At 60.5% G+C, this 455,373-nt stretch carries 411 protein-coding genes, 2 tRNA genes, 2 rRNA genes and 17 pseudogenes (1 of these 432 running past the window's edge); 259 read left to right on the forward strand and 173 right to left on the reverse strand.

Translation table 11 applies throughout. The features are described from left to right. The first annotated feature begins 318 nt into the window (after window positions 1-318). From ACSQ2Z_RS05465 to ACSQ2Z_RS05485, 5 genes are all read left to right on the forward strand, one after another. A 23S ribosomal RNA gene (locus ACSQ2Z_RS05465) occupies window positions 319-3,115 on the forward strand. Window positions 3,116-3,411: 296 nt separating this feature from the next. Then, window positions 3,412-3,526, forward strand: a 5S ribosomal RNA gene (rrf, locus tag ACSQ2Z_RS05470). A gap of 296 nt (window positions 3,527-3,822) precedes the next feature. Further along, window positions 3,823-3,899, forward strand: a tRNA-Met gene (locus ACSQ2Z_RS05475). 201 nt (window positions 3,900-4,100) lie between these two features. Then, window positions 4,101-4,298, forward strand: a complete 198-nt coding sequence (locus ACSQ2Z_RS05480) for a hypothetical protein (protein WP_436080262.1) — start codon at window positions 4,101-4,103, stop codon at window positions 4,296-4,298. Window positions 4,299-4,323: 25 nt separating this feature from the next. Next, a protein-coding gene (locus tag ACSQ2Z_RS05485) for an IS3 family transposase (RefSeq protein ID WP_436080263.1) occupies window positions 4,324-5,513 on the forward strand; the annotation gives its coding sequence in 2 pieces (ribosomal slippage) (window positions 4,324-4,576 and window positions 4,576-5,513; 1,191 coding nt in all). Window positions 5,514-6,121: 608 nt separating this feature from the next. On the opposite strand, the pseudogene ACSQ2Z_RS05490 reads toward ACSQ2Z_RS05485, so the two are convergent. After that, window positions 6,122-6,472: pseudogene (locus tag ACSQ2Z_RS05490) on the reverse strand (recombinase family protein); the annotation flags it as partial. Between the two features lie 74 nt (window positions 6,473-6,546). On the opposite strand from ACSQ2Z_RS05490, the gene ACSQ2Z_RS05495 reads away from it, so the two are divergent. Further along, a complete protein-coding gene (locus ACSQ2Z_RS05495; RefSeq protein ID WP_436080264.1) occupies window positions 6,547-6,993 on the forward strand; it encodes a CopD family protein in 447 nt (148 codons plus the stop codon). Window positions 6,994-7,196: 203 nt separating this feature from the next. Here the strand turns inward: ACSQ2Z_RS05495 and ACSQ2Z_RS05500 are convergent, their stop codons facing one another. From ACSQ2Z_RS05500 to ACSQ2Z_RS05520, 5 genes are all read right to left on the reverse strand, one after another. Next, the gene (locus ACSQ2Z_RS05500; RefSeq protein ID WP_436080265.1) at window positions 7,197-8,645 is read right to left on the reverse strand and encodes an aldehyde dehydrogenase family protein; all 1,449 of its coding nucleotides are present in this window, start codon (window positions 8,643-8,645) and stop codon (window positions 7,197-7,199) included. Then, window positions 8,623-9,003, reverse strand: coding sequence for an ATP-binding cassette domain-containing protein (locus ACSQ2Z_RS05505; RefSeq protein WP_436080266.1), 381 nt, complete (start codon window positions 9,001-9,003; stop codon window positions 8,623-8,625). The genes ACSQ2Z_RS05500 and ACSQ2Z_RS05505 overlap by 23 nt, the downstream gene beginning before the upstream one ends. 401 nt (window positions 9,004-9,404) lie before the next feature. Next, window positions 9,405-10,094, reverse strand: a complete 690-nt coding sequence (locus ACSQ2Z_RS05510) for a GntR family transcriptional regulator (RefSeq protein ID WP_436082990.1) — start codon at window positions 10,092-10,094, stop codon at window positions 9,405-9,407. Window positions 10,095-10,224: 130 nt separating this feature from the next. Beyond that, window positions 10,225-11,589, reverse strand: a complete 1,365-nt coding sequence (locus ACSQ2Z_RS05515; protein WP_436080267.1) for an aspartate aminotransferase family protein — start codon at window positions 11,587-11,589, stop codon at window positions 10,225-10,227. 1 nt (window position 11,590) lies between these two features. Further along, a complete protein-coding gene (locus tag ACSQ2Z_RS05520) occupies window positions 11,591-12,667 on the reverse strand; it encodes a phosphotransferase (protein WP_436080268.1) in 1,077 nt (358 codons plus the stop codon). Window positions 12,668-13,049: 382 nt separating this feature from the next. Here ACSQ2Z_RS05520 and ACSQ2Z_RS05525 point away from each other — a divergent pair, with 382 nt between their 5' ends. After that, the gene (locus ACSQ2Z_RS05525) at window positions 13,050-13,718 is read left to right on the forward strand and encodes a haloacid dehalogenase type II (protein ID WP_436080269.1); all 669 of its coding nucleotides are present in this window, start codon (window positions 13,050-13,052) and stop codon (window positions 13,716-13,718) included. 427 nt (window positions 13,719-14,145) lie between these two features. Beyond that, the gene (locus tag ACSQ2Z_RS05530) at window positions 14,146-14,979 is read left to right on the forward strand and encodes an IS5-like element ISRm4-1 family transposase (RefSeq protein WP_436080270.1); all 834 of its coding nucleotides are present in this window, start codon (window positions 14,146-14,148) and stop codon (window positions 14,977-14,979) included. 358 nt (window positions 14,980-15,337) lie between these two features. Here ACSQ2Z_RS05530 and ACSQ2Z_RS05535 read toward each other — a convergent pair whose 3' ends face one another. Continuing rightward, window positions 15,338-16,645, reverse strand: coding sequence for an NAD(P)/FAD-dependent oxidoreductase (locus ACSQ2Z_RS05535; RefSeq protein ID WP_436082991.1), 1,308 nt, complete (start codon window positions 16,643-16,645; stop codon window positions 15,338-15,340). Between ACSQ2Z_RS05535 and ACSQ2Z_RS05540 the strand changes: the two genes are divergently transcribed. The 5 genes and pseudogenes from ACSQ2Z_RS05540 (at window position 16,530) to ACSQ2Z_RS05560 (ending at window position 20,814) form a co-directional block, all read left to right on the forward strand. Continuing rightward, window positions 16,530-16,883 carry a hypothetical protein gene (locus ACSQ2Z_RS05540; RefSeq protein WP_436083144.1) on the forward strand — a complete coding sequence of 118 codons (354 nt, stop codon included), beginning with the start codon at window positions 16,530-16,532 and terminating at the stop codon, window positions 16,881-16,883. The two genes, ACSQ2Z_RS05535 and ACSQ2Z_RS05540, sit on opposite strands and share 116 nt — an antisense overlap. A gap of 464 nt (window positions 16,884-17,347) precedes the next feature. After that, window positions 17,348-18,016 carry a haloacid dehalogenase type II gene (locus ACSQ2Z_RS05545; protein ID WP_436080271.1) on the forward strand — a complete coding sequence of 223 codons (669 nt, stop codon included), beginning with the start codon at window positions 17,348-17,350 and terminating at the stop codon, window positions 18,014-18,016. A 7-nt stretch (window positions 18,017-18,023) separates the two neighbouring features. Then, a pseudogene (locus ACSQ2Z_RS05550) lies at window positions 18,024-18,167 on the forward strand (FAD-dependent oxidoreductase); the annotation flags it as partial. Window positions 18,168-18,265: 98 nt separating this feature from the next. Further along, entirely contained in the window at window positions 18,266-19,393 is a 1,128-nt protein-coding gene (locus ACSQ2Z_RS05555; protein WP_436080272.1) for a phosphotransferase enzyme family protein, read from the forward strand. A 92-nt stretch (window positions 19,394-19,485) separates the two neighbouring features. Continuing rightward, the gene (locus ACSQ2Z_RS05560; RefSeq protein WP_436080273.1) at window positions 19,486-20,814 is read left to right on the forward strand and encodes an aspartate aminotransferase family protein; all 1,329 of its coding nucleotides are present in this window, start codon (window positions 19,486-19,488) and stop codon (window positions 20,812-20,814) included. 82 nt (window positions 20,815-20,896) lie between these two features. Here ACSQ2Z_RS05560 and ACSQ2Z_RS05565 read toward each other — a convergent pair whose 3' ends face one another. Beyond that, entirely contained in the window at window positions 20,897-21,133 is a 237-nt protein-coding gene (locus ACSQ2Z_RS05565; protein ID WP_436080274.1) for a hypothetical protein, read from the reverse strand. A 284-nt stretch (window positions 21,134-21,417) separates the two neighbouring features. Here ACSQ2Z_RS05565 and ACSQ2Z_RS05570 point away from each other — a divergent pair. Together ACSQ2Z_RS05570 and ACSQ2Z_RS05575 are read left to right on the forward strand one after the other, a co-directional pair. Then, a pseudogene (locus ACSQ2Z_RS05570) lies at window positions 21,418-21,694 on the forward strand (hypothetical protein); the annotation flags it as partial. Between the two features lies 1 nt (window position 21,695). Next, a pseudogene (locus tag ACSQ2Z_RS05575) lies at window positions 21,696-21,884 on the forward strand (FAD-dependent oxidoreductase); the annotation flags it as partial. Between the two features lie 74 nt (window positions 21,885-21,958). Here the strand turns inward: ACSQ2Z_RS05575 and ACSQ2Z_RS05580 are convergent. The 3 genes and pseudogenes from ACSQ2Z_RS05580 to ACSQ2Z_RS05590 form a co-directional block, all read right to left on the reverse strand. Next, window positions 21,959-22,214: pseudogene (locus tag ACSQ2Z_RS05580) on the reverse strand (aldehyde dehydrogenase family protein); the annotation flags it as partial. Window positions 22,215-22,433: 219 nt separating this feature from the next. Then, window positions 22,434-23,102, reverse strand: coding sequence for a haloacid dehalogenase type II (locus tag ACSQ2Z_RS05585; protein WP_436080275.1), 669 nt, complete (start codon window positions 23,100-23,102; stop codon window positions 22,434-22,436). 427 nt (window positions 23,103-23,529) lie between these two features. Next, window positions 23,530-24,411 carry a LysR substrate-binding domain-containing protein gene (locus ACSQ2Z_RS05590; RefSeq protein WP_436080276.1) on the reverse strand — a complete coding sequence of 294 codons (882 nt, stop codon included), beginning with the start codon at window positions 24,409-24,411 and terminating at the stop codon, window positions 23,530-23,532. Window positions 24,412-24,486: 75 nt separating this feature from the next. On the opposite strand from ACSQ2Z_RS05590, the gene ACSQ2Z_RS05595 reads away from it, so the two are divergent. The 3 genes from ACSQ2Z_RS05595 to ACSQ2Z_RS05605 are packed head-to-tail and all read left to right on the forward strand — an operon-like array spanning window position 24,487 to window position 27,363. After that, window positions 24,487-25,656, forward strand: a complete 1,170-nt coding sequence (locus ACSQ2Z_RS05595) for a four-carbon acid sugar kinase family protein (protein WP_436080277.1) — start codon at window positions 24,487-24,489, stop codon at window positions 25,654-25,656. Further along, window positions 25,643-26,656, forward strand: a complete 1,014-nt coding sequence (gene pdxA, locus ACSQ2Z_RS05600) for a 4-hydroxythreonine-4-phosphate dehydrogenase PdxA (protein WP_436080278.1) — start codon at window positions 25,643-25,645, stop codon at window positions 26,654-26,656. Before ACSQ2Z_RS05595 ends, pdxA begins: the two co-directional genes overlap by 14 nt. Further along, window positions 26,653-27,363 (forward strand): 4-hydroxythreonine-4-phosphate dehydrogenase, encoded by a 711-nt coding sequence (locus tag ACSQ2Z_RS05605; protein WP_436080279.1) that lies wholly within the window; start codon window positions 26,653-26,655, stop codon window positions 27,361-27,363. Before pdxA ends, ACSQ2Z_RS05605 begins: the two co-directional genes overlap by 4 nt. A gap of 198 nt (window positions 27,364-27,561) precedes the next feature. Here the strand turns inward: ACSQ2Z_RS05605 and ACSQ2Z_RS05610 are convergent, their stop codons facing one another. Further along, the gene (locus ACSQ2Z_RS05610; protein ID WP_436080280.1) at window positions 27,562-28,038 is read right to left on the reverse strand and encodes an Lrp/AsnC family transcriptional regulator; all 477 of its coding nucleotides are present in this window, start codon (window positions 28,036-28,038) and stop codon (window positions 27,562-27,564) included. Window positions 28,039-28,172: 134 nt separating this feature from the next. On the opposite strand from ACSQ2Z_RS05610, the gene ACSQ2Z_RS05615 reads away from it, so the two are divergent. From ACSQ2Z_RS05615 to ACSQ2Z_RS05685, 15 genes and pseudogenes are all read left to right on the forward strand, one after another. Beyond that, window positions 28,173-29,660: an NAD-dependent succinate-semialdehyde dehydrogenase gene (locus ACSQ2Z_RS05615; protein WP_436080281.1), complete on the forward strand. Its 1,488-nt coding sequence runs from the start codon at window positions 28,173-28,175 to the stop codon at window positions 29,658-29,660. Window positions 29,661-29,670: 10 nt separating this feature from the next. After that, a complete protein-coding gene (locus ACSQ2Z_RS05620; protein ID WP_436080282.1) occupies window positions 29,671-31,071 on the forward strand; it encodes an aspartate aminotransferase family protein in 1,401 nt (466 codons plus the stop codon). 32 nt (window positions 31,072-31,103) lie between these two features. Beyond that, window positions 31,104-31,916 (forward strand): amino acid ABC transporter ATP-binding protein, encoded by an 813-nt coding sequence (locus ACSQ2Z_RS05625; RefSeq protein WP_436080283.1) that lies wholly within the window; start codon window positions 31,104-31,106, stop codon window positions 31,914-31,916. 5 nt (window positions 31,917-31,921) lie between these two features. Further along, window positions 31,922-32,740 (forward strand): transporter substrate-binding domain-containing protein, encoded by an 819-nt coding sequence (locus ACSQ2Z_RS05630; RefSeq protein ID WP_436080284.1) that lies wholly within the window; start codon window positions 31,922-31,924, stop codon window positions 32,738-32,740. A 60-nt stretch (window positions 32,741-32,800) separates the two neighbouring features. After that, entirely contained in the window at window positions 32,801-33,514 is a 714-nt protein-coding gene (locus ACSQ2Z_RS05635) for an ABC transporter permease subunit (RefSeq protein ID WP_436080285.1), read from the forward strand. 1 nt (window position 33,515) lies between these two features. Beyond that, window positions 33,516-34,196, forward strand: a complete 681-nt coding sequence (locus ACSQ2Z_RS05640) for an ABC transporter permease (protein WP_436080286.1) — start codon at window positions 33,516-33,518, stop codon at window positions 34,194-34,196. Window positions 34,197-34,218: 22 nt separating this feature from the next. After that, window positions 34,219-34,572 (forward strand): cupin domain-containing protein, encoded by a 354-nt coding sequence (locus ACSQ2Z_RS05645; protein ID WP_436080287.1) that lies wholly within the window; start codon window positions 34,219-34,221, stop codon window positions 34,570-34,572. 43 nt (window positions 34,573-34,615) lie between these two features. Continuing rightward, window positions 34,616-35,935 (forward strand): NAD(P)/FAD-dependent oxidoreductase, encoded by a 1,320-nt coding sequence (locus tag ACSQ2Z_RS05650; RefSeq protein ID WP_436082992.1) that lies wholly within the window; start codon window positions 34,616-34,618, stop codon window positions 35,933-35,935. Between the two features lie 156 nt (window positions 35,936-36,091). Continuing rightward, window positions 36,092-37,075, forward strand: coding sequence for a hydroxyectoine utilization dehydratase EutB (gene eutB / locus ACSQ2Z_RS05655; protein WP_436080288.1), 984 nt, complete (start codon window positions 36,092-36,094; stop codon window positions 37,073-37,075). After that, a pseudogene (gene eutC, locus ACSQ2Z_RS05660) lies at window positions 37,075-38,067 on the forward strand (ectoine utilization protein EutC); the annotation flags it as partial. The gene eutB and the pseudogene eutC, both read left to right, overlap by 1 nt. A gap of 85 nt (window positions 38,068-38,152) precedes the next feature. After that, window positions 38,153-38,425: an integrase catalytic domain-containing protein gene (locus ACSQ2Z_RS05665; protein ID WP_436080289.1), complete on the forward strand. Its 273-nt coding sequence runs from the start codon at window positions 38,153-38,155 to the stop codon at window positions 38,423-38,425. A gap of 62 nt (window positions 38,426-38,487) precedes the next feature. Next, on the forward strand, window positions 38,488-38,682 hold the full coding sequence (locus ACSQ2Z_RS05670; protein ID WP_436080290.1) for a hypothetical protein: 195 nt from the start codon (window positions 38,488-38,490) through the stop codon (window positions 38,680-38,682). Next, window positions 38,679-40,175: an NAD-dependent succinate-semialdehyde dehydrogenase gene (locus tag ACSQ2Z_RS05675; protein ID WP_436080291.1), complete on the forward strand. Its 1,497-nt coding sequence runs from the start codon at window positions 38,679-38,681 to the stop codon at window positions 40,173-40,175. The genes ACSQ2Z_RS05670 and ACSQ2Z_RS05675 overlap by 4 nt, the downstream gene beginning before the upstream one ends. Before the next feature lie 133 nt (window positions 40,176-40,308). Further along, window positions 40,309-40,662, forward strand: a complete 354-nt coding sequence (locus ACSQ2Z_RS05680; protein ID WP_436080292.1) for a cupin domain-containing protein — start codon at window positions 40,309-40,311, stop codon at window positions 40,660-40,662. Window positions 40,663-41,093: 431 nt separating this feature from the next. After that, entirely contained in the window at window positions 41,094-41,708 is a 615-nt protein-coding gene (locus ACSQ2Z_RS05685; protein ID WP_436080293.1) for a GNAT family N-acetyltransferase, read from the forward strand. 245 nt (window positions 41,709-41,953) lie between these two features. On the opposite strand, the pseudogene ACSQ2Z_RS05690 reads toward ACSQ2Z_RS05685, so the two are convergent. From ACSQ2Z_RS05690 to ACSQ2Z_RS05715, 6 genes and pseudogenes are all read right to left on the reverse strand, one after another. Then, window positions 41,954-42,135 (reverse strand): annotated as a pseudogene (locus ACSQ2Z_RS05690) (Tn3 family transposase); the annotation flags it as partial. A gap of 14 nt (window positions 42,136-42,149) precedes the next feature. Continuing rightward, window positions 42,150-42,293 carry a hypothetical protein gene (locus ACSQ2Z_RS05695; protein ID WP_436080294.1) on the reverse strand — a complete coding sequence of 48 codons (144 nt, stop codon included), beginning with the start codon at window positions 42,291-42,293 and terminating at the stop codon, window positions 42,150-42,152. Between the two features lie 27 nt (window positions 42,294-42,320). After that, window positions 42,321-43,199 carry an ABC transporter permease gene (locus ACSQ2Z_RS05700; RefSeq protein ID WP_436080295.1) on the reverse strand — a complete coding sequence of 293 codons (879 nt, stop codon included), beginning with the start codon at window positions 43,197-43,199 and terminating at the stop codon, window positions 42,321-42,323. A 34-nt stretch (window positions 43,200-43,233) separates the two neighbouring features. Beyond that, window positions 43,234-44,184: an ABC transporter permease gene (locus ACSQ2Z_RS05705; RefSeq protein ID WP_436080296.1), complete on the reverse strand. Its 951-nt coding sequence runs from the start codon at window positions 44,182-44,184 to the stop codon at window positions 43,234-43,236. A 67-nt stretch (window positions 44,185-44,251) separates the two neighbouring features. Beyond that, window positions 44,252-45,922 carry a peptide ABC transporter substrate-binding protein gene (locus ACSQ2Z_RS05710; RefSeq protein WP_436080297.1) on the reverse strand — a complete coding sequence of 557 codons (1,671 nt, stop codon included), beginning with the start codon at window positions 45,920-45,922 and terminating at the stop codon, window positions 44,252-44,254. 36 nt (window positions 45,923-45,958) lie between these two features. After that, window positions 45,959-47,623 (reverse strand): ABC transporter ATP-binding protein, encoded by a 1,665-nt coding sequence (locus tag ACSQ2Z_RS05715; RefSeq protein ID WP_436080298.1) that lies wholly within the window; start codon window positions 47,621-47,623, stop codon window positions 45,959-45,961. Window positions 47,624-47,857: 234 nt separating this feature from the next. Between ACSQ2Z_RS05715 and ACSQ2Z_RS05720 the strand changes: the two genes are divergently transcribed. Further along, window positions 47,858-48,526 carry a FadR/GntR family transcriptional regulator gene (locus ACSQ2Z_RS05720; RefSeq protein ID WP_436080299.1) on the forward strand — a complete coding sequence of 223 codons (669 nt, stop codon included), beginning with the start codon at window positions 47,858-47,860 and terminating at the stop codon, window positions 48,524-48,526. Here the strand turns inward: ACSQ2Z_RS05720 and ACSQ2Z_RS05725 are convergent. Next, window positions 48,521-48,643 (reverse strand): annotated as a pseudogene (locus ACSQ2Z_RS05725) (IS630 family transposase); the annotation flags it as partial. The gene ACSQ2Z_RS05720 and the pseudogene ACSQ2Z_RS05725 sit on opposite strands and share 6 nt — an antisense overlap. 153 nt (window positions 48,644-48,796) lie before the next feature. Between ACSQ2Z_RS05725 and ACSQ2Z_RS05730 the strand changes: the two are divergent. The 5 genes and pseudogenes from ACSQ2Z_RS05730 (at window position 48,797) to ACSQ2Z_RS05750 (ending at window position 52,390) form a co-directional block, all read left to right on the forward strand. After that, window positions 48,797-49,858, forward strand: a complete 1,062-nt coding sequence (locus tag ACSQ2Z_RS05730) for a homoserine dehydrogenase (protein WP_436082993.1) — start codon at window positions 48,797-48,799, stop codon at window positions 49,856-49,858. Further along, on the forward strand, window positions 49,855-51,273 hold the full coding sequence (locus ACSQ2Z_RS05735; protein ID WP_436080300.1) for an aldehyde dehydrogenase family protein: 1,419 nt from the start codon (window positions 49,855-49,857) through the stop codon (window positions 51,271-51,273). The genes ACSQ2Z_RS05730 and ACSQ2Z_RS05735 overlap by 4 nt, the downstream gene beginning before the upstream one ends. 151 nt (window positions 51,274-51,424) lie before the next feature. Then, window positions 51,425-51,628 (forward strand): hypothetical protein, encoded by a 204-nt coding sequence (locus ACSQ2Z_RS05740; RefSeq protein ID WP_436080301.1) that lies wholly within the window; start codon window positions 51,425-51,427, stop codon window positions 51,626-51,628. 148 nt (window positions 51,629-51,776) lie between these two features. Beyond that, window positions 51,777-51,884: pseudogene (locus tag ACSQ2Z_RS05745) on the forward strand (homoserine kinase); the annotation flags it as partial. 62 nt (window positions 51,885-51,946) lie between these two features. Beyond that, window positions 51,947-52,390: an Lrp/AsnC family transcriptional regulator gene (locus ACSQ2Z_RS05750; protein WP_436080302.1), complete on the forward strand. Its 444-nt coding sequence runs from the start codon at window positions 51,947-51,949 to the stop codon at window positions 52,388-52,390. A 365-nt stretch (window positions 52,391-52,755) separates the two neighbouring features. On the opposite strand, the gene ACSQ2Z_RS05755 is transcribed toward ACSQ2Z_RS05750, so the two are convergent. The 7 genes from ACSQ2Z_RS05755 to ACSQ2Z_RS05785 form a co-directional block, all read right to left on the reverse strand. Then, window positions 52,756-53,799: a tartrate dehydrogenase gene (locus ACSQ2Z_RS05755; RefSeq protein ID WP_436080303.1), complete on the reverse strand. Its 1,044-nt coding sequence runs from the start codon at window positions 53,797-53,799 to the stop codon at window positions 52,756-52,758. A gap of 9 nt (window positions 53,800-53,808) precedes the next feature. Further along, the gene (locus tag ACSQ2Z_RS05760) at window positions 53,809-55,272 is read right to left on the reverse strand and encodes an aldehyde dehydrogenase family protein (RefSeq protein WP_436080304.1); all 1,464 of its coding nucleotides are present in this window, start codon (window positions 55,270-55,272) and stop codon (window positions 53,809-53,811) included. 234 nt (window positions 55,273-55,506) lie between these two features. Further along, window positions 55,507-55,860 carry a cupin domain-containing protein gene (locus ACSQ2Z_RS05765; RefSeq protein ID WP_436080305.1) on the reverse strand — a complete coding sequence of 118 codons (354 nt, stop codon included), beginning with the start codon at window positions 55,858-55,860 and terminating at the stop codon, window positions 55,507-55,509. 28 nt (window positions 55,861-55,888) lie between these two features. After that, window positions 55,889-56,812 (reverse strand): 2-hydroxyacid dehydrogenase, encoded by a 924-nt coding sequence (locus ACSQ2Z_RS05770; protein ID WP_436080306.1) that lies wholly within the window; start codon window positions 56,810-56,812, stop codon window positions 55,889-55,891. 58 nt (window positions 56,813-56,870) lie between these two features. Next, complete coding sequence (argE, locus tag ACSQ2Z_RS05775) at window positions 56,871-57,995, reverse strand: acetylornithine deacetylase (protein ID WP_436080307.1); 1,125 nt, start codon at window positions 57,993-57,995, stop codon at window positions 56,871-56,873. A 538-nt stretch (window positions 57,996-58,533) separates the two neighbouring features. After that, entirely contained in the window at window positions 58,534-59,409 is an 876-nt protein-coding gene (locus tag ACSQ2Z_RS05780) for a GNAT family N-acetyltransferase (protein ID WP_436080308.1), read from the reverse strand. A gap of 832 nt (window positions 59,410-60,241) precedes the next feature. After that, window positions 60,242-61,213 (reverse strand): ornithine cyclodeaminase family protein, encoded by a 972-nt coding sequence (locus ACSQ2Z_RS05785; RefSeq protein WP_436080309.1) that lies wholly within the window; start codon window positions 61,211-61,213, stop codon window positions 60,242-60,244. Window positions 61,214-62,118: 905 nt separating this feature from the next. Between ACSQ2Z_RS05785 and ACSQ2Z_RS05790 the strand changes: the two genes are divergently transcribed. The 8 genes from ACSQ2Z_RS05790 to ACSQ2Z_RS05825 all read left to right on the forward strand — a co-directional run bounded on the left by ACSQ2Z_RS05790 (window position 62,119) and on the right by ACSQ2Z_RS05825 (window position 73,359). Beyond that, entirely contained in the window at window positions 62,119-63,783 is a 1,665-nt protein-coding gene (locus ACSQ2Z_RS05790; RefSeq protein WP_436080298.1) for an ABC transporter ATP-binding protein, read from the forward strand. Between the two features lie 36 nt (window positions 63,784-63,819). Beyond that, window positions 63,820-65,490, forward strand: coding sequence for a peptide ABC transporter substrate-binding protein (locus ACSQ2Z_RS05795; protein WP_436080297.1), 1,671 nt, complete (start codon window positions 63,820-63,822; stop codon window positions 65,488-65,490). A 67-nt stretch (window positions 65,491-65,557) separates the two neighbouring features. Continuing rightward, a complete protein-coding gene (locus ACSQ2Z_RS05800) occupies window positions 65,558-66,508 on the forward strand; it encodes an ABC transporter permease (RefSeq protein ID WP_436080296.1) in 951 nt (316 codons plus the stop codon). Between the two features lie 34 nt (window positions 66,509-66,542). Beyond that, a complete protein-coding gene (locus ACSQ2Z_RS05805; RefSeq protein WP_436080295.1) occupies window positions 66,543-67,421 on the forward strand; it encodes an ABC transporter permease in 879 nt (292 codons plus the stop codon). Window positions 67,422-67,497: 76 nt separating this feature from the next. Next, entirely contained in the window at window positions 67,498-68,808 is a 1,311-nt protein-coding gene (locus tag ACSQ2Z_RS05810) for an NAD(P)/FAD-dependent oxidoreductase (protein WP_436080310.1), read from the forward strand. A gap of 309 nt (window positions 68,809-69,117) precedes the next feature. Further along, a complete protein-coding gene (locus tag ACSQ2Z_RS05815) occupies window positions 69,118-70,575 on the forward strand; it encodes an NAD-dependent succinate-semialdehyde dehydrogenase (RefSeq protein ID WP_436080311.1) in 1,458 nt (485 codons plus the stop codon). 560 nt (window positions 70,576-71,135) lie between these two features. Continuing rightward, entirely contained in the window at window positions 71,136-71,969 is an 834-nt protein-coding gene (locus tag ACSQ2Z_RS05820) for a GNAT family N-acetyltransferase (RefSeq protein ID WP_436080312.1), read from the forward strand. Window positions 71,970-71,982: 13 nt separating this feature from the next. Next, a complete protein-coding gene (locus tag ACSQ2Z_RS05825) occupies window positions 71,983-73,359 on the forward strand; it encodes an aspartate aminotransferase family protein (protein WP_436080313.1) in 1,377 nt (458 codons plus the stop codon). A 263-nt stretch (window positions 73,360-73,622) separates the two neighbouring features. Here ACSQ2Z_RS05825 and ACSQ2Z_RS05830 read toward each other — a convergent pair whose 3' ends face one another. Further along, window positions 73,623-74,099: an Lrp/AsnC family transcriptional regulator gene (locus tag ACSQ2Z_RS05830; protein ID WP_436082994.1), complete on the reverse strand. Its 477-nt coding sequence runs from the start codon at window positions 74,097-74,099 to the stop codon at window positions 73,623-73,625. Window positions 74,100-74,789: 690 nt separating this feature from the next. Between ACSQ2Z_RS05830 and ACSQ2Z_RS05835 the strand changes: the two genes are divergently transcribed. From ACSQ2Z_RS05835 to acs, 6 genes are all read left to right on the forward strand, one after another. After that, a complete protein-coding gene (locus ACSQ2Z_RS05835; RefSeq protein WP_436080314.1) occupies window positions 74,790-75,608 on the forward strand; it encodes a GNAT family N-acetyltransferase in 819 nt (272 codons plus the stop codon). Window positions 75,609-75,619: 11 nt separating this feature from the next. Further along, window positions 75,620-76,798, forward strand: coding sequence for an alanine racemase (locus ACSQ2Z_RS05840; RefSeq protein WP_436080315.1), 1,179 nt, complete (start codon window positions 75,620-75,622; stop codon window positions 76,796-76,798). Window positions 76,799-76,858: 60 nt separating this feature from the next. Next, complete coding sequence (locus tag ACSQ2Z_RS05845; RefSeq protein ID WP_436080316.1) at window positions 76,859-78,133, forward strand: NAD(P)/FAD-dependent oxidoreductase; 1,275 nt, start codon at window positions 76,859-76,861, stop codon at window positions 78,131-78,133. Next, window positions 78,130-79,584, forward strand: coding sequence for an aldehyde dehydrogenase family protein (locus ACSQ2Z_RS05850; protein WP_436080317.1), 1,455 nt, complete (start codon window positions 78,130-78,132; stop codon window positions 79,582-79,584). The genes ACSQ2Z_RS05845 and ACSQ2Z_RS05850 overlap by 4 nt, the downstream gene beginning before the upstream one ends. 231 nt (window positions 79,585-79,815) lie before the next feature. Then, window positions 79,816-80,046: a hypothetical protein gene (locus ACSQ2Z_RS05855; RefSeq protein WP_436080318.1), complete on the forward strand. Its 231-nt coding sequence runs from the start codon at window positions 79,816-79,818 to the stop codon at window positions 80,044-80,046. Window positions 80,047-80,107: 61 nt separating this feature from the next. Further along, window positions 80,108-82,054, forward strand: coding sequence for an acetate--CoA ligase (acs, locus tag ACSQ2Z_RS05860; protein ID WP_436080319.1), 1,947 nt, complete (start codon window positions 80,108-80,110; stop codon window positions 82,052-82,054). A 51-nt stretch (window positions 82,055-82,105) separates the two neighbouring features. Here the strand turns inward: acs and ACSQ2Z_RS05865 are convergent, their stop codons facing one another. From ACSQ2Z_RS05865 to bglB, 11 genes are all read right to left on the reverse strand, one after another. Then, complete coding sequence (locus tag ACSQ2Z_RS05865) at window positions 82,106-82,519, reverse strand: hypothetical protein (protein WP_436080320.1); 414 nt, start codon at window positions 82,517-82,519, stop codon at window positions 82,106-82,108. 339 nt (window positions 82,520-82,858) lie between these two features. Then, window positions 82,859-83,539, reverse strand: coding sequence for an aspartate/glutamate racemase family protein (locus ACSQ2Z_RS05870; protein ID WP_436080321.1), 681 nt, complete (start codon window positions 83,537-83,539; stop codon window positions 82,859-82,861). Window positions 83,540-83,910: 371 nt separating this feature from the next. Then, the gene (locus ACSQ2Z_RS05875) at window positions 83,911-85,236 is read right to left on the reverse strand and encodes an NAD(P)/FAD-dependent oxidoreductase (RefSeq protein ID WP_436082995.1); all 1,326 of its coding nucleotides are present in this window, start codon (window positions 85,234-85,236) and stop codon (window positions 83,911-83,913) included. A gap of 326 nt (window positions 85,237-85,562) precedes the next feature. After that, window positions 85,563-86,315 carry a 2-dehydro-3-deoxy-D-gluconate 5-dehydrogenase KduD gene (gene kduD / locus ACSQ2Z_RS05880; RefSeq protein ID WP_436082996.1) on the reverse strand — a complete coding sequence of 251 codons (753 nt, stop codon included), beginning with the start codon at window positions 86,313-86,315 and terminating at the stop codon, window positions 85,563-85,565. Beyond that, window positions 86,305-87,390, reverse strand: coding sequence for an ABC transporter ATP-binding protein (locus ACSQ2Z_RS05885; protein WP_436080322.1), 1,086 nt, complete (start codon window positions 87,388-87,390; stop codon window positions 86,305-86,307). Before ACSQ2Z_RS05885 ends, kduD begins: the two co-directional genes overlap by 11 nt. An 11-nt stretch (window positions 87,391-87,401) precedes the next feature. Beyond that, the gene (locus ACSQ2Z_RS05890; RefSeq protein ID WP_436080323.1) at window positions 87,402-88,454 is read right to left on the reverse strand and encodes a carbohydrate ABC transporter permease; all 1,053 of its coding nucleotides are present in this window, start codon (window positions 88,452-88,454) and stop codon (window positions 87,402-87,404) included. Further along, window positions 88,451-89,479 carry a carbohydrate ABC transporter permease gene (locus ACSQ2Z_RS05895; protein WP_436080324.1) on the reverse strand — a complete coding sequence of 343 codons (1,029 nt, stop codon included), beginning with the start codon at window positions 89,477-89,479 and terminating at the stop codon, window positions 88,451-88,453. The genes ACSQ2Z_RS05890 and ACSQ2Z_RS05895 overlap by 4 nt, the downstream gene beginning before the upstream one ends. A gap of 169 nt (window positions 89,480-89,648) precedes the next feature. After that, window positions 89,649-90,917 (reverse strand): ABC transporter substrate-binding protein, encoded by a 1,269-nt coding sequence (locus ACSQ2Z_RS05900; RefSeq protein ID WP_436080325.1) that lies wholly within the window; start codon window positions 90,915-90,917, stop codon window positions 89,649-89,651. Between the two features lie 78 nt (window positions 90,918-90,995). Next, complete coding sequence (locus ACSQ2Z_RS05905; RefSeq protein WP_436080326.1) at window positions 90,996-93,479, reverse strand: hypothetical protein; 2,484 nt, start codon at window positions 93,477-93,479, stop codon at window positions 90,996-90,998. Then, window positions 93,476-94,312, reverse strand: coding sequence for a 5-dehydro-4-deoxy-D-glucuronate isomerase (gene kduI, locus ACSQ2Z_RS05910; protein WP_436080327.1), 837 nt, complete (start codon window positions 94,310-94,312; stop codon window positions 93,476-93,478). Before kduI ends, ACSQ2Z_RS05905 begins: the two co-directional genes overlap by 4 nt. Continuing rightward, window positions 94,309-95,409, reverse strand: coding sequence for a beta-galactosidase BglB (gene bglB, locus ACSQ2Z_RS05915; RefSeq protein WP_436080328.1), 1,101 nt, complete (start codon window positions 95,407-95,409; stop codon window positions 94,309-94,311). Before bglB ends, kduI begins: the two co-directional genes overlap by 4 nt. 117 nt (window positions 95,410-95,526) lie before the next feature. Here bglB and ACSQ2Z_RS05920 point away from each other — a divergent pair, with 117 nt between their 5' ends. Further along, window positions 95,527-96,585, forward strand: coding sequence for a LacI family DNA-binding transcriptional regulator (locus ACSQ2Z_RS05920; protein WP_436080329.1), 1,059 nt, complete (start codon window positions 95,527-95,529; stop codon window positions 96,583-96,585). Window positions 96,586-96,601: 16 nt separating this feature from the next. Here ACSQ2Z_RS05920 and ACSQ2Z_RS05925 read toward each other — a convergent pair whose 3' ends face one another. The 7 genes from ACSQ2Z_RS05925 to ACSQ2Z_RS05955 form a co-directional block, all read right to left on the reverse strand. Continuing rightward, window positions 96,602-96,955, reverse strand: a complete 354-nt coding sequence (locus ACSQ2Z_RS05925) for a cytochrome C oxidase subunit IV family protein (RefSeq protein WP_436080330.1) — start codon at window positions 96,953-96,955, stop codon at window positions 96,602-96,604. 9 nt (window positions 96,956-96,964) lie between these two features. Next, window positions 96,965-97,687, reverse strand: a complete 723-nt coding sequence (locus ACSQ2Z_RS05930; protein ID WP_436080331.1) for a heme-copper oxidase subunit III family protein — start codon at window positions 97,685-97,687, stop codon at window positions 96,965-96,967. Window positions 97,688-97,699: 12 nt separating this feature from the next. Beyond that, window positions 97,700-98,404, reverse strand: a complete 705-nt coding sequence (locus ACSQ2Z_RS05935; protein WP_436080332.1) for a cytochrome c oxidase subunit 3 — start codon at window positions 98,402-98,404, stop codon at window positions 97,700-97,702. After that, entirely contained in the window at window positions 98,401-100,179 is a 1,779-nt protein-coding gene (gene ctaD, locus ACSQ2Z_RS05940; protein ID WP_436080333.1) for a cytochrome c oxidase subunit I, read from the reverse strand. Before ctaD ends, ACSQ2Z_RS05935 begins: the two co-directional genes overlap by 4 nt. After that, entirely contained in the window at window positions 100,179-101,054 is an 876-nt protein-coding gene (locus tag ACSQ2Z_RS05945; RefSeq protein WP_436080334.1) for a cytochrome c oxidase subunit II, read from the reverse strand. Before ACSQ2Z_RS05945 ends, ctaD begins: the two co-directional genes overlap by 1 nt. 143 nt (window positions 101,055-101,197) lie before the next feature. Then, window positions 101,198-101,581, reverse strand: coding sequence for a c-type cytochrome (locus ACSQ2Z_RS05950; RefSeq protein ID WP_436080335.1), 384 nt, complete (start codon window positions 101,579-101,581; stop codon window positions 101,198-101,200). Window positions 101,582-101,781: 200 nt separating this feature from the next. Next, on the reverse strand, window positions 101,782-102,516 hold the full coding sequence (locus tag ACSQ2Z_RS05955) for a GntR family transcriptional regulator (RefSeq protein ID WP_436080336.1): 735 nt from the start codon (window positions 102,514-102,516) through the stop codon (window positions 101,782-101,784). 98 nt (window positions 102,517-102,614) lie between these two features. On the opposite strand from ACSQ2Z_RS05955, the gene ACSQ2Z_RS05960 reads away from it, so the two are divergent. The 13 genes from ACSQ2Z_RS05960 to ACSQ2Z_RS06020 all read left to right on the forward strand — a co-directional run bounded on the left by ACSQ2Z_RS05960 (window position 102,615) and on the right by ACSQ2Z_RS06020 (window position 114,184). Next, window positions 102,615-103,217, forward strand: a complete 603-nt coding sequence (locus ACSQ2Z_RS05960; protein WP_436080337.1) for an amino acid synthesis family protein — start codon at window positions 102,615-102,617, stop codon at window positions 103,215-103,217. 7 nt (window positions 103,218-103,224) lie between these two features. Beyond that, window positions 103,225-104,022, forward strand: a complete 798-nt coding sequence (locus ACSQ2Z_RS05965) for an alpha/beta fold hydrolase (RefSeq protein ID WP_436080338.1) — start codon at window positions 103,225-103,227, stop codon at window positions 104,020-104,022. Continuing rightward, window positions 104,019-104,945 (forward strand): flavin reductase, encoded by a 927-nt coding sequence (locus tag ACSQ2Z_RS05970; protein WP_436080339.1) that lies wholly within the window; start codon window positions 104,019-104,021, stop codon window positions 104,943-104,945. The genes ACSQ2Z_RS05965 and ACSQ2Z_RS05970 overlap by 4 nt, the downstream gene beginning before the upstream one ends. Before the next feature lie 5 nt (window positions 104,946-104,950). Then, complete coding sequence (locus tag ACSQ2Z_RS05975; protein ID WP_436080340.1) at window positions 104,951-105,988, forward strand: LLM class flavin-dependent oxidoreductase; 1,038 nt, start codon at window positions 104,951-104,953, stop codon at window positions 105,986-105,988. Window positions 105,989-105,992: 4 nt separating this feature from the next. Next, window positions 105,993-107,459 carry an aldehyde dehydrogenase gene (locus ACSQ2Z_RS05980; protein ID WP_436080341.1) on the forward strand — a complete coding sequence of 489 codons (1,467 nt, stop codon included), beginning with the start codon at window positions 105,993-105,995 and terminating at the stop codon, window positions 107,457-107,459. A 5-nt stretch (window positions 107,460-107,464) separates the two neighbouring features. After that, entirely contained in the window at window positions 107,465-107,794 is a 330-nt protein-coding gene (locus tag ACSQ2Z_RS05985) for an NIPSNAP family protein (protein ID WP_436080342.1), read from the forward strand. A 120-nt stretch (window positions 107,795-107,914) separates the two neighbouring features. Then, entirely contained in the window at window positions 107,915-108,925 is a 1,011-nt protein-coding gene (locus ACSQ2Z_RS05990; RefSeq protein ID WP_436080343.1) for an ABC transporter substrate-binding protein, read from the forward strand. A 67-nt stretch (window positions 108,926-108,992) separates the two neighbouring features. Next, on the forward strand, window positions 108,993-109,868 hold the full coding sequence (locus ACSQ2Z_RS05995; RefSeq protein WP_436080344.1) for an ABC transporter permease: 876 nt from the start codon (window positions 108,993-108,995) through the stop codon (window positions 109,866-109,868). 1 nt (window position 109,869) lies between these two features. Next, complete coding sequence (locus ACSQ2Z_RS06000; RefSeq protein WP_436080345.1) at window positions 109,870-110,670, forward strand: ABC transporter permease; 801 nt, start codon at window positions 109,870-109,872, stop codon at window positions 110,668-110,670. After that, the gene (locus tag ACSQ2Z_RS06005) at window positions 110,667-111,749 is read left to right on the forward strand and encodes an ABC transporter ATP-binding protein (RefSeq protein WP_436080346.1); all 1,083 of its coding nucleotides are present in this window, start codon (window positions 110,667-110,669) and stop codon (window positions 111,747-111,749) included. Before ACSQ2Z_RS06000 ends, ACSQ2Z_RS06005 begins: the two co-directional genes overlap by 4 nt. A gap of 168 nt (window positions 111,750-111,917) precedes the next feature. After that, window positions 111,918-113,537 (forward strand): GMC family oxidoreductase, encoded by a 1,620-nt coding sequence (locus tag ACSQ2Z_RS06010; RefSeq protein WP_436080347.1) that lies wholly within the window; start codon window positions 111,918-111,920, stop codon window positions 113,535-113,537. Further along, window positions 113,534-113,674 (forward strand): hypothetical protein, encoded by a 141-nt coding sequence (locus ACSQ2Z_RS06015; RefSeq protein ID WP_436080348.1) that lies wholly within the window; start codon window positions 113,534-113,536, stop codon window positions 113,672-113,674. The genes ACSQ2Z_RS06010 and ACSQ2Z_RS06015 overlap by 4 nt, the downstream gene beginning before the upstream one ends. Before the next feature lie 30 nt (window positions 113,675-113,704). Then, complete coding sequence (locus ACSQ2Z_RS06020; protein WP_436082997.1) at window positions 113,705-114,184, forward strand: DUF1772 domain-containing protein; 480 nt, start codon at window positions 113,705-113,707, stop codon at window positions 114,182-114,184. 19 nt (window positions 114,185-114,203) lie between these two features. On the opposite strand, the gene ACSQ2Z_RS06025 is transcribed toward ACSQ2Z_RS06020, so the two are convergent. Together ACSQ2Z_RS06025 and ACSQ2Z_RS06030 are read right to left on the reverse strand one after the other, a co-directional pair. After that, window positions 114,204-115,112: an aldo/keto reductase gene (locus tag ACSQ2Z_RS06025; RefSeq protein WP_436080349.1), complete on the reverse strand. Its 909-nt coding sequence runs from the start codon at window positions 115,110-115,112 to the stop codon at window positions 114,204-114,206. A 13-nt stretch (window positions 115,113-115,125) separates the two neighbouring features. Then, window positions 115,126-116,370 carry an ROK family transcriptional regulator gene (locus tag ACSQ2Z_RS06030; protein WP_436080350.1) on the reverse strand — a complete coding sequence of 415 codons (1,245 nt, stop codon included), beginning with the start codon at window positions 116,368-116,370 and terminating at the stop codon, window positions 115,126-115,128. Window positions 116,371-116,598: 228 nt separating this feature from the next. Here ACSQ2Z_RS06030 and ACSQ2Z_RS06035 point away from each other — a divergent pair, with 228 nt between their 5' ends. The 8 genes from ACSQ2Z_RS06035 (at window position 116,599) to ACSQ2Z_RS06070 (ending at window position 124,606) form a co-directional block, all read left to right on the forward strand. Further along, a complete protein-coding gene (locus ACSQ2Z_RS06035) occupies window positions 116,599-117,837 on the forward strand; it encodes an extracellular solute-binding protein (RefSeq protein ID WP_436080351.1) in 1,239 nt (412 codons plus the stop codon). Between the two features lie 103 nt (window positions 117,838-117,940). Continuing rightward, a complete protein-coding gene (locus ACSQ2Z_RS06040; protein WP_436080352.1) occupies window positions 117,941-118,825 on the forward strand; it encodes a carbohydrate ABC transporter permease in 885 nt (294 codons plus the stop codon). Next, window positions 118,825-119,670: a carbohydrate ABC transporter permease gene (locus ACSQ2Z_RS06045; protein WP_436080353.1), complete on the forward strand. Its 846-nt coding sequence runs from the start codon at window positions 118,825-118,827 to the stop codon at window positions 119,668-119,670. Before ACSQ2Z_RS06040 ends, ACSQ2Z_RS06045 begins: the two co-directional genes overlap by 1 nt. Continuing rightward, entirely contained in the window at window positions 119,667-120,689 is a 1,023-nt protein-coding gene (locus ACSQ2Z_RS06050; RefSeq protein ID WP_436080354.1) for an SIS domain-containing protein, read from the forward strand. The genes ACSQ2Z_RS06045 and ACSQ2Z_RS06050 overlap by 4 nt, the downstream gene beginning before the upstream one ends. Window position 120,690: 1 nt before the next feature. Next, complete coding sequence (locus tag ACSQ2Z_RS06055) at window positions 120,691-121,626, forward strand: PfkB family carbohydrate kinase (RefSeq protein ID WP_436080355.1); 936 nt, start codon at window positions 120,691-120,693, stop codon at window positions 121,624-121,626. Further along, a complete protein-coding gene (locus tag ACSQ2Z_RS06060; RefSeq protein ID WP_436080356.1) occupies window positions 121,623-122,705 on the forward strand; it encodes an ABC transporter ATP-binding protein in 1,083 nt (360 codons plus the stop codon). Before ACSQ2Z_RS06055 ends, ACSQ2Z_RS06060 begins: the two co-directional genes overlap by 4 nt. A gap of 64 nt (window positions 122,706-122,769) precedes the next feature. Beyond that, complete coding sequence (locus ACSQ2Z_RS06065) at window positions 122,770-123,861, forward strand: glycosyltransferase family 4 protein (RefSeq protein WP_436080357.1); 1,092 nt, start codon at window positions 122,770-122,772, stop codon at window positions 123,859-123,861. Between the two features lies 1 nt (window position 123,862). Then, entirely contained in the window at window positions 123,863-124,606 is a 744-nt protein-coding gene (locus ACSQ2Z_RS06070; protein WP_436080358.1) for a polysaccharide deacetylase family protein, read from the forward strand. Window positions 124,607-124,638: 32 nt separating this feature from the next. On the opposite strand, the gene ACSQ2Z_RS06075 is transcribed toward ACSQ2Z_RS06070, so the two are convergent. Then, entirely contained in the window at window positions 124,639-125,469 is an 831-nt protein-coding gene (locus ACSQ2Z_RS06075; RefSeq protein WP_436080359.1) for an MBL fold metallo-hydrolase, read from the reverse strand. A 229-nt stretch (window positions 125,470-125,698) separates the two neighbouring features. Between ACSQ2Z_RS06075 and ACSQ2Z_RS06080 the strand changes: the two genes are divergently transcribed. After that, window positions 125,699-127,507, forward strand: coding sequence for a metallophosphoesterase family protein (locus tag ACSQ2Z_RS06080; RefSeq protein WP_436080360.1), 1,809 nt, complete (start codon window positions 125,699-125,701; stop codon window positions 127,505-127,507). A gap of 42 nt (window positions 127,508-127,549) precedes the next feature. On the opposite strand, the gene ACSQ2Z_RS06085 is transcribed toward ACSQ2Z_RS06080, so the two are convergent. From ACSQ2Z_RS06085 to ACSQ2Z_RS06095, 3 genes are all read right to left on the reverse strand, one after another. Beyond that, window positions 127,550-128,011: a cyclic nucleotide-binding domain-containing protein gene (locus ACSQ2Z_RS06085; RefSeq protein ID WP_436082998.1), complete on the reverse strand. Its 462-nt coding sequence runs from the start codon at window positions 128,009-128,011 to the stop codon at window positions 127,550-127,552. 122 nt (window positions 128,012-128,133) lie between these two features. Beyond that, a complete protein-coding gene (locus ACSQ2Z_RS06090) occupies window positions 128,134-130,851 on the reverse strand; it encodes an ABC transporter transmembrane domain-containing protein (protein ID WP_436080361.1) in 2,718 nt (905 codons plus the stop codon). Between the two features lie 8 nt (window positions 130,852-130,859). Further along, window positions 130,860-131,459, reverse strand: a complete 600-nt coding sequence (locus ACSQ2Z_RS06095) for a hypothetical protein (protein ID WP_436080362.1) — start codon at window positions 131,457-131,459, stop codon at window positions 130,860-130,862. Window positions 131,460-131,497: 38 nt separating this feature from the next. On the opposite strand from ACSQ2Z_RS06095, the gene ACSQ2Z_RS06100 reads away from it, so the two are divergent. Further along, the gene (locus ACSQ2Z_RS06100) at window positions 131,498-132,175 is read left to right on the forward strand and encodes a class I SAM-dependent methyltransferase (RefSeq protein WP_436080363.1); all 678 of its coding nucleotides are present in this window, start codon (window positions 131,498-131,500) and stop codon (window positions 132,173-132,175) included. 7 nt (window positions 132,176-132,182) lie between these two features. Here the strand turns inward: ACSQ2Z_RS06100 and ACSQ2Z_RS06105 are convergent, their stop codons facing one another. From ACSQ2Z_RS06105 to ACSQ2Z_RS06140, 8 genes are all read right to left on the reverse strand, one after another. Continuing rightward, window positions 132,183-133,343, reverse strand: coding sequence for a glycosyltransferase family protein (locus ACSQ2Z_RS06105; protein WP_436080364.1), 1,161 nt, complete (start codon window positions 133,341-133,343; stop codon window positions 132,183-132,185). Beyond that, window positions 133,325-134,572 carry a glycosyltransferase gene (locus tag ACSQ2Z_RS06110; protein WP_436080365.1) on the reverse strand — a complete coding sequence of 416 codons (1,248 nt, stop codon included), beginning with the start codon at window positions 134,570-134,572 and terminating at the stop codon, window positions 133,325-133,327. The genes ACSQ2Z_RS06105 and ACSQ2Z_RS06110 overlap by 19 nt, the downstream gene beginning before the upstream one ends. 7 nt (window positions 134,573-134,579) lie before the next feature. Then, window positions 134,580-135,788, reverse strand: a complete 1,209-nt coding sequence (locus ACSQ2Z_RS06115; protein ID WP_436080366.1) for a glycosyltransferase family protein — start codon at window positions 135,786-135,788, stop codon at window positions 134,580-134,582. A 60-nt stretch (window positions 135,789-135,848) separates the two neighbouring features. Beyond that, window positions 135,849-137,024, reverse strand: a complete 1,176-nt coding sequence (locus tag ACSQ2Z_RS06120) for an ABC transporter permease (protein WP_436080367.1) — start codon at window positions 137,022-137,024, stop codon at window positions 135,849-135,851. Next, entirely contained in the window at window positions 137,021-138,019 is a 999-nt protein-coding gene (locus ACSQ2Z_RS06125; protein WP_436080368.1) for an ABC transporter permease, read from the reverse strand. The genes ACSQ2Z_RS06120 and ACSQ2Z_RS06125 overlap by 4 nt, the downstream gene beginning before the upstream one ends. Before the next feature lie 2 nt (window positions 138,020-138,021). Continuing rightward, entirely contained in the window at window positions 138,022-139,923 is a 1,902-nt protein-coding gene (locus tag ACSQ2Z_RS06130; protein WP_436080369.1) for an ABC transporter substrate-binding protein, read from the reverse strand. After that, window positions 139,920-141,821 carry an ABC transporter ATP-binding protein gene (locus ACSQ2Z_RS06135; RefSeq protein WP_436080370.1) on the reverse strand — a complete coding sequence of 634 codons (1,902 nt, stop codon included), beginning with the start codon at window positions 141,819-141,821 and terminating at the stop codon, window positions 139,920-139,922. The genes ACSQ2Z_RS06130 and ACSQ2Z_RS06135 overlap by 4 nt, the downstream gene beginning before the upstream one ends. Before the next feature lie 253 nt (window positions 141,822-142,074). After that, window positions 142,075-143,427, reverse strand: coding sequence for an adenylate/guanylate cyclase domain-containing protein (locus ACSQ2Z_RS06140; RefSeq protein ID WP_436080371.1), 1,353 nt, complete (start codon window positions 143,425-143,427; stop codon window positions 142,075-142,077). Window positions 143,428-143,695: 268 nt separating this feature from the next. Here ACSQ2Z_RS06140 and ACSQ2Z_RS06145 point away from each other — a divergent pair, with 268 nt between their 5' ends. After that, window positions 143,696-145,036 carry a nucleotide sugar dehydrogenase gene (locus ACSQ2Z_RS06145; protein ID WP_436080372.1) on the forward strand — a complete coding sequence of 447 codons (1,341 nt, stop codon included), beginning with the start codon at window positions 143,696-143,698 and terminating at the stop codon, window positions 145,034-145,036. Here ACSQ2Z_RS06145 and ACSQ2Z_RS06150 read toward each other — a convergent pair. Beyond that, window positions 145,026-146,204: a DUF3095 domain-containing protein gene (locus ACSQ2Z_RS06150; RefSeq protein ID WP_436080373.1), complete on the reverse strand. Its 1,179-nt coding sequence runs from the start codon at window positions 146,202-146,204 to the stop codon at window positions 145,026-145,028. The genes ACSQ2Z_RS06145 and ACSQ2Z_RS06150 overlap by 11 nt on opposite strands. A gap of 214 nt (window positions 146,205-146,418) precedes the next feature. Here ACSQ2Z_RS06150 and ACSQ2Z_RS06155 point away from each other — a divergent pair, with 214 nt between their 5' ends. Further along, window positions 146,419-146,901, forward strand: coding sequence for a class I SAM-dependent methyltransferase (locus tag ACSQ2Z_RS06155; RefSeq protein WP_436080374.1), 483 nt, complete (start codon window positions 146,419-146,421; stop codon window positions 146,899-146,901). A gap of 14 nt (window positions 146,902-146,915) precedes the next feature. Here ACSQ2Z_RS06155 and ACSQ2Z_RS06160 read toward each other — a convergent pair whose 3' ends face one another. After that, window positions 146,916-147,779 (reverse strand): FkbM family methyltransferase, encoded by an 864-nt coding sequence (locus ACSQ2Z_RS06160; RefSeq protein WP_436082999.1) that lies wholly within the window; start codon window positions 147,777-147,779, stop codon window positions 146,916-146,918. Window positions 147,780-147,888: 109 nt separating this feature from the next. Then, on the reverse strand, window positions 147,889-149,052 hold the full coding sequence (locus ACSQ2Z_RS06165; RefSeq protein ID WP_436080375.1) for a dihydrodipicolinate synthase family protein: 1,164 nt from the start codon (window positions 149,050-149,052) through the stop codon (window positions 147,889-147,891). 331 nt (window positions 149,053-149,383) lie between these two features. Between ACSQ2Z_RS06165 and ACSQ2Z_RS06170 the strand changes: the two genes are divergently transcribed. From ACSQ2Z_RS06170 to ACSQ2Z_RS06190, 5 genes are read left to right on the forward strand one after another with little or no spacing between them, the layout of a single operon-like run. Then, window positions 149,384-150,433 (forward strand): LacI family DNA-binding transcriptional regulator, encoded by a 1,050-nt coding sequence (locus tag ACSQ2Z_RS06170; RefSeq protein WP_436080376.1) that lies wholly within the window; start codon window positions 149,384-149,386, stop codon window positions 150,431-150,433. Then, on the forward strand, window positions 150,430-151,431 hold the full coding sequence (locus ACSQ2Z_RS06175; RefSeq protein ID WP_436080377.1) for a Gfo/Idh/MocA family protein: 1,002 nt from the start codon (window positions 150,430-150,432) through the stop codon (window positions 151,429-151,431). Before ACSQ2Z_RS06170 ends, ACSQ2Z_RS06175 begins: the two co-directional genes overlap by 4 nt. Window positions 151,432-151,441: 10 nt before the next feature. Beyond that, window positions 151,442-153,055: an acyl CoA:acetate/3-ketoacid CoA transferase gene (locus ACSQ2Z_RS06180; RefSeq protein ID WP_436080378.1), complete on the forward strand. Its 1,614-nt coding sequence runs from the start codon at window positions 151,442-151,444 to the stop codon at window positions 153,053-153,055. Beyond that, window positions 153,048-153,827: an enoyl-CoA hydratase/isomerase family protein gene (locus ACSQ2Z_RS06185; RefSeq protein ID WP_436080379.1), complete on the forward strand. Its 780-nt coding sequence runs from the start codon at window positions 153,048-153,050 to the stop codon at window positions 153,825-153,827. Before ACSQ2Z_RS06180 ends, ACSQ2Z_RS06185 begins: the two co-directional genes overlap by 8 nt. Next, window positions 153,827-155,335, forward strand: coding sequence for an aldehyde dehydrogenase family protein (locus tag ACSQ2Z_RS06190; protein WP_436080380.1), 1,509 nt, complete (start codon window positions 153,827-153,829; stop codon window positions 155,333-155,335). The genes ACSQ2Z_RS06185 and ACSQ2Z_RS06190 overlap by 1 nt, the downstream gene beginning before the upstream one ends. A gap of 402 nt (window positions 155,336-155,737) precedes the next feature. On the opposite strand, the gene ACSQ2Z_RS06195 is transcribed toward ACSQ2Z_RS06190, so the two are convergent. Continuing rightward, complete coding sequence (locus tag ACSQ2Z_RS06195; protein WP_436080381.1) at window positions 155,738-156,781, reverse strand: LacI family transcriptional regulator; 1,044 nt, start codon at window positions 156,779-156,781, stop codon at window positions 155,738-155,740. A gap of 370 nt (window positions 156,782-157,151) precedes the next feature. Between ACSQ2Z_RS06195 and ACSQ2Z_RS06200 the strand changes: the two genes are divergently transcribed. The 14 genes from ACSQ2Z_RS06200 (at window position 157,152) to ACSQ2Z_RS06265 (ending at window position 171,883) form a co-directional block, all read left to right on the forward strand. Beyond that, a complete protein-coding gene (locus tag ACSQ2Z_RS06200; protein ID WP_436083000.1) occupies window positions 157,152-158,369 on the forward strand; it encodes an ABC transporter substrate-binding protein in 1,218 nt (405 codons plus the stop codon). A 239-nt stretch (window positions 158,370-158,608) separates the two neighbouring features. Beyond that, entirely contained in the window at window positions 158,609-159,490 is an 882-nt protein-coding gene (locus ACSQ2Z_RS06205; RefSeq protein WP_436080382.1) for a carbohydrate ABC transporter permease, read from the forward strand. Further along, window positions 159,487-160,368 carry a carbohydrate ABC transporter permease gene (locus tag ACSQ2Z_RS06210; RefSeq protein WP_436080383.1) on the forward strand — a complete coding sequence of 294 codons (882 nt, stop codon included), beginning with the start codon at window positions 159,487-159,489 and terminating at the stop codon, window positions 160,366-160,368. The genes ACSQ2Z_RS06205 and ACSQ2Z_RS06210 overlap by 4 nt, the downstream gene beginning before the upstream one ends. 4 nt (window positions 160,369-160,372) lie before the next feature. Beyond that, window positions 160,373-161,485, forward strand: a complete 1,113-nt coding sequence (locus tag ACSQ2Z_RS06215; protein WP_436080384.1) for an ABC transporter ATP-binding protein — start codon at window positions 160,373-160,375, stop codon at window positions 161,483-161,485. An 8-nt stretch (window positions 161,486-161,493) separates the two neighbouring features. Then, the gene (locus ACSQ2Z_RS06220; protein WP_436080385.1) at window positions 161,494-163,002 is read left to right on the forward strand and encodes a GMC oxidoreductase; all 1,509 of its coding nucleotides are present in this window, start codon (window positions 161,494-161,496) and stop codon (window positions 163,000-163,002) included. Continuing rightward, the gene (locus ACSQ2Z_RS06225; RefSeq protein WP_436080386.1) at window positions 162,999-163,766 is read left to right on the forward strand and encodes a 3-ketoacyl-ACP reductase; all 768 of its coding nucleotides are present in this window, start codon (window positions 162,999-163,001) and stop codon (window positions 163,764-163,766) included. Before ACSQ2Z_RS06220 ends, ACSQ2Z_RS06225 begins: the two co-directional genes overlap by 4 nt. A gap of 223 nt (window positions 163,767-163,989) precedes the next feature. Beyond that, window positions 163,990-165,645, forward strand: coding sequence for a GMC family oxidoreductase (locus tag ACSQ2Z_RS06230; RefSeq protein ID WP_436080387.1), 1,656 nt, complete (start codon window positions 163,990-163,992; stop codon window positions 165,643-165,645). A 9-nt stretch (window positions 165,646-165,654) separates the two neighbouring features. Next, window positions 165,655-165,969 (forward strand): Dabb family protein, encoded by a 315-nt coding sequence (locus tag ACSQ2Z_RS06235; protein WP_436080388.1) that lies wholly within the window; start codon window positions 165,655-165,657, stop codon window positions 165,967-165,969. Between the two features lie 6 nt (window positions 165,970-165,975). Beyond that, window positions 165,976-167,244 (forward strand): glycerate kinase type-2 family protein, encoded by a 1,269-nt coding sequence (locus tag ACSQ2Z_RS06240; RefSeq protein WP_436080389.1) that lies wholly within the window; start codon window positions 165,976-165,978, stop codon window positions 167,242-167,244. A 334-nt stretch (window positions 167,245-167,578) separates the two neighbouring features. After that, window positions 167,579-168,496, forward strand: coding sequence for a transglutaminase-like domain-containing protein (locus tag ACSQ2Z_RS06245; protein ID WP_436080390.1), 918 nt, complete (start codon window positions 167,579-167,581; stop codon window positions 168,494-168,496). A 197-nt stretch (window positions 168,497-168,693) separates the two neighbouring features. Then, complete coding sequence (locus ACSQ2Z_RS06250; protein ID WP_436080391.1) at window positions 168,694-168,819, forward strand: hypothetical protein; 126 nt, start codon at window positions 168,694-168,696, stop codon at window positions 168,817-168,819. 321 nt (window positions 168,820-169,140) lie between these two features. Then, complete coding sequence (locus tag ACSQ2Z_RS06255) at window positions 169,141-169,266, forward strand: hypothetical protein (protein WP_436083001.1); 126 nt, start codon at window positions 169,141-169,143, stop codon at window positions 169,264-169,266. A gap of 119 nt (window positions 169,267-169,385) precedes the next feature. Further along, entirely contained in the window at window positions 169,386-170,819 is a 1,434-nt protein-coding gene (locus tag ACSQ2Z_RS06260; RefSeq protein WP_436080392.1) for an aldehyde dehydrogenase family protein, read from the forward strand. A gap of 164 nt (window positions 170,820-170,983) precedes the next feature. After that, the gene (locus ACSQ2Z_RS06265; RefSeq protein ID WP_436080393.1) at window positions 170,984-171,883 is read left to right on the forward strand and encodes a DMT family transporter; all 900 of its coding nucleotides are present in this window, start codon (window positions 170,984-170,986) and stop codon (window positions 171,881-171,883) included. Here the strand turns inward: ACSQ2Z_RS06265 and ACSQ2Z_RS06270 are convergent, their stop codons facing one another. Together ACSQ2Z_RS06270 and ACSQ2Z_RS06275 are read right to left on the reverse strand one after the other, a co-directional pair. Further along, window positions 171,884-173,062, reverse strand: a complete 1,179-nt coding sequence (locus ACSQ2Z_RS06270; protein ID WP_436080394.1) for an aminotransferase — start codon at window positions 173,060-173,062, stop codon at window positions 171,884-171,886. It abuts the gene before it with no gap. Between the two features lie 19 nt (window positions 173,063-173,081). Beyond that, window positions 173,082-174,128 (reverse strand): LysR substrate-binding domain-containing protein, encoded by a 1,047-nt coding sequence (locus tag ACSQ2Z_RS06275; RefSeq protein ID WP_436080395.1) that lies wholly within the window; start codon window positions 174,126-174,128, stop codon window positions 173,082-173,084. A 252-nt stretch (window positions 174,129-174,380) separates the two neighbouring features. Between ACSQ2Z_RS06275 and speB the strand changes: the two genes are divergently transcribed. The 11 genes from speB to ACSQ2Z_RS06330 all read left to right on the forward strand — a co-directional run bounded on the left by speB (window position 174,381) and on the right by ACSQ2Z_RS06330 (window position 184,613). After that, window positions 174,381-175,442 carry an agmatinase gene (speB, locus tag ACSQ2Z_RS06280; protein WP_436080396.1) on the forward strand — a complete coding sequence of 354 codons (1,062 nt, stop codon included), beginning with the start codon at window positions 174,381-174,383 and terminating at the stop codon, window positions 175,440-175,442. 199 nt (window positions 175,443-175,641) lie between these two features. Next, a complete protein-coding gene (locus tag ACSQ2Z_RS06285) occupies window positions 175,642-176,448 on the forward strand; it encodes a transporter substrate-binding domain-containing protein (protein ID WP_436080397.1) in 807 nt (268 codons plus the stop codon). Between the two features lie 5 nt (window positions 176,449-176,453). After that, window positions 176,454-177,122, forward strand: a complete 669-nt coding sequence (locus ACSQ2Z_RS06290) for an amino acid ABC transporter permease (RefSeq protein ID WP_436080398.1) — start codon at window positions 176,454-176,456, stop codon at window positions 177,120-177,122. Continuing rightward, the gene (locus ACSQ2Z_RS06295; protein WP_436080399.1) at window positions 177,119-177,766 is read left to right on the forward strand and encodes an amino acid ABC transporter permease; all 648 of its coding nucleotides are present in this window, start codon (window positions 177,119-177,121) and stop codon (window positions 177,764-177,766) included. The genes ACSQ2Z_RS06290 and ACSQ2Z_RS06295 overlap by 4 nt, the downstream gene beginning before the upstream one ends. Window positions 177,767-177,860: 94 nt before the next feature. Continuing rightward, entirely contained in the window at window positions 177,861-178,949 is a 1,089-nt protein-coding gene (locus ACSQ2Z_RS06300) for an ABC transporter substrate-binding protein (RefSeq protein WP_436080400.1), read from the forward strand. Window positions 178,950-179,177: 228 nt separating this feature from the next. Then, window positions 179,178-180,215, forward strand: a complete 1,038-nt coding sequence (locus ACSQ2Z_RS06305) for an ABC transporter ATP-binding protein (protein WP_436080401.1) — start codon at window positions 179,178-179,180, stop codon at window positions 180,213-180,215. Next, entirely contained in the window at window positions 180,212-181,066 is an 855-nt protein-coding gene (locus tag ACSQ2Z_RS06310) for an ABC transporter permease (RefSeq protein WP_436080402.1), read from the forward strand. The genes ACSQ2Z_RS06305 and ACSQ2Z_RS06310 overlap by 4 nt, the downstream gene beginning before the upstream one ends. Beyond that, complete coding sequence (locus ACSQ2Z_RS06315) at window positions 181,063-181,863, forward strand: ABC transporter permease (protein ID WP_436080403.1); 801 nt, start codon at window positions 181,063-181,065, stop codon at window positions 181,861-181,863. The genes ACSQ2Z_RS06310 and ACSQ2Z_RS06315 overlap by 4 nt, the downstream gene beginning before the upstream one ends. Beyond that, entirely contained in the window at window positions 181,860-182,642 is a 783-nt protein-coding gene (locus tag ACSQ2Z_RS06320; protein WP_436080404.1) for a carbon-nitrogen hydrolase family protein, read from the forward strand. The genes ACSQ2Z_RS06315 and ACSQ2Z_RS06320 overlap by 4 nt, the downstream gene beginning before the upstream one ends. A 134-nt stretch (window positions 182,643-182,776) precedes the next feature. After that, a complete protein-coding gene (locus ACSQ2Z_RS06325) occupies window positions 182,777-183,730 on the forward strand; it encodes a ring-cleaving dioxygenase (protein WP_436080405.1) in 954 nt (317 codons plus the stop codon). 325 nt (window positions 183,731-184,055) lie between these two features. Beyond that, window positions 184,056-184,613 (forward strand): NADPH-dependent FMN reductase, encoded by a 558-nt coding sequence (locus ACSQ2Z_RS06330; protein ID WP_436080406.1) that lies wholly within the window; start codon window positions 184,056-184,058, stop codon window positions 184,611-184,613. A gap of 17 nt (window positions 184,614-184,630) precedes the next feature. On the opposite strand, the gene ACSQ2Z_RS06335 is transcribed toward ACSQ2Z_RS06330, so the two are convergent. Both ACSQ2Z_RS06335 and ACSQ2Z_RS06340 read right to left on the reverse strand, forming a co-directional pair. After that, a complete protein-coding gene (locus ACSQ2Z_RS06335) occupies window positions 184,631-186,187 on the reverse strand; it encodes a VOC family protein (protein WP_436080407.1) in 1,557 nt (518 codons plus the stop codon). A 116-nt stretch (window positions 186,188-186,303) separates the two neighbouring features. Further along, window positions 186,304-187,167 (reverse strand): SDR family NAD(P)-dependent oxidoreductase, encoded by an 864-nt coding sequence (locus ACSQ2Z_RS06340; RefSeq protein WP_436080408.1) that lies wholly within the window; start codon window positions 187,165-187,167, stop codon window positions 186,304-186,306. Between the two features lie 182 nt (window positions 187,168-187,349). On the opposite strand from ACSQ2Z_RS06340, the gene ACSQ2Z_RS06345 reads away from it, so the two are divergent. Then, window positions 187,350-187,562, forward strand: a complete 213-nt coding sequence (locus ACSQ2Z_RS06345) for a hypothetical protein (RefSeq protein WP_436083145.1) — start codon at window positions 187,350-187,352, stop codon at window positions 187,560-187,562. 162 nt (window positions 187,563-187,724) lie between these two features. Here the strand turns inward: ACSQ2Z_RS06345 and ACSQ2Z_RS06350 are convergent, their stop codons facing one another. Further along, on the reverse strand, window positions 187,725-188,756 hold the full coding sequence (locus ACSQ2Z_RS06350; RefSeq protein ID WP_436080409.1) for a DUF2793 domain-containing protein: 1,032 nt from the start codon (window positions 188,754-188,756) through the stop codon (window positions 187,725-187,727). A 156-nt stretch (window positions 188,757-188,912) separates the two neighbouring features. Continuing rightward, window positions 188,913-189,689: a 3'(2'),5'-bisphosphate nucleotidase CysQ gene (cysQ, locus tag ACSQ2Z_RS06355; protein ID WP_436080410.1), complete on the reverse strand. Its 777-nt coding sequence runs from the start codon at window positions 189,687-189,689 to the stop codon at window positions 188,913-188,915. Window positions 189,690-189,987: 298 nt separating this feature from the next. Here cysQ and ACSQ2Z_RS06360 point away from each other — a divergent pair, with 298 nt between their 5' ends. The 12 genes and pseudogenes from ACSQ2Z_RS06360 (at window position 189,988) to ACSQ2Z_RS06415 (ending at window position 202,118) form a co-directional block, all read left to right on the forward strand. Beyond that, a complete protein-coding gene (locus ACSQ2Z_RS06360; RefSeq protein ID WP_436080411.1) occupies window positions 189,988-191,238 on the forward strand; it encodes a sarcosine oxidase subunit beta family protein in 1,251 nt (416 codons plus the stop codon). Between the two features lie 8 nt (window positions 191,239-191,246). Further along, window positions 191,247-191,525, forward strand: coding sequence for a sarcosine oxidase subunit delta (locus ACSQ2Z_RS06365; protein WP_436080412.1), 279 nt, complete (start codon window positions 191,247-191,249; stop codon window positions 191,523-191,525). Continuing rightward, complete coding sequence (locus ACSQ2Z_RS06370) at window positions 191,522-194,479, forward strand: sarcosine oxidase subunit alpha family protein (RefSeq protein WP_436080413.1); 2,958 nt, start codon at window positions 191,522-191,524, stop codon at window positions 194,477-194,479. The genes ACSQ2Z_RS06365 and ACSQ2Z_RS06370 overlap by 4 nt, the downstream gene beginning before the upstream one ends. A gap of 10 nt (window positions 194,480-194,489) precedes the next feature. After that, complete coding sequence (locus ACSQ2Z_RS06375) at window positions 194,490-195,044, forward strand: sarcosine oxidase subunit gamma (protein ID WP_436080414.1); 555 nt, start codon at window positions 194,490-194,492, stop codon at window positions 195,042-195,044. Window positions 195,045-195,244: 200 nt separating this feature from the next. Then, window positions 195,245-195,904 (forward strand): annotated as a pseudogene (locus tag ACSQ2Z_RS06380) (NAD(P)/FAD-dependent oxidoreductase); the annotation flags it as partial. Then, entirely contained in the window at window positions 195,881-196,234 is a 354-nt protein-coding gene (locus ACSQ2Z_RS06385) for a glycine cleavage T C-terminal barrel domain-containing protein (RefSeq protein WP_436083002.1), read from the forward strand. The pseudogene ACSQ2Z_RS06380 and the gene ACSQ2Z_RS06385, both read left to right, overlap by 24 nt. Before the next feature lie 287 nt (window positions 196,235-196,521). Beyond that, window positions 196,522-197,424 carry a branched-chain amino acid ABC transporter permease gene (locus ACSQ2Z_RS06390; protein ID WP_436080415.1) on the forward strand — a complete coding sequence of 301 codons (903 nt, stop codon included), beginning with the start codon at window positions 196,522-196,524 and terminating at the stop codon, window positions 197,422-197,424. 4 nt (window positions 197,425-197,428) lie between these two features. After that, window positions 197,429-198,820 (forward strand): high-affinity branched-chain amino acid ABC transporter permease LivM, encoded by a 1,392-nt coding sequence (gene livM, locus ACSQ2Z_RS06395; protein WP_436080416.1) that lies wholly within the window; start codon window positions 197,429-197,431, stop codon window positions 198,818-198,820. Beyond that, a complete protein-coding gene (locus tag ACSQ2Z_RS06400) occupies window positions 198,820-199,698 on the forward strand; it encodes an ABC transporter ATP-binding protein (protein WP_436080417.1) in 879 nt (292 codons plus the stop codon). The genes livM and ACSQ2Z_RS06400 overlap by 1 nt, the downstream gene beginning before the upstream one ends. Then, a complete protein-coding gene (locus tag ACSQ2Z_RS06405; RefSeq protein WP_436080418.1) occupies window positions 199,698-200,420 on the forward strand; it encodes an ABC transporter ATP-binding protein in 723 nt (240 codons plus the stop codon). Before ACSQ2Z_RS06400 ends, ACSQ2Z_RS06405 begins: the two co-directional genes overlap by 1 nt. 112 nt (window positions 200,421-200,532) lie before the next feature. Further along, the gene (locus tag ACSQ2Z_RS06410) at window positions 200,533-200,877 is read left to right on the forward strand and encodes a DUF6867 family protein (protein ID WP_436080419.1); all 345 of its coding nucleotides are present in this window, start codon (window positions 200,533-200,535) and stop codon (window positions 200,875-200,877) included. Between the two features lie 122 nt (window positions 200,878-200,999). Further along, window positions 201,000-202,118 (forward strand): branched-chain amino acid ABC transporter substrate-binding protein, encoded by a 1,119-nt coding sequence (locus ACSQ2Z_RS06415; RefSeq protein WP_436080420.1) that lies wholly within the window; start codon window positions 201,000-201,002, stop codon window positions 202,116-202,118. Between the two features lie 100 nt (window positions 202,119-202,218). Here ACSQ2Z_RS06415 and ACSQ2Z_RS06420 read toward each other — a convergent pair whose 3' ends face one another. Next, the gene (locus ACSQ2Z_RS06420; RefSeq protein ID WP_436080421.1) at window positions 202,219-202,668 is read right to left on the reverse strand and encodes a MarR family winged helix-turn-helix transcriptional regulator; all 450 of its coding nucleotides are present in this window, start codon (window positions 202,666-202,668) and stop codon (window positions 202,219-202,221) included. A gap of 167 nt (window positions 202,669-202,835) precedes the next feature. Here ACSQ2Z_RS06420 and ACSQ2Z_RS06425 point away from each other — a divergent pair, with 167 nt between their 5' ends. Both ACSQ2Z_RS06425 and ACSQ2Z_RS06430 read left to right on the forward strand, forming a co-directional pair. After that, window positions 202,836-203,834 carry an alpha/beta fold hydrolase gene (locus ACSQ2Z_RS06425; protein ID WP_436080422.1) on the forward strand — a complete coding sequence of 333 codons (999 nt, stop codon included), beginning with the start codon at window positions 202,836-202,838 and terminating at the stop codon, window positions 203,832-203,834. Window positions 203,835-203,955: 121 nt separating this feature from the next. Beyond that, entirely contained in the window at window positions 203,956-204,930 is a 975-nt protein-coding gene (locus ACSQ2Z_RS06430) for a 2-hydroxyacid dehydrogenase (RefSeq protein WP_436080423.1), read from the forward strand. A 25-nt stretch (window positions 204,931-204,955) separates the two neighbouring features. Here ACSQ2Z_RS06430 and ACSQ2Z_RS06435 read toward each other — a convergent pair whose 3' ends face one another. Continuing rightward, window positions 204,956-205,225 carry a hypothetical protein gene (locus ACSQ2Z_RS06435; RefSeq protein WP_436080424.1) on the reverse strand — a complete coding sequence of 90 codons (270 nt, stop codon included), beginning with the start codon at window positions 205,223-205,225 and terminating at the stop codon, window positions 204,956-204,958. A 64-nt stretch (window positions 205,226-205,289) separates the two neighbouring features. On the opposite strand from ACSQ2Z_RS06435, the gene ACSQ2Z_RS06440 reads away from it, so the two are divergent. Continuing rightward, on the forward strand, window positions 205,290-205,616 hold the full coding sequence (locus ACSQ2Z_RS06440; protein WP_436083003.1) for a hypothetical protein: 327 nt from the start codon (window positions 205,290-205,292) through the stop codon (window positions 205,614-205,616). A 106-nt stretch (window positions 205,617-205,722) separates the two neighbouring features. On the opposite strand, the gene ACSQ2Z_RS06445 is transcribed toward ACSQ2Z_RS06440, so the two are convergent. Both ACSQ2Z_RS06445 and ACSQ2Z_RS06450 read right to left on the reverse strand, forming a co-directional pair. After that, on the reverse strand, window positions 205,723-206,643 hold the full coding sequence (locus ACSQ2Z_RS06445) for a response regulator (RefSeq protein ID WP_436080425.1): 921 nt from the start codon (window positions 206,641-206,643) through the stop codon (window positions 205,723-205,725). Then, a complete protein-coding gene (locus ACSQ2Z_RS06450) occupies window positions 206,636-210,025 on the reverse strand; it encodes a hybrid sensor histidine kinase/response regulator (protein ID WP_436080426.1) in 3,390 nt (1,129 codons plus the stop codon). The genes ACSQ2Z_RS06445 and ACSQ2Z_RS06450 overlap by 8 nt, the downstream gene beginning before the upstream one ends. Window positions 210,026-210,235: 210 nt before the next feature. Here ACSQ2Z_RS06450 and urtA point away from each other — a divergent pair, with 210 nt between their 5' ends. From urtA to ureG, 18 genes are all read left to right on the forward strand, one after another. Next, complete coding sequence (gene urtA / locus ACSQ2Z_RS06455; RefSeq protein ID WP_436080427.1) at window positions 210,236-211,525, forward strand: urea ABC transporter substrate-binding protein; 1,290 nt, start codon at window positions 210,236-210,238, stop codon at window positions 211,523-211,525. Window positions 211,526-211,831: 306 nt separating this feature from the next. Further along, window positions 211,832-213,439: an urea ABC transporter permease subunit UrtB gene (gene urtB / locus ACSQ2Z_RS06460; protein ID WP_436080428.1), complete on the forward strand. Its 1,608-nt coding sequence runs from the start codon at window positions 211,832-211,834 to the stop codon at window positions 213,437-213,439. Then, the gene (urtC, locus tag ACSQ2Z_RS06465) at window positions 213,436-214,629 is read left to right on the forward strand and encodes an urea ABC transporter permease subunit UrtC (RefSeq protein WP_436080429.1); all 1,194 of its coding nucleotides are present in this window, start codon (window positions 213,436-213,438) and stop codon (window positions 214,627-214,629) included. The genes urtB and urtC overlap by 4 nt, the downstream gene beginning before the upstream one ends. A 5-nt stretch (window positions 214,630-214,634) precedes the next feature. Continuing rightward, on the forward strand, window positions 214,635-215,387 hold the full coding sequence (gene urtD / locus ACSQ2Z_RS06470; RefSeq protein WP_436080430.1) for an urea ABC transporter ATP-binding protein UrtD: 753 nt from the start codon (window positions 214,635-214,637) through the stop codon (window positions 215,385-215,387). Window positions 215,388-215,534: 147 nt separating this feature from the next. Further along, window positions 215,535-216,230 (forward strand): urea ABC transporter ATP-binding subunit UrtE, encoded by a 696-nt coding sequence (gene urtE, locus ACSQ2Z_RS06475; protein ID WP_436080431.1) that lies wholly within the window; start codon window positions 215,535-215,537, stop codon window positions 216,228-216,230. 11 nt (window positions 216,231-216,241) lie between these two features. Next, window positions 216,242-217,072: an urease accessory protein UreD gene (locus tag ACSQ2Z_RS06480; RefSeq protein WP_436080432.1), complete on the forward strand. Its 831-nt coding sequence runs from the start codon at window positions 216,242-216,244 to the stop codon at window positions 217,070-217,072. A gap of 26 nt (window positions 217,073-217,098) precedes the next feature. Further along, a complete protein-coding gene (locus ACSQ2Z_RS06485) occupies window positions 217,099-217,401 on the forward strand; it encodes an urease subunit gamma (RefSeq protein WP_436080433.1) in 303 nt (100 codons plus the stop codon). An 11-nt stretch (window positions 217,402-217,412) separates the two neighbouring features. Continuing rightward, on the forward strand, window positions 217,413-217,667 hold the full coding sequence (locus tag ACSQ2Z_RS06490; RefSeq protein WP_436080434.1) for a DUF1272 domain-containing protein: 255 nt from the start codon (window positions 217,413-217,415) through the stop codon (window positions 217,665-217,667). Between the two features lie 16 nt (window positions 217,668-217,683). Then, on the forward strand, window positions 217,684-217,989 hold the full coding sequence (locus ACSQ2Z_RS06495; protein WP_349435349.1) for an urease subunit beta: 306 nt from the start codon (window positions 217,684-217,686) through the stop codon (window positions 217,987-217,989). Next, a complete protein-coding gene (locus ACSQ2Z_RS06500) occupies window positions 217,986-218,417 on the forward strand; it encodes a lysozyme inhibitor LprI family protein (RefSeq protein WP_436080435.1) in 432 nt (143 codons plus the stop codon). The genes ACSQ2Z_RS06495 and ACSQ2Z_RS06500 overlap by 4 nt, the downstream gene beginning before the upstream one ends. Before the next feature lie 10 nt (window positions 218,418-218,427). Beyond that, complete coding sequence (locus tag ACSQ2Z_RS06505) at window positions 218,428-219,078, forward strand: Urease operon accessory protein (protein ID WP_436080436.1); 651 nt, start codon at window positions 218,428-218,430, stop codon at window positions 219,076-219,078. Between the two features lie 5 nt (window positions 219,079-219,083). Further along, complete coding sequence (gene ureC / locus ACSQ2Z_RS06510) at window positions 219,084-220,793, forward strand: urease subunit alpha (RefSeq protein ID WP_436080437.1); 1,710 nt, start codon at window positions 219,084-219,086, stop codon at window positions 220,791-220,793. Between the two features lie 20 nt (window positions 220,794-220,813). Beyond that, on the forward strand, window positions 220,814-221,494 hold the full coding sequence (locus ACSQ2Z_RS06515; RefSeq protein ID WP_436080438.1) for a TIGR02117 family protein: 681 nt from the start codon (window positions 220,814-220,816) through the stop codon (window positions 221,492-221,494). A 187-nt stretch (window positions 221,495-221,681) separates the two neighbouring features. Continuing rightward, the gene (locus tag ACSQ2Z_RS06520; protein ID WP_436083004.1) at window positions 221,682-222,221 is read left to right on the forward strand and encodes a peroxiredoxin; all 540 of its coding nucleotides are present in this window, start codon (window positions 221,682-221,684) and stop codon (window positions 222,219-222,221) included. A 65-nt stretch (window positions 222,222-222,286) separates the two neighbouring features. Further along, a complete protein-coding gene (locus ACSQ2Z_RS06525) occupies window positions 222,287-222,619 on the forward strand; it encodes a putative quinol monooxygenase (protein ID WP_436080439.1) in 333 nt (110 codons plus the stop codon). After that, window positions 222,620-223,123, forward strand: coding sequence for an urease accessory protein UreE (gene ureE / locus ACSQ2Z_RS06530; protein WP_436080440.1), 504 nt, complete (start codon window positions 222,620-222,622; stop codon window positions 223,121-223,123). Then, complete coding sequence (locus tag ACSQ2Z_RS06535; protein WP_436083005.1) at window positions 223,116-223,787, forward strand: urease accessory protein UreF; 672 nt, start codon at window positions 223,116-223,118, stop codon at window positions 223,785-223,787. The genes ureE and ACSQ2Z_RS06535 overlap by 8 nt, the downstream gene beginning before the upstream one ends. 36 nt (window positions 223,788-223,823) lie before the next feature. Continuing rightward, on the forward strand, window positions 223,824-224,435 hold the full coding sequence (gene ureG, locus ACSQ2Z_RS06540) for an urease accessory protein UreG (RefSeq protein ID WP_436080441.1): 612 nt from the start codon (window positions 223,824-223,826) through the stop codon (window positions 224,433-224,435). A 68-nt stretch (window positions 224,436-224,503) separates the two neighbouring features. Here ureG and ACSQ2Z_RS06545 read toward each other — a convergent pair whose 3' ends face one another. From ACSQ2Z_RS06545 to ACSQ2Z_RS06575, 7 genes are all read right to left on the reverse strand, one after another. Continuing rightward, window positions 224,504-227,797 carry an efflux RND transporter permease subunit gene (locus tag ACSQ2Z_RS06545; protein WP_436080442.1) on the reverse strand — a complete coding sequence of 1,098 codons (3,294 nt, stop codon included), beginning with the start codon at window positions 227,795-227,797 and terminating at the stop codon, window positions 224,504-224,506. A gap of 13 nt (window positions 227,798-227,810) precedes the next feature. Further along, window positions 227,811-229,001, reverse strand: a complete 1,191-nt coding sequence (locus ACSQ2Z_RS06550) for an efflux RND transporter periplasmic adaptor subunit (RefSeq protein WP_436080443.1) — start codon at window positions 228,999-229,001, stop codon at window positions 227,811-227,813. A 363-nt stretch (window positions 229,002-229,364) separates the two neighbouring features. After that, a complete protein-coding gene (locus ACSQ2Z_RS06555) occupies window positions 229,365-230,357 on the reverse strand; it encodes an ABC transporter substrate-binding protein (RefSeq protein ID WP_436080444.1) in 993 nt (330 codons plus the stop codon). 53 nt (window positions 230,358-230,410) lie between these two features. Continuing rightward, entirely contained in the window at window positions 230,411-231,280 is an 870-nt protein-coding gene (locus ACSQ2Z_RS06560) for an ABC transporter permease (protein ID WP_436080445.1), read from the reverse strand. Then, complete coding sequence (locus ACSQ2Z_RS06565) at window positions 231,277-232,161, reverse strand: ABC transporter permease (RefSeq protein ID WP_436080446.1); 885 nt, start codon at window positions 232,159-232,161, stop codon at window positions 231,277-231,279. Before ACSQ2Z_RS06565 ends, ACSQ2Z_RS06560 begins: the two co-directional genes overlap by 4 nt. Before the next feature lie 2 nt (window positions 232,162-232,163). Further along, window positions 232,164-232,499: a hypothetical protein gene (locus tag ACSQ2Z_RS06570; RefSeq protein WP_436080447.1), complete on the reverse strand. Its 336-nt coding sequence runs from the start codon at window positions 232,497-232,499 to the stop codon at window positions 232,164-232,166. A gap of 189 nt (window positions 232,500-232,688) precedes the next feature. Next, window positions 232,689-233,480 (reverse strand): ABC transporter ATP-binding protein, encoded by a 792-nt coding sequence (locus tag ACSQ2Z_RS06575; RefSeq protein ID WP_436080448.1) that lies wholly within the window; start codon window positions 233,478-233,480, stop codon window positions 232,689-232,691. A 142-nt stretch (window positions 233,481-233,622) separates the two neighbouring features. Here ACSQ2Z_RS06575 and ACSQ2Z_RS06580 point away from each other — a divergent pair, with 142 nt between their 5' ends. After that, window positions 233,623-234,033, forward strand: coding sequence for a cupin domain-containing protein (locus ACSQ2Z_RS06580; protein ID WP_436080449.1), 411 nt, complete (start codon window positions 233,623-233,625; stop codon window positions 234,031-234,033). A gap of 86 nt (window positions 234,034-234,119) precedes the next feature. On the opposite strand, the gene ACSQ2Z_RS06585 is transcribed toward ACSQ2Z_RS06580, so the two are convergent. The 4 genes from ACSQ2Z_RS06585 to ACSQ2Z_RS06600 form a co-directional block, all read right to left on the reverse strand. Continuing rightward, the gene (locus ACSQ2Z_RS06585) at window positions 234,120-234,497 is read right to left on the reverse strand and encodes a hypothetical protein (protein ID WP_436080450.1); all 378 of its coding nucleotides are present in this window, start codon (window positions 234,495-234,497) and stop codon (window positions 234,120-234,122) included. A gap of 2 nt (window positions 234,498-234,499) precedes the next feature. Next, window positions 234,500-235,954 carry a dihydropyrimidinase gene (gene hydA, locus ACSQ2Z_RS06590; protein ID WP_436080451.1) on the reverse strand — a complete coding sequence of 485 codons (1,455 nt, stop codon included), beginning with the start codon at window positions 235,952-235,954 and terminating at the stop codon, window positions 234,500-234,502. Continuing rightward, window positions 235,951-236,241, reverse strand: coding sequence for a DUF559 domain-containing protein (locus ACSQ2Z_RS06595; RefSeq protein ID WP_436080452.1), 291 nt, complete (start codon window positions 236,239-236,241; stop codon window positions 235,951-235,953). The genes hydA and ACSQ2Z_RS06595 overlap by 4 nt, the downstream gene beginning before the upstream one ends. A gap of 231 nt (window positions 236,242-236,472) precedes the next feature. Next, on the reverse strand, window positions 236,473-237,726 hold the full coding sequence (locus ACSQ2Z_RS06600; protein WP_436080453.1) for a Zn-dependent hydrolase: 1,254 nt from the start codon (window positions 237,724-237,726) through the stop codon (window positions 236,473-236,475). A 289-nt stretch (window positions 237,727-238,015) separates the two neighbouring features. Between ACSQ2Z_RS06600 and ACSQ2Z_RS06605 the strand changes: the two genes are divergently transcribed. Then, the gene (locus ACSQ2Z_RS06605; protein ID WP_436080454.1) at window positions 238,016-238,666 is read left to right on the forward strand and encodes a TetR family transcriptional regulator C-terminal domain-containing protein; all 651 of its coding nucleotides are present in this window, start codon (window positions 238,016-238,018) and stop codon (window positions 238,664-238,666) included. 30 nt (window positions 238,667-238,696) lie between these two features. Here ACSQ2Z_RS06605 and ACSQ2Z_RS06610 read toward each other — a convergent pair whose 3' ends face one another. The 3 genes from ACSQ2Z_RS06610 to ACSQ2Z_RS06620 form a co-directional block, all read right to left on the reverse strand. Beyond that, the gene (locus ACSQ2Z_RS06610) at window positions 238,697-240,367 is read right to left on the reverse strand and encodes an adenylate/guanylate cyclase domain-containing protein (protein WP_436080455.1); all 1,671 of its coding nucleotides are present in this window, start codon (window positions 240,365-240,367) and stop codon (window positions 238,697-238,699) included. Between the two features lie 543 nt (window positions 240,368-240,910). Then, on the reverse strand, window positions 240,911-242,224 hold the full coding sequence (gene preA / locus ACSQ2Z_RS06615; protein ID WP_436080456.1) for an NAD-dependent dihydropyrimidine dehydrogenase subunit PreA: 1,314 nt from the start codon (window positions 242,222-242,224) through the stop codon (window positions 240,911-240,913). A 15-nt stretch (window positions 242,225-242,239) separates the two neighbouring features. Further along, window positions 242,240-243,601, reverse strand: coding sequence for an NAD(P)-dependent oxidoreductase (locus ACSQ2Z_RS06620; protein ID WP_436080457.1), 1,362 nt, complete (start codon window positions 243,599-243,601; stop codon window positions 242,240-242,242). Between the two features lie 205 nt (window positions 243,602-243,806). Between ACSQ2Z_RS06620 and ACSQ2Z_RS06625 the strand changes: the two genes are divergently transcribed. The 9 genes from ACSQ2Z_RS06625 (at window position 243,807) to ACSQ2Z_RS06665 (ending at window position 253,820) form a co-directional block, all read left to right on the forward strand. Beyond that, window positions 243,807-244,760: a sugar-binding transcriptional regulator gene (locus tag ACSQ2Z_RS06625; RefSeq protein WP_436080458.1), complete on the forward strand. Its 954-nt coding sequence runs from the start codon at window positions 243,807-243,809 to the stop codon at window positions 244,758-244,760. A gap of 155 nt (window positions 244,761-244,915) precedes the next feature. Beyond that, window positions 244,916-246,226: an ABC transporter substrate-binding protein gene (locus ACSQ2Z_RS06630; RefSeq protein ID WP_436080459.1), complete on the forward strand. Its 1,311-nt coding sequence runs from the start codon at window positions 244,916-244,918 to the stop codon at window positions 246,224-246,226. Between the two features lie 192 nt (window positions 246,227-246,418). Next, window positions 246,419-247,291 carry a carbohydrate ABC transporter permease gene (locus ACSQ2Z_RS06635; protein ID WP_436080460.1) on the forward strand — a complete coding sequence of 291 codons (873 nt, stop codon included), beginning with the start codon at window positions 246,419-246,421 and terminating at the stop codon, window positions 247,289-247,291. 13 nt (window positions 247,292-247,304) lie between these two features. Next, complete coding sequence (locus ACSQ2Z_RS06640) at window positions 247,305-248,129, forward strand: carbohydrate ABC transporter permease (RefSeq protein ID WP_436080461.1); 825 nt, start codon at window positions 247,305-247,307, stop codon at window positions 248,127-248,129. A gap of 50 nt (window positions 248,130-248,179) precedes the next feature. After that, window positions 248,180-249,181 carry an ABC transporter ATP-binding protein gene (locus ACSQ2Z_RS06645; protein ID WP_436080462.1) on the forward strand — a complete coding sequence of 334 codons (1,002 nt, stop codon included), beginning with the start codon at window positions 248,180-248,182 and terminating at the stop codon, window positions 249,179-249,181. Continuing rightward, the gene (locus tag ACSQ2Z_RS06650; protein WP_436080463.1) at window positions 249,178-249,951 is read left to right on the forward strand and encodes an L-iditol 2-dehydrogenase; all 774 of its coding nucleotides are present in this window, start codon (window positions 249,178-249,180) and stop codon (window positions 249,949-249,951) included. The genes ACSQ2Z_RS06645 and ACSQ2Z_RS06650 overlap by 4 nt, the downstream gene beginning before the upstream one ends. A 27-nt stretch (window positions 249,952-249,978) precedes the next feature. Further along, entirely contained in the window at window positions 249,979-251,463 is a 1,485-nt protein-coding gene (locus ACSQ2Z_RS06655; RefSeq protein ID WP_436080464.1) for a mannitol dehydrogenase family protein, read from the forward strand. Between the two features lie 81 nt (window positions 251,464-251,544). Beyond that, window positions 251,545-252,240: an HAD family hydrolase gene (locus tag ACSQ2Z_RS06660; protein WP_436080465.1), complete on the forward strand. Its 696-nt coding sequence runs from the start codon at window positions 251,545-251,547 to the stop codon at window positions 252,238-252,240. After that, complete coding sequence (locus ACSQ2Z_RS06665) at window positions 252,240-253,820, forward strand: FGGY-family carbohydrate kinase (protein ID WP_436080466.1); 1,581 nt, start codon at window positions 252,240-252,242, stop codon at window positions 253,818-253,820. The genes ACSQ2Z_RS06660 and ACSQ2Z_RS06665 overlap by 1 nt, the downstream gene beginning before the upstream one ends. Window positions 253,821-254,076: 256 nt before the next feature. On the opposite strand, the gene ACSQ2Z_RS06670 is transcribed toward ACSQ2Z_RS06665, so the two are convergent. Beyond that, window positions 254,077-255,039: a sensor histidine kinase gene (locus tag ACSQ2Z_RS06670; RefSeq protein WP_436083006.1), complete on the reverse strand. Its 963-nt coding sequence runs from the start codon at window positions 255,037-255,039 to the stop codon at window positions 254,077-254,079. A 255-nt stretch (window positions 255,040-255,294) separates the two neighbouring features. Then, window positions 255,295-256,089 (reverse strand): response regulator, encoded by a 795-nt coding sequence (locus ACSQ2Z_RS06675; RefSeq protein WP_436080467.1) that lies wholly within the window; start codon window positions 256,087-256,089, stop codon window positions 255,295-255,297. 141 nt (window positions 256,090-256,230) lie between these two features. Here ACSQ2Z_RS06675 and ACSQ2Z_RS06680 point away from each other — a divergent pair, with 141 nt between their 5' ends. The 3 genes from ACSQ2Z_RS06680 (at window position 256,231) to ACSQ2Z_RS06690 (ending at window position 258,686) form a co-directional block, all read left to right on the forward strand. Next, entirely contained in the window at window positions 256,231-256,425 is a 195-nt protein-coding gene (locus ACSQ2Z_RS06680; RefSeq protein WP_436080468.1) for a NepR family anti-sigma factor, read from the forward strand. Between the two features lie 8 nt (window positions 256,426-256,433). Then, a complete protein-coding gene (locus ACSQ2Z_RS06685; protein WP_113006978.1) occupies window positions 256,434-256,988 on the forward strand; it encodes an RNA polymerase sigma factor in 555 nt (184 codons plus the stop codon). 192 nt (window positions 256,989-257,180) lie between these two features. Beyond that, window positions 257,181-258,686: a sensor histidine kinase gene (locus tag ACSQ2Z_RS06690; RefSeq protein ID WP_436080469.1), complete on the forward strand. Its 1,506-nt coding sequence runs from the start codon at window positions 257,181-257,183 to the stop codon at window positions 258,684-258,686. 17 nt (window positions 258,687-258,703) lie between these two features. Here ACSQ2Z_RS06690 and ACSQ2Z_RS06695 read toward each other — a convergent pair whose 3' ends face one another. The 7 genes and pseudogenes from ACSQ2Z_RS06695 to hemP form a co-directional block, all read right to left on the reverse strand. Beyond that, window positions 258,704-259,138, reverse strand: a complete 435-nt coding sequence (locus ACSQ2Z_RS06695) for a hypothetical protein (protein WP_436080470.1) — start codon at window positions 259,136-259,138, stop codon at window positions 258,704-258,706. Window positions 259,139-259,247: 109 nt separating this feature from the next. Continuing rightward, the gene (locus tag ACSQ2Z_RS06700) at window positions 259,248-259,601 is read right to left on the reverse strand and encodes a hypothetical protein (protein WP_436080471.1); all 354 of its coding nucleotides are present in this window, start codon (window positions 259,599-259,601) and stop codon (window positions 259,248-259,250) included. A 143-nt stretch (window positions 259,602-259,744) separates the two neighbouring features. Continuing rightward, a complete protein-coding gene (locus ACSQ2Z_RS06705) occupies window positions 259,745-260,533 on the reverse strand; it encodes a heme ABC transporter ATP-binding protein (protein WP_436080472.1) in 789 nt (262 codons plus the stop codon). Between the two features lie 9 nt (window positions 260,534-260,542). Continuing rightward, on the reverse strand, window positions 260,543-261,667 hold the full coding sequence (locus ACSQ2Z_RS06710) for a FecCD family ABC transporter permease (RefSeq protein WP_436080473.1): 1,125 nt from the start codon (window positions 261,665-261,667) through the stop codon (window positions 260,543-260,545). Further along, window positions 261,654-262,595 (reverse strand): heme/hemin ABC transporter substrate-binding protein, encoded by a 942-nt coding sequence (locus ACSQ2Z_RS06715; protein ID WP_436080474.1) that lies wholly within the window; start codon window positions 262,593-262,595, stop codon window positions 261,654-261,656. Before ACSQ2Z_RS06715 ends, ACSQ2Z_RS06710 begins: the two co-directional genes overlap by 14 nt. A gap of 11 nt (window positions 262,596-262,606) precedes the next feature. After that, a pseudogene (locus ACSQ2Z_RS06720) lies at window positions 262,607-263,665 on the reverse strand (hemin-degrading factor). Window positions 263,666-263,674: 9 nt separating this feature from the next. Continuing rightward, window positions 263,675-263,848, reverse strand: coding sequence for a hemin uptake protein HemP (hemP, locus tag ACSQ2Z_RS06725; RefSeq protein ID WP_436080475.1), 174 nt, complete (start codon window positions 263,846-263,848; stop codon window positions 263,675-263,677). A 211-nt stretch (window positions 263,849-264,059) separates the two neighbouring features. Here hemP and ACSQ2Z_RS06730 point away from each other — a divergent pair, with 211 nt between their 5' ends. From ACSQ2Z_RS06730 to ACSQ2Z_RS06750, 5 genes are all read left to right on the forward strand, one after another. Further along, a complete protein-coding gene (locus ACSQ2Z_RS06730; RefSeq protein ID WP_436083007.1) occupies window positions 264,060-264,494 on the forward strand; it encodes a hypothetical protein in 435 nt (144 codons plus the stop codon). A gap of 25 nt (window positions 264,495-264,519) precedes the next feature. Further along, on the forward strand, window positions 264,520-265,437 hold the full coding sequence (locus ACSQ2Z_RS06735) for a TonB family protein (RefSeq protein ID WP_436080476.1): 918 nt from the start codon (window positions 264,520-264,522) through the stop codon (window positions 265,435-265,437). Between the two features lie 154 nt (window positions 265,438-265,591). Further along, window positions 265,592-266,011: a DUF2325 domain-containing protein gene (locus ACSQ2Z_RS06740; protein WP_436080477.1), complete on the forward strand. Its 420-nt coding sequence runs from the start codon at window positions 265,592-265,594 to the stop codon at window positions 266,009-266,011. A gap of 54 nt (window positions 266,012-266,065) precedes the next feature. Then, window positions 266,066-266,335 carry a hypothetical protein gene (locus ACSQ2Z_RS06745; RefSeq protein WP_436080478.1) on the forward strand — a complete coding sequence of 90 codons (270 nt, stop codon included), beginning with the start codon at window positions 266,066-266,068 and terminating at the stop codon, window positions 266,333-266,335. Window positions 266,336-266,346: 11 nt separating this feature from the next. Continuing rightward, window positions 266,347-266,661 (forward strand): antibiotic biosynthesis monooxygenase family protein, encoded by a 315-nt coding sequence (locus ACSQ2Z_RS06750; protein ID WP_436080479.1) that lies wholly within the window; start codon window positions 266,347-266,349, stop codon window positions 266,659-266,661. 29 nt (window positions 266,662-266,690) lie between these two features. Here ACSQ2Z_RS06750 and ACSQ2Z_RS06755 read toward each other — a convergent pair whose 3' ends face one another. Next, window positions 266,691-267,059, reverse strand: coding sequence for a DUF423 domain-containing protein (locus ACSQ2Z_RS06755; RefSeq protein WP_436080480.1), 369 nt, complete (start codon window positions 267,057-267,059; stop codon window positions 266,691-266,693). A 3-nt stretch (window positions 267,060-267,062) separates the two neighbouring features. Next, window positions 267,063-267,458: a group II truncated hemoglobin gene (locus ACSQ2Z_RS06760; RefSeq protein WP_436080481.1), complete on the reverse strand. Its 396-nt coding sequence runs from the start codon at window positions 267,456-267,458 to the stop codon at window positions 267,063-267,065. Window positions 267,459-267,611: 153 nt separating this feature from the next. Here ACSQ2Z_RS06760 and ACSQ2Z_RS06765 point away from each other — a divergent pair, with 153 nt between their 5' ends. Next, the gene (locus tag ACSQ2Z_RS06765) at window positions 267,612-268,172 is read left to right on the forward strand and encodes a TetR/AcrR family transcriptional regulator (protein ID WP_436080482.1); all 561 of its coding nucleotides are present in this window, start codon (window positions 267,612-267,614) and stop codon (window positions 268,170-268,172) included. A 19-nt stretch (window positions 268,173-268,191) separates the two neighbouring features. Continuing rightward, the gene (locus ACSQ2Z_RS06770; protein ID WP_436080483.1) at window positions 268,192-268,533 is read left to right on the forward strand and encodes a DMT family transporter; all 342 of its coding nucleotides are present in this window, start codon (window positions 268,192-268,194) and stop codon (window positions 268,531-268,533) included. Window positions 268,534-268,653: 120 nt separating this feature from the next. Here the strand turns inward: ACSQ2Z_RS06770 and ACSQ2Z_RS06775 are convergent, their stop codons facing one another. Then, window positions 268,654-269,091 carry a CBS domain-containing protein gene (locus ACSQ2Z_RS06775; RefSeq protein ID WP_436083008.1) on the reverse strand — a complete coding sequence of 146 codons (438 nt, stop codon included), beginning with the start codon at window positions 269,089-269,091 and terminating at the stop codon, window positions 268,654-268,656. A 333-nt stretch (window positions 269,092-269,424) separates the two neighbouring features. On the opposite strand from ACSQ2Z_RS06775, the gene ACSQ2Z_RS06780 reads away from it, so the two are divergent. Both ACSQ2Z_RS06780 and ACSQ2Z_RS06785 read left to right on the forward strand, forming a co-directional pair. Further along, a complete protein-coding gene (locus ACSQ2Z_RS06780) occupies window positions 269,425-270,210 on the forward strand; it encodes a ThuA domain-containing protein (RefSeq protein ID WP_436080484.1) in 786 nt (261 codons plus the stop codon). Window positions 270,211-270,218: 8 nt separating this feature from the next. Beyond that, window positions 270,219-271,262: a Gfo/Idh/MocA family protein gene (locus ACSQ2Z_RS06785; RefSeq protein ID WP_436083009.1), complete on the forward strand. Its 1,044-nt coding sequence runs from the start codon at window positions 270,219-270,221 to the stop codon at window positions 271,260-271,262. A 2-nt stretch (window positions 271,263-271,264) separates the two neighbouring features. On the opposite strand, the gene ACSQ2Z_RS06790 is transcribed toward ACSQ2Z_RS06785, so the two are convergent. After that, the gene (locus ACSQ2Z_RS06790) at window positions 271,265-272,284 is read right to left on the reverse strand and encodes a substrate-binding domain-containing protein (protein ID WP_436080485.1); all 1,020 of its coding nucleotides are present in this window, start codon (window positions 272,282-272,284) and stop codon (window positions 271,265-271,267) included. Window positions 272,285-272,484: 200 nt separating this feature from the next. Further along, a pseudogene (locus tag ACSQ2Z_RS06795) lies at window positions 272,485-272,607 on the reverse strand (hypothetical protein); the annotation flags it as partial. Window positions 272,608-272,770: 163 nt separating this feature from the next. On the opposite strand from ACSQ2Z_RS06795, the gene ACSQ2Z_RS06800 reads away from it, so the two are divergent. From ACSQ2Z_RS06800 to ACSQ2Z_RS06835, 8 genes are all read left to right on the forward strand, one after another. Next, on the forward strand, window positions 272,771-273,826 hold the full coding sequence (locus tag ACSQ2Z_RS06800; protein ID WP_436080486.1) for a dipeptidase: 1,056 nt from the start codon (window positions 272,771-272,773) through the stop codon (window positions 273,824-273,826). A gap of 46 nt (window positions 273,827-273,872) precedes the next feature. Beyond that, window positions 273,873-275,516, forward strand: a complete 1,644-nt coding sequence (locus ACSQ2Z_RS06805; protein ID WP_436080487.1) for an ABC transporter substrate-binding protein — start codon at window positions 273,873-273,875, stop codon at window positions 275,514-275,516. 14 nt (window positions 275,517-275,530) lie between these two features. Further along, a complete protein-coding gene (locus ACSQ2Z_RS06810) occupies window positions 275,531-276,598 on the forward strand; it encodes an ABC transporter permease (RefSeq protein ID WP_436080488.1) in 1,068 nt (355 codons plus the stop codon). After that, window positions 276,595-277,527, forward strand: coding sequence for an ABC transporter permease (locus ACSQ2Z_RS06815; protein WP_436080489.1), 933 nt, complete (start codon window positions 276,595-276,597; stop codon window positions 277,525-277,527). Before ACSQ2Z_RS06810 ends, ACSQ2Z_RS06815 begins: the two co-directional genes overlap by 4 nt. Beyond that, on the forward strand, window positions 277,524-278,357 hold the full coding sequence (locus ACSQ2Z_RS06820; protein WP_436080490.1) for an ABC transporter ATP-binding protein: 834 nt from the start codon (window positions 277,524-277,526) through the stop codon (window positions 278,355-278,357). Before ACSQ2Z_RS06815 ends, ACSQ2Z_RS06820 begins: the two co-directional genes overlap by 4 nt. Then, a complete protein-coding gene (locus ACSQ2Z_RS06825; RefSeq protein WP_436080491.1) occupies window positions 278,354-279,115 on the forward strand; it encodes an ABC transporter ATP-binding protein in 762 nt (253 codons plus the stop codon). The genes ACSQ2Z_RS06820 and ACSQ2Z_RS06825 overlap by 4 nt, the downstream gene beginning before the upstream one ends. A gap of 110 nt (window positions 279,116-279,225) precedes the next feature. Beyond that, a complete protein-coding gene (locus ACSQ2Z_RS06830) occupies window positions 279,226-280,674 on the forward strand; it encodes an FAD-binding oxidoreductase (protein ID WP_436080492.1) in 1,449 nt (482 codons plus the stop codon). Between the two features lie 183 nt (window positions 280,675-280,857). After that, on the forward strand, window positions 280,858-281,328 hold the full coding sequence (locus tag ACSQ2Z_RS06835) for an aminoacyl-tRNA deacylase (RefSeq protein WP_436080493.1): 471 nt from the start codon (window positions 280,858-280,860) through the stop codon (window positions 281,326-281,328). 1,051 nt (window positions 281,329-282,379) lie between these two features. Here the strand turns inward: ACSQ2Z_RS06835 and ACSQ2Z_RS06840 are convergent. Beyond that, window positions 282,380-282,772 carry a GFA family protein gene (locus ACSQ2Z_RS06840; protein WP_436080494.1) on the reverse strand — a complete coding sequence of 131 codons (393 nt, stop codon included), beginning with the start codon at window positions 282,770-282,772 and terminating at the stop codon, window positions 282,380-282,382. A 390-nt stretch (window positions 282,773-283,162) separates the two neighbouring features. Here ACSQ2Z_RS06840 and ACSQ2Z_RS06845 point away from each other — a divergent pair, with 390 nt between their 5' ends. After that, window positions 283,163-284,488, forward strand: coding sequence for a hemolysin family protein (locus tag ACSQ2Z_RS06845; protein ID WP_436080495.1), 1,326 nt, complete (start codon window positions 283,163-283,165; stop codon window positions 284,486-284,488). Window positions 284,489-284,547: 59 nt separating this feature from the next. Here ACSQ2Z_RS06845 and ACSQ2Z_RS06850 read toward each other — a convergent pair. The 5 genes and pseudogenes from ACSQ2Z_RS06850 to ACSQ2Z_RS06870 form a co-directional block, all read right to left on the reverse strand. Continuing rightward, window positions 284,548-284,692, reverse strand: a pseudogene (locus ACSQ2Z_RS06850) (chromate transporter); the annotation flags it as partial. A gap of 55 nt (window positions 284,693-284,747) precedes the next feature. Further along, the gene (locus ACSQ2Z_RS06855) at window positions 284,748-285,569 is read right to left on the reverse strand and encodes a chromate resistance protein ChrB domain-containing protein (RefSeq protein WP_436080496.1); all 822 of its coding nucleotides are present in this window, start codon (window positions 285,567-285,569) and stop codon (window positions 284,748-284,750) included. Window positions 285,570-285,728: 159 nt separating this feature from the next. After that, a pseudogene (locus tag ACSQ2Z_RS06860) lies at window positions 285,729-286,088 on the reverse strand (MFS transporter); the annotation flags it as partial. Between the two features lie 9 nt (window positions 286,089-286,097). After that, window positions 286,098-287,309: a nickel/cobalt efflux transporter gene (locus ACSQ2Z_RS06865; RefSeq protein WP_436080497.1), complete on the reverse strand. Its 1,212-nt coding sequence runs from the start codon at window positions 287,307-287,309 to the stop codon at window positions 286,098-286,100. A gap of 8 nt (window positions 287,310-287,317) precedes the next feature. Then, the gene (locus tag ACSQ2Z_RS06870) at window positions 287,318-287,599 is read right to left on the reverse strand and encodes a metal-sensing transcriptional repressor (RefSeq protein ID WP_436080498.1); all 282 of its coding nucleotides are present in this window, start codon (window positions 287,597-287,599) and stop codon (window positions 287,318-287,320) included. Between the two features lie 106 nt (window positions 287,600-287,705). Here ACSQ2Z_RS06870 and ACSQ2Z_RS06875 point away from each other — a divergent pair, with 106 nt between their 5' ends. The 9 genes from ACSQ2Z_RS06875 to ACSQ2Z_RS06915 all read left to right on the forward strand — a co-directional run bounded on the left by ACSQ2Z_RS06875 (window position 287,706) and on the right by ACSQ2Z_RS06915 (window position 299,509). Beyond that, window positions 287,706-288,827, forward strand: coding sequence for an AAA family ATPase (locus tag ACSQ2Z_RS06875; protein WP_436080499.1), 1,122 nt, complete (start codon window positions 287,706-287,708; stop codon window positions 288,825-288,827). A gap of 380 nt (window positions 288,828-289,207) precedes the next feature. Continuing rightward, window positions 289,208-289,855, forward strand: coding sequence for an NADPH-dependent F420 reductase (locus tag ACSQ2Z_RS06880; RefSeq protein ID WP_436080500.1), 648 nt, complete (start codon window positions 289,208-289,210; stop codon window positions 289,853-289,855). A 98-nt stretch (window positions 289,856-289,953) separates the two neighbouring features. Further along, a complete protein-coding gene (locus ACSQ2Z_RS06885) occupies window positions 289,954-292,845 on the forward strand; it encodes an ATP-binding protein (RefSeq protein ID WP_436080501.1) in 2,892 nt (963 codons plus the stop codon). Window positions 292,846-293,070: 225 nt separating this feature from the next. Next, window positions 293,071-293,727 carry a hydrolase gene (locus ACSQ2Z_RS06890; protein ID WP_436080502.1) on the forward strand — a complete coding sequence of 219 codons (657 nt, stop codon included), beginning with the start codon at window positions 293,071-293,073 and terminating at the stop codon, window positions 293,725-293,727. Between the two features lie 82 nt (window positions 293,728-293,809). Next, window positions 293,810-294,100 carry a XapX domain-containing protein gene (locus ACSQ2Z_RS06895; protein WP_436080503.1) on the forward strand — a complete coding sequence of 97 codons (291 nt, stop codon included), beginning with the start codon at window positions 293,810-293,812 and terminating at the stop codon, window positions 294,098-294,100. Then, window positions 294,100-296,085: an amidohydrolase gene (locus ACSQ2Z_RS06900; protein ID WP_436080504.1), complete on the forward strand. Its 1,986-nt coding sequence runs from the start codon at window positions 294,100-294,102 to the stop codon at window positions 296,083-296,085. The genes ACSQ2Z_RS06895 and ACSQ2Z_RS06900 overlap by 1 nt, the downstream gene beginning before the upstream one ends. A gap of 293 nt (window positions 296,086-296,378) precedes the next feature. Beyond that, entirely contained in the window at window positions 296,379-296,840 is a 462-nt protein-coding gene (locus ACSQ2Z_RS06905; protein ID WP_436080505.1) for a DoxX family protein, read from the forward strand. Further along, entirely contained in the window at window positions 296,837-298,450 is a 1,614-nt protein-coding gene (locus tag ACSQ2Z_RS06910; protein WP_436080506.1) for an MFS transporter, read from the forward strand. Before ACSQ2Z_RS06905 ends, ACSQ2Z_RS06910 begins: the two co-directional genes overlap by 4 nt. A 228-nt stretch (window positions 298,451-298,678) precedes the next feature. Then, the gene (locus ACSQ2Z_RS06915; protein ID WP_436080507.1) at window positions 298,679-299,509 is read left to right on the forward strand and encodes an alpha/beta fold hydrolase; all 831 of its coding nucleotides are present in this window, start codon (window positions 298,679-298,681) and stop codon (window positions 299,507-299,509) included. 125 nt (window positions 299,510-299,634) lie between these two features. Here ACSQ2Z_RS06915 and ACSQ2Z_RS06920 read toward each other — a convergent pair. From ACSQ2Z_RS06920 to ACSQ2Z_RS06930, 3 genes and pseudogenes are all read right to left on the reverse strand, one after another. Continuing rightward, a pseudogene (locus ACSQ2Z_RS06920) lies at window positions 299,635-299,781 on the reverse strand (SOS response-associated peptidase); the annotation flags it as partial. Between the two features lie 180 nt (window positions 299,782-299,961). Further along, window positions 299,962-300,261 carry a hypothetical protein gene (locus ACSQ2Z_RS06925; protein WP_436080508.1) on the reverse strand — a complete coding sequence of 100 codons (300 nt, stop codon included), beginning with the start codon at window positions 300,259-300,261 and terminating at the stop codon, window positions 299,962-299,964. 7 nt (window positions 300,262-300,268) lie between these two features. Continuing rightward, window positions 300,269-300,511, reverse strand: coding sequence for a hypothetical protein (locus tag ACSQ2Z_RS06930; protein WP_436080509.1), 243 nt, complete (start codon window positions 300,509-300,511; stop codon window positions 300,269-300,271). 340 nt (window positions 300,512-300,851) lie between these two features. Between ACSQ2Z_RS06930 and ACSQ2Z_RS06935 the strand changes: the two genes are divergently transcribed. After that, a complete protein-coding gene (locus tag ACSQ2Z_RS06935; RefSeq protein ID WP_436083010.1) occupies window positions 300,852-301,688 on the forward strand; it encodes an alpha/beta fold hydrolase in 837 nt (278 codons plus the stop codon). Window positions 301,689-301,766: 78 nt separating this feature from the next. Next, complete coding sequence (locus ACSQ2Z_RS06940; protein ID WP_436083011.1) at window positions 301,767-302,444, forward strand: gamma-glutamylcyclotransferase; 678 nt, start codon at window positions 301,767-301,769, stop codon at window positions 302,442-302,444. A gap of 21 nt (window positions 302,445-302,465) precedes the next feature. On the opposite strand, the gene ACSQ2Z_RS06945 is transcribed toward ACSQ2Z_RS06940, so the two are convergent. Further along, window positions 302,466-303,365 (reverse strand): LysR family transcriptional regulator, encoded by a 900-nt coding sequence (locus ACSQ2Z_RS06945; protein WP_436080510.1) that lies wholly within the window; start codon window positions 303,363-303,365, stop codon window positions 302,466-302,468. A 117-nt stretch (window positions 303,366-303,482) separates the two neighbouring features. On the opposite strand from ACSQ2Z_RS06945, the gene ACSQ2Z_RS06950 reads away from it, so the two are divergent. Then, window positions 303,483-304,415: a VOC family protein gene (locus ACSQ2Z_RS06950; RefSeq protein WP_436080511.1), complete on the forward strand. Its 933-nt coding sequence runs from the start codon at window positions 303,483-303,485 to the stop codon at window positions 304,413-304,415. Between the two features lie 64 nt (window positions 304,416-304,479). On the opposite strand, the gene ACSQ2Z_RS06955 is transcribed toward ACSQ2Z_RS06950, so the two are convergent. Then, window positions 304,480-304,659 (reverse strand): hypothetical protein, encoded by a 180-nt coding sequence (locus ACSQ2Z_RS06955; protein WP_436080512.1) that lies wholly within the window; start codon window positions 304,657-304,659, stop codon window positions 304,480-304,482. 603 nt (window positions 304,660-305,262) lie between these two features. Here ACSQ2Z_RS06955 and ACSQ2Z_RS06960 point away from each other — a divergent pair. From ACSQ2Z_RS06960 to ACSQ2Z_RS06975, 4 genes and pseudogenes are all read left to right on the forward strand, one after another. Beyond that, entirely contained in the window at window positions 305,263-305,952 is a 690-nt protein-coding gene (locus ACSQ2Z_RS06960; RefSeq protein ID WP_436080513.1) for a hydrolase, read from the forward strand. Between the two features lie 63 nt (window positions 305,953-306,015). After that, entirely contained in the window at window positions 306,016-306,303 is a 288-nt protein-coding gene (locus ACSQ2Z_RS06965; RefSeq protein ID WP_436080514.1) for a XapX domain-containing protein, read from the forward strand. Then, a pseudogene (locus tag ACSQ2Z_RS06970) lies at window positions 306,303-306,575 on the forward strand (amidohydrolase); the annotation flags it as partial. The gene ACSQ2Z_RS06965 and the pseudogene ACSQ2Z_RS06970, both read left to right, overlap by 1 nt. Window positions 306,576-306,903: 328 nt before the next feature. Continuing rightward, a protein-coding gene (locus ACSQ2Z_RS06975) for an IS3 family transposase (protein ID WP_436080263.1) occupies window positions 306,904-308,093 on the forward strand; the annotation gives its coding sequence in 2 pieces (ribosomal slippage) (window positions 306,904-307,156 and window positions 307,156-308,093; 1,191 coding nt in all). Window positions 308,094-308,223: 130 nt separating this feature from the next. Here ACSQ2Z_RS06975 and ACSQ2Z_RS06980 read toward each other — a convergent pair. The 3 genes from ACSQ2Z_RS06980 to ACSQ2Z_RS06990 are packed head-to-tail and all read right to left on the reverse strand — an operon-like array spanning window position 308,224 to window position 309,498. Beyond that, window positions 308,224-308,934 (reverse strand): SOS response-associated peptidase, encoded by a 711-nt coding sequence (locus tag ACSQ2Z_RS06980; protein WP_436080515.1) that lies wholly within the window; start codon window positions 308,932-308,934, stop codon window positions 308,224-308,226. Continuing rightward, on the reverse strand, window positions 308,913-309,281 hold the full coding sequence (locus ACSQ2Z_RS06985; protein WP_436080516.1) for a hypothetical protein: 369 nt from the start codon (window positions 309,279-309,281) through the stop codon (window positions 308,913-308,915). Before ACSQ2Z_RS06985 ends, ACSQ2Z_RS06980 begins: the two co-directional genes overlap by 22 nt. Next, entirely contained in the window at window positions 309,274-309,498 is a 225-nt protein-coding gene (locus tag ACSQ2Z_RS06990) for a hypothetical protein (RefSeq protein ID WP_436080517.1), read from the reverse strand. The genes ACSQ2Z_RS06985 and ACSQ2Z_RS06990 overlap by 8 nt, the downstream gene beginning before the upstream one ends. A gap of 251 nt (window positions 309,499-309,749) precedes the next feature. On the opposite strand from ACSQ2Z_RS06990, the gene ACSQ2Z_RS06995 reads away from it, so the two are divergent. From ACSQ2Z_RS06995 to ACSQ2Z_RS07010, 4 genes are all read left to right on the forward strand, one after another. Next, window positions 309,750-310,505 (forward strand): ImuA family protein, encoded by a 756-nt coding sequence (locus ACSQ2Z_RS06995; RefSeq protein ID WP_436080518.1) that lies wholly within the window; start codon window positions 309,750-309,752, stop codon window positions 310,503-310,505. Continuing rightward, on the forward strand, window positions 310,426-311,937 hold the full coding sequence (locus ACSQ2Z_RS07000) for a Y-family DNA polymerase (protein WP_436080519.1): 1,512 nt from the start codon (window positions 310,426-310,428) through the stop codon (window positions 311,935-311,937). The genes ACSQ2Z_RS06995 and ACSQ2Z_RS07000 overlap by 80 nt, the downstream gene beginning before the upstream one ends. After that, entirely contained in the window at window positions 311,934-315,233 is a 3,300-nt protein-coding gene (locus ACSQ2Z_RS07005) for an error-prone DNA polymerase (RefSeq protein WP_436080520.1), read from the forward strand. The genes ACSQ2Z_RS07000 and ACSQ2Z_RS07005 overlap by 4 nt, the downstream gene beginning before the upstream one ends. Window positions 315,234-315,393: 160 nt before the next feature. Beyond that, complete coding sequence (locus ACSQ2Z_RS07010; RefSeq protein ID WP_436080521.1) at window positions 315,394-316,236, forward strand: PhzF family phenazine biosynthesis protein; 843 nt, start codon at window positions 315,394-315,396, stop codon at window positions 316,234-316,236. A 128-nt stretch (window positions 316,237-316,364) separates the two neighbouring features. On the opposite strand, the gene ACSQ2Z_RS07015 is transcribed toward ACSQ2Z_RS07010, so the two are convergent. The 5 genes from ACSQ2Z_RS07015 to ACSQ2Z_RS07035 all read right to left on the reverse strand — a co-directional run bounded on the left by ACSQ2Z_RS07015 (window position 316,365) and on the right by ACSQ2Z_RS07035 (window position 321,229). Beyond that, complete coding sequence (locus tag ACSQ2Z_RS07015; protein WP_436083012.1) at window positions 316,365-316,841, reverse strand: tyrosine-type recombinase/integrase; 477 nt, start codon at window positions 316,839-316,841, stop codon at window positions 316,365-316,367. A gap of 9 nt (window positions 316,842-316,850) precedes the next feature. Beyond that, a complete protein-coding gene (locus ACSQ2Z_RS07020; RefSeq protein WP_436080522.1) occupies window positions 316,851-317,081 on the reverse strand; it encodes a hypothetical protein in 231 nt (76 codons plus the stop codon). Further along, window positions 317,078-318,910 (reverse strand): DNA cytosine methyltransferase, encoded by a 1,833-nt coding sequence (locus ACSQ2Z_RS07025; RefSeq protein WP_436080523.1) that lies wholly within the window; start codon window positions 318,908-318,910, stop codon window positions 317,078-317,080. Before ACSQ2Z_RS07025 ends, ACSQ2Z_RS07020 begins: the two co-directional genes overlap by 4 nt. Window positions 318,911-319,151: 241 nt before the next feature. Beyond that, entirely contained in the window at window positions 319,152-320,252 is a 1,101-nt protein-coding gene (locus ACSQ2Z_RS07030) for a GSU2403 family nucleotidyltransferase fold protein (protein ID WP_436080524.1), read from the reverse strand. A 230-nt stretch (window positions 320,253-320,482) separates the two neighbouring features. Next, entirely contained in the window at window positions 320,483-321,229 is a 747-nt protein-coding gene (locus tag ACSQ2Z_RS07035; protein WP_436080525.1) for a hypothetical protein, read from the reverse strand. A gap of 186 nt (window positions 321,230-321,415) precedes the next feature. Between ACSQ2Z_RS07035 and ACSQ2Z_RS07040 the strand changes: the two genes are divergently transcribed. The 9 genes from ACSQ2Z_RS07040 (at window position 321,416) to ACSQ2Z_RS07080 (ending at window position 330,305) form a co-directional block, all read left to right on the forward strand. Then, window positions 321,416-323,086, forward strand: a complete 1,671-nt coding sequence (locus ACSQ2Z_RS07040; RefSeq protein WP_436080526.1) for an AAA family ATPase — start codon at window positions 321,416-321,418, stop codon at window positions 323,084-323,086. Between the two features lie 973 nt (window positions 323,087-324,059). Continuing rightward, window positions 324,060-324,659, forward strand: coding sequence for an 8-oxoguanine DNA glycosylase (locus ACSQ2Z_RS07045; RefSeq protein WP_436080527.1), 600 nt, complete (start codon window positions 324,060-324,062; stop codon window positions 324,657-324,659). A 55-nt stretch (window positions 324,660-324,714) separates the two neighbouring features. Beyond that, window positions 324,715-325,113, forward strand: coding sequence for a hypothetical protein (locus ACSQ2Z_RS07050; RefSeq protein ID WP_436080528.1), 399 nt, complete (start codon window positions 324,715-324,717; stop codon window positions 325,111-325,113). Beyond that, window positions 325,110-326,291 (forward strand): PfkB family carbohydrate kinase, encoded by a 1,182-nt coding sequence (locus ACSQ2Z_RS07055; protein ID WP_436080529.1) that lies wholly within the window; start codon window positions 325,110-325,112, stop codon window positions 326,289-326,291. The genes ACSQ2Z_RS07050 and ACSQ2Z_RS07055 overlap by 4 nt, the downstream gene beginning before the upstream one ends. After that, window positions 326,288-326,890, forward strand: a complete 603-nt coding sequence (locus ACSQ2Z_RS07060) for a 7-cyano-7-deazaguanine synthase (RefSeq protein ID WP_436080530.1) — start codon at window positions 326,288-326,290, stop codon at window positions 326,888-326,890. Before ACSQ2Z_RS07055 ends, ACSQ2Z_RS07060 begins: the two co-directional genes overlap by 4 nt. A 340-nt stretch (window positions 326,891-327,230) precedes the next feature. Next, window positions 327,231-328,391: a hypothetical protein gene (locus tag ACSQ2Z_RS07065; RefSeq protein WP_436080531.1), complete on the forward strand. Its 1,161-nt coding sequence runs from the start codon at window positions 327,231-327,233 to the stop codon at window positions 328,389-328,391. Further along, window positions 328,388-329,167, forward strand: coding sequence for an FRG domain-containing protein (locus ACSQ2Z_RS07070; protein WP_436080532.1), 780 nt, complete (start codon window positions 328,388-328,390; stop codon window positions 329,165-329,167). Before ACSQ2Z_RS07065 ends, ACSQ2Z_RS07070 begins: the two co-directional genes overlap by 4 nt. 4 nt (window positions 329,168-329,171) lie before the next feature. After that, window positions 329,172-329,531 carry a hypothetical protein gene (locus ACSQ2Z_RS07075; protein WP_436080533.1) on the forward strand — a complete coding sequence of 120 codons (360 nt, stop codon included), beginning with the start codon at window positions 329,172-329,174 and terminating at the stop codon, window positions 329,529-329,531. 117 nt (window positions 329,532-329,648) lie between these two features. Next, window positions 329,649-330,305 carry a hypothetical protein gene (locus ACSQ2Z_RS07080; RefSeq protein ID WP_436080534.1) on the forward strand — a complete coding sequence of 219 codons (657 nt, stop codon included), beginning with the start codon at window positions 329,649-329,651 and terminating at the stop codon, window positions 330,303-330,305. A gap of 42 nt (window positions 330,306-330,347) precedes the next feature. On the opposite strand, the gene ACSQ2Z_RS07085 is transcribed toward ACSQ2Z_RS07080, so the two are convergent. From ACSQ2Z_RS07085 to ACSQ2Z_RS07095, 3 genes are all read right to left on the reverse strand, one after another. Continuing rightward, window positions 330,348-332,804 carry an AAA family ATPase gene (locus ACSQ2Z_RS07085; protein ID WP_436080535.1) on the reverse strand — a complete coding sequence of 819 codons (2,457 nt, stop codon included), beginning with the start codon at window positions 332,802-332,804 and terminating at the stop codon, window positions 330,348-330,350. Beyond that, on the reverse strand, window positions 332,801-333,010 hold the full coding sequence (locus ACSQ2Z_RS07090) for a hypothetical protein (RefSeq protein WP_436080536.1): 210 nt from the start codon (window positions 333,008-333,010) through the stop codon (window positions 332,801-332,803). The genes ACSQ2Z_RS07085 and ACSQ2Z_RS07090 overlap by 4 nt, the downstream gene beginning before the upstream one ends. A 543-nt stretch (window positions 333,011-333,553) precedes the next feature. Continuing rightward, complete coding sequence (locus ACSQ2Z_RS07095; RefSeq protein ID WP_436080537.1) at window positions 333,554-335,863, reverse strand: tetratricopeptide repeat protein; 2,310 nt, start codon at window positions 335,861-335,863, stop codon at window positions 333,554-333,556. Between the two features lie 473 nt (window positions 335,864-336,336). Here ACSQ2Z_RS07095 and ACSQ2Z_RS07100 point away from each other — a divergent pair, with 473 nt between their 5' ends. Then, complete coding sequence (locus ACSQ2Z_RS07100; RefSeq protein ID WP_436080538.1) at window positions 336,337-339,660, forward strand: ATP-binding protein; 3,324 nt, start codon at window positions 336,337-336,339, stop codon at window positions 339,658-339,660. 587 nt (window positions 339,661-340,247) lie between these two features. Continuing rightward, window positions 340,248-340,823, forward strand: a complete 576-nt coding sequence (locus tag ACSQ2Z_RS07105) for a hypothetical protein (protein WP_436080539.1) — start codon at window positions 340,248-340,250, stop codon at window positions 340,821-340,823. A gap of 220 nt (window positions 340,824-341,043) precedes the next feature. On the opposite strand, the gene ACSQ2Z_RS07110 is transcribed toward ACSQ2Z_RS07105, so the two are convergent. Together ACSQ2Z_RS07110 and ACSQ2Z_RS07115 are read right to left on the reverse strand one after the other, a co-directional pair. Next, entirely contained in the window at window positions 341,044-341,508 is a 465-nt protein-coding gene (locus ACSQ2Z_RS07110) for a recombinase family protein (protein ID WP_436080540.1), read from the reverse strand. A 409-nt stretch (window positions 341,509-341,917) separates the two neighbouring features. Next, window positions 341,918-343,447, reverse strand: coding sequence for an MFS transporter (locus tag ACSQ2Z_RS07115; RefSeq protein WP_436080541.1), 1,530 nt, complete (start codon window positions 343,445-343,447; stop codon window positions 341,918-341,920). 147 nt (window positions 343,448-343,594) lie between these two features. On the opposite strand from ACSQ2Z_RS07115, the gene ACSQ2Z_RS07120 reads away from it, so the two are divergent. Next, window positions 343,595-344,509: a LysR substrate-binding domain-containing protein gene (locus ACSQ2Z_RS07120; protein WP_436080542.1), complete on the forward strand. Its 915-nt coding sequence runs from the start codon at window positions 343,595-343,597 to the stop codon at window positions 344,507-344,509. Between the two features lie 525 nt (window positions 344,510-345,034). Here ACSQ2Z_RS07120 and ACSQ2Z_RS07125 read toward each other — a convergent pair. The 4 genes from ACSQ2Z_RS07125 to xylF form a co-directional block, all read right to left on the reverse strand. Then, a tRNA-Arg gene (locus tag ACSQ2Z_RS07125) sits at window positions 345,035-345,111 on the reverse strand. Between the two features lie 196 nt (window positions 345,112-345,307). Next, a complete protein-coding gene (locus ACSQ2Z_RS07130) occupies window positions 345,308-346,093 on the reverse strand; it encodes an ATP-binding cassette domain-containing protein (RefSeq protein WP_436080543.1) in 786 nt (261 codons plus the stop codon). 14 nt (window positions 346,094-346,107) lie between these two features. Further along, complete coding sequence (locus ACSQ2Z_RS07135; protein WP_436080544.1) at window positions 346,108-347,433, reverse strand: sugar ABC transporter permease; 1,326 nt, start codon at window positions 347,431-347,433, stop codon at window positions 346,108-346,110. A gap of 118 nt (window positions 347,434-347,551) precedes the next feature. Next, window positions 347,552-348,592, reverse strand: a complete 1,041-nt coding sequence (gene xylF, locus ACSQ2Z_RS07140) for a D-xylose ABC transporter substrate-binding protein (protein WP_436080545.1) — start codon at window positions 348,590-348,592, stop codon at window positions 347,552-347,554. 229 nt (window positions 348,593-348,821) lie between these two features. Between xylF and ACSQ2Z_RS07145 the strand changes: the two genes are divergently transcribed. Beyond that, complete coding sequence (locus ACSQ2Z_RS07145) at window positions 348,822-350,057, forward strand: ROK family transcriptional regulator (RefSeq protein ID WP_436080546.1); 1,236 nt, start codon at window positions 348,822-348,824, stop codon at window positions 350,055-350,057. 90 nt (window positions 350,058-350,147) lie between these two features. Here ACSQ2Z_RS07145 and iolG read toward each other — a convergent pair whose 3' ends face one another. Then, window positions 350,148-351,143: an inositol 2-dehydrogenase gene (iolG, locus tag ACSQ2Z_RS07150; RefSeq protein ID WP_436080547.1), complete on the reverse strand. Its 996-nt coding sequence runs from the start codon at window positions 351,141-351,143 to the stop codon at window positions 350,148-350,150. A gap of 378 nt (window positions 351,144-351,521) precedes the next feature. Here iolG and ACSQ2Z_RS07155 point away from each other — a divergent pair, with 378 nt between their 5' ends. Further along, complete coding sequence (locus tag ACSQ2Z_RS07155) at window positions 351,522-351,749, forward strand: hypothetical protein (protein WP_436080548.1); 228 nt, start codon at window positions 351,522-351,524, stop codon at window positions 351,747-351,749. Window positions 351,750-351,751: 2 nt separating this feature from the next. Here the strand turns inward: ACSQ2Z_RS07155 and ACSQ2Z_RS07160 are convergent, their stop codons facing one another. Both ACSQ2Z_RS07160 and ACSQ2Z_RS07165 read right to left on the reverse strand, forming a co-directional pair. Next, a complete protein-coding gene (locus ACSQ2Z_RS07160) occupies window positions 351,752-352,219 on the reverse strand; it encodes a hypothetical protein (protein WP_436080549.1) in 468 nt (155 codons plus the stop codon). A gap of 54 nt (window positions 352,220-352,273) precedes the next feature. Further along, a complete protein-coding gene (locus ACSQ2Z_RS07165) occupies window positions 352,274-353,251 on the reverse strand; it encodes a LysR family transcriptional regulator (protein ID WP_436080550.1) in 978 nt (325 codons plus the stop codon). Between the two features lie 293 nt (window positions 353,252-353,544). On the opposite strand from ACSQ2Z_RS07165, the gene chvE reads away from it, so the two are divergent. From chvE to ACSQ2Z_RS07205, 8 genes are all read left to right on the forward strand, one after another. Then, the gene (chvE, locus tag ACSQ2Z_RS07170; RefSeq protein WP_436080551.1) at window positions 353,545-354,612 is read left to right on the forward strand and encodes a multiple monosaccharide ABC transporter substrate-binding protein; all 1,068 of its coding nucleotides are present in this window, start codon (window positions 353,545-353,547) and stop codon (window positions 354,610-354,612) included. Window positions 354,613-354,732: 120 nt separating this feature from the next. Further along, on the forward strand, window positions 354,733-356,268 hold the full coding sequence (mmsA, locus tag ACSQ2Z_RS07175; protein ID WP_436080552.1) for a multiple monosaccharide ABC transporter ATP-binding protein: 1,536 nt from the start codon (window positions 354,733-354,735) through the stop codon (window positions 356,266-356,268). Continuing rightward, window positions 356,268-357,476, forward strand: coding sequence for a multiple monosaccharide ABC transporter permease (gene mmsB / locus ACSQ2Z_RS07180; protein WP_436080553.1), 1,209 nt, complete (start codon window positions 356,268-356,270; stop codon window positions 357,474-357,476). Before mmsA ends, mmsB begins: the two co-directional genes overlap by 1 nt. 230 nt (window positions 357,477-357,706) lie before the next feature. Beyond that, window positions 357,707-358,699: an AraD1 family protein gene (araD1, locus tag ACSQ2Z_RS07185; protein WP_436080554.1), complete on the forward strand. Its 993-nt coding sequence runs from the start codon at window positions 357,707-357,709 to the stop codon at window positions 358,697-358,699. A gap of 69 nt (window positions 358,700-358,768) precedes the next feature. Next, complete coding sequence (locus ACSQ2Z_RS07190; RefSeq protein WP_436080555.1) at window positions 358,769-360,202, forward strand: aldehyde dehydrogenase family protein; 1,434 nt, start codon at window positions 358,769-358,771, stop codon at window positions 360,200-360,202. A 57-nt stretch (window positions 360,203-360,259) separates the two neighbouring features. After that, window positions 360,260-362,005, forward strand: coding sequence for an L-arabinonate dehydratase (gene araD, locus ACSQ2Z_RS07195; RefSeq protein ID WP_436080556.1), 1,746 nt, complete (start codon window positions 360,260-360,262; stop codon window positions 362,003-362,005). Window positions 362,006-362,128: 123 nt separating this feature from the next. Next, entirely contained in the window at window positions 362,129-362,374 is a 246-nt protein-coding gene (locus ACSQ2Z_RS07200; protein WP_436080557.1) for a type II toxin-antitoxin system Phd/YefM family antitoxin, read from the forward strand. Next, window positions 362,371-362,784 carry a type II toxin-antitoxin system VapC family toxin gene (locus tag ACSQ2Z_RS07205; RefSeq protein WP_436080558.1) on the forward strand — a complete coding sequence of 138 codons (414 nt, stop codon included), beginning with the start codon at window positions 362,371-362,373 and terminating at the stop codon, window positions 362,782-362,784. The genes ACSQ2Z_RS07200 and ACSQ2Z_RS07205 overlap by 4 nt, the downstream gene beginning before the upstream one ends. Window positions 362,785-362,876: 92 nt before the next feature. Here the strand turns inward: ACSQ2Z_RS07205 and ACSQ2Z_RS07210 are convergent, their stop codons facing one another. From ACSQ2Z_RS07210 to ACSQ2Z_RS07220, 3 genes are read right to left on the reverse strand one after another with little or no spacing between them, the layout of a single operon-like run. After that, window positions 362,877-363,698 carry a transglutaminase family protein gene (locus ACSQ2Z_RS07210; protein ID WP_436080559.1) on the reverse strand — a complete coding sequence of 274 codons (822 nt, stop codon included), beginning with the start codon at window positions 363,696-363,698 and terminating at the stop codon, window positions 362,877-362,879. A gap of 22 nt (window positions 363,699-363,720) precedes the next feature. Further along, window positions 363,721-364,659 (reverse strand): alpha-E domain-containing protein, encoded by a 939-nt coding sequence (locus ACSQ2Z_RS07215; protein WP_436080560.1) that lies wholly within the window; start codon window positions 364,657-364,659, stop codon window positions 363,721-363,723. A 5-nt stretch (window positions 364,660-364,664) separates the two neighbouring features. Continuing rightward, complete coding sequence (locus ACSQ2Z_RS07220; protein ID WP_436083013.1) at window positions 364,665-366,059, reverse strand: circularly permuted type 2 ATP-grasp protein; 1,395 nt, start codon at window positions 366,057-366,059, stop codon at window positions 364,665-364,667. 369 nt (window positions 366,060-366,428) lie between these two features. Between ACSQ2Z_RS07220 and ACSQ2Z_RS07225 the strand changes: the two genes are divergently transcribed. Further along, window positions 366,429-367,364 (forward strand): DMT family transporter, encoded by a 936-nt coding sequence (locus ACSQ2Z_RS07225; protein WP_436080561.1) that lies wholly within the window; start codon window positions 366,429-366,431, stop codon window positions 367,362-367,364. 7 nt (window positions 367,365-367,371) lie between these two features. Here ACSQ2Z_RS07225 and ACSQ2Z_RS07230 read toward each other — a convergent pair whose 3' ends face one another. Next, window positions 367,372-368,934, reverse strand: coding sequence for a DEAD/DEAH box helicase (locus ACSQ2Z_RS07230; RefSeq protein WP_436080562.1), 1,563 nt, complete (start codon window positions 368,932-368,934; stop codon window positions 367,372-367,374). Window positions 368,935-369,297: 363 nt separating this feature from the next. Between ACSQ2Z_RS07230 and ACSQ2Z_RS07235 the strand changes: the two genes are divergently transcribed. After that, on the forward strand, window positions 369,298-369,951 hold the full coding sequence (locus tag ACSQ2Z_RS07235) for a host attachment protein (RefSeq protein WP_436080563.1): 654 nt from the start codon (window positions 369,298-369,300) through the stop codon (window positions 369,949-369,951). A 9-nt stretch (window positions 369,952-369,960) separates the two neighbouring features. Here ACSQ2Z_RS07235 and ACSQ2Z_RS07240 read toward each other — a convergent pair whose 3' ends face one another. Beyond that, complete coding sequence (locus ACSQ2Z_RS07240) at window positions 369,961-371,547, reverse strand: trimethylamine methyltransferase family protein (RefSeq protein ID WP_436080564.1); 1,587 nt, start codon at window positions 371,545-371,547, stop codon at window positions 369,961-369,963. A 115-nt stretch (window positions 371,548-371,662) separates the two neighbouring features. After that, the gene (gene mnmD, locus ACSQ2Z_RS07245; protein ID WP_436080565.1) at window positions 371,663-372,394 is read right to left on the reverse strand and encodes a tRNA (5-methylaminomethyl-2-thiouridine)(34)-methyltransferase MnmD; all 732 of its coding nucleotides are present in this window, start codon (window positions 372,392-372,394) and stop codon (window positions 371,663-371,665) included. Between the two features lie 38 nt (window positions 372,395-372,432). Between mnmD and ACSQ2Z_RS07250 the strand changes: the two genes are divergently transcribed. Continuing rightward, entirely contained in the window at window positions 372,433-373,587 is a 1,155-nt protein-coding gene (locus ACSQ2Z_RS07250; protein WP_436080566.1) for an NAD(P)/FAD-dependent oxidoreductase, read from the forward strand. Window positions 373,588-373,615: 28 nt separating this feature from the next. Here the strand turns inward: ACSQ2Z_RS07250 and ACSQ2Z_RS07255 are convergent, their stop codons facing one another. After that, window positions 373,616-374,005 (reverse strand): PRC-barrel domain-containing protein, encoded by a 390-nt coding sequence (locus ACSQ2Z_RS07255; protein ID WP_436080567.1) that lies wholly within the window; start codon window positions 374,003-374,005, stop codon window positions 373,616-373,618. Between the two features lie 200 nt (window positions 374,006-374,205). Between ACSQ2Z_RS07255 and ACSQ2Z_RS07260 the strand changes: the two genes are divergently transcribed. The 5 genes from ACSQ2Z_RS07260 (at window position 374,206) to uraH (ending at window position 377,480) form a co-directional block, all read left to right on the forward strand. Next, entirely contained in the window at window positions 374,206-375,006 is an 801-nt protein-coding gene (locus ACSQ2Z_RS07260; protein ID WP_436080568.1) for a DUF1045 domain-containing protein, read from the forward strand. 122 nt (window positions 375,007-375,128) lie between these two features. Next, window positions 375,129-376,058, forward strand: coding sequence for an allantoinase PuuE (gene puuE / locus ACSQ2Z_RS07265; protein WP_436080569.1), 930 nt, complete (start codon window positions 375,129-375,131; stop codon window positions 376,056-376,058). Continuing rightward, window positions 376,058-376,561, forward strand: coding sequence for a 2-oxo-4-hydroxy-4-carboxy-5-ureidoimidazoline decarboxylase (gene uraD / locus ACSQ2Z_RS07270; protein ID WP_436080570.1), 504 nt, complete (start codon window positions 376,058-376,060; stop codon window positions 376,559-376,561). The genes puuE and uraD overlap by 1 nt, the downstream gene beginning before the upstream one ends. 42 nt (window positions 376,562-376,603) lie before the next feature. Beyond that, complete coding sequence (locus ACSQ2Z_RS07275; RefSeq protein WP_436080571.1) at window positions 376,604-377,101, forward strand: ureidoglycolate lyase; 498 nt, start codon at window positions 376,604-376,606, stop codon at window positions 377,099-377,101. A gap of 16 nt (window positions 377,102-377,117) precedes the next feature. Continuing rightward, the gene (gene uraH / locus ACSQ2Z_RS07280; RefSeq protein WP_436080572.1) at window positions 377,118-377,480 is read left to right on the forward strand and encodes a hydroxyisourate hydrolase; all 363 of its coding nucleotides are present in this window, start codon (window positions 377,118-377,120) and stop codon (window positions 377,478-377,480) included. 2 nt (window positions 377,481-377,482) lie between these two features. Here the strand turns inward: uraH and ACSQ2Z_RS07285 are convergent, their stop codons facing one another. Continuing rightward, window positions 377,483-378,619 (reverse strand): alpha-hydroxy acid oxidase, encoded by a 1,137-nt coding sequence (locus ACSQ2Z_RS07285; protein ID WP_436080573.1) that lies wholly within the window; start codon window positions 378,617-378,619, stop codon window positions 377,483-377,485. 113 nt (window positions 378,620-378,732) lie between these two features. Then, the gene (locus ACSQ2Z_RS07290) at window positions 378,733-379,698 is read right to left on the reverse strand and encodes a helix-turn-helix domain-containing protein (RefSeq protein ID WP_436080574.1); all 966 of its coding nucleotides are present in this window, start codon (window positions 379,696-379,698) and stop codon (window positions 378,733-378,735) included. A gap of 158 nt (window positions 379,699-379,856) precedes the next feature. Here ACSQ2Z_RS07290 and ACSQ2Z_RS07295 point away from each other — a divergent pair, with 158 nt between their 5' ends. From ACSQ2Z_RS07295 to ACSQ2Z_RS07320, 6 genes are all read left to right on the forward strand, one after another. Continuing rightward, on the forward strand, window positions 379,857-381,089 hold the full coding sequence (locus ACSQ2Z_RS07295) for an ABC transporter substrate-binding protein (RefSeq protein WP_436080575.1): 1,233 nt from the start codon (window positions 379,857-379,859) through the stop codon (window positions 381,087-381,089). 182 nt (window positions 381,090-381,271) lie between these two features. Further along, the gene (locus ACSQ2Z_RS07300; RefSeq protein WP_436080576.1) at window positions 381,272-382,180 is read left to right on the forward strand and encodes a carbohydrate ABC transporter permease; all 909 of its coding nucleotides are present in this window, start codon (window positions 381,272-381,274) and stop codon (window positions 382,178-382,180) included. Further along, window positions 382,180-383,031 (forward strand): carbohydrate ABC transporter permease, encoded by an 852-nt coding sequence (locus ACSQ2Z_RS07305; RefSeq protein ID WP_436080577.1) that lies wholly within the window; start codon window positions 382,180-382,182, stop codon window positions 383,029-383,031. The genes ACSQ2Z_RS07300 and ACSQ2Z_RS07305 overlap by 1 nt, the downstream gene beginning before the upstream one ends. A 45-nt stretch (window positions 383,032-383,076) precedes the next feature. Then, window positions 383,077-384,174 (forward strand): ABC transporter ATP-binding protein, encoded by a 1,098-nt coding sequence (locus ACSQ2Z_RS07310; protein WP_436080578.1) that lies wholly within the window; start codon window positions 383,077-383,079, stop codon window positions 384,172-384,174. Beyond that, window positions 384,174-386,105 (forward strand): beta-galactosidase, encoded by a 1,932-nt coding sequence (locus tag ACSQ2Z_RS07315; RefSeq protein WP_436080579.1) that lies wholly within the window; start codon window positions 384,174-384,176, stop codon window positions 386,103-386,105. The genes ACSQ2Z_RS07310 and ACSQ2Z_RS07315 overlap by 1 nt, the downstream gene beginning before the upstream one ends. Before the next feature lie 68 nt (window positions 386,106-386,173). Then, a complete protein-coding gene (locus ACSQ2Z_RS07320) occupies window positions 386,174-386,401 on the forward strand; it encodes a DUF6500 family protein (protein WP_436080580.1) in 228 nt (75 codons plus the stop codon). Window positions 386,402-386,677: 276 nt separating this feature from the next. Here ACSQ2Z_RS07320 and guaD read toward each other — a convergent pair whose 3' ends face one another. The 6 genes from guaD to xdhA form a co-directional block, all read right to left on the reverse strand. After that, complete coding sequence (gene guaD / locus ACSQ2Z_RS07325) at window positions 386,678-387,985, reverse strand: guanine deaminase (protein ID WP_436080581.1); 1,308 nt, start codon at window positions 387,983-387,985, stop codon at window positions 386,678-386,680. Beyond that, window positions 387,982-389,220 carry a urate hydroxylase PuuD gene (gene puuD, locus ACSQ2Z_RS07330; RefSeq protein WP_436080582.1) on the reverse strand — a complete coding sequence of 413 codons (1,239 nt, stop codon included), beginning with the start codon at window positions 389,218-389,220 and terminating at the stop codon, window positions 387,982-387,984. Before puuD ends, guaD begins: the two co-directional genes overlap by 4 nt. An 81-nt stretch (window positions 389,221-389,301) precedes the next feature. After that, the gene (locus tag ACSQ2Z_RS07335; protein ID WP_436080583.1) at window positions 389,302-390,210 is read right to left on the reverse strand and encodes a LysR substrate-binding domain-containing protein; all 909 of its coding nucleotides are present in this window, start codon (window positions 390,208-390,210) and stop codon (window positions 389,302-389,304) included. A 388-nt stretch (window positions 390,211-390,598) separates the two neighbouring features. Next, on the reverse strand, window positions 390,599-391,414 hold the full coding sequence (gene xdhC / locus ACSQ2Z_RS07340; RefSeq protein WP_436080584.1) for a xanthine dehydrogenase accessory protein XdhC: 816 nt from the start codon (window positions 391,412-391,414) through the stop codon (window positions 390,599-390,601). Between the two features lie 12 nt (window positions 391,415-391,426). Beyond that, entirely contained in the window at window positions 391,427-393,769 is a 2,343-nt protein-coding gene (xdhB, locus tag ACSQ2Z_RS07345; RefSeq protein WP_436080585.1) for a xanthine dehydrogenase molybdopterin binding subunit, read from the reverse strand. 289 nt (window positions 393,770-394,058) lie between these two features. Further along, window positions 394,059-395,531, reverse strand: a complete 1,473-nt coding sequence (xdhA, locus tag ACSQ2Z_RS07350) for a xanthine dehydrogenase small subunit (RefSeq protein ID WP_436080586.1) — start codon at window positions 395,529-395,531, stop codon at window positions 394,059-394,061. Between the two features lie 225 nt (window positions 395,532-395,756). Between xdhA and glpK the strand changes: the two genes are divergently transcribed. From glpK to sbmA, 5 genes are all read left to right on the forward strand, one after another. Then, entirely contained in the window at window positions 395,757-397,256 is a 1,500-nt protein-coding gene (glpK, locus tag ACSQ2Z_RS07355; RefSeq protein WP_436080587.1) for a glycerol kinase GlpK, read from the forward strand. Window positions 397,257-397,421: 165 nt separating this feature from the next. Next, window positions 397,422-398,459, forward strand: a complete 1,038-nt coding sequence (locus ACSQ2Z_RS07360) for an LLM class flavin-dependent oxidoreductase (protein WP_436080588.1) — start codon at window positions 397,422-397,424, stop codon at window positions 398,457-398,459. Window positions 398,460-398,554: 95 nt separating this feature from the next. After that, window positions 398,555-399,304, forward strand: coding sequence for a type I methionyl aminopeptidase (map, locus tag ACSQ2Z_RS07365; protein ID WP_436080589.1), 750 nt, complete (start codon window positions 398,555-398,557; stop codon window positions 399,302-399,304). 87 nt (window positions 399,305-399,391) lie between these two features. Continuing rightward, the gene (locus tag ACSQ2Z_RS07370; protein WP_436080590.1) at window positions 399,392-400,591 is read left to right on the forward strand and encodes an MFS transporter; all 1,200 of its coding nucleotides are present in this window, start codon (window positions 399,392-399,394) and stop codon (window positions 400,589-400,591) included. Between the two features lie 123 nt (window positions 400,592-400,714). Beyond that, window positions 400,715-401,977 carry a peptide antibiotic transporter SbmA gene (sbmA, locus tag ACSQ2Z_RS07375; RefSeq protein ID WP_436083014.1) on the forward strand — a complete coding sequence of 421 codons (1,263 nt, stop codon included), beginning with the start codon at window positions 400,715-400,717 and terminating at the stop codon, window positions 401,975-401,977. A gap of 9 nt (window positions 401,978-401,986) precedes the next feature. Here sbmA and ACSQ2Z_RS07380 read toward each other — a convergent pair whose 3' ends face one another. Next, on the reverse strand, window positions 401,987-402,928 hold the full coding sequence (locus tag ACSQ2Z_RS07380) for a polysaccharide deacetylase (RefSeq protein WP_436083015.1): 942 nt from the start codon (window positions 402,926-402,928) through the stop codon (window positions 401,987-401,989). Window positions 402,929-403,133: 205 nt separating this feature from the next. On the opposite strand from ACSQ2Z_RS07380, the gene ACSQ2Z_RS07385 reads away from it, so the two are divergent. The 3 genes from ACSQ2Z_RS07385 (at window position 403,134) to der (ending at window position 406,342) form a co-directional block, all read left to right on the forward strand. Then, on the forward strand, window positions 403,134-403,721 hold the full coding sequence (locus ACSQ2Z_RS07385) for an NnrU family protein (RefSeq protein WP_436080591.1): 588 nt from the start codon (window positions 403,134-403,136) through the stop codon (window positions 403,719-403,721). 361 nt (window positions 403,722-404,082) lie between these two features. Further along, window positions 404,083-404,754, forward strand: coding sequence for a tetratricopeptide repeat protein (locus ACSQ2Z_RS07390; RefSeq protein ID WP_436080592.1), 672 nt, complete (start codon window positions 404,083-404,085; stop codon window positions 404,752-404,754). A 163-nt stretch (window positions 404,755-404,917) separates the two neighbouring features. Further along, entirely contained in the window at window positions 404,918-406,342 is a 1,425-nt protein-coding gene (gene der / locus ACSQ2Z_RS07395) for a ribosome biogenesis GTPase Der (RefSeq protein WP_436080593.1), read from the forward strand. Window positions 406,343-406,357: 15 nt separating this feature from the next. Here der and ACSQ2Z_RS07400 read toward each other — a convergent pair whose 3' ends face one another. The 3 genes from ACSQ2Z_RS07400 to ACSQ2Z_RS07410 all read right to left on the reverse strand — a co-directional run bounded on the left by ACSQ2Z_RS07400 (window position 406,358) and on the right by ACSQ2Z_RS07410 (window position 407,983). Next, window positions 406,358-406,747, reverse strand: coding sequence for a type II toxin-antitoxin system VapC family toxin (locus ACSQ2Z_RS07400; RefSeq protein WP_436080594.1), 390 nt, complete (start codon window positions 406,745-406,747; stop codon window positions 406,358-406,360). After that, window positions 406,744-406,995, reverse strand: a complete 252-nt coding sequence (locus ACSQ2Z_RS07405) for a type II toxin-antitoxin system Phd/YefM family antitoxin (protein ID WP_436080595.1) — start codon at window positions 406,993-406,995, stop codon at window positions 406,744-406,746. Before ACSQ2Z_RS07405 ends, ACSQ2Z_RS07400 begins: the two co-directional genes overlap by 4 nt. A 67-nt stretch (window positions 406,996-407,062) precedes the next feature. Further along, on the reverse strand, window positions 407,063-407,983 hold the full coding sequence (locus tag ACSQ2Z_RS07410) for a sugar kinase (protein WP_436080596.1): 921 nt from the start codon (window positions 407,981-407,983) through the stop codon (window positions 407,063-407,065). 502 nt (window positions 407,984-408,485) lie between these two features. Between ACSQ2Z_RS07410 and bglA the strand changes: the two genes are divergently transcribed. After that, window positions 408,486-410,135 carry a beta-galactosidase BglA gene (bglA, locus tag ACSQ2Z_RS07415; RefSeq protein ID WP_436080597.1) on the forward strand — a complete coding sequence of 550 codons (1,650 nt, stop codon included), beginning with the start codon at window positions 408,486-408,488 and terminating at the stop codon, window positions 410,133-410,135. On the opposite strand, the pseudogene ACSQ2Z_RS07420 reads toward bglA, so the two are convergent. From ACSQ2Z_RS07420 to ACSQ2Z_RS07440, 5 genes and pseudogenes are all read right to left on the reverse strand, one after another. Further along, window positions 410,127-410,201: pseudogene (locus tag ACSQ2Z_RS07420) on the reverse strand (hypothetical protein); the annotation flags it as partial. The gene bglA and the pseudogene ACSQ2Z_RS07420 sit on opposite strands and share 9 nt — an antisense overlap. A gap of 175 nt (window positions 410,202-410,376) precedes the next feature. Continuing rightward, entirely contained in the window at window positions 410,377-410,577 is a 201-nt protein-coding gene (locus tag ACSQ2Z_RS07425) for a hypothetical protein (RefSeq protein ID WP_436080598.1), read from the reverse strand. Window positions 410,578-410,641: 64 nt separating this feature from the next. Beyond that, window positions 410,642-412,339, reverse strand: a complete 1,698-nt coding sequence (gene ade, locus ACSQ2Z_RS07430) for an adenine deaminase (protein ID WP_436080599.1) — start codon at window positions 412,337-412,339, stop codon at window positions 410,642-410,644. Window positions 412,340-412,529: 190 nt separating this feature from the next. Then, complete coding sequence (locus tag ACSQ2Z_RS07435; RefSeq protein WP_436080600.1) at window positions 412,530-413,636, reverse strand: branched-chain amino acid ABC transporter substrate-binding protein; 1,107 nt, start codon at window positions 413,634-413,636, stop codon at window positions 412,530-412,532. Window positions 413,637-413,921: 285 nt separating this feature from the next. Further along, entirely contained in the window at window positions 413,922-415,250 is a 1,329-nt protein-coding gene (locus ACSQ2Z_RS07440; RefSeq protein ID WP_436080601.1) for an aspartate aminotransferase family protein, read from the reverse strand. Between the two features lie 258 nt (window positions 415,251-415,508). Between ACSQ2Z_RS07440 and ACSQ2Z_RS07445 the strand changes: the two genes are divergently transcribed. Continuing rightward, on the forward strand, window positions 415,509-417,776 hold the full coding sequence (locus tag ACSQ2Z_RS07445; RefSeq protein WP_436080602.1) for a glycoside hydrolase family 9 protein: 2,268 nt from the start codon (window positions 415,509-415,511) through the stop codon (window positions 417,774-417,776). Continuing rightward, the gene (locus ACSQ2Z_RS07450) at window positions 417,773-418,927 is read left to right on the forward strand and encodes a Gfo/Idh/MocA family protein (RefSeq protein ID WP_436080603.1); all 1,155 of its coding nucleotides are present in this window, start codon (window positions 417,773-417,775) and stop codon (window positions 418,925-418,927) included. Before ACSQ2Z_RS07445 ends, ACSQ2Z_RS07450 begins: the two co-directional genes overlap by 4 nt. Here the strand turns inward: ACSQ2Z_RS07450 and ACSQ2Z_RS07455 are convergent. From ACSQ2Z_RS07455 to ACSQ2Z_RS07480, 6 genes are all read right to left on the reverse strand, one after another. Beyond that, window positions 418,912-419,985 carry a Gfo/Idh/MocA family protein gene (locus tag ACSQ2Z_RS07455; protein WP_436080604.1) on the reverse strand — a complete coding sequence of 358 codons (1,074 nt, stop codon included), beginning with the start codon at window positions 419,983-419,985 and terminating at the stop codon, window positions 418,912-418,914. The genes ACSQ2Z_RS07450 and ACSQ2Z_RS07455 overlap by 16 nt on opposite strands. A 364-nt stretch (window positions 419,986-420,349) precedes the next feature. Further along, window positions 420,350-420,691, reverse strand: coding sequence for an ArsR/SmtB family transcription factor (locus ACSQ2Z_RS07460; RefSeq protein WP_436080605.1), 342 nt, complete (start codon window positions 420,689-420,691; stop codon window positions 420,350-420,352). 120 nt (window positions 420,692-420,811) lie between these two features. Beyond that, entirely contained in the window at window positions 420,812-421,555 is a 744-nt protein-coding gene (locus tag ACSQ2Z_RS07465; RefSeq protein WP_436080606.1) for a HugZ family protein, read from the reverse strand. Window positions 421,556-421,639: 84 nt separating this feature from the next. Further along, a complete protein-coding gene (choV, locus tag ACSQ2Z_RS07470) occupies window positions 421,640-422,689 on the reverse strand; it encodes a choline ABC transporter ATP-binding protein (protein ID WP_436080607.1) in 1,050 nt (349 codons plus the stop codon). Continuing rightward, a complete protein-coding gene (gene choW / locus ACSQ2Z_RS07475; RefSeq protein ID WP_436080608.1) occupies window positions 422,686-423,531 on the reverse strand; it encodes a choline ABC transporter permease subunit in 846 nt (281 codons plus the stop codon). The genes choV and choW overlap by 4 nt, the downstream gene beginning before the upstream one ends. A gap of 81 nt (window positions 423,532-423,612) precedes the next feature. Next, on the reverse strand, window positions 423,613-424,539 hold the full coding sequence (locus tag ACSQ2Z_RS07480) for a choline ABC transporter substrate-binding protein (protein ID WP_436083016.1): 927 nt from the start codon (window positions 424,537-424,539) through the stop codon (window positions 423,613-423,615). Window positions 424,540-424,807: 268 nt separating this feature from the next. On the opposite strand from ACSQ2Z_RS07480, the gene ACSQ2Z_RS07485 reads away from it, so the two are divergent. The 10 genes from ACSQ2Z_RS07485 to ACSQ2Z_RS07530 all read left to right on the forward strand — a co-directional run bounded on the left by ACSQ2Z_RS07485 (window position 424,808) and on the right by ACSQ2Z_RS07530 (window position 435,216). Beyond that, a complete protein-coding gene (locus ACSQ2Z_RS07485) occupies window positions 424,808-425,389 on the forward strand; it encodes a thymidine kinase (RefSeq protein ID WP_436080609.1) in 582 nt (193 codons plus the stop codon). A 105-nt stretch (window positions 425,390-425,494) separates the two neighbouring features. Continuing rightward, on the forward strand, window positions 425,495-425,842 hold the full coding sequence (locus ACSQ2Z_RS07490) for a c-type cytochrome (RefSeq protein WP_436080610.1): 348 nt from the start codon (window positions 425,495-425,497) through the stop codon (window positions 425,840-425,842). Between the two features lie 157 nt (window positions 425,843-425,999). After that, complete coding sequence (locus ACSQ2Z_RS07495) at window positions 426,000-427,088, forward strand: hypothetical protein (RefSeq protein ID WP_436080611.1); 1,089 nt, start codon at window positions 426,000-426,002, stop codon at window positions 427,086-427,088. Window positions 427,089-427,275: 187 nt separating this feature from the next. Further along, complete coding sequence (locus ACSQ2Z_RS07500) at window positions 427,276-428,424, forward strand: hypothetical protein (RefSeq protein ID WP_436080612.1); 1,149 nt, start codon at window positions 427,276-427,278, stop codon at window positions 428,422-428,424. Window positions 428,425-428,427: 3 nt separating this feature from the next. Next, window positions 428,428-430,338, forward strand: a complete 1,911-nt coding sequence (locus ACSQ2Z_RS07505) for an AAA family ATPase (protein ID WP_436080613.1) — start codon at window positions 428,428-428,430, stop codon at window positions 430,336-430,338. 93 nt (window positions 430,339-430,431) lie between these two features. Further along, window positions 430,432-430,665: a type II toxin-antitoxin system RelB family antitoxin gene (gene relB / locus ACSQ2Z_RS07510; RefSeq protein WP_436080614.1), complete on the forward strand. Its 234-nt coding sequence runs from the start codon at window positions 430,432-430,434 to the stop codon at window positions 430,663-430,665. A 25-nt stretch (window positions 430,666-430,690) separates the two neighbouring features. Further along, window positions 430,691-430,918 carry a type II toxin-antitoxin system RelE family toxin gene (locus ACSQ2Z_RS07515; RefSeq protein ID WP_436080615.1) on the forward strand — a complete coding sequence of 76 codons (228 nt, stop codon included), beginning with the start codon at window positions 430,691-430,693 and terminating at the stop codon, window positions 430,916-430,918. 21 nt (window positions 430,919-430,939) lie between these two features. Then, window positions 430,940-432,238, forward strand: coding sequence for a DUF6638 family protein (locus ACSQ2Z_RS07520; RefSeq protein WP_436080616.1), 1,299 nt, complete (start codon window positions 430,940-430,942; stop codon window positions 432,236-432,238). Continuing rightward, window positions 432,231-433,358, forward strand: coding sequence for a DUF2333 family protein (locus ACSQ2Z_RS07525; RefSeq protein WP_436080617.1), 1,128 nt, complete (start codon window positions 432,231-432,233; stop codon window positions 433,356-433,358). The genes ACSQ2Z_RS07520 and ACSQ2Z_RS07525 overlap by 8 nt, the downstream gene beginning before the upstream one ends. Before the next feature lie 178 nt (window positions 433,359-433,536). Beyond that, window positions 433,537-435,216 carry a formate--tetrahydrofolate ligase gene (locus tag ACSQ2Z_RS07530; protein ID WP_436080618.1) on the forward strand — a complete coding sequence of 560 codons (1,680 nt, stop codon included), beginning with the start codon at window positions 433,537-433,539 and terminating at the stop codon, window positions 435,214-435,216. Window positions 435,217-435,337: 121 nt separating this feature from the next. Here the strand turns inward: ACSQ2Z_RS07530 and ACSQ2Z_RS07535 are convergent, their stop codons facing one another. Both ACSQ2Z_RS07535 and ACSQ2Z_RS07540 read right to left on the reverse strand, forming a co-directional pair. Then, entirely contained in the window at window positions 435,338-435,847 is a 510-nt protein-coding gene (locus ACSQ2Z_RS07535) for a DUF1993 domain-containing protein (protein WP_436080619.1), read from the reverse strand. A gap of 140 nt (window positions 435,848-435,987) precedes the next feature. Then, complete coding sequence (locus ACSQ2Z_RS07540) at window positions 435,988-436,794, reverse strand: extensin-like domain-containing protein (RefSeq protein ID WP_436080620.1); 807 nt, start codon at window positions 436,792-436,794, stop codon at window positions 435,988-435,990. Window positions 436,795-437,090: 296 nt separating this feature from the next. Here ACSQ2Z_RS07540 and ACSQ2Z_RS07545 point away from each other — a divergent pair, with 296 nt between their 5' ends. The 4 genes from ACSQ2Z_RS07545 (at window position 437,091) to queF (ending at window position 443,385) form a co-directional block, all read left to right on the forward strand. Beyond that, window positions 437,091-439,310 (forward strand): TonB-dependent hemoglobin/transferrin/lactoferrin family receptor, encoded by a 2,220-nt coding sequence (locus ACSQ2Z_RS07545; RefSeq protein ID WP_436080621.1) that lies wholly within the window; start codon window positions 437,091-437,093, stop codon window positions 439,308-439,310. A 326-nt stretch (window positions 439,311-439,636) separates the two neighbouring features. Then, window positions 439,637-441,826 carry an anthranilate synthase gene (locus tag ACSQ2Z_RS07550; RefSeq protein ID WP_436080622.1) on the forward strand — a complete coding sequence of 730 codons (2,190 nt, stop codon included), beginning with the start codon at window positions 439,637-439,639 and terminating at the stop codon, window positions 441,824-441,826. Window positions 441,827-442,004: 178 nt separating this feature from the next. Next, the gene (locus tag ACSQ2Z_RS07555) at window positions 442,005-442,916 is read left to right on the forward strand and encodes a cation diffusion facilitator family transporter (RefSeq protein WP_436080623.1); all 912 of its coding nucleotides are present in this window, start codon (window positions 442,005-442,007) and stop codon (window positions 442,914-442,916) included. A gap of 4 nt (window positions 442,917-442,920) precedes the next feature. After that, entirely contained in the window at window positions 442,921-443,385 is a 465-nt protein-coding gene (gene queF / locus ACSQ2Z_RS07560; protein WP_436080624.1) for a preQ(1) synthase, read from the forward strand. Between the two features lie 51 nt (window positions 443,386-443,436). On the opposite strand, the gene ACSQ2Z_RS07565 is transcribed toward queF, so the two are convergent. Further along, window positions 443,437-444,015, reverse strand: coding sequence for a HupE/UreJ family protein (locus tag ACSQ2Z_RS07565; RefSeq protein WP_436080625.1), 579 nt, complete (start codon window positions 444,013-444,015; stop codon window positions 443,437-443,439). 250 nt (window positions 444,016-444,265) lie between these two features. On the opposite strand from ACSQ2Z_RS07565, the gene ACSQ2Z_RS07570 reads away from it, so the two are divergent. Then, window positions 444,266-444,847 carry an ATP-dependent Clp protease proteolytic subunit gene (locus ACSQ2Z_RS07570; protein WP_436080626.1) on the forward strand — a complete coding sequence of 194 codons (582 nt, stop codon included), beginning with the start codon at window positions 444,266-444,268 and terminating at the stop codon, window positions 444,845-444,847. A gap of 62 nt (window positions 444,848-444,909) precedes the next feature. Here the strand turns inward: ACSQ2Z_RS07570 and ACSQ2Z_RS07575 are convergent, their stop codons facing one another. Then, window positions 444,910-445,299 carry a type II toxin-antitoxin system VapC family toxin gene (locus tag ACSQ2Z_RS07575; protein WP_436080627.1) on the reverse strand — a complete coding sequence of 130 codons (390 nt, stop codon included), beginning with the start codon at window positions 445,297-445,299 and terminating at the stop codon, window positions 444,910-444,912. A 2-nt stretch (window positions 445,300-445,301) separates the two neighbouring features. After that, entirely contained in the window at window positions 445,302-445,577 is a 276-nt protein-coding gene (locus tag ACSQ2Z_RS07580) for a type II toxin-antitoxin system Phd/YefM family antitoxin (RefSeq protein ID WP_436080628.1), read from the reverse strand. Between the two features lie 372 nt (window positions 445,578-445,949). Between ACSQ2Z_RS07580 and leuA the strand changes: the two genes are divergently transcribed. Beyond that, window positions 445,950-447,659: a 2-isopropylmalate synthase gene (leuA, locus tag ACSQ2Z_RS07585; protein ID WP_436080629.1), complete on the forward strand. Its 1,710-nt coding sequence runs from the start codon at window positions 445,950-445,952 to the stop codon at window positions 447,657-447,659. A gap of 99 nt (window positions 447,660-447,758) precedes the next feature. Here leuA and ACSQ2Z_RS07590 read toward each other — a convergent pair whose 3' ends face one another. The 6 genes from ACSQ2Z_RS07590 to ACSQ2Z_RS07615 form a co-directional block, all read right to left on the reverse strand. Then, window positions 447,759-448,439: a peroxiredoxin-like family protein gene (locus tag ACSQ2Z_RS07590; RefSeq protein ID WP_436080630.1), complete on the reverse strand. Its 681-nt coding sequence runs from the start codon at window positions 448,437-448,439 to the stop codon at window positions 447,759-447,761. Window positions 448,440-448,454: 15 nt separating this feature from the next. Beyond that, complete coding sequence (locus tag ACSQ2Z_RS07595) at window positions 448,455-451,733, reverse strand: adenylate/guanylate cyclase domain-containing protein (protein ID WP_436080631.1); 3,279 nt, start codon at window positions 451,731-451,733, stop codon at window positions 448,455-448,457. A gap of 159 nt (window positions 451,734-451,892) precedes the next feature. Continuing rightward, a complete protein-coding gene (locus ACSQ2Z_RS07600; protein ID WP_436080632.1) occupies window positions 451,893-452,726 on the reverse strand; it encodes an anti-sigma factor family protein in 834 nt (277 codons plus the stop codon). A gap of 3 nt (window positions 452,727-452,729) precedes the next feature. Continuing rightward, window positions 452,730-453,248, reverse strand: coding sequence for an RNA polymerase sigma factor (locus tag ACSQ2Z_RS07605; protein ID WP_436080633.1), 519 nt, complete (start codon window positions 453,246-453,248; stop codon window positions 452,730-452,732). A 193-nt stretch (window positions 453,249-453,441) separates the two neighbouring features. Next, complete coding sequence (locus ACSQ2Z_RS07610) at window positions 453,442-453,996, reverse strand: tetratricopeptide repeat protein (protein ID WP_436080634.1); 555 nt, start codon at window positions 453,994-453,996, stop codon at window positions 453,442-453,444. 157 nt (window positions 453,997-454,153) lie between these two features. Next, complete coding sequence (locus ACSQ2Z_RS07615; RefSeq protein ID WP_436080635.1) at window positions 454,154-455,056, reverse strand: metallophosphoesterase family protein; 903 nt, start codon at window positions 455,054-455,056, stop codon at window positions 454,154-454,156. 89 nt (window positions 455,057-455,145) lie between these two features. On the opposite strand from ACSQ2Z_RS07615, the gene ACSQ2Z_RS07620 reads away from it, so the two are divergent. Continuing rightward, a protein-coding gene (locus tag ACSQ2Z_RS07620; protein WP_436080636.1) for an NUDIX domain-containing protein crosses the window boundary here: on the forward strand, window positions 455,146-455,373 show its 5' portion. It continues 261 nt past the right edge of the window; 228 of the gene's 489 nt are visible here — the first part of the coding sequence; it begins with the start codon at window positions 455,146-455,148; its stop codon lies off the right edge, out of view.

Below are 455,373 nucleotides of genomic sequence, written 5' to 3' on the forward strand. Positions count from 1 at the left end.
GGAAGCTTGTTACTCAAGGCATGTTTGTTGTTGGTGATTTGAACCATCGGACCTTCGAGGCTTTCGGGCCTTGGGGATTTTGGTGTTTCCGCTCACTTCTGACGACATGTCGATGGATGTTGCCTGACCGCGCATCCCCGGACAGATCTCGAGAAGCTGGTCTTAATGATCCGGCCCCGAAGTGCACCGGCGTGCCTTCAGATGGGGAACGGATCGAACACGTCGATGGCATCTGGATTGGCTGTGGTTGTAAAAGGTAACCGCAGCGCCCCATCCCTTCGGGATGGTGGCTTAAGGATGAGCATTGGCAATGAGAACGATCAAGTGAAATAAGGGCAATTGGTGGATGCCTTGGCATGCACAGGCGATGAAGGACGTGATACGCTGCGATAAGCCGTGGGGAGCTGCGAATGAGCTTTGATCCATGGATTTCCGAATGGGGAAACCCACCTTAAATGCTTAGAAAATCCAAACTGTCAGCGATGACGGCTTGGGTTTCTAAGCATTGTGATAAGGTATCTTACCTTCGAATACATAGGGGTAAGAAGCGAACGCAGGGAACTGAAACATCTAAGTACCTGCAGGAAAGGACATCAACCGAGACTCCGCAAGTAGTGGCGAGCGAACGCGGACCAGGCCAGTGGCCTTGGGGAATAAAGTGGAACGGAATGGAAAGTCCGGCCGTAGCGGGTGATAGCCCCGTACATGTAGAACACCCAAGGTCCTTGAGTAAGGCGGGACACGTGAAATCCTGTTTGAAATTGGGGGGACCACCCTCCAAGCCTAAGTACTCGTGCATGACCGATAGCGAACAAGTACCGTGAGGGAAAGGTGAAAAGCACCCCGACAAGGGGAGTGAAATAGAACCTGAAACCGGTTGCCTACAAACAGTCGGAGCCATAATTGGTGACGGCGTACCTTTTGTATAATGGGTCAACGACTTAGTGTGACGAGCAAGCTTAAGCCGATAGGTGAAGGCGCAGCGAAAGCGAGTCTGAACAGGGCGTTCAGTTCGTCGCATTAGACCCGAAACCGAGTGATCTAGCCATGAGCAGGTTGAAGGTTGGGTAACACCAACTGGAGGACCGAACCCGCATCTGTTGCAATAGATTGGGATGACTTGTGGCTAGGGGTGAAAGGCCAATCAAACTCGGAAATAGCTGGTTCTCCGCGAAAACTATTTAGGTAGTGCGTCGACCGAATACCCTCGGGGGTAGAGCACTGGATGGGCTATGGGGACTCACCGTCTTACTGATCCTAACCAAACTCCGAATACCGAGGAGTACTAGTCGGCAGACACACGGCGGGTGCTAACGTCCGTCGTGAAGAGGGCAACAACCCTGACCTCCAGCTAAGGTCCCCAAGTCATGGCTAAGTGGGAAAGGATGTGAGGATCCCAAAACAACCAGGATGTTGGCTTAGAAGCAGCCATCATTTAAAGAAAGCGTAACAGCTCACTGGTCTAAATAAGGGTCTTTGCGCCGAAAATGTAACGGGGCTAAAGCCATGCACCGAAGCTGAGGATACGTAGTGATACGTGTGGTAGCGGAGCGTTCCGTAAGCCTGTGAAGGGAGACCCGTGAGGGCTCCTGGAGGTATCGGAAGTGCGAATGTTGACATGAGTAACGATAAAGGGAGTGAGAGACTCCCTCGCCGAAAGACCAAGGGTTCCTGCTTAAAGTTAATCTGAGCAGGGTTAGCCGGCCCCTAAGATGAGGCAGAAATGCGTAGTCGATGGGAACCACGTTAATATTCGTGGGCCTGGTGGTAGTGACGGATTGCACAAGTTGTTCTGGTTTATTGGATTATCAGGGCAGCGGAGCGGTTCCAGGAAATAGCTCCACCGTATAGACCGTACCCGAAACCGACACAGGTGGTCAGGTAGAGTATACCAAGGCGCTTGAGAGAACTATGCTGAAGGAACTCGGCAAATTGCACGCGTAACTTCGGAAGAAGCGTGACCCCACCGCACGCAAGTGTGTTGGGGTGGCACAGACCAGGGGGTAGCGACTGTTTATCAAAAACACAGGGCTCTGCGAAGTTGCAAAACGACGTATAGGGTCTGACGCCTGCCCGGTGCTGGAAGGTTAAGAGGAGAGGTGCAAGCTTTGAATCGAAGCCCCAGTAAACGGCGGCCGTAACTATAACGGTCCTAAGGTAGCGAAATTCCTTGTCGGGTAAGTTCCGACCTGCACGAATGGCGTAACGACTTCCCCGCTGTCTCCAGCATAGACTCAGTGAAATTGAATTCCCCGTGAAGATGCGGGGTTCCTGCGGTCAGACGGAAAGACCCCGTGCACCTTTACTATAGCTTTACACTGGCATTCGTGTCGGCATGTGTAGGATAGGTGGTAGGCTTTGAAGCGGGGACGCCAGTTCTCGTGGAGCCATCCTTGAAATACCACCCTTATCGTCATGGATGTCTAACCGCGGTCCGTTATCCGGATCCGGGACAGTGTATGGTGGGTAGTTTGACTGGGGCGGTCGCCTCCGAAAGAGTAACGGAGGCGCGCGATGGTGGGCTCAGACCGGTCGGAAATCGGTCGTCGAGTGCAATGGCATAAGCCCGCCTGACTGCGAGACTGACAAGTCGAGCAGAGACGAAAGTCGGTCATAGTGATCCGGTGGTCCCGTGTGGAAGGGCCATCGCTCAACGGATAAAAGGTACGCCGGGGATAACAGGCTGATGACCCCCAAGAGTCCATATCGACGGGGTTGTTTGGCACCTCGATGTCGGCTCATCGCATCCTGGGGCTGGAGCAGGTCCCAAGGGTTTGGCTGTTCGCCAATTAAAGCGGTACGTGAGCTGGGTTCAGAACGTCGTGAGACAGTTCGGTCCCTATCTGCCGTGGGTGTAGGAATATTGACAGGATCTGTCCCTAGTACGAGAGGACCGGGATGGACATATCTCTGGTGGACCTGTTGTGGCGCCAGCCGCATAGCAGGGTAGCTATATATGGAATGGATAACCGCTGAAGGCATCTAAGCGGGAAACCAACCTGAAAACGAGTATTCCCTTGAGAACCGTGGAAGACTACCACGTTGATAGGCCGGGTGTGGAAGCGCAGCAATGTGTGAAGCTTACCGGTACTAATCGTTCGATTGGCTTGATTGTTCTCATTGCTAGTGCTCATCGAAGCGCCTAAGGCGCTTCAATGATCCCAAGCAGTTTTGTTTTGTCCTGACGCTGTCGGCCCTGTAGGCCTGCGCTCCGGACGGGCCGGGCAACGTTGCCCGACGGCCCTTGGCCTTGCGGAGCTTTCGCTCCGGATGTGCCCAAAACAGTTCTGAAAAGACGTGTTCAAAAGATAAAAGAGGGTAACGCGATAAACCGCGAGCGGTTTACGCTGGCCTCGCCAGCTTCTCATTTGGTTTTGCGCTGTCGCCAGCGCAATTCTTGCCCTTAGTTGACCTGGTGGTTATTGCGGGGTGGCTGCACCCGTTCCCATGCCGAACACGGCCGTGAAACGCCCCAGCGCCGATGGTACTCCGTCTCAAGACGCGGGAGAGTAGGTCGCTGCCAGGTCTACTAAAGGCAAGAAAAAATACCAGATCATCCGCCGCAAGCGTCAAGGCTTCGCGGCAGGATCGACAAAACCTATCTTCTCGACACTGCTTCCGGCTCAGCCGAAACACGGGCCGCCCTCAAGCGGCCTTTTTGCTTCGCTAAAATACACGCCGGAAAAAAACACGGAAAGGCTGCCCTAACGCTCAAAGGGCAGCCCAAATTCGACATTTTGCCAACGCAAAATGCCAGGATGCGACAAATCCCTCCGGGATTTGCACAGATGCGACAAATCCCTCCGGGATTTGCACAGATAACGCGGGGTGGAGCAGCCCGGTAGCTCGTCAGGCTCATAACCTGAAGGCCGCAGGTTCAAATCCTGCCCCCGCAACCACTGAGACTTGATATTTTGCCATTCAAGTCGCTTAACAGAAAGCTCCTCCGCGTAAGCGTCGAGGAGCTTTTGTTTTTGGGCCTCCGTCTCCAGTTCGCCGGTACGAAGCTTCTCCAGATAGTCGTGGCGCTTCAGCGCCTCTAACTGCTTCTCCATGATCGTCGCCGCTTCCATGGCGGCGAGGATTGAGGCGATCCGGCCATGGACTTCGAGGGATGCCTGTTGGTGCCCAGGTGTCTTGCCGATGACGACCTTCTGGATGAACTGGCGCACGATGTTGATGAAGGGCTGCTTCGTCTCGGAATCGGCGTGCTCGCGCATATAGTAGAAGGCGGAGTTGATAATCAGCTCGACGGCCTGCGTGACCTGCCACTGAGAATTTCCTCCAGAATGGATTAGAGTCCGGCCAATTAAGGACGGACGAATGAAGAAGCAGAGATTTACGGAAGCGCAGATTATCGGGGTGCTGAAGGAGCAGGAGGCTGGCGCGAAGGCGGCCGACCTCTGCCGCAAGCACGGGATTTCAGAAGCAACGTTTTATAACTGGAAGGCCAAATACGGCGGCATGGAAGTCTCCGAGGCGAAGCGGCTGAAGGCGCTTGAGGATGAGAATACCAGGCTAAAGAAGCTGCTCGCCGAACAGATGCTGGATGCAGCCGCACTTCGCGAGCTTCTTGCAAAAAAATGGTAGGGCCTGCCGCCAAGCGTGACGCCGTCACGCATCTGAAGGCCGTCATGGGTCTTTCGGAGCGTCGGGCCTGCCAGATCATATCCGCCGACCGCAAGACGATCCGTTATCGGTCCAGTCGACCGCCGGAGATCGCGCTGCGAGCAAAGCTGCGCGACCTCGCCAACGAGCGGCGGCGTTTCGGTTACCGTCGGCTGTTCATCCTGCTTCGGCGGGATGGAGAGCTGTCCGGTGTCAATCGCATATACCGTCTTTATCGCGAGGAAGGGCTTTCCGTTCGCAAGCGAAAAGCCCGGCGGCGTGCTGTCGGCACGCGTGCACCGATCCTGGTCGAGGCGAAAGTCAATGCCCGCTGGTCGCTGGATTTCGTCCACGACCAGTTCGCCTGCGGCAGACGCTTCCGGGTGCTCAATGTCGTTGATGACGTGACGCGCGAATGCCTGGCAGCGATCCCGGACACGTCTATCTCCGGTCGACGTGTCGCCCGAGAACTGACGACGCTGATCGAACGACGCGGCAAGCCCGGAATGATCGTCTCCGACAACGGCACCGAACTAACGTCGAATGCCATTCTCGCTTGGTCGAGGGATCACAAGGTCGAGTGGCACTACATCGCGCCGGGCAAGCCAATGCAGAACGGCTATGTCGAGAGTTTCAACGGTCGGATGCGCGACGAGTTGCTCAACGAAAGCCTGTTCTTCGGTCTCGATCATGCCCGCAGCGCCATCGCTGAATGGGCTGAGGATTATAACCATTTCCGGCCGCACTCATCGCTCGGATACCAAACCCCGGCTGACTATGCCGGGTCCATCGCCGCAACCGGCTCCAACGCTGCGCAAGATGAAAGCTTCGCGTTTCCGCCGGTTGCTCCCACCGCGCCATTTGGCGTATTCAAAGCCGCCGAGGCTCTAATCGCAGTCGGATGAAAGTTCAGTGGCAGGTCATGCGGACTGACCTGCGCTTTCAGCTTCCTAATCTTCTCCCCGAAATCCTCCTCGGCCGGTGCTTGGCTCAGCCGTGCCTCGAGCCCGGTCCGACGCTCCTCGAGTTGGTCGAGCATATCGTCGAGCGCAGCCAGACGAGGCCGGCCTTCGGCCGCGCGATCGCTGATCTGCTGGATGATCTGGCGCTGTTCCTGCTCGGCAGCCTTCAACTCCTTGGCAATCTGCTGGCGCTCGTCGGGTTCGTTCCGGATCGAGGCTGCGAGGTTTTGGCGAGCCTGTCCGGCGACGTCGTCGAATACGCCCATGCCGAAGAAGGCGGCGGGGAGGCAGGAGAGGACGCGGTCCTTGAGGTTCTTGCGCAGGATGGTCTTCTGGTTGGTGCAGCAGGCACCGCCAAGACCGTCGACCGGCAGCTTGCTCTTGTGGTTCGAGCAGCCGTAGCGTTCCTTGGCCATGATGGCGTAGGAGCCGCCGCATTCGGCGCATTCCAGCATGCCGCTCAGCAGGTAGCTCGGCCGGTGTGTCCTGTTCAGCGGATTGATGGTCGTCCGGGAGAAGTTCTCGAGTGTCGTCAGTTGCCGTTCCTTCACGCGCGCCCAGAGCTCGTCGGAGACAATGCGCATGGACGGGACTTCCGTCACGACCCATTCGCTTTTGTCGTTGAGGCGGGCGGTTCGGCGTTCGGTCTCGGGATTCTTGCGATAGTTCTGCTTGTTCCAGATCATCCGGCCGACATAGAGCTCGTTGTGGAGGATACCGGTCTGACGTTTGCCGTCGCCGCGGATCGTATCGTCGCGCCAGTATTTGTGCTCCGGGGCGGGAACGCGGCGGGCATTGAGGCTCTGGGCGATCGCGGCCGGACTGACTCCGTTGGCATATTGCTCGAAGATCCAGCGCACGATCTCGGCCTCGGCCGGTTCGATCTCGCGCGGGCCCCTGATCCGGTCGCGTCAAGGCCGCGAACGGCCTGCTGACCTGCGAGGGTTGGCAGGGCCGCGCGGCGACGTGGGGCTTTATGGGCTCTCTCACTCAAGCGCTCCACGTTGCAAGTGCCGGAGCCTGGATCGGCGGGCTCCTGCCCCTCGGTCGCTTGATCGCGGCCGCGCAGCGCTATCCATCCGAAGTGGCGGGCGCGGAGATCGTGCTGTGGCGCTTCTCCCGCTTTGGTATTGCGGTCGTTGCGCTTATTGCTGTGACCGGCGCCATGAACACCTGGCGGATGCTTGGCGGATTTCCCGATCCGAGCGACATGTACGGGCGGGTTCTCCTGCTGAAGATCAGCCTGTTTGCGGCGATGATCGGTCTGGCGGTCTACAATCGATACACCCTCGGCCGTCGCATGAAGTCCTTTCCGGCCAACGGCCTGCGAACGCTGTCTCGAAACGTAGCGCTGGAGCAAATCATCGGCCTTGGCGTACTTCTGGATGTGAGTTTACTCGGGCTTATGGATCCGTTTGCGTGACGCACGAGACCGTGCGCGAGGCAAAGTCCCCTGCAACATATGTCGCCAAGCGACCCTGGTCTACGAAAAGGGGCGCAGAACGCGTAAGCGTTTTTCCAGTCGGTACCCTCGGACGATCGATGACGCGGAGGATCGCGCAGGCCGAGGACGACGCGATCCGAATCGACGAATGACGGCACCGGTTGGGAGCGTCCCCCGGCCTATCAACCGCTGATCAGCTTCACCTCAAGGAAGTCCTCGAGGCCCCATTCGCCGCCCTCGCGGCCGTTGCCGGATTGTTTGTATCCACCGAATGGCGTGCCCGGCGCGCGCGCCGCACCATTAACCTGGATCATCCCGGCGCGAATGCGTCGCGATACGCGCTTGGCCCGCTCCGGATCCCCCGTCTGGATGTAGCCGGAGAGGCCGTAGGGCGTATCATTCGCGATCCGGATGGCATCTTCCTCGGTGTCGAAAGGGATCATGGTTAGCACTGGCCCGAAGATCTCTTCCCGGGCAACAGTCATCTCATTGTTGACGCCGGCGAAAATCGTCGGGCGTACATAGTAGCCTCGACTGACCCCTTCGGGACGACCGGGGCCGCCATGAATCAGTTGCGCACCTTCGTCGATACCTTTTTGGATCAGGGCTTGGATTCTGTTAAATTGCAGCTCGGAAACCACCGGGCCGATATGGTCCCCATCCTTGCGGGGATCGGCAACCTTGATCGTTTCGGCGGAAGCTTTGGCCAAGGTAACGGCTTGATCATACACCGAGCGCTCCACCAGCATGCGGCTGGGCGAGTTGCAGGACTGTCCGCTGTTTTCGAAGCACTGTGCAACGCCGCGCTGGATCGCGGCCGGCAGGTCGCTATCGGCAAAAACGAGATTCGGTGATTTGCCGCCCAGTTCCAGCGATACACGTTTGACCGTCGCGGCCGCCGCGCGGGAGACGGCAATGCCAGCACGCGTCGAGCCGGTAAAGGACATCATGTCCACATCCGGGTGGTTCGAAAGGGCTTCGCCGACAACGGTGCCCTCACCGTTGACCAGGTTGAACACCCCCGCAGGCACACCCGCCTCATGGACGAATTCGGCGAAAAGCATTGCCGACATGGGGGCTATTTCCGATGGCTTCAGGACCACCGTGCAGCCGACCGCAATCGCCGGAATCACCTTGAGCGAAATCTGGTTCATGGGCCAGTTCCATGGAGTGATCAGGCCGCATACGCCGATCGGCTCATGCACAATTTTCTGCTCGGGATTGTTCTTGTCCGGCACGCTTTCGAAGTGATGGGCCTTGAAGGCGCTGATGAAAGCCTTGATGTGTGAAAGGCCGACACTTGCCTGAGCCTCGCGGGCAAGTTTGATGGGCGCCCCCATTTCGGTGGAGATGGCTTCCGCCATTTCCTCCATGCGCCCGGAGTAGATCTCGGCGATTTTGTCGAGATAGATGAGGCGCTCTTCCCGGCTTGTCTGGCTCCAGCTTTCAAAGGCGGCGCGCGCGGCCGCCACTGCCAGGTCGATATCCCCCGGCGTGCCCGCCGAAACGATGGCATAGGCCTCTTCCGTCGCCGGATTGATGACGTCTATGGTGCGACTTTGAAGCGGCGCCCTCCATTGCCCGTTGATGTAGAAGTCCTTCTTTTGACTAGGTTTCGCTGCGTGAAGCATGATATTTCCCTTGATGCAAAAGCCCCGCTATGGGGTGGTGAAGTTTCTGGGTTAAATCGACAAGGCGGCAAGGCGCGGCGTTGCCAGGATCGATCAGCAAGACCTTGTCTTCACCTTCCTCTGCACGCCCAACCATAGTATCGAGCACTTCCCTGACCATCGCCGGATCGAGCGCCGACGTGTGTTTGTCGAACAACATGATACTCGGGTTCATGCAGAGTGAACGCGCGATAGCCACTCTCTGTTGTTGCCCACCCGAGAGCTGAGCAGGGTATTTGTTCGCCTGTTCGGGAATCTTCACTCGGGCAAGGAAGCGCATCGCGCGCTCCTCCGCCTGTCCTTGGGCATTCTCAATCATATCGATAGTGCATGCTGGCCGCGGCGAAATCACCCGGATTTGCGTGGTCTTTGAACTTTCTGATCAAGTTGAGGGAGCGTTTCCGCAGATTGTGCTGCATCGGCCGGGCTACGCTTGATGGCCGTTCTGGAGAGTCTCGGAAGTTCACTTTCCAAGACGGCCGAGGCCGCGCGTCCCTGGGGCTCTATTGACGCGATTGTGGCGACGAGGCCGAAAACGCTGCATTTGGGGTTTGTGGGCTTGCCTGCCAGAGCCTTTGGCAACAGCACGGCCGCATGGGCACGAAAACCTGCTGCAAGAAAGTGTGCTTAGCCGTTTCGGTACGGGAGAGCCAATGCGCGACGGAAGATGCGGTGAGCCGGCAAATGCGTCGATCTATCGAACAATCCTTCGGCATGACGTCAGAGAGTGTCCTGCAGCAGCTTCGTCTGCAAGTCGGTCCAGTGCTCTTCGAATGCAGCTCTTGCTTTCTCGTAGTGGCGACTGCGCAAACTATTGATGAGCTGCTCGTGTTCCTCCGCCATCTCCCCTGGCTCGCTATAAAAATCCTGCCGCTGCACAAGAAGTAGCTCGATCTCGCTTTCAAGGGTTGCATACATCCTTCTTAGACGAACGCTTCCGCTTGCATCTATGATAGATCGATGGAAGTCGCGATCAGCGGCAACAAGTGTGGATTTGTCGGAGGAAAGTTTCGAAGTACGCATCACCTTGACGGCATCGAGCGCTTGTTGGGGAATCAAACCTGTGAGTACGATCATGCGTACCGCCTCCCCCTCAATTGCTCCGCGCATCCGAGTGATGTCGACGATGTCGTCAGGACCAAATTCGGGAAGAACAAACCCACGATTTGGTATCTGTCTCAGTAGTCCTTCGTTGACCAACGCTTGTGCAGCAGTGCGAAAAGTATGTCTTGATGTGGAATGCTCCTCACACATCTTCGCATCGCGCAGAAACTCTCCAGGACGGAATTCGCCGGAAAGTATGCGTTTCCTCACAGCTGACGTAAGCGCTTCTACAGCGGTCAGGGTGTGGGACCCGGGAAAAGCGTCTGTCTCATGTTGCTCGACTGTTATGTCTCTTCGTGACGACATGGGGACCCTGAGTATCTGCCTGACTATCTTTTGTTCAACACTGCCGTCATATACATGACACGCGTAGCGTGGAAGCATGTCGACTGGCCGCCGAGCCTGCGTTTCGATCGGCGGCACAGCGAGACTAATATTAGACGGCGGCGAGGGCTTGGTCGATGCCTTCGAGCAGCCGTCCGGCGTGCTCGCTTGTAAAAACCAGCGGTGGCCTGATCTTGAGTATGTGTGCATCCGCACCTGTGGCCGAAATGAGAATTCTTCGGTCTCTGAGCCCGTTTACAACTGCGAGGGCGCGATCCATGTCAGGTATCTTGAGATCTCGATCCTTGACGAGTTCAACACCGAAATAAAGACCCGTGCCTCGAACGTCACCGACGAACTCGTATTTCTTTTGAAGGTCTTTCAGCCCCTCTAGAATTTGGCTTCCTACCTTGGAAGCATTCTGCATCAGACGTTCTTCGATGATCGTGTCCAGCACCGCCTTTGCTGCAGCAATGGCTACGCTATTTCCGCCAAAAGTGTTGAAATAGCGCATGCTGGCCCCGAATTCCGCGACAAGTTCGGGGCGCAGTACGACGCCAGCAACAGGATAGCCGTTGCCCATAGGTTTGCCCATAGTGACAATATCGGGTTGGACGGAATGTCGGGCATGCCCCCAGAGATGCGTCCCTGTCCGCCCAAATCCAGATTGGACCTCGTCGGCTATGAAGAGTCCACCCGCCTTGCGAACGACTTCGGCGACTGGAGCGAGAACGTCTACAGGGTCAACATACAGTCCATCCGAAGAGAAAGCCGAATCTGCGATAAAAGCAGCGAAGCCACCCCCGTGGCGTTCGATATCGGCGATCTGGCGTGCAACATCTTCTGCCATCCTCTTGCCGATTTCTGCGACAGGCAAACGGTATGAGTCAGGCGCGGCAACTGTTCGGAGATACGGATCAAGCGTGGATTTCTTTCCAAGCGACGGGGAGATCGCCGCGACCGCTCCGCTATTGCCATGGTACGCTTCGGCGGTGACAATGATGCCTGTTTTTCCCGTGAAGAAGCGAGCGACGCGCAGTGCGAGATCATTTGCCTCGGATCCGGTGCAGGTAAACATGGCGCAACCAGTTCTTCCGAGCTCTCCGCCGAATGTGCCGATTAACATTTCCGCATAATCGAGAAGTTGATTCTGCATATAGCGGGTGTGGGTGCACAGCGTTTCAAGCTGCTCCTGGATCGCGTGGACAACGCGCGGATGCGAATGCCCCAAGGAAGCAACGTTGTTATAGGCATCGAGATATTCGTTGCCGTGTTTGTCATAGAGAAATACGCCTTTAGCCCGGGAGATCTCGACCGGGGACCTGTAAAAAAGCCGGTACGCCGGGCCCAAAAGGCGCTGGCGACGTGCGATATGGTCGAGATCATCGGCGGTCAGGTGGGACGTGTCGTTCGGATTGAAGCCGTTCGCCATATCACCACGGAAGCCTGTCGGGACAGTTTTGTTCTGCTGACGCATGTTAAATCCTACCTGTGAGCAGACCAGAGATCTGATTGGTTGACTGAGAATTGAACCAACGGAGATGAGCCCACCCCGCTTCGGTATGGCGAAGTATGTAGCGGCTGTTCTCGGGAAAGAGCTGGGCGCGCCAACAGGTCAACAGCGCACGTACGGCGAGGCGGCCCATGGCAAGAAAAGGGATGAGGAGCAGCTCTTCATGCTCCAAATCGGCATGGCGAAAGTAGCCGCGCAACACGTCCTTCGGCTCGACGAACAAATCCTGTCGATCGGTATTGTCAAGTTGCTTTGGCATTTGGTTCATGAGAGCCGTAGATACATCTACAGCGATGGCGGTCCGAACAGCATCACCGAAGTCTATGATCCCGTTTACAAACTGTGGATTGCTGTGATCGACGACGAGGTTCGACGTGTTAAAATCGTTGTGCAGTACCTGTCGCCGGCAACGATCGAGTCGAGGTTTGATTTCAGCAAACCTGTCGAGTGCCGTCTTGACCCAAGCCCGTCGTTCATCGTTCGGAACATAATCCAACATGTCGGATAGATTCAGAAGATGCGTCACATCCCAGGCCAGCTCGCGACCATCAGCTGGGTGCGAAAAGTCTGCCATTGCATTTCGAAGCTTGGCAAGTAGTTCTCCGACACAAACGCGTTGGGCGGCCGTCGAATTCGTCTTGTCCAAGGGAGTACCACGGATAAACGAAATGAGCCTCACCACACGACGCTCAGCCCCACTCGTCGTCACGACCGGCAAAAACTGACCTTGCAGGTCCCCAAAGATGCGAGGTATCGGCAGCGCTGGCGCTCGCAGTTCAACGTGGCGCATCAGCGCGACTTGAAAATCCAGTTCGTCGAGACTTTCAGAGGGATGAGCGATCTTTAGCACGAACTGCCCGTCCTCCGCGCAATCCAGGAAGAATGTGTCGTCCTTCTCGGTTTCAAACCGCTTGGCTGAGCCCCTCTTTCCATAAAGTTGCTCAGCAATTGTCTCCGCTTCGGCCCTGCTGATGGGTTGTCGAGCTTCGGAAAGTTCCGAAGCCGGGGGGTGGGGTGACCGACGAATGTCATTATGCAGCATAGCGAACCTAGTTTGTTTCATCGTCCTTGGATGCGACGGAGGTGAGGGATGGCTTGGCCCTTTGGGGATAAGCATTTTTGTACAACGATTCATTTTCTTTGTCGAGCAATTTCTTCCTATAGTGTTGATGGAGAATGTGTTCCCCTCCTGCTTCAATCAGTCGGAAAACCGCAAGAATCCCGAATAATGGCCGCATTTTGCGGATTCTAAGCTTTCCACTCTGGCCTGATCCAGCTCCGCTTCGGGGCTGTCGCGGAAAGCAGATCCGCTCCACTTTCATAATTGTTGTACAATCATGTTGCAATAGCAATTTGATTGTGCTTCCTTAAGAGCGCCAGACCACCGACATTTGTCGCCGTCCACTCTGAACAAGGATACCCCCATGACTCTCCCGCGTCCGAAATACATCACCTTCGACTGCTACGGCACGCTGACCAACTACCAGATGGCAGAAGCCGCCCGTGACCTGTACAGCGATCAGCTCGATGAGCCGCGCATGGCTGAGTTCATCAAGAACTTTGCCGCCTACCGTCTCGACGAAGTCCTGGGTAATTGGAAACCGTTGGCCGAAGTGGTTCACAATTCAATTGAACGCACCTGCAAGCGCAACGGCATCAATTTCAAAGAAGAAGATGCCCGCACAGTCTACGAGCGCGTGCCTACCTGGGGTCCGCATGCCGACGTGCCCGCCGGCCTTGCCAAGGTCGCGAAAGAGATTCCGCTGGTGATTCTGTCGAATGCGATGAACTCGCAGATCATGTCGAACGTCGAAAAGCTCGGCGCTCCGTTCCATGCCGTCTACACGGCCGAACAGGCACAGGCCTACAAGCCGCGGCTGCAGGCCTTCGAATACATGTTCGACATGCTCGGCTGCGGCCCCGAAGACATCGTGCACTGCTCGTCTTCCTTCCGCTACGACCACATGTCGGCCAATGATATCGGCATCAAGAACAAGGTCTGGGTGAACCGCGGCCACGAACCCGCCAACCCGTACTATGGTTACGTCGAGATCGCCGACATTTCCGGCTTGCCGGGTGTATTTGGCCTCTAGCAAAACGAGCAAAGTGCGGGCGGAAAACCGCCGGCACTTTCTTAGGCGGTCGCCTGTGATCGACGGTCGCAAGACAATTGGCTGCCGTGGCATCACGAAGTCCGAGTGCCGCACATCCGGCGCGCGCCGGGTTTGATTTGCGGCGACTTGGGTTGCCATCAAGCCCAGATGTGCCCAGCGCGGGCATCATCCGACGCGAAATGAATCTTGACGTGCACGCGGAATCGCTTTCGGAGCACTTTCGGCCTCCTCCACCGATGATGGAATGATCCTGGAAAATGGTCTGGATCTGCGTCCGCAGCGGGCGGAAGTCGTTCAACCGTAGATGCGAGCCTGCTTCTCGGCTAAGAGGCTGCCTCAAAAAGATTTGAGTGATTTCAGTCAGTTGTGATTCCGTCGGATTTGCAAAGATTCGATGGAGATCACGATGGCCTGGACTGAAACCACCCGGCGCAATTATGTCCGGCGGACGAGCGGATATGCAAGCGATGTCACGGATCGGGAATGGGATTTTGTTGCGCCGTTCATGCCTGCGCCACGGCGTCTGGGCCGTCCGCGCAAGACTGATTTGCGCGATGTTTTAAACGCCCTTCTCTATATCGCTTCGACAGGCTGCCAGTGGCGGATGCTGCCGAAGGACTTTCCGCCCTGTTCGACGGTGCAGCGGTATTTCTATGAATGGCGGGCAATGGGTCTTTGGCCACGGATCAACCATCACCTCGTCATGGAGGCGCGGGAACTGGAGGGGAAAGAAGCCTCGCCGACAGCAGGCGTGATCGACAGCCAAAGCGTTAAAACGACTGAAAGCGGTGGTATCCGTGGCTTTGATGCTGGGAAGAAGATCAAGGGCCGCAAGCGCCACATCATTGTAGACACGCTCGGGCTGATGGTCGGCCTCATGGTGCACAGCGCCGATATCCAGGATCGCGACGGCGCTCCCGATCTCCTGAAATCCGTCAAAAACCGGTGGCCGTGGTTGCTTCATGTCTTCGCTGATGGCGGCTATGCGGGCGACAAGCTCAAAAAGCGGCTACAGAAAATCGGGAAATGGACACTCGAAATCATCAAACGTTCCGACAAGGCCAAGGGTTTTGAAATCCTGCCGCGCCGCTGGGTCGTCGAGCGGACCTTCGCCTGGCTGGGGCGATGCCGCAGGCTGGCCAAGGACTTCGAAAAATCCGTCGCTTCAGCAGAAGCGTGGATAACCATCGCCCACATCCGCATGCTCACAAGACGCCTTGCAAGATATGGATATCGTTGAAGCCTTTTCGAGTCCGACTCTAAGCTGAACATCCAGTGCAGTTGCTATCTGTAGAATATCTGGAGTTAAAATCCGATGCTCGGTTACTTCGAGCGATAATCCGCGCATGTTCAGCTTGCGCACTGCGGCTTTCGAATACAATCGCAGTATCTTCCTCACCATTGGATGCCGGGTACTTGCTACGACGCTTCATAGACTTTGAAAGGTGTTGTAGACATACTCTGCTCAAGAGGACCATAACTCTAATGACGGGTCACGATGAGTGTTATTCTGTGGCCCGATGCGCTCGCCCGACTTGTTGGAACGACCCAGAGTGCCGCGCCATAGGGAGATAAGACCCGGGTTCCAATGGCCGGGATCACCGCTGATCCCATTTGTCCAGCATTCCATAATACCAAACCGCCAACGGAAGAAACCAGGGCTTGCCGTTGAAATATGGGCGCGTCTCAAAGCTGAGTTCGCTGTAAACCGTCTTGCCCTGGTCATTGCCGAGCATTTCGTTGGCGATTTTACCGCCGAGCCAGCTGGAGCGCGCGACGCCTGTGCCGTTGTAGCCGCCGGCGAAAAACATCCCGTCGATGGTGTCAACGTGCGGGAAATGGTCGAAGGTGAAGCCCAATTGGCCGTGCCAGTAGTGGCTGATCTTGTGTGCGTTCAATTCCGGAAAGATCTTGACCAGCAGGCTGCGAAGATAGTTTGCGTTCGCGGTGTTGCTTTTCACCGTGCCGCTCATGTCGAGAACACGTCCACCCAGGATGATGCGTGTTCCATCAGGCGAAGGGCGATAGTAAGTCACCACGCGCTGGCTGCCGGCAAGCATCTGCTGCTTCGGCATCAGCTTTCTCATAAGCTCCGGCGGCAGCTGTTCCGTTGCGACCAAGCCGCTGCCAACGGGAATAATGCGACGCCTTAGATAGGGCAGCAGCGCGCCGCTGTATCCATTGGTCGCTATCAGGACTTGGCGTGCCATGACATCCCGACCCTGAACCTTGAATGCAAACGCGCCAGCCTTTTGCTGAAGATCGGTTACACGGGCATTGTTGAAGACGCGCACGCCCAGGCGCTGGGCGGCTTCGGCCAGGCCTTTGACATATTTTGCTGGATGAAGCCCTGCATAACCAGGCATGGCGATCCCGCCGTGATAAAGATTGGAACCAACTTCCTTATGCTGTTCGGACCGCGGAACCATATAGGCGTCGCACGGGAGCACTTTGCGAATGCGCTCTATGTTGTTGCCCAGGCTGTCGTAGATGCGCGGGGTCATTGCCCCCTTGAAATATCCAACCACCTTCAGGTCGCAGTCGATCTGTTCCTTTGCGACAACATCTTTGACGTATTGCAGCGATTGAAAGCTCTCCTCCACGACGCGTCGGGCCATGTCTGCGCCATAGGAGGTCATCGCGGTATCGAAGAACGCCCAGCCGGGCCCTAGAAATCCGCCGTTGCGCGACGAAGCACCCCAGCCCGGTGCGTCAGCGTCATAGACGCTGACTTGCTTGCCGGCCCTTGCAAGAACAAGAGCCGCGTTGAGGCCCGTGAAGCCACCGCCGATGATTGCGACCTCCGTGGAGGAGGGGATATCGTCGGCATTGGCTCCGTTCGGACGGGCCTCATCCCACCAAAAAGGGCTGGCGACGGCATCATCAGTGAAGAAGGGCGCTTTCAAACTAGACATTGTCGTCACTCACATTGGTAGATATGGCGCAGAAAGTCCTGCATCAGAAATTTGCCGACAACGAGACCTCATCGGTCGACCGCCGCCAAGCAGCTTCAGAAGACGGCGGATCGCGAAACACTTGGTGTTGGATATTGCTGTGACGCAGAACAAAATGACGTTGCTCGCCCGTTGCGGCGCATTAACTGCTGAATGGGATCAAAAAGGATTTCGACACTTCAACATGTAACTGGTTCTTGTGTGCGAAAAGATGAAAGTAAACAGCCCGAGCCTCTAGGCTGGAGCAGCGAGGCGCTCGAAACTAAGCCGCCTGTCGGGCAAGGTGGGTTTCAAATTCCGCTGGCGATCGATAGCCAAGGGCTGAGTGCAGCCGCTTGGCATTGTAGACCTCTTCGATAAACTTGGGCAATCGCTCGGCCACGTCCGCAAAAAGTTTCGTAGAAAGCGGGATAAACGTCCTCCACTTTCAGGGCCTTCATGAAGCTCTCGGCCTGAGCATTGTGATCAGGGCTGCCGACGGCGCTCATGGACCCACGCAGACCGGCGATAGTCCAAGCAAGACGCACAATCTGCCAAAGCGGCTTCGGATACGAAAGAATCTGCTTTGACAATTCGTATTTCGGTAAAACTCGTGGTCGAGCGTCGGCCTATGATGATCGCAGATAAAACCGCGCATCAGTTCAGGACCAGATCATGGCTCATTTCCGTCCGAAATTCATCACCTTCGACTGCTACGGCACGCTGACCAACTTCCAGATGGCAGAAGCCGCGCGCGACCTTTATGGCGAACAGCTCGACGAGCCACATATGGTTGAGTTCATCAAGAACTTCGCCGCCTACCGTCTCGACGAGATCCTCGGCGATTGGAAACCTTACAATGAGGTGGTTCACAATTCGCTCGAACGGGCCTGCAAGCGCAATGGCATAAAATTCCACGAGGAAGCGGCGCGAATGGTTTATGAGCGCGTGCCGACCTGGGGGCCGCATGCCGACGTACCGGCCGGTCTTGCCAAGGTCGCCAAGGAAATCCCGCTGGTCATCCTTTCCAACGCGATGAATTCGCAGATCATGTCGAATGTCGAAAAGCTCGGCGCACCGTTTCATGCCGTCTATACTGCGGAGCAGGCGCAGTCCTACAAGCCACGCTTCAAAGGCTTCGAATACATGTTCGATATGCTGGGCTGCGGGCCGGAGGACATTCTCCACTGCTCGTCCTCCTTCCGCTACGACCTGATGTCGGCGCACGACCTCGGCATCAGGAACAAGGTCTGGGTCAATCGCGGTCACGAGCCGGCGAACCCCTATTACGGTTATGTCGAAATCAGGGATATCTCGGGCCTGCCCGGCGTCGTCGGGCTTTGAGAGAAACATGATCATGAAATCCTACTGGCACGACACGGCGCTCGTCTTCGGCGATGCCGCGCAACGCCCGGTCGAAGGCCATTATGACGTCGCTGTCATCGGCGGCGGTTTAACCGGCCTTGCTGCAGCGCGCCACCCGGCCAAGGCCGGCTGGAACTTCTAAACAGCGGGGATTGTCCGTCAATCGACCGCTTCTCATGTTCCAATGCATGAAAAGCATCGATCCCCGACAGGCGAGGAACGTCAAAATTGGGTGTTTGTAATGATGTGGTCACTGAGGGCCACGTGGGTCATCGGAAGGGCTCCCAGGCTCTCGATACCGATACGCCTGTCTCGGCAGCTTCAAGCGAAGCCTATTTTCGAGCTGCCACGGCGATCTTGGCCATGCGGCCGGGCTCCTCTGAACCGGACCTGTCGGCGGCCTTGCTGAAGCGCCACTACGGATTGACGGGACCGATCGCTACATTGTCCTCCGAGATCGAGCGCACCGTTGAAGTCAACTTGTCGGATGGCCGTCGATTGATCTTAAAGATGTCGACCAGACCGGAGGCCGTCGGCAGCTTTCGTTTCCAAGCCGCCGCTATGGCTGGATTGCAAGGGGCCGCGGGCTTCGTTGCACCCGAAGTGCTCCGCACGAGCAACGGCTCATTGATGTTTGAGCAAGAGGGAGTATGCGGGTACTTGCAGACTCGTCTCGAAGGCATTCCGCTGCACCAAGCGACGCCAACTCCCGACCTGCTTTTCCGAACCGGCAGTGCTCTCGCACGGCTCGACTTAGCTCTTGATCTGGTCAGTGTGCCCGCAGCCCACCGCCCCGTTCTTTGGCACGTCGGGTGCTGGTCGCGGTTGATGGAGCTAGAGCAATACCTGCCATCCGGCACTGTTGCAGATAGCGTACGTGTCGCGATGGACAACTATGTCGAGTTTGTTGAGCCGCAAATCTCGAATGTGGCGTGGCAGATAACGCATAATGATCCCAGCCCATTCAATATGATGGTAACTGGCCAGGAAATGGGTTTCATCGATTTTGGCGATGGCTGTTGGAGCCCTAGAATTCAAGACCTCGCGATTGCTGCAAGTCACGTGGTAAAGGACCCGACTATCGCTTTGGGCGGGGCAGAATATCTTATTGCTGGTTATGCCTCGGTCATTCCACTTTCCGCGCTTGAAGCAAGACTGCTTGTCGGACTAATGCGGGCGCGACAAAGCGCACTGATCTTGATCAACTACTGGCGATCCCACCTTTTCCCTGCCGACGCCCAGTACATCAAAAAGAATGTCGCGCGCGCCGAGCACGGCCTTTCTATTCTTGCACCCCTTGGTGTCGATGAGGGCGAGGCGGCAGTCCTCGCGGCAATGTCGTCGTTCCACCCGTAATACAATATCGGTTCGATCGGACCCTGACACGGTGCCCGAAAAAAGAAGAACCGCGAATTGATCAAGGTACTCTCTCAAGCAGGTTGAAGCACATGTCCACAGACCTCATGCCAAATCGCTACACACCCGGTGAAGCTGATCTTCCGACGCGCGAGTCCGAGCTTATTGCCCGCCGAAACAATGTTCTTGGAGCTTCCTATCGGCTCCAGTATCGGCGACCGGTTCATTTCCTTCGCGGCGAAGGCATGTGGCTCTACGATCCTGACGGCCGGGCCTACCTTGATTTCTACAACAACGTACCGTCTCTCGGCCACTGCCATCCAGAAGTAAACGCTGCCATGGCTGAGCAGGCCGGCCGGATAAGTGCCAACACGCGCTATCTCGAACCAAAACTTGTCGACTATGCCGAGCGACTGATCGAAACCTTCCCTTACGAGCTGGACCGGGTGGTTTTTACTTGCACGGGAAGTGAATCCAACGACTTGGCCCTGCGTATCGCGCGATTGGCAAGCGGCAACGAAGGTGTGATCGTCTCGTCCTACGCCTATCACGGCACCAGCGCGGCCACAGCAACGGTGTCGCCCAACCTGGGTGACGCGGTCAAGCTCAGTCCGTTCGTGCGCATGGTGTCTCTACACGGCCCCGCAGGCGTGCCGGAATCGCAAGCTGCGGATTTCTTCGAAACGCAGGTTCGCGCTGCCATTGTCGATCTAAACCGCCGGGGCATTGGCGTTGCCGCCCTCCTCATCGACAGCATTTTCTCCAGCGACGGCGTATGGGTCGATCCTCCTGGCTTCATCGCCGGTGGTGTTGCGGCAGTGCGAGAAGCAGGCGGTCTTGTAATCGCCGACGAAGTTCAACCCGGCTTTGGCCGGACCGGCGCTCATATGTGGGGCTTTGAGCGGCACGGGATCGTTCCGGACGTGGTCACCCTTGGCAAGCCCATGGGCAATGGATTTCCAATTGGCGCTGTCGTTGGACGGAAATCACCGATGGACCAATTTGGTGCTACAGCTCGATATTCAAACACATTCGCCGGCAACACAGTGGGGATAGCAACGGCGGACGCCGTGCTGACAATTCTCCAGCGCGATCAGATCCCTCAAAACGCGCTTGCCATGAGCGAGCGGCTCCGAGCCGGGCTGGAGAAACTTGCCATGCTGCCCTACGGCATAGGCGGCATTCGAAACGCAGGTCTGTTCTTTGGCATCGATCTGGGGCTGGAGGGCGCACCGGCTGCAAGCCGGCGGGCCATGGCTTTGAATGTGGTGAATGCGATGCGAGACGACGGTGTCCTTGTTAGCACGACGGGCGCCAATGAAGACTCGCTTAAAGTGCGCCCTCCGCTCGTTTGCCAAGCCGAGCATGTGGACCAATTTCTTGCAGCCTTGGAGCGCGCCCTCATCAAAATCGCAGGCTAGCTTCCGGGCTGTGTTGCAAAAACATGCTTGTTGCGCCATCTGGCTCCGGCTGTATTGGCAGCAGGTTTTTTAACGAGCGATATCAAGTGGCGGCATTTTCGCGGAGAATAATCTGGGCCGTCCGTTGGTACTGCAAATGCGGCATCAGCCAGCGTGCCGTGGTGGACAGGCTTGTCGGTTCCGCTTTTGTCGATGCCGGCCGTGGCGCACGCCGAACGGCAGGGCAGACGTCGATGAGCTTGGTCTCGTCCCGACCCGGAAACAGCCAAACCTCGGGTCTCGCCAGCCGGCAATAGACCCGCAGGATCGCGAGCGTCACGTCATCGTTCGTCCGCCGGCGCAGGGCTTGTCTCTGTCATCCCTCATTCTTCTGTTCCGAAAGTTGGGCAAACAACCCAACCCTTCAAAACAGCACCAATCATGCAAATCCTGCGCTCCAATTGCCGCAAGTGACTTCATTCAATCCCCACAGTCCACATCTCGATGGTAAACCGCAGCAAGACGCACAATCTGCCAAAGCGGCTTCGGATACGAAAGAATCTGCTTTGACAATTCGGATTTCGGTAAAACTCATGGTCGAGCGTCGGCCTATGATGATCGCAGATGAAGCCCCGCATCAGTTCAGGATCAGATCATGGCCATTTCCGCGCGAAATTCATCACCTTCGACTGCTACGGCACGCTGACCAACTTCCAGATGCAGAAGCCGCGCGACCTTTACGGCGAACAGCTCGCAGAGCCACATATGGTTGAGTTCATCAAGAACTTCGCCGCCTACCGTCTCGACGAGATCCTCGGCGATTGGAAACCTTATCGTGAGGTGATCACAATTCGCTCGAAAGGCATGCAAGCCCAACGGCATAAAATTCCACGAGGAAGCGGGGCTATTCCGGCCATGGGGCACAGTTGTCGACACATCTCGGCATGATCATCGCCGATGCCATTCTCGGCAAAGCTGATCGCCATCCTCTCAAGGGACTCGACTGGCCGGCCGTTCCCGGCCATGTCGGCAAGCCGTCGTTCCTGCCGCTCGTCGGGTTGTACTACAAAACCCTCGACCGATTTCAGTAACTGACGCCGCGACCAACGAGAAGGGCCGCCGGGATGATCTCTCGGCGCGCTTTTTCGTTATTCTTTCCAGTCGGTCAGGCAAGCCTGCCGATGTGGAAGCTCTTGATTTCCAGATATTCCTCGATGCCGCACTGGGCGCCTTCGCGGCCGAGGCCGGATTGCTTGATGCCGCCAAACGGGGCGAACTTCTGTTGAAATGGCTGCGATATTCAGTCCAGCCATGCCGAACTCGAGCGACTCTGCGGCACGCCAGGAGTGCTTCAGGCTCTCGGTGCAGAAATAGGCCGCGAGGCCGAAAGGCGTCGCGTTGGCGATCGTGATTGCCTCCTGGCATCCTGGACCTTTGGGCTGTCCGCGAAAGACTGTGCCGGCCTTCGCCGAAGGATCCACTCGCTTTAAGTTGTTGCGGAAGGTCGGGCAGGGGCAATCCCCTATCGGATGGGGATCATTGCGCGTGTACCACTACCTCGCCACAGCTACCTCTCGCCTGGTCTTTCTTCCGGCCCCGGTAAAAAGGGGGGGCTCTGCAAGACGAATCATCCTCGCGTTTTAGAGTCCGAAAACGCCAGGTAGCTCGGAAACATCGCGTATTTCCGTATACTCGTAGAATGGGTTTGCTGGCTCGTGGCCGCGATTAACCCAGACCTTGCTCTTGATCCCCAGATCATAGGCAGACATCAGGTCGTGGCGGAAAGACGAGGAAACGTGCGTTATGTCCTCTGGGCCGCATCCCAGCATGTCGAACATATATTCGAACGCTTTGAAGTGCGGCTTATAGGCGCCCGCCTGTTCAGCGGTGTAGACGGCATGAAATGGCGCGCCGAGCTTTGCCACGTTTGACGGGATTTGGGCTATCATGGAGTTCGTAAGGATAACCAGCGGAATTTCCTTGGCCAGTTTAGCCAATCCCTCGGGTACGTCCTGATGCGGTCCCCAGGTCGGGATGCGGTTGTAGATCGTTTCAGCGTCTTCGGCACGGAATGTGACGTTGTTGCGGCGGCAGGTGCGCTCCAGTGCGTTGTGAACGACATCTGCGTAAGGCTTCCAGTCCTGCATCACCTCATCGAGGCGATAGCCTTGGAAGTTTCTGACGAACTCGTCCATGCGCAGCCCATCCAGAAGATGACCGAACAAATCCCTAGCGGCTTCCGCCATTTGGAAATTGATGAGCGTGCCGTGGCAATCAAAAGTCACGTATTTCGGCCGGAAGCGGTCCATATCCTTGGCTCCTGTCGTTTGTCTTATGAACCGAGAATAGCTGCATGGCTGTGGCAGAATGTGCCAAAGTGCATGGTCATTCGGCAGAAGGCCTCACCCATTCACCGCAAAACCAGCACGACCTTTCGCACTGCTGTCTCATGCGAGCCTTTCGAGCTGTATCAGCCCGAGGAAGCGAGAGGATGGGTGGCACCGCCTCCATAGTCGTTTGCCGGTCCCCCGCCGCTCTGCTGGCTTTGCTCTAAGCTGATCGCCACGGCTCGCCATGCCGAATAGCGGCGGCACTGTTCTTTGTTCGTTGTTGCTTTGGCGTGGGCAGCTCCCGCCTACCGGGAACGACGAGCTCCGCCCAAACTTGGACACACAAGCGCAATTGCTATTGGGAGTCCTGCGAAGCGATTCCCGTACGCAAGTATTCCTACACTTTCTACATCTTCTTGAACGATCTCTCGGACTCCGCGGTCAGCCAATCGCGCAATGCGGAGAGGCCGGGAGAAACAATGATCGACTTCGGATGGATCAGGCCGTAGTCGGTCCCGTCGCGATCGAAGCCGAGTGGTGCTTCCAATCGCCCATTCGCGACGTCATCCGCTGCAATCGCCTGTGGTGCAAGAGCAACGCCAAGACCACCCAGGGCCGCTTCAGCCATCAGGAAATGATGATCCAGCAATCGGGTTGTTCGAGGACGCGGCGCATCCATGTGCTCGTCGAACCACGCTTCCCAGGCATTCGGTCGCGTCCGTGATCCGAGCGCCACATAGTCGCCACTCTCGAACCGCTTGCGCAGGGATGGTAGCATCACCGGGCCAACACGCTCGGGCATCAGCCTGATGATGGTCCATTCCGGGTCCACCGGAAAATCGAGACGACGGATCGCAAGCGTCACCCGGTCGCGCGCGAAGTCGAGCCCACCGCCGCCGGTCGATAGATGCACCTCGACATCCGGGTATCGATCCTGAAACCCAGACAGGCGCGGAATCAGCCAGCGCATCGCCAGCGAGCGCTCGCAGGACAGGATAATCGGAATGGGCGTCGAGCTGGATCTGATTTCTGCCAAGGTATCAGTGATTAAGCTGAACGCCTTGCCGGTCGCCTCCGCCAGCTTCTCGCCATCGGAGGTCAGACGCACTCCGCGTCCGTCCGCTTCGAGCAAGCGCAGACCAAGATCGGCGGAGAGTTTGGAGACGCGACGGCTGACTGCACCATGCGTCAGAGCAAGTTCGGCAGCCGCAGCACGCACAGACCCTAGACGCGCCACTGTTTCGAAGGCACGCAGATCGTCGAGAAAAGGTACGTCAGATCGTTTCATTGGTGATTTCATATCACCACCAATCGTCAGATCATATGGATAATCGGTTCTGACCGTTCTGCTATTCTCACCAACATGAAGCAGAACACATCTCTCCTCGTCGGGATAATCGCCGACGACCTGACCAGTGCTACCGACGGCGCGGCTGCCTTTCTCGGGAAAGGCCATGCGCCTCTGATCAAGCGAAATGCCGACAGCCCGGAAATTGGGGCCGTCGTTTCGATCGACACCAACAGCCGCGCCTCTGCCATCTGGCAGGCGACAAAGGCTACGGCCGACGCGGTGTCGGCTCTCTCGAGTGCCCGCCTTCTGTTCAAGACGATCGATTCGACCCTGCGCGGCCATATCCGCCTGGAAGTCGCCGCCGCCTTTCGCGCAAGCGGCCGGAGCAGGCTTGTCATCGCTCCAGCCTTTCCCGAAGCGGGGCGGCTCACCGTCGGCGGTATCCAGACGGTGAACGGCATTCCCGTGAGTCAAAGCGTCTACGGCTGTGATGCAGTCCATCCCGCAGGCACATCGCACATTGCCAATCTGATTGACCCGTCCCTGGGAAGACCGATCCTTCTCGCCCAAGACAGTTCCGGCGATGCGGCGACGAGCGCATCCATTCTGATCCTCGACGCCGACAGCCAAGACGTATTGAACCGGCAAGTCGCCAGCATCCCCGATCCTGAAACTGTCCTGTGGGTGGGCTCTCCTGGTCTCGCCATCGCGCTGGCATCGCTGGTCCCTGTCGTGCCGGATGAACGCGCGGTAACGGGCAAAGCCGCCGGGCGCATGGTGATTGTCGCAGGAAGCGCCAATCCGGTAACGCGCGCCCAATGCGAGATCTTGCGGGAACAAGGCGTTCCAGTCGTCGCCGACCTGGCCGACGCTCCCGGCGATGCCCGTGTGATTTGCCTTCAGGCACCGCTGCAACGGCAGGCGAATGCCAGCGCGTTGATGGCGAACCTCGCCGGACAAGCAGCCGCAGCGGTCGTCCGGCATGACTGTGACGCGGTGATCGCCACCGGCGGCGAGACGATGGCGGCGATCCTCGACCGCCTCGGCGTCAGCCGTTTCTTTCTCACCCGCGAGCTGGAGCCCGGCTTTCCGGTCGGTCGCGCCCGACGGGCGGACGGAACGTCGCTCACCATCGCCATGAAGGCGGGAGGGTTCGGCTCACCCTCGGCACTCCTTGATGCCGTCCGCGACCTGCTGGCCAAACCGCTTTCACGAAAGGCTCTGATCCATGACCGCCCATGACGCTCCTCTCGCCGTGACTATGGGTGATCCCTCCGGCATCGGCCCCGAGATCATCGCAAAAATGTATCTCCGTCGCCCGGACAAACGGCACTGGATCGTCGTCGGTGATCCGCTGGTGATGAACCACGCCCTTTCCGCGCTGGATGCCGATGTGCGGGTCCGGCCGATCGCTTCCCTTGATGAGACCGTGCCCGATGACGGAACGCTCAACGTGCTTTGCTCCTCGCAGCTTCGCGTCCTGCCACCGGTCAGCCAGGTTTCGGCCATCGGTGGACGCGCGGCGTTTGACGCGATCGTTGTCGCGATCCGATTGGCGCGGGACGGTCGCGTAAGCGGCATCGTTACGGCGCCGATCCATAAGGAAGCGCTCGCCGCCGCCGGTCTGCACTATCCCGGCCACACCGAAATTTTGGCCGATCATGGCGGCGCTCCCAAGGTCGCCATGATGCTGGCGAACGAGGACATTCGCACGGTCCTCGTCACCATCCATTGTTCGCTGTCCGAGGCGATCCGCAAAGGCGATTTCGCGGCGCAGATGGACGCGATCCGGCTGGCCCATGCCGGTGCGCAGGCGCTCGGCATCGCCCATCCGCGTGTCGCTGTCGCGGGCCTCAATCCGCATGCCGGCGAAGGCGGTCTCTTCGGAGACGAGGAAATCCGCATCATCCGGCCGGCGATCGAGGCGGCCCGTGACGAAGGTATCGACGCATCCGGCCCATGGCCCGGCGACACCGTGTTCATGCAGGCCCGCAAGGGCCGCTTCGACATCGTGGTCGCGCAGTATCACGACCAGGGCCTCATCCCGGTCAAATACATGGGCCTCGACCATGGCGTGAACGTCACCCTGGGCCTGCCGTTCGTGCGCACCAGTCCCGATCACGGCACCGCCTTCGATATCGCGGGGTCCGGCGTTGCAGACCCTTCCAGCCTTGAGACCGCCTTCGACTACGCCCTTCGGCTGAAGGCTTCCCTCCCGAACCTGAAAGCCAAAACCTCATGACACCATTCGACTTCATCTTCATGCTGACACGCAACGACCGCACCGTGGCCGACGCCGCCGTCCACGCCGAAACGGCGCTCCGGGCCGGAATCCGCCACATCGGCTTCAAGGACGTCGGCCTGCCGTTCGACGCGCTCGCCGGCCTCGCCCGCCAGATCCGCGAGGGCGGAGCCAGCACCTATCTCGAAGTCGTATCGCTCGACCGCGACAGCGAGATCCGCTCGGTCAAGGCGGCGATCGACCTCGGCGTCGACTATCTTCTCGGTGGCACCCATGCCGAAGACGTGCTGCCGCTTTTGGAAGGGACGCCGATCCGCTACTATCCGTTTCCGGGCCGCATCGTCGGGCACCCGAGTATTCTCGAAGGATCGCAGGCCGAGATCGTCAAAAGCGCCGTCACGCTTGCCAGCCACCCCGGTGTCGCCGGTCTCGACCTTCTCGCCTATCGTTCGGCAGGTAATGTGCCATCTCTCATCGACGCTGTGTGTCGAGCCGTGCCGAAGCCCATTATCGTCGCGGGATCGGTGGACCGGCCGGATCAGGTCGAGACTATTCGCAGGAATGGCGCAGCGGGATTTACCGTCGGTACCTCTGCGCTGGACGGCCGGTTCCCGGCAGAAGGTCCCGCACTCGAATTCCAACTGCGGGCGATCTCGGCGTGCCTCGAAGGACATCAAGAGAGCATGCCGCTGTCGCGCAATTCCTGATTTTTTGGCGGAAGCGAGTTGAACTAAAATCGCTCACCTCCGGCGCGTAGCGAGCGGCCTCTACAGCGCCGCGCGTCAAATATGACGCGCAAAGGACGCTGTAGCACTTTAAAGTGCTGCATAATTTTATCCTTAAATCGATTCCGATTTAAGGAACTATGCAGTAGCGTTGTCGGCCGGAGGCTCCGCGCAGGGGATTCACGAAAAGTCATCCAAATCGATGGGCACCGAGAACCCGGTTTTGACCCGATCCATTACGACCATTGTCTTGAAGCCCTTGATGTCAGGATTCTCATAGAAGAATTTCCGGGTAAAACCTTCGTAGTCCTCCATGCTCTGCGCGGTCACGATGAGCACGAAGTCTGAATCTCCTGTGACGTAGTATCCGTTCATCACCTCCGGCGTATGGCGGATCGACTGTTTGAAGCGGTCAACAATGTCAGCCCTTTCGCGCTCAAGCGACACAAGCACGAGCATCGCGATGGGTCGGCCGACTGCTTTCGGTTTCACGATCGACACGTCTGCCTCGATTACCCCCTTTTCGCGCAGTCGCTTCAGGCGACGCTGGACCGCTGTGGCCGAGAGACCGACCATGGCACCCAGCTCTTCACTGCTGTGGCGATTGTGGCTCTGCATGATGCTGAGCAGGCGGGCATCAAGGCGATCAAGGTTCATCGAAAAATCCGCATAATTTCTTCGTGTATCGCCGCAAGAAAGCAGGATTTACGCGCTTTGGCAACTCTTCATAGCGAAATAATGCGCCCTAATGACCTTAAGCTCCATCCACCAGAAGGCGGGGCACGAAGAACATGCTTGATGCAGCGATAACGGCGCGACGCGCCCTAGGACATCTTAATGATCCGGAACTGCTGCGGTCTCAGCCGTATATCGATGGCCAGTGGCAAAAATCCAGCAGTGCGACCGGAGTCGCAGACCCGGCAACCGGTGACGAAATTGCCCGTGTCGGCGATTGCGATGTGCGGATGCTTGATCAAGCGATCGCCGCGGCCGAGAACGCCTTCAAGACCTGGCGCGTTCTTCTTGCCCGTGAGCGCGGTAAGATTATCTTGTCCTGGGCGGACCTCATCCGTCGACATGCGCGTGATCTGGCCACAATCCTGACCGCGGAACAGGGCAAGCCCCTTGCCGAGTCCGAGGCTGAAATCCTTTACGGCGTTGGCTTTATCGAATGGTTCGCAGCCGAAGGCGAGCGGGCATATGGCGAGACGATCCCCAGCCACAAGCCTGCCAGCCGCCTGTTCGTTTCCATGCAGCCGGTTGGTGTCAGCGCCGCCGTCACGCCATGGAACTTCCCAAGCGCCATGATCGCAAGAAAGGCAGCTGCGGCACTTGCTGCCGGATGCCCGGTCATCGTGAAACCGGCCGTCGAAACGCCCTTGTCGGCACTGGCGCTGGCCGAGCTCGCTCACCGCGCCGGTTTCCCGCGCGGTGTCTTCCAGGTTGTGACCGGCGAACCCGAGCTTCTGACGGATGGGCTGCTCGCCGACGAACGCGTGCGGGCTTTTTCCTTCACCGGATCGACCGATGTAGGCCGCCTTCTTCTTACAAAAGCGGCCGCCACAGTCAAAAAGGTCTCCATGGAACTCGGCGGTCATGCCCCCTTTATCGTCTTCGACGATGCCGATCTCGATGAGGCGGTGGAAGGCTGCGTTGGCGCGAAATTCACGACATCAGGACAGGACTGTCTCGCCGCAAACCGCATCTATGTCCAGGATGGCATTTACGAGGCTTTTGTGAATAGGCTTCAGCGCCGCGTCGAAGCGCTGAGGGTGGGGCAGGGGTTTGAGGCGGGTATCGACATTGGACCGATGACGAAGACGTCGGTCGTCGAGAAATGCCGTGTCCATATCGAGGACGCTGTCAGAAAAGGCGCGCGGTTGCTCGTGGGCGAAATCCCCGATCCCGCACTCGGAAATTTTGTCGCCCCGACCCTGCTGGCTGATGTCACCCACGAGATGCTCATCGCGTTGGAAGAGACCTTCGGTCCGGTAGCGCCCGTTCTTCGTTTCACGAGCGAGGAAGAGGTTCGTGCCGGCGCGAATGCAAGCGAGATGGGCCTGGCGGCCTACGTTTATACGCGCGATCTGAACCGCGCGATGCGCCTTTCGGACATGCTCGAATATGGAATGGTGGGTGTCAACACCGCATCCTTTACCGGTGCGCCTATTCCTTTTGGCGGCTGGAAACAGTCAGGACTGGGACGGGAGGGCTCACGCCACGGCCTGCAGGAATTCATGGAACTCAAATATGTGTGCTTCGGCGGACTGGCGGAGTAAGGAAATGACGATGACGAACATTGCTGAAATCGCAGAAATGGACCGCAGAACGGTTCTCCATCCCTTCACCTATCTGAAGGATTACGCATCGGGCGACACCGATCCTACCATCATCGAGACGGGTAAGGGCGTTCGTATAAAGGACGCGACCGGCAGGGAGTACATCGACGGGTTTGCCGGTCTCTATTGCGTGAACATCGGTTACGGTCGCACTGAAGTCGCCGAGGCGATCGCACGACAAGCTTACAAGCTTGCCTACTACCATTCTTACGCCGCTCACACCACTGAAGAGCTGGCACGTCTTTCCGATCGGCTCGTCAGAATGGCGCCGGGAAACATGTCGAAAGTCTTCTATGGCCTGTCAGGCTCCGACGCGAACGAGACCCAGGCGAAAATCGTCTGGTACTACAACAATCTTCGCGGAATGCCGCAGAAGAAGAAGATCATCGCACGTGAGCGCGGATACCACGGGTGTTCCGTTGTCGCCGGCTCCATGACGGGTTTGAGCTTTTACCACGATCATATGGACCTGCCGGTTTCCGGCATCCTCCGCACTGGCGTTCCGCATTTCTACCGGGGTGCACCGCCCGGAGAAACCGAAGAAGCGTTTTCTCAGCGCCGCGCCGACGAACTGGAGGCACTCATTATTGCCGAAGGTCCGGAAACGGTTGGCGCGTTCATTGCCGAGCCGGTGCTTGGAACCGGCGGCATTACCCCGCCGCCCGCCGGATACTGGCCAAAGATTCAGGCCGTGCTCCAGAAATATGATGTGCTGCTGATCGCCGATGAAGTTGTCTGCGGGTTCGGTCGCACCGGTGCCATGTTCGGCTCGGATCTCTACGGGATGGAACCGGATCTGGTGACTGTCGCCAAGGGTCTGACATCTGCCTATGTGCCCCTGTCCGCCTCGATTGTGTCGCAAAAAGTCTACGACGTCATGGAGGAAGCAACGCCGCGTGTGGGTTCCTTCTCCCATGGTTACACCTATTCCGGCCATCCGATCGGCGCTGCGGCCGCAAACGCGGTTCTCGATATCGTCGAGCGGGAGGATCTGGCGGGCCAGTCCGCGAAGAAAGGCGCCTACCTCTTGAAACGGTTGAAGGCGGAGTTCGAGCAGAACCCGATCGTCGGCGAAGTTCGCGGCGTAGGAATGCTTGCTGCGCTCGAGTTCGTGTCCGACCGCGGAACCAAGGCTTCGTTTGATCCGGGTCTCAAAGTCGGAGGGCGTATTTCCCAGGCGGCCCGTAATCGCAACCTGATTGCCCGGGCGATGCCACACGGGGACATCCTGGGCTTCGCTCCGCCGCTGGTCATGACGGAAGCCGAAATCGACGAAGTGGTCGCGATCGCGAAAGCTGCGGTCGACGAGGTGATGAAGGAGTTGGACGCTCAAGGTGCTGTGGCGGGATAAAGGATGACCAATTGCCTGGAGAGTTGTCACGCATGAACGAGGTTCTGAAGGTCCATGAGCTGAACAAGGCGTTCGGATCCACGAATGTATTGAATGGTATCAGCTTCTGCATGAGCGAAGGGGAGGTGATCTCTCTGATCGGATCGTCAGGATGTGGAAAGAGCACCGCCCTTCGCTGCATCAACTTCCTGGAGACGCCGACGTCCGGGCAGATCGAGTTCATGGGGCAGGCGATCTCTGTCAGTTGCAACAAGCGTGGCGACAGCGAGATCGTCAACGCTTCCTACATCCGAGCGTTTCGCCAGCGGATCGGCATGGTGTTCCAGAACTTCAACCTCTGGCCTCACCGTACCGCCCTCGGCAACGTGACGGAGGCCCTGGTCTATGTGCTGAAACTCAGCAGAAAGGAGGCCGAAGAGGTTGCGCTGTCCGCCTTGTCGAAGGTTGGCATGGCGAGCTTCCGCGACCGCTATCCGCATCAACTGTCAGGCGGACAACAGCAACGGGTTGCGTTCGCACGTGTGCTGGCAATGCGACCAAAATTGATGTTGTGCGATGAACCAACATCCGCACTCGACCCGGAACTCGTCGGGGAAGTGCTGAAGGTTATCCGCACACTGGCGGAAGAGGGGGCCACGATCCTCCTCGTCACGCATGAAATGCGGTTCGCACGCGATGTGTCGAACCGGATGATATTCCTGCAAGAGGGCCGCCTTGAGCAGGACGACACGCCGGAAGAACTACTTCGAAATCCTGCCACGGAAGGGGTGAAGCGGTTTTTATCGAGCGTCATGCCGGCCAGCGCCTCGAGGCGTCTGGCCACAACAACAACGATAAAAGGGTAACAGACATGATCATCAGCAAAATCATCAAGTCAGCATTGGCAACCAGCCTGCTCGTCTCCGCTCTGGCCACGGCCGCTTCGGCCAAGGACGGGGTCCTGCGCATCGGCACGGAGGGCGATGCGCCGAAGTTCAGCATGGCCGATCCGAGCGGTAACGTGACCGGCTTTGACGCCGACATCGCCAACGGCATCTGCGCCGAACTCAAGTTGAAGTGCGAGTTCGTGGTGCAGACGTTCAGCTCGTTGGTGCCATCCATGGACAGCGACCGGTTCGACGTCATCATTTCCGGCCTTGGGATTACCGCCGAGCGCCAGAAGAAGATCGATTACTCCATTCCCTATGCGACCACGCCGCTTTACTTCGTCGTTGCGAAGGATTCTCCGCTCGCCGGACTGAAGAGCCTGCCCGAAATCGAAAAAGCCATCGAAGGCAAAAGTGTCGGCGTCGTCACCGGCACGACCTACGCCAAGTTCATCGAGAAGCGGATGCCTGGCGTCGAACTGAAGACATACGACGCGACCACCCAGCAGACCGCCGACCTCGCAAGCGGTCGTATCGATGTTGCTTTCGGCGACTCGCCGACCTGGATGGACTTTCTTGCAACACCTGACGGCGCCAACTTCACGAAGATCGACGTGAAGATCATGGCCGTGGATGACCCGGACGTTCTTGGGCACGGCATGGGCGTTGGCATGCGCAAGGGCAACACCGAGCTCAAAGCGAAAGTGGACGCCGCGCTTTGCAAGATGGTCAATGATGGCAAGGTGAAAGAAGCCTCGATGCACTGGTTCCAGGACGACTATACCATTCCCTGCAAGAAGTGATCCTTTTGAAGATGCGACCTGCCTTGGCTCGGTCCAAGGCAGGTCATTGGGATGGTGTCCATGCTAGCTGATTTCTGGATATTGATGGTGGAGCGAGACTGGGCGCTTGCTCTGCTGCGCGGAAGCGCTGTCACGATCGCGATCGGCCTGCTCGGCATGTCGTTGGGTTTTGTGGTTGCTACCCCGTTGGCTGTTCTGCGCTGGCAAAAAGTCGTCGTGGTTTCGCAACTGGTCGACGCCTACAGTATCGTCGTTCGCGGTGTTCCGGGGCTGCTGGTGATCTACCTGCTGTTTTTCGGGTCTGTCGATATGGTCAAAACCGTCGCGACCACGTTTGGCTACCAGGACTCGGTTGACAATGCCTACCCATACATTGTCGGCGTTATCGCCATAGCTGCAATCTCGTGCGCTTATTCCATCGAGGTCATCCGCGGCGCGCTTCAGGCGGTGCCATATGGTCTGCTTGAAGCTGCGAAGTCGCTCGCCTTGCCAACTCGGATCGCCTTCTCCCGCATCACCTTTCCGCTGGCATTACGGCTGGCGCTTGGAGGGATCAACAACGTGTGGCAGATGACGATCAAAGACACATCGCTGATCTCGGTGGTCGGACTGCAGGAACTGATGAGAACGGCTGCGATCGGAGCCGGGATTAACCGCTCTCCTCTCCTGTTTTATTGCATCGCCGCGGCTTTGTTCTTCTGCATGACGGCGGTCAGCCAAACCCTGTTTTCCAAGGCAGAACGGGCGCTGAACCGCGGCTTCGGAGGGCGATGATATGGATCTCGATATCATCACCTACGCCGTTCCCTTCCTGCTTGTCGGCGCCAAGACGACATTGCTGATCGCCCTGTTCGGAATTGTCTTCGGATTCCCGTTCGGTATCGTCGTCGGCCTTGGGCGCGGCTCGAAGAATAGGGTTCTGCGCAACATCTGCGACACCTACTGCACAATATTCCGCGGGACGCCGATGCTGGTGCAGATATTCGTCATTTATTACGGGCTGGCACAGGTAGGCTTCATCCGTCACAACCCGGTGCTATGGTGGATGATTGGCGATAGCCTGCACGCGGCGATCCTTGCCGTCGTGCTGAACACCGGCGCCTACACCGCTGAAATTTTCCGCACGGCTTTCCTCTCCCTGCCCAAGGGTCTTATCGAGGCGGCCGAAGCCTGCGGGATGTCTCCCTGGCATGTCTTCACGCGGGTGAAGTTTCCGCTGGCACTGCGCCAGGCGCTACCCGCCTACAGCAGCGAGGCCGCCATTATCGTCAAGGAATCGAGCCTCGCATCGACGATCACCGTGCTGGAAATCACCGGATACGCCAAGAGGTTGATGAGCGAGACCTTCGCGATCATGGACATCTTCATCATCAGCGCCGCCCTCTATCTCGCCATGAACGTCGTTGCTCTAACGGCATTGAAACTCCTCGAACGGCGCCTGTCGCTTGTCCGATAACCCACCCCAGAAAGGCTAGAACATGACCAACCTCACTTTTGTCGATCAGAACAACCTGCCGGAGCCGCGCAAGGGTCAGCCCGCGCCCGACCGGCTTATCGAGGGAAACCCGCAGTTCCTGTCCTGGGACATCGCCCAGACCGCGGACGGCGTTGTTCGTTCCGGTGTATGGGAAGCGACGCCCGGCGCCTATCGCTCGATCAAGGGCGACACTTTCGAGGTTTGTGTCATTCTTTCCGGCGTTTCGGAACTGACGGAGGACGGCTGCGAACCGCGCCGGATCGTCGCAGGTGACAGCTTCGTCATGCATCCCGGCTTCGTGGGTACCTGGAAGGTCATTGAGACCACGCGCAAGCTCTGGGTCTGCCGCGACTAATCATCACCAGCCCGGTGCATCCTATCCATTACGGTATCCGCTCATGACCCAAACTCTTCAGCATTCGGTTAAATCAACGCCCTATTGGTGGGACGACTGCACGTTCCCGTCGCTGCCGGTTCGGGACGTCGACAAGACCTGTGACGTGGCCATCGTCGGGGGTGGATATACCGGCTTGTCCGCGGCGATCGAACTGGCGCGGGCAGGCAAGCATGTTCAGCTCTTTGATCGTCAAGCTTTGGGTCAGGCAGCATCCAGCCGTAACGGTGGGATGGCGAGCGGTAGCATCCGACCGGGGCGCAAGGAGCTCATCAAGCGCTTCGGAGAGGACAGGGCAAACGGCATCCTCATGGAGGGGAAGGCTGCGCGGGAGGATCTCGGGCGTTTCCTGAAGGAGGAGGGTATCGAATGCGACTTCTTCCTGTCGGGTCTGTTCGACGGAGCCATGACGGCCGATGAGGCCAATGAGCTTCGTCGTCACGCCGACTTCCTTCGCAGCACCCTGGATATCGAGGCCTTTCCCGTCGAGCGGGCCGACGTTAGAAAGTACATCGGGACGGATCTCTATGTTGGAGGTCTGGTACGCAGGGACATTGGCGGTCTGCACCCCGCAAAGCTGCTTGCCGGTATGATCCGCATCGCACACGCGGCCAATGCCATCATTCACGAGAACACCGCGGTCTTGAGTTCAGCCAACGACGCCGCCGGTGTGCGCATCCAAACCCAACGCGGAGAGGTGTTTGCCAAAAAACTCCTCGTCTGCACCGATGGATACACCGATGGTTTTGATCCATGGCTGCGCCGCCGCCTGGTCCCGGTCCGCAGCAGGATCATAGCGACAGAGGCATTGGGCAAGGAGACTCTCGATCGCGTGATGCCCGCCCGCATGATGTACGGCGACATGCGAAAGCTGAGCTATTATTATCGCCCTTCACCGGATGGCACTCGGATCTTGTTCGGTGGACGAGACGGGACGACTGAGGGTGATCCCATCGCCCCGACCGTGCATTTACAAGCCGAACTGGCGAGGCTCTTTCCGGAACTCGCCGGTGTCGGCCTTACCCATAGCTGGTTCGGATACGTCGCGATGAACCGCGATATGATTCCGCGCATGTTTTCGTCTGGCAACACAGTCTATGCGACCGGCTTTTGTGGCTCCGGTATCGTATGGGGGCGCTGGCTGGGCAAGAAGGCGGCGTTCAAGATCCTCGGCGACGAGGAGCAATCGCGGTCCGCCTTCGACTTCGATCCAGCTCCCAAGGTCGTGCCGTTCTATTCCGGCAAGCCGTGGTTCATCCCGATCGTCTATTCGATGTACGAGCGGCACGACAGAAGGACCCTTCGCCGTCGCCAGAACAGCTGAAGCAAGCAATGGCGTTTCTCTTTCTGTGCGACGCCGTTCGAGGCGCCGTCTTCGCTGGAGCATTCTCGAGGCATCTGCCCGAGGTTTCCTTTTCAATGGCGGCGGACGAAGACGCACTCCATCGGTCGTAACGGTTTCTAGGGCAGGTGAAATAATATGATTAGCCAGGACTTGATCGAGCAGGCACGTGAGCGCATCGCCAGTCACGTCCTCCATACTCCTCTGACGACATCGACGTCACTCTCCGAACGCATCGGAGCGCAGGTCAGTTTGAAGCTTGAACATCACCAATTGACCGGTAGCTTCAAGCTCCGGGGTGCAACAAACGCAGTTCTTCAACTCAGCCAATTGGAGCGCGATCGCGGCGTCATCGCAGCCTCAACCGGCAATCACGGAAGAGCGCTTTCCTATGCCGCTCGGGCAGTTGGCTCTCGCGCGACCATCTGCATGTCGCGTCTGGTGCCGGAAAACAAGGTATCCGAAATCCGACGGCTGGGCGCAACAGTGCGCATCGTGGGTTCGTCGCAGGACGACGCACAAGAGGAAGTCGAACGGCTCGTTGCAGAGGATGGGCTCAGCATGATCCCGCCTTTTGATCATCCCCACGTCATCGCCGGCCAGGGAACGGTCGGGCTCGAAATCGCCGAGGCGATGCCCGAGGTCGCGGCAGTTCTCGTTCCTCTTTCTGGAGGTGGATTGGCCGCAGGCGTCGCGGCAGCCATAAAGGCCATGCGACCCGCGGCGAAGGTCATCGGTGTCACCATGGACCGCGGGGCAGCCATGAAGGCTAGTATCGACGCTGGTCACCCGGTGCAGGTGACGGAGTATCGCAGTCTGGCCGACTCGCTGGGAGGTGGCATCGGGTTGGATAACGCTTGGACTTTCCCGATGTGCAAAGCCCTTCTCGACGATGTTGTCCTCGTCAATGAACGCGAGATAGCAGCCGGTATCCGGCACGCCTATGAGTATGAGCGTGAGATAGTCGAGGGCGCTGGCGCCGTTGGTATCGCGGCGCTGCTTTCCGGCAAGCTGGCTCATATCAAAGGTCCGGTAGCAGTTATCTTGTCGGGCCAAAATATCGACATGACGCTGCATCGAAACGTCATCAACGGACTTGATATAGCGACTGAGGTGGATTGATGCCTATTATGAAAATACTCACTGAGCCTGAGCTCAGACAGATCATCTCGCTCGACCTCGATGTCGTTAAATGCGTGGAAGCCGCTTTTCGCGCCCTGGCCGTCGAAGATGCGGTGAAGATGCCGCCCATTCTGCGTCTGGATGTGCCTGAGAGCAGAGGCGAGGTCGATGTGAAAACCGCGTATATTCCCGGCTTGAGCGGTTTCGCGATCAAAATTAGCCCCGGTTTCTTTGACAATCCGAAGATCGGCCTTCCGAGCACCAACGGCATGATGATTTTGCTCTCAAGTAAAACCGGACTAGTTCAGGCACTTCTTCTGGATAATGGTTACCTGACCGACGTTAGGACGGCGGCCGCTGGTGCTGTCGCGGCAAAACATCTGTCGCGAGAAGATGCTTCGATCGCAACCATTTTTGGCGCCGGAGTCCAGGCGAGGCTGCAACTCCAGGCACTCACTCTGGTGAGACCAATCCGAGAAGTCCGTATATGGGCGCGTGATCAGCTCAAGGCGGAGGCGCTCGTCGAACAGTTGAAGCGCGAATACAGCTTGCCGGTCATTGCCTTCGCCGATCCAAGGGAAGCAGTATCGGGTTCCCATATCATTGTGACAACGACACCCGCAGACCGGCCGATTCTTGATGTCTCTTGGCTTCAACCTGGGCAGCACGTCACAGCCATGGGCTCCGACGCCGAACATAAAAACGAGATCGATCCGGCCGCGATTGCGCGCGCGGACGTATATGTGGCGGACAGCCTAAAACAGACACGGAGGCTGGGTGAACTTCATCATGCCATCGAGGCTGGGCTGTTTGCGGATGACACGGATTTTCCGGAACTGGGCCAAATTATCGCCGGCGGGAAGGTCGGACGTACTCGCGATGCAGACATCACAATAGCCGATCTTACCGGTACAGGTGTTCAGGATACAGCAATTGCAACGTTGGCCTTTCAGCGCGCTGAAGAACTCAATGCCGGCAAGATGTTTGAGAGCAAGGCGGTCGTGTCTTTGTGCAGCGCGCATGTTCGGAGACCCACCGTCTGCCGGGTCAAAGGTCACATAACGTCCGCAGGCGCCCGTGCAGGCCGCACCAGAGGTAGCCCGCTGGTCGCTGGATTTGGTCCATGACCAGTTTGCCTGTGGCAGGCGCTTCCGCATCCTCAACGTCGTCGACGACATGACGCACGAATGCCTTGGATGCGATCCCGGAGACGTCTATCTCCGGTCGACGTGTCGCCTGAGACTGACGACGCTGATCGAACGACGCGGCAAGCCCGGAATGATTGTTTCCGACAACGGGACCGACCTAACGTCGAATGCCATCCTTGCCTGGTCCGGGTCGCAAGGTTGAGTGGTACTATATCGCGCCAGGAAAGCGGTGCAGAACGGCTATGTCGAGAGCTTCAACGGCGCATGCGCGACGAGCTGCTCAACGAAGGCCTGTTCTTCGGCCTTGACCGTGCCCGTACCGCCATCGCCGAATGGGCGGCCCGCACTCGCAAAATTATTAATGCAACCAAATTGATCTGTATTGACACCAATTGCGAGACCAATTCTTATATTGATCACGTGTCAACCCTGATTGGTAGCGAACGGTGCTCAACATGAAATCAACTTCCGCACAACAAACAAACCCTGTAGCCTCTTCGGACGCGACTGCTGCAGTCCGCGATGCTCCTGCGCAACTGTTCATCGGCGGCGAATGGGTCTCTGCAAAAGAAGGCCGGACCTTCGAAGTGGTCGATCCCGCGACCGCGGGTGTAATCGCCACCGTTTGCGATGGCGATATCGCAGATGGAATATCTGCGGTCGACGCGGCGGAAAGGGCATTTGCGGCTTGGAAGGCGACATCTCCGCGGCGTCGATCCGACATTTTGATGAAATGCTTTCACCTTGTGCTCGAACAAGCCGAGTGGTTGGCACAACTGATCACCGTGGAAAACGGCAAGGCACTTCCGGACGCTCGGTCGGAGGTCGTCTACGCGGCCGAGTTTTTCCGCTGGTACGCGGAGGAAGCTGTACGGGCACCCGGAGAATTCGGATCGGCACCTTCAGGCGCCAATCAGATCATCGTGAACCATGAGCCAATTGGTATCGCAGTGTTGGTAACGCCTTGGAACTTCCCGGCAGCAATGGCGACCCGCAAAATGGCTCCCGCATTGGCCGCGGGCTGTACGTGCATCCTGAAGCCCGCAGCGGAGACCCCTCTGACGGCGCTGGCGATCGGCGAAATTATGCGGCAGGCAGGCGTTCCGGCTGGAGTGGTCAACATCGTGACAACGAGGAAAGCCGGCCCTGTCGTCAGCGCCATGCTGCATGACAAGCGGGTACGGAAGCTGTCATTTACCGGCTCCACTCGCGTCGGCAGGGCACTGCTGCGCGAGGCTGCCGATCAAGTTATCAGTTGTTCAATGGAACTGGGCGGCAATGCCCCCTTTGTCGTATTCGACGATGCCGACCTGGAGACGGCTGTCGCTGGAGCAATGGTTGCCAAGATGCGCAATGGCGGCGAGGCATGTACTGCTGCGAACCGCTTCTATGTCCAGAAGGGGATCCTAGGCAACTTCACGCGGCGGTTCGCGGAAGAGATGGCTGCACTCAAGGTCGGACCTGGGCTTGCTCCGAACACGCAGCTTGGGCCACTTATCACCGAGGCCGCGGTCGCAAAGGTGGAACGCCTGGTGGACGACGCCGTTGCCAAGGGAGCCCGCCTGATTACGGGTGGTAGCAGGTTGAACGGCGACGGATTCTACTACCCGCCTACCGTACTGGCCGACGTTTCTCCCAACGCCGAGATACTTGGCGAAGAAATTTTCGGGCCGGTTGCGCCAGTCGTTGCATTCGAAACTGAGGACGAGGTCGTCCACATGGCCAACGACACCGAATACGGACTGGTGTCGTATGTGTTTAGCGGCGACCTCAAGCGCGCGCTTGCGGTCGCCGGACGGCTGGAAAGTGGCATGGTTGGAATCAACCGCGGCGTCGTCTCCGACGCTGCCGCACCGTTCGGAGGCATGAAGCAGAGCGGTCTGGGCCGCGAGGGAAGCCACCACGGCATGCTCGAATATCTCGAAACCAAATACATCGCGGCAAGCTGGTAGGCGCCGGCAATTCTGACCGCTTCGTCCTCCTACCGTTATTGGCAGCCTTGTAAACGAGGCCAAAGCCAACTTGAATCATCTTGTCTAACGACGAGGCGGATTTGCTTTTACTCTGGAAAAAATGGAGAGCTAAATGTCACTACTTAAAACCATCGAGCCGAATCCTTCGTTCGAACCGAAGCACACGACTGCCGCGCCGGATCGCCTCATCGCTGGCGCCCCCGCTTTCAAAACCTGGGCGCAGGACAGCGCCAAAGAGGGTAGGGTCAATTCCGGTGTCTTCGAGGCCACTCCCGGCGAAACGCACTCTATCAAGGGTGAAACCTTTGAGTTCTGCCATATCCTGCAGGGAGTGATAGAGTTGACCGAGAAGGATAAGGCGCCGGTCATTTATCGCGCGGGCGACAGCTTCGTGATGAAACCCGGCTATGTCGGGGTCTGGAAAACGATCGAGACGGTACGGAAAATCTTCGTCACCGTCACTTAATCATTACACCGAACGAGACCGTTCCGACGCACATTGCCTCCTATTTTTTAAGGCGGGAACGGAGGGATCTGGCAGGAAGTCTGCCGGTCGGCAATGCCCGAAAATGGCTGGGCGGATTATTCGCTCAAGCGTCTCCTAAACCGAGCTCGTGCTTCCTGCAGTATGCCCATCAACAAAGAGCGTGCGCATCGCTGTGTCGCAGTACAGCCTGAGATCCCTTAGCTTCACCGCGGGACCGGGAAAACCTGCCGCTGTTGTTTCCCAGGTGAGCGTGGATACGAACGAAACAGATCAACCATGCAGACGGAAACGATCGCCCTCACGCCTTTCGAGGCTCACCATCTAGATGGTGCCGGCGCTGTCACGCGCAGCGGGCTGGGCGCGAGGGACGCGTTGCCCTTGTGGGTGACCGTGTGGTGGGCACGGCCCTCATGACTCCCTTCGGCGACATCTGTTCAGCCGTCAATATGATTATTGTCGACGAAAGCCAGCGCGGCCGTGGACTGGGAAGACAATTGACCACCGCCGTGATGGAACTCGCCGGGGATCGGGAATGCCGTTTGACGGCGACAAGTGACGGTTTACCTCTTTACGAAAAGCTGGGGTTCGTTGCAACGCATCAAATTGTCCGCCACCAGGGTGTTGTTGGTCGGGTCAATGCCCCTGAAAATGTTGGGTGGATCGGACTGGACGCCCTTCCGGCAATCAAAGCGCTCGATCGTGCGGCTTTCGGCGCCGAGCGCGATGCGCTTCACAGTGCGCTGGTGAAGGAGGGTACGTTTGCCGTCATCCGGAACGGTGACAATATCGTCGCCTTTGCGGCTGCGCGGCTGTTCGGGAAGGGCGAAGTCGTCGGGCCGGTCGTTGCAGCGAACTTCGAACAGGCGAGGGATTTGCTTGCCTTCATCCTCTCCGGCAAGGACGGTCGTTTCGTGCGTACATCCCGCAACAGAGCGGCCTGTCATCGTTGCTCGAAGACTGGGGGCTGCCTCAGGAGGGTGGAGTCGTTGCGATGGCTCGCGGTGCAAAAGGCCAGTCTCAAATAGCGGCAGTTCGAATTTTCTGCCTTGCGAGCCAGGCTATTGGCTGACTTTTTGGCTCAAAGTGCGATGCATTTCACGCTGAACGCCAAACCAGTGCATCTTATTGCCCCTGGGCGAGACACAAAATAGGACGTCCGTCCTTGGTCTCAGAGTAGGGACGACGCGGGAGGGGCGATATAATCGGTGAGACGTGAGGCAGGAGCCCGAACTCGATCTGCTCACCCTTGGCCATTTGCTCTGCGACGATACGACCGGTCCCGGATCTCGCCCCGCCTGTTGAAGTTGACCGCGCTCTTGAGGGCATGATGGGCCTCACCCTTGTTCAACCGACCTGCGCTCGACGCTGCAACCAGTCGAGCATGAAGATCGAACGCTCCAGACGCCCGACCTCTCTGAGCGCCAGAGAGGCACGACGGTTCTGACGGCTATACTGGCAGCGTTCGACTAGGCGGCGTAGGCCGGCCACGCGGTGAGGTGGGTGTGTTCGAGAGTGCCAGCATCGATGGCGGGCTTGCGCAGAAACTCCAGCCGGTCGAGGCGGCCATTCACCTCGTTGGAGTTGGAGCCGGCTCGAACTGACGCAACCACACAAAACGCCTGATCCGGCCATCTTCCTCAGGCGTGATCGCCGCGAACATCGAACGCGTCGCGCAGGCCGTCGCCAATGAAGTTGAAGCTGGTGACCGCGATGGTGATGGCGGCACCAGGAATGATCGCCAGCCAGGGCGCGCTGCCGAGATACTGCTGCGCGCCGTTCAGCATGTTGCCCCAACTGGGCAGCGGTGGCTGAATTCCATAGCCGAGGAAGCTGATATAGGCCTCCATGAGGATCGCCCGGGCAACGGTCAGGGTGGCCGCGACGATGATCGGACCGATGGCGTTGGGCAGGATCTCGCGGAACATGATATGTGTCCCGCTTAGCCCCAGCATGCGCCCGGCCTGGACGAACTCGCGCTCGCGAAGCGAGCGGACCTCGGCCTCGACAATCCGGGCAACCTCCATCCAGCTGGAGACGGCGATGACAACGGTAATCATGATCGGGCTGGGTTTCAGTGCTGCGGCAAGCGCCAGCACCAGGAAGATCGACGGGAAGGACAGAAAGCCATCGACCGTGCGCATCAGCGTCATGCCGAGCCAGCCGCCGCGGTACCCGGCGACCACGCCCACCAGCGTTCCGATCAGCGTCGACAAGAGCATGGCGGAAAAGCCGACCAGCAGCGAAATCCGTCCCGCCATGAAGAGCCGTGCCGCCACGTCGCGCCCCAGCGGATCGGTGCCCAGATAGTGACTGCCGCTCAAGGGGGGAGCAAAACGGGCGCGCAGATCGATATAGAGTGAATCATAGGGCAGCAGGTGAGGACCCAAGACACACGCCAGCGTCAATGCGGCGATCATGACCATCCCGAGCAGAGCCAGATGGTGGCTCATGAATCGGCGTGCGGTTCGGCTGTTCCACCAATGGTCCAGGCTCGAATTTGCGGCGATGGCGGTCATAATGATGACTCCTGTTGAGCGTCTCAGGACGCGCTTAACTCAAACGGATACGGGGATCGATGACGGCGACGGCGATGTCGGCGATGAGATTGCCCAGGATCACAAGGATGGCCGAGAACATCAGCAGCCCCATCACCACCGGATAGTCGCTGTAGCCGAGGCTATCGAGGAACAGCCGGCCCATTCCGGGCCAGGTGAACACCGTCTCGGTCACCAGGGCGCCCGTCAGGACGCTGGGAAGCTGCACTCCCGCCAGCGTGATCATTGGCAAAAGGGCGTTGCCGACGACATGCTTCATCAATATCCGCCGCTCGCTCAGGCCCTTGGCACGCGCCGTCTTGACGAATTCCTGGCTGATGACGTCAAGCGTCGCGGATCGCATGTAGCGGCTCCAGATGGCGACATGGACCAGCGCCAGCACGATGCTCGGCAGGATCAGGTGATGGATGTAATTCAGCGCCGAGCCATCCCCGATCGTGTACATGTTGCCGGCCGGCAGCCAGCCCAACTGGAGCGAAAAGACGTAGATGCCGACAAGCCCGAACCAGAAGGTCGGGATCGACAGCGCCACCATGGCGCCGACCGTCCCCAGATAGTCGAACACCGAATACCGGTGCGTGGCGCCACGGATGCCGATCCACGTTCCGACGGCGATCGCGATGACCGTGGAAGACCCCATCAACAACAGCGTCGCAAAAAGGTGCCGGCCGATCACGTCCAGAACCGGCGCGCCGTCGCGGAAGGAGTGACCCCAGTCACCCTGCACAAGGCGCCAGGCCCAGTCCAGATATTGCATCCACAGCGGACGGTTGAGCCCCAGTTGCTCTTTGAGACGGTCGAGATCATCCTGGGTCATGCTGGGATCAAGCCCAAATTGCGCCAACGGGCCACCCGGGATCAGGTTCAGGACGACGAACCCGATGACCGAAACGATCAGGAGCAGGACGAGGCTCTGGGAGAGCCGGTTAAGTAGGAAGCCACGCATTCAGCTCTCCTCATGACAGCGTCAATGGATGGGCCGCCGCCGCAACGCGCGACGGCGGCGGCGTAGGTCAGCTCTTCCAATGCCATCCGGCGGCATGCCAGGATGCGACGCGGGCGTTGGAATTGGCCTCGAAACCCTCGAGCCCTTCCTTGCGGCCGAACACGTTGGTGTAGGCAAACAGCGGCAGGAAGGGCAGGTCCTGACGGACGATTTCCTGCACCCGAAGATAGATGGCGCGCCGTGCTTGCGGGTCGAAGGTGCGGGCACCTTTTTCGAGCAGCGCGTCGACCTCGGGGTTGGAGTATTGGCCGGTGTTCGAGCCCTTTCCGCCCTTTGCAACAATTGCGCTGGTGTGCAGGCGGTTGGTGACGTCGGGGTCGGCCGCGATGACATAGGTTACACCGGAAATTGCCGAATCGAACTGCGACTTGAGCCAGAAATCGCCCCACATGACCGCCCCTGGCAGGTTCGATATGGTCATCTCGACGCCGATTTCGGCGAACGTCTGCTGCAGGAACTGCTGCACCTGCTCACGCAGGTTGTTGCCTGAAGTCGTCGAGTTGGCGAACGACAACCGAACGCCGTCCTTGGTGCGGATTCCATCCGGACCCGGTACCCAGCCGGCTTCGTCGAGGATCTGGCGCGCCCGGTCGAGGCTGTACTCCTGCGCCGGCAGGTCCGGATTGTAGTAATAGGAATTCTGCGGCATGAACGTCTCGGTGAGGGCGTGGATCCCGTAATAAATTCCTTCGAGGATCGCTTTCCTGTCCATTGCGGCGTAGAGCGCCTGGCGCACCGCCGGATCCTTGAATTGCGGCTTCTCAAGATTGAGATAGATCGACTCGACCGAGGCCCCCGGCTCCAGGGTCACCACATGACCCGACAATTTGCTGGCTTCCTCGTAATGGTCGGCGGTTATGTATGCCTGGTCGACAAGGTCGATGTCGCCGCTTACAAACTGGGTGTAGAGCACCGTCATGTCAGGAATGTATTTGAGGACGAGCCGCTCGATATATGGACCTTCGCCGAAATATTCCGCATTCGCGACGAGTTCGATATGGTCGCCGGCAATGCGCTGCGCCCATTTGAATGCGCCGGTGCCGACAGGCGCCTGATTGAAGGCGGCGGCGTTGGGGTCGGCCTCTTTTTCGAGGATGTGCCTGGGAACCATGAAGGTTTCGGCGAGAAACGACAGGTATGGAGCAAAAACGCTCTCCATCCGCCAGGTGATCTCGGTCGGCGAGACCACCGTGATATCGCGCACCAAGGAATGGCCGCTCGTGCGCCACGCGCGGAATTTCGGATTGGTGATGAGTTCGAGAGTGAACTTCACATCCTCGGCCGTGAAGGGTTCGCCGTCGTGCCAGCGGACGTCGTCACGCAGACGAACACGCCACTGCAGGCCGTCCTGCGAAATGCCGCCGTTCTTCTGTGTGGGCACCTCGGCTGCGAGATTGGGCTGAAGAACGCCCTTGGGGTCCATTCGAAAGAGCGCATCGAACACCGAGAAATGCAGTGCATCGTCGACCTCGGTATGCGCCATCAGCGGGTTGAAGACGGTCGGTTCCTGCGAAAGCCCGACGACGACGCGGCCGGTCGGAGTTGTTGGAAGGTCTTGCGCAAAGGCAGGTTTGCCGAACAGGTTGGGTGCGGCAAAGCAGGCGACGCCGCCCGCTGCCATCAGGCGCAGCGCGTCGCGTCGCGAGTAGGTCGATCCGGTCGTGAAATCCTTGGTCATAATGTCTTCTCCCTCGTGGCGATAAGCGCCGTAGCCTCAACAGTTCGCAGCAATCGGCCGGGTGCTCCTCGGCCGCTCTCCAGGAATTGCCGCCACCAACTCACGCGTGTAGGCTGATTGCGGATCCAGGAAGATTTGAGATGGCGGACCGTGTTCGACAATCCGCCCTTTCTGCATCACTGCGATTTCGTCGCAGATCTGGCTGGCGACGCGCAGATCATGGGTGATGAAGATCATCGATACGCCGGTCTCTCGTTGGATTTTGTCGAGCAGCTCGAGAATCTGAGCCTGGATGGACACATCGAGAGCAGAAACTGCCTCGTCAGCCACCAGCAGTTTTGGTTTGAACATCAAAGCCCGGGCGATGCCGATGCGTTGGCGTTGCCCACCGGAGAACTCGTGCGGATAGCGGCCGAAGGCGCCGGCATCGAGGCCGACATGGGACAGCAACGCTCGTGCCTCCTCACGTGCCTGGGAATAGGACATCCCGTGCGCGACGGGTCCCACGGTCAGGATTTGCCCGATGGTCGAACGCGGGTTCAGCGATGCGAAAGGGTCCTGGAAGATCATCTGGATTCGAGGCCGCAGCGGACGGAACTCGGATTCCGAAAGCTTGGCGATGTCGTGGCCCTCAAACAGGATTCGACCGCCGTCGCTGTCCTGGAGCTTGATCAAAAGTCTTCCCAGCGATGATTTGCCGGAACCGCTCTCGCCGACAACGCCGAGCGTGCGCCCATGCGCCAGGTCGAACGAAACATCGTTCACCGCAGGCACGACACGCTGGCTGCCGAACAGCGCGCTGCCGCTGCGATATGTCTTGGCCAGTCCCTCGACCTTCAGGATCGTCGCCTTGCTGACGGTCTCCTCAGGGAGACGATCCTCGCCGGTCAGGCGCGGGACGGCCGCGATCAGGCGCTTTGTATAGGGATGGGTGGGTGATTTCAGGACCTGCTCGGCGCTGCCTTGCTCGACGATGCGCCCCTTCTCCATGACCACGACACTGTCCGCGATCTCTGCGACGACGCCGAAGTCATGGGTGATGAACATCACGCTCATGCCCTTGCGACGTTGAATGTCCCGGATCAGCTCGAGAATCTGCGCCTGCGTCGTGACGTCGAGTGCTGTCGTCGGCTCGTCGGCGATCAGGACACTCGGTTCGAGCGCCAGCGCCATGGCGATCATCACGCGCTGGCGCTGGCCGCCGGAAAGCCGGAACGGGTATTGGAAGTACATGAGTTCCGGATCGGGCAGACCCACCTCAGTCAGCAACGCGACGGCCCGGCTGCGCCGCGATGCCTTCGTGCCAACCCCATGGGCGGCCATGGCTTCGGTAATCTGTTCGCCCACCGTCATCAGGGGGTTGAGCGCCGACAGCGGATCCTGGAAAATCATCGATACGACCCGGCCGCGCATATCCCGCAGCTTTTGCGGCGATGCGCCGATGATCGCCGTGCCGTCAAGATGAATGGAACCCGACGAGACCGGGATTGCCTTCGGCAAGAGCCCCATGATCGTATTGGCCGTTACCGACTTGCCTGAACCAGACTCGCCGATAATGCAGAGGATCTGACCCCGCTTGAGATCAAACGAGATGTTCTCGACGGCATGAGCCCGTTCCATGCCTTGCGGCAGGTCAACTGTCAGGCCGCGCACCGAAAGTGCCGCGTCGTCTACCAGTATGGGCTTCGTGTTAACGGCCATCAAGGCTCCTCCTCTTCAACGGCGCCGGTAAATCTGCTGTGGATTACGACTGCTCAATTGCGCGTCGCCATCCGACAATTGTCCAGAAAGCAGGTGCGCAGCATCATTCCCTTCACGTCCATCACCGTTCGCTACCAATCGGGGTTTAACACGCGATCAATATAGGATTGGTCTTGCCATTGGTGTCAATATAGATCAATTTGGTTGCGTCAATAATTTTGCGAGGGTTGGTTCATGAGCGTCGTATTGAAGGATTTCATCGAGGCGGAAGGTCTGGAGCCCGGGGATCGATTACCGCCTGAGCGCGACCTGGCGCTCAAACTCGGGCTGCCCCGCACCGCACTTCGACGGATGCTGGCTTCTCTGGAGAAGGAGGGCCGGCTTATCAGGCATGTGGGCAGGGGGACATTTATTGCTGGCAGCGGCGTCAGCTCGACAGCGCTGCGTCGCCCGCCAGGCAGTACGGGAGACGCGTTGCGCACCTATCCGGCCGAAGTTTTCGAGGCCCGGCTTATCATGGAACCCAAGATCGCCGCCTTGGCGGCGTTACGGGCGAGCAGGCAGGAAATCGACGAAATGCAGAAATCGATCGATCGGGGCAGCGCGGCGGAAACCCTGGTGGAATTCGAGAAATGGGACGCTGTCTTTCACCGCATCATCGTCGAAGCCGCCCGCAATGGTCTTCTCGCCTCGCTCTATGAGGGTATTCACGTAGTACGGGCGGGAAATCTCTGGGGGAAAATGAAGGAGCAGTCATTAACCCCTGTGCGCATGAAGGCCTATATCGCGAAGCATCAGGCCATTCTTGACGCCATCAAAGATCGGGACAGCAGGGAAGCCGAACTAAACATGTACGACCACATTGTCGAAGCCAGAACAAACATACTTGGCCCAAATACCTGAGCAGCCGGCCATCTTTGTGGATGCCGCAGTCTCGTCGATGAAGGTCAGCCTCGCGGGATCGAAATCGAATTGGCCATCGAACCAGACCATGCGGCGACGGACGACGTCAGGGCGCTCACCGAGGCCTATCTCCAATTGTCCCGAAAGACGAAATGCCAATTCGATACAGCGAATGAGCAGAATGCTCAGCTCTTTGGTTCATTTGCATCGTTCCCGCTGAGTGGTCCGCATCGGAGAATGGCAAACAGAAATCTGACCGGAGGACCCCTCATGACAGTCTACAGAATCGCACTTATCGGGTTTGGCGGCGTCAACCGCGCTTTGGCCGAACTCATTGCCGCGAAAAACCAGCTCTGGGAGCGCGACCTTGGCTTTCGCTTGAACATTGTTGCAGTCAGCGACCTATATTTCGGTTCGGTGATCTCCCCGAATGGCCTTGATGCCAAAACGCTCGTTGAAGCAAATTTCGCCAAAGGCGGCTTCGGGCAGCTCTCGGGCGGCAGCTCCGAAGCAGACAATGAAACCATCATCAAGAACGCGCCTGCCGACATCATCGTCGAGGCAACCTTCACCAATCCCAAGGACGGTGAACCCGCTGTCTCCCATTGCCGCTGGGCGCTGCAGACCGGCAAACATGTTGTCACCACCAACAAGGGTCCCGTGGCCTTTGCTGCTCAGGAGCTCAAGGCCCTGGCGAAAGCGAACGGTGTTGGTTTCGAGTATGAAGGCTCTGTCATGAGCGGCACGCCGGTCATCCGCATGGCTGAAAAAACTCTCGCCGCTGCTGAAGTGAACGGTTTCGAAGGCATCCTCAACGGTACCTCCAATTTCGTTCTGGGCCGCATGGAAGGCGGCCTGGATTTCGCCTCGGCGGTTAAAGAAGCGCAGCAACTAGGATACGCCGAAGCTGATCCGACTGCCGACGTCGAAGGTTTCGATGTCCGCCTCAAGGTTGTGATCCTGGCAAACGAGCTGCTGGGGGCGAACCTTAAGCCTGAGGATGTAACCTGCAAGGGTATTTCAAATCTTTCACCCGCCGACATCGAAGCTGCCGCGAAGGCGCATAGCCGCTGGAAGCTGATCGGCTCTGCGGTTCGCAGCGACGACGGCAGGGTGGCCTGCAGTGTGTCGCCGAAGCAGCTCTCGCTTGATCATCCTCTGGCTGGCGTCAACGGAGCGACCAACGCGGTGTCGCTAAACACCGAGCTGCTCGGTTCAGTCACGATAACCGGTCCGGGCGCAGGTCGCATTGAAACAGCTTACGCATTGCTCTCGGACATTGTTGCCATTCACAATGCTCATTCTTCGGTCACCGCGAAGGAGGCTGCATGATGCACAATCTTGCTTTGAGCGAAACGGCTGCAGCTGACGAGATTGTCGTCACCAATCCTTTCGACGGATCCATCGTCGGACGGGTCACAGAGACAACTGCCGCACGCCTGCAGTTGCTCCTGGAGCGGGCAAGGCGGGGAGCGCAGGATGCAAAATCTCTATCCCGTCACAAGCGCTCGGCAATTCTTGAGAAAGCGGCGGCCACAGTCGAAGCGCGTTGCGAGGAGTTCGCACTTCTTATCGTCAAGGAGGCCGGCAAGACGATCACTCAGGCCCGGAAAGAGGCGACCCGTTGCGTCAATACGCTGAAGCTTTCCGCCGATGAGGCCAGGCGCAACGCCGGCGAAGTGATCCCGTTCGACTCTTACGCCGGATCAGAGGCTCGCCAGGGCTGGTACACGCGAGAGCCTCTGGGCATTATCACCGCCATTACCCCCTACAACGACCCGCTGAACCTTGTGGCTCACAAGCTTGGCCCGGCAATCTCCGGCGGCAATGCTGTTTTGTTGAAGCCATCGGAGCTCACGCCTCTTTCCGCAATCAAGCTGGTAGATGTACTTGTCGAAAGTGGTCTGCCCGACGAGGTGATCACCGTTGCGATTGGCGGCTCGGACCTTGCGAAGGCTCTCGTTTCGGCAAGAGATGTTCGGATGATCTCCTTCACTGGCGGTTTTGCCACAGGCGAGGCGATCGCAAGAAATGCGGGCATCAAAAAGCTTGCCATGGATCTTGGCGGCAATGCTCCTGTCATCGTCATGGAGAATAGTGACTTTGATGCCGCTGTCGACGGCTGCGTATCCGGAGCCTATTGGGCAGCCGGTCAAAACTGCATCGGAACGCAGAGGATTATGATCCAGCGCTCCATCTATGAGCAGTTCAGGGCCAAGTTCGTCGCAGACACAAAGAAGCTAAAGACCGGTAATCCGCTCGACGCTGACACCGATGTCGGTCCCATGATTTCGGGAAAAGCGGTCGGCAGAGCCGCCGCGATGGTCGACAGTGCGCTCGGTGCTGGCGCGACGTTGCTTTGCGGCCACAAGCCGGCTGGCAATCTCTACCCGCCGACGGTCTTGGAGAATGTTCCGGCGAGCTGCGACGTGTGGAACGAAGAAGTGTTTGCTCCGATCGTGATCCTCCAGCCGTTTGATGAGCTGGCTGAAGCGATCGCGATGGCAAATAGCTCCGAATACAGTCTTCACGCCGGCATTTTCACAAATGACCTTGAAGGAGCTCTGGATGCGGCCAGCAAGATCGATGCTGGCGGAGTCATGATCAACGACTCGTCCGATTATCGCTTCGATGCGATGCCGTTTGGTGGCTTCAAATACGGCAGCATGGGACGTGAGGGCGTGCGTTTTGCCTATGAGGACATGACGCAGCCGAAGGTCGTGTGCATCAACCGGCTGAAGCGATAACCGCCATCCCTTCTTCTCAGCAGCCCATCAGCGCATTCGGGAGTTGACAGATGTTCAAAGGGTCCATCACCGCGTGCGCGGGCCAACTGCAATTGAATGCTGGAGCCTGTCATCGGCCTCAACATCATCCACGCGGATGTTGACGAGAGGGATGGAAATTCTTAAGCAGCGTTGCATCGACGGTATCGCGGTCGATCTGGATCGTTGCAAGGCGCGTCGGATACAGCCGGCTTATCTGTCCAAGAAGGCTTTGGCAGGAAAAGGGAGTTGTGCGAAGTTGTCGAAGATAAAAATCGACCAACTTTTTGCCGGCAGCGCGGGGTTTGCAGACTTCTCGCCGAGTTCTTCAACTTAACAAGGACATGAAGAATGGCTGTTTTTACTGAGTTGTCTGATGAAGATCGGCCACAAACGACGCGAACTCCGCCAAGTGTGCAAGTCTTGGCCGCGTGATGGCACAAATCCACACCATCTTGGAACGGAGCCCAAAGCGGGCAATTGCGGGGTTAAACTTCAGGCTGCGCCAAGACGACGTCCTCATCTCGGAAGTCGCTGACGTGTTGGTTGGCTGGGCGAGCCAGACCACCGGCGCTCTCGACCCGGAGCGGGCGTGGCTTGCCTATAAGTCAGTTGACCCATATGTCGTAACCTATGATCCCGGCTCCACGCGATCATGAAATATCTCCTTGACCGAACCGATGAGCAGATACTCAGCGAATTAAAGGCCAACGCACGCATTTCGCACGCTGAGCTTTCTGCCAAGGTCAACTTGTCGCGCAATGCAGTGCGGGTCCGTGTTGAGCGGCTTGAACGCGAAGGGTTCATCAAGGGATACACCATCGTTTCTGGCGAAGGTGGCAGCAAACAGCATGTCACGACGGCGCTGATGTTCGTTTACCGCCATGATCGAATGAGGGGTGGCGACGTCATTCAGGCGCTGCGCAAAATCCCGGAAGTCATTGCGTGCGACGTACTGACCGGTGACTTTGATCTCGTTGTGCGAGTGGAATCGCCCGAGGCCGACCGCATCCGCCAGATATGGCAGCAGATAGCCGAATTACCGGGCGTGCGCGACACGCTGACTGCTTTCGCCCTCTCCTCTGTCATCCGCAGGTGAGGAAAGCGGACGTCGCGATCTCCTCGAACCGAATCCCGCAGGATCAGAAACGACCTCCCGCCAAGGTAGACGCAAAAGGCACCAACGATACCGCCTCCAATCACGACCGCGTCAGCATTGTCATGCAGAGCCTGGTTTGGTTCTATTTTCTGAAGCGGGGGCATGGAAAATCTCCAGTTCTGACGGTCAATCTACTCCTCGGCCCGAGAAGACGTGGCTGGAATTTGGCGGTGGAATCCGCTTGTCGCGCTTTAGAAGGTACCGGGGCGTGCAGCGATGTCCTCGATCGATTTCGCGGGTTGTGCGCGTGTCAGCAGCTCCTGAACTGCGATATTTCAACTCGTTCATTGTGTCCTCTTCTCTTGTCAGCCAAGCGCCGAAAGCACGGCTGTGGTGATTGCTTCTGTTTTGTCCTTGCCGGGGATGGCGCCGATGCCGCGCGCAGTCGTCGCCTCGATCGCGGCCATGACGTTGTCAGCGGCGGTTTTCTCTCCCAGATGCTCCAGCATCATCGCAGCCGACCAGATGGCGGCGATCGGGTTGGCAATGCCGAGATGGGCGATGTCTGGCGCCGAGCCATGGACGGGTTCGAACATCGACGGTGCCGAGCGGTCCGGATTAATATTGGCGGAGGCGGCAAAACCAAGCCCGCCCTGAATGGCGGCGCCAAGGTCTGTGAGGATATCGCCGAACAGATTGGAGGCGACGACAACGTCGAGGCTTTCCGGCGCCATGACCATGCGCGCGGCCATGGCGTCGATATGATAGCTCGTCACCGCGACATCGGGATACTCAGGCGCAAGCGCCTGCGTGATCTCGTCCCAGAACACCATCGAATATTTCTGCGCATTGGACTTGGTGACGGAAGCGAGCTTTCCGCGCCGCGCGCGCGCCTGCTCGAAGCCGAAGCGCAGGATGCGCTCCACGCCCTTGCGGGTGAAGATCGAGGTCTCGATCGCCACTTCATTGTCAGCACCCTGATGAACGCGGCCGCCGGCGCCGGAATATTCACCCTCGGTGTTTTCGCGGATGCAGAGAATGTCGAAACCATTGGCTTTCAGCGGTCCCTGAACGCCAGGCAGCAGCCGGTGCGGGCGGATATTGGCATATTGCACGAAGGCCTTGCGGATGGGCAGGAGCAGCCCGTGCAGCGACACCGAATCCGGCACTTTTGCCGGCCAGCCAACTGCGCCGAGCAGGATGGCGTCGAAGGTCTTCAGCGTGTTGATGCCATCGGCCGGCATCATCGTGCCATGTTGGAGATAATAGTCGCAGGACCAGGCATAGCTGGTTCCGGCCAAAGAAAAGCCGCCTATATCGGCTGCTTTTTCCAGCACCGTCCAGGCCGCATCGGTGACATCGCGGCCGATGCCGTCTCCAGGCAGAAGGGCAATCTTGTAGGTCTTCATGGTCAATCCCTAGAGGCTGATGAGCACACTCTTGCTCTTGCGGTTGGCGAGATAGGCTTCACGTCCGAGGTCCTTGCCGATGCCGGATTGCTTGTAGCCGCCGGTCGGCAGGATGTGATCGCGCGAGCGGCCATAGCGATTGACCCATACCGTGCCGGCCTGCAGGCGCCGTATCAGGCGGATGGCCCGGGAGAGGTCGCGGGTGAACAGGCCGGCTGCGAGCCCGTAGGTCGGGTGGTCGGCCAAAGACAACGCTTCGTCCTCGTCCTCGAACGTCTGGATGGTCAGCACCGGTCCGAAAATTTCTTCAAGCACGGCGGGCGACGTTGCCGTCACGCCGGAGATCAGCGTTGGCGCGTAGAAGTAGCCTTCACGGTCGAGGCGCTTGCCACCCGCCAGGCATTCGGCGCCGCCTTCGACGGTGGCGCGGACGATGCTGTCCATGCGGCCGATCTGCCGTTCGGAGATGATTGGCGAATAATCCGTGGCCTCGTCCCAGGTCGGACCGGGACGGATTGCCGCAAGCCTGGCGACAAGAGCCTCTGTCAGCGCATCCGCCACCTTTGCCTCGACGATGAGGCGCGATCCGGCCACGCAGGCCTGCCCGGCGTTGGCAAGAATGCCGGTTGCGATTGCCCGGGCCGTCATATCGAGATCGGCATCGGCAAAGACCAGTTGAGGGCTCTTGCCTCCAAGCTCCAGTGTCATCGGCTTGATGCCGGTCCGGGCGATATTTGCCATGATGGCCGAGCCTGCGCCGGTCGAGCCGGTGAAGCTCACCTTGGCAATGCCGGGATGGCCGGTGATTGCCGTCCCCGTTGTTGGACCGTCTCCCAGAACAATATTGATGAGACCCGCAGGCAGACCGGCCCGCACCGCGAGTTCGGCAAGATAGAGCGTTGAAAATGGCGTCATCTCGGAGGGTTTCAGCACGACCGCATTGCCGGCGGCGAGTGCGGGGCCGAGCTTCCAGCCGGCCATCGACAACGGGAAATTCCAGGGCGTGATCGCGCCGACGACGCCATAGGCCTCGGTCATGATCATGCCGAGACTGTTGCCGTCGGTCGGGACGAGGTCGCTGCCTTCCTTGTCGGCAAACTCGGCGAAAAAGCGGATCTGTTCCGCGGTCGCTGCAATGTCACCGGCGATCAGGTGTCCCACGGGACGCGTGGAGCCAACGGCCTCCAACCTGGCAAGCGGAACGACCTCCTGTTCAATCAGATCGGCCCATCTTTGCATGAGTCGGGTGCGCTCGCGGGGGCGCAAGGTTGCCCAGCCGCTTTCCTTCAGGCTCCGATGGGCCGTCTCCACCGCCTGATCGACGATACCCGCATCGGCAATCGGGCAATCCCAATAGACCCTCGCGTCAGACGGGCGCTCGATCGGCAATCGGCCCGGCGCGTCGACCAGCCGGCCGCCGATGAAGTGCCCCTTCGGCAGTGAAAGCGAATCCGGGTCGAAGCTGAGGGTCATGACAGGTCCTTGCGATAGGTTTGCACAAGATTAGCTTCGGATCCCCCGCATCATGCGTTGACTGGCGTCTGCAGACGGACGAAAACGCCGTTTTACCAAGTCCCGCCAGCTGAATCTTCGGGGGCAGCAGCACGACAGTTGCCTTATCGGGGAGTAACGAAGACGCGGCGGCGCGACGCATGAGCACGCGCGGCCGCCGGAGGTTACAAAGCGAGCGCGGCCCTCAGGATCGTGTCACATGATGGTGACGTAGATCTTGCGGACTGTCTCGATGGTCTTCCACACGCCGACAAAGCCGGGCTTCATCACGAAGCTGTCGCCTGCCTTGTAGAGCGTCGGCACCCCGTCGTCGGGCGTGATCTCGACGATGCCGGACAGGATGTGGCAGAACTCAAACGTCTCCCCCTTGATCGAACGCGTCTCCCCTGGCGTCGCTTCCCAGATGCCAGTGTGGATCATCTCACCGCGGGTTACGTCCTGCGGCCAGGTTTTGAAGGATGGGTCGCCGCTGATGAGGCGTTCCGGCAAGGGCTTCGATTCCCGCGGCGTGGCGGCAGGATTGGTGTCGATGGTTTTCAGCAGAGTCATGGATAACCTTTCTTGGTTGACTGTCAGATCAGTAGCCGCGGGTCCGATTGACCAGGCCGATCGGACAGAGACCTGTGCGGTGGCGCTTGATGTTGTCGATGACGGCGCTTGCCGCCGTTTCCGCCTGGGTGACGCTCGCGACATGGGGGGTGAGGATGATCTTCGGGTGCGACCAGAAGACATGGCCGGGCGGCAACGGCTCCGGGTCCGTTACGTCGATCACCGCACTCGCCAGATGGCCACTGTCAAGTGCTTCGACCAGAGCGGCATGATCGAGCTGTGGGCCGCGTCCGGTGTGGATGAGACTGGCACCAGTCGGCAGCATGGCGAACAGGTCCGAATTCAGGAAACCGCGCGTTTCTTTCGTCAATGGCAGCAGACAGACCAGAATATCGATGTCCCTTAGAAAATCTTGCAACCCGTCTTGTCCGCTATAGGTGGCCACACCTTCGATCTCGCGACGGCTGCGGCTCCAGCCGGACAAGGCAAATCCAAAAGGCTTCAGGCGATCGAGTACTGCACTGCCCAGTGCGCCCAGGCCGAGAACGCCGACCGTCCGGTCGGCTGCCTGCGCCTGCGGAATGCCTTGCCATTTCTGGTTTCTCTGTTGGAGGAGATAGGCCGGAAGATTGCGGTGCAGCGCCAGCACCGCAAGCATCACATATTCCTGCATCATGCGGATGATCCCATCCTCGACCATGCGCACCAGCTTCACGCTCTCCGGCAGGCGGTCGATCTGAAATTGATCGACGCCGGCGCCGATTGAAAAGAGGATCTCCAGATTGGAGTAACGGTCGAGGTCGTCGGGCACCGTCCAGGTTATCACGTAACGGACGTCGTTAGGTTCGACGGTTGCCGGGTCCATGGAAAAGGGAAGGTCCGGAAGCGCACGGGCAAAAGCTTCCCGGAAAATAAGACCGCGTTCGGCGTCGGAGTTGAAGAGCAACGTCATCTGTATTCTCTCGTTAGATTCGCTGTTGCATCCGCACCTGTCACCGTATGCGCCTTCTTCATCTGGAAAGCCGCACGCCGAGCGTTTCGATCATGGACTGGCAGGCGATCAACTCATCCACGAGAATGAACTCGTCCGGCCGGTGCGCGCGGGAGATATCGCCCGGGCCACAGATAATCGCGTCGATCCCAGCCTCCTGATAGAGACCGGCTTCCGTTCCGTAGCTAACCGCCGCAAGCGGCTCCTGCCCCGTCAATTCCCTGAGCAGTTGCGCGAGTGGTGCATCAGTCGCAAGCGACAAGGCTGGATAGGCGCTCATCAGATCCCAGTTTACCTGTAGCCCCCGGCTTCGCAGGCTCTCGGCCTTTTCTTTGATCGGGGCGAGCAGTGCAGCGGGGCAAACGCCGGCAATGGCGCGCGCTTCAAGTTCGGCGACGCACACATCCGGGATGATGTTGACGGCCTGTCCGCCCTTGACCGTACCGACCTGGAGGGAGGAGTAGGGGGGGTCGAAAGCCGCATCGAAAGGACCAAGTGCAAGACGTCCGGCTCCGGCGGCTGCGTCTATCAACACCTCCGCCATGGCGTGGATGGCATTCAAGCCTTGATCGGGTCGCGAGGAATGGCCCGACCGGCCGCGGATTTCAACGCGCGCTGCAGCCTTGCCCTTATGGGCGCAGATCGCGCGCATGTTGCTCGGTTCGCCGATAATCGCGCCTTCGGGCTTGGCGCAGAGTTCGGGAAGACGCTTGATCAAATGCGGCACGCCCCGGCAGCCCGCTTCCTCGTCGTAGGAAAAGGCAAAATGGATCGGTTGCGAAAGTTGCCTTGATGCGAGTACCGGCAAGGCGGCGAGTGCTGCTGCAAGAAAGCCCTTCATATCCGAGGTGCCGCGACCGTAGAGATGATCAGCCTGCGCGCGCAACTCGAAGGGATCCGATGACCATTCCGGTTCTTTGGCCGGCACCACGTCCATGTGGCCCGAAAGGATATAGCCGGGGACGCTCTTCGGACCAATCGTTGCGAAAAGGTTCGAGCGATCGCCTTCCGGCCCCGGAAGAATGGTCACCTCTTGATTGAACCGCGCGACATAAGCGCGAATCCATTCGACGATTGCGCCGTTCGCCTGGCCAACGACGGAGGGAAAAGCCACCAGCTGTTCGAGAATTTCAACGGCTTGCATTATCTGAACCTGGACGTGAGGGCTTCTCTGGGCATTGATAAGCATCCTGCGGGGACATGCAGATTGCTTTGGATCAAAGCTTAGTGGCTTACGGCCGGATTGCGTGCCGAAAGCGGGCCCATTTTCAGTATATTGTTCCGAAGGGCAGGCTATCTCGAGCAATTCCTATCGGCCGTTTCACTTCCATGCGCGATGAGACTCACGGCGCGCGACGCGGTCTTCCCGCTCTGCCGAGCAAACAACGAGTTTGAGGGTCTGTGAGGGACATTCAGATCTGACGATCGCTTCCATACAGATGGCCATCGCCGATATGTCCGCGGCTGCGCGAAACCGACCGGATCGATGCCCGCATCGCCCTGCTTGCGCGGCCGGTCGATGGCGATTGTCGACGGGGCGCTTTGATTAAGCTCACGGTTCGACATTGGTCCGATGCTGGCCCGGCTTGACAACGCGTCGCGATCGTTAAGGTTCGCCATTGGGCTTAGGTTTTCAATTTCACACCTTTCGTTACCAAAAGCCAATGCCGAAGCGGCGTGCGTCAGCCCAACGCGTGGCCGGCTAGGCCAAAAACCGCCGGTTCGCCTTCATTGCGGTTCAGGAAGCGGCGTCCTTTGGACATGGTCGTGACGGTCTCGGAAACTGTCAGCCGGCTCTGCTGAAGAAACTCGGCGAATACGCCTTTCTCGCGCGTATCAACGCGCACGAACTGGCCTGCCAGATCCTTAAGATGCACGGCTACGAGATGGATCGCATCCTGATCATTGCTTGCCACGATCGGTCCGACCACATGGCCGCGCCCGAACTCGCGACACATGGAATAGCCGGCGATTTCGCCGCTGCGCCGGAGCGTGCAAATGGATGCGCCTTCTGAAAGCAACGCGAGAAGCCTCGCGCGATTGATCCCGAAGGCCTGGGTATCGAGAGCTTCGATCTCATGGAGCATGTCACTCGACAGCTCGCTCAGTTGCCCGTTTAGGTCCGGCAGCGGAGGAAGCTTAGGTGTGACGTCTCCCTGGTATTGATAGACAATCGCTTCCGTCGTGAATCCGAGCGAAATATAAAGGTTGTAAGCGGCTTTTGTCGAATTCAGGCTCAGATTGCGGCCGCCGCACTGCTCAAACACTTGTTCCATGAGCCAGCGCCCATTTCCTTGTGCTTGCGTGCGGGGTGAGGTGATCACGAGGCCGATGGTGGCGAAATCGTCCCCATGGGGGAACCACATTGCGCTACCAAAGACACGCCCTATCCCATCGACCGCAACGATGCCCCGGCCGGCGCGGCGTAGGAAATCCCAGTCTTTGGGCCGGTGTGGCCAACCGACGCCCATCGACAGGGCGTGAAGCAGGCTCACATCGACACTGTTGATATCCTGGGCGATCAATTCGAATGACTTGAGGCGCACTGATTTTTGCATTTTCGGCTATCCGCTCCGTTCGCCGGATCGCGCAACTCGACCACGGGGCCAGCAGTTTCTTTGATCCTCGCGCAGATTGCAATCTAGTCACAGTATCGCACGCCAAGATCAGCAGATTTGGCTTGTTCGTGGTATTCCTTCGAAATCTTCAGCTGAACCCGTTCCCTATTCAGCAGAGAAAACTTTTACCTCGGCGTGGTCTAGGTGGCATCTGGCCAACCCCAAACGCAACTTGATCGCTCATGAGCGTCAAGGATATCCTGGCAAGGCTGATTGCATTACCCTCCATTTGGATACGCGGGTACTGTTTGCGATCCAGCTCGTCGATGACGTCCAAGAAAAAGTGGCTGCCGTCGGACCTGTTCGACGGCAGCCAAAACTACCCGGGTAGGGGGAGGGGAACGTCATGCAGTATGGACGGCTGCGATGCGCTTGGCTTCGTGGTCTCCATCCAACGATTGATATAATAACACCGGCGCCACGGATGGGCTGCGGCATTTGCGTGCTCGCCAGCATGTTGTTTGGTTTGCCCGCCACTCTACAGCTGTTTTAGCTGAAGCGGGACTATCAAGTCATTCGCAGGTGAGGATTTTGGATGTAAGGGAATCGGCTTCGGGCTCATGGTGAAACATTGCTGGCACTCTCGGGGCATGGTCGCATCGCGAAGCAACGCGGCGCGCAGCATGTCCTGCAACATATAGATCATGAGTTCTTCGCTGGGCCGATACCCTTGGCTGACTCAGCGCTCAGCCTGCAGAAACTCCGATTTTGGATGAGGTGTTCGTAGAGCTGGCGCTGCCATCGACGTGCTGCGATGAGTTGATGACGGGATCTACCAAGGCCACGACAGGGTCGTGCCTTGACCCTTTGCGGTGGCCAGGTGCCAAAGCATTTCAGCGACGACCAAGTCCTGAAGGGCTAATCCGGTCATGTCGAAGACCGTAATATCTTCGAGATCACGTATCAGTCGTACCTTGCCCGTCAACACATCCCCGATCTCGATCGAGGGGCATTCGGCTTCCCATTGACCTTCGCCAATCGAACGCGATTGCTCGCGATCGTCTGCAAAGAGCCGCGATTGGCGAAGAATACCCTCGGGGAGCTCGCGCTTGCCTTTCGTGTCGGCGCCCACGCAATTGAAGTGTGTGCCTGCGCGGACCGCGCCGGGCGAAAACAAGGGTCCACCACCCGGCGTTGCAGTCACGACAATGTCGCTTTCGCTGACGGCCGCATCAGCGTCTTGAGCGTGGATGAGGGTGCATAACTGCCCGTATTCCTTTTCGAACCCATCGTCGGGTTGTCCGGTTGCCGTCAGATACGAGACACGCTGGATCATCGGCATGTAGCGCAAGGCAAAGCTGAGCTGTATCCGCGCTTGAGTGCCAGTGCCGAAAATGCAAACGGATGTGCTCTCCGGCCGCGCAAGTAGTGTCAGGCCGAGAGCGCCTGCTGCACCTGTACGGACGGTCGTTATGGTGTTCCCGTCGATCAAGCAAAGGGGCCTGCCTGTGTGCGGATCGATCAAGAGGATGATGGCCTGATGCGGTTCCTTTCCGGCCTTTCGGTTGCTCGGCCAAAAACCGGCTGCCTTGAATCCGAGCAAATCCGCGTTCGGTACATCCCCCGATTTGATGCCAAAAACGCCGCCTGTATGAAGCTGCTCTCGCACAACAGGAAAGACGCGACCTTCGCGCTGGCTATGCAGCGTGAAGGCCCGCTTCATCGCGTCGAAGACCTTGGCCGGCTCCATGAGCTGCTTGACGTCATCGGCGTCAAGCAGAAGAAACTTAGCATCACTGGGCATGGGAACACTCCTGCGCAGGATCTGCGCGATGATTTGATGTGAAATCTGCGTAGATAGTAAACCGCGGCTCCCACAGCCGTGCTGCGGATTTGGCGAGCGAACAGAATATCCTGTGGTTTACCGCCCTCAAGAAAGGCGATTGTTGTGAAACAGAGCCATTCGCACCGCCCCTCTGGGCCCGGGCGTAGACACCCTTCCGATCGCAGACGAGCTTAAGCTGCGCGCAGCAATGAAATTTGCGTCCTAGATGCACAATCGAACGCGTCTTGGGGATTTCGCGGCCGTGGTCATTGGCGCGGCTTCACCGGCCTCAACGCCACGAGCAAGCTGGCAAGTCCGGCGTGAAAGGTCGCTCTGCTCAAGGCCGAAGACGTTGAATATGTGCGTCGGTCCGCAACCGCAGCTTGGATGTTGAAGGAAACTATTGCGACGGAGGCCTCGTTTGACATGAACGGCGTGAGCCATGGCATTGGGACGACGACCCACTTAATGGACTACCACCCGGCCTGTTGTTGCGATGCACACCGGCAACCCCTGGGTTCCTGCCCATCAGCCTCGCGGATCCGGGAATGAGAATATGCTAATTTCGACCTTCCTTTCGGTAGTTCCTGCTGCGACAACGCACGTTTCAGCGATTCCATGGGAACATATGCGGCCATACTGCTTGGCATTGGGAGCATCGAAACGTCGAGATAAACGCGTTCGAGGGGTCCGAATGGCCGACAATCGCAGGTGCCGTGCCCCGAAATTGTGGATGCAGGGTTTCGATCCCATTCACATTCACTTGCGGAGCAATGAGGCCCGGCGGAGAATAAGCAGAGACTTACATAGATTAACTGCGGAGCGAGGAGCGAAGTCGTAATCCACAGCAGATTTACCGGCGCCGTTGAAGAGGAGGAGCCTTGATGGCCGTTAACACGAAGCCCATACTGGTAGACGACGCGGCACTTTCGGTGCGCGGCCTGACAGTTGACCTGCCGCAAGGCATGGAACGGGCTCATGCCGTCGAGAACATCTCGTTTGATCTCAAGCGGGGTCAGATCCTCTGCATTATCGGCGAGTCTGGTTCAGGCAAGTCGGTAACGGCCAATACGATCATGGGGCTCTTGCCGAAGGCAATCCCGGTCTCGTCGGGTTCCATTCATCTTGACGGCACGGCGATCATCGGCGCATCGCCGCAAAAGCTGCGGGATATGCGCGGCCGGGTCGTATCGATGATTTTCCAGGATCCGCTGTCGGCGCTCAACCCCCTGATGACGGTGGGCGAACAGATTACCGAAGCCATGGCCGCCCATGGGGTTGGCACGAAGGCATCGCGGCGCAGCCGGGCCGTCGCGTTGCTGACTGAGGTGGGTCTGCCCGATCCGGAACTCATGTACTTCCAATACCCGTTCCGGCTTTCCGGCGGCCAGCGCCAGCGCGTGATGATCGCCATGGCGCTGGCGCTCGAACCGAGTGTCCTGATCGCCGACGAGCCGACGACAGCACTCGACGTCACGACGCAGGCGCAGATTCTCGAGCTGATCCGGGACATTCAACGTCGCAAGGGCATGAGCGTGATGTTCATCACCCATGACTTCGGCGTCGTCGCAGAGATCGCGGACAGTGTCGTGGTCATGGAGAAGGGGCGCATCGTCGAGCAAGGCAGCGCCGAGCAGGTCCTGAAATCACCCACCCATCCCTATACAAAGCGCCTGATCGCGGCCGTCCCGCGCCTGACCGGCGAGGATCGTCTCCCTGAGGAGACCGTCAGCAAGGCGACGATCCTGAAGGTCGAGGGACTGGCCAAGACATATCGCAGCGGCAGCGCGCTGTTCGGCAGCCAGCGTGTCGTGCCTGCGGTGAACGATGTTTCGTTCGACCTGGCGCATGGGCGCACGCTCGGCGTTGTCGGCGAGAGCGGTTCCGGCAAATCATCGCTGGGAAGACTTTTGATCAAGCTCCAGGACAGCGACGGCGGTCGAATCCTGTTTGAGGGCCACGACATCGCCAAGCTTTCGGAATCCGAGTTCCGTCCGCTGCGGCCTCGAATCCAGATGATCTTCCAGGACCCTTTCGCATCGCTGAACCCGCGTTCGACCATCGGGCAAATCCTGACCGTGGGACCCGTCGCGCACGGGATGTCCTATTCCCAGGCACGTGAGGAGGCACGAGCGTTGCTGTCCCATGTCGGCCTCGATGCCGGCGCCTTCGGCCGCTATCCGCACGAGTTCTCCGGTGGGCAACGCCAACGCATCGGCATCGCCCGGGCTTTGATGTTCAAACCAAAACTGCTGGTGGCTGACGAGGCAGTTTCTGCTCTCGATGTGTCCATCCAGGCTCAGATTCTCGAGCTGCTCGACAAAATCCAACGAGAGACCGGCGTATCGATGATCTTCATCACCCATGATCTGCGCGTCGCCAGCCAGATCTGCGACGAAATCGCAGTGATGCAGAAAGGGCGGATTGTCGAACACGGTCCGCCATCTCAAATCTTCCTGGATCCGCAATCAGCCTACACGCGTGAGTTGGTGGCGGCAATTCCTGGAGAGCGGCCGAGGAGCACCCGGCCGATTGCTGCGAACTGTTGAGGCTACGGCGCTTATCGCCACGAGGGAGAAGACATTATGACCAAGGATTTCACGACCGGATCGACCTACTCGCGACGCGACGCGCTGCGCCTGATGGCAGCGGGCGGCGTCGCCTGCTTTGCCGCACCCAACCTGTTCGGCAAACCTGCCTTTGCGCAAGACCTTCCAACAACTCCGACCGGCCGCGTCGTCGTCGGGCTTTCGCAGGAACCGACCGTCTTCAACCCGCTGATGGCGCATACCGAGGTCGACGATGCACTGCATTTCTCGGTGTTCGATGCGCTCTTTCGAATGGACCCCAAGGGCGTTCTTCAGCCCAATCTCGCAGCCGAGGTGCCCACACAGAAGAACGGCGGCATTTCGCAGGACGGCCTGCAGTGGCGTGTTCGTCTGCGTGACGACGTCCGCTGGCACGACGGCGAACCCTTCACGGCCGAGGATGTGAAGTTCACTCTCGAACTCATCACCAATCCGAAATTCCGCGCGTGGCGCACGAGCGGCCATTCCTTGGTGCGCGATATCACGGTGGTCTCGCCGACCGAGATCACCTGGCGGATGGAGAGCGTTTTTGCTCCATACCTGTCGTTTCTCGCCGAAACCTTCATGGTTCCCAGGCACATCCTCGAAAAAGAGGCCGACCCCAACGCCGCCGCCTTCAATCAGGCGCCTGTCGGCACCGGCGCATTCAAATGGGCGCAGCGCATTGCCGGCGACCATATCGAACTCGTCGCGAATGCGGAATATTTCGGCGAAGGTCCATATATCGAGCGGCTCGTCCTCAAATACATTCCTGACATGACGGTGCTCTACACCCAGTTTGTAAGCGGCGACATCGACCTTGTCGACCAGGCATACATAACCGCCGACCATTACGAGGAAGCCAGCAAATTGTCGGGTCATGTGGTGACCCTGGAGCCGGGGGCCTCGGTCGAGTCGATCTATCTCAATCTTGAGAAGCCGCAATTCAAGGATCCGGCGGTGCGCCAGGCGCTCTACGCCGCAATGGACAGGAAAGCGATCCTCGAAGGAATTTATTACGGGATCCACGCCCTCACCGAGACGTTCATGCCGCAGAATTCCTATTACTACAATCCGGACCTGCCGGCGCAGGAGTACAGCCTCGACCGGGCGCGCCAGATCCTCGACGAAGCCGGCTGGGTACCGGGTCCGGATGGAATCCGCACCAAGGACGGCGTTCGGTTGTCGTTCGCCAACTCGACGACTTCAGGCAACAACCTGCGTGAGCAGGTGCAGCAGTTCCTGCAGCAGACGTTCGCCGAAATCGGCGTCGAGATGACCATATCGAACCTGCCAGGGGCGGTCATGTGGGGCGATTTCTGGCTCAAGTCGCAGTTCGATTCGGCAATTTCCGGTGTAACCTATGTCATCGCGGCCGACCCCGACGTCACCAACCGCCTGCACACCAGCGCAATTGTTGCAAAGGGCGGAAAGGGCTCGAACACCGGCCAATACTCCAACCCCGAGGTCGACGCGCTGCTCGAAAAAGGTGCCCGCACCTTCGACCCGCAAGCACGGCGCGCCATCTATCTTCGGGTGCAGGAAATCGTCCGTCAGGACCTGCCCTTCCTGCCGCTGTTTGCCTACACCAACGTGTTCGGCCGCAAGGAAGGGCTCGAGGGTTTCGAGGCCAATTCCAACGCCCGCGTCGCATCCTGGCATGCCGCCGGATGGCATTGGAAGAGCTGACCTACGCCGCCGCCGTCGCGCGTTGCGGCGGCGGCCCATCCATTGACGCTGTCATGAGGAGAGCTGAATGCGTGGCTTCCTACTTAACCGGCTCTCCCAGAGCCTCGTCCTGCTCCTGATCGTTTCGGTCATCGGGTTCGTCGTCCTGAACCTGATCCCGGGTGGCCCGTTGGCGCAATTTGGGCTTGATCCCAGCATGACCCAGGATGATCTCGACCGTCTCAAAGAGCAACTGGGGCTCAACCGTCCGCTGTGGATGCAATATCTGGACTGGGCCTGGCGCCTTGTGCAGGGTGACTGGGGTCACTCCTTCCGCGACGGCGCGCCGGTTCTGGACGTGATCGGCCGGCACCTTTTTGCGACGCTGTTGTTGATGGGGTCTTCCACGGTCATCGCGATCGCCGTCGGAACGTGGATCGGCATCCGTGGCGCCACGCACCGGTATTCGGTGTTCGACTATCTGGGGACGGTCGGCGCCATGGTGGCGCTGTCGATCCCGACCTTCTGGTTCGGGCTTGTCGGCATCTACGTCTTTTCGCTCCAGTTGGGCTGGCTGCCGGCCGGCAACATGTACACGATCGGGGATGGCTCGGCGCTGAATTACATCCATCACCTGATCCTGCCGAGCATCGTGCTGGCGCTGGTCCATGTCGCCATCTGGAGCCGCTACATGCGATCCGCGACGCTTGACGTCATCAGCCAGGAATTCGTCAAGACGGCGCGTGCCAAGGGCCTGAGCGAGCGGCGGATATTGATGAAGCATGTCGTCGGCAACGCCCTTTTGCCAATGATCACGCTGGCGGGAGTGCAGCTTCCCAGCGTCCTGACGGGCGCCCTGGTGACCGAGACGGTGTTCACCTGGCCCGGAATGGGCCGGCTGTTCCTCGATAGCCTCGGCTACAGCGACTATCCGGTGGTGATGGGGCTGCTGATGTTCTCGGCCATCCTTGTGATCCTGGGCAATCTCATCGCCGACATCGCCGTCGCCGTCATCGATCCCCGTATCCGTTTGAGTTAAGCGCGTCCTGAGACGCTCAACAGGAGTCATCATTATGACCGCCATCGCCGCAAATTCGAGCCTGGACCATTGGTGGAACAGCCGAACCGCACGCCGATTCATGAGCCACCATCTGGCTCTGCTCGGGATGGTCATGATCGCCGCATTGACGCTGGCGTGTGTCTTGGGTCCTCACCTGCTGCCCTATGATTCACTCTATATCGATCTGCGCGCCCGTTTTGCTCCCCCCTTGAGCGGCAGTCACTATCTGGGCACCGATCCGCTGGGGCGCGACGTGGCGGCACGGCTCTTCATGGCGGGACGGATTTCGCTGCTGGTCGGCTTTTCCGCCATGCTCTTGTCGACGCTGATCGGAACGCTGGTGGGCGTGGTCGCCGGGTACCGCGGCGGCTGGCTCGGCATGACGCTGATGCGCACGGTCGATGGCTTTCTGTCCTTCCCGTCGATCTTCCTGGTGCTGGCGCTTGCCGCAGCACTGAAACCCAGCCCGATCATGATTACCGTTGTCATCGCCGTCTCCAGCTGGATGGAGGTTGCCCGGATTGTCGAGGCCGAGGTCCGCTCGCTTCGCGAGCGCGAGTTCGTCCAGGCCGGGCGCATGCTGGGGCTAAGCGGGACACATATCATGTTCCGCGAGATCCTGCCCAACGCCATCGGTCCGATCATCGTCGCGGCCACCCTGACCGTTGCCCGGGCGATCCTCATGGAGGCCTATATCAGCTTCCTCGGCTATGGAATTCAGCCACCGCTGCCCAGTTGGGGCAACATGCTGAACGGCGCGCAGCAGTATCTCGGCAGCGCGCCCTGGCTGGCGATCATTCCTGGTGCCGCCATCACCATCGCGGTCACCAGCTTCAACTTCATTGGCGACGGCCTGCGCGACGCGTTCGATGTTCGCGGCGATCACGCCTGACGGCGACGACCCAAGCCTTCTTTCGTTTTTGTCGACATCCTGATGGCCTTGGCCGGAAATTGCAGAGAACCGATACATGGAACAGAGCCGAATCGCCGACAAGAACACGCCCTACTGGTGGGAAGCGGCACCCGTCAAACCACTGCCGCGACAGCCGCTTGCCAAGAAACTCGACGTGGCCATCATCGGCGCCGGCTATGCCGGCCTCTCGGCCGGGCTGGTGCTGGCGCGCGACGGGCGGTCGGTCGCGGCCTTCGATGCAATGAACCCCGGCGAGGGCGCCTCGTCGCGCAATGGCGGCATTACCAGCGGAAGCATCCGGCCGGACTACGCCACGATCACCCGGCGCTTCGGCGAAGACAAAGCCATCGCCATCGAGGCCGAGGGCAAGATCGCCCGCGAGTTCCTCTATGACTTCATCAGGACCGAAGGGCTGGACTGCGACTTCAATCTGGTCGGCCAGTTCAAGGGTGTCATCGGCTTCGACCAGTACGAAAAGACCGCCCGCAGCGCCGAGACCCTGGCCAAACGACTGGGTATCGAAACTTACGCCGTGCCGTATACCGAGCAACGCAACTACATCGGCACCGATTTCTATCGCGGCGGCATGGTGCGGATGGATATTGGCGGGCTGCATCCGGCCAAGTTCCACGCCGAACTCCTAAGGGTGGCACTGGCTTCGGGACTGACGGTCCATTCCGGGACGCGTGTGACTTCTATAGAGAAAGACGGCGCCGAGTTCCGCGTCGCGACGTCGGCCGGCACGGTCCAGGCGCGCCAGGTCCTGGTCTGCACCGACGGCTATACCGACGCTGCGGTGCCTTACCTGCGCCGCCGGCTGGTGCCGGTTCGCAGCCGCATTATCGTAACCGAGGAACTCGCCCCGGACGTCATGGCGCGGCTGATGCCGAAGCAGATGATGATGACCGAGGGCCGCCAGCTCGGTTACTATTACCGGCCGACGCCGGACGGCAAACGCATCCTGCTGGGCGGCCGCGACAGCTCTCGCGCCGGCGATCCGGATGGGCCGAAGCTCGTTCTGCGCAACGGTCTCGTGAACCTCTTCCCCGAACTGGAAAACGTCCGTCTGTCGCACACCTGGTTCGGCAATGTCGCGATGCACCGCGACATGCTGCCCCGCATCTTCGAAAAGGACGGCGTCGTCTATGCCACGGGATTCTGCGGTTCCGGGGTCGTCTGGGCACCCTGGGTGGGCATGCACGCGGCGCACAGGCTGCTCGGCCATCGGCAAGAGGCGCGCACCGCGTTCGACTTCCGACCGCCGGCCTTCATTCCGTTTTACAACGGCAACCCATGGTTCATGCCGGCCATCATTCAAGGCTATCGCATCCAGGACCAAATCGCCTTGTACCGTGCCAGCCGCTGAGAAGACATCCGGCATCCGCCCTTCGGCGGGAGCCGGCTCCTCTCCTCCGCAGAAACTCGTCGCACCGACCAAAGATGTGACTGCCGCGTGGCGCAAAACGTTATTTTCCACCGCGACCGCACCGCTAGTCGATACATGCTGCTTCTCTTCCTTCGCTAGTCTTAGCTGAGGAACACGTCGAGGGGTCATCCGTCGATCCGGCGCGCCGTCGGTGATCCTGTGTTGATGGCGCTGCCGTCGGCGCGGGACGGAACTTCATTCACCGCGGCAGTTTTTGCAGCCAACGACCGATCGTCAGAGAGGAACACTATGCTTCAGTTGAACGACAAAGATCTATTCCGGCAGGCCGGCCTGATCGGCGGTGCGTGGTTTGGTGCTGCCACGGGCAAGACGATTGACGTCGTCGATCCCGCGAGCCAGACCACTCTGGGCACCGTTCCGGACATGGGTACCACCGAAACACGCGCAGCCATTCAGGCAGCCAGCGCCGCTTTTGCACCCTGGAAGAAAAAGACCCATGCCGAGCGCGCCGCCCTGCTCGAGCGCTGGCATACATTGATGATCGAAAATCTCGAGGATCTTGCGCTGCTCCTCACGCTTGAGCAGGGCAAGCCACTCGACGAAGCCCGCGCCGAGATCCGTTATGGCGCATCCTTTGTCAAATGGTTTGCCGAGGAAGCCCGCCGCATCGGCGGCCACACCATTCCCTCGCCGACGGCGGATCGCCGCATCGTCGTGCTCAAGGATGCGGTCGGCGTCTGCGCCATCGTCACCCCGTGGAACTTTCCGAACGCGATGATCACCCGCAAGGTGGCCCCCGCATTGGCGGCCGGTTGTACGGTGGTGATCAAGCCCTCTGAGTTCACGCCCTATTCGGCGCTCGCCCTCGGTGTCCTTGCCGAGCGCGCTGGCATTCCGGCTGGCGTCATCAACATCGTCACCGGCATGCCGACGGAGATTGGCAACGAGATTATGGCGAACGAAACGGTGCGCAAGATTTCCTTCACCGGCTCCACGCGCGTCGGTTCGCTGCTGATGCGCGGCGCTGCGGACAGTATTAAGCGATTGTCGCTCGAACTCGGCGGCAATGCACCCTTCATCGTCTTCGACGACGCCGATCTCGACCTTGCCGTCGAGGGGGCCATTGCGTCCAAATTCCGAAATGGCGGGCAGACCTGCGTCTGCGCCAACCGGATTCTCGTTCAGGGCAGCGTCTACGCCGCCTTTGCCGAAAAGCTCAGCGCGCGCGTCAACGCGATGAAGGTCGGCCCGGGAATCGAGCCCGGCAACGCCATAGGTCCGATGATCAACGCTGCGGCGATCGAGAAGATCAACCTTCATGTCGAAGACGCGCTGGCAAAGGGCGCGAAGGTGGTAGCACGGGGCAGTTCGCTGCCGGAAGGCAAACAGTACATCGCACCGATCGTCCTTACCGGGGCGACGGCCGACATGCTGCTCGCCAGCGAGGAAACGTTCGGCCCGGTTGCTCCGCTCTTCCGCTTCGAAACGGAAGAAGAAGCAATCGATATCGCTAACGGCACGCCCTTCGGCCTCGCCGCCTATTTCTACACCGAGAACCTCAAGCGCTCCTGGCGCGTCGGGGAGGCGCTCGAATTCGGCATGATCGGCCTCAACACAGGGGCAATTTCCACCGAAGTGGCGCCTTTCGGCGGCGTCAAGCAGTCGGGGCTCGGGCGCGAGGGCGCGCAGGTCGGCATCGAGGAATATCTCGAAATGAAGAGCTTCCACATCGGCGGCCTGAGTTAGGCCGGCTCTCTCGCCGGATAGTTTTTGTCCGATGCCTGCGCCCAATTACAAATCCGGCGGCGCATACTCCTGCACCGCCGGATTTGTCCCTGCGAAGAGGCTGCACGGGCGACTGACTTCCGCCCGGTCTTGCAGATGGTTGTGCACGGCAGGCTGAGCTGACGTTGAGCGACAGGCAAATCCCTCATTGAGGAATGCCCGCAAACACTTTCGCTGCCTGATGGCCGCTCCCCGCTGGTGCGCGGAAGATTTGGACGTGTCACGTTCCGTCGCGACGGTCATCAACGCGTGGAATAAGGAGGCTGCGCAAACACCCATATCGGCTGGCCGGTGATGCCCCACAGCCTGCGTGAGTGATCCCGATGCACTTAGACGGATAGAGGCTTCGGTAGTCGGCCGGCGAACTCCTCTCGAGGCCTGCCCTGGTGGCTCCCCATGCCAGCAGAAGATGCGGTGGCCGATGAGGCGAAAGCGATAAGATACCGCTCAGCACGCCGTCTTCAGATAATCTGCCAACCGGCATTCCTGCAAACTTTGTCTCAGGAACTTAAGGAAATGCCATGCAGACACATCAGATCGATATTGCCGCTTTCGTCCCCGAACATCTGGACGCCGCCGTCACCCTCTCGCGGCAGGTCGGTTGGCCTCATCGCCCCGAGGACTGGCAGATGGCGCTTGCCTTGAGCGAAGGCGCGGTCGCGATCGAGGACGGCAAGGTCGTGGGCACCGTGCTCGTGACGCGCTACAAGGAAGAAAGCGCTACGATCAACATGGTCATTGTCGACGGGTCCATGCGCGGCCTCGGAATTGGCCGGCGGCTCATGGATGCCGCTCTCGGCCTTTCCGATGGGCGCCCACTGCGGCTCGTAGCGACAGAAGAGGGCTTGCCGCTCTATGAAAAGCTCGGATTTCGCGAGACCGGGCAGGTGCTGCAGCACCAGGGCATTGCCGCGAAGATAGCCGCTCCGGCGATCACGTCTGCGACGACGTCGGCCGATCTTTCCGCCATTGCGGAACTTGACCGGCAGGCCTTCGGTGCCGATCGCAGTGATCTGATCGCCTATCTGGCCAATGTGGGCACATTCGCTGTCATCCGGCGCGACAACCGCATCGCCGGTTTTTCGGTCCTTCGCTCCTTCGGCCGTGGTGAGGTCATCGGCCCTGTCGCCGCCGAAAACCTGGAGGACGCCAAAGCGCTCGTCGCTCACTTCATCGCCCTGCGACCCGGCCGGTTCCTCCGGGTGGATATCACCGGCGTCGCCGACCTGTCGGACTGGCTCGCCGAGCGGGGTCTCGGCCACGTCGGCGGCGGCATTGCCATGATGAAGCCACCGATCGCCCATGCCGATTCCGTCCCCACCATCTTTGCCCTCGCCAACCAGGCGCTCGGCTGATCCGGAGAGTATCATGTACAGCAATTCCCTTATCGAACTCGACCGCGCCCATCTCGTACATCCGGTCGCCTCCTATCGCAATCACGAGAAGCTCGGCGTGCGCGTGCTCGCCTCCGCCAAAGGCGCGGCGGTCACAGACGCCTCGGGCAAGCAGCTGATCGACGGTTTCGCAGGCCTGTGGTGCGTCAATGCCGGCTACGGCCAGGAATCGATCGTCGAGGCGGCAACCCGCCAGATGCGCGAACTTCCCTATGCGACGACCTATTTCGGTCTCGGTTCGGAGCCGGCGATCCGGTTCGCCGCGGCATTGGCCGAGCGCGCTCCGGGCGATCTCAACCATGTTTACTTCACACTCGGCGGATCGGATGCGGTCGACAGCACAGTCCGGTTCATCCGCTATTACTGGATCGCCCGTGGTGAGCCGAAGCGCGACCAGTTCATCTCGGTCGAGCAAGGCTACCACGGCTCGTCGACCGTCGGGGCAGGCTTGACGGCGTTGCCATTGTTCCATGCAGGTTTCGGCATTCCCTTCGACTGGCAGCATAAAATTCCCTCGCACTACGCCTATCGCAATCCCGTCGGCGATGATCCGCAGGCGATCATCAACGCCTCGCTCGCGGCACTGCGGCGCAAGGTCGAGGAAATTGGCCCCGAGCGCGTCGCCGCCTTTTATGCTGAACCGATCCAGGGTTCGGGCGGCGTGCTGGTGCCGCCGAACGGATGGATGAAGGCGATGCGCGAACTCTGCCGCGAACTGGGCATCCTCTTCGTTGCCGACGAAGTCATCACCGCTTTCGGCCGCACCGGTCCGCTCTTCGCGTGCGAGGAGGACGACATCGTGCCAGACTTCATCACCACGGCAAAGGGTCTGACCTCCGGCTATGTTCCGATGGGTGCAGTGTTCATGGCCGACCACGTCTATCAGACCATCGCGGATGGGGCCGGTGCTGCAGCCGTCGGCCACGGCTATACCTATTCGGCCCATCCCGTATCCGCGGCTGTCGGCCTCGAAGTGCTGAAGCTCTACGAAAACGGTCTGCTTGCGAACGGCCGGAAGGCGGGCGCTCGGCTGATGGAAGGGCTTGAGAGCCTAAAGAACCATCCGCTCGTCGGTGATGTCCGCGGCCGCGGAATGCTCGCCGCCGTGGAGCTCGTGGTAAACAAGGAGAAGAAGACCCCGCTGCCGGCGGCCGCCGATCCGGCACGCCGCGTCTTCGACCGGGCCTGGGAAAACGGCCTGGTCCTGCGCGCCTTCGCCAACGGCGTACTTGGCTACGCGCCGCCACTCTGCTGCACCGACGCCGATATCGACGCTATCGTTGAGCGCACCCGCAAGACGCTGGACGATACCCTGGCGGACCCGGATGTGCGCGCGGCCATCAAGGACTGATCACGGCAGGCGACAGAGGCACCAAGCCGTCAAATTTGACATTCTGACCGCGCCATCACTTCTGCCCGGAGGTTACGGTGCGGTACAGATTTGCAACGCGATTGGCCGATTGGCTGTTTCGCAATGAGCAAGCGTCACACTTCGTGGATTGCGGCCTTGCCTCGAAAAATCTGTGCTTTAGGCGATGTGGCGCGGTTTGAACTCTGCAGCCACAATTCGGGCCAATCAGCGAAGAGTTTTCGGCGCAAGAGCGAATACCGAACTCAAAGGGGAAACAGGCTCGTCAATGGCATGTGCGACTTGACGATGGGCGACTTCAGGACGACGAAGCTGAAATACCTATCGATGCCGATCTCCATGTCGGTAAGGCGCTCCATGATTGCCTGATATTCACTGATGCCGGCTGTGACGAATTTTAGGAGATAGTCGTAGCCGCCAGACACCAGGTGGCATTCCATCACCTGGTCGATCTTTTCGATCGAGGTCAGGAAGCGGGCGAAGTCGATCTGCCGGTGGTTTTTCAGGGTGATTTCCGTGAAGACTGTCAATGTCTGCCCGAGCTTGTTCACGTTGATCTGTGCGGCGTAGCCGTCGATATAGCCCTCGGACTGCAGTTTCTTCACGCGCATCAGACATGGGCTCGGCGAAAGATTGACCAGCTCGGCCAGTTCCACGTTGGTAACGCGGCCATTCTTCTGCAGTTCATGCAATATCTTTATATCGATACGGTCGAGTTTCAACAGCCTGCTCCGTTTATCGACGACGATCATGGCGCAGCATATCGTGCCGTTATGTTCCCACAGTCAGAGTAACATGTTGCAGTAACGTGTCGATGGCGTTTCGCGTGTCTGCGGCGCACGAACTTACTGCGGCGGCCGGTGCGACGGCATCATATGCTGCAGCGGGAACCAAAGGACGACGAGCCCTGCCGCGACCGCGGTCCATTTGTTCCGCCAAAGCTCAGACTGGCACAATCCTACTCCGAAACTGGACCGTCGCGGACTAGCCAACCATCGCCAATAGCGTTGCAGCCGGGGTCTCGCTATCGTTTCCCAGTAGCCGCTACCCTTGCCGAAAGCGGTCGGCTTGCTTTTTTGCTGCTAGTCGTTCGGCCGTTCAGGGCTTCATCGCTGCAAATGTCCCGGTCCATGGCGTTCGTCAGGCCATTATGGACGGCGTGGCCGTCGCGCCGGTCACAAAACGCGCCATAGCGGCGAAAAGTGGCAGATCCGAAATTCTTGTTCGACCAACACCATCCGTCATGCCGAGGGACGGCTCAAAACGAATGATTCCGCCGAATTGAAGGGGCAGAACAGCAGGGAAATCTGCTTGCCAGGCGCAACTATAAATTCGACCTTTAACCAAGAGACAGTATTTCACCTATGGCCGCAGACCATGAGAGCGACACAGTCAGCGCCCGGATCGAGCTGATGAAATTCGAAACCCGGCATTTGCACGGCGCGCTGAGGCTATCGCAGGAGATGGGCTGGCCTTATCGCCGAGAGGATTGGGAATTTGCCGCGACGGTCGGCAAGGGGCTGGTCATCGAGCGGGCAGGCGAAGTGATCGGCACGGCCATGTGGTGGAACTACGGACAGGCCTATGCCACCGCGGGGATGATCATCGTCACCGCCTCCGCACAGGGCAGTGGCTACGGCTCGCGGCTCTTCAATGGGTTGCTTGAAGCGACAGACGGTCGCAACGTGCTGCTCAACTCAACCGAGGAGGGGCTTGCGCTCTACAAGCGACGCGGCTTTACCACCTGGGGCACCGTGCTTCAGCACCAGGGCCCGCTGACCGTTGCGGTGACTCTGAATGCCTGCGATGACATCCGTCCGGCGACCATTTCGGACCTTACTGCGATCCAAGCCTTTGACCAACGGGCCACGGGCATGGCCCGGCAGTCGATGGTGGCCCAGCTCGCCGATGTGGGCAACGTGGTGGTCATCGAACGCGCGGGACAGGTGGCAGGCTACGCCATCGCCAGGAAGTTCGGCCGCGGCTACGTGGTCGGCCCTTGTGCAGCCGAGAGCGCACAAGACGCGCGACTCCTGATCCTGGCCCAGCTTTCGAAGCTTCATGAGCAATTCGTTCGAATCGATGTCTATGCGGAAAATGAATTGGGCGATTGGCTGGAGGACCTCGGCCTCAAGCAGGTCAGTTATGCGACCGCCATGGTCAAGGGGCAGCGACCCCAATCCGACGGGCCAGCCCATATGTATGCCTTGGCAAACCAGTCGTTCGGTTAGGAAATCAGGATATGGACAAGATGGCGGCAAACCTGCAAGGGCCAGAGATGGCTAAAACGATCGACGCCCTGGTCACCCCAACGCTGCTTGTGGACCGTGGACGGCTTGAGCGCAATGTACAGCGCCTGGCCGAGCACGCCAAGACGCTTGGCGTGGTGCTGCGCCCGCACATGAAAACGGCCAAGAGCATCGACGTCGCCCGACAGGTGTTCCCCCGCGAGCCCGGCCCGATCACCGTCTCGACCATCGCCGAGGCCGAATATTTCGCGAGCCATGGCTTTCGGGACATGACCTATGCGGTCGGGATGTCGCCGGCTTCTGCCATCCGCGCAATGGAGCTTTGTCGCCGCACGGGCGTCGATTTGAAGCTGCTGCTTGATACGGTGGAGCAGGCTGATGCTTTGGCCGACGTGCGCGAGGCCACCGGCGCGACGCCGTCCATCTTCATCGAACTGGACTGCGATGACCATCGCGGTGGCTTGAAGCCGGACGATCCCATGCTGCTTGAGGTGGCCAACAGGGTCGTCGCAGCGGGCGCCAACCTCGTCGGCGTCCTAGCCCACGCGGGCGAGTCCTATGGCTTGAGCACGCCCGATGCACTGGTCAAGGCAGCTGAGAACGAGCGTTCGGCCACCGTGCACGCCGCCGAAGTTCTGCGGGCGCATGGCCATGCCTGTCCGATCGTCAGCGTTGGCTCGACGCCGACGGCGCACTTCGCCGAAGGTCTCGAAGGCGTAACGGAGTTGCGCGCCGGGGTCTACATGTTCTTCGACCTGGTTCAACATGGGGTAGGGGTCTGTGGCATCGACGATATCGCGATTTCCGTGTTGGCCACCGTGATCGGCGCCAAGCCGGAAAAAGGATGGGTGCTGGTCGACGCCGGTTGGATGGCGCTTTCGCGCGACCGTGGAACTTCAAACCAGCACGTCGACCAGGGTTACGGCGTGGTCTGCGACGAAAAGGGGCGGGTGCTCAAAGATGTCGTCGTTTCCCAAGCCAGTCAGGAACACGGCATCCTTGCGATCCGCGCCGGTTCCGACGAGACAATGCCCGAGCTCCCAGTCGGTACGCGGATCCGGATTCTGCCCAACCATGCCTGCGCGATGGCCGCCCAGCATGACTTCTACAACGTGATCAACGGTGAGAGCCCCGACATTGAAGCGCGGTGGCAGCGAATCCGCGGCTGGTAGGGGTTCCAATCTCTACGCTTTGCATGGCGCCCATGCAAATTAACGCGCTGGTGTTGCAAAATGAAGCTTACCTCTTACTGGCTGGATACATCTCAGCCGTTCAATGATGGATCATCCAAACCTCTTGAAGGCCAGTACGACGTGGCCGTGGTGGGAGGCGGTCTGACCGGATCTTCCGCAGCACTGGCGCTTGCCAAGAAGGGCGCCCGGGTCGCCCTGCTCGAGGCCGAAACAATTGGCAACGCCGCATCCGGACGCAACGGAGGCATGTGCAACAACGGTTTTGCCCAGAACTACGCGATCATGGCCAGAAAGTACGGCACGGACGCCGCAAACACGCTTTACAAGGCTTTCGACGCCGGCGTCGATATGGTTGAGCGGATCATTGGGGAGGAGCAGATCGACTGCAGCTTCTCCCGAGTAGGCAAGCTCAAGCTTGCCGCCAAACCCGAGCACTACGACATGCTGGCGCGCAGCCAGGAACTTTTGGCGGCCAATGTCGATCCCGACGCGAGGATGATCGCCCGAACTGACCTGCACAGCGAGGTCGGAACCGACCGTTACCACGGCGGTCTGCTCTTTCCCAAGAGCGCCAACATGCATGTCGGCCGGTTCGTCCGGGGCTTGGCGACCGCAGCTGCGAAACGGGGCGCGGAGGTCTATGAACGCGCGCCCGTCCTGGCCATGTACAAGGTTCCCGCCGGGCATGAGGTAAGCACCCCCAGAGGCAAGATCGTTGCGCGGCAAGTCCTGCTGGCCAGCGGCATTTCCCAGGTTGGACCACTCGGATGGATCCGTCGCCGCATCGTGCCGGTCGGGGCCTTCCTGATTGTGACGGAACCGCTATCGCCCTCGGAGCTTGAGCGCCTGATGCCGGCCCGTCGCAATGTCGTCGACACGCGCAACCTTGTTGTCTACTGGCGGCTGACACCGGACAACCGCATGTTGTTCGGCGGGCGGGCACGCTTTGCGGCGTCCAATCCACAATCCGACGAAAAAAGCGGCCGGATCCTGAAATCGGCGATGGTCGACGTTTTTCCGGAACTGGCCGGCGGCCGGATCGACTACTGCTGGGGCGGCATGGTCGACATGACCCGCGACCGCCTGCCCCGCGCCGGAGAGCGCGACGGGATCTTCTACTCCATGGGCTATAGCGGCCACGGCACTCATATGTCGACGCTGATGGGCAGCATCATGACCGACGTCATGGACGGGCGTCCCGAGCTCAACCCCTGGAAGGATTTCGACTGGCCAGCGATCCCTGGATATTTCGGGCGTCCCTGGTTCCTGCCGATCCTCGGTGCCTATTACCGCATGAAGGACCTAGTACAATGATCGCGCCCCTCGAACACCTGTCCCGAAACGGCCACCTGGAGAAGTTCTTCATCGACGGCAAATGGCTTGAGCCGAGGGGCACCGCCAAGGGCGTTGTGGTGAATCCGGCCACGGAAGAGGTTGTGACCCAGATTCGGCTCGGAAACAGCGAGGACGTGGACGCGGCCGTTTCAGCGGCCCGTCGCGCGTTCACCACCTGGAGTCGTACCAAGCCGGAATACCGCGCGGGTCTGCTTGATCGCCTGCACACGATGCTTGAAGCGCGCAGCGAACTGCTTGCACAATGCATCACCCTCGAGATAGGTGCGGCGATCGGATATGCGCGCACCGCGCAGGTGCCCCTAGCGATGGCCCATGTGGAGGTCGCTCGCGATGTCCTGGAAGCCTTCCCCTTCGTCAAGCAGCGCGGCAGCACAGCCGTCACCCACGAACCGATCGGCGTCTGCGCAATGATCACTCCGTGGAACTGGCCACTTTACCAGATCACGGCCAAAGTTGCGCCGGCGCTCGCAGCAGGCTGCACGGTCGTGCTGAAGCCAAGCGAGCTTTCTCCTCTAAACGCCCTTCTGTTCGCTGAGGCGATCGAGGAGGCTGGGTTCCCGGCCGGGGTTTTCAACCTCGTCAATGGCGACGGCCCATGCGTCGGCGCTGCTCTGGCCTCCCATCAAGATGTCGACATGATCTCCATTACCGGCTCTACCCGAGCGGGCATCGCGGTGGCAGAGGCAGCCGCCCCGACTGTCAAGCGCGTCGCGCAGGAACTCGGCGGCAAGTCGCCGAACGTGATCCTACCGGACGCCGACCTCGATCGCGCCGTTTCTTTGGGCATAGCCGCTGCGTTTCGCAATCTCGGCCAGTCATGCAGCGCGCCGACGCGAATGATTGTCCCGCGCGCGCTGCTTTCCGAGATCGAGTCACTTGCCAAAAGGGCCGCAGATGAAATCGTCGTGGGCGATCCTCTCTCGGAGACCAGCACCCACGGCGTGATCGCCAACCGAGCCCAGTTCGACCGGATCCAAACCATGATCAGGGTCGGCATTTCAGAAGGCGCAAAGCTCATTGCCGGCGGAGAGGGCCGTCCGGGCAGTCTGAATGTCGGGCTCTACGTTAAACCGACGATTTTTTCCGAGGTGCGTACCGGCATGCGCATAGCCCAGGAGGAGATCTTCGGGCCGGTTCTTTGCCTCATCCCCTACGACACCGTGGAGGAGGCCGTCACCATCGCCAACGATACTGTTTACGGCCTGGGAGCGCATGTGCAGGGCAAAGATATGAACATCGTCAAGGATGTCGCGTCACAGATCCGCTCCGGACAAGTGCACCTCAACTACCCGGCCTGGGATCCACACGCTCCGTTTGGCGGCTTCAAGCAATCTGGAAACGGACGCGAATACGGCATCGAAGGCATGTTGGAGTATCTTGAGGTCAAGTCCATCCTCGGCTTTTTCTAAGCGGCATCTTCGCCGTTGCTGAACGCGCAGCCAGAACCGCGGCGGTTATTGTGCCTGTATCGTCCCTGCCGGACACGGTGCTGGTTCCAGCCGCTGTCATGCGTTTCGAGCGTCGGCATCACGCAGCACGCGGCGGCGGTTTCCCCGAGCCGCCGATCAATCACCTGAGGACACGTCGTCTGAATTCCGAATTGCCATCGGAGTGCCGCCGTAGAGAATCTGCGGCCCGTCATGCTGGATCCGAATAATGCTCTGCTGTGCCGGGCGAGTTCAGAAGAATCTATCGGTCAAACGGTCGTAAGCTTCAGTATCAGCAACGATCAACTTGGAGAAATTGCCATGGAACTCATCATCAGCATGCCGATCCTCCTCGCTTTTGCCACTCTTCTTCTGACGCGAACGCCCGGATCCGACATGGTGTTTTCGGCCAGCCGGGCCGATCAAGGAAAGACAATCATCTAGGCCCTGCGAATCGCTCGTTCGCGCGCCGGGTGGAATGGCCATTACTTGGAATGAGGGAAGCATGAACGAGAAAATCTACGTCGCGTCGCGCGATAACAAGAACCGCACGCTTGTCGACAACGAGACCTATCTCAGATGGTATGCGGAGAGCATCGCAGACCCGGCTAAGTTCTGGGGTGAACATGGCAAGCGCATCGACTGGTTCAAGCCGTATACCAAGGTCAAGAACACCTCCTTCGAGGGCAAGGTTTCGATCAAGTGGTTCGAGGACGGCCTCACCAACGTCTCCTACAACTGTATCGACCGGCACCTGGAAAGGCGCGGCGACCAGGTGGCGATCATCTGGGAGGGCGACAACCCCTATGACGACAAGAAGATCACCTATCGCGAGCTTTACGACCATGTCTGCCGCCTTGCCAATGTGCTGAAGGCAAACGGCGTCAACAAGGGCGACCGCGTCACCATCTATATGCCGATGATCCCGGAAGCCGCCTACGCGATGCTCGCCTGCGCCCGCATCGGTGCCATTCATTCGATCGTCTTTGGCGGTTTCTCGCCCGACGCGCTGGCCGGCCGCATCGTCGACTGCCAGTCGACCTTCGTCATCACCGCCGACGAAGGCTTGCGCGGCGGCCGGCCGATCCCGCTCAAAGCCAACACCGACCAGGCGATCGACATCGCCAGGCAGAACGGCGTCGAGGTCAAATCCGTGCTGGTCGTTCGCCGCACCGGCGGCAAGATCAGCTGGTTTGCCGAACGTGACATCTGGTACCATCAAGCCGTCGCCGCGGTGAAAGCCGATTGTCCGCCGGCGAAGATGAAGGCCGAGGATCCGCTGTTCATCCTCTACACCTCCGGCTCGACCGGCAAGCCGAAGGGCGTGCTGCACACGACGGGCGGTTATCTCGTCTATGCCTCGATGACGCATCAATACGTCTTCGATTACCATGACGGCGATATCTACTGGTGCACCGCCGATGTCGGCTGGGTCACCGGCCATTCCTACATCGTCTACGGACCGCTCGCCAATGGCGCGACGACATTGATGTTCGAGGGCGTGCCGACCTATCCGGATGCCGGCCGGCTGTGGGACGTGGTCGACAAGCACAAGGTCAACATCTTCTATACGGCGCCGACCGCCATCCGCGCGCTGATGGGTCAGGGCGACGCCTTCGTCACCCGCTCGTCGCGCAAATCACTGCGCACGCTCGGTTCGGTCGGCGAGCCGATCAACCCTGAAGCCTGGGAATGGTACTATCACACCGTCGGCGAGGGCCGTTGCCCCGTGGTCGATACCTGGTGGCAGACGGAAACCGGCGGTATCCTGATCACCCCGCTTCCGGGCGCGACAGCCTTGAAGCCGGGATCGGCCACGCGTCCGTTCTTCGGCGTCCAGCCGCAGCTCGTCGATAATGAGGGCAAGGTGATCGAGGGCGCGGCTGACGGCAATCTCTGCATCATCGACAGCTGGCCCGGCCAGATGCGCACCGTCTATGGCGACCACGAACGCTTCATCCAGACCTATTTTTCCACCTACAAGGGCAAGTATTTCACCGGCGACGGCTGCCGCCGTGACGAGGATGGCTATTACTGGATCACCGGCCGCGTCGATGATGTCCTCAACGTCTCCGGCCACCGCATGGGTACGGCCGAGGTCGAATCAGCATTGGTCAGCCATGATGCGGTTTCGGAAGCCGCCGTCGTCGGCTACCCGCACGATATCAAGGGCCAGGGCATCTATAGCTACGTGACGTTGATGGTCGGCCAGCAGGGTTCGGAAGAGCTGCGCAAGGAGCTGATCTCCCATGTCCGCAAGGAAATCGGCGCGATCGCCTCGCCGGACAAGATCCAGTTCGCTCCCGGCCTGCCGAAAACGCGCTCCGGCAAGATCATGCGCCGGATTTTGCGCAAGATCGCCGAAGACGATTTCGGCTCTCTCGGCGACACCTCGACGCTGGCCGATCCGCACGTGGTCGATGATCTCATCGCCAACCGGCAGAATAGCTGACTGGAAGCGCTCTTTGGCTCACAACTCGTGGCGGCGCAACACACCGTAGCGTCAGCCCTCGGTGTTGAGCGCGAAATCGCTGCGGCGGATACTGCAGGTTATCGTGGGAATTATTGCCGACATCTTTTGCATTCTCAGCACCGTCGTTGTGGCCATCGAAAGCGGGCGGCGCTGCTGCAATACACGAGGGGTGACGTAAATTTTGGGAGCCGTCGCCGGGGCGCTGCCAGACCCGTCTGATGGCAGGCCAAGAGGCGGCCGGCTATCAAGGGAATTTGGCTTGGCAATCGCCGGGGCATCCTGCGTAGTTTGCGACGCCACCGCATTTCCTGCCGTTTCCGGAACGTGGTCGGGAATTTTGAAGCATTGGCTTGGTAGCACATCGAAATACGAGGCAAAACCACTATGACGTGCGGACGATGGGCCGCAGATCCATGAAAAAGGGCATTTCTCGCAGAGGTTCATTCGTCCCTTGAGACATCCAGCACGCGAAAAGCAAGGCCGAGCGGATTTACCGCAATGCGAATGCCCACCTCAAGAGAAAGAAGATTTCCGTTTATCTGCTCAATCTGCCCGGCTATTTCGTGCGCCAGGATGAGGGGATCAACAGCGATTAGATCGCCACTTCATGCGTGCCGAAAATAGTGAATGTCCGATCCGTAAATTCCTCCCGCCTGGAACTTGATACGTATCATTCCCTCTGCGAGAGGCGGCAGCTCGGTTTCGACAGGCGGACATCGCGTGGGCCGAACAATATTGCGGCAAGACTCGTAGTAGGCATTTGTATCCTCTCCCGCTGTTGTCCTATCGCTGCTCTAAACGCCGTTTCACGTTTTCAACCCCAAGTACGGGGCTTGTCAGAACTGGAAGACTGTGGGCCGTGCGCCGCACTGCACGAGCCATCGAGGCCTGCGCCAAAACGACCACATCGATCTTCTGCGACAGCTCTTCGAGAGCTTGGCGGATTTGCGCGTCATGGGCTTCGACGTCCCTGCCGGCGAGGAGTTGAAACGCTCCCTGAACAAGCACATGCTCAATCGCTACATCCTTGCCCGCCTCGGATGCCTGGCGCTTCAGCAGATCCACTGTCGGCATCAGCGTTGTGGATAAGGTCGCCAGGACGCCTATGCGGTTTCCATGCTCGACGGCGGCTTTGGCCATGCCTTCATCAATACGGAACAGCGGCACAGGGCAAAGCGGCGCAATGGCATCGACTGCCGGTCCGAGAGTCGAGCACGTGACGACAATCGCATCTGCCCCGGCGTCGACTGCCGACCATACGTAGGTAGCGAGCCTTCGTTTCGTCAGATCGGATAGCGACCCGCGCTCAATGGTATCCCTCAAGAGGCTCTCGTCGAGGATCGCGAACGGCTTCCAGTCGGGCAAATGTTCTTTGGCGAGGCCCTCGAACTCGGAAACAAGGCCGGAAACCGTATGGATGAAAGCCAGCTTTCTGGCGGAAGCGCTCGTAGTTTGGATTGACATATGATTTTCCATCTAGTTGCCGGGAGCTGAGTTGGCGGAACTGGATGTTTGGACCAGTTCATCAACCTGGTCCCGCGTGCGAATCCTCTTCTGGCGGCCTTCCAGCAGAGGTTTACCAGTTTCTTCCAGTTCCTCGGCTCCGAAGACGGCGCTCTCCAGGTCTTGGGCTGTAATACCGAGCCATGATTTGCCAGAAGGACCGCGGCATAGTTGCTACGAAGACCGCGGATCATCTTCCCCATCTTCTGATCGCCCGGCCGCACCTATCCGCGACCGTCAGGTCCTGCAGTGCGAGCTCCCTGTGATGCTGCGGCCAGACCCGCAATCGCTCAGCGCTCTTTTCTTTGCTGTCGCTACGCGGCTAAATTGCATCAGAAGTCGCCAACTTTAATTTTCGATCTGTCCGTGAAGCGCGACAGGCGGAATGGAGTCGGATTGATGCTTGCCGCGTCGCCCGCGACCAGATCCGCCGCCAGATGGCCAATGCCAGGGCCGGCGCCGAAGCCGTGTCCGGAACAGCCTGCGGCGACGAATACTCCGCCAATGCTGTCCACCGGGGAAATCACGGGTACGGCGTCCGGTGTGGAGTCGATATACCCGCCCCAGGAGGACACGACGCCGGCATCGGCAACGGTGGGGAACATGGCTTTTACCCGCGTCATGATGGTTGCCAACATTCGCTTGTCCGGAGCGGGATCGAGGACGCGGATGCGCTCAAAGGGGGTTGGCCTGTCGAGATGCCAGCGACGGAGGGAGTCCGGGCCCTCGAAGAACGAGCGACCTATGCCGATCTCGACGGCCTTCAGCCGTTTGATGAACATCGGCAGAAACGGGCGGACATAGCGGATCCCCTGCGGCGTGATCTCAAGGGTCGCCCTGCCGCTGACCGCGATCGTGTAGCTGCCATCGAGCCGGCGCGTCATGGCAAAGTCGGAAGTATAAACTGCCTCGCCAAAATCCGGTGCAGGACCGGTCCGCAAGGCGGTCTGACGGACGCTGGCCTGCGGCAGCGAAACCGCATGCATGCGCAGGAAAGCAGATGCCCAGGCACCGGCGGCACATAGGACCGCGCTGGTGCGGATAAGGCCTTTCTCGGTGACGACGCCGGTCACTTGACCATTGGTGGTATCCAGGCCGCGTGCCGCGCAGTTCTGATGAATGGTCGCGCCATGCATGCGCGCACCCTCGGCGATGCGAGGAGCGGCGAGCCAGGGTTCGGCCTTGCCGTCGTCAGCTGCATGGACACCGCCCAGCCATTTGCGGCCGCCAGCCGCAGGAACGGCGGCAGCGGCCTCGTCGGCCGTAAGCATCCGCGTATTGACGTCGAACCGTCGGGCAACCTCGCGCCACTTGTCCCATTCGGCGAGCTGCGTTTGATCGGCGGTCGCATAGATAAGCCCGCAACGGCGAAAGCCAAGGTCATGCCCGATCTCTTTGGTGAGCTCTTCCCACAGCCGTAGCGCCAGATTGGCAAGCGGCAACTCACGTGCGTCGCGGTTCTGCCGACGGCACCAGCCCCAGTTCCGGCTCGACTGTTCGCAGCCGACATACCCCTTTTCGATAAGCGCCACCGACAGGCCGCGCCGTGCCAGGAAATAGGCCGCGCTGGCGCCGACAATCCCACCGCCGATTACCACGACGTCTGCTGACTTGGGTAGAGTTTCATCGCTGCTGATGTGGTGGATCAAAGGGGACATGGGGGCCTCGGAGTCAATGATCGTGGCAGTATCGCGAAACGGTGCCGTAGAATGCACTGACTGCAGCGGCATTTCGGTATTTTGCACCGAATATCGCCGGCATTCGGCAAGTAACGCGGAAAAGGCGTTTTTATCGTCGTCAAGAGCTGAGGCGCTGCCGTGATCGACGATTTATAATCAATGTCGTAATTTCTTGAGAGGTTCCATAAATCGCCTTATCCCTCGCAACCTCCAAGGGACTTTTACAAGTCTCCGCAACCAAACCAATCTGCGGTGACCAGATCCAGTGGGAAGCCGTTCGACGGAATGACCATCGGTGCTCCCGTTTATCGGACCAGCCAGCCGCCATCGACGGGCAGGATGGTTCCAGTCACATAGCTGGAGGCCGGCGCCGCGAAAAACAGGATCGATGTGGCGAGATCGTCCGGCGTGCCCCATCGACCCATCGGGATGCGGGCGGAAATCTGGGCATTGCGGTCGGGGTCGTTGCGCAATGCCTCGGTATTGTCGGTTGCCATGTAGCCGGGGGCGATGGCGTTGACGGTGATGCCGTGCGGCGCCAGTTCGTTGGCCATCGCCTTTGTCAGCCCGGCAATGCCGTGCTTGGACGCGGAATAGGCGGGCACGCGGATGCCGCCCTGGAAGGTCAGCATGGAGGCGATGTTGACGATGCGTCCCTTCCGTTTCGTTTCGACCATGTGGCGGGCGACCGCCTGCGACAGGAGAAAGGCCGCCTTCAGATTGACGTCGATGACATCGTCCCAATCCGATTCGGCGTAATCGAGCAGGTCGGCGCGGCGGATGATGCCCGCATTGTTGATAAGAATGTCGATGCCGCCGAAGGCCGCCACGGCCTCGGCGACCACCGCTTTCGCCTCGAACCTTTTCGAGAGGTCGACCTCCAGCGCCTGAAAGCGGCGGCCGGCCTGCCGGACGCGTTCGGCTGTTTCCGGCATGGGCGAAGAGCCGAGCGCGACGATGTCGGCTCCGGCAGCGGCGAGCGCCAATGCCATGCCCCGGCCGAGGCCTGTTCGTGCGCCGGTGACCAGCGCGACTTTTCCGGAAAGATCAAACAGCATGGTCAAGGCGCAAGCCCTTCTCGTTGAACAGATGAAGCGGTGCTGCCGAGAGTGACAGGCGCAGTTCGGTCCCCGGCGTCAGGCTGTGCTGGCCGGGCGCCACCACCAGAATCTTCTGGCCCGCGACGTCGGCGTGGATCACGGTTTCGGAGCCGAGCGCTTCGACGAGCTTGATCCTGGCCGCCATGCCGGATCCGTCGCTGCCGACTGCAATGTGCTGGGGGCGGACGCCGATAGTGATGCGCGAGCCGCCGGTGACGTTAGCGCCATTGACCGGAAGCTCGATCCGGTGACCGCCGGTCAAGGCTGCAACGGCTTTCCCGGACTGCACGGATTCGACGGTTCCCTCGAGGAAGTTCATGTGCGGCGAGCCTATGAAGCCGGCGACGAAGCGGTTTGCAGGCGAATTGTAGAGTTCGAGCGGCGTGCCGATCTGCTCGATACGGCCGGCGCGCAGCACGACGATCCGGTCTGCGAGGGTCATCGCCTCGACCTGGTCATGCGTGACATAGATCATCGTGGCGGAAAGCCGCGCATGGAGGGCAGCGAGCTCGGCGCGGGTGGAGCCGCGCAGCTCGGCGTCGAGGTTGGACAGCGGCTCGTCGAGCAGGAAGGCGACGGGCCGGCGCACGATGGCGCGGCCAATGGCGACACGCTGGCGCTGGCCACCCGAGAGCTGCCCCGGCCGCCGGTCGAGATAGGCGTCGATCTCCAGCATGCGCGCGGCTTCGGCGATGCGCTGGGTGATCTCGGCCTTCGGCATCTTGGTGTTTTCCAGGCCGAAGGCGAGGTTCTGGCGCACGCTCATGTGCGGATAGAGCGCATAGGACTGGAACACCATGGCAAGGCCACGATCGGCCGCCGGGGTATCGTTGACCACCTTGCCGTCGATCGCAAGTTCCCCGCCCGTCGGCTTTTCCAGCCCGGCGATAATGCGCAGCAATGTCGACTTGCCGCAGCCGGACGGGCCGACGAAGACGACGAGTTCGCCATTGGCAATCTCCAGGTTGATGCCGTGAATGACGTCCACCGCCCCGAAGGATTTCGTCACATTGGTAAGCTTGATATGACCCATGACGGCCTCCTCTATTTCAATCCGGAGCCGGCGATGCCGGTGGTGATGAAGCGCTGCAGGAAGATGAAGACGAGGACGACGGGGATCATCGTCACGACCGTCATCGCAAGAATGAAATGCCACTGCACATTCAGCTCGCCGGAATAGATGCTGAGGCCCACCTGCAGCGTATAGAGTTCCTTGCGCGACAGCACGATCAGCGGCCAGAGGAAGTCGTTCCAGCGCCAGACGACGGAGAAGATCGCCAAAACGGCAAGCGCCGGTGCCGTCAACGGCAGGACGATGCGCCAGTAGATCTGCCATTCCGATGCCTTGTCCATGCGGGCGGCGTCGAGCAGTTCGTCGGGGATGGACAGCATGTACTGGCGCAGGATGAACACGCCGGTCGGCGTTGCGACCGTCGGCAGGATCACGCCCCAGAGATTGTTGAACAGGCCGAGCGCCGAGACGATCGAATAGAGCGGCACCATGATGACCGACAAGGGCACCATCAGCGTGGCAAGGATCAAGAGCATGGCGAATGTCCGTCCGCGGAATTCATACTTGCTGAGTGCAAAGGCGGCCATGGAGTTGACGACAAGAGTGATGAGCGTCGCTGTCACCGTCACGAAGACGGAGTTCCAGAGATAACGAACGAAATCGAAATGGGTGAAGGGTTCGGTATAGTTCTGTGTCGCGAAGGACATCTCGCGGACCGGCGTGCGCTCCGCGATGTTGACCTTGATGATCTCGCCGGGCTTTTGCGGGTCGACCATCTGGCTGACGATGCCGATGCGCCGGACTTCGGCGAGCGTCGCCTTTGTGCCGTCGGGCAGGGTCGCCTCGTAGAGATCGAGCGGCTTGTCATAACCATCGACTGTCACCTTCTGCGTGACGTAGGGCAGGATGGTGGGCGGAAACTCTGCGAGTGCAGCCGGTGTCTTGAAGGACGATCCGACGAGCCAGACGGCGGGGCCGAACATGACGAACAGGCCGCCAATAAGCCAAAGCCAGGTCACGACGTCCGTCCAGTGCCAACCCTTGCCGCCCTTGCGGCGAAAGACGAATTCCGCGACCCGGCTCATTTGCGGGCTCCCTTCTTTTCACTGGACCGGCTGAGGCTGAGCTGCAGCAAAGTGAGCACGACGAGCACCACGCCCATGAGGATCGAGGCGGCTGCGGCAAGCCCGGGGTTGCGCAACTGCGCGGCAAAGCCGGTCTCGTAGATGTACTGGGTGAGATAGAGCGTGCTGGTGCCCGGTCCGCCACCGGTCAGGACGTAGATCTCATCGAAGATCTGCACCGCCTTGATCAGGACGAGGACGACGACGACGAGCAGGTTGGGTGCAAGCAGCGGCATGGTGATGCGCCAAAAAGCGCGCGCCGGCCGCGTTCCGTCCATTTCGGCGGCTTCATAGAGGTCTTTCGGGATAGCCTGAAGACCAGCCAGAAGGATCAGCGTGTAGAAGCCCATATGCGCCCAGATCGACACGCCGACGGTGGCGGCAAAAGCCCAGTTGCGGTCGTTCAGCCATGTGTAGGGTTCGAAGCCGAAGCCATAGAGGCTGAAGTTCAAGAGGCCCTGGCGCTGCAGGATCCACTTCCAGATGAGGCCGACAACTACCGGTGACAGCAGCACCGGGAAGAAGAACACGGCACGCCAGAAGCTGCGCGCCATCAGGTCGCGGTTGAGGATCAGGGCCGTGATCAGCGACACGATGATCATCAGCGTGACCTGCAGAATGACGAACCAGCCGGTATTGCCGACGGCGGTCCAGAAGGTGTCCTCGGTGCAGCTGTTCGCATTGAGGTAGTTGGCGCAGTCGAACAGCCGGGCATATTGATCGCCGCCGACGAAGCTGCGGTCCGCCAGGAAAAGGGCGGTGCCGCCGGTCATCGAATAGGCGAAGTTGATGAAGAACGGCAAAAGCACGAAGATGCCGAATATCAGCATGTTCGGCATGAGGAAAAAGGCAGCCATGCCGCCGATTCCGAAGACCCGTTGGAGCCATCGTAGCGGTGCGTCGACAATACCCATCGCAAACCGTACCGGAACCATGATTGTGTCGCCAGGGCCGGGGCTGGCTCGTTGTGGAAGTTCTGCCTGCATAGTCTGGCCTCCTGCCCACGCTGATAGCGGTTCGCCATGCCGGCGAAGCCGGTAATCAGGTCCATATTTCCATTGCGGTGTTGGCAAACAGTCTTATGCCGGCGGCGTCGCATGGCTCCCGCATCTCCGCAGCTGCGGAGCCGCCGGCACGAATTTCCTGCTTGCCGGGCTAAAGACCGGAGTCTTTTACCTTCGCGGCGATATCCGCATCGATGCGAGTGATCGCTTCGTCAAGCGGCATCTCACCGGCCGCGGCCTGGCTGACGCGCGTGACAAGAGCCCCGTAGAACGTGTCGGACCAGTGCCAGCCGGGCAGCTTGCGAGCGAGGTCGGACAGCGAACCCGCCGCCGCGACAAACTCGGCCAAAGCCGCCTTTGCCTGGGCGTCGTCGGTCTTGAAGTCGAGACCCTTTGCCAGCACGCCCTTGTGCGCGGGCAGAAACAGGGTGCGCTCCGAGAACTCTTTTACGATGTCCTCGCGGGCGAGATAGTCCATGACCTTGGCGACGTCCTTGGGGTTTTTCGTGTATTTGATCGCAACGAGCCCAGCACCACCGGTCATGCCCGTGCAGTTTTCTGATCCGCAGGGACTGCCGGTCGCCACCCAGTCGAAATTCGAACCGATCTTGGCGGAGAAGTTCGGAACCTGCCACGAGCCGGAGTAGTAATAAACAAGCTGGCCGTTGATGAAGTCATCGGCGGCGGCGCGATATGTCGATCCGGCGGCCGATACCCAGACATCCTTGCTCATCGTTCCATCTTCAATCCAGCCCACGAACTTGCCGAGGAAGGCCTTGGTGCCTTCATCCAGCGGCGCCGGCTTGCCGTCGGGACCAATGTAGTTGGCGCCGTAGGCTAAGTTGGGGCCGCTCAAGCGGTGGCCGGACCGGTCAAGGGCCATCGGGAAGGGAACCTGCTGGCTCTCGGCGACCTGCTTTGCAGCTTTCGCCCAATCATCCCAGGTCGCATCCTTTCCGGGGATTGCAACGCCGGCCTGTTCGAACAAGGTCTTGTTGGCAAAGCCGCCGGCAATGGTGATCTGTGTCATGAAGCCGGAAATCTGGTTCGAGCCGTCAGGACGCATCCAGTCTGCCTGGGCGCCGAAATTTTCATCCCAATAGGCGGCATCGGCCACCAGCGGGCGAAGATCGAGCCAGTGCTGGCTCATCGCCTTGAGGTTGGTTACGCGGGCAATGTCCGGGCCGTCCCCGGCTTCGAGCTGCACGGGGAGCTGCTCGCGCACGACGCTGTAGGACACGTTGTCGAGCACGACGTTGATGTCCGGATTTTCCTTCATGAACCGGTCGAGGAGGTCCTTGAGGACTTCTCCTTCCACACCATCGGAATACCACATGATGCGGACATCGCCGGCAATCGCGACCGTCGACGTCAAGAGCCCGACGGCCAAGGCCGCCAGTATTGTTCTGGTCTTTCGCATAGTCTTCCTCCTCTTGTGCGCGAGCCCTCCAGCTCGCAGGTCAACGTCACGCCGGCTTCTCCCGCCGGCGCTTCGCTCTTAATTGGCGGCCAGCATGACGACCTCGCCGGCAACCGTGAATTCGTTTGGCAAGATAGTACGGCCTTCCGCCTCCGCCGAGCCATCCGCGCGGAATGTCACGGTGCCGTATTGCGGATCGTCGATGACGAACGAGCCGTCTTCCTTCTCCTCGACTGCAAGCGCGCCAAACCGGGCTTCCACCGCTGCAAGGCTGGAGGCCTCGCAGACCCGCACGATCCAGCGTGTCTTGCGGCCATATTGGCGCAGTTCCGCATTGGCCGACGGGCCGTCCTTGACTGCAACGAAATCGGCGCTGCCGCGCAGCAGCATCGCTCCTTGGCCGCTACGTGCCAAAGCCAGGTTTCCATCGACGCTGCTTTCGTCGAACTCGGCGACGGGGAACCAGGCATGGGTGAAGTCCGGCTGTTCGTCAAAAGTGGAAAAATCGAGCACGGCCAGCCCGCGATACTGGTGGGCGCGAGGGAGGGTGCCGCAGCCGCCCCAGAAGGAGGGCCGGCCGTACCCGAACTGAATCGTCTCGCCGGGATGATTGATCCAGACGGCTGCTTCTGGGCGTTCGCCGATCCGCAGATGCAGTATCGTCTCCTGGTAGCCCCATTCATTCCAGCGGTAGTGGGCGGCAGAACCCATGGCGAAGTCGCGGCTCTTGTAGTGATAGAGCGCGGCAAGGCGGTTTTCGCCCTGCGCGAAACGCCACTCCTGATGCGCCTCTGCCTGATGGTTTGCGATCATCGCGAAATCGCCCGGGATATCGAGACCGTGGTCGCGCAGGCAGACGGCAAGCTGCGGCAACGCATGGACGCGGCGGCCGTACCAGCCTTTGCCCCACAGCAGCCGTGCGACGCCGGAGAGTTCGAGTGAGCGGCCGGCGCAGAGCGTGTGTTCATAGGAGCGCCCCTGCGCCGCTGTCATCATGCCGTGGTGAGCCGAGCGGGCGATCACTTCGCAAAGCCGGACGATACCCTTTTTGGCGCGATCGGCGATGTCGGCATCGGGGGACAGGGCGGCGAGCGCCGTCAGGCCCTTGAGGTCGATCGGGAAATAGGGCGCGGAGTTGAACTCCGCCATTTCCCAGGCCTCGAAATGATCAAGCCAGGCGCGCACGCGGGCTGCACCCACGGCACGCTGTTCGACGCCCGTGCGGCCTGAGCGGGTGAAGGTCCTGTCAGCCAGGAGATCTCCGGCGAGATAGGCTGAGGTGTGAAACAGGAGTGCGTGGTTTTCGGAGAAATACCACTGTACGTCGTTGCCGGGTTCGTCCATCCAGTAGCGGAAATTGAGGATCGCCTGGTCGATGCGGTTGCGGGTCTTCTCGCCGATGTCGTTGCCCCAGACGGTTCGCGACCAGATGAGCGGAACCAGCGAGAAATCGGCGCAGTCGTGGCAATCCTCGATCGACGGCAGGATTTCCTCGATCATGGCATCCGTATCGGCGCCGCAGCGACCGCTTGCGAGCCGTGCAAAGGCGCGCACCGTGTCACGTTCGGAAAAGGCCGAGATTTCGTCCAGCGTTTCCTCTATCCGTTCGCCAAGTGCGAGAGGCGCGCTTCCCTGCCGGCCGGCATGACAGATCTCGACGCCAAGCGACCGCGAGGCGACAAAGCCGTCGGCCTTCAGCGTGATGCGGAAATGGCGGAAATCGGCGGGTGCATCTTCCGAAGGGCCAATGATTAAGCGCGCATCGCCCGCCTTGAGAACGAAGTCGTAGTCGACGCGCTCGGTCGACATGAAATCGCCCTCGACCGCCACGTTCACGTCGACATCGACCGGCAAGGGCCCGGCGAACAGAAGTTTGATATCGCCTTCAAAATAGGCCGTCCTGTCGAAGTGCATTCCCTCGAGCGCCGCCTCGATCGCCCCGGCGACCTTGCCTTCGATCGGCACGGGTACGGCCACGCTTGCGGCCGGTCCGTCGAGATAATCGAGCTGGAAGAAGTAACGGGCGTCGCGCTCGGCCAGATCATCGACAAAGATGGTGATCTCGTTCAACCCAGCCGTCAGCGGCAGGTCGAATTCGGCCTTTGCCTCCAGATTGCGGCTATAGGGCGCCATCCAGCCGATCTCGGTACCGTTCAGCCAGAGGACTGCGCCGCCGCAGGTGCCGAGGCGCAGCTTTGCCGTCCCGGCCTTTTCGGCGGCTACGAAGGTGCGGGCCCAGGTGGCAAGTCGCGTCGGGCGGAACCAGAAGCCGGACAGATCAAGCCGCGGCGAGCCGAAGGGAAGCCACCAGCGGGTGGCCTCGAAGGCGCCGCGCACATCCGGCCGCTTGCCGCGATAGCGCTCAGCGAAGACCGTGCGGCAGGGATATTCGTGCGGGATGAAGTTCTTGTGCTTGGTGAGGAAGAAGAACGGGTCCATCTCGCCCTTCATCGGGGCGTCGGGAACGTCGAAGCGCTCTTCGGCAATCACGCCGAGTTGCCAGTAACGGATGGCTTCGCCTGGATTCAGCTCACGGTTCATAAGAGATGTCATATTCGTCATTTCAGCTCTGCCAGGGCCACCGGGGCCACATCGTTGTATTCCTGGTTTTCGCCGGTCATGCCCCAGACGAAGGCATAGGGACCCGTTCCGGCGCCCATATGGATCGACCAGGCGGGAGAGAGCACGGCGTCGCCATTGGCGACGATCAGATGGCGCGTCTCTTCGGGGCGACCCATCAGATGGACGATGCGGTCCTCCGCCGCCATGTCGAAATAGCAATAGGCCTCCATGCGGCGCTCGTGCAGGTGCGGCGGCATGGTGTTCCAGACGCTGCCCTCGGCAAGATCGGTGATGCCCATCAGAAGCAGGCAGGAGGGCGCGACTTCCGGATGGATGTACATGGCAAGGCGGCGCTTGTTTGAACGGCGGCCGTCGCCCAGTTCGAGCGCTTTGGATTCCGCCTTTTTGATCAGCCGGTGAGCGTTGTCCGCACCGGCCGGCACCGAGTTCATGTAGAACCGGGCAGGGGCTTTTCCAGAGAGGCTCGCCATCGTGATTTCGCGCGCGCCGCGGCCGACATAGAGCACATCGCGGTTCTCCAGCGTGAAGGATTGCCCATCAACGGCCACAGTGCCTGTGCCGCCAAGATTGGCAATTCCCATTTCGCGCGCCGACAGGAGATACGGCGTGCCGATCTCGGCACCGGAACCGAAAGTCACGCTCCTGGAGACCGGCATCGCGCCGCCGAGAAGCAGGCGGTCGACATGCGTATAGGTGAAATTGACGGCGTCCGGCATGAACAGGTCGGTCATCAGGAAAGCGTTGCGGAGTTTTTCCGTGTCGTAGCCTTTGATGTCTTCCGGCCCTGCGCCGTACAAAATCTTCATCGTCATGCCGCTTGTCCTTCTATCCCGACGTGCTCAAGGCCTTCGGAAAGGCACAGGATTGCCAAAGCCTGCCCGTAGCCCGTCGGTTGAATGGGAATGTCCTTGTAGAACTGGAGGTCATGGCCCATGCGCGTGCCATAGGAGACGTTGAGCACGGTGCCGGTCTCGTCGATATTATCCATCACCACTTTAAGCGCCTTCAGACCCGCCATGCGCCAGTCCGGGGTCCCGAGCCCGAGGCGGTAACCCTTGAGAAGGCCATAACCGATGCCGGCGGTGGCGGAAATTTCCTCATAGGAGGTGGGATCGTCGAGCAATGTGCGCCAGGCGCCAGACGGCGCCTGAAGCGCAAGCAGGGCATCGACCTGCGCCACGAGAACGCCCTGGAGGAAGTCCTTCACCGGCTTGGCGATGTCGGCGAGATCGAAAAGGTCGAGCAGGCCCGCGGTGATCCAGGCATTGCCGCGTGCCCAGCGGGCCCGCGCGAAATTGTGCCGGCCGTCGAAGGTCCAGCCATGAAACCACAGGCCGGTATGGGTGTCGGCGAGGTAGCGGGCATGCACAAGGAATTGGCGGGAGGCCTCGTCGACCAGTTCGCGCCGGCCGCTCGCCTGGCCATAGGACGCCAGGAACAGGGCGACCATGTAGAGTGTGTCGTCCCAGAGTTCGTTATGGTTGACCTTGTCGGAGACGTGATGCTCGAAGCCGCCTTCCGGCGTGCGGCCCAGGTCCAACATCACGCGGTTGGCCCAGTCATCGAGGACCGGCTGCCAGCGGGGATCGCGGGTGCTGGCCCAGAGAACCGAAAGGCCGAGCATAGGCGCGGTGGTGTTGACGTTGAGCTGCGGCAAACCCGCCTCGATGCGCGCCTGGTACCATCCTTCGATGAGCTGACGCAGGTCGTCGCGGCCAGTGAAAAGCCAGAGCTTGATCAGGCCATAGAGACCGACACCCTGCGGCCACTCCCAGCTGTCGAAGCTGATGTAGTCGCCGGCGGTTCCATCGAGATTCGGCTCGTGGAAGCGACCATCATGCCTCAGGCCGGTCGTTCCGGCGACAAGGCGATCGAGACCATCGCGAATATCGCGGCCATTCAGAGCCATGGCATTCCTCCCAATCCGTCCGCTCTTCGGCGGCTCCCGTGCTGGTAATAAAGACATGATATTTTTTCTTGCGCAATCTGAAAATTTTTCTCATAATTGCGACGAGGAGGGGATGAGATGATTGTGAAACCATTGCCGGGCAAGCGCGGAAAGAAGAGCAAGCGTGTGCGTCTAGAGGATATCGCGAAGGCTTGCGGGGTTTCTCTGAGCACCGCCTCACGCGCGATCGCGGGCGAGAAGGGCGTTCGGCCGGATATCCGCCAACGGGTGCTCGAGGCTGCAAAGGTCGCCAACTATATCATCCCGACCGCGGTTGCCGGGCAGAAGGTCATTCTGGCCGCATCGAGCGCTGCCATGATCGACTATGTGCGCAACCAGTTCACGCTCTATGTCCTTGAGGGCTTGACGGAGCGCGCGCAGGCGCTCGGGCTTGAAATTGTCACACGCCCGATCGCCGACAGGAACGAAGAACTGGCGGTGCTGAAGGAGGCTTTGGAGGATCCTCAGGTTGCCGGCCTGCTTTTTCTCACCGTCGACGACGAAGGCATGCTGGCCGCCACGCGCGGTTTCGACAAGCCGGTCGTGCTTCTGAACGGCGACGATCCGTTCATGCGGCTTTCCAGTGTCACGCCCTGCAATCGGTCGAGCGCGCGGCTGGCCGCGGATCATCTGATCGATCTTGGCCACCAGCGCATCCTGTTCCTGATGCGTCCCGGCCGGCGCACCATTGAACGGCGCTATGAAGGTTGGAAAGATGCCCTGCTGCATCACGGGCTACCTTGCGGTGATGATTTTGTGGTTCCCGTCGAAGATTGGCTTCCGGAACTTGCGGCCCAGGCGGTCGCGTCGCGGATCGCCGCACGCGGCCTTGATTTTACCGCCGTTCTGGCTGCCGGCGACAGTCTTGCCGTCGGCGCCATGATGGGTGTGCAGCAGTCAGGGTTTTCCGTGCCCGGCGATGTCTCGGTGATGGGCATGGACGATCTTCCGCAGGCCTCCTTCCTCAACCCGCCGCTGACGACCATGCATATTCCGATGCGCGAGATCGGTTCCGTGGCGCTTGATCTCTTGCGCGACAATCTTTCCGGTCTTCCGATGCCGCCACGCCGCGTCGAACTCGCCTGCCATCTGGTCGAACGTTCATCGACGGCGCCGGCCCGGAATAGATCTGCTTAGCAAGAGTTGGGTCGCTTTACTGGACTGTGCCGTAGAACGCCATGCGCGTGAAAATCGTGTAATTGGATTCCGACACCATCATGGCGACGAAGACGAGCACGAGGAGCGGCGGCAGCAGGATGGCATAGACAAGCGCCAGTCGCTCCCAGGCCATATGCATGAACACAGCGACGATCAGCCCAGCCTTGAGGATCATGAAAAGCAGGATCAGGGACCACCGTAGATACCCCTGCAGGCCGACATAATCGACGAGATAGGAGCCGGCGCTGAGAATGAACAGAAAGCCCCAGACGACGAGATAGAGCCCGATCGGATGCTGCTGATGCTGCTCCTTCACCTGCACTTGTGCATGCGTTGCAATTTGCTCCATCAGATCACCTCACCACAGATAGAAAAATGCGAAGATGAAAACCCAGACCAGATCGACGAAGTGCCAGTAGAGGCCCATGATTTCGACGATCTCGTAATTGCCTTTGCGGCTGGTGAAGAAGCCGCGCCTTTCCGTATCGAAATCGCCCCGCCAGACCTTGCGCGCGATAATGAGGAGAAAGATGACTCCGATCGAGACATGGGTGCCGTGAAACCCCGTGATCATGAAGAACGACGAGCCGAATTGGGCGGCACCCCATGGGTTTTCCCAAGGGCGGACGCCCTCCGAAATCAGCTTCGACCATTCGAATGCCTGCATGCCGACGAAGGACGCGCCAAGAACCGCAGTCAGCAGCATCAGGATCGCCGTCGTGCGGCGATCCCGGCGGTAGCCGAAATTGACGGCCATCGCCATCGTGCCGCTGCTGGAGATAAGGATGAAGGTCATGATGGCAATCAGGATCAGCGGGATTTCCTGTCCGCCGAGCGTGAGTGCGAAGACCTCGCTGGGGTTCGGCCAGGGGACGGGTGTCGACATGCGGGCGGTCATGTAGGCGAGCAGGAAGCAGCCGAAGATGAAGGTGTCGCTGAGCAGGAAGATCCACATCATGGCCTTGCCCCAGGACACGTTCTTGAAGGCTCGCTGATCCGACGACAGATCGGCCGCGATGCCGCGTAAGCCCAAAGGGCGCTCGAGCGTCTCGCCGGTATGCACTTGCGTGGATTGCGCCATCGTCACCACTCCCTATGTGAGCAATTGCCGGCAAAGATCGGCGAAATCATTTGCCCAGCCAGCGAAGAGTGCAAACAGGACCAGCCAGACGGCGAGCATGAAGTGCCAATAGACGGCACAGAGATCGACGCTCAGGCGCAGGCTGCGTGAGGTGGGGGCACTCCAGGCCTTTGTCATCGTCCGGCCAAGGGCCACAAGGCCGCCGAAAATGTGGAGACCATGCATTCCGGTGATCACGTAGAAGAAGCTGTTCGCCGGATTGTCGGCGAGTAGGTAGCCCGCCTGCGTCAGTTCCCGCCAGGCGAAGATTTGTCCGGTGAGAAAAAGGACCGCAGTCGCAAGTGCGGCAAGGAGGGCGGTTTTCACGGTGTCGCTGCGGCCGTGTTGCGCTTCGGTTTTGGCCCATTGCATCGCCGCGCTGCTGACAATCAGGGCGGCGGTGTTCAGCCACAGCAAGCGGGGAATGGGCGTCGACCACCAGTCGGGCGTTCCGACCCGCATCAGATAGGCGCTGATGAAGAGGCTGAAGAGGGCGCCGACGACGGCGAGAAACACATAGAGACCGATTTTTGCAGGCGGGATCGGCGATCGTTCACCGCCTCCCGGCTGTCCAAGGTGCCCCACTTCGAGCCACGGCCTGGACGTCAGTCGCTGCTGGGCCATCCACCAGATGATGATGGCGGCGATAGCGGCGAGGAAGAGCAGCATGACGCTCACGACACCACCTCTCGCGTCAGCCCGCCGAGCCCCGGCTGGTTCTGCGGAATGAAGTCTTCGGCAGCGCCCGGTACGCTGTAGTCATAGGGCCAACGATAGACCACGGGCAGTTCCTTGCCCCAGTTGCCGTGGGCGGGCGGAGTTTGCGGCGTCTGCCATTCGAGCGTTGTCGCCCGCCAAGGGTTGCCGCCGGCCTCTCGGCCCTTCCTCAGGCTCCAGGCGAGATTGAACAGGAAGAGGATCTGGGCGGCGCCGACGGTGAGCGCCATGACGGAGATGAACGCATTCAGCGTGTGGGCCGATTCGGGAATAAAGGCCGTTTCGCCAAGTTCATGATAGCGGCGCGGGATGCCCAACAGGCCGAGATAGTGCATCGGGAAGAAAATCAAGTAGGCTCCGAGGAAGGTGACCCAGAAGTGGATCTGGCCCATCGCCTCGTTCAGCATCCGTCCGGTAACCTTCGGATACCAGTGATAGATCGCCCCGAAAATCACCATGATCGGCGCGACGCCCATGACCATGTGGAAATGCGCGACGACGAACATCGTGTCGGACAGGGGCACGTCGACGACGACGTTGCCGAGGAACAGCCCGGTCAGCCCGCCATTGACGAAGGTGACGATGAAGGCAAGCGCAAACAGCATGGGCAGCGAGAGGTGAATGTCGCCGCGCCAGAGGGTCAGCACCCAGTTATAGACCTTGATCGCGGTCGGAACCGCAATGATCAGCGTCGTCGTGGCGAAGAAGAAACCGAATTTCGGGTTCATGCCGCTGACATACATGTGATGCGCCCAGACGATGAAGGAGAGCGCGCCGATGATGACGATCGCCCAGACCATCATGCGGTAACCGAAGATGTTCTTCCTCGCGTGGGTGCTGATCAGATCGGACACGATGCCGAAGGCGGGAAGGGCAACGATATAAACTTCGGGGTGGCCGAAGAACCAGAAGAGATGCTGGAACAGGATCGGGCTGCCGCCGCCCTGTTTCAGTTGAGTGCCCATCTCGACGATCGCCGGCATGAAGAAACTGGTTCCGAGAAGCCTGTCGAACAGCATCATCACGGCGGCGACGAAGAGGGCGGGAAAGGCGAGCAGCGCCATGATCGTTGCGGTGAAGATACCCCAGATCGTCAGCGGCAGGCGCATCAGCGTCATGCCGCGGGCGCGTGCCTGCAGCACGGTGACGACATAGTTCAGCCCGCCCATGGTAAAGCCGATGATGAATAGAATGAGCGACGACAGCATCAGGACGATGCCCCAGTCCTGTCCACCCGGCGTGCCTGAAAGGATGGCCTGCGGCGGATAGAGCGTCCAGCCGGCGCCCGTCGGCCCGCCGGGAGCGAAAAAGCCGGCGGCCAGGACGAGGACGGCGAGCAGATAGAGCCAGTAGCTCAGCATGTTTGCATAGGGAAACACCATATCGCGGGCGCCGACCATCAGGGGAATGAGATAGTTGCCGAAGCCGCCGAGAAACAACGCAGTCAGGAGATAGATCACCATGATCATGCCGTGCATGGTGATGAACTGGTAATAGTGATCGGCGTCAATGAAATCGAAGGTGCCGGGAAAGCCGAGCTGCAGGCGTATCAGCCAGGAGAGCACCAGCGCGACCATGCCGATGGCGATCGCGGTCATCGAATACTGGATGGCGATGATCTTGGCATCCTGGCTGAAGACGTATTTGGTCCACCAGCTCTTCGGATGATAAAGCTCGACATCCTCCACTTCCGCCGGTGGGATGACTTCGCTTGCGTCGGACCTGATATCGACCATCATCTCCCTCCCGCTTCATCTTTTTGCACGCCTGCTATTTTCGAGGAGGACGTGCTGGATGCAATCGCCGTTTCTTCCTGACTTGCTGCGAGAAGCTGGCTGAAGGTCTGCTGCTCCTGCAGCCATGTCTGGTAGTCGGCCTCGTTGTCGACCACGACGGTGCCGCGCATCTGCGGATGGCCGGTGCCGCAGAGTTCGGCGCAGAGGACTTCGAACGTCCCGGTTCTGGTCGGCGTGAACCAGAAATAGGTCTCCATGCCCGGTATCATGTCCATCTTCGCCCTGAATTCGGGGACGTAGAAATCGTGCAGCACATCGACCGAGCGCAACAGCATCTTGACGGGCTTGCCGACCAGCAGGTGCAATTCGCCGCCTTCGATGATGAGATCGTCGAGACCGTTCGCGTCATTGGGGTTCACGCCGAGCGAATTGCCGTCGCCGATGGCGCGGGTCTCGGAGGTGCCAAGCTTGCCATTGGCGCCGGGCAGACGGAAACTCCAGAGCCACTGCTGGCCGACGACCTCGACCTCGGTCGTTCCGGCTGGAACGGTGACGAACTGATGCCACACGAAAAGCCCAGGCGCCAGCATGGCGGCAACGCCGATACTTGTCACCGAAGCGAGCCAGACTTCCAGTTTTTTGTTTTCCGGTTCATAGGCGGCGCGGTTTCCCGGGCGATGGCGGAAGCGAAAGACGCAATAGGCGACAAACAGCACCACCGCGACGAAGACGAAGCCGGTGATCCAGAATGTGATGATGATGGTATTGTCGATGTAGGACCAGTTGGACGCAATTGGCGTCCACCACCATGGGCTGAGCAGATGAAACACCACGGATCCAACTGCCACGATAACGAGAATAAGCACTACAGCCATTTCCTGTCCCCTCCCTGCCTCGGACGGCTGCGGGCATGAACGCGTAACCTGTAGAAAAATTGCCGGATCAGTATCGCACGAACAACAAATTCAGGCAATTAGCAGCTTGCATAAGCCTAAAGAGTGCGCGCAGACTTTTCGTATCAGGGGAATTGTTTGAGATAGGCGATCAGGTTGGTGATTTCGTCGTCCTTCTTCAGGCCGACGAAGGCCATTTTCGTGCCCTTCACTTTCGCCTTTGGATTGTGCAGGTAATCGCGCAGCGTTGTCTCGTCCCAGACCAGCCCGCCTTCTCCTGCCGCCTTCATCGCCGAAGAATAGCTGAAATCCGGATGCGTTCCGGCCTTTCTGCCGAACAGGCCCTTCAGCGAGGGACCGACCTTGGTCTTGTCGCTATCGACGATGTGACAGGTCGCGCATTTCTTGAAGACAGCCGCGCCCGCCTCCGCATCGCCTTCCTGGGCAAGCGCACCGAGCGGACAGAGAAGAGTGGCCAACAAGCCTATCGTCAGAACGTCGCCTCGCATTGCAATCCTCCTCCAGGTTGCCTGAAACACCGGCCTGCGCCTGCCATTTTTGCCGTCGCAGCCGGACCGAACCGCTCGTCACCGTTGCGGGCGAAAGACGGTTGCGATCAGGAAAAGGTATGCTTCAGTCTTGATAAGTCAATTGGTACCCAGTGAGAGGCCACCAAGCGTCGTCCGTCTGGCGGGCGCGGGTGCTGGTTTCAGACCGGTGCGGGTCTGGTCTGATCCACGGGCGTCAGCAGGCTGTGCGCAATTCGGGCTGCCTCCTCGATATGGGCACGGCATGCGGCTGCGGCCGCATCCGGATCGTTGCGCTCGATGGCGTTGAAGATTTCGCGCATTCTCGCCGGGCCCGATACGGTGCGGTTGGTGGTGGAAAGGGTCATGACCCGCAGCCGCGAAATGCGGCTGTTCAGCCGCTTGACGATATCCCAGGCGATCTCGTGGCCGCCCGACAGGAAGATCGTTTCGTAAAATTCGGTTGTCGCGGCAAGGATCGTCAAGGCATCGTTCTTGCGCGAATTGCGATCGAGGTCCTGCAGCACCGTCTTCAGCTTGTCCTTCGTCGCCGTATCGGCGTTGCGGGCGCAATCGGCGACCGCCGTCGTCTCGAGCGCGATCCGGACATCATAGATCTGCCGCGCCTGATGCCAATCGATGAGGGCGACGATCGGTCCTTGCTTGGGCGCGGTTTCGACCAGACCTTCCGTCTCCAGATGGCGCAGCACTTCGCGGATGACGGAGCGAGAGACGCCGAGCTGGTCGCAGAGCGTACGCTCGACGAGCCGCTGTCCGGGGCTGAAAAGGCCGGCAATGATGGCGTTGCGCAGCCGTTCGAGCGCCATTTCCCTCAGGGTTACCGGCGGGGTGTCGATCCGGAGTGATTCCAGATTCCGGGCGATTTCGGCAGTCGAGGCGAAGAGTTTCTGGTTCATGGTTCACTCATAGACGCAGAAATGATTCAGAACAAGACTTGACACTTGATATTATGGTATACCATCATACGGAATATCGAGATGGAAGGAAAACGGCCTTGGCTATCGAAATCCGCAAGACACTTCTTCAGGTGGAAACCACGCTGGTCGAGGGCGGCAAGGCCGCCCAGACGCCGCTAAAGCTTTACGCGGCGATGGCCGTGGTGAAGAATCCCTGGGCCGGACGGGGGTTCGTCGAAGATCTCAAGCCGGAAATCCACGCGGCGGCGCCGGTGCTCGGCGAGCTCCTTACGCGCATGATCATCGAGGCCGTCGGGTCGGGCGAAAAGGTCGAGGCCTATGGCAAGGCGGCGATCGTTGGGCTTGATGGCGAGATCGAGCATGCTTCCGCGCTGATCCATACGCTGCGTTTCGGCAACCACTATCGCACCGCGGTCGGTGCAAAATCCTATCTTGCCTTCTGCAACACGCGTGGCCCGGCCAATGCCCCTGTCATGATCCCGCTGATGGACAAGAACGACGAGGGGCGCCGCTCGCACTACCTCACCATCCAGACGTCGATCGCCGACGCGCCGGCGGCCAATGAGATCGTTGTCGCGCTTGGCGCCTCGGTCGGCGGCCGTCCGCATCATCGCATCGGCGATCGCTACCAGGACCTCAAGGATCTTGGCAGCGACGTGAACAACCCGGCAGCGGTCTGAGGCTGACATGGAAGCGGTCCGGCGGTTGCACACCAAGAACGGCACGGCCTATGCGGAGCAGGGCGCCGGCGAACCGCTGGTGCTTATCCATGGCGTCGGCATGCGGCTGGAAGCCTGGGCGCCGCAGATGGCGGCGCTCGGCAAGAGCCATCGTGTGATCGCAGTCGACATGCCGGGGCATGGCGAGAGCCGACCCTTGTCCGATGCGGCAAATCTTGAAGCCTTCGTTGCCTGGCTTGGCCTTTTCCTCGACGATCTGGGGCTTGAGCGCGTCAATGTCGCCGGACACTCCATGGGTGCCCTGATTGCCGGCGGTGCGGCCGCGACGTTCGGTGCGCGAATTACCCGCGTGGCGCTGTTGAACGGCGTCTATCGTCGCGATGCGGCTGCAAGTGCCGCGGTCGTAGACCGGGCGCGGGAAATCCGGGCCGGGCAGATCGATGTCGATGGTCCGCTGCTGCGCTGGTTCGGCGCGGACAGCAAGGAGAGCGATGCCTACCGCTTGACCCATCGGTGGCTGTCTTCGGTCGATCGCGGGGGGTATGCTACCGCCTATGCCGCCTTTGCCGCCGGTGACAGCACCTATGCCGATTGCTGGCCGGATGTCGGATGTCCGGCACTGTTTCTGACTGGAACCGACGATCCCAATTCTACCCCGGCCATGGCGCAGTCCATGGCGGATGCGGCGCCTGCCGGTTACGCGGTGCTGATCGACGGCCACCGGCATATGGTCAATCTGACGGCGCCCGACGAGGTCAACACGATCCTCGCGGACTGGCTGGCGAAACCGGAGGAGATGAGATGAGCCAAGCGGGTTTCGATGCGCGTGCCCTGCGCGATGCGTTCGGCGCTTTTCCAACCGGCGTGACGGTGGTGACGGCCCATGATCCGTCCGGACAGCCGATCGGCTTCACAGCCAATTCCTTCACCTCGGTGTCGCTCGATCCGCCGTTGCTGTTGGTCTGCCTGGCAAAGACCTCGCGAAATTTTGCGGCCATGACCGGGTCCGCCGGCTTCGCGGTCAATGTCCTGTCCGAAACCCAGAAAGATGTTTCCAACACCTTCGCCCGTCCGGTCGAGGACCGCTTTGCCGCCGTTGAATGGAAGAAGGGACCAGAGGGTTCGCCGATCTTTTCGGATGTCGCGGCCTGGTTCGACTGCGCCACCGAACAGGTTCTGGATGCGGGCGACCATGTCATCATGACTGGCCGGGTCCAGGCGTTCGCCAATAGCGGTCTGAATGGTTTGGGCTATGCCCGGGGCAGCTATTTCACGCCGGCCTTGGCGGGCAAGGCCGTTTCGGCGGCGGCCGAAGGCGAGGCCCAATTGAGCGCGGTGATCGAGCGCGACGGCTCCGTCCTTCTGCTTGGAACCGACGTTCTCAGCCTTCCGACCTGCGCCATGGAAGGCGGCGAGCCGACGCAGATGCTGCGGGATTACCTTGAGACGCTCACTGGACTGAGCGTGTCCATCGGCTTCCTCTATTCCGTCTATGAAAGCCGCGCCGACAACCGGCAACATATCGTCTACCGCGCAACCGCGCTAGCCGGGGAGCCGGCCACCGGACGCTTCCTGCCACCCGCCGAGGCACTGAAGCAAACATTCGACACCACCGCCACGGCCGATATCCTCCGGCGGTTCGATCTGGAAAACTCCATCGGTAATTTCGGTGTTTATTTTGGCAATGAGACGGCCGGCAAAGTCCACCCGGTTTCAAGGAAGGCCTGAGCGCGATGAAATTTTCCCTCTTCGTCCATATGGAGCGGCTCGATGCAGACCAGGATCACAAGAGCCTGTACGAGGAATTCGTGGCGCTCTGCGAGATCGCCGACAAGGGCGGTATGCACGCCATATGGACCGGCGAACATCACGGCATGGACTTTACCATCGCGCCCAATCCGTTCGTCACCATCGCCGATCTTGCCCGCCGCACCAGCAAGGTCCGGCTCGGCACCGGCACGGTGATTGCGCCGTTCTGGCATCCGATCAAGCTTGCCGGTGAAGCGGCGATGACGGACCTCATCTGCGATGGCCGGCTGGATATCGGCATAGCGCGCGGTGCCTATTCCTTCGAATATGAGCGGTTGCTGCCGGGCCTCGACGCCTGGGGAGCCGGGCAGCGCATGCGCGAACTTATTCCCGCGGTGAAGAAGTTGTGGGAAGGCGACTACGCCCATGACGGCGAGTTCTACAAGTTCCCGTCGACGACATCGGCGCCGAAGCCGATCCAGCAGCACCCGCCGATCTGGGTGGCGGCGCGCGATCCGAACTCCCATGAATTCGCCATCGCCAATGGCTGCAATGTCCAGGTGACGCCGCTCTGGCAGGGCGACGACGAGGTCGAGACGCTGATGGGGCGCTTCAACGAGGCCTGCGCCAAGAACGCTGCCGTCGAGCGGCCGAAGATCATGCTTCTGCGCCACACCTATGTCGGTTCCGATGAGGCCGATATCGCGCAGGCCGCCCACGAGATGAGCGTCTACTACAACTACTTCTTCGCCTGGTTCAAGAACGAGAAGCCGATCCATCAGGGCCTGATCGAGCGGATTCCGGCGGAAGATATCGCCGCCAATGCCATGTTGTCGGCCGACGTCATGCGGGCAAACAACGTGGTCGGCAATGCCGGCGACGTCATCAGGCGGCTCAAGGCTTATGAGGCCATGGGCTATGACGAATATTCCTTCTGGATCGATACCGGCATGAGCTTCGAGCGCAAGAAGGCCTCGCTCGACCGCTTCATCGCCGATGTCATGCCGGCATTCGGGGAGTAGGGCGATGCAGCAGTTCCAATGTTACATCGACGGACGTTTCGGCAATGGCGAGGCGCGTTTTCAAAGTGTCGATCCCGCGACCGGCGCTGCGTGGGCGGAGATGCCCGAGAGCCGTAAGGCCGACGTCGATCGCGCGGTCGAAGCGGCCCACCAGGCGCTGCACGGCGGCGGCCGCTGGGCGCGGATGACGGCGACGCAGCGCGGCAAGCTGCTCTACCGGCTCGCCGATCTCATCGCGGCGAGCGTGCCGAGACTGGCTGAGCTGGAGACCCGCGATACTGGCAAGATCATCCGCGAGACGTCCTCGCAGATCGCCTATGTCGCCGACTATTATCGCTATTATGCGGGGCTCGCCGACAAGATCGAGGGCGCCTTCCTGCCGATCGACAAGCCGGATATGGACGTCTGGCTGCGCCGCGAGCCCGTCGGTGTCGTCGCCGCCATCGTGCCCTGGAACAGCCAGCTCTTCCTCGCCGCCGTCAAGATCGGCCCGGCCCTTGCCGCCGGCTGCACGATCGTCGTCAAGGCATCGGAAGATGGCCCGGCGCCGCTGCTCGAATTTGCCCGGCTCGTCGACGAGGCCGGTTTCCCGCCCGGTGTCGTCAATGTCATCACCGGCTTTGGGGCCACCTGCGGCGCAGCGCTCACCGCGCATCCGAAGGTCGCCCATATCGCCTTTACCGGCGGTGCCGAGACCGCCCGCCATATCGTGCGCAGTTCGGCGGAGAATCTCGCCTCGACCTCGCTCGAACTCGGTGGCAAGTCGCCGCTCATCGTCTTTGCCGATGCCGATCTCGAAAGTGCGGCGAATGCGCAGGTCGCCGGCATCTTTGCCGCCACCGGCCAGAGCTGCGTCGCCGCCTCCCGGCTGATCGTCGAGCGCAGCGTAAAGGACCGTTTCCTCGAAATCCTCGCTGCCAAGGCCGAGGCGATCCGCATCGGTTCACCGCTCTCCATGGACACCGAAGTAGGGCCGCTGGCAACGGAACGGCAGCGCCGGCATATCGAGACGCTCGTTGCGGCCTCGCTTGATGCGGGTGCCAAGGTCGTAACCGGCGGCTCCGCGCCGGCTGGGGAGGGCTATTTCTATCGCCCGACCATCCTCGATTGCGACGGCACGAGCGCGCCGTCGCTGGACAAGGAATTCTTCGGCCCGGTCCTCTCCGTCATTTCCTTCGAGACGGAGGCCGAAGCGATCGAGCTTGCCAACAGCACGCCCTATGGGCTCGCGTCAGGCATCTTCACGCAGAACCTGACGCGGGCGCACCGACTGATGAAAGCGATCCGCGCCGGTATCGTCTGGGTCAACACCTACCGCGCAGTGTCGCCGATTGCGCCCTTCGGCGGCTCGGGCCTTTCCGGCGACGGGCGCGAAGGCGGCCTTGCGGCGGCACTCAGCTACACCCGCACAAAGACCGTATGGCTCCGGACGTCCGACGATCCGATCCCCGATCCCTTCGTGATGCGGTGACGGCGATGTTCTACGAAATCCGCACTTACCGGCTGAAGAACGGTGCCATCCCGGCCTATCTCAAGGTCGTGGAAGAGGAAGGCATCGCGATCCAGAAAAAGCATCTCGGCGACCTCATCGGCTATTTCTTCTCGGAAATCGGCCCGATCAACGAGATCGTCCACATCTGGGGCTTTTCCAGTCTCGATGATCGCGAGGCACGCCGCGGCCGCCTGACGGCCGATCCGGACTGGCAGGGTTTCCTGCCGAAGATCCGCGACCTGATCGAGGTCGCCGAAAACAAGATCATGAAACCGGCAGCCTTTTCACCAACGGGAGGATCGCGACCGGCGTGATCACAGACGGCCTACATCCCGGAGGAGGGGAAAAACTCCGGCGTCAAAGGGTCCACAAACAGCGACGCAGATCGCTGCAAACCATCAGAACACAGTCCAACAATAACGGAGCAAGGGAACATGACAAAGACATTCATCATCGCGGCCATGGCCGCCACACTCGGCCTTTCCACCACGGCGGCGGCCGCCGATCTGGTGTTCACCAGTTGGGGCGGAACCACCCAGGATGCACAGAAGGCCGCCTGGGCCGATCCGTTCACAACGGCAACCGGCATCAACGTGGTGCAGGACGGACCGACCGATTATGGTAAGCTCAAAGCTATGGTCGAGGCCGGAAGCGTCACGTGGGACGTGGTCGACGTCGAGGGCGACTATGCCGTCCAGGCTGGCAAGGCCGGCCTGCTCGAAAAGCTGGATTTCTCGGTCATCGACAAGTCGAAGCTCGATCCGCGGTTCTTGACCGACTATTCCGTCGGCAGCTTTTATTATTCCTTTGTCATCGGCTGCAACAAGGATGCCGTCTCGGTCTGCCCGAAGACCTGGGCGGACCTGTTCGACACCGCCAAGTTCCCCGGAAAGCGGACGTTCTACAAGTGGTCGGCACCCGGCGTGATCGAAGCTGCCTTGCTGGCGGACGGCGTTGCGCCTGAGAAGCTCTATCCGCTCGACCTGGATCGCGCCTTCAAGAAGCTCGATACCATCAAGGCCGACATCATCTGGTGGACCGGCGGCGCGCAATCGCAGCAGCTTCTAGCTTCCGCCGAAGCGCCTTTCGGGTCGTTCTGGAATGGGCGCCTGACGGCGCTTGCCGAAACCGGCGTCACCGTCGAAACGTCCTGGGAGCAGAATATCACCGCGGCAGACGCGCTGGTCGTGCCGAAGGGCACGAAGAACAAGGAAGCGGCGATGAAGTTCATTGCGGCTGCAACCAGCGCCGATGCCCAGGCGAACATGGCGATCAACACCGGCTACGCCCCGATCAACCTCGATTCCAGCGCCATCATGGATGAAAAGATTCGCATGACGCTTCCGGACATGCAGTCGGCGAGCCAGATCAATGCCGACATGGAATACTGGGCGGCAAACCGCGATGCGATCGGCGAACGCTGGTACGCATGGCAGGCCAAGTAAGGCGTCATCGGCGGAGCGCGACCGGTTCGCGCTCCGCCTCCGCAGGTTCTGACAAAGGGTTTTCGGCATGGCCTTGCTGACCGAGCGAGACAACACAACGGCGATGGGCAAGGTCCGCCCTGTCCGGTCGAGGAATTTCGCCCTGACCGTTCCGGCATTGCTGCTTCTCGTGGTGTTCTTCATTCTGCCGGTGGTGGCACTGCTGCTGCGCAGCGTGATGGAGCCTAAGCTCGGCCTCGACAACTACCGGGCCCTGCTTGGATCGACGACCTATCTGAAGATATTCCTCAACACCTTCAGCGTGTCCGCACTGGTGACCGTGGTGACACTCGCGATCGGCTTTCCTGTCGCCTGGGCACTCGCCATCATGCCGACGCGCTGGGCCTCGATTGTCTTTGCCGTTTTGCTTCTGTCGATGTGGACCAATCTCCTCACGCGTACCTATGCCTGGATGGTGCTGTTGCAACGCACCGGCGTCATCAACAAGACGCTGATGGGATTAGGCCTGGTCAGCGAACCGTTGCCGCTGGTGAACAACCTTGTCGGCGTCACCATCGGCATGACCTATATCATGCTGCCCTTCATCATCCTGCCGCTCTATGGCGTTATCCGCAAGATCGATCCGGCCATCCTGCAGGCGGCGGCGCTATGCGGCGCAACCCGCTGGCAGGCGCTGACCCGCGTTCTCATCCCGCTCGCCGCCCCCGGCATGGTCGCCGGCGCGCTCATGGTCTTCGTCATGTCGCTCGGTTACTTCGTTACCCCGGCGCTTTTGGGCGGCACGGCAAACATGATGCTGGCCGAACTGATTGCACAGTTTGTTCAATCGCTGGTCAATTGGGGCATGGGCGGCGCGGCGGCACTGGTGCTTCTCGTCGTCACCCTGGCACTCTACGCCGTACAGCTTCGCCTTTTCGGGACCGCCCGCATGGAAGGACGCTGAGATGCTGTTGAATTTCGATCGCCTTGGCGGATGGAAATGGGCACTCATCACCATCACCGGCCTGACGGCGGCCTTTCTGATCCTGCCGATCGTCTTCATCGCGGCGTTGTCCTTCGGCTCGTCGCAATGGCTGATCTTTCCTCCGCCTAGCTGGACGCTGAAATGGTATGAGGCCTTTTTCGCCGATCCGCGCTGGCTGGAGGCTGCCGGGACGAGCTTCTACATTGCCGCCATCGTCACGGTTCTGTCGGTCCTCATTGGTCTCGTCGCCTCGTTCGGTCTGGTGCGGGGCCGCTTCATCGGCAAGGAGGGTCTGCGGGCACTGTTCCTGACGCCGATGATCCTTCCGGTCGTGGTGCTTGCCGTCGCGCTCTATGCCTTTTTCCTGCGCATAGGGCTCAACGGCACGGTGACCGGCTTCGTCATTGCCCATCTGGTCGTGGCATTGCCGTTTTCGATCCTCTCCATCACCAATGCGCTGGAAGGTTTCGACAAGTCGATCGAGGACGCGGCGGTGCTCTGTGGCGCGAGCCCGCTGGAGGCGAAGCTGCGGATTACCCTGCCGTCGATCAGCCATGGGCTATTTTCGGCAGCCGTCTTCTCGTTTCTGACGTCATGGGATGAAGTCGTGCTGGCGATCTTCATGGCGAGCCCGACCCTGCAGACGCTGCCTGTCAAGATCTGGGCGACGCTGCGGCAGGACCTGACGCCCGTGATCGCCGCCGCCTCAACCCTTCTGATCGTCATCACCATTGCCCTGATGCTTCTGGTAGCGCTGCTGCGCAAAGGACTGAAATCATGACCGCACCCTTCCTGCAAATCCGCAGCTTGAGAAAAGACTACGGCATCGTCACCGCCATCCGGGAGGTCAGCCTCACGGTCGAGCGCGGCGAGTTCATGACGTTTCTCGGCCCGTCCGGATCGGGCAAGAGTACGACGCTCTACATCCTCGCCGGCTTCGAGAACCCGACGGCGGGCGACATTCTGCTGAACGGCCAGAGCCTGATCGCGACGCCCTCGCACAAGCGCAATATCGGCATGGTGTTCCAGCGCTACACACTGTTTCCGCATCTGTCGGTTGGCGAGAACATCGCGTTTCCTCTGAAGGTCCGGCGTCTTCCCAAGGCCGAGATCGATGCCAAGGTGGCGAAGATGCTGAAGCTCGTCCGGCTCGAAGGGTTCGAGGACCGCAAGCCGGCACAGATGTCGGGCGGCCAACAGCAGCGCGTGGCGCTGGCGCGGGCGCTCGCCTACGATCCGCCGGTGCTTTTGATGGACGAGCCGCTGTCGGCGCTCGACAAGAAGCTGCGTGAGGAAATCCAGCACGAGATCCGCCGCATCCATCAGGAAACCGAGGTGACCATCCTCTATGTGACTCACGACCAGGAGGAGGCGCTGCGGTTGTCGGATCGTATTGCCGTGTTCTCCAAGGGCGTGATCGACCAGATCGGTACCGGCCCGCAGCTCTATGCCAATCCTGCCACCCGCTTCGTTGCGGAGTTCATCGGTGACAGCGATTTCGTCACCTGCCGCGTGCTGTCTGCCCGGGACGGACGGGCGGAACTCGCGGTGGGCACAGACATGACGATCAGCGGCGTTCCCATGCATGGCAGCGCTGCGGCCGGCAGCAAGGCCGCCTTGATGCTGCGCCCCGAACGCCTCTCCCTCAAGCGTGGACAAGCCGGCGGCAACGGGCTGTCGGCTACCGTCACGGACATCACCTTCCTCGGCAGCAACATCCATGTCGCCGCAATGGTTCCGTCCGGCGAGGCGCTGTCGGTGCGCTTGCCCTTCGGACACGAGGCGACCGCCGGCCTGGCACGGGGAGACACGGTATCGCTTGGTTTCGACCCGGCGAGCGCGCACGTCTTCTGCGCCTAGACGGCGCGGCCGCCGCGATGGTGCGGAGGGAGCGTTCTATCGTCCGAACGTCTCGCTTGAGGGGCGTTATGCGCTGCGATACGGTCTTGCTCGGGAAATCGCCGACACCGTGAAGCCCTGTGGTCTCTCAGGGACGGCGGTTACGGCTGCGGCACCGGGAGTGGCGGCGTGAGCAGGCATGGGACCGCGATCGATGCGGGCAGTTATGATTTCATTGTCGTCGGCGCGGGCTCGGCGGGATGTGTGCTGGCGAACCGGCTATCGGCCGATCCGAAGACCCGCGTCCTCCTGCTCGAAGCTGGCGGCAGCGACCGGTATCACTGGGTGCATGTACCGATCGGCTATCTCCACTGCATGGGCAATCCGCGCACCGACTGGATGATGAGGACGGCAGCGGAAAAAGGGCTGAACGGCCGCTCCCTGCCATACCCGCGGGGAAAGGTGCTGGGCGGCTGCTCCTCGATCAACGGCATGATCTACATGCGCGGGCAGGCGGCGGACTATGACGGCTGGCGGCAGGCAGGCAATACCGGCTGGGGTTGGGACGATGTCCTGCCCTATTTCCTGAAATCGGAGGACAATTATCGCGGTAAATCCCCGATGCATGGGGCCGGCGGCGAATGGCGGGTGGAGAAGCAACGGCTCTCCTGGCCGATCCTCGATGCTTTTCGCGACGCGGCCGAGGAACTGGGCATTCCGAAGACGGACGATTTCAACGCTGGCGACAACGAGGGCTCGGGCTATTTCGAAGTCAACCAGCGCGGTGGTCTGCGCTGGAATACCACGAAGGCCTTTCTTCGTCCGGCGATGAAGCGACCCAACCTGCGGGTATTGACCGGAGCGGAGACGGAACGTCTCGAGCTTGACGGCAGACAAGCCACCGGTGTCCGCTTCCGGCGGAACGGGCAGACCCATGTCGCCCGCGCCGACCGGGAGGTGATCCTTTCGGCGGGCGCGATCAATTCGCCGAAGATACTGGAGCTTTCGGGGGTCGGCCGGCCGCAGGTGCTATCCGCCGCCGGCATCGATGTTGGCCATGAACTGCCGGGCGTCGGTGAAAACCTGCAGGATCATCTGCAGATCCGCTCCGTCTTCCGCATCGAAGGCGCAAAGACATTGAATCAGCTCTACCATAACCTCTTCACCCGCGCCGGGATGGGGCTCGAATATGCGCTATGGCGGTCCGGGCCGCTGTCGATGGCACCCAGCCAGCTCGGCATCTTCGCCAGGAGCGATCCTGCCGTGGCGACCGCCGATCTCGAATATCACGTGCAGCCGCTCAGCACCGATCGCCTCGGCGAGCCGCTGCATCGCTATCCGGCGGTCACCGTTTCCGTCTGTAACCTGCGGCCGGAAAGCCGGGGGACGGTGCATATCACTGACGCGGACCTGTCGGCGGCGCCGGAAATCCGGCCCAACTATCTCTCGACGGCGGGAGACAGGATCGTCGCGACGAAAGCGATCCGTCATGCCCGCCGGTTGATGGCGACGAAGGCGATCGGGAAATACCGTCCGCAGGAGATGCTGCCGGGGACCGAGTTCCAGAGCGACGAGGACCTGATCCGTCGCGCAGGCGATATCGCGACGACGATCTTTCATCCGGTCGGCACCTGCAAGATGGGCAGCGACACGATGGCCGTCGTCGATCCGCAACTGCGGGTTCACGGGATTGCCAATCTCCGGGTGGTCGACGCGTCGATCATGCCGACGATCGTTTCGGGCAATACCAATTCGCCGGTCATCATGATCGCGGAAAAAGCGGCGGAGATGATTGCCGAAAAAGGATGAAAAACCGGCATGGCGAGGCTTTTGGATCAGGATTTCCGGGTGACACTATCTGGCTTGTGACCTATCTCTTCACCACCGCTCTTTACGGCGGCAACGAAAGCCTGACCTATGCCCAGGCGCTTCGACTATGCGCGTGAAAACAGCTGCAACCTGGGAGACCTGACATGATGGCCGGCATTTTTTCCTTTTTGATCTTCTCGGCAGCAATTGGCGCAGGCCTCAATGCCGGTCTGTTCTTCATCTTCTCCGTCTGCATCATGGGCGCGCTCGGGCGCCTGCCTGCCGAGCAGGGCATTGCCGCCATGCAGTCGATCAATGTGGTGATCCTCAATCCGTGGTTCATGCTGGCCTTCTTCGGAACGGCGCTTCTGTCGCTCGTGCTCGTCGCTGGTGGGTTCATGACCGGCAGCCCCGCGAAGCTCTACATGGTCGCAGGTGGTCTTCTTTTCCTCGCCGGCACGATCTTGGTGACGATTGTCTTCAATGTGCCGATGAACAATGCTCTCGAGGCGTTGCAGCCGCAAAGCGAGGAAGCCGCCCGGCTCTGGTCATCGACCTTCGTCGATTGGGTCCGGTGGAACCATGTGCGGACGCTGTCGTCCGTCGGTGCGCTCGGTTGCTTCGTCATGGCTTTCCGGGCTGCCTGATGGGCTCTCCGGAAACCAGCTAAGGCACCGGTCGCCCGGTTGCCGTTTCCAACACGTGGAACCAATCCTGAAGTTCAAGCTCGATTTCACCGGCGCGGGCCAGCGCCTGCACCCGTCTGGGGTCGGTCGAACCAATGATCGGCAGTGGTTTGGAGGGCAGACGCAGCAGCCACGCAAGTGCGATGGCACCCGGACCACACGCATTGTAGCGGGCCGCGAGATCGGTCAGCAGCTCGACAAGTCTCGGATTGCCCTTCTCCGGGTCAAACAACCGGCCACCGCCAAACGGAGACCAGGCCATCGGGAGTACACCGAGGCGCTGGCAGTCGTCGAGCGTCCCGTCATGAAGCGGTGCCATATGGGTGACGGACAACTCGATCTGGTTCGCCACGAGCGGAATGTTGAGCTTCGATTGCAGCAGCGCGAATTGCGAGGGCGTGTAGTTAGAGACGCCGACAGCGCGGGTCTTGCCCTCCGCAACCAAGGTTTCCAGCACGCCGGCAACCTCTCCCGCATCAGCCAGGGGATCTGGTCGATGCAAAAGCAGCAGATCGATGTGATCGACCTTCAGATTGCGCAATGAGTTTTCGAGCGACTGGCGAATATGCTGGGGAGTGCTGTTATAGTGTTTGATGCGATGATCAGGCCGCGCCGGGCCGACCAGCGCGATGCCGCATTTCGTCACCAGTTCGATCCTGTTGCGCAAATCGGGGCGGCTCTCCAGCATCTCGCCGAAGAGCGCCTCGACCCGGTAGCCGCCATAGATATCCGCGTGATCGATCGTCGTGATCCCGGCGTCGAGACATGTGTCGACCATTCGGGCGATGTGAGCGATCTCGCGCCGCTCCGGATCGTTGGTGACGCGGTACGCTCCCCAGACCAATCTCGAAAATACAGGGCCGTCGCTGTGAAGCTGGATACGGGACATCATGGTTGCACCTCTAGCCCGCTGCTTTGGCGTGGGTCTTCAGGATCGCCGAAAAGCGCGGGTCGAAGGCGCGGCTGATCGGTTCGGCGGCGGCGCCGAGCGCCACCGACCAGGGGTCGGTCATGCCAAGCTGCAGGCGGGGCAGCGTGCGGCCGGGGCGGTCTGCGATCGATGGCAGCAGAGGATGGATGGCGTCGAAAATCCGGCGGGTCAGGGCCTCCGGCGCGCCGGAGCACAGGATGACGGTCTGCGGATCGAAGATCGTTTCGATGAGTTGCACGCCCCAGCGCAGTTCTTCGGCAGCGGCGTCGATCCATGAGGCGATCGCCGGATCGTTCTTGCGGACCAATAGGGTCAACCGTTCGTGAAGGTCCGGATCGGCCGGATCGGCATTCAGATGCTGGTAGAGCGAGGCAAGCGATGCGCGATGTTCGAGTGACGATTGTTCCGGACGCCGAACGGTTGGCGGCAGAAGTGCCATGCCGATTTCACCGGCATTGCCGTTGCCGCCGGTGTAAAGCTCGCCATTAAGGATAAGCCCGGCGCCGATGCCGTAGCCGACATAGAGGCAGACGGCATGATCGATGCCGTGGGCGGCGCCGACCATGCGCTCGGCGGTGGCGCAGGCGGCGGCGTCGTTCTGCAGTGCGACTTCCAGCCCGGTTCCGGCAGCGAGCGTTTCAAGCAGCGGAAAATTCTGCCAGGCGGCCATCATCCATTGATCGTCTATCATCCATTGATCACCATTGTCGGGCGCAAGACCGAATGGCCCGGGCATGGCGACGCAGAGGCCGACAAGCCGCTGTTCGGAATGTTCCGCGATGCCGGCGAGCTCTGTCCTCACTTGCTGGATGAGATCGAGAATGACCCTCGCGCCATTTGCCGGACCGCCGGGCGGCAGGTTGGCCTCAGCGCGCACCAGCACGGTGCCGATGAGATTCACGGCGATCACCCGGGTAATGTGGCGGTCGATCTGCAGGCCGATTGCAAACGCGCCTTCCGGCACGAGCCGATAGGGCGTCGAGGGCTGGCCGCGACCATTGCGCACTGCCGCCAGCGATACAACCAGGCCTTCCTTCTCCATATCGTCAATGATGTTGGAAACCGCCTGCTTGGTGAGCCCCGATGCTCGCGCAAGATCGGCGCGGGACAATTTCCCGTTCAGCCGCAGAGCGTCGACCATGACGCGGCGATTATGGGCGCTCGTCCCTTCCTGGTTGGTGCCGCTCTTGCCTCGTATCACCCGCATCGCATTCACTCGCAAATTCCTCTTGACACTATTAGAATATTGAACAAGAAATAAGTCAAATCAATTGACTTAATGAAGAGCCAAAGAGCTCAAGGGAACGGAACGGCAAACGGGATCATCCCTAATGACCGTGCGACACTTCGACAATGCCGAATGCCGCTGAAACGGCGGTTGACGGAACGAGGCTCGCAATGCGCGCCAGTAAAACCGGTTGTTGTCCATCACTGGAGGGAAGACATGTTTAAGTCCAAGCGAAATGCGCTTCTTGGCGCCACTCTGATCGGCGCCTTCTTTGCGACCAACGCCTATGCCGAAACCACGCTCAATGCGTTGTTCATGGCGCAGGCGGCCTATAGCGAGGCGGATGTCCGGTCCATGACGGAGGCGTTCAGCAAGGCCAATCCGGACGTCAAGGTCAATCTCGAATTCGTGCCCTACGAGGGCCTGCACGACAAGACCGTGCTGGCGCAGGGCTCGGGCGGCGGTTACGACATCGTCTTGTTCGACGTGATCTGGCCGGCCGAATACGCGACCAACAAGGTCCTCGTCGACGTGTCCTCGCGTATCACCGACGACATGAAAAAGGGCGTGCTGCCCGGCGCCTGGACGACGGTCCAGTATGAAGGCGCTTATTATGGCATGCCGTGGATCCTCGATACGAAATACCTGTTCTACAACAAGGAAATCCTCGAGAAGGCCGGCATCAAGGCGCCGCCGAAAACCTGGGACGAGCTTGCCGAACAGGCAAAGATCATCAAGGACAAGGGTCTGCTCGCGACGCCGATCACCTGGAGCTGGTCGCAGGCGGAAGCTGCGATCTGCGACTACACGACACTGGTCAGCGCCTATGGCGGCAAGTTCCTCGATGGCGGCAAGCCGGCGTTTCAGACGGATGGCGGCCTCGATGCGCTGAAATACATGGTGTCCAGCTACACCTCCGGCCTCTCCAATCCGAATTCCAAGGAGTTTCTCGAGGAAGACGTCCGCAAGGTGTTCGAAAACGGTGAAGCCGCTTTTGCGCTGAACTGGACCTACATGTACAACCTTGCCAATACAGGCAAGGACAGCAAGGTTGCAGGCAAGGTCGGCGTGGTTCCCGCGCCGGGCGTCGCGGGCAAGAGCGAGGTTTCGGCGGTCAACGGCTCGATGGGGCTCGGCATCACCGCAACCAGCAAGCATCCGGACGATGCGTGGAAATACATCGCCTTCATGACCTCCCAGGAGGTGCAGAACCAGTACGCCAAGCTCAGCCTGCCGATCTGGGCATCGTCCTATGAGGACCCGGCCGTGACCAAGGGGCAGGAAGAGCTGATCGCGGCCGCGAAGCTCGGGCTTGCCGCCATGTATCCGCGGCCGACGACGCCAAAGTATCAGGAGCTTTCCACCGCCCTGCAGCAGGCAATCCAGGAAGCGCTGCTTGGCCAGACCAGTCCGGAGGACGCGCTGAAGGCCGCCGCCGAAAGCAGCGGTCTTTAACGGCGCCGGGAGTTCGCCCCTTCGCTCGCATTCACCATCCCGGGTGGCACCTTCCCTGCCGCCCGGCCCCTTGCGCCACATGATTTCAGGAAAAGCAGCAGCAATGTCCGGGACCTCGATGACTACACGTGCATGGCTTCTGATGCTGCCGCTGCTCGCCGTCATGGTTGCCGTCATCGGCTGGCCGCTTGCCGATACCGTCGGGCTCTCCTTCAGCGATGCCAAGCTGGTCGGGACTGCCGGGAATTTTGTCGGCATCGACAATTACGTGAAGACGATTTCGAGCGCCAATTTCCAGCGCACCCTGGTCATCACGACGGAATTCGCGATCATTTCAGTCTTTGCCGAGATGGTTCTCGGTGTGCTTGCAGCCCTTCTCCTCAATCAGCAATTTTATGGCCGCACCATCCTGCGCGGGCTGATGATCCTGCCCTGGGCGCTGCCCACCGTTGTCAACGCGACGCTGTGGCGGCTGATCTACAATCCGGAATACGGCGCGCTGAACGCGGTGCTGACGCAGATCGGTTTGCTCGATGCCTACCGCTCCTGGCTCGGCGAACCCGGCACGGCGCTCGCCTCGCTGATCGTTGCCGATTGCTGGAAGAACTTTCCGCTGGTAGCCTTGATCGCGCTCGCTGCGCTGCAGGCCGTGCCGCGCGATATCACGGCCGCCTCGCTGGTCGATGGCGCCGGTCCGTTTTCCCGCTTGCGCTTCGTCATCCTGCCATATCTCGCCGGACCGCTGATGGTGGCGCTGGTGCTGCGCACCATCGAAGCGTTCAAGGTGTTCGACATCATCTGGGTGATGACTCGCGGCGGCCCGGCCAACAGCACGCGGACCCTGTCGATCCTGGTCTATCAGGAGGCGTTCTCCTTCCAGCGGGCCGGATCGGGCGCCTCGCTTGCTCTGATCGTTACCTTGCTGGTGGCGGTGCTGGCTGCGGCCTATGCCGCGCTCGTGCGCAAGACTGCGGGGAGCGACGCCTGATGGAGCGCAAAAGTGCCCTGTTCTCCCTCTTCATCCATGCCTGCGCACTGCTGCTTGCCGCCGTTATCCTCGCGCCGCTCGTCTGGCTGTTCGTCATGAGCATTTCGCCGGCCGCCGATCTCACAGCAAAGCCGCTGCGCTGGTGGCCGCAGGCCATGGATTTCTCGCGGTACGGCGCATTGCTCTCCAGCATCGAAAACAGCGCCGGTGCCGCCTTCGTCGCCTCCCTCATCAACAGCATTGTCGTCGCCGGCATGGCAACGATCGCGGCGCTGGCGCTTGCCATTCCGGCCGCCTGGGCCGTATCACGAACGCCTGCCGTCGGCTGGTCGCTCTATATGGTGATCGCCACCTATATGCTGCCTCCCGTGGCGCTGGCGGTGCCGCTCTATTTCGGGCTGTCGCATCTTAGCCTGCTCAACAATGTCTTCGGGCTGGCGCTGGTATACCTCACCATCCTTGCGCCCTTCACCACCTGGCTGATGAAGTCCGGTTTCGATGCGATCCCAAGGGAGATAGAGGCGGCGGCGATGATCGATGGCGCCGGGCTGTTTGCGACGCTGCGCATCATCACGCTGCCGCTGGCCGCGCCGGTGATGGCCACCTCGGCGCTGTTTGCCTTCCTGCTTGCCTGGGACGAATTCTTCTACGCATTGCTGTTCACCTCCGACCTGCGCGCCAAGACGCTTACCGTCGCCATCGCCGATCTCGCCGGTGGCCGTGTTTCCGATTATGGGCTGATCGCAACCGCGGGCGTGCTTGCCGCCCTGCCGCCCGTGGCGATCGGCCTTGTCATGCAACGAGCCCTGATCTCCGGGCTCACCAGCGGCGGCGTCAAGGGATGACCATGACTTCGAACGATAAACGCCCGCTGGGTCTCCAAGCCATCGATCGCGAAATAGCACGGCAGAATGCCGATGCCGTTGTCTCCTTCGAGGGCAATGCCGAACAGGCAAAAACCGTCGTCGCCTCGCTCAGGAGGACGGGCCGTTTGCTGCTGCTCGGCATGGGTGGCTCGCACGCCGTCAACCGCGCCGTCGAGCCGCTTTATCGCGGCTTGGGCATCGAGACGATTGCCGTCACCCTGTCCGAACAGCTCGGCATGCCACTGCCGATCGTGGGACGCACCGTGCTTGTCACGTCGCAATCCGGAGAAAGCGCTGAGGTGCTGCGCTGGTTCGCTGAGACCGGCGGCACCCGGGATACATTCGGACTGACGCTGGAAGGTACATCCTTTCTTGCGCGGTCGGCTCCGTCTTTGGTCGGCGCTGGCGGCACCGAGCTGGCCTTTGCCGCGACGCGCAGCCTGACGGTTAGTTTTGCCCTGCATCTTGCGATCCTTGCGGTTCTCGGCACCGATCCCGCGCCGGCGCTGGCGGCGATCAAAGCGCCGGCCGAAGTCGATATCGAACCAGCACTTTCCGCTTTCGGCGGCGTTGGTGCCGTTGTGACCTCCGGCCGGCGGCTGCAGGGGCTTGCGGAGGCATTGGCGCTGGGGCTGACCGAACTCTCCCGCCGACCGTGTTTCTCGCTGGAAGGAGGACAGCTTCGACATGGGCCGATGGAGATGCTTGGTCCCGAGATCGGCGTTGTCCTGTTTCGAGGGCAGGATGCCACCGCCGATCTCGTCACCGCCACGGCGGTTTCCGCAGTCGAAACCGGGGCGCCGGTGGTCATTTTCGATTCCTCAGGCATGGTGCCGGTCGAGGGCGCGACAATGCTGGGCTTCGAGCCGGCGGACGGCCTTGCCGCTATCCTCGCGATGCTGCCGGTTGCGCAGCGCTTCATGATCGCCTTTGCCGAGAGCCGCGTGGAAAATGCCGGTACGCCGGTGCGCTCGACCAAGATCACCCGGAGTGAATGAAATGCGTCCGCTTGCCGTCATCGGAAATGTCAATGTCGACCTTATCCTGGGACCGGCCGAGCCTTGGCCAAAAGCCGGCACCGAGATCATCGTCGATCATGACGAGTTACGCGTCGGCGGTGCTGCGGGCAACTCGGCGCTTGCCTGGCGGGCGCTCGGTATCGATTTCGACATTGCTGCCAATACCGGCACCGACGAGTTCGGCCGTTGGCTGCGCGAATCCTTCGGCAGCCGGGCTGAAAAATGGCCGATCCGGCCGGAGGGGACGACGCTCTCGGTCGGCATCACCCATCCGGACGGCGAGCGCACCTTCTTCACCACGCGCGGCCATCTGCCACGCTTCTCGCTCGCGGACGTGTTTGCCGCTCTCGATGGTTCCCGCCTTTCGGGCGGCTATGCGCTGCTCTGCGGGTCCTTCCTCACCGACGATCTGACATGTGACTATCCCGCCTTGTTCAGCTGGGCCGACAGTCATGGTATTACGCTTGCCCTCGACACCGGCTGGCCGCTCGACGGCTGGACGGAGGCGAACCGGCAGGCCACCCGCAACTGGCTTTCCCGTTGCGGCTGCGCTCTCCTGAACGAGGCGGAAGCGACCACGCTTTCCGGCCGCTCCGACCCGATCGAGGCCGCGCGCGAGATCAAGCGCCATATGCCGGAGGGGGCGATCGTCGTCGTTAAGCGAGGTCCCGATGGCGCGATTGCCGTCGATGCCAACGGCGCGTTCGTTTCCGCCGCGGCCCCCAGCGTCCAGGTCGTCGACACGATCGGTGCTGGCGATGTATTCAATGCGGCTTTCCTCGCCGCACTGGCGGATGACCTGCCGCTCTCCGATTGCCTGGCGACCGGCACGCGCGTCGCCTCACGCGCCATTTCCACGCTTCCCCGCAGCTATGGCGGTTCACTGTCTGCCGTGACGGGAGGGGCCGCATCGTGAGCGCGCTCGATATCGAGAACATCCGCAAGACGTATGGCGCGATCGAAACGCTGAAGGGCATCGACATCTCGCTCGACAGCGGCGAGTTCCTGGTGCTGCTTGGATCGTCGGGCTGCGGCAAGTCGACCCTGCTCAATATCATCGCCGGCCTTGCCGAGGCATCGGGCGGCGATATCAGGATCGGCGGACGCTCCGTCCTCGGGGTGCATCCCAAGAATCGCGACATCGCAATGGTCTTCCAGTCCTATGCGCTCTATCCGAACCTTTCCGTCCGCCGCAACATCGGCTTCGGCCTGGAGATGCGCGGCGTGCCAGCGGCCGAGCGGGAAAAGGCGGTGATGGAAACCGCGAAACTGCTGCAGATCGAGAATCTGCTGGATCGCAAACCCGGCCAGCTTTCGGGTGGCCAGCGCCAGCGCGTCGCGATCGGCCGGGCGCTCGTCCGCAAGCCGCAGGTCTTTCTTTTCGACGAACCGCTGTCCAATCTCGACGCGAAGCTGCGCATGGAGATGCGCACGGAGCTGAAGCGATTGCACCAGATGCTCGGCACGACGATCGTCTACGTCACGCATGACCAGATCGAGGCGATGACGCTGGCAACCCGGATTGCGGTGATGCGCAACGGCCGGATCGAGCAGCTGGGTACGCCGGAGGAGGTCTACGACCATCCCGCCACGCTCTATGTCGCCGGTTTCGTCGGCTCGCCGCCGATGAACGTGCTCGACGGCGTGGTGACGGGCGAGAGCGTTCGGTTGGATGGGTCGGACCGCGTCATCGCGCTGCCTGCCCGTTTCAACAATGCCATCTCTTCAGGCAGGCGCGTCAAGATCGGCATCCGCCCGGAAGCGCTGCGGCTGGTTGAGGATGGCGACCGGCAACCTGCACTGGACGTAGCGGTCGAGGTTGTCGAACTGACGGGCCCGGAACTGGTGGTCACCGGCCGCGTCAGCGGGCAGCGGATCACCGCCTGCCTGCCGCCCCGCACAAGGCTTGCGGTGGGCATGACGCAGGCGTTCGCCTTCGACAACGATGCGCTGCATCTCTTCGATGCCGAAACGGAACTGGCGTTACGGCGGTAGCTTCCGGCGAATTCGTCGCTGCCGCCGTTCCCATCGCCGGCGCGATGTTCTAAACCGCATTCTGATGAAGATCGCTTTCTATTGTCCGCTGAAATCTCCCAACCATCCCGTTCCCTCCGGCGACCGGCTGATGGCGCGCCTTCTGATGACGGCGCTGGAGCGGGCGGGCCATCAGGTGGAGATAGCTTCGGAACTGCGGGCCTTCATGCCCGAGGCGTCGAGCGCGGCTGTCTGGGCTTTGACAGCCGCAGCGGAAGCGGAGAGGGGGCGGCTTTCGGCGCGCTGGCGCGAAGCCGGCCGGCCGGACGCGTGGTTCTGTTACCACCCTTACTATAAGGCACCCGATCTGATCGGTCCGGCGCTCGCCCGCGATTTCGGCTTGGATTATGTGACGGCGGAAGCGTCCTATTCTGCCCGGCGCAACACCGGCCTGTGGACGCAGATGCAAGCGCATGTACTGGAGGCGGTGAAGCTCGCCTCCGTAAACATCTGCCTGACGAGGCGCGACCTCGCCGGGCTTGCGGCGGCTCCGGGTGCGCGGCTCGCCCTGTTGCCGCCCTTCATCGATTCGGACCTGCTGCTTGAGAAGCAACCCGCGCCTCGGCCCGGGCAACTGATCACCGTGGCGATGATGCGATCCGGCGACAAGATGCAGAGCTATGTCATGCTCGCGGATGCGCTCTCGCGGTTGGCTCATCTGCCCTGGCAACTGTCCGTCATCGGTTATGGCCCGCGTGCCGACGAGGTGAGGGCGCTTTTTGCCGGCTTCGATGAAGGGCGCATCGTCTGGCACGGACAGAAAACGGCTGACGAGATCGCCGGTCTCTTGTCGAAAAGCGCGCTCTATGTCTGGCCCGGCTGCGGCGAGGCCTATGGTCTTGCCTATCTCGAAGCGCAGGCGGCGGGCCTGCCGGTCGTGGCGCAGGAGATCGCCGGCGTGCCGGAAGTGGTGGCACACGGCCGCACCGGCCTGCTGACGCCGGCCGGTGATATCGATGCCTATGCGAAAGCGATCGAACGGCTGTTGACGCGGAACGAGGAACGGCTGGCCCTTGCTGGCGCCGCACGGATTTTTGCCGGCGAGGAGCGCTCGCTCGATCGGGCCGCCGTGCGGTTGGGCACTATCCTTGATCAGCATCTCAAGCGGGCGGAATGAAATGGACGATTTTGACAGGTTCATCACCGAGGAACTGGATCGGTGGCAGCGGGCCGGCAAGGTTGCGCGCTTCTGGCTGCGGGACGACGATGCGGTCGAGCCGAGCGCACCGCTCGAGCGGCTGCTGGAGATCACCGGCGCATTTTCCGTACCGCTGACGCTTGCCGTCATCCCGGCTCATACCGGTGAGGCGCTGGCTCGGAGGCTGGAACGCGAGCCGTGGTGCGCCGTCGCGGTGCATGGCTGGTCGCACGTGAACCATGCAGGCCCGCAGGAGAAGAAGCAGGAGCTCGGCCGTCATCGCCCGGCTTCTGAAGTTCTCGGAGAATTACAGCAAGGCCTCCGCCATCTGGCGAGGCTGCACCCGAACCGTCTCGTCCCCCTTCTCGTGCCGCCGTGGAACCGGATCGATGCGGCGCTCGTGCCGCAGCTTGCCGGCCTCGGCTTTGAAGCACTGTCGGTCTACGGCCCGGAAAAACCGTCCGCCCTGCCAGTGGTGAATACGCATGTGGACGTGATGGATTGGCACGGCACGCGGGGCGGGCGCGACCGCTTGGCGCTTGCTGCGGAGATCGTCGCGCGTCTCGGGCAGATGTTCGATCAGGGCGGGTCACTGGGGCTTTTGACCCATCATCTGGTTCATGACGAGGCCGTCTGGGATTTCATGACCGCGCTTTTTGATGTCACAGCGCGCCACCCGGCCTGCCGCTGGAGCCGGGTCACGGACATTCTGCAAGATCAGTAACCGGGAGCCGACGGACGGTCGCGGCGCGTTGTTCAGAGGTCGATCGCCTGGCCGTCACGCGCCATGAAGGCGCCCTTGAATTCCTGCACGGCGAGCCGCTGGATGGCGTCAAGCTCGCGGTCGGTGCGCAAAGGTGAGTGGTGGATGAAGGCCACCCGTTTGGCGCGGGCGGCCTTGGCGAGGCGGATGGCTTGCTGCCACGAGGAATGGCCGTAGCCGACATGGCGCGGCATCTCCTCGTCGGTATACATGCAGTCGTAGAGGAACAAATCTGCGCCATCGATGAGATCGAGCACGGCCGGATCGAGCGTTCCCGGCCGGTGCTCCGTATCCGTGACGAGTGCCACCGCACGGCCTCCCCATTCCACCCGGTAGCCGATTGCGCCGCCGGGGTGGTTGAGGCTGCCGGTCTTGATCGCCACATCCTCATAGGGAACCAGCACCTCGCCGGAGCGGAAATCGTGGCAATTGATGGCGGCGCGGCAGATGTCCGGTTCGACGGGAAACCAGGGCGGCCGCATGAATTCGCCGATCATCTGGCGCGTCGACATGCGCCCGGCCAGATGTCCCGACCACAGCGTCACCGAGGCATGCGGATCGAACAGTGCCGGCAGATAGGGCAGGCCGATGATGTGATCATAGTGACAGTGGGTGAAAAACAGGTTGAAATCGGAGACGCCGGCGGCCTTGAGCGCCTGGCCCGCGGGCATCAGTCCGGAGCCGGCATCGAACAACAATCTATGCGGCCCGCATTGCATCTCGATGCAGATGGTGTTGCCGCCATAGTGCTCAAATTCGGCCCCCGAGACCGGGAGACTGCCGCGCACTCCCCATAACCGCACCCGAAACACGTTTTCGTTCACTCTCTTGCCTCAGTCACGGCCCGCTGTATTGGCTGTCCGTCTGCAACTGTCCCACCTAATTCTTGACGTCGTCTTTTTATGGCACACTTGATTAAGTAAGCCTAATTTCAATCATGTTAGCCAAACTGCCAAGGTTAAGCGAGACACCAATTCGCTTTTTCTTTCCATATGTGGCAGAGACGAAAGCAAACGAATCCGTTTTGAAAGCGCCGACGGAAACACCGACAGTATGCCGCACTCTCAGCATCCGCGCATCGCCGTCATTGCCGACGCGCATTTTCACGATCCTTATGCCGATTATGGTTTTGCCGGAATCGTGCAGGGAGGCGGCCGTGTGACCTTCAGGCTGTTGGCCGATACCGCCCGGTCGACACGTGTCTTCAACGAGAGCTACTTTGCGCTTCACCACGCGCTCGACGGGCTCGCAGAAAGCGGCATCCGTCATGTGGTGCTGCTTGGCGATTATTCCGACGATGGGCAGGTGGAAACCGTCAAGGCTGTCAAAAAGGTACTCGACGGTTATGCGGCACGATATGGCATGCGCTTCTACGCGACCGTCGGCAATCACGACATCTTCGGCGCGGCCGGCCGCCACCGCGCCAAGCGGTTCATGAACGAGGACGGCAGCTACAGCGTTGTCAGCAGCGATCCGCAGGTGCGCGACCGGGGCGCCCGGTCGATCGTCGGCAGCGATCGCATGTATTGCCAGGGTTATCCAGACGGGCTCGATGCCGTGGGGGACTTCGGGTTTTTTCCGCGACCCGGCGACCTTCATTGGGAGACGCCGTTCGGTAAGGATGGCGATCCGTCGGCGCGGCTTTACGACGTACATTCGCCGGATGGGAAAACCACCCGCTCGCTGATGGACGCTTCCTATCTCGTTGAACCGTTCCCCGGCGTCTGGCTGTTGATGATCGATGCCAATGTCTTCGTTCCCGTCGATGGCGTCGTGCCGGGCGAGGCGGGAGACCTTGCCGACAGCACGAGCGCCGGGTGGAACGCCATGCTGACGCACAAGCGGTTTGTCTTTGACTGGATGAAAGACGTTTCGGCGCGGGCGCGCCGGTCGGGCAAAAGCCTTCTGGCTTTCTCCCACTATCCCGTGCTCGATCCTCTCGACGGAACAACGGACGAAGAAGTTTCCTTGCTTGGCCGGACGGGCATGTCTGAGCGCATTCCGGTTGCGGCCGTTGCCGAAGCCCTGATCGAGGCGGGCATCGACATACACTTCAGCGGGCATCTGCATGTCAACGACACGGCGCAGTATCGTCACGGCAGTCGGTTCCTGGTCAATGTGGCGATGCCGTCGCTCGTTGCCTTTCCGGGCGCCTACAAGGTCATCACCATCGGCGAACGCCATCTCGATATAGAGACAGTCGGGATCGAGGACATGCCATTGAACCCCGAGCTGCGGCAGACCTACGACCGGGAGATCGTGCCGTCGGGGCTCGATGCGGGCGGCATGCTCGACGCCAGCGACTATGGCGGCTTCCTGTTCGAGCATCTCGGCCATCTGGTCGGGCGGCGTTTCCTCAAGCGCGAATGGCCAAAGGATATGGCAGCGCTGGTCCGCAGCGTCGACCTTGCCGATCTGGCGGCGCTGGCTCTGATGGACAAACCGGTGGCGTTGGATGACGCCGTCGGCGCAACTGCGGCTGCCCGCAACGACAGGGTACTGCAAGGCCGCCTCGTGGCCCGCTTGAAAAGCGCCGGCGCAAGACCTGAATTGCTGCGCGACATTTCCGCGATGGATTTCCTGGCCGACTGGTATCGGCTGCGCATGGGGAGCGACCTTGCGCTCGACTGGATCACTGAGGAGCGAATGGCGCTTTATCGGGCGGTGGGACGTCTCTACGCCGTCGTCGATCTGGCCGACGCGAATGCGGCGCAGGCGCGCTTTGCCCTGATCTTCCGGATGTTCGAGAAATCCCTGTCCGGTCTGCCGTCCGGCAATTTCCGTATCGACCGGATGACGGGGGCCATCAGTGCGGGGGACGCGATGGCGAATGCTTGGCTGGAGAGGCTCGGGGGCAGCTGAGTTTCGGCGCCCTGAATGCGACTTGCCAACAATCGCCGAGGCTTACTCGGCCTTGCGGGCGCGGCTTCTAGCCTCGGACAATTCGCTGGTCGTATGGCTCAAACGGTCGGCCAGCACGCGCATGATCTCGATAGTGATTTCGGGGAAATCGGTCAGGAGCTTGAGGAAGTGTTCCTTGCGGATGCGGAGGGCTTCCACCGCTGTTGTCGTCTGCACCGTGGCCGTTCGCGAGACATCGCAAAGGATGGCGATCTCGCCGACGATGGAATTGGTTTCGACTTCGGCGATCTTGATTGGCCCTGTCGAGGAGTCCACCAGGATGTCGGCCTTGCCCGCCAGCACGACATAGGCCGCGTCGCCAGTGTCGCCCTGATGGAAGATGGCCTCGCCCGGATTGTAGCTGACACGGTCCGACGTGAAGGCGAGAAGCTTCAGTTTTCCCGGCTCGACATTCGAAAACAGCGGCACCCGCCGCAGCATTTGAACTTCATCCTTCAGAAGCATTTCCGTGCCCATTCCCCATTTTCCTCCTTCCGAGATCAGGCGCCGGTGATGTTCACCGTGCTACCGTTTGGAAGGATGTCCCTGCCTGCACCGCACTGCACGCATGGACTTTGCCTTTGGCATTATGATGACACAAGTTCCTTAAAGATACCGTTATTCTCAACAAGTGCCGCATGCGTCCCGTCCTCCACCAGCATGCCCCTGTCGAAGACCAGGACACGATCGAAAAGGCTCGACAGCGCGGTATTCGAAAGTACCCAGACGACCGCTGGATCGCGTCCGTCGCGGCGCACCAGCTTCAGCACGTCGCGGACGATTTCATCCTGAAGACGGTGGTCGAGACCGGGTAACGGACGGTTAAATATATAATAATCCGAACGGCGCACCAGTGCACGCGCCAGATTAAGCTTCTGCCGCTGCACGGCGGTCAAGCGCTTGCCGCCGGCGCCGAGATTGAAGTCCAGGCCGATATCAATCACGTTCTCCAGGAGGCCGAGCGAGTTCAACAGCGAGCTGACGATCGAACGAATGCGCTTCGAACCGTCGGAATGCTTGTGACTGATGCGGCCGAACAGGATGTTGTCCATCAGGCTTGCGGAGGCCAGGTAGCGTTCCGGGTCATAGCGCTCGATGTCGCCGCGCATGCTCTCAGGCAGGCCGTCATGGAACTGGCGGCGGACATCGACGATCTTCGCCATCAGCTCGGGGGTCAGGAGACCGAAACGATGCCGCGGCTCGATGTAGCGGAAGCTCAGGCGAATGATGGCGCTTTTTTCATCCTCGGAGGCCGCATCGAAGCCCTTGCCCGTGAGTTTCTGCAGCAGCAGCTGATACTCCGGAATGTCGTCCGCCGTCATGAAGGTGAGCTGTTGGAAGAACGGGTGATCCGGCGGCAGGTCGGCAAAAAGTTCCACCGCGTTTTCGGCGATGCTGTAACCCATGTCGAACATGATACGGTCGAGGCCGGTGCGGCCGACCACGGAGCGGAAATAGGCGTTTTTTCCGATCGCCTTGCCGATGAATGCCTGACCGGTTGCCGTGCCGAACAGAAGGTTTTCGCCGACGGTTGCCTCGGTGTTGTAGGCTCCCGGCTCGAAGGAAACAACGAGGCTGCTGAGGCCCGCTTCCTCAAGCTCCTCGCGAAGGGCATGACGCATCTCGACGATGCCTTCGGCAAGGCCAGGATGATCGTTGGGAGACACGGTGCTGCGCAGCGCGAGGTCGAGAATGTCCTTGGATAGCTGGACGGTATCCAGCACCGACAGGACCGGCGTAAACAGATCTTCCCGGTCCGTTGCATCGGCGGACTGATAGTCGATCCAGTCGCCGTTGACGTCGTAGTCCGGGTTTCCGGCCATCCGCGCTTCGTTGATCTCCCATTTGCGATGGGCGGCACCGCTGCCCTCATAGCTGGCGTCCTTCAGCGGCGCGTGCTTCAGCCCATAGAGCAGGTTGTCGCGCAGGCTCCCGTAGAAGAAATAGGCATCCGCCGAAACATAGGAGATGCCGCGTCCGGTGATCGATTCCGGCAGCTCCAGAAGGTCGTCGCCGCCGGCGGTAACCTTGCCGCTCTCGGGCCAGGTCAGCCGGCCAAAGGCTTCGGCCAGCATGTCGCCGCCGCCGGCAGCGCCGCCGACGATCGCCACCGTCTCGCCGGGATGGATCTGCACGGAAACGCGCTCCAGAAGCTTGGCCCCGCTATCGTCAGCAAGCGACAGGTTGACCGCCGCCAGAGGATGTTTCATCGAACCGGCATTGTCGATGGCGACTGCCTGAACGGACGGATCGATCGTCCGCTCGACGCTGAACTGCTCGATGACCTGAACGTATTTCACCTGGACGTCCTGACGGGTCTGATCCCAGTCGATGAGGTCCTTCAGCGGACCGGGCAGGTCCTTGTAGGCGCTGATCACCGCGACCAACTGGCCGATGTCGAGGCGACCCTGCAGCGCCAGATAACCGCCGATGCAGTAGAACAGGAACGGTGTCAGCTGGGCGAGGAAATTGTTGATGAACTTGACCAGGAATTTCCACTGGTAGAGGTCGTAGCGGATCTTGAAGATGCGGCCGAGGCGCGAGGCGATATCGGCGCGCTCGTAGTTCGATGTATCATAGGCGTGGATCGTGCCGATGCCGTCGACGATTTCGCTGACACGGCCGGCAAGTTCGCGCGCCGTGATCTGGCGTTCGCGGCCAAGCACCAGCAGGCGCCGGCGCATGCGCGGAATGATCAACGCCTGGACGCCGACCATGACGGCCGCGATCAACCCGAGCCAGACATTTTGCATGAAGATGAAGAACAGCGCCGTCAGCGCCTGCCCACCGAGCAGCGCCGGCTGAACGAATGCGTCGCCGGTGAAGCCGCCAAGCGGCTCGACCTCGTCCTTCACCATGCTGGAGACTTCCGCCCCCTTCATGCGCTTGAACTGGCTGGGCGGGAAACGCAGGATGCGGTCGACGAGTTCGAAGCGGATGCGCCGCAGCAGCCGTTCGCCGAGACGCCCCTTGTAGGTGTTGATGTAGAATTTGAAGAGGCCGTTGATGATCACCAAACCCAGGAACACGAGGCTGAGTGCGAACAGCGTCTGCATGCGCGTCAGCTCGATGCCGCCAAACAGCGTGACCGGCCCGAGCCAGGGCAGGTCGAAGCTCAGGTTCATGAAGGTTTGCGTGGCGCCCGGTTGATCGAAACCCTGGCCCTGGATGGGGCCGTTGACGATCTGCTTGGGTAGGTCGAACGACAGGAAATAAGGCACCATCGAGACTGCCACGACCAGCAGAATCCAGAGCTGCTGACCGCGCGTATGGGTCCAGATATATCGGGAGAGACGTTTTTCCATGGGCGGGTTCAACTGACCGAATTGCGGGTGTCGAGGACATAGAAGCGCCGGGCTGCATAGGGTGTGCCAGCGACCTCGGGATCGTGGAGGTGAAGATCGAACTGCCCGCGGACTTTGACCGATGGCCGGCTGACGATATGCGGCACCTGTGACGCAGCACGTTCGAGCTCCGGCGCATATTCGATGACGACGGTCCTGGCATTATCGATCAGCGAGAGCAGTAGCGCTCCAAGCGCGTCCTTGTGGCCGAAAGGCTTCAGCGAATAGCCGAGCATGACCAGGCCGTAGCTGCCGGGCTGATAGTGATAGTCGATCTGCTGGAACTTGGCCTGGATATGCCGCACATGGCACTGCCGACCGTTCAGTTCATGCGCCTCATAAGCCTCGGTCTTCGGATCGACGGCGGTCACCGACAGCGGATGATGGGTGAGGTAGGGCGTCACGGGCCGGATATGGCCACCGATCTCCAGGACGTGCGGGCAGTCGCGCATGAAATGCGCGGCAAAGACCTGTCGCATGGTCGCGCCTATTCCTGCCAGATGCGGTATGTCCTTTCCTGCCTCCAGGCCTTCAGAAACGGAGACGGCATCCTTCAGGTTGACTTGCATTCCTTGCACTCCAGAAAAGTCCAGACTACAACACGCGCATGATGAAAACCACCCGAACAAACGAAGCAAACACAACAGATTGGCACGAAAGTGCCTTCGATATCATCCGCGGTCTGGCCGCCTATACGGGAAGCTCTCTGGTCGAAGGTCTTGCGAAAGTCGTCGCCGAATATCCGGACGCGGACCTTGGTACGGCCTTCAACCACAAGCAGGTTGGAAGCAAGATATGGGCACGCGACAGGTTGTTTGAAAGCCTTGGCGGAAAATTTAAGCACATCGTCGTTCTCGGCGGCTGGTACGGCGTGCTGTCGGGAATGTTTTTCGACGACAACCGCTTCGAAATCGGGCTGATCGAGAGCGTCGATATCGATCCGCAGGTCGCAGAGGTGGCCGAGACGCTGAACGCTAAGGCCGGAGAGCATTTTCGCGCCATCACCCGCGATATGTACGCGCTCGATTACAGGGCCTCCGGGGCTGATCTGGTGATCAACACCAGTTGCGAGCACATCGCCGATCTTCCGGCATGGCTGTCTCTGCTGCCGCGCGGCACGCAGGTCCTGTTGCAGTCGAACGATTATTTCAGCGAGCCGACGCACATCAACTGTGTGCCGACGCTTGAAGCCTTCCAGCAACAAACGGCGCTCAGCCGCGTTGCCTTTGCCGGCTCGCTGGCGATGAAGAAATACACCCGCTTCATGGTTATCGGCACCGTCTGATTGCAGATCAGAGGAGGCCGCGTAGAATTTCCGCGGTGCGGTGCGCGCCATCGAGATCGAGCGCGTGCGGCCGACGGCTGGAAGCTGTGAGCGCCGATTCGATCGCCTGCGTAATGCTTGCCGGCGACAGCGCGTCCTCGGTGAGGACATGGGCGAGCCCCAGCTTTTCGAGGCGTTCCGCCCTGACCGTCTGTTCGGTTTCGCCGCCGGCGGTGAAGGGGATGAGCAAGGGATGGCATCCGGCACGCAGAATGTCGCAGACCGTATTATAGCCCGCTTGTGACACAGACAGTTTGGCGCCCCTGAGAAGGCTCGCGAAGTCCGGGCGGAACCGATAGACGCTGACATGATCCGGCGCATCCGCCGAGATCGCATCGAAATCGGATTGCATGAGATTGGGACCAGTGATCAGGGCCCACGACAAGGGCTTGTCGATCGACTTTGCTGCTTCGAGGCCAGCGCGGATCAGGGCATTGCCGACCGCGCCGCCGCCGGCCGATACGATGACGTCGAACCGCTCCGCCGGTTCTGCGGGGGGCGGTGCCGCGACGAGGCCGGTATAGACGACCTTGCCGGCGATCTCGGCTGAAAGTGGAAACGTATCTTCCAGCCGGGCGAAGGCCGGATCTCCGTGAACGAGGACCCGGTCGAAATATTTTTTCAATACAGCGACTGTTTCCTCGTCGCGGCCGAGCTTGGAACGCTCCTGCAGGATATCGCGCAGCGACGTCACGACCATGGGTCTGTCGTCCATCGCGGCGATTTCGTCGAGGAGCGGCAGAAGCTCGAAGCGGACCTGGCGGCGGCCGAAGGGAAAGGCTTCGATCATGACGATGTCCGGCCGGTTGTTCCGGAATGCCGTCAGCAACAGATCGCGGCGGTTGTCCTTGAACGCGTCATCGACCGGGTTGCCGTCGATATCGGCAAGCCCGGAAAAGCCGGCGTTACTGGCGGTGATCGGTGGCAAGGCGATGTGGTGCACCTGTGGTCCGGGGAAACCCGGGACTGGCGTTCCGCCCGTTGCCACGGTCACCTCGAAACCATCCGCGGCAAGCGCCCCGGCAATGCGGCTGGCGCGCGCAAGATGCCCGATGCCGAGCAGGTGCTGGACATAGAAAAACACGCGCGGCGGCGACGTCCGGCCACTGGTCATTGCGCTGCCTGCCATTCGGTCTCGAAGAGGGTTTTCAGCTGGCCGATGCTGGTGTGATGGTCGAATTCCCGGCGCACGGTTCGTTCCGCCGCTTCGCCCAGCCGTTGACGCAGGGCTGGATCGCGAATGGCCTTTTCCAGCGCGTGAGCGAAGGCTTGCGGGGCCTCCGGTGGCACCACCAGGCCGTTTTCGCCATCGACGAGCAATTCCGGTACGCCGGAAATGTTCGTCGATACGCAGACCAGCGCCTGGCTCGCTGCTTCGACCAGCACATTCGGCAATCCATCACGGTCACCGTCTGCCGTGATGCGGCAGGCGAGGGCGAAAATGTCGGCTTTGCGGTAGTGCTGAAGCACGTCCGTTTGCGACAGTGATCCGTGCCACACGACTTTACCCGCAATGCCGAGTTTGGCCGCCAGCGCCTGAAGCCCCTTCAACTGTTCGCCACCGCCGATATGTTCGAATTGCCAGTTGAGCTCGCGGGGCAGCAGGCTGAGCGCCCGCAGCAAAATGTCGAAGCCCTTTTTCTCGACGGCACGGCCGACACTGATGATCGAAACGGGCGCGTCCGGCCGCGAGCCGTCAGAGGGTGGCCGGATGCCGTCAAACGCGCCGAAGCGGCTGAGGTCCAGGCCGTGATAGCTCAGATGCACGTGCGGCTTGCCGCCGGCAAGATGTCGCAGATGCTCAAATCCCGTCTGCGTGCAGGTCACCGTCCAGCGCGTGCTCGCGAGCTTGCCGGCAAGTTCCCATTCGGGCGAGGTCCAGATGTCCTTGGCATGGGCCGAGCAGGTCCAGGCGATCCCCTTGATCGTGCTGGTGTAACGGGCAACGGAGGCCGGCGTGTGGATAAAATGGGCGTGCAGCCATTCGCCGCCCTTTGGCCACTCGGCGGCAAGGACCGTCGCCTGGCCGAAGCGACGCAGCCGGTTGCGTGTCCGGTCGCGCCAGAGATCGGACAGGAACGCCGGAAGGCTGCGCCAGAAACCGGGTTTCGCAAGGCAGTGTGCGAAGGCGCGGGCGACCCGCAAAGGCTCGTCGTGCAGATATTCAGGAAGATAGTGGACCGGCGCGCGGATTTCGTCGTGCACGGGGTGGCGCTTCTCGTCCGTCGGGCGGCGTAACGCCACCAGCGCCAGTTCAAAGCCGGCCCGTTCCAATCCAAGCAGTTCCTGGGCGATGAAGGTTTCCGAAAGGCGCGGATATCCCTTAAGCACCACGACGATCTTGCGACGTTGCGTCAAAGTGAAGTCATCCCTTCAGGGCGGTCAGATGCTCGTGTTCACGACGACCGAGCCATTCTCCAACGATCTGCGATATATTGGCAAGACCTTCAAGCGTCATGCCAGAAGCGCTTTTCGACGGCGGGTGTCGGTCCGGCAGGGTCTTGAGAGCCGCGGCAAAGCGCATCGGGTCTCTGGCTTCCTCCGGCCGCAGCATGTCGATCAACCCCAGTTCGGCGGCGCGGCTGGCGCGGATCAATTGCTCTTCGCGCGGCATCACGCGTGGCACGATGAGCGCCGGCTTGTCGAAGGAAAGGATCTCGCAATAGGTATTGTAGCCGCCCATGGCAACGACGGCCTTGGCGCCGGCGATCAGTTCTTCCATCCGGTTGTCGAATTCGATCACCTCGAGATAGGGGATCTTCGCGCATTTGATGATCAGCTTGTGCCGCTGTTTCGCCGGCATATAGGGGCCGAGCACGATCAACGACTTGTGCGTCAGCGTCGGATCTTCCTGATAGGCGTCGATCACGTCGTGGATCAGATCGGAGCCGTCTCCGCCGCCGCCAGTGGTCACCAGGATGTACTCGCCTTTCGGCTTGTGCTCGGATTCAACGTCCTGCGAGACGCTTCTCTGCAGGAAGCCGACGAAATCCATCTTCGCCCGAACATGCGGGGGAACGTCGAGCCCAACGAGCGGATCATAGAAATCCGGCGGGCCATAGACCCAAATGTTGTCGTAGAACTGGCCGATCTTGCGCATCACGTCGTTGGCTTTCCACTCCGCATCGAGCAGATGCGGTGCGTCCATGACCTCGCGCAAGCCGAGAACCAGAGTCGTTCCCTGTTTTTTCAGATAGGCGAGGGTCTCTTCGACTTCGCCCTGCAGGCCCAGCGGCTCCTTGTCGACGATGAAGATATCCGGCTGGAAGGTCTCGGCTGTGTGGCGGATGATCGACTTGCGCATCTTCAGCGTCTCGTGCAGGTCGATATGCCGGTCCATCGAGGTGTATTCGCCGTTGCGCAGCTTGATGATGCTCGGGATCTTCACGAAATCGACGCGGGCGCGATAATCGAAGGCACCGGCGATGGTGGCGCCGGAGATGATCAGGATGTTGACGCCGCGATAATCCTCGACCAGTGAATGCGCGATGGTGCGACACCGCCGCAGATGACCGAGGCCGAACGTGTCGTGGCTGTACATCAGGATCCGGGCGTCTTCGATCCGGCGGGTCATGAGCGGAGCCTCTTGTCTCCCCTCGCATTGCCCATCTTCCTCAGCATATCAGGTTCCACTTCACTTATAGGGGTCGGCAGCATCGCGAAGACCGTCGCCCAGGAAATTGAACGCGAGAATCACGAGGATGACCGGAATGGTTGGAAACAACAGCCAGGGATAAAAAGCAATGACGCTGACGCTGCGGGCTTCCGTCAGCAGAATGCCCCAGCTCGTGATCGGCGGGCGAAGGCCCAGGCCCAGGAAGCTGAGTGCGGTTTCGCCAAGGATCATGCCGGGGATCGACAGCGTCGCCGTTGCGATCAGGTGCGACATGAAACCGGGGACGAGGTGACGGCCGATGATGCGGCTCGAACCTGCGCCCATGAGCTGCGCTGCCAGAACATAATCTTCTTCACGCAGCGCCAGCAGCTTCGAGCGCACGGCACGCGCGAGGCCCGTCCAGTCGAGCAGGCCGAGAATGGCCGTGATGCCGAGATAGATGAGGATCGGGCTCCAGGTCACCGGCATTATCGCAGCAAGCGCCATCCAGAGCGGAATGCTCGGGATGGACTGCAGCACCTCGATGATGCGCTGGACCACCAGGTCGAAAATGCCGCCGTGATAACCGGCGAGACCGCCAATGACGATGCCGAGCACGAAGCTCATGGTGATGCCGAGCAGGCCGATGGTCAGCGATATGCGGGCCCCGTAAAGAATGCGCGACAGCACGTCGCGACCGAGGCGGTCGCTTCCGAGCAGGAACATCTGCCCATCCTTGGCCGGGCAGATCAGATGCTTGTCGGCTTCGAAAAGGCCCCAGAACCGGTAGCTGTCGCCGCTGCAGAGGAATCGGATCGGCTCGACCCTGTTCACATCGTCCGTGTAGATGCGGCGCAGCGTGTCCATGTCGAGCGTCATAGTGCGACCATAGACGAACGGTCCGACGAAATTGCCGTCATGGAAGAGATGAACCCCCTGCGGCGGCGAATGGATGAAATCGACGTTGCGCGTGTGCAGGTTATAGGGCGCCAGGAATTCGACGATGGTAATGATCGCGTAGAGGAAACCGAGGAAATAGAGCGAGTACAGCGCCAGGCGATGTTTCTTGAATTTCCACCACATCAGCCGGGTTTGCGACGCCTGATAGACGCGCGATTGCTCCTCGCTCATCACATCGACGGAATGCGGGTCGAAGGGCGCGGTCGATACGTAGTGCGCCAGCGGCGCGCCGGATTCGGGGAGGGATATCGTCACTTGGTGCTACCGCCTTGCAGTCTGATGCGCGGATCGAGCAGGGCAAGCGCAATGTCCGATATAAGCACACCGATCACCGTAAGGAACGCCAGGAACATCAGGAACGAACCGGCAAGATACATATCCTGACTTTGCAACGCTTTTATCAGCATGGGCCCCGTTGTTTCGAGAGACAGAACGATGGCGGTGATTTCGGCGCCGGAAATGATCGCCGGCAGGATCGAACCGATATCCGAGATGAAGAAGTTGAGTGCCATGCGCAGCGGGTATTTGACCAGCGCACGGAACGGATGCAAGCCCTTGGCGTGTGCCGTCACGACATATTGTTTTTGCAGCTCGTCGAGCAGATTGGCGCGCAGCCTTCGGATCATGCCGGCGGTGCCGGCCGTGCCGACGATCAGCACCGGGATCCAGAGATGCTCCAGGATCGACTTCGTCTTGTCCCAGCTCATCGGTTCGGCAAGGTATTTCTGGTCCATCAGGTGACCGATGGAGGTGCCGAACCAGATATTGGCGAAATACATCAGGATCAGCGCGAACATGAAGTTCGGAATGGCGATGCCGATCAGGCCGAGGAAGGTCAGCCCGTAATCGCCCCAGCTATATTGATGGGTGGCGGAATAGATGCCGATCGGGAAGGCGACCAGCCAGGTGAACAGGATGGTGACGAAGGAGACCAGCACGGTCAGCCACAGGCGGTCGCCGACAACTTCGTTGACGGGAAGCTGATATTCGAAGGAATAGCCGTAGTCGCCTTGCAGCATACCGGCAACCCAATGGAAATAGCGCAGCACCGGCGGGCGGTCGAAACCGTATTGGGCGCGCAACTCCTCGATCTCCGCCATGTCCACCGCTTCGCCCTGGGCACGCAGTTCGGAGATGTAGCTTTCGAAATAGTCGCCCGGCGGCAGTTCGATGATCGTGAAGACCAGCGCGGAGATGATCAGCAGCGTCGGGATCATCGCCAGAATGCGCCAGAATATGTAACGCAACATGATCAGCTAACCTCGCTGCTGTACCAGAAGGTATCCGGCATATAGACCCCGAGATAACAGGTCGGATCGAAGCCGTAGAGGCCTTTTTCGGGAATATTGCGCAGATAAGAGGAATGGAGCACCGGCTGAAGCGTGGCGTTGACGATGCCGATCGAAAATACGTTCTGCGTGTAGATATCGAGCATTTCGTGCCAGATGCGCGTTCTTTCGGCGGTGTCGACGGTCTTGCGCCATTCCTTCAAAAGCTCGACCAGCGCAGCCGCTTCCGGCAGTTCCGGCGCATGGCCGCTCTGCTCGAGGGAAAGATAGTACATGCCCCAGACCGGCCATTGCAATTGGTCGTCGGCGCTCGGTGCAAGGCGCCCCGGGTTCATGTCCGCCGTCGGCACCCCGTTTTCGAGGCCGTTCCACATGGACATCACGATGTCGCCGCCCATCGCGCGGCTGCGGAAAACGTCGCGCTGCGATGTCTTGATGAAAAGCGAGAAGCCGATTTTCATCCAGTGATCCTTGATCAGCTCCAGAACATCGGTTTCGAGCGTGCTTTCGCCGGCGGTCTCAATGACGATCTGTGCCTCGCGCCCGTCCGGCAGAAGACGAATGCCGGCGCTGTTTTTCCGTACAAGGCCGACGTCGTCCAGCAGGGCATTGGCCTGGTCCGGATCGTGGCTGGCCCAGGCCGAGGCATATTCGGGCTTGAACAGCGGGCTTTCCGGAAGGATCGTGTCGGCACTTTCCTTGCCGAGCCCATAGAAGCTGACCATGTTGATCTCGTGCCGGTCAATCGCGAGCGAAAGCGCCCGGCGCACTCGCACGTCCCAGAACAGATCGCGCCACACCTTGTCGCTGCAGTTGAGGTTGGGCAACAGGGCGATACGGGAGCCCTCCGTTCTCTTCCACAGGTTTACTTTCACCGGGTAGCGTTTTTCCGAGTCCTTGAAAAACGCATAGTCGGAGAAGTCGACACCCGTCGACTGAAGGTCGCTCTCGCCAGCTCCAGTTTTGGCCGGGATGATTTCGGACGAGCTGATGCTGAGCAGGAAGCGATCGACATAGGGCAGTTGCAGTCCGTTTTCGTCCACCCGGTGAAAGAAGGGATTGCGCTCGAAAACGAATTGCTCGGCCGGCGGCGCAGTTCTGTTGACCCACGGATCGAGGGTCGGCAGATCGGGGTTTTCAGGCCGATATTGCCGCGACATCTTGATGTGCAGATCGGCCCATTTCTTGACGCGATACTGTTTCATCAGGGCCGAGAGACGGAATTCGTCCTGATATTTCTTGTGAAAATGTCGCATGTAGGCAGACGGCAGGAGCAGGATGATCGGGGACGCGGCTGCAAGGCCCGGCAGGAAGTCCGGGTTCGGCGCGCTCCAGCTGTAGCGGACGGTCAATTCGTCCAGAACCTCGAACACGGGTGGTTTTCCGTCGGCGAGAAGCTCGCGCTGAACGCCGCCCTTGCGCAGACTCTTGTCGAGAATCACATCTTCCCACGTATAGCGGAAATCCTCGGATGTCAGATAGCTGCCGTTCGACCAGCGGTGGCCGTCCCGTATCTTGAACGTGAAAATGCGGCCTTCCTGGACATCGAAGCTTTCCAGGATATCCGGTTGGAATTGCAGGTTCTCGTCGTAGCCGATCAGACGGGAATAACCGTTGATCGTCATCAGCCGGATATCCTTCTGGCTGCCGATCAGCATGCGAACGGTTCCGCCGTATTTGCCGGGCTCGCGGCCCATGGCGGCAAGATTGACGCGGCGCGGATTTTTGGGAATCCTCTCGCTGAGAACCGGCAGCGTCTGCGCCCGCAGGTAGGGTCGCAGATATGCAGGCTCGGGCGTGGCGTGGCTGGTGCCGGGAACCAGCACGGAGGCAAGCATGCCGAGTGTCGTTCTGCGGGTAATCACGGTCGCAACTCCCTCACGTCGGCGTTTCGCCGCGCAAGGACCAGATGGCCGTCGCCAAGATCCGCCGTCGCTAGAACGCCCTCATCTCCCTCGTCGGAGAACTGTTTGCCCCAGCTGCGCGTATCGGAGGCACCGCTCGGGTCGAGCATGGAAAAGTCGAGCGGCCGGTCAAGATCGGGAAAGGGTACGGCGGCAAGCAGGGACTTCGTATAGGGATGGACCGGCGCGCGCATCAGAATCTCGCGCGGAGCGATCTCGACGATCCGCCCGCCGCACATGACGGCGATGCGGTCGGCCATGTAGTCGACGACCGCGAGGTTGTGCGAGATGAAGAGATAGGTGAGGCCCAATTCTTTCTGCAGGTCCTTCAAAAGGTTGAGAATCTGCGCCTGAACGGAAACGTCGAGCGCCGAGACGGGCTCGTCGCAGATCAACAGGTCCGGTCCGAGAGCCAGTGCCCTCGCGATACCGATGCGTTGCCTTTGGCCGCCGGAGAAGCTGTGCGGATAACGGTTGAGATGACGCTCGTTGAGGCCGATCGCCTTGAGCAAGGCCTTGACTGTCTCGACGCGCGACTTGCCGCTGCCGCGTCCATGGATCTCGAGCGGTTCGCTCAGGATATTCTGCACCGTCATGCGTGGCGACAGCGAGGAGACCGGGTCCTGGAACACCATCTGCACCTTGGTGCGCAGTGCCTGCAGGCCACCGCCCTCGGCATTCAGAACGTCGATCGGGCCGTCGCTGCTGTTGAGCATGACCGCGCCTCTATCCGGTGTCACGGCCCGCATCAGGATCTTGCTGACCGTCGTCTTGCCGCAGCCGCTTTCGCCGACGAGCCCGAGGCATTCGCCACGCATGATGTCGAAGCTGACACCGTCCACCGCCTTGGTCACCGTTGCGGTATCCTTAATCAGCCAGCTCGATTTGCGGGTGCTGAAGGTCTTGCTGATGTCGCGCACCGAGAGCAGAACGTCGGGCTTGACGGGTTGGACATGGGCGACGAGCTTCTGCTTTCCGAGCAGGTTGCTGGTATTGACCGGCACCTCGCGCAGGGCTTTCAGGCGTTCTCCCGGCTTCATGTCGAAATGCGGTACGGCGGCCATCAGGCCCTTGAGGTAGGGGTGTGCAGGCTTGCGGAAGATGGTTTCGACCGGTCCTGCTTCCATGACCTCGCCATGATAGATCACCACCACCTCATCGGCGACGTTGGCGACGACGCCGAGATCATGGGTGATCAGCAGCATCGCCATGTTCAGCTTGGTCTGCAAGTCGCGCAGCAATTGCAGGATCTGCGCCTGGATGGTCACATCGAGCGCCGTCGTCGGCTCGTCGGCGATCAGAAGCGAGGGATTGCAGATCAGCGCCATGGCGATCATCGCACGCTGGCGCATGCCGCCCGACAGCTCGAAGGGATACATGTCGAAGGCGCGCGATGGCTTGGCAAATCCGACCAGTCCGAGCATTTCCTCGGTGCGCTCGCGCCGATCCCGGCCTGACTTGTCCGTGTGGATTTTCAGGGATTCGCTGATCTGGTTGCCGATCGTATGCAGCGGAGACAGCGAGGTCATCGGTTCCTGGAAGATCTTGCCGATACGATTGCCGCGCAGGTTGCGGATGTCTCGCCCGTCGCGGGGCATCTGCAGAAGATCGCTTGGTCTTTCCCCCGCCGCCGGGTCGCAAAAGAGGATGCGGCCGCTGCAGGACGCCGTCTTCGGCAGGATGCCCATCACAGCCTGGCTGATGACGGACTTGCCCGAGCCGGACTCGCCGACCAGAGCCGTCACCTTGCCAGGCAGCACGCGCAGGCTCGCCTTGCGTACGGCGTCGATCTGCCCGCCGAGCATCGCGAACGAGATACTCAAATCCTCGATCCGCAACAGGTCCGCGCCTGAATTCATGCCAGCAGGTGTCCTTGTTTCACGGCGGCTCGCGATTACGCAAGGCTCGCCTCCGGGTAGAGGCCCGGCTTCATCATAGCGAGACTATCGCACGGAATTTGGCGTGTCCATGACCTTCGGCTGGTAAAGTGTGCACGGATATAGCGGTGGCAGTCAAACGCTTGCGAACGAAAAAACAGCAATCATTCGAATGGGATCGTGCTGTGCTGCAGCGCGCGAAGGCGATTGGCGCGCGGGCCGATAGCCTTCGTCCCTACTGCAGCAGCTTGTTCCAGAGGAGTTCGCGCGGCTGGGCTTTCTTCTTGTTGTTGCGGTAGAGCAGCATGACCTGCTCCGCCTCTGAGCGCGTCTCCAACGATCGGCCCTGCATGGCCTCGCCATTGTCCTGCTTCATGATCTCGTCTCCGGGCAGAAGCACCGCGACCTTCTGGCCGACGCCGCGCAACTTCTCGTGGCCAAGCGTGACCCAGTCGCCGCCGCAATAGGTGGCAAAGGACTGGCTGGCGATGATGGGCTTGGAATATTTCTTCGTCAGCCCCTGCAGCCGCTCGACCTCGTTGACCGCCGCCCCGAAGGCAGAAAAGGTCAGGCGGTCGTTGAGACCGACATTACCGAACATGACGTTGCCGACATGCAGTCCGATGCCGTATTTGACGTCGGCAAGACCTTGCTGACGCCGGTCGGCGTTGAGTTCCGTCATACGCGCCGTTGCCTGGCGAACTGCTGCCATCGCGGCCAAGGCTGCGACTCGGGATGGCTCGCGGTGACGGCCGCAGGGATAGACCGCGAGAAAGCCGTCGCCGAGGAAACTCAGGATTTCGCCGCCATTGCGGCTGAACGGCGTGGCGATTGCATCGAAGAACTGGTTGAGCGTATCGATGTAGACCTGCCGGCCTTCCTTCTCCGCAAGCACGGTTGATTGACGCATGTCCGCCATGACGAGTGCGGCGCGGATGGTCTCGACATCGCCGCGGCGGGTCTGGCCCGACAGCACACGCTTGCCGGCATTTTCACCGAGATAGGTGGTGAGCATGTTGTCGGCGAGTTTGCCGAGAACGGCCATCTTGGCTGCCACGGCCAGGCTGTTCTGGATGCGCAATAGCGCCTCTATGACATTGTCGCTAAAGCCGCCATGCGCATCGGTGGACCACGAGCCGATCATGCCCTGGCCGGAAGTCTCGCCGAAAGATTGCACGAACGCGATGTAATCGGTGACGCCCATTTCCTTCAAATCGTCGAAGATCGGGAATTCGGACGGGCTCGTCGGATCGATCTGCCGGCGCATGTGGTCGAGATTGTTGCTGAGCAGATAATAATAGGGGCTGAGAAGGAAACGATCGGGTTTGTCGCCGTTGGAGTCAGCGCGGTAGCCCTCGACGGTGACGCCCTGGCCACGCAGCCAGGTGAACCCCAGCGCGTCGTAGAGAGGGTGCAGCATCGAGAAGCTCAGGTGAACCCGATTGAGCGGCAAGCCGGCTGCTGCCAGCCTTTCGCAGAAGCCCGTCACCACCGTTTCGAGATTTTCACCGTTGAGGGCAGACTGCTGCAGCCAGTTCGATACGCGCTCCAGCAGGTGAATGGAAACATTCGTCTCGTGGATGTCCATAGCGTGTCTTGCCGCTTTCTTAAAAGAAATCCGGCAGTTCGCCGACCCGGTACATGCAAACTGCTTCTCGGTGGCCCGGCGCTTGCCCTCGCTCAATATAGGAGGCGATAGCGGCGAAACCAGATTGCGCGCCAACAATTTGGCAGATCGTCGCCTGTCCGGCCGCGGCGCGATTGAGGCCCGTGCTTGACACCCGGGGATTTTATCCTCAACTGACCAGCATCAGCAAAGCCGCCTTCGCGTGCCACGATCAGCCGGGAACATGTATTTGACCGTCCTTACCTCAAGCGAAGCCCTTCTTTCGAAGATCGCGAACCGTAGCGCCCAGGTCGCCGTGATCGGCCTCGGCTATGTCGGCCTGCCGCTCGCGATCACCGTCGCGCGCAGCGGATTTGTCGTCACGGGATTCGATATCGACCCGCAGAAGATCGTCGCCATCGATGCCGGGCGCTCCTATATTGAGGCGGTGCCGGATGCGGTTCTCTCGACGGAGACGGCGCAAGACCGCTTCCGGGCGACGACGGATTTCGGCCGGCTTGCCGGCTGCGACATCATCATCATCTGCGTTCCGACACCGTTGACGAAATATCGCGATCCCGATCTTTCCTTTGTCACGACGACCTGCGACCGCATCGCCGAGACGCTGAAGCCCGGACAGTTGATCGTGCTGGAATCGACCACCTATCCCGGCACCACGGACGAGGTCGTGCGGCCGATCCTTGAGAAGACCGGACTGAAATCGGCCAAGGATTTCTTCCTCGGTTTCTCGCCGGAGCGCGAAGACCCCGGCAATCGTGATTTCCATACGTCAAGCATCCCAAAGGTCGTCGCAGGCGATGGCGCCGAAGCGGCGAAACTGATGGAGGCCTTCTACGGTGCGGCCGTTCAGACGGTCGTGCCGGTGTCGTCCACCGCGACAGCCGAGGCGGTGAAGCTGACAGAGAATATTTTCCGCGCCGTCAACATCGCGCTCGTCAATGAATTGAAGGTCGTCTACGACGCGATGGGCATCGACATCTGGGAGGTGATCGATGCGGCCAAGACCAAGCCGTTCGGCTATATGCCGTTCTATCCAGGGCCGGGGCTCGGCGGTCACTGCATCCCGATCGATCCCTTCTACCTGACCTGGAAGTCGCGCGAATACGAGCTGCCGACCCGTTTCATCGAGCTTGCCGGCGAGATCAATTCGGCCATGCCGCGTCATGTCGTCGGACGCCTTGCCGAAGCGCTCGATATCCATCTCGGCAAGGCGCTCAGCCGTTCCCGTGTCCTGGTGATCGGCCTTGCCTACAAGAAGAACGTGCCGGACATCCGCGAAAGCCCCTCGCTGAAACTGATCGAACTGATCGAGGAACGCGGCGGCAGTGCCGCCTATCACGATCCGCATGTGGCGGAAATTCCGCGGACGCGCGAATACATGGTTCTGAAGGGGCGGCAATCGGTGCCGCTCGCCGAGCAATCGGTGAAGGCCTTCGATGCGGTGTTGATCGCCACCGATCACGATGCGGTGGACTATGTCGCGCTTGCCCGCTGGGCGCCGCTGATCGTCGACACCCGCAACGCCTTCGCAAGACGGGGCATTGAAGGCCAGACGATCCTCAAGGCATAGCGGCGACTGCAGGCGTGGCGACCGCCTGCTGCTTCAGGCGGCTGGCGGCGACCGCATAGCCGCCGGCTGCGCCGTCGATGAAATGCATATGATCGGGGCCGAGCGGCGTCGGCACGATGCAGGTCATCAGCGCCGAATCCTGCCGGTGCAGACCGTAGCGGCAAACGCCGGCCCTGGCCGCTTCCTCCAGCCGCCCCTCGATCAGGCGCAGCCGCTCCGGGTCAACGTCGATCGTCATTTTCAGTCCATCGTCGAACTTGCGAAAGTCCGAATTGCCGGCGACCTCCCGCCTGTATCTGCGCGGGTCGAAACTGCCGAGCGTCAGGCCGAGGCGGTGGAGCCAAATGAGAAGCAGATATTGCCCTAGAATGAATAGCCGGTGCTGAAGGCGTTTGCCCTTCGGCGCGGTTTTCGTCTCCGCCGACAACCCTGCTGCGGACAAACCCATCTGCGGGCCTTCCGCGGCAACCGGATGTCCGCCCCGTTCCTCGCCGCCGGCGAGTGCGACAACATCGGAAATCAGAGCTTGAAACGCGTCATTGTTGCCGGAGCCGGTCGGCACCGCGATGATCGAGACGATGTCGCCATGGCGGGATTGGATGGGGTTCCAGCGGCAGGAGAGGCCGGTCAGGTCTGGCCGCGCGCCTTCCGGCGCCGGTGCGACGGCAAACAGGCCTTCCTTCATGCGGGCCTCCGCCCAGCTCGAGCCGCCGCCGGCAAACATCGCGTAGGAGATATTCGGGTTGACCTGAAAGCGTGCGACGCGGACCTCGAGGCCGGCGGTAATAACATCGGTGACGGGAACGAGGGCTGCGCGGAGCGTCAGCTGCAGTTCTTCTGTGACCCATTTCTGCACCGCGGAGAGGGCGGCGCGGGCCTTTTCAATTCCCGAAGGCGGTACGGCGACAAGCGCGCCATCACCGCCGAAGACGAAGGGAAGATCGTGTTTGCCGAGTGCATTCAGGATCGCCGAGATGACGCTGGCCCCTGCCATGTTGACGGCCTTGTAGCGTCCGGCCTCGATCGCGCCGGTCGAATCGACGATGTCGGCGGTCGCCAGCGCCCAGTCGGTAGGCAGCGACCGGTAATTGCCGGCGTCGGCAACACCTTCGAAGTCGACGAAGACCGGAAGCGCACTGAAGAATGTTTCACTGGAAAGCTGGTTCATACTGGCAGGCTATCATATTCGTGCGGGGCAGGCGACGGCGGTTTGACCATTGCCGATGTCAAAATGTGGATGCGAGCGGCCTTATGGCATAGGTCGCGTGGTTGAAATCGCGCCTTATTTCATGGCGCGGCGGTCGACCGGTCGCGCGACCTCGTGTTAAGCGGGGAGACCCGCATGATTTGGCCAGCATGATTTGCAATGGATGGACCGTTACATGAGCCGCCTCGACAGTTTTATTTCACGCATGCAGTCGCAGCGCGCTGTTCTCAACCATATCAAGGACAAGGGGATGGTTGCGCCCGATGGGGTGATTTTGGAAATCGGGCTCGGCAACGGAAGAACTTATGACCACATCCGCGAACTGTTTCCAAACAACCGCATCATCGCTTTCGATCGCGCCGTCGGCTCTCATCCGGGTTCGACGCCGCCGGAGGCCGATCTCGTCCTTGGCGACATCCGGGAGACGATCAGGCAGTTTGCCGGAAAGGATGTTGCCTTTGCGCATGCCGATATCGGCACGGCCTATCCGGAGAGGGATGCCCAGACGCTGACCTGGTTGCCGCAGTCGGTTGCCGCCGTGCTCGTATCCGGCGGCATCGCCGCAAGCGGCCTGCCGCTCGACCATTCCGCGCTTGAGCCGCTGCCGCTTCCACCCGGCGCCGAGCCGGGGCGAACCTATTTCTACCGGAAACGCTGATCGGGCCGTTGCCGTCAGGGCAGGAGCAGGACGTCGAACTGATCGATGTCGGTCGGCATCGCCGTGATCTTCATCTCCACCTGCCGGTCCTCGAAGAAGACGATGCAGTTGTCGTAGAATTGCGCGAGATGATCGATGAAGGCTTTTGACCCGTCAGGCCCGTAGAAGACCGGCGAAAACTCCATATAGAACGGCACGCGGCGCTCGAGCAGCGGCCGCATCGAGCGGGCCGCGACCGGCTCGTATCCCTCGATATCCATCCACACCAGCCCGATCTCCTCCGGTGCGATGGCTGCCTCCGCGAGGATGGCGGTGACGGGCTTGACCGGAACGATGATCGCGATGTCCTGGTCGCTCTGGCGCAGGGCGCTGCTTTTGCCGTGGTTGTCGCGATGCAGGAAGAAATCGACCGCGCCTTCGCTGTCGCCAGCGGCGCTGTTGATCGCGGTGATGTGTTCACCAAAGCCGTTCTGGTCGATGTTGGTCTGCAGCAGTTTGAAATTGCGTGGATCGGGCTCCACCGTCACGATGTGGCGGAAGGCCTGGCTCAGGGCAAAATAGAGGGTTTGCGTGCCGATATTGCCGCCTAGTTCGAGGAGGACTGCGTCTCGCGTCAGCAAGTTGCGCTGGCGCAGGATCCCTAGCAGGCTATCGACATTCCCGCGCTCGAAATGGCCCTTGCGATAGATTTTCCGGCCGATGTAGTCATGCGGGGAGAAGGTCATCAGGTGATCGCCGCAATCGGCCGTCATCGACAACACCTTCGGGCTGACGGCGTTGACGAGCATCTCGCGGCCGGTGCGGGTGCTCAGGATGTGTCTTGCGACGCGGTTGCGCCATTTGCGCAGCCGGCGCTTCCAGGATTTTATCGCAAGCATGCCTTCAGCCGTCTCCGCATTTTCCTGCCCCTTCTTCAACACGAGATCGGGCGCGAAATGAAGGCGTTTCTGCGAAAAAGAAGGGAACAATCGTGGATTCCGGGAGACCTCAGAATCCCTGGGTGACGAGAAACGACTTCATCCTCTCCATAGCCAGTTCCGGCTTGTCGAGCACGTTGGCCTTGTCGGCAAGCCGGAAGATGTCGGCATAGTGCAGCACGCCGCGGGCCGATTGCATGCCACCCGGCATGGTGAAGTGCTTCTGGTGACCGTTCAGCCAGGCGAGGAAGACGACGCCGGCCTTGTAATATTGCGTCGGTGCCTCGAAGATCTTGCGCGAGAGCGGCACGGTCGGCTCGATCACGCTGCGGAACGTGGCAACGTCGCCTGTTGCCAGCGAAGCCAACGCCTTCGACGCCGAGGGTGCGACGGCATCGAAAATGCCGAGCAGGGCATGGCTGTATTTCCTGCCGTCGCCCTCGATCAATTCGGCATAGTTGAAATCGTCGCCGGTGAAGCAGAGCACGCCGTCCGGCAGCCGGTTGCGCAACGCGACTTCGCAGGCATTGTCGAGCAGTGAAATCTTGATGCCTTCGACCTTGGCCCTGTTCTCTTCGATGATCGACAGGACCGTCTCCAGCGCGTCCTCGAATTTTTCCGAGCCCCAATAGCCTTTCAACTGCGGATCGAACATGTCGCCGAGCCAGTGGAGCACGACCTTGTCCTTCGTCTGGCGGAGAATGTGGCCGTAGACCTTGCGATAGTCATCCGGCGAAGTGGCGATATGGGCCAGCGCCCGGCTTGCCATCATGATCGATCGGCCGCCCTCGCGCTCCACGAAACCGACCTGCGTTTCATAGGCGCGGATGACGTCGTTGAGCGAGCGCGTGTCGGCGGGGGCGAGATGATCGGTGCCGGCGCCGCAGGCGAGATCGGCGCCCGGCACTGCGCGGGCTTCGGCCAGCGAACGGCGGATCAATTCCTGGGCGCCGGCCCAATCAAGGCCCATGCCGCGCTGTGAGGTATCCATTGCCTCGGCGATCTTGAAGCCCAGCGCCCAGAGATGATGCCGGAATGTCATCGTCGCATCCCAGTCGATGGCAGGGCGGCCCCAGGGCTCGCGATCGGCCAGCGGATCGGAGACGACGTGGGCTGCGGCATAGGCAATGCGGTTGAAGGCTGGGACGGCTGCGGGCCCCGCGATCGGCGTTCCCGAAAGGCGGTAGGGCTCGAGCGTGCCATCGGCGCGCGGCAGCGACAGGGTAGCGGACATGCAGGCTCCTCCTCGGATGTTACAGGTCGAATAATTTAGATCGTTCCAAATTTCAAGTGGAGATTTAAAGCGAATATTGCGCCGCCGCACGCCCGGCCACTGGCAAAAGACGTCTCATTCCAAGGTTGTGGCGAGTGATATTTCTTGCCAGAATGCATTATTATTATTGAAAATCAATTGAATGAGGGATGTGTGATCGGCCCGGGACTTTCACTGAAGACGGGCGGTCGACCTGCCCGCACATTTTTCAAGAAATCCGCTTGACAAGTTTGGAACGTTCCAATTATCTAATGGCAGATTTGAGGCAAAAAGACCTCGCCGGGAGGAAAATGTGGGCAAGGAACGGGTCACGGTCATCGATATTGCGCGCGCCGCCGGCGTGTCGAAGTCGACTGTGTCGCTCGTCCTGCAGGCAAGTCCGCTCGTCAATGAGGCGACCCGCGCCAAGGTCAATGCGGCCATTCGCGAACTGGGTTATGTCTACAATCGCGGCGCCGCCAATTTGCGCCAGTCCAGTGCCAAATCGAAAATCATCGGCATCGTCGTCAACGATCTGACCAACAGCTTCTTCGCCGAGCTTGCCGTTGGCGTCGACATGGTCGTGCAATCGGCCGGCTATGTGCAGTTCCTTGCCAATACGGGCGAAAGCCTCGATCGGCAGCGCGAGGTCATATCGTCGATGCGCGAACACGGTATATCCGGCCTGATCCTGTCGCCGGCGCGCGGCACGGAAGCCGCCGACCTGAAATCTCTGGTAGCGAGCGGTATTCCGGTCGTGAACGTCGTCCGTCAAGTTGCCGGTGCCAAGGTGTCGTCACTGGTTTCGGACAATCATGCCGGCACGCGCGAAGCCGTGCGGCATCTTGCAGGTCTCGGGCATCACCGCATCGCCTTCCTTGGGGGTTTTCCCGATACGGCGGTCTTCCATGAGCGGCTGCAAGGCTATCGCGATGCGCTCTCGGACATGGATCTCGCGGTGCATGATGAACTGGTCATCAGTTCCGCGCCGTCGCGGGCAGGTGGTGTGGCGGCGATCGAGCGGGCGCTGATGCTGCGCGAGCGGCCGACCGCGGCGGTCTGCTTCAACGATGCGGTCGCCTTCGGGGTCTGCGACGGCTTGCGTGCCCATCGTCTCGACCCGGGTGAGGATTTTGCCGTCATCGGCTTCGACGACGTGATCGAGGCGCAGACGGCGGTGCCGGCGCTGACGACGGTTTCCGTCGATCCACAAGGGATGGGGCGGCGGGCCGCGCAACTGCTCTTGAAACAGATCAATGCCGGACGGGCGGAGGCTGAGGCGATCGTCAGTTCGGTGCGGCTCGTCGTGCGCCAGAGCTGCGGCGCTGCGACCGACAGACGAGAAAGGTTGTCCTTGCTATGACGCATTGGGGTTTGATCGGGGCAAGCACCATTGCCCATGAATGGGTGATTGACGCGATCCGCACCGTCGGCGGTGAGGTCGTGTCGGTGATGAGCACGAGCGCCGATCGGGGTGCTGCCTATGCGCGCGATCATGACATTGCCAAGTCAGTGACCGGCGTTGACGAACTCGTCAATGATCCTGATGTGCAGGCCGTCTATATTTCCACCACCAACGAACTGCATCGCGACCAGGTGTTAGCGGCTGCCCGGGCGGGAAAACATATTCTCTGCGAAAAGCCGCTGGCGCTCTCGCTCGACGATGCGCATGCGATGGTGAAGGCTGCTCGTGACGCCGGCGTCGTGATGGCAACCAATCATCATCTGCGGGGGGGCGCGACCCATCGCGCCATGCGCGACGCGATCGCCGCCGGGACGATCGGCATACCTCTGGCGGCCCGTGTCTTTCACGCGGTCTACCTGCCGCCGCATCTGCAGGGCTGGCGCCTCAACAAGCCGGAAGCCGGCGGCGGCGTCATTCTCGATATTACCGTGCACGATACTGACACACTGCGCTTCGTGCTTGGCGAAGATCCGGTCGAGGCCGTTGCCTACGGACAATATGGCGGCATGGCGAAGGCTGGGCTGGAAGACGCGGTAATGGGCGTGCTGCGGTTCAAATCCGGGCTCATCGCCCAGTTCCATGACGGCTTCACCACGAAATACGCGACAACGGGCTTTGAGGTGCATGGATCCGAAGGTTCGCTGATCGGCCGCAACTGCATGACCCAGCAGCCGGTCGGCACGGTCACGCTGCGCAACGTCGATGGCGAGACCGAACTGTCGATCAGTCACCGCAATCTCTACCAAAACACGCTCGTGGCCTTTGAGGATGCCATTGCCGGCAGGGGCGAGCCGCTCTGCAGCGCCGAGGATGGCATCTGGTCGCTGGGGACCGGCCTTGCGGTCATGCAGGCTGCGGCAAGCGGCAGTGCCGTTCGCATCGAAACCGGACTTTGAGACGAGACTGATGAGCAAGCATCTCACCCCGGCGGAGGCCGCTTCCCTGATCCCGGACGGCGCGATCGTGTCCGTGTCGTCGTCGAGCGGTCTCGGCTGCCCGGACCTCCTGCTGAAGGCCATCGGCGAGCGTTTCGATGCGACCGGCCATCCGCGCGACCTGACGACGCTGCACCCGATCGCCGCCGGCGACATGAGCGGCATCAAGGGCGTCGACTATATCGCCAAAAAGGGCCTCTTGAAGAAGATCATCGGCGGTTCCTACCCCTCCGGCCCGTCGACGGCCGAGCCGCCGCTGATCTGGCAGATGATCGGCAATGACGAGGTTGCGGCCTACAATATTCCCTCCGGTGTGCTGTTCGACATGCACCGGGAGGCGGCGGCCAAACGGCCGGGCGTCCTGACCAAGATCGGCCTCGATACCTTCGTCGATCCCTCGCGCCAGGGCTGCGCGATGAATGCGAAGGCCGCAGCCGCGCCGGTGGTGAAAAAGATCGAATTCGAAGGCGAGGACTGGCTCTATTTCAAGGCGATCGTGCCCCAGGTGGCGATCATTCGCGCCACGACGGCCGACGAGCGCGGCAACCTTACCTATGAACACGAAGGCGCCACTCTCGGCGGCCTCGATCAGGCACTCGCCGCCCGCAACAATGGCGGCATCGTCATTGCACAGGTCAAGCGCATCACCAAGTCTGGATCGCTCAAACCCCATGACGTGCGCGTACCCGGCATGCTGGTGGATTATGTCGTCGTCGATCCAGACCAGAAGCAGACGACGCTGACGGAATACGACCCGGCCATATCAGGCGAAATCTTCCGGCCGCTCGACACATTCCGTGTGCCGGAGTTCAACATCCAGAAGGTCATCGCCCGCCGTGTGGCGCAGGAGCTTGAGGGCGGAAGCTGCGTCAATCTCGGCTTCGGAATCTCGGCCAACGTGCCCCGCATTCTGCTCGAAGAAGGCTTGCATGGGTCGGTCACCTGGGTGATCGAGCAGGGCGCTGTCGGCGGTGTCCCGCTGTTGGATTTTGCTTTCGGCTGCGCCTCGAACGCCGATGCCTTCATGCCGTCGCCCTACCAGTTCACATACTTCCAGGGGGCAGGCTTCGATGCCTCGCTCTTGTCCTTCCTGGAGATCGGCCGCGACGGCTCGGTCAATGTCTCGAAACTCTCCTTCCGGCCGCATGTCACGGCGGGCGCCGGCGGCTTCGTCGATATCACGGCGCGGGCGAAGAAGATCGTTTTCTCGGGCATGTTCAATGCCGGGGCGAAACTTTCGATGGCCGACAGCAAGCTGGTGATCGAGAAGGAAGGCAAACTGAAGAAGCTCGTCAACGAGGTCGAGCACGTCACTTTCTCCGGCCGCCGCGCCGTCAGCCAGGGTCAGGACATCATGTATGTCACCGAGCGCTGCGTGATGAAGCTGACACCGGAAGGCATCATGCTGACGGAAATCGCGCCGGGCGTCGACCTGCAGACGCATATTCTCGACCAGTCGGAGTTTCCGCTGATCGTCTCCGACCGGCTGAAAGTGATGGAGGAGGCACTGTTCCATGAGGCGCCGATCGGTTTGACGCTGCCGCAAAAGCCGGTGCGTACCCTGGAAGGAGCATCGCATGGCTGATGCCCGGATCAAGATCGAGATCGAGGATGCGATTGCGGTCCTCACCGTGGCGCGGCCGGAAAAGCTGAATGCCTTCGACATCGACATGCTGAAAGCGCTCTCGACCGCCTGCGATACGATCGAGGCTGACGCCAGCGTGCGGGTCGTTATCTTGACCGGCGAGGGCAAGGCCTTTTCCGCCGGTGGCGACATCAGGGCCTGGGGGGCGATGAGCCCGAACGAGTTCGGCCATCAGTGGGTGCGCTTCGGCCATCGGGTATTCGAACGGCTGGCCACACTGCGCATGCCGGTGATCGCCGCAATGAACGGTCACGCGCTCGGCGGCGGGCTGGAACTGGCGGCCGCTGCCGACATCCGCATCGCGGAAGCGCAGATCAGGATCGGCCTGCCGGAAACGGGGCTCGGCATGGTACCGGGCTGGTCGGGCACGCAGCGTCTCGTCAAGCGCTTCGGCGCGCAGGTCGTGCGCCGCATGGTGCTCGGCGGCGAGATGTTTACCGCCGAAGAGGCGAGGGCGGTCGGGCTGGTTGATGCGGTGGCGGAGACCGGAACGGTGCTGGCAGCGGCGAAGGACCATGCCGGCCGCATTGCCAAGCGCGGCCCGGCGGCACTCGAGATCTGCAAGCTGATGATTGCTTCGGCCAATGGCGAGGACAACGGCACGGCGGTCGAGGCGCTGGGATCGATGCTTGCCGCCAAGACCGGCGACATGAAGGAGGGCGTCGCGGCTTTTGCCGGAAAACGCCCCGCGGAATTCAAGGGAGAATGGTAATGACGGTTCTGGTGAAGCCCAAGGCACTGGCCGACGCGAAGGTGCGCGAATTCCGGATGCTGATCGACGGCAAATGGGTGAACGCGGCCGAGGGCAGGACGCTGGAGCGCGTGGCTCCCGGCCATGGCGTGCCCATCAGCCGCTATCCGACCGCGACCGGGGCGGATGCCGAGCGGGCGATTGCCGCCGCGCGAAAAGCATTCGACGATGGTCCGTGGCCGCGTATGACCGCATCGGAGCGCTCGCTGATCCTGCTCAAGGCCGCCGACATGATCGCCGCCCGTGCCGATGAACTCGCCTATCTCGATTGCATCGAGTCGGGCAAGCCGATCAGCCAGGCCAAGGGCGAACTCGGCGGGGCCGCCGATATCTGGCGCTATGCAGCTGCCCTTGCCCGCGACCTGCATGGCGAGAGTTACAATACGCTGGGTGACGGTACGCTCGGCGTCGTCCTGCGCGAAGCGATCGGCGTCGTCTCGATCATCACGCCGTGGAATTTCCCCTTCCTGATCGTCAGCCAAAAGCTGCCATTTGCCTTGGCGGCTGGTTGCACCACGGTGGTCAAACCGTCCGAACTCACATCGGGATCTACTCTGGTTCTCGGTGAAATCCTCGAGGCCGCCGGCGTTCCGGCAGGCGTCGTCAACATCATCACCGGCACCGGCCCGGAGGTCGGCGCGATCATGACCAGCCATCCGGACGTCGACATGGTCTCCTTCACCGGTTCGACAGGCGTCGGCAAGCTGACGATGACCAATGCGGCGCAGACGTTGAAGAAAGTCTCGCTGGAGCTCGGCGGCAAGAACCCGCAGATCGTTTTTCCGGACGCCAATCTCGACGATTTCATCGATGCGGCTGTGTTCGGCGCCTATTTCAATGCCGGCGAGTGCTGCAATGCCGGCTCGCGGCTGATCGTCCACCGCGATGTCGCGGACGAAGTCATCCGCCGCGTTGCCGAGCTTTCGGCCAAAGTCAAGGTTGGCGATCCGCTCGATCCCTCGACGCAGGTCGGTGCAATCATCACGCCGCAGCATCTGGAAAAGATCGTCGGTTATGTCTCGGCGGCCTCCGGCAATGGCGCGACCGTGTCGCACGGCGGCGCGGCGCTCGATCTCGGCTCCGGCCAGTTCATGTCGCCGACCGTTCTCTCGGCCGTCACGCCCGACATGGCTGTGGCGCGGGAAGAAGTCTTCGGGCCGGTTCTCTCCGTCCTCACCTTCGAGACGATGGATGAGGCGATCCGGATTGCCAACTCCATCGATTACGGCCTGTCAGCGGGTATCTGGAGCCGCGATTTCGACACTTGCCTCACCATCGGGCGCAGGGTGCGGGCGGGAACGGTCTGGATGAACACCTTCATGGACGGCGCCTCCGAACTGCCCTTCGGCGGTTATCGCCAATCGGGCCTTGGGCGCGAACTCGGCCGCCATGCGGTGGAAGACTATACCGAAACCAAGACGCTCAACATGCACATCGGCGGCCGTACCGGCTGGTGGATGCCGCGCTAAAGACCAACGGAAAAGAGTAAGGAGGTCATGATGATAAAGCAGTCGCAAGCGAATTCGAGCGTGGCCTCACACTCCGTCAGTGAACGACCAAATGGGCCTCAGATCGGGGAAGCTTGCGCCCCTCGCTTGAGGGCAAGGCGATTGCGGCCTGCTCCCTCTTCTCCCCTGCGGGGAGAAGGTGGCGCCCCCGGGTCTTGCCTTCGGCAAGCCCGAGGACAGGCTGCGGGCCCGATGAGGGGGGCGGCTGGCGCCGAAATTGCCGAGAAAACCCCCTCATCGCCTCGCATGCGCTCGGCACTTCTCCCCGCCGGGGAGAAGAGGGAGCAAGCCGCAATTGCCTTCGATCCATATGCGACGGCACAGAGGGGGGTAAGTTCGATACCCGGCAATTCAGCCTCTGCCTCACACCGCCGGAAAGTTGATCTGCGGCTTGAGCAGCACCTGCATCTCGGTCGCTTTGTCGCCGGCGATCCGCGCCAGAAGAATGCGACCCATCTGCTCGCCGGTACCGGTCAGGTCCTCGTAGATGGTCTCGACCTTTGGCTGGATGTTGATCAGCAGTTTCGACGTCTGCTTGGCGACGATGTCGTATTCGACGCCGAGCGTCAGGCCATGGTCGCTCATGGCGGTGATGGTCGCGAGCGCGGAGACTTCGCCGCCACAGGCAAAACCGTCGGGGGCGTCGGGCTCGCCGGCACGGCGGCTGATATAGTCGCGGATCTGGTCGACGGGACAGTCGAGGTCGATTTCGGTCGGGATCTCGTAGGCAACGCCGGCCTCGCGGACGGCGGTCATGAACCCGTGCAGCAGGTGCTGCGCGAAGGTCATGCGCTTCGGCGGCAAGATGATCATCGGTTTGCGGCGGCCGCGGGCGATCAGCCGTCTTGTCGCCTCGTAGGCGAACGAGAAATTGTCGTAATCGACGTAAGGATGCGGCGTGGAGAACTCGGTTCGCCCGTGGGTAACGAAGGGAAAATCGTTTTCGAGCAGAAGGCGCACGCGCGGATCGAAGGGCTCGGTGCGCGAAAAAATCAGGCCGTCCGCCATGCCATTGCGCACGATGTACCTGATGGCGTCGACATTGCTGTCATTGATGAAATTCGGCGTGACGATCAGGTGGTAGGGCGTATCCTTGAGCGCCGTGGCAAGGCCCAGCATCAGCGACGTGCCGTAGCCGAGGATTTCCTCGTGCGGATCAAGCAGTACGCTGATGACATTGGTTCGGCCAGTCTTCAGGCGCTGGGCGGCGCGATCCGGCAGGTAGCCGATTTCGGCCGCAACCTCATGAACACGCTTACGGGTCTCGAGCGAAATCTGCGGCGCATTGCTGAGCGCGCGCGACACGGTCGTCACGGCAAAGCCGGTGATATCAGCAATTGTGCGCAGGGTCGGCTTGCCGCTTTTCCGGATGCTTTCGGAAGGGGCGGATTTGGGAGTGTCAGCCAATGAAATACTCCCCTGAGGCGATGACAGGACGCTTTTGTAACGCGGGACGAACGGATGTGCAACGTCGTTTGTGCAAACGTTTTAAATCATACTTTTCGTTGTTTTTGCTGCAGTGCGGAATCGTGGAAATGGCTTATAAACATCCAAATTCAGTATGTTAAAGCTATTGCTGTGGAGATTGTGAGCGACGCTTGACTTGGTGTGACTTATAACGTTTTAAATGTGCCAGCGGTGGGAGCCGCGACCAATTGCTTCCCGTTTTGTGACGGGACGGCATTCAACGGCGGGGAGGAGTTTCCCGCTTTTACGACTTGCAAACGGGAGGATTACGATGCGCAAGTTTTTGACGACGACGGCAGTGGCAGCGATCATGATGGGCAGCATGGCGGGCGGTTCCGCCGTCCATGCGGCCGAGAGCGTTGAAGTTCTGCATTGGTGGACATCCGGCGGCGAAGCGGCTGCTCTCGACGTCCTGAAGAAGGATCTGGAAAGCAAGGGTATCTCCTGGACCGACATGCCGGTTGCCGGTGGCGGCGGCACTGAAGCCATGACCGTGCTTCGCGCTCGCGTCACCTCGGGCAATGCCCCGACGGCCGTCCAAATGCTCGGCTTCGACATTCTCGACTGGGCCAAGGAAGGCGCGCTCGGCAATCTCGATGAAATCGCTGCGAAGGAAGGCTGGGACAAGGTGATCCCGACCGCGCTGCAGCAGTTTTCCAAATATGATGGTCACTGGATCGCCGCTCCGGTCAACGTCCACTCCACCAACTGGATGTGGATCAACAAGGCAGCGCTAGACAAGGCAGGTGGCAAGGAGCCTCAGAACTGGGACGAACTGATCGCTCTTCTCGACAATTTCAAGGCTCAGGGCATTACCCCTGTGGCGCATGGCGGTCAGCCCTGGCAGGACGCGACGATCTTCGACGCCGTCGTGCTCTCGCTCGGCACCGATTTCTACAAGCAGGCTTTCATCGATCTCGACCCGGCCGCTCTCGGCGGCGACAAGATGAAGGAAGCCTTCGATCGCATGACCAAGCTCCGTTCCTATGTGGACGACAACTTCTCCGGTCGTGACTGGAACCTTGCTTCCGCCATGGTCATCGAAGGCAAGGCCGGTCTGCAGTTCATGGGAGATTGGGCAAAGGGTGAGTTTGTGAAGGCCAAGAAGGTGCCGGGCACCGACTTCGTCTGCATGCGCTTCCCGGGCACGCAAGGGTCCGTGACCTTCAACTCCGACCAGTTCGCGATGTTCAAGGTTTCCGAAGACAAGGTGCCGGCGCAACTGCAGATGGCATCGGCGATCGAAAGCCCGACGTTCCAGTCGGCCTTCAACGTGGTCAAGGGCTCCGTTCCCGCGCGCACCGATGTTCCGGACACGGATTTCGATGCTTGCGGCAAGAAGGGGATCAAGGACCTGGCCGAAGCCAATGCCAGCGGCAAGCTGTTCGGTTCCATGGCCCATGGTCATGCCAACCCCGCTTCCGTGAAGAATGCGATCTACGACGTCGTCACGCGTCAGTTCAACGGTGAGCTGTCTTCGGAAGAAGCCGTCAAGGAACTGGCGTCCGCCGTCGAAGCCGCCAAATAAGCCTTTGAGCGGGCTTGTGGCCCCTCATCCTAACCCTCTCCGCGGTTGCGCGGAGAGGTGACTTTCTGAGGATGCGGCTTCTGCCTTCTCTCCGCATGCGGGGAGAAGGTGCCCGACAGGGCGGATGAGGGGCCGTCGCTTTGTTCCAGGGGCTCGAAAATGCCCACGGTAGGTTTCAAAACTGTGCGTCATCGATCCGGACCACGAGGGTCGGAGGTATGCGCCAAAGGTGGTTCACTATGGATAGCCGCAGCCGGTTGCAGGATATGGTGCCAAAGCTGGTACTTGCTCCAAGCTTCCTCATCGTCCTGATTTTTGTCTATGGCTTCATTGTCTATACCGGCTTCCTGTCGATGACGGACAGCAAGATGCTGCCGTCCTATAATTTCATCGGCTTGAGCAACTATTCCAAACTCTGGGCCCTGCCGCACTGGTGGCGGGCGATCTCCAATCTGGCGATCTTCGCGACGCTCTATATCGGCGTCTGTTCGGTGCTGGGCCTTGGTCTTGCGATCCTGCTCGACCAGAAAATCCGCGCCGAAGGCCTGCTGCGACCAATCTATCTCTATCCGATGGCGCTGTCCTTCATCGTGACCGGCACCGCGTGGAAATGGTTCCTCGATCCTGGCATCGGGCTTGAGAACACCATGCATCTCTGGGGTTGGGAGAGCTTCACCTTCAACTGGATCAAGGACCGCAATTACGCGATCTACTGCGTGGTGATCGCTGCCGTCTGGCAGTCCTCGGGCTTCATCATGGCGATGTTCCTCGCCGGCCTGCGCGGCGTCGACAACGAGATCATCAAGGCTGCCCAGATCGATGGCGCTTCTACGGCGACCATCTACCGACGAATCATCATTCCGCTGATGCGCCCGGTTTTTCTGTCGGCCTTCGTCGTGCTCGCCCACCTCGCCATCAAGGCCTACGACCTGATCATCGCGCTGACCGGCGGCGGGCCGGGGCAGGCGACCGAACTTCCGGCGACGTTCATGTATTCCTACACCTTCACCCGCAACCAGATGGGCATCGGCGCATCCTCGGCGATCATCATGCTGGTGATGATCTTCTCGATCATCATTCCGTATCTCTATTCTGAAATCAGAGGGGAGAAGCGCCAATGAGCGTCCAGAGCCCTGACAACGCCATCTCCAGCGGCCGCCTGATGCGCGCGATCATCTATTCGGTGCTGATCCTGTTTGCGCTCTATTCGCTGCTGCCGCTCTACGTGATGGTGGTCAATTCCTTCAAGCCGCTCGATGAAATCCGCCAAGGCGGCATGCTCAGCATGCCGCAGACCTGGACGATCGAACCCTGGCTTTCGGCCTGGTCGACGGCGCAGATCGGCGTGCAGCCGACCGGCCTACGCCCGTTCTTCATCAATTCGATCCTGATGGTCGTCCCGGCCGTGGCGATCTCGACCATCGTCGGCGCGCTGAACGGCTATGTGCTGACCAAGTGGCGCTTTCCGGGATCAGGCATTTTCTTCGGCATGCTGCTTCTGTCCTGCTTCATTCCGTTCCAGATCGTCCTTATCCCGATGGCGCGCATTCTCGGCATTCTGGGCCTCGCGGGCTCGGTGCCCGGCCTGGTCTTCGTGCATGTCATCTACGGTCTCGGCTTCACGACGCTCTATTTCCGCAACTATTACGAGGCTTTCCCGACCGAACTGGTCCGGGCGGCCCAGATCGACGGCGCGAGCTTTTTCCAGATTTTCCGGCGCATCCTGCTGCCATCCTCCGGCCCGATCATCGTTGTCTCGGTCATCTGGCAGTTCACCAATATCTGGAACGACTTCCTGTTCGGTGCATCTTTCTCCGGTGCGCATTCGACGCCGATGACGGTTGCGCTCAACAATCTCGTTTCCTCCTCCACGGGGGTCAAGGAATATAACGTCCACTTTGCAGGCGCGATCCTCGCCGCCCTGCCAACGCTTGTCGTCTACATCGTCTCGGGCCGCTACTTCGTCCGCGGCCTGATGTCCGGCGCCGTGAAGGGTTAAGACCATGTCGTTTCTGAAAATCACCGATCTGCGCAAGTCCTACGGCTCGCTGGAAATTCTCAAGAACATCAATCTCGAGATCGAGGAGGGCGGTTTCCTGGTGCTCGTCGGCCCCTCCGGTTGCGGAAAATCGACGCTGCTCAACACGATTGCCGGGCTCGAGCCGATCACCTCGGGCGAGATCTCGATCAACGGCAGGTCGGTGGCGGGTCTGCATCCTTCCAAGCGCGACATCGCCATGGTGTTCCAGTCCTACGCGCTCTATCCGAACATGACGGTGGCCGGAAACATCGCGTTTGGCATGGAAATCCGCGGCGTGCCGAAGGAGGAGCGCGAAAAGGCCATCCATCAAGTTGCCGACATGCTGCAGATCGGCCATCTCTTGGAGCGCAAGCCGAGCCAACTCTCCGGCGGCCAGCGCCAGCGCGTCGCAATGGGCCGGGCTCTGGTGCGCAATCCGCAGGTCTTCCTGTTCGACGAACCGCTGTCCAACCTCGATGCCAAGCTGCGCGTCGACATGCGCACCGAGATCAAGCGCCTGCACCAGCGCATGAAAACGACGATCGTCTACGTCACGCACGACCAGATCGAGGCGATGACGTTGGCAACGAAAATCGCCGTCCTGAAGGACGGCGTGCTGCAGCAGTTCGGAACCCCGGCGGAGATCTACAACAATCCGGCCAACCTGTTCGTTGCCGATTTCATGGGCTCGCCGGCGATGAACCTCTTGAGCGCGACCGTCGAAGGCGGCGGTAACGACCTGCGGGTGTCCCTGGCGCGCCCGGATGCGGAGCCGCTGCATTTGCCGGTGACAAAGGCCAGTGGCCTTTCCGCCTATGCCGGCAAAGAGATCGTCTTCGGCATCCGGCCGGAGGCGCTGACCGATCCGGATGGCGCTGATCGCAATGCCCGCTCGCTGGTCGAAGGTGAGTGCCTCATCGAAGTGGTTGAACCGGCCGGCTCCGATACGTTTGCCGTGACGAAGCTCGGTGGCAAGGAAGTGGTGGCACGCCTGCGCGCCGACGCGCGTATCGCCCCCGGACAACACACAAGGCTTGCCTTCAACCTGGACAAGGCGGTGTATTTCGATCCGCAAAGCCAGCAGCGCATCGGCTGAGTCTGGTCATGATGAAGCAGCCCGATATCGTCATCATCGGCTCCGGCATCGGCGGGGCGACGATCGCGTCTGCCCTTGCGGGTTCCGGCGCCGACATCCTGATCCTGGAGGCCGGCGGCCATATCGAGGACCGGCCGGAAAACCGCGACCAGCGGGCGATCTTCCAGCGCGGCCATTTTAGGCCAAAGGAGCTCTGGTACGAGACCGACGGGACGGGCTTCAACCCCGGCAACTACTACAATGTCGGCGGCAATTCGAAATTCTTCGGTGCCGTGCTGGTGCGCTACCGCCGCGAGGACTTCGAGGAGATGCAGCATCTGGAAGGCGTCTCGCCCGCCTGGCCGTTCGCCTACGAGGAGCTTGAGCCCTGGTACAGCCGGGCCGAACAGCTCTATCAGGTGCGCGGAACACTTGGCCAGGATCCGACCGAGCCGCCGCATTCGCAGAACTATGCCTTTGCGCCGGTTCCGGACGAACCGCCAATCGCTTCAGTGCGCGAAAAGCTCAAGCGCAATGGCCTGCATCCCTATTCGCTGCCGCTCGGCGTCGATATCGACAAATGGCTCGCCAAGGCGAAGACGCCGTGGGATGCACATCCCAACAGTTTCGACGGCAAGATGGATGCGGAGACGGCGGCGCTGACGGTCGCATTGCAACATCGGAACGTCCGGCTGCAGACCGGTTCGCGGGTGACGCGGCTGGACACGGCGCCGGACGGCAAGCGGATCGACACCGTGCGCTATATCAGGGATGGCGTCGAACATGCCGTCTCGCCGAAGCTGGTCATCCTGTCGGCGGGTGCGGTGCAGTCGGCGGCGCTCTTGCTGCGCTCGGCCAATGCTGTTCATCCAAAGGGGCTCGCCAACAGCTCGGATCAGGTCGGCCGCAACTTCATGAACCACAATTCGAGCGCGGTGATCGCGGTTTCGCCGTTCTACAGGAACGATTCGATCTATCAGAAGACCTTCGGCTTCAACGACTACTACCTCTCGGACGGCGAGGGCGGTCCGCCGCTTGGCAACGTGCAGCTTCTCGGGCGGATTTCCGGCCCGATCCTGAAGGCGAGCATGCCGTCGGTGCCGGAATGGCTGCTCGGTCAGATCTCCGCCCACGCCATCGACTTCTACGCCATGAGCGAGGATATCCCGCATCCGGAAAGCCGGATCATGGTCGATGGCGAACGTATCGTGCTGCAATGGGTGCGCACCAACTGGCCGGCGCATCTGGTGCTGGTGAAGAAGCTGAAGCAGGCTCTGAAGGCGGCGGGCTTCCCGATCGTGTTGTCCCGGCCCTTCGACAAGCGCACGCCGTCGCATCAATGCGGCACGGTGCGGATCGGCAACGATCCGGCGTCTGCGCCACTTGATGTCTATTGCCGCGCCTTCGATCACCCAAACCTGTTCGTCGTCGATGCGAGTTTCTTGCCGACATCCGCCGCGGTCAATCCGGCCCTGACGGTGGCGGCGCAGGCGCTGCGTGTTGCGGATCATATCGTTTCAAAGGATCTGGCGGCATGACGACACGTCCCGTTGCCATCGTCACCGGCGGGCGCCGCGGCATCGGCCTTGGCATCGCCAAGGCGCTTGCGAAAGGTGGTTTCGACATCGCCATCACCGGCATCGGCGAAGCCGATCAGGTCGGCTCTGTTCTGGACGACCTTTCGGCGCTCGGCGCGAAGGCGATTTTCCTGCAGGCCGATCTTTCCGATCTCACGCGCCATCAGGCGACGGTCGATGCCGTTCAGGTGCAACTGGGTTCCATCGCCTGCCTCGTCAACAATGCCGGCATGGCATCAGTGGTGCGTGGCGATTTTCTCGATCTGGCGCCGGCGAATTTCGACACGATCGTCGCTACTAATCTACGCGGCACGGTGTTTTTCACGCAAGCCGTGGTGAAGGCGATGTTAGCGGCCGGTTCCGGTGCGAAACGCTCGGTGATCAACATTACCTCCGTCTCGGCGACGATGAGTTCGCCGGAGCGGTTGGACTACTGCATGACGAAAGCGGGGCTCGCCGCCTTTTCGCAAGGCTTGGCTCTGCGGCTGGCGGACACCGGTATCGCGGTGTTTGAAGTGCGGCCGGGCATCATCCGCTCCGACATGACCGCCGGAGTTTCGGGAAAATACGATGCGCTGATCGATGGCGGTCTGGTGCCGATGAAGCGCTGGGGTGAGCCTGACGATATCGGCAATATCGTCGCGGCGCTGGCAAGCGGCAGCTTCGGCTTTGCGACGGGGTCGGTGATCAATGCCGATGGCGGGCTGTCGATCGGACGGTTGTAGCGAAATTGGGCAGGGCAGGGGCGAGCCGCAACCCTCTTCTCCCCTGCGGGGAGAAGGTGGCCCGAAGGGCCGGATGAGGGGGAGCCAAGCAAACACGAGTTTGCGGCGAGACCCCCTCATCGCCTCGCTGCGCTCAGCACTTCTCCCCGCTGGGGAGAAGAGGGAGCAAGCGGCTGGCCCGTTTTGGATCGCAAGAAAGCGGCAACGATTTGAGGACGACGAGATGACCTACGACTACATCATCACCGGAGGCGGCCCGGCGGGTTGCGTTCTTGCCAACCGGCTGACGGAGGACGCCGATGTCAAGGTGCTATTGCTCGAAGCGGGCGGCAGCGATTGGAATCCGCTGTTCCACATGCCGGCCGGTTTTGCCAAGATGACCAAGGGCGTGGCAAGTTGGGGCTGGCAAACCGTGCCGCAAAAGCACATGAAGGGGCGGGTGCTGCGCTATACGCAGGCCAAGGTGATCGGCGGCGGCTCCTCGATCAACGCGCAACTCTATACCCGCGGCAATGCGGTGGATTATGACCTGTGGGCGAGCGAAGACGGCTGCACCGGCTGGGATTATCGTAGCGTGCTGCCCTATTTCAAACGCGCTGAAGACAACCAGCGTTTCGCAGACGATTATCATTCTTACGGTGGGCCACTCGGCGTCTCCATGCCCGTTTCCGGCCTGCCGATCTGCGATGCCTATATCCGTGCCGGCCAGGAGCTCGGCATTCCCTATAATCACGATTTCAATGGCAAGCAGCAGGCCGGTGTCGGCTTCTATCAGCTGACCCAGCGCAATCGCCGCCGCTCCTCTGCCTCGCTCGCCTATCTCTCGCCGATCAAGGATCGCAAGAACCTGACCATCAGGCTTGGCACGCGGGTGAGCCGGATCGTGCTGGAGGGCAAACGCGCTGTCGGCGTCGAGATCGCCACGTCGCGCGGTATCGAGGTCATCCGGGCCGAGCGTGAGGTGCTCATCACGTCCGGCGCCATCGGGTCACCGAAACTCCTGCAACAGTCCGGCATCGGCCCGGCCGATCATCTGCGCTCGGTTGGTATCGAGGTGAAACATGACCTGCCGGGGGTCGGCTCCAACCTGCAGGATCACCTCGATCTCTTCGTCATTTCCGAATGCACTGGCGATCATACCTATGACGGCGTTGCCAAACTGCACCGCACGCTCTGGGCGGGACTGCAATATGTGCTGTTCCGCTCCGGCCCGGTGGCCTCCTCGCTCTTTGAGACCGGCGGCTTCTGGTATGCCGATCCGGATGCCCGTTCGCCGGATATCCAGTTCCATCTCGGTCTCGGCTCCGGTATCGAAGCGGGGGTGGAGAAGTTGAAGAATGCCGGCGTCACGCTGAACTCCGCCTATCTGCATCCGCGCTCGCGCGGTACCGTGCGGCTGTCGTCTTCCGATCCGGCGGCGGCTCCGTTGATCGATCCGAACTACTGGAACGATCCGCATGACCGCAAGATGTCGCTGGAGGGTTTGAAGATCGCCCGCGAAATCTTCAGCCAAGCGGCGCTGCAACCGTTCATCATGGCCGAGCGCCTGCCGGGGCCGAAAGTCATGACCGACGAGGAACTGTTCGACTACGGCTGCGCCAATGCCAAGACCGATCATCATCCGGTCGGCACCTGCAAGATGGGCACCGGTGCTGATGCCGTTGTCGATCTGGAGCTGAAGGTCCATGGCCTCGAGGGCTTGCGCGTCTGCGACAGTTCCGTCATGCCGCGCGTTCCCTCTTGCAATACCAACGGCCCCACGATCATGATGGGCGAGAAGGGGGCGGACATCATCCGCAACCGGCAGCCGCTGCCGGCGGCGATCTTCTCCCACGAACGCAACGACCAGCGGCCGCGGGCACGCGCCAACATTCGATAGGAACTTGTCATGATCCGCCATTGTGTTTTCATCCGCTTCAAGGCCAGCGTTCCGGATGCCGAAAGAGCATCGATCCTCTCCGACATCGCGGCGCTGAAGCCCCTTGTTCCCGGATATCTTGCCATCGACATTGGCCCCAATGTCAGCCCCGAGGGCCTTGGCAAGGGCTACACCAATGGCTTCATCATCGACTTCGAGGATGCTGCCGCCCGCGGCGTCTATCTTGGTCATCCCGATCACGAGAAGGCTGCTGGCCGGATCGTTGCCGCGACGGAAGGCGGCGTCGATGGTGTCTTCGTCTATGATTTCGACATTGCGGGCTGATTTTAAATGATATCTGAACCCCGCGCCTTTCTGACCAGCCTGTTCGAGGCGGCGGTCAAAGCAGCCGATCCGCTCGCCGCGATCCGCGCCCATCTGCCCGAGAAGCCCAAGGGCCGTACCATCGTCGTCGGAGCCGGCAAGGCGGCAAGCCAGATGGCGGCGGCGTTTGAGAGCCTGTGGGACGGGCCGCTCGAGGGCATTGTCGTCGCGCGTCACGGGCCGATCGCTGCCTGCGAGCGCATCCGCGTCCTGCAATCGGCCCATCCCGTGCCGGATGAAGCGGGGCTCGCAGGCTCCGCCGAATTGCTCCGGCTGGTCGAAGGGCTGACGCCGGACGATCTCGTCGTGGCGCTGATTTCCGGTGGCGGATCCTCGCTGCTGCCCGCGCCGCCTGCGGGGCTGACCCTCAACGACGAGATTGCCGTCAACCGGGCTCTCCTCGCCTCCGGGGCGCCCATCTCGGCGATGAATGTCGTGCGCAAGCATGTCTCGCGCATCAAGGGTGGCCGGTTGGCTTTTGCGGCAGCACCCGCCAAGGTCGTCAGCCTGATCGTGTCGGACGTGCCCGGCGACAATCCGGCTTTCGTCGCGTCCGGCCCGACGATCCCGGATCTGTCGACACCCGCGGACGCTCTTGCCATCGTCGAGCGCTACCGGATGGAACTGCCGGAGGCCGTGATGCGGCATCTGAAATCGTCCGAGGCGGCTGCACCATCCCCGGATCATCTGGCCTTTGCCGATCACGAGCGTCATGTCATTGCCTCTGCCAGCGTTTCGCTGGAGGCGGCTGCTGCCAGGGCGCGGCAGCAGGGCATCGAGGCGGTGATTCTTTCCGATGCCATCGAGGGCGAGGCGGCCGTTGTCGGCCGCATGCATGCGGCGATCGCGCGCGAAACGGCCTTGCGCAACCGGCCATTTCAGAAGCCTGTCGTCATCCTGTCCGGCGGTGAGACGACTGTGACGATCTCCGGCGACAATTATGGCAAGGGCGGACGCAACAGCGAATTCCTGCTTTCCTTTGCTCTTGATATCGACGGCGCAGACGGCATTCATGCGCTGGCTGCCGATACGGATGGTATCGATGGTTCCGAGGACAATGCCGGCGCCTTTGCCGATGGTGCCACGGTCGCCCGCATGCGCGCCGCGGGCACCGATCCGCGCGGCCATCTGGCTCGTCACGATGCCTGGAGCGCCTTTGACGCAAGTGACGATCTGTTCGTTCCGGGGCCGACAGGAACGAATGTCAACGACTTCCGGGCACTGCTGATCGTCTGATTTCCGGCTGAAGCCTTGGCTTACGCCGCGGCTTTGGCATCCGTCGGTAGGTTGCCAGATATGGCCGATCAGCCTAGTATTGCCAGGTGTGTTGCCTCGCAGCGACGCTCGAATGGCGCTCTCATCCACTCACTAGAGGGCGCTGACAGTGGCAGCGATGTTGCCTTCTCCTGCAAAGCTCGATCCTACAAGGCGCCGGGACGAGTGCTAAAGACATGCGCCGGATGTGCAATACGCATCCTGTATCGGCGGCCTGTTGGCCTCTCATTTCCAGATCTGAAACCGCAACAAAGATGCGGGAAATCCGTTCGTGCTTGGTGGTGGGAGGTAGGGCATGTTCATACGGTTCGGATACGAGATCGGCATCAGCTGCGATCAGCCGACGCCGATGATGGCCTATCTTTCCGTCGATCGCGGCAGGCGGTCCGACATCGTCAGCGAGCGCGGCCCGAGTTCCAATCCGGCAGTGAAAATCGGAGAGGTCATTGATCCGCATGGCAATGTCTGCATGCGCATGGTGGTGCCAGCTGGCGGGCTGCATTTGAGCTACGACGCCGTCGTCAGCGATAGCGGCCGCCCCGATCGTGTCAATCTTGACGCGAAGGCTGTGCCGGTCGAACAACTGCCCGCCGTCTGCCTGCCCTATCTTTCGGCCAGCCGCTATTGCGAAACCGACCGTTTTGCTGCGCTAGCCTGGCGCCTGTTCGGCGACGTCGAGCCCGGTTGGTCTCGTGTGAAGGCGATCTGCGACTATGTTCATGACAGGCTGATCTTCAGTTACGGCTACGCGCCAGCCTTGCGGACCGCGATGGAGGCGCATGAGGAGCGGGCGGGGGTCTGCCGGGATTACGCCCATCTCGCCGTTACCCTCTGCCGCTGCATGAACATGCCTGCCCGCTACGTCAATGGCTATATGGGTGACATCGGCGTGGTCGGTGACCCGGCGCCGATGGATTTCAATGCCTGGTCCGAGGTCTATCTTCAGGACCGGTGGTACACGTTTGATGCGCGCCACAATATTCCGCGCATCGGCCGCATTGCCGTTGCGCGCGGCCGTGACGCCGCCGACATTCCGCTGATCCAAACCTTCGGCAAACATGAGCTGACGACCTTCAAGGTCTGGACCTATATGGAAGAAACGGGTGCGATGACAAAGCCGCACAGTCAGCCGGAGGTTTCGCTGCTCAGCCCCTGGTTCAGCGAGCAATGGTCGAGGCACGTCCGGGAAAGGGAACACGGCCGGGAACATTAAGGCGCTTGCCGCGTTTATTGCGATGGCCGGTCGCGCCCTCGGACGGTTTTTTCCCCCGAGGGGCAAAACTAAGAAAATAATATCTATAAACTCGATGGAAAATATCGGAGAAACGAGGGCGACGCTCGACGCTACGGTCAGCAGAAAGATCTGCAACAACTCAAGTGGAGGACAGGATGCAAGGTTCGAGACCAGTTATGCAGAATCGCCCAGCCGCCTTTGGCCACACCGGAACACAGTTTTCCTGGAAGATGGTCGCGCAGGCGGTTGCACTGGCTGCGGCCTTCCTTTTCGTTTCCGCACTCGTCTTCGGGGCAATCTGACCCCTTCAAGAAGGCGAGTTTCAACATTGGGAGGCCTCTGACGTGTCAGGGGCTTCGTTTGTTTCAGGGCGCGAAACAGAGCGGCCCAGCCGGCAAAACGATCGTCTCCCGCTCTTGACTGGCAGCGGCTTTTCCGCCGAATTCGGCCCGCGTTTCGACGTTTGCTGATTCTGTCACCGGCGCGATTTTTGACGCCCTGCCGCCGAAACCCTATTGTTCGAAATACTACGCCGTAAAAAAGGCGCCAGCGACGCGCATTCTCGACGATGGTGATAACATCGATCTGGGCAACTCCATACACCCGGCCATTCCCCGGCCGGCATTGCGCTCTATGAAAAGGCAACCGAAATTCTGTTCTCCGGCGACATCCTCCATGATGTTCCGCTGGTCGAGGACACCGGCCACTCAATGCCGGTGACTACCTGGCGTCCATGGAGCGGCTGTTGAAAATCCCCGTGCGTGTCGTGCACGGCGGTCATTTTCTAAGCTTCAGCGGCGCACGTTATCGCCAATTGATCACCGATTGGCTGCATGAAGAACAGAAAACGATCTGACGGGAGAGAGGCATGCTCGACAAACGCAAGTTCTACATCAACGGCGAATGGGTTGACCCGACTACGCCGAATGATCTCGAAGTGCTGAACCCGGCAACTGAAAAGCCGGTCGCGATGATTTCCATGGGAACGGCCGCCGATATCGACCGCGCCGTTGCCGCCGCCAAGAAGGCCTTCGTCACCTATAGCCGCACCAGCGTCAAGGAGCGGTTGGCGCTGCTCGAAAGACTTTTGGCGATCTACAAGCGTCGCTATGACGAGATGGTTGAGACCATCACCATGGAACTCGGTGCGCCAGTGACGATGAGCCGCGAGCAGCAGGCCGATGTCGGCGTTGGCCATCTTCAGGGCTTCATCGATGCCCTGAAGCGGCTGCATACGCGCGAAGTCCTGCCGAACGGCGACGTGCTGCTGCGCGAGCCGATCGGTGTCTGCGGGCTGATTACGCCGTGGAACTGGCCGATCAACCAGATCGCGCTCAAGGTCGTGCCTGCAATGGCGACGGGCTCGACCTGTGTCCTGAAGCCGAGCGAATTTACGCCGCTTAATGCGCTGCTTTATGCCGAGATGGTCCACGAGGCCGGCTTCCCGGCCGGTACGTTCAACCTCGTCAACGGTGATGGACTGAATGCCGGTGCGGCCCTTTCCCGGCACAAGGACGTCGCCATGATGTCTTTCACCGGCTCGACCCGCGCCGGCATCGCCGTCAGCAAGGATGCTGCCGATACAGTCAAGCGGGTCACCTTGGAGCTCGGCGGAAAGTCGCCAAACATCGTCTTTGAAGATGCCGACCTGGAGGATCGCGTTACCGCGAGCGTGCTCGAATGCTTCAACAATTCCGGCCAGTCCTGCGACGCGCCGACGCGGCTGCTGGTGCAGAAATCGGTCTATGACAAGGTCGTCGAGATCGCTACGCGGGTCGGCAGGCAGGTCAAGGTCGGTAACCCGGCGGAAGAGGGCAGCCACATCGGGCCATTGGTCAGCGATATCCAGTTCTCTAGGGTGCAGGCGCTGATCGAGGCGGGCATTTCCGAAGGCGCCCGGCTTCTGGTCGGCGGCGCCGGCAAGCCGCAAGGCTTCAAGACCGGTTACTTCGTCAAGCCGACGATCTTTGCCGATGTCAACAACACGATGCGGATTGCCCGCGAAGAAGTGTTCGGCCCGGTGCTCGCCATCATGCCGTTCGACACGGAAGAGGAAGCGATCGAGATCGCCAACGACACCAACTACGGTCTCGCGGCCTATGTCCAGACCGGCGATCCCAAGCGTGCCGAGCGTGTCGCCTCGCGGCTTCGCGCCGGCATGGTCCACATCAATGGCGGCCCGCATCGCTACGGCAGCCCCTTCGGCGGCTACAAGCAGTCGGGCAATGGCCGCGAAGGCGGCAGGTTTGGGCTCGAGGACTTCCTCGAGGTGAAGACGGTGCACCGGCCGGACGCAGCGTGAAGCCCGTATACTGACAAAAAGCTCTCCGCGATCAGCGGAGAGCTTGCTTCACCGATTTTCATGCTCCCATCAGGAGAAGTCGCTGTTTCCGCCAGCGCGCTTCTGGTAGCTGCGATGCGTTATCGCACGGCTTTACCGTGTCGGATCGTATTGGACAGCATCCCGTGACAGACACCGCCCTTCGTTCATCCTCGCCTTCATCCGCAAACCGCCTTGCGCTCGCCGCGCTGCTGATTGGCGGCGCCGCGATTGGCGGGTCGCCGATCTTTGTGCGCCTTTCGGAAGTGGGGCCGATGGCGACGGCGTTCTGGCGCGTGGCGCTGGCACTATTTCCTCTTCTGATCTGGGCCAAGGCAACGGAAAAGACGGTTACGGATTCCCGTCCCGCCGGGCTGGCCGACCACGGTCTGCTGATCCTGCCCGGCATCTTCCTTGCAGCCGATCTCGCCGCCTGGCACCTGTCCCTGCATATGACCTCGGTCGCCAATGCGACGCTGCTTGCCAATATGGCGCCGATCTTCGTCACGCTCGGCTCGTGGGCGTTGTTTCGCGCCCGTGTCAGCGGCGTCTTTCTTGCCGGCCTGGCGACGACGCTGGCTGGCGTCGTGATCCTGAAAGGCGGTCCGGCGGCGCTCGGCGACGGGCATCTGGCCGGTGACGCGACCGCAATCGTCGCCGCCGTTTTCTATGCCGGCTATATCCTCTCGATCGGCCGCCTGCGCAGCCGCTTTTCCACCAACCGGATCATGATCTGGAGCACGGCTTCGGCGGCGGTGTGCATGTTGCCGCTGGTGCTCCTTTTCGAAGACAGCTTCCTGCCCGTGGCGCTGTTTGGCTGGGCCATGCTGATCGGCCTTGCCCTTATCAGCCATGCCGGCGGGCAAGCGCTGATCATCTATGCGCTCGCCTTCCTGGCACCGGCCTTTTCGTCGCTGACGCTATTGCTACAGCCCGTCGTGGCGGCGATCCTTGCCTGGCTTCTGCTCAGCGAGCCTATTGGTCTGATGCAGGCGCTCGGAGGCACCGTCGTGCTTGCCGGCATCATGGTCGCCCGCAGGGGCTGATCAGATCCCTGGCAGGTGGAACGTCGACAGCCGTTCTTCCAGTTTCAGGATCGTCGGCAGGTCCGCGTTGGCGAAGGCGAAGCGCAGGTACCCTTCCTGGCCTTCGCCGAAATAGTCGCCGGGCAGGCAGACGACACCGGCTATCTTCGCCAGCTTCTCAGCAACGAATTCGGAGCTGATATCGGGATAGGGGTGGCGGATATAGGCGAAATAGGCGCCGATCGCCTGCAGCTTCCAGCCCTTCAGCTTGCTCATCACCTGTTTCAGCGCCTCTGCGCGTCTGGCGATTTCCGCGCGGTTGTCGGCCCGCCAGTCGTCCAGCGCCGGAAGCGCCTTGGCTACAGCTGCTTGCGCAGACCGCGGCGCGCAAATCTGTAGATTGTCCATGACCTTTGCGACCTGTTTTATGACCGCGAGGCCTGCCGTGATCGCGCCGAGGCGGTGACCGGGGATGCAGAAGGATTTGGAGAAACTGTAGAGGCAGATCACGCCGTCCTGCCACCCCTCGACCGTCAGCAGGTCATGCGGCGCGCCGCTGCCTTCGGCCAGAAAGTCGCGATAGGTTTCGTCGAGGATCAGCCAGGTTCTGTTGGCGCGGCAAAGGTCATAGATCCGCCGCAGCAGGGCAGGCGGATAGACGGATCCGGTCGGATTGTTCGGCGTGACGAGCGCCAACGCCCGGACGCCCGGTTTCAGCGATGAGGCGATGGCGTCGACATCAGGCAGGAACCCATCGCTCGCATCGCAGGGCACCAGCTCGATACCGATGCCGAGCATGGCAAGCGTCGTTTCCTGGTTGAAATAGAAGGGGTTGGTCATCAGCACCGTATCGCCTGCGCCGGCGATCGCAATCACGGTCGAGATGAAAGCCTGGTTGCAGCCGGAGGTGACGTGAATGTTCTTCGCATTGATCGAGGCGTTGTAGAGCTCCGAAACATGCGCCGCATAAGCGGTCCGCAGAACATGTTCGCCTTCGATCATGCCGTAGCCGGTGAACGCGGGGGCGGCGGCGGCCTCGCCGAGCCATTTCAGCATATCGGGATGCGGTGGATAGCCGGGAACAGCCTGGCTGAGATCGATGAGCGGTCCGCGTGAGCCATCATAGGCCTTCGCCCAGGCGAGAACGGAAGGCACCGGCGGCGGCGACAGTCTGGCGATCAGCGGATTGAAACGCGGCATTCGGATGATCCTGTGTTTTTCAAGACTTGACCCGGCGCTTTGGCGTCGGTTCGGGCCGGCGGGCGCGGGTCGGAGAGGAGACGGGCTTGAAGCCATCCTTGGATGGCAGGCGTTCGGACGCGCTGACCTTGGCAGCGCGGGCGCGGAGGATGGTGCGCGCCGAGGTCTGCAATTCCGGCATCGGATCGCTTTCGAGCGCCGAGAACAGCCAGTCGATGAAGACCTTGACGATGGGGGCGGCGCGGACCTCGTTGCGGCAGGCAACATAGAAGGCGTCGTTGGCGGGTACTGTGAGATCAAAAGGCGCGATCAGTTCGCCCTTGGCGATCAGGCTGCCGGCGGTGATCGTGTCGCCGAGCGCCACGCCCTGATGGTGCAGCGCCGCTTCCGTCGAAAGACGGGCATCGCTCATGAAATGCTGGCGCCCGCGATGGATATCGATGCCGTCGGCGGCGGCAAGCCAGGTATTCCATTCACGGCCGTCGTCGCCATGCAGGATGACATGGTCGCGCAGGTCGCGTACCGAGCGCAGCGGCCGCATGTTGAGTAACGTCGGGCTGACGACCGGAAACAGTTCCAGCCGGCTCCACAGACGCGCCCAGCAATCCGGCCAGTTGCCGTCACCGTAGAGCAGGCAGATATCGACATCGCGGGAAAACAGGTTGGCTGTGTCGTTCGAGGCAACCAGCGTCAGCCGCACATCGGGAAATTGCTCGGTGAACTGATGCAGGCGCGGGATCATCCAGAATGACAGGAGCGCCGGCACGCAGGTAATGCGCAATTGGCCACTGGTTGTCGGTCGCGTCATGGCCGCGGTGGCGGCTGCAATGCCTTCGAATGCCTCGGTGACGGCGGGCAGCAGCAGTGCGCCCTGGGAGGTCAGCTTCAGCCGCTTGCCGCCACGTTCGAAAAGCGCCGCGTTGAAGGAGAGTTCCAGCGCTCTTATCTGATGGCTGATCGCGCCATGTGTGACGTTGAGCTCGCGCGCCGCCGCCGAAACAGAGCCGCGCCGGGCTGTCGCCTCGAAGGCGCGCAGCGGGTTTAGCGGCGGTAGGCGGCTGGACAAGGAAGCGGCTCCGAAAGGCAGAAAATGATGTGAGTTTTTCTCACACCAAACGCTATAACAATGTCAATTGATTTTCCAGTCAATTTGTTTCCTAATGTCGGCAACAAGGGCAAAAGCCTGGGGAACATGCACGCAAGCGCTCCGGCCCGATGTCGGTGCGCGAACCGTTTTTGGCGAATATCTGAGCCGGTTGAAGGCCTTCCGATCGTCGATCCCGCACGTCTCCTTCAGGTCCCATATGAGGTGACGGACATGGCGTGGGATGAGAAGAAGCTGAGCGAGCTGAAAGCGAAGTATGGCGAAAGCCATGGCGGCGAGTTGTTCGATCCGGCATTCCGCAAGGTGGCGGACAAGATTTTTTCCAAAAGCGGCACGCGTCTTGCGCCTTATGCGGGCGTCCCGACTTTCCTGACCGCGCCCTATATGCCGGTCGATGCCAATGAGCCCGATTTTGGCAATCTCCAGGTCGCCATCGTGGGCGTGCCGATGGATCTCGGCGTCACCAACCGTCCGGGCTCCCGTTTCGGGCCGCGCGCCATGCGCGCCATCGAGCGGATCGGTCCCTATAACCATGTGCTCGATTGCGCACCGGTATTCGATCTGCGCGTCGCCGATATCGGCGACGTCCCGTTCCAGAGCCGCTACCGGCTGGAACTCAGCCATGACGATATCGAGAAGCGCATCAACCAGATCGTCGATGCCGGCGTTGTGCCGCTGTCGGTCGGCGGCGACCATTCGATGAGCCATCCGATCCTGAAGGCCGTCGGCAAGAAACGCCCGGTCGGCATGATCCATATCGACGCGCATTGTGATACCGGCGGCGCTTTCGATCAGACGAAATTTCACCATGGCGGACCGTTCCGCAACGCGGTTCTCGACGGCGTGCTCGATCCGACGCGCACGGTCCAGATCGGCATTCGCGGTTCGGCGGAATATCTCTGGGAGTTTTCCTACGAGTCCGGCATGACCGTGATTCATGCCGAGGAGGTGACCGGCATGGGCATGCCGGCGATCATCGAGAAGGCGAAACAGATCGTCGGCGATGGCCCGACCTATCTCTCCTTCGATATCGACAGCGTCGATCCGAGCTTTGCTCCGGGCACCGGCACGCCGGAAGTGGGCGGTCTTACGACCCGCGAAGTGCTGGAACTGATCCGCGGCCTGAAAGGCATCAATCTCGTCGGCGGCGACGTCGTGGAGGTCGCGCCGCAATATGATGCGACGACCAACACGGCGCATGTCGGCGCCCAGGTCCTGTTCGAAATCCTCAGCCTCATGGTGTTCAGCCCCTTCGTCAACGGCAAGCGGGATTGAACGACTGGCGGCCCCTCATCCGGCCATCCTTGTTTCAGAAGAAGGGCGGCCACCTTCTCCCCGCAGGCGGGGAGAAGGGATAAGCGGCAAATTCGATCGTTCCTCTCCCCGTTCACGGGGAGAGGGCCAGGGTGAGGGGCAAAAGCCAAACCCGGTTTTTCGTGCCTGCCATAAACAGAAATTACAAAGGGGAATGAAAATGACCAGACTCTCGAACCTGAAATCATCCGTCGCCGCTGCCCTGATGCTCAGCGCCGCCGTTCTCGGTTTCGCACCCGTTGCCAATGCCGACGCCATCGACGACATCACCAAGGCGGGCGTCCTGAATGTCGGCGTCTTCGCCGATTTTCCGCCCTTCTCCTCGGCCAGCGCCGATATGAGCCTCAAGGGCTATGATATCGACGTCGCGCAGTACATCGCAGACAGTCTGAAGGTCAAGCTCGTTCCGGTGCCGGTGACCGGCCAGAACCGCATCCCGTACCTGACCGAGAAGCGCGTCGATGTGCTGGTCAGCGTCGGTTACAGCAAGGAGCGCGCCGAAGTCATCGATTTCGCTGCGGCCTACGCGCCTTACTACATCGCCGTGATCGGTCCCGCCGCTCTCGAGGTCAAGGGCAAGGAAGACCTCGCCGGCAAGAGCATCGCCGTCAATCGCGGCACGCTCGAAGACACGTCGCTGACGGAAGCAGCGCCCAAGGATGCCGACATCAAGCGCTTCGACAACTACAATTCGGTGATCCAGGCGTTCATCTCCGGCCAGACCGAACTGATGGTTGTCGGCAACGACGTCGGTGCCCAGGTTCTGGCCCGCCAGGAAGCCTTGAAGCCGGAGCAGAAGTTCCAGCTCCTGACCTCGCCGTCGCATCTGGCGCTCAACAAGGGCGAGGATCGCCTGAAGCAGGCGGTCAACGACGCGGTCGCCAAGATGCTCGCCGACGGCAAGCTCAATGAAAGCTCGCAAGCGTGGCTGAAGACCCCGCTCAACCCTGAAAACCTTAAGGATTGAATTCTTTGGGTTACGCGCTCGATTTCGGCTGGCTGAATGACGCGGTCTCGCTGATCGCGAGCGGCGCAGCCATGACGATCTTCCTGATCGCGGTGTCGGCAGTCGCCGGCATCGTGCTCAGCATTTTGGGCGCGGCGGCCCGGCGCAGCCGTCATGCCGTCCTGCGCCGGGCGATTGCCGGTTATGTCGAGCTCATCCGCAACACGCCGTTTCTGGTGCAGCTCTTCTTCATCTTCTTCGGGCTGCCCAGCCTCGGCATGCGGCTCGATCCCGTCGTCGCCGCCATCCTGGCGATGACCTTGAACATGACGGCCTATACGACAGAGATCGTCGGCGCCGGCCTCGATGCCGTGCCGAAGGGGCAGAGGGAAGCAGCACTTGCACTGGGCTTGCGGCCACGCCTTGTCTTCATCAAGATCGTGCTGCCGCAGGCGCTGAAGGTCATCTATCCGGCGCTGACGAGCCAGATTGTCATCATGATGCTGGAATCCGCCGTCGTTTCGCAGATTGCCGTGCGCGAACTGACCTATGAGGCCGACATGCTGCAGGCGCGCACCTTCCGCGCATTCGAGACTTATTTCATCATCACCCTCGTCTACCTCGCGATGAGCATCGGCTTGCGCCGTTTGCTGATCGCCGGAGGCAACCGCATGTTGGCCGGAGGCGTGTCGTGATCGAGTTCACGCTTTGGGACATCGTCCGCAACCTCTTGCTGGCAGCCCGGTGGACGGTGCTTTTGTCGGCAGTCGCTTTCGCGGGCGGCACGATTGTCGGCCTGCTCATCCTGTTCCTGAGGATATCCAAGCGGCGCTGGATGCGGGAGTTCGCCGAATATTACATCGGTCTGTTCCAGGGCACGCCGCTTCTGATGCAGCTTTTCCTGTTGTTCTTCGGCCTGCCCCTGCTTGGGTTTCGCATCGAACCCTGGACGGCTGCCGTGCTCGGGCTTACTCTCTGCGCCAGCGCGTTTCTGGCGGAAATCTGGCGCGGCGGCGTCCAGGCAGTGCCGCTTGGACAGTGGGATGCCGGCAGCAGCCTGGGGCTGCATTATCTCAAGCAATTGCGGCTGATCATCCTGCCGCAGGCCTTTGCAATCACTCGGGCTCCGACCGTCGGTTTCCTGGTGCAACTGATCAAAAGTACGGCCCTGACGTCGATTATCGGCTTTGAGGAACTGGTCAGAACCTCGAATGCGATCAACAATGCAACCTTCGAACCGTTCACGGTCTACGGGTTTGTCGCCTTGATCTATTTCGCCTTGTGTTTTCCGTTGACCCGATACGCAAAGGTGCTGGAGCTTCGGGCCTTGAAACACTGACTGGAATGCAATCCAGACTTGCATGCCGGATCAAAAATTGGGAACAGACCGGGAAGCCGAACAAAGCGGCACCGGCAAAAACAGGAGAACGATGATGACTGAATTTCTGAAACACCCGATCGGCCGCCGCGCTGTGCTCGGCGCCGGTCTTGCCGGTGTGTCCCTGCTCGCCATGCCATCGATCCTGCGCGCACAGGACAAGTCGCTGAAAGTCGGCGTCTACGGTGGCTATTTCAAGGATTCGTTCGACAAGAACATCTTCCCGGAATTCACCAAGGCAACCGGCATCGCGATCGAAGCCGTTGCCGAACCGACCGGCGAAGCCTGGCTTGTCCAGCTTGAACAGGCCGCCAAGGCCGGCCAGGCGCCGGCGGACGTCTCGATGATGTCGCAGGTTTCGATGCTGAAGGGCCAGTCCACCGACCTCTGGGCGCCGCTTGATGTCGCCAAGATCAAGAATGCGTCCAACCTGATCGATCGCTTCGTCAACAAGTATCCGGATGGTCGCGTCGCCGGCATCGGCGCCGTCTCCTGGTACATCACCCTGGTGACGAACACCGACGTCTACAAGGAAGCACCGACTTCCTGGGCTGCATTCTGGGATCCGGCGAATGTTGACAAGCTCGGCCTTTTGGCGCTCGTCTCCAACTCCTTCCTGCTCGAAGTGACCGCCAAGACTTATTTCGGCGGCACCAATGCGCTCGACACGGAGGAAGGGATTGAAAAGGCCTTCACCAAGCTCGCCGAGGTCAAGCCGAACGTTCGGCTGTGGTATCGCGACGAGGCGCAGTTCGAACAGGCGCTGAAGTCGGGCGAAATCCCGATGGGGCAGTATTATCACGACGTCACCGGCCTTGCCGCTGCCGACGGCAACCCCGTCCGCTCGACCTTCCCGAAGGAAGGCGGCATTCAGGACTCCGGTTGCTGGGCGCTGTCACGCGCCTCGCAGAAGGTCGAGGAAGCCCATCTCTTCATCGACTATATGAGCCAGGCGTCGATCCAGGCCACGTTGTCGCGCAAGGTCGGGACCTCGCCGACCGTCAAGCGTGAACTCACCGACCTCACGGCAGAAGAGTTTGCCGCCGTGTCGTCAGACATCGAGCCGATCATTCCGCGCTACGACCTCTACCAGACGAAGTCGGATTGGCTGAACCAGAAGTGGACCGAACTGATCGTTGGTTGATTGGTGTATCTCACGGAGCGGCGGGATACCCCCCTCTGTCACTTCGTGACATCTCCCCCTCAAGGGGGGAGATCGTTCTTTTCCCTTTCGCAAAGTTTGATTGCGGAAGATGCAGTAGCCGCTTGTGATCTCCCCCTTGAGGGGGAGATGCCCGTCAGGACAGAGGGGGGTGCCGCGGGAAGAGTAGCATTTGTCGATGCCGCGACGCGCGGTTTAAAGAGGAAAACAATGTCAGGCCTCGCCCTCAACAACGTCACGAAGGAATTCGGGACTTTCACCGCGGTCAACAATGTCGAGCTGACGGTGCCGCACGGCACCTTCGTCTGCATGCTCGGACCGTCCGGTTGCGGCAAGACCACGCTGCTCCGGATGATCGCCGGGCTCGACCTGCCGACCGGCGGCGCGATCCGGCTCGATGGGGAGGACATCACCCGGGTCCCGACCCACAAGCGCAATCTCGGCATGGTGTTCCAGTCGCTGGCACTGTTTCCGCATCTGACGGTCGGCGAGAACATCGCCTATCCCTTGCGTATCCGCAGCGCGCCGAAGGAAGACCAGAAAAAGCGGGTCGACGAACTCCTGTCGATGATCCATCTCTCCGGTTATGCCGACCGGCCGGTTTCCAAGCTCTCTGGCGGCCAGCGCCAGCGCGTCGCGATTGCCCGGGCCCTGGCGATTTCACCAAAGCTGTTTCTACTCGACGAGCCGCTTTCGGCGCTCGACGCCAAGCTGCGCGAGGCGATGCAGGTGGAACTGCGCCAGTTGCAGCAGCGGCTCGGCATCACGACCATCGTCGTGACACACGACCAGCGCGAAGCCATGACCATGGCCGATACGGTCGTGGTCATGAACGGTGGAGAGATCCGTCAGGCCGCGTCGCCGATCGAAATCTACCGCCGCCCGGCCGATACCTTCGTTGCCGATTTCATCGGATCGACCAATCTGCTCGAGGCCGAAGCCGACAGCACCGGCCGTGTCAGCGTGCTTGGCCAACCGGTCGCTGGCATTTCGCTTGGCGCGCATGCCAGGAAGGCGACGCTGTCGATCCGGCCGGAAGACGTGCATCTGACGGCACCCGGCGATGGCGCGCTGTCCGGCACGGTGACCTTCGTGCGCGATCTCGGCGGCACGATCGAGACCTTCGTCGACGTTGCCGGTCGTCAGATCATCGCCGTCTCGACGCCGCGGGCGCGGCCCGAGGTTTCGGTCGGCCAGCCGGTCGGCGTGGTGCTCTTGCCCGACGTTTGCGTGGTGCTTGCCAAATGAGACGCGAAGCGCCGCAACGCCTGGCCGATTACGGGCCGCTGTTCTTCCCGGCGATGATGCTCATCGTCTTCTTCGTCGTGCCCTTTGCGACAATGATCGCCGTCTCGTTCTTCCAGCGCCAGCAGGGTGGCTTCTACGTGCCGGCCTTCGAACTGGCGAACTACCAGCGCTTCCTCAGCCTGTTCTTCGCCAACGTGCTCGGCTTCTCGCTGATGCTGGCGATCGCCGTTGCCCTCAGCTGCGTCGTGCTCGCCGTCCCCTTCACCTATCTTCTGACGCGGATGGCGAAACGCGTTCAGATCGTCTGGCTGGTGGCGCTGTTGTCGGTCCTGTCACTGTCGGAAGTCATCATCGGCTTTGCCTGGTCGACGCTGTTTTCCCGTACCGCCGGGATCACCAATCTCCTGGTCATGGCGGGGCTCATGAGCGAGGCGAAGGCATTACTCCCGAGTTTCGGCGCGGTCCTGACCGGCATGGTCTATCAGGCCTTCCCCTATACGGTGCTGGTGCTTTACCCGGCATTGGTGCGGCTCGACCCGACGCTGACGGAAGCGGCCCGCACGCTTGGCGCTTCGCCGGTCAAGGCCTTCTTCACCGTCGTCGTACCGGCGCTCCGCAACACCATCACCGCGACGCTGATCATGGTCTTCATCTTCGCGCTCGGCTCCTATCTCTTGCCGCAGATTCTTGGCCGTCCGCAGCACTGGACCCTGTCGGTGCTGATCACCGATCAGGCGATCTACCAGTCCAACATGCCGTTCGCGGCGGCCATGGCGGTGTTCCTGGTGCTGGTGACGCTCGGTCTCGTGGCTCTGACCGTGATTGCCGGACGCAAGGGAGAGGCAGCATGACCGGTGCGCTCAGCAAAATCTATTTCTTCCTGATCGGCCTGTTTCTCGCATTGCCAATCATCGTTGTCGCCGGCGTGGCGGTGAATGCGAAGCAGACGTTGGCTTTCCCGCCGAAAGGCTTTTCGCTCTCCTGGTATGGCGAAATTTTCCTCAATCCGGAATGGCGCAACGCACTGCTTGCCTCGCTGACGCTGGCGATCCTCTCGGCGGCTCTCGCGGTGGCGGTCGCGCTGCCGCTTGCCTGGTTCCTATGGCGGCGGATCGCGCCCTGGGCGAATATCTTCCAGCTTCTCGGCGTCGCGCCGTTTACGCTGCCGCCGGTCATCACCGCGCTCGGGCTTTTGACCTTCTGGGCGACGACCGGCTTCTATGGCCAGCCGTGGACGGCGGTCATCAGTCACGCGATTTTCTTCGTGACGCTGCCGCTGGTGACGCTGTCGCTCGGCTTTACCGCGATCGACCGGTCCCTGGTGGAAGCTGCCGCGACAATGGGCGCCGACGATCGCAAGGTTTTCCGCACCGTCGTCCTGCCGCTGATCCTGCCCTATATCGTCTCGGGTTATGCCTTCGCCTTCGTCTTGTCGCTGAACGAATATATCGTCGCCTATATGACCGTCGGCTTCACAATGGAAACGCTGCCGATCAAGATCTTCAACGCCTTGCGCTACGGTTACACGCCGACCATGGCATCCGTCACGATCCTGTTCGTGGTGACGGCGGCCGTCATCTTCTCCCTTGTCGCACGGTTCGGCGATCTGCCAAAACTGCTCGGCGCCATGTCATCGGATGGCAAATGATCACGCTCGCCGCCCTGCAGATGAGATCGGAAAGCGGCGATGTCGCCGCCAATCTGGCGCGCATCGGTGAGGCGGCGCGGGATGCGGCCGGCAAGGGCGCAAGCCTGCTGATCACGCCGGAGCTTGGGCTGACGGGGTATGGCGCTGGCGACTTCATCCGCGATCTGGCAGAGCCCGCGGATGGGCCTTTGGTGCGGCGACTACAGGCGATTTCACTGGAGACGGGGGTGGCGGTGATCGCCGGATTTGCCGAAAAGGCGGGCTCCGCGGTCTTCAACAGCGCCGTTTATGTCGACGGTGCCGCAGAACCCGTCGTCTACCGCAAATCCAATCTCTACGGCGACTACGAGCGCGCGCTGTTTGCCGCCCCCGCGCCGAGCACGGTTCTATTTACGCATCGCGGCATCAAATGCGGCATGCTGATCTGCTATGACGTGGAGTTTCCGGAAAATGTCCGGCGGCTGGCCATGGCGGGCGCGGATGCCGTGCTGGTCCCGACCGCGCTGCCGGCCGGTTATTCCGGCACCTTCATTACCGATCACATGATCCAGACGCGCGCCTTCGAGAACCAGGTTTTCGTCGCCTACATCAATCATTGCGGAGCGGACGAGCGCTTCACCTTCGCAGGCTCCTCGCGCATCGCCGCACCCGATGGCAGCCTGCTTGCGGGTGCTGCATCCCACGGCGAGACGCTGATGATCGTGGCGGTCAATCCCGTCGATTTCGATGTTTCGAAAGGCGAAAATACCTACCTGGCCGATCTGCAGCGCAGTCCCTGATCGCCCGCGCATGCCATGCTTACGGCGGTCGCGGTTGTCATTCAGGAATGATGAACTGTCTGTTCCTGCCGCCCCCCTTTATTAAATTGCTCAAGCGGCCGATATTCGCATCATATTCACGAATGGAGGCAGCCATGAGCTTGCAATTGACGGGCATTCACCATCTGACGGCGATCACCGCCAATGCGCCGGAGAACCTGCGCTTCTACACGCAGACGCTTGGCATGCGGTTGGTCAAGAAGACGGTCAACCAGGACGATACCACCGCCTATCATCTCTTCTACGCCGACGGACAGGCGACGCCGGGGACCGACCTGACTTTCTTCGACTGGCCGCTCGAGCCTGAGGGCCGCGGCACACACAGCATTTCGCGCACCGGCCTGCGTGTCGGCAGCCGCGACAGCCTTTTCTGGTGGAAGGCGCGTTTCGACGAGCTCAAGGTCAAATCCGACGCGGTGACCGAGATCGACGGCCGCGCATCCCTCGATTTCGAGGATGGCGAAGGCCAGCGCTTCCGGCTGATCGACGACGGCGGGCTTTCGCCGTCCCATCCGTGGGACAAAAGCCCGGTTCCGGCTGAGCATCAGATCAAGGGTCTCGGCCCCATTACCATGAGCGTACCGGACATCACCAGCACGGAACGGGTTCTGGAAGAGGTGATGAGCATGACTAAGGTCCGCCAGTATCCGTCACCGGACGGCATTGGCGAGGTTCATGTGTTCTCGATGGGCAAGGGTGGTCCGGCGGCGGAGCTGCACGTTGCGGGCCAGCCGGGATTGCCGGCGTCCCGGCAGGGGGCGGGCGCCGTCCATCATGTCGCCTTCCGAGCGCCGGACCAGGCTGCGCTGCATGAATGGACCGAACGGCTACAGAGTTTCCGCCTGCCGTCGAGCGGCGAGGTCGAGCGCTACTATTTTCGCTCGCTCTATTTCCGCGAGCCGAACGGTATCCTGTTCGAGATCGCAACCGACGGCCCCGGCTTTGCGGTCGACGAACCGATGGAGACGCTCGGCGAAGATCTGTCTCTGCCGCCGTTCCTGGAGCACAAGCGTTCGGAGATTGAAGCTCGGTTGAAGCCTCTGGTGTAGCAACGGAAAAGCCGGGAGCGCCATCTTCCGGCTGCGACTGCTGACAAAGCCATTTCTTATCGTCGTTGGGAAAATAAGCAGCAGCCAAAACCTTCGTCATTCCTGTGCTCGTCACAGGAAGCCAGCCAGCCCAAGTCTTTGGGCTGAAAGTCTTTTGACCCGACGGACGTCGGGTCGCTGGATCCCCGCCACGAGGGCGAGGATGACGGAGAATGGGATGTCCACTTCAAGCAGTTGGGGTTGGGAGAATTGCCTCCCGGCTTTTTTCATCTGTACTTTTGCGTCTTTCTGACCATCCTTCCAGAAAAGCAAAGGATGGAATCGCATGGTAAAACTGATCGGCATTTCCGGGAGCCTGCGAAAGGCGTCGTTTAATAAGTCCCTCCTGAACGCGGCGCTTCCGTTGGCGCCGGAGGGCGTGACGTTTACTGCGGGAACCATCGAGGGCATCCCGCTTTATAATGCCGATGTCGAACGGGAAGGCGTGCCGGGACCGGTGCAGCTTCTCAAAGACCAGATTGCTGCGGCAGATGGCGTGATCCTGTTCACGCCGGAATACAACAACTCCATACCGGGCGTTTTCAAAAATGCCATCGACTGGGTGAGTTCCTCGATGACCGGTGCGCCAAACGTTTTTGCCGGTCGCGCCTTCGCCCTTGCCGGCACGTCGCCCGGCGCCTTCGGCACGATCCTTAGTCAAAATGCCTGGCTCCCCGTCCTTCGCACGCTCGGCGCCGATCTCTGGTCCGGCAAGCGGCTGATGCTGCCGAAGGCGGGCTCGCTGTTCGACAAGGAAGGCAATCTTGTTGACGAGGATGCCAAGTCAAGGCTGAAGGCCTTTGTCGAGGCCTTTGCCGGTTATGTTGCGCGCAAAAAAGCCTGAGCTTTTCACGACCGCGGTCAGACCCTGATGGTTTCCAGCCATTCCCGAACGGCCTTCGCATCCCTGTCGCCGATCTCGTGGCCGGCTTTCAGCGTGACGGTCTCAAGTGCCGCTCCTGCCTTGCGGAGAATGGCTTCAAGCGGCGGGGCATAGCGGGAATAGGCGTCCGTCGCGCCCGTCATCGTCAGGATATTGGTGCCGGAAAGATCGGCGTTCGGCACGGTTTCCAGCGGGTTCATCATGCGCAGCAGCGCGGCATTCCTGATCAGCCCGGGATGAAGCAGCATGGTTGCGATCAGCATGTTGGCGCCGTTCGAATAGCCGACGAAAACCATCTTTTCGCGGTCGATGCCGTAGGCGGGTACCGCACCTTCGATCATCTCGACAAAGGCCTCGGCTTCGGAGACGATATCCTTCTGGTCGAAGCTGAACGGCGTGATCCGGCGGAAGAAGCGCGGGAAACCTTCCTCCGTGCTGCGGCCCCTGAGGCTGAGGAGCAGGGAATTCGGAGCGATCTGCCGGCCGAGCGGCAAAAGGCTGGTCTCGTTGGCGCCGCTGCCGTGCAGCAGCACGAGAGTGCGGCCATCCGGATTTTCCGGCTGGTGCAGGCGGTGAATGAAGGGCAGGTCGCGCGGGGTGAAGCGCTCTTTGCCGGGCAGCGCGAACTGCGGCAGGACGACGAGGTTGGATTCCAGATCGCCGCCGAAATGTTCGGGAACGAACAGGCGTGTTCCGAGCGAGGCCTCATCCTCATCCACAGTCATGCCCGGTGCGTCGGTTGCGAATTCGAACAGGGTGCCGCCCGGCTCGCGCACATAGAGCGAAAAGAAATATTTACGGTCGTGGGCCGAGATCGTCCCTGCGTCCTCCGCCTCCAGGCGTATGCGCAGATCGTTGACCGCGGCCTTGTCGACGGCCCGGAAGGCGATATGGTCGATCGTACCGGTGCCGGGCGCTGCGGTCCAGAATCCGCTGGCATTGCGCACGTCGATGATATCGCCGGACGCGGAGCCGAGGCGGCGGATCGTCTCGGTCCTTGCCGTTTCGGCATAGCCGAAATGCCGGCCGATGAAGGCTGCCGTCTCCTCCGGTTTGTCCGTCAGGATCGTTGCGCCACGAAGACGCCGGATGGCATCCTGCAGCGGAATCTCCGGCGCTGCGCAGGAGGTGCCGGTGGTAAGTCCCTCGGTGCCGACAAGCTTGACGATGACGCCGTCCGGGTCCTTCAGCCGGATGACGGGCTCGCCGAATTCCTGGGCCGGACCGGTTGCGGAAATATTGTATCGCAGCGCGCGTGTCAGCCAGAAACCGATGCTTTCCGGGGCAATGGCAAAGGCGATTTCGCTCGGCTGGCCATGGCCGACGCGGCCCGGCGCGCCGTCTTCCCAGACAAGGAACGTCACCAGCGATCCCGGCGATCCGACGGCATCGCCATAGAGCAGGTGCAACTGCATCGCGTCTTCAAAACCCGCCGTCCGCTTGACGAGACGCAGGCCGAGAAAGCCGGCATAGAAGTCGACATTGGCCTGTACCTTGCGGGTGATCAGGGTGATGTGATGGATGCCGCTCGTCATGTCATGAAAACCTTTTGATGTGGCCGCAGGAAAGCAGCAAATGGCGGACCACGCCAGCGCTGCGTGAACAGAGCGTCCACCGCATGAAGCCACAAGCAAGCCTGTTGCCGTTATCCTCAACTGATTTTCGGGCGATCTTTCGTCAGAAACGCCTTGAAGGCCTCAGCGTAGTCGGGATGCCAGCGCGACAGCGGCGGACGGTTCTCGATGATATCGCCAGCGGCCCAAAGGATGCGTTTCTCGTCGATCGGGCGCGCAACGTCGTTGTCCGGGCAAAGGATGTAGAAGTCATTCTTCTCGAGGCTCTGCATCATGAAGTCGATCGTTTCCTGCGGCGTCCAGGCGCCCTGCGGCTTTTCCGTGCGGCCCTGGGCCGTGAGTGCCGTATAGACGAAGCCGGGGATCAGCAGATGTGCGGTGATATTGCAATTGGTCATGTTGCGAAATTCATGCTGCAGCGCCTCGGTGAAGGCTTTGACGCCGGCTTTCGTCATGTTGTAAGCGGGGTCGCCGGGCGGGGTGGTGATGCCCTGTTTGGAGCCGGTATTGATGATCAGGCCCGGCTGGCCATGGGCGATCATGGCGGGTGCAAAGATGCGCGAGCCGTTGACGACGCCCCAGAGGTTGACGGCGAACACTTTCTCCCATTCTTCCTGCGCCCCGAACATCGAACTGCCGTGAATGCCGGCATTGTTCATCAACACGTGAACGCGGCCGAAACGCGCGACGGCGTCCTGCTCCAGCGCCCGCAGCGATTCGAGCGACGCGACATCCGCCGCGACGCCAACCACACTGTCAGGACCATGCGGGGAGAGCGCTGCCGTCTCACGTGCCGCCTTGTCGAGCCGCTCGCCCGGCAGATCGGCGAGCACGACGTTCATGCCGAGGCCGGCGAAGCGCCTGGCGGCGGCAAGGCCGATGCCTGACGCGGCTCCGGTCACAACGGCGACATGGTTGCTGGCAAAGGCTGGATGGTTCATCGCAGTTCCGTCCCGTTCTTAAGAGTATGATCTGGAAGAGAAATCTAGGGCTGCCGGGTACAGAAGTCCACCGGTGCGTTGCCAATTCCCTTACCGGAAAACATTAGCTCCAATTTTTATTGTAAATCAAAGCACGGCTTCGTATCGCGTCAGCGGGCCGGATATCGGTCAGGTTCGCACATATGCACTGGAATTGGGCAGCGTCGTCGGCCGCAATCCGCGTCGCGCAGCTTGAAAAGGACGTGACGGCCTTTGCCGATAAGCTGCGGCCCGGGTACAAGATCGAAGTCGGCGGCAGTCGTCGAGGAAAGCGGCAAGAGCCAGGCGCCGATTGCGGCCGTCGTGCCGCCGATGCTGTTCATCATGGCGACGGGGGCGAAGTTGTTCCGGTTTAGGCAAGCGTCCTCGGAGAGGCGAGTTCGCATGTGGTGTGCACCGCATCTGCGTCATCCTCGCCACGTGACGGGGAGCCTTTAGCGCCGCTTCTGCGGCGCTAAAGGTTCTCGTCATTTAACGACTAGCGGCTGAATATACCTCGCGTCCGTTTTTTCGCCACCTTACAGCATCACAACCGTCAGTTCCGTCTTGTCGTAACCAAAATCCAGCGGCGTGGTGCCGGTATGCTCCAGCACCAGCCAGTCGCCGGCGTTCAGAAGCGCCATGCCGATCGCGCAATTGCCGTAGGAGGTGGAGGCCGTGTCATTGTCGTTGATGCTGGCGATCGTCGTCGTTCCGTTGACCTTGACAGCGACGGAAAAGGCACCGGCGGGGTTGGCTTCGACACCGAGGCAGACGAGGTAGGGCGCTGTTACCGGGACGACCAGCCGGTTGCCGCCACCGGCGACGGCGGCGCCGAGGCTGAAGCCGCCCTGGTTGACGCTCAGGGTGGAAAAGCCGGTCTGCGAGCCGGAGGAGGGCGTCAGCACGCCGCCACCGCGCGTCGCCCGCACCAGCGGCCTCCGCGGCATCTGCACTTGGCCCTGGCCGGTGATGCTGAGAGCCTGGGTCCAGGCCGAGCCGTCCGGGCTGACCTTGATGGCGAACTCATCCGAGCCGGCAAGGCCCATTTCCGCCCGGCCGGACCAGCCGCTCTGGAACAGCAGGCTCGCCGTATCGCCGGCTGCGGCCTTGTTCACTTTCACCTGGTGGCCGTTCCCGTCATGAGTCAGCAGCGTGGCCGCCGCCGAGACGGCGAGCCGGTTGGTGCTGTCGGCGGTGGTGTTGATGCCGAGAGACGAGGGCGTGCCGATGGCGTCATAGGCCGCCCAGGCGCTGCCGTCATGGATCTTCAACTTGTCCTCGGCCAGGAACCAGCCGCGCCAGCCCTCCTTCGGGCTGATGAAGACCCAGTCGCCGTCCTGGCGGAAGGCAAGGTTTCCGCTTTTGTCTGTCCATGCGCCGGTCGACGATGCGGCGATGTCGTAGCAGGTTCCCTCCTCTGGGTCGGAAGGCGGGTTTGCCAAAGTGGCGGTCACCGTCAGCTGGGTGACAGCATCGAGGCGCTGTAGCGCTTCGTTATGGGTGACGTGCTTCTGCGCCTGGGAGGGCAGGATATAGGGCAGTTCGAGATTGGCGGTCGTCTCGCTCATCGGGTGGTTCTCCTTGGTCATCAGGAGAAGGGTACCCGTTGAAGGCGGAGCGGGGATGCGCGCGCCAAGGCTGGGTTGTCTGCAAAGGGAAATTTCGGGCGACTGTTCCCGCTGCCGCACGAATGAAGGCATTCCGCGCCGGTCAGGGAAGGCGGATCAGTTTTTTCCCCGAGACACGAAATGCGGGTTGGCGAAATCCACGTCGGAGCCCTGATTGCGCTTGCCATAGGACAGCGGATTCCCATCCATGGTCACGGTTTCGCCGCCCGCCGCTCGCAGCACTGCGTCGCCAGCGGCGGTGTCCCACTCCATCGTCCGGCTGAGACGGGGATAGATGTCGGCCAGCCCTTCGGCGAGAAGACAGAACTTCAGCGAAGAGCCGATCGCTTCATAGTCGGTGATGCCGTGTTCGGCGAGATAGGCGATGGTTTCCTGGTTGTTGTGGGAACGGCTGGCCAGCGCCACCAGCCTGTCGCCGCGGCTGCGGCAGCCGATAATCGTCGGCGGGCCGATTTCGCGTTGACCCGAGACGACAGCCTTTGTCGCCTTGTTGCGGCTGGCGGCGTAGAGTATTCCGAGCGCCGGCGCGTAGACGACGCCGGCAACGGGTTCACCCTTTTCGATCAGGGCGATATTGACCGTAAAGTCGTCGTTGCGGCCGACGAATTCCTTGGTGCCGTCGAGCGGGTCAACGAGAAAGAAGGACTTGCCCTCGATATCGGGAATGTGGCCGGCGGAGACGGCTTCCTCAGCGACGACAGGGATGTCCGGAAAGGCCGCTGCCAGCCGATCGAGGATGATCTTCTCAGCGCGCGCATCGGCATCGGTGACGGGGGAGGAGTCGGCCTTGTAGCTGACATCCGGCCCGGCATGATAGATGTCGAGGATCGCTTTCCCCGCAGCCACGGCCGCTTCTTCCAGTATGTCCAGCATTTGCTTCCTGTACCCTTCGCCTGGTTCGGGCGTGGTGATGAATTTTCCCGGAAACGGTGAATAATGCTGTCCGGGATGATGATTGTACATCCACGTTCCTTACCGGTCTTTTCAAGGTGTGTTCGTCAAATTTTTCCGACTGTGCCGCATTTGGCACTGTATCGCGGGCTCGCTTCGGCTAGAGCTGCGACCAGCAGGGCGGCGGCGCATGCGATCGGGTCTTGCCGCGGCGCTCTTTGCGCCAGCGGCGGCTTGTGTAAATGTGGCGCGGCAACATGGTGGGGGAATTGGGACTGGCATGCGCTATTCGGCATTCTCGATCGTCAGGAACGCGCTTTCGGGCAACCTCAACTGGAAGCCGGCCTGGCGCCGGCCGGCGCCGAAGCCATTCTATGACGTGATCATCGTCGGCGGCGGTGGCCACGGACTGGCGACGGCCTATTATCTCGCCAAGGAATTCGGTCTCAGGAACATCGCAGTGCTGGAAAAGGGCTATCTCGGCTCCGGCAATGTCGGCCGCAACACGACGATCGTGCGCTCCAACTATATGCTGCCCGGAAACGAGCCCTTCTACGAGTTTTCGATGAAGCTCTGGGAAGGCCTGGAGCAGGATCTCAACTACAACGCCATGCTGTCGCAGCGCGGCGTCATCAATCTCTACCACAATGACGGCCAGCGCGACGCCTATATCCGCCGCGGCAACGCCATGTGGATGGAGGGCGTTCCGGCCGAACTGCTTGACCGCGCGGCCTTGAAGAAGATGCTGCCCTTCCTCAATTTCGATCATGCCCGCTTCCCGATCATGGGCGGGCTCTTGCAGAAGCGCGGCGGCACGGCGCGCCATGACGCTGTCGCCTGGGGCTATGCCCGTGCCGCCGACCGCCTCGGCGTCGATCTCATCCAGAATTGCGAGGTGACCGGCATCCGCCGCGAGAACGGCCTGGTGACGGGGGTCGAGACCTCGAAGGGGTTCATCGCCTGCGGCAAGCTGGGCCTGGCGGCGGCGGGCAATACATCGCGCGTCGGCCAGATGGCAGACCTGAAGCTGCCGATCGAAAGTCATGTTCTGCAGGCCTTCGTGACGGAGGGGCTGAAGCCTGCCATCGATCACGTCATCACCTATGGTGCCGGGCATTTCTACATCTCGCAGTCTGACAAGGGCGGCCTCGTCTTTGGCGGAGAGATCGACGGCTACAATTCCTATGCCCAGCGCGGCAATCTGGCGACGGTCGAACATGTGGTGGAGGAGGGCTTGTCGATGATCCCCGGCCTGTCGCGCGTGCGCGTGCTGCGCGCCTGGGGCGGCGTCATGGATATGAGCATGGATGGCTCGCCGATCATCAGCCATACGCCGATCAGCAATCTCTACCTGAACTGCGGCTGGTGTTACGGCGGCTTCAAGGCGACGCCGGCCTCGGGCTGGTGTTTTGCGCATCTGATCGCCAAGGAAGAGACCCATCCCGCCGCCCGCTTCCTGCGCCTCGATCGTTTCGAGCGCGGCTATGCCATCGATGAACGCGGCGCTGGCCCGCAGCCCAATCTGCATTGAGACCCTGAATGGCAAGCCTCATTCATTGCCCGCACTGCGGCATCCGGCCCAGGCAAGAGTTTTCGATCCGCGGCGACGCATCGGTGGTGCGGCCGGCCCCCGAAGCCTCTGATGAAACCTGGCACGAATACGTTCATATCCGTTCCAATCCGCAGGGTCGTTATCGGGAACACTGGCAACATGTCGCGGGCTGTCGGCGATGGCTCGTCGTCGAGCGCGATACGTTCACTCATGACGTCTTTTCGGTGACGGATGGCGCAGTTGTGGCGCGGGAGGTTGGCCGATGACCGCCTATCGCCTCGCATCCGGTGGTGTCATCGACCGCAGCAGCACGTTGAGCTTCAAATTCGACGGCCGAGCCATGAAGGGACATGCCGGCGATACGCTGGCTTCGGCCCTGCTTGCCAACGATCAGCTTCTGGTCGGCCGCAGCTTCAAATACCACCGGCCGCGCGGCATCGTCACGGCCGGGCCTTCCGAGCCGAATGCGCTGGTAGCGATCGGCAAGGGGGCGGCGACCGACCCGAATACGAAGGCAACGGTTGCCGAGCTTTACGCCGGGTTCGATGCCCGCAGCCAGAATCGCTGGCCGTCGCTGAAATACGACGTCGGCGCCCTCAACAGTCTTCTGTCGCCGTTCCTGTCGGCGGGCTTCTACTACAAGACCTTCATGTGGCCGGCGGCCTTCTGGGAGAAGGTCTACGAGCCCCTCATTCGCCGCGCCGCGGGTCTCGGCCGGGCGGTGCTGGAGCGCGATCCGGACAGTTACGAGAAATGCTGGGCGCATTGCGACCTGCTCGTTGTCGGTTCCGGCCCGACAGGCTTGATGGCGGCATTAACCGCTGGCCGTGCCGGGCTGCGAGTCATTCTGGCGGACGAAGATTTCCGGCTCGGCGGTTCGCTGCTGGCCGAGACGATGCGGATCGACGACCGCCCTGCGGCGGATTTTGCCGAGGCATGTCTCGCCGAGCTTCGCGCGTTGCCGAATGTCACGATCATGCCGCGCACCACCGTTTTTGGTTGGTATGACGACAATGTCTTCGGTGCGGTGGAGCGGGTGCAGAAGCATGTGGCTGCACCGCAGGCGAAGCTGCCGGTGGAGCGGCTCTGGCGCATCGCCGCCAAGCGCGCGCTGCTTGCGACGGGCGCCGAAGAACGGCCGCTGGTGTTCGGCGGCAATGACCGGCCGGGCGTGATGATGGCAGGCGCCATGCGCACCTATGCCAACCGGTTTGGCGTTGCGGCGGGAAAGTCGGTGGCGATCTTCACCAATGGCAGTGCGGGCTACCGGGCAGCCAGCGATCTCTCTGCTCATGGGGTGGAGGTGGCGGCGATTGTCGACAGCCGCGCCGCGCCCGTCGATGCGGCGCCAGCGGGCGTGCGCGTTATCCAGTCCGCTTCCGTCATCGACACGCGGGGACGCCAGCGTGTCTCCGGCCTGGTTGTCGAGCGCTCGGGCTTCGAGGAAACGATCGCCTGTGACGCGATCGGCATGTCCGGCGGCTGGAACCCGGTCATTCACCTTGCCTGCCAACGCGGTGCAAAAGCGGTGTGGTCGCCGGAGCTGAATACGTTTCTCGCACCTGACGTTGGCAACGGTTTCGTCGTTGCCGGCGCCGCTGCCGGGCGATATAGCCTTGGCGGCTGTCTCAAGGACGGCGCGGAAAAGGCGGCGATGATCGCGGCCGATCTCGGTTTTTCACCCGCTATCAATCCGTTGCCGGCGGTGGGAGAAGAAGCCGATCCTTCCTTTACGCCGCTGTGGTACTCCCCGGGCGCCAAGGCGAAGGCTTTCGTCGATTTCCAGAACGACGTTCATGTCAAGGACCTGGCTCTGGCGCTGCGCGAAGGCTTCGGCCATGTCGAGCATGCCAAACGCTACACCACCAACGGCATGGCAACGGATCAGGGCAAGCTCTCCGGTATCAATGCCACGGGTCTGCTGGCCGCAATGCAGGGCATCAGCCCGGCCGACGTCGGAACCACCACCTTCCGTCCATTCTATACGCCGGTCGCCCTCGGCGCTCTTGCCGGCACCGCGCGCGACGAGCATGCCGCTCCGGTGCGCAAGTCGCCGCTGCATGGCTGGGCGGAGAAGAACGGTGCCGTCTTCGTTGATTCCGGCCTGTGGTACCGCCCGGCCTATTTTGCACGGAAAGGCGAAAAGACTTGGCGCGACAGTACGGACCGCGAGGTTTTGAACGTCCGCCAGAATGTCGGGCTCTGCGACGTCTCGACGCTCGGAAAGATCGAGATTTTCGGGCCGGACGCGGCCGAGTTCCTCAACCGGCTCTACTGCAACCCGTTCTTGAAGCTGCCCGTCGGCAAGGCCCGCTACGGGCTGATGCTGCGCGAGGATGGTTTGGTCTATGACGATGGCACCACCAGCCGGCTGGCGCCCGGGCATTTCTTCATGACGACAACGACGGCGCTCGCCGGCGGCGTCATGTCCCATATGGAATATTGCGCGCAGGTGCTGTGGCCGGAACTCAAGGTTCGTTTTTGCTCCTCGAGCGATCAGTGGGCGCAAATGGCGATCGCCGGGCCGAAGGCGCGCCTCGTGGTTCAGGCGCTTCTCGAGGACGACATATCGAACGCGGCCTTTCCATTCCTGGCCGCCGGCGTTGTGACGCTGAAAGGCGGCCTCAAGGCCCGGCTATTCCGTATCTCCTTTTCCGGCGAACTGGCCTACGAGCTCGCTGTGCCTGCGGGTTTTGGCGAAGCGGTTGCCGATGCGATCATGGAAGAGGGCAGGGCGCACGGCATCTGCGCCTATGGGCTGGAGGCGTTGAACGTGCTGCGCATCGAGAAGGGTCATGTCACCCATGCCGAGTTCGACGGCCGCGTGACGCCGGACGATGCCGGCTTCGGGCGCATGGTGTCGGCGCAAAAACCCGATTTCATCGGCAAGCGGCTTTCGACGCGATATGGGCTGACGGCGGCCGACCGTATGCAAATGGTCGGGTTGAAACCGGTCGAGACGGACAAGCTTATCCGCGCTGGTGCGCATTTGCTGCGCGAAGGTGCCAAGGCGTCGACCCTGAACGACCAGGGCTATGTCAGTTCCGCCTGTTTTTCGCCAACGCTCGGTCATGACATCGCCCTCGCCTTCCTCAAATCCGGCCGCGAGCGTTATGGCGAACGCATCGTCGTCTGGGACAAGCTCGGCGGCAGCGAGACGGTGGCGGAAGTCTGCAGCCCGGTCTTCGTCGATCCCGGCAATTCCAGGCTGAATGCGTGAGGTGGCAGACATGATCAAGACCTACACCTCTTGCCACCCGCTGGACGGTCGCCTTCCGCTGGAGCCCGGCATTCGCGCCGTCGATCACCTGGAGATCCCGCGCAGACAGGCGATTGCGACGGTCATGGCTGTTGATGGCGAGGAGGCGGCGGTCGCCGCGGGGCTGGCCGCCGTGAGCGGCGTATCCGTGCGCCTCGCCGGGCCGGGCGAATGGCTGGCAGTATCTCCGTCGGAAACGCCCGACAGCCTGCAGCGCAATCTTTCGCTGCTGCTTGCCGAGATCGCCTACATTTTCGATCAGAGCGATGGCCGCGTCGTGTTGCGGCTGTCGGGGCCGAATGTGCGCCGCCTTCTTGCCAAGGGCGTCGCAACCGATCTGCATCCTTCCGCCTTTGTGATTGGCACCGCGTCGAATGTTCTGTGCGGTCATGTCAGCGTCAATCTGGCGCGGACCGGCGACAACGAATTCGAACTGATCGTCATGCGCAGTCTTGCCGAATCCCTGTTTGACGACCTCAGGCTGATGGGGCGTGAGTTCGATCTCTCCGCCGATTTTTCCGGCTGAGAGCGAATGCGTCATCGCATGCCGTTTTTACGGCGCGGGTGAAGCAGCGAATGGCGGGAATGGGCAAGACCTGTTCGCTCGGATGCCTTTCTCCGCCACGGCTTTGACACTACGGTTTCAGTCAAGCTCGCGCTTGATAAAGCTGGCCGATTGACTGGGGACGCCTTCCCCAAATGAGCGCCCGAAACCGGAGAATTTTCATGAAAAGCCATGCCAGGGTCGTCGTTATCGGCGGCGGCGTCGTCGGTTGTTCAATCCTTTACCACCTGACGAAGTTCGGCTGGGCCGATGTGGTTCTCGTGGAGCGCTCGGAACTGACCTCCGGCTCGACCTGGCACGCCGCCGGCGGTATGCACACCATCAATGGCGACCCGAACGTCGCCAAGCTGCAGAAATATACGGTCGAACTTTACAAGGAAATCCAGGACTATTCCGGTCAGGACATTGGTCTGCACATGACCTCCGGCATGATGCTGGCTGCCACCAAGGAGCGGTTCGACTGGATGAAGTCGATTATGGCCAAAGGCCGCTACATGGGGCTGGAGGCAGAGCTTCTCAGCCCGAGGGAAGCGCACGATCTGATGCCGCTTCTGGATCCGAGCCAGTTCGTCGGCGCGGAGTTCGATCCGGTCGAAGGGCATCTCGATCCCTATGGCACCACCCATGCCTATGCCAAGTCCGCCAGGAAGAATGGCGCCGACATCTACCTGCACACCAAGGTGGAAGATCTGGTGCAGCTGGAAAACGGCACATGGCGGGTGATCACCAACAAGGGTGAGATCATCGCCGAGCACGTCGTCAATGCTGCCGGTCTCTGGGCCCGCGAGGTCGGGCGCATGACAGGGCTCGAACTGCCGGTGAAGAAGGAGGCCGACTTCATCGGCAAGGAAGCCGCCGCGAAGGAAAAGGCGGAAGGCGGCACGTTGCGCCTGCGCACCTTCGTCATCGATGCCATGGACGCCGATGTGATCGGCGACGAGCCGATCTCGCTGAACGGCAAAGTCTGCGGTTGGGTGACGTCAGGCGGATACGCGCATACTTCGGGTGTGTCGGTGGCGATTGGCTATGTGCCCAAGGATGTCGCTGATGAGGCCTATGGTTGGCAGGTCGAGCTGCTTGGCGAAATGCTGCCGGCTCGCCTGCAGGCGCAGCCCTTGCTTGATGCCAACGGATCGCGCATGCGGTCCTGATCATCAGGCCGGCCGGATGGTGACAAATGTGCATGGGGTGCTGCGCAGGCGGCTGGTCGTAGGATTCACGGTTTGGTGCCCAAAAACACGTCCCGAACTGCTAATTTTTTGATTTTTTGGCTGTTAAAGCGTCAAAATCACTAAACTGGGAAAGAATTTCAGGAAACCGTCATTTTACGCTTCACTTTTGGTTCGAAAGCATTATGGAATCCCTATCGAAAAAAGGCTCGGAAAGAGCTTCTAAAACAAGAGGTCTGACCTAACAGGATCAGGCCCGGGGGATATAGATGGAGTATTTTGTCCAGCAGCTCGTCAACGGGCTGACACTTGGCTCGATTTACGGTTTGATTGCCATTGGCTACACAATGGTTTACGGCATCATCGGCATGATTAACTTCGCCCATGGCGATATTTTTATGCTTGGCGGCTTTGCAGCTCTGGTTGTCTACCTGATCCTCGTGGGATTGTTCGGTGGCGTCCCGATCGCCCTTGCCCTGTTCGTCATGATCATCGTCGCGATGCTGATGACCGGGCTCTGGAACTGGGTCATCGAGAAGATAGCTTACCGTCCGCTGCGAGGCTCGTTCCGGCTGGCGCCGCTGATCACTGCGATCGGTATGTCGATTGCGCTGTCGAACTTCATTCAGGTAACGCAAGGCCCGCGCAACAAGCCGGTTCCGCCGCTGGTTTCCTCCGTTTACGACGTTTTCGGCATAGCGGTTTCGCTGAAGCAGATCATTATCGTGCTGGTGACAGCGGTTCTGCTGACCATCTTCTGGTACATCGTCAATCATACGCCGCTTGGGCGCGCCCAGCGCGCCACCGAGCAGGACCGCAAGATGGCGGCGCTGCTCGGCATCGATGTCGACAAGACGATCTCGATCACCTTCGTCATGGGTGCGGCGCTGGCCGCCGTCGCCGGCAGCATGTACCTGATGTATTACGGCGTGATCGTCTTCACCGATGGGTTCACACCGGGCGTCAAGGCCTTCACGGCAGCTGTTCTCGGCGGTATCGGATCCCTTCCGGGCGCCGTGTTGGGTGGCCTCATGATCGGCCTGATCGAATCGCTCTGGTCCGCCTATTTCACCATCGACTACAAGGATGTCGCGACATTCTCGATCCTCGCCATCGTGCTGATTTTCAAGCCGTCTGGTATCCTGGGTCGGCCGGAAGTCGAGAAGGTATAGTTTCATGGCAAATATTTCGCACACCAAAGAGGCCGTCAGCAGCAATCTGATGGTGCGGGCTCTGCGTGAGGCCTTTTATGCCGGCCTCATCGCTCTTGGCCTGTTCGTGCTGTTCGTCGGCCTGAAGACCGACCAGAACATCTTGAACGAGCTTGTCCTCGTCCAGCGCTGGGGGCTTCTGGCGATCTTCGTCGCCGTTGCCGTGGTAGGCCGTTTCCTGACGGTCGCCTTCATTCGCCCCTGGTTTGCGGCGCGCAAGGCTGAAAAGGCCGCAGCTCCGGTCGCCGAGCGTGAGGCGGGCTTCGTCGCGCGCAATTTCACCCTGCTTGCCATCGCTGCCCTGATCGCCTATCCGCTGGTCATGGTCGCAGCGTTCGGCTTCCAGGGCTCGCTGAAATGGGTCGATAATTTCGGTATCCAGATTCTCATCTATGTGCTGCTGGCCTGGGGACTGAACATCGTCGTCGGCCTCGCAGGCCTCCTCGATCTCGGCTATGTCGCCTTCTACGCGGTCGGGGCATATTCCTATGCGCTCTTGTCTTCCTATTTCGGCCTGTCCTTCTGGCTGCTTCTGCCGATGGCCGGTATCCTGGCAGCGCTGTGGGGCACGATCCTCGGTTTCCCCGTGCTGCGCCTCAAGGGTGACTATCTGGCGATCGTGACGCTCGCCTTCGGGGAAATCATCCGGCTGGTGCTGATCAACTGGACGGAAGTGACCAAGGGGACCTTTGGTATCTCCGGCATCGCCAAGGCAAGCATCTTCGGCATCTGGTCCTTCGATGTCAGCGCCTCGAACAATTTCGCCAAGGCGTTTGGCCTGCCGATGTCCTCGGCCTATTACAAGATCTTCCTGTTCTATTTGGCGCTGGCACTCTGCATGCTGGCTGCGTTCGTCACGATCCGCCTGCGCCGCATGCCGATCGGTCGGGCGTGGGAAGCGTTGCGTGAAGATGAAATCGCCTGCCGTTCGCTCGGTATCAACACGGTCACGACCAAACTGACGGCATTTGCCACCGGCGCGATGTTCGGGGGAATTGCAGGCTCGTTCTTTGCCGTCCGCCAGGGCTTCGTATCGCCTGAGTCTTTCGTCTTCCTCGAATCGGCGATCATCCTGGCGATCGTGGTTCTCGGAGGCATGGGCTCTCTGGTCGGCATTGCCGTCGCAGCGATCGTCATGATCGGCGGTACCGAACTGCTGCGCGAAATGGAATTCCTGAAGCGGATCTTCGGACCTGATTTCACCCCGGAACTCTACCGCATGCTGATCTTTGGTCTGGCCATGATCGTCGTCATGGTCTGGAAGCCTCGCGGCTTCGTCGGCTCGCGCGAACCCACAGCATTCCTGCGCCAACGCAAGAGTGTCTCCGGCAGCTTTACCAAGGAAGGGCACGGCTGATGGCCCTTGAGACAGACACAATGACGAAAGATCCAATCCTCAAAGTCGAGCATCTGTCGATGCGTTTCGGCGGCCTGATGGCCATCAACGACCTGTCGTTCGAAGCCCATCGCGGCGATATCACTGCGCTCATCGGCCCGAACGGCGCCGGCAAGACAACGGTGTTCAATTGCATCACCGGCTTCTACAAGCCGACGATGGGCATGATCACGATGCGGCAGAAGGCCGGGAAGGAATACCTTCTCGAGCGCATGGCGGATTACGAGGTCAACCGCGACGCCAAGGTTGCCCGTACCTTCCAGAACATCCGCCTGTTCTCGGGCCTGACGGTTCTCGAGAACCTGCTGGTTGCCCAGCACAACAAGCTGATGCTGGCCTCTGGCTACACCATTCTCGGCCTGCTCGGCTTCCCGACCTACAAGGCGGCGGTCGGAGAATCGATCGAGCGTGCAAAGTACTGGCTTGACAAGGCAAACCTGACCGACCGCGCCGACGATCCGGCCGGCGACCTGCCGTACGGTGCACAGCGCCGTCTGGAAATCGCCCGCGCCATGTGCACGGGTCCGGAATTCCTTTGCCTCGACGAGCCAGCAGCCGGCCTCAACCCGCGTGAATCGCTCGCCCTCAACGAGCTCTTGCGCAGCATCCGCAAGGATACGGAAACGTCGATCCTGCTGATCGAGCACGACATGGCGGTGGTCATGGAAATTTCGGACCACGTCGTGGTGCTGGAATACGGTCAGAAGATTTCCGACGGCAATCCGGAGTTTGTGAAACACGATCCGAAGGTTATTGCGGCCTATCTCGGTGTTGAAGATGTTGAGGTCGAAGAGGTGATCGAACAGATCGAGGAAATTGCGCCGGGAGCCACGCACTGATGAGCGATACTCTCCTGAATGTAAAAGCCGTTGAGACCTATTACGGCAATATCCGTGCACTTGCCGGTGTCGATGTTGAGGTCAAGCGCGGCGAGATCGTCTGCATGATCGGGGCCAATGGCGCCGGCAAGTCGACGCTGATGATGACCATTTGCGGTAGCCCGCAGGCAAAGACCGGTTCGGTCACCTTCGATGGCCAGGACATTACCCGCATGCCGACGCACGAAATTGCCCGGTTGCGCGTTGCCCAGTCACCGGAAGGCCGCCGTATCTTTCCGCGCATGACCGTCTTTGAAAATCTTCAGATGGGCGCGAGCCTCGACAATATGAAGCATTTCAATGAGGACGTGGAAAAGATCTTCACGCTGTTTCCGCGGCTCAAGGAGCGTCAGGCGCAGCGTGGCGGAACGCTCTCGGGCGGTGAACAGCAGATGCTGTCGATCGGCCGCGCTCTGATGGCCCGTCCGAAGCTGTTGCTGCTCGACGAGCCGTCGCTCGGCCTTGCGCCGCTGATCGTCAAGGGCATCTTCGAAGCGATCAAGAAGCTCAACCAGCAGGAAGGCCTGACCGTCTTCCTCGTCGAGCAGAACGCCTTTGCCGCCTTGAAGCTCTCCCATCGCGGCTATGTCATGGTCAACGGCAAGGTGACGATGAGCGGCAGCGGCAAGGAATTGCTGGCCAATCCGGAAGTACGCGCCGCCTATCTCGAGGGCGGTCATTGAGCCATGTCTGCCGGTGGCGTTTTGAAGCAGCCGGCGGAGATGTGATTTCGGTACGTTGGAGCGCTTTTGCGCGGCTCGAAAGCCGGCTAGCGCTTTGTAGGGGAGAAATGGAATGCAAGGCATTCTCTATGAAGAACCGACCGTTCTGCAGTTCGCGCTGGTGACCGTGGTGATGGGCGGATGGACTGCCTGGCGCACCGGCAAGAGTGCTGCCGAAGGCTGGAGCAAATACTCGACACTGATTGTCTACACCCTGCTTCTGGGTGTGGCGATCCGCTTTATCCATCATGCGCTTTTCCACGGCAGCATGTTGACTTTGCAGTACTATATCGTGGACACCGTCGTCCTTTTGTTGTTTGCTACGGCCGGCTATCGCTACTACCGTACGAAGCAGATGACCAATAATTACTACTGGCTTTATGAGAAGGCGTCGCCTTTCTCATGGAAGTCGAAATAATAGAGGGAACCCCGTGGCAGCGCCGGGTGCGCTGCCTGCGGATACAAGAATACCGGCGCGATTATGGTGGGTATCGTGACCGGTTTAAACGACACCCGCTCAAATTTTTTGGGAGTTACAAGATGAAGAAGTCACTTTTGTCGGCTGTTGCGCTGACTGCAATGGTCGCTTTCAGCGGCACTGCATGGGCTGAGCTGCTGGTCGGTGTTGCCGGCCCGCTGACCGGACCGAATGCAGCTTTCGGCGCGCAGCTCCAGAAGGGTGCCGAGCAGGCCGCGGCCGACATCAACGCTGCCGGCGGCATCAATGGCGAGCAGATCAAGATCGTCCTCGGCGACGACGTTTCCGACCCGAAGCAGGGCGTTTCCGTCGCCAACAAGTTCGTGGCTGACGGCGTCAAGTTCGTGGTCGGCCACTTCAACTCCGGCGTTTCGATCCCGGCTTCCGAAGTCTACGCGGAGAACGGCATCCTGGAAATCACCCCGTCTGCGACCAACCCGGTCTTCACCGAGCGCGGCCTGTGGAACACCTTCCGTACCTGCGGTCGCGACGATCAGCAGGGTGCCGTTGCCGGTGCCTACATCGCTGCCAACTTCAAGGATGGCAAGGTTGCCGTCGTTCACGACAAGACGCCTTACGGCCAGGGTCTTGCTGACCTGACGAAGGCTGCCATGAACGAAGCCGGTGTGAAGGAAGTCATTTACGAAGGTATCACGACTGGCGACAAGGACTTTTCGGCCCTGATCGCCAAGATGAAGGAAGCCGGTGTAACGGTGGTTTACTGGGGCGGCCTGCACACCGAAGCCGGCCTCATCATGCGTCAGATGGCTGACCAGGGCCTGAAGGCCACCTTCATGTCCGGCGACGGTATCGTTTCGAACGAACTTGCTTCGATCGCTGGCGACGCTGTTAACGGCACGCTGATGACGTTTGCTCCGGATCCGCGCAAGAACCCGGCTGCAAAGGAACTGGTTGAAAAGTTCCGCGCTGCCGGCTTTGAGCCGGAAGCCTACACGCTGTATTCCTACGCCGCTCTGCAGGTCATCGCGGAAGCAGCCAAGAACACCGGCGGCAGCGATCCGCAGGCGGTTGCCGAGAACATCAAGGGCAAAGGTCCGTTCCACACCGCCATCGGCGAATTAAGCTATGACGAAAAGGGCGACATCACCCGTCCGGACTACGTCATGTACACCTGGAAGAAGGGTGACGACGGCAAGTACACCTACTTCCAGAACGAATAGTCGTTCCGGGCATAGATATTGGTCCATCTGGATCGCGAAAGGCCCGGCATTGCCGGGCCTTTTTGCGTGTGCGGTCCAGGCACGCGAGACAGCATCGCCGCTATCGCAGCAGGGCTGATCTCAGCGTTGCGATCTCCTTCTTGAGCCGCACCAGTTCGCCCATCTCCAGGCCGCTTGCCTCCAGAATGCAGGGCGGAATGGTTTTTGCCTTGTCCTGAAGGGCACGTCCGGTTGCCGTCAATTGCACCCGTACCTGCCGCTCGTCGGTCTTGTCGCGCGTCCGCACGATATGCCCCAAAGCTTCCAGGCGCTTCAGCACCGGCGTCAATGTGCTCGATTCCAGAAACAGCTTTTCACCGAGGCTCCCGACTGTCCGGTCGTCCTGCTCCCAGAGCGTGACCATGGCGATGTACTGCGTGTAGGTAAGCCCGATCGCGTCCAGAAGCGGCTTGTAGACGCGGTTGAGGGCGTGGTTGGCTGAATAGATGGCGAAACAGAGGAAGTCGTCGAGTTTCGCCGCCTCCGTTTTATCGCACGATGTTTGATCCATTGCGTTCGTCCTTCATCTGGTGTGCACAAGATAAATCGTTCGCGATTTAATCGCAAGGTATTGACATCGAAAAGCTGAAGGACTAAACGTCGATAACGATTTAATTGTGCACTAAGTAAATCGACACTTGCCGCCAGGCGGCATCACAAACGGAGAAGGAGAACGTCATGTCTGACAGCACCAACGAACAGAATTTTTCTCGCCGCAACGTCCTGCTTGCCGGTGTCGGCGGAGCAGGCATCGCCGCCGTATCAGGCGCTCTGGCCGGAGCGCGTGCGGTCGCCGAGGATCAGGCTGCGCCCGCATCGGCAGATCAGCCGCCGGCAAAGCGCAGCGTCAATACCATTGTCACGCGCGATGCCGTTGAAATCCATTACAAGGATTGGGGTCCAAAAGACGGTCCCGTCGTCGTCCTCAGCCATGGCTGGCCGCTGTCCTCCGACAGTTGGGAAGCGCAGGCATTGCATCTCGCCAACAATGGCTTTCGCGTCATCACCCATGATCGTCGCGGCCACGGCCGCTCATCCCAGCCCTGGGACGGCAACGATATGGATCACTATGCCGATGATCTGGCCGACTTGATCGACGTTCTTGACTTGAAGAAGGTCTCGTTGTTCGGCTTCTCCACCGGCGGCGGCGAGATCAGCCGCTATATCGGCCGCCATGGTACGAGCCGCGTCGCGAGGGCAGGTCTCATCTCCGCCGTGCCGCCGCTGATGCTGAAGACGGCGGCAAATCCCGGCGGTCTGCCGATCGAGGTGTTCGATGGTATCCGTGCTGCATCGATCGCCGACCGGTCGCAACTCTACAAGGATATCGCGTCCGGCCCGTTCTTCGGCTTCAACCGCCCCGGCGCCAAGCCTTCGCAGGGCATGATCGACTCGTTCTGGCTGCAGGGCATGACGGCTGGCCACAAGAACACCTATGACTCGATCAAGGCTTTTTCCGAAACGGACTTCACCGAGGATCTGAAGAAGTTCGACGTGCCGACGCTGATTGTTCACGGTGATGACGACCAGATCGTGCCGATCGACGCTGCAGCACGCGCATCGAAGACGCTGGTGCCGCATGCTACGCTGAAGGTCTATGCCGGCGGGCCGCACGGCATCACCGATACCCATAAGCAGCAGTTGAACGACGACATGCTCGCCTTCCTGAACAGCTAGCCGAAATATTCGGGGCGCCTTGGTGGCGCCCCGCTTGCATATATTTTCAACCGATTGACCAATGGTTTGCGGTCGCTCTTGTGCTAAATGTCGGCTCTCAGTAGCAAGTCCGGAGCAGCCGATGGCCCAGAAACCCCGCATTCTCGTCACCCGCCGCTGGCCTGAAGCTGTCGAGCGCGTTCTGGCCGAACGGTTCGATGCTTCGTTCAATGTCTCGGATATCGCCATGAATGCGGCGGCTCTCGCCGAAGCGCTTCGCTCGTTTGATGCGGTCTTGCCGACGGTATCCGACCGCCTGCCGGCTTCGCTTTTCGATGGCACAGACATCCGCACGAAAATTCTCGGAAATTTCGGCGTCGGCTACAACCACATCGACATCGCTGCGGCAAGGGCGAGGGGCATAGCCGTCACCAACACGCCGGGCGTGCTCACCGACTGCACGGCGGATATCGCCATGTCGCTGCTGCTTGCCGTCGCGCGTCGGGCAGGTGAGGGCGAGCGCGAGGTCCGCTCCGGGCAATGGACCGGCTGGCGGCCGACGCACATGATCGCAACCAAGGTGACCGGCAAGACGCTCGGGGTCATCGGCTTCGGCCGGATCGGCAAGGCGATGGCGAAACGCTGCCATTTCGGCTTCGACATGGATGTGGTCTTCTACAACCGGTCGAAGATCGATACGGCGGAAGCATCCCGCTATGGGGCCAGGCAGTTGGATACGGTCGAGGAGGTGCTGGCCGCCGCCGATTTCGTCTCGCTCCATTGCCCCGGCGGTGGTGAAAACCGGCATCTGATCAATGCGCAACGGTTGGCCGCGATGAAGCCGGAAGCCTTCCTGATCAATACGGCCCGCGGCGATGTCATCGATGAAAACGCGTTGATCGAAGCACTGGAAAACGGCGTCATCCGCGGGGCCGGGCTCGATGTCTTCGAGGCGGAGCCCAATGTTCCCGAACGGCTGCGTGTTCTGGACAATGTCGTGCTCTTGCCGCACCTCGGCAGCGCGACGGAAGAGACGCGCACGGCGATGGGCATGAAAGTCGTCGACAACGTCACTGCCTTCTTCGAAGGCCGGCAACCTCCGGACCGCGTCGCATAAGCCCCTGACTTTCAAATACTAAATATTAGAATGTTGCGATATTGCAACGTGGCGTGTTTGTCGACGGCCGCCGATTGCCGACCCGGCGGAATCGGCAGATAATGCTTAAATATAAGGCAGGCTGGCACGTCGCCCCAAGCGTTATGGTGACGGCCATGTCCAGGAACGGACGCAGGGCCCCTGAAGGGATCGTGCCGATGTCGGCGCCGGCGGAATTTTCCGGCGTCAGCCGGTATGCGGGAAGAAACGCTTCGATGGCGGGAACAGCAGTGGTCCCAAACCAGGAGTTCTTCATGCGCTTCTCAAAGGTAGCCTACCGCCCAATCGCCGATGGACATGTTTCGGCTGCGATCCCCATCATGCAGGAAGGAAGATACTATCTTGCCTGGCTGATACCGCCGCTGATCGCGGCCAGCCTATGGCCTGCGGCGGGCAAGGCCCATGACGCGCCGTCCGGCTGGAGCTATCCGTTCTCCTGCTGTTCCAATCAGGATTGCCGGCCGGTCGCAACCAAGGCGATCAGCGAGAAGCCGCAAGGCTATGTCATCAATCTCACCGGTGAAGTCGTGCCCTATGCGGATACGCGCGTCCGGTCCTCGCCGGACGGCGAATACCATTGGTGCTCGGTCGCGGGTGAGGAAAAAACTCGGACCATCTGTCTCTTCGTGCCACCGCATTCCTACTGAAGGTGGCTAAAGCACATCGCGTCAAGACGGATTTGCGCGATGCGCTTTAGGTTTTGTTTTGCATGTCGTTGTCCCAAAACCGCTGTACACTTTTGGGCGATATGCATTAGACCTCACGCAAGGCGTTCGCTGCCTTGACGGCGGCAGACGCGCGGTTTTCGACGCCGAGCTTCACATAGATCTGTTCCAGGTGCTTGTTGACCGTGCGAGCGCTCAAGCCCAGGATTTCGCCAATGTCGCGGTTCGATTTGCCCTTGGCGATCCAGAGCAGCACCTGGGCCTCGCGTACGGTCAGCGAAAAATTCTGCCTGAGAATGTCGTCGTCGCTGGTCTGGCTGACGCCGGTGAGGCGGAACAGGAATTCGTCGCCGCCGATGGCGCCGAGATAGGCAAGCTGCAGGACCGGTTGGCCGTTCTGGTGGATGATCAGCGGCTCCTTGGAGATGCCGTGTTTTTCGCGCTCCTCCAGCCAGGCGCGGACATGGTCGGCGAGCGTCTCCAGCCCATCATCCCGACCCGTCGCGGCATTGACCAGCCGTGTCGCCTGCGGCGTCGACCACTGGATGCTTCCGGTGCCGCGCACGGCAAGCAGGTGCCGTCCAGCCGCGTCCAAGGCAACGCGCGCGCTTTGCGCCGAACGCGCATTGGCAAGGTGCACGCGGATACGGGCGCGCAATTCATCGATGTTGATGGGCTTCGAAAGATAATCGACACCGCCGGATTCCAGCGCGTGAACGATATGCTCGGTTTCCGTCAGTCCGGTCATGAAGATCACCGGCACCTGGGCGATGCCGGGATTAGCCTTGAGGCTGCGGCAGGTGTCGAAACCGTCCATGCCGGGCATGACCGCGTCCATCAGGATGATATCCGGCGTGATGCGGTCAACGACGTTGATCGCAGCCTTGCCCGAGGTGGCGATCAGCACCGAGAAGCCGGATTGTTCGAGCGCATCGGTGAGGAAGCCTAGCGTTTCCGGAGAATCATCCACGATAAGCACGATATCGCGTGGATGGACTGCTTCATTCACCGGCGGCTCTCCCTTGTTTGTTTATGCTCTGGAGGAAATCCGCGTAGCCGGCAAGGTCGAAAGCCTGAACATAGGTCTTGACAGCCTCGGTAAAGGGCTGATTTTCCTCGAAGCGCGCGAGATCGGCGAGCTTCGCCTCGATGCCGCGGACATAGCCGATTTCGCCCAGCCGGATCAGTTCCTCGACATGGGCAACACCGGGCGTCCTGACCTCGGCCTTGACTTGTGGCTTTGGCGGCGGTGCAGCGGTATCGCTATAGTCCCATTCGAGGGCCAGATGGACGGCCAGCTTGTCGTGCAACTGGCGGATATCGAAGGGCTTGGTGAGGGTATCGTTGTGGCCGGTATGGGTGTCGGCCTCCGTCCCGTCGCCGATATTGGCAGACAGCATGAGCACCGGTGCCGTCTGTCCGTGCTCGCGCAGCCGGGTGACCAGTTGCCAGCCGTTCATGCCGGGCATCGAGATGTCGATCAGGAAGAGATCGGGTTTGACGCCTTCGATCAGCGTCAGGCATTCCGTGCCGCCTGCTGCCGTCAGCACGACGAAATCGAGCGGCATCAGCACCTCGCGCATCAGGTCGCGATGATCCTCGTTGTCATCGACGACAACGATCGTGCGGCGTGGTCCGGCATAGCCGGCGATCTTGCGCACCGACGGCGGGGAGGCGGTCGGCCGGTTGATCGCCGAGAGCATCAGGCGGACACGGAAGGTCGAACCCTTGTCGCGCTCGCTGTCGACGACGATTTCGCCGCCGAGTGTCTGGGTCAGAAGACGGGTGATGGTGAGCCCCAGTCCAAGGCCGGGCATCGGCCGGACGTGTTCGGCCTCGCCGCGCTGGAAGGGCTCGAATATGCGCGGCAGGTCTGTCTGCGAAATGCCGCGGCCGGTGTCGGAGACGGTGAAGGTCGCAACCTGGCTGCGATAGGCGACGTCGAAGCGGATTGTGCCGCTATCGGTGAATTTGATGGCGTTGGAGAGTAGGTTGACGAGGATCTGGCGCAGCCGCTTCTCGTCGGCGCGGACATATTGCGGCAGTGTGCTCGCCCGCTCATGTTCGAAGACCACGCCCTTGGCCTGCGCCTGCGGGCGGAACATGTCGGTGACCTGGTCGAGGAAATCCTGGATGTTGATCTCGTTCGAATAGACCTGCAGCCGGCCGGCCTCGATCTTGGAAATATCGAGCAGCCCGTCGATCAGACCCGACAGATGGTCGGCGCTGCGCTTGATCACCTTGATCGCCGACTGGCGTGGAGCGGGAATGGTCTCGTCGCGTTCAAGGATCTGCGCATAGCCGAGCACGGCGTTGAGCGGTGTGCGCAGTTCATGGCTGAGCCCCACGACATAGCGGCTCTTGGCGCGGTTGGCGGCCTCCGCCGTCTCCTTGGCATATTGCAGGGCAGCGTCGGTCTTCTTGTGGGCGGCGATCTCCTTCAGCAGCAGCGTGTTCTGGCGCGAGGATTCCTCTTCCGCCACCAGCCGGCTGTCATGCGCCAGCACATAGAACCAGCAGACGATGCCGGTGACGACCGCAAAGACGAAGAAGACCACGCCGATCGTCCGGTTGATCACCGATGCGGTCTCCGGCGACGCCGCGCCGGTCTGGTGGGCGATCATCGCCAGGATGATGCCGATGCCGGCGACGGACAGGACGACGGCAATGCCGTAGCGCCCGAGACGGGTGGAGAGCGTTTCGGTGACCTTTTTCGGAAGCAGGGCCTTGGCGACGACGGCGGTCTGGGCATTGAAGCTCGCATGCGGCTTGCACATGTCGTGGCAACGGCTGTCGAGCGAGCAGCAGAGAGAACAGATCGGCGCCGAATAGGCCGGGCACCAGGCCATGTCCTCGGGTTCGAACGGATGTTCACAGATCGAGCAGGTGACGGTCGAGAGCTTCTTCCAGCTCTGGCGCGGCTTGCGGGCGAGATAGTATTTGCCCTGGGTGGCCCAGGCGATGGCGGGGGAGGCGATGAAGGCGATGACCAGCGCGATATAGGGCGCCAATGACGATGCCATCGCGCCAAGCAGACCGAAATGGGCAGTGAGGGCGATCAAGGCCGACAGCGTCATGGCGCCAACACCGACCGGATTGACGTCATAGAGATGGGCGCGCTTGAACTCGATGCTCGGCGGCGCCAGACCCAGCGGCTTGTTGACGAAGAGGTCCGCCGAGATCGTGCAGAGCCAGGACATGGCGATGATCGAGAATATACCGAGCGTCTCTTCCAAAAGCTTGTAGATGCCGAGTTCCATCAAAAGCAGCGCGATCGCGACGTTGAACATCAGCCAGACGACACGGCCGGGATGACTGTGGGTAAGGCGCGAGAAGAAGTTCGACCAGGCGAGCGATCCCGCATAGGCATTCATCACGTTGATCTTCAGTTGCGACACGACCACGAAGGCGGCCATCAACAGCAGAGCCGCATTGTGCCAAGGGATCATGTAGCCGAAGGCGGTCAGGTACATGTGCGCCGGGTCGGCGGCATCCTCGACCGGAACGCCGGCGCTGAGGCACAGCACGACGAGAAATGAACCGGCGAGCAGTTTTGGCGCACCGACGATTACCCAGCCGGAGCCGGCCAGGAAGACGGCGATCCGGTGATGCAGCTTGCGTTGCCCCTCCGGTGGCAGGAAACGCAGGAAGTCCACCTGCTCGCCGATCTGGGCCATCAGGGCGAGGATGACGGCAGAGGCCGCCCCGAATTCGGCAAGCGAAAATGGCGCCAAGGAGCCGGGTGCGCCAGCTGTCTTGTGGGCGCCGGCAAAGGCGAGCCAGAGGTCGAACTTGCTCCAGTCGGCGAGCGCGATAAAGATGAAGGGCAAGATGTTGAGGACGATCCAGAATGGCTGGGTGATCAGCTGGAACCTGCTGATCAGCCGAACGCCATGTGTTACCAGCGGGATCACCATGACAGCGCTGATGATATAGCCGATCCAGACCGGGATACCGAGCGCCATTTCCAGTGCCGCCGACATGATCGAGGCTTCGATGGCAAAGAGCATGAAGGTGAAGCTCGCATAGATCAGCGAGGTAATGGTCGAGCCGATATAGCCGAAGCTTGCGCCGCGCGTCAGAAGATCGATATCGACGCCATGGCGGATGGCGTAGCGGCTGATCGGCAGGCCGACACAAAGCATGACGATGCTGGCGGCCAGAATGGCGATAACGGCGTTGGTCGTTCCGTAGGAGAGCGTGATCGCGCCGCCGATCGCCTCCAGCGCCAGGAAGGAAATGGCCCCGATCGCCGTCTGTGAAATGCGTTGCGAGGAGAATTGCCGGGCGCTCTTGGCGGTGAAACGCAGCGCGTAGTCTTCCAGCGTCTGGTTGGCGACCCAGCGGTTATATTCGCGCCGGACCGGTATGATGCGCTGGCGAGCTGTCATCGGCGGTGTCGGTTCCCCTTGCTATCTTCGCGGCCGCGGCAAAAGTCGTAGCACAGAAGATCGCGATCCTTAAAGGTGCTGCATTGCACACTTCGCCCCGGCGCCTACGTCAATTGACGTATACAGGTTTCTCTGCCCCCGGCGGATAGTCCCTTTACGAACGGTAAAGGTCTCCCAAGAGCCGTCGTCAAAGAACGAGAGGGGTTCACAATGAAAATCAAATCTCATGTCATGAGCGCGTTCCTGGCCGGTGCACTGGCCACCACCGCATTCTCTGGCGTTTTTGCCGCCGAAGACACGATCAAGGTCGGCGTTTTGCATTCGCTTTCGGGCACCATGGCCATTTCCGAGACGACGCTCAAGGATGCCATGCTGATGCTCATCGAGGAGCAGAACAAGAAGGGCGGCCTTCTCGGCAAGAAGCTCGAGGCCGTCGTCGTCGATCCGGCATCCGACTGGCCGCTGTTTGCTGAAAAGGCGCGCGAGCTGATCTCCGTCAACAAGGTCGCGGCCGTCTTCGGTTGCTGGACCTCGTCGTCGCGCAAATCCGTTCTGCCGGTTTTCGAAGAGCTGAATTCGCTGCTCTTCTACCCGGTCCAGTACGAAGGCGAAGAATCCTCGCGCAACATCTTCTACACCGGTGCTGCGCCGAACCAGCAGGCCATTCCGGCGGTCGACTACCTGATGAACACCGAAGGGGTCGAGCGCTTCGTGCTCGAAGGCACCGACTACGTCTATCCGCGCACAACCAACAAGATCCTCGAAGCCTACCTGATCGCCAAGGGCATTCCGAAAGAGGATATCCTGATCAACTATACGCCGTTCGGTTTCTCCGACTGGCAGACGGAAGTGGCCAAGATCAAGGAGTTCGGCTCGGCCGGCAAGAAGACCGCCGTCGTTTCGACCATCAACGGCGACGCCAACGTCCCCTTCTATAAGGAACTCGGCAACAAGGGCATCAAGGCAACCGACATTCCGGTCGTCGCCTTCTCGGTCGGTGAAGAAGAGCTTGCCGGTCTCGACACCAAGCCGCTGGTCGGCCATCTGGCTGCCTGGAACTACTTCCAGTCCGTCGATGCTCCGGTCAACGCCGAATTCATCAAGCAGTGGCACGCCTTCACCAAAAACGACAAGCGCGTGACCAACGACCCGATGGAAGCAGCCTATATCGGCTTCAGCGCTTGGGTGAAGGCCGTGGAAGCAGCCGGCACGACCGATACGGACGCCGTTCTCGACACGATCATCGGCACCAGTGTTCCAAACCTTTCGGGCGGCTATTCCACCGTCATGCCGAACCACCACATCACCAAGCCGGTGCTGATCGGTGAAATCCAGGAAGACGGCCAGTTCGAAATCGTCCAGCAGACGCCTGCCGTGGTCGGTGACGAATGGTCCGATTACCTGCCGGACTCGAAGGACCTGATCTCCGATTGGCGCAAGCCGATGTCCTGCGGCAACTTCAACGTTGCCACCGGCAAGTGCGGCGGCAAGGGCTCCTGATTTTTCATCAAGGCCAATATACTCGGGAAACGGCTTAAACGCCGTTTCCACCAAATCACTCCATGACCTTTTGATTTGCCAGGAATACCTCCGTCCGGCTTTCCCACTCTGGACGGAGGACTTTCACTCCTTGCTCCCTGCCTGGCACGGTTTCTGCATGGTGTTAGGGGTGGGCAGAGCATCCGGACATGGATCGCCTCCGCTCTGATCGTCGGAGGAAGGCATTGCGGAAACATTAAGCAGCGGCGCCAGCGGTGAAGCATTAGCCGGAATACGCGGCGTCAGCCAACGGAACAAGAAGAGCTCATGTATCGCGCCATCCAGACCTTCCTTGTCGCTCTTTGCCTGCTGGTCAGTTGCCTTGCAACCGGCCTGCGCGCGCAGGAAGACATCCGGCCTCTGGTCGATGCGCTGGGCGCCAACAGTTTTCCGCAGAAGATCGAAGCCGTAGAGGCGCTGGCGGCATCGGGCGATGCCAAGGTGGCCGAAATCCTGCAAAGCCTGAGCGACGGCAAACTCTACGCGCCGAAGACCGGTGGCTCCGTTTACCTCGCCGCACCGACGGATGGCGCCTACCTCGACGTGCTGACCGGCGCGCCGGCAGCCGACGTTCCGGGCAATCTTGCGAAAATCAAGCTGAACAACGGCCTGCGCGGCGCGATCGGCGCGGCACTGAGCCAGCTGACGCTGTTGAGCCCCAATCGGGCTGCGCGGCTGGCCGCCTCGCAGGATCTGCTCAAGGATGCCGATCCGGACAATCTCGCGCTTTTGAACGCCGCTTTGGCTGAGGAGAAGGACATCGAGGTTAAGGCGACGATGGAAGCGGCGCGTGCCGTGATCCTGCTCAAGACAGACGCCAGCGCCGAGGACAAGAAGGCTGCCATCGACACGATCGCGGCGCGCGGCAATCGCGATGCGCTGACGATCCTGACCGCGGCTCTGGAAAATGCGCCGGAAGACCTGAAACCGGCGATCGGGCAGAACATCGCGTCGATCAAGACCAGTCTTGCCGTGTGGGACGTGGCGCAGAACATCTGGTACGGCCTGTCGCTCGGCTCGGTTCTGCTTCTGGCGGCCATCGGCCTTGCAATCACCTTCGGTGTCATGGGTATCATCAACATGGCGCATGGCGAAATGGTCATGCTGGGCGCCTACACCACCTACGTGGTGCAGCAGACGATCGACGCCGTCGCGCCCGGCATGAGCGATTATTCGCTCGCGTTTGCTGTTCCCGCCGCCTTCCTGTTCACCGGCCTGGTCGGAGTCGGCATCGAGCGCAGCGTCATTCGCTTCCTCTATGGCCGGCCGCTGGAAACGTTGCTTGCCACCTGGGGCATTTCGCTGATCCTGCAGCAAGCGATCCGCACGATCTTCGGACCGACCAACCGCCAGGTCGATAATCCAAGCTGGATGTCGGGCGCGTTCGAGTTCGGCGGTCTCGCCATCACCTATAACCGGATGTGGATCATCGTCTTTTCGCTCGGCGTTTTCGTTGCGCTGCTCCTGCTGCTCAAGCGCTCCAAGTTCGGCCTGCAGATGCGCGCCGTGACCCAGAACCGCCGCATGGCCTCCTCCATGGGCATTCGCACACCTTGGGTCGATGCGCTGACCTTCGGCCTCGGTTCGGGCATTGCCGGCATGGCAGGCGTGGCGCTCAGTCAGATCGACAATGTCTCGCCCAATCTCGGCCAGAACTACATCATCGACAGCTTCATGGTCGTGGTCTTCGGTGGTGTCGGCAACCTCTGGGGCACGCTGGTCGGCGCGCTGACGCTCGGCATCGCCAACAAGTTCCTCGAACCCTATGCCGGTGCGGTGCTGGGCAAGATCCTCATCCTCATCTTTATCATTCTCTTCATTCAGCGGCGGCCACGCGGCCTGTTCGCGCTCAAGGGAAGGGCGATCGAACAATGATCACGCAAATGCTGTTCAGCCGGCACGAGAAGAAAATCCTCTTTGCCGTGGCGCTCATCCTTCTCGCGGCAGCCCTCGTGCCGCTCGCCAATCTCCTGATCCCGGAAGGCAGCGCTCTGCACGTTCCGGGCTATCTGGTGCCGCTTCTCGGCAAGTACCTCTGCTACGCCCTGCTCGCGCTCGCGCTCGATCTCGTCTGGGGCTATTGCGGCATTCTCTCGCTTGGCCACGGTGCCTTCTTCGCGCTCGGCGGCTATGCCATGGGCATGTACCTGATGCGCCAGATCGGCGATCGGGGCGTCTATGCCAATCCACTGCTGCCGGATTTCATGGTGTTCCTGAACTGGAGCGAACTGCCCTGGTACTGGTATGGTTTCAACCATTTCGCGTTCGCGGCGCTGATGGTTCTGCTGGTGCCCGGCCTGCTCGCCTTCGTCTTCGGCTGGTTCGCCTTTCGCTCGCGCGTCACCGGCGTCTACCTGTCGATCATCACCCAGGCGATGACCTACGCGCTGCTGCTCGCCTTCTTCCGTAATGAGATGGGCTTCGGCGGCAACAACGGCCTCACCGATTTCAAGGATATCCTCGGCTTCAACGTCCAGGCCGCCGCCACGCGGGCGGCGCTGTTTGCAGCAACCGCCATCGCGCTGGCTTTGGCCTTGATCCTGAGCTCCGCCATCGTCCGCTCCAAATACGGCAAGGTGCTGGTCGGCGTACGCGATGCGGAAAGCCGGACCCGCTTCCTCGGCTACCGGGTGGAGAACATGAAGCTCTTCATCTTCACCGTCTCTGCGATGATGGCGGGTGTCGCCGGAGCACTCTACGTGCCGCAGGTCGGCATCATCAACCCCGGTGAATTCGCGCCGGCGAACTCGATCGAAGTGGTCATCTGGACGGCGGTCGGCGGGCGCGGCACGCTGATCGGACCAATCATCGGCGCCGTCCTCGTCAATTTGGGCAAGAGCATCTTCACCGCCGCCTTCCCGGAGTTCTGGCTGTTTGCGCTCGGTGCCCTGTTCGTCGCAACGACGCTGTTCCTGCCCAAGGGCGTTGTCGGCACGGTCCAGCAGTTCGTCGCCTCCCGCAAGGAACGGAGACAAGCCGACGCTGTCGAGCAGGCCTATCAGGACAAGGCGGCTGTCAAGGTTGAAAGCCAAGTTGCAACACTTAAACCCCAGGCTGCGGAGTAAGATCGATGGATGCAAAGACCTCCCGCAGTCTTCTCTATCTCGACGGTGTGTCGGTTTCCTTCGACGGTTTCAAGGCGCTGAACTCGCTGTCCTTCGTCGTCGAACCCGGCGAACTGCGGGCCATCATCGGCCCGAACGGTGCCGGCAAGACGACGATGATGGATATCATCACCGGCAAGACCCGGCCGGATTCGGGCCAGGTTTTCTTCAACGGCGATATCGACCTCACCAGGAAGGACGAGGCCGACATCGCCCAGCTCGGCATCGGCCGCAAGTTCCAGAAGCCGACGGTGTTCGAAAGCCACACGGTCTGGGACAATATCGAGCTGGCGCTCAACCGGAAGCGCGGCGTGTTTTCAACGCTGTTCTACCGCCTGACCGCCGAGGACAAGGCTCGCATCGAGGAAATCCTCGCAACCGTCCGGATGACCGCCCGCAAGGACGATCTGGCCGCCAATCTCTCGCACGGGCAGAAGCAGTGGCTGGAGATCGGCATGCTGCTCGCGCAGGAGCCGAAGCTGCTTCTGGTCGACGAGCCCGTGGCCGGCATGACGGATGCCGAAACGGCGGAAACCGCCATCCTGCTCAAGCAAATTGCCAAAACCCGCTCGGTCGTCGTGGTCGAGCACGACATGGGCTTCATCCGCGATCTCGGCGTCAAAGTCACGTGCCTGGCGGAGGGCTCGGTACTGGCCGAAGGCTCGATCGATTTTGTGAGCAACGATCCGAAAGTGATCGAGAATTATCTGGGGCGGTAGCTTTTGCATTGCCCTCATCCGGCCTGTCGGCCACCTTCTCCCCGTTCACGGGGAGAAGGGACAAGCGGCGAGCTCCGTCGTCCCCTCAACCCGCTTGCGGGGAGAGGGTTAGGGTGAGGGGCAGTGAGGAAATGAGGTGAAACAAAGATGCTGACGGTCGATAACATCAATCTGCACTATGGTGCGGCCCAGGCCCTTCGCGGCGTCTCCATCACGGCACCCATGGGCAAGATCACCTGCGTACTGGGCCGCAACGGCGTCGGCAAGACCAGCCTGTTGCGCGCCATCACCGGCCAGCATGGGCCGAGCGCCGGCACCATTATCTTCAATGATACCCCGCTGAACGGCATGGCACCTTACAATCGCGCCAAGCACGGCATCGGCTTCGTGCCGCAGGGACGCGAAATCTTTCCGTTGCTGACGGTCAAGGAGAACCTGGAATCAGGCTATGCGCCGGTGGCGCGCAAGGACCGTTTCATTCCGGAGGATATCTTCAATCTCTTCCCGGTCCTGCGTTCCATGCTCGGCCGCCGCGGCGGCGACCTCTCGGGCGGCCAGCAGCAGCAATTGGCGATCGGCCGCGCGCTGGTGACGCGGCCGAAGATCCTCGTTCTTGACGAGCCGACAGAGGGCATCCAGCCGTCGATCATCAAGGATATCGGCCGGGCGATCCAGTATCTGCGCGATTCCACGGGGATGGCAATTCTGCTTGTGGAACAATATCTTGACTTCTGCCGCGAGCTTGCAGACCATGTCTATATCATGGATCGGGGCGAGATCGTGCATGAGGGGCCGGCGGAAACGCTGGACACGCCGGAAGCACGCCGCCACCTGACAGTTTGACGGCGGATTTTATGGCTGAATCGGCGGCAATCGCTCCGCAAAGGGCGTGGGGCAAGGGACGGCTGGTGGCAAAGCCATTTGCCGGGCGCACGCGGCTTTCCGAATTCTATCAGGAAGGTTGCGCCAAGATCCGGCTGCCCGATACGTTCGACGCGACGATGGAGGCGGTGCTGATCAACAGCTCCGGCGGGCTGACCGGCGGCGACCACATGGAGTGGGAATTTTCGGCCGGAGAAGGCACGCATCTCACCCTGACGACCCAGGCTTGCGAGAAGGTCTACAAGGCAAGCGCCGGAACAGCGGCCGTAAAAGCAAAGATCTCGGTTGCGGCCGGCGCGACGGTGCACTGGCTGCCGCAGGAAACGATCCTGTTCGACCGCGCCTCGCTATCACGGCGGCTTGAGGTCGATATTGCGGAAGGCGGCGAGTTCCTGGCCGTCGAGGCCGTCCTGCTCGGGCGGAAGGCGATGGGCGAGGTTATGCGGACGGGGCTGTTTCAGGATTGCTGGCGTATCCGCATGGGTGGACTTTTGCTGCATGCCGAAAATCTGCGCCTGAACGACGATATCGCCGCGCTGACGCGGGAGACCGCCACGCTCGGCGGCCAGGTCGCCTTTGCCACCCTCTTTTACAGCGGCATGGACTGCGAGCAGCAGGTAGAGAAACTGCGGGCGCTGATCGCCGGTGCAAGCGGCGGGATCAGCCATTTTCAGGTTGCCGGACAGGACAAGCTGATTGCCCGCCTCGTTGCCGCCGATGGTTTTGCCCTGAGAAAAATCCTCATCCCGGTCATTTCGCACTTGCGCAAGGGCGCTTCAGTGCCGAAAGTCTGGAACCTGTAATCGACACGCAATCTGGTGGCCCGCGCATGAATCTCACTCCTCGCGAAAAAGATAAACTGCTGATCTCGATGGCGGCGATGGTGGCCCGCAGGCGCCTGGAGCGCGGGGTAAAGCTCAATCACCCCGAGGCGATCGCGCTGATCACCGACTTTGTCGTCGAAGGCGCGCGCGATGGCCGTTCCGTCGCAGACCTGATGGAGGCGGGCGCCCATGTCATCACGCGCGCGGAGGTGATGGAAGGTATCCCGGAAATGATTCACGACATCCAGATCGAGGCGACTTTTCCGGACGGTACCAAGCTGGTTACCGTCCACGAGCCCATTCGCTGAGGGAGCGGACCATGCTGCAACTGAGACCGAATTGCGAATGCTGCGACAAGGATCTGCCACCGGGCAGCCGTGAAGCGATGATCTGCAGTTTCGAATGCACTTTCTGCACGCACTGCGCATCGGAGGTTCTGGACGGGCATTGCCCGAACTGCTCAGGCGAACTTGTCCGTCGTCCCGTTCGCCCGGCGGCCAAACTGGGCAAGTTCCCGGCGTCGACCGAACGCGTATTGAAGCCGGACGGCTGCGTGCCGATCAAGGCGGCTTGAACAGGAGAGACATATCATGATCCCCGGTGAAATCATTGCCGCCAGCGGCGAGATCGAGCTGAATGCCGGTCTGGAGACCGTCACGCTCGAGGTCTCGAACACGGGCGACCGGCCGATCCAGGTCGGCAGCCACTACCATTTCGCCGAGACCAACGCCGGTCTCTCCTTCGACCGGGCGGTGGCGCATGGCAAACGCCTCGACATTCCGGCTGGCACGGCAGTCCGCTTCGAGCCGGGGCAAACACGCAACGTGACGCTCATACCTTTTGCCGGCAAGCGAGAAGTTTACGGTTTTCAGCAGAAGGTCATGGGCAAGCTATGAACCGGTTCCATTCTGCAAGCATCATCGTCGCGGGCTTGCTGGCCTTTGCACCGCTTGCGCTGGCGCAGGAAGAGCCGCAGGTCGATTGTGAGAACGCCATGACCCAGTCGGACATGAACATTTGCGCCAACAAGGACTACGAATCGGCCGACAAGGAGTTGAACGCGCTTTACAGGACGACGATGACGGCGATGCAGGCGACCGACAAGGAACTCGGTGAGATCGACCAGAACTACGTCGGTGCCGTCGAGGCGTTGAAGAAGGCGCAGCGCGCGTGGATCGGCTATCGCGACGGTCAGTGCGAGCTCGCCGGTTTCGAGGCGCGGGGCGGATCGATGGAGCCAATGCTGGTTTCCGGTTGCCTTGCCGACCTGACGAAGAAGCGCACGGCGGAATTGAAAAGCCTGACCGAAGGCGTTGGAAACTGAGAGGCGATAAGTGACGGTGAGCCGGACCATCATGATCGTCGGGAACGGGCCGGTGCCGGAAGATGCGGCGCCTGTCATCGATGCGGCCGATCTGGTGATCCGCTTCAACGACTGCCGCTCGTGCGGTGCGGCGGGTGAGAAAACCGAGATCGTCGCGGTCTGCAACACAGGACGTCCTGCGCTGGCGATGCTGGGCGGCGGCGGGTGGAAATCGAATGCTGCCGTGCGGCAGGCACGCGAAATCTGGTGCGTTCGGGCGGCTGAAAAATTTCGGGAGCTTCGGCCGGAAATGGAGAAACGCCACCCTGATCTCGACGATCTTTGCGACGACTACACGGAGGGCTTTAGGACCTTTGCCAAGGCGACCGGCCGAGCCTTCCATACCGTCCCGGCGTCCACACATGAAAGCGTCGATGCCGAGCTGAAAAACGTCGATCCCGGCGATTATGTCGTGCCGAGCAGCGGCCTGATCGTTGTCGCCGAGGTGCTCAGCCATTGGCGGCGGCCGCGTGACCGCGTCGTGCTTGCCGGTTTCGGCCACGCCGGCTGGGCGTGGCATCCGTTCGCGGCCGAGCGCCGGTATGTCGACGCGTTGATTTCAAACGGGCGCCTCATGCGCCTCGATCAAAATTATATATCCGCTTTTGCTCAGGGAGCCTGATACCCATGTCCTACAAGATGTCGCGCGCGGCCTATGCCAATATGTTCGGCCCCACCACCGGCGACAAGGTTCGGCTGGCCGATACGGAGCTTTTCATCGAGGTGGAGAAGGATTTCACCACCTATGGTGACGAGGTGAAGTTCGGCGGCGGCAAGGTCATCCGTGACGGCATGGGCCAAAGTCAGGTGACCCGCGCCGAGGGCGCTGTCGATACCGTCATCACCAATGCGCTGATCGTTGATCATTCCGGAATCGTCAAGGCGGATATCGGCCTCAAGAATGGCCGCATCGTCGGGATCGGCAAGGCCGGCAATCCGGACACGCAGCCAGGGGTCACCATCATCGTCGGCCCCTCGACGGAGGCGATCGCCGGTGAGGGCAAGATCGTCACGGCCGGCGGAATGGACAGTCACATCCACTTCATCTGCCCGCAGCAGATCGAGGAGGCGCTGATGAGCGGCATCACCACCATGCTCGGCGGTGGCTCCGGGCCTGCGCACGGCACGCTCGCCACGACCTGCACCGGTGCCTGGCATATCGAGCGGATGATCGAGAGCTTCGATGCCTTCCCGATGAACCTTGCGCTTGCCGGCAAGGGTAATGCGTCGCTGCCGGCCGGCCTCGTCGAAATGGTGCTGTCGGGCGCAAGTTCGCTGAAGCTGCACGAGGACTGGGGTACGACCCCGGCCGCCATCGACTGCTGCCTGTCGGTTGCCGACGAATATGACGTGCAGGTGATGATCCACACCGACACGCTGAACGAAAGCGGTTTTGTGGAGGATACGATCGCCGCGATCAAGGGCCGCACCATCCATGCCTTCCACACCGAAGGGGCGGGCGGCGGCCATGCGCCAGATATCATCAAGATCTGCGGCCAGCCGAACGTCATTCCGTCCTCGACCAACCCGACGCGGCCCTATACCAAGAACACGCTGGCCGAACATCTCGACATGCTGATGGTCTGCCACCACCTGTCGCCCTCCATCCCGGAGGACATCGCCTTTGCCGAAAGCCGCATCCGCAAGGAGACGATCGCGGCGGAAGACATTTTGCATGACATTGGCGCCTTCTCGATCATCTCGTCCGACAGCCAGGCCATGGGCCGCGTCGGCGAAGTGGCGATCCGCACCTGGCAGACGGCCGACAAGATGAAGCGCCAGCGCGGCAGGCTCACACAGGAGAGCGGCGAGAACGACAATTTCCGCGTCAAACGCTACATCGCCAAATATACGATCAACCCGGCGATTGCCCATGGCGTCAGCCATGAGGTCGGCTCGATCGAGGTGGGCAAGCGCGCCGATCTCGTCATCTGGAATCCGGCCTTCTTCGGCGTCAAGCCCGAGATGGTGCTGCTCGGCGGCTCGATAGCGGCAGCGCCCATGGGCGATCCCAACGCATCGATCCCGACACCACAGCCGGTGCATTATCGCCTGATGTTCGGCGCCTATGGAAAGAACCGCACGAATTCCTCCGTCACCTTCGTCAGCCAGGCCTCGCTCGATGCAGGCCTCAAGGGCCGTCTCGGTGTCGCCAAGGAACTGGTGGCGGTGCAGAACACGCGTCATGGCATCGGCAAGCATTCGATGATCCACAACAGCCTGACGCCGCATATCGAGGTCGACCCGGAAACTTACGAGGTCCGCGCCGATGGCGAGCTTCTGACCTGCGAACCGGCAACCGTGCTGCCGATGGCACAGCGGTATTTCCTGTTCTAGTGTCGGAGAGAAATCCGCCGATGGCCTGGAAACGGTCGATACGAGGGTTGTTCGCCCTCTTCGCCCTGTTGGCATTGGCGGTGACTGGGGGGACTCTGATGCCGCGGCCTTTTTGGTCTGCCGCAAAGGCCAGCGAAGCTTTCGGCCAGACACGCCGTATCCTCGTTCTGTCGAACCCCATCCATACCGACATCGCCATCCGGATCGATGTCGAAACGCTGGCGCGTTTTCCGTTTCTCGCAGAGAGCGGCATGCCGGTCACGCATTCGAACGCGCGCTGGCTGGTGTTCGGCTGGGGCGGCCGCGCCTTCTATATCGAAACGCCGACCTGGGCGGACCTGAAGCCCGTGCCGTTGATCAAGGGGCTGACGCTGGACCGGTCGGTCATTCATGCGGATGTCGCCGGGGAGATCATCGAGCCCTCGGATCGCGTCAGGAGTTTCGAGATCACTCCGGAGGAATATCAGCGGCTTCTGGCGTACATTGAGGCCAGTTTCAAAGCGGAAGACGGCCGCATCACGGCGATACCGGACGCTGCCTATGGCCCGACGGACGGTTTCTTCGAGGCGAATGGATGGTTCAGCGCCGCAGTCGGTTGCAATACCTGGACGGCAGGAGCGTTGCGCGAGGCCGGCATAAGGACGGGTTGGTGGAACCCGCTGCCGGTATCGCTGTCCATGTCGCTGGACTTGTACAACTGAAATCCAAAGCTATCGATGCTGCCGGTAGTTATGCGCGCCTCGCATGGCAGCCATGCAAAGCGACTTTCATTGCTGTCTTGTGCTGCATTGCAGCACCGCTTGCGATAAAAAGCGGCTTCAGCTTTCGCGCTCGGGTTCCTCCCAAGGCCTGTTGCGCATGAAGTCATTTTTCAAGGAGATAGCTATGATCGTTGGCAGAAAAGTGCCGTCCGTCACCTTCCGTACGCGCATCCGTGACGAAGCCGTCGGTGGCCCCAATCCCTATCGGTGGCAGGACGTTTCCTCGTCTGACTATTTCGCGGGCAAGCGCGTTATCCTGTTCTCGCTGCCGGGCGCCTTCACCCCGACCTGCTCGACCTATCAGCTTCCCGATTTCGAAAAGCTGGCGGCTGAATTCAAGGCCCAAGGCATTGATGCGATCTACTGCATCTCGGTCAACGACGCCTTCGTGATGAACGCCTGGGGCAAGTCGCAGAACCTTGAAAACGTCAAGCTCATCCCGGACGGCTCCGGCGAGTTCACCCGCAAGATGGGCATGCTCGTCGCCAAGGACAATCTCGGTTTCGGCATGCGATCCTGGCGTTACGCGGCCATCATCAACGATGGCGCGGTCGAGCAGTGGTTCGAGGAGGAGGGCTATTCGGACAATTGTGACAGCGATCCCTATGGTATCTCCTCGCCGCAGAACATCCTGGAAACTCTGAAGTCGGAAAAGCTCGCGGCCTGAACCCAGCCACGTTGATGATCTGAAATCCGGTGCCGGGCCTCTTTGGTCTGGCGCCGGATTTTTTTATGGCTAAAGTGGAACGAAAGCATTCCGAGGTTCACATGATATACGTCATCGCCCATCTCAAGACCCATCCCGGCAAGGGGGCCGAGGTTGTTTCCGATGCCGCTCCCCTGATCGAGGGGACGCGCAAGGAGGCAGGCTGCATCTTCTACGATCTTTACCAGAAGCCCGGCGAACCGGACACACTGGTCTTCGTCGAGCAGTGGAGGAGCCGCGAGGCGCTGGAGGCGCATTTCACCGAGCCGCATATCGTCGCCTTCCAGAAGGCGACGGCGGAACTGGTGGCGGATGGTCGTATTGAGGTCATCCATTCGGACAAGTTCGAGGTTCTCTGAATGCCCTATCGCTCGACCCAGATCCTGGCGCCCGGCCCGGTGGACAAGACGCCTCTCCACACGATCGCGCTTCCTCATGACCAGCGGCACCTGCGCCGCAAGTTGCTGCATCTCGACAATGACGACGTGGTGATGCTCGACCTGAAGGAACCGGTGATGCTCGCCGACGGCGACCTCCTGGTGCTGGATACAGGCGACTATGTCCGCATCACTGCCACCCACGAGCCGCTATACGATATCCACCCGCGCGATCCGCTGCACCTGATCGAACTCGCCTGGCATCTCGGCAACCGCCACCTGCCGGCGGAAGTCCGGGAGGATCGCATCCTGATCCTGCGCGACCCGGTGATCAAGGCGATGCTCGAAGGATTGGGGGCGACGGTTGCCGAGGTGACGGAACCGTTCCAGCCGATGCGCGGCGCCTATCATTCGGGCGGGCACAATCACGGTCATTCCGATGGGCACTCCCATGGACACGGCGGCCATCATCACGCCCATGACTGAGCATGCCGATACGCGGGCACTGCTCAGGCTGGTGACATGGCTGTCGCCAGCCTTTCCGGTGGGCGCTTTCTCCTATTCCGGCGGTCTGGAGCAAGCTGTTCACGACAGGTTGATCACCGATGCTTCCGCCTTGAGCCGATGGCTGGAAGCGCTGATCCGCCACGGCTCGAGTTGGAACGACGCGGTGCTTCTGGCGGAGAGCTATCGGGCCTATGATGATCGCCCAAGGCTTGATGGGGTGCGCGAGCTTGCCGAAGCGCTGGCCGGTTCCCGCGAGCGCCACATGGAAACGACGTTGCAGGGAGAGGCTTTTCTCACCGCAGCGGCGCATTGGCCGCATCCGGTGCTCGATACCCTGATCGGTGCTGTCGCCTATCCGGTCGCGGTGGGCGCTGTCGCCGGAGCGCACAACGCCGGGTTGGAGCCTGCTTTGGCCGCCTATTTGCACGCCACGGCATCCAACCTCGTATCGGTGGCAATCCGTTGCGGCGTGACAGGCCAGAAGCATGGGGTGGGCCTACTTGCCGAACTGGAGCCGGTCATCGCCGAGACGGCGGCACGGGCGTCATCGAGTTCGCTGGACGATCTCGGTTCTGCTACAATTCTTGCCGACATATCGGCACTGCGCCACGAGACCCTGCATTCGCGGCTCTTCCGTTCCTGACGGTCGCGACATCAATTTCGAGAAAGGAAGACTGCGATGAAATCTGCGAACGGCCCGCTTCGCGTCGGTATCGGCGGCCCGGTCGGCTCCGGCAAGACGGCGCTGACCGACAAGCTCTGCAAGGCGATGCGCGAGACCTATTCAGTCGCCGTCGTCACCAACGACATCTACACCAAGGAGGATGCCGAGGCGCTGGTGCGCATGCAGGCGCTGCCCTCCGACAGGATCGTCGGCGTCGAGACCGGCGGCTGCCCGCACACCGCGATCCGCGAGGACGCGACGATCAACCTGCAGGCGATCGCCGATCTCAACCGCCGCATTCCCGATCTCGACGTCATCTTCATCGAGTCCGGTGGCGACAATCTGGCGGCGACCTTTTCGCCCGATCTCGCCGACATCACCATCTATGTGATCTCGGTCTGCCAGGGCGAGGAAATCCCGCGCAAGGGCGGACCTGGGATTACCCGTTCCGATCTGCTGGTGATCAACAAGAAGGATTTGGCGCCCTATGTCGGTGCCGATCTCGATGTGATGGAACGGGATGCCAATCGCATGCGTGCCGAGCGACCGTTCGTGTTTTCCGACATGAAGCGCGGCGACGGCGTCGACAGAATCGTCGACTTTCTGAGGGTTGAAGGCGGCCTCTGAAGCCAGTTGCCTCAACGAAAAAAGCCGGCCGGATCATCGATGCGGCCGGCTTTTTTGTGTGGGTTACGTCATTCCGCGGCGAGGTGGATGACGTTGCCGCTGCGTTTGCGGCCTTCCAGTTTGTCGAGTCGTTCCTGCAACTCGCTGATCGTCTTGCTCTGGTCACCGACGATTTCCGTCAGCGCGGTGTTTTCCAGAGGCACGGTCTCCTGTTCCTTGCTGCCGACCATGCGGCCGAAGAGCCAGCCGAGCAGGCGGGACAGATCGTCCATGATCAGGAAGAAGGACGGCACGACAACCAGCGAGATCACCGTCGAGACGATGATGCCGCCGATCACCGCGATTGCCATCGGCGCGCGGAACGAACCACCTTCGCCGACGCCGAGCGCCGAGGGCAGCATGCCCGCGGACATGGCGATCGAGGTCATGATAATCGGGCGCGCGCGCTTGCGGCCGGCCTCGACCATGGCGTGGGTCCGCTCCATGCCCCGATGCATCATCTCGATGGCGAAATCGACGAGCAGGATGGCGTTCTTGGTTACGATCCCCATCAACATCAGGATGCCGATCAGCACGGGCATCGACATGGCATTTTGCGTGACGATGAGACCGATCGCGACACCGCCGATGGCGAGCGGCAGCGAGAAGAGGATCGTGAACGGCTGGATGACATCCTTGAACAAAAGGATGAGCACCACGAGCACCAGCATCAGGCCGAGCAGCATGGCATTGCCGAAGCCTTGCTGCATTTCCGCCTGAACTTCCGCGTCACCGCTTTCGAGGAACTGCACGCTCGCCGGCAGTTTCGTTTCCCTGGCGATCTCCTTGAAACGATCCGAGGCCGAGTTGAGCGCGACGCCGATCGGCAGATCGGCGCCCATGGTCACGACGCGGTAGCGATCGTAGCGCTTGATCGAGCTTGGGCCTTCCGAATAGTCGATGTCGGCGACGCTCGAAATCGGCACCAGCGCACCCGCCGCCGTCTGGACCTTCAGGTTGCGGATGGCGGCAAGGTCGGTGCGGAAATTCGTATCCACCTGGACGCGGATCGGAATCTGCCGGTCGTCGAGCGAAATCTTCGTCAGCGCCGCATCGATGTCGCCGATGGTGGCGACGCGAACGACGTCGGCGATCTGCGAAGTCATGATGCCGAGCCGCGACATCTGGTCGGCGCGCGGACGGATTTGCAGTTCGGGCCGCGGCAAGGCGCCGTCCGGGCTGACGTTGGCGAGCAAGGGCTCGTCGCGCAGATTGGCTTCAAGCATGCCGACGGCCTTGTTCAGGTCCTCGTCGTTCTTCGACAGGAGGTTGAACGCCAGGTCGCGCTCGCCACGGTCGTTCAGTTTCAGGATGCGGACGTCTGGAATGGAGCGGACGGCGGCATAGACCTGCTTTTCGATCTCGGCCTGCGGAATGATGCGGCCGGCCGGCGGCAGCTTGGGCAGATACTGGCCGATCAACGGGGCACGGCCGAGAAGGTCGTTCACCACTTTGTTGAGCAAGGAATGATCGAGCTTGCCGAGCATGATGCTGATTGTCGCGCGGCGCAGTTCGAGATCGCCCTTCGGCGAGGCACCGCCGAGGACGAAGACGTCGTCAACGCCCTCGAGATGCTTGACCTTGTCATAGATCTGCGCCGTCGTCGTGTCCGTGTCGTCCAGCATGGCGTCCGGCGGCAATTCGACCGACAGCACGACGCGCGAAGCATCTTCCGGCGGCAGGAAGCTGCCGGGCACCGTCATGAGCAGGAAAATGGACCCGACGACGAAGGCGATTGCCGCCACGAGCGTCGCATAACGCATGTACCAGCGTCTGGTGGTTACGGTCACCAGCCACGTGTAACCGCGCATCAGCGCGCCATCCTTGTCTTCGTGATGACCGTCGGCGTCGCTCGATTTCATCAAATAGGCGGCCATGACCGGCGTGATCAGGCGGGCAACCAACAGCGAGAAGAACACGGCGACCGCGACCGTCAGGCCGAACTGGATGAAATACTGGCCCGGGATGCCCGGCATGAACGAGACCGGCACGAACACCGCGATGATCGTGAAGGTCGTCGCGATGACGGCAAGGCCGATTTCGTCGGCGGCCTCGATGGAGGCCTTATACGGCGATTTGCCCATCTTGATGTGCCGGGCGATGTTCTCGATTTCGACGATGGCATCGTCGACGAGAATACCGGTCGCAAGCGTCATGGCGAGGAAACTCACCAGGTTCAGCGAGAAGCCGAGCAGTTCCATCACCCAGAAGGTGGGAATGGCCGAAAGCGGAAGGGCCATCGCCGAAATCAGCGTTGCCCGCCAGTTGCGCAGGAACAGGAGAACGACCGCCACCGCCAGCAGGGCGCCTTCGAGCAGCGTATGGATTGCCGCCTCGTAGTTGCCGTAGGTGTAGTAGACGGAATCATTGACCAGTTCGATCGACACGTCCGGGTTCTTCGCCCGCAGATCCTTCAGCGTCTTTTCCACCGTTTCGGCAACTGTCACTTCGCTGGCGCCCTTCGAGCGGAAGACCGCGAAGGTGACGACGGGATTGCCGTTGAAACGGGAAAACGACTTGGGCTCCTCATAGGTGTCGGTCACCTTGCCGAGCTCGGAAAGGCGGACGAACCTGCCGTTCGGCATGGCGATCATAGTGCTTGCCAGGCCCTTGACCGAGCGTGCGTCGCCGAGCGTGCGGATCGCCTGTTCGCTGCCGCCCACCTGGCCGCGGCCGGAGCCTAGGTCGGTGTTCATCTTGCGCAACTGGTTGTTCACGTCGGAGGCGGTGATGCCGTAGGAGTTCAGGCGTGCGTCGTTGAGTTCGACGCGGACTTCGCGGTCAGCGCCGCCGTAGCGGTCGATGCGGCCGATGCCGCTCTGGCCCTGAAGCGCGCGTTTGATGGTGTCGTCGACGAACCAGGAGATTTCCTCGAGCGTCATGCCGGGGGAGGAGACGGCAAAAGTCTGGATCGCCTGTCCCTCGACGTCGATCTTCGCGACGATCGGCTCCTCGACGGAGGCGGGCAGGTCGCTGCGGATGCGGTCGATGGCGTCCTTGACGTCCTGCACCGCCTGATTGGTCGGCACGTCCATTTCGAATTGGACAGCGGTCGTGGAGAGGCCATCGCTGATGGTCGAGGTTATGTGGTCGACGCCGGAAATGCCGGCAACCGCGTCCTCGATCTCCTTGGTCACCTGCGTTTCGAGCTCGGCCGGTGCGGCGCCGCTCTGGGTGACGCTGATGGAGACGATCGGTACGTCGATATTGGGGAAACGCGTGATCGGCAGCGTGTTGAACGACTGATATCCGAGATACATCAGCAACACGAAGCCGAGGATCGGCGCAATCGGATTGCGAATTGCCCAAGCTGAAAAATTCATCCCGCTGTTCCCGTCAATTGGTCGCCGTGGCGGCGGATGTCACCGGATGGATCTTGTCGCCGTCGCGCACATAGGCGCCGGCCTTGGCCACCACCTTGTCGCCCGGCTTCAGGCCCGTGGTGATCTCGATGAACTCGCCGTCCTGGATACCGGTCGTGACCGGCGTCACATGGACGATGCCGTCCTCGACCTTGCGCACGATCGTTTCATCGTGCCCGACTGTAACCGCCGTCAGGGGCAGGACGATGGACTGCTTTTCCTCGATGACGATCTGTGCATTGGCATACATCCCCACTCGGGCCTTCTCTGGCTCGGAAAGGCTGATGTACACGGTTCCAAGCCGCGTTTGCGAATCGACCATCGGCGAAATCAGACGGATTTTGCCATCAACTTCGGTCTTGCCGTCCGCAAGCGTGACTTTGGCCTTCTGGCCGATGGCAAGCTTGATGAGTTCCGACTCGGTGATGTCAGCCTGCATTTCCACCGCGCCGTCGCGAATGATGGTGAACAGCGGGTCGCCCGTGCCGTTGGCGATCGCGCCGATCTTGGCATTCCTTGCCGAGACGACGCCGCTGACCGGCGTTTTGACTTCGGTGCGAGCGAGGCGTAGGTCCAGATCGGATATCTGGGCTTCGACGACCTTGATCTCCGCCGTGGCCACTGCAACAAATTGTTCTGCCGAGTTGACGCGCGCCAATGCAGCGGTCGCCGCGGCCTTTTCCTGATCGCGCTGCGCCGTGGAGATGGTTCCGGCTTCCGAGAGCTTGATGGATCGCCCGCTTACCCGCACGGCCTCCTCGGCGTTGGCCCGGGCTTCGGCAAGGAGCGCCTGGTACTGCGCGAGAGACGCATTTGCCTTGGCGAGGCTGGCGGCAAACTGGCTCTTCTGCAGCAGCAGCGTGTCCTCGTTCAACGTCACCAGCGTGCTTTCCGCTTCGACCCGGTCACCGACATCGGCATTCAAAGTGCGGATGGAGAGCCCGTCGACCAACGGGGAGACGTAGATCTCCTCCACGGCCTTAATGGCACCCGTTGCGACAACGCGATCGACGACGGGCTTGTTCTCAACCTGGGTTACGACGATCGAAGGGAGTGCTTGCTCGGTCTTGGGCGCGGTGGCTTCCTCCGCAAATGCGGCGCTGGAAAGGAAAGTCAGGAACAGGGCAGCAGAAATACCAAATGCAAAGGTCTTGTTACGGGCCATCGGCTTTTCCTCAAAATTCCGGATAGTTCAGTTCGCTAACGCCGCATAGTTCCAAGAAAAGGACGTGTCGTCGTCTAATGCTGGAAGGGAAGAAAATACCGCTTCGATCTCAATAAGCGAAAAATTTCCCCCGCCTCCTCCTCAAAAATGCCACGGGGCTCTATTTAGGGAGCGCCTTTCGGCTATGCAAGGCGATACAAAAAAAGAATGGTGCCTCATTACTTTATTTGTTCCACCCATGCAAGACGATGTTCTTTTTCGCGGCGAAATGTAGCAGAAACGGTTCTACGCGTGTGAGTTGAAAAAAACAAAGCGCGCGGGCCAGCCCGCGCGCTCCTTTTTGTCTTGAACGATGGGATCGAACTACTTCAAGGCAGCGTCGGTGATCTCGTGGGTAAAGGCGCCTTCCGGTTCCTTGGTAATGACCGGATCGGAGCCGCCCTTCATCAGTGAAGCGACCGTGCGCTTGTAGTCCGCCTCGTCGAGTGCGCCGTTCGAGCCGGCGGTGAGCTTGGCGATCTCGCCCATCATCCGCTTCTGGTGCGCTTCCGTCTGAGCGCCCGTCGCGTCGTTTTCGAGAACGATGCCGGCCGCCTCATCCGGATTGGCCTCGGCATATTTCCAGCCCTTCATCGAGGCCCGGACGAACTTGACCATCTTTTCCTTGAAGGCCGGGTCCTTGAGCTTGTCTTCCAGTGCATAGAGGCCGTCTTCCAGAGTTGCGACGCCCTGGTCTTCATACTTGAAGGTCACGAGGTCCTCCGGCTTGATGCCTGCGTCAATGACCTGCCAGTATTCATTATAGGTCATTGTGGAGATACAGGCCGCCTGCTTCTGGATCAGCGGATCGACGTTGAAGCCCTGCTTCAGGACCGTCACGCCATCCGGGCCGCCGTCGGTCTTGAGGCCAAGCTGGCTCATCCAGGAGAGGAACGGATATTCGTTGCCGAAGAACCAGACGCCGAGCGTCTTGCCCTTGAAATCGGCCGGCGTGGCAACGCCGGATTCCTTTAGGCAGGTCAGCATCATGCCGGAAGACTTGAAGGGCTGGGCGATGTTGACGAGAGGGACACCCTTCTCGCGGGTCGCAAGCGCCGACGGCATCCAGTCAACGACGACGTCGGCACCGCCACCGGCGATGACCTGTGGAGGCGCGATATCCGGGCCGCCCGGCTTGATTTCCACGTCGAGACCTTCCTCTTCATAGAAACCTTTGTCCTTGGCCACGTAATAGCCGGCGAACTGGGCCTGGGTCACCCATTTCAGTTGCAGCACCACCTTGTCGGCGGCGATCGCCTGGAACGCGGACAGCGAAAAAGCGCCTGCGAGCAGCAGGGATGCAAGTCTTGTCTTCATATCAGTTCCCTTTTTGTTGTTGTGCCTGTCCAACCACGAACAGGCGGCTTTTTCTACGCGTGTCCACCGCGGACAGACGGGTGCCAGAACGTGACGGCGCGCTCGACGAGTGCCACCGCCCCGTAAAAAACCGAGCCAGCCAACGCCGCGACGGCGATCTCGGCCCAAACCATGTCGACATTCATCCGCCCCACTTCCGTGGAGATCCGGAACCCCATGCCGACGATCGGGGTGCCGAAGAACTCGGCCACGATAGCGCCGATCAGCGCCAGCGTGGAGTTGATCTTGAGCGCATTGAAGATGAATGGCCATGCCGCCGGCAGCCGGAGCTTGATCAATGTCTGGAACCAGCTTGCCGCATAGGTGCGCATCAGATCCCGCTCCATCGAACTCGTGGCCGCAAGCCCCGATACCGTGTTCACCAGCATGGGGAAGAAGGTCATGATGACGACGACTGCCACCTTCGACTGCCAATCGAAGCCGAACCACATGACCATGATCGGCGCCACGCCGATGACGGGGAGCGCGGAGACGAAATTGCCGAGCGGTAGCAGGCCCTTCTGCAGGAAGGGCGAGCGGTCGATGGCGATCGCAACGAGGAAACCGAAGCCGCAGCCGAGCGCGTAGCCGGTGATGACGGCTTTCAGGAACGTCTGGCGGAAATCGGCCCAGAGCGTCGGCAGCGAATTGATCAGCCGCGCCCAGATCATCGATGGCGGCGGCAGGAGAACGGAGGGGACGTTTAGCCCGCGCACCAGACCTTCCCAGAGGACGAGTATGGTGATTCCGAACAGGAGCGGCACGGCGAGCCGCGCGGCCCGCGCACCCGAACGGTTCGTAAATTTCCGGCGAACCAGCCATTCATTGATCGCCCAGGCAACGAGCCAGAAGGCAAGGGCACTGACGAGAAGACCGGAATTCATGGCTTGATCCCCATGCGCTTGAGGACGGCGGTGTGGGCAAGGCCGACGATGATCACCAGCGTTGCAGCCAGGGCAGCCGCCATGAACAGCGCCGACCAGATCTGCACGGTCTGGCCGTAGTAGGAGCCGGCAAGCAGCCGTGCGCCGAGGCCGGACACGGCACCGGTCGGCAGTTCGCCAACGATCGCGCCGACGAGCGAAATGGCGATGGCGACTTTCAGGGAAGTGAACAGATAGGGCATCGACGCCGGCCAGCGCAGCTTCCAGAAGGTCTGTGACGGGCTGGCATAGTAGGTATGCATCAGGTCGAGCTGTATCTGTTCGGGGCTGCGGAGCCCCTTCACCATGCCGACGACGATCGGGAAGAAGCTGAGATAGGTGGAAATCAGCGCCTTCGGCAGTAGGCCGGCAATGCCGACCGCATTTAGCACGACGATGATCATCGGCGCGATGGCCAGGATGGGAATGGTCTGGCTGGCGATCACCCAGGGCATCAGCGAGCGGTCCATCGCCCGGTTGTGGACAATGCCGACAGCGAGAAGAATGCCGAGCACGGTACCGATGCCGAAGCCGAGCAGGGTCGCCGACAGTGTGATCCAGGCGTGGTAGACGAGGCTGCGCTTCGACGTGATCGGCTTGTTGACGGTCGTGTCCCAAATTTCTGCGACCACCTGATGTGGGGCGGGGAGAACAGGCCGTTGCTGAAACATCGTTTTCGGCAGGATTTCCGAGAAGGTGATCGGCGTTCCGGCGCGGGCCGCGGTGTCGCGCTCGAAGGGGGCGTTGAGGAAGATGACGGCGATGTACCAGACGACCAGCAGCGCAAGCAGGATGGCTCCCACCGGCATGATCCTGTCGTTGAAAAAGCTGGGCTTCTCCATGCTCACGCCTTCCCGCTCGACGGCAACAGCATCAGCGCCATGGAAACGACACCGAGAGCAACGCCGGCCATCTGCGAGAGCGTCAACCGCTCGCCGAACATCGCAAAGGCGATGAGATTGACCAGGAGAAGCTGGGCGATGGCAGACGCGGAAATGGCAAGCCCCAGCCCGCCTTCGCGCATCAACCGCACCATCATCAGATTGCCGACGCAATAGAGGCCAAGGGAGAAGATCAGGATGAGCATGTTGTTGCTGGCGACATAGTAGCGCGAGGCCGTGGCGGCGCTGAGGAATATGCCCATGGAGGCGGCGAGCCAGAGGATGAAGGAGGGGTTCATGATAGGCACCTCGTTGTGGCGTGGCACCCCCCTCTGTCACTTCGTGACATCTCCCCCACAAGGGGGGAGACTAGCCGCAGGCATTGTGCTCGGCTCACCAGAGAGGCGGCGAGGGAAAAGAGTGATCTCCCCCCGTGTGGGGGACATGTCACGAAGTGACAGAGGGGGGTATCCACCGGCACAGTCGATCTACTCATCATAACTATGCCCCGCTCTCAAGCCTTCGCGGACCCGGCTGGCGATGTCGAGGAACTCCGGCGTTTCGCGGATGTCGAGCGGGCGTTCTTTCGGAAGGGTGGACTCGATGACGTCGGTGACACGGCCGGGGCGGGGGCTCATGACGACGATCTTGGTGGAGAGGTAGACAGCTTCGGGGATGGAATGCGTGACGAAGCAGATGGTCTTGTTGGTGCGATCCCAGAGCTTCAGCAATTGCTCGTTCAGGTGATCGCGAACGATCTCGTCCAGCGCGCCAAAGGGTTCGTCCATCAGAAGCAGGTCGGCATCAAAGGCAAGCGCGCGGGCGATCGAGGCGCGCTGCTGCATGCCGCCGGAAAGCTGCCAGGGGAACTTCTTGCCGAAGCCGGTCAGGTTGACGAGATCCAGCGTGCGCGCGATGCGGGCCTTCTGGTCGGCGGTACTGTAGCCCATGATTTCGAGCGGCAGGGCGATATTCTTCTCGATCGTGCGCCAGGGATAAAGGGCTGCGGCCTGGAAGACATAGCCATAGGAGCGGTTCTTGCGGGCGTCTTCCGGGGTCGTGCCGTTGACGGTGATCGTGCCGGAGGTCGGTTTTTCCAAATCGGCGATGACGCGCAGGAAGGTCGTCTTGCCGCAGCCGGAAGGGCCGATGAACGAGACGAAATCGCCCTTGCTGACGTCGAGATTGACGCCGGTCAATGCATTGACGGGGCCGTCATTGGTCTCGAAAGTGAGGCCGAGATTGCGGGCCGAGACGACGGATGCTGGTGTGATTGTCATTGAATCCGGTGCGCTCCGTCCTGAATGCCATTGCCTGGAAGTTTGCTGTGTCGTCATTCGGCTGTCTGCCTTCGATAGTCGTACTTCATATTTTTCGAATGAGGTATGCTGCGCGCGATATTGCTGCCGAGGAGATGTGGAAATGTTGCAATCATCAAAACCGACCTGCCGGATCGTGCGCCCCGGCCAGACCTATGACGGCAAGCAGGGGCTCAGTTATTTCGAAGGCATTTCGGCGGAGGCAACAGGTTCGACCGGCATCTGCATGCATCTCCTGACGATCCCGCCGGGCGGCCGCGCCAAGGCGCATCTGCACGAAAGCCACGAGACGGCGATCTACGTGCTGTCGGGAGAGGCGCACACCTGGCACGGCGACCGGTTGGAGCACCACGCCATCGTGCGGGCAGGCGAGATGTTCTACATCCCGGCCGGCGTTCCGCATCTGCCGGCTAACCTGTCGGACCAGCCCTGTTCGGCGGTGATCGCGCGGACAGATCCGAAGGAGCAGGAGAGCGTGGTTCTGTTGCCGGAGCTGGATGCCCTCGTGCCGTAGGAATGTCCGTGTTGCGTCAGCAGGCCCGTTGTTCCGCTCTTGGCCCGCCGGCCGGCGACAGAGTGATGTGCTGGATGGAGGGCGGCTCATTTGCATTTCTTCAGAGGCCCCCAGCGTGTCCCGTCCTTGAAAGCGATGGTGTAGTCCTTGCCGGTGCGCAGAATGTCGACGCTGTCGTCCGCCTCTCCGGTTTCGCCCTCAGCGCTGCAGGAAACTGTGGCGGCAAAGGATTTTCCGTTTTTCGTCACCGGACCTTTGAAGCTGCAATAAGATGCCGCCGTCGTGATGCCTTCGTCGGTCAGCAGAAAGAAGTCGTCGGAGCCGGTATATTCGCCGGTCTTGGCATAGGCGCAGCCGTCCTTGTTGCCATAGGCGCCGTCGAGGAAATTTTGGCTCGCAACGGCCGATCCGGCCGCCGCGACGATGGTCAGAAGCAACACAGCAATGCGAGTTGCGGCGCTCACCATCATACTCCGCTCGCCGGGATGCCGGTGCGCTGGACCTTGCGTGGCGCGGTGACTTCCTTCCAGGTCGACAGTGCCTTGCTGACGGCGGCAAAGGGTTCTCGGCTGACGAACTCGCCATGACCTTCCTGGGTCTTGACCGTCGACTCCTCGACTGCGACGACGCCGCGCGTCAAGGTGTAACGCGGCAGGCCGGTCACGTGCTTGCCCTCGAAGACATTGTAGTCGATCGCCGACTGCTGGGTGGCAGCCGAGATCGTCTTCGCGCGCTTCGGATCCCAGACGACGATATCGGCATCGGCTCCGATGAGAATCGCGCCTTTCCTCGGATACATGTTGAGGATCTTGGCGATATTGGTCGAGGTGACGGCGACGAACTCGTTCATGGTAATGCGGCCGGTCGCGACGCCATGGGTCCAGAGCATCGGCATGCGGTCTTCAAGGCCGCCGGTGCCGTTGGGGATCTTGGTGAAGTCGCCGATGCCGAAACGCTTCTGCGCGGTGGTGAAGGCGCAGTGGTCGGTCGCAACGACCTGCAACGAGCCGCTAGCAAGGCCGGCCCACAGACTGTCCTGATGTTGCTTGTTGCGGAAGGGCGGTGACATCACCCGGCGGGCGGCATGGTCCCAGTCGGGATTGGCATATTCGCTCTCATCCAGCGTCAGATGCTGGATCAGCGGTTCGCCATAGACGCGCATGCCCTTCTGGCGTGCGCGGCGGATGGCTTCATGCGCCTGTTCGCAGGAGGTGTGGACGATATAGACCGGGGCGCCTGCCATGTCGGCGATCATAATCGCCCGGTTGGTGGCCTCGCCTTCGACTTCGGCGGGCCGGGAATAGGCATGCGCCTCGGGTCCATTATTGCCGGCGGCGAGGAGCTTTGCCTGCATCTGGGCGACGACATCGCCGTTTTCGGCATGGACGAGCGGCAGGGCGCCGAGCGCTGCGCAGCGCTGGAAGGACGAGAACATCTCGTCGTCGTCCACCATCAGCGCACCCTTGTAGGCCATGAAATGCTTGAAGGTGTTGATGCCCTTGTCCTGGACGATGGTCTGCATTTCATTGAAGACCTGCTCGCTCCACCAGGTGATCGCCATATGGAAGGAATAGTCGCAATTGGCACGCGAGGTCTTGTTGTCCCACATGGTCAGCGCCTCGAGCAGCGACTGGCCGGGCGAGGGAAGCGCGAAGTCGACGACCATGGTCGTGCCGCCGGAGAGCGCTGCACGCGTGCCGCTTTCGAAATCGTCGGAGGAATAGGTGCCCATGAATGGCATTTCGAGATGGGTGTGCGGATCGATACCGCCGGGCATGACATAGCAGCCGGTCGCATCCAGCGTCTCATCGCCCGAGAGGTTCGGCCCGATCTCGACGATCTTGCCACCATCCACCTTGACGTCGGCCTTGTAGGTGAGGTCGGCGGTGACGATTGTTCCACCCTTGATGACTGTGCTCATTGTTCTTGTTCCCTCATTCCGTGTTCATGATGGTTTTGCCGATCAGTGAGGGCGAAAACCGGATGAAGTCGCATTGGGATGTTATCTCGGCGTTCAACACTGCGAGAATTGTATCGAGAACAGCGCGGCATTCCTGCAGCACTCGAGAATTTGTAACCATTCAGCAGTCGGTTTCGAATTTCACTCCAGAGCCGGTACTCAGCTTCCGTCTCTTTTTGCCGGAGTGTCCGGGCTTTTTGTGTGGCGCCGGGCCTTCTTTTGGAAATGGGATCTGATGCCCCGCTCATTTGAGGACCCCCTCATCCGGCCCTGCGGGCCACCTTCTCCCCGCTGGGGAGAAGAGGGAATTTGCCGTCACCACGATTTCCACATCAACGGGTTCAGAGGAAGTGGCGGTGCTATCGATAAACGGAGCCGCGCGCTTCCTCTTCTCCCCAGCGGGGAGAAGGTGGCCCGAAGGGCCGGATGAGGGGGGCGAAGCCACTAAAGCTTGCTCATCCTGAATTGCCTCCATAGCCTTACTCCACAATCCCCGCCGTCTCGACGACCGCATGAAACAACACATCACACCCGGCCGACGCCCATTCCTTCGAGATGTCCTCCGCCTCGTTGTGGCTGAGGCCGCCGACGCAGGGGCACATGACCATGGTGGCGGGCGCCACCTTGGCGGCCCAGCAGGCGTCGTGGCCGGCGCCGGAGATGAGGTTCATATGGCTGTAGCCGAGCTTTTCGGCGGCGGTGCGTACCGCTGCCACCAGCGTCGGGTCGAAGGTGACCGGCGCGAAATGGCCGATCGCCTCGATGGAACAGCCGACACCGAGCGGCTCCGTGATCTTTGGCGCCTCGGCCTCGATCCTGGCGCGCATGCGGTCGAGCTTGGCCTTGTCGGGCGAGCGGATGTCGACGGTGAAAACGACCTTGCCGGGCAGCACGTTGCGGGAGTTGGGCGAGAAGAACACCTGGCCGACACCGCCGACGGCACCCGGCTGGTTTTCCATCGCGACCGTCTGAACCATCTCCATGATCCGGGCCATGGCAAGGCCGGCATTGACGCGCATGTTCATCGGTGTTGAGCCAGTGTGCGCTTCGCGGCCGGTCAGGGTGAATTCCAGCCACCAGAGGCCCTGACAGTGGGTGACAACGCCGATGGTCTTTTCTTCAGCCTCCAGGATCGGACCCTGCTCGATGTGATATTCGAAATAGGCATGCATCTTGCGGGCGCCAACCTCTTCGTCCCCCTGCCAGCCGATGCGTTTCAGTTCGTCGCCAAAGGTCTTGCCGTCCGGGTCCTTGCGGTCATAGGCATATTCGAGCGTATGGACACCGGCAAAGACGCCGGAGGCGAGCATGGCGGGGGCAAAGCGCGCGCCTTCCTCGTTGGTCCAGTTGGTGACGACGATCGGGTGCTTCGTCTTGATGCCGAGATCGTTCATGGTGCGCACAACTTCGAGCGCACCGAGCACGCCAAGCACGCCGTCATATTTGCCGCCGGTCGGCTGCGTGTCGAGATGGGAGCCGACATAGACGGGCAGGGCGTCGGGATCGGTGCCGGGGCGGGTGGCAAACATCGTGCCCATCTTGTCGACGCCGATGGTCAGCCCCGCGTCCTCGCACCACGTCTTGAAGAGCTTGCGGCCTTCGCCGTCTTCGTCCGTCAGCGTCTGGCGGTTGTTGCCGCCGGCAATACCGGGGCCGATTTTCGCCATGTCCATCAGCGTTGACCAAAGACGGTCCGCATTGACGCGCATGTTCTCGCCCGGTGCTGCTACCATGGCGGCTCTCCTCATTTTTTGCGGGAGGCACGGTGTGTGCGCGTCCCCTTGTTCCCGTCGGTCGAATCGGGGCCATCTGGTTTTTTCGATTGCCCTGCGATCAGCCGTTGCGTTTGACTTTGAACTGACTGATAATTTGACCGGTTGGTAAAACATTACAACTTCCGTTGCCGCACTCAAGACGAAAAACGGAAAAAACGGAATTGCCGTCCGATTTTTTGAGGCAAGCGGTTTTCGGAGGTTTTCAGGCCGCGCGCACGCGGCGATTGGTGAGAAGACAGGGGGAAACATGGTACTTCCGAGGGCAGCCCGAACACAAAGGCGAACCCGCATCCAGGAGGAGAAGGAAGAACTGATTCTGGAGGCGGCGCTGGAGGTGTTCGCGACCCACGGCTTTCGCGGCAGCACGATCGATCAGATCGCCGATGTGGCGGGCATGTCGAAGCCGAACCTGCTCTATTATTTCCGCACCAAGGAAGCGATGCACCGGGCGCTGATCGACCGGGTTCTCGACAACTGGCTCGATCCGCTGCGTGAGTTCGACGCCGAGGGAAATCCGGTCTCCGAGATTTGCAGCTACATCCGCCGCAAGCTGGAGATGGCTCGCGATTTCCCGCGCGAAAGCCGGCTGTTTGCCAACGAAATTCTGCAGGGCGCACCGCATATCGAGGACGAACTGAAGGGGCCGTTGAAGGCGCTCGTGGACGAGAAGGCAGAAGTGATCCGGGCCTGGGCGAAGGCCGGCAAAATTGCCAAGTGCGATCCCTACCACCTGATCTTCGCCATCTGGTCGACAACGCAGCATTATGCCGATTTCGATGTTCAGGTGCGCGACGTGCTCGGGGAGGAGCGATCAGGCGAGGGACGATTCGAAGACGCAGCGCGGTTTCTGGAGCAGTTGTTCGTCAAGGGCTTGGAAATCAAGGACGGGAGCGCGTAACTGTCGCCAGCGTCATGGCAGTGGGTTTGGTCAGGCCGGCGTCTCCTTCAGGTGGTTCCCCGAAGCCATCATTACTTCGATCTCCGCCATGTTCTGGATGATCAGTGTTTCGAGCATACCCGCACGGCCACGAATGGAGATGTCGTAGCTTTCCCTGTCGTTGACCACGAGCCCGGCGTAGCGCACGACGTCGGCGGAAACGGCCAGCTGCGCGTCATATTCCTTGGCAAAGCCTTCCAGCCGGCTCGCGGCGTTGATGGTGTCGCCGACGGCGGTCAGCGAGGACGCCTTGCCATAGCCGATCTGGCCGATGATTGCCGAACCGGCGTGCATGCCCATCGCAATCCGCAGCGGTTTTTCCAGTTCGCTCATGAAATTCCGGTTGAGCAGATCGACACCCTTGGCAATGCGCACGGTTGCGTCCAGTGCCTGGGCGCAGGCCTCCTCGATCGTATTGCTCAGCCCGAATATCGCCAGCGCGCCGTCACCGATGAATTTGTCGATCACGCCGCCGGAGCCTTCGACGGCCTCACCGATGGTCTCGAAATACCGGTTGAGCAGGAAGACCGTATCGAATGGCAATTGCTTCTGGGCAAGCAGGGTGAAGTCGCGCAGGTCGCAGAAGAGGACCGCGATGCGGCGTTCGCGCCCGGCTGCCTGCTGCTCGCTCGGCTGGGCCTTCAGACCGATATTGTCGCCACCGAGAACGGGCGCGATCGACAGGCTGTGGTTCGGCCGCAGCTGGCAGGCGAGGCGAACATCGCCGGGCGCGCGGATACGCAGGAGTGTTGCCCTTTCTGCCTCGTTGGGCGGTGGCAGCCGATCCAATCCCTCCGTCACCCGCACGCGACAGGTCGAGCAGCGCCCACGCCCTCCGCAGATCGAGATATGCGGTATGCCCGCGGCACGGCTCGCCTCGAGCACGCTGAAGCCTTTCGCGACGGAGATGGCGCGGTCGGGGTAGGTGATCCGGACCTTTCCCCGCACCGGGATTGCACGCAGGATCAACGTTCCGCCAATCATCGCCAACAGGCCAGCAACGATGGAAAGCCGGATTTGTGCGATGATTTCGGGCGGGGTGCGGTTCGCCATGAACCATGCCCCGGACGGCAACCCGCCCTCCAGCGACCGCGCGGCAACGGCGAAGCCGAGCAGGGAGAGCAGTGGGACGAGGACTGCGCAGGAATAGAAAAACAGGAAGTAACGCGGATACCAGTTGCGGCCGCGCATCCAGAACCAGGCACCGAGGCAGCCATGCGACCAGGCGAGAATGAGCGCAAGCGATTGCCGTATCGCGGTCGGGGTGTTCGACCAGAGGATTGGCAACATCTCGTAGTAGCCGTTGCCATAACCCGTCAGCATCCATTCGACACGGGTAGCGACCACATGGCCAACGATGAGGAAGGGGAACGAAAGGCCGAAGATGATCTTCAGCGCTTCCCGAACCGGCATGCGCAGCGTCTGCCGGCGGTAGAGGCTTTCCAGCGCCAGCAGGAAATGCACGAGTAACGAGCCGTACAACAGCATCGTGCCGGGCCAGCTGCGCCATAAAAGATTGAAAACAAGGCGCATTCTCTCCATCGCCTCGACCGAGACAAGGCCAAGCGCGTGATTGGAAAAATGGGTGAGCAAGAACAATCCCAGGCAGGCACCGGTCAGCAGATGCAGCCTTTTGCGCGTTCTAGACGAGGTGACCTTCAAGCAAAAATCCGGAGTTGGCGGCGAAACGCCGCATGTTGTCATGGCCTCTTATCGACGAGTTCGCGGTACTGGGCAACGCACGTTTTGTGGACGCATCGTCGCAATTTCATGTCCAATCCGTTATCGCGACCTCGTCCAACGGACCGCAGTCGCCAGGAAATAGGCCGGGCGCCCGTGCTCGTCCTTCAGTTTCGCTCTCTAAAAATAATGATCCCGCTCGATGCCATCATAACGGGCCGGAGGCCAGACAGCAGTTCTTGAAACCGCCTCCTGATCTGCCAGGGATCTTTGCGGCCGAGTTTCTCGATCAGTTCGACGTTGCCGTGAACGAACCGGTTGCCGGTCTTGACCTTGGTTTCCGACTTGTGTCGCTCGGACGTGACCTCAAAAGCTCACGTCGGGGAAGGGCTTGCGTGACATGATCGCCTCCTGTCCTATCGCGCTACGACAGTTTGTGGCGGGCGCTTCCTAACAGGTTTGCGGTGTCAATCAACGGCAATCGGCCGCCTCGATGTCGAAGCGGCCGATCCGCATGCAAAACCCTTATTCCGCGGCCTGCCGGGCCATCGGATTGTTCGGGTGGGTCGTCCAGTTTGCATAGTTCGCATCGACCACCTTGCCGGTGCGCTCATCGAGCGTCCCCGGCTCGAGGCCGACCATGGTGATGCAGTCCTGTACGGGGCAGACGTTGACGCAGAGATTGCAGCCGACGCATTCATCTTCCATCACCTCGAAATGCCTGACGCCATCGACATACTGGGTGATCGCCTGATGCGAGGTATCCTCACAGGCGATGTGGCAGCGGCCGCACTTGATGCAGGCATCTTGGTCGATGCGGGCCTTGGCGACATAGTTGAGGTTGAGGTACTGCCAGTCCGAAACGTTCGGGACTGCGCGGCCGCAGATGTCATCAAGGCTGCGATGGCCCTTGGCATCCATCCAGTTGGAAAGACCGGTGATCATTTCCTGGACGATCTTGAAGCCGTAGGTCATGGCCGCGGTGCAGACCTGGACGTTGCCGGCGCCGAGAACCAGGAACTCGGCAGCGTCCCGCCACGTCGTGATGCCGCCGATGCCGGAGATCGGCAGGCCGTAGGTTTCCGGGTCGCGGGCGATCTCGGCCACCATGTTGAGGGCGATGGGCTTCACCGCCGGACCGCAATAGCCGCCGTGGCTACCCTTGCCGTCGATCGACGGTTCCGGCGAGAACGTGTCGAGATTGACCGAAGTGATCGAGTTGATCGTGTTGATCAGCGAGACGGCGTCGGTGCCGCCGGCCTTGGCGGCGCGAGCGGGCTTGCGGATATCGGTAATGTTCGGCGTCAGCTTGGTGATGACGGGCATGCGCGTATACTGCTTGCACCAGCGCGCGACCATCTCGATATATTCCGGCACCTGTCCGACCGCAGCCCCCATGCCGCGCTCCGACATGCCGTGCGGACAGCCGAAGTTGAGCTCGATGCCGTCGGCGCCGGTTTCTTCGACCAGCGGCAGGATTGCCTTCCAGGCATTTTCTTCGCAAGGCACCATGATCGAGGCGATCAGCGCCCGGTCCGGCCAGTTCATCTTCACCTGCTTCATTTCGCGCAGGTTCGTATAGAGGTCGCGATCAGTGATGAGCTCGATGTTGTTGAGGCCGAGAAGCCGGCGGTCGGCGCCCCAGATGGCGCCGTAACGCGGGCCGTTGACATTGACGACCGGCGGGCCTTCCTCGCCGAGCGTCTTCCAGACCACGCCGCCCCAGCCGGCCTTGAAGGCGCGCTCGACGTTATAGGCCTTGTCGGTCGGCGGCGCCGAGGCCAGCCAGAACGGGTTCGGGGATTTGATGCCGACGAAGTTATTGCGGAGATCAGCCATTGTTCATTCTCCCCTTCAAGCGACGGCGACGGCCGGCTGCGATGCAGCGGCAAGCACGCGGTTGATCGATTCGGCCGCATCGCGACCCATGGCCACGGCGGAGACCGTCAGGTCCTCGCCGCCGAGAACGCAGTCACCGCCGGCCCAGACGCGCTCGAGCGACGTGCGGCCCTCGTCGTCGACGACGATGCGGCCGGATTGCAGCGCGATGGCGCCGAGACCGTCGGCCTCGAAGGTCTGGCCGATCGCCTTCAGCACGTGGTCGGCAGTGATCGCGCCGGTTTCACCGGTGGTGACGAGACGTCCGTTCTCCAGAGCCGTGTAGTCGAGCTCGATGCCAGCCACCTTGCCTTCGCGGGTGAGAATGCGCTTCGGCTGCAGCCAGTGGCGGATGGTGACACCCTTGGAGGCCGCGAGATCCTGCTCGAATTCCGAGGCATTCATATGCTCCTTGCCGCGGCGATAGCAGACCGTCACTTCCTCTGCACCGAGCAGCTTTGCCTGCACGGCCGCATCGATTGCGGTCATGCCACCGCCGAGCACGACGACCCTGCGGCCGACTGCGATATCCGACTTGGTTTCGGATTGCCGGAGAGCCGCGATGAAATCGACCGCATCTTCGACGCCCGCGGCCGTTTCGCCCTCGGTACGCAACGCGTTGACGCCGGCAAGGCCGAGGCCGAGGAAAACGGCGTCATGTTCCGACAGCAGGTCGCTCAGCGAGAAGTCACGGCCCAGCATCTGGCGGTTGCGCACGTCGATGCCGCCGATGGACAGGACATAGTCGACTTCCTTCTGGGCAAAGCTGTCGACCGTCTTGTAGGTGGCAATGCCGTATTCGTTGAGGCCGCCGGCTTTTTCGCGGGCGTCGTAGATGACGACGTTGTGGCCCTTGACGGCAAGCCGATGGGCGCAGGCGAGGCCCGCCGGACCGGCGCCGATGATGGCGATCGATTTGCCTGTCGGCTCGGCGCGCGCGTAGAACTGCACGTTGTCGCGCATGGCGATATCGGTGGCATAGCGCTGCAGTCGGCCGATCTCCACCGGCCGGTGTTCGGCGGTGTTGCGGACGCAGGCCTGCTCGCAGAGCGTCTCGGTGGGACAGACGCGGGCGCACATGCCGCCGAGAATGTTCTGGTCGAAGATGGTGTTGGCCGACCCGATCGGGTTTCCAGTCGATATCTGCCGGATGAACAGCGGGATATCGATGGAGGTGGGACAGGCCGTCATGCAGGGCGCGTCGTAGCAGAAATAGCAGCGGTCGGAGGCGACCAGCGCTTCATGCTCGTCCAGCGGCGGATGCAGGTCGGAAAAATTCCTGTCATATTCGGCGAGCGACAGGCGTCCGCCCACTATTCCAGTTTCAGTCGTTCCCATTTTATGGCTCCCAAATGTCATGCCTTAGGATGATGAAACGGTAACACGCTTTATTTTTTTATCAAACGGTAAAAATTCAAAAAATGAAACCGCTGGAATCGCGGTGGCGCAAGGCTTTCAGCGTGCTTGCGATCACATGCCAGCGGTCGGTGTTTGACAGAAGGCAGGAAAAGATGTCAGCACCTTTTCAACGGAGTATAGGACTATGGCGCGCAGACCGGAAGCAAGCAACAGGCTCGACGACGCCGCGCGCGCCGGCTGGCTTTATTATGTCGCCGGGCGCACGCAAGATGAAATCGCGTCTGCGATGGGGATATCGCGGCAGTCGGCGCAGCGGCTGGTTTCGCTTGCCATGGCCGAGCGCCTGATCAAGGTTCGCCTCGATCATCCGATCGCCGCCTGTCTCGAACTTGGGCAGCGGCTCAAGGAAAAATATGATCTGCGGCATGTGGATATCGTGCCGAGCGATCCCGGATCGTCCTCCACGACGGTCGGCATTGCCGAGGCAGGTGCCGCCGAAATAGAGCGCTGGCTGAAATCCACCGATCCGATCATCCTTGCGATCGGTACGGGGCGCACGCTGAAGGCGGCGATCGACCAATTGCCGGCGATGGAATGTCCGCAGCACCGCATTGTCTCCTTGACCGGCAATATCGGTCCCGATGGTTCGGCTGCCTATTACAACGTCATCTTCTCGATGGCCGATGCCGTCAAGGCGCGGCATTTTCCGATGCCGCTGCCGGTTCTTGTCTCCTCGCCAGAGGAGCGGGCGGTGCTTCACAGTCAGGCACTCGTCAAATCGGCGTTGAAATTGGGCGCGGAGGCGGATGTCGCTTTCGTCGGCGTCGGCGAGTTGGGCGAGCGGGCGCCTTTGTGCGAAGACGGTTTTCTTGCCCGTGACGAAATGATGCGACTGATGGACGAGGGAGCCGCCGGAGAAATCTGCGGCTGGATGTTCGACCGCAACGGCCAGATGATGTCCGGCGGCATCAACAAGCGCGTTGCCAGCGTGCCTTTGCCACCACGCGATTCGGCGACCGTTATCGGTATCGCCAAAGGTCAGCGAAAACATCTGGCGCTGAGCGCTGCCCTCAAAGGGCGGGTGATCAACGGCCTCATCACGGACGAGGCAATGGCTGAGTTTTTGCTCACTCAGTGAGCTGGCGCCCATAAATAATCAATTAAAAATATCAATGGTTTGCCTCTTCGTTTCTGCAGTGCAGCAACGAATGCCAATTGACATTTTTTGTAAACGTGTGAGTAATTGCCCACGAGCAAGGCAAATGCTCACAACTCTTCTGGGAGGGAAGATATATGAACCTGAAAACATTTTTGCTGGGCACGTGCTCGGCAGTCGTCATCGCGGGTTTCGCCCAGGCGGAAAGCCTCACCATTGCCACGGTGAACAATGGCGACATGGTCCGCATGCAAGGGCTGACGGACGACTTCACCAAGAAAAACCCCGACATCCAGCTCGAGTGGGTCACCCTCGAGGAAAACGTGCTGCGCGAACGCGTCACCACGGATATCGCGACCAAGGGCGGACAGTACGACGTATTGACGATCGGCACCTATGAAGTGCCGATCTGGGCAAAGCAGGGCTGGCTCCTGCCGCTCGACAACCTCGGCGCCGATTACGACGTCGACGATCTGCTGCCGGCCATCCGCTCTGGTCTTACTGTGGACGGCAAACTCTATGCGGCTCCGTTCTACGGCGAAAGCTCGTTCATCATGTACCGCAAGGACCTGATGGAGAAGGCAGGGCTCACCATGCCCGATGCGCCGACCTGGGAATTCGTGGCCGATGCTGCCCGCAAGATGACCGACCGCGCGGCCGGCATCAATGGCATCTGCTTGCGTGGCAAGGCCGGTTGGGGCGAAAACATGGCGTTCCTGACCGCCACGTCCAATGCCTTCGGCGCCCGCTGGTTCGACGAGAACTGGAAGCCCCAGTTCGATCAGCCGGAGTGGAAGAACACGCTCGATTTCTACGTGAAGTTGATGAACGATGCTGGCCCACAGGGTGCATCCTCCAACGGCTTCAACGAGAACCTGGCGCTTTTCCAGCAGGGCAAGTGCGGCATGTGGATCGATGCGACCGTCGCAGCCTCCTTCGTGACCAACCCAACGGATTCGACCGTCGCCGACAAGGTCGGCTTTGCCCTGGCGCCCGACACCGGCCTCGGCAAGCGGGGCAACTGGCTGTGGGCGTGGTCGCTCGGCATTCCTGCCGGCACACAGAAGGCGGAAGCGGCCCAGAAGTTCGTGTCCTGGGCAACCAGCAAGCACTATCTCGATCTGGTTGCCGAGAAGGAAGGCTGGGCAAACGTTCCTCCGGGCACGCGCTCCTCGCTCTACGCCAACCCGGAGTACCAGAAGGCGGCTCCGTTCGCCAAAATGACGCTGGATTCGATCAATGCGGCTGACCCGACCAAGCCGACCGTGAAGCCGGTCCCTTACGTCGGTGTCCAGTTCGTCGCGATCCCGGAATTCCAGGGGCTCGGCACGACGGTCGGACAGCTCTTCTCGGCGGCCTTGGCCGGTCAGATGACTGTGGATGATGCGCTCGCGCAGGCACAGCAGGTAGCCACCCGCGAAATGACACGCGGCGGTTACATCAAATAGCGTTCCTTCCCAAGGACGGGCGACCCGGATTCGCGTCCGGGTCGTCAACTGGAACCTGACGTCATTCGTTGCTGTATCTCCATCGCCGTTGCGGCTGACGTCAGGATTTTTCGAGAAGAATACCAAGCAGGCCGGATTGCTGCCCTCCCGGCGGGGGGCGCCTGTACCGGAACGAGCGGGAGGGTTGTTTCTATGGCGACACAGAACACGCGGGCGCTTGCGCGCTTCATGATGGCCCCATCGGTCGGGCTGCTTCTGATCTGGATGATCGTGCCGCTGGCGATGACGCTGTGGTTCTCGTTCCAGAACTACAATCTGCTCAATCCAGCCAATGTCAGCTTCGCCGGGCTGTTCAACTACCAATATTTCTACACCGATCCCGCCTTTTTCCAGTCGATCTGGAACACGCTGGTCATCGTCGTCGGCGTGCTGCTGATCACCGTCATCGGCGGAGTTGCGATCGCGCTCCTGCTCGACCAGCCTATGCTGGGTCAGGGGATCGTACGCATCATGATCATCTCGCCGTTCTTCGTGATGCCGCCGGTGGCCGCCCTCGTCTGGAAGAACATGATCATGCATCCGGGCTACGGCGTGCTCGCCGATATGAGCCGTGCGGTCGGCCTGCAGCCGGTCGACTGGTTCGCGCAGTACCCGCTGCTTTCGATCATCATCATCGTCGCCTGGCAGTGGCTGCCGTTTGCGACGCTCATCCTTCTAACCGCCTTGCAATCGCTTGACGTCGAGCAGAAGGAGGCCGCGGAAATGGACGGCGCCAACTTCTTCAACCGCTTCATCTACCTGACCATCCCGCATCTGGCCCGGTCGATCACCGTCGTCATCCTGATCCAGACGATCTTCCTGCTCGGCATCTACGCGGAAATCCTCGTCACCACCAATGGCGGACCGGGTTACGCGTCCACGAACCTGCCGTTCCTGATCTACCGCACCGCTCTGCTCGGCTACGATGTCGGCGGTGCCTCGGCCGGCGGCATCATTGCAGTCATCCTCGCCAATATCGTCGCCTTCTTCCTGATGCGCGCCGTTGGCAAGAACCTCGACAGATAAGGGAGGCAGGACCATGGCCCGCGCAGTCTCGACAAGAAGAACCGTCGCTTTCACCATCGCCGCATGGATCGTCGCGCTGATCATCTTCTTCCCGATCCTCTATACGATCATCACCTCGTTCAAGTCGGAAACCGAGGCGATCCGGGGCTTCAGCCTGATCCCGTCGGGCACGGTCGAAAGCTATATCGACGTGCAGACGCAGAAGGATTACTTCAAGCCGTTCATGAACTCGGTGATCCTGTCGGTCGGCTCGACCCTGATTGCGTTGGTGATCTCTGTGCCGGCCGCATGGTCGATGGCGTTTTCGCCGACCAAAAGGACCAAGGACGTGCTGATGTGGATGCTTTCCACGAAGATGATGCCGGCCGTCGCCGTTCTCGTGCCGATCTACTTGATCTTCCGTGATTTCGGCCTGCTCGACAGCCGCATCGGCCTGACCGTCATGCTGACGATGATCAACCTGCCGATCGTGATCTGGATGCTCTACACCTACTTCCGCGAAATTCCGGGTGAGATCCTGGAGGCCGCGCGCATGGACGGCGCTTCGCTCTGGGGCGAGATCATCTATGTGCTGACGCCGATGGCGGTGCCCGGTATCGCATCGACGATGCTGCTCAACATCATCCTCGCCTGGAACGAAGCGTTCTGGACGATCCGTCTGACTGCAACCAACGCCGCACCGCTCACCGCCTTCATCGCCTCTTTCTCCAGCCCGCAAGGGCTGTTCTGGGCAAAGTTGTCGGCTGCCTCGACGCTGGCGATTGCCCCGATCCTGATCATGGGCTGGTTCAGCCAGAAGCAACTCGTCCGCGGCCTGACCTTCGGCGCGGTGAAATAACGACGAACGACGAAAAGACTCGTCACGGCAGAAAGACTGGGGAGAGACGCATGGGCAATATCACACTCAGGAAGGTCAACAAATCCTTCGGCGCGACGCAGGTCATTCCGGGCATTGACCTCACTATCGAGGATGGCGAATTCGTCGTCTTCGTCGGTCCCTCGGGTTGCGGAAAGTCGACGCTGCTGCGCCTGATCGCCGGTCTCGAAGACACGACCTCCGGCACGATCGAGATCGATGGCCGCGATCTGACCGGCGAGGCGCCGGCCAAGCGCGGCTTGGCCATGGTCTTCCAGTCCTATGCGCTCTATCCGCATATGTCGGTGCGCAACAACATCGCGTTTCCGTTGAAGATGGCCAAGCTCGAGAAGGCCGCGATCGACAAGAAGGTGACGGAGGCTGCGCGCATCCTCAACCTGACGAACTATCTCGACCGCCGTCCGGGGCAGCTTTCCGGCGGCCAGCGTCAGCGTGTCGCGATCGGCCGCGCCATCGTGCGCGAACCGTCGGCCTTCCTGTTCGACGAGCCGTTGTCCAATCTCGATGCTGCCCTGCGCGGAACGATGCGGCTTGAGATCAGCGAACTGCATCATCAGCTGCAGACGACGATGATCTACGTCACCCACGACCAGGTCGAGGCCATGACGATGGCCGACAAGATCGTGGTTCTCAATGCCGGCAATATCGAGCAGGTCGGGTCGCCGCTCGACCTCTACCATCGGCCGGACAATCTTTTCGTCGCCGGTTTCATAGGCTCGCCGCGCATGAACTTTGCGACCGGCGAATTCTCAAGGCCGTACAACGCCCATACCATCGGCGTCCGCCCGGAACACCTGCAGCTCTCGACACAGTCCGGCACATGGCGCGGTGTGGTCGGCGTCGCCGAACATCTCGGCTCGGATACCTTCCTGCATATCCATGTCGAGGGTATCGGCCTGGTAACGGCCCGCGTCGGCGGTGATTTCGGCGTCAACCATGGCGACCACGTCTTCCTGACCCCGGACGAGGGCCGCGTTCACCGTTTCAATGACAAGGGACTGGCAATTCGATGACACGTTTACAGGGAAAGAGCGCGCTGATCACCGGGTCGGCGCGTGGTATCGGCCGCGCTTTCGCGGAGGCTTACATCCGCGAGGGTGCGATCGTCGCCATCGCCGACATCAATTTGGATCGTGCGACGAAGACCGCGGATGAACTTGGCCCTTCGGCCTACGCGGTGGAAATGGATGTGACAAGCCAGGCTTCGATCGACGCGGCAATTGCCGCAGTTGTGGCGAAGGCCGGTGGCCTCGATATCCTCGTCAATAATGCCGCTTTGTTCGATCTCGCCCCGATCGTCGAGATCACCCGCGAAAGCTACGACAGGCTGTTTTCGATCAATGTCGCCGGAACGCTCTTCACGATGCAGGCCGCCGCGCGGCAGATGATCGCGCAGGGGCGCGGCGGCAAGATCATCAACATGGCAAGCCAGGCTGGGCGCCGTGGGGAGGCGCTTGTCGCCGTCTATTGCGCCACCAAGGCGGCGGTGATCAGTCTCACCCAGTCGGCGGGCCTGGCCCTGATCAAGCATGGTATCAACGTCAATGCGATCGCGCCCGGCGTCGTCGATGGCGAGCACTGGGAGGGCGTCGATGCATTGTTTGCCAAATACGAGAACCGGCCGCTCGGTGAAAAGAAGAGATTGGTCGGTGCCGAAGTTCCATTCGGACGCATGGGCACCGCCGAAGACCTGACGGGCATGGCGATCTTCCTCGCGTCTGCCGAAAGCAACTACGTCGTTTCGCAAACCTACAATGTCGATGGTGGCAACTGGATGAGCTGATCAGGGCTCGTCGAAAGGAATGAAGACATGACGACCAAACTTTCGCTCGCCAATCTCGACGCCATCAAGGAGACAGCCGCTGTTCCTGCCTATGACCGTTCAGAGCTGAAGGCGGGCATCGTCCATTTCGGCGTCGGCAACTTCCACCGCGCCCATCAGGCGATCTACCTCGATGATCTCTTCAATACCGGAAAGGATCTCGACTGGGCGATCGTGGGGGCAGGGGTTTTGCCATCCGACGAAGCAATGCGGGCAAAGCTTGCCGAACAGGATTTCCTGACCACCGTCGTCTCACAGGATAACGACAAGAGTGCCGCCCGTGTCACGGCGCCGATGATCGACTATCTGGCCCCCGGCAATGCTGCAGCGACGATCACGAAGCTCGCCGATCCCGCGATCCGGATCGTCTCGCTGACGATCACCGAGGGTGGCTATTTCATCGACCCGGCTTCCGGCATGTTCAATCCGAAACATCCGGCCATCGTTGCGGATGGCCGGACTCCCAACGATCCGAAAACGGTGTTCGGCCTGATCATCGCCGGCCTGAAAGCACGCAAGGAAAAGGGCATCGTTCCGTTCACCGTGATGTCCTGCGACAATATTCCGGGCAATGGCGAAGTCACGCACGCGGCTGTTTCGGGTCTCGCCCGCCTGTCCGATCCGACGTTCGCCGACTGGATCGACGCCAATGTCGCCTTCCCGAATGCCATGGTCGACCGCATCACGCCGGCGACTGGACCGCGGGAGGTCGGCATCGTCGCCGACGATTACGGTATTGAGGACAACTGGCCGGTGTTCTGTGAAGACTTCAAGCAATGGGTCCTGGAGGATCATTTTCCCGCGGGCCGCCCGGCGCTCGAAACCGTAGGCGTCCAGTTCGTGCCGGATGTTGCACCTTACGAGCATATGAAGATCCGCATCCTCAATGGCGGCCATGCGGCGATTGCCTATCCGGCGGCGCTTCTCGATATCCATTTCGTCCATGAAGCGATGGAGGACGAGACGGTCCGCGCCTTCCTGGCGAAGCTGGAGCACGACGAGATCATTCCGGTCATTCCGCCGGTGCCGAAGACCGACCTCAATGCCTATTTCAAACAGGTGGAGACGCGGCTGTTCAACCCGAAGATCGGCGACACCATTCCACGTCTGGCTCAGGACGGCTCCAATCGTCAGCCGAAATTCATCCTGCCGACGACGGCCGATCGGCTTCGGCGCGGCGAGGATGTTGTTGGCCTGTCGCTCGTGTCGGCGCTCTGGTGCCGTTACTTCGCCGGAACCTCCGACAGCGGTAAGGCAATCACCTTCAACGATGCGAGTGCCGACCGGCTTCATGCCGCTGCCATAAAAGCCAAGGACGATCCACAGGCCTTTCTTGCGCTTTCAGATATCTTCGGCGAGGTTGCGCAATCACCGCTGTTCCAGAAGCGGTTTATACATGCGCTGCGGACACTTTGGGACAAGGGCACGCGGGCGACGCTTCAGCTTTATCTCGACGAAAAACTTGGAGTATGACGTCATGACCCTCGAGGCCTCGCGTAACGTCGCGGCCGCACTGCGCCGCCGCCTTGGCGTGCAAGCGGTGGTTTGACGGATATGACCTTGCGCCATCCGCCCAAACTGGTGATCTTCGATTGTGACGGCGTACTGGTGGACAGCGAACCCTTGTCGATCGACGTGCTTGTGCGGGTGCTTCGCAAAGCTGGCGTCGATATGGACGCCGATGAGGCGACCGAGCGGTTTCTCGGCAAAAGCCTGAAGACGATGACGGATATTCTGCACGAGGACTATGGACTTGCGGTGGACGATCATTTTCTTGAACGGATGCGTCTCGATCTCTACCAGCGTTTCCGGCAGGAGTTGCAACCCGTGGCCGGCGTTGCGACCGCACTCGATCGGCTAGACATTCCGCGCTGTGTCGCCTCTTCCAGCCAGATGGAACGCATCCGGCTGTCGCTGACCATCACCGGGCTGATCGACAAACTCGAGCCCTATCTTTTCAGTTCCACGATGGTGGCGCGCGGCAAGCCCGCGCCTGATCTCTTCCTGCATGCTGCTGCGGAAATGGCCACGCTGCCCGAAAACTGCATCGTCGTGGAAGACAGTCCGGCCGGCATCGAGGCAGCCCAGGCTGCCGGAATGCGGGTATTCGCCTTTGCCGGCGCCTCACATGCGCGCTCCGAGCGGCATCTCGCCGCGCTCAAGCGACTTTCGCCTGACGTGCTGTTTGACGACATGCGGGAATTGATCCATTTTGTCCGTGAAGAACAAACGGACGGGAACGCAGTTTAATGCGCGATCTGATTGTTGCTGTCGATGTTGGAACCGGCAGTGCCCGTGCCGGCATTTTCGACAGGCGTGGAAAGCAGTTGGCTCGTGCCGACTATCCGATCGCGATGAACCGGCCCGAGGAAAATCACGCCGAGCACGATTCCGAAAATATCTGGGCTGCCGTCTGCATCGCCGTAAAAACTGCCCGCGCCAAGGCTGGTGCGTCCGCCGAAGCCGTCGCCGCCATTGGTTTCGATGCCACCTGCTCGCTGGTTGTACGCGACAGGAACGGCGCGCCTTTGTCCGTCAATCGCAAGGGCGATCCACGCTGGGACACGATCGTCTGGCTGGACCATCGCGCCTTGACGCAAGCCGACTTCTGCACGGCGACCGAACATCCGGTGCTCAATCATTCAGGCCGGGTCATGTCGCCGGAAATGGAAATGCCGAAGCTCATGTGGCTGAAGCAGAACCTGCCGCAACAATGGGAAAAGGCGGGATATTTTTTCGATCTGGCTGATTTCCTGTCCTGGCGGGCAACCGGCAATGCCGCACGTTCGCGCTGCACGCTGACAGCGAAATGGAACTATCTTCCCCACAAGACAAACGGCTGGCAGGACGAATTCCTGGAAAGGATCGGCCTTGAAGACCTGCGCGAGCGGGGTGGCCTGCCGGAGAAAACCCTGCCGGTCGGGCAATCGACCGGACACTTGACCGCTGCGGCTGCAGCCGAGCTCGGGCTCCATGAAAAATGCCAGGTGGCGACGGGGCTGATCGACGCCTATGCCGGTGCCATCGGCGTTCTCGGCGAATTTGCCGGCGAACCGGACAGACTGGAAAGGCAGCTCGCCCTGATTGCCGGTACCTCCAGCTGCATTGTCGCCTTTTCGAAAGACATGAAGCCGGGCTTCGGCATGTGGGGTCCCTATTTCGAGGTGGCGTTTCCTGACAGCTGGCTGATCGAAGGCGGGCAATCGGCGACGGGAGCGCTTCTCGATCATGTCGTGCGCAGTCATAGCGCCGGCGGCGAACCGGATGCGGAAATCCATGCACGGATCGTGTTGCGCATTCAGGAGCTGCGCGCCGTCCATGGTGCGGAGTTTGCCTCGCGCCTTCATGTGCTTCCGGATTTCCACGGCAACCGTTCGCCGCTCGCCGACCCGCATGCGCTCGGCGTCATCAGTGGCCTGACGCTCGACAGTTCATTCGATGCGCTGTGCCGGCTCTATTGGCGCACCTGCGTCGCCATTGCACTCGGAGTACGGCATATACTCGAGATGATGAAGCAGGCCGGCTACGAGCTGGATACACTGCATGTCACAGGCGGGCATGTGCGCAATCCGCTTTTGATGGAGCTTTATTCCGACGTGACGGGCTGCACGGTCGTCGTGCCTGAAACAAACGACGCGGTGCTGCTTGGCACCGCCATGGTTGCTGCGGTTGCTGGCGACCTCTATCCGGACCTGGGCGCCGCGGGACCTGCGATGTCGCCTGGCGGGCACGAACGTCATCCCAATCCGGCGCGGAGGGAGGTCTATGATCGCGACTTTCGCAAGTTTCTCAGCCTCTACAGACATCGGGCAGAGTTGGAAGCCCTTTGAAGGAGCATCCTGGCAGGCAATAATCTCCGGAAAAAAGAAACCGGCGCGGAACCTTTTGGCAGCGAGCCCGTTTATGCCCTGTCCGGATAGTGGTTCGCATCGCCCCCAATGCGAACACACCCCCAACAATGATCCGGCATCCAACTCACACGCCCCCTCGGTGAGTTGACGATATCAGCCAGTGTCTTCCCCGGACACTGGCTGTTCTTTTTGCAGGATCATCACTACAGGATCTGCCGCTTCCGCGGGGAGCAGTTTACTCCTCGACACGGGTAATGATTTCATATTCCCGCGACGGAATGGTCAGGTGATATTCGATGCGATCGGGTGCGGTCATGTACATGGCCTTGCCGCCGACGGCGATCGGCACGACGCGTTCCAGTACCGTGCGTGCGAACGTATGGTCGTCAGCCTCGCTCTGCAACGTTGATGCCGGTGGCAAGTGTTCGATCCAAGCCACTTCGATCGCCTTCTGATCGTCCAGCAGTGTTTCGAAACAGTCGATCGTCAGCGAATTGACACCGGCGGAAATCGCGCCGTAGGAGGCGGAATTGACGATCAGCTCATGCAGTGCAAGGCCGATGTGCAGCGCCGCATTCGGCGACAGATGCGCATCGATGCCTCGGACGGAAATCGGGTTTTCCGTCGCCGGCCAATAGGCGCTGAATTGCCGTTCCGTCAGGGCGAAGAGATAGGCGCCGCGCCAGCTGGAATCGGTCACGAGATCCTGCGAATAGGCGAGCGATTGAATGCGGCCGCGAAACTTGCTTAGAAAATAGTCGAGCGAAAGCGCCTGGCGCGCCGTCTGGGTGGCGATGCCCTGGATGATGGCCAGAAGGTTTTTCGAGCGATGGCTAAGCTCGCGCAGCAAGGTCTTGAGGACGCGTTCGCGGCGACGGGTCTCGGAGATATCGGTGATCACCGAAAGAATACCGGTCATGCCCACGGAATCGATGCGTTCGATGTCTATCCGATAGGTCAGAACGCCCGCCGGAGATGTGACATCGATTTCCGTCGAGGCAGGGCTGTTGCGGCTGGTGACGTCCCGCTTCAAGGCGGTCAAGCGGGCGCTTTGCTCCGATCCGAACACCTCCTCCTCCGCCTGCCGGCCAGTTGCCAGCGACTTGAGGACTGTAGGCAGGTTTCCCGAAAGGACAACACCGAGATCGTCAGATTGATAAAGATAGCCCAGACCGGACTTCTTCAAGACCAGAGCCATCAGGGCCGCATTTGGTTTGCCGCCGGTCCTGAGGGGGGCTGAACTGCCTGCATTGGCCACGCGATACGCCTTCCATTCTCCGACTGACCGCTTGCCCAGCTACAGCGTCAACGACAAAAGCGGCCCGGTCCGATCTGCTCTGCGATGCGAAACGGGCCGGTTAAAAACTAACGTGTTCACCGCGGGCGCCGAGGCGCTCCCCCTGTGTTTTCGGCAATGAGACCTGTTCGCCCCGAAGTTCCGGGCAAACGGGTCTCAGGCTGCGGCCTTGGTGGATTCGTTGAAGAACAGCGCCTGGCTGATCAACGCCTTGACCATGTCCGGGTTGAACGGCTTGGTGACCAGGAAGGTTGGCTCAGGCCGTTCGCCGGTCAACAGGCGTTCCGGGAATGCCGTGATGAAAATAACCGGAACGGACGCGTTCTTCAGGATGTCATTGACCGCATCGATGCCGGAGCTGCCGTCCGCGAGCTGGATATCCGCCAGCACCATGCTCGGCAGCGTCGCCTTGAACAGGGCCAGGGCTTCGTCCCGGGTGCGTGCAATGCCGGTAACCCTGTGGCCAAGGCTCTCGACCATCTGTTCGATGTCGATGGCAATCAGCGGCTCGTCCTCGATGATCATGATGTCGGTGGCGACCTGGCGGGAAATCTCTTCGGAGGCGCGCTCAAGCAACTCGTTCATGCCGCTCTCGGTCGTACCGAGAACTTCTGCCGCTTCGCCAACGTGGAACCCTTCGACGGATACGAGCAGAAAAGCCTGGCGTGCCAGCGGCGAGACGGAGGCGAGATTGATCGATGCTCGTTTCTCCCAGGCAAACGGCGAAACCGGCTCGGGGACCAAAACCGAGGAGGAGCCGAACAGCCTTGTATAAAGTTGAAACAGCGCGACCCTGTCACTGCTCGCTTCCGGGAAAATGGAGGCATCTGCGATCAGTGCTTCAAGAACAGCCGCGACATAGGCGTCACCCGACGTCTGCGACCCGGTCAATGCGCGAGAGTAACGGCGTAAATAGGGAAGAAACGGAGCGATCCGTGTGGAAAGTGACATATGTGAACTCCCTCAATCCGACCGAGGCGATGGCCGTGACAGGCGGAAAACGCCACCAGAAAAAAAAGGTTCCTTTGGCCGGAACTATTTTTTTCGCAATGCATTATGCTGCCAGTTGAACTCTGAAGGTATTTTGACTTTATGACCTACAAGATTGGGGCAGGGCGCGATGGGGTGGAGTCCGTGCGCGCCAATAATCCAAATGCACAGATTGCAAGCAAGCTCCGCGCGCTCTATCTTTCTGTACAGGAAGAAGCCATTCCGGACCGGTTCCTCGACCTGCTTGAGAAGCTCGACGCGGTCGAGCGCCAGTCGATGCCGGATGTGGCGGAATGAGTGGCGGCATGACCTCTGAGGAATCGAGTTTCAAGCGTGAGATGCTCGCGGCCCTTCCAAGTCTGCGTGCATTTGCAATGTCGTTGATCGGCCGGCACGACCGGGCCGACGATCTCGTTCAGGACACCATCATGAAGGCCTGGGCCAAACAGGACCACTTCGAGATGGGCACCAACATGAAGGCGTGGCTGTTCACCATCCTGCGCAACGAACTCTACAGCCAGATGCGCAAGCGCGGGCGCGAAGTGCAGGATAGCGACGGCTACTTCACCGAGACGCTGGCCCAGCATCCTGCGCAATATGGCTCGCTCGATCTTCAAGACTTCAAGCGGGCGCTGGAAAAGCTGCCGCCGGATCAGCGTGAGGCGATCATTCTGGTAGGTGCATCAGGCTTCTCCTATGAGGAGGCGGCGGAGATTTGCGGTTGTGCGCTTGGAACAATCAAAAGCCGCGTCAACCGCGCCCGCCAGCGCCTTCAGGATATTTTGCAGGTAACCGGCGAAAGCGAGTATGGGCCTGATGCGACATCGGCGCCCATCACATCGCGGGCCTTTGTTTCCTGACCGCAGACATTTCGCGTCCTCCGGTATACGTCTTCAGATTTGGCGGACGTGTCTTTCCGCAGGGCGCCGCGATGTGGCGGGCATGATTTGCGCCGGGGCTGGCGATCGTGCAGAAACAGTGCGGCGCCCTGCAAGGGAGGCGTCACGGGCTCACGTCAATGACGGCCGCCCGGGGGCTGGGTGTGGAAGGTCATGAACAAAAAGAATAGCGGCCTGGCGGCGGCGATGGCGGCCATTCTGACATCGCCGCAACGGCTTGAGGTCCTGCGTTCTGTCGCCCCGGACATGGCTGTGCCGGATGCCGATTTTCGCGAACTCGCCGAGATGGCCGCCGATCTTTCCGGCGCGTCGATTGCATTGGTAACGCTCGTCGACGCGCAGCATCAATGGTTCAAGGCAGCGGCTGGAACATGCGGGACGCAGGCGCTGGCTGCGGAATCGTTTTGCGTGCATACGATCGCTGGCCCCCTGGATGATGTGCTTGTCGTCGGCGACGCCTCGGCCGATCCTCGTTTTTCCAGTTTGCCGCAGGTGGCTGGTGCGCCCTTTTTGCGGTTTTATGCCGGCGTTCCGCTGGTTATCGACGAACAGCCGATCGGCTCGATATGCGTTTTCGATGTCAAGCCGCGTCACGATCTCGGGCCGCAGTTTCGGACACAAATGCGCCGTCTCGCGCGCGTTGCGGCCTCATTGTTTGAGCTGAAGCACGAAGCGTGCCAGCGGGCCCTCAAAGAGGCGGCGATTTCGCGCGAGGAGCAGCGCCACGCCATGGCGCTCGATGCGGCGAATGTCGGCAGCTGGCTATGGGATGTCCGCTCCGGCAGTGTCTCCTGCAATCCCGCGATGCTGCGCATGTTCGACATGCGACCGGCCGGGATTGTTCAGGCGAGAGACGTTTTTACGGCCATTCACCACGAAGACCGCAAGGCAACACTTTCGAAGCTGCGGTCCGCCATGGCACAGGACGAGGAATATGACGGCAGGTTTCGGGTCGCCGCCACCGGGCGATGGCTGCTTGGCCGTGGCCGCGTGCATGAGCGCGATGCCAGTGGCAAACCGACGCTTTTTCTCGGCATCAATATCGATGTGACGGAGGAACAAGTTTCGACGCAGCGCACCCGGTTGCTGCTGCGCGAACTCAATCACCGCGTCAAGAACACGCTGGCGATGCTGCAGTCGCTGGCCCGACAGACGTTGCGGCAAACCAGCGACCCGCAAGAATTCATGACGGCATTCGCCGGAAGGCTTCAGGCCATATCGGAAGCGCACGGGCTGTTGTCGGACCATGAATGGAGTGACATTCATCTTTCGGCTTTGCTAGCTAAACAGCTCGCACCGCATGTTCGCGACTACGGACGGCAACTCGAAATCCATAAGGATGAGATATTGCTCGGGCCGGACCAGGCGGTGGGCCTCGGGCTGGTTCTGCACGAACTGGCGACCAATGCCGCAAAATACGGCTCTTTGTCGGTTCCGAACGGCAAGGTCGTGGTAACTGCGCGCGGGGTTGACGAGGACGGCCGCCGTGTCTTGCATATGACATGGACAGAGGTAGGCGGGCCGCGCGTCAGCGAGCCGGCCAAGCGTGGCTTCGGCTCGATCCTGATCGAGCGTAGCCTCGGCAAGGTGATGGGCAGTTCGGCGAAGGTCGAATACCTGCCTGCAGGATTGACGGCTATCGTCAGGCTTCCCCTCTGAGCTGTGCTGAAACACCGTCAGGAGCGCTCTCTGTCGTTGCCAGGTTTCCTCATCAGCCCAAGCGCGGCTCCAAGCCCGACCGCGAGACCGGCAGCCAGAAGCGGTTGCTTGCGGAACAGCGTCAGAGCCGTGGCGATGACCAGACTGGTTTGCGCCTGCGAGCGTCGGCGCTTGTCCGCCGCGATGCGCCGGTCACGCGCATTGAGCGCGTACATGATGCCGATGATGATGAGGCCGAGCACGAGGGAGATGACTGCGAGGATGATGGTGGCCGTCAGCGGCGTATAGAATGCGCTGAGATAGATCGCGCCTGCGACGAGGGCAAAAATATAGGCAGTCAGAAAAAACAAGGAAGCCAGCAGCCACATGGCTCCGTTCCGCTTGATTCGCGATACCGTAACGCCGATGTCTGTCAGGACGAGAGCCGAAAGCATTGCGACCAAAGGACCCATTTTTTTCTCCAGGGACAAGAACGCAAGGTCGGCCGGCAAAGTTGCCGCTTGCCAGCTTCGGATATGACGGGCACCGGCCGGTGAGACCGTCGCCCGGGTCGGGTTTGGGCTAGCGGCGGATAAGAGCTGCGATCAAAAGACCAAGGGCAGCCGCAGCACCGAGGGTCGCGACGGGGTGCGCGCGAACGGTATGGCGGACCTGCCTTTCGGTGAGCGCGTAGCGACTGCGCAGTTCTGCGAACAGTTGCTCGCCATTTTCGATCAGATCGTGCAGGCTGGCTTCAGCGTGCTCGCGTGCATCATGGGCCTTTGTGCGAACATCCTTCGAGGCTTCCGCGCCGCGCTGCGACAGGAGTTTCGCAAGTGATGCGATTTCATCGCGCAGCTCATTGATCTGATCTTCGATCGGCGCATCGACGAAGCGCTTCTTTGCGCTGGAACCGGAAAAGAGACCTGTTGCCATGATGGAACTCCTATCTGCGGCGGGAATGCGGTTCACTGCAAACCCGGCGTTCTGTCGTACCGACATGTGAAATCATCACCGTGCCAGCGGTTCGCGACCTCAACGCGCAGGAAGATGTTTGGTTCCACCGGAACCGCGGATGCTTAGCCAACGGCCGTGTGAGGCAGGACGAACGGGACGCTGCCCGCCGGCGTGGCGTTAACCCGCATGGCGCAGCCGAAAACCGCCTCCATGATGGTGTCGGTCATCACCGCGTTCGGGCGCCCGGTCGCACGAACGCGGCCGCTCTTCATCATGATCATCCGGTCGGCGAACATGGCGGTGAGATTGAGGTCGTGCATGATGGCGATGACGCCGCCGCCGCGCGCGCAGAAATCTCGGGCAAGCCGCATGATGGTCAGCTGGTGACGAATGTCGAGGCTGGAGACCGGCTCGTCGAGGAGCAGAAACGCGGATTCTCCATGCTGAACAGGCTCCCAAATCTGGCAGAGGGCCCGAGCAAGCTGCACGCGCTGCTGTTCGCCGCCGGAAAGCTCCTGGTAGAAACGACCGGCGAAACCCGACAGGTCGACGGCGTCAAGTGCTTCCCCGGCGATCCGGTCGGTGTCATTCGTCCCGGCTTTTGCGCCAACGGACAACCCCATGCGAACGATTTCGCGTACCGTAAAGGGGAAGGAGATTACCGTCGATTGCGGCAGAACGGCGCGTTTCAAGGCGAGTTCCCACGGCTTCAGCGTCGCAATGTCGTGACCGTTGATACTCACGGTGCCGTCATAGGAGAGTTCGCCGGCAATCGCCTTGAGGCTGGTGGTCTTGCCGGAGCCGTTCGGACCGACGATCGCCGTCAACTGGCCAGCCTCGGCCTCGATGTTGACGCCGTGCAGCACCTGTTTTCCGGAAAGCCGGACGGAGAGATTGCTGGCCTTGATCATGATCTGTCCTCAAAGCCCCAAGTGGGAGCGCCCGCGCAGCAGTATCCACAGGAAGAACGGGGCGCCGGCAAAAGCCGTGATGATGCCGATCGGCAGTTCCGCCGGCGGCACGATGGTCCGCGCAATCATGTCGGCGAAGATCAGGAGGGTGCCGCCGAGCAGCGCCGACGCTGGCAACAGATAGCGATGATCCGGCCCGATGATCAGCCTCAGCACATGCGGCACGACAATGCCGACGAAACCGATGCCACCGCTGACGGCGACCGAGGCGCCTGTCGAGGCCGCAACGCTGACAATGGCGCTGTTCTTCAGCCGCTGAACCGGGATGCCCATATGGAAGGCGGCCGCTTCGCCGAGCGTCAGGGCGTTGAGGCCGCGCGCCAGGAAAGGTACGACGGCAAGCGAAACGAGGATGATCGGTGCGGCGGAGAAGATTTTCGTCCAGTTGGCGCCGGCGAGCGACCCCAGGCCCCAGAAGGTCAGGTCGCGCAACTGCTTGTCGTCGGCGATGAAGATGAGAACGCCGGTGACAGCATTGGCAAGCGCCGCGAGCGCAATGCCGGCAAGCAGCATGGTCGCTACCGACGTCTGGCCGCTGCGTGTCGCGATCCGGTAAAGCAAGAGCGTCGTGAAGAGGCCGCCAAGAAATGCGGCGACCGGCAGGGCATAGAAGCGGAAAACGTCAAACAGCGCGCCAAAGAGGGAACTACCGAGCACGATCATCAGCACGGCGCCAAGGCTAGCGCCGGAGGAGACGCCGACGAGCGCCGGGTCGGCCAGCGGGTTGCGGAAAAGCCCCTGCATGATCGTGCCGGAGACCGCGAGGGAGGCGCCGACGAGAAGGCCCATGACAGCACGCGGCAGCCGGATGTCGAGAATGATGATCCGGTCGCGGGCGCTCAGCGCCGGTTCCGCACCGTCGACGCCGAAGAGCCAGCGCAACACGTTGCCGACCGAAGCGTCGGCGGCACCTGTCATGATGGAGGCGGCAAACATCGTGGTGGCCAGCGCGACTAGCGCGAGGATCAGTAGTTGCGCCAGCCGCGACCGGTCGCCCAGCAGCCGTTCGGATTTCAGACGTGCCGCAAACGACCGCGACTGGCCGTCACCTGCCGCCATTTCACTGTAATGCATTCGGTTTTCCGTAGATCGCTGCATTCAACTCGCGCACTGCGCCTGCGGTGCGCGGGCCAAAACCGAGCAGATGCAAGCCGTCCATGCGGATCACCGCCCGGGTCTTGGCCGCGGGTGTCAGGCTGAGCGCGGGATGGGCAAAGAGTTCGTCGTCTGTCGCAGCATGACCGCCGCTGCGCGTCATCATCAGGACGATATCGGGCTTGGCTTCGATGATCGCTTCGTCGGTCAGCGGTTTGTAGCCCGGGAAGCTTCCCGCCGCGTTGACGGCACCGGCGAGCGCAATGATGCCGTCTGCCGCCGTGCCGGTGCCCGACGCCATGATCTTTCCGCCCTGGGCGCTCAGGATGAAGATCACGCGCTTGCGCTCGCTCTCCGGACGCTTGGCAGCGTCCGCGACTGCGGCGTCAAGGTCGGCCCTAATTTTCTCAGACAGTGTTGCCGCCTTGTCCGGCACGCCGAGGAAGTCGCCAACGGTATTGATCTTTGCGAGGATGCCGTCGCGATCGAATTTCTCCGAAACCGTCTGGAACGGGATTTTCGCCTCTTTGAGAACGTTCAGTGCCTCCGGCGGGCCGCTCCCCTCCACGGCAATGACGGCGGTCGGATTGGTGGCGATCACGCCTTCAGGCGCCAGTTGCCGCATATAGCCGACGTTGGGCAGCTTCAGTGCTGCCTCGGGATAGACGCTGGTCGAGTCGCGCCCGACGAGCCTGCTCTCTTCGCCGAGCGCGTACACGATCTCGGTAATGGCGCCACCGACGGAGACCAGGCGGGAGGTGTCGGCCTTCTGCATGTCCTGCGCGACAGCTGCGCGCAGGAAGGAGGGCGGCGAAGCGATCGGCAGCACGAACGGTGCTGAAACGGCAAAAAGAGCCAGAGCCAGTTCCCAGGAACGCAACCGCCGAAAATCATAGGGCGTATTCATGATGAGCTCCTTCAGGCTGCAGCGGTGATATCGAGCCGGGCGAGGTTTTCCATGATCGTGCGCCATTCCGGACGCTCGGCAAAGCCTTCCTTGCGCTTGCCGAAGAACTGGATGACCATTTCACCCTTGGCGTCGAGCGCTTCCAGCGAGGTGACATGACCGTCGGCCGTCGGCTTGCGAACGGCCCAGATTTCGGCGAGATGGTCCTTGCGCAGGTGCAGGTGGAAGGTCGGGTCCATGACGTTGAGCCAAGGCCCCATTGTCTGGATGTTGGCGAGTGGTCCGGAGTGGATCTGGATAATGCCGTGATTGCCGACGAAGCACATGATCGGTAGCTTGATGCTGGCGGCGCCGCGCATCATCTCTTCCACGGCTTCCGGCTGCAGTTTCCAGGCGAAATCCTCGCCGATCGATTGCAGCGCCTACCGGCGGTCGAGCTTCAGCTTGCGCAGGAGGCCATGGAACTGATGGGTGTCGGTCATCCTGCTCCACTCGTCGCGCAGCGCGCCAACGTCAACGGCTGCGTTCTCGGCATCGGCGATGCTTCCCACAGCGGCTTGGGGGGCGAATTCCTGCGATTGGTCTTCCAGTCTGAAGGCTTCCATGATGCTGCGATAGGCATCGAGATTGGAGGCTGTGCGCAGATGCACCTTGTGAACGGCGGTTCCCTGATTGTCGAAGAACTGCAGGCTTCGGCGCACTGTGTCGCCATCGGTTTTGGTGACCGCAAAACCATGCGCCCAGATGCCTGGAAAGATACGCAGGTCGATGTTTTCGCCGAGCACGATTGAGGAATTCTTACCGGACTTGATATTCTCGAACACGCCGATTTTCTCGTGAACGGCGCTTTCGTTGCGTGTCAGCGCCATGACCTCTTCAAGCTCGGCTGCGCGTTCGAGGAAACGGTTGGCGTCCGCGTCGATCCGAACCGCGGTTAGCCCACATTCGGCGGCAACGAGGGCCGCTTCTGAAATACCCAGCTGAGCGGCGATGTCGCGTTCACGCATCTTGGGGTTGGCGGCCCGATAGGCGCGAATATCGGACGGGGTCGGACGGGTCGTCTGAGTCATGGGAGTGGCCTATTTGTTCAGGATGAGTTTGCCCTGGCGGGTAATTTTCATGCGGTAGACGGCGCCGTCATGCGCAATCAGGATTTCGTTTCCGCCGCGAAAGAGATCGCGGCTCTCAACGATGCGCTGCGTCTGGCTGGCCGACAAGGAAACCGGCACGGCATCTGGATGGTTTGGTGTCACAGGCTTCTTGTCCTGATCATGGCGGCCGAAAACAGAAGACTGCTCCCCTTCTCAAGCCGGGTCATTGCGATTAGTATCTTGACTTCATTACTCATCTTTTATTATGGACGCAATACAGGATTTTTTTAGTCAAGTTTAATTTCGGGGCCGCATCGCTTGCCGGCGGTATACCGCGGCCGCGACGCCCATTTGTGAGAGTGGATAGACAATGATGAAATTCGATCGACTGTTGCCCTTGGCCCTGTTCGCCGCTGTCTATCCGGCACCCGCCGCCCTGGCTCAGGACGCCCGGACGTCCGGCAATCTGACGGTCGAGATCAATGATCTGGCGTCGTCCGACAAGGGCTGCAAGTTGACATTCGTGGCCGGCAACGGCTTGGCCCAATCGCTCTCCAAGGTCTCCTTCGAATTCGTGCTCTTCGATGAAAAGGGCCTGGTCGAGCGGATGGCGGTTCTCGATTTCCGCGATCTGCCGGCCGGCAAGACCAGGGTCCGCCAGTTCGACCTTTCAGGAACGAAATGCGAGGCTGTGAAAAGTCTCTTGATCAACGACGCCCCGGTCTGCGACGGCGACGGTGTTGCCAAGGACGCATGCATGAAGGTGTTGAAAACCGGTTCCACGTCATCTGTCGAACTGAAGGGGTGAAACGGTTTTCGCATCGGTATCTGTGATGAACAATACGGCAAAATGGACCGGGGCGATCGTGCTCTCGCTGCTGGCGCACGCAGGTGCTGCAAAGCTGTTCGAACCCGCCGAAAAGCCGCCGGAGCAGGCATTGGTCGCCGGCGGCGAAGCGATGGAAGTAACGGTCCTCGGCAACGCCTTCGAGGAAATGATCCAGGCGGGTGATCCAGCCGACGCGATGGAGCCGGAGGAAGTCGCGCCGGAGGAGATTGAGCCTGCGCCCGTCGATGTGGCGGGTGGCCCGCCGGTCCAATCCGAGATCACGGCGGAGACGCCGACCGATATCGTGCTCACCGAAGCCGATGTGATCCTGCCGGCCGAGGAGATTTCGCCCGTTGCGGCCGAGCAGCCTGAAATCACGGCGACGGTCGCACCGGCGAAAACGGTGGTTCCGGAAGAGAAGCCGGAGATGGTGAAGCCGGAACCGGAAAAGAAGCCGGAACCGAAGAAAAAACTTGAGAAGGAAAGGCCGAAGACGAAGCCTGTCAAGAAAAAGGCGGGCGATGCGGGCATGCAAACAGAGACCCTCAACAAGGGGCAGGCGGATGGTGTCAAGAACGCTGTCACCAGTTCGAGCACGGGCAAGAAGGGCGCGAAATCCCAAGCGTTCGGCAATGCGGCCGAGAGCAACTACAAGGGTAAGGTTCGGTCAAAGGTGCAGCGACATTTCCGCTATCCCAAGGCAGCCGATCGCGCAGGTATCCGCGGTACCGTTCAAGTCAGTTTCACCATATTGGCCAACGGTGGGGTCAGCGGTGCGAGGATCTCAAAGAGTTCCGGTTCACCCGTCCTCGACGAGGCCGCGTTGAATGCTGTTCGCGGAGCCGAGCCGTTTCCGAAAATTCCGGACGCCGCTAACCGTGGCAGTTGGCCTTTCACCATCCCGCTGCAGTTTGGCAGGTAGTCATTGCGCCGGCAGACGTCTGGCACACGAGAATACGCGGGGCTCAAAAATATGACAATAAAACTCATCTTTATACTTTACTCTTTTTATCAAGTTAAATACGGTCCACCCACCATCAGCCGGACGGCGATTCCGAAACAAAGCGGAGACTGACATGGGTGACAAACGGCATCAGCTCAAGCCGAAGCAGAAGCAGAGCCGCGAGGCTGAAGGGCGTAACACCCAGGCTGCTGACGAAGCGGAGAAATCGAAGCTTGAAGGCCGCAGCTTCCTTTATGTCGGCGGGCGGGATTGTCAGGTGGCGCATTTGCGTCAGATCGCCAGTTCCCATGGAGCCGAGCTGATCCATCACGATGGCGGGTTGCGCGAGGCGGTTTCCCGCATCGACAACATCCTTCCCTCCGTCGACTGCGTGTTTTGCCCGATCGACTGTATCAGCCATGATGCGTGCCTCAGGGTTAAGACCGGCTGCAAGAAGTGGGGCAAGGCCTTCGTGCCGCTTCGCAACGGCAGCAAGTCGAGCCTGGAGCGGGCGTTTCTGGATTTGAAGGCGAGCCGAAACAACGCCGGCTGATCGCCCCCAGGTCGATTTTCCCGGTTTCGCATGTCGATTCCCCAGGAGATGAAGATGAAAAACAATCGTCCCGATCAGTTCACCATGATCGGCCTGCACAAACTGGCGTCGCACATCGGCGACGGGATGGTTCCGGAGCTTTACGAACTCCTGTCACGCCGGGCGCAGATGCTTGAAGACAATTTGAATGTCACGGAGTTTCCCGCCTGGCAGTCGCGTCCGCCGGTACGGAACGCATTCGGGGTTGCGCCTGATGGAAGGGACAATATTCTGCCATTTCCGTCGGGCGTAGTTGCTGGCGCGCTTGCGAAGGGCAGAGCTTGAAAGGACGCCGCATGTATTTTGCCATGAACAGGTTCAAAATCGCCATCGGCCACGAAGACGCATTCGAAAACGTCTGGAAAGGCCGCGATTCCAGCCTTGTCGAAGTGCCGGGTTTCAAGGAATTCCGGCTCCTGCGTGGAGAAACCATTGCGGACGAAGGCTATACGCTGTTTGTGTCGAGTTCGATCTGGGAAAACCGGGACGCCTTTGTCGCCTGGACGAAGTCGGAGAATTTTCGCGCCGCGCACAGAAACGCTGCCGATAACCGCGCGATGTATCTCGGGCCGCCGAAATTCGAGGGCTTTTCTGCCGTCGAAGGCGCTTGACCGCGGCTTTTCGGGTGGGGAACGCCGGATCAAGTATCCGCGCGCTTGAAGAATGCGCCGGCGGCAATAGCGAGCCAGCCGAGCATCATGAGCGCACCGCCCGCTGGTGCCGACATCGGGAAGAGGCCATGGCCGAGGAAATGCCGCACGGTGAGATCGGCGGCAAACAGAGCCGTGCCAGCGGAAAGCAGGAGCGCGGCCAGCGCCGCCGTCCGCATCATCGGCCAGGCTGCATAGAGCGCGACGAGGGCAGGGGCGTGCGCCAGGCACATGGCAGAGGCAACGCCGAGCAGGCGCGGGTCCGCCCCATGCGACGCAGCCGCGGCGGCGACGACGCCAAACAGTCCCATCAATCCGGCAATGAAGAGGATTGCCGGTCGCAACTCCACGTTCTGCATGCTCTATTCGTCCTTGTTCTGCATATGGTGGGCAAGCCGTGTCACCGGCTCCAGGATGATCGACCGCAACTGTGGATGCGACACCGTTTCCTCGAGCGCCCGGGTGAAGCAGAGGAGCCACTCGTCGCGCTCCTGCGGACCGATCGCTGCGACAAAATGGCGCCGCCGCAACATGGGGTGGCCGCGCTTGTCGGTATAGAGCGGCGGCCCGCCGAGCCAGCCGGTCAGATATTCGTAGAATTTCTCCTCGCTGCCGGAGAGATCGGCCGGATGCACGGCGCGGCAGCGGGCCGCTTCCGCAAGCGTGTCCATCAGCTCGTAGAACCGATGGGTCAGCGCCCGCACCGTGCTGTCGCCGCCGATCGCATTGTAGAGTGTTTCCGTCTGCGCGTCCGTCATCACACCGTCCTTGATTGTTGCCACTTCTAGCGCGACGGACTTTTCCGTTCCAATGGTTTTCACGAGAGCAGGAGCGTTGCGGCGATTGATCGCGCTTCGGAGGCGTCCATCATTTTCCTTGACAAACCGTCCAGACGGTATCTTTATAGAGGCATGTCTATCGCTCATCATCGCCGGAAGCAGCCCGAACGCGTTCGCCAGCAATTGCTGGAAGTTGCCGCGCGCCTGTCTCTCGAGCAGGGTGCGGCGGGCGTGACGCTGGATGCGGTGTCGCAGGCGGCTGGGGTCAGCAAGGGCGGTCTTCTCCACCACTTTCCCAACAAGATGGCACTGCTGGATGGGCTGTTCGACGATCTGACTGGCAAGCTCGACCGGACGATCGCCGAGGAAATGCGCAGCGATCCTGTCGCGCATGGCCGCTTTACCCGTGCCTATCTATCCTGTGTCTTTGCCCTGCAGGACGAGGCCGAGGCGCAGGGTTGGCAGGTGCTGACCATCGCGCTTCTGTCCGAGCCGCAATTGCGGGCGCGCTGGCGGCAATGGGTGGCGGACCGCGCCGATCAACATGTCGGCACCGATTCCTCGGCCGGATGTCTGCTTGCACGGTTTGCCGCCGACGGCCTGTGGCTGGCGGATCTTCTGAAGAGCCACGATATCGACCAAGCGACGCGCCAACAGATGCGGGCACGCCTGATCAGCCTCTCCCAGCAATAACCCGTCGCCGGAGCGCCCGATGAATCCTACCATGCTCTATGCCATGCTTGTGCTCGCCATCGTCTTTGAGGTGCTTGGCACATCGGCGATGCAGGCCGCCCAGCATTTCACCAGGCTGCTGCCGACGCTGGTGATGGTGGTTTGCTACGCGGTCGCCTTCTATTTCCTGTCCTACACGCTGAAGGCTATTCCCGTCGGCATTGCCTATGCGATCTGGAGTGGGCTCGGCATCGTGCTGATCTCGGTCGCGGGCTATTTTCTCTTCGGCCAGAAGCTTGATTTTGCCGCTGTTCTGGGGCTCTGCCTGATCATTGCCGGGGTTATCGTGCTCAATCTCTTCTCCAAATCCACCATCCACTAGCCAAGCGTCACCGACTGGCTCGCGCGCAAAGGCGGTTTGGCGCGAGTCACGCGGTCTGCGAGCAGAAGGCCGGTGGTTCCTCCGTGTGAGTTCGAGGGGGCCACCGACGATCGGTCGTCGTCAGTGAGCCGTCTGCGAATGCTCGCCGCCGGGCTGCGAGATGTCGCTCAGCGCCTCGCCCGTTTCGGCCATCGCGCCATGCGTGGCGATGTCGCCAAGCGAGATAATGCCAACGAGCCTCTTGTCACGATTAAGCACCGGCAGGCGCCGTACTTTGAGGGCGCTCATGGTGTGAAGCACATCGTCGACATCGTCGTCGTCGAAGCAGTACCTAACCTCGGTGCTCATCACATCGCGGATCTTCGCCTCAGGTCCTTTACCCTCGGCAATACCGCGGATGGCGATGTCGCGATCGGTGATCATACCGACCAACCGGTCATTCTCGCCCACCGGCAGAACGCCGGCATCGAGACGTCCCATTGAAACGGCGGCTTCCCGTAATGTCTGTTCAGGATCGGCAATTTCAACATCCTTGGTCATGCAGTTGCTAACTCTCATGGTAATCTCCCTTGAGTTGTGGTGCCCCGCCCAATTGTTGATGATGAACAGACAAACAAACGCACGCCGCTCTGAAATGTTCCATTTTATGTCCGTTCGTAGAAAGGTCGCTTGGAAAACAGCCAGCCCTCCGGCGAGGGTGGTACGTGCGGTATACGCGACCATTGGCCTTTGCGTCTGCCTGAAGGGAATTTCAAACCGAGACGGGCTGACAAACCTTCTCATACCCGGATTTCCACTTGCAAAACTGTTCCGCTGGTTCTATCGCTTCGAATTGAAAGCGGTTTCAATTTTATCAAATGCTGATCGATGGAACGAGGAAAAGGACTGGTCATGACTATCAAGGCAGTCGTGTGGGGTGAAAATATCCACGAACAGACAAACGCGGTTGTGCGGGAAATCTACCCGAACGGCATGCACAATACGATCGCCGCGGCGCTCAACACCGACGTCGGTATCGAGGCGACGACAGCGACGCTGCAGGAGCCGGAACATGGCTTGAGCGTCGAGCGGCTGGCCAAGACCGATGTGCTGCTCTGGTGGGGCCACAAGGACCACGGCGCGGTGGCAGACGAGATCGTCGAGCGCGTCGCCAGGCGCGTTTGGGAAGGCATGGGCCTGATCGTCCTGCACTCCGGCCATTTCTCCAAGCCGTTCAAGCGGCTGATGGGCACTCCGTGCGCGCTGAAATGGCGCGAGGCGGGCGAGCGCGAGCGGGTCTGGGTGATCAACCCGCGCCATCCGATCGCAGCAGGGCTGGACGAGAATTTCGTGCTGGAGAACGAGGAAATGTACGGCGAGCAGTTCTCCGTGCCGGAGCCGCTGGAGACCGTGTTCATCTCCTGGTTTGCCGGTGGCGAGGTGTTCCGCTCAGGGCTGACCTGGCGGCGCGGCGCCGGCAACATCTTCTATTTCCGCCCCGGCCACGAGACCTATCCGACCTATCACGATGCCAACGTCCACAAGGTACTGCGCAATTCCGTGCGGTGGGCTTACAACCCCCAAGGCACCTACAGCGCCATCCACGATGCGCCGAACGTGCCGGTCGAACAGGCGCTGGAGCCGATCGTCGAGCGCGGGCCGAAGCTGCATCAGGCGGATGAGCAGGGGTACAAATGATGAAGCCTATCCGTCTTCTTATCCTCGGCACCGGCGGCATGGCCAACACCCATGCCATGAATTTCGCGACCATGACGGGTGTTGCGCTCGTGGCAGCGGTCGATGTCGATCTCGTCCGGGTGCAGGCTTTCGCGCTGCGCCACGCCATCCCGAATACCTTCACCTCGCTCGAAGAGGCAATCGCTTGGGGGCAGTTCGACGCAGTCGCCAATGTCACGCCGGACAAGATCCACTATCCGACGACGTTGAAGCTTCTGGCGGCGGGCAAGCACGTGCTTTGCGAAAAGCCCCTGGCGGAGGACTATGCCAAGGCCGACGAGATGGCGGCTGCAGCGGAGAAATCCGGTTTGGTGACGATGGTCAACCTGACCTATCGCAACGTCGCGGAAATCCAGAAGGCGCGCCGGTTGGTGCTCGCCGGCGAGATCGGCACATTGCGCCACATCGAGGCCTCCTATCTGCAAAGCTGGCTGGTCTCCAAGGCCTGGGGCGACTGGGCAACGGAATCGCAGTGGCTCTGGCGGCTTTCGACCAAACATGGCTCAAACGGCGTGCTCGGCGATGTCGGCATTCATATTCTCGATTTTGCCGGTTATGGCGCGGCGAGCGACATCGAACACGTCTTTGCGCGGCTGAAAACCTTCGACAAGGCGCCCGGCAACCGCATCGGCGAATACCACCTCGACGCCAATGACAGCTTCACCATGACTGCCGAATTCGCCAATGGCGCCATGGGCGTCATCCATGCCAGCCGCTGGGCGACCGGGCATCTCAACGAGTTGCGCCTGCGCATGCATGGTGACAAGGGGGCTATCGAAGTGATCCACACGCCGGACGGATCGACGCTTCGCGTATGCCTCGGCGAAGACATCGAAAAGGGGCTTTGGAAGGATATCGACGCGGGAACCGTGCTCACCAACTACCAACGCTTCATTGATGCGATCAGGGCCGGCAAGACGGAGGAGCCGGGCTTTCGGCACGCGGCGGATCTCCAGAAGATACTCGATCTTGCCCTGCTCACGGAGAAGGAGCGCCGTGAACTCGCAGTGTAACGTCAGTCCCGTTTCGCAGCAGCCGTCGAGTTGCGGATGACCAGTTCCACCGGCCAGACCTCGCGCAGCGTCTCGGCCGGTGTTCCCTGCAGAAGCTCCAGCACCATTTCGCCGATCCGCGCCCCGGCTGCGCGGATCGAGGACCGCGTCGTCGATAGCGTCGGCACGAGGTGGTCGGGGCTGATATAGGGAAAGACGTCGTCATGGGCGATCAGCGAAATATCGTCGCCTACTTTCATTCCCGCGATCCGGATGGCTCTCATCGCGCCGAGGGCTGACATCATGGAACCGGCGACAACCGCCGTCGGCTTGCGGTCAAGCTTCAGGAAACCCTGCATCAGCCGGAACCCCATCTCGTCGGTGAATTCGCCATGCCCGGTCAGTGCCGGATCGATGGCAACACCGCGCTCGGCAAGGGCGGTCTGGTAACCTTCCTGCCGATGTTCGGCGAAAATCCGGCCGCGATAGCCGTTGAGAAGCGCGATGCGGCGGTGGCCGAGATCGAGGAGATGGCTGGTCGCCTGGCGCACGGCGCCGAAATTGTCGATGTCAAGCCAGCCGAAATTGCCGTCATAATTGGTGCGACCGTGCACGATGAAAGGCAGGCGCAGCGAATTGAGCAGGGCAATACGCGGATCGTCGAGGAAGGGAGAATGCAGGATGACGGCATCGACGCGCTTGCTGGCGGCGAGCCGCCGATAGGTGGCCAGTTCCGCTTCCTGTGAATCGACGGTGGAGACCAGGATGTCGATCTCCTCCTGCTGCAGCCGCCCGCCCAGTCCGCCCATGAACTCGCTCGTATGCGGCCCGAACTCGCCGCCGCCCTTCAGCACGATACCAATTGCGCCGACCCGGCCGGTGGCAAGGCCGAGCGCGCTGGTATTCGGCCGGTAGCCATATTCGAGTGCTGCTTTCAGCACACGTTCGCGGGTCGCCTGCTTCACCTCGGGATAACCGCTGAGCGCGCGGCTCACCGTCGTCTGTGAAAGCTCAAGCCGGCTTGCGAACTCCTTGAGGTTCATGTGGGATTCCCTGTTGTCTGCCGCAATAGTTTAGGCTGCTTTACGGCTGCGTCAAAGGGGCAATGCCAGACACTGCCAGGCACGCCCTCGCGGATCGCCGGGAGAAATCCGGCGCCGTGTCTGCGGCTCGCGCCCGTATTGTGGTTGCTCCACCTTTGCGCAGTTGACCAGGCGTGAAGCGCTGCGTGAAGTCGTTCACTTCAGCGATATAGGCGGGCAGATAACCCGAAAACAGCAGCCGGTGATCCAGCGGCAGGCGCCGGGACGGTGCGGCTGATCATCGCAAAGACGATCGTCGTGCAGTTGGCCGTTGTCGTGTTGTAGAAGCGCTGTAAGCCGTTATTCCATCAGAGTTTTTAAGAATGTTGAATTTTGTCGATGCCACATTGTTATTCGCCATGCGATTCACTAGCATCGTGTTCTTGACCAACTGGACAATAATGGGCGTCCGCTCATTGAAACATCAGGCAGGACAGGAATTCTTGAATGCAGGCGGTTTTCGACGGGCACAATGATGTGCTGCTGCGGCTTTGGAGCAATGCCAAGAACGGTGCCGATCCGGTCCATGAATTTGTGAACGGAACGGCTGAAGGCCACATCGACGGCCCCCGCGCCAAACGGGGCGGTCTCGCCGGTGGGCTGTCGGCAATCTATATCCCGTCCGCGCATCTGGTGCTGAAGACGCCGGACGCGAATGGCCATTACAACACGCCGCTGTCCGAGCCGCTGCAGCGGCAGCCTTCTCTCGATATCGCGCTGGAATTCACCGCCATTGCCTTGCGGCTCGATCGCGCTGGCGCCTGGAAGCTCTGCCGTTCGGTCACCGACATCAGGACTGCGATGGCGCAGGGCGTCTTCGCCGCCGTGCTTCATATGGAGGGCTGCGAGGCGATTGGACCGGATCTTGCCGCGCTCGAAACATTCTACGCCGCCGGATTGCGCTCGCTCGGGCCGGTCTGGAGCCGCCACAACGTCTTCGGCCACGGCGTGCCCTTCGCCTTTCCGGTGGGACCTGATACCGGACCCGGCCTCACGGATGCCGGTTTCGATCTCGTGCGCGAATGCAACCGCCTTGGTATCCTGGTCGATCTTGCCCACATCACCGAAAAGGGTTTCTGGGATGTGGCCAAAACGACGGACCAGCCGCTGATCGCCAGCCACTCCAACGCGCATTCGCTGACCACCGTCGCGCGCAACCTGACCGACCGGCAGATGGATGCTATCCGCGAGCGCAGGGGACTGGCGGGGCTCAACTATGCGACGACGATGCTGCGGCCCGACGGCCAGGAGAATGCCAGGACGCCGCTCTCCGACATGGTCCGGCACATCGACTACATGGTCGAGCGCATGGGCATCGATTGCGTGGCGCTCGGATCGGACTTTGACGGCGCGACCATCCCGGAAGAAATCGGCGATGCGGCGGGCAATCAAAGCCTGATTGTTGCCCTCAGGGCTGCCGGATATGGTGCTACCGAACTGACGAAATTGTGCCGGGAAAACTGGCTGCGCGTTTTGGCTCAAGCCTGGCACGAAGCCGCTTGAACCGAAAACAAAGGGCCGCATGGGCTCAAAAAGAGGGAACGGAACGATGATGTACTCACTGAACAAGCATGTCCGAATGTTGACGGCAGGTGCGGCCCTGTCGCTGATCCTGATGTCGGGTGCGCCCGCTTTCGCCGAGACGCCGCCCGATACCCTGGTCGAGGGGCTTGCCATCGACGACATTATCACCATGGACCCTGGCGAAGCCTTCGAATTTTCGGCGGCCGAAGTCACCGCCAATACCTATAGCTATCTCGTTCGTCTCGACCTCAACGACACCTCCAAGGTCGTCGGTGATCTCGCCGAAAGCTGGACGGTTTCGGACGACGGCCTGACCTATACGTTCAAGCTCAAGCCCGGCCTGAAATTCGCCTCCGGCAATCCCGTTACTGCCGAAGACGTTGCCTATTCCTTTGAGCGCGTTGTGAAGCTCGACAAGAGCCCCGCCTTCATCCTTACCCAGTTCGGCCTGACGGGCGACAACATCACCGAAAAGGCGAAGGCGGCCGACGAAGGCACCTTTGTCTTCACCGTCGACAAGGCCTATGCGCCGAGTTTCGTCTTGAACTGTCTCACCGCGACCGTAGGGTCGGTCGTCGACAAGAAGCTGGTACTCGAGCATGTCAAGAGCGTCACGCCGTCCGATGAATACAAATACGACAACGATTTCGGCAACGAATGGCTGAAGACCGGCTATGCTGGCTCCGGCGCCTTCAAGATGCGCGAGTGGCGCGCCAACGAAGTGGTCGTGATGGAGCGCAACGACAATTATTTCGGCGAGAAGGCACCGCTCGCCCGCGTCATCTACCGCCATATGAAGGAAAGTTCCGGCCAGCGCCTTGCGCTCGAAGCAGGCGATATCGATGTGGCGCGCAATCTCGAGCCGGGTGATTTCGACGCCGTTTCGAAGAATGCCGATCTCGCCACCACCAGTGCGCCGAAGGGCACGGTCTATTATTTCAGCCTCAACCAGAAGAACCCCAACCTGGCAAAGCCGGAAGTGGCGCAAGCGTTCAAATATCTGGTCGACTATGACGCGATCGGATCGACCCTGATCAAGGGCATCGGCGAGATCCACCAGACCTTCCTGCCGAAGGGCGTTCTCGGCGAACTCGATGAGAACCCCTACAAACTCGATGTTGCCAAGGCCAAGGAATTGCTGGCCAAGGCCGGTCTCGCCGATGGCTTCTCGGTGACCATGGACGTGCGCAACACGCAGCCGATCACAGGCATTGCCGAATCCATTCAACAGACGCTTGCCCAGGCCAACATCAAGATGGAAATCATCCCCGGCGACGGCAAGCAGACGCTGACCAAGTACCGCGCCCGCACCCACGACATCTATATCGGCGAGTGGGGCCAGGATTACTTCGATCCGAACTCCAATGCCGAGACCTTCACCGTCAATCCGAACAATTCCGACGAGGGCAAGGTGAAGACGCTCGCATGGCGCAATGCCTGGGATGTTCCCAAGGAATGGACGGACGAGAGTAAGGCGGCGCTTCTTGAGCGCGACGCTGCCAAGCGAAGTGACATGTACAAGGATTTGCAAAGGAAGGTATTGGCCAATAGCCCCTTCGTGATCCTTCATCAGAAGATTGAAGTTGCCGGCTATCGCGGCAATCTGAAGGGCTTCAAGCTCGGGCCGAGCTTCGATACCAACTACGTCTTCAACGTTTCCAAGGAATAGGCCGGAGACTGCCGGTGACCCTTCCTGAAACCACACGACTGGCCGGGCGCAAACGCGCCCGCGCCAATGACTGGGCAGGAAACGTGCTGCGTTTCCTGGTCATCATCGTCACGACCTATCTCGGCCTGCTGGCCGTGACCTTCTTCATTGGCCGCGTCATCCCGATTGATCCGGTGCTCGCTATTCTCGGCGACCGGGCGCCGGCTCACGTCGTCGAGCGAACCCGAGAACTTCTGGGCTTCAACAAGCCGCTGTACCAGCAGTTCTTCATCTACGTCCGCGACGCGCTGACCGGCAATTTCGGTACCTCCGTCCTGACCACCAACCCGGTCATGACCGACATCCGCCGCGTCTTTCCCGCCACCCTCGAACTCGCGACCTTTGGCACTATCATCGGCAGCCTTATCGGCGTACCGCTCGGCGTGCTCGCCGCCGTCAAGCGCGGCTCGATCGCCGACCAGATCGTGCGGGTCATCGGTCTTGTCGGCTATTCGGTACCGATCTTCTGGCTGGCATTGCTGTCGCTGCTGTTGTTCTACGCCCGGCTGAAATGGGTCGCCTTTCCCGGCCGCATCGACATTGTCTACGAGTACAGTTTCACGCCGGTGACCGGGCTCTATCTCATCGACTCCCTCTGGCAGGGGCAGTGGGACGTTTTCCGCGACGTTTTCCGCCACATCATCCTGCCCGCAGGCCTGCTCGGCTATTTCTCGCTTGCCTATATCAGCCGCATGACGCGCAGCTTCATGCTGAACGAACTGGCGCAGGAATATATTGTTGCTGCCCGCGCCAAGGGCCTTTCCGAGACCCGCATCATCTGGGCGCATGCGCTACGCAACGCCGCCGTGCCGCTGGTGACGGTGATTGCACTCTCCTATGCTGGCCTGCTCGAGGGCTCGGTGCTGACGGAAACGGTTTTCGCCTGGCCGGGGCTTGGCCTCTACATCACCAATTCGCTGCAGAACGCCGACATGAACGCCGTGCTCGGCGGCACGATCGTCATCGGTTCGGTATTCATCGCCATCAACATCCTGTCCGATCTTCTCTACCGGACGCTCGACCCGAGGACGCGTGCGCGATGAGCGAGATCAACCAGTCCACTCCCGTCAGCCGCCGCCAATGGCTGATGTCCGACCGACCGCAATCGCGCCTGCAGGCACGCCTCGGCCGGGCCTATATGACCTGGCGCCGGTTTTCGGCCAACCGGCTGGCGGTTGCCGGGCTCGGCATCATCCTGTTGCTCATTCTGGTTGCGATCTTCGCCGATGCGCTGGCGCCGCATTCGCCTGTTATCGGCAATCTTGCCGGCGCGCGGCTGCTGCCGCCGGGGAGCGAAGGCTATCTGCTCGGCACCGACGATCAGGGCAGGGACATCCTCTCCCGCCTGCTCTACGGATCGCGACTGACCCTGCTCGTCATCGTTCTCGTTGCGATCATCGCTGCTCCCATCGGCCTGCTGGTCGGCGCCATCTCCGGCTATGCTGGCGGCTGGGTCGATGCGGTCTTGATGCGGATCACCGATATCTTCCTGGCGTTTCCGAAACTGGTTCTGGCACTCGCTTTCGTCGCCGCCATGGGGCCGGGCATCCAGAATGCCATCATCGCGATCGCCATCACCTCCTGGCCGCCCTATGCGCGTATCGCCCGCGCCGAGACGCTGACGGTGCGCAATTCCGATTACATCGCCGCCGTCCGGCTGATGGGCGCATCGCCCTTCCGCGTCGTGCTGCGCCACGTCATGCCGATGTGCGTCTCCTCGCTGATCGTCCGTGTCACGCTCGACATGGCCGGTATCATCCTCACGGCGGCCGGCCTTGGCTTCCTCGGCCTCGGCGCGCAGCCGCCGCTGCCGGAGTGGGGCGCCATGATCGCGTCCGGGCGGCGCTTCATCCTTGACCAATGGTGGGTCGCCACCATGCCCGGCATCGCCATCCTCATTGTCAGCCTCGGTTTCAACCTGCTGGGCGACGGCCTGCGCGACGCACTTGATCCGCGGGAGAGTGGCCAATGAGCCCGATGTTGACGGTCGATGATCTCACGGTCTCGTTTCCGACCCGCACCGGCCTGATTGAGGCGGTGCGCGGCGTTTCCTTCACGCTCGGTCGCGAGCGGTTGGGTATCGTCGGCGAAAGCGGATCGGGCAAGTCGCAGACGGGCAGGGCGATCATGGGGCTTACGCCGCCGCATGCCCGCATCTCGGCACGCAAGCTCAACTTCGATGGCACAGACCTTCTGACCGCGTCCGCGAAAGTTCGGCGCAGCCTTCGCGGCAGCCGCATTGCCATGATCCTGCAGGACCCGAAATATTCGCTCAACCCCGTCATGAGTATCGGCCGTCAGATCGTCGAGACGCTGCGCACGCATGAGAATGTCAGCAGGCGCGAGGCCCGCGACCGCGCCATCGCCATGCTCGAGGCAGTACAGATCCGGGATGCGGCGCGCGTCTTCGACCTGCATCCGCATGAAGTGTCAGGCGGGATGGGGCAGCGCGCCATGATCGCCATGATGCTGATCGCAGGTCCTGAGCTGTTGATCGCCGACGAGCCGACATCGGCGCTCGACGTGACGGTCCAGCTTGACGTGCTCGGCATCCTCGACAAGCTCGTTGCCGAGCGCGGCATGGGCCTGATCTTCATCTCCCACGATCTTCGGCTCGTCTCCTCCTTTTGCGATCGGGTCATCGTCATGTATGCCGGCAGGATCGTCGAAGAGATCGCCGCCTCGGAACTGTCGAATGCGAAACATCCCTATACGCAGGGCCTGCTCAACTGCATGCCGACACTCGGGACGGACCGTCATCCGCTTCCAGTGCTCGACCGCAAACCGGAGTGGGCAGCATGAGGGCGGCGATTGCGGCGGAAAACATGACTGTCGCCTACGACGATTTCCTGGCGCTTGACAATGTCAGCATCGACGTCGCGGCCGGCGAATCCTTCGGCCTCGTCGGCGAATCCGGATCGGGAAAATCGACGCTGCTGCGGGCCATCGCCGGGCTTGCGCCTGTGATCGGCGGAAAGATCCTGCTCGACGGCAAGACGCTCGATGCGCGGTATCGCGACAAGGCTTTCTATCGCCGGGTGCAGATGGTGTTTCAGGATCCCTACGGCTCGTTGCACCCTCGCCAGACCATCGATCGGCTGCTGCAGGAACCGCTCGCCATCCACGGTATAAAGGATGCCGAACGCCGTATACTGCGCGCGCTCGACGAAGTTGGCCTCGGCTCGTCCTTCCGTTTCCGTTACTCGCACCAGCTCTCCGGCGGCCAGCGCCAGCGCATCGCCATTGCCCGTGCGCTGATCATCGAGCCAGAGATCATGCTGCTCGACGAGCCGACCTCGGCGCTGGATGCCTCGGTACAGGCCGAAGTCCTCAACCTGCTCGAACAGGTCCGGCGCGACCGGAAGCTCACCTACATCATGGTCAGCCACGATCTCGGCGTCGTCACCCATATGTGCGAGCGCCTGGCTGTGATGAAATCGGGCAAAATCGTCGAGCGATTGTCTTCCGGCGATCTCGTCGCGGGGCGCATCAGCGAGAGCTATACGAACAACCTGATAGTCGCGAGCAGGGGGTTTGTGCGGACAGCGGCCTCGGCCTGAGCTCAGCGGGCGCGGTTTTCCGACATCGGCAGAACCGCGCCTTGTGGTGTGCATTAGAAAGGCGCAATATTCCCGGGCTGGGGCATGGTTCACGTTGGGAGGAGCGAATCATGAACGATACGGGCCTTATGAATCTGCAAGCAGGAGAGACATGGATCGGTGCCGCGGCCATCGAGGCATTTGCCGCACGGCTGCGCGGCAAGGTGCTGGACGTCAGCGATGCCGCCTTTGACGAGGCGCGGACGATCTGGAATGCGATGGTTGATCGCCGGCCGGCCCTGATTGTCCAATGCGCAGGGGCCGCCGACGTGGTCAACGCGGTGCGATTCGCAAGCGATAACAAGCTGCTCGTCTCGGTGCGCGGCGGTGGGCACAACATTGCCGGTAATGCGGTCTGCGACGGCGGATTGATGATCGACCTGTCGCCGATGAAATCGGTGCGTGTCGATGTCGCCGCCAAACGTGCCTGGATCGAACCGGGCGTGACGCTCGCCGACGTCGACAAGGAAACCCAGTCTTTTGGGCTGGCGCTTCCAACCGGCATCAACTCGACGACCGGCATTGCAGGCCTGACGCTCGGCGGCGGCTTCGGCTGGATCACGCGAAAATTCGGCCTGACGATCGACAACCTCGTTTGCGCGGATGTCGTGACGGCGAATGGCGAATTGGTGCGCGCAAGCCAGACGCAAAACAGCGATCTGTTCTGGGCGCTCCGCGGCGGCGGCGGCAATTTCGGCATCGTCACGGCCTTCGAGTTTCAGCTTCACGAACTCGGCCCACAGGTCCTCTCCGGCCTCGTGGTGCATCCTATCGCCGATGCGCAGGCCGTTCTTGAGCAGTATCGGCAAGCGCTTGAAACGGCGCCGGACGAGCTGACCTGCTGGGTCGTGATGCGACAGGCGCCGCCACTGCCGTTCCTTCCGCAGGAGTGGCATGGCAAGGAGATCCTGGTTCTTGCCATGTGCTGGTGTGGCGACCTTGAGCCCGGCGAGATGGCGACGCAGCGCTTGCGCTCGATTGGCAACCCGATTGTCGATGTCGTCGGACCCAATCCGTTTGCCGGCTGGCAGCAGGCCTTCGATCCGCTGCTGACGCCCGGCGCGCGCAACTACTGGAAAAGCCACGACTTCATCGCGCTTTCGGACCCCGCGATCGAGGTCCTGCTCGATGCGATCGGCAAGCTGCCTGGACCGGAATGCGAGGTCTTCATCGCTCACCTCAGTGGTGCCGCCGGCCGCGTCGCCGCCAGTGCGACAGCCTTTCCGCAGCGGAAGTCGCATTTCGTCATGAATGTTCATGCGCGTTGGCGCGAGCCCGCAATGGATCAGGCCTGCATGGGCTGGGCGCGCCAGCTGTTTGAGGCGGCAAAGCCTTATTCGGCGGGCACTGCCTATATCAACTTCATGCCCGAAGACGAGACCGACCGCGTCGAGGCGGCCTATGGCGGCAACTACCGACGGCTTGCCGAGATCAAGCAGCAGTACGATCCGCAAAACCTGTTCCGCATGAACCAGAATGTCAGGCCGGTGGGGGCGGATGATGTGAGCCCGCCCAACTGACGATGCATAATTCCGGGTCGGGAGATCGGTCGCCGTAACGGCGATCTCCCCGTGATAGCAAATCGATAGGCAGTCGAACCGGCCGCCGCTTGCGTTCGCGGCGGTCCATTCATCGTTGACTTCGCAGGTGATGAGAGGAGAATGTTCTTTATGCGTCAGCACGCAACATGAGAGGTACCTACGATGACGATCGCAAGGAAACTTCAGGACTATATCGACGGTGAGGGTATCGCCTATGACACCGTCGCTCATCACCGCACGGCGACAACCAGCCAGACGGCACAAGCGGCCCATGTTCCCGGCAACAGTCTGGCCAAATCCGTGGTCGTACATCACGAAATGGGGTACGTCCTCGCCGTCGTGCCGAGCAACCACCGGATCGAGCTCTCCACATTGCAGGACGTGATGAACAAGCGTCTGGGTCTCGCCTCTGAGGACGAGGTCAGCTCGCTTTTCGCCGATTGCGACATTGGGGCGGTGCCGCCCATCGGACCGGCCTACGACGTGCCAGTGATCCTCGACGAAAGCCTCGGCAACGCCAGCGACGTCTATTTCGAGGGCGGTGATCACAAGACATTGGTGCATATGAGCGGATCAAACTTCCGCAGCCTGATGAAGGATGCGCAGGTCGCCCGCTTCAGTCACGTGGCTTAGACGGGACGACCCCCGGGGCGCGCGCGCTCCGCTTTGGCCGGCGCGGAGTTGCCTGCGGCGGGGCTGGGTCGTGCGCGAGTTCATGGGCTGATGAACCAAAGAGGGCACCGGACGCCGCGCTGGGCTGACGAAGCTCACTTTGTTTGTCCCTGGAGCGTTTTCGATCATTGATTTTGTGAGGTGGAGGATTCACGGCGTCTTGTCTGGCACCGTATCCCGAAGTGGCGCGCGCCGGGCCAAATTCTTGTACAGACCAATCGGATCGGGTTCGAGGACCGTCAATCGGCTGGAAGGAATAACGCGCGCGGGTATCGGCGGGAGACTTCGCTCGCCTCGGCTCAAATTCCGACGATTCCAATTATCGGCGGCACGAAGCCCGGAAACCCAAGTCTCGGATAATCGCAGCGCCTGTCGAACCTGGAGATCGATTGAGTGCGCGTGCAAGTCGGATCGGTCTTGTAGGCATATCCAGGCAAGTTGACGTACCGACTATGTGGGGTGCACGCCATTATGGCGACTCCGATGAGCAATGCCGCATAGGTTTTCATGATCGCGCCTCGTAAGCAAACTTACACCAATCACTGGAATCGGTTTGTGCGTCGTCGTGATGAAAAGCGTTCACGCTGAGATGCAAGCGCCTCGCGGTTGACCTCGGCGTCCGTGCAAATATCTCATAAACAGAGGGCGACAACTATTCACACAAAGGGATGAGGGCCGTCTTCAAGTTAGGCATGAGGCAGGAAGAGTGGCAGGCAAAGGTCGGCTCTATCGTCGTTTTGACAACCGGTCAGCATCGACTATCGGTTCACTGGTGCCAGGTTCCTGACATCCTTGGCTGCTGGGGCGCAGCTGAAAGCTGAAGCATGCTCCACCAATTATTGAATCCCTCGAAGCAGGCGTCTTTTGCTGTCGGGACAGCGCACCGATGGGGAGCATATAAATAAATAAAATAAAGAAGAAAGATGGCGCATCCGACATCCGCCATTTTGACTTCTGATGTGGCATACATCCCTGTCACCTTGTAACGGCGCCTTCGCACTGTTTGTGCGACCTACTCCTCAAAGCGGCTCGTGGCGTCACGATCGCGGTCATATCGTCTGGTGAGCGGAAACGGCGGCAACCAGGATTCGCGCCGGACGATCCAGCTTTCGTAGGTTGGCATCAGTTGGTCAGGAGCATCCAGGGATCCCAGGTTCACTTCGATTTCGTCTGCGGTGCGTGCGAAAATGGACGAGCCGCAGCGGGGACAGAAGAACCGCCCGGCGTAGTCGCGTGTTTCGCCATCGATCGTCACCGCATCCTGAGGGAACACCGCGGAAGCGTGAAAAAGGGCCCCATGATGCTTGCGACAGTCGAGACAGTGACAAAGGCCGACCCGGTACGGGTGTCCCGACGCCACAATTCGGACGTTGCCGCACAGGCAACCGCCCGTGAATCGGTTCATGCTGCGTCTCCTCTAAAATCAAGCGGGTGGAATGATCGTGACATTGGACCTGTGGCATCTGCCAGCAAAACGGCAGCTATTTCAACATCATCTGAAGGCAATCAATAAGCGTGCCTCTTTAACCGGATGATGACAGCCGCGCATCTATGGACCATCACCCGTTTCGGTTGCCTCCTGTAACGACCATATCGTGCGTTCGAGGTTATCTGGGTCGGCGAGGGCGCTCCCCGAAAGGATCAAGCCCCCTCGCGTTTCAAAGCCTGCGAGCGGCACCAAGCCTTCAGCGCCACCCAATACCTTTATGCAAACAAGTCAAGCCACGTCTTCCCGTGTCACGACCTCCCATGCTACGATTCCGTCATCTTAAACAGCCCAGGAAGCTTCACTCGCATGCCGGACCAGGATGGCAGTATATTCGACTACATGGGCATCATCGCCGTATTTCTCCTCGTTGCCGCGAACGGCTTCTTCGTCGCCGCGGAATTCTCGCTGGTCTCGGTGAGGCGCAGCAGGGTGACCGAACTCGTCGCGGTGGGCCGGATGAATTCAACGGCCCTCCAGAGGGCGGTCGACAACCTCGATGCTAATCTCGCCGCCACCCAGCTCGGCATCACCATTTCGTCACTCGCATTGGGCTGGGTCGGCGAACCCGCCTTGGCGCATCTCATTCAACCGCTCCTGGCGTTCCTGCCAGGGACCTGGGCGACGGCAAGTGCGCACGCCATCGCGGTCGCAATCGCCTTCATCATCATCACGGCCCTGCATATCGTGCTCGGCGAGCTGGCACCCAAAAGCCTGGCCCTACAGAGAAGCGAGGGAACGGCACTCGCCGTCGTGCGCCCGCTGGGCTTGTTCCTCGTGGTGCTGAAGCCTGCGATCTTGACGCTCAACGGTCTTGGCAACCTGGTCCTGCGGCTGGTCGGACTGCGTCCGGGAACAGGTGAGTCGTCACTCCATTCGGCCGACGAACTCAAGCTGCTCGTCGCCGAAAGCCAGGAGGGCGGTCTTCTTGACGTCGCCCAGCAGCAACTGGTCGAACGGGTGTTCAACATCGGCGACCGTCATATCTCCGATATCATCACGCCGAGGTTGGACGTCGATTGGATCGACGCTGACGACAGCCTCGAAGACATGCTGGAGACGATTAGGGAATCGCATCACGATCAGCTCGTCGTCTCTCGCGGGACGATCGACGAACCCATCGGCATGGTTCTGAAGAAAGACCTGCTGATCCAGGTTCTCAATGGCAGCACCATTAATCCCATGGCGGTCTTGAAGCAGCCTCTCGTTTTGCACGAATCCACACCCGTTTTCCGCGTTCTCGACAACTTCAAGGCATCGCCTGTACGTCTCGCCATCGTGATCGACGAATACGGTAGCCTCGAAGGCATCGTCACCCAGACAGACCTGCTCGAGGCGATTGCCGGAGACCTGCCAGGTCCCGAGGGGGAACTCCCCAACGTGGTGGAGAGAACGGATGGGTCGTTGCTGATGGAAGGATCGATGCCCGCTTACGAGGCGTTCCAGCATCTGGACCTCGGTGACGGTCCCTCCGACGGCGACTTCCACACCCTCGCTGGCTTCGCCCTCTACAAGTTGAAGCATCTGCCCGTGGTGGGCGAGACGTTCCGGCACGACTTATGGTCTTTCGAGATCATCGACATGGACGGTCGTAGGATCGACAAGATACTCGCCAAGCGACTGTCCGACGCTTGATGACATAGATCCCGCGAACTGTTCATCGTCTGCCGTCGGACGTTTACCGCCAGTAGACCGACGGTGACGCTACCGAAGGCGGCGTAGATGTAGCTAAGCCCCAGGATGGCGAGAAAACCGGGCAGGACGAAGAGGAAACCCGCGACCAGTCCGCCTGTGGTGGAGGAGCCATCCAATGTAGATCGCAAGCCGCTGGGCCTCGGGGTCGTAGGTTTGCCGGGCCGCAGTCGGGGCGGCCTGGTCGACGATGTCGATCATGTCAGGCTCCCTTCTTGCCAGCAGGCCAGTTGTGCGTCTCGTCGGTCGCGTCCCTGCACCAGCGGTAGAACGCGTCGTAGAGAAGGAGGCCTGCCTTCAGTTGCTCGTGGTCGTCGGCAAACATCCGCGACAGCCCGAGCGAAGCCGCCAGCAGGCCGGGGGCCTCGGGCGCAAGGTCGAGACGGGCCGTATCGGCTCCGCGAACGATCATCGCCAAGCGTAGCAGAGGCTGCGACGACAGGCCGAACTCCTCGACCATGACATCGAAGGTGCAGAGTTCGCCGCGATGGCTCCATTTGATGTCCGCGTCAATGTCGAATGGCGCGCCGCCGAAGCGGTCGGCCACGAGTTCGACCTCCGATGGCGGGACGAACAGGAACGCCGCGGTCGGATCGACGAAACGGCGGATGAGCCAGGGGCAGGCGATGCGGTCGATCTTGGGCCGCGCCCGCGTGACCCACACGGTGTTCCCCGCGGCGTTCCGCGGGGGCAGCAGGGAGACGGGAACCACGGGAAGTCCCTGAGCGGCCCACGCCTCGTAGCCGCCTTCCAGGCTGTCTGCTGGTATGCCGGCCTGCCGTAACCATGCGGCCACGCCGTGGCTGAGTTTCTGGCCGCGCTGGCAGATAATGATCGCAGAGGTTCCGGCGAGAGGCCCGATCCAGTTCTCGAGGGTACGGTAGTCCCGCCGGACGGAGCCGGGGATCAGCCTCGGATCGGCATCGAAGTCCTCGTCAATGCGGACGTCGATAAGCACCGGGCATTTTGGGGTGCCGATAAGGCGGGCAAGCTTGTCAGGGGATATTTCAAGAAGTGATGACATGACGCGTCCTTCCGTTGATCGGTTGTTGGACGCGATACTTCGGCTGTCGCCTCGTGGGGTGATCGCAGCCCCATGGCTGGTGTTTTGAAACGATCCCCGCAAACTGTCAAGCGCCCTGTGATCAGCCGGGGGCTCTCACATCACCAACATAGCGCTGGCGGGGATGGTCGCCTGAAGAGTCGGCGTGAAGGCCGCCGAGGCCGACTGCAGGACGAAGATGAGGAGCCCCAGACCTACGTAACGAACGGCAATGCCACCGCCGCGCGTATGAGATCAAGACTGACGAGCATTGCGCGTCTCGGAAGGCGCTCGGCGAATGCCGCCGCGATCGGTGCAACTCCGACATAGGCGATCATCTTGATGGCAAGGGCGGTGCCAAGCACGGCTCCCGCGTCAGCGCCCGCAAGGTCGTAGGCAAGTAGTCCGAGCGCAAACGGTCGCAAGGCCCGTTCCGACAAGCGCGATCACCTGGGCCAGGAAGAGGTGGCGGTAGGTTCTGTTGGCAAGGACCTGCAACATCGCTGAAACTCAGTTCTGTACTGGCGTGGAAACGGTCGCCGAAGGTGTCGTGGCAGCATGAGCCTGAAGCCCCGCCCAACCCTGCATGCCGACATAGACCCCGACCGCAATGATCAGCACGCTTGAGAAATACGGAGCGCGACGAGCGAAGGTACCGAACCAGCTCCAGCGCTTCGTCGCTTGGCGGACGCTGAGCGCGGCGATGGCTCCGACGGTCACGAGAGTGATGGCGAGACCGATCGAGAAGCACAGTACCAGGATGAAGCCAAGGGAGAACTCCTTGAGCTGGATGCATAGCAGAAGAACCGTAATTGCCGCAGGGCAGGGGATGAGACCGCCTGTCAGTCCGAAGAGAACGATTTGCCAGGTCGTGACATTCTGGTCCGCAAACTTCCTGCGGATGTCGTTGGCGTGTGCCAGCTCGTGGGCGTCCTGGTAACCGTCCGTGCTGACTTCAAGCCCTCTGACTTCCTCATGCATATGGTCATGTCCGTGACCCTCTACGAACGACAGATCGTAATCATGGATGTGGTTGCCGTGGCCGAGGCTCAGGCGGGCCATGAATTCATGGGGTTCCGGGATGTCAGTGGTGGACTGGAGATAATCGCCCTTGTCGGCGAAGGAGAACGCCTGCCGGCTACCGTCTGGACGTTCCGTCACCACAGTGACGTCGGCCGCCGACCAGGCGTGACCGCGCTCGGTGCGCAATCGCCAGACGGGCGGCACGCCATCCTCGAAGACCTCAAGAGCGACAAGGCCGTGGCCCGTGTCGATCCGGCGCACGTCTGCGTGTCCACCATGGCTCCCGTGAGAATGGGATGTCCCGTGACTGTGGTGTCCGGCATGATCATGCCCCGCGGCCGCCTTCGCCATTTTCTGGTCCTGCCACGTGCGCCACAACATCCAGAGCGCAATGCCGATGATGGCTGCCGACGATACCAGCTGGAAATAGGGTTCGAACACCTCGGCATCGACGCCCTGCCAGATGTACAGGCCAGCAAAGGCTATCGCCCACACGATGATGGTGTGAGAAACGGTAGCCGCCAATCCAAGCAGCACCGCCTGGCCGACGGTGCCCCGAATGGCGACGATGAAAGCCGCCATTAATGTCTTGGAGTGCCCAGGTTCCAACCCATGAAGTGCACCCAGAAGAATGGCGCTCGGGATGAACAGCCAGGCATGGGCCGATCCCTGGCTGATCAGGTCGGCAAAGCTTGTCATATCGAACCTCAGAGGTACTTGGTGATTGTCTTGAACTCGTTGATCGTTTGGCGCTGCTCGGCACCGAGGGCGCCGACCGAATCTTCAAGGCAATGATCGAGGTGATCCTGGATCAACGTCTTCTTCGCCTGGCAGATCGCTTTTTCAACCGCATGAAGCTGTTGCGCCACATCGACGCAGGGTCGACGCGCTTCGATCATGGCGATCACGCCGCGCAGGTGACCCTCCGCGCGTTTCAGGCGTTTGATGATGTCAGGATGCGTTTCGTGAATGTGCGCTTGATCTGTCATAATGCAAGTGCTATCCCCCCGGAGGGGATATAGTCAAGCAACATTTCCTCATCCAACATTTGCATTCGTCGCGCTGCCAAGAACAGTTCTCGACCTGATCGCCACCTTGTATGCCAAGTGGCAAGCAAAGGGATATCTCAACGATTTCCTGAAGGCCATGCAGCGGAGCTTCAAGGAAGCTAGAGATGCTGCTCCGGCGATTTTGTTCATTGACGAGATCGATGCATTCGGATCTCGCGATGACGCTCAGGGCAGCAATGCCTCCTACGACATCAAGGCAATCAATGGCCTCCTGGAACAGCTCGATGGCATCGAAGGCAGGGAGGGCGTGATCGTCGTCGCTGCCTGCAACCATCCCAAGATGGTCGATGCCGCCGTCCTGCGAGCAGGGCGGCTCGACCGACATGTGGTGATTTCACCCCCAGATCAGCACGCCCGCGAGGCTATCTTCAGAATGCATCTGCATGACAGCCTTGGGGTGGAGGACTATCGTGACTTCGCAGCAGCGACCTCTGGACTTTCCGGTGCCGAGATCGAGAAGATCACCCGCAACGCCCGCAGGTCAGCACGGCGGCGGCGCGGGCCGATTACGAGGGGCGATGTTATCCTTCATCTGCCTTTCATGGCCGACATCCCCCCGAACATCTTGAAGGCGAGTGCGGTCCATGAGATCGGGCACGCAGTCGTCGGCGTAGCCCTCGGCATGGATCTCGTGAAAGTCGCCATCGCCGGGCGGATCAGGGTCGATGACAGTGTGCAATCCCTAGGTCAGGCGCGCTTCAGACGGGGCACATGGATTCGCAAGACAAAGGAGCACTATCTCGATCTGATTGCCATGACGATGGCCGGCATGGCTGCCGAGGAGGTCTTCCTGGGTGGTCACGATGACGGTGTCGCAGGCAACGATGGATCCGACCTCTTCGAGGCCACGAAGACGGCCATCGCCTTGGAGCGATCCTACGGCATGGGCGAGAAGCTCGCTTCGTACGGCGACCTCAGCCGTCGACACCTCGAGGGGTTCGGTCATCTCGATCCGATGCTCCTGGCACGGGTCGACCGTATTCTGCAAGATCAGCTAGACCGGGCGAAAGATATCCTCGCGCGGCATGGGGATGCCTGCATGATGCTGGCCGATGAACTTGTATCGCGACTTGAGCTGCCGGGCAGGGAGGTCTTGGACGCGATCGAGGAAGGGGATCAGGGAAGCGATCGGCGGCGTTTGGCCTAGTGGCCAGCGCTATCGGCCGAACAGCCACCCCAAAAGCCCTCGGGCGCTTCAGCGGCGGGGCTATGATGCATTGTGCTTTCCCAATCAAACGACCGTCTGCACGGGGTGGACCGGTCAGACGCAGTGAAGCCTCCAAGAGCTTATGGGCGCGGGAGAGCAGTCATTCAAATTACGTGAAACGGATTGCAGGCAGACAGATGATCGCCTTTTCAATATTTAACGACGATTAACGCCGAGTACTCAAAGAAACTATTAGTCTGGCTGTGCGGACGGCGCGTGGAACATGCGCTGGGCCCGTCCAATGCACGCACAGAAGTTATAAAGCGTCTCCAAGCACTGATGGCAGCTCGAGATATATTCTACTCTCACGGGTTGGGCGCATGACGCCCGCGGTTCAAACCTTTGCGGTGTCCTGGCCCCTGTCCGGCGATGCGACATCGACGATCGGAATCGTCGGGGAAGGGGAGCTGGCGCGGTTCATCGCCACACGTGCCTTTCGTTTTGGCATCGAGGTTCTCGCCGGGGTCGACCACCCTGGAGTGGAATGGCATAGCCTCGCCGACATCTCTGGCGGACGTCTTCGCCTTGTAACTCCTCTCGATGCGATACGGCCAGAGATTGTCGTGCTTGCGGTGCCGTGGGCCAACGTGGCCTCGACACTCTCCCTCGTAGTCGACTGGGAGGCGCGCATCCTTCTTGACGCGACCAACCCTGAAGAACCTGTAAGCGTAAATGGCGTGGCGGCCGTCAAGAATTCCACGCAGCTCGTGGCAAGCATGGTCCGGAATGCCTACGTCGTGAAGGGGCTGAACTTCGCGCCCGGCAAGCTGGAGATCCCGACAGGCAGCGACTGCGGGCGCAGAGTCGCTTTCATTTCGGGAGACGAGCCAAGGGCGAATTCCGAGGTCTGTCGTCTACTTGGCCAGATGGACTTCGCCGCCGTCGATCTTGGCCCCCTCGCATGGGGAGGGCCGCTTCAGCAGGTTCCAGGTCCCCTGTCCGACTGCATCATGATCCGTCTGGATTGACCCCCATATTGTTTTTTCACGCTGCGGTATATAGGCGATGCGACAACAAAAGCGTACCTGTACAGCGCGCGACATCGAAAATGCTTTCCGGGTGCCATGTGGAACTGATTGGGGAACCAAGTGTAACGTTCGGGCCGTTCAGCCTCGATTTCGAGAGACGGGCATTGTTCCAGGCAGGGCGGCCAGTTCGGCTTGGCAGCCGGGCACTCGAGCTTCTCTGCGCACTTGTGCTGCGGTCAGGCGAGCTTGTCACAAAGGACGAACTCATCGCAAGCGCCTGGCCCGACACATATGTCGACGACGGCAATCTCCGGGTCCATATCGCGGCACTTAGGAAGGCCCTGGGCGAGGACGAGTCCGGCACCGGATACATCGCGACGGTTCCTGGGCGAGGCTACCGCTTCATCGCAACCGTCCGGCCGCTCCAGGCCCACGTCGAACAAGAATCTGCTGCCGTCGAAAAACAGCCTGCCGCCGAGGCGGTTCAGCCTTTTCCTGCCTCGCCGACGCGCATCTTCGGTCGTGGTGAGGCGGTCTCTCTGATCGCCGCCCAGCTTCCGCAGCGGCGCTTCATATCATTGGTCGGGATCGGCGGCATCGGAAAGACCACGGTCGCACTTGCGGCCGCGGAGCGGCTTTCGGGGGCGTATCCTGACGGGATCCACTTCCTTGATCTCGGCGCGCTCAGCGATCCGTCGCTTCTGCTGGCGACACTTGCGACAGGCATTGGCCGCCCAAGCCTTTGCGACCAGCCGCTGGCGGCCTTGATGGAGTTCCTCAAGGACAGAAGGATACTGATCGTGCTCGACGGTTGTGAGCATATGATCGGACCGGCCGCGGCCTTCGCAGAAGCCCTGTTCACCAACTGCGCTGGCCTCCACCTCCTCGCGACAAGCCGGGAGCCGCTCCGCGCTCAAGGCGAACGCGTGATCAGGCTCGGTCCGCTCGGGTACCCGGACCATGAACGGCCGATCTCCGCCGAGGAAGCCCTTGAGTTCCCTGCGATAGAGCTTTTTGTGGAACGCGCTGCAGCTTATGACGATGGCTTCCACTTCACGGATGCCGTGGCTCCCCTCGTCGCCGAAATATGTCGGACTCTCGATGGAATTGCGCTCGCAATCGAGCTCGCGGCTGGCCGTGTCGAAGCATTCGGCGTGGCGGGCCTTGCCGAGCGGCTCGACGATCGGTTCCGGATATTGACGAACGGGCGCCGAACCGCGTTGCCTCGGCAGCGGACGCTCCAGGCCACGTTCGAATGGAGCTACGATGCTTTGCCGGAAACGGAGAAGATCATATTTCGGAGACTCGGAGTGTTCTCTGGATTGTTTCCGCTCGATGCCGCGCGAGAGGTCGTCGCGCCCGATGGCATCGTAACGGAGGATTGGCCTCGCGCAAGCTTTATGGAAGGGCTGGCAAACCTCGTAGCGAAGTCACTGGTCATTGCCGATATCAGCGTCGGTGATGCGCGATACCGGCTGCTCGACACGACGCGCGCCTTCGCCATGGAGCGGCTCCGCGAGAGCGGCGATCTGGACACGCGCCAGAGACTTCATGCCGAGCACTTCCTGCGGCTGCTTCAGGACCTGCCGAATTCGCTTGAGGGGCTCGGCCATTACATGGACAACGTGCGCTCGGCGCTGACATGGGCATTCTCAGGTTCTGGTGATGTCCGGTTGGCAGTCCTTCTCGCCGCCGCAGCCGCGCGATTGTTTGTGAATCTCTCTGTCTTGAGCGAGTGCGCCCGGTGGACGGCGGCCGCTGTCGATGTCCTGCCGCAGGTCGAAATCGACAAGGAATGCGAGTTGGTGCTTTGGACACACCATGCAATCTCGCTCATCTTCCTCAGCGGAAACCATCCGGACGCAGGAACTGCGCTTTCGAGGGCGCTTGCGCTCGCCGACGACGTAACCGATGCCACCGAATATTTCAGGCTCCATGAAATCCTCTTTCTTTATCACCTCCGGATTGGAAAATTCGCGGAAGCGCAGGCGATCGCCGCGAAGGTACGGCATGAGGCCGAGAACCGTGTCGCGCCGACCTTGGACGTCGAGTGGATGTTTGCGCTCTCGGCATACTTCTACGGAGACCATCGGACTGCCTGCGCCGAAGCCGAAAAAGCACTTCTGAAACTTCCTCGACAGAAGGACCCGCGCAGTCTTCGTATTGGAACCTCTCCCCGAATACTCACGATGATCGCTCTCGCCCGGTCGCTTTGGTGGCTCGGTTCATTGGATCAGGCCATGAGAGTGGCCGATGCCTGTATCGAGGAGGCCCGAGACCTGGATCATCCGGTCACTACATGTACGGCACTCGCATACCTGATTCCTATTTCTCTCTGGCGGGGCGACCTCGAGACCACGGAACGCCGAGTAGATGAGCTTCTGACCTTGGCGGCGAGGCAGGGGCTTCATCCTTCCACGCTTGTCGGAACCGCCTTGAAGGGCGCGCTTCTGGTCAAGCGGGGCAGGCCGGACGAGGGCCATACGCTCCTGAAGACGAGCCTCGACGAGCTTCGCAGCACCAGCTACCGCTCCCAGGACAGTCCCTTGAGTTGCCATCTTGTCGAGGCGCTCGCCTCACTGGGACTTGTGGAACAGGCGTTGGAGCTGGTCGACCGCATGTTGGCCGACAGTCTTGCCGACGGCGATCGTGTCCACCTGTCTGTCATACATCGTCTCAAGGGCGAGCTGCTCGATACGAGCGGGCATTTCCCAAATCAGGCCGAGGAGCATTTTCGGAAATCGATCGAGATCGCGAGGCAGCAGCACGCGGCGATCCTGGAGCTTGCCGCCACCACGGCTCTTGGGCGTCTTCAGGTGCGTCGCGGTGAAATCAGCACTGCGATCCGAAACGGACGTGCGGCTCTCGCCAAAATCTCCGAGGGCATCGAAACAGATCCGGTAACCACCGCACGGCGACTCGTGGATGGATGGGAAAAGCTCGAAGGCCGCAGCGCTCTTGAACCTGGCAAGGGCGTTAACGCCTATTAAGGGCGCGAGCTTCATATCTTTTAACAGGAAATAATTCGCCCTTTCAAAGTGTGCCTGAGATGATCACACGCATCGGAAGCAGGGCGTTTCCCATACGTCGGAACCCATGTTTTCAACGTACAAGGCCAACGGAAACCCTGCACAGACTTCGGCTGCCCCCTTTAACGAGTGTGCGCCGCAAAGAGTGAAGACTATCAGAAACACCCTAGAAAACAGGAGATTGAAATGACCGTCAACGCCACCCCGACCCCCGGTTCGATGCTCGTGTCCCCGAAGGACCATACGCTGATCATGATCGACTTCCAGTCGCAGATGTCGTTCGCGACGAAGTCGATCGATGCGGTCACACTCCGCAACAACGCCGCACTCGTCGCGCATGCCGCCGCCGGCTTCGGCGTCTCGACGATCCTGACGACGGTCGCAGAGAAGACCTTCTCCGGTCCGATGTTCCAGGAAATCACCGACGCCTTCCCCGGCCAACCGCTGCTCGACCGCACGTCGATGAACACCTGGGAGGACGCCGCCGTCATCAAGGAAGTCAACGCCATCGGCAAGAAGCGCCTGGTGTTTTGCGGCTTGTGGACCTCCGTCTGCATCGTCGGCCCGACGCTTTCCGCGCTCGATCAGGGCTTCGAGGTCTATGTGATAGCGGATGCCTGCGGCGACATCTCGGACGAGGCCCACGAACGCGCCATGGACCGCATGGTGCAGGCAGGCGTGCGGCCAATGACCTCGCTCCAGTACATGCTCGAACTGCAGCGCGACTGGGCACGCACCGAAACCTACGAGATGACGACAGGCATCGCCAAGAAGTTCGGCGGAGCCTATGGCCTGGGCATCATCTACGCCAAGACCATGTTCGGCGCATCCGAAGCGCACTGATCCCTCCCAGGGCAGACGACGGCAGTCCCGTTCCCCTTTCAGAAGAACGGGGCTGCCTCCGATGTGGATGAAAGGAACGCCGATGAAAATGTATCTCCTCTCGCTCGGCGCCGGCCTGCTCGTCGGCGTCATCTACAGCCTGCTCAACGTTCGCTCCCCGGCTCCGCCGGTGATCGCGCTGGTGGGGCTCCTCGGGATCCTCGTCGGCGAACAGGCGGTGCCGCTCGTCAAGCGCCTGATGTCAGGCCATCCGGTCACCGTTTCCTGGTTCAGCAGCCGCTGCATCCCGCACGTCTTCGGGGAACTGCCGACCGGGGCCGATCATGATCATGCTGGTGTGCCCGACCGTACACCGACACGGGAGATCAGCTAATGCCGACCCGCCGCGGATTCCTGGGAGCGGCGTCCGCGCTGGCGCTCCCAAACCTCTTTTCAACGGCGCGCGCCGCCAATCCCGCTTCGACATCAGGAGACAAGCCAATGAGCGCCGATCTGATCCTGCACAACGGTTTGCTGACAACGCTCGACCGCACCAATCCGAACGCGACGGCCGTCGCCATCAAGGACGGCAAGTTCTACGCGGTCGGACAGGAGCGGGAGATCATGGCGCTTGCCGGGCCTGACACCAAGGTCGTGGACCTCAAGGGAAAACGCGTGCTGCCGGGCCTCAACGACAACCACACCCACGTCGTCAGGGGCGGTCTGAATTTCAATATGGAGCTGCGCTGGGACGGCGTGCGCTCGCTGGCCGACGCGATGGACATGCTGAAGCGGCAGGTCGCAATCACACCGCCGCCGCAGTGGGTTCGCGTCGTCGGCGGCTTCACCGAGCACCAGTTCGCCGAAAAGCGGCTGCCGACGATCGAGGAGATCAACGCGGTCGCTCCGGACACGCCCGTGTTCCTGCTGCATCTCTACGACCGGGCGCTGCTCAACGCCGCGGCACTTCGCGCTGTCGGCTTCACCAAGGACACTCCGAACCCTCCGGGCGGCGAGATCACTCGCGATGCCGAGGGCAATCCGACGGGTCTCCTGCTCGCGAAGCCGAATGCGGGCATTCTCTACTCGACGCTTGCCAAGGGGCCGAAGCTTCCCTTCGAGTACCAGGTCAATTCGACGCGTCACTTCATGCGCGAACTCAATCGTCTCGGGGTCACCAGCGTCATCGATGCGGGCGGCGGCTTCCAGAACTACCCGGACGACTACGCCGTCATTCAGAAGCTCGCCGATGAAGGGCAGATGACCGTCAGGCTCGCCTACAATCTCTTCACCCAGAAGCCGAAGGAGGAGAAGGAGGACTTCCTCAAATGGACCTCCTCGGTCAAATACAAGCAGGGCGACGATTTCTTCCGCCATAATGGTGCCGGCGAGATGCTGGTCTTCTCGGCTGCTGACTTCGAGGACTTCCGCGAGCCGCGCCCCGATTTGCCGCCGGAAATGGAAGGCGAGCTCGAGGAGGTGGTCCGCATCCTCGCCGAGAACCGCTGGCCCTGGCGCCTGCACGCCACCTATGACGAGACGATCAGCCGTGCCCTCGACGTCTTCGAAAAGGTGAACCAAGACATCCCGCTCTCCGGCATCAACTGGTTCTTCGACCATGCGGAGACGATCTCCGACCGATCCATCGACCGGATCGCAGCACTCGGCGGCGGCATCGCCGTGCAGCACCGCATGGCCTACCAGGGTGAATATTTCGTCGAGCGCTACGGTCATGGCGTCGCCGAGGCAACGCCGCCAGTCGCACGCATGCTCGAGAAGGGCGTGAATGTCTCCGCAGGCACCGATGCCACCCGCGTCGCCTCCTATAACCCCTGGGTCTCGCTTTCCTGGCTGGTGACCGGCAAGACCGTGGGCGGCATGCAGCTCTATCCGCGCGCCAATTGCCTCGACCGCGAAACGGCGCTGCGCATGTGGACCGAGAAGGTGCAATGGTTCTCCAATGAGGAGGGCAGGAAGGGGCGGATCGAGAAGGGGCAGCTCGCCGACCTGATCGTTCCCAGCAAGGACTACTTCGCCTGCACCGAGGACGAGATCTCGTTTCTCACCTCCGATCTTACGATGGTCGGCGGCAGGGTCGTCTATGCGGCGAACGATTTCGCCAGCCTCGATGAAAACACGCTGCCGCCGGCGATGCCGGACTGGTCGCCTGTCAGAACATATGGCGGATACGCCGCCTGGGGCGAGCCGGAAGGGGCCGGCAGGCATTCGCTTCGGCGAACCGCCATCGCGTCCTGCGGCTGCTCCAGCAGTTGCGGCATGCATGGTCACGACCATGTCGCCGCCTGGACCTCACGCCTGCCGATCGCCGATCTCAAGGGCTTCTTCGGCGCACTCGGCTGCTCGTGCTGGGCCGTGTGAAGATCAGCCAACGCTCCTAAAGGATCAAAAATGAAGAATATCGCTCGCGCAGCCGCGATAACCGCGGTCTCAATCCTGATCAGCTCATCGGTCTCTCTCGGCCAGGACCTAGCCCAAACAACGGCCAAAGCTCGCCGCCCCTGGGCGAAGGTCATTGTGAACCATCCAACGCCGAGGCATGGCGCCTATTACAAAGGGGTATTCCCCGACCGCAGCCACTGATTCAAATGACAGCAGGCCAGGTGAAGGTGGGCTCCACCACCTTATTTGAGACCGCCTGCGAAGGAGCCAAGATGCCAAGCCAATCATCCCTCGAGAGCCATCTCACCACGCGCTTTCCGCCAGGCCTGGTCGGCAGGCGCGTCCTGTTCATCGGCCTGCTGGCGCTCTGCTCGGCCTACATCCAGGGGCCGCTGACGAAGATACTCGACTTTCCTAGTGCGCTCGCCGAAATGGACCATTTCGGCCTGCATCCGGCGCCGCTTTTCGCCGTCGGCGTGATCGTCTTCGAGCTTTCGATGTCCGCGCTCATCCTTACCGGCTTCTTCCGCTGGGCGGCCGCGCTTGCGCTTGCCCTCTTCACGCTCGCCGCGACCTTCATGGCGCTTCGCTTCTGGGAACTGCCGACTGGAATGGAGCGATCAATGGCCATGAACGGCTTCTTCGAACATGTCGGGCTCGTTGGCGCGTTCATTCTCGTGGCATGGCACGACCTGCGTGAACATGGCGCATCCGGAAAGGGGCGGACTTCATGAGTTCTCTATCTGCAACCCCGGCGGCCGGCGGCGGGTTCGCGCCGCTTCGCCAGAAAACCTTTGCCATTCTTTGGGTGGCGACCATTGTCGGCAACACCGGCAGCTTCATCCGCGATGTCGCAAGCTCATGGCTTGTCACCGACCTCTCGAACGCACCCGCCGCCGTCGCGGCGGTGCAGGCTGCGGGGACGCTTCCGATCTTCCTCCTCGCAATCCCCGCGGGTGTGCTGTCGGACATTCTCGACCGCCGCAAGTTCCTGATCATCATCCAGCTCCTGCTGGCCGCGGCCAGCATCTGCCTCATGTTGCTGTCCGCCATGGGGCTGCAGACCATTACCTCGCTGATTGCGCTCACCTTCGTCGGCGGCATTGGAGCGGCGCTGATGGCGCCGACCTGGCAGGCCATCGTTCCCGAGCTCGTCCCGAAGCAGGATCTCAAGGGTGCCGTGGCGCTCAACTCGCTTGGTATCAATATCTCCCGAGCAATCGGCCCGGCAGTCGGTGGCCTGCTGCTTGCCTGGTTCGGCGCCGCCTTTACCTATGGCGTGGACGTCATCAGCTACATCTTCGTCGTCGCTGTCCTCATCTGGTGGAGGCGCGCGCCCGATCTCGACGACGGCTTGTCCGAGCGCTTCTTCGGCGCATTCCGTGCCGGACTGCGCTATGCGAGGGCGAGCAGAGAGCTGCATGTCGTGCTTCTCCGGGCGTTTGCTTTCTTTGCTTTCTCGAGTTCGGTCTGGGCGCTTCTGCCCCTCGTCGCCCGCAATCTTCTCGGCGGCGACGCTGGTTTCTACGGCGTCTTGCTCGGTGCGGTCGGCGCCGGCGCCATCGGCGGTGCGCTGGTGATGCCGAGACTTCGCGCAAAGCTCGATCCGGACTCGCTCTTGCTCGGCTCGGCGCTCGTCACGGCTGCCGTGATGGCTGGGCTCTCCTTCGCGCCCGCCCGATGGCTCGCCATTCTGGCTCTGCTTGCACTGGGAGCCGCCTGGATCACGGCGCTCACCACACTGAACGGGGCCGCACAATCGATCCTGCCGAACTGGGTTCGGGGACGTTCGCTCGCCGTCTATCTCACGGTGTTCAACGGTGCGATGACGGCCGGAAGCCTCGCCTGGGGTGCCGTCGCGGAGATCGTCGGCGTTCCGACGACCCTTGTTCTCGGTGCCGCTGGACTTGCCGTGTCGGGGCTCATCTTTCACCTCGTCAAGCTGCCAAAGGGCGACGCGGACCTGGTGGCATCCAATCACTGGCCGGAACCTCTCACGGCTGCCCCGGTCGAGCACGATCGCGGTCCCGTGCTCGTCACCATCGAGTACCGGGTCGACGAAAGCAACCGGGGCGATTTTCTGAAAGCGCTCGCCAAGCTCTCAGGAGAGCGTCGCCGCGATGGCGCCTATGGCTGGGGCGTCACCGAGGACGCAGCCGATCCGGAGAGAATCGTTGAGTGGTTCATGGTCGAATCCTGGGCCGAGCACCTTCGTCAGCATCGGCGCGTCTCGAAGGCCGATGCCGACGTACAGCAGGAAGTCCGCGGCTTCCACAAGGGTCCAGAGGCGCCCGTGGTCAACCATCTGTTGTCGATAAATCTGCCCCATCTGGGCCGCAACTGAGTGCGAGCATTCGCACGCGACGCGGGCGCTTTCATCCAAAACACAACGGAAACCGACAAGACCTATCCGGGGGCTTCGAGGTGGGGGGCGAGTAGGCGCAGAGCAAGCTTCGCCCACCCGGCCTCTTCAGACGACGCTACTTTCCCGCGCATCTGCTGTGCCTGAACCAACGTGCAGACGGTCCGCGGCGGCAACCTTCAATTCGAACCAAAGCAAAGGAACGGATCCATGCCCCAGAACTTCATCAAGACCGAGGATGGCGTCGAGATCTTCTACAAGGATTGGGGCTCGGGCCAGCCGATCGTGTTCCACCACGGCTGGCCGCTTTCCTCGGACGACTGGGACGCGCAGATGCTCTATTTCCTGAGCAAGGGTTATCGCGTAATTGCCCACGATCGCCGCGGCCACGGTCGCTCGACTCAGGTCAGCGACGGTCACGATATCGCCCACTACGCGGCAGATGTCGCCGCGCTTGCGAAACAGCTTGGTCTGCGCGATGCCATCCATATCGGCCACTCCACCGGCGGTGGCGAGGCCCTCGCCTATGTCGCCCGCCATGGTGCCGGGCGCGTCGCCAAGCTGGTTATGGTCGGCGCCGTGCCGCCGATCATGCTCAAGACGGAAGCCTATCCCGGTGGGCTTCCGATGGAAGTGTTCGATGGCCTGCGCGCCCAGCTCGCGGCCAATCGCGCCCAGTTCTTCCTCGATCTGCCCAGCGGGCCTTTCTATGGATTCAACCGCCCCGCTGCGAAGGTCTCGACCGGCGCGATCCAGAACTGGTGGCGGCAGGGCATGATGGGCAGCGCCAAGGCCCATTACGACGGTATCAAGGCCTTCTCCGAAACCGACTTCACTGAGGATCTCAAGAAGGTCGAGGTGCCGTCGCTGGTGATGCACGGAGACGACGATCAGATCGTGCCAATCGACAGTTCCGCGCGTCTCGCGGTGAAGCTGCTAAAGAACGGCACTCTCAAAGTCTATGAGGGCTACTCGCATGGCATGCTGACGACCCATGCCGATGTGATCAATCCCGACCTGCTCGCGTTCATCGAGTCCTAGCAACAAAGGCGGGCGGCGATCGGTGCCGCCCGCTCTCGAGCAGCCTGCCTGGCAATCGCCACCACGTGAACCGTTGCCCAATCTAGCCGGGCACAGGGTATCCGCTGGATGTGTTCATAGCCTTAGGGCAGGCCCCATCGGGCGCGGACGAGCTGCTTGCGGCCATCCGTAGCATTCCGAACGATTGGCCCCATCTGATCCGGGTTCATTTGGTAGGCAGGCATCTGGTTGATCATGCTCTCGGCATCAGTCGCCCATTGGGCCGGATCCAAGAGACGCTCCGAAGCCCGCTGTGCAGCCGAGGGACATCTTCATCCCGGATCTGCACATTGACACGCTGAAGGTGAAGAGCAGGAGCTTCCACTAAGCCTGTCCGTCGCTCTCGACTTCATCTCAAACGTGAATCCCGAAGCATCTAGGCACCGTCTCTAAGCCTCAGCCGCCGGACCACATCAACAAACGCCAGGTAACCCTTCGACGCGGGCGCCGTCGAGGTCCTTGGAACGCCTCATCATCCGCTTCAAGAAAGGCAGGAACTCCCGGAGGGCCTCCAGCAGTAGGCGCTCGGGATCTTCAAGTGTGGCAGGACTGAAGAGCATGGCCCGCGAGCGATCAGGGGTCGCGTATCGAAAACCTGCCGATCCGAATGTCGGGATATTGAAGCCTTCGAGCGCGCGCCGTTCGTGGGCCTTGAAAACGAGCTCGGCCATGTAGGGCCGACCGCTGTCGTCCCTGATCAATTTGAAGAGCATTGTCAGTCTACTCGCCGATCACATCGAGAAATCCGAGCGTCTTGTCACCTTCGTCTCGGACAGCGGCCCGGAGTCGATACCGCGCCTCCTCGATGTCGAAGTCGAGCTTATCGCTGCTCTCGTCCTGATCTAGCGATATGTCCTCTATGAGGGAAAGAAACGCCAGGCGCGCCGACGCAGTGGCGGCACGAAAGACGAGGCCCGCGGTTTCAACCTTCGCAAAGAGTTCATCGCGATCTTTTGGTGTCATCGGGGATCCTCCTGCAAAAAACGGTATTGCGACGGCGGGGCCGAACAAGGCACCGACCACCGATTATTGCGGAAGAAACAATAAAATAGAAACTATTCCTGCAATTGTGAGGCATGAGATCTGACGGCATTATCGACCTGTCAGACGAACTTAGCGTCGCCTGAAGCTCTCAAATACGAAGTTCGTAGGACGCGAAATGACCGAAACCCTTTCTTCCATGACACGCAGGAGCGTGCTGCTCTCCGCAGGTGCCGCCGCAGCGGTCATGACAATATCACCCTCTCCCAGCTTCGCAGCCAATGCGGCTGCCGCCATCAACCCCATCGAAGGAACCAAGACAATGGCATATGTAACCACCAAGGACGGCGTCGAAATCTTCTACAAGGACTGGGGTCCGAAGGACGCTCAGCCGATCGTCTTCCACCACGGCTGGCCCTTGTCGTCGGATGACTGGGACGCACAGATGCTGTTCTTCCTCTCCAAGGGCTATCGTGTCGTCGCCCATGACCGTCGTGGTCACGGCCGCTCCGCGCAGGTCGCTGATGGCCATGACATGGATCACTACGCTGCCGACGCGTTTGCCGTCGTTGAAGCACTCGATCTGAAAAATGCCGTCCATATCGGCCACTCCACGGGCGGCGGCGAAGTCGCCCGCTACGTTGCCAAGCACGGTCAGCCTTCCGGCCGCGTCGCCAAGGCGGTTCTTGTTTCTGCGGTTCCGCCGTTGATGCTCAAGACCGAAAGCAACCCGGAGGGTCTGCCGATCGAAGTGTTTGACGGTTTCCGTTCGGCGCTCGCCGCCAACCGCGCGCAGTTCCTCCGTGATGTTCCGGCTGGCCCCTTCTACGGTTTCAATCGGGATGGCGCGACAGTCCAGGAAGGTGTCATCCAGAACTGGTGGCGGCAGGGAATGATGGGCGGCGCGAAGGCCCACTACGACGGCATCAAGGCCTTCTCCGAGACGGACCAGACGGAAGACCTGAAGGCGATCACTGTCCCGACACTCGTCCTGCACGGCGAGGACGACCAGATCGTGCCGATCGCCGACTCGGCGCTGAAGTCCGCGAAGCTCCTGAAGAATGGCTCGCTCAAGACCTATCCGGGCTTCTCGCACGGCATGCTGACGGTCAATGCCGAGGTTCTGAACGCCGATCTTCTGGCTTTCGTTCAGTCCTAACCGAAATCATCGGAGCCGCGATGCCGAGCGATCGCGGCTCCGATCTTGTCGCGTGCTTAACTTCGGAAGACGACAATGATGCTGCTAACTCCTGACCTTGTTGCCCTGACGTTGCGAGACGTTCAAGACGATGGCCCGGAACCGCGCTGGATACCGCTCTCCGAAGCGGAACGCGACGATCTAGTCGATAGGATCGAACGGGACGCAGGCAGCGACCCGATTTGGGTCTTCGCCTACGGCTCCCTAATCTGGAATCCTGAATTCGAACCGACCGCCCGGGAGCGAGCGACCGCCTACGGTTGGCACCGCTCGTTTTCATTGAAGATCGAACGCTGGCGGGCAACCAGCGAGCAACCCGGCTTGATGATGGCTCTCGAGCGCGGCGGACGATGTGATGGCGTCGTGCTACGGTTATCCGATGAGCGCCGCCGCAAGGATCTCCATGCGCTCGTGGCGCGCGAGATCAGGTACCGCGAAGTCGCGGACATGGTCCGCTGGATCCGGGTGCAGACACCTGAAGGCCCACGATATGCCCTGACGTTCTGGGCAAGCACTAGGCGATCCGGCCTCACGCAGCCACTACCGACGGAATCCACTGCCACCCTCATCGCCAGTGCCTGTGGGCAGGGCGGATCGTGCGCGCAATACCTGCACAACACGATCGTTGATCTCGAGGCGGAAGGGATCCGCGACCGGAACCTCTGGCATCTGCAGGCGCTCGTTGCCGAACGGATCAAGGCAGAGCAAATGAGCTGATGCGTTCACCTGGATTCCGCTTCAATCCAGCATGACCATGTGCGCCGGAACCTGCTCTTCAAAGAATTTGGAGAAGGAAGCGATCCGTGGTGGCAGGGCTTGGTAGGGCGGATAATAGAGGGTCAACCACAAGTCCGGTGGTGCCCAGCCCTTGAAGACGTGTACCAGACGCCCGGTACGAAGGTGCTCGGAAATGTGGAATCCTGGCAGCATGGCGACACCCGCACCATCCGCGGCCATATCGGCGAGCACTTCACCGTTGTTGGCGCTGAATGCCCGGCCAGCCGAGATCGTCATGCTCGATCCGCCGTCCGACAGGATCCAGTTCTCTCGCCGGCTTTCGCCGCTGTAGGCGAGGCAGTCATCGGGTGTCAATTCGTTCGGGTGCTGCATGTCGACGAACCGGCTCCCGGGAGCGGCAATCAGGATGCGCGGCACCACCCTGATCTTGCGCCAGATGGTGAACTTGTCCGAGGGCTGCGATGAGATACGGATCGCCAGATCGTAGTCGTCGTCGACGATGTTCACCAATCCATCCGACAGCGAGATCTCGAAGCTCATCTTCGGATGCCGTTCCTTGAATCCCGAAAGGATCGGCGGCAGCACCGCCTTGCCGAACCACGTCGGCGCGCTGATCCGGAGCCGCCCCTCATCAGCTTTGTGAGCGTTCATCACCTCACGGCGCGCGTCTTCAAGCGTCTTCACCGCGGGCTGGATCTGCGCGGCAAAGATCGCGCCGTCGGTCGTCAGTGATACCTGCCTGGTCGTGCGAACAAAGAGCTGCACGCCAAGTTCCGCCTCAAGCGCTGCAATGGCGCGCGTGACGGCCGCGGGTGTCATGTCTAGCTCGCGGGCAACCTGGGCGAAGTTACGTTTCTCGGCGGCGAGGAGGAAGGTCCGAAGGGCTTTGTAATCGTTCATGGCATTGTTTCAAAAATTGCAATTCATTCACAAGGAATATTGCAATTCTGGGCGGCGATCAACCGGTCTACATTCGTATCAACACCTGAACACCAACGCTCATTGAAAGGCATAGACATGATCAAGGATATCAAGGGACTGCATCACGTGACTTCGATGGCATCCGACGCGCGGCAGAACAATCGCTTCTTCACGGGCACGCTTGGTCTGCGCCGCGTCAAGCAGACGGTCAACTTCGATGACCCAAGCGTCTACCACCTGTACTACGGTGATGAGATCGGCTCGGCCGGAACAGTTATGACTTACTTCCCGTTCCCGAACATGATGCTCGGCCGCCCCGGCGTCGGCGAAGTTGGCGAAACACAGTTCTCTGTGCCGAAGGGCTCGCTGAAATTCTGGCAGGATCGCTTCACCGCTGAAGGTGTGGACGGGCTGGAATTGGACACCGTCTTCGGTGCCAACCGACTTCGCTTCATGGGACCGGACGGCGACGGCCTTGCGCTGATCGAATCCTTCGACGACACGCGGGCTCCGTGGGTTGCAGATGGAATCCCCGACGATGCGGCCATCCGCGGTTTCGCTGGCGCTCGCTTCAGCCTTCATGACACCGCTGCGACCGAGGAGCTGCTCGGCTTCATGGGCTATCAGCGCGCCGAGAAGGAAGGCGACGTGACCCGCTTCATCATCCCCAACGGCAACGGGGCAGATACCATCGATCTCGCAGCGTTGCCGAAGACGCCTTTTGCGCGTCAGGGCGCAGGTTCGGTTCACCACATCGCCTTCGCCGTCGACAACCGGGAGAAGCAGCTCGAGGTGCGCAAGTCCCTGATGGACACGGGCTATCAGGTCACGCCCGTCATCGACCGCGATTACTTCTGGGCCATCTACTTCCGTACACCTGGCGGAGTTCTGTTCGAGGTCGCTACGAACGAGCCGGGGTTCAATCGGGACGAGGATACGGCACATCTCGGTGAGGCACTCAAGCTTCCGACCCGATACGAGGATTATCGGGATCAGATTGAGGCCAACCTCGTACCCCTCGCGGCCTGATGGCCCATCTGCTGTCTTGTGACGAAGATCTTGATGCGTCGCGAATCCTTGGGATCGCGGCGCATTAGTGCGCCCTGCGCGAACGACCGTAGCAGTGGACTATGTGGGCGTTGAGGGCGAGGACAATACGCGCGACCAGTGACCGCTCCGGGTCATCCTTGCCGATCAAGGGCAGGAGCGCCGCGCCGATGTCGCGCACGGTCGGGTCGTCCACGCCGCGACAGACGCCCAGGTCGTCGAACATATATCTGAATGCTCGACATCAATCAGATACAACACGATTAGAAAGGCGTCTGCGGCGGGTATGACAACGGCAGGATCCTGCTCGGTGTAATCGCGGGAGACGTAGGCCATGGTCACTTTGGCTTCTCGGAGTGGCTTCGTCACGAGAGTGCGCGCGCTGGCCGCTTGGAACCACTCGCCAATGTTTTCGGCAGGTGCCGATCCTTCACTCACAATGATCTCGCCCCCTGCGCCAGACTGATGAGGCAGATGGATCCCTTGGGATAGATCTTGACCGGAGAGGCGGTCCGTTCTGCCTGTCGAACAGACTTTTGGAGCCGCTGGTTTGCAAATTTCCGTTCAATCCACCGTTGTGGCGGTCAGGAACTATGTCGATTGTTGCGAAATGTGTAATTCATTCGCAATTAATATTGCAATTCCTGCTCGCCGACCGACGCGATAGATTTCTCTTCAGCAGCCAAGACAACGAGTGATTGGCTCCCTCGCGGAGCCAGCGACACTCCAAGGATTGCAGAACGAGCGTCGTACCGCGGCGTCCGATCGAGCGCTGCTGCCCATTTCTGACACCGCACAGGCGGCCCAAACAACCGAAGAGGAATTGACAATGTCCAAGCTCGAAGTCCTGACCCCCGCGAACAGCCAGCTTATCTTCATCGACCAGCAGCCTCAGATGGCGTTCGGTGTCCAGTCGATCGATCGCCAGACGCTGAAGAACAATGTCGTCGGCCTCGCCAAGGCCGCCAAGATCTTCGATATCCCGACCACGATTACCACCGTCGAGACGAAATCCTTCTCGGGCAACACCTTTCCCGAGCTGCTCGCAGTCTATCCGGAGAACGATATCCTCGAGCGGACCTCGATGAACTCCTGGGACGACCAGAACGTCCGTGACGCGCTGGCGAAGAATGCCGCCAACGGACGCAGGAAGATCGTGGTCTCCGGTCTGTGGACGGAAGTCTGCAACACCACGTTCGCACTCTCCGCGCTTCACGACGTTCCTGAATACGAGATTTATATGGTTGCCGATGCTTCCGGCGGCACGTCCGGGGACGCACACAAATATGCGATGGATCGCATGGTGCAGGCAGGCGTAATTCCGGTCACCTGGCAGCAGGTCCTGCTCGAGTGGCAGCGCGACTGGGCTCGCAAGGAGACCTACGAGGCGGTCACCACTCTCGTAAAGGAGCATTCGGGCGCCTACGGCATGGGCATCGACTATGCCTACACGATGGTTCATGGCGCAGAGGAACGCGTCAAGCACGGCAACCGCATTGGCCCGAACCCCGCCAAGTAAAGGTGACCAGACCGCTCCGATGATCCCTCGGAGCGGTCTTTCGGCAATCCAGGAGGACATCTCATGAAAATCTATCTAATGTCGCTTGGCGCTGGCCTGCTTGTCGGTATCGTCTACAGCCTGCTCAACGTCCGATCACCAGCACCGCCTGTCATTGCTCTAGTCGGCCTCCTCGGAATTCTTGTCGGCGAACAGATCATTCCCTTCGCGAAGACGCTTTGGAGAAGCGAGCCGGCAGCCATCTCATGGCTTCACCAGATCAAGCCGCACATGTTCGGTCACCTGCCGAAGGGCAGCGATCGTATCAACATTGCTCATCAGGCAAAGGCGAATGTAGAGGAGCGGGGCTGATGACGACGCGTCGATCCTGTCTCGGAGGCGCATCGAGCCTGGCCTTCTCGAACCTCTTCTCACCAGCGAAAGCTGCCGATCCCAACCAGATCGGAGTAGACACCATGCATCCCGACCTGATCCTTCACAACGGCCGCGTCACCACGCTTGACCGCACCAATCCGAATGCAACCGCGATCGCCATCAAGGACGGCCTGTTCCTAGAGGTTGGATCTGACAGCGAGATCCTGGCGCTGGCTGGTTCGGACACGAGCCGCGGCATTGCGAAGGGCCATCCCCCGCTGAAGTGCCGCGGCGCTCGACCGCATCGACGACGCTGCCGAATTCGACCAGCAATCCGCCGCCCATCAGTTTGAAGATGTGCCCGTTACTCGCTCCTTCATCCGGTCGAACAGTGCGAGCACCAGCTTGAAGGACTCTTCCGCAGAATCTTTCTTCGCCTGCGCGGCTGCCTTTGCGGCATTTGTACGGTCCTGATCTAAAATTTCTGGCGGTCAGTCTGAGATTCAGCGAGGAGCGAGAGGTGATTCGGATCAGGTGACCTGCCACTGAGAATTTCCTCCAGAATGGATTAGAGTCCGGCCAATTAAGGACGGACGAATGAAGAAGCAGAGATTTACGGAAGCGCAGATTATCGGGGTGCTGAAGGAGCAGGAGGCTGGCGCGAAGGCGGCCGACCTCTGCCGCAAGCACGGGATTTCAGAAGCAACGTTTTATAACTGGAAGGCCAAATACGGCGGCATGGAAGTCTCCGAGGCGAAGCGGCTGAAGGCGCTTGAGGATGAGAATACCAGGCTAAAGAAGCTGCTCGCCGAACAGATGCTGGATGCAGCCGCACTTCGCGAGCTTCTTGCAAAAAAATGGTAGGGCCTGCCGCCAAGCGTGACGCCGTCACGCATCTGAAGGCCGTCATGGGTCTTTCGGAGCGTCGGGCCTGCCAGATCATATCCGCCGACCGCAAGACGATCCGTTATCGGTCCAGTCGACCGCCGGAGATCGCGCTGCGAGCAAAGCTGCGCGACCTCGCCAACGAGCGGCGGCGTTTCGGTTACCGTCGGCTGTTCATCCTGCTTCGGCGGGATGGAGAGCTGTCCGGTGTCAATCGCATATACCGTCTTTATCGCGAGGAAGGGCTTTCCGTTCGCAAGCGAAAAGCCCGGCGGCGTGCTGTCGGCACGCGTGCACCGATCCTGGTCGAGGCGAAAGTCAATGCCCGCTGGTCGCTGGATTTCGTCCACGACCAGTTCGCCTGCGGCAGACGCTTCCGGGTGCTCAATGTCGTTGATGACGTGACGCGCGAATGCCTGGCAGCGATCCCGGACACGTCTATCTCCGGTCGACGTGTCGCCCGAGAACTGACGACGCTGATCGAACGACGCGGCAAGCCCGGAATGATCGTCTCCGACAACGGCACCGAACTAACGTCGAATGCCATTCTCGCTTGGTCGAGGGATCACAAGGTCGAGTGGCACTACATCGCGCCGGGCAAGCCAATGCAGAACGGCTATGTCGAGAGTTTCAACGGTCGGATGCGCGACGAGTTGCTCAACGAAAGCCTGTTCTTCGGTCTCGATCATGCCCGCAGCGCCATCGCTGAATGGGCTGAGGATTATAACCATTTCCGGCCGCACTCATCGCTCGGATACCAAACCCCGGCTGACTATGCCGGGTCCATCGCCGCAACCGGCTCCAACGCTGCGCAAGATGAAAGCTTCGCGTTTCCGCCGGTTGCTCCCACCGCGCCATTTGGCGTATTCAAAGCCGCCGAGGCTCTAATCGCAGTCGGATGAAAGTTCAGTGGCAGGTCACGACGAACAACTCGATGACGATGCTAGGCGGCGCATTAAGAGCAAATTAGATCACAAGACACTAGACTGAGGCATTTTACAAAAATTTGAAATTGAATCGACGAAAAAGTCTTTAAATTCCGGCGAACAGGTCCGTCGATTTGTTGGGGTGCGCACCGAGACCGCCGACATCGGTATAGCGCGGCAGAACCATCATTTGATCCTCGGGCAGCGGCCTTTGCAGTTTTTTCGCTTCTTTCCAGTCTGCCATCATCCAGATTTCGCATTCTTCGCGTGTCGTCAGCAGAACAGGCATTGCTTTCGGATGGATCGGCTTGACGATGTCATTCGGACTCGTCGTCAGGAAAGCGAAGAGATCGTGCTCGCCCTCCCGCGGGGCCCTAATCGGTCCGCGTGCGCCGGTCCATTTTGTGTGAATGCCCGCGAGTGCGAACACCGGTTGGTCTTCATTGAGGACAAACCAACGCAACGGCTTCTTGCCAGTCTCTGGATCCGGTTCTTGTTCGAATTCTGAAAATGCCGTTGCGGGGACGAGGCATCGGTGTTCGACGCCGAGCCATTGCTGCCAGTGCGGAATGAAGGTTTTCCGCACGTTGGTGACGCCTCGATCAGGTTTGCCCTCAAGATGGGCGTCGGGTGTTGGCATTCCCCATGTCGACATGATCAGTTCGCGCTCACCGTCGGCGTCAACGCGGATGATGGGGCCGGGCCTGTCCGGGTGAACGTTCACGGTTGGAGGCAAGTTGCCTTCGCGATAGCGTGTGATATCCGCGAAGTCCCTGATTGCCTGCTGGTTTGACGTCAGATTGTAGAGGTTACACATGCGCAGTCCTCATCCTCGCAGCAGGCGAGGGTACCATCCAGAATTTTCAGTTCAACCTCAAGCTCTCCCATGCGCTCGGACATGAGCGTGGCATAGTTCAGCAGCACGCTCGTCAAATGCGCCAAGCCAAACGTGTTGTCGGCAGCACCTTCGGCTGACGTAATGACCACGACGTCGTCATCGAGCGCGTCAACATAGCTCCTGACGAGATCGCGCTCTTGCCGATAGAAATCCAGGCGGGAACCAAGCGCTGCCTGACGACTCTCATCCGGTGCCTTCCCGAAAATGACTGCACCATTGATTGCGTCATCGACCGACAGCGTCGATGTTTCCAATGTGTCATTCATCTGATGTGCTCCCTTCAAAATAGAGGTTCGTCTGCAGCAGGCAGGGGAAGCGTGTCTGACACCGGTCCTGGCCGTCGGCGCAGATCATCTTCTCGCAGCCGACCGCCAACCGACGTCGCAATTCCACGAACCGCAAGCTCGCGCCGTACTGTTTGACGAGGGCTTTGCGGTCGAGATCGACTGACATGTCGCAAGCCCGGCATTCGGTGGTGATCATCGGAGCTCGAAAATCCCTCAATGTCAGCAGGCCACTCATCGCACTCCACGCTCCAAAAAAAATTCACAGCGACATCGTTCGGCTAGCACCGTGATTGTGTTCGCTGAATCCTTAGCCTTTTTGTCTGCCCCGCCGTTGGCGTCACATTATCGACGGAAGCACCCGTTGACTCACCATCGACTTCGGAACAAATAGGGAACATAATCGCTTTTTATCGATATGGAAATAGCTCACTTTGAACTGTTACGCGCATGCAGACGACCGCCAAGAACGCCCTGGTTTCAGAACTACGGGAGCGCATCCAGCATCTCGAAGGCGGCGCTGTGCGCTCCAGGACGGTGCTGCCGTTCGGTGTTCCCGCGATCGACAGCGTTCTTCCATCCGGCGGCCTCGCCTACGGCGCGTTGCATGAAGTAGCTGGAGGCGGTTCGGGCACAGTCGACGGGGCGGCCGCCGCACTTTTCGTTGCGGGGATCGCGGCCAGAACCAAGGGCAAGATCGTCTGGTGCCTGACGCGGCCGGACTTATTCTTCCCAGCGTTGGCGCAAGTCGGGCTTCGTGCCGATCGCGTCGTGTTCGTCGAGTCCGACAGGGAAGAAGACGTGCTGGCAAACATGCTTGAGGCGTTGTCCTACGGCGGCCTCGGAGCGGTCGTCGGTGAACTTGTCCGTTTGCCGATGACAGCCTCGAGACGCTTGCAGCTCGCGGCGGAAAAGACCGGGACCATTGGTCTCGCGGTCAGACGTTGGCGACGTCAGACGGAAGCTCATGACTTCGGCCAGCCGACGGCGTCGACGACAAGATGGAGGGTGAGCGTAATGCCTTCGGAAGAGCTTCCGGTCCCAGGGGTCGGCCGGGGACGGTGGTTGCTAGAATTGATGAGATCGCGTGCAGGCGAATGTGCTGAGTTTCTCGTAGGAGCGTGTGATGACAAGGGTCGTATCGATATTTCTACCCGAGCTGGCGACCGACAGGATCAGACGAGCAGATCCGTCCATTCCGGTTGACCAGCCGATCGCCATGATCGCCAGAAGCGGGTCGAAACGCTGGGTGTCGGCGGCAGACCGTGCGGCGAAGACGACGGGCGTGCGCGTCGGCATGGCTGCGGCCAAGGCCCAAGCGCTGTTCCAGGGCCTCACGATGATCGATGCTGACCCCGTCGCCGACACCCTCGCGCTCGAACGCATTACTATGTGGGCGCTGACGCAATATTCTCCAATTGTGGCTGTCGATGCTCCCGACGGGATCGTCATGGACACCGAGGGTGCCGACCACTTGCAAGGCGGCGAGGAGTCAATGCTTGTCGGGATCGCCAATCGCTTTCGTGGCAAGGCATTGACGGTAAGGGTGGCGATTGCCGACACCTGGGGTGCCGCCCATGCCTGCGCGCGCGCCGCCGCACGCGACACGGTCGTCATTCCGAGAGGATCGACGGCCGCGGCCGTTGCGAGTCTACCGATTGCGCTGCTGCGGCTTTCGGAGAAGATCGTTGGCGATCTGCGCACGTTGGGCTTTCGGAATATCGGAGAACTATCGGTGACGCCGAGGGCACCGTTGGCACTCCGCTTCGGGCCGGAATTGGGGCGTCGCCTTGATCAGATGTTCGGACGCTTAGCCGAACCCATCGATCCCATCCGCAGTCCGGAGCTGATCGAGGTCAGCAGGTCGTTCGCCGAACCGATCGGCGCGGCGGAGACGATCGATAAATATGTCGGCCGACTGGTCATTCAGCTATGCGATGAGCTTCAGAAAAAAGGTCTTGGCGTCCGGCGCACCGATCTGATCGTCGAAAAGGTCGACAATACCCGGCAGGCGATCAGGGCAGGGACCGCCAAGCCCGCACGAGACGTCGCCTGGCTGACCAAGTTGTTCCGCGACCGCACCGAGAAGATCGAGCCAGGCTTCGGCATCGAGAAGTTGTCGCTTGTCGCTGTGATTTCCGAACCGCTCGAAGAAAGCCAACGGGCATCTTCACTCATCGACGATGAGGTAACCGATATCGTCCCGCTGATCGACGTCTTCGGCAATCGGGGATCACGTGTCTACCGGGTGGCACCCGTCGCATCGGATGTTCCGGAGCGCAGCGTCCAGAGAATTTCTGCTGCCTCCGACAACATCGAGGCCTGCTGGTCCCATCACTGGCCGCGCCCCGTCCGACTGATTGCCCGGCCGGAACTGATCGAAGTCATCGCGCTGATGCCTGACCATCCGCCTGTCTCGATCACATGGCGAGGAAAGCGGCGACGAGTGAAACGGGCCGATGGACCTGAGCGCATCTTCGGAGAGTGGTGGGAGCGCACCAGTGAATGGGTCGCCGTGCGGGACTACTTCGTCATCGAAGACGATACTGGGGAGCGTCTCTGGGTCTTTCGCTCCGGTGACGGCGTCGACACGGCAACCGGGTCCCATAAATGGTTCGTCCACGGAGTCTTCGCATGAGATACTCCGAGCTTCAGGTCACCACACATTTCTCGTTTCTAAGGGGGGCGTCCTCGGCCGACGAACTGTTCGCCACCGCCAAGGAACTTGGCATCGAAGCCCTCGGGGTTGTCGATCGCAACAGCCTCGCGGGCATCGTCCGGGCGTTGGAGGCATCTCGTACGACGGGGATCCGTCTTGTCGTCGGCTGTCGTCTTGATCTGCAGGACGGGATGTCGATTCTGGTCTACCCGACCGACCGCGCCGCATATTCCCGGCTTACCCGGCTGATCACGCTAGGCAAAAGCCGGGGAGGGAAAAACAACTGCATCCTCCATTTCGACGATGTCATCCTCTATTCCGAGGGACTGCTCGCCGTTCTCATACCGAACCTGCCGGACGACGCTTGTGCCGTCCAGATGCGGAAGTTGGCCGAGGTATTCGGGGATCGCGCCTATGTGGCCCTGTCGCTGCGACGTCGACCGAATGACCAGCTCCGGCTTCATGAGCTGTCGAACATCGCCGCGCGCTTCAAGGTGAGGACGGTCGTCACCAACGACGTCCTCTTCCACGAGCCCGGCCGCAGGCAGCTCCAGGACGTCGTCACCTGCATTCGAAACAACACGACGATCGATGAGGTCGGGTTCGAACGCGAGCGCCACGCCGACCGATATCTGAAGCCGCCGGAGGAGATGGAGCGGCTGTTTCCACGATATCCCGAGGCGCTTCGCCGGACGATGGAGATTGTCGACCGCTGCAAATTTTCGCTTGAGGAGTTGACATATCAGTACCCCGAGGAAGCCATCATTCCCGGCAAGACGCCGCAGGAGTCCCTGGAGCACTATGTCTGGGAGTGCGCGCCGGACCGCTATCCTGAAGGACTGCCGGACGATGTGCTGAAAACCGTGCGACACGAACTCGACCTCATCCGGACCATGAAGTATGCGCCGTATTTTCTGACGGTGTTCAGCATCGTCCGGTTCGCCCGGTCTCAGGGCATCTTGTGCCAGGGGCGCGGGTCGGCTGCAAACAGTGCTGTCTGCTACATCCTTGGCGTCACGTCCATCGATCCATCGACCAACGATCTGTTGTTCGAACGTTTCGTCAGCCAGGAGCGCGACGAGCCGCCGGACATCGATGTCGACTTCGAGCACGAGCGGCGCGAGGAGGTTATTCAATGGATCTACAAGACATACGGCAAGGAGAAAGCGGCACTCTGTGCAACGGTCACACGCTACCGGGCGAAGGGCGCAATCCGCGACGTCGGCAAAGCACTCGGGCTGCCGGAAGACGTCATCAAAGCCCTCTCGTCAGGAATGTGGTCCTGGTCGGAGGAAGTCAGCGACCGCAACGTTCGGGAACTGAATCTGAATCCTGACGACCGCCGCCTTGTCTTGACGCTGAAGTTGGCGCAGCAACTCATGGGCGCTCCCCGGCATCTCGGGCAGCATCCTGGCGGCTTTGTGCTCACCCACGATCGCCTGGACGATCTCGTGCCGATCGAGCCCGCAGCGATGGTCGATCGACAGATCATCGAGTGGGACAAGGATGACGTCGAGGCACTCAGGATGATGAAGGTCGACGTGCTGGCCTTGGGTATGCTGACCTGCATGGCCAAGGCTTTCGATCTCATCCGCCAGCACAAGGGGGACGATCTCGATCTCGCCAAGATCCGCCAGGAAGATGCTGCGACATATGCGATGATCAGGAAAGCGGACACGCTCGGCACCTTTCAAATCGAGAGCCGGGCTCAGATGGCGATGCTGCCGAGGCTCAAACCGCGGACATTCTACGACCTCGTCGTCCAGGTTGCGATCGTTCGTCCGGGTCCGATCCAGGGCGACATGGTGCATCCATATCTTCGGCGACGCGAGGGTAAGGAGAAGGTGGAATATCCGACACCTGAACTGGAAGCAGTTCTCGGCAAGACGCTCGGCGTTCCCCTATTTCAGGAGTCGGCGATGCGGGTGGCCATGGTCTGCGCAGGATTCACGGGCGGGGAAGCAGACCAGCTCCGGAAGAGCATGGCCACGTTCAAGTTCACTGGTGGTGTGTCGCGCTTCAAGGAAAAGCTCGTTTCCGGCATGGTCCGAAATGGCTACACCGCAGAGTTTGCGGAGAAGACGTTCAGCCAGCTAGAGGGGTTCGGGAGTTACGGTTTTCCGGAATCGCATGCGGCCTCGTTCGCGCTGATTGCCTATGCCTCGAATTTTGTGAAGTGTCATCATCCGGATGTGTTTTGCGCTGCACTCCTCAACAGCCAGCCGATGGGCTTCTATGCACCCGCTCAGATCGTTGGCGATGCTGCGAAGCACGGAATCGAGGTTCATCCTGTCTGCATCAACAAATCGCGCTGGGACTGCACGCTCGAACGCATCGGGAATACCGACCGGCATGCTGTAAGGCTGGGCATGCGGATGGTCAGGGGGCTTGCCGTCGCGGACGCGGCCCGGATCGTAACCGCAAGAGCGAACAGCGAGTTCGAATCTGTCGACGACGCGTGGTGGCGATCCGGCGTTCCGGCGGCATCTCTCGTCCAACTGGCGGAGGCCGATGCTTTCAGGCCGTCGCTGAAACTCGAACGTCGTGACGCCTTGTGGGCGATCAAGGCGTTGAGAGACGAGCCCTTGCCATTGTTCGCGGCCGCGGCCGAACGCGAGGAACGGGCGATCGTGGAACAGCGGGAACCCGACGTCGTGCTGCGCCAGATGACCGAGGGCCACAACGTCGTCGAGGACTATGCTCATGCGGGGCTGACCCTGCGACAGCATCCTGTTGCATTCCTCCGTGGTGACCTGGCAAAACGGAACATCGTCACCTGTGAGGAGGCGATGGCTGCACGGGATGGACGATGGGTGATGACCGCAGGACTCGTACTGGTGCGGCAAAGACCAGGTAGTGCAAAGGGGGTTCTCTTCGTCACTATCGAGGACGAGACCGGTCCCGCCAACGTCGTCGTCTGGCCTACGCTGTTCGAACGACGTCGTCGCATCGTGCTCGGATCGTCAATGATGGCAATCAACGGCAAGATTCAGCGGGAAGGGGCGGTCGTTCATCTTGTTGCCCAGCAGGTGTTTGACCTGACGTATGACCTATCGGGTCTGGCGGATCGTGACACGGAATTCAAACTGCCGACTGGACGTGGAGACGAGTTCGCACACGGCTCGCCCGGCAGCCCGGATTCACGGGATCGCTCGAAGCCGACAGTTCAACCGAGGGACATTTTCATACCCTTATGCCGAGTTCGGCATAAGGGAACTTATCCCGAGTCCGAAACTATGCCGAGCCCATTCCCTAAAGCCCGAGATTTCCGGTAATCAAGGATTAAAAGCTCGGCATAATTTGAACGCTTTGGAAGACCGGGTATGCCCGAAGCGGAAATCTTTGTCTGCATCCGTTACTCCGAAAGGCATTCTGCAGCCCCCTTGTGTATAGACATTGGCGCACGCTATTAGCGAACGAACAGTAGGAGATGCTATGAACAGCAATCTTAAAGAGCTATCGTTTCAACAGGTTGATGTTTTTTCCTCGGAGCGAATGGGTGGAAATCCACTTGCGGTGGTAGTGGATGCGGACGATCTTGATACATCAACGATGGCCAAGTTTGCCAACTGGGCCAATCTAAGCGAGACGACCTTCCTCCTAAAGCCGACGGTCCCGGATGCTGATTATCGCGTCAGAATTTTCACGCCGCATCAGGAGCTACCCTTTGCCGGACACCCGACTTTGGGTAGCTGCCACGCATGGCTGACCTTGGGCGGAAAGCCAAAGCAGCCAGTTGTCATCCAGGAATGTGAGGCGGGTTTGATCCGGATCAGAAGAGACGGCGATATCCTCTCATTTCTGGCTCCAGATTTGATCAAGACTGGACATATCGATAACGATCTAATGAAACGAGTTATGAGCGGTCTAAGTCTGTCACCTGAGATGATAGTCGATGCGAGTTGGGTAGACAACGGTCCCGGTTGGATGGCCTTGCTCCTGAAAAGCAGAGACGATGTCCTACGTGTCCGTCCGAACTACCAGAGTATTTCCGGACTAAGGGTAGGCCTGATTGCACCATGTTTGGGGGACGTCGATGGCGTGGATTTCGAGGTCCGCGCCTTCACCGCCGCTGGTTACGAAGACCCAGTCACTGGTAGCCTAAATGCGGGTTTGGCAAAATGGCTCATTTCCGCAAATCTCGCCCCGCCTTCATACATCGCTGCGCAAGGGACGGTCTTGGGCAGGTCAGGGCGGGTACATGTCCGGCTCGAATCTGAAGATATTTGGGTTGGCGGCAATGTCGTTACCTGCATAAACGGAAAAGCTATCCTCTAAGACAGTCATCGACCTGAGGCCGATGACTGCAATTGGCGCTTTCCTGCCTACTGAAAGTTCCTCGATAATTGGTGGGGTCGGCATGGACGTCGCGGCCCTCACCGCGATGTCCCTAGCTCCGGCAGGGATCAGAGTTTGTCTAAAAACGCCAATAGCTTGTCGCCAGCCCTGAACCGGCCAGGCGATTGTCCATTATACGGATCGATCTTGGCTAGAGCGGCCTCCTTGATTGCAAGATGGGCATGTAAGTATGGCTGTGTGGACCGCGTCGACTCATGGCCGAGCCACAATGAGATCACCGTGCTGTCGACACCGGCGTCCAGCAACTCCATCGCCGCGCTATGTCGAAGGACATGGGGTGATATCCGCTTTGATCGTAACGACGAGCAATGCTTCGACGCCTTCAACACGTATTTTGCCAGAAGATACTGAACGGCATCAGGGCTCATCCGACCGCCGTGAACGGTCGGGAAAAGAGCATTGCCGTTCCCAACCGGTGGCTCGTCCAACCAGGCCTTGATCGTAACATTGAGCATTCTGGTTATCGGCGTCTGTGAACAGGCACGGAGCTCTGACCTGTTTCGGCTCCGAAGGTTGACCCCGATCTACACGATCTAACGTATTGTTCGGGCGCTGCAACTTTCATGCGCGACGGGGTCGACGTTCGGCGCCGGTGATGGGGTCAACAGCCGCGCCGAAACACACCCCGTTGCGATAAGCGCGCCATCAGAGGCGGGAACCTCGAATTCGATATCTTGCGACGGATTGTCCACGTCGATGAGCGTGCCGTCTATGGAGATCGTCATAAATCGGCTTTCGGCGTCCGGCCAGATTGAGATTGTCATCGACTTCTTCCTTCCTCGGCCATTTCTTTCGAAACGGTTCTAAACATCGGCATTTCGGCGGGTGCGATCGGAGGAGCATGCAGCACGAGCCGGCCGGCAGGGCGCATAATCGCCTCCCAGTCAATTTCCCACCCGTTCAATGCGGACATCAATGCCAGTCCCATCGCTTGCCCAACTGCCGGCGCGACCGCATTTCCAATCTGATCGGCAACGCTTCCCAACCCACCGACGAATTCCCACTCATCCGGGAGGTCCTGCAGCCTGGCGCGCATCCGGTTCGTAAGGCCGGGGACGAATCCTTCGGTTCGGGCATCCTCGTCCGTCGGCGCGGTTTTCGCCGGAGGCGCATAAGAGACGCCGTTTTTCAACGCGCGGCGCGCTTCTCCGTTCTTGGCGCTGCCTTGATATCCGCGGATCGTGTCGGCCAGCGCCCCGACGCCGATCTGCCTGCCAAAACGATCAAACGCGGCCCGCTCCCGCATTGTACGGATCCAGTCCTGCGCACCAGTCCATCCGTTCGCGCCCATCAGGTCAGCCAGAACGTCGCCCATGTTCTTCGCCTTCTCCGGAAACTTCGGTGGCATTCTGAAGGCCCCCCCCAAGTCCTTGCGGAAACCGACGATCATGATGCGTGATCGGTCCTGCGCGACGCCGTAGTCACGCGTATTGATGCGATGGATTTCCGTGTGGTATCCCGCCTTGGACAGCTTGCGCAGGAGCTCGGCGACATAGTCCGCGTGCCGTGCATGAAGCAGACCCTCGACGTTCTCGAACACGAACGCCTTGGGCAAGACTTCCTTCACGGCGCGTACGCCTTCCATCAAAAGGTCGTTCTGGTCTTTCCGGCCCTTTTTCTCGCCCACCGTCGAGAATGGCGTGCAGGGGAGGCCGCCCGCCAGAAGATCGACGCGACGGCGGTAGGACGTGAAGTCGACCTTCCGGACGTCAACATCGATTACGTTCCACCCCGGCCGGTTCTTTCGGAGCGTGGCCACGGCGTTTTTGTTATTTTCGATCAGTGCAACATGTTGAAATCCTGCCCGTTCCAGACCGAGTGCGAGACCCCCGGCTCCCGCGCACAGCTCAAGGACGCGTGGACCATCGTTAGGCAGCGTGGTCAGCGGCGTGCGGCGACGGCCATCGAACTGGGCTCTGTTCCTGCCCGAAAACGGCATCAGAGAGCTGATCTCAAACGCACCGACCTCGTTCACGCGCCCGGCCGAAAGATCTGCAAGCACGCGATGAGCGCGGCCGATCCAGTAGGAAGCCGTTTGCCGGTCCGTGGTGGCACGGGAGGATTGCTCCTTGCCGAACAAGGATTCGAGCTCGGCAAGCAGGCCGGCGGCTTGATCACGAAGACTTGCCTGAACAGGCGCGGATCCTTGGCTACGCTTTGTGAAGTGGCGCCGCACCTCGTCGGTGAAGGAAAGCATCCTCTCTTCAAACGAGGCGACCACAGCCGTCACCTGCTTCCGCGCCGCGGTCGCCACCATCTTCCTGTTATGAGCGGCAGTCGTCTCCTGGACCGTCAGCTTTGCAGCGGCGAGCCTTCGTCGTATTGAGGCGACGTCCTTGGTGTCGATCTGGGCGCCGATCTGCATTCGCTCAAGGGTTTCGTGTCGGGCGTCGGCGTCGGCAGCAACGAGGGCCTTCATCACTGGAAATGACGCCCGAGCCTTTCGCAGGACGTCTTCCGATCCTTTTAGGGTTCTCGCGAATCCCACATAGGTGGATAGCTCCACTGCAGGGAGATTGCAGCGCGCCTTCAAGAACGCTTTGGCCTCCGGCACCGTGACGGCTTCCATTAGTTTTTCGACTTCGGCCGCCATCTGCAGGACCTTGTCGGTCATCTGCTCCTGAAGCTGAAGGATGCGGTGGCGCGCTGCGGAAAGTGCCCGTGCCTTGACGTCGATATCGGCCATACGGAGTGTCCCAATTTGGGACGAACTTACGACATCAAATCTTTCAGCGTCGGTAATCGTATTCGTAAAATGTGAGCAATCTCAGAGGATTCGGATAGCATTCTGCTTTCGGAAAAATGAGTACATGCGATGTAAGGTGTCGCGCAGGTCACGGGGACAATTTACCAAACGTGACAGCCGGTGCCTCACCATCGCGGAAAGGCGCCACCCCAAATCGGATGGCGCTACGTGCTACGATGTCAACAACCTCGACGGGCAGCGCTAGGATGCCACGGAGTACGAAGGCCCGTAGTTTCTTATCGCGCCATAATTCCGACCAAGCTTCCGCGAGTTCGCTCGTGCGGCCGACATGTTCAATGCCCTTGATCAATTCGGCGGCCTGTATGCGATCCTGGACGTCCTTGCCCGCATCGCCGGACAGGCCGCGCATCTGGCTGATGGTCGCCTTGTGCAGCGCGCAGCGAACAGGATCGGGGACGACGACGGCCACGCCTTCCTCGAAGAGCAGCGCCGACCGGATCGGGTTCTTGATCAGGAACTCCATGAGATCGAGCGGTTGGAGAGTGGCGCCCGGCATGTTCGGAATCACCAAGGGCGCTCGTCGGTCGCGGTAGGAGTTCTTGTGCGCGGTCAGGAGGTCGACCTTGTACCGCCCGGCATTCTCATAACGCCTCGGTCCGGCGATTGGATAGTTCGAATTGAACTTCGGCGCGAACGATGGATCGACCGCCGTCAGGATGTCCTGGAAGTCTTCCAGCTTCTGTCCGGTATGGCCGACGTGAAGCGCGATCTCCCGATCCTGGGCAAGGTCGATGTCTAGCGTGCGATGAAGGTCACCGCTCAGCTTGACGCCCAGGATGCCACCGTAGGCCTGATACGCGACGGAACCGACGAGGATGGCGCCTGCCTGGAACAGGCCCGCACGCTGGAAGGCCTGTGCAAGCCTGCCCTCCATGGGATCAGGCGCCGGCAGCCCGGCCCGACGCAGCATCGAGGCCGTTTCCTTTTGAAGCTTGTGACGCGCATGCTCATGGCGATGGCGTTCGACCAGCGCGTCGACCTCTGGATCGCCTACAACTCCGGCGTAGCATGACCGTCGTCCGCTTGGCGCCGTGGGGTCGCGCATGACATGGTACCAGTACTCCTTGTCGCCGCGCTTCAGCTTATGAAAGGTTCCCCTATCGGGAAAGCGAGCGTTGAACGCCTTCTCATGCGCGCTCTCCACGAGATCGGCGAAGGCGATGCTCAACAAAGGTACCAGCGGCTTCATAACGATCCTTGATAGTCATCTGCCAAATGTTTAGCAAGTTTGCTCGTTGCCTTTGCTGAAGCAAATGCTTTTGTGTCAAAGGGCACGCTGGTCGGTCCGGCAACTACATATTTCGGATCGTTGGCTGCGTGAGACAATTTGAGCGAAAGAAGCCGATACCCAATTTATCTGGCGACCTCCAAAATCTCTCTTGACTTTGCGCGCGGTGTTCATATTTTGTTCTCCATGTTTGAGCGCCATTGGATATCGCGAATACGTTGAACGGCTAACCGTCGAAGGGCGGATGCAGTCAGTTTTTCGTATTCGAGGTAATCGAAATGAGCCAATCGCGTATTGAAATGCCGGCGGCCCTTTATGGTGCGTACGCCGAAGCCAATAGCAACTTCTTCTATCCACGCGGCACCGTCAGGTGTTCGGCTTTTCCAATGTTTCGCTCTCACATTGCGAGGGATTTGGGCTGCCTGCTTGATGTCGACCGCCATGTTGTCGCATGGCTTTGTCTGCCCATCGAACTTCATGCCGATTTCGGCCCTCACGTTCCAGATTTTATGGTCGATTTCGACGATGGCTCCAGGGTTTTCATGGACGCCGTCGATCGAGAAGGAAATCCCTCCGTGTCCGAGGCTGCCGCCATTGCGCGCGTTCACCATCGCTTCGTGAGCAAACAACAGATCGAATCCGGATACCGCCTTCAGAATGCGCGCGACTTGCTGCGATACGCGAACTTCAAGACACCATTGAATGACAGGGTGAGACTTCTCGCCGCGCTTGAGGAGGCCGGGTCCCTCAATATCGGCGAGTGCTGGCACTTGTTCCGCGAGATGCCAGCCATGACCGGCATTGCGTCGATGATCCTCAACAGGATGATTGAAACCGACCTTGACGAAGCGCCGATCGGACCAGAGTCCGTTCTCCGCCGCTATCAGCGTTAAGGAGGGGATGATGGAACGTCTCAAGCGATATCGCGCCCCCGTGGAAAAGACCTTGCCAGCCTCACATACACCCTCGCCATCGAGGAAGCCCTCGAGACGATTCCAAAGGAACTGCCAGTTCCCCTCTGGATCGTGCGTCTGCCGAAAGGGGCATTCGAACCCGACTATGTCGGCGCGACAATGCTACTCATGAAGGAAAGGGAAGAGGGCATGCGGTTCGAGGTGTTGACTCCGGACAGCGACAAAAAGGGCCGCCTCGAATTCGACTTGGTGATTCATCGCACCGCTGAAAGAATGCCGTCCGTTGTTATCGTCGAAAACGAGATCGCCATCCCGCCGGCTTTGTCGGCGGCATGCGATGGCGAGACGTCTGTTTCCCCCGTACTCGCCAGCCACCTGCGACAGGTGGCATTGACCGAGCTTTCGGTCGAACTCACGAAAGAGCTGTCGGAGGAGTTGCTTCGACATCCTCTCGAACTTGTCTTCGCGGCTATGCGGCCGGGTAGGTCGGGAGCGACAATCCTCGATCGGGTCAGTCGTATCCAGCAGGCGAAGTCAAAGGGTCCGCCGAGGATTGAGGAGCTTGGTGGTTATGGCGAAGCCAAAGTCTGGGCGCTGCAGCTTGTTGGCGACATCGGCGCCTGGCGGGAGGGCAAGCTCGCGTGGAATGACATCGACGCCGGCCTGATGCTCAGCGGACCTCCCGGTACAGGCAAGACACTTTTCGCGGCAGCGCTTGCCCGCTCATGCAATTTGAACTTCATCGCTACCTCCGTAGCCACCTGGCAGTCGCATGGCCACCTCGGAGACCTGTTGGGCGCGATGCATCGATCGTTTGCGGCGGCGCGAAAAAACACCCCTGCTTTGTTGTTCGTCGACGAATTCGACAGCATCGGCGATCGCGGCAAGTTTTCACATGCAAATGCTACTTACAGCGTACAGGTCGTCAATGGACTGTTGGAACTCCTCGACGGCAGCGACCGGCTTGAAGGCGTGGTTGTCGTAGGCGCTACCAACCATCTGGAGAAGATCGATCCCGCCTTCCTCCGTCCTGGACGTCTGGGAAAGCAGGTTCGCATCGGCCCGCCGGGGTTCGCCGATCGCGTAGGGCTCGCGAGATTCTATTTCGGAAGTGATCTTCCGGACGCTTCTGCCGAGAGCATCGCGGTAGCAATGGATGGCATGACTGGCGCCGACTTCGCAGGGTTGGCGAAGGAAGTGCGTCGTCGGGCGAGAATGTTGGCAGCACCGATCGATGCTGATTTGGTGCTGTCCTGTCTTCCGAAATCGATCCCACTGACCGGACAGGATCGTTGGGTATCCTGCGTCCACGAAGCGGGGCATGCGGTCGTGGGGGTATCGATCGGGTATGGTAAACTGGAGGGCGTGGGCGTCGTCCGCGATGTACGAAAGCACTCGACTCATTCCGGGGCCGCCGTATTCCAGAAGAAGCGGGTGACGTTGACTTCCAAGCAGCAATACCTGGATGAGATCTGCATGCGGATGGCGGGGCTGGCGGCGGAAAGAGTCGTTATCGAAACGTCGTCAGACGGTGCCGGCGGACGCGAGACGTCAGATCTGGCGGAAGCAGCCGACTTGGCGACATTGATGATCGTTGAATACGGTATGGGAGGAAGACTACAGTACGCACGCTCGGCCTCGGCGACAGATAGAGACCATTTGCGAAGGGAAAGCCCGGAACTCGGTCGAGAGGTATCTGACATCATGGCTGGTCAGCTTCGACGGGCGATGTCGGTGCTGACCGGTAAAAGGACCTCGCTTGAAGAGGTCGCAAGACGTCTTGGTGAGGATGGTTATCTTGAAGGCAATGTGGTCGTGTCCATCGTGGCACAATATGACGGCATCGAGAGCGCAAGCTAACGGAAAGCACACACGTTCTCGAACGGACAAAGAGGCTGAAGCTCTTTGGCACGCTACGCTTACGATACGGGCGTCTAGCCGCAACGCGTTGGATACGGGGGATGACCGGAATGCGCCGTCAACTCGGCCATTCAGGCAGCCGAGGCGATTTCCCAAAAGCTGCCAGCCCGGAGGCGGCCGTCGACCTGCACGATGGTGGCGATTGACTTTGAGCTGAGTAGCCAAAGCACATCCTCGGCGCCAGCATGATCACCTTACCGCTAGCTCGTTTGTACCCGTCAGGCTTGCGGTCAATGCAACGACAGCGTCCTCCTCACACTTCGCGCACGCGAAGAAGAGGCGTAGCAGCAAATACCCAAACGGCGAAAAAGCACAGAGTGACTGGTATTCAGCTACGTAACCGTGGAGGCAGGCTGGCCTTGAAGGCTTGGGCTTACAGCAGAGGACATCGATTGCTTCGGTACTTTCGTTTTCATAAATACGACCGCCAAGGGATCACCTGTTGCTAAGGCGGACAAGTCAAAATGCATAATTTGTCTAAGAGTTATGCATTTTTAGAGCTGCGCGGATAAACTCCTGAAATTCTCTCGAGCGACGAATTGCCCTAAGAAGCTCTTGTTCTAGGGCGGGGTCGCTCGACGCCGGCGGTGGCCAAGTACTCAGGAGGCTTGACATCCGCAGGCGCATCTTCCCTGAAAGCGGCACCTTTCCAGCCAGAATTTTCGACAAATGACCTTGGTGGACTTTCAGCAGATTGGATAGCTCGGTCTGAGACATTAGCGTCTCGCGCCGTTTGCTCTCGACCTTGCGAGCGATCTCGGGAATCTTGCCATTCATATGCATTGCATATACAATTCCAGCTATGCTCGCTAGATCGAATCCTATTCCCCGTTTCCTTCCCGATGACGAAGTCGTGCCAGGCGTACGTTTTGGTCTGAGCGGTTGGGCAGGCAGCCCAGCGTATTGGGTCAAGATGGCGGAGTTCGAAGCCGACGATCCCGAAGACTACGTCAGCCCCAAAGGCACGCCGCTGGCCGAAGATGTGGCGTTTTGCCTGCTGGGCGGATACGGCGTGAAGATGGAACTCAATCGTGCCGCATGGGAGCATCTTTATGAGGCCGGCGTCTATTCCTCTGATCCGGTCCCTTCTCGCCAGGAGATCGAGGAACTGCTCAGCGTGCCGCTTCTAGTAGAGGGAAGACGGCACAAATACCGCTACCCTCGGCAGCGGGCTGATCGGCTCCATGTTGCTTTAAACTCGATCCGCGAGCGCCCACCGCAGACCGACAACCACCAGATCTTTCGCCAACAGCTAATGGAATTACCCGGTATTGGACCAAAGACGGCGTCCTGGATAGTCAGGAACTTTTTGGGGAGCGATGATGTCGCCATCCTTGATGTTCATGTTCTTCGGGCGGGTACACTTATGGGACTGTTCTCTGAAAAATATAGCTTGCCGAAAGACTACGAAGCTCTCGAAAAGAAATTTCTCGATTTTGCGAGGGCGATCGAAGTGAGGGCGTCACTTCTTGACGCAATTATGTGGCGGGATATGCGTATACTATTCAGTTAACCTGTTTACCTTCTGTCGAGCGATCTCCTAGAATTGGCAATGGGGGCTTGATTCGATGGCTGGCAAGAGCAAACAAAAGACTATTCGTCAGAGCGCCGAGAATTCGAACGCACCGAAGCCGTCGGTTGGCAAAGATGCTGCGGGATTTGGTCTGGGCGGATTTGAGGGCGCTGATCGATGCGATATCCGCATTGATACAGACCTTGAAGGGATACGCCTCCCTGCGCTTTCCGGCCTCGCAAAGGGCGATGTTCTCCGGATTGCCACGGAATTTGTGGGCAGGCATCCAATTGCAGTCGCGATCAGATCCGACGAGATGATCGTTGGCGCGCTCGCCGCATTTCAGAACTACGCGAATTTCCTCGAATGTCTCCAAAGCGGAGTGAAGTACGCCGTAACCGTCACTCAACTCGGCCAAGGTCATTGCCACGTCATCGGTGGACGTACGGCATGATCATTGTCGGCGGTGTCTATCGTGAAGAATGCGTCCGCCCTCATTGGTCGCGGATCTTTGGGTCGGCCGGGCGCGCCGCCGTGGCGTTGTCCGCGCTGTCGCAAGGCTCTCACCTCGTGGCCCATGCTTATAGCGGGTGGGCAGAGGATGTGCGGCAGACCATGCACGGACTCGGAGTGACGACGGATCTTAGCGAGATCACCTACGATATTGCGTTTCACTACTTCCATCCACTTTCCACGTCGGAACTTGTCGGAGCGGCTGACAGTCCGTTGCCTCCACTTTCTGCAAATGGCGACGTCGTCCTGAGGTTTGGTATGGTGGAGGGCGATGCTATCATAACCGCAAGGCGCGCGGTTTATGATCCCCAGCACCCTTCGTCTGCCCTCCTTTTCCACGTCAATGGCTCTACAGCAAAAGAACTTGCGGTGGTTCTCAATGAGGTGGAACTCGAGTATGGCGCCGGCAGCAGTGACATCTGGAACTACGAACTCGCGCGCCAACGCTTCAACGCCGACGTCATTGTGGTCAAGCGCGGCCCTTTTGGAGCCGTTGTCATGCAGCCAGGCGGCAACATACAAATTCCAGCTTACCGATCGGAAGCTGTTTTCAAGCTGGGCTCAGGCGACATATTCAGCGCTGTCTTCGCTCACCTGTGGGGCGAACGCGAATGGCCGGCGGTGAAGGCCGCCGATTTCGCCTCGCGGGCGGTCGCCCGCTATGTGTCAACACGTGGGACGCAAGTTTCGCTTGAGGGGCTTGAGGATCTGGTTCCTTACGCCATTGGACAAGCGGCCGGTCGAATATACATCGCCGCGCCCTTTTTCACGCTGTCGCAGAGATGGCTCGTCGATGAGATGCGTGACTGCCTGTCGATGCTCGGTGGAGCGACGTTTTCGCCAATTCATGACGTGGGTGCTTTCGGTGGCTCCGATTACATCGCGGGTAAAGACTTGGATGGACTGCGGTCCTGCAATACGGTCCTCGCCATCGTAGACGGAGAGGATGCCGGAACCTTATTCGAGATCGGCTATGCTAGAAGTCTCGGAATTCCTGTTGTGGCTCTCGCGGAAGCACCGCGACCCGAGAGCCTGACAATGTTGGAGGGAACTGGCTGCACGATAACCGACGATTTCACCACGGCAGTTTACGGCGCGGTCTGGAGTTCTCTGAGATGAGGGCACTCTTGTTCTCGGGTGGGTTAGACTCTTCTGCCCTAGCATGGTGGCTGAAGCCAGAGGTCTGCGTTACGATTGACTACGGCCAGCGTGCAGCCAAAGGCGAGGTTGCAGCGTCTTCCGCATTATGCAGCCAGATTGGTCTCGAGCACCGCGTAATTCACGCAGATCTCTCGTCGCTCGGATCGGGCTCAATGGCAGCGAAGACGGTAGCGGACGGCGCGTCGGCCGAAGAGTTCTGGCCCTATAGAAATCAGATGCTGGTGACACTCGCGGCCATGAAACTCATGCCCGAGGGGATCACGGAAATCATCCTTGGTTCCGTATCGACGGACCAGCACGCTGATGGAAAGGCGCCCTTTCTGAAAGCCCTCGATCGTACCCTCTCGCTACAGGAAGGACATTTGCGGGTCACGGCGCCGGCGCGACGGATGTCGACAAGGATGCTTTTGCGCACATCAGGCTTTCCATACGACCTGATCGGCCTCACCTTTTCTTGCCACGTCCATGAATATGCGTGCGGTCAGTGCAATGGTTGCCTGAAGCACCGCGAGTGCGTGGAGACGGCCTATCCGCATTCAGAAAGAGGATCCGCCTGATGGCAGGGTATGCACCTAAGGGTATCCGCCAAGCCGCGGCTAGCCGGAGGCTGGTCGTATTGGAGGACGGCTGTAACCTTCGTTTCAATGTCGATCTTGTCGGTGTTAGGCTGGACCAAGTCCACGGCGTTGAAACAGGCGATGCGCTGCTTGTCCAAATCTCTCAGAATGGAAAGTGGCGCAGTCTTGTTTGCGTGACGAATGGCGGCCGGGTCGTCGGGACACTGGCAGCCTTTCAGGGACTCGCGCAGTTGATCGCCTGCGTGGATAACGGAGCACGTTACATTGCGGTTGTCGAATTTGCTTCCGCTACTCGTTGCTCGGTAGAGGTCATACGAGCATGATTATCGCTGGCGGTACGTATCTTGAACGCTGTCAGTACCCAAAATGGGAGCGCTTGTTCGGATCGGGTGTGCGCGCAGCCATCGCAGCTAGCGGGCTGTCTGAAGGCACGGTGCTCCACACTTATGTGCCGAACATCTGGAAGAGCGACGTCGAGGCGACCCTCTCCAGTTTCGGCATCATCGGGGAATTGGTGCAAACAAGGCACGAGCTAATCTTCGAGTATCTCGACACGCTGCAGAAGTCCTCCATTCCAGAAATTCCTCAAGATACGAAGCAAGAAAAGCCCCTCACTTTGAAAGGTGAGGTCGTTCTGCGTTTTGGGTTCATGGAAGGAACTGCCAAGGTCGAGGGCCGTACAGTTGTTTACGACCCACAAAACTCTTACGCGAAATTCCATGCGAATGGTTCGACTGCAGATAGATTGGCAATGATCCTTTCGGAGGAGGAGCTTCTCGGTTTCGGCGGCTTGGGCGATGCACTTCAAACAGATGACAATCTCGCAGCGGCAGCGCAAAATATTTTTGATAGCAAGCCTTCTCCCCAAGTCATCGTAACAAAGGATCGGTTGGGAGGACTTCAGGTATTTTTTGGTGGGTCTCCGATCGCGATAAAGAGCTACGCCGCCGAAAGTTATTTCCGTATTGGCGTCGGGGACGTTCTTGCAGCGGCTTTCGCGCATGCATGGGGCGAGCTTGGTTTGGAGCCTGTGGAAGCTGCAGACTTCGCAGCACGAAGCATTGCCTTCTTTGCCGAGGATGCTCGGTTACCGCTACTTCCACCGTCGCGGCTATCTGATCTTCGCCATAGTCGCAAAGTTGGTGATGATTTGCGGCTCCTCGGTGTTGGACGCTTTGAGGCGAAATCGCTCGTCATGCAGACTGAGATCCTGATCAGGAGTTTCGGCGGCTCGACCGCGTTTACTTACTTCGACTGGGAAGGTGAGATCCGCGCGGAAGGGCCTATTGACCTGCTCATCATCGGATCTAGCGAGAGGCCCGCGATCAGTGACGAAATACGCGCGCGGGTAGGAGAGCCAAAGGTAGTGTTCTGGCCAGAGCAAGACCGACGGGTGGTTCAGTCTTATTTTCCCGCATCACGCATAGCAGGTGACTTCCCCAGTGCTCTATATCACGCTATGCGGAGCCCATTACCATGACGACAATTCGACCATCCCGGAAGCCATTGCCTCGCGCGGTCGAGAAGCGTCCGCATGGCGCGCCAGGACCAACTGAGTATGAGGTGATGGTCCGCGATACGCAGGCCCGCTGGATCAAGTTCATCGAGTTTATCGATGCAAAAGCACATCCGATGCGAGTCTTTCGAGGGTGCGGCTCTGAGGCGCACGAGTTCATTCCGACCGTCGGGCGACCGCCGGCCGTGTACTCGACTCTACACGAGGAGAGGGTCTTTCGCGCCTTCCAGCAATCAGCGGGGCCAATGTTCCAACTTCCTATAACGGGTGACTGGAATTGGCTCGCGGTCGCCCAGCACCATGGACTTCCAACTCGCCTGCTGGATTGGACCACGAACCCCTTGGTTGCCTGCTATTTCGCGATCTCAAGTGGTAGGCAAAACGAAAACGCGGTCGTCCATACGGTCAATATTCCGTCCGAGGATATAGTAGATCCAATAAAGGATCCGGATCCCTTCTCCATCGATCGCGTGATGTTTCTCGTGCCAGCGAAATCGGCTCCGCGGATCGTAAATCAGCGTGGCTTGTTTTCAGTTCACAATCGGCCGGATAAGGCATGGCTGCCGGAGAATGCTGACAAGTTCGTCATTCCGGCCAGTATGCGGTCAAGGTTTCGACGAACGCTCTTCAAGATGGGCATCGATCAAAGTCACATCTATCCGGATATCGGCGGTCTCTGCGAGACATTGAAGTGGCGCTATATCGAAAGGATCGGCATTGGCACTCCGATGATCGGGTGACGGAATGGATAACAAAAACCAAATATTGCGCCGGAAAATCGTTGAGGCCGTGCAAGCGATGGACCATCAGGACACGCAGGCCTGGTCGGATCTCGACCTGCTTTCGACATCAACGCAGATCGACACAGTAGAGACCTTCGAGAATGAGATCCGGTTCGACGGGGATCAGTTTGAGGGCCCTCTGACCTGGTATGTTGTCCTGCGCTACGGAATGAACACGGATGACCCGCTGGAGACGTCAGAAAGTTTTCCGGGGACCTTCCACGGTAGGGTAGTTGAATCCGACCCAGTCATCGATGACATGACCGTCGATACGTCGTCATTCCATGGTGAGATTGCTGATGACGATGCCTCTGATTTTTAGCTCTGGCGGCATGAACCGCGCTGCGCGCTGGGTAAGTCTTGCAGCTTTCATTGGGTGCGTGCCAGCGGCGAACTGGCTCATTTCGCACTTTGGAACGGTTTGTGTTCCGAATGGCCCTTGCCGCCTGTTCCGTTCACGACAGTACCCAGTCAGATCGTCACGCTCGGACAGAGCAATGCCGTGGTTCGCGTGCGTCACGCACCTGTCCTGCACTTCATCGCCTCGGCGATGGCGCGGGGTGGGTTCAGCGGCGGTCCCGCGTTGGACGCTTCAGGTGTCGCACTCGGGCTGGTGACTGAGAGCCTTGGGAACGACGGGACGCCGGTTGAGACCGGCTACATGAGCCTGTTGTCGATCGAGCCGGCAGTCGATCTTGCAGCCGAAAAATTTGGGCATGACTTCTACGGCGGACCTTCCGGTCGCTACGAAGATACACTGTTCGCAGCCAAATTCTCGGACCCGTCCAGCCAGTCCCTAAGCTCCTTCATTCATGACGCGGGCGTCTATGAGTACGATGACGATCGCGGCGTGTTTGTCGAAATCGACTGCCAGGACGAGGCACTGCTGGCGGAGGCGGTTGCAGTATTCCACGCGGTGACGCTAATCACGCGTCAGGAGGCTGTCGAATATACCGCCCTCTTTGTTCCGGATGACAACCCGCCGGCAGCATTGCTGGCAGAGGTGGGAGAGGCCGTTGCCGCTGTTTTCGATCGGGCTGGTTATAGGAAGATGGCGTCCGTAGGCAGCCCGTCGCTGCTCAAGAAGAAGGTGTGACAGATTTCGTGGTTTGTCCGTGAAATCGGCGGGCGGCTGTAGTTAGCCGCCCTTCTGCAAGAGATTCAGGTTCAAGGTTCCGCACCCACAGCGCAAAGCTTCCTTCTTGCCGCGATCGGGAGCCACGAAATACATCTCGCCGCAGGTGGTGCAGCCAAACGAACTGGTGAATCCGCGGAACGCGGCGACCACAGGTGTGAAATCCTCTTTCTGGAGGTCGGCCCACTCGTTGAAATGAACGGCCGTATTGATCTGCCAGTTGTCGTAGCCGGTCTTGGTCTTCGCCTCGGTGTAAGCTGCCTCGATCGCGCTGATCCGCTCGACAACATCCTTCTGATTCCAGGAGTTGGCCGCGACCTTGGCCCTTTTCAGCAGGTCACCCAACGTGCTGGTCGCGTTGGGGAGAAGATCGCCCAGCGCGAACTGTGCGTCACCGCGAAATTCGACGCTCGCACGCAGGCGGTCGCAAGCCTCCTTGGCGAAGTGCTCGAGGTAGTGGCGCAGCAGCGCCGCCGCGGCTCGTACGTCATTCTTGACGAGATGCTCTTCCAACTCGGTCCAGACGTCGCGATCGTCCCATTCGGTCGGTCCGAGATCCACGGTCCAGGTCCGGAAGTGCGCGAAGTTGCGGCCTTTTATCAGACCCTCCGACTTCATATGCCGCAACCAGATCTCGTCGTGGGTCGTGAAAATGAACTGCGTGTTCGGGAACATCTCCTTGAGGAGCGTGCAGACCTGACGTCGATGTCCGGAGTCGACCGACATCAGGACGTCGTCGAGGACGGCGAACGTGAAGGTCTGGCCGAGCAGGTGGTTCATGAGCGCGAGATAGAGGCAAAGCCCCATCCCGTCCTGATGACCCTCGCTATGATAGGCGCCCGGAGGAAAATGACCGCGACCATAGAAGTCCACGTCGAAACCTAGCTTCCCGATGGAGGGTATCAGCTTCGCCGAAAACGCCTTCTCATCGTCCTCGTTGATTTTGCGATAGTAGCTTGCGAACGCCGACTCGACGTCCTTGTAGATTTTTTCGAGAGCGCCCGTAGTCACGGTGCCGTAGGTATCCGAGACTTTCGTTGCCCGATCTGCGCGGACCCGGCCGGCCGCGTGTTTCTGTCGGGCTTTTCGGTAGTTATTCAGTCGTTCATGCGCGAGGACAAGGAAGTCGCGCGCCGCATCCTGCTTGGTAGGCTCCGGAATTGCGGCAATCGCAGTTGCCAGCGCGGTTAGCGACGGCTCCAGGTCCGGGACGCTGTGGACCGTGGTCAGGATCGCACGGGTGTCGTCGAGCGGCAGGAGCTTCTGGAGCTGCTGGTATCGGGCGCGAAGAGCAACCCTGAACTCAACGAGCGCGCTGGCGTCGATCTTCGGTGAGAACAAGCCGGCGTGCTCGATCATGGTGTTCAAGGCCGTGCCCGCGGCGTGCACCGTATCGAGGATCGGCTTCAGTTCCGCCTCGATCGCAGCGCGTCGTTTGCTGACATCCTCAAGATGCGCGAGCTTTCCAGCCAGGTGACCAGTAAACGCGTCCGGCTCGAACGGGGTGTCGCAGACCGGGCAAGCAGAACCGTCATAGAGCTCCAGGGCAGATTTCAGGAGGGTTTCACGAGACAGACCATCGATGCTGTCCGCGTCCTTGCCGAGCTCGGCCACGTTTGCCTCAGCCGTAGCGCATGCTTGTTCGAAGGGATCCGTTTGGAGCGCCTGCAGCGCTTCCCGTAGCGTCGCGAGGTCGGCTGTCGCCTGAACCTTGGGAACGCGCCCAGGTGCGATTGCCGTGGCGGTCGTCAAGCCATCCTTGAGTGATGTGGCGGCGTCCACGTCGGTAAGCGGCGCAAGACCTAAGATTTCGCGACGAGGATTGACTGAATCCAGGACGGATTTCTTGGAGAGCTGTGGCGTGTCGAGGACAGCCAGCAGATTGGTGATGGAGTCATTCTCTGCCCGTTCGAAGCCAGGCAAGTCTCTGGAGCAGGAATTTGCGATCTTCTGCAGGACGCCGCGCAGCTTCTCGATATCGTCGAGACGCAACAGCGATTGGACTTCCTTTGACCGGTTTCCAGGCTCCGAAAGCACGTACCGGATCAGCTCGCGGCGCGAGAGGACGAATTCTGGATGGAGGTTCACGCTCTCGAAGGCGGCTATAACGTCCTCGTCGGCGGGCTTGATCTGCGGCGCGTTCACCGTTTTCACGGACCGGCTGATCTGCGCCTTCTTGTTACCCAGCGATGGGATGATGACATCGAGTGTAACCGATGCAGCCTCCGGTTTGTTGCGGCTATCGACGTGGGGGCCGTGAGCCTTGACGGATAGACCGCCGGTCCCAGTGCCGGCTAGGCGCGAGATATTGCCCGTGAGAGCGAATTCGATCGCATCCACGATTCCGCTCTTGCCGGTTCCGTTTGGACCACAAGCCGCGAAGTTCTGACCCTTGAGGGTGAGAGTCAGATCTCGAATGCCGCGGAATTCCTTGATATGTATCTTGTCGATCCGGATCATGATGCGTCCGGAAACAGAGCTGCGCGGATCGAAGGCTCGGCAAAGACGCCGTCTTCGAGGACGACCTTGCGGAGTCTGGGGGTCACTTCCTCGAAGCCTTCCTCTGCCTGCAGGACATCAAAAAACTCGCCAAGGATAGTGGCGGCGACAGACTTCACTTTTACTAGCGGCTCGGTCGTGCCGTCATTATTTTCTGTTGTGTCCAATTTTTTTCCCCCAACACAATCAAAGTAGCAGGAAAACCGCTTACCTCAAGGTGACATTCGCGCTTTGGTTGATGCGACACAAGTACGCGCAGTTGTGCGGAACGCGCGTGGAGGGCGCGGCATGAAAGACCGATGTGTCGAAGGCGAAAGCACAGGCCAGGCCGCAAGCTATCTGGGCAATGAGACCACGAAGTCCCAGATGCGCTCGTCGAGATAGTTTTCCGGCCCACCGCGTTCCGGGCCAAGCTTCAGGAGCGCAATCAGACCCTGATTTGAGAGAAGGAGACCTTGGCGCCGAGCGCTTATATGTCTGCTTTTCGCGTTGCGTGTCATTGCAGTGGACTGTCAGCTTCCGTGCCCCTTGCTGTCGAGACGCCGCGGCAGCTTGGCGCCCGCAACTCGGTCGTTCAGAGCAAACGATCGAGTTCCTGAGAGCCGACGGTCTGCTCGGGAGTGACCGCGTCCGAAAAGCGCCAACAAGCAGTCATTGAGATGCGGATGGCAATAATCCATCTCTAACTTGACGTGACAATTCCTGCCTCGCTACCTCTTGACCTCTATTACAAGCGGAAATCCCTCGTCTTCCCACTCCAAAAGACCTCCGGCAAAATAGTAGATGTGGGTGTATCCCCAGGCATGCGCCTTCGCCGACGCAAAGGCGGCATAGTTGCAACGTCTGCCCTGACAATAGAAGGCGAGTTCGTCTTCTTTGCTCGCTACCTTGGCGAGACTTTCCTTTGAAAGGTCGGTGACCAGTGACAAGTTGATGGCTTTTGGCAGATGGCCGTTGTCAAAATTCTGTGGGGCACGCACATCGATGAAGGGCACACCACGGTCGAGCAGCGTCCTCGCTTCCGCAACATCGATCTTTATTGTCTTGGCGACACTGAGTTCGCCTTTCGTCAGCGTCATGAACTTGGCGTAGTCGTCAAAAGCAAGGTCGGTGCCTGCCCCCTCGGGCACGCCGGCCTTGCGCAACCCTTCCTGCAAGCGCGCAATGTAAGGCCTATGATAGCTGAACACGTTGCCATACCAACCAAATGCACTTTCCTGGACCGTGAGCGGATCGACCATCAAGGAGACAGCAAGTTTGTTGTACTTGTCGATCAGCACCTGCACGCCGTCGGTGCGTACGAGATGTCCGTAACTCGATATCATCGTAGCGTAATCCGGCAAGAGATCAGACTTCTTCTCGATCACACGCTGAAAGGTTTGGACGGCTTCGTCGTATTTGCCTTGTGAAAAGAGCGTGATCGCGAGCATACGGAGCGTTGCCTGCGGAGGATGAGGATCAATTCTCATCGCCCGACGCACTTGCTGTTCTGCCTCTGCGGCATGTCCCGTCGAGTTAAGAACACGCGCCATGGTGACGTGGTTGTCGGGATCATTCGGGGCGAGCTTCATCGCCCTTTCGATGGCAGAGAATGCTTCATCATAACGCCCTTGCTCAGCCAGCCGTTGCGCTGATACCGCATAGGCAAGCGGCGTAGGATTCTCCATGGCCTTCGCAAGATTTCTGTCAAGGTTCCGGGAGGCGCTCTCCCTACGGGAAATATTCAAGGATAAGACGCTGGCCCTCCAGTTTGCTGCCGCCAACGACGCATAGGCGCGGCTATAGTTCGGATCGAATATTATCGCCTTCTGGAAGAAAGCGGTGGCCGTCACTGTTTCCGCCTCGTTGTCACGGCGAAGATGCTCCCAGCCCTGAAGCAAAGCATCGTATGCTTGTGGACTCGTCGTTTCTGGGAGTGCTTCGACGCTCTGTTCGGCACTCGTCAGCCTTACAGAAAGCGTCGACACAATCTGCCCTATCACCCTGTCCTGCAGCTTGAAGACGCCGCTCATTTCACCATCATAGCGCTCGGCCCAGAGGTGATGTCCGTCGATCGTGTCGATCAATTGGGCATTGACGCGAACATGGTTTCCCTCTCGACGTACGCTGCCCTCCAGAATGTATTGGACGCCCAGGTCCTTCGCCACCTGCTGCACACTGTTGGACCTGCCTTTGTAGGCAAAGGTCGAGTTGCGCGCGATCACGAAGATGCCAGACAGTTTTGAGAGTTCGGTGATCAGGTCGTCGGTCATCCCGTCAGCGAAATAGCTCTGTTCGCTATCGGAGCTCAAGCTTTCGAATGGCAGGACAGCGATCGAAGGCTTTTTGGGTAGCGGAAAGGCCATATGCGCAACGGAAGCCGCGTCGGCATTCTCGCGCTTCTGCACCAGCCATGCCGCGGAGACGCTTGCTAGGAGTAAAAAGGCCAAAGCAGCCGGCATTCTCCAACGGCGAAAGTTCCTGACGTTGAAGCGCGGGAGCGGGGTATTTCCGTCAAACCTCACCCGGTAGACACGGACAGGCCGCTGGATATTCTTCACATGCTGCTCGCCGATGAATTCCAGCGGCAAATCGAAGTTGCCCTGCAAGTGATCGAAAGCAGTGCCGGATACGAAAAGCCCTCCCGGCTCGCACATTTGTTCAAGCCGCGCTGCGACGTTGACGCCATCGCCCAGCAAATCATCCCCGTCGACGACGACATCGCCAAGGTTGATGCCCATACGGAGAAGAAGTCTATGTTGGGATGCGAAATCCGCTTGGTATGCTGCGGACCTGCTTTGAGACGCGACTGCACAAGAGACAGCGTCGACGACGGAGCCGAACTCCACGATCGCTCCGTCGCCCATAAGTTTCACGATGCGTCCGTGATACTTCTCCAGAAAGGGATCGAAGGTTTCGCGACGCCACGCCTTCATTGCTGCCAGGGTCCCGGCCTCGTCAGCTTCGATGAGTCGCGAATAACCAACAATGTCTACGGCAAGGATTGCAACCAGTCGCCGTTCCGCGCGAACTGCTTCCATAACCATGCTCTCCAGAGGGTGTAGATGGCCTCGCTATTGCTTTACTCAGGGGTGGGGAAATCCCAACCTCTCAACCTCCGAAGGCTACACTCGTTTCCGCGCTCGTGCCAGATTTATTGGCTGGATTGGACCTTGTCGGATTGTCCGCTCAGGGCGGCCAATAACGGACCTTCGCGGCATTATGGAGCAAATGCCACAAAAACCTCTATAGAGAAATTCGCAATTATGTCGTACCCACCACCAGAGCGGGATATCAACTCTGATTCCTCACCGGAAACGGCTCGCTGCATCGCCAGACCGGCCCAAAAGGCGATCCCGCAACCTGGCAGTCGAACCTGGACCTTATCGGGGCGAGTGGTTGTAACTCCCGATTCAGAAACCTAGCTCGGCGTCGGTACCGCCCCTTTTGCTGGCTAACCCTCAGGATAGGAGTATCCTGAGGGGGCTACGTCGAACTCGGCATGGGGGCCGGTATGACAGATCTTCGTGAGTGGCTGGAGTCGCGGGGACTCGGACGCTATGCGGCCGCGCTACTCGCACAGGATATCGAATGCGATATCCTGCCCCAACTGACAGATGCCGACCTCGCGGCGGCCGGTCTGACCGTTGGCGCACGCAAGCGCCTGCTTAAGGCAATTGGAGAGTTGTCCAACGACGACGGCGCGGAGACGCTGCCAGTTTCGCGTCAGGTTGCTCCGGAAGTTGAGCCTGCGGAGCGACGCCAACTAACCGTCCTTTTCTGTGATGTCGTCGGCTCAACTCACCTCGCGGAGACGTTAGACCCGGAAGACCTCCGAGATCTCCTGCTATCATTTCAGAAGGTTTGCGCAGATGTCGTTCAGCGCAACGAAGGACAAATCGGACTTTTCATCGGCGATGGCGTAACCGCGTATTTCGGTTACCCGAAAGCCCAGGAAGATTCCGCTCAGCGTGGAGTCCAGGCGGGAATGGACATCTTGGCAGCGTTGGCGGAGCTCCGGAGTGATGGTCTGGAAGCCCGCTGCGGGGTCCACACCGGCCAGGTTGTGGTTGGTGAAATGGGAGCCGGCGAGAAGCAGCTTCGGGACGGCATAGTCGGCGAAGCACCAAATATTGCGGCACGCCTGCAAGGTTTGGCGCCGCCGGGCAGCCTCGTCATGAGTGACGCAACCTTGCGCCTCGTCGAAGGCCTCTTCGAGGTCGAACCGCTTGGGCCGCGGGTGCTCAAGGGCGTCAGCGCGCCGACCGCAATCTACCGGGTGCTGCGCCCCAGTAGCGCACCCAACCGGTTCGAAGCCAGAACTGGCCGATTCTTGACCTCCCTCATCGGCCGCGAGGCCGAACTAGACTTTCTCACCAAGCGTTGGCAGCACGCGATGGAAGGCGAAGGCGGGGCGGTGCTTCTGCAGGGAGAAGCCGGCATTGGGAAATCTCGTTTGTTGCAGACGCTTCGTGCGCGGCTTAGCGAAACGCCGCACTTCGAGATTGTCTTCTATTGTTCTCCTCAACATCGGAGCAGCGCTCTCTGGCCGGTCATCCAGCAATTCCATCGGGCGCTGGCGTCGACCGGCAAACAAGGCACCGGGGAACCGTGGGAGCGCTTACGACAGTTTCTCGCTGACCTCGATCTGGATGTTGCCGAGGTAGCCGAACCGCTTGCCAAGCTTCTGGGCCTACCTTTTGAACTGGGGACGCACACGACGCCCTCGGATGCTGAGCAGGTGCGTCGGGCCGTCTTCCTCGCACTGTCACGGATTGTTTCTGCGATGCAGCGGAGAAGGGCGACGCTTCTAATTGTCGAGGATTCCCATTGGATTGATCCCTCGACGGCAGAACTCGTTGGTCAACTGCTCTCTGGCATGGTTCGCCAGCGGCTCCTCGTCCTCATTTCCGCCCGACCGGAGTTCCGAGCCCCTTGGTCGAACTCCTCGCATATGGCGACCCTGCCACTCGCTAGGCTCAGCCATCGCGAGACCGAAGCCATGATCCGTGGGGTGGCATCCCGTGCGCTACCAGAGGCCATGCTAGCACAACTGGTCGCCAAGACGGACGGAGTGCCGCTATTCATCGAAGAGCTAACCAAGTCGATCGCCGAAAACAAGGACCATATGGATGTCGGCACTACGTTCCAGATACCAGCGACCTTGCAGGCCGCTCTTCTCACCCGCTTGGACCGTCTGGCGCCAATCCGGCAAATAATCCAGGCAGCCGCGCTTCTGGGCCGCCTGTTCGACGCTGATCTTCTAACCAAAGTCAGCCAACGAGATGCCGACACTGTCCAACGGGCACTGCGCGACCTGATCGAGGCCGGACTTATCTATCCGCAGAAGGATTCCCATGGTGAAAGCTATGAGTTCAAGCATGCGTTGATTCAGGATGCGGCCATAAGCACCCTTCTTCGCAATCGACGGGCTGAGTTGCATCGCCGGATCGCTGCCGCCCTGGCAGAACTGCGCAGCGAAGCGGTAGAGCGCAATCCGGAGCTTCTCGCGCACCATCTCCAGGAAGCCGGGGACTTTGCGGGCGCGCTCGATCACTGGCAAAAGGCCGGAGATGCGGCCTTGGCAAGAGCTGCCACCCAGGAAGCCGTGTCACACTTTGCCGGCGCTATCGACTGCAGCAGGAGGCTTGGCGGCGTGTCCGACGACGCCGAACGGGTGACACGTCTCCACCTTTCGATGGCCAATGCCCTGATGCAGGCTGAAGGATATCGATCCGAGCGTCTCGGGAAGACGCTCGAAGAAGCCCGTCTTGCCGCCGCGAACGCTCCATTGGTCGAACTGCAGTGTGACGTTGTGCTTTCACTCGCCCCGTATTTTTATGCCACTGGACGCAACCACGATTATCTGGCGCTCGCTGAAGAGCAGCTTGCAAACTGTGCCGAGTTCCTTCCTGAGGCCTATCTCGGCGGCCTCTGGGCGACAAAGGGGATCGCGCATTCCAATCGGGGAGAACAACCGCTGGCATCGGAGGCCCTGCGCACGGCCTTGGATTTTATTGATCGGGTCGAACCCGATCATCGCATTTCGCTCGCTGGCGCGGATCAACGCGTCTCTGCTCAGGAATATTTCACTGGATCGCTTATCCTCTTGGGCTTCTTTGATGCTGCAGTCGAAGCGAAAAAGCAGGTGATCCGAATTTTTGACCAGTTCGAAAAGCCCTTCGAACTCGCCTGGCATCTTCTCGCCCAGTGCGAATTGTGCGCGCTACTCGGTCAATACGAGGAACTACTGGAGCACGCCACGAAGATCGTCGCCATTTGCGAACGGCATGGCTACATGGCACGTCGAAGCAGCGGCATTAGGTGGCGTGGCCATGCCCGCGCGCATTTAGGTGAACTGGACGACGGGATCGATGACGTCCGGGATAGCATGCTTCTTTGGCGTGGGCAGGGGGTCGTCTTTCATACGCCTGAGAAGGCGTGCGCCCTTTGTGACCTTCTAATGCGGGCGGGTCGCATCGAAGAAGCATCGCAAATGCTTGATGATGTCGATGCCCTCGTTTTTGGTACAGACGAGGCGTCCCACCAAGCAGAATGTATTCGCCTCCGTGGCCAGATCGCGGTCGGCAGAAATGATCTAACGGGGGCCGTGCACCTGTTCGAAACAGCGATCGCCACTTCCAAGCGCCAGCAAGCGCGACTTTTTGAGCTCCGCGCCACGACGCAACTGATGCTCGCTCTCACGCGGCAAGGTTGTGCCCACGAGGCCGAGACCCGACTGCAATCGGTAATCGACACATTTGAGACCAAGCTCCCAATCGTTGACCTCGTCACCGCTCGAAAAGCACTCGAGCGCTGCTCCACCTCAAAGGCATGATGTAGTTCTCCGTGCTTTGTCCTCTCGGTGTAGACATGGTTCAAGAGCGCCACCTCCATAAGACAGTTCCGTGCGCAATCCCTTGCCTGCAATTGACCGCTCCCCGTTTGGCGTGACGAGGCGCGGCGTGCCTTCGAGGGCGGCGCAGCCAGTTCAAAGCCGGGGTTGTAACCCCCTGATCACCGTCTCAATGCGGAATTCTGACCTCCGAGGCCGACGATCTCGCGCGGAGGCGCTTCCATCTTGCCGTCGATCTCGACCAACTAAGCACCCTCGGGAATAGCATCAGCCTTCATCGAATCTTGTGGCAGTTGCTCCATAATACCGGACCTTCGCACGAGGGGATGCATTTCCGCTTTCGAGTTGGGTTGTCCTGGAAGCGGACGGACTGATGTCGTCGGCCCCGATGTTGCCGAACGGAAAAGCGCCACACAACAGTGGTTGGATAAGCACCTTGCGGACAGCAGAGCGCGACCCATTGCGGACCTAGCCAAATCAGGTGTATTTAAGCGTCCTTACACAACTCAGGGGCAGGTGAGCAGATCACTCCGCTCGACAAAAGTTACCACTTTTGAAAGGTGTATTGAGTGAACACGCAAGCGCCTGCGCGAGCGAAACCGACACAGCTTCACAAGCTAACAGTCAGCCTGCTCGGTTGCCTGTTGCTGCTAGGCTGCTCGCCGACTTCGTTGGGACGCATGGTATTTCCGTTCTTACCCAGTGTCGCCTGGGTTAACCAGAGCCATGCCGCAGCCATGGTAGTCGGCGCCATCGCCGCCGTCGCTTCCGTGTGGGCGGGCTTGAAGGGCCTGGAAATGTCTGGCCGCGAAGGGCCGTTAAGGATACTACTGATGTTTTTCGTTTCCCCGATCTTTGGGTTCGGGTTCGGATACAATGGAGTGACAACGGGCGGGCCGATGCTCGTTGCGATCTTGGCCGGCCATGAGATCGAAGTTACCTTTGCCGTCGCCGACGTTTCGATGAGTAGCTCCAGTAAATGCCGGAACCCGATCGAAATTGATGAACTGCCATTCCTTTCAGACCGGCTCTGTGGTTATCCCGAGGAAGTGAGGAAAACCCTCGCGCCTGGTGCGCGGATCGCGATTAAGGGGCGAGGCTCGGAATGGGGTGTGTTTGCCGGGCAGGTGCGCCGGATAGATTAATCCCCAGCATCGAGGCGCCGGATCGCCGACGCTCTTTTGGGGCAGAGTCAGTGTTTCCGCAAAGCGGTGACTTGATGCGCTTGCGTCGAACTTCCGCAATCCACCCGCTACAGTCCTTGGAATCTGACTGCCGAGTGGCGGAAATCTGCACATTCACGATTCGCCGACCGCGCGATTGCGCTTGGCGACATCGGCAACCCTATTCTTGCTGATGGCGAGATCACGAGCGATCCAGCTTCCGGCCTTCGTCAATGAGCGCCAACACCTTCGGTGTGAGCCGGTCGGATTTCGGCCGCTGGCCGAACTGGCGCCCGAGCTTTCTTCCACGGGCTTTGGCGGCCGCGAGACCGGATTTCACACGCTCGCTGATGTGATCGCGCTCGAACTCGGCAATGCCAGCGGCAAGCTCTTCATGATCAACGACAACGACTTCGGCGTCACCGGTGCGCCGACGGTGGTCACGATCGTGGAGGACGCGCAGATCGGCCCGCGATAAATTTGCTTGCGTCCAGTGATGGCCGGCCCATCGGCCATCACTGGACGGGAGTTCCAGATCACGTGGCGAGATAAGCAGTAGCGCACTGCCCGCTCGTATGGCCATGAACCCATATGGATCGATGCCAATCCGCGCCACTGCCGGCAGAAGTGCCGTCGCACCGCCCAATGCCACCCCGGTAGATAGCATGGCATAGAGCGCCTGTCCGAAGTCGCTGCGTTAGGTTGGGCTCATCCGGCCGATGAGAAGAACGGTCGAAGGCACTAGCGAAGGTAAAGCCGTGGAGGACTTGCGCAACGATCATCAGGCTGGGCGACTGCGACGTCCTAAGATCGTCCAGCGCAGGATCGCCGCGCCGAACAGATTGCGATCACAGTGATTTCGGCGGAAGTGACGAGCCTTGCAAGCAACACCGAGGCACTTTTGGCTGGCGAACAGGAGGTCCAGCGAATCGCTAAGGTTCATAGCCCTGTGGTCCAAGACGGGGAAATTAGCGGTTACATTCTTGCTGTCTTCACCCTGCCGCTGGTCCACTCTTCAAAACACGGCAGGATTCGCAGATCGACCAGTTTGATGCGCGGGATCATCTCAATGGCAGTTATGCGGCTCCATCGAGCTGAGACTTGAGCGCGTCATGCGCCTCCGTCTTCAGGAACAGAAACACCACGAGCGCCGTAAGAAGGGTGATGGCCGCCAGCAGCATAAGAAGATCGCTGAACGCATCCGAGTAAAGCGACACCAGGACTGCCCGTTCCGCACCGGACATGGCACTGGCCGCCATGACCACATCACCGGCGGCGAGCCTCTGGGCGGCAACAATGATATCGCCGTGCACCGCCAGCCCACGCATCCTGCCCGCCACCAGCGTCGAAAGGATCGCGCCGACGACCGCTAGGGCCACGCCCTCACCCGCGACCCGCGTTGTGCTGAAGATGCCTGTCGCCATGCCGGCGCGTTCTTTCGGCACGACACTGACCGCCAACCCGTCCATCAGCCCCCAGGGCAGGCTGATGCCTGTGCCGATCACCAGCATCGGCAAGGCTGTCGTCCAGATAGGCGCGCCGGCCGGAATCTGCGCTAGCCAGAACAGGCCGCCCGCCGAAATCAGCAGGCCCGTGCCGCAGAGCGTCGCGGGGTGGAACCAGCGCGTCAGTAGACCGGCCGTAACGGGCAGGATCAATAGCGGCGCAGACAGCGCGATCATCAACATGCCCGCCGCAACCTCGCGCATGGCTTCAATGCCGATGAAGCGCGCCGGAAGCAGGATCAGTAACACGACGAAGCCATAGGCGGGGGCCGCCGCCAGCAATTGTACGCCGACGAAGCGTGGATAAACAAACAGGGAGAGGTCAAGCATTGGCCGGGGGACCAGACGTTCAGTCACCACGAACAGGATGAGGAACAGCGCGGCGCCGAGCAGCAGCGCGATGACCCAGCCATCGCGCCAGCCGCGTTCGGGCGCAAGCAGAAGACCGTAGGTGAAGAGACCGAGCGCCGCCGTGAAGGTCAGCGCACCGCCCCAGTCGAGACCGCGGGCGTCTGGATCCCGGCTTTCTGTCAGCGTGCGCCAACCGAGACCAAACGCGAGAACGGCAAAGATCACCACCGCCACGAAGATGCTGCGCCAGCCGAAGGCTTCGATCATTAAGCCTGACGCGGCCGGACCCAGCGACAGGCCGACGCCGAAGCTGGTCCCGACAATGCTGAAGGCGCGAAGCCGGCCCGGACCATCAAACTCCTGCGCCAGCGCGGCCATGCCGCCGGAGAAGGCCGCAGCGGCAGCAAATCCCTGTGCGGCACGTAACAAGTCGAAGACCAGAATGTCCGGTGCTGCGACGAGCGCCAGGGAGAACAGAGCAAACGCTCCGACACCGGTGAGAAATATGCACTTGCGGCCGTAGCTATCAGAAAGCGCTCCTGCCGCCATCAGGCTGGAGCCGAAGGTCAGCATGAAGGCGTTCGTCACCCAGGCGATCGCGACAGGACTGCCGCCAAGCGCCCGACCGATGGAAGGAAGCGCCACCGCCGTACCGGTGAAGGTCAGCGGCATGGCAGCAGCGGCAAGGCAAACCGCCAGCAACGCCAGCCATTTCGAGGTTCCGTTAGACTGTTTTGAATGTGGGGACATGACTGTTCCTGAAGCTGGAGATGGTCGCCAAGATGGGCGGCCTGTTTCCAGATCAGTATATCTGTGCTTGAATGGGGAAAAATATCGCTGTACTTCCACTCATAACGGAACATAACGCTCGAATAGAACTTTGATGGACCTCTTCAGATGGATCGACTATCCGGCCTGATGGCTTTCGTGCGGACAGCGGATCTCGGCAGCTTCGTTGCCGCCGGGCGGGTGCTCGGCCTGTCGCCATCGGCCGTCGGCAAGGCAGTCACGAAGCTCGAAAGCCATTTGGGCATACGGCTCTTCCAGCGCTCGACCCGTAGTCTTCGTTTGACGGAGGAAGGTCGCGCGTTTCACGAACGATGCCGTCACATCCTCGACGATCTCGACGACGCCCAGGAGACACTCCTGCAAACCAGGGAAACCCCGCGCGGGCGCGTCAAAGTCAGTGCGCCCATCGTAACCTATCACCTACTCTTGCCGGTGCTTTCAGAATTCGTATCGCTCTACCCGGAGATCGAACTCGATCTCGATTTCAACGACCGTATCGTCGATCTCATCGACGAGGGCGTAGATGTCGCCATCCGAAGCGGACAATTGCCGGACAGTCGTATCATGATGCGCGCGCTGCGTCCGTTTCAACTGCTCCTCTGCGCATCTCCGTCCTATCTGGAGCGGCAGGGAACGCCAACATGCCCGCGCGATCTCTCTGCTCATGTCGGGATCGGATTTCGCTTTCCCAATAGCGGGAAAATCCAGGATTGGCCGCTCGTTCTTCCCGCAGGCGAGCCGGAGGTCCGTATCCGCCATATCCTGACCTGCAACAACATGGAGGCCTTGCGCGGTGCCGTGCTGCGCGGGCTGGGCATCGGCTGCATGCCGGATTTTTTGGCCGCGGCCTCGCTAAAAACGGGCGAATTGGTGCCGCTGCTAGTCGATCACCTCGATTTGCCCGGCCAGTTCAACCTGATCTGGCCATCAAGTCGGCATCTCTCACCAAAGGTCCGGGTCTTCGTCGATTTCATCAGCAGCCGGCTGTTTTCCAGCGAATGTCAGTTAGTCGTCAGCACGTAAGTGCGAAATCGCCATCGATGGATGTCGGCTTTAGGCAACCGCGACGCAAGCGGGGAACGGCTTATGTTGGTTGGCAGCCGTCACCGCGAGTCCGCTCGAGGGAAGGGCAGCTATTCGCCATTTGCTGTCCGAAATCTGCCGGGCCGGAGTCGGCCCCAAGGCGGTCGTTCATCTCAGGCTAGTCGGCGCCTGCTGTTGCCGCATTCCCGGCGTAACTATTCGAATAGCAGACTGAGCCTGACATCCGAGATCAGTAGGTGAATGCGGCCCTTGCACTCGACGTCAAAACAGCTAGCTGGCTCCAGTGCGAGACTTCTTTTTCGGGCGCTCGAGAGCTCTTCCGCGCCTGAACTCACAGCACTGTGACAACTAGCGGCTCGAATTATCGGGTGTCCGCTACAGCACAAGAAACCCTCAGGCTCAAACTTAACGCGGAAAAACGCCCATACCTTCACCCGTGGGCGCAAACCTTTGCGGGCTTACCATGGGGTGCTAGTTCACGGGTATGGGGCATTCATCAGAAAATGGCGCACCCGACAGGATTCGAACCTGTGACCTTTGGAATCGGAATCCAACACTCTATCCAGCTGAGCTACGGGTGCATCCGCGGCGGTTTGAGACCGCCGAAGCAGGCTGTGAGCGGTTCATAGCCCAGGAAATGCTACGCATCAATGGTCAATGCACAGCTTTGAAAGGAAAATCCCGAGTTTGCCGCATGTTATCGGTGAGGGCTGGATGAGATGACGAAAAATGCCGCGCATTCGCGCGCGGCATTTGACTTTCACAAAAAGGCGAAACTCACGCCGTCTGCATCGCGCCCGGACCGGGGATGGCTCTGGGCGGGCACTTGCCGAGGATGATCATGCCGAGCACTTCGTCCTTGGTGACGTCTTCCGTGCGGGCGTGGCCGACGACCTGGCCGTTCTTCATCACCGAGACGCGATCGGCGAGATCGAAGACGTCGTGGATGTCGTGGCTGATCAGGAAGATGCCGATGCCTTCGCGCTTCAACTGCTTGATCAACTCGCCGACCTGCGCCGTTTCCTGTGGCCCGAGCGCTGCCGTTGGCTCGTCCATGATCAGGATGCGGGCGTCGAAGAGGATGGCCCGGGCGATCGCCACCGACTGGCGTTGACCGCCGGACAGCGCCTTCACCGGCTCCTTGAAGCGGCGGAAGTTGGGGTTGAGCCGCCCCATCACTTCGCGGGCCTTGGCTTCCATCGCGACGTCGTCGAGCGTGCCCCACGGGGTTCTGAGCTCGCGGCCGAGATAGAGGTTGGCAGCGGCATCGACATTGTCGGCGACGGCGAGCGTCTGGTAGATCGTCTCGATGCCGTGTTTCTTGGCGTCGCGCGGGTTGCCGATATGGACCGGCTCTCCATTGATCAGGATTTCTCCGGCGTCGCGCTTGTAGGCGCCCGACAGGATCTTGATCAGCGTCGATTTGCCGGCGCCGTTATGGCCGAGCAGAGCCACGACTTCGCCCGGGTAAAGATCGACCGAGGCGTTATCGACAGCATGGATGCCGCCGAAGGATATGGAAATGTTCTTCATTTCCACGAGGGGAGTGCGTTGTTCCGTCATTGTTCGAACTCCTCTTACTTGGCTCGGCCGCGATAAACGGTATCCAGCCAGACGGCCATGACCAGCACGATGCCGATGACGATGCTTTGCAGCGGGGTATCGACACGCAAAAGCACCATGCCGGACTGCAGCGATTGCATCACGATTGCGCCGAGAACGGCCCCTGCGATCGTTCCCATGCCGCCGGCGAGCGACGTGCCGCCGATGACGGCTGCCGCGATCGTATAGAGCTCATCGAGCGTCCCTTGCGCATTGGTGGCGGCATTGAGGCGGGCGGTGGAGATCGCAGCGGCGATGGCGCAGAGTGCACCCATCAGTGCGAAGATGCGCACCGTCACCCAGCGGGTCTTGATGCCGGCGAGCTCGGCTGCTTCCGGATTGCCGCCGATGGCGAAGACATAGCGGCCGAAGCGGGTGCGGGTGGTGAGGAAACTCATGGCAATGGCGATGCCCACGGCCATCAGGACCGGGATGGCGATGCCGAGCGGAATTTGCAGGCCGCCTTCGGGCCAGGGGATGTTATGAGCCTCGGCATATTTCTTGGCGAGGTTGACCGGCATGTAATAGCTGTTCAGCACCCAGACGGCACAGAGCACCATGACGCAGCCGACGACCGAGAGGAAATATTCCGCCCACATCGGCCGCAACGGAAAGCCGAACCGCTTGCGCTGCTTGCGCGAATTGATGATCGAGGCGACGATGAAGAGGCAGGCTATGACGCCGACGATCCAGCTCGCAGTGGCGCCGATCGATCCCTCCGCGCCGCCGCCCATCAGGCGGAACGTCGAGTCCATCGGTGCGACCGTCGCGCCGCTGATAACGAGGAAGGCGCCCGCGCGCCAGACCAGCAGTCCGCCGAGCGTGACGATGAAGGAGGGCACGTTGAGGAAGGCGACGATCATTCCCTGGAACGCGCCGATGGCGGTTCCGAGCGCAATGCCGACGGTGAGCGCAATGATCCAGGTAGCCGGATGGTCGAAACCGATCAGGGGCGGCAGGACCTTGGCCTGGGTGATTGCCATGATCATGCCGACGAAGCCGAGGATCGAGCCGACGGACAGGTCGATGTTGCGGGTGACGATGACCAGCACCATGCCCGTCGCCATGACCGATACGGACGCTGCCTGAACCGTAAGGTTCCAGAGATTGCGCGGGGTCAGGAACAGGCCGCTGAAAAGCCCGCCCGTCGAAATCTGAAAGCCAAGCCAGATGATCAGAAGCGCCGCGATCATGCCGAGAAGCCGTGTGTCTATCTCGGTTGCCTGCAAAAATCTCTGCAAGGCCGTGCCCTGTGTCTGGCGTACGCTGCCGGAAGGCGCGGCGATGGTGGTATTTGCCATTTCCTGGATACTCCCCCTTTTTCTTGTCGTTCAAGGTTCCGGACATTGGAGAAGCGCCGCAACGGTGCTCGCTGCGGCGCTCGTGACGGGACCTTATTTGCCCATGTCCAGTTTCGGATCAGTTGCAGACGGCAACGGTTCCGGCCTTGACGCCCTGGCAGGTTTCTTCCTTGGAAATCCAGCCGGCGTCGATGACGACATTCAGATTGTCCTTGGTGATCGGCTGCGGTGCGATGAAGAAGGAGTTCATCTCGACGCCCTTCGGGCCGCCGGCGAACTTGACGGTGCCTTCGATGGAATCCATCGCTGCGCCGCCGGCCAGTGCCACGGCAATTTCGCCTGCCTTTTTGCCGAGTTCACGCGAGTCCTTCCAGACCGATACGGTCTGCGTGCCGAGCGCAACGCGGTTAAGAGCAGCCTTGTCGCCGTCCTGGCCGGAAACCGGCACCGAGCCTGCAAGACCCTGGGCTTCGAGAGCTGCGACCACACCGCCGGCCATACCGTCGTTCGAGGAGACGACGCCATCGACCTTGTTGTCGTTGGCGGTCAGGAACTGCTCCATGTTCTTCTGGGCAACTTCAGGCTTCCAGCCATCGGTATAAGCTTCGCCGACATTCTTGATCTTGCCGGCGTCCATGGCTTCCTTCAGCACTTCCATCTGTCCGGAGAACAGGAAGTCGGCATTCGGATCGGTCGATGCGCCCTTGATGAAGACGTAGTTGCCTTCCGGCTTCACCTTGAATACTTCGCGGGCCTGCATGCGGCCGACTTCCTTGTTGTCGAAGGTGATGTAGTAGGCAGCCGGATTTTCGATCAGGCGGTCGTAACCGACGACCGGGATGCCTTCGGCAGCGGCTTTTTCGATCGCCGGCCCGATGGCTTCGCTATCCTGGGCCAGAACGATGATGGCGTTGGCGCCCTGTGCGATCAGGGATTCGATATCAGTCAGCTGCTTTGCAGCGGACGCCTGGGCGTCAGCGGAAATGTATTTGTCGCCGGATGCTTCAAGCGCAGCCTTGATCGCTGCTTCGTCGGTTTTCCAGCGCTCTTCCTGGAAGTTCGACCAGGAAACGCCGACGACCAGATCCTTGGCGATGGCTGCAGAATGCATGGATGCGATGATGGCAACGCCTGCCATCAGTTTTAAAACTGATTTCATGAAGTCCTCCCAATGGCCGCTGGCCGTCCGTGCGAACCTCCCGCACGGCCCCCGACCAGCCAATATGCCTGTCGCCAACCCAAAAGAGTTTTTTCTCGACAGTCGAGAAAATAGATGTCAGAGTTTTTTGGGGCTGTCAACAAGGCTTTGACAAAGGTTGTTGCACCGGACAGATGCTTTGGGAGGGGCATGTGTTTGTGAAATTGAGCAGTAGCAACAGGGATGCGCGATGCTGACGAAGTCGAGCACCGAATTGGTGCGTCAGCAGAACAGCGCACTCGTGCTGGCGGCGCTCAGACGCATGGGACCGCTGTCCCATACGGATATTTCCGAACAGACAGGGCTGGCTTCGGCGACCGTTTCGGCGATCACCGCTGAGCTCGAGCGGGCCGACGTCATCGAGAAAGCGGAGCAGCAGGCGCATTCCGGCCGCGGTCGTCCACGGGTGCTGTTTGCGCAGCGCCGGGATAGCGGTTATCTGATTGCGGTGCGGATCTCCTCGGATGCCGTCCAATATTCGCTCGTCGATTATTCGGGGCGCCTGATCGACCGCTTCGAGGATGCGCGCAATGGCAAGGTTGCCGGAACGAAGCATTTCGCCGACGGGTTTCTCGATGCGCTGGTGCGGCTGATCAATCGATCGCATCTGGACAAATCGCAGATTCTTGCCGTTTCGATCAGCAGCAAGGGAACGGTCGATGCCGACGGCAGGCGGCTTTTATGGTCACCGGTCTTCGGCGGCGAGCAGATCGATTTCGCCTGTCTGCTGCAACCGGAATGGCGCGCCAAGGTGACAGTAAACAACGAGACCTTGCTGGTCGCGCAGGCACTGGGGATGAAGGCGGATACCGCGGAGGCCGGATCATTCCGCGCGCTTGCGGCCCTGTCGCTCGGTCATAGCATCGGGCTTGGCATTGCCCGCAAGGACCGGTTTGGCGAGCTCGAGGTGACCGCGCCCAACTTCGGGCACATGCTGCATGCGGCCAATGGTGGTCTCTGCCGCTGCGGCTCGTTTGGTTGCATCGAGGCTTCCGCGGGTTTCTACGGAATCCTGCGCACGGCGTTCGAGGTTCCGCCCGATACGATCCCGGCGAAGTTCGTGCCGCTCGCCGAAATGGACAAGATTGCCACGAGCGCGCGGCAGGGAAACCGGATGGCGGGGTATGCCTTCCGGCAAGCGGGCATCGCGCTCGGCAATGGCCTTTCCCGCGTCCTCAGCCTGCACGAACATATGCCGATCTTCATCACCGGGCCGGGAACGCGCTATTTCGATCTGCTGAAGAGGGGCATCGACGAAGGCCTTGAGCAGTCGCACGAGGTGCGCCTGCAGGGGCGACCGGAAATTTCCGTGATTTTTGATGAGCAGCGACTGGTCTTTGACGGCCACCTCGACCGGGCACTGACCGATATGGACCATGACATCGCGGCTTTTCGGCCGCTTCCGACGGGAGGGGACGCGACCTGAGAAGTTGGGGCGCCTTGGCGCGGAAGCTGTAGTAAAAACGAAAGGCCGGGCAAAACCCGGCCTTTCTCAGTGAATCGGACCTAGCGTTCCTTATGCATCGATGCGAATCTGGCGCTTCTCGGCAACGGATTTCACGGCGGCGTCGGCCAGCGCCAGGGCTGCCAGCCCGTCGGCACCTGAAGGGGTGATCTTGGTGCCTTTCTCGATCGCGGAAATGAAGCCGGCGATCTCGTTGGCGTAGGCTTCGGTATAGCGGGTCATGAAGAAATCATGCAGCGGCGGGCGGGTATAGCCGTCGCCATTGGCGATCTCGATCGATACTGGCCGCTGGTTCTCGGCCGAGACAACGCCCTTGGAACCGTGAACTTCGATGCGTTGGTCGTAGCCATAGGTGGCGCGGCGGGAATTCGAGATGATCGCCTGCTTGCCGGAAGCGGTTTCGAGGATGACGGAAACGCTGTCATAGTCGCCGGCCTTGCCGATTTCCGGATCGACGAGAACGGAGGCGTGCGCGGTAACGGCAACCGGTTCCTCGCCAAGCAGGAAGCGGGCCATGTCGAAGTCGTGGATGGTCATGTCGCGGAAGATGCCGCCGGAGCGCTTGATATAGTCGACCGGCGGGGCGCCCGGGTCACGCGATATGATCGTCACCATTTCAACGGCGCCGATCTTGCCGTCGTCGATCGCCTTGCGGACGGCCATGAAATGCGGATCGAATCGCCGGTTGAAGCCGACCATCAGCTTGCCCTTGGTCTCCTCGACCACCTTCATGCATTCGCGGACGCGACCGACGTCGAGGTCGACCGGCTTTTCGCAGAAGATCGCCTTGCCGGCGCGGGCGAAGCGTTCGATCAGGTCGGCATGGGTATCAGTCGGCGTGCAGATCACCACTGCGTCGATATCTGAAGCCTTTTCGATCGCTTCGATCGTGCGGACGTCGCAGCCATAGGCCTGTGCGATCGCTTCGGCGGCCGCCGGGAAGGCGTCTGCCACGGCAACAAGCACCGCATCCGGGTTGGCACTGACGGCCTTGGCATGAACCTTGCCGATGCGGCCGGCGCCGAGAAGACCAAATCTGACAGTCATGTTACATCTCTTTTTGACGGGCGGCGGGATGCCGCGAGGGACGAAGTGATGACGCTCACTCCGGACAGGCGTGTTGGAAGTTGGCTTTGCTGCGGCGTTTGATTTGATTTTAGGCGTCAGGCAACTCAGCTTTTGCTGGGGCCGGCGCGGTTTTCTCTCTCCCGCCGCTCACTTCCGGCCCAGGCGCGCCTCCTCCGGCGCGCTCGAAATCGGAATGAAAAAGCAATGATTGTTATTTTCGGAATATTTATTCTGTTTACCGCGCGGCCGTCAAGCGGTTAAACCGGTGCTCCTCTTGCGGCAGCCGCCTTTTTGGACATAAAGCTGTTATCATTGTCGCGGCCGCTGAAACGCGCCCAACCCTCAAGGACGCTTTGCATGATCAAGTTCATCGACCCGGACCATCCGTTCTACCGGCCATTCTGGGTTCGGCTGCTGATCGTTGCCTTCTGCGCGGTGTGGACGGCGTTCGAATTCTGGCAGGGCGAAAACACTTGGGGGATGATCTTCCTGGCGGTCTCGGCATATGTCGGTTGTGTCTTGATCATCTTCTTCAAGCCAAAGGCCGACGTTGTCGAAGAGACCAAGACGGACGATCCTGTTTGATATCAGTTCCGTTGCATGAGGTATATCCGCTTCTGCGCCTCGTCGATCAGCATGTTGGCGATCTTCATGCGGATGGTTGCATTGCCTCGGAAATCCGGATGATGGCGGTCAGGGTGGTTTTTGGCGGCGAAGCGCCGGCGCTTGTCCGCTAGGCCACTTGCGGTTTCCATATCCGTAAGCCCGAGGTCAGAGGCAATCTGCTCGGGGCGAATGCGGCAAAGATGATCCGGCATGACGGGCTCAGGTGCCGGTTTCGGCGGGGCGAGCATGTCCTCGCTTGCCGTATCGAAATAGGCGCGCCGTACGGCGCCGCTGTCAGCCATGCCAGATGACGTGAGGTTGCCGGCAAAGCCGGCGTTAAGGCCAAGTATGCTCGTGCGCGGCAACGGCTCCTCGCGAGCGGCGCCTTCCTCGGTTTCCTCGGCCTTCAGCCGCTCCAGCACCGACTGGAACACAGACATCCCGAACATGTGCCTCTCCCTTTTCCGCGGATATCAAAGCACGGCAAGGTTTTGCGGGCCTGATCATGCCGTGCTTTGCTTCAGGATCAGATCGTAGAGAAGCTTGGCGCTCGGCGGCAGGGCACGGCCGCGCGCGGTGATCAGGCTGTAGGGGCGAATCTTGATGTTGAAATCGGTTGGCAGAATGCGGATTTCACCCGCCTGGCCTCCATTGGTGGCAATCAGACTGGCGACGTCACGGGCGACCGGGGCTATCGCATTGGTATGCCGGACGATCGAGACAGTCAGGATGATCGACGAGGTGTTGATGATGGTTGCGGGCAAGGGCGTTCCTGCGGAGAGGAAGCTGTCCTCGACAGCGCGGCGCAGCAGTGTTCCCTGTGGTTGAAAGACCCAGTCATAGCCTGGCAGATCAGCGGAACTGACAAGGCCTTTGTCGAGCAACGGATGGCCCTCGCGTACGATCAGACACACATGCTCCTCGCCGATCTCGATCAGGTTGAATTGTCGCGGGTCCATGTCGTCGGGTATGCGGCCGATGACGAAGTCGTGCCGGGCGGAGAGGAGTTCGCGCACCAGCACATTGCTGTTTTCGATCTGGATGTTGATCTCGATACCGGGATAGGCGGTCGAAACCTGGCGGACAGCCGGAACCGCAAGCTTGAGGGCGGGGCCGGTGACGGATCCAAGCGAAACGGAGCCGCCGCTTCCGGTCTTCAATTCGGTGATCTCGCGCGCTGTCTCCCGCAGTTCCAGGAAGATCGTCCGGGCACGCCGGGCCAGTGCCCGTCCATATTGCGTCAGTTCGACGCCGCGGGCGACGCGGGCGCAAAGTGGTGCCTTGAGAATAGCCTCGATTTCGCCGAGCATGCGCGAGGCTGCGGGCTGGGATATGCTCAGCGCGTCGGCGGCCGCGCTGATCTGGCCGTGGTCTTCGATGGCGAGAATCAGTTGCAGGTGGCTCATCTTCAAGCCGGAACGAAAAATTCCACGGTCTGAATAATCCACTGGAACGGATGAGCGCAGGACTGAATCGTTCATGTTTTACCCGCCTTCCGAGAAAAACCTCTTCGCTCCCGCGAAAAATCACACTGTTCTGCGTTACTATATCAAAATTGTTATAAATATACACCCATATTGTATTTGACAGTTATGATCTTTGATTCCAGTTTGCCGCCATGTGCGCCAGCGTGCTTGGGAGCGTGTAAGGCCTGGGAGGGCTTTCTTTCACCCTTAAACCTCCGCCGAGGACTTTCGCTCTCGGCTGCGCGAAGCGCTGCACATATCAAGGCCGGCCGGATAGCTTGCCTGGATCAACACTCAGGGAGAGATACATGAAATTGATTAGTTCACTTCTCGCCGCCGCAGCGCTCAGCGTGGCGTCGTTCGTCGTTCCGGCGATCGCCCAGGACAAGGGCACCGTTGGCATTTCGATGCCGACCAAGACCTCGACCCGTTGGATTTCCGACGGCGAGACCATGGAAAAGCTGTTCAAGGAATCGGGCTACACCCCGGACCTGCAGTTTGCTGACGACGACATTCCGAACCAGCTGGCCCAGATTGAAAACATGGTCACCAAGGGTGCCAAGGTTCTCGTCATCGCCGCCATCGACGGCACGACGCTGTCCGACATCCTGCAGAAGGCGCATGATGCCGGCGTCAAGGTCATCGCTTACGACCGCCTGATCCGCGATTCTGGCAATGTCGACTACTACGCGACGTTCGACAACTTCCAGGTCGGCGTGCTCCAGGCAACCTCGCTCGTGCAGGGCCTCAAGCTCGATGGCGCCACCGAGCCGAAAAACGTCGAACTCTTCGGTGGTTCGCCGGACGACAACAACGCCTTCTTCTTCTACGACGGCGCAATGTCGGTTCTGCAGCCGCTCATCGACGCCAAGAAGATTGCTGTGAAGTCTGGCCAGATGGGCATGGACCAGGTCGGTACGCTGCGTTGGGACGGTGCCGTTGCACAGGCCCGCATGGAAAACCTGCTCTCCTCGACCTATACCGATGCCAAGGTTGATGGCGTCCTGTCGCCTTACGATGGTCTCTCCATCGGCATCATCTCGGCTCTGAAGGGCGTTGGCTACGGCTCGGGCGACATGCCGATGCCGATCGTCACCGGTCAGGACGCCGAACTGCCGTCGGTCAAGTCGATCCTCGCTGGCGAACAGTATTCCTCGGTCTTCAAGGATACCCGCGAGCTCGCCAAGGTTGCCGTCAACATGACGGACGCCATCATGGGCGGCAAGGAGCCGGAAATCAACGACACCAAGACCTACGACAACGGTGTCAAGGTTGTTCCGTCCTACCTCCTGAAGCCGGTTTCGGTCGACAAGACCAACGTCAAGGAAGTTCTGGTTGGTGCCGGCTACTACACGGAAGACCAGATCAACAACTGATCCCGTCTCTTCGATCGGGGGCCCGCGATTGCTTGCGGGCCCTTTTATCTTGATGAGGGACTTTGTATTGTCGGTTTGTCTGGCCTCATCATTCACGGACTGCCGCAGGAATACCTAATTATGGACAACATCATTCTGGAAATGCGGGGCATCACCAAGACGTTTCCGGGCGTCAAAGCCTTGGACAATGTCAATCTCAAGGTCCGCGAGGGGGAGATTCACGCGCTTGTCGGCGAAAACGGCGCGGGAAAATCGACCCTGATGAAGGTATTGAGCGGCGTCTATCCCGCCGGCACCTATGATGGCGAAATCCACTACGACCGCGAAGTTCGTCATTTCTCGACGATTTCCGACAGCGAACATCTCGGAATCATCATCATCCACCAGGAGCTGGCGCTGGTCCCACTGCTGTCGATTGCGGAAAACATTTTTCTCGGCAACGAGATCGCAGCCAACGGTGTCATCAACTGGCCGCAGACCTTCTCGCGAACACAGGAACTTCTATCGAAGGTCGGTCTCAAGGAGCCGCCGACGACCCGGATCACGGATATCGGCGTCGGCAAGCAGCAGCTCGTGGAAATCGCCAAGGCGCTTTCCAAAAAGGTCCGGCTGCTCATCCTCGACGAGCCGACCGCCTCGCTCAACGAGACCGATTCCGACGCGCTCCTGAAACTGCTGATGGAATTTCGCAGGCAGGGCATGACCTCGATCATCATTTCGCACAAGCTGAACGAGATCAAAAAGGTTGCCGACAAGATCACCATCCTGCGCGATGGCGGTACGGTCGAGACCTTGGACTGTCACAGCGAGGACATCAGCGAAGATCGCATCATCAAGGGCATGGTCGGCCGCGACATGGAAGACCGCTATCCGCCGCGCGAGCCGAAGATCGGCGAGACGCTGCTTGAGGTGAAGAACTGGAACGTCTTCCACCAGCAGCACCGCGATAGGCAGTTCCTGCACGATGTCAATTTCAACGTTCATGCCGGCGAAGTGGTCGGCATCGCAGGCCTGATGGGTGCGGGCCGGACCGAAACGGTGATGAGCATCTTCGGCAAATCCTGGGGTCACAAGATCACGGGCGAAGTCCTCATGCATGGCAAACCGGTCGATGTGAGCACTATTCCGCGTGCAATCGAAGCAGGTCTTGCCTATGTCACGGAAGACCGCAAGCAGCTCGGCCTGGTGCTGAACAACAACATCATGCACAACACGACACTTTCCAATCTCAGCGCGGTGGCAAACAATGGCGTGATCGATGACCACAAGGAACGGAAGGTCGCGACCGAATACCGGTCGAAGTTGCGTATCCGTTCCCATTCGATCTATCAGGAGGCCGTCAACCTGTCGGGCGGCAACCAGCAGAAGGTCGTTCTGTCCAAATGGCTGTTCACCAGCCCCGAAGTGCTGATCCTCGACGAGCCGACACGCGGCATCGATGTCGGGGCGAAGTACGAAATCTATACCATCATCAATCAGCTTGCCGCAGAAGGCAAAGGCATCCTGATGATCTCATCGGAAATGCCCGAGCTTCTCGGAACCTGCGACCGCATCTACGTCATGAACGAAGGTCGCATCGTCGCCGAGCTTTCGAAGCAGGAAGCAAGCCAGGAATCCATTATGCGCGCCATCATGCGCTCCGGGGAGAAACACTAATGGTCGCCGAAACCAGCGCTCCGAAAATCACGCCCTCCATCGGGGACTATCTCAGGAACAATATCCGCGAATACGGCCTGCTCGTCGCGCTCGTGGTCATCATGCTGTTCTTCCAGTTCCTGACCAGCGGCGTGCTGTTCAGGCCCGTCAACCTGACCAATCTCGTGTTGCAGAATTCGTTCATCGTGATCATGGCGCTCGGAATGCTGCTGATCATCGTTGCCGGTCATATCGACCTTTCCGTCGGCTCGATCGTCGCGTTTACGGGCGGCCTTTCGGCGATCATGCTCGTCAAATGGGGATTGCACTTCTCCATCGTCGTGCCGCTGTGTCTGGTACTCGGCGGATTGGTCGGGGCTGCCCAGGGCTATTGGGTCGCCTATCGGAAAATTCCGGCCTTCATCGTCACGCTCGCCGGCATGCTGGTTTTCCGCGGTCTCACTTATCTGGTGCTGCAGAATAGACCGATCGGGCCGTTCCCGAAGGATTTCCAGCTGTTGTCGACCGGTTTCGTTCCGGACTTCCTGTATTTCCTCAATCCTCTCCCGGGTGTCATCACCAATTTCTTCGCACTGGTGACGGTGTTGGTGCTGGTCGCATTGGCGATCTACTACGGAATCAGGGACCGCCGGACCAATGATCTGCATGGAACGGAAAACGAGCCTTTTGCCTTCTTCGTCCTGCAGATGACGATCATCAGCGCGGTTGCCATCTTCCTCGGCTTCCAGCTTTCGACCTACAAGGGCTTCCCGAACGTTCTGGTCGTGATGGGGCTGCTGATTGCGATCTATACCTTTGTCACCACACGTTCGACCATCGGCCGCCGCATCTATGCAATGGGCGGCAATGAGAAGGCAGCAAAGCTCTCCGGTATCAACACCGAGCGGCTGACCTTCTACACCTTCGTCAATATGGGCGTTCTGGCTGCCCTTGCCGGAATGATCATCGCGGCGCGTTTGAACTCGGCGACGCCGAAGGCGGGTGTTGGCTTCGAGCTTGACGTCATCGCGGCCTGCTTCATCGGTGGTGCATCGGCATCGGGCGGCGTCGGCAAGATCACGGGTGCGGTCATCGGCGCGTTCATCATGGGCGTCATGAACAACGGCATGTCGATCATGGGCCTTGGCATCGATTACCAGCAGCTCGTCAAGGGCCTCGTGCTTCTGGCTGCCGTGTTCTTCGACGTCTACAACAAGAACAAGGGCTGACCTTTCCGGTCCGTCCCGCGCCGCCGGCTTGGCCGGCCGACGCAAAATTGGTGCCGGAGCGTCTTTCGCGCTTACATTAGGCGACAACGCTCCGGCGCGCGCATCATGACGAGACGGCGGCTTTGCCGCCAGGAATGGGAACGCACCATGCGTCTCCCAATGGGTTGTTGTTGCCGAGAGCCAGACGCTTGACGCCGAAAAACAGCCCGGATCTAGAAGAGGACAAGGCTGTGCTGATTTCCCAGGTGAAGAACAATGACGGCTCGATCACGGTGGCCGTTCGCGAATTGGGCGAAGCCGCCCGCGCGGTGAAGGGGGCGGCCAGCGTCTATGCGCTGGCGATGGAAGCTGCCAATTCCGGCAGGAGTTTGAAAGCCGTCGTCGAGGCGCACGGCCTCGGCGACGAGGTCGATCTTCAGGATGTCTACGCCAAGGGGCTGTTCCTGCCGCCGATCACCCACCCGGACGCTGCGCATCTGCACCTGACCGGGACGGGCCTTACGCATCTCGGATCGGCGTCGACCCGCGATGCCATGCACGCTGCCGTCTCCAAGGTGGAAGAGGGCGCGACGGATACGATGAAGATGTTCAAGATGGGTCTCGAAGGCGGCAAGCCGAAGCCCGGTGAAAAGGGCGTGCAGCCCGAATGGTTCTACAAGGGCAACGGCTCGCAGACTGTAGCGCCAGGCGGCGACCTCGTCTCCCCGTCATTTGCTGAGGATGGTGGCGAGGAACCGGAAATGGCCGGCATCTACGTCATCTCCGACAAAGGGGCGCCGTTCCGCATCGGCTTTGCCGTCGCCAACGAATTTTCCGATCATGTGACCGAGCGCGTCAACTATCTCTATCTTGCGCACTCCAAGCTGCGTCCCGCGAGCTTTGGTCCGGAAATCCGTGTTGGCGAGGCGCCCAGCGACATTCGCGGCACTTCGCGCATCATCCGCGATGGCGCGACCCTGTGGGAAAAGCCATTCCTGTCGGGTGAGGCCAACATGTCCCATACCTTTGCCAACCTCGAATATCATCACTTCAAATATGGCCTGTTCCGTGCGCCGGGCGATGTCCATGTCCACATGTTCGGTACGGCGACGCTGTCCTTCGGCGATGGCATCAAGACGGAGGCTGGCGATATTTTCGAAATCGAGGCGTTGGAATTCGGCCTGCCGTTGCGCAACACCCTGGCGGTTGCCGGCGAGGATGAAATCACGATCGGCCAGCTCTGATCCCGCCACGCATTTGACTGCGGGTGCCGATTATCGGGTGCTCGCGCAAACCAAGGAGGCTTTTAGCCCATGACACTCCATCATAACCTGATTGCCGGCGAATGGGTCGGCACGAACGGTGTCGAAAACATCAATCCGTCCAACACCAACGAAGTGGTCGGTCTCTACGCGAGCGCCAGCGCCGACGATGCCAAGACCGCGATCGCTGCCGCGAAGGCAGCGTTTCCGGCCTGGTCGCGCTCGGGCATCCTCGAGCGCCATGCGATCCTGAAGAAGACCGCCGACGAGATTTTGGCGCGCAAGGACGAGCTCGGTACGCTGCTCGCCCGCGAAGAGGGCAAGACGTTGCCGGAAGCGATCGGCGAAACGATCCGCGCGGCGCAGATCTTCGATTTCTTCGCAGGCGAAGCCCTGCGTCTTGCAGGCGAAGTTCTGCCGTCGGCACGTCCGAACATCGGCGTCGAGATCACCCGCGAGCCGATCGGCGTCATCGGCATCATCACGCCGTGGAACTTCCCGATCGCCATTCCAGCCTGGAAGATCGCGCCGGCGCTCTGCTACGGCAACACCGTTGTCTTCAAGCCGGCCGAGCTGGTGCCGGGCTGCTCCTGGGCGATCGCCGACATTCTCAATCGCGCTGGCCTGCCGAAGGGCGTGTTGAACCTCGTCATGGGCAAAGGCTCGGTCGTCGGCCAGGCGATGCTCGACAGCGCGGATCTGGCCGGCATTACCTTCACCGGCTCGACCGGCACGGGCAAGCGCGTCGCCGCCTCCTCGATCGAGCACAACCGTAAGTTCCAGCTGGAAATGGGCGGCAAGAACCCGATGGTGGTTTTGGATGATGCCGACCTCACCGTCGCCGTCGAGGCGGCCGCCAATTCCGGCTTCTTCTCCACCGGCCAACGCTGCACGGCCTCGTCGCGGCTGATCGTCACCGAAGGCATCCACGATAAGTTTGTCGCAGCGCTGACTGAAAAACTGAAGACGCTGGTGGTCGATGATGCCTTGAAGGCGGGAACCCATATCGGCCCGGTCGTCGACGAGCGGCAGCTTGCCACCGACACAGACTATATCGATATCGGCAGACAAGAGGGTGCCAAGCTTGCCTTCGGTGGCGAGACGATCGCGCGCGACAATCCTGGCTTCTATCTGCAGCCGACACTGTTCACCGAAGCGACAAACCAGATGCGCATTTCCCGCGAGGAAATCTTTGGCCCGGTCGCGTCCGTCATCCGCGTGAAGGATTACGATGAGGCGCTTGCGACCGCCAACGACACGCCCTTCGGCCTGTCGGCCGGCATCGCGACGACCAGCCTCAAGCACGCGACGCATTTCAAGCGCAATTCGGAAGCCGGCATGGTGATGGTCAATCTGCCGACTGCCGGCGTCGACTTCCACGTGCCGTTCGGCGGCCGGAAGGGGTCGTCCTATGGTTCGCGCGAGCAAGGCAAATACGCGAGCGAGTTCTTCACCGTCGTCAAGACGGCCTACACGCTGGCGTAAGCATTTTTCGCCGGATCGGTCGGTTGCCGGTCCGGCACTTCAAAGGACACGAAGACAATGAAGAAGAAAGCTGAGTGGCCGCGCAAGCTGCGCTCGTATGATTGGTTCGGCGGCACCGGCAAGAATGCCATCATGCACCGCTCATGGATGAAGAATCAGGGACTGCCGGCCGATACGTTCGATGGCCGCCCGATCATCGGCATCTGTAACACCTGGTCGGAGCTTACGCCCTGCAACGCGCACCTGCGCGATCTCGCTGAACGGGTGAAGCGCGGCGTCTACGAGGCGGGCGGTTTTCCAGTCGAGTTCCCGGTCTTTTCCGTCGGCGAAAGCACGCTGCGTCCAACAGCGATGATGTTTCGCAATCTGGCTGCCATGGACGTCGAAGAGGCAATCCGCGGCAATCCGGTCGATGGCGTGGTGCTGCTTGGTGGCTGTGACAAGACCACGCCGGCCCTTTTGATGGGCGCGGCCTCCGTCGATATTCCGGTGATTCTCGTCTCTGGCGGCCCGATGCTGAATGGCAAGTGGCGCGGCAAGGACGTCGGCTCGGGCACGGCCATTTGGCAGTTCTCGGAAATGGTCAAGTCCGGCGAGATGTCGCTCGATGAATTCATGGATGCGGAGCAGGGCATGGCCCGCTCGGCGGGCAGCTGTATGACCATGGGAACCGCCTCGACCATGGCGTCGATGGCCGAAGCCCTCGGCATGACGCTGCCCGGCAATGCCGCGATCCCGGCGGTCGATGCCCGCCGCCGCGTCATTTCGCAGCTTTCCGGCCGCCGCATCGTCGACATGGTCAAAGAAGATTTGAAGCCGTCCGACATCCTGACCAAGGAAGCCTTCGAGAACGCCATTCGCGTCAACGGCGCCGTCGGCGGCTCGACCAATGCCGTCATCCATCTCCTGGCGCTTGCCGGCCGTATCGGCGTCGATCTGTCCCTCGAGGATTGGGACCGCCTCGGCCGCGATGTTCCGACGATCGTCAACCTGCAGCCGTCGGGCAAGCACCTGATGGAAGAGTTCTACTATGCAGGCGGTCTGCCGGTCGTCATCAAGGCTGTTGGCGAGATGGGGCTTCTACATAAGGATGCCATCACCGTCACCGGCGATACGATGTGGAACGGCGTCAAGGACGTGGTGAACTATAATGACGACGTCATCGTTTCGCGCGAAAAGGCGCTGGCGCAGTCGGGCGGCATCGCCGTCCTGCGCGGCAACCTCGCGCCGCGGGGTGCCGTGCTGAAGCCCTCTGCAGCGTCGCCGCATCTGATGCAGCACAAGGGCCGTGCCGTCGTCTTCGAAAGCATCGAGGACTATCACGCCCGCATCAACAAAGACGATCTCGACATCGACGAGAACTGCATCATGGTGCTGAAATACTGCGGCCCCAAGGGGTATCCGGGCATGGCTGAAGTCGGCAATATGGGGCTTCCTCCAAAAGTGCTGAAGAAGGGCATCACCGATATGATCCGCATCTCGGATGCGCGCATGTCCGGTACCGCCTATGGAACCGTCATCCTGCACACCGCGCCGGAGGCTGCCGAAGGGGGGCCGCTCGCGCTCGTCCAGAACGGCGACATGATCGCGGTCGATATTCCGGCCCGTACGATCCATCTCGATGTATCGGAGGAGGAACTGGGCAGGCGTCGGGCGGCTTGGGTGAAACCCGACATGCCGGTGACAGGCGGTTACGGCAAGCTCTACATCGATTCCGTCATGCAGGCGGACCAGGGCGCCGACCTCGATTTCCTGGTCGGCCCGCGCGGCGATCGCGTTCCGATGGATCGCGACAGCCATTGATCCCTGCAACACGCGCAAATGAAAAGGCGGACGGAAGATCCGCCTTTTTCGATTCCATCGCAAGCTTGTTTGTGTGATCGAATATGACTATATGTTCTGTACAGATGTACAGGAGATGTGTTCATGCCCGCAAAGGCGATCGGAGCCGCCGAGTTTAAGGCGAAGTGCCTGAATCTCATCGATCAAATGGCCGCCGACGGTGAACCGATCGTCATTACCAAGCGCGGAACACCTGTTGCGGTCCTCTCGCCCATTATCGGCACTATTGAGCCTACGAGCATAATCGGAGCGATGAAGGGGAGTGTACTTGCCTACGATGATCCATTTTCGCCAGTCATCTCGCCCGAGGATTGGGATGCGAGCCGGTGATCGTTCTCGACACGCATGCTTTGATCTGGGCCGTTCAAGACGATCCGCGTCTGGGCAAGACGGCTCGGGACATCATTGATGACATGACGCGCCGTAGCCGTATACTGATTGCGGCGATCACACCCTGGGAGATCGCCATGCTGGCAGAAAAGGGGCGCATCGCGCTCGGTGATGATGTGGGGCGATGGATTAGTCGCGCGCTGGCGTTGCCCGGCATCGCGCTTGCGCCGTTGGAAGCTCCGATCTCCGTCGGCAGCGTTCGTTTACCGGGAAATTTTCATGCTGACCCCGCCGACAGGATGATCGTGGCGACGGCGCGGTTTCACCAGGTGCCGCTGATGACGGCAGACCAGGCGATCCTCAGCTACGGCGCCAAAGGCCACCTCAACACACTCGCTGCCTCGTCATGATGAAGCGCATCCATTGGATGTCGACCTGCTACAGCGTCCTTTGCGCGTCATGCTTGACGCGCGCGCTGTAAGGATTTCGCTGTGGCGTCGACTCACTGGCTCTGCGTCTGGCTCTGTTCGTGTTGCTCGACGGTTACCGCCACCTTCAAGGCTTCGGTCACCGAACCATGGACGAGCCCGGAGATCGGCGCTGCGTCGCGATAGTCGAGCCCGCAGGCGATGCGGACATAGCGATCGTCGGGGCAGAGGTTGTTGGCGGCGTCGAAGCCGACCCAGCCGAGGCCGTTCAGATGCACTTCCGCCCAGGCATGGCTTGCCGCTTGTTCCGCCTGGTCTTCCATCATCAGGTAGCCGGAGACGTAGCGGGCGGGCAGACCAAGCGTGCGGGCGGCTGCGATCATGATATGCGCATGATCCTGGCAGACGCCGCTCTGCTGTTGCAAGGCTTCCTCGGCCGTCGTCTGCGCTCCGGTTTCGCCCGGCTTGTATTCGACAATCTCATTGATCTTGCCCATCAGCGCATGCATCTTGGCGAGGTCCGTGTCGCCGCTCATCGCCTTGGCGAGGTTGCGGATCGGCTTTGTCATCTTCGTCAGCGGCGTCTCACGCAGGTAAAGCCAGAGCGGCGCATAGGCCTGGTGGACGCCGTAGACGCCGGACGTGTCCTCCGTCTCGACTTCGCCGCTGGCGGTGATGCGAATGGAGGTCTGGTCGCCATTGACGCTGACGAGGTTGACCCTATTGCCAAAGTGATCGTCGTAGCCGACCTCCACATGGGCGCCCTCGACGGAGGTCTTCCAGCTGATGACGGTCTGGCCGGGTTGGGTCAGCGGCGTCAGCCGCAGCCGCTGCAACGAATATTGTACCGGCTCGTCATAGGTGTATTCCGTCGTGTGACTGATCTTCAGACGCATCTGTCTTTCCCCCAACCGATACCTAGTAGAACCGGTAGCCGTCGGAGATTTCCTGCCCCAGACGGTTATTGTAACTGATGAAGTTCTCGATGTATTCGTGCAATCCCTGGTCCATCACATCCTTGATCGAATGACTGCGCAGCGACGCCAAGGTTTCCGCGGCGGTTGCGTGCGCCGCATGGCTTTCGCCGTATTCACGGGCGAGATAACCGAGGTTGCTGGCAATCTTTTCATAGCAATAGGCGAGCGAGCGCGGCATGCGTCCGTTGAGGATCAGGAAGTCGGCAATGTGTGAGGGCTTGTATTCCGCCTCGTAGACCCAGCCGTAGGAGCGATGTGCCGAGACCGATCGCAGGATCGATTCCCATTGCACGTTGTCGATCGAGGAGCCGACCTGCGAGACCGCCGGAAGCAGCACGTAGTATTTCACATCCAGGATGCGCGCCGTGTTGTCCGCGCGTTCGATGAAGGTGCCGATGCGCGAGAAATTAAAGATCTCGTTGCGAAGCATGGTGCCGTGGAAGGCGCCGCGGATCAGGCCGGTCTTGCGCTTGATCGCATCGATCGCCTCAGGCAGGTCCGCGGCTTTCACCCGCCGTGCCAGCATTGTTTTCAGGTCGAGCCAGCATTCGTTGGTGGCTTCCCAGGTTTCGCGCGTCAGGGCCGTTCGCACCATGCGGGCGTTGTTGCGGCCTGAGTCGATGCACGACATCACGCTTGAAGGATTGGACTTGTCGCGCAGCAGAAAGTCGATCGCGTCGGTGCTGGTCAGATTTTCGTAGAGGTCGTCGTAGATGTCGCGGACGCCGGAGCTTTGCAGCACACCGTCCCAGTCGTCTTCCGTCGCCTGCGAGCGTGTGAGCGACATGCGCAGCCCGGCGTCGATCAGGCGGGCGCTGTTTTCGGCCCGCTCTATATAGCGGAACATCCAGTAAAGGCCGTTTGCGGTTCTTCCGAGCATGCGTGTCAGTCCTCCAGAACCCAGGTATCCTTGGTGCCGCCGCCCTGGCTGGAATTCACCACCAGCGAGCCGGCCTTCAAAGCCACGCGGGTCAGTCCGCCCGGAATGATCTGCACCTTGTCGGAGACGAGGACATAGGGGCGAAGGTCCACATGGCGCGGAGCAATGCCCTTGTTGACGAGGATTGGCACTGTCGAAAGAGAAAGGGTCGGTTGGGCAATGTAGTTTGTTGGCCGGCTTTTGAGCTTTTCGGCAAAAACCGCACATTCCTTCTTGGAGGCGGTCGGGCCAACGAGCATGCCGTAGCCGCCGGAACCGTGCACTTCCTTGACGACGAGATCACTAAGGTTTTCCAACACGTATTTCAGGCTATCGGGCTCGGAACAACGCCACGTCGGCACGTTCTCGAGCAGGGCCTTGCGCCCGGTATAGAACTCGACGATTTCGGGCATATAGGAATAGATCGCCTTGTCGTCGCAGATGCCCGTCCCCGGCGCGTTGGCGATGGTGATGTTGCCGGCGCGATAGACATCCATGATCCCTGGAATGCCGAGCGCCGATTCGGGCTTGAAGGTGAGGGGGTCGAGATAATCGTCGTCGACACGGCGGTAGAGGACGTCGATTGCCTCGTAACCGCGTGTGGTGCGCATCTTCACCCTGCCGTCGATGACGCGCAGATCCGAGCCTTCGACAAGCTCGACGCCCATCATGTCGGCGAGGAAGGCATGCTCGTAATAGGCCGAATTGTAGATGCCGGGCGTGAGCACCGCGACGCGCGGCTTGCCGTCGCAACCGCGAGGGGCGAGCGAGGCGAGGCTGTGGCGGAGCAGATAGGGATAGTTCTCGACCGGGCGGACGCGGTTCTGATGAAAGAGTTCCGGGAACATCTGCATCATCGTCTCGCGGTTTTCCAGCATGTAGCTGACACCGGACGGGGTGCGGGCATTGTCTTCCAGAACATAGAACTGATCTTCGCCGGTGCGCACGATGTCCGTGCCGACGATGTGTGTATAGACGCCGCCCGGTGGCCGGAAACCGATCATCTGCGGCAGGAAGGCTTCGTTGCGCTCGATCAGCTCGCGTGGGACCCGGCCCGCCTTGATGATTTCCTGCTTGTGGTAGATGTCGTCGAGGAAAGCGTTGAGGGCGATGACCCGCTGTTCGATGCCTTGCGCCAGCTTGCGCCATTCGCGGCCGGAAATGATGCGTGGGATCAGGTCGAAGGGGATGAGTTTTTCGGAGCTGTCGGCGTGTCCGTAGACCGCGAAAGTGATGCCCGTCTTGCGGAAGATGTTTTCAGCCTCTTTTGATTTTGCAATCAGGCGGGCCTTGTCCTGGCTGGCGTACCAATCATTGTAGGTTGTGTAAGGCTGGCGCGGGCTATTGTCCGCATTCATCATTTCGTCAAATGCCAACGGTGTGATCCCCTTTTTTGCCATTTGAGTACAACAGCTGGGGCAATGCAAGAAGCATGCTCACTGGAAGGCAAAAGAAATTTCAGTGATGAATTGCTGCTTTTTTGGGCTGCAGGCTGCGTTTCGGCGGCTGAAGCGATGCATGTTTAATCACTCTCGCTTTGCAATCATCGGTGTGATTTCGAACGCCGATAAAATTCCTTATCGCAAAGGATGAGACTGCCTATTTTTCGCGCATGAAAAAAATGGCTTTTGGGCAGATCATTGAAGTTAAACATCAGGAATTTTGTTTTGACCATCATCCCGCATCACTCTACGCAAGGCGCCGATCACGAAATCGCATCAGGAGCATGCATGACCCTCGACCGCCTGGCTCCGGCCATTTTCGTCTTGCTCTGGTCGACGGGGTGGGTAATGGCAAAATATGCCGGCATCTACGCCGATCCGCTGACCTTTCTGGTGCTGCGCTACCTTCTCGCCACGCTGCTTTTCGTCGGCTTCTGTCTCGCGACTGGAGCCACCTGGCCGAAAACATGGACGGCGGCCGGGCATGCGGTCATTTCCGGAATCTTCCTGCACGGGCTTTATCTCGGCGCCGTATGGTGGGCGATCGGGCAAGGTGTTCCTGCGGCAATCTCTGGTATCATTGCGGGGCTGCAGCCGTTGATGACGGCGGCGGTGGCCCCTGCTCTCATCGGTGAAAACCTCTCGGGCCAACAGAAGCTTGGTCTGATTCTCGGCTTTCTCGGTATCGCACTGGCGGTCGTGCCGAAGGTCATGGCAATCGACACAGGCGCGATGCCGATCCACCTGTTTCCGGTGATCATCAACGTTCTGGGCATGGCGGCTGTCACCTACGGCACGCTCTATCAGAAGCGGCACCTGCAGGACGGCGACATTCGCTCGACCGCGACACTGCAATATATTGGGGCGCTGATCGTCACGGTACCGTTGGCGTTTCTCCTGGAGGATATGCGGGTCGTCTGGAGCGTGCAATTGTTTGCGGCGCTCGGCTGGGCAGTGCTCGGCCTGTCGATGGGGGCGATTGCGCTGCTGCTTTATTTGATTCGGCGCGGCCAGGTGTCGCGCGCGGCCTCGCTGATCTATCTGGTGCCGCCGCTCGCCGCCGTGCAGGCCTGGGTCTTCTTCGACGAGGCACTGACACTGCCAATGATCGCTGGAACTGTGATCGCGGTGACCGGCGTTTATCTGACCAATCGCAAGACGGTCCCCGCCCCATACAAAAAACGGCGGGCCGAGCCCGCCGTATTCAGTTCGCTTGACGCATAGACGAGGCTTATGCTTCGTCGCGGCGCTGTCCGTTGCCGTTGGCGCGGCGGCGCTGGCCTTGAGCACTGGCGCCGTTGCCGCTTTCGCGGCTCTGGTTGCCAGCGGCATTGCCTCCGTGGTTACGGTTGCGCCATTCGCCCTGCTTCTGGCCGGGGCGTCCATTGCGGTTGCCTCCTGGGCGCTTGGCAAGCGCCTGTTCGTGCGCGGCCTGTGCTGCCGGGCCCTGACCCTTGCGGTGCTGCTTCTTCTGCTGGCCTTCGCCGGTTACAAGAAGATCGTCGCCTGCAAACGGGCTCGGAGCCGAACGTTCAGCGCGGTGCACATTGTCGCTGCCGCCCTGCGGGCGCGGGCGGCGTTCGTTGTGGCCATTGCCGGCGGGGCGTGACGCGTTGCGGGCGCCATTGCCGCCGCGGGCACCCTTCGGGCGAGCGCGGTCGGCCGGAACTTCACCGCTCGCAACGGCGATGTCGATTTTCATCAGGCGTTCGATATCGCGCAACAGGCGGATTTCGTCCGGAGCGCAGAAGGCGATGGCAATGCCGTCACGGCCAGCGCGCGCGGTACGGCCGATGCGGTGGACATAGGCATCCGGCACTTCCGGCAAATCATAGTTATATACGTGGGTGACGCCCGGGATATCGATGCCACGCGCAGCGACGTCGGTTGCGACGAGAACGCGCGTCTCGCCGTCACGGAATGCCTTGAGCGCCCGTTCGCGCTGACCCTGGCTCTTGTTGCCATGGATCGAAGCGACGGAGTAGCCGACATGCTCCAGATGCTTCATCAGTTTCTCCGCGCCGTGCTTGGTGCGCGAAAAGACCATGGCGCGGCCGTCCGGGTTCTCGGTCAGCGTCTTCTTCAGGATTTCGGTTTTCTGGCTAGCGCCGGCAACGAAGTGAACATACTGCTCCACCTTGTCGGCTGCTTTGCCCGGAGGTGAAACCTCGACGCGCTTCGGGTTGCTCAGATACTCGCTGGCAAGCTCAGCGATCGCCTTCGGCATCGTGGCCGAAAACAGAAGCGTCTGGCGGTTCTTCGGAACCAGCTTGGAAATCTTGCGCAGGTCATGGATGAAGCCGAGGTCCAGCATCTGGTCGGCTTCGTCGAGAACGAGATAGCGAGCCTGGGTCAGGGTCACCGCCTTGCGAGCAATGAGGTCAAGAAGACGGCCGGGCGTGGCGACGAGAATGTCGACGCCGCGGGCGAGCTGCTCGGACTGCTTGTTGATCGATGCACCGCCGACGACGAGGCCGATCTTGATCGGGGTCTTCTTGACGAAGTCCTTCAGGTTTGCGGCGATCTGGTTCACAAGTTCGCGGGTCGGAGCGAGAACAAGGGCGCGAATGTTGCGCGGATCGGGACGCTTGCCGTCAGCGAGCATCTTTTCGATCATCGGCAGGCCGAAAGCGGCCGTCTTGCCAGTGCCGGTCTGGGCGAGACCGATAAGGTCATGGCCTTCCATCACGAGCGGGATCGCTTCAGCCTGAATTGGCGTCGGCGTTTCGAACCCCAGGGAGGAGAGGGTCGAAAGAACATGCTCGGAGAGGCCAAGGTCTTTAAAAGTGGTCAATGTATTACCTTTTCGGGGGCGCAAAACGAACATCGCCGGAACTGCACCATGCGGTTCCGGTTTCGCCTTGCGTCAAGAACCCCGCGTGATTTGGGAACTTGTGGGTTGATTAAGCTGTCTGCGCTGCATCTTGCCGCGTTTGGCAAGACATTCTGTGGTGCGCTTATCCTTCGGTACGGATCGGTGAAATCCCGCAGGGCTCGCTCACGCGGCGGCCAGAAGGTGACGCTGCCCCCATGTCGTTGTTTTACCGTCAAAAGTCAAGGGGTAGTTTTTTGCAGGTGCGAAGAGCGTTGCCCTCATGCCATGATGAGTTTAAATTCACCGCTTGCCAGCACTGCGCCGTTTGCCAGGATCTCGAGCGTGGCCGCCAGTGCTGACTCGATGGTAGATAGGGTTTTCGTTTTCAGAGAGATTTTGGGTTTGCCGGATTTTTCGGGAACCTTCCTTTTCCCCCGCGCGTTGACCCTCTCAGGTGCCTTGCATCACGAGGCACGGCCGCGTTCAGTCGCAGTGCCGCCGGTGTTGCGTCATATGGACGTCGGCGTGGTTATGCTCAAGGAGCGAATAATGACGACGACATGGCTTCTTGCTGCCGATGGCAATCAGGCGCGCCTTTTGAAGGGCGTGAATTTTCTCAAAGATGGACCACAGAATCCCGAGCAGGAAATCTTTCAGCTGGATACCAAGCGTGCCCAGGACATCATGGCCGACAAGCCTGGGCGGAGCCATTCGTCTGTTGGCCACGGTCGCTCGGCGATGGAATATTCGAGCGATCCGGTGCGCGGGGAACAAGAGAGGTTCACCTCGGATGTGGCCAGCAAGCTCGATACCTATGCACGGAAAGGGGCCTTCGACCGCCTTGTGCTTTGCGCAGCTCCGCAGACGCTGGGTTATTTTCGCTCCATACTCTCCGCTGCTACGCGTGCGAAAACCACGGTGGAAATCAACAAGGACTACAGCGGCATGCCTACCGACAAATTGATCTCGTCGGTTCGTTCGGCAATGTCGAGCTGACCCTTTTGCTTAAAAGTCTGTCGGAACGCCGCCCTCGGCTTTCCGGCGGGCAACGAAGGCATCGAGTTCCTCCTCGATGGCCGGGTCGAGTGGAGGGCGCTCATATTCGTTCAGCTTTTCCTTGAAGACGCGGTTGGCGTGATCATAGGTCGTCGGCCGTCCGGCTTCCGTCCATGTCTCGAAATTGCGCCAATCGGACAAGATCGGAGAGTAGAAGGCCCTTTCATACCGCGCGAGCGTGTGCGCGGTGCCGAAATAATGACCGCCCGGACCGACATCGCGGACGGCGTCGAGACCAAGCGCATCCTCGCTGACGTCGAGCGGTTTCAGGAATTCGGCGACCATCTGCAGCATATCGACATCGAGGACGAACTTCTCGAAGGATGCCGTCAGGCCGCCTTCGCTCCAACCAGCCGCGTGCATGATAAAGTTGCCGCCCCCTTGAGTCAGCGCCCAGAGCGACAGGACCGATTCGTAGGCCGCCTGCGCATCGAGCGTGTTCGAGGCGTTGGTGTTGGACGTGCGGTAGGGGATCTTGTAGCGGCGCGCGAGCTGACCGCCGGCGATGACAGCCTTCATGTATTCCGGCGTGCCGAAGGCGGGCGCACCGGTCTTCATGTCGACGTTCGAGGTGAACCCGCCATACATGACAGGTGCGCCACGCCTTACCATCTGGGTAAACGCGATGCCGGCCAGCGCCTCGGCATTCTGCTGCACCACCGCACCTGCGATCGTCACCGGGGCCATGGCGCCAGCCAGGGTGAAGGGCGTGACAACAACCACTTGGTTGCGCGACGACATTTCGATGATGCCCTGGAGCATCGGCCCGTCGAGGCGCAGTGGCGACGAGGTATTGATGATGGTGAAGAGCGATGGCTCGCGTTCCATCTGTTCGGCGGTGATGCCGCGGCCGATGCGGGCGATTTCCAAAGCGTCGAGATTGCGCTGTGCCCCAAGCGAATAGCAGTGGAATACTTTGTCGGTGAGTTTCACCATGTCCGAGAGGCAATCGAGATGGCGCACCGAGGCATGGATATCGACCGGCTCGACCGGATAGCCTCCGGTGGTATGAATGATGTCATAGGACTGCGCGAGCTTCACCAGCTTGCGATAGTCTTCCTGGTTGCCGGCCCGGCGCCCGCCTTCCCGGTCGGCAACGAAGGGGGCTGAGGCGATCTGCGCGAAGACGAGATTGTTACCGCCGATCTCGACATTGCGGATCGGGTTGCGGGCATGCATGGTGAAGCCGGATGGAACGGACGAGATCATATCCATGATCAGGCCGCGATCGAAACGGACACGATCGGTGCCAGGCGTCACGTCGGCGCCGGCGGCTTTCATTCGGGCGCGCGCTTCCGGCAGGATAATGTCCATGCCGATTTCCTCGAGGATCGTCAGCGAGGCATCGTGAATGGCCTCTAGCGCCTCGTCTGTCAAAACGGTGGATTTTTCCATCGTATTGACAATATTGAGATATCTTGAATTTCCTGAGCCTTTTCGCAGCCGGTCGGCACCGCGCCCGCCGGTTCGGCGGCGGCGTTCCAGGGGAGCGTCCGTGCCGGTCAAAAAGGAATGCGGAAATTCGTTCTCGCTCATGGCTTTTCCATCGGTCAGGACAGAAAGTCATAGTGCAGTTTGGATGCGCTGCATGCGCCACCATTTGCGACAGCAAACTTCCCTGGCAGAGAAGGGTGGTTGTAAACGCCGGATTTTAAGCGACGCGGGATGTCGCTTTCACGCCGCAAAGCATTTCGCGCTTGCTGCCGAAGCCGGGACGACGATCGATCGCGAAGCCTGCCGCCTCAAGATTGCGGCGGACGAAGCCGGCCGCGGCATAAGTGGCAAAGGTACCGCCGTCGACCGTCTTACCGTGGATGAGATGCATCAGCTCTTCCGACCACATGTCCGGATTGCGCCGTGGAGCAAAACCGTCGAGATACCAGGCATCGAACAGGCCGGTGAAACGCTCGATCTCATTGAGGGCTACGCCGCAGGCGACGGTCAGGCGCACGCCGCCGAAATCAAGGTCGACAATGCCGCTTGGTTGCTCCGGCCATTGCGCGCCAAGAGCTTGCCGTTCCGCGTCAATTTCCGGCCAGCGTGACAACGCCCGATCGATCTCGCCGGGGCGCATCGGAAAGCGTTCGAACGAGACGAAGTGAAGCTCCCCGCCTTCGGTGCGGGTTCCTTTCCATTGCCGCCAGGTTTCGCAGAAGTTCAGGCCGGTGCCGAAGCCGAGTTCGCCGATGCGGAATTCGCCCGGCCGCCGCCAGCGCCCCGGCAGATCATTGCCAGAGAGAAACACATGGCCGCATTCCAGCCGGCCATCCTCGCGGCAATAAAAATGGTCGCCAAACTCTTGCGAATAGGGCATATCGCCTTCGCGCCATTCAAGTGTTTGCTGATCCGGCACTGCCGTATTTTCCAGGTTCTCGCGGGTCATGGCGAAGCGATAATCTGCCTATCTGAGAAGGTCAATCGATGACGGATCTGTTGATCATCGGCGGCGGAATCATGGGGCTCTGGGCCGGCGTGATGGCCGAGCGGGCCGGATTGCGAACCCTGATTGTCGAGCGCAAGGCAATCGGCGCCGGGGCAAGCGGCGGCATGCTCGGCGCGCTCATGCCGCACATGCCGGATCGCTGGAGCGCCAAGAAGCAGTTCCAGTTCGACGCGCTCGTTTCTCTCGAGACGGAGATTGCGACGCTTGGGGCGGCGACGGGGCTCTCGGCAGGCTATCGCCGTTGCGGGCGTCTCATGCCTCTGGCGAAGCCGCATCTGCGCACGATCGCCCTTCGCCATGAACAGGATGCGATCGTCAACTGGCGTGCCGGCGACCGGCAATTCCACTGGCACGTCTGTGATCGACCCCCGGCTGAGGGGTGGTTGGATAGCGCTTTTGCCGAAAGCGGTATTGTGTTTGATACGCTGGCCGCCAGGGTCGCGCCGCGACCGTTCCTTGCCATGCTCTCGATATATTTGCGCCGGTCAAAACATATTCGGATCGAGGAGGGGCGGGACCTCGTTCATATCGATCCCATTGCAGGGCGCGCGGATTTTGCCAATGGGAGCACGGTTGCCTTCGGTGATTGCATCATCGCAAACGGTGTTGACGCATTCCCCTTCCTGGATGGTTTGGCGGGTCCGCCTGGTTCAAGCGGCACGGGCGTCAAGGGGCAGGCGGCATTGCTGAAAGCCGATATCGATCCGAGCCTGCCGGTCGTCTTCACCGATGGGCTTTACATTGTGCCACATGAAAACGGGATGGTCGCTGTCGGCAGCACCAGTGAAAACACCTTCGACGCACCTTTTTCAACGGACGAGCAACTTGATGCCCTGCTGGCTCGTGCGAGGGACCTTGTGCCGCGCATTCGCAACGCGCCAATCATCGAGCGCTGGGCAGGCGTGCGACCGAAGGCGATCGGACGCGATCCGATGGCCGGGCGGCATCCGGATCACCAACGCATCCACGCCCTGACCGGCGGGTTCAAGATCAGTTTCGGCATCGCACATCGGCTTGCTTCGGCCGTGATCGACGAAATCTGCGGCGAAACGGACGATGCGTTGCCCGCGTCGTTCCGCTGCCGGGCTCATTTCGATCTGTTGGTGTCGGAAAAGGCAAAGGCCCCGCAGTAGCGAGGCCGGAAGCAGTCCTGCTATTTGCCTACATCCAGTAGGGCGGGACGCCGTAATAGTCATAGACGCGGCGACCGTTTTCCTTGTTCCATTCATATTCGTCGTCGCCGTGGTACTTCGGTGCGTTCTCGACCTGCTCGCGCGTCAGATCCGTGCGATAGCCGCCGAGATTTTCATCGTAAGTGAGCTTGGCCCACGGTATGGGATAGTGATCCTCACCCATGCCGAGGAAACCGCCGAAAGCGAGAACGGCGTAGGAAACACGCCCGCTGCGCTTTTCGATGATGACGCGTTCGATCGACCCGATGTGCTTGCCATCCAGGCCGTAAACGCGGGTACCCTCGACCTTGTCGCTGGCGATCAGATCATGGGTTTCCCTGATGTCGGCGTCTTGAAGGTTGGTATCCTGGTAAGTCACGATTCTTCTCCGTTTTGGTACTACCGGGAACACAACGATGCATAAGCCGGTTGGTTCCGACAAAGTTTGCGGGCGCGAAAACTGGCGTTTTGTCGACTGAATTAACCCCTTACGGCCGTTTGGCAGTTCCAACACTTCGTCATTCTGTCACGCAAATCACGTAACCCGCTCGCATATTGAGTTGCAACGGAGCGGAGCCGATGCGGTACGCGATCTATTATACGCCGTCGATCTACGATCTCCTGTCGGTCGCAGCGGCAAGCTGGCTTGGCCGCAACGTCTATTCCGGCGAAGCTCCGGAAGCGCCGTCGATTGCCGGCTTCAGCCGGCAGGAGCTGGCTTTCCATACGGCCGTGCCGCGCCGCTATGGGTTTCACGGCACCATCAAGGCGCCGTTCCGACTTCATTCGGAGACCAGCGAGGCGGCGTTGCTGAAAGCCATGATGCATTTTGCCAGCACCGTGACGCCGTTTGAAATTCCTCGCATGGAAATCGCAAGGCTTGGCGAGTTCTACGGCTTGGCGCCCTCGGCCCCGTGTGAGCAGATGAACCATCTTGCCGCCTCGGTCGTCCAGACGTTCGACACGTTCCGTGCGCCGCTGAGTGACGCGGAGATCGAACGGCGGGATCCGGACCGTCTGACAGCGCCGCAGTTCTCCAATCTGCATCGCTGGGGCTACCCTCATGTGATGGATGAGTTTCGGTTTCACATGATGCTGACGGGACCGATACATCCCAATCTCAACGCCCGGTTCGAAGGGGCGCTTCGCGACTATTTCGAACCTTTGCTGAACGAGCCCTTGAAGATTTCCAGCCTTGCACTCTTTATCGAGCCGGAGGCCGGCGCGCCGCTCCGTGTCCATTCACAGCACCCGCTCGGAAAAATCTCTGCGCATCGGCCTGCCACGGCGCGGGTGAGTGCGACGGCGATATCGGACGCGCCGCGCGGATCCGGAACCAAGGCGGCGCTCGCGGCTCGCCTTCTGCAGGCGAATTGCTGAATGGGTGTTGCAGTTGACGCAATAGCGTGTTCCCGCCTTGGATAGACTGCGATTTTCGCCATTTTGACTTCGATTTTCCGTCCACGGATGCTACCGTTCCGGCAAATTCGAAGGGTGATTTGATGGCAGAGCAATCCTATCCGCGTGATCTCATCGGCTACGGCCGCAATCCTCCGCAGGTCCGGTGGCCGGGCGATGCGCGCATCGCGGTGCAGTTCGTGGTCAACTACGAGGAAGGCGGCGAAAGTAGCATTCTCGACGGCGACAAGGCGTCCGAATCGCTGCTGTCGGAAATCGTCGGCGCGCACCCCTGGCCCGGCCAGCGCAATCTCAACATGGAGTCGATCTACGAATACGGCGCCCGTGCCGGCTTCTGGCGGCTCTGGCGGATGTTCACCAGCCGCAATGTCGATGTGACCGTCTATGGTGTGACGCTCGCCATGGCGCGCAATCCCGAAGCGGTCGCCGCCATGAAGGAAGCGGGCTGGGAGATCGCCAGCCATGGCTATCGCTGGCTGGAATACAAGGATTTTCCGGAAGAAGAAGAGCGCAGACACATCCGCGAAGCCGTGCGTCTGCACAAGGAACTGACCGGTTCGCATCCGCTCGGCCTCTATCAGGGCAAGCCGTCGAACAACACATTGAAACTTGTTCTGGAGGAGGGCGGCTTCGTCTATTCCTCCGACAGCTATGCCGATGAACTGCCCTATTGGGTTCCCGGCCTCACCAAAGACAAGCCGCATCTGATCATCCCCTACACGCTCGATGCCAATGACATGCGTTTTGCGACACCGCAGGGCTTCAATTCCGGTGACCAGTTCTTCGCCTATCTGAAGGACACCTTCGACGTGCTCTATGCGGAGGGCAAGGAGGGCAGGCCGAAGATGATGAATGTCGGCCTTCACTGTCGTCTTGTCGGTCGCCCCGGCCGGGCAGCGGCCTTGGCCCGCTTCATTGATTATGTCTTGAGCCATGAGAAGGTGTGGATCCCCAAGCGCATCGATATCGCCCGGCACTGGTACGAGCATCACAAGCCGGAGGGCGGATTGTGATGAACGCGCGGGAAAACTTCGTCGCGCGGTTCGGCGGCGTCTTCGAGCATTCTCCCTGGGTGGCGGAGCGCGCTTTCGACAAGAATCCGCGGGTGACGTTGACGGCCGAGGGTGTGCATGCCGCGCTCGTTGCGGCCTTCCGTGCCGCCGCGGATGGTGAGCGCCTTGGCGTTCTGCGCGCCCATCCGGATCTTGCGGGGAAGCTGGCGATTGCCGGCGAACTGACGGACGACTCGAAAGCCGAGCAGGCCTCTGCGGGTCTCGACCGGCTCAGCCCTTCGGAACACGCCCGTTTCACCGAACTGAACACGACCTATACGAAGAAGTTCGGTTTTCCCTTCATCATCGCAGTCAAGGGGCTCAGCAAGGACGATATTCTGTCTGCCTTCGAAAGGCGGATTGACAATGACCGGCAAGAGGAATTTGAGACGGCTTCAGCGCAGGTCGAGAAGATTGCGCTGTTGCGTTTGCATTCCATGCTTCCGGGAGAAGACAATGCCTGACATTACGCCGTCACGCAGTTTTGCGGCGGGATCGATAGACTGATGCCACATCTGTTGACGATTGAGCCTCTGACGCGGGCCGCTTTTGCTCCCTTTGGCACGGTCATTGAAGCGGACCCGGCATCCATGCGCCTGATCAACGGCGGCTCGACCGAGCGGTTTCACGCGCTTGCCCATGTCGATGTGGCGGGCGAAGATGCCCGCGTGATCATCAATATTTTTCGCGGCCAGCCGCGCAGCTTCCCCTACAGCCTGACGATGATGGAGCGTCATCCACTCGGTTCGCAGAGCTTTTCGCCGATTGGCGGCAGTCCATGGCTCGCCGTCGTTGCGCCGGATGACGGCGGGAGGCCGGGTTTTCCACGCGTTTTCCGCGCAACGGGGAGCCAGGGCATTAACTATGGCCGCAACGTCTGGCATCATCCTCTGATGGCCGTCGGCACGGTCAGCGATTTCCTGGTTGTCGATCGTGAAGGTCCGGGCAACAATCTGGTCGAAGTCTTTTACGACGAGCCCTTTATCATTCCGAACCCTCTGTGAGCGCGAGCATATCCCTATGAGCAAGTCCGGCCGCCTGACAACCCACGTCCTCGATACCGCGCTCGGCAAACCGGCACAGGGCCTGAAGATCGATCTGTTCGCCATCGAGGGAGAGACTCGCCGCCTGTTGCGCGCGGTCAAAACCAACAGCGACGGCCGGGTCGATGGGCCAATGCTCGACGGAGAGGCGTTCAGGATTGGCACCTACGAACTGGTTTTTCATGCAGGCGATTATCTGCGCGCGACGGGCGCCAGCCTGCCGGAACCGGCCTTCCTCGATCTCATTCCGCTACGCTTCGGCATTGCCGATGCGGCAAGCCACTACCACGTGCCGTTGCTGCTTTCGCCGTTCAGCTACTCGACCTATCGAGGGAGTTGAAGTTACTCCGCAATCACATCCCGGTTGATATCCTTGATATCCCGTTTGCCGCAGAGCGCCATGGTGATGTCGAGTTCCTTGCGGATGATGTTGAGCGCAAGCGTGACGCCCGCCTTGCCGCCGGCGCCAAGGCCGTAGAGGAAGGGGCGGCCGATATAGGTGCCCTTGGCGCCAAGCGCGATCGCTTTCAACACATCCTGACCGGAGCGGATACCGCCGTCCATATGGACCTCGATCGTGTCGCCGACCGCATCGACAATTTTCGGAAGCATACTGATGGAGGAGGGGGCGCCGTCGAGTTGGCGGCCGCCGTGATTGGAGACGATGATGGCGTCGGCGCCGGTTCGTGCCGCCATCTTCGCGTCCTCGACGTCGAGGATCCCTTTAAGGATTAGCGGCCCGCCCCACATCTCCTTGATCTCAGCCACATTTTCCCATGAAAGCCGCGGATCAAACTGCTCCGCCGTCCAGACTGAAAGCGAGGACAAATCCGAAACGTTCTTGGCGTGGCCGACGATGTTGCCGAAGCTTCGGCGTTTGGTCTGCAACATCTGCATGCACCAGAGCGGCCGCGTCGCCATCTGCCAGATGTGTTTTGGCGTGAACTTTGGAGGCGCTGACAGGCCGTTGCGCAGGTCCTTGTGGCGCTGGCCGAGGATCTGCAGGTCGAGCGTCAGCACCAGCGCCGAGCATTTTGCCGCCTTGGCGCGGTCGATCAGGTTCTTGACGAAGTCGCGGTCGCGCATGACGTAGAGCTGGAACCAGAAAGGCTTGGTCGTGACGGAGGCGACATCTTCGATCGAGCAGATGCTCATCGTCGACAGCGTGAAGGGCACGCCGAATTCCTCTGCTGCCTGCGCCGCCAGCATCTCGCCATCGGCATGCTGCATGCCGGTCAGGCCGGTCGGCGAAAGCGCCAACGGCATAGAGACCTTCTGGCCGATCATGGTGCTTTCCAGCGACCGGTTGGTCATATCGACCAGCACCCGCTGGCGCAGCCTGATCTTGGAAAAATCCTCCTCGTTGGCGCGGTACGTTCCCTCGGTCCAGGCGCCGCTATCGGCATAATCGAAGAACATCTTCGGAACGCGGCGCTTGGCTGCGGCTTTGAGATCGCGGATTTCGAGGATTTTGGACATGGCGCGGGTTTCCATCTCAAGGGACGGTTCGGCCATACCATGTTTCGCGAACTGTTGTTAAGAGTTGGATCGGCAAGAGGTAAAATAAATTTACCTCTTTTGTCTCTCGACTTTCAGTCGTGTGCCGCAATTTGCCCGTTGGCCGTCGCATGAACCTCGCGCGCCCGGGGCGGCCTGGCAAGGCGCCGCCGGAATGTGCCTGGCTTCGTGCCGAACCGGTCATGGAAGGCTTCATAAAAACGCGAGAGCGACCCGAAACCCGCCTCGAAGGCGACGCTCGTGATCGGCAGGTCTGTGGAAATGAGCAGCGACTGGGCGGTATCGAGGCGGTGGCGGACGATCGATTGGTTGATGGTCATGCCGACAGTGCGCTTGAAGATGCCCATGGCATAGTTCGGATGCAGACCGACATCGCGTCCCACATCCTCGGCGGTGATGTTTTCCAAGGCGTGTTCGGTGATGAAGCGCATCATCCGCTCGACATGGAACATGCGGTTCGCGTCCTGATGCTCGAAAGAGGCTATGGCTGATCCCTGCTCGCGCAGGTCGCGCCAGCCTTCGCGGTCGAGGCGGCGCACGCGGGCGCCCAGCTCCTCGCGGACGATCTGTTCCAGTTCGTCGTCTCCGGACAGAAGCTCCTCACGCCAGCGCATGAAGATGTCGCGGTCGTAGGGGCGGATATCGAGTGCCTCGATCATGGCTCCGCGGAAGACCGCGTCGCGGAACCGGCTAAGGCTTGGAAGAGCCAGGAAAACAGACATCGGCACATAGAAGCAGAGGAATAGGGTCGGCTCTTTCAGGTCAGTTACCTGATGCGGGATCATGCCCCAGAACAAGCAAAGCTGCCCCTTTGAGATGCTGAGTTCGCGCCCGTCGAACCAATAGGTCATCTCGCCTTCGAGCACGAAATTGAACTCGATCTGGCTGTGCATATGCGGGCCTTCCATGCGCCGCACAATCATGTTTTCGCCAGCGCAGAAACGGTGATCATCAAAAACAACCAGCGGATGCGCCGGGTCGCGTTCTGGGTGAACCGGCGTTGCGCCGAGCCTGTTCACGAGTTTCGGGCGCCGCTTCATTTCATATCCTGCTGATGTTAGAAAACCGGAAGTTTACGTCGAAATGTCGGAAGAAGATTGCGGGTTTCGGCAGCAAGGTCAAGCCGCTCCTGCGGGAAAGAGGAACAGGATAGACCGCAGAACACACCGGACCACACGCTGATCCTTGGGAGGATATTATGATTTCTTTTAAAGCCGCTACCGGGCTCGTGCTCGGCTATGCGCTCACCATGTCCGCCGCCTTTGCAGGCGAACTCGTCATCAATTCCGACCAGTCCGATCCGGCGCCGAAGAAGGCGATGGAAACGTTGCTCGAAGGCTTCAAGGCGGCCAATCCGGACGTCACCGTCAAGTGGAACAATTTCGACCACGAAGGCTACAAGTCGGCGATCCGCAACTTCCTGACTGCCGACGCGCCCGATGTCGTTTCCTGGTATTCCGGCAATCGCATGGCCCCCTTCGTCAAGGCCGGCCTGTTCGAGGATGTCACCGGCCTCTGGACCGAAAACAAGCTGGACGATCAGTTGAAATCCGCCGTCAAGTCGATGGAAATCGACGGCAAGAAATGGGGCATCCCCTATTCCTACTATCAGTGGGGCATCTACTACCGGAAGGACATCTTCGCCGAGCAGGGCATCACGCCACCGAAGAACTGGGCCGAACTGGTCGCCGCCTGCGAAAAGATCAAGGCAGCCGGCATGACGCCGTTTGCGATCGGCACCAAGGCGCTGTGGCCGACAGGTGGCTGGTTTGACTATCTCGACCTGCGCGTCAACGGTTACGAGTTCCACATGGACCTCACCGCCGGCAAGGTTCCCTACACCGATCCGAAGGTGAAGGCCGTTTTCGAGAAATGGGCCGAGCTGGTCAAGCCCGGCTACTTCCTCGAAAACCACGCCGCGATCGACTGGCAGGACGCCATTCCGCAGTTCGTCCAAGGCAAGGCACCGATGTACCTGATGGGCAACTTCGCCGTTGCCGCGATGAAGGATGGCGGATTGAAAGAGGACCAGATCGGCTTCCTGCAGTTCCCGGAAATCACCGCCGGCATCCCGATGGCGGAAGATGCGCCGACCGAATCCTTCCACATCCCATCGGGTGCGAAGAACAAGGAAGATGCCCGCAAGTTCCTCGCCTATCTGGCAACGCCTGAGGCTCAGACCAAGATGAACGAGGTTCTCGGCCAGCTTCCGGTCAACAACCAATCCGCCAAGTCTGAAGATCCGTTCCTGAAGGCCGGGTTTGAAATGCTGGCAAATGCCTATGCGCTTGCCCAGTTCTACGACCGCGACGCCCCGGCTGAAATGGCCAAGGCCGGCATGGAAGGCTTCCAGCAGTTCATGGTCAAGCCGGACAATATCGACGCGATCCTCGAACGCCTCGAAAAGGCACGCGGCCGCATCTACAAGTAATCTTCAAATCGGCACCAGCCCCTCAGCCGCCCTGTCGGGCACCTTCTCCCCGCAGGCGGGGAGAAGGGAGAAGCGGCAAACTCTATTGTCCCCTCTCCCCGCCTGCGGGGAGAGGGCTAGGGTGAGGGGCAGATACCGGACTGCGGTCGATTGTTTTCAAACTACTTCAACAAAGGGCAGCGATGAGCAGCACCGTTTCCGCGACATCCGGTTTCTGGAAGCGCAACCAGCAGCGCCTTGCGCCCTGGCTGTTCCTCGCGCCCGGCATGATCATGTTTTCGATCTATGTGATCATTCCGATCTTCCAGTCGATCTGGATCAGCTTCTACGACTGGGACGGGCTTGGCCCGAAAACCTGGATTGGCGTCGCCAACTACGCCGAGCTTCTCGACGATGAAGCGTTCTACACCTCGCTGAAAAACAACATCCTGTGGCTGGTGCTCTACCTGCTTGCGGTTCCCGCCGGCCTTGCCGTGGCGCTGTTCCTCAACCAGACGGTCGCCGGCATCCGGCTCTACAAGTCGATGTTCTTCTTTCCCTTCGTCATCAGCCAGGTCGTCGTCGGCCTGATCTTCACCTGGTTCTACGCGCCGGATTTCGGCCTTCTCTCGGCGCTGATCAAGACACTGACCGGCCAAAGCATCGCCATCCTGGCGGACGAGCGCTACGTCACGCTCGGCATTATCGCCGCAGGCCTCTGGCCGCAGATCGCCTATTGCATGATCCTCTACCTGACCGGTCTCAACAACATCAACCCGGAGCAGGTGGAGGCCGCGCGCATGGATGGCGCGAGGGGCTGGTCGCTGCTGTGGCACATCATCCTGCCGCAGCTCGGGCCCGCCACCTTCATCGCCATCGTCGTCACCGTCATCGGTGCGCTGCGCTCCTTCGATCTGGTCTCGATCATGACCGATGGCGGGCCTTACGGGTCGAGCCGCGTGCTGTCGTTCTACATGTATGAGCAGGCGCTGTCGGAATACGGCTACCGCATGGGCTACGGTGCGGCGATCGCCGTTGTCCTCTTCATGATCATGATGGTTTTCATCACCCTGTTCATCGTGCGCATGCTGATGCGGGAAAGGCACGCCTGATGTTTCCGACCCCTGTCCAGAAGGCTTCCCCCTGGGTACGCCATGCCTATACGATCATCCTGCCGATCGCATTGATCGTCTGGCTGCTGCCTTTGATCGGCGTTGCCATCACCTCGGTCCGGCCGTCCGCGGATCTGGCCGCCGGAAACTATTTCGGCATGCCCTCGCGCTTCGCCGGAATCGACAACTATACGGCGGTCTTCAGGGATTCGCCGATTGGCTGGTACATCCTCAACTCCTTCAAGGTGACGATCCCAACGGTGATCGGTGCGGTCGGGCTCGCCTGCCTGACGGGTTTTGCCTTGGCGGTCTACAAGTTCCGCGCCAATCTTCTGATCTTCTTCCTGTTCGTCGCCGGCAACTTCATCCCGTTCCAGATTCTCATGGTGCCGGTGCGCGACATGACTCTGAAGGCGGGGCTCTATGACAGCATCTCCGGCCTCGTGCTTTTCCATATCGCGTTCCAGACCGGCTTCTGCACGTTGTTCATGCGCAATTTCATCACGTCTCTGCCCTTTGCGCTGATCGAGTCCGCCCGTGTCGAAGGTGTCAGCGAATGGCGGATCTTCCGCTATATCGTCCTTCCCCTGATGCGTCCGGCGATCGCCGCCCTTTCGGTGCTGGTCTTCACCTTCATCTGGAACGATTATTTCTGGGCGACTGTTCTGGTGCAGGGGCAGCACGCCATGCCGGTGACGGCCGGGCTTTATTCGCTGAACGGCCAGTGGATCGCCGCCTGGCATCTGGTGTCGGCCGGCTCGATCGTTGCCGCGATGCCGCCGGTCCTGATGTTCTTCCTGATGCAGAGACATTTCATCGCCGGGCTGACGCTGGGAGCGACCAAGGGATGATCGCTGCATTTTCTACATTTCAACATTCATTGAAAGGCAGGGCCAATGGCTGACGTCATGCTCCGCAATGTCACCAAGCAGTTCGGCTCGGTCAGCGTCATCAAGGGCGTCGATTTTTCCATCGCCGACGGCGAGTTCTGCGTCTTCGTCGGCCCCTCCGGCTGCGGCAAGTCTACGCTGCTGCGGATGATTGCCGGACTTGAGGAAATCTCCTCGGGCGAACTCAAGATCGGCGGCAAGGACATGACCCACGTAGGCCCGTCCGATCGCGGCGTGGCGATGGTGTTCCAGTCTTATGCGCTCTATCCGCACATGACGGTCGCCGACAATATCGGCTTCGGGCTGCGCATGACCGGCCATGAGAAGGCTGAGATCGAAAAGCGCATGCAGCGCGCCGCCAAGATGCTGCAGCTCGAGCCGCTGCTCACCCGCAAGCCGTCGCAGCTTTCCGGCGGCCAGCGCCAGCGCGTCGCCATCGGCCGCGCCATCGTGCGCAATCCGGAAGTCTTTCTGTTCGACGAGCCGCTGTCGAACCTCGATGCCGCGCTGCGGGTGCAGATGCGCACCGAGATCAGCACGCTGCACCAGGATCTCAAGGCGACGATGATCTATGTCACCCATGATCAGGTGGAAGCCATGACCATGGCCGACAAGATCGTGGTCCTCAGTGCCGGGTCGATCGAGCAGATCGGCTCGCCGCTGGAACTCTATCACCGGCCGAAGAACATCTTCGTTGCAGGCTTCATCGGCTCGCCGAAAATGAATTTTTTGAAGGCGACGGCGTCACCCGCCGGTGATCAGATCCGCGTCACCTTGACGGGCGATGTCGATATCCTGCTGCCAGCCGGCAGCACCCGCGTCAGCGAAGGGCAGGGCGTGACGCTCGGCATTCGCCCCGAACACATCGATGCCGACGGTCGGGACGGCTCCATTCTGCCGGCGAAGCTCAGGCTTGCCGAATATCTCGGCTCCGAAACCATGTTCTATGTGAGCCTCGGTGACGGCACCGACATCGCCGTCAAGGCCGACGGACTGGCGACAGCACATCCAGGCGCGGATTTCCGCATCGGCATTCCGCCGAAGGCCTGCCACCTCTTCGACGACCAAGGCGTCGCTATCATCAACGGGGATCTGACGAAATAATGTTGGGCGTTTGCTATTATCCGGAACACTGGCCAGAAGCGTGGTGGGCGAAAGACGCCGGCCGTATGCGGGCCATAGGCATTTCCTTCGTGCGCATCGGCGAATTCGCCTGGTCACGGCTGGAGCCGAAGCGGGGCGAGTTCGATTTCGCATGGCTCGACCGTGCCATGGATACGCTGGGTGCCGCCGGGCTGAAGGTCGTGCTTGGCACGCCGACGGCGACGCCGCCGAAATGGCTGATGGACGAATATCCCGAGATCGCGCCAGTCGATCAGAACGGCCACGTCCGCGGTTTCGGCTCGCGCCGGCACTATACCTTCTCCTCAGAAGTCTGGTGGCGGGAAAGCGCGCGCATCGTCGAGATCATCGCGAAGCGCTATGGCGAACATCCGGCGCTGAATGGCTGGCAGACGGACAACGAATATGGCTGCCACGAAACGACCCAATCCTGGGGACCGGAAGACCTGAAGGCGTTCCGCCGTTGGCTGAGACTGCGCTACCAGTCGACCGATCAACTCAACGACGCCTGGGGCAATGTCTTCTGGTCGATGGAGGTGGCGAGCTTCGAGGATGTCGTGCTGCCGAACCTGACCGTCACCGAAACCAATCCGGCAGCGCGGCTTGATTTCTGGCGCTTCCAGTCCGGACAGGTGGCTGCGTACGACAAGATGCAGTGCGAGATCATCCGCAAGCATTCGCCGGGCCGCTGGATCACCCATAATTTCATGGGCTTCGTCAACGATTTCGATCACTGGAAGGTCGGCGAGAACCTCGATCTCGCCTCGTGGGATAGCTATCCGATCGGCTATGTCGAGAAGTTTCCCTTCAGCCAGGAAGAGAGGAACCGTTGGGCGGAAACCTCCCATCCCGACATCGCGCCATTCCACCACGATCTTTACCGCGGCGTCGGCCGTGGCCGCTTCTGGGTCATGGAACAGCAGCCCGGACCGGTGAACTGGGCGCCATGGAATCCGGTGCCGAAGCCCGGCATGGTGCGGCTGTGGACCTGGGAAGCGCTGGCGCACGGCGCCGAAGTTGTCAGCTATTTTCGCTGGCGGCAGGCGCCGTTCGCGCAGGAACAGATGCATGCGGGCCTCAACCTGCCGGGCTCGGACGAACTGTCGGCTGGCGGCCGCGAAGCCGAAATTGTCGGGCGCGAGATCATCGAAACCGGCGAGTTGCCGGCAACCGAGCAGGCGCCTGTCGCGATCGTCTATGACTACGAGACCTATTGGGCGACTGTCATCCAGCCGCAGGGCAGGGACTTCCAGTATCACGACCTGGCCTTCCGCTGGTACGAGGCGGTGCGCAAGCTCGGTCTCAACGTCGACTTCGTGCCCCCGGGCGCGCCGCTCGATGGTTACAAGCTGGTGCTCGTTCCGTCGCTGATGATGGTCTCGGAAGCCGCCCTGCAGGCCTTCGGCGCCGCCGAGGGCATTGTGCTCTATGGCCCGCGCTCCGGCTCGCGCACGCGCCGGTTTGCCATTCCGGAAAACCTGCCGCCCGGCCCGCTTACTGCGCTGACAGGCGTTCGGGTCACCCAGGTGTCATCGCTGCGTCCAGGGCTGGACGATGCAGCATCAGGGGCTGTCTCCGGAGCCGCCATCCGCTGGCGGGAATATGTCGAAACGGAAGGCGATGTGCTCGCGACGTTCATCAATGGCGATCCGGCGCTGACAGCCAAGGGCGGGCATCACTATCTCGCCTGCTGGCCGGATCAGGAATTGCTGCAGCGGACGCTGACTTATCTGGCGGCGAAGGCCGGGCTAGACACGGTTGCGCTTCCGGATCATATCCGGCTCCGCAAGCGCGGCGGGGTGACGTTTGCGTTTAATTACGGGACGGAGGTCTGGACGAGCCCCGCCCATGGCACGCTGGTTCTCGGCGAGGCTGACGTGAAGCCGCAGGCGGTTGCGGCTTGGAAAGGGTAGGCAGTCGGTGTTATTCCCCTTGCGCTTTGGCAAATCGGCGGATTAAAAATCGCGCATAGGATGAGTGAATGAGAGCCAGCTTGAGGCAAAAAATCGTGGAAGTCTGCGATCGCAAAATTGCGGATAAAGGTCCGGGCGTCGGACTCTCCTTCTACGCTTTCTTCGCGAACAAAAATGATGACCCCGAATTGCTGATGGAGGCTGCTGACTGGTGGATCCGTACGCATAAGTTGGATCATTTCGAGAAGGCTGTGAAGATCAAGGTGATGGTGGAGGAGATGGGTTTCGGATCCTGACCGCGGAACGATCCCCACTTAAAAGCCCCCTTTTTTCCAACCATTCGACGGAGAAGGCCTCAGCGAGGCGCAGATCGGAAGTCTCGAGCCGTTCAGGCCGAGACTGCTGAACTTATGCGGGCATCTGCGGGCGCAAAAACAATCCGGCCCGCCGCCGATCTTGTCAGGGTATAAAAGACAACCGAGACGTTGGTGATGCCGTCGCGGGTGAGGGATCGCCGAGGGTCACCACCCCGGAGCTTCGCTCCGACCCTCCCCCTCGAGGGGAGGGTGTTTTCAAAGCCCAGCCTTCGCCGCCCTACCCGCCACATAGGTCTCGGCAATCGCCCGGTCGTCACCCATGGTTTGCAACAGGAAAAGCTCGTCAGCGAGTGAATTGACCACTTCGGCCTTCAGCGCCATGGCCGGCGTCGCCGCCATGTCGAGCACGATAAAATCAGCATCCATTCCAGGTTCGAGCGTACCGATCTTGTCTTCGAGCGATAGAGCCAGCGCGTTGCCGAGTGTCATGTAGTAGAAACTCTCCAACGGGTTCAGCCGTTCGCCCTGCAATTGCTGGATCTTGTAGGCCTCGTCCAGGGTGCGCAGCATCGAATAGCTCGAGCCGCCGCCGATATCGGTGGCGACGGCAACGCGCACAGGTTTCTCGCGGTTGACCAGCTTTTTCAGCGGGAACAGACCGGAGCCGAGAAAAAGATTGGAGGTCGGGCAGTGGACGGCGACCGAGCCGGTCTCGCTCATGGCGTCCATCTCGCGCGCCGACAGATGGATGCAGTGGCCGAATAAGGTTTTCGGGCCAAGCAGGCCGTAGCGGGCGTAGACATCGGTGTAGTCGGCGGCTTCAGGGTAGAGCGAGCAGGTGAAATCGATCTCTTCGCGGTTTTCCGAGAGATGCGTCTGGATGTGAAGATCGGGAAATTCGCGCACTAGTGCTTGTGCCGCTGACATCTGCTCGGGCGTCGAGGTGATGGCGAAGCGCGGGGTGATCGCCACGTGGTTGCGGCCCCTGCCATGCCATTCGGCGATCACCGCCCGGGTCTCGTCGTAGGCCGTCTCAGGCGTGTCGAGCAGCCCTTGCGGCGCGTTGCGGTCCATCATCACTTTGCCGGCGACCATGCGCATGTTGCGGCGCAGCGCCTCGGCGAAGAAGGCATCGGCGGAGGTCTTGTGCACCGAGCAATAGGCGACCGCCGTGGTCGTGCCGTGGCGCACCATCTCGTCGAAGAAATGTGTCGCGATACGCTCAGCATGCGCCGTCTCGACGAAGCGGCATTCCTCCGGGAAGGTATAGGTGTTCAGCCATTCGAGCAGATTGGCTGCATAGGAGCCGATCACCTGCATCTGCGGGAAATGCAGATGCGTGTCGATCAAGCCGGGCAGGATGAGGTGGGGCCGGTGATCGATTTCCACCGCGTCATCGGGCGCCTGCGCCTTCACGGCGTCATAAGCGCCGCTCGCGAGGATGACGCCGTCTTCGACCAACAGGGCGCCATCCGGCTCGTAGGCATAGGCGTCCTTGTCCTCCAGGCCCGCGGGGGCGTGCTTGAAACTCAGCGTGCGTCCGCGAATGAGGGTCGCTGTCATTCTGTCTTGCCTTCTAAAACCGAGCTTTCGAACCACGCCGTCAGCAGCTTGCGCTCGTCATTGGTCATGTCGGTAACATTGCCCGGCGGCATGGCGTGGCTGCGCCCGGCCTGGAGGTAGATTTCGCGGGCGTGGGCTGCGATCTCCGCATCGTTTTCGAACGTCACGCCTTTGGGCGCCTGGTTGATGCCGTCATAGACCGGTTCTGCAGAATGGCACATGGAGCAGCGCGTGGAAACGGCATCTTTCACCGCCGGGAAATGCGCGTTGGAGGCAAACCGTTGAAACGTCGGCGATACGTCTGCCGATTGTTCGCCGCTCAGAACCTTTGGCACTGTCGATAGCCACATGATCAGGATGAAGATCAAAAGCGTGACCAGCCATGTCCAGGTCGGTTTGCCCTTGCGGGCATGGGTCGTGTTGAACCAGTGGCGGATGGTGACGCCCATCAGGAAGACCAGTGCCGCGATCACCCAGTTATACGCGGTCGCGAAGGCGAGCGGGTAGTGGTTGGACAGCATGAAGAAGATGACCGGCAGCGTCAGGTAGTTGTTGTGCAGCGAGCGCTGCTTGGCAATGACGCCGTATTTCGGGTCGGGCGTGCGTCCGGCGATCAGATCAGCGACGACGACACGCTGGTTCGGCATGATGATGAAGAAGACGTTGGCCGACATGATCGTCGCGGTGAAGGCGCCGAGATGCAGGAAGGCGGCACGGCCGGTGAAGACCTGTGTATAGCCCCAGGCCATGAGGACCAGCGCAACATAGAGGATACCCATCAGCGTCCAGGTGTTCTTGCCGAGCGGTGATTTGCACAGAAGATCATAGAAGATCCAGCCGATACCGAGCGAGGCGAGCGAGATCAGGATCGCCGTGGTCGCGGAAATATCAAGCACATGCCGGTCGATCAGGAACAGGTCGGCGCCGCCGTAATAGACCAGACAGAGCAGGGCAAAGCCGGAAAGCCAGGTGACGTAGCTCTCCCATTTGAACCAGGTGAGATGTTCCGGCATGGCTGCTGGCGCAACGAGGTATTTCTGGATGTGATAGAAGCCGCCGCCATGCACCTGCCATTCCTCGCCATAGGCGCCGGCGGGCAGATGATCGCGTTTCACGAGGCCAAGATCGAGCGCAATGAAATAGAAGGAAGAGCCGATCCAGGCGATGGCGGTGATGACATGCAGCCAGCGGACGGCAAAGGCCAGCCATTCCCAGGCTATGGCGAATTCATACATACAGGTCCCCTTTCGTCCTCCGCCGCGCCACCTTGCGAAAAAACGAAGGCCGGGGGAAGAGGGCGATTTCGTCGTCAAGTGCTATTTGCGCAAGCTGTTCGTCTCTGGATCGAGTTCGCCGAGAATCCAGTCGCGGAAGGTGCGGATTTTTGGCGTGTTGCGGCGCGCATGCGGATAGGCAAGCCAATAGTCATGTCCGTCGCTGCAGCGCAGTTCGAAGGGCTGATAGAGCCGGCCGAGCGCTACGTCGTCCATGTAGAATTCCGGCGTCAGGATCGCGACGCCCTGTCCGGCAACTGCCGCGCGTGCCTCGAAGGTCTGTGCGCCGAGCCTGCTCGTCGGCCGGCCATCAAGGTCCGGGTCGTGGATGCCGGCGGCTTCGAACCAGAGCCGCCACCACGGGTCGCCGGCGTCGATGATCCTCAGTTTCAGGAGATCGCGTGGTTCGTGAATGCCGCCGATCGTCTCGGCGAGCGCCGGGCTCAGCATCGGCGTGAACTGGATGCCCATCAATGCATGGCTGTCGAGCCCGGGCCAGACGCCGGTGCCGGACCGGATGGCAAGGTCAGCCGATTCCGTTGCGAAATCGATCAATTTGTCGCTGGTTGTGAGGCGCACGGCGATGGTGGGGTGAGCGAGCTGAAAGGAGCCGATATTGCGGGCGAGCCATTGTGAGGCGAATGTCGCCGTCGAACTGATCAGCAATGCGCTATCCACATCGCCCCGCGCCGACAGAACGGCCTCCTGCAGCATTTCGAAGGCTTCGGTGACGCGGGGCGCCAATCGCTGGCCAACCTCCGTCAGCGTGATCTGCCGCGGTCGCCGTAGGAACAACGGTTCGCCGACATTCTCCTCGATCAACTTGATCTGATAGCTGACCGCCGTCTGGGTCATGCCGAGTTCTTCGCCCGCGCGGGTGAAACTGCCGAGCCGAGCCGCGGCTTCAAAGACGCGAAGCGCGTTCAACGGGAACTGTTTCGACATTTTCATGGATAAGTTCTCTTGATGCATGCAGACGGTTGTTCGATTGGAATTTGAGCACGTTTGCGCGCATGCTGCAATCACATTCACAGAAACACAGGGTGCCATCATGGATTGCCAAGCAATTGAAAAATTTGAATCTATGCCGCGATCTCGGCCCGGAGGAGGGCGTTCTATGCTGGCGAGGATGCTGCGCGGTCTTCGGCCTGGCTACCCGAAACTTGATCTCGAAGTGATGTCAGATTACATGAAACGAGACATCGGTTTCATGGACGGGCGCAACCTACGCCCCGATTAGAGCCTGCCGAAGACTGGCGCGGCGGTTTGTTCGACGCGGGGCCTGCGGCGCAGGCCCGCGGGGGGAAGCGGCGCATGTGCTGATCCGCAATAGCCCGCATCAGTTGCGCTTACGCCTCTCCAAGGCGACAAGAATCTCAGCCGATGTCATGGCGGCGATGACGGCAGGACGTTTGTCACTGACAGCCTTGCCGCCGATCGGCAGCACCAGCCTGCCGATTGCGTCATCGCCCAAACCCTCTTTTCGTGCCCAGCTTGCGAAGGTGGCGCGCTTGGCTTTCGAGCCGATCATGCCGACATAGGCGAGATCGTCGCGTGCCAGCGCTTCCCTGGCGATCAGGAAATCGAGCGCGTGGTCGTGGGTGAGGATGACAACGGCCGAGCCCGGCGCGATATCTTTGACCATCGCTTCCGGAATGGCGACCAGCCGATGGCTGGCACCGGCTGACATGAGGTCGAGCTCGCTCTTTCGCGTTTCCACGGCATAGGTCTTCAGCGGCAACAGCAACAGGGCATCGGCCAGCGCCCGGCCGACATGGCCGGCACCGAACAGCCAGACTTCCGGCAGCGACTCCAGCCGCTTCTTCAACCTTGCGTCAAGCGCTGCGCGGGAGGCCTCATCGCCTATACGGAACGATAAGATCACGCGGCCGCCGCAGCACTGGCCGATATCGGGACCGAGCGGAATATCCATCTCGAGCTGGTCACTGACGCCCGCAAGAAGGGCCCGGGCATTGTCGATCGCCAGATGTTCCATCTGCCCGCCGCCGATTGTTCCATGCGTGTCCGTCGGCGAAACCAGCATGAAGGCGCCCGTCTCGCGTGGCGTCGAGCCGAAGGTCTGCTTGATCTCGACAATGACCAGCTTGTATTGGCGCTCAAGGAAGGCTTCGAGGCTGTCGGCGGTATAGTTCATTTCAATTGCTCTTCAAGCTTTTGTCGCACGCAGGCGCTCAACCGCCATCAGGACCCGTTCCGGTGTCGCCGGCGTATCCAGCCTTGGGCATTCGCGGTAGTCCGCGACGCTGGCAACGGCCATGGAGAGCGCCTCCAGCACCGAGATCGGCAGCATGAAGGGCGGCTCGCCGACGGCCTTGGAGCGGCCGATGGTCATTTCGGCATTTTCGGCCCATTCCGCCAGCTTGACGTTGAAGATCTTCGGCCGGTCGGAGGCGAGCGGGATCTTGTAGGTCGACGGCGCGTGGGTGCGCAGGCGGCCCTTGTCGTCCCACCAGAGTTCTTCCGTGGTCAGCCACCCCATGCCTTGAACGAAGCCGCCCTCCACCTGGCCGATATCGATGGCGGGGTTAAGGGATTTGCCGACATCGTGCAGCACGTCGACGCGGTCGACCATGTATTCGCCGGTTAGGGTATCGATGGAAACCTCCGAGACGGCGGCTCCATAGGCGAAGTAGTAGAATGGCGTGCCGCGGCCGGTATCGCGGTCCCAGTGGATTTTCGGCGTCTTGTAGAAGCCGGCAGCCGACAGCTGGATGCGGGCGAAATAGGCCTGTTTGATGAAGTCGGCGAAGGGCACCAGTTCCTCGCCGATCTTCACATGGTTCGGTACGAAGGTGACATTTTCCGGGGCCGTCTGCCAGCGTTCGGCGGCGAAATCGACGAGCCGTTCCTTGATCTGGCGGGCTGCGTCATAGGCCGCCATGCCGTTGAGGTCGGAGCCCGAGGAGGCAGCGGTCGCCGAGGTATTGGGCACCTTGCCGGTCGACGTCGCGGTGATCTTCACATTGCTGATATCGACCTGGAAACTGTCGGCCAGAACCTGCGCCACCTTGGTATAGACGCCCTGGCCCATCTCGGTGCCGCCGTGGTTCAGGTGGATCGATCCGTCCTTGTAGATATGGACCAGCGCACCTGCCTGGTTGAAGGCGGTCATTGTAAAGGAGATGCCGAACTTGACCGGCGTCAGCGCGATGCCCTTGCGGATCACCCGGCTCGTCCTGTTGAAGGTGATGATTGCCTTGCGGCGCGCCTGATAGTCGGCGTCCACCTCCAGTTCGGAGACGATGCGGTGGATGATGTTGTCTTCGACCTGCTGGTGATAGGGCGTGAGGTCGCGGCCCGACCCTTTTTCGCCGTAGAAATTCAGCTTGCGGATGTCGAGCGGATCCTTGCCGAGCGCATAGGCGATCTCCTCGATGATGCGCTCGCCGCCGATCATGCCCTGCGGCCCGCCGAAACCGCGATAGGCGGTATTGGAGACGGTATGCGTCTTCAGGGGCTGCGAGGTCAGCTTCACATGCGGGAAGAAATAGGAGCTGTCGGCGTGGAAGAGCGCGCGGTCGGTGACCGGGCCGGAGAGATCGGAGGAATAGCCGCAACGGGCGGCATAATTCGCCTTCACCGCATGGATGCGGCCCTCGTCGTCAAAGCCGACATCGTAGTCGACAAGGAAATCGTGGCGCTTGCCGGTGGCCATCATGTCCTCGTCACGGTCAGGGCGGAATTTGACGGCGCGGTTGAGTTTCTTCGCAGCGACGGCTGCGAGCACCGCGAACTGGCTGGCCTGCGTTTCCTTGCCGCCGAAGCCGCCGCCCATGCGCCGGACTTGCACAGTCACGGCATTCGAGGGCACGCCGAGCACATGGCCGATCATGTGCTGCACTTCACTCGGATGCTGGGTCGAGGACCAGACGGTGATCTCGTCATCCTCGCCGGGGATGGCAAAGGCGATATGGCTTTCGAGATAGAAATGCTCCTGGCCGCCGATCCGCATGCGGCCAGCGAGGCGGCGAGGCGAGAGTTCCAGTTCCGCCTCGGCATCGCCTCGCTGCAATGTCAGCGGCTTGGTAACGATCTCCGCGCCGTTTTCAAGCGCATCGGTGATATCGGTGAAATGCGGCAGGTCGCGATAGGTGATCTTCGCCTTGCGCGCTGCCCGGCGGGCAATATCGCGGGTTTCGGCGATCACGGCAAAAGCCGGCTGGCCATGGAACTGGACAAGGCCGTCGGCAAGCACCGGCTCGTCATCGAGATGGCTGGGGCTGATGTCGTTGGAGTGCGGCATGTCCTTGGCGGTCAGCACACAGACGACGCCGGGTGTTGCTTCGACCTCGGACAGGTCCATCGCGACGATCTCGGCATGGGCGCGGTCGGTCAGTCCGAGTGCACCATGCAGTGTCCCGACCGGCTCCGGAATATCGTCGATATAATCCGCGGTGCCGGAGACATGCTTGTGGGCGCTGTCGTGGCGCAGTGCCGTATGCATCGGACCGGCGATCGTCTTGCGCTCTTCGAAGGTCGATTTGTCCATTAGTTGGCACCTCCGGTCCGTCGCATTGTTCCCCGTCGCCAGCCGCGTGCCGCCGGAATACCCCCCTCTGTCGGCATTACCGACATCTCCCCCTCAAGGGGGGAGATCGGGAGCCCGCTGTGCCGTTCCCGGATATTTCTGCCGTTGCGCATTTGCGGTTCGTTGCGAAGCTGCTTGTTTTTCGAGAGCGATGCGGCAAGCGATCTCCCCCCTTGAGGGGGAGATGTCACGAAGTGACAGAGGGGGGTGACACCGCCGGACCGGCTGGGGGGCGCTGAGAGTTGGATCGTCATGCCGTCACCTCGAACCGAACAAGCTCGGCCCTTTCACCTGACGTTTCCAGGAAGAACCGCAAGAGCAGGTTCTTCGCCGCCAGCATGCGATAGGCCGCCGTGGCGCGCCAGTCGGTGAGCGGCTGATAATCTTGTTCGAACGCGGTTTGGGCAGCCTTCACCGTCTCTTCGTTCCAGAGCCTCCCGATCAATGCCGCTTCGACATGTGCCGCCCGTTTCGGCGTTCCGGCCATGCCGCCAAATGCGATCCGTGCAGACGTCACCAGATCGCCGTTAAGCGCGATACGGAAAGCGCCGCAAAGGGCGGAGATATCCTCGTCACGACGCTTTGAGACTTTGTAGACGGAGAACAGATCGCCGCCGGGCAGGTCGGGCACGAAGATGCTTTCGACGAATTCTCCGGGCCTGCGATCCTGCCGTCCATATTCGATGAAATAGTCCTCAAGCGGAACTGTTCGCTGCCCGGCCTTCGATCGTAGTGTGACACTTGCATCGAGCGCGATCAGCGGCGGCGGTGTGTCGCCGATCGGTGAGCCGTTGGCGACGTTGCCGCCGATCGTGCCCATATTGCGCACCTGCTCGCCGCCGAGCCGGTCAAGCAATCGGCCGAAGGTGGGGTAGCGCGCCGAGATCAGCTTGAAGGCCGCGGAATAAGTCACGCCCGCGCCGATGGTGATGCCCTCTTTCGTTTCCCGGATCGACTGCAACTCCTCGATGCCGTTGATGAAGATGACCGGACTGATCTCGCGCATCTGCTTGGTGACCCAGAGGCCGATATCGGTGGAGCCGGCGACCACGGTTGCCTGCGGATAGGTATCGAGAACCTCGGCCAAGGCCGAGGCCGAGCCGGGAACGATCAGTTTTGCCGCGTTATCGCCGATCAGGATCGTCTCATTGTTGCGCATCGCCTTGAGGCGGGCCGTAATATCCTGCCGCATCTTCACGAGAGGGTCGAACACAGCATCGGGCCTCATCTTGCCGACCGCTTCGGCCGCTTTGACAATCGGCTCGTAACCCGTGCATCGACAGAGATTGCCTTGCAACGCTTTTTCGATATCGGCGCGGCCGGGATTGTCCTTCGATAGCCACAGTCCATATAGCGACATCACGAAACCGGGCGTGCAGAATCCGCATTGCGAGCCGTGATAGTCGACCATGGCCTGCTGAACCGGGTGTAGCACGCCGTCCTTTGCGGCGAGATGCTCGATGGTCACGACATGGGTCGCATTGAGCGATCCGGTGAAGCGGATACAGGCATTGACGCTTTCGTAGACGAGATCGTCACCCGCAAGGCGGCCGACGAGGACGGTGCAGGCACCGCAATCGCCCTCGGCGCAACCTTCCTTGGTTCCCGTCAGTCGCCGTTCGAGACGTAGGAAATCGAGCAGCATTCCCGTTGGCGACACTGACGTCAGCGCGATGTCCCGGTCATTCAGAATGAAGCGGATGCTGCCGGCGGATTGGGTCATGCGCTCTCTTTTTCTTGTTAATTCGACTCTTGAAACTATGCCTAAAACCGGCAGCGTGACAATTGTGTTTTTGCCGTTGTCGCCATTGTCTTGTGCCGGCGCAAAGGCGTTTTAACTTGCGTTTTGTTTTCGTTTGACATTCGTTTTTGTATCGTATTGAAGTTTTTGAACTGGCTTGCTGTCTTGAGGAGAGAAGCGAGCTCAAAAAACGTGGGGAGGGGCAGAATGAGCGGATATGTTCTCGCGATCGATCAGGGCACGACGTCGAGCCGCGCGATCGTTTTCGACGCGAAGCAGAGGGTGGTCGGTTCCGGGCAGAAGGAATTCAGGCAGCATTTCCCGAAATCCGGCTGGGTGGAACATGATCCCGAGGAAATCTGGGATACCGTCGTCTGGGCGATCAGGGAAGCCATCCGCAAGGCCGGCATCAAGGCGAGCGACCTTTCAGCGATCGGCATCACCAACCAGCGCGAGACCGTCGTCGTCTGGGAACGGGCCACCGGCAAGCCGATCCACAATGCCATCGTCTGGCAGGACCGCCGCACGGCCTCCTATTGCGACAAGCTGAAGCGCCAGGGGCTGGAAAAGACCTTCACGAAGAAGACCGGGCTGCTGCTCGACCCCTATTTCTCAGGCACCAAGCTCTCCTGGATGCTCGCCAACGTGAAGGGCGCGCGCACCCGCGGCGCAAAGGGTGAACTCTGCTTCGGCACGATCGACACATTCCTGATCTGGCGGCTGACGGGCGGCAAATCCTTCGTGACGGATGCGACCAATGCCTCGCGCACGCTGATGTACAACATCGCCGCCAACGACTGGGACCGCGATCTGCTCGAAATCCTGCGTGTTCCCGAAGCCATGCTGCCGCAAGTGCTTGACTGCGCGGCCGATTTCGGCGTGACCGACGCCTCTATCTTCGGTGCGGAAATCCCGATTCTCGGCGTCGCCGGTGACCAGCAGGCAGCCACCATCGGGCAGGCCTGCTTCCAGCCTGGCATGATGAAATCAACCTACGGCACCGGCTGCTTCGCACTTCTCAATACCGGACAGGACATCGTCCGCTCGAAGAACCGGCTCCTGACGACGATCGCCTATCGTCTCGACGGCGAAACCACCTATGCGCTGGAAGGCTCGATCTTCGTTGCCGGTGCCGCCGTACAGTGGCTGCGCGATGGTCTCAAGGTGATCAAGGCCGCACCCGATGCCGGTACGCTTGCCGAAAGCGCCGATCCGTCGCAGGAGGTCTATCTCGTTCCGGCCTTCACCGGCCTTGGCGCACCGCACTGGGATCCAGACGCGCGTGGCGCAATCTTCGGCATGACGCGGAACACCGGCCCGGCGGAGTTTGCCCGCGCAGCCCTCGAAGCGGTCTGCTACCAGACGCGCGATCTGCTCGACGCGATGTACAAGGACTGGAAGAGCGACGGCAGGGAAACGGTGCTGCGCGTCGATGGTGGCATGGTCGCCTCCGACTGGACCATGCAGCGTCTCTCCGATCTGCTCGACGCCCCGGTGGACCGGCCGACCATCCTTGAAACCACCGCACTTGGCGTTGCCTGGCTCGCCGGCAGTCGGGCAGGGGTATGGCCGAACCGGAAGGATTTCGCCAAATCCTGGGCCCGCGATCGCCGGTTCGAGCCGAAGATGGACGAGAAATGCCGCGCCGGGAAATTGAAAGGGTGGCGGAATGCGGTGAAGCGGACGTTGAGCGAACCTCTGAATTGATTCTGGTCGAGCACCGGTGTGCAGTTCCTCAATCCGTGCGAAACATAGGCTCAGGGAAACGCAGCGTTTCAGCTTCCGTGCTGTGATATCCCACCAAACATGATTATCTGTGAGCTCAAACAATGGTTTGCCCATAAATCGGGCTGACAAAACAGGCAAGAAGTCATGGAACTCGGTCTATACACATTCGGAGATGTTCACCCCGAGGCGCCGGATGGGCGCGGCAGGGAGGGCGAGGAGCGGGTACGGCATCTCGTCGAGGAAATCGAACTGGCCGACCGGGTCGGGCTCGATGTCTTCGGGCTTGGCGAGCATCATCGGCCGGACTATGTCGCGTCGGCGCCAGCGATGATCCTCGCGGCAGCCGCGTCGCGCACAAAAAATATCAAGCTCACCAGCGCCGTCACGGTGCTGAGCTCGGACGATCCGGTCCGGGTGTTCCAGCAGTTTGCGACGCTTGACCTGATCTCGAACGGCCGTGCCGAAATCATGGCGGGCCGGGGCTCGTTCATCGAATCCTTCCCGCTGTTCGGTTATGATCTCGAAGACTACGACCAGTTGTTTGCCGAGAAACTGGACCTGCTGCTTGCCATACGCGGGGGCGAGAAGGTGACCTGGGCTGGCGAGAAGCGGCCGCCGATCCAGGGCCGTGGCGTTTATCCGCGCCCGCTGAGCGACCCGCTGCCGATCTGGATTGCCGTTGGCGGCACGCCACAATCGGTGGCACGCGCTGGTGCACTTGGCCTGCCGGTGGCTCTTGCCATTATCGGCGGCGAGCCGGCCCGCTATGCGCCGCTGTTTGATCTCTACCGCGAAGCCGCGCGCCGGGCCGGGCAGGATGCCGCCAAGCTGAAGACCAGCATCAATGTGCACGGTTTCATCGCCGACACGACGGAGACGGCCGCCGATCAGTTCTATGGCCCGCAGGCCGAGGTGATGAACCGCATCGGCCGCGAGCGTGGCTGGGGTCCGACCAACCGGGCGCATTTCAACCAGGCGATCGGGCCGAACGGCAATCTGTTCCTCGGTGATCCCGACACCGTCGCGGAAAAGATCGTCCGCCATCATCGCATCTTCAAGAATGACCGGTTCCTGCTGCAGATGGCGATCGGCCTGATGCCGCATGACCAGATCATGCGCGGCATCGAGCTTTACGGCACGAAGGTCGCGCCGCTGGTGCGGGCAGCGCTGGGGGCAAAATAGACGGAGAGACCGTGTGATCTCGGCGATTTTCCTGCTAAGGCCATCTGGATTGGTCGCTTTCGGCGCGTTACATAGACCGCCGAAAGCGAGAAACAATGACCCTCAACAATGATGAAGATCTGGCGCGGCTGAAGGAAATCGGCCGCATCTGCGCCAATGCCGTGCAGATCATGGGCGCCGCACTCGAACCGGGCATCACCACGGCGGAGCTCGATGCCATCGGCCGCAAGGTGCTCGAGGATGCAGGCGCTCGTTCCGCGCCGGAACTCACCTATAACTTTCCCGGCGCCACCTGCATCAGCGTCAATGAAGAGATCGCCCATGGCATTCCCGGCGCGCGCATCATCCAGGCCGGCGATCTCGTCAACATCGATGTCTCAGCCGAGAAGAACGGGCTGTTCGCCGACACCGGTTCCTCCTTCGCCGTCCCGCCGGTCAAGCCACAGATCGAGCGGCTCTGCCGCGACGGCAAGCGCGCCATGTGGGTCGGGCTGAACGAGGTGAAGGCGGGCAAGCCGCTGGCGGCGATCGGCAATGCCATCGGTAGCTTCGCCAAGAAGAACCGCTATACGCTCGTGACCAACCTGGCGAGCCACGGTGTCGGCCGCTCCTTGCACGAGGAACCGACAGAAATCGCCACCTGGCCGGACAAGCACGAGAAGCGCAGGATGACCGACGGCATGGTCTTCACCGTCGAGCCCTTCCTGTCGCTGGGCGCCCAATGGGCGGAAGGCGGCGATGACGAGTGGACGCTCTACAGCGAGCCGCGTGCGCCGACCGTTCAGTACGAGCATACGGTGGTCGTCACGCGCAACGGGCCTCTGGTCGTCACCCTTCCGGGTTGATTGGCAAGAGCTACTATTCTCGTCATTGAACGACATTATCAAATTTTGTCGTTTGTCGTCGCAATGTTGCATTGCGATAGATAAGGCATGACGACGCTAGACCACCCCTTGAGCCGGAGCCTTGCTCCGACCGCATTTGCCGGTGCGATCGCAATGGCGGTTGCCATGGGTTTCGGGCGTTTTTCCTATACGCCGATCCTGCCGGGCATGATGGCCGATCTCGGCCTGACACCCGCCGACGCGGGGATCATAGCGTCAGCCAATTTCATCGGCTATCTGCTGGGAGCCATTGCCGCAGGCTTTGGCTGGGCAGAGGGAAGGGAGAGGCCGATCGCGCTTTCGGCGCTGGTTGCGACGGCGGTGCTGCTGCTGGCCATGGGGCTGACGTCGTCGCTGCTGTTGTTTTCCTTCATCCGCTTTCTTGCCGGCGTGGCCAGCGCCTTTACGATGATCTTCACCTCGGCGATCGTACTCAGCAGAGGGCTTGCGGCCGCCAATCCGCATGTCCAGTCGGTGCATTTCGGCGGTGTCGGCATGGGCATTGCGGTCTCGTCGTTGATGGTCTTCCTGTTGCCCGCCGGCGGTTTCGGTGTTTTCGCAAGCTGGCAGGCGGGCTGGTTCGGCGGCGCCGTCATTGCCTGTCTCGGCACGCTCATCGTGGCCGCGCTGCTGCCTGAAGGACCGGCAGGGCACAGGAACGGCGAGAAGGAAAAACCGCTCGTCTGGACCCGGCCGCTTGTCGTTGTCACACTCACCTATGGCCTCTTCGGCTTCGGCTATGTCATCACCGCCACCTTCCTTGTCGCCATGGCGCGCCAGGGCGCAACCGACCATACCGTCGAGTTTCTCGCGTGGCTGATCACGGGTCTCAGCGCCGCAGTGTCCGTGCATGCCTGGCGCCGCACCGTGCCACGGCTCGGCATCGTCGGGGTTTATCTTGCGGGCCTGCTGGTCGAGGCTATCGGGCTTATTCTGGTCGTCGCTCTGCCTTCGCCATATGCGCCGCTAATCGGCGGCCTGATGCTTGGCGCAACCTTCATCATGGTCACCGCCTATGGCCTGCAGATCGGCCGAGCTCTCACGCCGCAAAGCCCGCGCAAGGCGCTCGCCTTCATGACCGCCGCCTTCGGCGTCGGCCAGATCGTCGGGCCAGTCGTTGCGGGCTGGCTGGCCGAGCGCAACGGCAGTTTTATGGCGCCAACGCTCATGGCGGCGGGTGTGCTGCTTTTCTGCGCAGCGCTCACCTGGGTGGAGATGCGCCGCATCGTTATCGCCACAGGCGCATGAGCGGTTCGCTATTAAATAACGGTAACATTAGCTTGACGTGATTGGCAGGTGAGGGCTTTTGCCCTAGGTTCGGCGCATCGAGAAGGTGGGTATCTGCCCATCAAGAAACGCGAGTACCACGCCTTGTTCCATTCCTTCTTTCCCAATCCGAAGCTGTTCTTTCCCTCCGCACTGCTTTGGACAGTCGTTGTGGTCGCCATATGGTATGCCGGGGGCGCTGATATCGGAGGCCAATTTGGTCTGCCGCAATTGGCACCTGGTCAGGAGGCACCGATCGGCCTTGGGCATTTTTTCACGACAGCCTCCATCTGGTTTTATATCTATTTCATCTCTTCCATGGTTCTCTTCTGCCTCTTCTGGCATTTCTACGCGGCTGAGCACCCTTGGAAATCATGGTCGGTCTGGGGATCCACCTTCATCATTTTCACAGTATATTTCTCGGTGGATATCAGCGTTGCGCTCAACAATTGGCGGCGGCCGACATATGATCGCATCGTGGACGCGCTGAAGGCGCCGAACACGGTTCAGGCGTCGGAGATCTACGGCTATGCCTTCATTTTCTTCGAACTGGCGACTGTTTACATTGTTTCCGCCGTTCTGATTAACTTCTTTACCAGCCACTATCTGTTCCGTTGGCGTACCGCCATGAACGATTTCTACTATTCGGTTTGGCCCAAAGTGCGCCATATCGAGGGCGCTTCGCAGCGTATCCAGGAAGATACGATGCGATTTGCGACGACGGTCGAAGGGCTTGGCGTCCGGCTGATCGATTCCGTTATGACGCTGATTGCGTTTCTGCCGGTGCTCCATGCCCTGTCGAGCAGCATCAAAGAATTGCCTATCGTCGGGGCGATACCGTATCCGCTTGTCATCGCGGCGATTGCCTGGTCAATCTTCGGTACCGTCATGTTGGCGTTGGTTGGGGTGAGACTGCCCGGCCTGGAGTTCCGCAATCAACGTGTCGAGGCGGCGTATCGAAAGGAGCTCGTGTATGGTGAAGACCATGTCGACCGTGCTCAACCCCTGACGATCCGTGAATTGTTCAGCAATGTCCGCAAGAACTATTTCAAACTGTATTTCCACTATACCTACTTCAATGTCGCCCGATATTTTTATCTGCAGACGGACAACATCTTCCCCTTGTTCCTTATGGTTCCGTCCATCGTCGGGGCGACGATCACCTTTGGTCTCTTGCAGCAGATACAGGGCGCTTTCTCGCAGGTTACGAGTTCTTTCCAGTACCTCGTCAATTCCTGGCCGACGGTGATTGAGCTGATTTCGATCTACAAACGTCTTCAGGCGTTCGAGGCAGCGATGGAGGGGGAACCTCTGCCTGCAATCGACCGCGAATTTATCGAAGCCGGCGAGAACGAAAGCCTGGCCTGATTCATGGCGCTATTGGGAGGCGGCTTCGGCCGCCTTCTTCTCATTGGCAATCATCGGCAACGCCTCGGCATAGCTGACGCAGGCAACGTCGGGCTTGCCGCAGGTCTCGGTCAGAAACCTGTCGAGCGCCCGCCAATAGGCGCCGCCGTTCATCTCGACGAAGTGAAAGCCGAGCTGCAGCGGGATGCGGTCGCCCTGATACTGCGCCTGAAAGGCCTTGCGGTAGGCGTCGATCGCGCGCTCTTCGAAGGCGGCGCTGTCCTTGCGGTTTTCCACGCCCATCGAATGGCGGATGAAGAGATTGTAGTCCATGCCGATCACCCGGCGCTGCTGCGGCCCTTCCGGGATCAGCGGCAGCCCGAAGCGCGGCATGCCGTCCGCAGTCGATGGCCAGCCTGGGCCTTTGGTGACGAGGCTGGCATCATAGGTGAAGCCTGCCTTTTTCAGCGCCGGCAACAGGCCGTCGCTCAAGGAGAGATAGGGCGCGCGAAATCCCTTGATGTCGTTTTCCGCGAAATCCGCCCAGCCCTCGGGCTCCTCGCCTTCGATGCCGCCGGCTTTCCAGGCATTCAAGAGCGCCATGCGGAAGGCAGTGAATTCCTGTTTCCAGTCGGCCGCGCTCCAGCCCTTGCCGTCGAAATGGCCGCAGGCATGGCTGCCGATATCGTGGCCGGTTTGGTGCGCCTGCCAGATGTAGCGGACACGGGCCTGTACTTCCTCGCGGCTTAGGGCGAAGCCGACATTCGAGCGTCCGGCCTTTTGTCCGGGGGCCTGATACGTCCTGCCGCCCTCCGCCTTCGCCATCAGGAAGGTGCAGGAGAGGAAATAGGTGAAATGCGCGCCCGTTCGCTTGCCGATCTCCAGGCTTTTTTCCCAAAGCCTGTTGTCGTGGGCGCCGTCGAAGGAAATGATGACAAGCTGTTTTCGGCCAGCCGGGGCCGGTGGTTGCATCGTATGGGCGAGGGCGGGGATCAGGGCCAAGGCAAGAGCAAGGCCGGGAGCGGCGGAAAATCTGGACACGCGGAAACCTTGGAGGGTAGTGGCGGAGCAACGACCCCTGCCGCAAGAATAAGGCAATCCTTTGATCATGCTGGAATTTTGCTTCCGATCCGGCTATGCGAAGGGATAGAAATCTCACAAACGGCGGATGGGCTTCATGACACTTCTTCTTCTGGGCATCGTCATTTTTCTCGGCATGCATCTCGTGCGCGTCGTTGCACCTGGCCTGCGTGCCTCGGTCATCGCGCGTCAGGGCAAGGGCGCCTGGGTGGGAATCTATGCGGTCATCAGCCTCGTCGGCCTTCTTCTGATCATCTACGGCTTCGGCGAGGCGAGGGCGGTCACCGGCATGCTCTACAACCCGCCGGTCTTTTTGAAGCACATCTCGCTGCTTTTGATGTTGCCTGCCTTCATCTGTCTCGCCGCCGGTTTTTTGCCGGCAGGCCGCATTGCAGTCGCGGTCAAGCATCCACAGATCCTGTCGATCAAGATCTGGGCGCTCGCCCATCTGCTTGCCAATGGCGAGACATCTTCGGTACTGCTGTTCGGCTCGTTCCTCGCCTGGGCCGTCATCCTGCGCATCTCGCTGAAGCGGCGGGAGCGCGCGGGCGAGAAGGTGCTTCCCGTCTTCCGTTCCACGTCCAACGACCTGCTGGCAGTGGTCATCGGTGTTGTCGCCTATGGCCTGTTTGTCTGGAAATTGCATGTGTGGCTGATCGGTGTTGCCCCGATTGTCATGAGCTAAAGGGGCTAATACCAAGAATCGATGATAGGAACCCATAGGATCGGCTCGATCTTCGTTTCCGGCCAGGAGAGGATCGCAGTCGATGCTTTCGCATCGTGCAAGGGCCTCGAGGCCCCCGGAAGCGAAGAGAAGCCGACCGAAGGTGGCTCATGCTGGCCTTTCGGCGTTGTAGCGTCCCTCGACCGATGCGAAAGCATCGCTCTTCGAAACGCGCCTAGCCGAAAGGCCAGCATCCTATGGGTTCCTATCATCGATCCCTGGTATTAATGCGCGTGCCCCCTTACAACGGCCTCAAAATGCGCTAGAAGCGCGCAATCTTACTTTCATCTTTGCAGGGAAGGCCGGGCAACCGGAACAGGAAATGGCGAACCAGGACGACAGCTTTATCCGCGAGGTCAACGAAGAACTGCGCTCCGACCAGGTCAAGGCCGTTTGGACGCGCTTCGGCAGCGTGATCATCGGGATCGCCATTCTCATCGTTCTCGGCACCATCGGTAAGGTGGGTTACGAATACTGGCGCGAAACCTCGGCCTCGCAGTCGGGCGACCAGTTCCTGGCGGCCCTGACGCTCTCCAAGGAAAACAAGACCGATGAGGCTCAGGCGGCGCTGGCTACGCTGGAGAAGGACGGCTACGGCGCCTATCCGGTGCTGGCGAAGATGCGCGCGGCAACGCTTACGGCGCAGAAGGGCGATGTCGCCGCTGCTGTTCAGGCCTTCTCCGATATCGCCAAGGATGCCAGCCTGCCGCAGGCGATGCGCGATGCGGCCCGGATGCGCGCGGCCTATCTGCTGGTCGATACCGGCACCTATGAACAGGTTTCGGCCGAAGCCGAACAGCTCGCCGTGCCGGGTAACGGCATGCGCCATTCCGCGCGCGAAGCCCTTGGGCTCGCAGCCTACAAGGCCGGCGACATGGCGAAGGCAAAGACCTGGTTCCAGCAGATTGTTGATGATGCCGAAACCCCGCGCAATCTGGCGAACCGCGCCCAGATGCTGCTCGACCTGATTGCCGCCAGCGGCAGGGCGGCCTGAGCGGGCGTCTACAGTGCCGCGCGTCAGAACATGACGCGAAAAGGACGCTGTAACACTTTAAATCTGCTGCATAATTTATGCTTAAATCGATTCCGATTTAAGGAATTATGCAGTAGAAGACAAACATTAGAGCATGATGCTCTGAAGAAGACAGGATGACTTGATGAACTTCACCGTCGCCATCGTTGGGCGCCCCAATGTCGGCAAATCCACGCTTTTCAACCGTCTGGTTGGCAAGAAGCTGGCGCTTGTCGACGACACGCCGGGCGTTACCCGCGACCGGCGCCCGGGCGAGGCCAAGCTCGTGGACCTGCGCTTTACCATCGTTGATACCGCCGGCCTCGAGCAGTCCGGCCCCGAGACTCTGCAGGGCCGCATGTGGGCGCAGACGGAAGCGGCCATCGCAGAGGCTGACCTGACACTCTTCGTCGTCGATGCCAAGCACGGCCTGACGCCGGCCGACGAGACGCTCGGTGAAATGCTGCGCCGCCGTGGCAAGCCGGTCGTGCTGGTTGCCAACAAGTCCGAAGCCAAGGGCTCCGACGGCGGCTATTACGATGCCTTCACCCTGGGCCTCGGCGAGCCGGTCGCCATCTCGGCTGAGCATGGCCAGGGCATGATCGATCTGCGCGACGCGATTGTTGAAGCGCTCGGCCAGGACCGCGCCTTCCCGCCGGACGTCGACGAAGCTGAGACAGACGTCGATCTTCGCCACGAACCGGGCGAGGAAGAAGACGAGGACTTCGAGCCAGCCTATGACGACACCAAGCCTTTGCGGGTGGCGATCATCGGCCGCCCGAATGCCGGCAAATCGACGCTGATCAACCGCTTTCTCGGCGAAGACCGCCTGCTGACCGGTCCCGAGGCCGGCATCACCCGTGACAGTATCTCGGTTGAATGGGACTGGCGCGGCCGCACCATCAAGATGTTCGACACCGCCGGCATGCGCAAGAAAGCGCGGGTGCAGGAGAAGCTGGAAAAGCTCTCCGTTGCCGACGCCCTGCGCTCCATCCGTTTTGCCGAAGCGGTCGTCATCGTCTTCGATGCGACCATTCCCTTTGAAAAGCAGGACCTGCAACTCGTCGATCTCGTCATCCGCGAAGGCCGCGCCGCGATCCTCGCCTTCAACAAGTGGGATCTGGTTGAAGACCCGCAGGCGCTGCTTGCGGATCTGCGCGAAAAGACCGAGCGCCTCCTGCCACAGGCTCGCGGCATCCGCGCGGTGCCGATTTCCGGCCAGACCGGCTACGGCCTCGACAAGCTGATGCAGTCGATCATCGACACCGACAAGGTCTGGAACCGCCGTATTTCCACCGCCAAGCTCAATCGCTGGCTGGATCATCAGCAGGTGCAGCATCCACCGCCGGCCGTGTCGGGCCGCCGCCTGAAGCTGAAATATATGACGCAGGTGAAAGCTCGCCCGCCGGGCTTCATGATCTCCTGCACACGCCCGGATTCCGTGCCGGAAAGCTATATCCGCTACCTGACCAACGGTTTGCGCAACGATTTCCAGATGCCAGGCGTGCCGATCCGCATCCATCTCAGGGCATCGGAAAACCCGTTCGAGAACCGCAAGAAGCGGAAATGATCGGCTGGCTTGAGCTTACCACGTGATAAACGTGGGGCTGTAGCCTGCGATCTTGCTGTCGCGTGTGATCAAGGTCAGCGGTTCCGTCACCGCCTGCGCGATCAGCAGGCGATCGAACGGGTCAGCATGAACTGTTTTTAGATGTCCGCTCGCGGCCGCATGCTCGACCGAAATGTCGAGAAAACTGTATCCGACAGTCTTGAAATACCGAGCCGCGTCCTCCCCGTCGAAAGGAGGCGCACCGGCACGGCGCAGGGGAAACTTGATCGCGATTTCCCAGATACTCGCGGCAGAGATGAAAACCTCGTTGTCCCTGTTTGCGATCGTGGCGAGCAGTTCGGCGGGAAGTTTGAGGGTTTCAGTCAAACTCCATATCGCGACATGCGTGTCGAGTAGCAACCTCATTCGGCTTCTACACTGAAAAGCTTGACCACATCCTCATCCAGCGCGTTGAAGTCTTCCAGCGACATGTCCGGAAATTGTCCTTCAAGCAACCCCAGGCGTCGTAGCGCTTTTTCTTTGACGATCGGGACCAGTCTTGCCGCTGGCTTGCCATCTCGGGCGATGATGATTTCGTTTTCCGTGCCGTCCTCGACGGCGCTGACAAGCTGTGAAAGGCGGGTCTTCGCTTCCAGCATGTTTACCGTGGTCATCGGTCAGGTCCTTGGCTAAACTTAGCTAAGGATAGTATTTGGTGCGGCGAATTGCAAATGCCGCAATTTAGAACTGGGTTTCCAGCTTGTCCCTGGCGACCAGGGCGCCGTGATGCTGAATGACTGCTGCCGCCGTCTTTGCAGCGAACCGGGCCGCCGCTACAGGATCACCATCAGCGGCGTAACATGCAAGGAACGCGCCGTTGAAGCTGTCACCGGCGCTCGTCGTATCGACGATCTTGTCCACCTTGGCCGAGGGGACGAATTCGGCTTTATCATCGCCGAAGCTCACGGTCACGCCCTTTGCCCCATCCTTGACAACGACATTCTCCACGCAGAGACCGCGATATCGGGCGATCGTCGCCGTAATATCGGCGTCGCCGAAATGGGCTGCTTCATCATCGAAACTCGGCATGACGAGGCTGGACGCGCAGGCGCCGGCGGAGATGGTTTCCAGCATATAGTGCCTGTCGTCCCACAGGCGCGGGCGGATATTGGGATCGAAGACGACCAGCTTGCCGGCAGCCTTGGCGCGGCGCAGTTCCAAGAGCAGCGTCTCGGCGGCGCTCGGCGCAAGAATGGCCAGCGTGATGCCCGAAAAGACGAGGATATCCGAGGCTTCGATCGCCATACGCAGATGGCCGGCGTCGTCGGCAAGCAGCTTGGCGGCGGAAACCGAGCGCCAGTAGGAGAAGCTGCGTTCGCCATCCTTCAGATGGATCATGTAGAGGCCTGGCGAACGACCCTCGACGCGGCGGATGTAGCGTGTGCCGACGCCGGTCTTTTCGATGAAGGCAAGCATCTCGTCGGAAACCGTATCAGTGCCGACCGCCGTGAAATAATCGACTGACCAATCCTCAGGCAGAAACAGCCGGGCATAATAGGCGGTATTGAAACTGTCACCGGCATAGCCCTTGCGCAGGAGATTACCTTCGGCCTGCATCAGTTCCACCATGCATTCGCCGATCGAAAGCAGCCTGCCTGCCATGAAATCCTCCCGCCCAGTTTCAAGTTCTACTGCATAATTCCTTAAATCGGGATCGATTTAAGGAAAAAATTATGCAGCAAATCAAAGCGTTACAGCGACCTTGGCGCGTCTGAAAAGACGCGCGGCGCTGTAAAGCGTCCTTTGCACGTCGTATTCGACGCGCCGCGCTTTAGTCGCGCCCACTTGCGAAAGCCGAGATACGGCTTACCAGCGCGGAAGGCAAGCGGAGCCGTGCTGGCGTGCGCGGTTCAGGGCGTCGAATTTCAACACTCCAGGAATGTGAACGCCGAAGCCGTGGCTCTCGCGGGTCGATGAAAAAGTCCCCGGAAACTGGCGCTGCTGCAATGGCTTCTCCGCTTGCTTGGTGGCGGGGCTGGTCAAGCCATCATCATTTTTGCACCACGACCCGTCAATCTCCGGAGACGGCAGGGAATGCCGTTTACTCACTCTTTCTGCGACGATACATCTTCCAGCATATCCCTCGTGGTCGCGGAGTTTTTTGATGGCATCTCCCTTGAAGTCCAATCCCGATTGGTGGCGCGGCGCGGTGATCTATCAGGTCTATCCGCGATCCTTTCAGGATACCAGGGGCGATGGGATCGGTGATTTGAAGGGGGTGATGCTGCGACTGCCCTATATTGCCAGCCTTGGCGTCGATGCCATCTGGCTGTCACCCTTCTTCACCTCGCCGATGGCCGACATGGGCTACGATGTCTCCGACTACTGCGATGTCGATCCGATGTTCGGGACACTTGCTGATTTTGACGCGATGCTGACCAGGGCCCATGAACTGGGACTCAAGGTCATCATCGACCAGGTGATCTCGCACACCTCCGACCAGCACCCTTGGTTCAAGGAGAGCCGGTCGGACCGCACCAATCCGAAATCCGATTGGTACGTCTGGGCCGATCCGAAGCCGGACGGGACCGCGCCGAACAATTGGCTGTCGATCTTCGGCGGTCCGGCCTGGGAATGGGACGGCGTGCGCAAGCAATATTACATGCACAATTTTTTGGGCTCGCAGCCGGATCTGAACTTCCACAATCCGGGCGTTCAGGAGGCTCTCTTGGAAACCGTGCGTTTCTGGCTGAAGCGCGGCGTCGATGGTTTCCGGCTCGATACCGTCAACTTCTATTTCCACGACAAGGGACTGCGGGACAACCCGCCGCTGGTTTATGACGAAGACGCGATCGGCCTCGACGCGCCCGACGTCAATCCCTACGGCATGCAGAACCATCTCTACGACAAGACGCAGCCGGAAAATATCGGCTTCCTGCAGCGCTTTCGCGCCCTGCTTGACGAATTCGGTGATCGTGCGTCGGTCGGTGAAGTCGGCGATGGCGCCCGCTCGTTGAAGACGGTGGCGGCCTATACCGGCGGCGGCGACAAGCTGCACATGTGCTACACGTTCGATCTGCTGGGACCGGATTTCACGGCCACCCACATCCGCCGCTGCGTACAGGCCTTTCAGGATGCGGTCACCGACGGCTGGGTCTGCTGGGCTTTCTCCAACCACGACGTCACCCGTCATGTCAGCCGCTTTGCGCAGACGGAAGAGGAGCGCGCGCGGGTGGCGAAGCTGGCAATCTCGGTGCTTGCCGCTCTTCGTGGCTCAATCTGCCTCTATCAGGGCGAGGAACTGGCGCTTCCGGAGGCCGAACTCGAACTGGCAGATCTGCGTGATCCCTACGGCATCCGTTTCTGGCCGGCCTTCAAGGGCCGGGACGGGTGCCGCACCCCGATGGTCTGGGAGAAGGAGACGCCCCATGCCGGGTTTTCGACCGTCAAGCCCTGGTTGCCTGTTCCTGAGGTGCACCGCCCATTGGCCGTCGACCAGCAGGAAACGGTGACGGATTCGGTTCTCGCCCACTATCGACAGACGCTGGCCTTTCGAAAGAAGCACGCGCCGCTTCTGGATGGCAGCATGACTTTCCTTGAAACCAACCAGGACATCCTGGCCTTTACGCGGGAAAAGGGAGGCGAGGCGCTGCTGTTCATTTTCAATCTGCGCCGCGGGCCGCAGACGGTGCAGCTACCAAATCGCCTGAAGATCGCTGACGCCATTACGATGCCTGGTTTCGCGCCTCAGTTAGAGGGGGCGGAAATCATGCTTGGGGCGCTGGACGTATTCTGCGGACGGCTGTTACCGTAGCAGCTTGTCGTATTGAGCGTGGGTGCCGATCCAGAACCAGATCACGTCGTCGCCCTCTTGCACCGCAAGGGCGCGCCACGAGGTGCCAACGCGCGCGGACCAAAAACGCCCAACCTGTTTGAGGTGAAGGGACGGATGTTGGGATCAGCCTTCAATTTTTCAAAATTGCGATCAGCCAGTTCTCAAACTTGCGCCGGCAAGTCATCGTATGCCCGCCAGAACGATGCGGTCGCGTGGTGCTTCACAGGCTCCGAGACCGACCAGCTTTGAAGTCCGTCAAGGCATTTTCTGCCAACGCATCCAGTGCACCACGTTTGGCATCCTGTTCAAACTGGACATCCCAGCGCTTGGCCTGGAGTTTGTCGAACCATGCTGCAAAGGCGCGCAGTTCGTCCGGCCCAAGTTCTGAGATGGATTTCTCGATTTGTTCCAATTTCGTCATCTCAAACTTCTACGCTACCAAACCAATTTAAGTGGAGTGAAAGGTCATTCCAAGACAAATATTTTCACCCAATCAGCGCAAACGTATCGACATCGACCAGCCCTCTGTCCGAAATTTTCAGGTGCGGAATGACCGGGAGCGGCAGGAAGGCCAGTTGCAGGAATGGTTCCTGCAACGTCGCGCCGAGAGCGAAGGCGGCCTGGCGCAGATGGTGCAGCGTGTCGCGCACGCTTTCATATGGTTCGAGGCTCATCAGGCCCGCAACGGGCAGGGCGATTTCGCCGGTCACCTTGCCGTCCTCGACGACGACGAAGCCGCCCTTGATCTCGCCCAGCCGGTTGGCGGCGAACGCCATGTCGTCCTCGTTGACGCCGACGACGCAGATATTATGGCTGTCATGACCGACAGTGGAGGCGATCGCGCCCTTCTTCAATCCAAAGCCCTGGACGAAGCCGTTGGCGTGATTGCCGTTGATGCCGTGTCGCTCGATGACCGCGACCTTGATGATATCGCGGCCGAGATCGACACCGGCCTGGTTGCCCGATGCCGGCAGCTTGAAACGGCGATGCTCGGTAATGATCTTGCCTGGCAGCACGCCGATCACCGATGTCTCGCCTTCGGCATAGGGTACGCCGAAATCGGCAGCGTTGACGTGGCCTGCCTTGACGCTGTCGAGCCCGACGGGCGCGACCGGGCGACGGGTTGCAAACAGTTCATCGGTTACCAAACGGCCACCGGAAAAGACCTTCTCGGCTTTGCAGTCCTCAAGGCTGTCGATGACAACGAGATCCGCGCGCCAGCCCGGTGCCACTAGGCCGCGGTCGCGGAGCCCGAACGCGCGCGCGGCCGAAATGGAGGCGGCGCGGTAGACGGCCAGCGGCTCGACGCCCTGCGCGATCGCTTCACGGATCATGTAGTCGAGATGGCCTTGCTCGGCGATGTCGAGCGGATTGCGGTCGTCGGTGCACAGCGCCAGGAACGGTGACAGGCGTTCGGTGATGATCGACATCAGCGCATGCAGGTCCTTGGAGACGGAGCCCTCGCGCACGAGAATGTGCATGCCCTTGCGGATCTTTTCGAGCGCCTCGTCTACCGTCGTGCATTCGTGGTCGGTGCGGATGCCGGTGGAAAGATAGCCGTTCAGGTCGAGCCCGCGCAGCAGCGGCGCATGGCCGTCGATATGGCCGCCCTGAAAGGCTTCGAGCTTGGCGAGGCAGATCGGGTCCTTGTGGATGACGCCCGGAAAATTCATGAATTCCGCCAGGCCGATCACCTTTTCATGGTCGCGGAACGGCAGCAGCTTCTCGATCGGCAGGTTGGCGCCGGAGGTCTCCAGATGCGTCGCCGGCACGCAGCTTGAGAGCTGGACGCGGATGTCCATGATGGTTTCGAGGGCGGAGTCGAGAAAGAACCGGATGCCCTCGGTGCCGAGCACATTGGCGATCTCGTGCGGATCGCAGATCACAGTCGTTACGCCATAGGGCAACACGCAGCGGTCGAATTCATGCGGCGTGACGAGCGAGGATTCGATATGCAGATGCGTGTCAATGAAGCCGGGGACGACGATCCTGCCGGAAATGTCGATTTCCGTGTTGCCTCGGTAGGTTCCGCAAGTGCCGACGATCCGGTCGCCGCAAATGGCGACGTCGGAGGCAATCAGATCGCCAGTGACCAGATCGAAGAAGCGGCCACCTTTGAGCACGACGTCGGCAGGCGCGCGGCCCGTGCCCTGGTCGATCAGCTTTCCAAGTTTTTCGCTCATGGTGGATCCTGCCTCTTCAATGCCTTGCCGCGGATTGACTTGCTGCCACCATAGCCGCTGGTGATCGACATTGCATCGCAGACTGCAACAAATTGGTGCTTGTGTCTGTGGACTGCGCGCAGTTGCTTGTGGTGTGGGCGATGGATCAAAATCGGGCGCCAAAGCGCCCGATCGGTGATTGTATTTTCGCTTACTCGGCAGCGACGATCTTGCCGTTCTCCCACTTGTAGAGCGAGAAGCTCGGCGATGTCAGGTCACCGGTTTCGCCATAGGTGAGGTTGCCGATGGCGGTGGTGATCGGCTCGCCGGTTTTCAGGGCGGCTGCAACGGCTGCCGCGTCTTTTGCGCTTCCGGTCTTCTCGATGCCGGCCTTGATTACTTCGACGGCGGCATAGGCGTTGAGGGTGAAGGCCTCAGCCGGGATTTTCGCCGCCTCGAGAGCGGCAACTGCCGCCTTCGAATTCTCGCTCTTCAGCGCGTCCGCAGCATTGGTGAACACCGTCCCGGCAGCGGCATCCGTGCCGATGCTCCAGAATTCGCTGTTGGACAGACCGTCACCACCGATGATCTGGATGTTGGCGGAGATGTCGTGAAGCTGGCGCACCAGCAGCCCGGCTTCCGGATGGTAGCCGCCGAAATAGAGCACATCGACCTTCTCCGCCTTGAGGCGGGTGGTGAGCGCGGTCAGGTCCTTCTCGCCCGGCGTCAGCGCGCCGTTGAAGACCTCCGTGACGCCGCCGGCGTTCAGCGTTGTCTTGAAGGCATCGGCGAGGCCCTTGCCGTAGGCGCCCTTGTCGTTGAGGATGCCGATGCGCTTGTCCTTGAACTGCTTCAGCACGTAGGCTGCGGCCACTTCGGCCTGCTGGTCGTCACGTCCGCACGTACGCAGGACGGTGGTCAGGCCGCGCTTTGTCAGGTCCGGCGTGGTCGCCGTCGGCGTCACCATCAGGATGCCGTTTTCCGCAAGGACCTCGGATGCCGGCATGGCGACGCCGGAGGTGACCGGGCCGACGACGAAGCGGATGCCTTCGGCGATGATCTGGTTCGCGGACGAGACACCCTGCTTCGGTTCGCCGGCATCGTCGGCAAGCTTCAGTACTACCTGTTCGCCGAGAATGCCGCCATTCTTGTTAATCTGAGCGACGGCGACCTCAGCGCCGTTCTTCACCTGATCACCGTAAGCGGCGACCGGGCCGGTCAGGGGGGCAATTAGCCCGATCACGATCTCGGCATGGGCCAACGGCGTGAAAGCCAGCGTGGCGGCGAGGGTGGCGCCCGTTAGTGTCTTGAAATTCATCTTGCTTCTCCTTGGATGGGTTGATTCCCCGCGTGCTGGCATAGTCGCCATTCTTCGACGGGAGGCCTGATGCCCGATCCGCCGAAAACAAGTCGAGCCCATTGGGTTTCCGTCTCTGGCGGACCGGTAGACTCCAATAATCTAGCGTTTAGGAACCGGTAGACAATTTCGCAAGGTGGAATTTTAAACAATGTGCGTAGAATTTATTCAGTAGTCGCACAGAAACGGGCCGGAACGTTCGTTCCGACCCGTTCGTAACATAAGAAATGACTAAATATTGTTCAGTCAGATGTTGGACTGCAATACCTTGCGGATGCCGTCGATCAACTCGTCGATCTGCGCCTTCGTAATGATCAGCGGTGGCGAGAGCGCGATGATGTCGCCGGTGGTGCGGATCAGGTAGCCGCTTTCATACGCCTTGAGGAAGGCCGAGAAGGCGCGCTTGGTCGGCTCGCCGGCGATCGGCTGAAGCTCGATCGCGCCGATCAGGCCGATATTGCGGATATCGATGACGTGCGGGCAGTCCTTCAGTGAATGCAGCGCGTCGGCCCAGTAGGAAGCGAGTTCGGCGCCGCGTGTCAGCAGACCTTCATCGCGGTAGGTGTCGAGCGTGCCGAGGGCGGCGGCGCAGGCGATCGGGTTGCCGGAATAGGTATAGCCGTGGAAAAACTCGATCATGTGCTCGGGGCCGCTCATGAAGGCATCGTGGATTTCCGCGGTGACGAACACGGCGCCCATCGGAATGACGCCATTGGTCAGGCCCTTGGCGGTAACGATCATGTCCGGCTTGACATCGAAATACTGCGCCGCGAATGGCGCGCCGAGACGGCCATAACCGGTGATGACTTCGTCGAAGATCAGGAGGATGCCGTGCTTGGTGCAGATGTCGCGCAGCTTCTGCAGATAGCCCTTCGGCGGGATCAGCACGCCGGTGGAGCCTGCGACCGGCTCGACGATGACGGCGGCGATAGTCGAAGCGTCATGCAGCGCGACGATGCGTTCAAGTTCGCTGGCAAGATCGGCGCCGTGTTCCGGCTCGCCTTTGGTAAAGGCGTTCTTTTCCGGCAGATGGGTGTGCGGCAGGTGGTCGACGCCGGTCAAAAGCGTGCCGAACATCTTGCGGTTGGAAACGATGCCGCCGACCGAAATGCCGCCGAAGTTGACACCATGATAGCCGCGCTCACGGCCGATCAGGCGGGTGCGCGAGCCATTGCCCTTCACCTTGTGATAGGCGAGCGCCACCTTCAGCGCGGTTTCCACCGATTCCGAGCCAGAATTGGTGTAGAGCACATGTTCCATCCCGTCGGGCGCAATGTCGATCAGGCGGTTCGCCAATTCGAAGGCCTTCGGATGGCCCAGCTGGAAGGCGGGCGCGTAGTCAAGTTCGCCCGCCTGCTCGCGGATCGCCTCGGTGATCAGCGGCCGACAGTGTCCAGCGTTGACGCACCACAGGCCCGCGGTGCCGTCAAGCACCTGGCGACCGTCGTGGGTGGTGTAGTGCATGTCCTTCGCCTTGACGAACATGCGCGGCTCTTTCTTGTACTGCCGGTTGGCCGTGAATGGCATCCAGAAGGCGCTGAGATCGTTGGGCGTGGCGTTAAGGCGGTTCGACATCGTGTTCTCCGTGGCGTTTTCTATCTGGCGGCCAAATCCAGGTGGATGAAGCGGAATCTTTACCTGATGGTCAAACTATCAGGGCGCCTCCCAGCGTCAAGCCTTGGCCGATACGGTCAAGCAGGGTTTAGACTGACGAAAAAATGCAGTCTGAAAACGCTATGAAACCGCGTTTGCGATCCTGTCTTTTCCGAAGTTTAACCTGTTTGCAGGAGAATGGCGCCGCGTTTCCGAAACTTGGGCTCAGGATGGAAGTCTTTGCCAAAACTTCAGGCCGGTCTGGCGCTTGCGCTTCTTGTTTTTTTTTCCGCACAGGCGCGGGCAGCCGGCATGATTGCCGATGGCGCCTTTGAAAAGGGCGAGGACGGCTTCTGGGCGGCCGGTGGCGTCGCGCTGTCGCGCCAACGCGGAGACTTATGCGCCGATGTCGAAGCTGGCGGCAAGCCGTGGGACCGGTTGCTCGGCGTCAACGATCTGCAATTTGCTGCGGGCACATCCTATCGGCTGAAGATGACGCTCGAAAGCAAGGAGGAGCGTATTATCCAGGTCGTGATCCAGCGCAATACCGAGCCGTGGACGGCACAGGCGGCGTTCGATGCCGAGACCATCGACGGGGAAGAAGGGTTCTCGAAGGTCTTCAGGGCCACGGAGACAGAACCCGCCCAGATGATTTTCCATCTGGGCGGTGCCCAAAAACCATGGCGGCTTTGCCTCGATGATGTAGCGATAAGGGAAGCCAAGCCCGAGGAAGCCGTGGCGGCCGTGAAAAGCGCGACGCGCGGCCTGCCGGCACTCGTCAACCAGGCCGGCTATTTCCTCGATGGACCGAAGCGGGCAACAATCCTGTCGAATTCCACCAAGCCGCTGGCCTTCAAGCTTGAGGATGCTCAGGGCGCGGTGGTGGGCGAGGGCATGGCGGCCCCTGCCGGTTTCGATGAAACGGTCGGAGCAGATACGCAGGTTGCCGATTTTTCCGCCTTCACAATGGCTGGCGAGGGGTATCGCGTGATTGCCGGCGGCAAGACGAGCCACTCCTTTTCCATCGGCCGCGACGTCTACGGCAAGTTGCGCGTCGATGCGCTGTCCTGGTTTTATCCGCAGCGCAGCGGCATCGAGATCATGGGGGCTATTGCCGGAGAGGCCTATGCCCGGCCGGCCGGACACATCCAGGAAAGCCCAAACATGGGCGATAGCGGGGTGGCGTGCCTGACCGGCAAGGTCGCGGTGGACCTCTACGGCGAGGATTGGACCTGTGACTATTCGCTCGATGTGTCCGGTGGCTGGTACGATGCCGGTGACCAGGGCAAATACGTGGTCAATGGCGGCATTGCGGCTGCGCAGCTTCTCGGCGCGTTCGAACGCGGCCTGGGCTACGGCAAGGGGGCGTCGCCGGTGCTCAGTGACAGCCTCTCGCGCATTCCCGAAAACGGCAACGGTGTTCCCGACATTCTCGACGAGGCCCGTTGGGAGCTCGAATTCCTGATGAAGATGATGGTGCCCGACGGCCAGCCCTTGGCCGGCATGGTGCATCACAAGGTCCATGACACAAGGTGGACTGACGTGCCGATGCTGCCGCATCTTGATCCGGAAGAGCGGGCATTGCATCGCCCCTCGACCGCCGCGACGCTCAATCTCGCGGCAGTGGCGGCGCAGGGCGCGCGGCTGTTTGCGCCCTATGACACGGCGTTTTCTGAGAAGCTGCTGGCGGCTGCGAGCAAAGCCTGGCTGGCTGCCGCTGCCAACCCGGTACTCTATGCGCCCCGGTCCGATGGCCTGCAAGGCGGCGGCGATTATGACGACACCGATATTACCGACGAGACCTATTGGGCGGCAGCCGAACTTTACCTGACCACCGGGGAAGCCATGTATCTCTCTGCGCTGAAAACCTCTGCCTATTGGGCGGCCCCTGTCTTTCCTGCCGTTGGCGCATTCAACTGGCGCAGTGTTGCCGGCCTTGGCCGTCTCGACCTGGCGCTCTATGGCGACAGGTTGCCCGAGGAGGACAAGGCGATGATCCGCGCCTCTGTCGTCGCGGCTGCCAGAAATTTCATCGGCCTGCAGAAGAATGAGCCCTTCGGGCAGATCTACCGGCCGGCCAACAACCGCTATGACTGGGGATCCAACCAGTTGATCCTGCAAAACATGATCGTCGTCTCGGCAGCATATGACCTGACGGGCGAAAAGCCTTTCCTCAATGGCGTGCGCGAGAGCATGGATTACATCTTCGGGCGCAATGCGATGAACATGTCTTATGTCACGGGTTATGGCGGCGTCTTTGCGAAGAACCAGCATAGCCGCTGGTATGCCCATCAGGTCGATGACACGCTGCCCAATCCGCCGGTGGGCACTTTGGCGGGCGGGCCGAACTCCACGCTGGTCGATGATGTATCGAAAGCGGGGCTCGAAGGCTGCCTGCCGCAGACGTGCTATGTCGATGACATCATGGCCTGGGGAACCAACGAAATGGCTATCAACTGGAATGCGCCGCTGGTCTATATGGCCTCTTTCCTGGCGGATGCGCGATGAGCGGACAGACAGGCATCGCCTTCATCGGCACCGGTTTCGTCGCCGACTACTATATGACCACGCTGGCAAACCATCCGCAGTTGCGGCTGACGGGTGTCTGGGACATTGACGCTGCGCGGCTGCAGCAGTTCTGTGGATATTGGAAAGTCCGCGCCTATACGTCTGAGGCGGAACTGCTGTCGGATCCCGCAGTTGCCATCATCGTCAACCTGACGCCACCAGAGAGCCATCATGCCGTTAACAAGGCGGCATTGCTCGCCGGTAAGCACGTCTATTGCGAAAAACCCTTGGCAATGACGGTGGACGAGGCGCGGGAACTGGTCGAACTGGCACACGAAAGGGGACTGGTGCTGGCGGGCGCGCCTGCCAATGCGCTCAGCGATGCGCGGGCGCATTGCGCCGAGATCCTTAGCACCGGTATCATCGGCACGCCGCGCCTCGCCTATGCGGAAATGGAGGACGGGCCGGTCTTCCTGGACAAGTGGCAGGAGTGGCGAAGCCGCTCCGGCGCGAAATGGCCGGCGGTGCACGAATTCGAAATCGGCTGCACGCTGGAACATGCGGGCTATGCGACGAGCTGGCTCGTCTCGCTGTTTGGTCCCGTGGCGCATGTCGCGGCATTCTCGGCGCTGACGTTTCCTGACAAGGGGCCGGGCACCGAGCATCTCGCGCTCGGGCCGGATTTTTCCGTCGGTTGCCTGACATTCCGTTCGGGCCTCGTCGCCCGCCTCACCAGCGGACTTGCCGCGCCGCGCGACCGGTCACTGACGATCGTCGGGGACAAGGGGACCCTCGTGGTCCGCGATCTCTGGGATAACCGCTCGCCGATCCATGTCGAGTTGTCGGGTGCCAGGAAGCCGCTGTTACATCGAGCGATAGAGCGCCTGGAATGGCAGTTCCAGCGGAAATTTGCATTTCGGCTGACGGCCGGAAAACCGGTCGCCTACCCGCGTCCTGCCGAGAAAAACGCCCTGCCGGCCTATCCCTCGCGGATCGATTTCGTGCGCGGCATCGCGGCCCAGGCGGACGCGATAAGGCAAAATACCAAACCATTCTTTTCGGGCGAGACCGCGCTGCACCTGACGGATATCGTGCTGGCGCTGAATGCCGGCAATCGGGATCACACGCCGGGCGGTTATGACGCAGGCTGAGCCAATACGGTTTCGATGATTTCCAACGCAGCAATGCTGGTGCCAAGCGGCATCAGCGGCTGCTCGCATTTTCCCTCGAGGATTGCCTTGCTTGCCGCTTCGATCTCGAACTGCAGTCCGTTGCCCGGAAATCCGTAATCTTGGATCGTCAGGCCGGGCAGAGGCAGCTTGCGCGCCAACTTGGCGGTGAGACGCGACAGGTGGCCGGAGCCGAGAGGGATCGCCAGATGGCGGGAAATGGGATTTTTCGTGACGATGATACGATTTGCCCGCAAGAATGGCGCGTCGATCGTCAGGCTCCCCGTGTTGCCTTCGATGATGAAGCGATTGCTGCCGTTGCGATCGAACGCGCAGGAGAGGGAGGCATCGAAGCCGGGATACTGGAGGTTGATCTCGGCGGACATGTCGACACCCGTGGGCGCCGCCCGCCACCGCCCGGTCACCGCCCGCGGAAAACCGAACAGCGCTAACGTCAGCCCGATCGGGTAGACCCCCAGATCAAGAAGGGAGCCGCCGCCGAGCGCTTTCGAGAAGAAACGGCTATTCATGTCGAGGGTTTTGGCATAGCCGAGTTCCGCCCGAATGCCGGTGACGGAACCGATCGTGCTGTCGGCGATAAGGCTGCGCACGCCGTCAACCGCCGGCAGGAATGCGGACCAAAGACCTTCCATGGCAAACGTATTCGTTTCCCTTGCCAACTGGGACAGTTGTCGCGCCTCAGCCGCGGTCGTCGCAAATGGCTTTTCGACAAGGACTGGAATTCGAGCGCGCAACAGCGATTGGGTCTGTGTGAAATGGGTGGTGTTCGGCGTCGCCAGATAGACGGCGTCTATCCCGCTGCCGGCTGTCAAAGCCTCGATGCTGGTTAGCATCCGAAGCTCGCCGAAGCGCTGTGAGAATGCAGCGGCCGCTTCTGGCGTCCGCGAGCACACGGCAACGAGTTCGGCATTGCCGGCCCAACGGATGTCCTCGGCAAAGGTGGAGGCGATGGTGCCGGTTCCGACCACCGCCCATCTGACGATCGACGGCGGCTGCCGGTTATTGGCGGTGGTGTTCATGACGGCGATCCTGCACGGCAAAGTCTCAAAAGCGCGTAAACATCGGCATTAGGGGATATCGACAGCGATACGGACGCCCCGCGAAATCTGGTCGTGCGATGCAGGATTTGATTCGGGAACGGACGGCAGAGCAAGGGTAAATATCGCCGCCTCGGCTGAAGTTATGATCATGCCTGCCGCGTTTGGATACGCGGGTTCAGGTGCGACGGGTCAGCGGATTCCCTGCGGAAATGTAAAGATTTTTCACCCAAATCGGGGGTGCTGCATTGACGAAATCGGCGATCATAATGTGGCGAAAATTCGAAGGAGACGGCAAAGCGGCTGGTAAAAACGGGGACCGGCGGGCGGCCGACCCCCATCCGTATCAGGCGGTACGACGCTGGGCCGGCTTTTCGGCCGGGGCGGTTTCTTCGCCATAGATTTCCGTCAGCGTTTTCAACACTTTCAAGACGGCATCCGAAGAGCTTGAATAGTAGATCGTCTGCGCATCGCGACGGGTGGTCACGAGATTCTGGGCACGCAATTTCGAGAGATGTTGCGACAGGGCAGATTGGCTGAGGCCGACCTGGTTTGCCAACGCGCCGACTGCCATTTCCTGGTTCACCAGTGAACGCAGAATCAGCAGACGCTTGGGGTTTGCCATGGCCGACAGAAACTCCGCAGCTATTTCAGCCTTGCCGTGTTTCTGGGGAGAGATCGTTTGCATTCCATACTCCGTGCGAGGTTCACATCACGCTTGGTTATGATTGTGAATAATGCAATAATTAGACGTGATGAATAAAAGTACAACCTCCTACTGCAAGAAATCGGGGTAGGCAGGGCAAAGTTAACCACATAGTTTCACCAGCATCATGCGCAGTTCGCGCGCGGATTGCAATGGTGCATTGTATTCCAGTCTCCTTAATTGGTCGCCCGAGGCAAGATCGACCCCGGCGGCATCGAGGCCGCAGATTCGCCAGTCCGAGCCTTCGGCCTTGCAATAGACCTGCGCATAGCGGCTCGCCGCGTCGGGATGGTCGCTGTTCATATGCTCGATTGCCCCTTCTTCCATCGCTGCGAGATCGTCGATTGCCGGCGAGCGAATGGACAGGTCTTCGCCATCAAGCGCATAGGCCCGGCCGAAGCCGCCATTGAGGCTGGCCTTCACTGGCCGCAACCTGAAAAAGGCAAAGTCCGGAAAGTCGATGTAGAGTTCCGATTTCGGATGGCGGCGGACGAATCGTGCACGAATACGGGCATGCGCGGCGCCGTTCCGCTCGACTTTCTCCGCTTCGCACTGAACGGTCAGACGGGGATGCGCGAGGGGATCGCCCTTGCCGATTTCGCCGGTGAGCAGCGAGCAGCGGCTGTCGGCCGACAGGGCCTGTGTATGAGTCGATAGAGCAGACACAAGGATGACCGGGCTTCCATCGGTGTCGATGCCGAGAAGCACACGGCTGACGAAGGGAAAACCGTTGCTTTCCGGCTCGACGACGGCGAGGGCGGCGCTGCGGGCGGAGCGCAGCAGGATGCGGGCAAGCTTGCGCGCCTCGTCGTCGGTTTCGCGCAGCACGGAAGGTTTTTCGGCCATCGGATTTGTCCCATGTCTTGAATGCCAAACGCCCGGAGACAACGGCCCCAGGCGTCCTTTATACTGGCATTCGGGCTGATCCGGTCAACTTCTGTTGCGATGCCGGGTCAAGCCTTCCACGACGTTCTGGGCATTGATGGTGCCGACGACGGCGCCATTGTCGACAACGCCGATGCTGCCCGGCTGGCGCGACATCGCGTCGAGAATGTCGATCAGCGGCGTTGTCGGCTTGGCGGTCCCCGTCACGCCGGCAGCGCCATCGGCGCGGTTGACGCCCTGTTGCATCACGTCCATCGCCGTCAGCATGGTGATCGGGTTCATGTGCTGGACGAAGTCGGCAACATATTGATTGGCCGGGCTCTTGACGATCTCCTGCGGCGTGCCGCACTGGATGATGTGGCCGCCTTCCATGATGGCGATGCGGTTGCCGATCCGGAAGGCTTCGTCGAGGTCGTGGCTGACGAAGAGGATGGTCTTCTTCAGCCGGCGCTGGAATTCCAGCAGTTCGTCCTGCAAGCGGGTGCGGATCAGTGGATCGAGCGCCGAGAAGGGCTCGTCCATCAGCAGGATGGGCGCGCCGGTCGCAAAGGCGCGGGCAAGTCCGACGCGCTGCTGCATGCCGCCGGACAGTTCCTTGACCTGCCGGCCCGCCCATTTCGTCAGGTTGACCAGTTCCAGCTGCTCGGCAACACGGTCCTTGCGTTCCTTGTCCGGCACGCCGGCGAGTTCCAGCCCGAAACCGACATTGTCCTCCACCGTGCGCCATGGCAGCAATGCAAACTGCTGGAACACCATTGAGACATCGTGCATGCGGAAGTCACGCAGCGCTTTAGCACTGGTCTTGTAGGGATTGATCGTTCCGTGCCCAGTCTTCACCTGCACTTCGCCGCGGACCACCGGCGCGAGACCGTTGACGGCGCGCAACAGCGTGGACTTGCCCGATCCGGAAAGCCCCATCAATACCAGGATTTCGCCCTCAGTGATCGTCAGCGAGGCGTCGGCGACACCGAGCACCAGCCCGGTGGCGGCGCCGATTTCATCGCGGGTCTTGCCCTGATCGACCATGGCGATGGCCGCTTCGGGCTTGTTGCCGAAGATGATGTCGACATTCTTGAAAACGACAGCTTCGGTCATGCGCCTTCTCCTTCATCGGACGAACGGAACAGGCGGTCGAGAATAATGGCGAGAATGACGATGCAAAGCCCGGCTTCAAAGCCCTTGGCGACGTTTACCGTATTCAGCGCGCGCAACACCGGCACGCCAAGGCCATTGGCGCCAACGAGGGCCGCGATGACCACCATCGACAGAGACAGCATGATCGTCTGGGTGAGGCCAGCCATGATCTGCGGCATGGCAAACGGGATTTCGATCTTGCGCAGGACCTGCGACGGCGTTGCGCCGAAGGAAACAGCGGCTTCCACCAGGGAGGGCGGCGTCGAGATAATGCCGAGGCGGGTCAGGCGGATCGGCGCGGGAATGGCAAAGATCACCGTTGCAATGAGGCCCGGTACCATGCCGAGACCAAAGAGGATCAGCGCCGGGATGAGATAGACGAAGGTCGGGATGGTCTGCATCAGGTCTAGAACCGGGCGCATGAAGGCATAGAACACCGGTTTGCGCGCCGCGGCAATGCCGAGCGGAATGCCGACGGCCATGCTGACGAAGCTGGCGGCGAGCACGAGTGCCAACGTCTCCGTCGTTTCCTTCCAATAGCCCTGATTAATGATCAGGAGCAATCCGAAAAAGGTAAACAGCGTGATGCCGATCGACCGGCGCAGCCACCAGGACAACGCAGTGACGACCGCGACGACGACCAGCGCATGCGGCGTCTGCAGGATGAACAGGAGAACAGCCACGACGCCCGACAGGAAGTTTGCGAGCTGATCGAAGAACAGTTCGAAATTGGTGGTGAGCCAATCGACGAAGGTCTTTGCCCCTGTGCCGATCGGAACACGATATTCGGTCAAAAAATCCACGGAAACATCCTATGCCGGAAAAACGAAGCGGAAATCGGTTCAAAAAAGGCGGGGAGATCATCCCCGCCCTGTCTCCGCCGGTCAGAGACCGAGGGCTGTTTTCACGGCCGGCAAGCCTTCCGCACCGTCCTTGGTGGTGACGCCGGCGAGCCACGGTTCGATGGCGGCCGGATTGGCCTTGATCCATTCCGTCGCGGCCACCTCCGGCTCCTTGCCGTCGTTCAGGATCTTGCCCATGATCTCGTTTTCCATCGGAAGCGAGAACTTCAGATTGGTGATCAGCTTGCCGACATTCGGGCATTCGGTGGTGTAGCCCGCGCGCACGTTGGTGAACACGGTTGCGCCGCCGAAGTTCGGGCCGAAGATATCGTCGCCGCCGGACAGGTAGGTGAGCTTGAAGTTGGCGTTCATCGGATGCGGTTCCCAGCCGAGGAAGACGACCGGTTCACCGTCCTTTTCGGCGCGGGCGACCTGTGCCAACATGCCCTGTTCGGAGGATTCGACCACTTCAAAGCCCTTGAGGCCGAAGGTATCCTTGTCGACCATGTCGATGATCAGGCGGTTGCCGTCATTGCCCGGCTCAATGCCGTAGATCTTGCCGTCGAGCTCGTCCTTGTGAGCTGTGATATCCTTGAAATCCTTGATGCCGAGCTCTGCACCCTTGGCATTGGTCGCCAGCGTGTACTTGGCGCCCTCAAGGTTGGGGCCGAAGGATTCGACCGACTTGTCATCGAGGAATGGACGCACGTCGTTTTCCTGGGTCGGCATCCAGTTGCCGAGGAAGATGTCGATGTCCTTGTTCTTCAGCGATTGGTAGGTGACGGGAACGGAAAGGACCTTGATGTCCGTCTCGTAGCCGAGGCCCTTGAGGATCGTACTGACGGTCGCCGTCGTCGCGGTGATGTCGGTCCAGCCGACATCGGAAAAGCGGACGGTGCCACAGCTTTCCGGTTCGGCAGCATAAGCGTTCCCTGTCAGCGCAGCCAGAGATACGGCCGCGGTCAGCATGAATTTCAGTGTCAGTCTGGTCATCGTATCTATTCCCCTGCGTCTTATGATTGTAGCCAATCACCAAATGTTCGCCATTTCAAGCGCCTTGGTGTTGACTTGAGTTTATTGGGACGTTCGCCAGACAGCCCGCGTAAAACGACGTAAGATGTCGCATTGTCCGCGTTCTGCCGGGAAGTGTCGATTTTCTGTGGTTTCTGCGCTCGCGCTCTAGCCTTCCTCGCCCGGTCTGTTCATGAACGGTCGACAGCATACAGAAGAGGACGCCATGGCAAAACTGTATTTCAGCTACGCCACGATGAACGCCGGAAAATCGACCCTGCTGCTGCAGGCGTCCTACAATTATCGCGAACGTGGCATGCGCACGGTCATCCTGATCGCTGCCTTCGACGATCGGGCAGGCAAGGGGCGCGTATCCTCCCGCATCGGGTTGAGCGAGGAGGGCATCCCCTTCACGCATGACGACGATCTCTATGCATTGGTCGAACGTCTGCATGCCGAAGAAACGATTGCCTGCGTGTTCGTCGACGAGGCGCAGTTTCTCGGCGAGGACCAGGTCTGGCAACTGGCGCGCGTCGCCGATCGCATCGGCATTCCGGTCATGGCCTATGGCTTGCGCACGGATTTCCAGGGCAAGCTTTTCCCCGGTTCGATGGCGCTGCTCGCCATCGCCGACGAGATACGGGAGGTCCGCACGATCTGCCATTGCGGCCGCAAGGCGACGATGGTGGCGCGGCTCGACGCCAAGGGCAATGTCGTCCATGAGGGCGCCCAGGTCGATGTCGGTGGCAACGAGAAATATGTCGTCTACTGCCGCCGCCATTGGGAAGATGTCATGAACGCAGGCTGACGGGCTATCGCGCGGCGGCCACGCCGTGCCATGGTGGCGGCGATCCCGTTTGTTCTTGGAGAAACCACCAATGCCGCTGCGTCTTGTCCTGATGAGTGCCTGCCTGTGTCTTTGGGCGGGCCTGCCTTTGCCGGCGGCGACGCGGAAGCGGGGGCGCAGGTCTTCAGGAAATGCGGCGCCTGCCATACCGCGTCCGAGCCGGTGAATCGGGTCGGGCCGAGCCTGATCGGCGTCGTCGGCCGCCCGGTCGCCACCTTTCCCGGCTATAGCTATTCCAGCGCCATGAAGGCCTTCGGCGCGGATGGCAAAGTATGGGACGAGGCTCAGCTTGCCGAATACCTTCTCAGCCCGAAAGCGACGGTGACGGGCACGAAGATGTCCTTTCCCGGCCTGAAAAAGCCTCAGGATATCGAAAACGTCATTGCCTATTTAAAGACCACGGCTACCAAGTAGGCGTTTCCGGCAGGCAGGTTGCCGGCAAGGGGACACAACTGAAAATCGGCGGCTGGGCACTTGTGCTTCAAATCGCTGCTCCCATTATATAAATGGATGTCACGACTGAATAATTGATCTGCGCGGTGCGCCTGCACCGAAGCGAGAGGGGGAAACGATGGCGACACTTCAGAATTTTGAGAGCGAGATCGAGAAAACGCGCGGCATCGTCGAACAGATGCGCGGCAAGATGAACCAGTCCGCCGTCGTGCTCGACCAGTTCGCCAAGTCCGACACCAAATTGGGCGATGCGAATTTCGACATCGAGAATGCTCGTATCCAGGATGTCATCAACCAGCAGAAGGTGATGGAAGGCAATATCGCCGACCTCATCATTGGCCTGGAAGATGCAACCAACGTTTTCGGTTCCGAATTCGAAAGCATGAAGAGTTATACGGGCTACGAAAAATTCATTGGTCTGTTTTCCAAGCAGAGCGCGCAGCGCATGCGCACAGACCGCGTCCGCAACATGTCGCTTGCCGGCAATCTGCAGGAGCTCCTGGCGAAGTCCGATACGATCGTCGGGATCCTGAAAGAGCAGAAGAACGTGCTTGAAACCCGCTACAAAACCTCCGAGGCGAGCCTCGTCCAGGTGATCGAGCGGCGCAAGGGGACGATGGCGAACCTCCAGGAAACGCAGAAGCGGATTGAGGAACTCAACCCGCTGCTGATGGATATCGAAAACAAGATTGCCGCCTCCACCGATCAGATGTCCCGCACCCAGCTCGAAGGCGAGCGCTCAGTGCTGGCCACCGAATACAACGAGAAGCAGGCCAAGGAGCAGGAACTCCTGGCCGAAAGCCAGACGCTCGAGCGCTATACGTCAATGTTCCAGACCTTCGTCGATTCGCTCAACAACCAGATCGCCGCGCAAAACACGTTGATCAACAAGCTGACGATCGATACCGAACAGCGCATTGTGCTCTACAAGGCGCTGGAAGATTCGTTGAAGACGGCCGCGCAGCAGGACGTCGCCCACAAGATCAACACGCTGGGCAGCCAGGTCGATACCGCAGCCGAGGAAACCATGGCCGGCATCGGCTCGGCAGCGCAACGCCACATCGGCGATCTCCTGGAAATGCACGAGAAGAACATGCTCTCGACGCAGGATATCCAGCGCCGCAAGAAACTCGCCGACGACGCCTTTGCCCGGCGGTTCCAGGCCGTCATGGACAAGCACAATTCGGCGAATTACGTGAAGCAGTAGTTCTGAGCATGCTCGCCAACGGCCGTGTCACAAAGCCCCTCGCCCTAACCCTCTCCCTGCAAGCGGGGAGAGGGGACTACGGAGTTTGCCGCTTGTCTCTTCTCCCCGTTCACGGGGAGAAGGTGGCCGACAGGCCGGATGAGGGGCCGCGCTTGCCATACAGGGCGTCGCCGCGGGGTATTGCAGCATGAACGCCGCGACCGAAGGTCCCGTCGGCCAGTATTTCGCATCGATCCGGGCTGCTCTCGGCGGGCTCGAAATCTTTCTCGGCGACCGCAACTCGCCGCTCTACCGCAATTCGGTGGTTGGCGAAGTGGTCGTGCCTTATCTTGCGCGGCTGAAGGCATCTTTCTCCTGCTGGGAAAACCGCATCGGTTTCATCGAGCAGTTCCGCATCTCCCGCGCCGAAAGCGGCTTTCCGGTGTTCCAGAATGTGCTGGAGCTGGAAAACGATCGGCAAACGGCGGAAAATCGGCTGTCCGGCATTCCGCAGGCCGACGCGCTGCGCCACGAAATGGCCGACTTCATCCTGAGACACAAGGCGTTTCCGGCTGCGCTCCAATCGCGCATGGCCGAGCGGCTCTATCTCGAACAGATCGGCAAGGGCGACATCTTCTCGCCCTTCATCATGCCCGAGACGATCCGCGTTGCCGTCAATCCGAAGACCATGCGCCCCTACTACGTCGTCTGCTGGGGCGCTTTTGACGGAACAAGCACCTTGCCGATGGTCTATATGGCGATGATCGAGGATTCCTCGGAGAAAATCGTCGGCATGCTGGTGACGGAGGACGGCAAACTCAATGCGGAGGTAGACATTCCCCTGCCGGTCGGCGGTCTGCTCAATCCGGAACTGGCCAGCCGCTTCGATGATTTCGCCTTGAAGAACAGCGCCTATTCGCTGACGCCGGTGACGATTGCCACCAATCTCGACAAGGATTTTCCCGAACTTCATCCGAAGCAGCTGCGGCGCATCGTGCTCGGGCCGTTCTATTCGGCCGGGATTACCGAGAACAATGCCAAGATCAACGAGATACTCTCCAAGGTTCGCAAACAGGAAAATGCCTGGCTTCTGACCTGGACGGTGCAGGAGGTCTTTTCCAAGGCCGAGCGGCCAGCGCAGCGCGGCTTCTGGTCATCGACGCCGGCAGCGGAAGAATTCCATATCGATACCGACAATCTCGAAGCGACGCGCATGGGGGTGAGTTCCTATGAGAAACATGCGCTGGTGCCGCACGATGCCTATCAGGCTCTCTACGCCGCCGGTGATGCGGCAGAGATTTTCGGCGACTACAAGGTGCATGTGATTTCCGGAAACCAGGTCATCAGCGAGGTGTAGGCCATGTCACTGAACGCGGGCTTGACGACACTGCATGAGGACGACATCGCCAAGCATCAGGCGGTGGCGCAAGGGCTGGTGACAAAGGTTATCATCCTTGAGGCGGATGGGCCGTCCGCCGGCACGGCGGTCGCCGGCACCGGCCGCCGCTTCGTCTCCACCGTCTCGACCGGTGGACAGCGTCGCACCCGCGAGGTGGAGTTGACCAAAACCATCCAGTCGGTTCGCGCTGGCGATCCGCTGATGTCGCCCGGCCAGCACGCGCTGCTCTATCGCTCGCGGCGTGGCCTGCAGGTGGCGCTCGCCGTTGCCGATGTCTTTGCCCGGCAGACCAATCTGGAAAGCTTGCAGTCGCGCAATGCCACGGCACCTCTGTCCGGAGATGATGCCAGTCATTTCAAGGCGCTCCTGTCTGCCTCAGCCTATGTTGCCGCTTTCACCTTCGCCGCCTATCTCGGGGCGACCTTGGCCGGCGAGGGCGAACCTGTCGAGGACGGATCGGAGCCCGATTTCCTGTTCGATACCCCGCAGGATGCGCTAAAAAGCATGATCTCGGCCCTCGATAGGTCGATCGCAGGCGCGCCGGACGATGTGGCGCTGACCAGCCGGGCGAGGGCTTTTGCAAGGGTTGCGATCGAAGGTCTGATCGGCCGCAAGGCGCGGTTTACAGGGCTTTCCAGCTTTGAGAACGTGCATATCCGGCTCGATCAGGACGACTTCACCCTGAACGGCTTCGACGTCGCGCCCGGCGCCCGGCGCAAGCCGCTGGTGATGACCTTCAAGAAGCCGGAAGAGATCATCGGCAACCATATCGCCAAGTACCAGGCGCTGAAGCTTGCCAAGATGCTGATGGCCTATGATTTCGACCGGCAGATGAACCCCTTCGTCGAGCTCGGCGGCTTCCTCTTCACCTTTATCGGCGACGGCATGCCCGGCACGGGCAAGACGATCCTGATCCAGATGCTGGCCGGGATGCTCAACGATTACTGCGAGATCGCCGGATACGCCTTCCACTACGAGAATTTCGGCGTCGACCAGATTTCCTCCTACCAGGGAAAGTCCGGGCAGAACTGCAAGGAATTCGTCAACAACGTCATCAATCCGCGCGCCATCGGCTTCGGCACCATCGACGATGTCGATCAGGTGGCGGCCAAGCGTTCGGACGATCGGGCATCGGCCGGCCAGCATGAGGTGACGGCGGTGCTGATGGAAAGCTTCGCGGGCGCTTCGACGGTGATCCGCGGCAACTGCGCGTTCGGCATGTTCTCCAACTACCCGGAAAACGTCGACGATGCGCTGCGCCAGCGCGCCGGTGCCCGCTGGCTGGTCGACGGGCCGCAGTCGGAAGGCGACTACATCGACATTTTTGCGCTTCTGGTCGGCAAGAACCACGCAATTCCGCTCGGCGAACACCAACTGTTTGCCGGGCAGGAAATCAGACAAGCGGTCTCGCAATCCTACGAGGCGCATTCCCGTCCGAAGGAGGACGGGCTGCTTGCCGTCTGGGAACGGTTCGAGAAGGAAGAGGGCAAGATCGACACGCTCGCGGATGTCGGCGCCTATCTGCACATGATCAAAGAGGCAGAACCGCGCTTCACCGGCCGGGCGATCAGGAACATTACCGACGCGATCAAGATGCGGGCGATGGACGTGGAATTGCCCGACGACTGGTTCGCCACGCCTGACGTCTTCATGCACAAGGCATACGACGAGAAGAAGACGATGATCGAGGAGCTGCGGGGACCGATCACGCTTCCCATGGTCATGCAGGAAATCAACCGCTACGCCGACTCGGAATTCCGCTACACCGACAAGTCAGACGATGCCGCCGTGGCCGACATCATCCGCCGCGAACGGCAGAGGGAAAAGGCTGTCCGCGAGATCGAGGCGATGCGGAAGGAGGGACGGTGGTAAATGGGATAGACGCCAGCCGGTTCTCTCTGTGATGTGGCAATTAGAGGGTGGGCATGCTATACGGTATGCACGTATCCCATTGCGAGCAATGTCATGACCAGGCAAACAGCAATCCGTCTACCCGACGAGACTTATGAAAGGCTGCAGGCTCTTGCAGCGCGTACGGGGCGCACAGCGACGTTTTATATCCGCCAGGCGATTGAGGAGCATTTGGACGATTTGGAGGACATCTACCTTGCAGAGCGGGCGCTGGAGCGCTTGGAGCGTGGTGAAACCACGACGCGCCCGCTGAAGGAGGTCATGGCAGAGCTTGGCCTGGACGATTGACATCACAAGCGACGCGGAAAAAAGCTTGCGCAAGATCGGTGCGGCCGATGTCCGGCGGATCCACGATTTTCTTTTCGGTCGGGTGGCGTTGCTCGACCATCCTCGCCAGGTTGGCCAGGCGCTGCCGGGTACGAGGTTCGGGGATCTTTGGAGGTATCGTGTCGGAGATTTCCGAATTCTTTGCCGAATTCAGGACGAACATCTGGTCATCCTCGTTGTCGAGATCGGGCATCGCCGTGAAATTTACAGATGATCCGCCGACGGTCTGCACCGCATGAAACGCCTCCTCGAAGCCGAACTCATCTATGGGCGCCTGCTCGAAATTTCCGAGCCGCACCTGATTGCGCGCTACAACAAGGCGCTGCAGGGCTTCGGCCTGCGCCCGACGGCGCTCTCCTCGTTCCGGATCGACATGACCGGCTTTTCGCCGGAGATCGCCGATGAACTCGGTGACCGCGACTATCTCGATCCGAACCGTGTCAACCGCCGTTTCATCATCATGACGCCGGCACAGGAGGAACTGCCGGTCGTCCATACGAGCTTTTCCAACACCGCCGCGCTGATGCACGAGTTCTTCGCCGCCAACGCCCGGGCCATCAACGCGGTGACGATCAAGGACGCGCTCTACGGCGAGATCGAAGACTCGGTTTCGATCGTCCATGACATCGACGACCTGCTCTCGATCAATGAGGTTCGGTTTCGCGTGCTCTCGGCCGAGGACATGCTTGGCAAGGCAGCTGAACTCAGGGCTCTGGTCGATCGGTTGAAGGCGGAGCCCACTGCCTGGGCCGACGATGCGATGTTGAACCGCATGGTCGAGCTCGCCAAGATCACCGGCGACATCCGCGAGAATGCGCTGGTTCCGGATCAGCTGGTTTTTCGCCACGATGCCTTCTGGGCCAATCATTTCGGCGGCGTCTATGTCTTTCTCGATGAAAAGACGACGACCGTCATCTGCGATCCCTCCGTGCCCGGTTTCCGCCGCTCGCGCCCCTGGCAGGTCAGCTATATCAGCCTCTCGGACCACCAGCGCATCTACGAATTCCTTGCCTCGACCAACCGGCTGCAACTGCCGCAGGCGTCGTGGGTGGAGAGTTCCGGCCTCTATCAGCACCGGGCGGATATGATCCTGCGCGGGCTCGTCAATCAAGTGGATCCAACCACGGATCTCGGCGCGGTCGATGCGATCTGGCTGCAGACGTGGATGCATCGCAACTCGGCGCTGGTATCGTTGGATGGTGCCTATCCTTTCCTGCAGACGATGATCCGCGCTGTGTCCGCATCGGGCACCATCAAGATGCAGGAGGTGGCGCCGGAAAATCGCTTCCTGCTCGTTCGCGCCGCCCCGGAGCATCCGGACCAGTGGCTCGCCAATCGGTTGATTTCGCAACTGAACCCTACCGATTTCGTCTCCCGCTTCGTCTTTGACAAGCAGGGGTTTTATGCGGCCTATGAACATTACAGCGAAAAGTTCAGGGAATATGTTGTGGCGACACTGAGCGGCACATATCTCAAGGACAAGGTGGCGTTCCGTAAGCATCTTTACGGGCTCAAGGAGGATGGTAATGCTTGATCCGATCGTGGCTTTTTTTCAGCGCGGGTTTTCCGCGATCGGCCGCGGCATTGGCCTGGTAGTAGCCTGGATACTCGCACCCTTCATTGCCGTAGGGAACTGGTACCGCGAGCGCAGCTGGATCATCAAGGGCCCGCTCGGCATAGGTCTCCTGGCCCTGATCGCGCTTTATGGCAATTTCATCTGGCAGACGCAGGCCTGGACCAATTTCGATCCGGATTACGTCAGCCGCTACAAGCTCACCGAGCGCAAGAACGATGCCGGCCTGCCGGTCAAGGCAGCGGCCGGACAGACGGCACCCGCCAACGCCTGCGAGCGCTCGGCGATCGTGGACGTGACCTCGGATCTCGTCGATTTCAACGTCAACCAGAATGCCTGGATTTCCTCGATGCTGCTCTACAAGCTCGGCTTGTTCGGGATGGATTGGGACGACACGCCCTGGCTCGACAACAAGGCCTCCTTCCAGCGCGGTGTGAACCAGGCGATCCGCCGCACGACGGTTGAACTGGTGGATTCGCTCGGCCGCGTGCGTGGCACGTCCGGCATCAACAACAATCTGCAGAGAGCCCGCAGCAACCTGCAATTCGACGAGACGGCCTGGTATTTCGGCCTCGATCCGTTCGGACCGAAAACGCCGACCCCGAGCTTTTACCGCAGCGCCATGCGCGACCTGCAGGCCTTCAACGAATCGCTCGCCAAGTGCGAATCAATCTTCGACGCCCGCTCCGACAACCTGATCGAGTTCCTCGACCGCATCGCCAACGACATCGGCAGCACCTCGGCGATGATCCGCGAGCGCTCGGAAAACCACAACGGCGGCTGGTTCGATACACGGGCGGACGATCGTTACTGGTTCGCCTATGGCCAGCTTTACGGCTACTACGGTGTGATGGCCGCGGCCGGTGCGGATTTCGATGCGGTGATCACCCAGCGCGGTCTGGCACCGATCTGGCAGGAAAGCATCAAACAGTTGCGCGCCGCACTGCGCATCCAGCCCCTGATCATCTCGAATGGTCGGGAGGATGGCTGGATCATGCCGACGCATCTTGCGACGCTCGGCTTCTATGTGCTGCGCGTCCGCTCCAATCTCGTCGAAATGCGCGATATTCTGGCGCGATAGCTTTCATCGAATGAAGACGGAAGGACGCTGTTCTTTCGTCTTTTTATTTGTTTTCGTCAAAAATTGTGCGGATTTTTGCTTTCGGCGGGTTCGAAAGCAAATAAACGATGGCAAGCCACTTCCGTTCACGCTCATATGCTCCCAGACCAAAAAAACGGTGGAAGGGGAGAGACACCATATGGCCGAGGTTAAATCCGATATCGAAATAGCCCGCGCAGCCAGCAAAAAGCCGATCCTGGAAATTGGCAGCGGACTTGGAATACCGCCCGAACATCTCCTTCCCTACGGTCATGACAAGGCAAAGATCAGTGCCGATTTCATTGCCCAGCAAAAAGGCAAGAAGGACGGCAGACTGATCCTCGTCACGGCGATCAATCCGACGCCTGCAGGCGAAGGCAAGACGACGACGACTGTGGGTCTCGGCGATGGGCTGAACCGGATCGGCAAGAGGACCATCGTCTGCATCCGGGAGGCGTCGCTCGGCCCCTGCTTCGGCGTCAAGGGCGGGGCCGCCGGCGGCGGTTATGCGCAGGTGGTGCCGATGGAGGATATCAATCTCCATTTTACTGGCGATTTCCATGCCGTTACCTCGGCCCATAACCTGCTGTCAGCGCTGATCGACAACCACATCTACTGGGGCAACGAGCAGAACATCGACATTCGCCGTATTGTCTGGCGCCGCGTAATGGACATGAACGACCGGGGGCTTCGCCACATCGTCGGCCCGCTCGGCGGCGTCGCCAACGGCTATCCGCGCGAGACAGGTTTCGACATTACGGTTGCCTCCGAGGTCATGGCGATCCTCTGCCTCGCCACCGACCTCAAGGACCTCGAAAAACGCCTCGGTAACATCATCATCGCCTACCGGCGCGACAAGACCCCCGTCTTTGCCAGCGACATCAAGGCCGATGGTGCCATGACCGTGCTCCTCAAGGACGCCATGCAGCCGAACCTCGTGCAGACGCTGGAAAACAATCCAGCCCTCGTCCACGGCGGCCCGTTCGCCAATATCGCCCATGGCTGCAACTCGCTGGTGGCGACGACGACGGCGCTGAAGCTGGCCGATTACGTCGTTACCGAAGCCGGGTTTGGCGCCGATCTCGGGGCGGAAAAATTCTTCGACATCAAATGCCGCAAGGCCGGGCTCAAACCCGATGCGGCCGTGATCGTTGCAACCGCCAGGGCGATGAAGATGAATGGCGGCGTGAAGAAGGAAGACCTTGGTCGCGAGAATGTCGAAGCCGTCAAGAAGGGCTGCTCCAATCTCGGCCGGCATGTCCAGAACGTCAAGAAGTTCGGCGTACCGGTCGTTGTTGCGATCAACCATTTCACGCTGGATACGGAGGCTGAAATCGCGGCGATCAAAACTTTCGTCGCCACGCTGGGTGCTGAGGCGATCCTGTGCAGGCATTGGGCCGAGGGCTCTGCCGGCATCGAGGATCTGGCCCGCAAGGTCGTGCAGCTGGCGGAAGACGGCCGCTCGCAGTTTTCGCCGCTCTATCCTGACGACATGCCGCTGTTCCACAAGATCGAAACCATCGCCAAGGATATCTATCACGCCGGCGAAGTGATCGCCGACAAGACCGTGCGCGACCAGCTCCGGACTTGGGAAGACCAGGGTTACGGCCACCTGCCGATCTGCATGGCCAAGACGCAATATTCCTTCTCGACCGACCCCAACCTGCACGGTGCCCCGACCGGGCACACCGTTCCAATCCGCGAGGTCCGCCTGTCCGCGGGGGCCGGCTTCATCGTCGTCATCACGGGCGAGATCATGACCATGCCCGGCCTGCCGCGTGTGCCGTCGTCGGAGAGAATTTTCTTCAACGACGAAGGATTCATCGAGGGGTTGTTTTAAACGCAGGAAGAGCCCGCAAGGGTGAACTGCCCCCGAAAGTTGGAGCAACCTTCGAGGGGCAGTTCAGAGGGCACAGAGTTTTTTGACTATCGGCGCCCGGCAATGTGACGGCTTGAAATGCTCAACTATAAGGCCCGAGATAGTCTACCTTGCCAACGGCAACGCCCTGGTTGCGCAGGATGTCGTGGGTGGTCGTGACATGGAAGAAGAAGTTCGGCAATGCGAACTTCAAGAGGTAGTCGTCGCCGGTGAACGTGAACTTCAGCTTGCCGAAGTTGATCGTCACATCCCTCTCTTCGCTCTTCTCCAGATCGGACGGCTTGACGGTTTCGAGGAAGGCGATCGTTTTGGCGATGCGTTCGCGGAGCTCGGCAAACGTTTTTTCGTCGTCTGGAAAGCTCGGCGCGGGAACGCCGGTCAGGCGTCCGATGGCGTTCTTCGACGTGTCGCTGACGCGCTGGATCTGGCCGGACAAGGCCAGCATGTCCGGGGCGAGACGCGCATTGAACAAATCCTCCAGCGGTACCTTATTTTCAGCAGCATGGGCCTCGGCCTTGTCGAGGAGCCCCGCAAGAGCGTTCAGCCCGCGGATGAAGACGGGAACCGAGATTTTGTACATGGAAACGGGCATGGAAAAATCCTTTGTGATGAGGGGCCAGCCCGGGTTCAAGGCCGGCGCTCTCAGCAGATGGGGTTCGCTATCGCTTCGGGCAAGGCGGAAGAGCCGTGCGTCTCGCAACTATATCCACGCGGTTGCGAGAGGAGTGGACATTACCGGCAATAGCGATAGCCATTCTTGCGCTCCAGAACGTCGAAATGCAGATGGTTTTCGTGCGCCTCGTCGCTGCCGGGATCAAGCACCGTTTCGAAATAAAGACAGCCGGTTGCCGTCACCGCCCGCTGGAAGGCGCCGGTCAGGGTCGAATCCTCGTCGCGCGGCTGGATTTCGATCGATTTGCCGCTCTTGAATGTGAAGGACGCAATATCGATGGCGTTGCCGCGCGCGTGCTCGGAGATTTTTCCGCTCGTCCCGTTGTTGCGCAATCGGCAGACATAGCTCGATGCCTGTTTGATTGCCGTCAGCGGACCTTCGTGTCCGAGCGCCGCCTTGGCTGCCGGCAGAACGGCCTCCTTCGTCCAGCGTGCGAGTTCGAGCGCGGTTTCGCAGCGCATCTTGCCTTCCGGCTTCAAGGCAATGCCCGGGAGGACCATGTCAAGCGTCAGCGGTTTATCGATACCGCAGCCCTTGCCGTCATCGATCCGCTTTTCCTCGCTGAAGCTCGCACCAATCTGTTTCAACGCCCTCAGGCAGGCGGCATATTCCTGCCCCTCTTCCGGCTCGATCGTCAGCACCGGCTCAGGCTTGGCCTCAAGTTCCTCGGTTAACGGCTTGGCATCGTCCGGCACTGGAAGAGGTTTGTCGTCCTTGTTCGTCGCAGGCGCATCCTTCTCCGTCTGCTCCTCTACCGGCGTTGTCTCTGCCACGGGCCTTTTCTCGGGGAGCGGACCTGTTTGCGGAAGGCCGGCGCTTGAGAGGAGGGGGGCCGACAGGAGGCAGGCGATGATTCGAAGATGCATGAACGAACTCCGGTCCTGCCGGGTGCAGGGCGCGGCCACAACGCATTCGGGCGGGAATGGTTGCATTGCAGCCGCAGGACGCCGGATCGTTGCCAATCCGGCACGCCAGGGATGGCGCTGCAGGAGTTTGGCAAAAGTGTGACATTTATTTGTTGACACTAACAGTCATGTTTTTTAATCGATGAAGACAGAAAGCAGCTTTCGGCTGCACTCGACGCTTCGTCGCGCATACCTAGCCAGCCCTTTGAGCAGATGTCTCAACAGCCAGCCCGGTGAACTTATCAAAGGATTGCTCCATGATTACCCGGCATTACTGCGCGGCCTTGCTGGCGTGCGCGGTGTTTTTCTCCGTCACTTTGTCCCCTCAGATTACCCAGGCGCAGGACGCTGCGGGAACGGTCGCGTCCGACGGGGAGGAGAATGTCACCGCGCTGAAAAAACTTTCGGTCAAGGGCAGCAACGTGAAGGGAGTTGCCGATACGCCGCTTGCTACGAAAACGACCGCCGAGCAGATCCAGGACAATCAGGTTTCATCTTTCGAAGACCTTGGCCGCACCCTGCAGCCGGGCGTCGGTTTCAACAGGGCGAATGGTAGCGTCAATATCCGCGGTCTGGATGGCCCGCGCGTCCAGACGACGATCGACGGCATTGTCATTCCCTATCTCGACGACGGCGCCCGTGATGCTGATGGTGGTATCGACAGCTTCGATTTCGATGCGCTGTCTGCCGCCGACATCGTTCGTGGTGCGGATTCCAGCCGTGCCGGCGATGGCGCCCTCGGTGGCGCCGTCGTGTTGCGCACCCTGGACCCCGAAGATCTCATCGGCGAAAGCAAGACCTGGGGCGGAATCTTCAAGTTCACCTATGACAGCGAGGATGAAAGCTGGGGAACGTCTGCGGCCGCGGCCGCGCGCTTCGACAACACCGCCGTTCTGTTCCAGGGGGGCTATAAGAAGGGCCACGAAACCGATAATGGCGGCTCGTCCGATATCTATGGTCCTGGCCGCACGGAGCCCAACCCCGCTGATTTTGACCAGAAGAACGTGCTGGTGAAGGTCAAGCAATATACTGATACTGGCCACACCTTCACGCTGACCGGCGAGCGCTTCGACCGGGACAAGGATATCGATCTCAAGACCGAGCAGAGCGCCTTCGGCAACTACCGTCCAGGCAACTGGGATGGTAACGAGGATATCAAGCGTGACCGCGTTTCGCTGAACTACGAGTTCGAGGCCGTCGATGACGATGCGCTGATCGATGCCGCCAATGCTGTGTTTTACTGGCAGGATCTGACCCGCGACAGCGGCAAGTCGGGCTATCGCTATACGTCGGTGGTCGGCGACTACACGCGCAACAGCGAGGTCGATGAAAGGTCGGTCGGCGCTGCCGGCTACGCCGAAAAGAGCTTCGAGACCGGCAGCCTGCACCACACGGTGCGCCTTGGCGGTGATTTCTCCGTCGGGAAGACGACCCAATATTCCTCCGGTGAGGATACTTGCGATACCGCCTATGTTCCGGCCTGCAACTTCCTGCACACCAACCAGGCCGATATGCCCGATGTCGACAGCAAAAAGCTCGGCATCTACCTTGAAGACGAGCTTTCCATTGGTGACAGCGCCTTCTCTCTGACGCCGGGCCTGCGCTACGACTGGTACGACCAGTCGCCTCAGGAAACCGCTGCCTACACTGCCAACCCGAACTATGACGGCCTGCCGCCGGGCCAGAGCGGCGATGCCTTCTCGCCGAAGTTGCTCGCCAAATACGAGGCGGCGCGCGACGTCGAACTCTACGCCCAATGGGCGATGGCCTTCCGCTCGCCGACGGCAACGGAACTCTATCTCGACTACGGTGCGCCAGGCACCTATCTGCGACTCGGCAATCCCGATCTGAAGCCGGAAACCAGCAATGGTTTCGAAATCGGCGCAACGCTCGGCGATGACGATTTCGGCGGCCGCATCACGGGCTTCTACAATCGCTACCGCAACTTCATCGATACGGATGCGGCGCCTGTCCAAGATCCGGCCACCTATCCGTTCGGGATTACCCAGTACCTCAATCGCGATCGCGTACGCATCTACGGCGTCGAGCTTTCGGCTCACAATTCCTTTGCGTCCGGCTTCCACGTCAGCGGCTCGCTGACCTATGCCAATGGCGAAGACCTTGCGACAGGTTTGAAACTTGGCTCCGTCGCGCCGCTGAAGGGAATTCTCGGGGCCGGCTATGCCACGGAAACATGGGGAGCAGACGTCGCCTTCATTGCCGCGAAAGCAGTCTCTAGCAATTCGGACGCGACGCTCAAGGTGCCCGGCTACGGCATCGTCGATCTGACCGGCTGGTGGAAGCCCGAAAAGGTAGAGGGCCTGACGGTGAGGGCAGGGGTCTACAACCTGTTTGATAAGGAATATTATGACGCCATCAGTGTCCGCGATGTCACGCTCAGCGCAGCCTCGCCGGGCATGGCATATTATTCCGAGCCGGGGCGCACCTTCAAGGTCTCCCTGACGCAGCGCTTCTAAGCGGCTTGCCAGGGATTGCCATCGGGGAGCGGCCGTCGCAGGCCGCTTCCCATTCGTTGCCGACCGGCCCGTTCGCCTAGGCCGCGCGTGGGTATTCCGGCACGAGGCCCGCTTATTTTTCCGCTGTTCCCCGCTTGCGCAATCCAACATCTCACGCTAACAATTTCGCCATGACACAGGCACGCATCCTTTCGATCTGGTGGTGGGCTCGCTGAAGCGGCCTTGACCAGTCATGCGTGATTGAGACGATAAGCCGCCCGGAAGTTTCGAGGCGGCTTTTTTGTATTCGGGCCGCGGGGGAATGACGGGCCTGAACGGAGCGAAAAATGGCGACGACAATTCTTGAAGACGGTGCGGAAGCCTATACTACCAAGGGCGGCATTTTCATCACCCGGCGCCGGCGCGAAGCGCCCTATGGTGAGGCGATCGCGAGCTATGTCGATCGGCTCGACGAGCGCCGGGGCGCGGTGTTTTCATCCAACTATGAATATCCGGGTCGCTATACCCGCTGGGACACGGCGATCATCGATCCGCCGCTCGCCATCTCCTCCTTCGGCCGTGCGCTCTGGATCGAAGCCTATAATGAGCGCGGCGAAGCGCTGCTGTCGATGATTTCCGGGCATCTCGCCGGGATCGCCGACATCACGCTCGGAGCCGCCACGAGCCGTCGCCTCGATCTGACGATCAACATGCCGGACCGGGTCTTCACAGAAGAAGAGCGCTCGAAAATTCCGACGGTGTTCACGGTTCTCCGCGCCGTTACCAATCTGTTCTATTCGCAAGAAGATGCGAGCCTCGGGCTCTATGGCGCCTTCGGCTACGACCTCGCATTCCAGTTCGACGCGATCGAACTGAAGCTGAAACGCCCCCACGACCAGCGCGACATGGTGCTGTTTCTGCCTGATGAAATTCTCGTCGTCGACCACTATGCCGCCAAGGCCTGGATCGATCGCTACGATTTTGCCAAGGACGGCAAGACCACGGAGGGCAAGACCGGCGATATCTTGGCCGAGCCGTTCCAGACCATCGACAGTATTCCGCCGCACGGCGACCATCGTCCCGGTGAATATGCCGAGTTGGTTGTCAAGGCGAAAGAAAGTTTTCGGCGCGGAGACCTGTTCGAGGTCGTGCCTGGCCAGAAATTCTTCGAGCGTTGCGAGAGCAAGCCTTCGGAAATCTCCAATCGGCTGAAGGCGATCAATCCGTCGCCCTATTCCTTCTTCATCAATCTCGGAAACCAGGAATATCTGGTCGGCGCCTCGCCGGAAATGTTCGTGCGTGTCTCCGGCCGCCGCATCGAGACCTGCCCGATCTCGGGCACGATCAAGCGCGGCGACGATCCGATCGCCGATTCGGAACAGATCCTCAAGCTCTTGAACTCGAAGAAGGACGAGTCCGAACTGACCATGTGCTCGGACGTCGACCGCAACGACAAGTCCAGGGTCTGCGTGCCCGGCTCCGTCAAGGTCATCGGCCGCCGCCAGATCGAGATGTATTCGCGTCTCATCCATACGGTCGATCATATCGAAGGCCGATTGCGCGACGACATGGATGCTTTCGACGGATTCCTGTCGCATGCGTGGGCCGTTACCGTCACCGGCGCTCCGAAGCTGTGGGCCATGCGCTTCATCGAAGCCCATGAAAAGAGCCCGCGCGCCTGGTATGGTGGCGCCATCGGCATGGTCGGCTTCAACGGCGATATGAATACCGGTCTTACGCTTCGCACCATCCGTATCAAGGATGGCATTGCCGAGGTGCGCGCCGGGGCCACGTTGCTCAACGACAGCAATCCGGAAGAAGAAGAAGCCGAAACCGAACTGAAGGCCTCCGCCATGATCGCAGCGATCCGCGATGCAAAATCCGCCAACACCCGCGGTGCGGGCCGTGACGTCGCCGCCGTCGGCACCGGTGTCAACATCCTGCTTGTCGATCATGAGGACAGTTTCGTCCATACGCTGGCCAATTATTTCCGCCAGACCGGTGCGACGGTCACCACCGTCCGCTCGCCCGTCGTCGATGAAATCTTCGACCGCGTGAAGCCGGATCTCGTCGTGCTTTCTCCCGGTCCCGGCATGCCGAAGGATTTCGATTGCAAGGCGACGATCAAGAAGGCGCGTGCCCGCGATCTGCCGATCTTCGGCGTCTGCCTGGGACTGCAGGCGCTGGCGGAAGCCTATGGCGGCGATCTGCGCCAACTGGCGATCCCGATGCACGGCAAGCCGTCGCGCATCCGCGTGCTCGAGCCCGGCATCGTCTTCTCCGGCCTCGGCAAGGAGGTAACGGTCGGCCGCTACCACTCGATCTTCGCCGATCCGTCGACGCTGCCGCGCGAATTTATGATCACCGCTGAGAGCGACGACGGCACGATCATGGGCATCGAGCACATGAAGGAGCCGATCGCAGCCGTGCAGTTCCACCCGGAATCGATCATGACGCTCGGCGGCGATGCCGGCATGCGGATGATCGAGAACGTCGTGGCGCATCTTGCCAAAAGGGCGAAGATCAAGGCTGCGTAGCGCCCGCCCGCCCTGTTCGAGACGCCATATTTTTCGCCAATGAGGCTTTGACAAGCCGGTTGCTTTGAACCATATGCGGCATTATCCGAAACCGCTGAAGCGCTCCGTGCCGCTTCAGCGGTTTCGGCGTTCTAGAGAACCGGTTTTGCAATTCGTTTGCATGTGCAAGGAGGAGGCAATGGTGATGCACGAGGTGTCCGCGGCGCAGCGTCTGGCGTTCTGGGGTATCCCGATCGCATTTGTCGTGCTGGGGTTGAAGATGCTCGCCTGGTGGGTCACAGGCTCGGTGGCGCTGCTCTCCGATGGTCTGGAATCGATCGTCAATGTGGTGGCCGCCATCGTCGCTTTCGCCGTGATAGGCTATGCCGCAAAACCGGCAGATGCCAGCCATCCCTTCGGCCACCACAAGGCGGAATATTTCTCAGCCGTTGTCGAGGGTGTGCTGATCGTCGTTGCGGCCCTTCTGATCGTTTCCGAAGCCATACCGGCCATTCTGTCGCCGAGGCTGCCGGAAATGCCCGTGCTCGGCCTGGCGGTCAATTTGCTGGCCGGCATCATCAATGCTATATGGGCCTATGCGCTGATCCGCGCCGGACGAGCCCATCGCTCGCCCGCCTTGTCCGCGGACGGACATCATATCATGTCCGATGTCGTGACCTCGGCCGGGGTGCTGGTCGGCCTTGTGCTGGCCATCGTCAGCGGCTATGCGGTGCTCGATCCGCTGCTTGCCGTCGTCGTCGCCTGCAACATCCTCTATCAGGGCTGGAAGGTGATCGCGCGCTCGATCGACGGCCTGATGGACAGGGCGGTGTCGGAGCAGGAAGAGGGCGCCATCAAGCAGGCGATCGCGATCCATGCGGCCGGTTCGCTCGGGGTGCATGATTTGAAGACGCGGCAGGCGGGGCCGGCGATCTTCGTCGAATTTCACATGGTGGTTCCGGCCACGATGCCCGTCGGCGATGCGCACGACATCTGCGATCGTCTGGAAGACTCGATCCGCGAGGTCTATCGAGGCGCGAAGATCACCATCCATGTCGAGCCGGAAGGCGAAAAGGCTCACGGGATCAGGGTCAAGGTTATGAAGGAATGAAAAAATGACGAAAACCGATGTATCAGGCCTGTCGCAGCTCGGCCAGAATGTCGCCGCGCCGCAAAGTCCGGAAGAAGCTGTGCTGGAACGTGTACCGAACGGCAATGCCGGCACGGGTTTCGTCGTGCGCTTCACCGCGCCGGAATTCACCTCGCTTTGCCCGATGACCGGGCAACCGGATTTCGCCCATATCGTCATCGATTATCTGCCGGGCGATTGGCTGGTGGAATCGAAGTCGCTGAAACTTTTCCTTCACTCGTTCCGCAATCACGGCGCTTTTCACGAGGATTGTTCGATCTATATCGCCAAGCGCGTCGTGGAGTTGCTTGAGCCGAAGTGGCTGAGGATTGGGGCCTACTGGTATCCGCGCGGCGGCATCCCGATCGACGTGTTCTGGCAGACGGGTGCGCCGCCGGAAGGCGTCTGGCTGCCGGATCAGGGCGTGCCGACCTATCGTGGTCGCGGCTGAAAATGAAACCGGCGGGCATTTGGCCCGCCGTTTCACTTTGAAGGCCGGCGATCAGTTGAAGATCAGCGCAAGGCCGGCAAACGCGGTCAGACCACCGAGAAGGCGCGAAAACTGTCCACCGGAAGACAGTCGGCCGATGCCGAGACCAAGCCCGATTCCGGCACCATGCAGAAGCGCCGTCGCGATGACGAAGCCGGCGCTGAAGGGCAGTGCGCCAGACGCACCGAGTTCGCCGCCATGGGCATAGCCGTGGAACAGCGCAAAGATGCCGACGAGGGCGACGCAGGCAGCAGCCTGCAGGCGCACGGCCATGGCGACCAGAAGGCCGAGTGCGACCATCGACGCAAGGATGGCCGGCTCGACGAAGGGCAATTGAACGCCAATCATCGCGAGACCAAAGCCGAAGGCCATCGTGCCGACGAAGGCGGCCGGAACAGCCCAGAGGGAGCGCCCGCCGATCTGCGCCGCCCAGAGGCCGACGGCGATCATCACCAGGACATGATCGAGGCCCGAAAGCGGATGGGTGAGCCCTGCCATCAGCGAACCGTGTTCGGCGGGACCGAGATGGGCGAGGGCGGGAGCGGTCGAAGCGGCGAAGGCCAGAGCGGCAAGAAGAAGGCGTCTGTTCATGGTGATCCCCACTTAAAGGGCGGAGTGAGGGAGGCAGCCCCGCCGGATGCGAATTCGTGACACCGGCATCTTATGTCGCCATGCTCTCCTGTCCATACGGCATTTGCCTTACCCTCCGTCTTTACCATAGCTGCAAGGCGCCGCGGATTGTCCTTTCATCCGCATCCGCTTTTGTTGCATTGTTTTCGCAGTCGAGTCGCCTTATCTGACTGCGGCAGGACATTTGATTTTATTTCGCGGGAGACAGCGGATGAACGAAGACGAAGACGACAAGAAGACGGAACTGCCTTTGGGCAAAGAAACCGAGGCGAACCTTTTCAAGTCGCGCTCGATTTTCATCTATGGCCCGATCAACCAGGAATTGGCTCAGAAGGTCTGCTCGCAGCTCGTGGCGCTTGCCGCCGCCAGTGACGAGGATATCCGCATCTACGTGAACTCGCCTGGCGGACACGTCGAATCCGGCGATTCGGTCCACGACATGATCAAGTTCATCAAGCCGAAGGTCTGGATGATCGGCACGGGGTGGGTCGCTTCCGCCGGTGCGCTGATCTATGTCGCGGCTCCGAGGGAGCGGCGCCTTTGCCTGCCGAATACGCGCTTCCTGCTGCATCAACCGTCCGGCGGCACGCGCGGCATGGCGTCCGACATCGAGATCCAGGCCCGCGAAATCCTCAAGATGAACGAGCGCCTGAACAAGATCTTCTCCGAGGCCACCGGCCAGCCGGTCGAGAAGATCGCCAAGGACACGGACCGCGACTACTGGCTCTCCGCCGAAGAGGCCAAGTCCTATGGCCTCGTGTCGCGGATCATTACGTCGCAGGCCGATATCTAAGGGCTTTGGTCTTTCGAGGAAGTTTGAGACCCCGCTGGTTTTTCCGGCGGGGTTTTGCTTTGTCAGCCTGCCGTTGAGGAGAGCGGGTGACCGGCGAGCGCGGCATCGATGGTGACGAGCTTCATGTCTTCCACAGCGCATTGGGCAAGCAGAAGCCGGTCGAAGGGATCGCGGGTTGGCGGCTCGGGCTCGACATGGGCAAGGGCGTGGCGTTCGTTGATCAACAGAAGGGTTATACCAGCGCGGTTTGCGGCGTCGGGTAGTCCCTCAAGTGCGGATTTCAGCGGCAGTTTGCCGATCCGCCATTTAATGGCAATTTCCCAAAGACTGGCAACGCTCAGGTAAAGCACATGGCCTGACGCCTCAACCTCTTGCCGGACAGCGAAGGGGAGTTCGTCAAAGCGGCCTTCAACCAACGCGATAAATATATGTGTGTCCAATAGGTGGGACATGATTATTTCGCGGGGAAGGGCGGCAGCGGCGTAATCAAGAAGTCCTCGGGCAGCGGATCATCGAAATCCGCCGGAATTTCGCCGAAGAAATTCGTGATCCCGCGTTCCTTCTTGAATGCCTCAAGCCCCTCCCAGTTGATCCCGCCCTTCTTCTTGGCCGGCACAAGCTCCATCACCGGCTTGCCATTGCGGGTCACGGTGATCGTCTCGCCGGCCTCGACGCGGCGGGCGAGTTCGGTCAGTTTGTTCTTGGCTTCGCGGATCGATACCTGGGTCATGAAGATAATGTAGCTGCAAGTGGCCACATTTTCAATGATCGCGATCGGCGCTTGCCCTTCCGCTCATCTGCGGCTATACACCGCTTCATGTCGAACACAGGCGCTGAGATTATCGAACAGGTTTCCCGCGGGCACATCGCCTTTGCGGATCGTTCGCGCGCGTTCACGTCGCTACTTCTTCTCGGCCTTACGCGCGGTTGCCGGGTTCTTTGAAGGAGCGCCCGGTGGCCGAAAGCCCACCGGCCCCAGCTCCTTGCCTTCCCTGAATAGCAGACGAAAAGAACCCGAAGAGCCGGCATTTTCCATCGCAAAGCGATCCACGATCGGTTATTGCATGCGGAAAATGCGCCTCAGACATGAAGAGAAGCCGCAATGATCATGAAATCCCATACCGTCAAGCAGGGCATGCCCGAGGCTGCCGTCAAGTATCAGCCCTATCCGCAGATCAACATTCCCGACCGCACATGGCCGGGCAAGACCATCACAAAGGCGCCGATCTGGTGTTCGGTCGACCTGCGCGACGGCAACCAGTCGCTGGTCGATCCGATGGGTCACGACCGCAAGGCCCGGATGTTCCAGCTCCTGCTCGACATGGGCTTCAAGGAAATCGAGATCGGTTTCCCCTCCGCTTCGCAGACGGATTTCGACTTCGCCCGCTGGTGCGTCGAGGAGGGCAATGTTCCTGCCGACGTGTCGCTGCAGGTGCTGGTCCAGTGCCGGCCGGAACTGATCACGCGTACCTTCGAGGCGCTGCAGGGGGCCAACAAACCGATCGTCCATTTCTACAATTCCACCAGTGAATTGCAGCGCCGCGTGGTGTTCGGCAAGGACGTCAGGGGCATCAAACAGATCGCCACCGATGCGGCCAAGATGATCGCCGATATGGCGGCCAAGGCTGGCGGCGGATTCCGCTTCGAATATTCGCCGGAAAGCTTCACCGGCACGGAACTGGAGGTGGCCCTCGATATCTGCAACGCGGTGACCGAGATCATGCGGCCGACGGCAGAAAACAAGCTCATCCTGAACTTGCCGTCGACCGTTGAAATGGCGACGCCGAACATCTATGCCGACCAGATCGAATGGATGTGCCGCAATCTCGACAACCGCGAAAACCTGATCATCTCGCTGCATCCGCACAACGATCGCGGCACCGGCATCGCGGCCACCGAACTCGGCCTGATGGCGGGCGCCGACCGCGTCGAAGGCACGCTGTTCGGCAATGGCGAGCGCACCGGCAATGTCGACGTGGTGACGCTGGCGCTGAACATGTTCACGCAGGGGATCGACCCGCAGCTGGATTGCTCGGACATTGAGCGGATCAAGGAAGTCTATGAATACTCCAACCAGATGACGATTCCGGAACGCCATCCTTACGTCGGCGAACTGGTCTACACGGCCTTTTCCGGCTCGCACCAGGATGCGATCAACAAGGGCATGAAGGCGATCAAGGTCGCCAACAAGCCGCTGTGGGAGGTGCCGTACCTGCCGATCGATCCGCAGGACGTCGGCCGCTCCTACGAGGCGATCATCCGCATCAACTCGCAGTCGGGCAAGGGCGGCATCGCCTATATCCTGCAGGAGGATTACGGCATCAACCTGCCGCGTAACCTGCAGGTCGAATTCCGCGAGGATATCCAGCGCATCACCGACGAACACGGCAAGGAACTGCCATCGAAGGCGATCCATGCGCGCTTCATCGAGCGTTATGTCGATCAACCCGGCGCTCGCATCCGCTTCGTCGACCACCACACCTTTCCGGTCGGCGAGCACAGGGGCGTGCGGGTGGTGGCGGCTGAAATCACCGACAACGGCGAGACAAAGCGGATCGAAGGCAAGGGTACAGGCCCGATCGACGGTTTCATCAACGCGCTGTCGATCTACCTCGGCGTCGAGATGTCGGTGGCGGATTACTCCGAACATTCACTCCAACACGGCTCGAACGCTGCGGCTATCGCCTATGTCGAGGTCGAATATCCGGGTGGCAATCTGTTCGGCGTCGGTATCAATACCAACATCGTTGCGGCTTCCCTTGAAGCCATCGTTTCCGCCGCGAACCGGGTACTGGAGCAGAAGGCTCGGTAGTTCCTAAGCACCGGTCTTTTTGGACGGATCGAAAACCAAAGCGTCAATGCAACGCGCGCCCGTCCGGGCGCGCGAAATCGTGTCGCCGGGGCTTCCGCGTCATGCGGGAAGCTGCGCGGCGGCGGACATCAGTTCCTGCCTGCTCGGGCTGGTGAACAAGTTACGCCCGTTATCGGGGACTTCGGTGAAGCACCAGCGGACGATGCCGTCCCGGTCGAGCAGGAACTCGCCTGTCAGTTGGCCCTGTCCGTCCGCCATCATCTGAAGGTCGGCATTCCTCACTTCGTATCCGTCCAGATTGTTGAGAAAATCGGATGCGGCCATCGGGTTCATCGGCTCAGGCAACTCGCCGGGCAGGTCGACGCGCATGGCCATCATCGTGCCCATGCCGACCTTATATGGCCATTCATCCTCGTTCTCGGTGAATTCGAGATTGGGCAGGCCGAAGGCGCGGTGGGAGACGCGTTCCGGATCGGACGCCGCGAGCATGTTGGGCATGGGGTGGTAGCGGAAATAAAGCCGTGCGCGTTCGGTTGGCGTGTTGACGATCGTCAGGCTGTCGATGCCCTGATCGCGCAGGGGCGTCTCCAGTTCCGCCATCGCCGCGATCTGGCGGCGGCAGAACGGGCAGTGCAGGCCGCGAAACAATCCCACAAGGACTGGTTTACGGCCACGAAAGTCGTCGATGGCGATCTTGCCGCCTTGGGTGATTGCGTCGAGTACCACATTCGGTGCGCGGTCGCCGGGCCTCAGCGGGCCTTGGATATTATCTTGCTCCATTGCTGATTTCCTCCGCTAATCAAGAAACGGCAGTATCACCAGTGTTTTGGGGTCGATATCATGCCGGGCGCAGATATCCTGCGCCAAATCGAAGTAGCGTTCCGCCTCTTCCATGTTGTTGGCATCGAGGCTGAGCGTTGCCAGACCATCATAGCACGGAAAGAGCAATTGCGCCTCCCCGGTGTCGCGAGCGGCCTCGAGCGCCTCAAGGTAATGGCGCCGGGCGAGATCCGGCTGGCCGTGGCACTGGTAGATCTGCGCGAGCACCAAGAGCGGCACCGGCAGATGATCCCGCTGGTCGAGCGCCCGGTCGATCGCCAGCGCCTTGTGAACCGCCGGCATGCCCTCCCGCGCGCAGCGATCGGTGAAGGTGCAGTAAGCGACGGCAATGTTCGTCAGCAGCCGCGCCTGGAAGCCGAAATCGCCAATCCGTTTCGCCATCTCGTAGCCGCGTGCACAAATCTCGATGGCGAGCGCCGGATCGATGATCGTGTAGAGCACGCCGAGATTGGTGTAGCCGCGACAGGCGGCATTGAGCTCGCCGCAGTGAAGCGCCGCCTCGACGCTGCGCTCGACTTCGGTGACGGCTTCCCTTGTCTTTCCAAGCCGTGCGAGCGCCGTCCCTTTGGTGTTGAGCGCCTGTGCGACTACCAGGGTGGCTTCGTTCGTCGTTTCCCCGCTCTCCTGTTGCGGCGGCAGCCGTTCGGCGCAGCGCAATGCCTCGTCAGCCCATTTGATGGCGCCGGCATAATCGCCGGTGCGGAAGGCGAGGTGACCCTGTTCCTGCAACAGATGCGCCTGTTCGATCGGGGCGTTTGCACCCTCCAGTAATGCTGCGGCCTCGGCAAAACGGCTGCGCGCAGCCTCGCGATTGCCGGAATCGAAGAGCAGCCGGCCGAGCTTGCGTGATATCCGCGCCGCCGCCGTGCGATCGTCCGCGTCTTGGTGGGTCCTGAGCGCCGTGCCGTAAAATTCCATCGCCTTGTCGCGTTGGCCGGCCGGCCCGCAAAGATCTGCAATCCGCTCGCAGAGTACGATCCAGGTGTCGTCACGGCGATCGCCAAGCGCGTCAAGCGCCCCCCGGTAGAAGCGGAGCGCGTCGTCATTGGCATAGGCCATGCGGGCTCGATCGCCGGCGGCCATCAGATAGGTGGCCCCCTTCGGCTTCTGCGCGGAACGGCCGAAGTGATGGCCAAGCAGGGCGAGATCCTCAAGCCGGTCTGGATCCGTGCCATATCGCCGTTCGAGGGTCTCGCCGATGAGCCCGTGCAATTCGGTGCGTCGCTTCAAGAGCAGGTTGTCATAGACCAACTCATGGAGCATCGTCTGGCGAAAGCCATAGGAGGGCGCCGAGGTCGGGGTCCCGCCGGCCACCTCCTCGATGATTTCGGCCTCGCACAGGTGGTCGAGACCTGTTTCGATCTCGGCCGGATCGGCGAAGACGGCTTCGAGGACCGATGCATCGAAGCGCGCGCCGATCACCGCTGCTGTCTGGGCGAGCTTGCGCATGGGCGGCGGCAGCCGGTCGAACCTGGCCAGCATGATCGCCTGAACGTTGAGGGGAATGTCAGCCGCGGCTGCCTCTTTGGTCGCCTCCCAGCGCGCGCCGTCGCGCCGCAAGCCACCGACTTCGATCAGGCTGCGCACAATCTCCTCGATAAAGAGCGGGTTTCCGCCGGCACGCTTGACGATCCGGTCGCAGAGCCTTGCCGGCAGTCCGCCCGCGCCGAAGAGAGCGGAAAGCAGGCCATGTCCGTCGGCGGCGGAGAGGGGAGAGAGGCGCAGCATCGTCAGGCTGGCCTTGGCAGAATTCAGCCTGTCCGTTTCGAAGGCAGGCCGATGGGTCGTCAGCAGCATGAGCCGGTTGCGCTCCAGACGGTCCATGGCAAAACGCAAGGTCTCAAGGGAGGCGGCGTCGGCCCAATGCAGGTCCTCGATTATCAAAAGCAGCGGCGCCCGTTCGAGCCGGCGCTCGAGGATGGTGCGGATGGCGTAGAAAATCTGGCGCCGTAGTTGTTCGGGTTCGAGGTGCTTGAGCACGCCGCCGGGATCGCCAAAGCCGAGAATATGGAGGAAGAGCGGGATCAGCCGTTCGCTGTCCGCGGCCGTCAGGTCAAGCGCACCGAGACCGGTGGAAAGCTGCCGGCGTGCGTCGTCGGCGGTGTCGTTCGCGCCAATCTCGTAGGCGCAACGGACGATTGCTGCGAGTGTGCCATATGACGGTTCGCCGAAAGAGGTGCACGCCGCCTGGCGCACGACAACATCGGCAAAACGGGATTCGCTGCGCACCCTGCCAAGGAATTCGGTGATGAGGCGCGTCTTGCCGGCGCCGGCTTCACCTGTGAGACGCACGAACTGCGTAACCCCCGCGCAAGCGGCATCGAGGCAGCGCAGGAGGCTCCCGAGTTCCGCGTCGCGCCCGACCATCGGCGCGCTGAGCCCGAGCGTGGACAGTCCGCGCGGATTGGCCGCCGTCTCGGTGCGGCCCGTCAGCCGGTGCACCAGCACACCCTCGGTCTTGCCGCGCAATGGCAGCGTCCCGAGCGAGCTGAAGGAAAAGGCATGCCGGGTGAGGCGGTGGGTAACAGGCCCGACGAGGATGTCTCCCGGTTCCGCCATCGATTGCAGGCGCTGCGCGATGTTCACCGTATCGCCCGTCACCGAATAGGCCTTGATATTGCCGGCACCCAGGCCCCCGGCAACTACCGGTCCGGTGTTCACGCCGATATGCAGGGCAAGCGGCAGGCTGACGCGGATGCGCCACCGTTCGGCGATGCGCGCCACCCGGCGGATCATTTCGAGCGCGCTGTGCAAGGCCCGTTCCGGGTCGTCTTCATGCGCCTGCGGTGCGCCGAACAAGGCGAGCAGGGCATCGCCGATGAACTTGTCGACAAACCCGCCAAACATGTTTACCGCGCCAGTCAGTTCCTCGAATAGCTCGTTCTGCAGTGTCTGGAGCAGTTCCGGGTCGGTCTGCTCGCTTAGCGTGGTGAAATTGCAAAGATCGGCGAAGAGCACCGTAACGGTGCGCCGGTCGGCATCGGCGTGCTGGTCGGCCCCCGCCGGCTCCAGTGAGGATTCCGCAACCGCTACAGGCGACTGACGGGTATGGGATTGCCGCAGCTTATCCGTTGCCGGCCGGGGGGCGACTTCCCCGCCGCATTGCGGGCAGAAGGCAAAGTCCGGCTGGCAGAGATAGCCGCATTCAGGGCAAGGTCTCGGCTGCTTTGCTCCACAGTTCGGGCAAAAGGCAAATCCGGTTCGGATTTCACAACCGCATTGAACGCAGTTCATCGCCGCAGGCCTCGGGAGCCATTCGCCAACGGGCTCCCCTGAGTGTGGCGACGGCTCTTGTCGCGACAGATAATGGACCCGATCCCGGTGGGTGGCAAGCGCGTGACTCACCCAGATGCAATGTCGGGGCGATGCGCTGCGGTAATGCCTGTTAGGCCGTCAGATGGTTGTCGAAACAGTGTCGGCGAGCTGCTGCAGATTGGCGTCGGCCGAGGGGCCAACAACCACATAGGACGCGCCGCCCTTCTGCCATGAGATCATCGCGATATCGTCGCGTATGCTTTCCGTCATCTTGCCCTCGGGGGTGCCGGGCTTGATTTTCAGGAAACAAATGGCGAAGACGTCGCCGTCCTCGTTCCTGTAAATCAGTTGCGCCACCGGTTTTCCACCGGTGACGAGCAATCGAGCGCCTTCGAAGCTCAGGCCGCGCGCGCTCAAGTCCGGCAGAGAGAAATTCACGCCGACGCTCGATGCAAGCCAGCTCTCGATCCTGCCATCGCCCGAGGCCGGCACTTCGACCAGATGTTCTGCCGTTTGCCGCGAATAGATGCGGTGATAGTCAGCGATGTCATCGAGCCAGGTGCGGGCCGCGGCGACGTTCGCCGGCTGGGCGCTGTCACTGCTGGTCCTGCCGATGATGTAGCCGGTCGAGCTGCCGATCAGCAGCAAGGCGATCGACGCGGCAAGCGCGCGCGGCCACAGGCGGACCTTGGTCTGGCGCGGCGCGGCGTTGACGACGCGCTCGGCTTTCGGATTGACGCCCGGGCCCTGCTTGATCCGTCGCACCAGCGACAGCGGAACAGGATCGTGCAGAAATTCTTCGAACGCCTTGTTACCAAAGGCATTTCCGGATTTCAGCATTTCAAGCAGCAGCCGGGCGTCGTCGTCGCGCGCCACCAGCTGCTCCAGTTCCTTGCGCTCCGCTTCGCTGACTTCGCCGTCGATATAGGCCGACAGACGAACTTCAAGCGCGAGCCCTTTCGTGTTTTGCAACGTTCAGGCCCTCCTTTCCGTCGTCTCTGTAATCATTGCGGCCAGACGCATGCGTGCTGTCGAAAGCCTGCTCATCACTGTCCCGATCGGGATCTTCAAAATATCGGCGGCCTCGCGGTAGCTATGTCCTTCGACATTCACCAGCACAAAGACGCTCGCCAGCCCTTCCGGCATGGAAAGAATCATCTTGTGCAGCTGATTGGTGTAAACCGCGTTTTCGCCGGATGCCTCGATCGACAACTCGTCCTGTTCGGAGGCATCGACCGTGCCGCCGCCGGTGCGGACCTTGCGCTTCCTGATTTCGTCGATCCAGAGATTGCGGGTCATTGCGTATATCCAGCTTTCAAGCCGCCCTTCGCCGTTCCAAAGGTGGTTGCGGGTGATCGCCCGCTCGCAGACCTCCTGAACCAGATCATCAGCATCGGCGGCATTGCGCGTCAGTGTCATTGCGAAACGGCGCAACTTGGGCAGAACACTGACCAAGTCCCTTCTGAATTCGTTCGGTTCTGCCGCTGGACGCATTGCTCTTCCAAAGAAACGTTCCGGAACGGGATTTTATTCGTCCGGTCGAAATACACGCCGATTGATATGAAACATTTGACCCATGGTCTGCAAGCCGGCAGCCGTCAGGGAGCGCATATTTTGCCGCTTCAAAGGCATTTTCCCAATGCCAGATGAAAGGCCGGGCGGCTAAAGCCACCCGACCTCAGCACGATCAGTAGTGACGGACGCCGCCCAGCGTTTCCAAGAGGGCACGGTAGGCCCATGTACCTTCACCGCCGCGGTCGCGGATTTCGATCAACTGCGCCTTTGCTTCTTCGATCTGTCCCTGTTCAACCAGAGCCTGGCCCATATAGGAGCGGGCAAGGATGTAGTTTTCGTCCGCTTGCAGGGCCTGCTTGTAATAGCTCATGCCGAGCGCCATGCGGCCCGCTTTGCGATTGGAATAGCCGCGATAGTTGAGAACGCGGGCGCTGCTTTGATCCTTGACTGCGTCGAGCACCTTCAGCGAGTTTTCATACTGACCGGCATAGGCAAGTTCGCGTGCTGCCTTGAACAGGATGTCGTCGTCAAGATCGCTCTTCTTGGCATCGACGCATTCCTTCTTTTCCTCGTCCCAGATTTTTCCGTCCGTGCATTCCGTGGAAGTCTTGGTCTTTTCCGGTGGCGCGGAGGTGTCTTCACCCGCAGCCCAGGCGTTTTGGCCAAGGGTGAAAGCGCAAAGGGTGGAAAAGGCAATCAGTGCGGTCTTGCGATTGATCATGGTCATCTCCTGGCTTTGAAATTGCTCCCGGAAAACGGGATTGCCGACGTCTTTACTGGCGCAAGCGGTCCTGTCTCCCGGTCAGTTTCGTATGACGGATGACGAACGCCGAATATTCCGAGCATAGCGCTTTTTGGTGCTTTGGCGAGTAGCGGTCGCAGGGTCAGAAGCGGGTGGTTTCGACGAGCGTCACCGAACGGCCATCCATGGTCAGTTCGAATCGTTCGCGCACCAGGTTCCAATGGCCAGGGCTTCCGGAGATGAAAAACAGGTTGAAGCCTGCCGGCGGTTTCCTGCCGCCCCGGCCTTGCGATGCCGAAGCGATGCCGACGACGGGCACCGGTTTGACCTGGCCCTTCAGGGAATAGACCGTGTTCAGGTGGGTGTGGCCGTGCAGGACCAGTTCGGCTCCGCCGGCCGTAATCGTCGCGGCGAAGCGGCGAATCCCGAGCATGCGCTTATGCATGGACGTTGCGCCGCGGATTGGCGGATGATGAATCATGACGACGCGGAACAGCCCAGCCTCACCCGCCGCGCGCAGAAGATTGACGGTTTCGCGCGCCTGGCGGCTGCCGAAATAGCCGCTGGCGGCGAAGGGAGGCGTGGCGACGGCGGTCGAACAGCCGATCAGTGCCACCTGGCCACGGATGCGCAGATAGGGATAGCAGCGAAAATTCTCGTTCCATTCCGCCGGTCCGCGCTCGCCGCGCATGTAGGGGTACCAGGCTTTGGTGGTCTTTTCATAGGCACCCGGCACGTAGGCGTCGTGGTTGCCGGGCACGATCGAGATGTTTTCCGGGGTGCCAGCTTCCTTCAGCCACTCGGTCATGATCTCGATTTCACGCCAGGAGGCGAGATTGACCAGGTCGCCGGTAATCGCCAGGTGATCCGGATCGACACGCTCGATCTCGTCCATCAACAGGTTGAGCGTATCGCCGACCAGATGATTGCGCCGGTTGCGGTGCCAGTTGACGAAGCCGGTGATGCGTTTCGATGCGAGCTCACGGTACGAAAGATCAGGCAGGGGGCCGAGGTGAATGTCGGAAATATGCGCGAGTTTGAACATAATTTGTACCTAGCGCATATTCCCGGAAAGGGGAATCGGTCGGGATGCTTTATCCTCGGCTGGACACGGATGAAAGGAACCGGATCGGCATGACGAAAACGCCGCCGGAAATGCGCAGCTGGAAAGCCCGGCTCGTTACCCGCTTGGTACACAGTTATTTCGCCTTCGCGCGGGGCATGACAATGGGCGTGCGTGCCGCCTGTTTTGACGACGATGGCCGGATTTTCCTGGTCCGGCACTCGTACGTGCCTGGCTGGCACATGCCGGGCGGCGGGCTGGAGCGGCGGGAAACAGCCTTTGAGGCGCTGGTGAAGGAG

The organism is Pararhizobium sp. LjRoot235 (assembly GCF_964254145.1).
In the GTDB taxonomy this organism is placed as follows: domain Bacteria; phylum Pseudomonadota; class Alphaproteobacteria; order Rhizobiales; family Rhizobiaceae; genus Pararhizobium.

Bases quoted from the DNA above. Each gene is read 5' to 3' on its own strand.
- ACSQ2Z_RS05480 (WP_436080262.1), top strand. From the start codon at position 4,101: ATGGACTTCGAGGGATGCCTGTTGGTGCCCAGGTGTCTTGCCGATGAC.
- ACSQ2Z_RS05495 (WP_436080264.1), top strand. From the start codon at position 6,547: ATGGGCTCTCTCACTCAAGCGCTCCACGTTGCAAGTGCCGGAGCCTGG.
- ACSQ2Z_RS05500 (WP_436080265.1), bottom strand. From the start codon at position 8,645: ATGCTTCACGCAGCGAAACCTAGTCAAAAGAAGGACTTCTACATCAAC.
- ACSQ2Z_RS05505 (WP_436080266.1), bottom strand. From the start codon at position 9,003: ATGATTGAGAATGCCCAAGGACAGGCGGAGGAGCGCGCGATGCGCTTC.
- ACSQ2Z_RS05510 (WP_436082990.1), bottom strand. From the start codon at position 10,094: ATGTCGTCACGAAGAGACATAACAGTCGAGCAACATGAGACAGACGCT.
- ACSQ2Z_RS05515 (WP_436080267.1), bottom strand. From the start codon at position 11,589: ATGCGTCAGCAGAACAAAACTGTCCCGACAGGCTTCCGTGGTGATATG.
- ACSQ2Z_RS05520 (WP_436080268.1), bottom strand. From the start codon at position 12,667: ATGCTGCATAATGACATTCGTCGGTCACCCCACCCCCCGGCTTCGGAA.
- ACSQ2Z_RS05525 (WP_436080269.1), top strand. From the start codon at position 13,050: ATGACTCTCCCGCGTCCGAAATACATCACCTTCGACTGCTACGGCACG.
- ACSQ2Z_RS05530 (WP_436080270.1), top strand. From the start codon at position 14,146: ATGGCCTGGACTGAAACCACCCGGCGCAATTATGTCCGGCGGACGAGC.
- ACSQ2Z_RS05540 (WP_436083144.1), top strand. From the start codon at position 16,530: ATGATTGCGACCTCCGTGGAGGAGGGGATATCGTCGGCATTGGCTCCG.
- ACSQ2Z_RS05545 (WP_436080271.1), top strand. From the start codon at position 17,348: ATGGCTCATTTCCGTCCGAAATTCATCACCTTCGACTGCTACGGCACG.
- ACSQ2Z_RS05560 (WP_436080273.1), top strand. From the start codon at position 19,486: ATGTCCACAGACCTCATGCCAAATCGCTACACACCCGGTGAAGCTGAT.
- ACSQ2Z_RS05585 (WP_436080275.1), bottom strand. From the start codon at position 23,102: ATGGACCGCTTCCGGCCGAAATACGTGACTTTTGATTGCCACGGCACG.
- ACSQ2Z_RS05590 (WP_436080276.1), bottom strand. From the start codon at position 24,411: ATGAAACGATCTGACGTACCTTTTCTCGACGATCTGCGTGCCTTCGAA.
- ACSQ2Z_RS05595 (WP_436080277.1), top strand. From the start codon at position 24,487: ATGAAGCAGAACACATCTCTCCTCGTCGGGATAATCGCCGACGACCTG.
- pdxA (WP_436080278.1), top strand. From the start codon at position 25,643: ATGACCGCCCATGACGCTCCTCTCGCCGTGACTATGGGTGATCCCTCC.
- ACSQ2Z_RS05605 (WP_436080279.1), top strand. From the start codon at position 26,653: ATGACACCATTCGACTTCATCTTCATGCTGACACGCAACGACCGCACC.
- ACSQ2Z_RS05610 (WP_436080280.1), bottom strand. From the start codon at position 28,038: ATGAACCTTGATCGCCTTGATGCCCGCCTGCTCAGCATCATGCAGAGC.
- ACSQ2Z_RS05615 (WP_436080281.1), top strand. From the start codon at position 28,173: ATGCTTGATGCAGCGATAACGGCGCGACGCGCCCTAGGACATCTTAAT.
- ACSQ2Z_RS05620 (WP_436080282.1), top strand. From the start codon at position 29,671: ATGACGAACATTGCTGAAATCGCAGAAATGGACCGCAGAACGGTTCTC.
- ACSQ2Z_RS05625 (WP_436080283.1), top strand. From the start codon at position 31,104: ATGAACGAGGTTCTGAAGGTCCATGAGCTGAACAAGGCGTTCGGATCC.
- ACSQ2Z_RS05630 (WP_436080284.1), top strand. From the start codon at position 31,922: ATGATCATCAGCAAAATCATCAAGTCAGCATTGGCAACCAGCCTGCTC.
- ACSQ2Z_RS05635 (WP_436080285.1), top strand. From the start codon at position 32,801: ATGCTAGCTGATTTCTGGATATTGATGGTGGAGCGAGACTGGGCGCTT.
- ACSQ2Z_RS05640 (WP_436080286.1), top strand. From the start codon at position 33,516: ATGGATCTCGATATCATCACCTACGCCGTTCCCTTCCTGCTTGTCGGC.
- ACSQ2Z_RS05645 (WP_436080287.1), top strand. From the start codon at position 34,219: ATGACCAACCTCACTTTTGTCGATCAGAACAACCTGCCGGAGCCGCGC.
- ACSQ2Z_RS05650 (WP_436082992.1), top strand. From the start codon at position 34,616: ATGACCCAAACTCTTCAGCATTCGGTTAAATCAACGCCCTATTGGTGG.
- eutB (WP_436080288.1), top strand. From the start codon at position 36,092: ATGATTAGCCAGGACTTGATCGAGCAGGCACGTGAGCGCATCGCCAGT.
- ACSQ2Z_RS05670 (WP_436080290.1), top strand. From the start codon at position 38,488: ATGCGCGACGAGCTGCTCAACGAAGGCCTGTTCTTCGGCCTTGACCGT.
- ACSQ2Z_RS05675 (WP_436080291.1), top strand. From the start codon at position 38,679: ATGAAATCAACTTCCGCACAACAAACAAACCCTGTAGCCTCTTCGGAC.
- ACSQ2Z_RS05680 (WP_436080292.1), top strand. From the start codon at position 40,309: ATGTCACTACTTAAAACCATCGAGCCGAATCCTTCGTTCGAACCGAAG.
- ACSQ2Z_RS05685 (WP_436080293.1), top strand. From the start codon at position 41,094: ATGACTCCCTTCGGCGACATCTGTTCAGCCGTCAATATGATTATTGTC.
- ACSQ2Z_RS05700 (WP_436080295.1), bottom strand. From the start codon at position 43,199: ATGACCGCCATCGCCGCAAATTCGAGCCTGGACCATTGGTGGAACAGC.
- ACSQ2Z_RS05705 (WP_436080296.1), bottom strand. From the start codon at position 44,184: ATGCGTGGCTTCCTACTTAACCGGCTCTCCCAGAGCCTCGTCCTGCTC.
- ACSQ2Z_RS05710 (WP_436080297.1), bottom strand. From the start codon at position 45,922: ATGACCAAGGATTTCACGACCGGATCGACCTACTCGCGACGCGACGCG.
- ACSQ2Z_RS05715 (WP_436080298.1), bottom strand. From the start codon at position 47,623: ATGGCCGTTAACACGAAGCCCATACTGGTAGACGACGCGGCACTTTCG.
- ACSQ2Z_RS05720 (WP_436080299.1), top strand. From the start codon at position 47,858: ATGAGCGTCGTATTGAAGGATTTCATCGAGGCGGAAGGTCTGGAGCCC.
- ACSQ2Z_RS05730 (WP_436082993.1), top strand. From the start codon at position 48,797: ATGACAGTCTACAGAATCGCACTTATCGGGTTTGGCGGCGTCAACCGC.
- ACSQ2Z_RS05735 (WP_436080300.1), top strand. From the start codon at position 49,855: ATGATGCACAATCTTGCTTTGAGCGAAACGGCTGCAGCTGACGAGATT.
- ACSQ2Z_RS05740 (WP_436080301.1), top strand. From the start codon at position 51,425: ATGGAAATTCTTAAGCAGCGTTGCATCGACGGTATCGCGGTCGATCTG.
- ACSQ2Z_RS05750 (WP_436080302.1), top strand. From the start codon at position 51,947: ATGAAATATCTCCTTGACCGAACCGATGAGCAGATACTCAGCGAATTA.
- ACSQ2Z_RS05755 (WP_436080303.1), bottom strand. From the start codon at position 53,799: ATGAAGACCTACAAGATTGCCCTTCTGCCTGGAGACGGCATCGGCCGC.
- ACSQ2Z_RS05760 (WP_436080304.1), bottom strand. From the start codon at position 55,272: ATGACCCTCAGCTTCGACCCGGATTCGCTTTCACTGCCGAAGGGGCAC.
- ACSQ2Z_RS05765 (WP_436080305.1), bottom strand. From the start codon at position 55,860: ATGACTCTGCTGAAAACCATCGACACCAATCCTGCCGCCACGCCGCGG.
- ACSQ2Z_RS05770 (WP_436080306.1), bottom strand. From the start codon at position 56,812: ATGACGTTGCTCTTCAACTCCGACGCCGAACGCGGTCTTATTTTCCGG.
- argE (WP_436080307.1), bottom strand. From the start codon at position 57,995: ATGCAAGCCGTTGAAATTCTCGAACAGCTGGTGGCTTTTCCCTCCGTC.
- ACSQ2Z_RS05780 (WP_436080308.1), bottom strand. From the start codon at position 59,409: ATGCAAAAATCAGTGCGCCTCAAGTCATTCGAATTGATCGCCCAGGAT.
- ACSQ2Z_RS05785 (WP_436080309.1), bottom strand. From the start codon at position 61,213: ATGCCCAGTGATGCTAAGTTTCTTCTGCTTGACGCCGATGACGTCAAG.
- ACSQ2Z_RS05790 (WP_436080298.1), top strand. From the start codon at position 62,119: ATGGCCGTTAACACGAAGCCCATACTGGTAGACGACGCGGCACTTTCG.
- ACSQ2Z_RS05795 (WP_436080297.1), top strand. From the start codon at position 63,820: ATGACCAAGGATTTCACGACCGGATCGACCTACTCGCGACGCGACGCG.
- ACSQ2Z_RS05800 (WP_436080296.1), top strand. From the start codon at position 65,558: ATGCGTGGCTTCCTACTTAACCGGCTCTCCCAGAGCCTCGTCCTGCTC.
- ACSQ2Z_RS05805 (WP_436080295.1), top strand. From the start codon at position 66,543: ATGACCGCCATCGCCGCAAATTCGAGCCTGGACCATTGGTGGAACAGC.
- ACSQ2Z_RS05810 (WP_436080310.1), top strand. From the start codon at position 67,498: ATGGAACAGAGCCGAATCGCCGACAAGAACACGCCCTACTGGTGGGAA.
- ACSQ2Z_RS05815 (WP_436080311.1), top strand. From the start codon at position 69,118: ATGCTTCAGTTGAACGACAAAGATCTATTCCGGCAGGCCGGCCTGATC.
- ACSQ2Z_RS05820 (WP_436080312.1), top strand. From the start codon at position 71,136: ATGCAGACACATCAGATCGATATTGCCGCTTTCGTCCCCGAACATCTG.
- ACSQ2Z_RS05825 (WP_436080313.1), top strand. From the start codon at position 71,983: ATGTACAGCAATTCCCTTATCGAACTCGACCGCGCCCATCTCGTACAT.
- ACSQ2Z_RS05835 (WP_436080314.1), top strand. From the start codon at position 74,790: ATGAAATTCGAAACCCGGCATTTGCACGGCGCGCTGAGGCTATCGCAG.
- ACSQ2Z_RS05840 (WP_436080315.1), top strand. From the start codon at position 75,620: ATGGACAAGATGGCGGCAAACCTGCAAGGGCCAGAGATGGCTAAAACG.
- ACSQ2Z_RS05845 (WP_436080316.1), top strand. From the start codon at position 76,859: ATGAAGCTTACCTCTTACTGGCTGGATACATCTCAGCCGTTCAATGAT.
- ACSQ2Z_RS05850 (WP_436080317.1), top strand. From the start codon at position 78,130: ATGATCGCGCCCCTCGAACACCTGTCCCGAAACGGCCACCTGGAGAAG.
- ACSQ2Z_RS05855 (WP_436080318.1), top strand. From the start codon at position 79,816: ATGCTGGATCCGAATAATGCTCTGCTGTGCCGGGCGAGTTCAGAAGAA.
- acs (WP_436080319.1), top strand. From the start codon at position 80,108: ATGAACGAGAAAATCTACGTCGCGTCGCGCGATAACAAGAACCGCACG.
- ACSQ2Z_RS05865 (WP_436080320.1), bottom strand. From the start codon at position 82,519: ATGAACCTCTGCGAGAAATGCCCTTTTTCATGGATCTGCGGCCCATCG.
- ACSQ2Z_RS05870 (WP_436080321.1), bottom strand. From the start codon at position 83,539: ATGTCAATCCAAACTACGAGCGCTTCCGCCAGAAAGCTGGCTTTCATC.
- ACSQ2Z_RS05875 (WP_436082995.1), bottom strand. From the start codon at position 85,236: ATGTCCCCTTTGATCCACCACATCAGCAGCGATGAAACTCTACCCAAG.
- kduD (WP_436082996.1), bottom strand. From the start codon at position 86,315: ATGCTGTTTGATCTTTCCGGAAAAGTCGCGCTGGTCACCGGCGCACGA.
- ACSQ2Z_RS05885 (WP_436080322.1), bottom strand. From the start codon at position 87,390: ATGGGTCATATCAAGCTTACCAATGTGACGAAATCCTTCGGGGCGGTG.
- ACSQ2Z_RS05890 (WP_436080323.1), bottom strand. From the start codon at position 88,454: ATGAGCCGGGTCGCGGAATTCGTCTTTCGCCGCAAGGGCGGCAAGGGT.
- ACSQ2Z_RS05895 (WP_436080324.1), bottom strand. From the start codon at position 89,479: ATGCAGGCAGAACTTCCACAACGAGCCAGCCCCGGCCCTGGCGACACA.
- ACSQ2Z_RS05900 (WP_436080325.1), bottom strand. From the start codon at position 90,917: ATGCGAAAGACCAGAACAATACTGGCGGCCTTGGCCGTCGGGCTCTTG.
- ACSQ2Z_RS05905 (WP_436080326.1), bottom strand. From the start codon at position 93,479: ATGACGAATATGACATCTCTTATGAACCGTGAGCTGAATCCAGGCGAA.
- kduI (WP_436080327.1), bottom strand. From the start codon at position 94,312: ATGACGATGAAGATTTTGTACGGCGCAGGGCCGGAAGACATCAAAGGC.
- bglB (WP_436080328.1), bottom strand. From the start codon at position 95,409: ATGGCTCTGAATGGCCGCGATATTCGCGATGGTCTCGATCGCCTTGTC.
- ACSQ2Z_RS05920 (WP_436080329.1), top strand. From the start codon at position 95,527: ATGATTGTGAAACCATTGCCGGGCAAGCGCGGAAAGAAGAGCAAGCGT.
- ACSQ2Z_RS05925 (WP_436080330.1), bottom strand. From the start codon at position 96,955: ATGGAGCAAATTGCAACGCATGCACAAGTGCAGGTGAAGGAGCAGCAT.
- ACSQ2Z_RS05930 (WP_436080331.1), bottom strand. From the start codon at position 97,687: ATGGCGCAATCCACGCAAGTGCATACCGGCGAGACGCTCGAGCGCCCT.
- ctaD (WP_436080333.1), bottom strand. From the start codon at position 100,179: ATGGTCGATATCAGGTCCGACGCAAGCGAAGTCATCCCACCGGCGGAA.
- ACSQ2Z_RS05945 (WP_436080334.1), bottom strand. From the start codon at position 101,054: ATGGCTGTAGTGCTTATTCTCGTTATCGTGGCAGTTGGATCCGTGGTG.
- ACSQ2Z_RS05950 (WP_436080335.1), bottom strand. From the start codon at position 101,581: ATGCGAGGCGACGTTCTGACGATAGGCTTGTTGGCCACTCTTCTCTGT.
- ACSQ2Z_RS05955 (WP_436080336.1), bottom strand. From the start codon at position 102,516: ATGAACCAGAAACTCTTCGCCTCGACTGCCGAAATCGCCCGGAATCTG.
- ACSQ2Z_RS05965 (WP_436080338.1), top strand. From the start codon at position 103,225: ATGGAAGCGGTCCGGCGGTTGCACACCAAGAACGGCACGGCCTATGCG.
- ACSQ2Z_RS05970 (WP_436080339.1), top strand. From the start codon at position 104,019: ATGAGCCAAGCGGGTTTCGATGCGCGTGCCCTGCGCGATGCGTTCGGC.
- ACSQ2Z_RS05975 (WP_436080340.1), top strand. From the start codon at position 104,951: ATGAAATTTTCCCTCTTCGTCCATATGGAGCGGCTCGATGCAGACCAG.
- ACSQ2Z_RS05980 (WP_436080341.1), top strand. From the start codon at position 105,993: ATGCAGCAGTTCCAATGTTACATCGACGGACGTTTCGGCAATGGCGAG.
- ACSQ2Z_RS05985 (WP_436080342.1), top strand. From the start codon at position 107,465: ATGTTCTACGAAATCCGCACTTACCGGCTGAAGAACGGTGCCATCCCG.
- ACSQ2Z_RS05990 (WP_436080343.1), top strand. From the start codon at position 107,915: ATGACAAAGACATTCATCATCGCGGCCATGGCCGCCACACTCGGCCTT.
- ACSQ2Z_RS05995 (WP_436080344.1), top strand. From the start codon at position 108,993: ATGGCCTTGCTGACCGAGCGAGACAACACAACGGCGATGGGCAAGGTC.
- ACSQ2Z_RS06000 (WP_436080345.1), top strand. From the start codon at position 109,870: ATGCTGTTGAATTTCGATCGCCTTGGCGGATGGAAATGGGCACTCATC.
- ACSQ2Z_RS06005 (WP_436080346.1), top strand. From the start codon at position 110,667: ATGACCGCACCCTTCCTGCAAATCCGCAGCTTGAGAAAAGACTACGGC.
- ACSQ2Z_RS06015 (WP_436080348.1), top strand. From the start codon at position 113,534: ATGAAAAACCGGCATGGCGAGGCTTTTGGATCAGGATTTCCGGGTGAC.
- ACSQ2Z_RS06020 (WP_436082997.1), top strand. From the start codon at position 113,705: ATGGCCGGCATTTTTTCCTTTTTGATCTTCTCGGCAGCAATTGGCGCA.
- ACSQ2Z_RS06025 (WP_436080349.1), bottom strand. From the start codon at position 115,112: ATGTCCCGTATCCAGCTTCACAGCGACGGCCCTGTATTTTCGAGATTG.
- ACSQ2Z_RS06035 (WP_436080351.1), top strand. From the start codon at position 116,599: ATGTTTAAGTCCAAGCGAAATGCGCTTCTTGGCGCCACTCTGATCGGC.
- ACSQ2Z_RS06040 (WP_436080352.1), top strand. From the start codon at position 117,941: ATGTCCGGGACCTCGATGACTACACGTGCATGGCTTCTGATGCTGCCG.
- ACSQ2Z_RS06045 (WP_436080353.1), top strand. From the start codon at position 118,825: ATGGAGCGCAAAAGTGCCCTGTTCTCCCTCTTCATCCATGCCTGCGCA.
- ACSQ2Z_RS06050 (WP_436080354.1), top strand. From the start codon at position 119,667: ATGACCATGACTTCGAACGATAAACGCCCGCTGGGTCTCCAAGCCATC.
- ACSQ2Z_RS06055 (WP_436080355.1), top strand. From the start codon at position 120,691: ATGCGTCCGCTTGCCGTCATCGGAAATGTCAATGTCGACCTTATCCTG.
- ACSQ2Z_RS06065 (WP_436080357.1), top strand. From the start codon at position 122,770: ATGAAGATCGCTTTCTATTGTCCGCTGAAATCTCCCAACCATCCCGTT.
- ACSQ2Z_RS06070 (WP_436080358.1), top strand. From the start codon at position 123,863: ATGGACGATTTTGACAGGTTCATCACCGAGGAACTGGATCGGTGGCAG.
- ACSQ2Z_RS06080 (WP_436080360.1), top strand. From the start codon at position 125,699: ATGCCGCACTCTCAGCATCCGCGCATCGCCGTCATTGCCGACGCGCAT.
- ACSQ2Z_RS06085 (WP_436082998.1), bottom strand. From the start codon at position 128,011: ATGCTTCTGAAGGATGAAGTTCAAATGCTGCGGCGGGTGCCGCTGTTT.
- ACSQ2Z_RS06090 (WP_436080361.1), bottom strand. From the start codon at position 130,851: ATGGAAAAACGTCTCTCCCGATATATCTGGACCCATACGCGCGGTCAG.
- ACSQ2Z_RS06095 (WP_436080362.1), bottom strand. From the start codon at position 131,459: ATGCAAGTCAACCTGAAGGATGCCGTCTCCGTTTCTGAAGGCCTGGAG.
- ACSQ2Z_RS06100 (WP_436080363.1), top strand. From the start codon at position 131,498: ATGATGAAAACCACCCGAACAAACGAAGCAAACACAACAGATTGGCAC.
- ACSQ2Z_RS06105 (WP_436080364.1), bottom strand. From the start codon at position 133,343: ATGGCAGGCAGCGCAATGACCAGTGGCCGGACGTCGCCGCCGCGCGTG.
- ACSQ2Z_RS06115 (WP_436080366.1), bottom strand. From the start codon at position 135,788: ATGACCCGCCGGATCGAAGACGCCCGGATCCTGATGTACAGCCACGAC.
- ACSQ2Z_RS06125 (WP_436080368.1), bottom strand. From the start codon at position 138,019: ATGTTGCGTTACATATTCTGGCGCATTCTGGCGATGATCCCGACGCTG.
- ACSQ2Z_RS06135 (WP_436080370.1), bottom strand. From the start codon at position 141,821: ATGAATTCAGGCGCGGACCTGTTGCGGATCGAGGATTTGAGTATCTCG.
- ACSQ2Z_RS06140 (WP_436080371.1), bottom strand. From the start codon at position 143,427: ATGGACATCCACGAGACGAATGTTTCCATTCACCTGCTGGAGCGCGTA.
- ACSQ2Z_RS06150 (WP_436080373.1), bottom strand. From the start codon at position 146,204: ATGAACCAGCTTTCCAGTGAAACATTCTTCAGTGCGCTTCCGGTCTTC.
- ACSQ2Z_RS06155 (WP_436080374.1), top strand. From the start codon at position 146,419: ATGAGCCGCCTCGACAGTTTTATTTCACGCATGCAGTCGCAGCGCGCT.
- ACSQ2Z_RS06160 (WP_436082999.1), bottom strand. From the start codon at position 147,779: ATGCTTGCGATAAAATCCTGGAAGCGCCGGCTGCGCAAATGGCGCAAC.
- ACSQ2Z_RS06165 (WP_436080375.1), bottom strand. From the start codon at position 149,052: ATGTCCGCTACCCTGTCGCTGCCGCGCGCCGATGGCACGCTCGAGCCC.
- ACSQ2Z_RS06175 (WP_436080377.1), top strand. From the start codon at position 150,430: ATGACGCATTGGGGTTTGATCGGGGCAAGCACCATTGCCCATGAATGG.
- ACSQ2Z_RS06180 (WP_436080378.1), top strand. From the start codon at position 151,442: ATGAGCAAGCATCTCACCCCGGCGGAGGCCGCTTCCCTGATCCCGGAC.
- ACSQ2Z_RS06185 (WP_436080379.1), top strand. From the start codon at position 153,048: ATGGCTGATGCCCGGATCAAGATCGAGATCGAGGATGCGATTGCGGTC.
- ACSQ2Z_RS06190 (WP_436080380.1), top strand. From the start codon at position 153,827: ATGACGGTTCTGGTGAAGCCCAAGGCACTGGCCGACGCGAAGGTGCGC.
- ACSQ2Z_RS06200 (WP_436083000.1), top strand. From the start codon at position 157,152: ATGATGGGCAGCATGGCGGGCGGTTCCGCCGTCCATGCGGCCGAGAGC.
- ACSQ2Z_RS06205 (WP_436080382.1), top strand. From the start codon at position 158,609: ATGGATAGCCGCAGCCGGTTGCAGGATATGGTGCCAAAGCTGGTACTT.
- ACSQ2Z_RS06210 (WP_436080383.1), top strand. From the start codon at position 159,487: ATGAGCGTCCAGAGCCCTGACAACGCCATCTCCAGCGGCCGCCTGATG.
- ACSQ2Z_RS06215 (WP_436080384.1), top strand. From the start codon at position 160,373: ATGTCGTTTCTGAAAATCACCGATCTGCGCAAGTCCTACGGCTCGCTG.
- ACSQ2Z_RS06220 (WP_436080385.1), top strand. From the start codon at position 161,494: ATGATGAAGCAGCCCGATATCGTCATCATCGGCTCCGGCATCGGCGGG.
- ACSQ2Z_RS06225 (WP_436080386.1), top strand. From the start codon at position 162,999: ATGACGACACGTCCCGTTGCCATCGTCACCGGCGGGCGCCGCGGCATC.
- ACSQ2Z_RS06230 (WP_436080387.1), top strand. From the start codon at position 163,990: ATGACCTACGACTACATCATCACCGGAGGCGGCCCGGCGGGTTGCGTT.
- ACSQ2Z_RS06235 (WP_436080388.1), top strand. From the start codon at position 165,655: ATGATCCGCCATTGTGTTTTCATCCGCTTCAAGGCCAGCGTTCCGGAT.
- ACSQ2Z_RS06240 (WP_436080389.1), top strand. From the start codon at position 165,976: ATGATATCTGAACCCCGCGCCTTTCTGACCAGCCTGTTCGAGGCGGCG.
- ACSQ2Z_RS06245 (WP_436080390.1), top strand. From the start codon at position 167,579: ATGTTCATACGGTTCGGATACGAGATCGGCATCAGCTGCGATCAGCCG.
- ACSQ2Z_RS06250 (WP_436080391.1), top strand. From the start codon at position 168,694: ATGCAGAATCGCCCAGCCGCCTTTGGCCACACCGGAACACAGTTTTCC.
- ACSQ2Z_RS06260 (WP_436080392.1), top strand. From the start codon at position 169,386: ATGCTCGACAAACGCAAGTTCTACATCAACGGCGAATGGGTTGACCCG.
- ACSQ2Z_RS06270 (WP_436080394.1), bottom strand. From the start codon at position 173,062: ATGCCGCGTTTCAATCCGCTGATCGCCAGACTGTCGCCGCCGCCGGTG.
- speB (WP_436080396.1), top strand. From the start codon at position 174,381: ATGGCGTGGGATGAGAAGAAGCTGAGCGAGCTGAAAGCGAAGTATGGC.
- ACSQ2Z_RS06285 (WP_436080397.1), top strand. From the start codon at position 175,642: ATGACCAGACTCTCGAACCTGAAATCATCCGTCGCCGCTGCCCTGATG.
- ACSQ2Z_RS06300 (WP_436080400.1), top strand. From the start codon at position 177,861: ATGACTGAATTTCTGAAACACCCGATCGGCCGCCGCGCTGTGCTCGGC.
- ACSQ2Z_RS06305 (WP_436080401.1), top strand. From the start codon at position 179,178: ATGTCAGGCCTCGCCCTCAACAACGTCACGAAGGAATTCGGGACTTTC.
- ACSQ2Z_RS06310 (WP_436080402.1), top strand. From the start codon at position 180,212: ATGAGACGCGAAGCGCCGCAACGCCTGGCCGATTACGGGCCGCTGTTC.
- ACSQ2Z_RS06315 (WP_436080403.1), top strand. From the start codon at position 181,063: ATGACCGGTGCGCTCAGCAAAATCTATTTCTTCCTGATCGGCCTGTTT.
- ACSQ2Z_RS06320 (WP_436080404.1), top strand. From the start codon at position 181,860: ATGATCACGCTCGCCGCCCTGCAGATGAGATCGGAAAGCGGCGATGTC.
- ACSQ2Z_RS06325 (WP_436080405.1), top strand. From the start codon at position 182,777: ATGAGCTTGCAATTGACGGGCATTCACCATCTGACGGCGATCACCGCC.
- ACSQ2Z_RS06330 (WP_436080406.1), top strand. From the start codon at position 184,056: ATGGTAAAACTGATCGGCATTTCCGGGAGCCTGCGAAAGGCGTCGTTT.
- ACSQ2Z_RS06335 (WP_436080407.1), bottom strand. From the start codon at position 186,187: ATGACGAGCGGCATCCATCACATCACCCTGATCACCCGCAAGGTACAG.
- ACSQ2Z_RS06340 (WP_436080408.1), bottom strand. From the start codon at position 187,167: ATGAACCATCCAGCCTTTGCCAGCAACCATGTCGCCGTTGTGACCGGA.
- ACSQ2Z_RS06345 (WP_436083145.1), top strand. From the start codon at position 187,350: ATGCACTGGAATTGGGCAGCGTCGTCGGCCGCAATCCGCGTCGCGCAG.
- ACSQ2Z_RS06350 (WP_436080409.1), bottom strand. From the start codon at position 188,756: ATGAGCGAGACGACCGCCAATCTCGAACTGCCCTATATCCTGCCCTCC.
- cysQ (WP_436080410.1), bottom strand. From the start codon at position 189,689: ATGCTGGACATACTGGAAGAAGCGGCCGTGGCTGCGGGGAAAGCGATC.
- ACSQ2Z_RS06360 (WP_436080411.1), top strand. From the start codon at position 189,988: ATGCGCTATTCGGCATTCTCGATCGTCAGGAACGCGCTTTCGGGCAAC.
- ACSQ2Z_RS06365 (WP_436080412.1), top strand. From the start codon at position 191,247: ATGGCAAGCCTCATTCATTGCCCGCACTGCGGCATCCGGCCCAGGCAA.
- ACSQ2Z_RS06370 (WP_436080413.1), top strand. From the start codon at position 191,522: ATGACCGCCTATCGCCTCGCATCCGGTGGTGTCATCGACCGCAGCAGC.
- ACSQ2Z_RS06375 (WP_436080414.1), top strand. From the start codon at position 194,490: ATGATCAAGACCTACACCTCTTGCCACCCGCTGGACGGTCGCCTTCCG.
- ACSQ2Z_RS06385 (WP_436083002.1), top strand. From the start codon at position 195,881: ATGACAGGGCTCGAACTGCCGGTGAAGAAGGAGGCCGACTTCATCGGC.
- ACSQ2Z_RS06390 (WP_436080415.1), top strand. From the start codon at position 196,522: ATGGAGTATTTTGTCCAGCAGCTCGTCAACGGGCTGACACTTGGCTCG.
- livM (WP_436080416.1), top strand. From the start codon at position 197,429: ATGGCAAATATTTCGCACACCAAAGAGGCCGTCAGCAGCAATCTGATG.
- ACSQ2Z_RS06400 (WP_436080417.1), top strand. From the start codon at position 198,820: ATGGCCCTTGAGACAGACACAATGACGAAAGATCCAATCCTCAAAGTC.
- ACSQ2Z_RS06405 (WP_436080418.1), top strand. From the start codon at position 199,698: ATGAGCGATACTCTCCTGAATGTAAAAGCCGTTGAGACCTATTACGGC.
- ACSQ2Z_RS06410 (WP_436080419.1), top strand. From the start codon at position 200,533: ATGCAAGGCATTCTCTATGAAGAACCGACCGTTCTGCAGTTCGCGCTG.
- ACSQ2Z_RS06415 (WP_436080420.1), top strand. From the start codon at position 201,000: ATGAAGAAGTCACTTTTGTCGGCTGTTGCGCTGACTGCAATGGTCGCT.
- ACSQ2Z_RS06420 (WP_436080421.1), bottom strand. From the start codon at position 202,668: ATGGATCAAACATCGTGCGATAAAACGGAGGCGGCGAAACTCGACGAC.
- ACSQ2Z_RS06425 (WP_436080422.1), top strand. From the start codon at position 202,836: ATGTCTGACAGCACCAACGAACAGAATTTTTCTCGCCGCAACGTCCTG.
- ACSQ2Z_RS06430 (WP_436080423.1), top strand. From the start codon at position 203,956: ATGGCCCAGAAACCCCGCATTCTCGTCACCCGCCGCTGGCCTGAAGCT.
- ACSQ2Z_RS06435 (WP_436080424.1), bottom strand. From the start codon at position 205,225: ATGAAGAACTCCTGGTTTGGGACCACTGCTGTTCCCGCCATCGAAGCG.
- ACSQ2Z_RS06440 (WP_436083003.1), top strand. From the start codon at position 205,290: ATGCAGGAAGGAAGATACTATCTTGCCTGGCTGATACCGCCGCTGATC.
- ACSQ2Z_RS06450 (WP_436080426.1), bottom strand. From the start codon at position 210,025: ATGACAGCTCGCCAGCGCATCATACCGGTCCGGCGCGAATATAACCGC.
- urtA (WP_436080427.1), top strand. From the start codon at position 210,236: ATGAAAATCAAATCTCATGTCATGAGCGCGTTCCTGGCCGGTGCACTG.
- urtB (WP_436080428.1), top strand. From the start codon at position 211,832: ATGTATCGCGCCATCCAGACCTTCCTTGTCGCTCTTTGCCTGCTGGTC.
- urtC (WP_436080429.1), top strand. From the start codon at position 213,436: ATGATCACGCAAATGCTGTTCAGCCGGCACGAGAAGAAAATCCTCTTT.
- urtD (WP_436080430.1), top strand. From the start codon at position 214,635: ATGGATGCAAAGACCTCCCGCAGTCTTCTCTATCTCGACGGTGTGTCG.
- urtE (WP_436080431.1), top strand. From the start codon at position 215,535: ATGCTGACGGTCGATAACATCAATCTGCACTATGGTGCGGCCCAGGCC.
- ACSQ2Z_RS06480 (WP_436080432.1), top strand. From the start codon at position 216,242: ATGGCTGAATCGGCGGCAATCGCTCCGCAAAGGGCGTGGGGCAAGGGA.
- ACSQ2Z_RS06485 (WP_436080433.1), top strand. From the start codon at position 217,099: ATGAATCTCACTCCTCGCGAAAAAGATAAACTGCTGATCTCGATGGCG.
- ACSQ2Z_RS06490 (WP_436080434.1), top strand. From the start codon at position 217,413: ATGCTGCAACTGAGACCGAATTGCGAATGCTGCGACAAGGATCTGCCA.
- ACSQ2Z_RS06495 (WP_349435349.1), top strand. From the start codon at position 217,684: ATGATCCCCGGTGAAATCATTGCCGCCAGCGGCGAGATCGAGCTGAAT.
- ACSQ2Z_RS06500 (WP_436080435.1), top strand. From the start codon at position 217,986: ATGAACCGGTTCCATTCTGCAAGCATCATCGTCGCGGGCTTGCTGGCC.
- ureC (WP_436080437.1), top strand. From the start codon at position 219,084: ATGTCCTACAAGATGTCGCGCGCGGCCTATGCCAATATGTTCGGCCCC.
- ACSQ2Z_RS06515 (WP_436080438.1), top strand. From the start codon at position 220,814: ATGGCCTGGAAACGGTCGATACGAGGGTTGTTCGCCCTCTTCGCCCTG.
- ACSQ2Z_RS06525 (WP_436080439.1), top strand. From the start codon at position 222,287: ATGGCTAAAGTGGAACGAAAGCATTCCGAGGTTCACATGATATACGTC.
- ureE (WP_436080440.1), top strand. From the start codon at position 222,620: ATGCCCTATCGCTCGACCCAGATCCTGGCGCCCGGCCCGGTGGACAAG.
- ACSQ2Z_RS06535 (WP_436083005.1), top strand. From the start codon at position 223,116: ATGACTGAGCATGCCGATACGCGGGCACTGCTCAGGCTGGTGACATGG.
- ureG (WP_436080441.1), top strand. From the start codon at position 223,824: ATGAAATCTGCGAACGGCCCGCTTCGCGTCGGTATCGGCGGCCCGGTC.
- ACSQ2Z_RS06545 (WP_436080442.1), bottom strand. From the start codon at position 227,797: ATGAATTTTTCAGCTTGGGCAATTCGCAATCCGATTGCGCCGATCCTC.
- ACSQ2Z_RS06550 (WP_436080443.1), bottom strand. From the start codon at position 229,001: ATGGCCCGTAACAAGACCTTTGCATTTGGTATTTCTGCTGCCCTGTTC.
- ACSQ2Z_RS06555 (WP_436080444.1), bottom strand. From the start codon at position 230,357: ATGAAGACAAGACTTGCATCCCTGCTGCTCGCAGGCGCTTTTTCGCTG.
- ACSQ2Z_RS06560 (WP_436080445.1), bottom strand. From the start codon at position 231,280: ATGAATTCCGGTCTTCTCGTCAGTGCCCTTGCCTTCTGGCTCGTTGCC.
- ACSQ2Z_RS06565 (WP_436080446.1), bottom strand. From the start codon at position 232,161: ATGGAGAAGCCCAGCTTTTTCAACGACAGGATCATGCCGGTGGGAGCC.
- ACSQ2Z_RS06570 (WP_436080447.1), bottom strand. From the start codon at position 232,499: ATGAACCCCTCCTTCATCCTCTGGCTCGCCGCCTCCATGGGCATATTC.
- ACSQ2Z_RS06575 (WP_436080448.1), bottom strand. From the start codon at position 233,480: ATGACAATCACACCAGCATCCGTCGTCTCGGCCCGCAATCTCGGCCTC.
- ACSQ2Z_RS06580 (WP_436080449.1), top strand. From the start codon at position 233,623: ATGTTGCAATCATCAAAACCGACCTGCCGGATCGTGCGCCCCGGCCAG.
- hydA (WP_436080451.1), bottom strand. From the start codon at position 235,954: ATGAGCACAGTCATCAAGGGTGGAACAATCGTCACCGCCGACCTCACC.
- ACSQ2Z_RS06595 (WP_436080452.1), bottom strand. From the start codon at position 236,241: ATGAGCGGGGCATCAGATCCCATTTCCAAAAGAAGGCCCGGCGCCACA.
- ACSQ2Z_RS06600 (WP_436080453.1), bottom strand. From the start codon at position 237,726: ATGGTAGCAGCACCGGGCGAGAACATGCGCGTCAATGCGGACCGTCTT.
- ACSQ2Z_RS06605 (WP_436080454.1), top strand. From the start codon at position 238,016: ATGGTACTTCCGAGGGCAGCCCGAACACAAAGGCGAACCCGCATCCAG.
- preA (WP_436080456.1), bottom strand. From the start codon at position 242,224: ATGGCTGATCTCCGCAATAACTTCGTCGGCATCAAATCCCCGAACCCG.
- ACSQ2Z_RS06620 (WP_436080457.1), bottom strand. From the start codon at position 243,601: ATGGGAACGACTGAAACTGGAATAGTGGGCGGACGCCTGTCGCTCGCC.
- ACSQ2Z_RS06625 (WP_436080458.1), top strand. From the start codon at position 243,807: ATGGCGCGCAGACCGGAAGCAAGCAACAGGCTCGACGACGCCGCGCGC.
- ACSQ2Z_RS06630 (WP_436080459.1), top strand. From the start codon at position 244,916: ATGAACCTGAAAACATTTTTGCTGGGCACGTGCTCGGCAGTCGTCATC.
- ACSQ2Z_RS06635 (WP_436080460.1), top strand. From the start codon at position 246,419: ATGGCGACACAGAACACGCGGGCGCTTGCGCGCTTCATGATGGCCCCA.
- ACSQ2Z_RS06640 (WP_436080461.1), top strand. From the start codon at position 247,305: ATGGCCCGCGCAGTCTCGACAAGAAGAACCGTCGCTTTCACCATCGCC.
- ACSQ2Z_RS06645 (WP_436080462.1), top strand. From the start codon at position 248,180: ATGGGCAATATCACACTCAGGAAGGTCAACAAATCCTTCGGCGCGACG.
- ACSQ2Z_RS06650 (WP_436080463.1), top strand. From the start codon at position 249,178: ATGACACGTTTACAGGGAAAGAGCGCGCTGATCACCGGGTCGGCGCGT.
- ACSQ2Z_RS06655 (WP_436080464.1), top strand. From the start codon at position 249,979: ATGACGACCAAACTTTCGCTCGCCAATCTCGACGCCATCAAGGAGACA.
- ACSQ2Z_RS06660 (WP_436080465.1), top strand. From the start codon at position 251,545: ATGACCTTGCGCCATCCGCCCAAACTGGTGATCTTCGATTGTGACGGC.
- ACSQ2Z_RS06665 (WP_436080466.1), top strand. From the start codon at position 252,240: ATGCGCGATCTGATTGTTGCTGTCGATGTTGGAACCGGCAGTGCCCGT.
- ACSQ2Z_RS06670 (WP_436083006.1), bottom strand. From the start codon at position 255,039: ATGGCTCTGGTCTTGAAGAAGTCCGGTCTGGGCTATCTTTATCAATCT.
- ACSQ2Z_RS06675 (WP_436080467.1), bottom strand. From the start codon at position 256,089: ATGTCACTTTCCACACGGATCGCTCCGTTTCTTCCCTATTTACGCCGT.
- ACSQ2Z_RS06680 (WP_436080468.1), top strand. From the start codon at position 256,231: ATGACCTACAAGATTGGGGCAGGGCGCGATGGGGTGGAGTCCGTGCGC.
- ACSQ2Z_RS06685 (WP_113006978.1), top strand. From the start codon at position 256,434: ATGACCTCTGAGGAATCGAGTTTCAAGCGTGAGATGCTCGCGGCCCTT.
- ACSQ2Z_RS06690 (WP_436080469.1), top strand. From the start codon at position 257,181: ATGAACAAAAAGAATAGCGGCCTGGCGGCGGCGATGGCGGCCATTCTG.
- ACSQ2Z_RS06695 (WP_436080470.1), bottom strand. From the start codon at position 259,138: ATGGGTCCTTTGGTCGCAATGCTTTCGGCTCTCGTCCTGACAGACATC.
- ACSQ2Z_RS06700 (WP_436080471.1), bottom strand. From the start codon at position 259,601: ATGGCAACAGGTCTCTTTTCCGGTTCCAGCGCAAAGAAGCGCTTCGTC.
- ACSQ2Z_RS06705 (WP_436080472.1), bottom strand. From the start codon at position 260,533: ATGATCAAGGCCAGCAATCTCTCCGTCCGGCTTTCCGGAAAACAGGTG.
- ACSQ2Z_RS06710 (WP_436080473.1), bottom strand. From the start codon at position 261,667: ATGCATTACAGTGAAATGGCGGCAGGTGACGGCCAGTCGCGGTCGTTT.
- ACSQ2Z_RS06715 (WP_436080474.1), bottom strand. From the start codon at position 262,595: ATGAATACGCCCTATGATTTTCGGCGGTTGCGTTCCTGGGAACTGGCT.
- ACSQ2Z_RS06730 (WP_436083007.1), top strand. From the start codon at position 264,060: ATGAAATTCGATCGACTGTTGCCCTTGGCCCTGTTCGCCGCTGTCTAT.
- ACSQ2Z_RS06735 (WP_436080476.1), top strand. From the start codon at position 264,520: ATGAACAATACGGCAAAATGGACCGGGGCGATCGTGCTCTCGCTGCTG.
- ACSQ2Z_RS06740 (WP_436080477.1), top strand. From the start codon at position 265,592: ATGGGTGACAAACGGCATCAGCTCAAGCCGAAGCAGAAGCAGAGCCGC.
- ACSQ2Z_RS06745 (WP_436080478.1), top strand. From the start codon at position 266,066: ATGAAAAACAATCGTCCCGATCAGTTCACCATGATCGGCCTGCACAAA.
- ACSQ2Z_RS06750 (WP_436080479.1), top strand. From the start codon at position 266,347: ATGTATTTTGCCATGAACAGGTTCAAAATCGCCATCGGCCACGAAGAC.
- ACSQ2Z_RS06755 (WP_436080480.1), bottom strand. From the start codon at position 267,059: ATGCAGAACGTGGAGTTGCGACCGGCAATCCTCTTCATTGCCGGATTG.
- ACSQ2Z_RS06760 (WP_436080481.1), bottom strand. From the start codon at position 267,458: ATGACGGACGCGCAGACGGAAACACTCTACAATGCGATCGGCGGCGAC.
- ACSQ2Z_RS06765 (WP_436080482.1), top strand. From the start codon at position 267,612: ATGTCTATCGCTCATCATCGCCGGAAGCAGCCCGAACGCGTTCGCCAG.
- ACSQ2Z_RS06770 (WP_436080483.1), top strand. From the start codon at position 268,192: ATGAATCCTACCATGCTCTATGCCATGCTTGTGCTCGCCATCGTCTTT.
- ACSQ2Z_RS06775 (WP_436083008.1), bottom strand. From the start codon at position 269,091: ATGAGAGTTAGCAACTGCATGACCAAGGATGTTGAAATTGCCGATCCT.
- ACSQ2Z_RS06780 (WP_436080484.1), top strand. From the start codon at position 269,425: ATGACTATCAAGGCAGTCGTGTGGGGTGAAAATATCCACGAACAGACA.
- ACSQ2Z_RS06790 (WP_436080485.1), bottom strand. From the start codon at position 272,284: ATGAACCTCAAGGAGTTCGCAAGCCGGCTTGAGCTTTCACAGACGACG.
- ACSQ2Z_RS06800 (WP_436080486.1), top strand. From the start codon at position 272,771: ATGCAGGCGGTTTTCGACGGGCACAATGATGTGCTGCTGCGGCTTTGG.
- ACSQ2Z_RS06805 (WP_436080487.1), top strand. From the start codon at position 273,873: ATGATGTACTCACTGAACAAGCATGTCCGAATGTTGACGGCAGGTGCG.
- ACSQ2Z_RS06815 (WP_436080489.1), top strand. From the start codon at position 276,595: ATGAGCGAGATCAACCAGTCCACTCCCGTCAGCCGCCGCCAATGGCTG.
- ACSQ2Z_RS06820 (WP_436080490.1), top strand. From the start codon at position 277,524: ATGAGCCCGATGTTGACGGTCGATGATCTCACGGTCTCGTTTCCGACC.
- ACSQ2Z_RS06825 (WP_436080491.1), top strand. From the start codon at position 278,354: ATGAGGGCGGCGATTGCGGCGGAAAACATGACTGTCGCCTACGACGAT.
- ACSQ2Z_RS06830 (WP_436080492.1), top strand. From the start codon at position 279,226: ATGAACGATACGGGCCTTATGAATCTGCAAGCAGGAGAGACATGGATC.
- ACSQ2Z_RS06835 (WP_436080493.1), top strand. From the start codon at position 280,858: ATGACGATCGCAAGGAAACTTCAGGACTATATCGACGGTGAGGGTATC.
- ACSQ2Z_RS06840 (WP_436080494.1), bottom strand. From the start codon at position 282,772: ATGAACCGATTCACGGGCGGTTGCCTGTGCGGCAACGTCCGAATTGTG.
- ACSQ2Z_RS06845 (WP_436080495.1), top strand. From the start codon at position 283,163: ATGCCGGACCAGGATGGCAGTATATTCGACTACATGGGCATCATCGCC.
- ACSQ2Z_RS06855 (WP_436080496.1), bottom strand. From the start codon at position 285,569: ATGTCATCACTTCTTGAAATATCCCCTGACAAGCTTGCCCGCCTTATC.
- ACSQ2Z_RS06865 (WP_436080497.1), bottom strand. From the start codon at position 287,309: ATGACAAGCTTTGCCGACCTGATCAGCCAGGGATCGGCCCATGCCTGG.
- ACSQ2Z_RS06870 (WP_436080498.1), bottom strand. From the start codon at position 287,599: ATGACAGATCAAGCGCACATTCACGAAACGCATCCTGACATCATCAAA.
- ACSQ2Z_RS06880 (WP_436080500.1), top strand. From the start codon at position 289,208: ATGACGCCCGCGGTTCAAACCTTTGCGGTGTCCTGGCCCCTGTCCGGC.
- ACSQ2Z_RS06890 (WP_436080502.1), top strand. From the start codon at position 293,071: ATGACCGTCAACGCCACCCCGACCCCCGGTTCGATGCTCGTGTCCCCG.
- ACSQ2Z_RS06895 (WP_436080503.1), top strand. From the start codon at position 293,810: ATGAAAATGTATCTCCTCTCGCTCGGCGCCGGCCTGCTCGTCGGCGTC.
- ACSQ2Z_RS06900 (WP_436080504.1), top strand. From the start codon at position 294,100: ATGCCGACCCGCCGCGGATTCCTGGGAGCGGCGTCCGCGCTGGCGCTC.
- ACSQ2Z_RS06905 (WP_436080505.1), top strand. From the start codon at position 296,379: ATGCCAAGCCAATCATCCCTCGAGAGCCATCTCACCACGCGCTTTCCG.
- ACSQ2Z_RS06910 (WP_436080506.1), top strand. From the start codon at position 296,837: ATGAGTTCTCTATCTGCAACCCCGGCGGCCGGCGGCGGGTTCGCGCCG.
- ACSQ2Z_RS06915 (WP_436080507.1), top strand. From the start codon at position 298,679: ATGCCCCAGAACTTCATCAAGACCGAGGATGGCGTCGAGATCTTCTAC.
- ACSQ2Z_RS06925 (WP_436080508.1), bottom strand. From the start codon at position 300,261: ATGCTCTTCAAATTGATCAGGGACGACAGCGGTCGGCCCTACATGGCC.
- ACSQ2Z_RS06930 (WP_436080509.1), bottom strand. From the start codon at position 300,511: ATGACACCAAAAGATCGCGATGAACTCTTTGCGAAGGTTGAAACCGCG.
- ACSQ2Z_RS06935 (WP_436083010.1), top strand. From the start codon at position 300,852: ATGGCATATGTAACCACCAAGGACGGCGTCGAAATCTTCTACAAGGAC.
- ACSQ2Z_RS06940 (WP_436083011.1), top strand. From the start codon at position 301,767: ATGCTGCTAACTCCTGACCTTGTTGCCCTGACGTTGCGAGACGTTCAA.
- ACSQ2Z_RS06945 (WP_436080510.1), bottom strand. From the start codon at position 303,365: ATGAACGATTACAAAGCCCTTCGGACCTTCCTCCTCGCCGCCGAGAAA.
- ACSQ2Z_RS06950 (WP_436080511.1), top strand. From the start codon at position 303,483: ATGATCAAGGATATCAAGGGACTGCATCACGTGACTTCGATGGCATCC.
- ACSQ2Z_RS06955 (WP_436080512.1), bottom strand. From the start codon at position 304,659: ATGTTCGACGACCTGGGCGTCTGTCGCGGCGTGGACGACCCGACCGTG.
- ACSQ2Z_RS06960 (WP_436080513.1), top strand. From the start codon at position 305,263: ATGTCCAAGCTCGAAGTCCTGACCCCCGCGAACAGCCAGCTTATCTTC.
- ACSQ2Z_RS06965 (WP_436080514.1), top strand. From the start codon at position 306,016: ATGAAAATCTATCTAATGTCGCTTGGCGCTGGCCTGCTTGTCGGTATC.
- ACSQ2Z_RS06980 (WP_436080515.1), bottom strand. From the start codon at position 308,934: ATGTGTAACCTCTACAATCTGACGTCAAACCAGCAGGCAATCAGGGAC.
- ACSQ2Z_RS06985 (WP_436080516.1), bottom strand. From the start codon at position 309,281: ATGAATGACACATTGGAAACATCGACGCTGTCGGTCGATGACGCAATC.
- ACSQ2Z_RS06990 (WP_436080517.1), bottom strand. From the start codon at position 309,498: ATGATCACCACCGAATGCCGGGCTTGCGACATGTCAGTCGATCTCGAC.
- ACSQ2Z_RS06995 (WP_436080518.1), top strand. From the start codon at position 309,750: ATGCAGACGACCGCCAAGAACGCCCTGGTTTCAGAACTACGGGAGCGC.
- ACSQ2Z_RS07000 (WP_436080519.1), top strand. From the start codon at position 310,426: ATGACAAGGGTCGTATCGATATTTCTACCCGAGCTGGCGACCGACAGG.
- ACSQ2Z_RS07005 (WP_436080520.1), top strand. From the start codon at position 311,934: ATGAGATACTCCGAGCTTCAGGTCACCACACATTTCTCGTTTCTAAGG.
- ACSQ2Z_RS07010 (WP_436080521.1), top strand. From the start codon at position 315,394: ATGAACAGCAATCTTAAAGAGCTATCGTTTCAACAGGTTGATGTTTTT.
- ACSQ2Z_RS07020 (WP_436080522.1), bottom strand. From the start codon at position 317,081: ATGACAATCTCAATCTGGCCGGACGCCGAAAGCCGATTTATGACGATC.
- ACSQ2Z_RS07025 (WP_436080523.1), bottom strand. From the start codon at position 318,910: ATGGCGGCCGAAGTCGAAAAACTAATGGAAGCCGTCACGGTGCCGGAG.
- ACSQ2Z_RS07040 (WP_436080526.1), top strand. From the start codon at position 321,416: ATGCGGTTCGAGGTGTTGACTCCGGACAGCGACAAAAAGGGCCGCCTC.
- ACSQ2Z_RS07045 (WP_436080527.1), top strand. From the start codon at position 324,060: ATGGCGGAGTTCGAAGCCGACGATCCCGAAGACTACGTCAGCCCCAAA.
- ACSQ2Z_RS07050 (WP_436080528.1), top strand. From the start codon at position 324,715: ATGGCTGGCAAGAGCAAACAAAAGACTATTCGTCAGAGCGCCGAGAAT.
- ACSQ2Z_RS07055 (WP_436080529.1), top strand. From the start codon at position 325,110: ATGATCATTGTCGGCGGTGTCTATCGTGAAGAATGCGTCCGCCCTCAT.
- ACSQ2Z_RS07060 (WP_436080530.1), top strand. From the start codon at position 326,288: ATGAGGGCACTCTTGTTCTCGGGTGGGTTAGACTCTTCTGCCCTAGCA.
- ACSQ2Z_RS07065 (WP_436080531.1), top strand. From the start codon at position 327,231: ATGATTATCGCTGGCGGTACGTATCTTGAACGCTGTCAGTACCCAAAA.
- ACSQ2Z_RS07070 (WP_436080532.1), top strand. From the start codon at position 328,388: ATGACGACAATTCGACCATCCCGGAAGCCATTGCCTCGCGCGGTCGAG.
- ACSQ2Z_RS07075 (WP_436080533.1), top strand. From the start codon at position 329,172: ATGGATAACAAAAACCAAATATTGCGCCGGAAAATCGTTGAGGCCGTG.
- ACSQ2Z_RS07085 (WP_436080535.1), bottom strand. From the start codon at position 332,804: ATGATCCGGATCGACAAGATACATATCAAGGAATTCCGCGGCATTCGA.
- ACSQ2Z_RS07095 (WP_436080537.1), bottom strand. From the start codon at position 335,863: ATGGAAGCAGTTCGCGCGGAACGGCGACTGGTTGCAATCCTTGCCGTA.
- ACSQ2Z_RS07100 (WP_436080538.1), top strand. From the start codon at position 336,337: ATGACAGATCTTCGTGAGTGGCTGGAGTCGCGGGGACTCGGACGCTAT.
- ACSQ2Z_RS07110 (WP_436080540.1), bottom strand. From the start codon at position 341,508: ATGCTATCTACCGGGGTGGCATTGGGCGGTGCGACGGCACTTCTGCCG.
- ACSQ2Z_RS07115 (WP_436080541.1), bottom strand. From the start codon at position 343,447: ATGTCCCCACATTCAAAACAGTCTAACGGAACCTCGAAATGGCTGGCG.
- ACSQ2Z_RS07120 (WP_436080542.1), top strand. From the start codon at position 343,595: ATGGATCGACTATCCGGCCTGATGGCTTTCGTGCGGACAGCGGATCTC.
- ACSQ2Z_RS07130 (WP_436080543.1), bottom strand. From the start codon at position 346,093: ATGACGGAACAACGCACTCCCCTCGTGGAAATGAAGAACATTTCCATA.
- ACSQ2Z_RS07135 (WP_436080544.1), bottom strand. From the start codon at position 347,433: ATGGCAAATACCACCATCGCCGCGCCTTCCGGCAGCGTACGCCAGACA.
- xylF (WP_436080545.1), bottom strand. From the start codon at position 348,592: ATGAAATCAGTTTTAAAACTGATGGCAGGCGTTGCCATCATCGCATCC.
- ACSQ2Z_RS07145 (WP_436080546.1), top strand. From the start codon at position 348,822: ATGCTGACGAAGTCGAGCACCGAATTGGTGCGTCAGCAGAACAGCGCA.
- iolG (WP_436080547.1), bottom strand. From the start codon at position 351,143: ATGACTGTCAGATTTGGTCTTCTCGGCGCCGGCCGCATCGGCAAGGTT.
- ACSQ2Z_RS07155 (WP_436080548.1), top strand. From the start codon at position 351,522: ATGATCAAGTTCATCGACCCGGACCATCCGTTCTACCGGCCATTCTGG.
- ACSQ2Z_RS07160 (WP_436080549.1), bottom strand. From the start codon at position 352,219: ATGTTCGGGATGTCTGTGTTCCAGTCGGTGCTGGAGCGGCTGAAGGCC.
- ACSQ2Z_RS07165 (WP_436080550.1), bottom strand. From the start codon at position 353,251: ATGAACGATTCAGTCCTGCGCTCATCCGTTCCAGTGGATTATTCAGAC.
- chvE (WP_436080551.1), top strand. From the start codon at position 353,545: ATGAAATTGATTAGTTCACTTCTCGCCGCCGCAGCGCTCAGCGTGGCG.
- mmsA (WP_436080552.1), top strand. From the start codon at position 354,733: ATGGACAACATCATTCTGGAAATGCGGGGCATCACCAAGACGTTTCCG.
- mmsB (WP_436080553.1), top strand. From the start codon at position 356,268: ATGGTCGCCGAAACCAGCGCTCCGAAAATCACGCCCTCCATCGGGGAC.
- ACSQ2Z_RS07190 (WP_436080555.1), top strand. From the start codon at position 358,769: ATGACACTCCATCATAACCTGATTGCCGGCGAATGGGTCGGCACGAAC.
- araD (WP_436080556.1), top strand. From the start codon at position 360,260: ATGAAGAAGAAAGCTGAGTGGCCGCGCAAGCTGCGCTCGTATGATTGG.
- ACSQ2Z_RS07200 (WP_436080557.1), top strand. From the start codon at position 362,129: ATGCCCGCAAAGGCGATCGGAGCCGCCGAGTTTAAGGCGAAGTGCCTG.
- ACSQ2Z_RS07210 (WP_436080559.1), bottom strand. From the start codon at position 363,698: ATGCGTCTGAAGATCAGTCACACGACGGAATACACCTATGACGAGCCG.
- ACSQ2Z_RS07215 (WP_436080560.1), bottom strand. From the start codon at position 364,659: ATGCTCGGAAGAACCGCAAACGGCCTTTACTGGATGTTCCGCTATATA.
- ACSQ2Z_RS07220 (WP_436083013.1), bottom strand. From the start codon at position 366,059: ATGATGAATGCGGACAATAGCCCGCGCCAGCCTTACACAACCTACAAT.
- ACSQ2Z_RS07225 (WP_436080561.1), top strand. From the start codon at position 366,429: ATGACCCTCGACCGCCTGGCTCCGGCCATTTTCGTCTTGCTCTGGTCG.
- ACSQ2Z_RS07240 (WP_436080564.1), bottom strand. From the start codon at position 371,547: ATGAGCGAGAACGAATTTCCGCATTCCTTTTTGACCGGCACGGACGCT.
- mnmD (WP_436080565.1), bottom strand. From the start codon at position 372,394: ATGACCCGCGAGAACCTGGAAAATACGGCAGTGCCGGATCAGCAAACA.
- ACSQ2Z_RS07250 (WP_436080566.1), top strand. From the start codon at position 372,433: ATGACGGATCTGTTGATCATCGGCGGCGGAATCATGGGGCTCTGGGCC.
- ACSQ2Z_RS07260 (WP_436080568.1), top strand. From the start codon at position 374,206: ATGCGGTACGCGATCTATTATACGCCGTCGATCTACGATCTCCTGTCG.
- puuE (WP_436080569.1), top strand. From the start codon at position 375,129: ATGGCAGAGCAATCCTATCCGCGTGATCTCATCGGCTACGGCCGCAAT.
- uraD (WP_436080570.1), top strand. From the start codon at position 376,058: ATGAACGCGCGGGAAAACTTCGTCGCGCGGTTCGGCGGCGTCTTCGAG.
- ACSQ2Z_RS07275 (WP_436080571.1), top strand. From the start codon at position 376,604: ATGCCACATCTGTTGACGATTGAGCCTCTGACGCGGGCCGCTTTTGCT.
- uraH (WP_436080572.1), top strand. From the start codon at position 377,118: ATGAGCAAGTCCGGCCGCCTGACAACCCACGTCCTCGATACCGCGCTC.
- ACSQ2Z_RS07285 (WP_436080573.1), bottom strand. From the start codon at position 378,619: ATGTCCAAAATCCTCGAAATCCGCGATCTCAAAGCCGCAGCCAAGCGC.
- ACSQ2Z_RS07290 (WP_436080574.1), bottom strand. From the start codon at position 379,698: ATGAAGCGGCGCCCGAAACTCGTGAACAGGCTCGGCGCAACGCCGGTT.
- ACSQ2Z_RS07295 (WP_436080575.1), top strand. From the start codon at position 379,857: ATGATTTCTTTTAAAGCCGCTACCGGGCTCGTGCTCGGCTATGCGCTC.
- ACSQ2Z_RS07300 (WP_436080576.1), top strand. From the start codon at position 381,272: ATGAGCAGCACCGTTTCCGCGACATCCGGTTTCTGGAAGCGCAACCAG.
- ACSQ2Z_RS07305 (WP_436080577.1), top strand. From the start codon at position 382,180: ATGTTTCCGACCCCTGTCCAGAAGGCTTCCCCCTGGGTACGCCATGCC.
- ACSQ2Z_RS07310 (WP_436080578.1), top strand. From the start codon at position 383,077: ATGGCTGACGTCATGCTCCGCAATGTCACCAAGCAGTTCGGCTCGGTC.
- ACSQ2Z_RS07315 (WP_436080579.1), top strand. From the start codon at position 384,174: ATGTTGGGCGTTTGCTATTATCCGGAACACTGGCCAGAAGCGTGGTGG.
- ACSQ2Z_RS07320 (WP_436080580.1), top strand. From the start codon at position 386,174: ATGAGAGCCAGCTTGAGGCAAAAAATCGTGGAAGTCTGCGATCGCAAA.
- guaD (WP_436080581.1), bottom strand. From the start codon at position 387,985: ATGACAGCGACCCTCATTCGCGGACGCACGCTGAGTTTCAAGCACGCC.
- puuD (WP_436080582.1), bottom strand. From the start codon at position 389,220: ATGTATGAATTCGCCATAGCCTGGGAATGGCTGGCCTTTGCCGTCCGC.
- ACSQ2Z_RS07335 (WP_436080583.1), bottom strand. From the start codon at position 390,210: ATGAAAATGTCGAAACAGTTCCCGTTGAACGCGCTTCGCGTCTTTGAA.
- xdhC (WP_436080584.1), bottom strand. From the start codon at position 391,414: ATGAACTATACCGCCGACAGCCTCGAAGCCTTCCTTGAGCGCCAATAC.
- xdhB (WP_436080585.1), bottom strand. From the start codon at position 393,769: ATGGACAAATCGACCTTCGAAGAGCGCAAGACGATCGCCGGTCCGATG.
- xdhA (WP_436080586.1), bottom strand. From the start codon at position 395,531: ATGACCCAATCCGCCGGCAGCATCCGCTTCATTCTGAATGACCGGGAC.
- glpK (WP_436080587.1), top strand. From the start codon at position 395,757: ATGAGCGGATATGTTCTCGCGATCGATCAGGGCACGACGTCGAGCCGC.
- ACSQ2Z_RS07360 (WP_436080588.1), top strand. From the start codon at position 397,422: ATGGAACTCGGTCTATACACATTCGGAGATGTTCACCCCGAGGCGCCG.
- map (WP_436080589.1), top strand. From the start codon at position 398,555: ATGACCCTCAACAATGATGAAGATCTGGCGCGGCTGAAGGAAATCGGC.
- ACSQ2Z_RS07370 (WP_436080590.1), top strand. From the start codon at position 399,392: ATGACGACGCTAGACCACCCCTTGAGCCGGAGCCTTGCTCCGACCGCA.
- ACSQ2Z_RS07380 (WP_436083015.1), bottom strand. From the start codon at position 402,928: ATGCAACCACCGGCCCCGGCTGGCCGAAAACAGCTTGTCATCATTTCC.
- ACSQ2Z_RS07385 (WP_436080591.1), top strand. From the start codon at position 403,134: ATGACACTTCTTCTTCTGGGCATCGTCATTTTTCTCGGCATGCATCTC.
- ACSQ2Z_RS07390 (WP_436080592.1), top strand. From the start codon at position 404,083: ATGGCGAACCAGGACGACAGCTTTATCCGCGAGGTCAACGAAGAACTG.
- der (WP_436080593.1), top strand. From the start codon at position 404,918: ATGAACTTCACCGTCGCCATCGTTGGGCGCCCCAATGTCGGCAAATCC.
- ACSQ2Z_RS07400 (WP_436080594.1), bottom strand. From the start codon at position 406,747: ATGAGGTTGCTACTCGACACGCATGTCGCGATATGGAGTTTGACTGAA.
- ACSQ2Z_RS07405 (WP_436080595.1), bottom strand. From the start codon at position 406,995: ATGACCACGGTAAACATGCTGGAAGCGAAGACCCGCCTTTCACAGCTT.
- ACSQ2Z_RS07410 (WP_436080596.1), bottom strand. From the start codon at position 407,983: ATGGCAGGCAGGCTGCTTTCGATCGGCGAATGCATGGTGGAACTGATG.
- bglA (WP_436080597.1), top strand. From the start codon at position 408,486: ATGGCATCTCCCTTGAAGTCCAATCCCGATTGGTGGCGCGGCGCGGTG.
- ACSQ2Z_RS07425 (WP_436080598.1), bottom strand. From the start codon at position 410,577: ATGACGAAATTGGAACAAATCGAGAAATCCATCTCAGAACTTGGGCCG.
- ade (WP_436080599.1), bottom strand. From the start codon at position 412,339: ATGAGCGAAAAACTTGGAAAGCTGATCGACCAGGGCACGGGCCGCGCG.
- ACSQ2Z_RS07435 (WP_436080600.1), bottom strand. From the start codon at position 413,636: ATGAATTTCAAGACACTAACGGGCGCCACCCTCGCCGCCACGCTGGCT.
- ACSQ2Z_RS07440 (WP_436080601.1), bottom strand. From the start codon at position 415,250: ATGTCGAACCGCCTTAACGCCACGCCCAACGATCTCAGCGCCTTCTGG.
- ACSQ2Z_RS07450 (WP_436080603.1), top strand. From the start codon at position 417,773: ATGAGCGGACAGACAGGCATCGCCTTCATCGGCACCGGTTTCGTCGCC.
- ACSQ2Z_RS07455 (WP_436080604.1), bottom strand. From the start codon at position 419,985: ATGAACACCACCGCCAATAACCGGCAGCCGCCGTCGATCGTCAGATGG.
- ACSQ2Z_RS07460 (WP_436080605.1), bottom strand. From the start codon at position 420,691: ATGCAAACGATCTCTCCCCAGAAACACGGCAAGGCTGAAATAGCTGCG.
- ACSQ2Z_RS07465 (WP_436080606.1), bottom strand. From the start codon at position 421,555: ATGGCCGAAAAACCTTCCGTGCTGCGCGAAACCGACGACGAGGCGCGC.
- choV (WP_436080607.1), bottom strand. From the start codon at position 422,689: ATGACCGAAGCTGTCGTTTTCAAGAATGTCGACATCATCTTCGGCAAC.
- ACSQ2Z_RS07480 (WP_436083016.1), bottom strand. From the start codon at position 424,539: ATGCTGACCGCGGCCGTATCTCTGGCTGCGCTGACAGGGAACGCTTAT.
- ACSQ2Z_RS07485 (WP_436080609.1), top strand. From the start codon at position 424,808: ATGGCAAAACTGTATTTCAGCTACGCCACGATGAACGCCGGAAAATCG.
- ACSQ2Z_RS07495 (WP_436080611.1), top strand. From the start codon at position 426,000: ATGGCGACACTTCAGAATTTTGAGAGCGAGATCGAGAAAACGCGCGGC.
- ACSQ2Z_RS07500 (WP_436080612.1), top strand. From the start codon at position 427,276: ATGAACGCCGCGACCGAAGGTCCCGTCGGCCAGTATTTCGCATCGATC.
- ACSQ2Z_RS07505 (WP_436080613.1), top strand. From the start codon at position 428,428: ATGTCACTGAACGCGGGCTTGACGACACTGCATGAGGACGACATCGCC.
- relB (WP_436080614.1), top strand. From the start codon at position 430,432: ATGACCAGGCAAACAGCAATCCGTCTACCCGACGAGACTTATGAAAGG.
- ACSQ2Z_RS07520 (WP_436080616.1), top strand. From the start codon at position 430,940: ATGAAACGCCTCCTCGAAGCCGAACTCATCTATGGGCGCCTGCTCGAA.
- ACSQ2Z_RS07525 (WP_436080617.1), top strand. From the start codon at position 432,231: ATGCTTGATCCGATCGTGGCTTTTTTTCAGCGCGGGTTTTCCGCGATC.
- ACSQ2Z_RS07530 (WP_436080618.1), top strand. From the start codon at position 433,537: ATGGCCGAGGTTAAATCCGATATCGAAATAGCCCGCGCAGCCAGCAAA.
- ACSQ2Z_RS07535 (WP_436080619.1), bottom strand. From the start codon at position 435,847: ATGCCCGTTTCCATGTACAAAATCTCGGTTCCCGTCTTCATCCGCGGG.
- ACSQ2Z_RS07540 (WP_436080620.1), bottom strand. From the start codon at position 436,794: ATGCATCTTCGAATCATCGCCTGCCTCCTGTCGGCCCCCCTCCTCTCA.
- ACSQ2Z_RS07545 (WP_436080621.1), top strand. From the start codon at position 437,091: ATGATTACCCGGCATTACTGCGCGGCCTTGCTGGCGTGCGCGGTGTTT.
- ACSQ2Z_RS07550 (WP_436080622.1), top strand. From the start codon at position 439,637: ATGGCGACGACAATTCTTGAAGACGGTGCGGAAGCCTATACTACCAAG.
- ACSQ2Z_RS07555 (WP_436080623.1), top strand. From the start codon at position 442,005: ATGGTGATGCACGAGGTGTCCGCGGCGCAGCGTCTGGCGTTCTGGGGT.
- queF (WP_436080624.1), top strand. From the start codon at position 442,921: ATGACGAAAACCGATGTATCAGGCCTGTCGCAGCTCGGCCAGAATGTC.
- ACSQ2Z_RS07565 (WP_436080625.1), bottom strand. From the start codon at position 444,015: ATGAACAGACGCCTTCTTCTTGCCGCTCTGGCCTTCGCCGCTTCGACC.
- ACSQ2Z_RS07570 (WP_436080626.1), top strand. From the start codon at position 444,266: ATGAACGAAGACGAAGACGACAAGAAGACGGAACTGCCTTTGGGCAAA.
- ACSQ2Z_RS07575 (WP_436080627.1), bottom strand. From the start codon at position 445,299: ATGTCCCACCTATTGGACACACATATATTTATCGCGTTGGTTGAAGGC.
- ACSQ2Z_RS07580 (WP_436080628.1), bottom strand. From the start codon at position 445,577: ATGACCCAGGTATCGATCCGCGAAGCCAAGAACAAACTGACCGAACTC.
- leuA (WP_436080629.1), top strand. From the start codon at position 445,950: ATGATCATGAAATCCCATACCGTCAAGCAGGGCATGCCCGAGGCTGCC.
- ACSQ2Z_RS07590 (WP_436080630.1), bottom strand. From the start codon at position 448,439: ATGGAGCAAGATAATATCCAAGGCCCGCTGAGGCCCGGCGACCGCGCA.
- ACSQ2Z_RS07595 (WP_436080631.1), bottom strand. From the start codon at position 451,733: ATGAACTGCGTTCAATGCGGTTGTGAAATCCGAACCGGATTTGCCTTT.
- ACSQ2Z_RS07605 (WP_436080633.1), bottom strand. From the start codon at position 453,248: ATGCGTCCAGCGGCAGAACCGAACGAATTCAGAAGGGACTTGGTCAGT.
- ACSQ2Z_RS07610 (WP_436080634.1), bottom strand. From the start codon at position 453,996: ATGACCATGATCAATCGCAAGACCGCACTGATTGCCTTTTCCACCCTT.
- ACSQ2Z_RS07615 (WP_436080635.1), bottom strand. From the start codon at position 455,056: ATGTTCAAACTCGCGCATATTTCCGACATTCACCTCGGCCCCCTGCCT.